The organism is Cohnella baijiui (assembly GCF_020731285.1).
GTDB lineage: Bacteria > Bacillota > Bacilli > Paenibacillales > Paenibacillaceae > Cohnella.
The window spans coordinates 1-327569 of the sequence record NZ_JAJFOW010000004.1; the positions used below are offsets into that span (position 1 = coordinate 1).

At 59.6% G+C, this 327569-nt stretch carries 286 protein-coding genes, 1 pseudogene, 2 CRISPR repeat arrays and 2 riboswitches; of the genes and pseudogenes, 190 read left to right on the top strand and 97 right to left on the bottom strand.

From position 1 onward, the window contains the following. The first annotated feature begins 769 nt into the window (after positions 1–769). From LKX83_RS05325 to LKX83_RS05350, 6 genes are all read left to right on the top strand, one after another. Positions 770–1498 (top strand): amino acid ABC transporter ATP-binding protein, encoded by a 729-nt coding sequence (locus LKX83_RS05325; protein WP_227881135.1) that lies wholly within the window; start codon positions 770–772, stop codon positions 1496–1498. A 22-nt stretch (positions 1499–1520) separates the two neighbouring features. Next, positions 1521–2393 (top strand): transporter substrate-binding domain-containing protein, encoded by an 873-nt coding sequence (locus LKX83_RS05330; RefSeq protein WP_227881136.1) that lies wholly within the window; start codon positions 1521–1523, stop codon positions 2391–2393. A 174-nt stretch (positions 2394–2567) separates the two neighbouring features. Then, on the top strand, positions 2568–3221 hold the full coding sequence (locus LKX83_RS05335) for an amino acid ABC transporter permease (protein WP_227881137.1): 654 nt from the start codon (positions 2568–2570) through the stop codon (positions 3219–3221). Between the two features lie 13 nt (positions 3222–3234). Then, positions 3235–3885 carry an amino acid ABC transporter permease gene (locus LKX83_RS05340; RefSeq protein WP_227881138.1) on the top strand — a complete coding sequence of 217 codons (651 nt, stop codon included), beginning with the start codon at positions 3235–3237 and terminating at the stop codon, positions 3883–3885. A gap of 190 nt (positions 3886–4075) precedes the next feature. Beyond that, the gene (locus tag LKX83_RS05345; protein ID WP_227881139.1) at positions 4076–5401 is read left to right on the top strand and encodes a sensor histidine kinase; all 1326 of its coding nucleotides are present in this window, start codon (positions 4076–4078) and stop codon (positions 5399–5401) included. A gap of 2 nt (positions 5402–5403) precedes the next feature. Beyond that, positions 5404–6303, top strand: coding sequence for a response regulator (locus tag LKX83_RS05350; RefSeq protein WP_227881140.1), 900 nt, complete (start codon positions 5404–5406; stop codon positions 6301–6303). Positions 6304–6561: 258 nt separating this feature from the next. Here the strand turns inward: LKX83_RS05350 and LKX83_RS34240 are convergent, their stop codons facing one another. Then, entirely contained in the window at positions 6562–6765 is a 204-nt protein-coding gene (locus LKX83_RS34240) for a GNAT family N-acetyltransferase (protein ID WP_370639028.1), read from the bottom strand. Positions 6766–7806: 1041 nt separating this feature from the next. Between LKX83_RS34240 and LKX83_RS05365 the strand changes: the two genes are divergently transcribed. Together LKX83_RS05365 and LKX83_RS05370 are read left to right on the top strand one after the other, a co-directional pair. Then, positions 7807–8721 carry a DNA adenine methylase gene (locus LKX83_RS05365; RefSeq protein WP_227881142.1) on the top strand — a complete coding sequence of 305 codons (915 nt, stop codon included), beginning with the start codon at positions 7807–7809 and terminating at the stop codon, positions 8719–8721. Between the two features lie 5 nt (positions 8722–8726). Then, positions 8727–11042 carry a DGQHR domain-containing protein gene (locus tag LKX83_RS05370; protein WP_227881143.1) on the top strand — a complete coding sequence of 772 codons (2316 nt, stop codon included), beginning with the start codon at positions 8727–8729 and terminating at the stop codon, positions 11040–11042. Between the two features lie 200 nt (positions 11043–11242). Here LKX83_RS05370 and LKX83_RS34695 read toward each other — a convergent pair. Next, a pseudogene (locus tag LKX83_RS34695) lies at positions 11243–11689 on the bottom strand (transposase); the annotation flags it as partial. Between the two features lie 33 nt (positions 11690–11722). Further along, complete coding sequence (locus LKX83_RS05380) at positions 11723–12478, bottom strand: hypothetical protein (RefSeq protein ID WP_227881144.1); 756 nt, start codon at positions 12476–12478, stop codon at positions 11723–11725. A 100-nt stretch (positions 12479–12578) separates the two neighbouring features. On the opposite strand from LKX83_RS05380, the gene LKX83_RS05385 reads away from it, so the two are divergent. Continuing rightward, a complete protein-coding gene (locus LKX83_RS05385; RefSeq protein WP_227881145.1) occupies positions 12579–14687 on the top strand; it encodes an S-layer homology domain-containing protein in 2109 nt (702 codons plus the stop codon). Between the two features lie 774 nt (positions 14688–15461). Here the strand turns inward: LKX83_RS05385 and LKX83_RS05390 are convergent. Genes LKX83_RS05390 through LKX83_RS05400 form a run of 3 tightly spaced genes read right to left on the bottom strand, consistent with a single transcriptional unit; the run spans position 15462 to position 18739 of the window. Then, complete coding sequence (locus LKX83_RS05390) at positions 15462–16949, bottom strand: MutS-related protein (RefSeq protein WP_227881146.1); 1488 nt, start codon at positions 16947–16949, stop codon at positions 15462–15464. After that, entirely contained in the window at positions 16946–18475 is a 1530-nt protein-coding gene (locus LKX83_RS34250; protein WP_227881147.1) for a MutS-related protein, read from the bottom strand. The genes LKX83_RS05390 and LKX83_RS34250 overlap by 4 nt, the downstream gene beginning before the upstream one ends. A gap of 12 nt (positions 18476–18487) precedes the next feature. Continuing rightward, entirely contained in the window at positions 18488–18739 is a 252-nt protein-coding gene (locus tag LKX83_RS05400) for a ribbon-helix-helix domain-containing protein (RefSeq protein WP_227881148.1), read from the bottom strand. A gap of 242 nt (positions 18740–18981) precedes the next feature. On the opposite strand from LKX83_RS05400, the gene LKX83_RS05405 reads away from it, so the two are divergent. The 7 genes from LKX83_RS05405 (at position 18982) to LKX83_RS05435 (ending at position 27400) form a co-directional block, all read left to right on the top strand. Further along, positions 18982–20442: a PTS mannitol transporter subunit IIBC gene (locus tag LKX83_RS05405; protein WP_227881149.1), complete on the top strand. Its 1461-nt coding sequence runs from the start codon at positions 18982–18984 to the stop codon at positions 20440–20442. A 193-nt stretch (positions 20443–20635) separates the two neighbouring features. Further along, positions 20636–22753 (top strand): BglG family transcription antiterminator, encoded by a 2118-nt coding sequence (locus LKX83_RS05410; RefSeq protein ID WP_227881150.1) that lies wholly within the window; start codon positions 20636–20638, stop codon positions 22751–22753. Further along, a complete protein-coding gene (locus LKX83_RS05415; protein ID WP_227881151.1) occupies positions 22701–23135 on the top strand; it encodes a PTS mannitol transporter subunit IIA in 435 nt (144 codons plus the stop codon). The genes LKX83_RS05410 and LKX83_RS05415 overlap by 53 nt, the downstream gene beginning before the upstream one ends. Further along, entirely contained in the window at positions 23132–24349 is a 1218-nt protein-coding gene (locus LKX83_RS05420; RefSeq protein WP_227881152.1) for a mannitol-1-phosphate 5-dehydrogenase, read from the top strand. The genes LKX83_RS05415 and LKX83_RS05420 overlap by 4 nt, the downstream gene beginning before the upstream one ends. Before the next feature lie 13 nt (positions 24350–24362). Further along, positions 24363–26093 carry a phosphoenolpyruvate--protein phosphotransferase gene (gene ptsP, locus LKX83_RS05425; RefSeq protein WP_227881153.1) on the top strand — a complete coding sequence of 577 codons (1731 nt, stop codon included), beginning with the start codon at positions 24363–24365 and terminating at the stop codon, positions 26091–26093. Further along, the gene (locus tag LKX83_RS05430) at positions 26090–26350 is read left to right on the top strand and encodes an HPr family phosphocarrier protein (RefSeq protein WP_227881154.1); all 261 of its coding nucleotides are present in this window, start codon (positions 26090–26092) and stop codon (positions 26348–26350) included. The genes ptsP and LKX83_RS05430 overlap by 4 nt, the downstream gene beginning before the upstream one ends. Before the next feature lie 642 nt (positions 26351–26992). Continuing rightward, entirely contained in the window at positions 26993–27400 is a 408-nt protein-coding gene (locus LKX83_RS05435) for a pyridoxamine 5'-phosphate oxidase family protein (protein WP_227881155.1), read from the top strand. Positions 27401–27514: 114 nt separating this feature from the next. Here LKX83_RS05435 and LKX83_RS05440 read toward each other — a convergent pair whose 3' ends face one another. Together LKX83_RS05440 and LKX83_RS05445 are read right to left on the bottom strand one after the other, a co-directional pair. After that, a complete protein-coding gene (locus LKX83_RS05440) occupies positions 27515–30481 on the bottom strand; it encodes an OmpL47-type beta-barrel domain-containing protein (protein ID WP_227881156.1) in 2967 nt (988 codons plus the stop codon). Positions 30482–30604: 123 nt separating this feature from the next. After that, positions 30605–31546, bottom strand: coding sequence for an aminoglycoside phosphotransferase family protein (locus tag LKX83_RS05445; RefSeq protein WP_227881157.1), 942 nt, complete (start codon positions 31544–31546; stop codon positions 30605–30607). A 120-nt stretch (positions 31547–31666) separates the two neighbouring features. On the opposite strand from LKX83_RS05445, the gene LKX83_RS05450 reads away from it, so the two are divergent. The 12 genes from LKX83_RS05450 (at position 31667) to LKX83_RS05505 (ending at position 44582) form a co-directional block, all read left to right on the top strand. Then, complete coding sequence (locus LKX83_RS05450; RefSeq protein WP_227881158.1) at positions 31667–33571, top strand: S-layer homology domain-containing protein; 1905 nt, start codon at positions 31667–31669, stop codon at positions 33569–33571. 174 nt (positions 33572–33745) lie between these two features. Further along, the gene (locus LKX83_RS05455) at positions 33746–34588 is read left to right on the top strand and encodes a DeoR/GlpR family DNA-binding transcription regulator (RefSeq protein WP_227881159.1); all 843 of its coding nucleotides are present in this window, start codon (positions 33746–33748) and stop codon (positions 34586–34588) included. 196 nt (positions 34589–34784) lie between these two features. Continuing rightward, positions 34785–35459: a ribulose-phosphate 3-epimerase gene (gene rpe, locus LKX83_RS05460; RefSeq protein WP_227881160.1), complete on the top strand. Its 675-nt coding sequence runs from the start codon at positions 34785–34787 to the stop codon at positions 35457–35459. A gap of 17 nt (positions 35460–35476) precedes the next feature. Further along, the gene (rbsK, locus tag LKX83_RS05465; RefSeq protein WP_227881161.1) at positions 35477–36415 is read left to right on the top strand and encodes a ribokinase; all 939 of its coding nucleotides are present in this window, start codon (positions 35477–35479) and stop codon (positions 36413–36415) included. Between the two features lie 13 nt (positions 36416–36428). Then, complete coding sequence (locus tag LKX83_RS05470; protein WP_227881162.1) at positions 36429–37940, top strand: sugar ABC transporter ATP-binding protein; 1512 nt, start codon at positions 36429–36431, stop codon at positions 37938–37940. Further along, positions 37937–38920, top strand: a complete 984-nt coding sequence (locus LKX83_RS05475) for an ABC transporter permease (protein ID WP_227881163.1) — start codon at positions 37937–37939, stop codon at positions 38918–38920. The genes LKX83_RS05470 and LKX83_RS05475 overlap by 4 nt, the downstream gene beginning before the upstream one ends. A 13-nt stretch (positions 38921–38933) precedes the next feature. Then, positions 38934–39890 carry an ABC transporter permease gene (locus LKX83_RS05480; protein WP_227881164.1) on the top strand — a complete coding sequence of 319 codons (957 nt, stop codon included), beginning with the start codon at positions 38934–38936 and terminating at the stop codon, positions 39888–39890. Between the two features lie 62 nt (positions 39891–39952). Further along, positions 39953–41005: an autoinducer 2 ABC transporter substrate-binding protein gene (locus LKX83_RS05485; protein WP_227881165.1), complete on the top strand. Its 1053-nt coding sequence runs from the start codon at positions 39953–39955 to the stop codon at positions 41003–41005. Positions 41006–41078: 73 nt separating this feature from the next. Beyond that, positions 41079–41852, top strand: coding sequence for a Cof-type HAD-IIB family hydrolase (locus LKX83_RS05490; protein ID WP_227881166.1), 774 nt, complete (start codon positions 41079–41081; stop codon positions 41850–41852). A gap of 33 nt (positions 41853–41885) precedes the next feature. Continuing rightward, positions 41886–43076 (top strand): sugar phosphate isomerase/epimerase family protein, encoded by a 1191-nt coding sequence (locus tag LKX83_RS05495; protein WP_227881167.1) that lies wholly within the window; start codon positions 41886–41888, stop codon positions 43074–43076. A gap of 34 nt (positions 43077–43110) precedes the next feature. After that, entirely contained in the window at positions 43111–44055 is a 945-nt protein-coding gene (locus LKX83_RS05500; RefSeq protein WP_227881168.1) for a sugar phosphate isomerase/epimerase family protein, read from the top strand. 197 nt (positions 44056–44252) lie between these two features. Further along, entirely contained in the window at positions 44253–44582 is a 330-nt protein-coding gene (locus tag LKX83_RS05505) for an antibiotic biosynthesis monooxygenase family protein (RefSeq protein ID WP_227881169.1), read from the top strand. A gap of 378 nt (positions 44583–44960) precedes the next feature. Here LKX83_RS05505 and LKX83_RS05510 read toward each other — a convergent pair whose 3' ends face one another. Continuing rightward, positions 44961–46154: an MFS transporter gene (locus tag LKX83_RS05510; protein WP_227881170.1), complete on the bottom strand. Its 1194-nt coding sequence runs from the start codon at positions 46152–46154 to the stop codon at positions 44961–44963. A gap of 121 nt (positions 46155–46275) precedes the next feature. Between LKX83_RS05510 and LKX83_RS05515 the strand changes: the two genes are divergently transcribed. Beyond that, positions 46276–47220, top strand: coding sequence for a helix-turn-helix transcriptional regulator (locus tag LKX83_RS05515; RefSeq protein WP_227881171.1), 945 nt, complete (start codon positions 46276–46278; stop codon positions 47218–47220). Between the two features lie 190 nt (positions 47221–47410). Then, positions 47411–48214, top strand: coding sequence for a phosphotransferase (locus LKX83_RS05520; protein WP_227881172.1), 804 nt, complete (start codon positions 47411–47413; stop codon positions 48212–48214). Here LKX83_RS05520 and LKX83_RS05525 read toward each other — a convergent pair. The 3 genes from LKX83_RS05525 to LKX83_RS05535 all read right to left on the bottom strand — a co-directional run bounded on the left by LKX83_RS05525 (position 48211) and on the right by LKX83_RS05535 (position 50344). Then, on the bottom strand, positions 48211–48810 hold the full coding sequence (locus LKX83_RS05525; protein ID WP_227881173.1) for a response regulator transcription factor: 600 nt from the start codon (positions 48808–48810) through the stop codon (positions 48211–48213). The two genes, LKX83_RS05520 and LKX83_RS05525, sit on opposite strands and share 4 nt — an antisense overlap. Beyond that, positions 48807–49904, bottom strand: a complete 1098-nt coding sequence (locus tag LKX83_RS34255) for a sensor histidine kinase (RefSeq protein WP_227881174.1) — start codon at positions 49902–49904, stop codon at positions 48807–48809. Before LKX83_RS34255 ends, LKX83_RS05525 begins: the two co-directional genes overlap by 4 nt. A 65-nt stretch (positions 49905–49969) precedes the next feature. After that, complete coding sequence (locus LKX83_RS05535) at positions 49970–50344, bottom strand: DUF6069 family protein (RefSeq protein WP_227881175.1); 375 nt, start codon at positions 50342–50344, stop codon at positions 49970–49972. A gap of 95 nt (positions 50345–50439) precedes the next feature. On the opposite strand from LKX83_RS05535, the gene LKX83_RS05540 reads away from it, so the two are divergent. Next, on the top strand, positions 50440–51018 hold the full coding sequence (locus LKX83_RS05540) for a GNAT family N-acetyltransferase (RefSeq protein ID WP_227881176.1): 579 nt from the start codon (positions 50440–50442) through the stop codon (positions 51016–51018). Positions 51019–51075: 57 nt separating this feature from the next. On the opposite strand, the gene LKX83_RS05545 is transcribed toward LKX83_RS05540, so the two are convergent. From LKX83_RS05545 to LKX83_RS05575, 7 genes are all read right to left on the bottom strand, one after another. Beyond that, positions 51076–52530, bottom strand: a complete 1455-nt coding sequence (locus tag LKX83_RS05545; RefSeq protein WP_227881177.1) for an alpha-L-fucosidase — start codon at positions 52528–52530, stop codon at positions 51076–51078. Then, on the bottom strand, positions 52527–53309 hold the full coding sequence (locus tag LKX83_RS05550; RefSeq protein WP_227881178.1) for a MerR family transcriptional regulator: 783 nt from the start codon (positions 53307–53309) through the stop codon (positions 52527–52529). The genes LKX83_RS05545 and LKX83_RS05550 overlap by 4 nt, the downstream gene beginning before the upstream one ends. A 263-nt stretch (positions 53310–53572) precedes the next feature. After that, positions 53573–54343: an ABC transporter permease gene (locus LKX83_RS05555; RefSeq protein ID WP_227881179.1), complete on the bottom strand. Its 771-nt coding sequence runs from the start codon at positions 54341–54343 to the stop codon at positions 53573–53575. Then, entirely contained in the window at positions 54344–55105 is a 762-nt protein-coding gene (locus tag LKX83_RS05560; protein WP_227881180.1) for an ABC transporter ATP-binding protein, read from the bottom strand. It abuts the gene before it with no gap. Positions 55106–55122: 17 nt separating this feature from the next. After that, on the bottom strand, positions 55123–55473 hold the full coding sequence (locus LKX83_RS05565) for a DUF1048 domain-containing protein (protein ID WP_227881181.1): 351 nt from the start codon (positions 55471–55473) through the stop codon (positions 55123–55125). A gap of 10 nt (positions 55474–55483) precedes the next feature. Beyond that, positions 55484–55831 (bottom strand): DUF1048 domain-containing protein, encoded by a 348-nt coding sequence (locus LKX83_RS05570; protein ID WP_227881182.1) that lies wholly within the window; start codon positions 55829–55831, stop codon positions 55484–55486. Continuing rightward, on the bottom strand, positions 55828–56136 hold the full coding sequence (locus LKX83_RS05575) for a PadR family transcriptional regulator (RefSeq protein ID WP_304518299.1): 309 nt from the start codon (positions 56134–56136) through the stop codon (positions 55828–55830). The genes LKX83_RS05570 and LKX83_RS05575 overlap by 4 nt, the downstream gene beginning before the upstream one ends. Positions 56137–56347: 211 nt before the next feature. Between LKX83_RS05575 and LKX83_RS05580 the strand changes: the two genes are divergently transcribed. The 4 genes from LKX83_RS05580 (at position 56348) to LKX83_RS05595 (ending at position 58259) form a co-directional block, all read left to right on the top strand. After that, positions 56348–56662 (top strand): ArsR/SmtB family transcription factor, encoded by a 315-nt coding sequence (locus LKX83_RS05580; protein ID WP_227881183.1) that lies wholly within the window; start codon positions 56348–56350, stop codon positions 56660–56662. Then, the gene (locus LKX83_RS05585; RefSeq protein ID WP_227881184.1) at positions 56655–57116 is read left to right on the top strand and encodes an SRPBCC domain-containing protein; all 462 of its coding nucleotides are present in this window, start codon (positions 56655–56657) and stop codon (positions 57114–57116) included. Before LKX83_RS05580 ends, LKX83_RS05585 begins: the two co-directional genes overlap by 8 nt. 126 nt (positions 57117–57242) lie before the next feature. Beyond that, on the top strand, positions 57243–57884 hold the full coding sequence (locus tag LKX83_RS05590) for an FMN-dependent NADH-azoreductase (protein ID WP_227881185.1): 642 nt from the start codon (positions 57243–57245) through the stop codon (positions 57882–57884). 186 nt (positions 57885–58070) lie between these two features. Next, positions 58071–58259, top strand: a complete 189-nt coding sequence (locus LKX83_RS05595; RefSeq protein WP_227881186.1) for an alpha/beta fold hydrolase — start codon at positions 58071–58073, stop codon at positions 58257–58259. A gap of 99 nt (positions 58260–58358) precedes the next feature. On the opposite strand, the gene LKX83_RS05600 is transcribed toward LKX83_RS05595, so the two are convergent. Together LKX83_RS05600 and LKX83_RS05605 are read right to left on the bottom strand one after the other, a co-directional pair. Then, positions 58359–58943 carry a dihydrofolate reductase family protein gene (locus LKX83_RS05600; RefSeq protein WP_227881187.1) on the bottom strand — a complete coding sequence of 195 codons (585 nt, stop codon included), beginning with the start codon at positions 58941–58943 and terminating at the stop codon, positions 58359–58361. 154 nt (positions 58944–59097) lie between these two features. Beyond that, complete coding sequence (locus tag LKX83_RS05605) at positions 59098–59508, bottom strand: YciI family protein (RefSeq protein ID WP_227881188.1); 411 nt, start codon at positions 59506–59508, stop codon at positions 59098–59100. A 342-nt stretch (positions 59509–59850) separates the two neighbouring features. On the opposite strand from LKX83_RS05605, the gene LKX83_RS05610 reads away from it, so the two are divergent. From LKX83_RS05610 to LKX83_RS05620, 3 genes are read left to right on the top strand one after another with little or no spacing between them, the layout of a single operon-like run. After that, positions 59851–61050, top strand: a complete 1200-nt coding sequence (locus tag LKX83_RS05610) for an MGDG synthase family glycosyltransferase (RefSeq protein ID WP_227881189.1) — start codon at positions 59851–59853, stop codon at positions 61048–61050. After that, positions 61040–62248, top strand: a complete 1209-nt coding sequence (locus LKX83_RS05615) for an MFS transporter (RefSeq protein ID WP_227881190.1) — start codon at positions 61040–61042, stop codon at positions 62246–62248. The genes LKX83_RS05610 and LKX83_RS05615 overlap by 11 nt, the downstream gene beginning before the upstream one ends. Before the next feature lie 17 nt (positions 62249–62265). Beyond that, complete coding sequence (locus LKX83_RS05620) at positions 62266–62769, top strand: phosphatase PAP2 family protein (protein ID WP_227881191.1); 504 nt, start codon at positions 62266–62268, stop codon at positions 62767–62769. Between the two features lie 9 nt (positions 62770–62778). On the opposite strand, the gene LKX83_RS05625 is transcribed toward LKX83_RS05620, so the two are convergent. Further along, positions 62779–64452, bottom strand: coding sequence for a M20/M25/M40 family metallo-hydrolase (locus LKX83_RS05625; RefSeq protein ID WP_227881192.1), 1674 nt, complete (start codon positions 64450–64452; stop codon positions 62779–62781). 199 nt (positions 64453–64651) lie between these two features. Between LKX83_RS05625 and LKX83_RS05630 the strand changes: the two genes are divergently transcribed. The 13 genes from LKX83_RS05630 to cas2 all read left to right on the top strand — a co-directional run bounded on the left by LKX83_RS05630 (position 64652) and on the right by cas2 (position 82255). Continuing rightward, complete coding sequence (locus LKX83_RS05630; protein WP_370639030.1) at positions 64652–65680, top strand: ROK family transcriptional regulator; 1029 nt, start codon at positions 64652–64654, stop codon at positions 65678–65680. Between the two features lie 25 nt (positions 65681–65705). Further along, on the top strand, positions 65706–66920 hold the full coding sequence (locus tag LKX83_RS05635) for an MFS transporter (protein ID WP_227881193.1): 1215 nt from the start codon (positions 65706–65708) through the stop codon (positions 66918–66920). 207 nt (positions 66921–67127) lie between these two features. Then, positions 67128–67856 carry a hypothetical protein gene (locus LKX83_RS05640; protein WP_227881194.1) on the top strand — a complete coding sequence of 243 codons (729 nt, stop codon included), beginning with the start codon at positions 67128–67130 and terminating at the stop codon, positions 67854–67856. A 34-nt stretch (positions 67857–67890) separates the two neighbouring features. Beyond that, positions 67891–69282 carry a polysaccharide deacetylase family protein gene (locus tag LKX83_RS05645; protein ID WP_227881195.1) on the top strand — a complete coding sequence of 464 codons (1392 nt, stop codon included), beginning with the start codon at positions 67891–67893 and terminating at the stop codon, positions 69280–69282. 208 nt (positions 69283–69490) lie between these two features. Further along, positions 69491–70468 (top strand): iron-hydroxamate ABC transporter substrate-binding protein, encoded by a 978-nt coding sequence (locus LKX83_RS05650; protein ID WP_227881196.1) that lies wholly within the window; start codon positions 69491–69493, stop codon positions 70466–70468. 222 nt (positions 70469–70690) lie between these two features. After that, on the top strand, positions 70691–70867 hold the full coding sequence (locus LKX83_RS05655) for a hypothetical protein (protein ID WP_227881197.1): 177 nt from the start codon (positions 70691–70693) through the stop codon (positions 70865–70867). A 216-nt stretch (positions 70868–71083) separates the two neighbouring features. After that, positions 71084–73745: direct repeats of the CRISPR family, unit length 32 nt; unit sequence GTCGCACCCCGCACGGGTGCGTGGATTGAAAT. A 511-nt stretch (positions 73746–74256) separates the two neighbouring features. Further along, positions 74257–76689, top strand: coding sequence for a CRISPR-associated helicase Cas3' (gene cas3 / locus LKX83_RS05660; RefSeq protein WP_227881198.1), 2433 nt, complete (start codon positions 74257–74259; stop codon positions 76687–76689). 102 nt (positions 76690–76791) lie between these two features. Next, positions 76792–77514 (top strand): type I-C CRISPR-associated protein Cas5c, encoded by a 723-nt coding sequence (gene cas5c / locus LKX83_RS05665; protein ID WP_227881199.1) that lies wholly within the window; start codon positions 76792–76794, stop codon positions 77512–77514. Beyond that, positions 77511–79385, top strand: a complete 1875-nt coding sequence (cas8c, locus tag LKX83_RS05670; protein WP_227881200.1) for a type I-C CRISPR-associated protein Cas8c/Csd1 — start codon at positions 77511–77513, stop codon at positions 79383–79385. The genes cas5c and cas8c overlap by 4 nt, the downstream gene beginning before the upstream one ends. 29 nt (positions 79386–79414) lie before the next feature. Next, positions 79415–80278, top strand: a complete 864-nt coding sequence (cas7c, locus tag LKX83_RS05675) for a type I-C CRISPR-associated protein Cas7/Csd2 (protein ID WP_227881201.1) — start codon at positions 79415–79417, stop codon at positions 80276–80278. Then, entirely contained in the window at positions 80268–80927 is a 660-nt protein-coding gene (gene cas4, locus LKX83_RS05680; protein ID WP_227881410.1) for a CRISPR-associated protein Cas4, read from the top strand. Before cas7c ends, cas4 begins: the two co-directional genes overlap by 11 nt. Next, positions 80924–81955 (top strand): type I-C CRISPR-associated endonuclease Cas1c, encoded by a 1032-nt coding sequence (gene cas1c, locus LKX83_RS05685; RefSeq protein ID WP_227881202.1) that lies wholly within the window; start codon positions 80924–80926, stop codon positions 81953–81955. The genes cas4 and cas1c overlap by 4 nt, the downstream gene beginning before the upstream one ends. 9 nt (positions 81956–81964) lie before the next feature. Further along, on the top strand, positions 81965–82255 hold the full coding sequence (gene cas2, locus LKX83_RS05690; RefSeq protein WP_227881411.1) for a CRISPR-associated endonuclease Cas2: 291 nt from the start codon (positions 81965–81967) through the stop codon (positions 82253–82255). A 169-nt stretch (positions 82256–82424) separates the two neighbouring features. Next, positions 82425–85188: direct repeats of the CRISPR family, unit length 33 nt; unit sequence GTCGCACCCCGCACGGGGTGCGTGGATTGAAAT. Positions 85189–85623: 435 nt separating this feature from the next. Here cas2 and LKX83_RS05695 read toward each other — a convergent pair. The 3 genes from LKX83_RS05695 to LKX83_RS05705 all read right to left on the bottom strand — a co-directional run bounded on the left by LKX83_RS05695 (position 85624) and on the right by LKX83_RS05705 (position 91794). Continuing rightward, complete coding sequence (locus LKX83_RS05695; protein WP_227881203.1) at positions 85624–86541, bottom strand: aldo/keto reductase; 918 nt, start codon at positions 86539–86541, stop codon at positions 85624–85626. A gap of 167 nt (positions 86542–86708) precedes the next feature. After that, a complete protein-coding gene (locus tag LKX83_RS05700) occupies positions 86709–87089 on the bottom strand; it encodes a VOC family protein (RefSeq protein WP_227881204.1) in 381 nt (126 codons plus the stop codon). A gap of 172 nt (positions 87090–87261) precedes the next feature. After that, the gene (locus LKX83_RS05705) at positions 87262–91794 is read right to left on the bottom strand and encodes a DUF2252 family protein (RefSeq protein ID WP_227881205.1); all 4533 of its coding nucleotides are present in this window, start codon (positions 91792–91794) and stop codon (positions 87262–87264) included. A gap of 298 nt (positions 91795–92092) precedes the next feature. Between LKX83_RS05705 and LKX83_RS05710 the strand changes: the two genes are divergently transcribed. The 8 genes from LKX83_RS05710 (at position 92093) to LKX83_RS05745 (ending at position 100740) form a co-directional block, all read left to right on the top strand. Continuing rightward, positions 92093–92800, top strand: a complete 708-nt coding sequence (locus tag LKX83_RS05710) for a GntR family transcriptional regulator (RefSeq protein ID WP_227881206.1) — start codon at positions 92093–92095, stop codon at positions 92798–92800. Between the two features lie 167 nt (positions 92801–92967). Beyond that, complete coding sequence (locus tag LKX83_RS05715) at positions 92968–94098, top strand: extracellular solute-binding protein (protein WP_227881207.1); 1131 nt, start codon at positions 92968–92970, stop codon at positions 94096–94098. Between the two features lie 108 nt (positions 94099–94206). Then, a complete protein-coding gene (locus LKX83_RS05720) occupies positions 94207–95850 on the top strand; it encodes an ABC transporter permease (protein WP_227881208.1) in 1644 nt (547 codons plus the stop codon). Continuing rightward, positions 95847–96947 (top strand): ABC transporter ATP-binding protein, encoded by a 1101-nt coding sequence (locus LKX83_RS05725; RefSeq protein WP_227881209.1) that lies wholly within the window; start codon positions 95847–95849, stop codon positions 96945–96947. The genes LKX83_RS05720 and LKX83_RS05725 overlap by 4 nt, the downstream gene beginning before the upstream one ends. Continuing rightward, the gene (locus LKX83_RS05730) at positions 96944–97897 is read left to right on the top strand and encodes a ComEC/Rec2 family competence protein (RefSeq protein ID WP_227881210.1); all 954 of its coding nucleotides are present in this window, start codon (positions 96944–96946) and stop codon (positions 97895–97897) included. The genes LKX83_RS05725 and LKX83_RS05730 overlap by 4 nt, the downstream gene beginning before the upstream one ends. Before the next feature lie 95 nt (positions 97898–97992). After that, positions 97993–98439 (top strand): DMT family transporter, encoded by a 447-nt coding sequence (locus LKX83_RS05735; RefSeq protein WP_227881211.1) that lies wholly within the window; start codon positions 97993–97995, stop codon positions 98437–98439. A gap of 15 nt (positions 98440–98454) precedes the next feature. Next, positions 98455–99285 carry an inositol monophosphatase family protein gene (locus LKX83_RS05740; protein WP_227881212.1) on the top strand — a complete coding sequence of 277 codons (831 nt, stop codon included), beginning with the start codon at positions 98455–98457 and terminating at the stop codon, positions 99283–99285. Between the two features lie 99 nt (positions 99286–99384). Beyond that, positions 99385–100740: a hypothetical protein gene (locus LKX83_RS05745; RefSeq protein WP_227881213.1), complete on the top strand. Its 1356-nt coding sequence runs from the start codon at positions 99385–99387 to the stop codon at positions 100738–100740. Between the two features lie 189 nt (positions 100741–100929). Here LKX83_RS05745 and LKX83_RS05750 read toward each other — a convergent pair whose 3' ends face one another. Together LKX83_RS05750 and LKX83_RS05755 are read right to left on the bottom strand one after the other, a co-directional pair. Next, positions 100930–103029 carry a putative Ig domain-containing protein gene (locus LKX83_RS05750; RefSeq protein ID WP_227881214.1) on the bottom strand — a complete coding sequence of 700 codons (2100 nt, stop codon included), beginning with the start codon at positions 103027–103029 and terminating at the stop codon, positions 100930–100932. A gap of 371 nt (positions 103030–103400) precedes the next feature. Then, on the bottom strand, positions 103401–104030 hold the full coding sequence (locus LKX83_RS05755; RefSeq protein WP_227881215.1) for a histidine phosphatase family protein: 630 nt from the start codon (positions 104028–104030) through the stop codon (positions 103401–103403). 293 nt (positions 104031–104323) lie between these two features. Between LKX83_RS05755 and LKX83_RS05760 the strand changes: the two genes are divergently transcribed. Both LKX83_RS05760 and LKX83_RS05765 read left to right on the top strand, forming a co-directional pair. Further along, positions 104324–106792 (top strand): bifunctional diguanylate cyclase/phosphodiesterase, encoded by a 2469-nt coding sequence (locus tag LKX83_RS05760; protein WP_227881216.1) that lies wholly within the window; start codon positions 104324–104326, stop codon positions 106790–106792. A gap of 112 nt (positions 106793–106904) precedes the next feature. Then, a complete protein-coding gene (locus tag LKX83_RS05765; RefSeq protein WP_227881217.1) occupies positions 106905–107126 on the top strand; it encodes a hypothetical protein in 222 nt (73 codons plus the stop codon). A gap of 85 nt (positions 107127–107211) precedes the next feature. Here LKX83_RS05765 and LKX83_RS05770 read toward each other — a convergent pair whose 3' ends face one another. The 11 genes from LKX83_RS05770 to LKX83_RS05820 form a co-directional block, all read right to left on the bottom strand. Beyond that, on the bottom strand, positions 107212–107526 hold the full coding sequence (locus LKX83_RS05770; protein WP_227881218.1) for a DMT family transporter: 315 nt from the start codon (positions 107524–107526) through the stop codon (positions 107212–107214). Next, positions 107523–107873, bottom strand: coding sequence for a DMT family transporter (locus LKX83_RS05775; RefSeq protein WP_227881219.1), 351 nt, complete (start codon positions 107871–107873; stop codon positions 107523–107525). Before LKX83_RS05775 ends, LKX83_RS05770 begins: the two co-directional genes overlap by 4 nt. Further along, positions 107857–108639: a MerR family transcriptional regulator gene (locus LKX83_RS05780; protein WP_227881220.1), complete on the bottom strand. Its 783-nt coding sequence runs from the start codon at positions 108637–108639 to the stop codon at positions 107857–107859. Before LKX83_RS05780 ends, LKX83_RS05775 begins: the two co-directional genes overlap by 17 nt. 123 nt (positions 108640–108762) lie before the next feature. After that, complete coding sequence (locus LKX83_RS05785) at positions 108763–109434, bottom strand: lysoplasmalogenase (protein WP_227881221.1); 672 nt, start codon at positions 109432–109434, stop codon at positions 108763–108765. 31 nt (positions 109435–109465) lie between these two features. Further along, on the bottom strand, positions 109466–110836 hold the full coding sequence (locus tag LKX83_RS05790) for an aldehyde dehydrogenase (protein WP_227881222.1): 1371 nt from the start codon (positions 110834–110836) through the stop codon (positions 109466–109468). Between the two features lie 419 nt (positions 110837–111255). Continuing rightward, entirely contained in the window at positions 111256–112203 is a 948-nt protein-coding gene (gene rbsK, locus LKX83_RS05795) for a ribokinase (protein WP_227881223.1), read from the bottom strand. Beyond that, a complete protein-coding gene (locus LKX83_RS05800) occupies positions 112200–113111 on the bottom strand; it encodes a nucleoside hydrolase (protein ID WP_227881224.1) in 912 nt (303 codons plus the stop codon). Before LKX83_RS05800 ends, rbsK (LKX83_RS05795) begins: the two co-directional genes overlap by 4 nt. 134 nt (positions 113112–113245) lie before the next feature. Next, positions 113246–114184: an ABC transporter permease gene (locus tag LKX83_RS05805; protein ID WP_227881225.1), complete on the bottom strand. Its 939-nt coding sequence runs from the start codon at positions 114182–114184 to the stop codon at positions 113246–113248. Next, positions 114177–115226 carry an ABC transporter permease gene (locus LKX83_RS05810; protein WP_227881226.1) on the bottom strand — a complete coding sequence of 350 codons (1050 nt, stop codon included), beginning with the start codon at positions 115224–115226 and terminating at the stop codon, positions 114177–114179. The genes LKX83_RS05805 and LKX83_RS05810 overlap by 8 nt, the downstream gene beginning before the upstream one ends. Further along, positions 115219–116775: an ABC transporter ATP-binding protein gene (locus tag LKX83_RS05815; RefSeq protein ID WP_227881227.1), complete on the bottom strand. Its 1557-nt coding sequence runs from the start codon at positions 116773–116775 to the stop codon at positions 115219–115221. Before LKX83_RS05815 ends, LKX83_RS05810 begins: the two co-directional genes overlap by 8 nt. Before the next feature lie 103 nt (positions 116776–116878). Next, positions 116879–118000, bottom strand: a complete 1122-nt coding sequence (locus tag LKX83_RS05820) for a BMP family ABC transporter substrate-binding protein (protein WP_227881228.1) — start codon at positions 117998–118000, stop codon at positions 116879–116881. Positions 118001–118180: 180 nt separating this feature from the next. Between LKX83_RS05820 and LKX83_RS05825 the strand changes: the two genes are divergently transcribed. From LKX83_RS05825 to LKX83_RS05835, 3 genes are all read left to right on the top strand, one after another. After that, the gene (locus tag LKX83_RS05825; RefSeq protein WP_227881229.1) at positions 118181–118933 is read left to right on the top strand and encodes a helix-turn-helix domain-containing protein; all 753 of its coding nucleotides are present in this window, start codon (positions 118181–118183) and stop codon (positions 118931–118933) included. 248 nt (positions 118934–119181) lie between these two features. Continuing rightward, positions 119182–119610, top strand: coding sequence for an ester cyclase (locus LKX83_RS05830; RefSeq protein WP_227881230.1), 429 nt, complete (start codon positions 119182–119184; stop codon positions 119608–119610). A 111-nt stretch (positions 119611–119721) separates the two neighbouring features. Beyond that, positions 119722–120189, top strand: coding sequence for a MarR family winged helix-turn-helix transcriptional regulator (locus LKX83_RS05835; protein WP_227881231.1), 468 nt, complete (start codon positions 119722–119724; stop codon positions 120187–120189). Between the two features lie 617 nt (positions 120190–120806). Here LKX83_RS05835 and LKX83_RS05840 read toward each other — a convergent pair. After that, a complete protein-coding gene (locus LKX83_RS05840; protein ID WP_227881232.1) occupies positions 120807–122396 on the bottom strand; it encodes a bifunctional metallophosphatase/5'-nucleotidase in 1590 nt (529 codons plus the stop codon). Positions 122397–122559: 163 nt separating this feature from the next. Between LKX83_RS05840 and LKX83_RS05845 the strand changes: the two genes are divergently transcribed. From LKX83_RS05845 to LKX83_RS05875, 7 genes are all read left to right on the top strand, one after another. Further along, the gene (locus LKX83_RS05845) at positions 122560–123549 is read left to right on the top strand and encodes a phosphate/phosphite/phosphonate ABC transporter substrate-binding protein (protein ID WP_227881233.1); all 990 of its coding nucleotides are present in this window, start codon (positions 122560–122562) and stop codon (positions 123547–123549) included. A 140-nt stretch (positions 123550–123689) separates the two neighbouring features. Further along, on the top strand, positions 123690–124460 hold the full coding sequence (phnC, locus tag LKX83_RS05850; RefSeq protein ID WP_227881234.1) for a phosphonate ABC transporter ATP-binding protein: 771 nt from the start codon (positions 123690–123692) through the stop codon (positions 124458–124460). Continuing rightward, the gene (phnE, locus tag LKX83_RS05855; protein WP_227881235.1) at positions 124457–125254 is read left to right on the top strand and encodes a phosphonate ABC transporter, permease protein PhnE; all 798 of its coding nucleotides are present in this window, start codon (positions 124457–124459) and stop codon (positions 125252–125254) included. The genes phnC and phnE (LKX83_RS05855) overlap by 4 nt, the downstream gene beginning before the upstream one ends. Then, positions 125251–126024, top strand: coding sequence for a phosphonate ABC transporter, permease protein PhnE (gene phnE, locus LKX83_RS05860; protein WP_227881236.1), 774 nt, complete (start codon positions 125251–125253; stop codon positions 126022–126024). The genes phnE (LKX83_RS05855) and phnE (LKX83_RS05860) overlap by 4 nt, the downstream gene beginning before the upstream one ends. Positions 126025–126043: 19 nt before the next feature. Further along, positions 126044–126289, top strand: a complete 246-nt coding sequence (locus LKX83_RS05865) for a DUF1861 family protein (RefSeq protein ID WP_227881412.1) — start codon at positions 126044–126046, stop codon at positions 126287–126289. Between the two features lie 29 nt (positions 126290–126318). Continuing rightward, complete coding sequence (locus LKX83_RS05870) at positions 126319–126945, top strand: LysE family translocator (protein WP_227881237.1); 627 nt, start codon at positions 126319–126321, stop codon at positions 126943–126945. A 74-nt stretch (positions 126946–127019) separates the two neighbouring features. Beyond that, positions 127020–127589, top strand: a complete 570-nt coding sequence (locus LKX83_RS05875) for a hypothetical protein (RefSeq protein WP_227881238.1) — start codon at positions 127020–127022, stop codon at positions 127587–127589. Positions 127590–127713: 124 nt separating this feature from the next. Here the strand turns inward: LKX83_RS05875 and LKX83_RS05880 are convergent, their stop codons facing one another. Then, positions 127714–128310 carry a TetR/AcrR family transcriptional regulator gene (locus tag LKX83_RS05880; protein WP_227881239.1) on the bottom strand — a complete coding sequence of 199 codons (597 nt, stop codon included), beginning with the start codon at positions 128308–128310 and terminating at the stop codon, positions 127714–127716. Positions 128311–128458: 148 nt separating this feature from the next. Here LKX83_RS05880 and LKX83_RS05885 point away from each other — a divergent pair, with 148 nt between their 5' ends. The 15 genes from LKX83_RS05885 (at position 128459) to LKX83_RS05955 (ending at position 148855) form a co-directional block, all read left to right on the top strand. After that, positions 128459–129349, top strand: a complete 891-nt coding sequence (locus tag LKX83_RS05885) for an ABC transporter ATP-binding protein (RefSeq protein ID WP_227881240.1) — start codon at positions 128459–128461, stop codon at positions 129347–129349. Further along, entirely contained in the window at positions 129346–130155 is an 810-nt protein-coding gene (locus tag LKX83_RS05890) for an ABC transporter permease subunit (protein ID WP_227881241.1), read from the top strand. Before LKX83_RS05885 ends, LKX83_RS05890 begins: the two co-directional genes overlap by 4 nt. A 152-nt stretch (positions 130156–130307) precedes the next feature. Further along, positions 130308–134243 (top strand): endo-1,4-beta-xylanase, encoded by a 3936-nt coding sequence (locus LKX83_RS05895; RefSeq protein WP_227881242.1) that lies wholly within the window; start codon positions 130308–130310, stop codon positions 134241–134243. Positions 134244–135417: 1174 nt separating this feature from the next. Then, positions 135418–136581: an ROK family transcriptional regulator gene (locus LKX83_RS05900; RefSeq protein ID WP_227881413.1), complete on the top strand. Its 1164-nt coding sequence runs from the start codon at positions 135418–135420 to the stop codon at positions 136579–136581. A gap of 27 nt (positions 136582–136608) precedes the next feature. Continuing rightward, complete coding sequence (locus LKX83_RS05905; protein ID WP_227881243.1) at positions 136609–137610, top strand: asparaginase; 1002 nt, start codon at positions 136609–136611, stop codon at positions 137608–137610. A gap of 89 nt (positions 137611–137699) precedes the next feature. Further along, a complete protein-coding gene (locus LKX83_RS05910) occupies positions 137700–139319 on the top strand; it encodes a glutathione ABC transporter substrate-binding protein (RefSeq protein WP_227881244.1) in 1620 nt (539 codons plus the stop codon). A 105-nt stretch (positions 139320–139424) separates the two neighbouring features. Next, positions 139425–140345, top strand: a complete 921-nt coding sequence (locus tag LKX83_RS05915) for an ABC transporter permease subunit (RefSeq protein ID WP_227881245.1) — start codon at positions 139425–139427, stop codon at positions 140343–140345. Between the two features lie 35 nt (positions 140346–140380). After that, complete coding sequence (locus LKX83_RS05920) at positions 140381–141295, top strand: ABC transporter permease subunit (RefSeq protein WP_227881246.1); 915 nt, start codon at positions 140381–140383, stop codon at positions 141293–141295. Between the two features lie 12 nt (positions 141296–141307). Further along, entirely contained in the window at positions 141308–142315 is a 1008-nt protein-coding gene (locus tag LKX83_RS05925) for an ABC transporter ATP-binding protein (RefSeq protein ID WP_227881247.1), read from the top strand. Next, a complete protein-coding gene (locus LKX83_RS05930; protein ID WP_227881248.1) occupies positions 142312–143304 on the top strand; it encodes an ABC transporter ATP-binding protein in 993 nt (330 codons plus the stop codon). Before LKX83_RS05925 ends, LKX83_RS05930 begins: the two co-directional genes overlap by 4 nt. A gap of 31 nt (positions 143305–143335) precedes the next feature. After that, positions 143336–144841, top strand: a complete 1506-nt coding sequence (locus tag LKX83_RS05935) for a leucyl aminopeptidase family protein (protein WP_227881249.1) — start codon at positions 143336–143338, stop codon at positions 144839–144841. Next, positions 144838–145545: a copper homeostasis protein CutC gene (locus tag LKX83_RS05940; protein ID WP_227881250.1), complete on the top strand. Its 708-nt coding sequence runs from the start codon at positions 144838–144840 to the stop codon at positions 145543–145545. Before LKX83_RS05935 ends, LKX83_RS05940 begins: the two co-directional genes overlap by 4 nt. A 14-nt stretch (positions 145546–145559) precedes the next feature. Then, positions 145560–146528, top strand: a complete 969-nt coding sequence (locus LKX83_RS05945; protein ID WP_227881251.1) for an ROK family protein — start codon at positions 145560–145562, stop codon at positions 146526–146528. Further along, complete coding sequence (locus LKX83_RS05950; RefSeq protein ID WP_227881252.1) at positions 146525–147802, top strand: alpha-L-fucosidase; 1278 nt, start codon at positions 146525–146527, stop codon at positions 147800–147802. The genes LKX83_RS05945 and LKX83_RS05950 overlap by 4 nt, the downstream gene beginning before the upstream one ends. Positions 147803–148378: 576 nt before the next feature. After that, on the top strand, positions 148379–148855 hold the full coding sequence (locus tag LKX83_RS05955) for a hypothetical protein (protein ID WP_227881253.1): 477 nt from the start codon (positions 148379–148381) through the stop codon (positions 148853–148855). Here the strand turns inward: LKX83_RS05955 and LKX83_RS05960 are convergent. Next, positions 148852–149757 carry a sugar phosphate isomerase/epimerase family protein gene (locus LKX83_RS05960; RefSeq protein ID WP_227881254.1) on the bottom strand — a complete coding sequence of 302 codons (906 nt, stop codon included), beginning with the start codon at positions 149755–149757 and terminating at the stop codon, positions 148852–148854. The two genes, LKX83_RS05955 and LKX83_RS05960, sit on opposite strands and share 4 nt — an antisense overlap. Positions 149758–150197: 440 nt before the next feature. Here LKX83_RS05960 and LKX83_RS34110 point away from each other — a divergent pair, with 440 nt between their 5' ends. Continuing rightward, the gene (locus LKX83_RS34110) at positions 150198–151490 is read left to right on the top strand and encodes a hypothetical protein (protein ID WP_227881418.1); all 1293 of its coding nucleotides are present in this window, start codon (positions 150198–150200) and stop codon (positions 151488–151490) included. 130 nt (positions 151491–151620) lie between these two features. Here LKX83_RS34110 and LKX83_RS05970 read toward each other — a convergent pair whose 3' ends face one another. Then, a complete protein-coding gene (locus LKX83_RS05970) occupies positions 151621–151872 on the bottom strand; it encodes a VOC family protein (RefSeq protein ID WP_227881255.1) in 252 nt (83 codons plus the stop codon). Between the two features lie 225 nt (positions 151873–152097). Here LKX83_RS05970 and LKX83_RS05975 point away from each other — a divergent pair, with 225 nt between their 5' ends. Continuing rightward, positions 152098–154350, top strand: a complete 2253-nt coding sequence (locus LKX83_RS05975; RefSeq protein WP_227881256.1) for a glycoside hydrolase family 2 protein — start codon at positions 152098–152100, stop codon at positions 154348–154350. 59 nt (positions 154351–154409) lie between these two features. Here the strand turns inward: LKX83_RS05975 and LKX83_RS05980 are convergent, their stop codons facing one another. Then, entirely contained in the window at positions 154410–155522 is a 1113-nt protein-coding gene (locus LKX83_RS05980; protein ID WP_227881257.1) for a GntR family transcriptional regulator, read from the bottom strand. 214 nt (positions 155523–155736) lie between these two features. Between LKX83_RS05980 and LKX83_RS05985 the strand changes: the two genes are divergently transcribed. The 6 genes from LKX83_RS05985 (at position 155737) to LKX83_RS06010 (ending at position 169302) form a co-directional block, all read left to right on the top strand. After that, positions 155737–156630 (top strand): ABC transporter permease, encoded by an 894-nt coding sequence (locus LKX83_RS05985; protein ID WP_227881258.1) that lies wholly within the window; start codon positions 155737–155739, stop codon positions 156628–156630. Further along, entirely contained in the window at positions 156624–157535 is a 912-nt protein-coding gene (locus tag LKX83_RS05990) for a carbohydrate ABC transporter permease (RefSeq protein WP_227881259.1), read from the top strand. Before LKX83_RS05985 ends, LKX83_RS05990 begins: the two co-directional genes overlap by 7 nt. 74 nt (positions 157536–157609) lie before the next feature. After that, complete coding sequence (locus LKX83_RS05995) at positions 157610–159268, top strand: extracellular solute-binding protein (protein ID WP_227881260.1); 1659 nt, start codon at positions 157610–157612, stop codon at positions 159266–159268. A gap of 100 nt (positions 159269–159368) precedes the next feature. Further along, positions 159369–162182: an alpha-mannosidase gene (locus LKX83_RS06000; RefSeq protein WP_227881261.1), complete on the top strand. Its 2814-nt coding sequence runs from the start codon at positions 159369–159371 to the stop codon at positions 162180–162182. Next, positions 162179–164812 (top strand): glycoside hydrolase family 55 protein, encoded by a 2634-nt coding sequence (locus tag LKX83_RS06005; protein ID WP_227881262.1) that lies wholly within the window; start codon positions 162179–162181, stop codon positions 164810–164812. The genes LKX83_RS06000 and LKX83_RS06005 overlap by 4 nt, the downstream gene beginning before the upstream one ends. Positions 164813–164925: 113 nt before the next feature. After that, entirely contained in the window at positions 164926–169302 is a 4377-nt protein-coding gene (locus tag LKX83_RS06010; protein WP_227881263.1) for a glycosyl hydrolase family 28-related protein, read from the top strand. A gap of 209 nt (positions 169303–169511) precedes the next feature. Here LKX83_RS06010 and LKX83_RS06015 read toward each other — a convergent pair whose 3' ends face one another. Next, positions 169512–169898: a VOC family protein gene (locus tag LKX83_RS06015; protein ID WP_227881264.1), complete on the bottom strand. Its 387-nt coding sequence runs from the start codon at positions 169896–169898 to the stop codon at positions 169512–169514. 199 nt (positions 169899–170097) lie between these two features. Between LKX83_RS06015 and LKX83_RS06020 the strand changes: the two genes are divergently transcribed. The 8 genes from LKX83_RS06020 (at position 170098) to LKX83_RS06055 (ending at position 176779) form a co-directional block, all read left to right on the top strand. Beyond that, positions 170098–171030, top strand: a complete 933-nt coding sequence (locus LKX83_RS06020; RefSeq protein WP_227881265.1) for an esterase/lipase family protein — start codon at positions 170098–170100, stop codon at positions 171028–171030. Between the two features lie 139 nt (positions 171031–171169). Beyond that, on the top strand, positions 171170–171976 hold the full coding sequence (locus LKX83_RS06025; RefSeq protein ID WP_227881266.1) for an alpha/beta fold hydrolase: 807 nt from the start codon (positions 171170–171172) through the stop codon (positions 171974–171976). Further along, positions 171969–173150: an MFS transporter gene (locus LKX83_RS06030; protein ID WP_227881267.1), complete on the top strand. Its 1182-nt coding sequence runs from the start codon at positions 171969–171971 to the stop codon at positions 173148–173150. Before LKX83_RS06025 ends, LKX83_RS06030 begins: the two co-directional genes overlap by 8 nt. Positions 173151–173381: 231 nt before the next feature. Continuing rightward, a complete protein-coding gene (locus LKX83_RS06035; RefSeq protein ID WP_227881268.1) occupies positions 173382–173813 on the top strand; it encodes a YciI family protein in 432 nt (143 codons plus the stop codon). Then, positions 173810–175090: an RNA polymerase sigma factor gene (locus LKX83_RS06040; protein ID WP_227881269.1), complete on the top strand. Its 1281-nt coding sequence runs from the start codon at positions 173810–173812 to the stop codon at positions 175088–175090. The genes LKX83_RS06035 and LKX83_RS06040 overlap by 4 nt, the downstream gene beginning before the upstream one ends. Positions 175091–175239: 149 nt before the next feature. After that, positions 175240–175638 (top strand): VOC family protein, encoded by a 399-nt coding sequence (locus tag LKX83_RS06045; RefSeq protein ID WP_227881270.1) that lies wholly within the window; start codon positions 175240–175242, stop codon positions 175636–175638. A 44-nt stretch (positions 175639–175682) separates the two neighbouring features. Beyond that, on the top strand, positions 175683–176024 hold the full coding sequence (locus LKX83_RS06050; RefSeq protein ID WP_227881271.1) for a DUF1801 domain-containing protein: 342 nt from the start codon (positions 175683–175685) through the stop codon (positions 176022–176024). 326 nt (positions 176025–176350) lie between these two features. Further along, positions 176351–176779 carry an SRPBCC family protein gene (locus tag LKX83_RS06055; protein ID WP_227881272.1) on the top strand — a complete coding sequence of 143 codons (429 nt, stop codon included), beginning with the start codon at positions 176351–176353 and terminating at the stop codon, positions 176777–176779. Between the two features lie 101 nt (positions 176780–176880). On the opposite strand, the gene LKX83_RS06060 is transcribed toward LKX83_RS06055, so the two are convergent. Further along, positions 176881–177504 carry a GyrI-like domain-containing protein gene (locus tag LKX83_RS06060; protein WP_227881273.1) on the bottom strand — a complete coding sequence of 208 codons (624 nt, stop codon included), beginning with the start codon at positions 177502–177504 and terminating at the stop codon, positions 176881–176883. Between the two features lie 64 nt (positions 177505–177568). Beyond that, positions 177569–178540 carry a helix-turn-helix transcriptional regulator gene (locus tag LKX83_RS06065; RefSeq protein WP_227881274.1) on the bottom strand — a complete coding sequence of 324 codons (972 nt, stop codon included), beginning with the start codon at positions 178538–178540 and terminating at the stop codon, positions 177569–177571. A gap of 177 nt (positions 178541–178717) precedes the next feature. Here LKX83_RS06065 and LKX83_RS06070 point away from each other — a divergent pair, with 177 nt between their 5' ends. Both LKX83_RS06070 and dnaN read left to right on the top strand, forming a co-directional pair. After that, positions 178718–178954, top strand: coding sequence for a hypothetical protein (locus tag LKX83_RS06070; RefSeq protein WP_227881275.1), 237 nt, complete (start codon positions 178718–178720; stop codon positions 178952–178954). A 27-nt stretch (positions 178955–178981) separates the two neighbouring features. Next, positions 178982–180106 carry a DNA polymerase III subunit beta gene (dnaN, locus tag LKX83_RS06075; protein ID WP_227881276.1) on the top strand — a complete coding sequence of 375 codons (1125 nt, stop codon included), beginning with the start codon at positions 178982–178984 and terminating at the stop codon, positions 180104–180106. Positions 180107–180181: 75 nt separating this feature from the next. Here dnaN and LKX83_RS06080 read toward each other — a convergent pair whose 3' ends face one another. Beyond that, positions 180182–186025 (bottom strand): InlB B-repeat-containing protein, encoded by a 5844-nt coding sequence (locus LKX83_RS06080; protein WP_227881277.1) that lies wholly within the window; start codon positions 186023–186025, stop codon positions 180182–180184. Between the two features lie 560 nt (positions 186026–186585). Between LKX83_RS06080 and LKX83_RS06085 the strand changes: the two genes are divergently transcribed. Then, positions 186586–188334 (top strand): proline--tRNA ligase, encoded by a 1749-nt coding sequence (locus tag LKX83_RS06085; protein WP_227881278.1) that lies wholly within the window; start codon positions 186586–186588, stop codon positions 188332–188334. Here LKX83_RS06085 and mraY read toward each other — a convergent pair. The 7 genes from mraY to LKX83_RS06120 form a co-directional block, all read right to left on the bottom strand. Further along, complete coding sequence (gene mraY, locus LKX83_RS06090) at positions 188327–189280, bottom strand: phospho-N-acetylmuramoyl-pentapeptide-transferase (RefSeq protein ID WP_227881279.1); 954 nt, start codon at positions 189278–189280, stop codon at positions 188327–188329. The two genes, LKX83_RS06085 and mraY, sit on opposite strands and share 8 nt — an antisense overlap. Positions 189281–189375: 95 nt before the next feature. Next, a complete protein-coding gene (locus tag LKX83_RS06095) occupies positions 189376–190356 on the bottom strand; it encodes an N-acetylglucosamine kinase (protein ID WP_227881280.1) in 981 nt (326 codons plus the stop codon). Between the two features lie 186 nt (positions 190357–190542). Next, positions 190543–191415: a type VI secretion system tube protein Hcp gene (locus LKX83_RS06100; protein WP_227881281.1), complete on the bottom strand. Its 873-nt coding sequence runs from the start codon at positions 191413–191415 to the stop codon at positions 190543–190545. Positions 191416–191457: 42 nt separating this feature from the next. Then, entirely contained in the window at positions 191458–191628 is a 171-nt protein-coding gene (locus LKX83_RS06105; RefSeq protein WP_227881282.1) for a hypothetical protein, read from the bottom strand. A gap of 88 nt (positions 191629–191716) precedes the next feature. Beyond that, positions 191717–192289: an Hcp family type VI secretion system effector gene (locus LKX83_RS06110; protein WP_227881283.1), complete on the bottom strand. Its 573-nt coding sequence runs from the start codon at positions 192287–192289 to the stop codon at positions 191717–191719. A 790-nt stretch (positions 192290–193079) separates the two neighbouring features. Further along, positions 193080–194156: an LLM class flavin-dependent oxidoreductase gene (locus tag LKX83_RS06115; RefSeq protein WP_227881284.1), complete on the bottom strand. Its 1077-nt coding sequence runs from the start codon at positions 194154–194156 to the stop codon at positions 193080–193082. Between the two features lie 79 nt (positions 194157–194235). Continuing rightward, positions 194236–195021, bottom strand: coding sequence for a DeoR/GlpR family DNA-binding transcription regulator (locus LKX83_RS06120; RefSeq protein WP_227881285.1), 786 nt, complete (start codon positions 195019–195021; stop codon positions 194236–194238). 330 nt (positions 195022–195351) lie between these two features. Between LKX83_RS06120 and LKX83_RS06125 the strand changes: the two genes are divergently transcribed. The 9 genes from LKX83_RS06125 to LKX83_RS06165 all read left to right on the top strand — a co-directional run bounded on the left by LKX83_RS06125 (position 195352) and on the right by LKX83_RS06165 (position 204443). Then, a complete protein-coding gene (locus LKX83_RS06125) occupies positions 195352–196368 on the top strand; it encodes an SDR family oxidoreductase (protein WP_227881286.1) in 1017 nt (338 codons plus the stop codon). Between the two features lie 305 nt (positions 196369–196673). Beyond that, on the top strand, positions 196674–197195 hold the full coding sequence (locus LKX83_RS06130; RefSeq protein ID WP_227881287.1) for a 5' nucleotidase, NT5C type: 522 nt from the start codon (positions 196674–196676) through the stop codon (positions 197193–197195). Between the two features lie 322 nt (positions 197196–197517). Continuing rightward, positions 197518–198273, top strand: a complete 756-nt coding sequence (locus tag LKX83_RS06135) for a hypothetical protein (protein WP_227881288.1) — start codon at positions 197518–197520, stop codon at positions 198271–198273. Between the two features lie 44 nt (positions 198274–198317). Beyond that, positions 198318–199049, top strand: coding sequence for a hypothetical protein (locus LKX83_RS06140; protein WP_227881289.1), 732 nt, complete (start codon positions 198318–198320; stop codon positions 199047–199049). 25 nt (positions 199050–199074) lie between these two features. Beyond that, positions 199075–200391, top strand: a complete 1317-nt coding sequence (locus tag LKX83_RS06145) for an SPFH domain-containing protein (RefSeq protein ID WP_227881290.1) — start codon at positions 199075–199077, stop codon at positions 200389–200391. A gap of 1 nt (position 200392) precedes the next feature. Next, positions 200393–201139: a hypothetical protein gene (locus LKX83_RS06150; protein WP_227881291.1), complete on the top strand. Its 747-nt coding sequence runs from the start codon at positions 200393–200395 to the stop codon at positions 201137–201139. 183 nt (positions 201140–201322) lie between these two features. Further along, positions 201323–202765, top strand: coding sequence for a DEAD/DEAH box helicase (locus LKX83_RS06155; RefSeq protein WP_227881292.1), 1443 nt, complete (start codon positions 201323–201325; stop codon positions 202763–202765). 66 nt (positions 202766–202831) lie between these two features. Continuing rightward, positions 202832–203422: a TetR/AcrR family transcriptional regulator gene (locus LKX83_RS06160; RefSeq protein WP_227881293.1), complete on the top strand. Its 591-nt coding sequence runs from the start codon at positions 202832–202834 to the stop codon at positions 203420–203422. 277 nt (positions 203423–203699) lie between these two features. Next, a complete protein-coding gene (locus LKX83_RS06165; protein ID WP_227881294.1) occupies positions 203700–204443 on the top strand; it encodes an SDR family oxidoreductase in 744 nt (247 codons plus the stop codon). Positions 204444–204733: 290 nt separating this feature from the next. On the opposite strand, the gene LKX83_RS06170 is transcribed toward LKX83_RS06165, so the two are convergent. From LKX83_RS06170 to LKX83_RS06185, 4 genes are read right to left on the bottom strand one after another with little or no spacing between them, the layout of a single operon-like run. Then, complete coding sequence (locus tag LKX83_RS06170; RefSeq protein ID WP_227881295.1) at positions 204734–205744, bottom strand: FecCD family ABC transporter permease; 1011 nt, start codon at positions 205742–205744, stop codon at positions 204734–204736. Next, positions 205741–206751 carry a FecCD family ABC transporter permease gene (locus LKX83_RS06175; protein ID WP_227881296.1) on the bottom strand — a complete coding sequence of 337 codons (1011 nt, stop codon included), beginning with the start codon at positions 206749–206751 and terminating at the stop codon, positions 205741–205743. The genes LKX83_RS06170 and LKX83_RS06175 overlap by 4 nt, the downstream gene beginning before the upstream one ends. A gap of 7 nt (positions 206752–206758) precedes the next feature. After that, positions 206759–207718, bottom strand: coding sequence for an iron-hydroxamate ABC transporter substrate-binding protein (locus LKX83_RS06180; RefSeq protein ID WP_227881297.1), 960 nt, complete (start codon positions 207716–207718; stop codon positions 206759–206761). Next, positions 207639–208517 carry an ABC transporter ATP-binding protein gene (locus tag LKX83_RS06185; protein ID WP_227881298.1) on the bottom strand — a complete coding sequence of 293 codons (879 nt, stop codon included), beginning with the start codon at positions 208515–208517 and terminating at the stop codon, positions 207639–207641. The genes LKX83_RS06180 and LKX83_RS06185 overlap by 80 nt, the downstream gene beginning before the upstream one ends. A gap of 190 nt (positions 208518–208707) precedes the next feature. On the opposite strand from LKX83_RS06185, the gene LKX83_RS06190 reads away from it, so the two are divergent. The 3 genes from LKX83_RS06190 (at position 208708) to LKX83_RS06200 (ending at position 211124) form a co-directional block, all read left to right on the top strand. Further along, positions 208708–209754, top strand: a complete 1047-nt coding sequence (locus LKX83_RS06190) for an NAD(P)/FAD-dependent oxidoreductase (protein ID WP_227881299.1) — start codon at positions 208708–208710, stop codon at positions 209752–209754. Between the two features lie 70 nt (positions 209755–209824). Further along, positions 209825–210007, top strand: a complete 183-nt coding sequence (locus LKX83_RS06195) for a hypothetical protein (protein WP_227881300.1) — start codon at positions 209825–209827, stop codon at positions 210005–210007. Between the two features lie 103 nt (positions 210008–210110). Further along, a complete protein-coding gene (locus LKX83_RS06200; protein ID WP_227881301.1) occupies positions 210111–211124 on the top strand; it encodes a GNAT family N-acetyltransferase in 1014 nt (337 codons plus the stop codon). 962 nt (positions 211125–212086) lie between these two features. On the opposite strand, the gene LKX83_RS06205 is transcribed toward LKX83_RS06200, so the two are convergent. From LKX83_RS06205 to LKX83_RS06215, 3 genes are read right to left on the bottom strand one after another with little or no spacing between them, the layout of a single operon-like run. Beyond that, complete coding sequence (locus LKX83_RS06205; protein ID WP_227881302.1) at positions 212087–212629, bottom strand: chromate transporter; 543 nt, start codon at positions 212627–212629, stop codon at positions 212087–212089. Between the two features lie 5 nt (positions 212630–212634). Then, complete coding sequence (locus LKX83_RS06210) at positions 212635–213240, bottom strand: chromate transporter (protein WP_227881303.1); 606 nt, start codon at positions 213238–213240, stop codon at positions 212635–212637. A 3-nt stretch (positions 213241–213243) separates the two neighbouring features. Then, positions 213244–213702, bottom strand: a complete 459-nt coding sequence (locus LKX83_RS06215) for an Lrp/AsnC family transcriptional regulator (protein ID WP_227881414.1) — start codon at positions 213700–213702, stop codon at positions 213244–213246. Between the two features lie 317 nt (positions 213703–214019). On the opposite strand from LKX83_RS06215, the gene ggt reads away from it, so the two are divergent. Next, the gene (gene ggt, locus LKX83_RS06220; RefSeq protein WP_227881304.1) at positions 214020–215606 is read left to right on the top strand and encodes a gamma-glutamyltransferase; all 1587 of its coding nucleotides are present in this window, start codon (positions 214020–214022) and stop codon (positions 215604–215606) included. 2 nt (positions 215607–215608) lie between these two features. Here ggt and LKX83_RS06225 read toward each other — a convergent pair whose 3' ends face one another. After that, positions 215609–217195: a PucR family transcriptional regulator gene (locus tag LKX83_RS06225; protein ID WP_227881305.1), complete on the bottom strand. Its 1587-nt coding sequence runs from the start codon at positions 217193–217195 to the stop codon at positions 215609–215611. A gap of 284 nt (positions 217196–217479) precedes the next feature. Here LKX83_RS06225 and LKX83_RS06230 point away from each other — a divergent pair, with 284 nt between their 5' ends. From LKX83_RS06230 to LKX83_RS06370, 29 genes are all read left to right on the top strand, one after another. After that, entirely contained in the window at positions 217480–219189 is a 1710-nt protein-coding gene (locus tag LKX83_RS06230) for a CocE/NonD family hydrolase (protein ID WP_227881306.1), read from the top strand. 44 nt (positions 219190–219233) lie between these two features. Beyond that, a complete protein-coding gene (locus LKX83_RS06235) occupies positions 219234–220598 on the top strand; it encodes an amidohydrolase family protein (protein WP_227881307.1) in 1365 nt (454 codons plus the stop codon). A gap of 7 nt (positions 220599–220605) precedes the next feature. Beyond that, on the top strand, positions 220606–221307 hold the full coding sequence (gene wrbA, locus LKX83_RS06240) for an NAD(P)H:quinone oxidoreductase (RefSeq protein WP_227881308.1): 702 nt from the start codon (positions 220606–220608) through the stop codon (positions 221305–221307). Positions 221308–221692: 385 nt separating this feature from the next. Further along, positions 221693–222508, top strand: a complete 816-nt coding sequence (locus LKX83_RS06245; RefSeq protein WP_370639031.1) for an ABC transporter ATP-binding protein — start codon at positions 221693–221695, stop codon at positions 222506–222508. A gap of 77 nt (positions 222509–222585) precedes the next feature. After that, positions 222586–223488 (top strand): ABC transporter permease, encoded by a 903-nt coding sequence (locus LKX83_RS06250; RefSeq protein WP_227881309.1) that lies wholly within the window; start codon positions 222586–222588, stop codon positions 223486–223488. 56 nt (positions 223489–223544) lie between these two features. Next, positions 223545–224615 (top strand): ABC transporter substrate-binding protein, encoded by a 1071-nt coding sequence (locus LKX83_RS06255; RefSeq protein WP_227881310.1) that lies wholly within the window; start codon positions 223545–223547, stop codon positions 224613–224615. A gap of 25 nt (positions 224616–224640) precedes the next feature. After that, the gene (locus tag LKX83_RS06260; protein WP_227881311.1) at positions 224641–225423 is read left to right on the top strand and encodes a cysteine hydrolase family protein; all 783 of its coding nucleotides are present in this window, start codon (positions 224641–224643) and stop codon (positions 225421–225423) included. Beyond that, positions 225420–225869, top strand: a complete 450-nt coding sequence (locus tag LKX83_RS06265; RefSeq protein WP_227881312.1) for a cupin domain-containing protein — start codon at positions 225420–225422, stop codon at positions 225867–225869. Before LKX83_RS06260 ends, LKX83_RS06265 begins: the two co-directional genes overlap by 4 nt. A gap of 64 nt (positions 225870–225933) precedes the next feature. Beyond that, a complete protein-coding gene (locus LKX83_RS06270) occupies positions 225934–227127 on the top strand; it encodes an amidase (RefSeq protein ID WP_227881313.1) in 1194 nt (397 codons plus the stop codon). Between the two features lie 83 nt (positions 227128–227210). Beyond that, complete coding sequence (locus LKX83_RS06275) at positions 227211–228035, top strand: creatininase family protein (protein ID WP_227881314.1); 825 nt, start codon at positions 227211–227213, stop codon at positions 228033–228035. Beyond that, entirely contained in the window at positions 228032–228913 is an 882-nt protein-coding gene (locus LKX83_RS06280; RefSeq protein WP_227881315.1) for a fumarylacetoacetate hydrolase family protein, read from the top strand. The genes LKX83_RS06275 and LKX83_RS06280 overlap by 4 nt, the downstream gene beginning before the upstream one ends. A 23-nt stretch (positions 228914–228936) precedes the next feature. Further along, the gene (locus LKX83_RS06285) at positions 228937–230256 is read left to right on the top strand and encodes an FAD-binding oxidoreductase (RefSeq protein ID WP_227881316.1); all 1320 of its coding nucleotides are present in this window, start codon (positions 228937–228939) and stop codon (positions 230254–230256) included. Positions 230257–230333: 77 nt separating this feature from the next. Next, positions 230334–231749 carry an 8-oxoguanine deaminase gene (locus tag LKX83_RS06290; protein ID WP_227881317.1) on the top strand — a complete coding sequence of 472 codons (1416 nt, stop codon included), beginning with the start codon at positions 230334–230336 and terminating at the stop codon, positions 231747–231749. 229 nt (positions 231750–231978) lie between these two features. Continuing rightward, positions 231979–232944, top strand: coding sequence for an XdhC family protein (locus tag LKX83_RS06295; RefSeq protein ID WP_227881318.1), 966 nt, complete (start codon positions 231979–231981; stop codon positions 232942–232944). Beyond that, positions 232941–233675 carry a nucleotidyltransferase family protein gene (locus LKX83_RS06300; RefSeq protein ID WP_227881319.1) on the top strand — a complete coding sequence of 245 codons (735 nt, stop codon included), beginning with the start codon at positions 232941–232943 and terminating at the stop codon, positions 233673–233675. Before LKX83_RS06295 ends, LKX83_RS06300 begins: the two co-directional genes overlap by 4 nt. A 140-nt stretch (positions 233676–233815) precedes the next feature. Next, on the top strand, positions 233816–234730 hold the full coding sequence (locus tag LKX83_RS06305) for an FAD binding domain-containing protein (protein ID WP_227881320.1): 915 nt from the start codon (positions 233816–233818) through the stop codon (positions 234728–234730). Positions 234731–234732: 2 nt separating this feature from the next. After that, the gene (gene pucD / locus LKX83_RS06310) at positions 234733–237096 is read left to right on the top strand and encodes a xanthine dehydrogenase subunit D (protein WP_227881321.1); all 2364 of its coding nucleotides are present in this window, start codon (positions 234733–234735) and stop codon (positions 237094–237096) included. Then, complete coding sequence (locus LKX83_RS06315; protein ID WP_227881322.1) at positions 237086–237613, top strand: (2Fe-2S)-binding protein; 528 nt, start codon at positions 237086–237088, stop codon at positions 237611–237613. The genes pucD and LKX83_RS06315 overlap by 11 nt, the downstream gene beginning before the upstream one ends. Then, complete coding sequence (locus LKX83_RS06320) at positions 237610–238095, top strand: nucleoside deaminase (protein WP_227881323.1); 486 nt, start codon at positions 237610–237612, stop codon at positions 238093–238095. Before LKX83_RS06315 ends, LKX83_RS06320 begins: the two co-directional genes overlap by 4 nt. Then, complete coding sequence (gene uraD, locus LKX83_RS06325) at positions 238092–238592, top strand: 2-oxo-4-hydroxy-4-carboxy-5-ureidoimidazoline decarboxylase (protein ID WP_227881324.1); 501 nt, start codon at positions 238092–238094, stop codon at positions 238590–238592. The genes LKX83_RS06320 and uraD overlap by 4 nt, the downstream gene beginning before the upstream one ends. A gap of 82 nt (positions 238593–238674) precedes the next feature. After that, positions 238675–239637, top strand: a complete 963-nt coding sequence (gene pucL / locus LKX83_RS06330; RefSeq protein WP_227881325.1) for a factor-independent urate hydroxylase — start codon at positions 238675–238677, stop codon at positions 239635–239637. Next, positions 239634–239990: a hydroxyisourate hydrolase gene (gene uraH, locus LKX83_RS06335; protein ID WP_227881326.1), complete on the top strand. Its 357-nt coding sequence runs from the start codon at positions 239634–239636 to the stop codon at positions 239988–239990. The genes pucL and uraH overlap by 4 nt, the downstream gene beginning before the upstream one ends. Positions 239991–239995: 5 nt before the next feature. Then, a complete protein-coding gene (gene allB / locus LKX83_RS06340; protein ID WP_227881327.1) occupies positions 239996–241390 on the top strand; it encodes an allantoinase AllB in 1395 nt (464 codons plus the stop codon). A gap of 88 nt (positions 241391–241478) precedes the next feature. Continuing rightward, entirely contained in the window at positions 241479–242738 is a 1260-nt protein-coding gene (locus LKX83_RS06345; protein WP_227881328.1) for a Zn-dependent hydrolase, read from the top strand. Further along, a complete protein-coding gene (locus LKX83_RS06350; RefSeq protein ID WP_227881329.1) occupies positions 242735–244024 on the top strand; it encodes a pyridoxal-phosphate-dependent aminotransferase family protein in 1290 nt (429 codons plus the stop codon). The genes LKX83_RS06345 and LKX83_RS06350 overlap by 4 nt, the downstream gene beginning before the upstream one ends. A gap of 53 nt (positions 244025–244077) precedes the next feature. Continuing rightward, positions 244078–245484 (top strand): amidohydrolase family protein, encoded by a 1407-nt coding sequence (locus LKX83_RS06355; RefSeq protein WP_227881330.1) that lies wholly within the window; start codon positions 244078–244080, stop codon positions 245482–245484. Between the two features lie 76 nt (positions 245485–245560). Continuing rightward, positions 245561–246559 carry an aromatic ring-hydroxylating dioxygenase subunit alpha gene (locus LKX83_RS06360; RefSeq protein ID WP_227881331.1) on the top strand — a complete coding sequence of 333 codons (999 nt, stop codon included), beginning with the start codon at positions 245561–245563 and terminating at the stop codon, positions 246557–246559. A gap of 199 nt (positions 246560–246758) precedes the next feature. Continuing rightward, positions 246759–247877, top strand: coding sequence for an ABC transporter substrate-binding protein (locus LKX83_RS06365; protein WP_227881332.1), 1119 nt, complete (start codon positions 246759–246761; stop codon positions 247875–247877). 291 nt (positions 247878–248168) lie between these two features. Beyond that, complete coding sequence (locus LKX83_RS06370) at positions 248169–249227, top strand: aromatic ring-hydroxylating dioxygenase subunit alpha (protein WP_227881333.1); 1059 nt, start codon at positions 248169–248171, stop codon at positions 249225–249227. A gap of 293 nt (positions 249228–249520) precedes the next feature. Here LKX83_RS06370 and LKX83_RS06375 read toward each other — a convergent pair whose 3' ends face one another. Then, positions 249521–249982: a MarR family winged helix-turn-helix transcriptional regulator gene (locus LKX83_RS06375; protein ID WP_370639032.1), complete on the bottom strand. Its 462-nt coding sequence runs from the start codon at positions 249980–249982 to the stop codon at positions 249521–249523. 113 nt (positions 249983–250095) lie between these two features. On the opposite strand from LKX83_RS06375, the gene LKX83_RS06380 reads away from it, so the two are divergent. Beyond that, positions 250096–250683, top strand: a complete 588-nt coding sequence (locus tag LKX83_RS06380; RefSeq protein ID WP_227881335.1) for an NAD(P)H-dependent oxidoreductase — start codon at positions 250096–250098, stop codon at positions 250681–250683. 109 nt (positions 250684–250792) lie between these two features. After that, positions 250793–251533, top strand: a complete 741-nt coding sequence (locus LKX83_RS06385; RefSeq protein ID WP_227881336.1) for a Bax inhibitor-1/YccA family protein — start codon at positions 250793–250795, stop codon at positions 251531–251533. Between the two features lie 192 nt (positions 251534–251725). Here LKX83_RS06385 and LKX83_RS06390 read toward each other — a convergent pair whose 3' ends face one another. Continuing rightward, positions 251726–255394, bottom strand: a complete 3669-nt coding sequence (locus tag LKX83_RS06390) for a collagen binding domain-containing protein (protein WP_227881337.1) — start codon at positions 255392–255394, stop codon at positions 251726–251728. Positions 255395–255711: 317 nt separating this feature from the next. On the opposite strand from LKX83_RS06390, the gene LKX83_RS06395 reads away from it, so the two are divergent. From LKX83_RS06395 to LKX83_RS06410, 4 genes are all read left to right on the top strand, one after another. After that, positions 255712–256389 carry a class D sortase gene (locus LKX83_RS06395; RefSeq protein WP_227881338.1) on the top strand — a complete coding sequence of 226 codons (678 nt, stop codon included), beginning with the start codon at positions 255712–255714 and terminating at the stop codon, positions 256387–256389. Between the two features lie 65 nt (positions 256390–256454). Beyond that, positions 256455–256547, top strand: a riboswitch (cyclic di-GMP riboswitch). A 13-nt stretch (positions 256548–256560) separates the two neighbouring features. Further along, entirely contained in the window at positions 256561–257349 is a 789-nt protein-coding gene (locus LKX83_RS34260) for a transglutaminase-like domain-containing protein (protein ID WP_227881339.1), read from the top strand. A 172-nt stretch (positions 257350–257521) separates the two neighbouring features. Then, positions 257522–258466: a hypothetical protein gene (locus LKX83_RS06405; RefSeq protein ID WP_227881340.1), complete on the top strand. Its 945-nt coding sequence runs from the start codon at positions 257522–257524 to the stop codon at positions 258464–258466. A 76-nt stretch (positions 258467–258542) separates the two neighbouring features. Next, positions 258543–258785 carry an NHLP leader peptide family RiPP precursor gene (locus LKX83_RS06410; protein WP_227881341.1) on the top strand — a complete coding sequence of 81 codons (243 nt, stop codon included), beginning with the start codon at positions 258543–258545 and terminating at the stop codon, positions 258783–258785. Here the strand turns inward: LKX83_RS06410 and LKX83_RS06415 are convergent. Further along, complete coding sequence (locus LKX83_RS06415) at positions 258762–260684, bottom strand: sensor histidine kinase (RefSeq protein WP_227881342.1); 1923 nt, start codon at positions 260682–260684, stop codon at positions 258762–258764. The genes LKX83_RS06410 and LKX83_RS06415 overlap by 24 nt on opposite strands. Positions 260685–260958: 274 nt before the next feature. Here LKX83_RS06415 and LKX83_RS06420 point away from each other — a divergent pair, with 274 nt between their 5' ends. The 3 genes from LKX83_RS06420 (at position 260959) to LKX83_RS06430 (ending at position 262538) form a co-directional block, all read left to right on the top strand. Beyond that, positions 260959–261546, top strand: a complete 588-nt coding sequence (locus tag LKX83_RS06420; protein WP_227881343.1) for a TetR/AcrR family transcriptional regulator — start codon at positions 260959–260961, stop codon at positions 261544–261546. Positions 261547–261675: 129 nt separating this feature from the next. Further along, positions 261676–262011: a DUF1801 domain-containing protein gene (locus LKX83_RS06425; RefSeq protein WP_227881344.1), complete on the top strand. Its 336-nt coding sequence runs from the start codon at positions 261676–261678 to the stop codon at positions 262009–262011. Positions 262012–262040: 29 nt separating this feature from the next. Next, on the top strand, positions 262041–262538 hold the full coding sequence (locus LKX83_RS06430) for an SRPBCC family protein (RefSeq protein ID WP_227881345.1): 498 nt from the start codon (positions 262041–262043) through the stop codon (positions 262536–262538). 66 nt (positions 262539–262604) lie between these two features. On the opposite strand, the gene LKX83_RS06435 is transcribed toward LKX83_RS06430, so the two are convergent. Further along, positions 262605–263666 carry an undecaprenyldiphospho-muramoylpentapeptide beta-N-acetylglucosaminyltransferase gene (locus LKX83_RS06435; RefSeq protein WP_227881346.1) on the bottom strand — a complete coding sequence of 354 codons (1062 nt, stop codon included), beginning with the start codon at positions 263664–263666 and terminating at the stop codon, positions 262605–262607. Positions 263667–263764: 98 nt separating this feature from the next. Between LKX83_RS06435 and LKX83_RS06440 the strand changes: the two genes are divergently transcribed. Next, positions 263765–264331: a cupin domain-containing protein gene (locus LKX83_RS06440; protein ID WP_370639033.1), complete on the top strand. Its 567-nt coding sequence runs from the start codon at positions 263765–263767 to the stop codon at positions 264329–264331. A gap of 82 nt (positions 264332–264413) precedes the next feature. Here the strand turns inward: LKX83_RS06440 and LKX83_RS06445 are convergent, their stop codons facing one another. Continuing rightward, entirely contained in the window at positions 264414–265748 is a 1335-nt protein-coding gene (locus LKX83_RS06445; RefSeq protein ID WP_227881347.1) for a copper amine oxidase N-terminal domain-containing protein, read from the bottom strand. Between the two features lie 755 nt (positions 265749–266503). Between LKX83_RS06445 and LKX83_RS06450 the strand changes: the two genes are divergently transcribed. The 4 genes from LKX83_RS06450 to LKX83_RS06465 all read left to right on the top strand — a co-directional run bounded on the left by LKX83_RS06450 (position 266504) and on the right by LKX83_RS06465 (position 270449). Further along, the gene (locus LKX83_RS06450) at positions 266504–266848 is read left to right on the top strand and encodes a CD3324 family protein (RefSeq protein WP_227881348.1); all 345 of its coding nucleotides are present in this window, start codon (positions 266504–266506) and stop codon (positions 266846–266848) included. Beyond that, positions 266796–268988 carry an ABC transporter transmembrane domain-containing protein gene (locus tag LKX83_RS06455; RefSeq protein WP_227881349.1) on the top strand — a complete coding sequence of 731 codons (2193 nt, stop codon included), beginning with the start codon at positions 266796–266798 and terminating at the stop codon, positions 268986–268988. Before LKX83_RS06450 ends, LKX83_RS06455 begins: the two co-directional genes overlap by 53 nt. Beyond that, on the top strand, positions 268985–269485 hold the full coding sequence (locus LKX83_RS06460; protein WP_227881350.1) for a DUF1854 domain-containing protein: 501 nt from the start codon (positions 268985–268987) through the stop codon (positions 269483–269485). The genes LKX83_RS06455 and LKX83_RS06460 overlap by 4 nt, the downstream gene beginning before the upstream one ends. A gap of 139 nt (positions 269486–269624) precedes the next feature. Further along, on the top strand, positions 269625–270449 hold the full coding sequence (locus LKX83_RS06465) for a spermidine synthase (protein ID WP_227881351.1): 825 nt from the start codon (positions 269625–269627) through the stop codon (positions 270447–270449). On the opposite strand, the gene LKX83_RS06470 is transcribed toward LKX83_RS06465, so the two are convergent. After that, entirely contained in the window at positions 270446–273094 is a 2649-nt protein-coding gene (locus LKX83_RS06470; protein ID WP_227881352.1) for an S-layer homology domain-containing protein, read from the bottom strand. The genes LKX83_RS06465 and LKX83_RS06470 overlap by 4 nt on opposite strands. A 300-nt stretch (positions 273095–273394) precedes the next feature. After that, positions 273395–274264: an AraC family transcriptional regulator gene (locus LKX83_RS06475; RefSeq protein ID WP_227881353.1), complete on the bottom strand. Its 870-nt coding sequence runs from the start codon at positions 274262–274264 to the stop codon at positions 273395–273397. 279 nt (positions 274265–274543) lie between these two features. Further along, positions 274544–274654, top strand: a riboswitch (guanidine-I (ykkC/yxkD leader). A gap of 71 nt (positions 274655–274725) precedes the next feature. Here LKX83_RS06475 and LKX83_RS06480 point away from each other — a divergent pair. Further along, positions 274726–275319, top strand: a complete 594-nt coding sequence (locus LKX83_RS06480; RefSeq protein WP_227881354.1) for a xanthine phosphoribosyltransferase — start codon at positions 274726–274728, stop codon at positions 275317–275319. Further along, a complete protein-coding gene (locus LKX83_RS06485; protein WP_227881355.1) occupies positions 275309–276610 on the top strand; it encodes a nucleobase:cation symporter-2 family protein in 1302 nt (433 codons plus the stop codon). Before LKX83_RS06480 ends, LKX83_RS06485 begins: the two co-directional genes overlap by 11 nt. Before the next feature lie 66 nt (positions 276611–276676). Here LKX83_RS06485 and LKX83_RS34265 read toward each other — a convergent pair whose 3' ends face one another. From LKX83_RS34265 to LKX83_RS06495, 3 genes are read right to left on the bottom strand one after another with little or no spacing between them, the layout of a single operon-like run. Next, complete coding sequence (locus tag LKX83_RS34265; RefSeq protein WP_370639034.1) at positions 276677–277252, bottom strand: zinc-binding dehydrogenase; 576 nt, start codon at positions 277250–277252, stop codon at positions 276677–276679. A gap of 24 nt (positions 277253–277276) precedes the next feature. After that, positions 277277–277591, bottom strand: a complete 315-nt coding sequence (locus LKX83_RS34270; protein ID WP_370639035.1) for an alcohol dehydrogenase catalytic domain-containing protein — start codon at positions 277589–277591, stop codon at positions 277277–277279. Next, entirely contained in the window at positions 277588–278991 is a 1404-nt protein-coding gene (locus LKX83_RS06495) for an MFS transporter (protein ID WP_227881356.1), read from the bottom strand. The genes LKX83_RS34270 and LKX83_RS06495 overlap by 4 nt, the downstream gene beginning before the upstream one ends. Positions 278992–279153: 162 nt before the next feature. On the opposite strand from LKX83_RS06495, the gene LKX83_RS06500 reads away from it, so the two are divergent. From LKX83_RS06500 to rlmN, 5 genes are all read left to right on the top strand, one after another. Further along, complete coding sequence (locus LKX83_RS06500) at positions 279154–280041, top strand: LysR family transcriptional regulator (RefSeq protein WP_227881357.1); 888 nt, start codon at positions 279154–279156, stop codon at positions 280039–280041. 471 nt (positions 280042–280512) lie between these two features. Beyond that, positions 280513–281271 carry a hypothetical protein gene (locus LKX83_RS06505; protein ID WP_227881358.1) on the top strand — a complete coding sequence of 253 codons (759 nt, stop codon included), beginning with the start codon at positions 280513–280515 and terminating at the stop codon, positions 281269–281271. A gap of 4 nt (positions 281272–281275) precedes the next feature. Then, a complete protein-coding gene (locus LKX83_RS06510) occupies positions 281276–282790 on the top strand; it encodes an MFS transporter (protein ID WP_227881359.1) in 1515 nt (504 codons plus the stop codon). 14 nt (positions 282791–282804) lie between these two features. Further along, the gene (locus LKX83_RS06515; RefSeq protein ID WP_370639036.1) at positions 282805–283404 is read left to right on the top strand and encodes an acyl-CoA-like ligand-binding transcription factor; all 600 of its coding nucleotides are present in this window, start codon (positions 282805–282807) and stop codon (positions 283402–283404) included. 115 nt (positions 283405–283519) lie between these two features. Then, positions 283520–284599, top strand: a complete 1080-nt coding sequence (rlmN, locus tag LKX83_RS06520) for a dual-specificity RNA methyltransferase RlmN (protein WP_227881360.1) — start codon at positions 283520–283522, stop codon at positions 284597–284599. 100 nt (positions 284600–284699) lie between these two features. On the opposite strand, the gene LKX83_RS06525 is transcribed toward rlmN, so the two are convergent. The 5 genes from LKX83_RS06525 to LKX83_RS06545 all read right to left on the bottom strand — a co-directional run bounded on the left by LKX83_RS06525 (position 284700) and on the right by LKX83_RS06545 (position 288608). Then, positions 284700–285980, bottom strand: a complete 1281-nt coding sequence (locus LKX83_RS06525) for an MFS transporter (protein WP_227881361.1) — start codon at positions 285978–285980, stop codon at positions 284700–284702. Positions 285981–286194: 214 nt separating this feature from the next. Continuing rightward, positions 286195–286620, bottom strand: coding sequence for a MarR family winged helix-turn-helix transcriptional regulator (locus tag LKX83_RS06530; protein WP_227881362.1), 426 nt, complete (start codon positions 286618–286620; stop codon positions 286195–286197). 154 nt (positions 286621–286774) lie between these two features. Next, positions 286775–287284: a hypothetical protein gene (locus LKX83_RS06535; RefSeq protein WP_227881417.1), complete on the bottom strand. Its 510-nt coding sequence runs from the start codon at positions 287282–287284 to the stop codon at positions 286775–286777. A gap of 380 nt (positions 287285–287664) precedes the next feature. Further along, positions 287665–288315: a DUF2306 domain-containing protein gene (locus tag LKX83_RS06540; protein ID WP_227881363.1), complete on the bottom strand. Its 651-nt coding sequence runs from the start codon at positions 288313–288315 to the stop codon at positions 287665–287667. Further along, the gene (locus LKX83_RS06545; RefSeq protein WP_227881364.1) at positions 288312–288608 is read right to left on the bottom strand and encodes a hypothetical protein; all 297 of its coding nucleotides are present in this window, start codon (positions 288606–288608) and stop codon (positions 288312–288314) included. Before LKX83_RS06545 ends, LKX83_RS06540 begins: the two co-directional genes overlap by 4 nt. Before the next feature lie 236 nt (positions 288609–288844). Between LKX83_RS06545 and LKX83_RS06550 the strand changes: the two genes are divergently transcribed. After that, on the top strand, positions 288845–290173 hold the full coding sequence (locus LKX83_RS06550; protein WP_227881365.1) for an APC family permease: 1329 nt from the start codon (positions 288845–288847) through the stop codon (positions 290171–290173). 107 nt (positions 290174–290280) lie between these two features. Here the strand turns inward: LKX83_RS06550 and LKX83_RS06555 are convergent, their stop codons facing one another. From LKX83_RS06555 to LKX83_RS06565, 3 genes are all read right to left on the bottom strand, one after another. Further along, positions 290281–291849, bottom strand: a complete 1569-nt coding sequence (locus tag LKX83_RS06555; protein WP_227881366.1) for an alpha/beta fold hydrolase — start codon at positions 291847–291849, stop codon at positions 290281–290283. Between the two features lie 97 nt (positions 291850–291946). Beyond that, positions 291947–293311 carry a sensor histidine kinase gene (locus LKX83_RS06560; RefSeq protein WP_227881367.1) on the bottom strand — a complete coding sequence of 455 codons (1365 nt, stop codon included), beginning with the start codon at positions 293309–293311 and terminating at the stop codon, positions 291947–291949. Then, complete coding sequence (locus LKX83_RS06565; RefSeq protein ID WP_227881368.1) at positions 293304–293987, bottom strand: response regulator transcription factor; 684 nt, start codon at positions 293985–293987, stop codon at positions 293304–293306. The genes LKX83_RS06560 and LKX83_RS06565 overlap by 8 nt, the downstream gene beginning before the upstream one ends. Positions 293988–294110: 123 nt before the next feature. On the opposite strand from LKX83_RS06565, the gene LKX83_RS06570 reads away from it, so the two are divergent. Further along, a complete protein-coding gene (locus LKX83_RS06570) occupies positions 294111–294947 on the top strand; it encodes a DUF92 domain-containing protein (protein ID WP_227881369.1) in 837 nt (278 codons plus the stop codon). A 459-nt stretch (positions 294948–295406) separates the two neighbouring features. Next, complete coding sequence (gene greA, locus LKX83_RS06575; RefSeq protein WP_227881370.1) at positions 295407–295883, top strand: transcription elongation factor GreA; 477 nt, start codon at positions 295407–295409, stop codon at positions 295881–295883. A 111-nt stretch (positions 295884–295994) separates the two neighbouring features. Here the strand turns inward: greA and LKX83_RS06580 are convergent, their stop codons facing one another. After that, positions 295995–296699, bottom strand: a complete 705-nt coding sequence (locus LKX83_RS06580; protein ID WP_227881371.1) for a DUF6022 family protein — start codon at positions 296697–296699, stop codon at positions 295995–295997. A gap of 103 nt (positions 296700–296802) precedes the next feature. Here LKX83_RS06580 and LKX83_RS06585 point away from each other — a divergent pair, with 103 nt between their 5' ends. Further along, positions 296803–297522: a TetR/AcrR family transcriptional regulator C-terminal domain-containing protein gene (locus tag LKX83_RS06585; protein ID WP_227881372.1), complete on the top strand. Its 720-nt coding sequence runs from the start codon at positions 296803–296805 to the stop codon at positions 297520–297522. Between the two features lie 4 nt (positions 297523–297526). Here LKX83_RS06585 and LKX83_RS06590 read toward each other — a convergent pair whose 3' ends face one another. From LKX83_RS06590 to LKX83_RS06600, 3 genes are all read right to left on the bottom strand, one after another. Then, positions 297527–297928 carry an MmcQ/YjbR family DNA-binding protein gene (locus LKX83_RS06590; RefSeq protein WP_227881373.1) on the bottom strand — a complete coding sequence of 134 codons (402 nt, stop codon included), beginning with the start codon at positions 297926–297928 and terminating at the stop codon, positions 297527–297529. Between the two features lie 172 nt (positions 297929–298100). Then, positions 298101–298391, bottom strand: coding sequence for a transporter (locus LKX83_RS06595; protein WP_227881374.1), 291 nt, complete (start codon positions 298389–298391; stop codon positions 298101–298103). Between the two features lie 45 nt (positions 298392–298436). After that, positions 298437–298835, bottom strand: coding sequence for a hypothetical protein (locus tag LKX83_RS06600; RefSeq protein ID WP_227881375.1), 399 nt, complete (start codon positions 298833–298835; stop codon positions 298437–298439). Between the two features lie 393 nt (positions 298836–299228). Here LKX83_RS06600 and pyrH point away from each other — a divergent pair, with 393 nt between their 5' ends. Further along, a complete protein-coding gene (pyrH, locus tag LKX83_RS06605; protein WP_227881376.1) occupies positions 299229–299963 on the top strand; it encodes a UMP kinase in 735 nt (244 codons plus the stop codon). A gap of 71 nt (positions 299964–300034) precedes the next feature. Here the strand turns inward: pyrH and LKX83_RS06610 are convergent, their stop codons facing one another. After that, positions 300035–300139, bottom strand: a complete 105-nt coding sequence (locus LKX83_RS06610) for a YjcZ family sporulation protein (RefSeq protein ID WP_227881377.1) — start codon at positions 300137–300139, stop codon at positions 300035–300037. Positions 300140–300244: 105 nt separating this feature from the next. Continuing rightward, positions 300245–300850: a TetR/AcrR family transcriptional regulator gene (locus tag LKX83_RS06615; protein WP_227881378.1), complete on the bottom strand. Its 606-nt coding sequence runs from the start codon at positions 300848–300850 to the stop codon at positions 300245–300247. Positions 300851–300993: 143 nt separating this feature from the next. Between LKX83_RS06615 and LKX83_RS06620 the strand changes: the two genes are divergently transcribed. Beyond that, entirely contained in the window at positions 300994–302262 is a 1269-nt protein-coding gene (locus tag LKX83_RS06620) for an MFS transporter (RefSeq protein WP_227881379.1), read from the top strand. A gap of 46 nt (positions 302263–302308) precedes the next feature. On the opposite strand, the gene LKX83_RS06625 is transcribed toward LKX83_RS06620, so the two are convergent. After that, positions 302309–303232, bottom strand: coding sequence for a phosphotransferase family protein (locus LKX83_RS06625; RefSeq protein WP_227881380.1), 924 nt, complete (start codon positions 303230–303232; stop codon positions 302309–302311). 248 nt (positions 303233–303480) lie between these two features. Between LKX83_RS06625 and LKX83_RS06630 the strand changes: the two genes are divergently transcribed. From LKX83_RS06630 to LKX83_RS06665, 8 genes are read left to right on the top strand one after another with little or no spacing between them, the layout of a single operon-like run. Beyond that, positions 303481–303945: a hypothetical protein gene (locus LKX83_RS06630; protein WP_227881381.1), complete on the top strand. Its 465-nt coding sequence runs from the start codon at positions 303481–303483 to the stop codon at positions 303943–303945. Further along, positions 303942–304964, top strand: a complete 1023-nt coding sequence (locus LKX83_RS06635; protein WP_227881382.1) for a CehA/McbA family metallohydrolase — start codon at positions 303942–303944, stop codon at positions 304962–304964. Before LKX83_RS06630 ends, LKX83_RS06635 begins: the two co-directional genes overlap by 4 nt. Beyond that, entirely contained in the window at positions 304961–305710 is a 750-nt protein-coding gene (locus LKX83_RS06640; protein ID WP_227881383.1) for a glycerophosphodiester phosphodiesterase, read from the top strand. Before LKX83_RS06635 ends, LKX83_RS06640 begins: the two co-directional genes overlap by 4 nt. Next, positions 305707–306705, top strand: a complete 999-nt coding sequence (locus LKX83_RS06645; RefSeq protein ID WP_227881384.1) for a LacI family DNA-binding transcriptional regulator — start codon at positions 305707–305709, stop codon at positions 306703–306705. Before LKX83_RS06640 ends, LKX83_RS06645 begins: the two co-directional genes overlap by 4 nt. A gap of 21 nt (positions 306706–306726) precedes the next feature. Continuing rightward, the gene (locus LKX83_RS06650) at positions 306727–307551 is read left to right on the top strand and encodes an ABC transporter permease (RefSeq protein WP_227881385.1); all 825 of its coding nucleotides are present in this window, start codon (positions 306727–306729) and stop codon (positions 307549–307551) included. Between the two features lie 24 nt (positions 307552–307575). After that, a complete protein-coding gene (locus LKX83_RS06655) occupies positions 307576–308613 on the top strand; it encodes an ABC transporter ATP-binding protein (RefSeq protein WP_227881386.1) in 1038 nt (345 codons plus the stop codon). A 25-nt stretch (positions 308614–308638) separates the two neighbouring features. Continuing rightward, the gene (locus LKX83_RS06660; protein WP_227881387.1) at positions 308639–309838 is read left to right on the top strand and encodes an extracellular solute-binding protein; all 1200 of its coding nucleotides are present in this window, start codon (positions 308639–308641) and stop codon (positions 309836–309838) included. Continuing rightward, the gene (locus tag LKX83_RS06665; protein WP_227881388.1) at positions 309835–310677 is read left to right on the top strand and encodes an ABC transporter permease; all 843 of its coding nucleotides are present in this window, start codon (positions 309835–309837) and stop codon (positions 310675–310677) included. Before LKX83_RS06660 ends, LKX83_RS06665 begins: the two co-directional genes overlap by 4 nt. 72 nt (positions 310678–310749) lie before the next feature. Here LKX83_RS06665 and LKX83_RS06670 read toward each other — a convergent pair whose 3' ends face one another. Further along, positions 310750–311001: a hypothetical protein gene (locus tag LKX83_RS06670; protein WP_227881389.1), complete on the bottom strand. Its 252-nt coding sequence runs from the start codon at positions 310999–311001 to the stop codon at positions 310750–310752. A gap of 162 nt (positions 311002–311163) precedes the next feature. Beyond that, positions 311164–311325, bottom strand: coding sequence for a hypothetical protein (locus tag LKX83_RS06675; RefSeq protein ID WP_227881390.1), 162 nt, complete (start codon positions 311323–311325; stop codon positions 311164–311166). Between the two features lie 300 nt (positions 311326–311625). Here LKX83_RS06675 and LKX83_RS06680 point away from each other — a divergent pair, with 300 nt between their 5' ends. Then, complete coding sequence (locus LKX83_RS06680; RefSeq protein ID WP_227881391.1) at positions 311626–312387, top strand: hypothetical protein; 762 nt, start codon at positions 311626–311628, stop codon at positions 312385–312387. On the opposite strand, the gene LKX83_RS06685 is transcribed toward LKX83_RS06680, so the two are convergent. Next, positions 312344–312694, bottom strand: a complete 351-nt coding sequence (locus LKX83_RS06685; RefSeq protein WP_227881392.1) for a hypothetical protein — start codon at positions 312692–312694, stop codon at positions 312344–312346. The two genes, LKX83_RS06680 and LKX83_RS06685, sit on opposite strands and share 44 nt — an antisense overlap. Positions 312695–312845: 151 nt before the next feature. Between LKX83_RS06685 and LKX83_RS06690 the strand changes: the two genes are divergently transcribed. After that, positions 312846–313583: a MerR family transcriptional regulator gene (locus tag LKX83_RS06690; RefSeq protein WP_227881393.1), complete on the top strand. Its 738-nt coding sequence runs from the start codon at positions 312846–312848 to the stop codon at positions 313581–313583. A 245-nt stretch (positions 313584–313828) separates the two neighbouring features. On the opposite strand, the gene LKX83_RS06695 is transcribed toward LKX83_RS06690, so the two are convergent. After that, a complete protein-coding gene (locus tag LKX83_RS06695; RefSeq protein ID WP_227881394.1) occupies positions 313829–314782 on the bottom strand; it encodes a nucleoside hydrolase in 954 nt (317 codons plus the stop codon). A 254-nt stretch (positions 314783–315036) separates the two neighbouring features. Between LKX83_RS06695 and LKX83_RS06700 the strand changes: the two genes are divergently transcribed. Continuing rightward, positions 315037–317121: a catalase gene (locus LKX83_RS06700; protein ID WP_227881395.1), complete on the top strand. Its 2085-nt coding sequence runs from the start codon at positions 315037–315039 to the stop codon at positions 317119–317121. A gap of 160 nt (positions 317122–317281) precedes the next feature. Here the strand turns inward: LKX83_RS06700 and LKX83_RS06705 are convergent, their stop codons facing one another. Then, positions 317282–317821: an NAD(P)H-dependent oxidoreductase gene (locus LKX83_RS06705; protein WP_227881396.1), complete on the bottom strand. Its 540-nt coding sequence runs from the start codon at positions 317819–317821 to the stop codon at positions 317282–317284. A 200-nt stretch (positions 317822–318021) separates the two neighbouring features. Here LKX83_RS06705 and LKX83_RS06710 point away from each other — a divergent pair, with 200 nt between their 5' ends. Next, entirely contained in the window at positions 318022–318402 is a 381-nt protein-coding gene (locus LKX83_RS06710) for a winged helix-turn-helix transcriptional regulator (protein ID WP_227881397.1), read from the top strand. Positions 318403–318429: 27 nt separating this feature from the next. Beyond that, complete coding sequence (locus tag LKX83_RS06715) at positions 318430–318720, top strand: DUF6509 family protein (RefSeq protein ID WP_227881398.1); 291 nt, start codon at positions 318430–318432, stop codon at positions 318718–318720. 15 nt (positions 318721–318735) lie between these two features. On the opposite strand, the gene LKX83_RS06720 is transcribed toward LKX83_RS06715, so the two are convergent. The 3 genes from LKX83_RS06720 to LKX83_RS06730 all read right to left on the bottom strand — a co-directional run bounded on the left by LKX83_RS06720 (position 318736) and on the right by LKX83_RS06730 (position 320496). Next, positions 318736–319350 carry a DedA family protein gene (locus tag LKX83_RS06720; protein WP_227881399.1) on the bottom strand — a complete coding sequence of 205 codons (615 nt, stop codon included), beginning with the start codon at positions 319348–319350 and terminating at the stop codon, positions 318736–318738. Positions 319351–319523: 173 nt separating this feature from the next. After that, on the bottom strand, positions 319524–320168 hold the full coding sequence (locus LKX83_RS06725; RefSeq protein ID WP_227881400.1) for a hypothetical protein: 645 nt from the start codon (positions 320166–320168) through the stop codon (positions 319524–319526). A gap of 13 nt (positions 320169–320181) precedes the next feature. After that, the gene (locus tag LKX83_RS06730) at positions 320182–320496 is read right to left on the bottom strand and encodes a PadR family transcriptional regulator (protein WP_227881401.1); all 315 of its coding nucleotides are present in this window, start codon (positions 320494–320496) and stop codon (positions 320182–320184) included. A gap of 141 nt (positions 320497–320637) precedes the next feature. On the opposite strand from LKX83_RS06730, the gene LKX83_RS06735 reads away from it, so the two are divergent. Together LKX83_RS06735 and LKX83_RS06740 are read left to right on the top strand one after the other, a co-directional pair. Continuing rightward, positions 320638–322416: an ABC transporter ATP-binding protein gene (locus LKX83_RS06735; RefSeq protein WP_227881402.1), complete on the top strand. Its 1779-nt coding sequence runs from the start codon at positions 320638–320640 to the stop codon at positions 322414–322416. 63 nt (positions 322417–322479) lie between these two features. Further along, positions 322480–324255, top strand: a complete 1776-nt coding sequence (locus tag LKX83_RS06740) for an ABC transporter ATP-binding protein (protein ID WP_227881403.1) — start codon at positions 322480–322482, stop codon at positions 324253–324255. A gap of 642 nt (positions 324256–324897) precedes the next feature. On the opposite strand, the gene LKX83_RS06745 is transcribed toward LKX83_RS06740, so the two are convergent. After that, positions 324898–325104, bottom strand: a complete 207-nt coding sequence (locus LKX83_RS06745; protein ID WP_227881404.1) for a hypothetical protein — start codon at positions 325102–325104, stop codon at positions 324898–324900. 84 nt (positions 325105–325188) lie between these two features. Continuing rightward, positions 325189–326076 carry a LysR family transcriptional regulator gene (locus LKX83_RS06750; RefSeq protein WP_227881405.1) on the bottom strand — a complete coding sequence of 296 codons (888 nt, stop codon included), beginning with the start codon at positions 326074–326076 and terminating at the stop codon, positions 325189–325191. A gap of 127 nt (positions 326077–326203) precedes the next feature. Between LKX83_RS06750 and LKX83_RS06755 the strand changes: the two genes are divergently transcribed. Beyond that, a complete protein-coding gene (locus LKX83_RS06755; protein WP_227881406.1) occupies positions 326204–327274 on the top strand; it encodes a branched-chain amino acid aminotransferase in 1071 nt (356 codons plus the stop codon). Positions 327275–327569: the final 295 nt, after the last annotated feature.

Here is a 327569-nt window from a genome sequence, read left to right on the forward strand (position 1 = left end):
AGGCGATGCTGTTCACCGAACGGCGTTGTTGCAAAATACCTTCGAGAAAAAGGAGAACGGTATTCCATACGAATAATTTCTTAGCGTAGGCATCGTTATAAAACGGAGATGGATCTTGCCGAAACATCCCTAAAACTTGACGAACAACCTTGGAATTCGGTACGGTAGTAGACAAGAGGTCTCCTTTCCGTTGGGGTGTCGTTACTTTCTACGGTACAGGAACCTCTTTCTTTTGTAAAATTTCCCACGCCGTTATCCGTGTCATGTTCTTTGCAAAATTTCTGCGAAAAAACGGAAAATAGGCTCGCTGGCAACCGTAACATTTTGCAAACCCCATTTTTACTCCAATAGCGTCGCTCACAACCGTTAGATTTTTCGCCGCTTCTATGCACTCGCATCTACACCTTTGGTCAAGCACCGAGACGCTCATTCCCCTTTTCGATTGGATTGCAATAAGCTGTTTTAGAAAGCCACTCCTGACCTTGGAGTGGCTTTGACTTTTAAACAACAGACGTTAAAGGAAGAACCGCTCGATTCGGAACTAGGACATCCGGAAACGCCCATTATTACGCAAGCGCTTACATGTTAAGTTAAATAACATAACATGAGTTTCTTGAAATATTAATCCATTTTAATGTTAGATAACATGTCGGATCGCGTTATTTGCTGTAGGTTGGGCGTTAACATGGAAAGAAGATCGGTACCGCCTCCGGGTAGCCGCCTTTGTTCGGCGGATCGGCTGTCCGGGCACGCAAAAGGAGGGACTCCATTGATCCGATTTCAAGGCGTTGACAAGCATTTCGGGGCGTTTCACGTGCTGAAGGACATCCATCTCTCCGTCCATCAAGGCGAGGTAGTGGTCGTCGTCGGCCCGTCCGGCTCCGGCAAGAGCACGCTGCTCCGCTGTATTAACCGGCTGGAGACGATCGCGAGCGGGGAACTGACGGTGAACGATGTCCGCGTGAATGACAAGAAAACCGACATCAACAAGCTGCGGCGCGACATCGGCATGGTCTTTCAGCATTTCAACCTGTATCCGCACAAGAAAGTCATTGAAAATATTACGCTGGCCCCGATCCAAGTGCTCGGCTTGTCCAAGCGGGAGGCCGAGGAGACCGCGCTGTTCTACCTGGAGAAGGTCGGCATCCGGGACAAGGCGGAGGCGTATCCGCCCCAATTGTCCGGCGGCCAGCAGCAGCGGGTGGCGATTGCCCGCGGCCTTGCGATGAAGCCGAAGATCATGCTATTCGACGAGCCGACGTCCGCGCTGGACCCGGAAATGGTCGGGGAAGTGCTCGACGTCATGAAGACGCTTGCGCGCGAAGGCATGACGATGGTCGTCGTCACTCACGAGATGGGCTTCGCGCGGGAAGTGGCCGACCGGGTCGTGTTCATGGACCAGGGGAGGATTCTGGAGGAGGCAACGCCGGCGGAGTTTTTCGCGAATCCGCGCGAGGAGCGGGCGCGCGTTTTTCTCAGCCGTTTAATAAGAAATTGAAGACGGGAGAGGAGCAAAGAAGATGAGACAAAGAAAATGGTTCGTCCTGGGTCTTGCCGTGCTTGTATTGACGGTTGTTGCGCTTGCCGGGTGCGGCAAGAAGGAGGAGAATGGCAGCGGCGGTGCGTCGCCTTCGCCTTCCTCCTCCGGGTCGTCGTCCGCGTCTGCGGGCGGCGCGTCGGCGCTCGAGGCAATCAAGAGCAGAGGCAAGCTCGTCGTCGGCGTCAAGTTCGACACGCGCCTCTTCGGCCTGAAGGACCCCGCCAGCGGCAAAGTGGATGGCTTCGACATCGACGTCGCCAAAGGGCTGGCCAAGGAGCTGCTGGGAGACGAGAGCAAGCTCGAGCTGAAGGAAGTCACCTCGAAAACGCGCATTCCGATGCTGGACAACGGCGACATCGATCTGATCATCGCGACGATGACGATCTCGGAGGAGCGCAAGAAACAGGTCGACTTTTCCGACGTCTACTTCAAAGCCGGCCAATCGCTTCTCGTGAAGAAGGGCAGTCCGATCCAGTCCATTGCCGACATCAAGAAGGGAACGAAAGTCATCGGCGTCAAAGGCTCCACTTCGGTTAAGAACATCGCGGAGAAGGCGCCGGACGCGACGGTGCTCGAATTCGACAACTACCAGGACGCGTTCACCGCGCTCAAAGCGGGCCAGGGCCAAGTGCTGACGACGGACAACGCGATTCTGTACGGGATGGCCAGCCAGGATTCGAATTACGAGGTCGTAGGCGGCACCTTCACCGACGAGCCGTACGGCATCGCGGCGAAGAAGGGAAACGCCGATCTGGTGGCCTTCGTCAACGACTATTTGAAAAAGCTGCAGGACAGCGGCGAGTACGACAAGCTCTACGAGAAATGGATCGGGGAGACGCCGATGAAAGAATGAATCCGCTGAGGGCGGACGGGGGAGCTTCTCCCCCGTCTTCTGTTTGGTCATACAGAATGCATAAGTTTTACCCCTATCTATTTCTGTATGACCTCCGATAAAAACGTGCCGCCATCTTCCTTGAGGACGGCGGAGCCGGTTTTACTTGGGAGATCCAGGGAGGGAGCGCACGGGATGTTTGATTTTACGATCCTGACGGACCACTTCGGCACCTACTTGAAAGGCTTCGGCAACACCGCGTACGCCAGCGTTCTGGCCTTGGCAGGCAGCTTCCTTCTCGGCACGCTGCTCGCCGTGTTCCGCATCACCCCCGTGAAGCCGCTGCAATGGATCGGCACGGCGTACGTCGAGTTCGTTCGGAACATTCCGCTGCTTCTGGTCGTGTATCTATTCTTTCTCGGCCTTCCGTCGATCGGGGTCGTGCTGGACCCGTTCGCCTGCGGCACGCTCGGTCTGGCCGTCTATACCGCCGCGTTCATCGCGGAAGCGGTCCGGGCGGGCATCCTATCCGTACCGAAGGGGCAGATGGAAGCCGCCCGGTCGTCCGGGCTGTCTTACGGGAAGGCGATGAGGCTTGTCGTGCTTCCGCAAGCGGTGAAGATCGTCATTCCGCCGCTGAACAACCAATTTATCAATCTGATCAAGAACTCTTCCATTTTGAGCGTCATCTCCGGATTCGATCTGATGTTCTACGCCGACCGGATCGCTTCCGACACCTACGTCGTTTTCAGCACCTATATCTTTGCCGGCTTGTTCTACCTGCTGCTCACTCTTCCTTTGAGCTATGCGACGGGATGGCTGGAGCGCCGGTTGGCCAGACACGATTGAGGAGGCGGATCCGATGGACTTTAAAGACGCGTACAAGTGGGTTAATGTCGAATTCATGCTGGAAGGCTTCCTCGTGACGCTCGAAGTCGCTGCCGCAGCCATCGTTCTCAGCTTCCTGATCGGCTGCATCGCCGGCACGCTCCGGTATATGAAAATTCCCGTTCTCTCGCAGCTGGCGGCGTTCCTGGTGGAATTGGTCCGCAACTTACCGCTGCTGCTGATCATCTTCTTTACGATGTTCGCGCTGCCGGAAGTCGGCATCAAATTCGGCATCGTCCAATCCGCGATCGTCGCGCTCACCGTGTTCGAAGCGGCGATGATCTCGGAGATCGTGCGCAGCGGGCTCCATTCCATTCCCAAGGGACAGGTCGAAGCGAGCCGCTCCTCGGGCTTGACCCCGTTCCAGACGCTCTGGCACATCGTGCTGCCGCAAGGCTTGCGCCGCATGGTACCGCCGCTGGTCAGCCAATTCATCTCGCTGCTGAAGGATACTTCGCTGGCGGTCATCATCGCGCTGCCCGAGCTGATGCACAACGCCAACATCGTCATCGCCCACAATTTCCGGACCGCGATTCCGGTTCTGATCCTTGCGGCTTTCCTCTATTTCGTCGTCAATTACGCCCTGTCGCTCGCCTCCCGCAGACTGGAAAACCGCATGGCTTGATCGTTTGCAGCCGCTCGCGGTGGTCATGCCGGTGATTGCGACGGCGTATACATGGGTTAAAAAAAGCAGGGGTATTCTGGGATTTGCTGCGCCGTCCGTCCTCCCGCCGCCCGAATCCCAGGGTTGAAAACGCTCGGGACCGTGGTACGATAGCAAGTAAAAACGGGCCGTATGGGACGGAGGCACCCGGATGACCGACTCTCCCTCTCCATTCAAGATTGGAATGAAAATGCAGACCCTGTTCAAAAACGAAACGCTTCAGATGTTCATCATCGCGATCATGACCGCGTTCGCCGGGGAATTCAAGATCAATCCCTTTAACGGAGACATTTTCCGCCTGGGTCTCGGAGCCAGCACGCTGCTGCTGTTTCTTCTGCTGATGCAGCATTTGTCGTTCGTCCGCGCCGGAGCGGTCACGGGACTTGTCGTCGTGCTGTTTCGAACGACGGAAGACGCGATCTTCTCCCCGGATGCGTTCTCCGTCGCTTCCAGCTTCCTGAATCACCTCGCCGGCGGCGTGTTCTACGTCGTGTTCGCGCTGGGCATGAGCCTCATCCGCGAGCGGATCGGCGCGCTGCAGCCCTTGCTGCTCGGGGTCATCGTCTCCGCCATCGACCTGTTGGCGAACGAGACCGAGCTGTTCACGCGCAGGCTGCTCGAGGGAATGTCGCCGTTCCACAACAACGGGATCGCGCTGTTGGCGGCGATCGCCGTGCTGCGGAGCTACTTCATCATCGGGCTGTTCAGCAGCATTGCGATTCGCCAGATGCGGCTGATCCAGGCGGAGCAGCAGAAGCGGATCGAACAGATGCTGAATATCGGTTCGGGTCTGTACGGGGAATCGTTCTATCTGCGGAAATCGATGGACGCGATCGAGCGAATCACGGCGAGCAGTTTCGAGCTGTACAGCCGACTGAAGGCGGCGTCGCTGACCGAGTTCAGCCGACAGGCGCTGGGCATCGCACAGCAGATCCACGAAGTGAAGAAGGATTCCCAGCGGATTCTGGCGGGGCTGACGAAGCTGTACGACCGGGAAATCGCCCAGGAGATGAATCTGGAGGAAATTTTCCGTTACGTCATCAAGGCGAATCAGACGTACAGCGAGATGCTGAAGAAAGAGCTGACGATCGAAGGGAATCTGCAGGTCGACTTCTCGACGTCCCACTATATCGTCCTGCTCACCGTGCTCAACAATCTGGTGTCCAACGCCGTCGAAGCGATGAACCGTTACGGGTTCATCCGGGTTTGCGCCTTCGACCGGGGAGAGCAGACGGTGTTCGAGGTCGTCGATTCCGGCAAGGGCATTCCCGAGCGCGACCGGCAAATGATATTCGAGCCAGGCTTCACGACGAAGTTCGATCAGGACGGGGTCGCGGCCACCGGAATCGGACTCTCGCACGTGCGGGACATCGTGGGGGCGTTCGGCGGCGAGATTCGGGTCGTCACCCCCGAGACGGGCAAGGGAGTCCGCTTTATCGTCGCGCTTCCCACGAAAACGCTGCGGAAAGGGGCGTAAAGATGCAACCAAGCTTTTGTATCGTCGACGATGATGCCGTCAGCACCCGAATGCTGCAAAATATCATTGAGGACAGCGGCTTCGGAAGCGTTCTCGGCACGGCAGGGGGAGGCGTGACGGGTGCCAGCCTCGTTCTGGACACGAATCCGGACATCGTGCTCATCGACTTGCTCATGTCCGACCAGGACGGCATCGAGACCATCATTCAACTCAAGGGGAGCGGGTATCCCGGGCGTTTCGTCATGATCTCGCAGGTAGAAAACAAAGAGATGGTCGGCCAGGCGTACCGGAACGGCATCGAGTTCTTCATCCGCAAGCCCATCAATTGGGTGGAAGTCGAATCCGTGCTGCAGAAAGTAAGCGAACGATGGATGCTCGACCGCTACCTGCTGGAGATCAAACGGTCGCTCGAGAGGCTCGATCCGCTTCAGCCGGGCCCGGCACCCATGCGCAAGGAGAAAAACGTTCGCGCCGTCGTCGGGCAAATCCTGACGGATCTCGGGATCGTCGGAGAGAGCGGCAGCAAGGACATTCTGTCGATCATGGAGTGGCTTGTAGACCACAACCGGGGGCGCGATTTTCCGCAGCTCCGGGAACTGTACGCATCCATGGTACTATCGGCCAACCCCGAGACGCAGGACCCGGAGAAGGGAAGCAAAGCGGTCGAGCAGCGCATCCGCAGATCCGTCATCGCCGCCATCGCCAATCTGGCGTCCATCGGACTGACGGATTACAGCCACCCCAAGTTCGAATATTACGCGCCGCTCTACTTCGACTTTCAGGATGTCCGGTTGAAGATGCGGGAGATCGAGGAGAACGCCCCGCCCGGCAAAGGGAAGGTAAACGTCAAAAAGTTTTTGCAGGTGCTCTACATGGAGACGTTGAACAAGCTGGACGGTTGAGATAGTGGTCATGGAGTTGTCGCCGTGTCTATCGGAAAGCGGATTCTAACACATCGCAATCGGGGAGAAACCGCAGCTCATTTTTTATACTAATATGATGGCTTGGTTCGATACGCAAGCCAAAGAGGCAGTGAAGTTGTACACTTCGATCTTCGTTGATGAAAGCATTGCTCCAAATGAAAAGAATAATCGACATCAAGATATTAATGGGCGCGTATGAGGGATAGTTCGCCTAAAGAGAACCCAAAGATAAACGCATCACATGACGCCGACTTCCCGCAGTATCCACTTCGACGAATCCGAACTCGCTAAATTGCGGAACAAACCCCTTGAACCAGTAGCTTGAGAATCGGGGGCGACAGGGTAGGTTTCAACATCAGTTGCCCCCCGCTGACGCGAGTGCTCGACAGCGGCTTGAATCAGTTGATTCATCACCCCATGCCTGCGGTATTTCCGAGACACGAAGAAACAGACCAGAGACCAGATCTTGTCCGGATTCTCACCCGGTTCATATACGCCTCCGAACTCACGATAGGTTGAACGCGGAGCGATCGAGCACCATGCGAATCGGCTCGTCGCCTGCGTAGCCTAATATACCAACAGGAACATTTTCTCGCACCATTTTACGAATGGCGTTTTTTTATTTTCCTTATTCACTCGATCCTCAGTTTCCCCGTGCCACACCATACACCAGCAGTTCTTGGGGCCGCCTCTTCTCTCAAAAAGCCTCTCGAAATCCGGCCAAGGATCTTGATCGACTTCAAAGAAATCTAGTAGCTCAAAAGGATTGAACATATCCATGATTACCTCACGTTCATTGATATGACTTAATTGTGTCAACAGTATTGAAAGGAAGATAGATTTATCATTTTATTCAGTAGAGGTTTAGTTTTGAACCGCAGGCATTGATCCCAATGAACGATGTCGGATTGATAAGCGTCTTCCCACGGCAGGTTCTGCAGGAACTTCTGCCTGTTCATCAGCCTGAACGTAACTTCAAGTATTCGCGTATCCAGAACTGACATGTACGAGAAGCCTCCGGATGTCGTGCTAGAGATCCTACCTTAGGATCTATGATAGACTGGGAGTAGTGCATTAGAAGACCATGAAGTCTCAAGATTGAGCCGCTGGACGAGCTAGTGGAGCATCAGCTGGACAAGATTAGCCAGAAGACCAAGCAGATGAACGTTAATTACACTCAGCATGAACAGCAGTTGATCAATGGCTGATCTGTTCTAGTTCGTCCACGTGATCGGCGAACTTGCGCAATCGTTCTGGCGTAGCTGATCGTTTTAAAAAAATAGTGAAAAATGATACCACTTAATGCAAATCGTCTTTATGTGATATGGTCATTCGTCATTTTATTAGCAGAATAGTTGCAAAGATTTACAGCTTAACTACACCGAAGCGATTTCCCTAAATATGGAGGAATAAATGGCTTTATGTCGAATTATTAGGTTTAATTAATAGGGTAATTTACAATTAATCAGGGGAGAAGACACAATGAATGGTACCTTGGGCTACATAAATGAAATCCCCATGCTGGCGTATGAAAAAGAAGTAACAAGTGAATTAACGATCAAGGAAGGAAGCAGCTATTTGCATTATTTTGATGGAGAGATAAAAGGCAGACCATTGCTAAAGTGGCCCGGTGGCAAACGGAATATGCTAAAGCATTTACTTCCAATACTTCCAATGGCCTTTAATAGATATTATGAACCATTCCTTGGTGGTGGGGCACTATTTTTTGCTTTGCAACCACAAAATTCGTTCTTATCTGACTGTAATCCTGATTTGATTAACTGTTATAGGGAAGTGAGAAATAATCCAGAAGAAGTAATTAGAAGACTTCAAAGGTTAGAGAATTCAGAGACTTCATATTATGAAATCAGAAGAAATATTCCTGAAAGTGACATTGATAAATGTGTAAGATTGATTTATTTAACTAGACTCTCATTCAATGGAATATACAGGCAGAATCTTAAAGGCGAATTTAATGTTCCGTATGGACATAGGACACATCTGAGCCCTTGTGATGAGTCTAAAATTTTTTCAGTAAGCCGGGCATTAGCAGGAGCAGATCTTAGATCAGTTGATTTTGAGGACTCTGTATTAGATGCTAAGGCTGGCGATTTAATTTATTTCGACCCACCGTATACAATATCAAAAGGTAAAAATGGATTTCTACGATACAATTCTAAAATCTTCACATGGGATGATCAAGTACGTTTATCAAAAGTAGCTTCTCGTTTAGTTGAGCGTGGTTGTAGCGTAGTAATAAGCAACGCTAATCATCCTTCATTGATTAAATTGTATGAGTCTTTTAACTATAAAGTAATCGAACGTGCTTCTTCAATTGCGGCTTCTGGAGAACATCGTGGTCAAATTACTGAATGCATTTTTTATGGAGGGGTGTAAAGTGCATGCTTAGTAATATCGAAATGTCGACTAACTTGCAAACACTTGCCAGATATAAAATGAGAAATTATGAAGTGAGGTCGATTAACAAACCGTTGCTTGAAGAATATCTATCTAAAGGATGGACTATCGAACAAAAAAATTCCAGAACAATTCGTATAAGGCGAAATAAGGAGCACGACGTACTACAAAGAGATCGTGTTTGGACGTTATTTAAACGTATGGGATTTACTTATTTGACAAAAGAGGGGGGAGAGCTATTAAAAAATGACTCTAACGGTAATGATATCGTAGAAACAAATCTGGATGTGGTTGGTATTGATGATGAGCTTGCAGTTGCCGTAAAATGCATTTCATCAGAAAAGCGATTGAGTTCAATTAAAAGCACCATGCAGACGGATATATCACAGTTAAAAATGTTACGAAATAAATTCGCTAGTAATGTGAGAACACAATTTACCAGTGCTCGCAAAAGACAAATTGCATTTGTAATCTTTACATCAAATATTTCACTTTCTGAATCTGATCGTGTTATTGCTAACCAAGCAGGTGTTGCGATTTTTGACGAACAGGATCTAGATTATTATGAAAGTTTAACTGCCCATCTTGGCCCAGCGGCAAAGTATCAATTTTGTGCGGATATGCTACCTGGTAAGACAATCCCAGGCCTTTCAATTAGGGTCCCTGCGGTGAGAACAAAAATGGGGGGGTATACATGCTATTCATTCTCTATTCCCCCAGAGTACTTACTTAAAATCTCATATATTTCTCATCGTGCAAAAGGTAAGGCTTCTGATATTAATACCTACCAAAGAATGATCAACAAAACCAAGTTAACAAAAATAAAAGAGTATATCGAGGATAACAATATATTCCCTACCAATATTGTAATTAATCTCGACCAAAAGCTTGCCAAGATTCGATTCGAAAAAATCAAGCAAGATTCAGATATAGATAGCGGTTTATTAGGGTGGCTTGATATAGAGCCAGCCTATAAATCCGCATGGGTGATCGATGGTCAACACAGATTGTTCGCTTATTCTGGACTGGAAAAAGCATCTTCGGGTAAGTTGGCTGTCTTGGCTTTTGAAGGGCTAGCTGCAAGTGCGCAAGCACAATTATTTGTTGACATAAATGGGAAACAAAAAAGTGTAAAGCAATCATTACTGCAAGAGTTGTATGCAGAATTGCATTGGGATTCTACTGAGCCACAAATAAGAGTAAGAGCAATCATTTCAAAAGTTATACAGGAGCTGGGGGAGGATCCTGAATCTCCTCTATACGGGAGAATACAGACAGCAGATGACAATAAAGATTTTTTAAGATGTATTACACTTGGGAGCGTTTATAGTGCTTTAGATAAGACAGGATTTCATATTCTAAAAGCTAAGAACGGTAGTCCGATTGAGTATGGTCCACTTTGGGCAGGCGATAATGAGGCAACTCTGAAAAGAACTATTTATATATTAAAGGAATGGTTTGGAATTATTCGTGATCGTTCTCAGGGGTGGTGGGACAAGGGTTCAGGTGAGGGCGGAGGCCTTGCCATGAACGATGGAATTACTACGTGCTTAAATGTACTAAAAAGTGTGTTTCAATATTTAGATTCAAAGGGATACAGACTATTACGTTTGGACAATGAGTCTCTTTTTGAACATGTTCAACATTATGCTGAAACTCTTGGAAACTATTTTGGTTCCCTTAATGAAATTGAGAGAAAAAGATTTAGAGACCTTAGAGGAAACCAAGGTCAGGCTATCAGAACTAAGCGCTGCCAGCATGCAATACATTTGAGCATCCCTGAATATAATCCACCAGGTCTAGAAGATTTTATTAAGACTGAAAAAGCACAAACTAATCACAGAGGCAAACAGATTGTAGACTGGATTGAGACTAATCTCCAAGAAGTAATACTTTCTGAATTAAAACAAGTATTTGGGGAAGATGAGTTAGGATGGTGGCTACAAGGGATTCCCAAAGCTGTTAGGACAAAGGCTTCTGAAAGATTTGAGTTAAACGATGGTCAAAGAGGTGGTAAAGCTAATTATTTTGATTTAATGGATTATAGAAAAATTATTATGGAGAACTGGGATATATTTGAATCCATATTCGCTTATAAGAAGACAGGCAATAAAGAAAATCGTACTTCATGGTTAGTATTTGTAAATGATAAAAGAAATATTGTAGCCCACGTTTCATCTGCAATAACTTTATCTTTAGAAGATCTCAGCCAATTGGAAGAATATCAGAATTGGCTATCGGGTAAACTAGGGCGAAAAATACAAGATAATTCGTTCCAGAATGAAGAGGTTTTAATTTAAGCTCATAGAAACTAAAGGGTCTGTCAGTAATTTTGTATAAACTCTTTTATAGGAATCTCCCCCGGAGGGGGGGGCCTCCTCACTGGCCGATTTGATCAAGAAAGAAGACGGATAGTTGCCAGGAGCATCTGTCCCCAGTTTTGAACACGGTCCATTTGCGGGTGACGTCCATCATAACGAGGTACAGCATCTTGTGCAGTCAAGATGGCGCCTTCCTGCTTCATCTTGAAGTGGATTGAATCCAGAAAGCCCACCGTGTAGACGCCTTGCAGCGGCCGATCCTGCCAATACTTGATAGCGGGATATTCTTGTTCGTGACGTTAGAGTTGAAAGTAGGAAGACCTCCAGGCTATCAATACAGATTCTGTAGATGGTCCTGGATCTTTCCCGTGCTGACCCCCTTGGTATACAAGGAAATAATTTGGTCCTCGATGCCAGTCGCATTGTATTGGTGTTTTTGGACGACGAGTGGCTCGAACTCACCCAGGAGATCTCGTGGGACGAAGGTTTCCTGATCGTCATACTTGCTCGTGATTTCCATCTTGCTCTTACCGCTGCGGCTGTTCGATGTCTGCCTATTCTGCCCGTCATGCTTACCATAGCCCAGGTGTGTCCATCTCGGCTTCGAGCAACTCCTGGAGTGTCTGGAATAATACTAGGCATAATCACTCTTTGGTAATTTATATTTTCCTAAAAAGAATTTCATAGAGCATATTTCTTAACTCATCCATTTTTAAATGTTTTTTGTCCATTATTTCGAAAATTAATGGATAGGTCATCATAAGTAGACCAACTAATTGTATTGCTAAGGTTAACCATGATTGGGAAATGTCGGTTGCCGTTATTTTTGAAAAGGGAATAATTTTTGCTGCCAATACAAAGATAGTGCCCAATATACTGAGTAACTTGACACTTGTTTTTTTCTTGTTTAGATTCTCGTTTAATATACTAATTAAGTAATGAATTTTACGTTCAGACGACAAGGTATTCTTTGGGTCGTAGATATTATTTTTTTCAAGAATATCAAAAAGTAATAAATACTTTGTATCGTGAAAATTAACATCTGAGCCATACCTCTTAGTCTTTATCTTTTTTAGCTCTTTATTGATTAATAGGTACATTAAAAATGTGCATAATATCATAATTAGATAGTAAAACTCACTAATAATCGATCCAAGATGGCTAAATAAAAAAATCAATATTAAAAGAATACTTGCTTTCAACTTCGTTTTAAATGAAATAAAACGCACTATCATTTTTTTTACTGAAAGATCTTTCTGAAACTGTTTAAATACATTTTCAAATGTCTGCAAATAAGTAACACCTCCAGTAGTTTTTAAAATATACTTAAAATACATATTATTGGTTTCAAATTCATCCTGAGTCTTGTTTTGCTCTATTACTTTCGATTTAGGTGTAAATGAAAAAACCGACACCGTTCGACAACACTCCCAAAATTTCTCTGCTATTGTAGTCCTATCGTACATAATTCGATCTACCTATGTATGAATTTTGGGGGCTGGGAGTGTCGTAGACATGAAGAAGGCAGGGCTGCTATTTTCGGCATTGCTGCTGATGGTGACATTGGCTGTGCCGTATCGGGCAAGCGCGGCTATCGTATTTTATGACGTAGGCGTGTCCTACTGGGCGTATCCTCAGATCATCAGCATGTCTGAGGTGGGACTGATCAAGGGCTATTCGGACAATTCGTTTAAGCCGAAGAAGGCCGTCACGCGGGAGGAATTCGCGGCGCTCATCACGCGGGCGTTTTATCTGGATCTGCCGGATGACGGTGCGAAGCAAACGTTCGCGGACGTGGCGAAGTCGCGATGGTCGTTCGGGGACATCGAAGCCGCGAAGGACTTCCTCACGGGCTATTATCCGCCGTCCGGCAAGGCGTTCTTCGACCCGACCGCTAGCGCGACGCGCGAGGATGTGGCGGTCGCGCTCGTGAAGACGCTCGGCTACCAGCCGGACGATCTGCAGGACGAAGGCATCCTGGATCGCTTTTACGACGGCGACAAGGTGTCTCCGAATATGCAAACCTATGTGGCGCTCGCCGTGGAGAACAAGCTGGTGACCGGTTACGAGGACGGCACCTTCCGGCCGAACCAAGGGGTGACCCGCGCCGAAGCCGCCGCGCTGCTGTACCGGGTCATCAAAGGAGCCGCGGGTGACAGCCAGCAAGGTCTCGGGCTGAACGTCTCCGTCCCGGAGACGACGCAGACGCCGACGTTCTATATCACCGGCGACGTGATCAAGGGCGCCAAGGTGTACATCAACAACAAGGAAGTCCAGGTCACGCAGGGGCAATTCCGCGAGGGCTTCCGTCTGAACGAGGAAGGCACCTACACCTACACGATCACCGCCCGTCTCTCCGGCGGCAAGACGGAGACGGTGACGAAGGCGGTCAAGTACGAGAAAGGCGCGCCGACGCTTACGGTTAACGGCGTGCCGGAGACGACCGACAAAAAGACGATCACGGTGACGTGGACGGTCAAGGACAGCAACGATCCTTCCCCCGTCGTTTACGTGAACGGGCAAAAGCAATACGGAACGTCCGGTTCCGCCCAGGTCAACCTGGAGGACGGGGACAACGAAATCACGGTCGTCGCGGAAAACAGCGCCGGCAAGTCGGCCAAGGTCGTCAAGCACGTCGTGTTCCAGGGCAACGGTCCGACGCTGAACGTGATGAACGTGCCGGAGTCCACGGACAAAGACACGCTGAACGTGACCTGGACCGTACAGGACAAGAACGATCCGTCGCCCAAGGTGTATTTGAACGGGCAGCAGCTCTACGGGACGTCCACGACGGTGAGCCTACGCGAAGGCGCCAACACGCTTTCCTTCAAAGCGGTGAACAGCCTGGGCAAAACGACGGAAGTGACGAAGACGGTCGTGCTGAACGGGGCTGCGCCTACGCTCGCGGTCGACCCGCTGCCGGCCACGACGAACAAAAATTCCGTCCGCGTAAGCTGGACGGTTCAGGACAAAAACGACGCCTCTCCGAAAGTGTACGTCAACGGAGAGCAAGCGTACGGCAGCAGCGCGAACGTCTCCTTGCAGCCGGGGGCGAACCGGATCACGGTCCGCGCGGTCAACAAGCAGGGCAAGTCCACGGAGAAGACGCTGGAGATCGCGTTCGCGAACGGCGGACCGTCGCTCGTCATCCAGTCCGTCCCGGACACGACGAACAAGAAAACCGTAACGGTGAGCTGGACGGTGAGCGACAGCAACGATAGCAACCCGAAAGTGTACGTGAACGATCAGCAGGCCTACGGCAGCAGCGCGACGGTCAGCCTGACGCCGGGGTCCAACACGATCAAATTCAAAGCGGTGAACAACGCGGGCGCGGCTACCGAGGACACTCGCACGATCGTATTCGAGCCTTCCGCGCCGAAGCTCGTACTGGGCTACGCGCCGGAGACGACCTCCGCGCAGACGATCACGCTGACGTGGACGGTGACCGACGACAACGACAGCTCTCCGAAAGTGTACGTGAACGATCAGTTGATCAACTATTCCACCAGCCTGAACGTCACGCTGAATCCGGGCGCGAACCCGTTCAAGCTCGTGGCGAGCAACAGCTACGGCAAGACGACGGAAGTCTTTTATACGGTTACCTATACGCCTGCCTCGCAGTAAATTGCATCCGTGAGAAATCGCCATGCGCAAGATACGCAGCAGAGACTCATCGAAAACGGGGCTGTCCAAACTGTGATTTGATTAGCCCTGCGCAGCACCGATTTTCATCGAGAAAAAGGACCTCAACCTCCACTTATCGTGGAATTTGAGGTCCTTTTGTTTGAACGGTGAGATGATCTCCTGTCATGCGAACGCTTTTGCGGGCAGGAGATCGTGGCGCCGTCAGATGGAGCAAAATGGCCCAACTAGGACGGTCAGGAGGGTCCGGGTCCGTCAGATGGAGCGAAATGCTCCAACTAGGACGGGGCCCGCACCCCCGACACTCCGAAATAGGGAACAAAATGTTCCTTATTCGCCCGCGCCCCCGCCACTCCGCCGAAATAGGGAACAAAATGTTCCTTATTCCCCCGTGCTCCAGGTATTCCGCCGAAATAGGGAACAAAATGTTCCTTATTCCCCCGTGCTCCAGGTATTCCGCCGAAATAGGGAACAAAATGTTCCTTATCCGCCCGCGCTCCCGCCGCTCAGGCGAATTAGGGAACAAAATGTTCCTTATTCCCCCGCGCCCCCGCCGCTCAGCCGAAATAGGGTACAAAATGTTCCTTATTCGCCCGTACCCCCGCTATTCCGCCGAAATAGGGAACAAAAAGTTCCTTATTCCCCCGCACCCCCACCACTCCCCCGAAATAGGGAACCCGTTAGGATGGGCGCTGCAGTGGCTTGTGGCTCCGTGGGGGTCCAAGCCCATCCTACGGACCGACAACGCGCCTCCGCTCACATTCCTCCCAGGGTGCGCTTATACAGGTCTTCTCCATAGCTGGTAGGCGAAGGTTTGCGGCGCTGCAGCTTGAAAGAGCGATACCCCTCTTCGCCGCGCTCCGGGGACAGGAAATCCGCCCGGTCGAGTTGCTGCGAATACGCCCAGTCGGCCAATTCGTAGAAATGCGTGACGATGCAGACTTTTAATTGCAAGGCATAGCAAACGGAGAGAAGATCCTTCCCGATGGCGGAGCCGTCTCGCTCCGTCGTGGATGCGAAGGGCTCATTCAGGAGCAGAAGGGACCGGACCGTCAAATGACTGACGATGCCGTCCAACCGTGCCAGCTCTTCATCCAGTTTGCCGCTGCGCATGCTCTCGTCTTCTTCTCGGGTAAAGTGGGTGAACATGCAATCGCACACGTTGGCGCAAAAGGAGGACGCGGGCACGAACAATCCGCATTGCATCATCAATTGCGCCACGCCGATGCTTCGCAAGAAGGTTGTTTTCCCTCCCTGATTGGTGCCGCTAATCATTAGCAAGAGCGCACCCTTCCCATTCCAATCGTTGGACACCGGCAGGCGACCTATTTGGCTAAGGGCGAGGCCGGGATCGTATAGGCCCGAAAAGGAAAGACATCTCTCGTGCGCAGGCAGCGGGATCGGAAAAGCGACTTCGCAGCCCCGCTCGGCCAGCGTCTCATGAAGGCGAACGCAGCCCACGTAGAAGCTGCTTTCGAAGCGCAGCTGGTCGAAGAAGCGCAGGGTGTCGTCGGCGAACCGTTTGACGATCCTTAGCACGTTCGCCAAGGCGCTGTCCTCGATCTCTGCCAGACTATGCGCCATGCGAAGCGAACCGGACTTGCCCGGTCTTCGGAGCAGAGAAAATTTGGAGGCTGCCCGGACTTGTCTGAGCGTGTAATTCGTACCCTTCATCCCGTCTCCCAACGATGCGCCGATGCGCAAACGACGCTCCTGTACCGCCTGTCGAAGGAGCCGGCAATGGTTCTCGGCATCGGATAGAAACGAATCCGGATAGGCCTCGTCCAGCCGCCGAAACAGACAGTTCAATCCCTCCGTTTGATCGGATCCCAGGCGTGTCTTCCCCATCGTCCGCAGCGTCCGAAGCGTTTGGATGATCCATTCAGTCAAAGCGACCGCGGTCTTCAGCTTTTCGACGACCGAAACGTTGCGAGAGAAGCTCGGCTTCATTTGCGTCCGATAATCGGCCGATTGGAGCTCCACGCGAGACGCGATCTCGTAGATCTCCTCGATCAAGGCCGGATGACGGATGCAGTCTGCTGCCATCTGCTGTCTGTACAAAATATCGGAGGGTTCGATCTCGAGGCGAGGAACGAGCTTTCGCGCCGTCTCCAGCACAAACCGATCCCCCCGCGACATCGCTTCCAGAAGAGGCTCGACTTGCAAATCCTCCATGAACGCCAAATCGGCAGCAGGCTGGAGGGGGACAAATTCACGGCATTCATACAGCAGATAAGGTTTCATCGTTGTATTCTTTCCTCGATTTGATGACGTGTCAGGCCGTATTTTCGGACCAAAGCGGAGGCGTGAACGAGCTCGCGGGCCTGCTGTCTGCGAATTTGGAACGTTCGCCTCGAGACATCCTCAGGGTCTGTTATGGCTTCTAGACTGATGAATTTTTCGTGTGCGGCGGCAAGCTCGAAAAGGTGCGTGACATACAAGCAAAGGGCACCCAATTCCAGCAAATTCAGCAGGACTCGGCTGCCCATCGCATACGCATCATGAGATGAAGTTGTGAAAAAAAGCTCGTTGAGCAAAATGACGCTGCGGTCCGTGGCATGGTCCAAAATCGGCTTCAGACGATCCAGCTCGTCCTGCAGCTTGCCGGAACGGCTGCCCGGCTGCTCCCGGGAGGGGAAATGCGTGAATAGGCGATCGAATCCGAAAAGGACGGCCTGCCGGCACGGTACCGGGCAGCCGATGGAGCCAAGATGAAGAATCTGCCCCAGCGAGCGGGCGAACGTCGTTTTCCCCCCTTGATTCGGGCCCGTCAGCACGAAGATTCCTTCCCGGTCATCCCGTTCGAAATCGTTGCCGACGATCGTTTCTCCTGCTTGCCGCGCGGATGCGGCCAGAGAAAGATCATATCCGCCTCGGATGCGGAGTTCTCTCCTGTCGCCGATCTCCGGGTAAGCGTAGCTAAGCCCGTCGTCCCGCAGCGCGTGGAAATATTGCAGGCTAGCCAAATAAAATTGGACTTCCCTTTCAAAAACGAGGAGGGCAGGTTCGATACACGTTGAAAATTCAGCATAAAAGGCTTCAAGCTTGCGAAAGGGCGCCGGATAACGTTTTTTGATGACCGTCAGCATGCTTTTCTCCATTTCGGACAGATGCAATCCGGGAAACAGGAGGAAGCCGTAAGATTCCGCTGCCGTTTGCTCTTGCCGAAACACGGCGCTTAACGTTTGGCAATAGTCTTGCTCGTCATCGGCGGGAACGATCGTCAAGGCTCCGTCCTCAAAAGCCATGTCGAATCGGATTTCGCTGAACTCCCGATGCAACGCCGCGACCTCCTCATTCATTGCGGCAAATCGCGGGGTGTGAATAAGGAAGGTCAGCCAATGACGGAAATGAACAAGCCCTTGCGATCGCAGCTCGACGCCGGTCAAGACGCGTTGAAGTTCTCCGGCCGCCCGACAGTACAGGTTGGCTGCATCCAGCAGCCACTTCATGCGTTGGTCCGGATCCTCGAATGTTCGACTGTAGGTTTCGTACTCGCGTACCTTCCGCATCCTTTGCGAGAACTCGGCAAAGGCCTCGAACAAGCCGCCATGATCGATTTCCCGCATGATGGCCAAGCGGTATCGAATGGCGTCCGCATTCTCAAGCTTGCGGTAGAAAAGGGGCTCCAGCTTGTACTCCTCCGTCCCTCTCGCGATATCCCGGACGATCGCATCCATATGAATATCGCGGAAGCAACCGGGAGGTTCTTTTTCCGCCTGATCCAAACTCGGGGGCGCGGAATCGAAAAGGATGCTTTGGTAATTCACAAAGACCCTCCTTCAGTTCACGTCGTCGATATCCCGAAGATAATCCTCGAGGATCGAGCGTATGATTTCGGACGCGGGATAGTTTCCTTTGTCGCAGCGCCGGTCGATCTCCGCCCAGAGCTTTTCCGGTAAAGTCAGGGAAAGCTTGCGGGTAAGGCCGATGGCTTTGCGTCCCGCGCCCGCCCGTCGGCCTCCTCTGGCGTCGGAGGGGGCGGAGACGCGACTCTCTCGCAGGATCGGTTGTTCCTCCTGGTCAAATGCCATGTTCATCACCTGATTTCAGCTTATCACGGGTCGGATTCGAAGGGAATTTCTGCTACTTTTATCAAAGGCCGTCCCCACTTTTATTTTCCATGAATCGCACAACAATAAATCCTGTCAACAGCTTTCATGACGAAAGCTGGTTTTCCTTTCATTGATCTTGCAAGCGCTTTCTCGGTATGATTAATCCAGACTTCAACATACTCACAAGAGGGTATGAACAAGATAGAGGAGGAGGTTGCAACATGAGTCAAGCGGAGCAATCGCTTCAAGCGGAACAATCGCTTCAAGCATCCGAAGGCCGCCTGAAGGTGGCCGTCCAACGCTTCGGTCGGTTCCTGAGCGGCATGGTCATGCCGAACATCGGGGCGTTCATCGCCTGGGGGCTGATCACGGCTCTGTTTATTCCGACCGGGTGGATCCCGAACGAGACGCTAGCCAAGCTCGTCGGCCCGATGATTACGTATTTGCTGCCGCTGCTGATCGGCTTTACGGGCGGACATATGGTGCACGGCGCGCGGGGCGGGGTCATCGGCGCGACGGCCACGATGGGCGTCATCGTCGGCAGCGACATTCCGATGTTCCTCGGCGCGATGATCATGGGGCCGCTTTCCGCCGTCATTCTGAAGCGGTTCGACCGGCTGATCGACGGCAAGATCAAATCCGGGTTCGAGATGCTGGTGAACAACTTCTCGTCCGGCATCATCGGCGGTTTGCTCGCGATCGCGGCGTTTAAGGGCGTAGGCCCGGTCGTCGAGACCATCAGCAAAGGCCTGGCGAACGGCGTAGAGTTCCTTGTGAACCATCACCTGATCCCGCTCGCGAACATCCTGATCGAGCCGGGCAAGGTGCTGTTCCTGAACAACGCCATCAACCACGGGGTGCTGAGCCCGATCGCACTCGAGCAGGCATCTCAGACCGGCAAGTCCCTGCTGTTCATGCTGGAGTCGAATCCCGGTCCGGGCCTCGGCATCCTGCTCGCCTACTGGGTATTCGGCCGCGGCATGGTGAAGCAGTCGGCGCCGGGCGCCGTCATCATCCACTTCCTGGGCGGCATTCACGAGATCTACTTCCCGTACATCCTGATGAATCCGCGCCTGATTCTGGCCGCGATTTCCGGCGGGATCGTCGGCACGCTGACCTTCACGACCTTCGGAGCCGGCCTGGTGGCCACGCCTTCGCCGGGAAGCATCTTCGCCTATATCGCGATGGCGCCGAAGGGCGGCCTGCTGCCCGTCTTGAGCGGTGTGCTGACCGCGACGGCAGCTTCGTTCCTCGTGGCTTCGGTACTGCTGAAGACCAGCAAGAAAGCGCAGGAAGGCGATCTCGAGACGGCCTCCGCCAAGATGAAGGAAATGAAGGCGCAGTCCAAGGGGCAAACGGCGCCGGTCGCCGCGGCCGAGACGGTCGTGAAGGCCAAAGCGGACGTGAACAAAATCGTGTTCGCCTGCGACGCCGGGATGGGATCGAGCGCAATGGGTGCTTCGATTCTCCGCAAGAAGCTGAACAAAGCGCAAATTCCGGTCGCCGTCACCAACACCGCGATCAGCGAGATTCCGCCCGACGCGGACATCATCGTCACGCACAAATCGCTGACGGACCGCGCCAGATTGAAGGCGCCGGGCGCCGAGCATATCTCGATCGACGACTTCCTCAAAGCGAAGGAGTACGATGCGCTCGTCGAACGGCTGGGCGGCGACGAATAAGGAATAGAGAAGCTGGAGGACGCAGCGCTGACGGATGATTCGACGTCGGCGTTGCGTTGCGTCCGTTTCTCGACAGATCGGGGAGCGGGCAACCATCGCCAGTCCTTTTCCGATTTGTCTACGACCTGAACGCGTCGCCCTCTTCCCGAGAAGGCGGCGATACCGTTTTTACTTGGAAGGGGACATGTCCGACATGATCGTTTCCAATCGGCAGCGTCGCCTATTGGAAGTGCTGCTGAGGCGGCAAGGGGAAGTGACCGCCGGAGAGATCGCGGAAGAGCTGCAGATCAGCACGCGGACCGTTCACCGCGAGATTCAGGAGCTGGAGCCCATTCTGCTCGAGAACGGGCTGTCGCTCGTGAAGAAGTCCGGCATCGGCATTTCCGTCCACGGCAAGGAGGAGGATGTCGCGCGGTTCCAGCGGCTGCTCGGCGCCTCCGTCTCCTCCACCTACTCCTCGGAGGAGCGCAAGGTGCTCATCCTTTGCCAGCTGCTCGAGGAAGCCGAGCCGGTCAAGCTGTACGCGATCGCGCACGCCCTCCATGCGGCGATCCCGACGATCACCCGAGACCTGGACGAAATGGAGCCGCAGCTGCAGAGACAGCGGCTGTCGCTGGTTCGCAGACGAGGCTATGGCGTGGAGATCGAGGGAGAAGAGCCGGCCAAGCGCAGCTTGATCGCGCTGCTGGCCCAGACGTACCTTGACGAGTCGGAGCTGTACGGCAACGCGCCGGGCGCCCCTTCCGCGGGCCCGGTCACCGATCGGCTGCTCGAGATGGCCGGCAAAAGCCATCTGCTCGACGTCGAGCAGGCGCTGTGGCAGATCGAGGAAGGCTGGCCGAACCGGCTGTCGGACACGGCCTATACCCGGCTATTGATCCGCCTCTCCGTCGCGTTCGCGCGGATGCGGGCCGGCCATTGGATCGCATCCTCCGAAGCGCCGGCCGAGCCCGCGGCATCGTCCTCGCCGAAGCTCGCGCGGTTTGCCGAGACGTTCGGCATCGCTTGGCCGGAGGCCGAGCAGGCATATGTGCAGCGCCTCATCGACGAGGCCAAGGCCGCCGCGCCCCCGCATGCCGCCACCCCGCTCGAGATGTACGGGGTGACGCTGGCGGAGACGGCGGTCGAGCTGATCCGGGCGGTCGGACGGCGGATGGACATCCCGTTCGACCAGGATCGCTCGCTGCTGGACGGGCTCGTCCGGCACCTGGGGCCGGCGCTGGAGCGGCTTCGCGAGGGCGAGGCGATCCGCAATCCGCTGCTGTCCCAGATCCGCAAGGACTATGCCGCGCTGTTTGCCGCGGTGCGGGACGGCGCGGACGAGGCGCTGCGGGGCGTCGAGGTGCCGGACGAGGAGATCGGCTATCTCGTGATGCACTTCGGCGCGGCGATGGAGCGGTGGCAGATGTTCCCTCGCACCTTGCGGGCCTTGCTCGTCTGCACGAGCGGCATCGGCTCGTCGAAGCTGCTCGCCGTTCGTCTCAACAAGGAGATTCCGCAGATCGACCTGATCGGCAACTACTCCTGGTACGAGGCTGCGCGGATCCCGCAGGACCGCTACGACCTGATCGTCTCGACCGTCGACCTGCCCGTGGAGCCGAGCCGCTATATCAAGCTCAGTCCGCTGCTGACGGGCGAAGAGGCGGAGAAGCTGCGGGCCTACATCCGCAAGCTCGCCGCCGCCCCGCCGCCGCCCGCGGCCGGGCCGAAGGACGAAGCGGGGCCGCTCGAGCGGCTGCGGCGGATGAGTGCGTACACGTCGGAGATCGTGCAGGTGCTCGATCCGTTCGAGGTCCACGAGATCCGTTTGGGCGACCGCGGCGGGGATCTGCGGGCCGTCCTGCGGGCCATTCTGGCGCGCGTATCGCCCCAGGGGAACCTGAACCACGCGGAACAGGTGGCCGAACAACTGATCGAGCGGGAACGTCAAGGCAGCCAGCTCATTACGGATACGAAGCTGGCGCTGTTTCATACGAGGAGCGAATGGGTACGCAAGCCTATCTTGTCCTTGTTTCGCCTGGATCCGCCGCTCTTCCTGGGGGCGGAAGGCAAGGACGAGGTGCGGCAGATTCTGTTGATGCTGGCGCCCCGGCAGCTGGACCGTCCCGGTCTGGAGGTGCTGAGCGAGATCAGCGCCATGCTGCTGCAGCCGGAGATGATCCGGCTGCTGGAGAAGGCCGACGCGGGCGCGATCAAGGCCTTTGTCTCGCAGGAGATGGAGAGCTTTATGAGGACATTAGAGAATGGAGAGAATGAACATGAGCATCTTGTCCAAAGAAAAAGTGAAGCTGAACGTCAAGGTAAACGATAAATACGAAGCGATCCGGCTCGCCGGACAGCTGCTCGTCGACGCGGGACACGTGCCCGACGCCTACGTAGACAAAATGATCGAGCGGGAGGGCGTCTCCTCCACCTACATCGGCGGAGGATTGGCGATGCCGCATGGCACGAACGACGCCAAACCGCTCATCCGCTCCACCGGGATGTCCGTGCTGGTCGTGCCCGAAGGCGTCGACTTCGGCGAGGAGCGGGCAAACCTCGTCATCGGTCTCGCGGCTGTGGGCGAGGAGCATCTGGACGTGCTGTCCAGCGTCGCCGTTCTCGTAGCGGAGGAAGACGACATGCAGCGCATCCTTCGGGCCTCTTCCGAAGAGGAGCTTATCGCGATCTTCGAAGAAGGAATGGACCTATGAAGGCGGTCCATTTCGGCGCTGGCAATATCGGTCTAGGCTTCATCGGCCTGCTGCTGTCCCGGGCGGGCTACGAGCTCCGATTCGTCGACGTGAGCGAGGAGCGGGTCGCGTTGCTGAACGAGCGCGGAGAATACCGCGTTCGGCTGGCGAACGCGGAAGCGGAGACGACGACGGTGCGCGGCGTGTCGGCGTTGAACGGCCGGGACGCGGAGCGCGTCGAGCAGGCGATCGCCGAAGCCGATCTCGTGACGACGGCGGTCGGCCTGAACGCGCTGCCCTATCTGGCGCAGACGATCGCCCGGGGAATCGAGCTGCGGCTGCAAGCGGCATCCGCCGCGGGGACCGGCGTTGCGCCGCTCGCGATCATCGCCTGCGAGAACGCGATCGGAGGCAGCACGGCGCTCAAGCAGCACGTCTACGGCCATCTGGCTCCGGAGCTGCAGGAGCGGTCGGCCGGACGGATCGCGTTTCCCGACGCGGCGGTGGACCGGATCGTGCCGCTGCAGCAGCACGAAGACCCGCTGCTCGTAACGGTGGAGCCGTTTTACGAGTGGGTCGTCGATCGCTCGGCTTTGCCGGAAGGCTATCCGCTCCTGGACGGCGTACACTATGTCGACCGCCTTGGACCGTATAACGAGCGCAAGCTGTTTACGGTCAACACGGGACATTGCAGCGCCGCTTACCATGGGTACGTCAAAGGCTATGCCACCATCCAGGAAGCGATGCAAGACGAGGAGATCGTCGCGAAATTGCGCGGGGTGCTCGCGGAGACGGGGGCGGTGCTCGTGCGGCAGTACGGGTTCGACGAAGCGGAACACGGCCATTATATCGATCGCATCATCGAGCGCTTCCGCAACCCGTATCTGACCGACGAAGTCGTGCGGGTCGGCCGTTCGCCGATCCGCAAGCTGGCGGCGGGCGACCGGCTCGTCCGGCCGGCGACGCTGGCGCGGGAGCTCGGCGTCGGCACGGCGCACCTGACCGGCGCGATGGCGGCGGCGCTCCGATTCGACTATGCGGACGACCCGGAAGCGGTCGAGCTGCAGCGGAGCATCCGCGAGCAGGGAATCGGCGAGACGCTGTCCCGCTACACGGGCATCCCGGCCGGCGATCCGCTTCATGAAGCCGTGATCAGCGCCTACAAGACGTTCGGACCGGCGCGTGCCGGATCGGACGCTGCGGACGGGCAAGCCGGAGAACGCCACGATGCCTAAGGAGGGAGCAGCCATGACACGCAAGTTCAAGGGGATCGCCGCTTCTCCGGGCCTCGCCATCGCCCGCGCGGTCGTCCTGAGCACGGAGACGTACGTGCCGGCGGAAAGCCGGACCGAGCAGCCGGAGCGGGAGCTCGAACGCTTCCGCGCTGCCGTGCGGCAAGCGCAGGAGGAGATCGAGCGCATCCGGACGGCTACCGAGGCGAAGCTCGGCGCGGAGAAGGCCGCGATCTTCGAAGGGCATCTGCTCATCCTGGAGGATCCGGACCTGATCGAGACGGTCGAGGCGCAGATCCGGGACGAGGCGGCAGGCGCCGAATACGCGCTGTACCAGGTGGCGCAGACGTTCGTCGAGGCGCTGAGCCAGCTCGAGGACGAGGCGCTGCGGGAGCGCGCCGCGGACGTGCGCGACGTTAGCGGGCGCGTCATCGACGTGCTGCGGGGCGTTCGGGGCGGCGATCTGTCGCAGTTGGCCGACGAATGCATCGTCGTGGCGTCCGACCTGACGCCATCCGACACGGCTCAACTCAATCTGGAAGTCGTGCGGGGCTTCGTCACCGAAATCGGCAGCCGGACATCGCACTCGGCGATCATGGCCCGCTCGCTGGACGTCCCCGCGATCGTGGGCGCCGGCGCTGGCGTGCGCGACATCCCGGACGGCGCCATGCTCGTGATGGACGCGACCGAGGGCATGCTCTTGGTCGATCCGACGCCGGAGGAGCTGACTGCCTATACGGACAAGAAAGCCGCTTACGATCGCCGTCGGGCCGAGCTGAGGCAGTGGGCCGGGCGGCCGTCGGTATCGGCCGACGGCCATCGCGTCGAGATCGCCGCCAACATCGGCCAGCTCGAGGACGTGCAGAAAGCGTTGGACAACGGCGCCGAGGCGATCGGGCTGTTCCGGACGGAGTTCCTCTACATGGGCCGCAGCGCGCTGCCGTCCGAGGAGGAGCAGTTCCAGAGCTACAAGTACGTGCTGGAGAAGATGGCGGGCAAGCCGGTCGTCATCCGGACGCTGGACATCGGCGGGGACAAGGAGCTGCCGTACCTGGATCTGCCCAAGGAGAGCAATCCGTTCCTAGGCCAGCGGGCGCTGCGCCTCTGTCTCGAGCGGCAGGACGTGTTCCGCGCCCAGCTCCGCGCGCTGCTGCGCGCAAGCCCGTACGGCAACCTCAAGATCATGTTCCCGATGATCGCCGTCCTGGAGGAGCTGATCGACGCCAAGCGAATTCTCGAGGAGGAAAAGCGGCAGCTCGTCGCCTCCGGCGTCGCGGTGTCCGAGACGTTCGAGGTCGGCATGATGATCGAGGTGCCTTCCGCGGCCGTTTCGGCGGATTTGTTCGCGAAGGAAGCGGATTTTTTCAGCATCGGAACGAACGATCTGATTCAATATACGATGGCCGCCGACCGGATGAACGAGACGGTGTCCTACTTGTACCAGCCTTATCACCCGTCCATCCTGCGCCTCATCCGCCACGTCATCGACGCGGCGCGCGAGGAGGGCAAGTGGGTGGGCGTATGCGGCGAGATAGCCGGCGATCCGACGGCGATCCCGCTCTTGCTCGGCCTCGGCCTGCATGAATTCAGCATGAGCGCGGGCTCGATTCTCCCGGCGCGCGAGCGGGTCGGCTCGCTATCGCACGGCGACTGGCAGACCCTGTCGAGGCAGGCGCTGTCGCTGCGCGGCCACCGGGAAGTCCAAAGCTTCGTGCAGCAACATTTGGAAGGGAGCGAACAAGCATGATGACCCAAACGTTCACCGTAACGAACCCGGCGGGCTTCCACGTCCGTCCGATCAAAACCTTCGTCGAAGCGGCCAGCCGCTATCCCGCCAAGATCAACGTGCTCTGCAAAGGCAAAAAGGTCAACGGCAAAAGCTCGTTGAGCATGCTCACCCTCGGCATCGCCGCCCAGGACGAGGTTACCCTGGAAATCGACGGCGAAGGCGAGCAGGAAGCGATGCAGAAGCTGGGCGAGCTGCTCGTCCAGATTCACGAGTAAGGCGGCTTGCGCCGCGCCCGATCGCGATAAACAGGAAAGTCCGGCAGCCGATCAATCGATGCCGGGCTTTTTTGTCCTACAATGTATAAGTTTTACTCTCTCCATTTCTGTAGGACTTCCGATGAAAAGTGGTTTCGAATGAATCAGTTGGGTCTTGTTGCAAATTCGTCGGATTCCGGCCGATGGTTCACCACTAGTGCAAGCCAATCGGTTCCTTGTTTGCGCTCGGTTCGGGTCGCTCAGTCAATTAGTTGCATTCATACATCTATTTAGGGCCATTTCGGGAGGGTGGAGCAGTTTACTTGTAAAAGTACATCTAATTTAGCGTAAATCCGTCCTTTATGCAGAAAACGGATCATTTAGTTGTACGATTGCAACTAAATGATCGTTAAGAAGGAATATAGCAAAATTAGATGTACATTTGCATCTAAATCGTTGGATGCGGAGTAGGCAATACGGAAAGCGGATTTCGGCGTTTGTCTGCTTCGCGTCTTGCCGAAGGTAAGCTTGAAGGTCGGATGGCTTTCGCTTGCCCGTATGACCTCCGATAAAAACGTGCCGCCATCTTCCTTGAAGACGGCGGAGCCGGGTTTATTTATGGTGTGCGGTGAGAGCTCCGGCAATATTCGGGGGTGAGAAGTCATGGCCCATACGCACACCGACAGCGAGGAAGCGGTCCGCAAAGTAAGGGACCTGATCAAGGGTATCGACACGGCGATGCTGACGACGGTATCGGCCGACGGACTCGTGACACGCCCGATGAAGACGCAGGAAGTCGAGTTCGACGGTGATCTGTGTTTTCTGACGAAGAAGGACACGAACAATTACCGCGAGCTGCTAAACCATTCGAGCGTCAATGTCGCCTACGAGAAACTGCTCGACACGACTTACGACGATCCGAACCTGGTGCTTGTCAAAGTGAAGGCCGAGACGGCCGAGTACTGGGAAACGGGCAGCAAGATCAAGATGGTGGCCCATCTGTTCAAGCGGCTGACCGGTCGGGACGTCTCCGAGTCGGATTTGAACAAGACGGTCGAAATGAACGCTTGATAAAATTCCGGGGGCTTCGGGGATCGAGCGGCGGTCCGTCCGCCGAACGCAAGTCAAAAAGAAAAACGGCGGGACAGAGAAACCCTGTCCCGCCGTAGGAGATGGCAACTGCTTTTACAATCCGTTCGCTTGGATATACTTCACATCATCGACTAACAAGTTGGCGAATTTCGCATCGATTTGCTTGCCGCTGTGCTTGTTGATCTCTTGAATCAGATCGTCAAGCAGCTGGCTTTGGTCTTTATTCTTGTTTGCCTTTTGGATGTTTTTCACTTGGGACTGCAGGCTTTGGGCCGTGCCGTGATTCGCGATCCAGCCTTTGCTCTCCCCGATGGAGAGGAGGGCATCCAAGTGATCCAAATCCATAAAGGAGGTCAACGTCACGGTCGTGTCCGACTTGTTCCCCGCAAAGTCTTCGGCCGTAATGACAAGCGCATGGCTCCCGGCGGACAACGCAAGCGGCGAAATCTCCTCGACGGACCCGATCTTTACGCCGTCCAGGGTGTAAGCAATCGCTTTGACGCCGCTCAGGTTGTCCGATGCCGCAACGGTCAATTTGACTGCGGAGTCGGTCTGATAAAACTTCGCCGATCCTTGATAGGAAATCGACGGCGCCGTTTTGTCGATCCAGATTTGGACGGTTTGCGTATTTTCGATATTGTTTGCCTTATCGATGGAGTGGTACGAGATGACATTCTTGCCTTCGGCGGAGATGGCAACCGGACCTTGAACGGCGATCCATTCTCCTTCGTTTACCCGATATTCGGTTTTCGCCACGCCAACGCCGTTTTCGTTATCCTTTGCGGTAAACGTGAGCGTCACGTCTTGGCGGTTGTAATGGTTTTCTCCGGAAACGCCATCCACTTGAACGGAAGTCGTCGGGGCTTGGGTATCCGCGAGCGTTACGGCGCCGATCGCAAGCGGTTTAAGCTGGTAGACGCCGTTAAAGATGGAGGAAATGCCGGCAATGCTGACCTGGCTTCCCGCCGGAAACGCGGTTTGGAATTCGTCGAAGCCGATGCCGGTCCGGCCATCCACGCGCACGTGCGTGGTATTTGCGCCATTCACGACGTCGAATTCAAAGGAGCCGGCAGGCGTTGCTGCTTTATAATTCTGGATGGCGACATTCTCGAGCTTCACCAGAAGGCCCTGGTTACCCTCGTTCAGCGCCGGTTGCACGACGGCTTCCGGCAGGGGGGCCGTTCCGATTTTCTTCAGCACGACGGGATCGGTTAATTCCAGCTCGGTGTTATAGATCGTTTTCTTTGCGCTGATCGAGATCTTATCGCCTGCATGATAACCCGTTGCGCTCTGGAAGACGTAGATGCCGGCCGAGTCATCCTGTACATAGAATCCCTGGCCGCCGAATGCGCCCGGTTCCGAAGTGATGACGCCTTCCACCGTGACGATGCTGCCTTCCGCCGCATGGCGAGCGTCCGCGATGGAGACTTTCTCCGGGACCGGCGGCTGATCCGCGGGCAGCGGTTCGGCAGGCACATTGGCGATCGATACGGCTTCCGTGATTTCATTGTTTCCGTTTACCTTCAGCCTTAAGCTGGCTTGTCCAACGGCAGTCGGATTGATCTGAACGTTCAGGTCTTTATAAGCGTGACCCGTAGCGTCGGCCGTGGCGGAGAAGGCTGCGCTGTATCCGTAGGAGGTTGGCCAAGTGCCGTTCGCGTTTTGGAATTTGGCTACTTGGGTTCCTCCCGCCAGGTAGATGCCCACAGACAGGTTCGAGACGGTTTGTCCGGGCAAGAGGTTGTTTACCGATACGCGGATTTGGAACTGCTGCGCGTTCGGCAACGTGCTCTGGTGGACGAATTTGTATTGCGCTTGAACCGGCGGCTGCTGCGTAGAACCATACGAACCCGATTTAAACGTAGTCGGGTCGTACCACTTGTAGCCGGCATTCGGCGGGGCCCAAGGCTCCGGCTGAGGCTCTGTCGTGAGTTCGGGCGTTTCGATAGCGAGCAGCGGGGTCGGTTGATCCAATTGCAATCCCGCGACTTGGCTGAAATCGGTGTAGCTCTCGTGATTGGCCAACCATTCGACGGTTTGCACCAGGAATGTGGCGTCATCGGCTTCGCCTTTGAACCCGTCATAGGTCGTTTTTTTCGCGCCGGTGTCTTCGCGCAAATATTTCGGAGTGGCATCTTCAACCGGAGAGGAGTCGCCGATAAAGGCCGCTTTTCCCGCGCCCAGCTTGGATACGGCTGCGAACGGACCTTCCGCGCGGCCTCCTCCGCCGTAAACGCCGCTATCTACGGCATTCGCCCATGCGGGGACGTTCTTCGGGACGTAGACCAATCCTTTGGCCTTCGTCGGATCCAGAATCGCAAGCGTGGAACCCGCATGCATCGCGACGGAGCCGACCCCTGCCGTAATGCCAAACGCTTGGTCCGGCGCGACCACGTCGGTCAGGTTATCTACATCGCCAAGCGCATTGTAGCGGAAACGGACGCCAAAGTTTTGGCCGAGCCAATCCGAGCTTTGCAAGCCTTGCATCGCCGGGGAAGCCGCTTCTTCGGCCGACATTCCTTTGGCCGGATTGTCCCATGCGCCGCGACGGTAACCGTTAAAAACCTCCGAAGCATCCCAACGGTTTTTATTGCGGTCCGCGTTATAATGATCGGAGATAAAGAAAATGCTTCCGCCTTCCTTGGTGTACCGCAGCATGGCATCCTGTTCGGATTTCTTGTAAGGAATGTTCGCTTCCCCGATCACGAAAACATCGTAATTTTTGAGTTTCTCGTAGGTTACGGCTTGTTCGCCGAACGTAAACGGGATCGGGCGGTCAAGCGAATCCACGGTAAACCCGTCGGCTTTCAATGCATCGGCGAAGTCGGAGAATCCGCCGTCAATGACCCAATCGGCTGCGCCGGCCGTTTGGCCGTGCGTGTTGTCGAACAGCACCTTTTTGCCTTTGCCGTCCGGCAGCGGAGCGACTGCAGCTTGAACCTGTGAAGCGTCGGCGTTTGCAGCCGATGTCGTGCTTGGCGAAAAACCGAGCATGCCCGAAAACGTCAAAAGCGCGGCTAGCGACGACCACGCTACTTTCTGAAGAAACCTTGATCTCACGATTGGCTTCCCTCCTAGTGAAATTTAGGAATGCCAAATTAGATTAAATCCCGATTGTTAAGGCAAGATAATGGTAACGTTTAAATTAACGCATAATGGACAGGAAAATATACCCGTAAGGCATCATTCCACGTCTTTCAGTTCCTCCGCTAAGCTCCGCAGGGTGGCCGCTCTGGCCGAGGCGGCTTGCTCATCGAACAAGAGCTGCTCGATGAATTCCCATATATCCTCCAACTTGCGTCTCCCCCGATAAAATTGCAGCGCCTCGAGATTGACCTCAAAATGGCGATGCCGCTTCCGATAGAGAGCTAAAAAGTCCTCATAGTACGGCTCTTCGACCAAGAACATCAAATCCGCTTCAACAGGCGCTAATCGAAGCCCTTCCCAGTCAATCAGAATCAGCTGTCGTCCGGATTGCATCAGATTCCAAGGGTGGATATCGGTATGGCACAGCGCCATTCTCAAGGGTTGGCCTTTCAGGCGGAGCGACAGCTGTTCGACCGCATCGGCCAGAAGGTTCACCTGTGCCAGGCGAGGGGCGATTGCTTCTCTGACATCGCTGGGAACAAGGGGAGAATCCTGATCCAAGGCACTCCTCAACTGCGGCAGAAACGGGACATGGAAATCCTCCCTGATCGCGTCCGTCTTCACCGGAATGCCCTCCCCATAGGTATGAAGCTCCGTTACGATCTCGGACAGCTGGCGCGCCTGCTCGCCGGTTAAATCCTGATCGCCAATCGTCTCCCCGTCGATATATTCGTAGAGCAGATAGATGCCATCCTCATCCTCGCACTTATATTCGCCATGCTTGGTTAATAGGGGGACCGGGATTTTGCCTTTTAACCCGCTATGTTGGTCAAGCCACTTCATGATCGGCGCATATTCGTCGATCAGCGCGGTCCATTTGGGGGTGGAAGCTCTGCTTTTCTCATAAACCTTCAGGAAATAGGAATGCTTGTCGCTGCTTACCTTATACGCGAGCGCTGCCCAACCGCCCTTTTGCGGGAAGATATCTGCCGTTTCGATCTCGTAATAATCTTTCAAAATGGTCTTTAATCGGTTCATAGGGTCCTCCTCCAAACTGGCAGCATATTAAAATAATTATATTGTATTTTACAGGAATTATCAGTTCCGGCGGCGAAAGTAGTTCGTACGCTAGAATCGATGAACGGGAGCTCTCCTCGGATGAAAAACAGAAACCTGCGCATGTACGCGTTGTCGTTGGCGCTCATTCTCTTGTTCGCATTCGCATTTCCGCATCACGCGTTTGCGATGCAGATCTTTGTGAAGACGCTGACAGGCAAGACCATCACGATCGAAGTCGAATCCAGCGACACGATTGAAGGGGTCAAGCGGAAGATCCAGGACAAGGAAGGGATACCGCCGGATCAGCAACGGTTGATCTTCGCCGGCAAGCAGTTGGAGGACGGCCGTGCTCTGTCCGATTACAACATCCAGAAGGAATCGACCTTGCATCTGATTGTGCGGGCCATCGATCCCCAGGTGACGGATGCCGCCTTCGAGACGGCCGCCAATACGCCGCTGGCGTTCCGGGCGAGCGACTTCACGGATCATTATGAATCTGCCTCGCCCTTGATCTCCATTCAGATCGTGTCGGTCACCGACGCCGTCTATGGCGCCCTGAAGCTGGACGAGGGCGGGGGAACGCTCACAGACGTCCAATCGGGCAAAGTGATCCCGGCGGCCCTTCTGGATCAACTGCGATTCGTCCCGACGGCCGACCGTTCGGGTACGACTTCCTTTGAATGGACGGCCAGCGACGGGAGGGCAGCGTCTTTGCCGGCCAAGGCGACCATTACCGTCGCTCCGAGGGTACCGGGCCGGAATGCGGACCTCAAGAGCTTGACGGTCTCTGCCGGCCGGCTCGATCCGGCTTTTGCCTCTTCCGTCGAAGCCTACACGCTCAGCTTGCCCTGCGGCATCGAATCCGTCGGCGTGATGGCCGTCACGTACGATACGCGGGCCACGCTAAGCATCGGCGGCCGGGCGGCCGACTCCGGGACGGAAGCCGCGATCTCTCTTGCGCCCGGCTCGAATGCCGTAGCGATCGTCGCCACGAGCGAAGACGGGAGCGCGGATCGCACTTATCGGATCGAGATCCCGCGGGCGTGCGACTCAGAAGCCCCCGTCTGGCCGGAGGGCGCCAAGCTTACGATTGCGGACGTGACGCAGACCGGCATGAAGCTGATCTGGCCAAGCGCGACGGACGATACCGGCGTCTCGTCGTACCAGATCTACGTCGACGGTCATGCCGCGGCTAGCGTCGCCGGCAGCGTCTACGAATATACGCTCGGCGGGTTGACGGCTTCCACGACGTATACCCTAGGCGTTATCGCATACGATGCGGCAGGCCATGCGAGCGAGGCCCTTCAAGCGAGCGCGACGACGCCCGCGTCCCCCGGTTCCGGAAGCGGACCGGGCGGACCAGGCGGTCCGGGGAATCCCGCGCCGGAGAAGCCCGGGGACCCTGACGATCGCCCACCGGCCGAGCCGCCTGCCGAATCTCCCGCGTTCCGCGATATTGCGGGGCACTGGGCCGAACGGGAGATCGACCGCGCTGCCAAGATGCAGCTCGTGAACGGCTATCCCGACCGGACGTTCCGTCCGGATCGTCCGATCACCCGGGCGGAGTTCACGGTTATGCTGGTTCACGCGCTCGGCCTGCGCGCGGAGGACGAAGATACCCTCGCCGCCTTTGCCGACCGGAGCCGGATCGGCGCTTGGGCGGCTTCGGGGATCGCCGAGGCTTATCGCGAAGGGATCGTGAAGGGGGATCCGGACGGCCGTTTCCGGCCGGGCGACGACATCACCCGAGCGGAGATGGCGGCGATGATCGCGAGGGCGTTTCACTTGAGCGCAGACGCGGCCGGGGATCAGCGCTCTCCGTTCGCCGACGACGCCGATATTCCGAGCTGGGCGATCGCGGCAGCCGTCTCCCTGGAGCGGCAGGGGATCGTGAAGGGCAGGGACGACGGCCGATTTGCGCCGAACGCCTCTGCAACGCGCGCAGAAGCCGTCGTGATGCTGCTGCGCTGCTTGGATGAAGCGGCACCCGCCGCTTCGCACTGATCGCCTAAGGGCTCATCGGGAGCCCTTTTAGCGTGCCGGGCGAGTGCGTAGATCCGGTCGCGCATGCCCTCGGCGAATGTCAGTCGAATGAGGCGCAGTGCACAAATAAGGTCTCCATCCGGCTTGCGCCTCTGTCATGAGGGTTGTTTGCGCGAGGAAAATAGGCTATATTAAATGGATAAGAACATGTGGGTTTTAAAGATTTCCCTAATGAAACCAAGCTTTATCCCCGGAAGGATGGATTTATTGGTGGCGGTCGACCGGAAAAAAGAGATCATCAAGCAGCTCGAAAACGGCGGTATGGTGAAAGTCGGAGATCTCAGCAAAAGATTCGGAGTGACCGACGAGACCATCAGGCGGGATTTAGAGAAGCTGGAGTCGGATGGCGTCATCTTGCGAACCCACGGCGGGGCCGTGTTGAATCCTAAGGACAACGGCTTTGGCTCAGAGCCGCCTGTCCTTCATAGAGAAATGATCCATCTGGAGCAGAAAAAGGCAATCGGCAGATATGCCGCTTCGATCGTAAAAGAAGGAGAAGTTATCGCGCTGGATGCCAGTACGACCGGGCTTCAATTGGTCAAGCATCTGCCCAATAAGCCTCTGACTATTTTGACCTATTCGTTTGCCATCGCGAATGAGCTGATCAAAAAGAAAGAGATCTCGGTCATTTTAATCGGCGGCAATTTAGACAGCGATTCCATGGCCATCACGGGGAAATCCGCCGAAAATATGGTGGAAGGCTATCACGTGGATAAATTCTTCTTCTCTTGCCAGGGCTTTGATTACCAACGCGGGGTTAGTGAGCCTTATGAATCGCATGCGCGGGTGAAGGAGAAGATATTGGAGATATCCGACGATCTGATCCTGATCGCGGATAGCAGCAAGTTTCAGCGGAAGTCCTTAATTCGTTTATTGGGACTTGAGGACGTTGATCTACTGATCACAGACGAGGGAATGCCCGCGCATGAGGTTTCCGAGTTGGGAAACAAAGGAGTTAACATCGCAATTGCGAATTGAAAGGTATGTTTAGGATCGAATAAGGAGCGGGATCGACTTATCAAAGTCGGTCTTTTTTGTTTTGCAGAAATAATATGTTGAAAACGGGCATTTTATGTTGTAATATACAGATATTAAATGGATTATTACTTTGTTACACAACGACAGACTGGCACATAATTTGGATATTGCAGATATTAGATAGGAGTGCTGGACAATGGCATTAATTGGGCCTTCCATGATGTGTGCGGATTGGGGCAATCTGAAGGAAAGCATCCGCCAGTTGGATCGCGGTGGCGCAGATTTCTACCATTTCGATATTATGGACGGTAATTTTGTTCCGAACTTTACGATGGGGCCCGATCTGCTGAGAACGCTGCGCGCATATACGGACAAACCGTTTGATATTCACTTGATGGTCGAGGAACCGGAACGCTATATCGATATGTTTGCCGATGCGGGAGCGAATTGGATCTCCGTTCATGCCGAATCCAAAACGCATTTGCAAAGAGCGCTTCAGCAAATTCGCGGCCGCGGCTTGAAAGCCGGCGTGGCGCTCAATCCCTCGACTCCGTTATCGTTTTTGGAGTATGTGATCGATGTGACGGATTATGTTTGTCTTATGACCGTAAATCCGGGATTCGCGGGGCAAACGTTTATTCCAAGCATGTACAGAAAAATCTCGGATTTACGAGAGATGATTCAAGCGAACGGCGTTCATCCGGAAATTCAAGTGGATGGGAATATCAGTTTCGAGGCGATTCCTCAAGTACTTGAACATGGGGCATCTTGGTTGGTTTGCGGTACATCAAGCTTGTTTCGATCCGATAATCTAGAGCAGGCTGCCTCTGAATTGAAAAGCTTTGTCGCGACCGCCCGCAAGATGATCTGATAAGGAAGGAAGATTCAATGATCACGGTACTTGGAAGCATGAATCTCGATGTCGTCGCGAGGGTTGAACGCTACCCTTCGCACGGAGAAACGAAGCTCGGCAAAGGAGTGGAAATGCTTGCCGGAGGCAAGGGAGCGAATCAAGCGATCGCTTGCGGCAGGTTAGGGAAAGATGTCTCTCTCATCGGATGTGCGGGCAGAGACCCCTTCGGAGATCGCCTGATTCATTCGTTACAGAAGAATGGCGTAAATTCCGAGTTCGTGAAAATAACGGAGCGAGCTTCGACGGGCACGGTTCTTGTGACGGTGGACGATACAGCCGAGAATACGATGATCGTGATCAAAGGCGCGAATGAAATGCTTACGACGCAAGACATCGACGCTTGTATAGGTTTAATCCGAAGTAGCAGCGTATTATTGGTCCAAATGGAGGTACCGCACGAAGTTGTGCTGTATGCGATGACAGAGGCGCGCAAGCACGGTGTATACATCATTCTGGATCCGGCACCCGCCGAAGGCGTTACCCTGGACATGCTTGGCTTTGCTGATTTGATTACCCCCAACAAACAAGAGACCAAACATTTTACGGGCATCGACGTGACGGATGAGGCATCGGCTGCGGCCGCGGCTAGACAGCTGGCAGATGCAGGCGTCAAGAACAGCATCATCAAAATGGCGGAGCAAGGATCGCTAATTTACGCCGACGGGAAATGCACAAGGGTGAAGGGAATTCGCGTAGAGGCGGTCGATACGGTGGGCGCGGGAGATTCGTTTGCCGGAGCATTGGCTGTCGCGTTGGACGATGGCGCGACGATTACGGAAGCAGTGGAATTCGCGACTGCCGTCAGCGCGTTGAAGGTTACCCGATCGGGTGCCCAGGACGGAATTCCGACAAGGGATGAGCTTGACGAATTTTGCAAGTCGCGTAATTTGACGCTTTATAACAACAGGCCATAGGCGGTGTGAGAAAATGGAATCTTTGCTGCGGATGAGCAATATAAGCAAGACCTATCCGGGGGTTAAAGCGCTGGATCAAGTGCAGCTTGCGATTAAACCGGGCGAAGTGCATGCGTTGATCGGCGAAAACGGCGCGGGGAAATCGACGTTGATGAAAATTCTGGTCGGCGTCGAAAACCCCGACGAAGGTGCGGAGATCCATTTCGCCGGCGAGAAGATCCGGTTATCCAAACCGATCGAGGCCACGTTAAAGGGGATCTCCATGATCTATCAGGACTTAAGTTTGTTTCCCAACCTCTCCGTAGCCGAGAATATTTGCATCGGAACTGAAAGCGCTGCCAAAGGATACGCCCGAGTAAAATGGAAACCGATGAAGGCACGCGCTGAAAAAGCGTTGGCCGAGCTTGGATTAAAAGTGGATGTGTCGCTCCCCTTGGAGAAATTGAGTATCGCCAAGCAGCAGTTGGTTGCCATAGCCCGATCCTTGGTGTTCGATTCCAAGTTGATTGTTATGGATGAACCTACTTCTTCATTGTCCTCCGGCGAAGTCGAGCAGTTGTATAAGATTATCGAAGATTTGCGCAACAGAGGAATCTCGATCATTTATATCAGCCATAAACTGAAGGAATTGTTCGCCGTCGCCGATCGGTTTACGGTTTTGCGGGACGGGAAGTTTGTCGGAAGCTATGACAAAGAAGACATGGACGAAGATAAGTTGATCGCCTTAATGGTCGGAAGAGAAGTGGATGTCATCAATAGGGAAGAAAACGCCGGCGGAGAAGAAGTGCTTCGCGTAGAAGGGCTCTCCAAAAAAGGGAACTTCAAGGATATTTCCTTCTCTCTCCGCGCCGGCGAGATTGTCGGCATCACGGGATTGGTTGGAGCCGGACGAACGGAACTGGCGCAAGCGCTGTTCGGTCTGAACAAGCCGGATTCCGGTCAAATTTATGTCGCCGGCAAGAAAGTGAACATCCGGACCTCGAGCGACGCCGTCAAGCACAAGATGGCCTACATTCCCGAAAGTCGTCAAACGCAGGGGCTGTTCCTTAGGCAATCGATTACGGACAACATCTCGGTGACGGTATTCGGCAAGATGCTGAACAAGTTCAAGCTGATCGACCGTTCCAAAGAGCAGAAGCTGGCCAGCGAATACATTCAAATCCTGGACGTCCGTCCTCCGATCGCCGGGATGAATGCCGGGCAGCTCTCAGGAGGCAACCAGCAAAAAGTCGTCATCGCCAAATGGTTATCCACCGAACCTCGAATCTTAATCATCGACGAACCGACGAACGGAATCGACATCGGCGCCAAAACGGAAATTCATAAACTGCTGCGCAGATTGACGAATAAAGGAATCGGGATCATCGTCATTTCTTCCGAGCTGCCCGAAGTGTTGGCCGTAAGCGACCGGATTTTGGTCATGAGACGGGGCAGAATTTCAGGAGAAATCGCTGCATCGGAAGCTACGCAAGAGATGATCATGAATCTCGCCGTTTTAGGGACGAAGGCAGGTGGAAGCAAATGAAATCCGTGTTCAAATCAAAAGAAATCGGAATTCTGTCCGTACTCTTGTTCCTCTGCATCATCCTTAGCGTGAACAATCCCGTGTTTTTAACGGCGGATAATATCCAAGATATATTTAAAGCCAATGCCATTCTGGCCATTTTGGCCATGGGGATGACGTTGGTGATTATCACGGGCGGGATCGATGTCTCCGTAGCCGCGATCACCAGCGCAGCCACCGTGATCACGGGACATCTGATGAAAGTATTGCCGGACTCGCCGCTGTCGGTAGCGGCAGCGTTCGCGATTGCGATTCTAAGCGGACTCCTCCTTGGTTTGATCAACGGAACGCTCATCGCGAAGACGAAGATTCCTCCCATTGTCGCCACGTTGGGTACGATGAGCATTATTAATGGGAGCGTTCTATACTTCACCAACGGCGTCTACTTGAACAGCAGCAATTTCCCAAAAGCGTTCATCCGCTTTGCGGACTTTAAGATAGCGGGTATCTCCATCCTGATCTATCTGATTGCCCTGGTTACTCTGATCACTTGGTATGTCATGAAGTATACGATGATCGGCCGTTCCGTCTTCGCCATTGGGGGCAATCCCGTCTCGGCGGTTCGGGCAGGCATCCATCTGGAACGAACGCAATTATTTGTATACGGATACATGGGGTTTCTGGCCGGCATTGCCGCGTTGGCTCAAATGGTCTATACCAAATCGGTCGACCCGAACGGCATGCTCGGGTTTGAGTTGACGGTTATTTCCGCCGTCGTCATTGGCGGCGCGAACATCCTCGGCGGGAACGGGTCGGTCTGGGGCACGCTCATCGGGGTCGTCCTGCTCGGGGTCATGCAAAACGGTTTGATCCTCAGTCATGTCGACACCTACTGGCAAAAAGTAATCGTCGGCGCGGTTATCCTTACCGCCGTATCCTATGATTTCCTCCGGCGCAAACGGATGGAGTCGAAGCTATTAAAAGTGGAAGTCGAGGCATAGGAGGGATAACACGATGTTGAAGCTGTCCAAAGAAGCCATGCTGGGGCTGGTCTTAATCGCTCTTTTCCTGCTGATGTCGATCATCGCTCCGGGATTTTTGGATTCGTACAACTTGAGCAATATGATGTTTCAACTGCCTGAGCTCGGCATATTGGCTCTTGGCATGATGGTGGTTATCTTGACCGCGGGCATCGATTTATCGATTACCTATACGGCGTCCTTCTCGGGAGTCATCGCCGCATTATGCATGTCGCACCACTATCCGATTGCCGTTGCCATTGGAATCGGCATCGCTGTCGCCTTGCTCTGCGGATTGCTAAACGGATTTTTCATTGCCATTATCGGCGTTTCTCCGATTTTGGTCACGCTCGGCAGCATGGTGCTGTTCGAAGGCGTCATTCTTACGATTACCAAGGGGAATGCGATCTCCGGGTTTCCGGACGCGTTCGGACAAATCGGGAATATGTCGATCGGCCCCATCCCATTGCCGGTTATCGTATTTCTTGTTTTAGCCGTCATTACGGCTACCTTGCTCAATCGTACGATTTGGGGTCGAAGCGTCTACAAGGTCGGCATCAACCCGGTCGCGGCTCGATTTTCCGGACTCCATGTGAAGCGGGTTCTGCTCGGCGTCTATTTATTCTCCGCATTTATGGCATCGATCGCCGCGATCATTATGATCTCCAGATACAACTCGGCCAAAGTCGATTTGGGTTCCTCCTATCTGCTGTTGACGGTCTCGGCGGCCGTTCTCGGAGGGACGGAAATTTCGGGCGGGTATGGCAAAGTGAAAGGCACCGTGTATGCGGTGGCGATCTTCCAGGTCCTATCCAACGGATTGAATCTATTGGGGATACCGCGAACCGTTGTCGACATCCTGATGGGCGTCATCTTAATCGCCGTGCTCACGCTTAATTACGTCTCGGCAAAGATGAGCGCGAGAAAATCGCTTAAAGTTTCAGCCGGTTGATAGTATCCGTACTAAGCGGATATTGATCATAAGAATGACAATCTGAAAGGGGTAGTACACAGATGAAAAAGTTTTCCGGAATGATGGTAAGTCTGGTCATGGTTTTCGCTTTGATTTTATCGGCTTGCGGTTCGAAGAATGAGAATGCGGGCGCGAGCCCTGACGCGGGTTCGGGAGCGCCGTCATCCCCGGCATCCGGCAAGAAGCTAAAGATTGCCGTTGTGCCTAAGCTTATCGGCATTCCTTATTTTAACGCATCGGAGACCGGTGCCAAAAAAGCAGGAGCAGATCTGGGCGTAGACGTGATCTATACGGGTCCGACCCAGGGGGATGCGGCTCAGCAAGTCAAAGTCATCGAAGACTTGATCAGCCAGAAGGTCGATGTGATCGCGGTGGCGCCGAACGATCCCGCTTCTCTGACGCCCGTATTGAAACGAGCCAAAGAACAAGGAATCAAAATCATGGACTGGGATACCCCCGCCGATCCATCCGTAGTCGAGCTTTCCGTACAGCAAATCGATAATGAAGTATTCGGACGGACGATTACAGACAAGCTTGTCGAGAAGATGGGAACCGATACGGGCGAAGTCGCACTGCTCACGGGCGGATTGTCTGCGGCTAACTTGAACACATGGATCGACTGGGCTCAAAAACAAGCGGCGGAAAAATACCCCGGCTTGAAATTCGTCAGCGACAAAATCGCAACGGATGAGAAACAACAGGTCGCCTATCAAAAAACGTTGGATCTGCTCAAGGCCTATCCGAATCTGAAAGGCATCATGGCCTACTCTACGGTAGCCCCGATTGGCGCAGCGCAAGCTGTTCAGGAGAAAGGGCTTCAGGGGAAAGTGGCGGTCGTCGGTACGGCCCTGCCGACAGACTCCAAGCCGTATCTGGCGGACGGCTCCTTATCTTCCGCGCTGCTCTGGGATCCGGGAGCGCTCGGCTATTTAACCGTTGCGCTGGCTAAAGATTTGGCGGAAGGCAAGCTTCCTACCGACGGCCAGGAAGTGCCAAACGTCGGTAAAATCACGGTGAAATCCGACAACAAAACGGTCGTCATGGGGCCTCCGACCGAGTTTACCAAAGAAAATGCGGACCAATATCCATTTTAATGCCGCTTGAGTGAAGCGCGCGGACATTCCTGCGACAGGCATGTCCGCGTTGCCATTGGAAAAGGGTGAACATATGACGGGAAAGCTCGTTTTTTTCGATATCGACGGCACGCTGCTTGATCATGATAAAAAACTGCCCGCTTCGGCGATACAGGCAATCCGGCAGCTGAAGCAGGCGGGACATGAAGCAGCTATCGCTACGGGCCGGGGCCCCTTTATGTTCAAACACGTTCGGGAGCAACTGGGGATCGAGTCATTCGTCAGCTTCAACGGCCAATATGTGGAGTGGAAGAACGAACCGTTGTTAAAGAATCCGATTCGCGCCGATCTGCTTCGGGAACTGACTGATTTTGCCGATGCGAAGGGACATCCTCTTGTCTACATGGACCTTGAGACGATGAAAAGCAATGCGGAATATCATGTCCATATTGAAGAGAGCATTGCTACGCTCCAAGTCCCCCATCCGACGCATGATCCGGCCTATTTCCGCGGCAGGGATATTTACCAGAGTTTGGTTTTCTGCACGATAGATGAGGAGCCGATGTACCGGAAGCGTTTTCCCTATCTGAATTTTATTCGCTGGCACCCGTTATCTATGGACGTGCTGCCATTCGGAGGCTCAAAGGCGAAAGGCATTGAAGCGATGATCCGTCGCCTCGGCGTCCGCAAGGAAGAGATATATGCATTCGGCGATTACTTGAACGACATTGAAATGCTCCAATTCGCCGGAACCGGCATTGCGATGGGAAATGCGCCGGACGTCGTGAAAAAAGCGGCCAAGTTGGTGACTAGAAATGTTGAGGACGATGGGATATGGCATGGGTTGCGGATGGCAGGACTGTTGTAATTCCAGGGACGTTACGGAATGGAGTAAACCTCGATGATCGATCCGAAGATCTATCTGGCTGTAGACAATTGCTTCGCTTCCAAGCGATGGACGAGGCCGTCCGAATGGCTGGAATTGCTGGGGAATATGGGGGTAACCTGCGTAGAAGCAAGCGCGGATAACGAATGCGATCCTCTTTATATGGACCGGGGTTATTTGGAGCGATGGGTACGGGAAGTGCAGGCGGAAGGCCGAAAAAGGGGCGTCCGGGTTGCCAATCTTTATTCCGGCCATGGCACTTACGCGACCTTAGGGTTGACACACCATGACCCTGCCGTCAGAGACCGGATTCAGAACGAATGGTTGAAGCCGATGGCCGATATCGCCGCCAGCTTAAGCGCCGGACTCGGCTTTTATTGCCATGCCTTTTCCGACTCCGTCCTGCAGAGCCCGGAAGCCTACAAGGAAGCGGAAGAGGACCTCTACACCAGGCTTGCGGATATCGCGGAATATGCCCGTACGCTTGGCATCCGCGCCCCCGGAGTCGAGCAAATGTATACGCCGCATCAAATCCCTTGGACAATCGAAGGCTCGAAGCGGCTGCTCAGGGAAGTATTCGGACGATCTCAATCGCCGTTTTATATGACTTTGGATACGGGTCATCAGAGCGGGCAGTCCAAATTTCTTCGTCCGAACGCGTGGAGAATCGAGGAAATGGCGGATCGTTTCCGCAAGGACGGCTATCAGCCCTCCTTCTGGCTAGGTCCCAAATCGGCCTATGCGCTTTTTGACCGAATGATTCGCGAGCCGGCAGAGGGACAAGCAAGTTACGCGGCGCAGATCGTCCGGGAGATGGATCGTTATCCGCATCTATTCGCAGAGCAATCGGATGGAGACACTTATCGCTGGCTGGAGGAGCTGGGAGGCTATTCGCCGATCATACATTTGCAGCAAACGACCGGCGCCTCTTCCTCCCATCTGCCTTTCACGGAGGAATACAACCGGAACGGGATCATTTTGGGCGAACCTTTGTTGAAGGCATTGGAGAAAGCATACCAAGTCCCAGACGAAGAAGACTTGCCTCCAAAATGCGCGGAAATCTATCTCACCCTTGAAATTTTCTCCGGCACCAGCGAGATGAACGCGGATATTCTGAAAAAAATGCGGGATTCGATTGTGTATTGGAGGCAGTTCATTCCTGCAGACGGGATGAAGTTAAGCGAAGCGGTGCAAAACCTGCCATGAGAAGACCAATCTAGCCTGCGAGGAGCGCATGCCGATGCCAAAGCAGCTATATGAGCAGAAGAACGACAAAATACGAACCGCCTTTCTGGAATTAAAGAAGAACCGACCGGAACGCTTGAAGAAAAGGCTGAACTTGTCCTGGAGCAACTGGGGCTTCGGCATGGAACCGCTGGAGGTTTCGGCCAAGCGGCTGCAGAAGGCAGGCATCGCATTCATCGAGCTGCACGGCAACCATTATGGCCCGGATCTCGGCTACCGCGCCGGGGAGACGCTGGAGATCCTCGGGTCCTGCGGCATCCGGGCAGCCGGCGTATGCGGCATGTTCTCGAAGGACAACGATCTATCCAGCAGCCGCGCGATCGATCGTCAAGCGGCGATCGACTATTTGAAGCGGGAGATCGAGTTCGTATCTGCGGTGGGCGGCTCCTACTTGCTCGTCGTTCCGGGGGCCGTGGGCCGGCCGCAGAAGTACGACGATATGGAGTTGGAACGGAGCGCGGAGACGCTTCGCTCCGTTGCCGATCTGTTCGTGAAGCATGGCGTTCAAGCGGCGATCGAGCCGATCCGATCCGCCGAGACAAGCTACGTCCATACGATTGCGGATGCCCAAGCCTATATTCGCGCCGTTGATCACCCCGGCGTGCAGCATATTAACGGGGATGTTTATCATATGCAAGCGGAAGAATCCCATATCGGGGAAGCGCTAATGGCCGCAGGCGAGCAACTGCTCAATTTGCATATGGCCGATAGCAACCGCTGCGCTTTAGGCGACGGCTCCCTCGATCTGGACACCGTCATTATGGCGCTCTATCTGCTCGGCTTCAACCGCGATGGGCGATATGTTACGCCTGAGCCGCTCGGACCCGGAGGAGATCCTTATCCGGCGATGCATGGACGGCCGGATCCGGCGCAGCTTGACCGCATGGTCATGCAGACGGCTTCTTACTTTCGCGAACGGGAGTCTATTCTCATCGGCTGAACCCCCAAAGCGCATGCAAAGAAAATGCTGCCATTATGGCGAGCCCCATAACGGACTCCCATCCGGAGCCCTTTTTGCGTGCAGGGCGGATGGGCGAATGAGGCGTAGGCAACTCGGTTTCAAAGGATGTTCCCTTCCGACGAAAAGGCGTATAATCGTGGCATGCTTGACATTGCGAAATGGGGAGCGAAGCCAGGATGGAGAAAGGTATGAACGAGCCGTATTACGCGGTCATCTTCACGAGCCGGCGTACGGAAGGGGATCGCGGCTACGGCAGCATGGCCGACCGGATGGAGGAGCTGGCGAGGCGGCAGCCGGGCTTTATCGGCGTCGAGAGCGTGAGGGACGCGTCGGGCGCCGGCATCACCGTCTCCTACTGGTCCAGCCTCGAGGCGATCGCGGACTGGAAGCGCAACGAAGCGCATCGGGTCGCCCAGGAGAAGGGCAGGGAGGTCTGGTACGAGAATTACACCGTCCGGATTTGTAGGGTCGAGCGGGAATACGCCTACGATAACGAGCAAGGCTAAGCGGCACGCGGCCAAGTCTTCTGGGAGACGAAACGGCTGGGGAAGGGCGATGAACCGGTCGGCGGCGGGCAGTAGCGGCGGGTCCTGTATATGAAAAATCATATCCATGAGGCCCGAAATCGAGATATTCGGCGAACCGATATGAAATTTCATATTGAATGGGTGATTTTTGCGAGTTTCTGGGCCATTCTATTCGAAAAATCATACTGAGTAACGGGTGCACTTCTGAAACGAGATCGGGCACGCAAGCGACAGGGAGCAAAATGTTCCTTATTGACGAGCCCGTGTTCGGCATCCATCGCCATGCGCCAGTTGAAGAAAAAGAAGAAATGGCGGCCTAGGGATCCCCCTATCGGCCGCCATTTCTGCATACGACGCTCAGGAGGCCGACGAAGCGGACTCTCGTCCGGCCGCCGTCCCTCGCTTGGCGAGCAAGCCGCCGGCCAGGAACAGGCCGAGCGAGAGCACAAGGCATGCGCCCGCAAACGCGCCGATCGCCGAGAAGCCGCCGAGCTGGACGTAGAGCAGGCCGGCGAGCCAGGCGCCGAGCGTATTGGCGCCGTTCATCGTCGCGTTGGCGAGGCTGGAGATGGTGCCGCGAATGGAGGCGTTCAGCGACGTAAGCCCCGCCATGACGATCGGGAAGATCACGCCGAGCACCGTGTTGATGACCAGATAAGCGGCGGTCACGCCGGAGAGTCCGCCAAGATGCGGCATCCCCGCATAGAGCGCCACGAGAGCCGACATGCCGATGGTGACGGCGCCCGCGGCGCCGAGCTTGCGCGTCGCCAAGGCGCTGATCATGCTTCCCGCAAGCGTGCCGAGGCCGAGGAACATCATGACGGTGCCGAGCTGGCCGATCGACAGGCCGAAGCGATCGGTCATCCACTTGCCGGCAAAGGCGAAGGCGGTTCCGCTGCCTAAGTGAAGGAGCAGGTACGCGAGGAAGCCGCTCCGTGCTTTGCCGCTCTGCAGGAGCGGGGCATACCGGCGCAGGATCGACGTTCGCTCGGCACGAGGCGCGCCGGGCTTCATGTCGGGCAGCAGGCGGAAGGCGAAGGCGGCAAGCACGAGTGCCCCGCCCCCGATCGCCCAGAAGGGGGCGGACCAGCCGCCGGCCGCGAGCCAGCTGCCAATCGGCACGCCCAGCGCCTGCGCGGCGGCGAGGCCGCCGAAGGCGACGCCCATCGCCTTCGGCACGCGTGCCGGCGGAAGGACGGCGGGGATGGACGCCCATACCTGCGGCGCGGTGAACGCCGCGCTGACGCCGGCGAGCAAACGGAACAGGCACATCGTCCAAAAGCCGTCCGCGAAACCGCATAGAATCGTCGAAACGGCGAAGCCCAGCAAGCCGCACAGCAGCACCGTCCGGCGGTTCCAGCCGTCGGACAGGGGGCCGGCGATCAAGGCGAAGACGGCGGAGCCGAGCGTATAGGCGCCGACCATCCAGCCGGCGATGCCTACCGGCATGCCGAACTCGTGCTGCAGCGTCGGGAGCAGGGGCGAGATGAGGAACGTATCGGTGCCGATCAGGAACATGATGAGGAAAAACAGAACGATGTGGCGGCGCATGGCCGATCCCTCCTTGGGCAGTTGCTGGATGATTCGATCATAGCTCATAATGGTGACAGCATCTGTCATCGACTGTACGGACCGAGATCGGAAAGGGAAGAAGAGGAAAGGAGGCCGCCCCATGCCCAAATCCAAACGGCTGATGGAATTGATGATGACGGTGAACCGAAAACGGAGGTTTAAGGTTCAGGAGCTTGCCGACGAGTTCGGCGTGTCCAAGCGGACGATTTTGCGGGATCTGCAGGAGTTGAGCGAGCTCGGAGTGCCGCTCTATTCGGAAGTCGGACCGCACGGGGGATATCAGGTGGTGCGGGAACGGGTGCTGCCGCCGATCGCCTTTACGGAGGGAGAGGCCGTGGCGATGTTTTTTGCGGTACACGCGCTGCGCCATTACTCGTCGCTGCCCTTCGAGGCGGAGTCCGCGTCCGCGCTGAACAAGTTCTATCTGCACATGCCAGGGGACGTGCGGGATCGGATCGACGCCATGAAGGACCGGATCGACTTCATCGCACCGACCCGCTGGCGCGACGCGCCTTACTTGTCCATCCTGCTCGACGCGGCTGTCGACCGCAAGGTGCTGGAGATCGAGTATGAGTCCAAGGAGGACGGGGCGAGCTGCCGCAAAATACAGCCGGTCTGCCTTTACGCGAACAACGGCTACTGGTACTGCACGGCTTATTGCTTTCGGCGCGAAGGCTTCCGCGTGTTCCGCTGCGACCGGATCCGCGAGGCGGCGTACGACGCCTCGGGCACGGAGCCGCTCGATCTGGGCGACGTCCGCCTGAGCCGCCGGGAAGCGGCCGCTCCGCGGGATCCCGTCCGGCTGCGCGCCGAGCTGACCCCGGCAGGCGTTCAGCGCTGCGAGGCGGAGCTGTGGCTCGCGCCGATGCTGCGCATTCGCGAGGACGGCAGCGGCGCGATCGACCGGGAGGTGCCCCGCGACGATATGCCGTTTTTCGCGGAGTTCATGATCGGATTGGGGGACGGGGTGGTCCTGGAGGAGCCGGCCGAGCTGAAGGACGCGATCCGCAAGCGGCTGACGGAGCTGATGGCCCGCTATTCATGAGGCGGTGCGCAGGTCGCGGCGAAGCCGCTATGCTCGAGGCGCTTCGGTCGATCCAAGAGCCAACCTTCGCGTAGCCGTCGCCTGTTCGGCTATAATCAATCTCTGCCTTTTCTTCCTGCCCTTGGACCAGTATGCTGGGGAAAAGAAGGGTTGGGCGGCTGAAGTCCGCCCGAACGAGAGGAGCAGCCTTGTGACGAACGAAGACAACGAACGGCTCGGGGAGCGCGAAGACACGGTGCTGTCCCCCGATAAATCGGTGATTCGCCGGGAGGATGCGGTGCTTCGCCCCTCGGGTCCGTGGACACCGAGCGTTCAGGCGCTGCTGCGTTATTTGCCTGAGGCGGGCTTTACCGCTTTGCCGAGCGTGCTCGGGACCGGGACGGACGAGCAGGGCAATGAGACGCTTAGCTATATCGAAGGGGAATTCATCCACCCCGGCCCGTGGAGCGACGAGGCGCTCCAGGCCGTCGGCGGCATGCTGCGCCTGCTGCACGAAGCGGGAGCCGCATTCGATCCCGGCGCGAAGGCCGAATGGAAGCCGTGGTTTTTGCGGGAGCTGGGAGGTCCGCGGTACGTTTACAGCCACGGCGACGTGGCGCCGTGGAATACCGTCGTACGGGAGGGCTTGTCGTTCGCGCTGATCGATTGGGAGTTCGCCGGCCCCGTCGATCCGCTGATGGAGCTCGCGCGGGTATGCTGGCTCTTTCCCCAGCTGCACGACGATGACGTTGCGGGGCGGGTGGGGCTGCCGTCGCTGGACGTCCGCGCGCGACAGCTGCGGCTGCTGGTGGAGGCCTACGGCGCCTCTATCGCCGAGCGTCAGGGCTTGTACGACCGCATTCTGGAGGTGGTCGTGCGGGAGACCGCCGAAGAAGCGATCGAGCTTCAGGCGACCCCGGACAGCGAGGGGCCGCTGTGGGGAATCGCATGGCGGGCTCGGGCCGCCTCCTGGATCCTCCGCCACCGCGTCGTCCTGCAGCGGGCGCTGGCCTAGAGCCAGCCTTTGTTCTCCGCGATCGCGACGGCGTCGATGCGGGTTTTGGCCTCGAGCTTTTGCAATATTTCGGAGATGTAGTTGCGGACCGTCGCCGGAGAGAGGTAAAGGAGGCGGCTGATCTCGGCGACGGTGTGTCCCCGTTTCAGATAAGTCAGCACCTCGGTCTCGCGCGGGGTGAGCGGGTTTGTGTCCTCCCGCATCGCAAACGTCAGATGCGGGCTGAACACCCGCCCGCCTGCGTGGATTTTGCGCAAGGCTTTGGCCAGCTCGGTCACGGGGGCCTCCTTGAGCAAATAGCCTTGAACGTCCGCCTGAACGGCACGCTGATAATACCCGCCGCGGGCGAACGTGGTGACGATGGCGACCTTGCACGGATGGCCCTCCGCGCGCAGGATTTCCGCCACCTCCAGTCCGCTCCGCAACGGCATCTCGATGTCGAGGACGGCGATATCGACTTCGCGGCCGCGGATGAGCGCCAGCGCTTCCTCGCCGTCATCCGCCTCGCCGACGACCTCGATATCGTCCTCCATCCCGAGCAGGCGGCTGATCGCCCCTCGGAGCATGCCTTGATCTTCCGCGATGATGATCTTCATCCGATCCCCTCCGCCATCGCTGGCCTGTCGATTTTCGGCACGGTGATCGTCACGCTCGTTCCGTTCGCTTGATCGGACGCCCATTCGAGCTTACCCTCGATCAGCAGCAGCCGCTCTTTCATCCCCAGCAGTCCGTTGCCGAATCGAGCGAGCCGTCCGCGATCCTGCGCGATGCCGGTTCCGTTGTCCTCCACGCGAAGCTTGAATGAGCCGGGCTCCTCGCGGAGCGTCGCCGTGCACCGGTCGGCTCCGCTGTGCTTGATGACGTTAGTCACGCATTCGCGCAAGCACATGCCCAATATATTTTGGACGACGGGCGCGGCCTTTAGGGAAGGGTCGTGCACCGCTTCGAAGGAGATGCCCGCCGACTGGAAAATCTCGCAGGCCTGCCGGAACTCCTCGGCGATGTCGATCGCCTGCATGTCGCTGATCAGCTCGCGGACCTGGAGCAGCGTCGAGCGGGTAATCCGCTGCACGTCACGCGCCTCCTCGGCCGCTTGATCCGGGTGGGCGTCGATGAGCCGCTCGACCAGCTCGCTCTTGAGCGTGATCAGCGACAGCTGATGCCCGAGCGTATCGTGCAGGTCCCTGGCGATCCGCTGCCGCTCCTCTTGCTTGACGAGACGGGCGATTTCGTCGTTGGCCTCGCGCAGCCGGTCGCGGTTCTCGCAAGAGATCTGGTACAGCTTCATGATATAAGGGGCGGCGGCTATCGCCAGGATTATGGGCAGCCATGCGAAGCGCCATGACCAGTCTTCCTGTCCGTAAGCCGCGAAGGTCGCCGCGCCGAAGCTAACGAGCAGGATTCCGACCATCCAGCCGATTCGGCGATAGGTCGGAAGCAAACTCATGGAGATCGCCGGGTACAAGCCGAGGCTCAGCCACCAAGGGCCTTCGATCCAGCCGATCAGCGATACCGCCGCGATCTGCGCGACGATATACCCCTCCCGGCGCTTGGCGTCCATGTAGCTCTGCCGATACGCGGCGGCGAACAAGACGAAGAGCAGCATTTCCAGCCACGCCGGCCGGAACGGCCAGAAAAACAGGTAGAGGAACGGGAGGAGCAGCGGGGCCAGCATCAACCACTTTCTCACGCGCGTCGCCTCCTGTCATCCCGGGGTTTGAATGTATCGTACCACGGGATCGGCTTTCGTTCGAGCTACTTTCCCGTACTACGGCGAAGACGGTTCGGAATGAGCGAGACGGAGATTCCTACGACGAGCGCGTGGATCGGCGCCGCGATATCGCCGACATGCGGCTCGGGCGGATAGGCCCAGTCCAGGAGCGACAGCAGCGTACCGAAAGCGATGGCGATCCAGGCGTAATGCAAGCCGGGGCGGGCCGTTTTCCGGCGGAGCCAGGCGTAGAGCGCCGCGCCGATCAGATTGACGAGGACGGAGACGACCAGGATGGACACCGGATTCAACTGAACAAAGCGATATCCCGTCAGCGAGGTGAGCAAGAAATAGAGGAGAACGGCGGCGATGCCGGCGATCAGACCCGCATATAGGCCGACCCAAGCGACGCGTTTCATGGCAATCCCTTCTTTCGTTTTTTTCTCAGCATATCGAAGGGCCGGATTGCGTTGAAGTGATGAATATCATGTACAAGGCTGAGGAGGTCAACGGAATGCACGAAGGATTGACGGCGATGCGATTGGAGACGGAAAGGCTCTCGATTCGACCTTATCGGATGGAAGACTTGCAAGAGTCGTTCGCGCTGATGCAGGACCCGGCATTGTTCGCCTATATGCCGTTGGACGTCATGCCGCGAGAGGCGTACGAGGGGCTGTTCGCGTGGCTGATCGACAGCTACCGGACGCCGTTCGACGGACCGTTTAAGTACTCGTTCGCCGTTCGGAGCCGGGAGACGGGCGCGATGATCGGTTGGTGCGGGGTCGGCGTGCTGGACTTCCTCGCGCCGGACAAGGAGTTGTATTACCTCATCGGCCGCGAGCATTGGGGCCGAGGCTACGCGACCGAAGCGGCCGGCGCGCTCGCGGCGTACGCCTTCGGCACGATCGGGCTGTCCCGTCTGTACGCCAAGGCCGATCCGCGCAACGCGGCCTCGCTTCGGGTGTTCGAGAAGCTCGGCTTTGCGTTTGACCGCGTGCTGGAGGGCTTGACCGGCGACGACGAGGCGTGCAACGGCGAGCTGCTGTACGTGCTGGGGCGCGGCCGGTTCGAGGCGTTCGAGATATCCGAATAAAACGCAAAAGGAGCTGCCTGCGGGCAGCTCCTTGGCGTTGCGGACCCGGCGCTCCCGTCACGCCTGGCGAAAAACCACGACGGGCGCGACGACATTCCGAAGCTCCCGGGCAAAGACCAGGGTCGTGACGTCTCCCTCGCGCGATATCCGTACCGGGCTCCCGTCGGCCAGCAAGAAGGCTTCGCCGTCGAGAGGCGTTTCTTTTACGCGAAGCTCCGTCCCGCTAAATGTGCTCAGGATCATCAGATAAAGGCAGCCGTCCTTCCGCGTAAATCGGATCGCCTCCCCCGTTTCGGCGGTCGCTTCCGCCCGCGTCCAAGGCCGCGTGCCGTAGACGGCTTGTCCGTTTCGCCCCAGCCACTCTCCGAATCGGGACAACCGGTCGAGCTGTTCGGCGGGGATTTGGGCATCTTCGCCGCGCGGCCCCACGTTCAGCAGCAGGTTGCCGTTTTTGGACGCCGCATCGAGAAAATCAAACAGCAGCGTCTCGAAGGAAGCATAGTCCGCTTCGCCCTCGTTGCGGTTGTAGCCGAAGGAATTGCCGATTCCGCGCGTCATTTCCCACTTTTTTGCCTGAATGTCCGAATATTTCGTATACTCCGGCGTCGCGAAATCGCTGTGCGGAATGGCGGGCTGCACGAGAGCGGAGTGGATATCGGGGTTTTTCTTGATCATCGCTTTGACCATCATGTCCATGAGGGCGCGCACGGGTTTGAGACCCATGAATTTCGCGCTTGCCGTCGCGTGTTTCCAGCGGTCGTTAACCACGCCGTCGGGCACGGCTTCGTAGTAGTAGGCGAACAAACGGAACAGCGCGTCCAGATCGCCGGGCCAGCAAATATCGTTCCAGAGAATATCCGGCCGGTACCGCCGGATGAGCTCGCGAACCTGGGCGTCGGCATAGGCCGGATAATCGCCCCCGGGCGTGGAGAAGGAATAATCCATGAACGTCTTGGAAATTCTACGCCGAAACGTCCAGTCGATCCCGCCCGAATAATAGATGCCGAATCGCATGCCTTCCCGGCGGACGGCTTCGGCGAATTCGCCGATCAAGTCGCGAGGGCTGAACCAGTCGCGCTCGTGCGGATGGGGCACCTCGGTCGGCCACAGGCAGAAGCCGTCATGGTGCTTGGACACGATGACCACGTACCGGGCTCCGGCGTCGCGAAAGGTTTTCGCCCAAGCGGCCGGGTCCCACCGGCTCAGTGCCTCCATGAACATCGGTTTGAACCCTTGATAAGGCATGTCGCCATACTTGTCCCGATGGTATCGGGCGGATGGCGACCGAGGGTCCTTGATCGCGTTCCAGTAGCCTTCGGAATAGGGATAATTCAGCAAGGCCCGGTCGTAGTCCGTCTTGAGCGTCTCCGCCAGACTGCCCAAAGGCGCAAAGCCGGGCACCGAAAACAAGCCCCAGTGAATGAAAATGCCGAATTTGGCATCCTCGTACCAATCCGGAACCGGGTGGCGATTCAGAGACGATTGGGTGGGTTGATACGGTGTATGGCTCATAAGGACTGATCCTCCTTTGGGGACGCCGGACGGCATTGGACCGCCAGGTCGATAAAAGGCTGAGAAGCCTCCATCAATTCGCGGTCCCCTTCGGGCCACCGTTCCCGGTCGCGCTGCACTTGGGCGAAAGCATCGATATGCTCGGCTTCGCCCCCGGTTGCTTCCGCGACCATCTTGAGCCAATCCTCGGCCAGGCTCTGCGCGGCCGGATCCTCGGGCTGCGCCCCGGCCTCGGCCAGCGCTACCGCTCTAAGCGCCAATTTTCTCCACGTGTGATACAGGTCGAAGGCATCTTGTTTGTTCGAGAATTGCTTGCCGAACACGCCATTCTGATCTTCGTTAAACGGATATCCTCGCCAGTCCGTCAGATTGCTGTTTCTTAACGTTCGGATAAAGCCGGTCAGCAGCTGCCAGGAGGGATGGTTCCCTGTGGCGATGGAAGTCCGGCAGGCTTCGATCGCCGCCAAGCCGGCGTGCGCGTCTTCGATTTTCCGATAGAGAGCGAGCTCCTGCTCCTGAAGGATCCGGGTCATCTCCGACGGCTCCGGATGCGCGACTACTTTGCCTCTTATTTCATGCAGAGAAAGGCCCAGCGATTTGTAGAAAAGGATCTGCTCCAGGATGAACAGGTCTTCCTCGGTATAATAACGTCGCCCCCCGGCCGTACGGCCGCTTGTAGGCAACAGCCCGATGTTGTCGTAATGCTGCAGCGTTCGAACGGAGACGCCCGCGGCCGCAGCCAGCTCGCCCACCGTATAAATCGCTTCCGTTTCATCCATGCCTCTCACCTCCCTTTTTATTACACCACATGACGTAACGTAATGAGCAAGAGAAAGCACGGTATTTTTTTACCGGTAGGTCGGAAAATCATCGTCGGTCGAGGTAGGGAGGGCGCAAGCGCGAAAAGGAGCCGCCCGAGGGCGGCAATCCGTTAGCGTAACGGCATTTACGATTGCCTACACCAATAAAAAAGGGAACAGGCCCCCGTGGCAGTCTGCTCCCTGGTTATCCTATTCCCCATTATTTGACGCAAAGAAGGACATTATGCTGCTTTCCGTTTGTACGCGCGCATCGCAAAGAAGTATGCTACGAGCATAATTCCGACGCACCACGCAAGCGCGATCCATATCTCATTGCCCACAGGCTGATCGGACAGCAGCGCGCGGATGGATTCCACGATGGAAGTCACCGGCTGGTTATCGGCAAAAGCGCGAACGACCTTCGGCATCGAATCGGTCGGCACAAAGGCCGAGCTGATGAACGGCAGGAAGATAAGCGGATAGGAAAATGCGCTTGCGCCTTCCACCGTTTTTCCGGACAATCCGGCAATCGCCGCGACCCACGTCAATGCCAGTGTAAACAATAGGAGTATACCGGCAACGGCAAGCCAAGGCAGTACCCCCGCCGACGAGCGAAAGCCCATCGCAAGCGCTACGAGAATGATGACGACGAGAGAAATGACGTTGGATACCACCGAGGTCAGCACGTGCCCCCACAGGACGGCGGAACGCGCAATCGGCATGGAGTGGAACCGCTCTATGATGCCCCGTTGCTTATCCATAAACAGGCGGTAAGCCGTATAGGAAATGCCACTTGCAATCGCAATGAGCAGGATGCCGGGCAATAGGTAGTTCACGTAGTTATCCGTACCGGTTTGAATGGCGCCGCCGAACACGTAGACGAATAGCAGCATCATCGCAATCGGAGTGATGCAGACCGTGATGATGGTGTCCATGCTGCGGAAAATCTGGCGCATGGAGCGCCCAAGCATAACGCCCATATCGCTAAAAAAGTGATTCTTTACCGTCTCCATTTACATGGCCTCCTTCTTGCCGACGATGGCGAGGAAGATCTCCTCTAACGACGGCTGTTTTTCCACATACTCCACCTTCGCTTGCGGGAACAGCTTTTTTAGCTCCGAGAGCGTGCCGTTGGCGATAATCCTGCCTTCGTGGAGAATGGCGATTCGGTCGGCAAGCTGCTCGGCCTCATCCAAATACTGAGTGGTTAGAAAGATCGTCGTGCCGCCGTCGGCAAGTTCCTTGACGGTCTTCCAAACCTCGATGCGAGCCTCGGGGTCAAGCCCGGTCGTCGGCTCGTCGAGGAAAATAATCTGCGGATTTCCCACAAGGCTCAAGGCGATGTCGAGTCTGCGGCGCATACCGCCCGAATACGTAGATGCCTTTCGGTCCGCGGCGTCTGTCAGGCCGAAGCGTTTAAGCATGTCATCCGCAACCTGGCGCGGATTTTTAAGGTGCCTTAGCTTCGCGATCAAAATCAGATTCTCCCGCCCGGTCAAAATCTCGTCGACTGCGGCAAATTGCCCGGTCAAACTGATCGACTGCCGCACATGGTCCGGCTTTGACGCAACATCGAATCCGCCCACGGTGGCGACTCCGTCGTCATGCTTGAGCAGCGTGGTGAGGATTTTGACAATTGTTGTCTTACCCGCCCCATTGGAGCCGAGCAGGGCGAAGATACTGCCTTTTTCCACCTCGAAATCCACGCCCTTTAGAACAGGAAGCTGTTTATAGGATTTATGCAGCCCCTTCACTTGGATTGCGATGTCTTTCATTTTGAATCCATCCCCTTTTACTTTGTTTTATCCGTAGCCTTCTTTATAGCCGCGGAAACTTTTTGGTTAACGGATTCTTGATAGATGTCGGCGTAAGTTTTTGAATCTTTGATTAGCTCGTCGCAGAAAGCCGCTACGTCACTGCCCGTCACTTCGAGCACGCCTTTCCCCGAGGCCGCGCCCTCTTCAAAAAGATCGACAATCCCCGAGAGCAAACCCGTCCCGTCGGTAAGGTCAACAGGGCCGACCTTAAAGAGATATTTTTGCATCTCTTTATAAACAATCTGATAATCTTGCGGGAGCGCTTTGACACGCGCCACGTGCGCCCGCCACTCTTTTTTGCCTTGGATGATATCTTGAATTCTCATATTGATCCTCCTATTTCCCTAATTTTTTGGCGATATTGTGGTTGAGTTGCTCGCGCCACTTGTCGCGATAAGACTTTGCCCCTTCTTCGCCGGCCAGCGCTGAACAGAAGCCTTTGATATCGTCGCCCAGAACCTCTTGAACACGCTGACCGTCCGCCGCCGTTTCTTCGAGCAGGCCAAGCACGCCGTCAAGAATGGGCATGAGGTTGCGACCGGTGAAATTGGAGTGCGGCCAAAGATTGGCATTAATTTGTTCCCATGCCGCTTGATACTCAGCCGGCAGCTTTTTGGCTCGCGAATCAAAAGCTTTCATTTCTTTGGTCATGTCGCTGCCGGTGATTTTTTCCCAAAAATTCATTGTTTTTTCTCCTTTAACTCGTTCATTTTTGAGGATACGAACTCCCATTTTTCCCAGAACCTCCGAAGCTCCTCGCGCCCCGCGTCGTTGATCGCGAAAAACTTTCGCGGCGGTCCCATATCGGAGGGCTTCTTGGTGATCTCCACCAACTTGTTTTTTTCAAGCCGGATCAGGATGGTGTACACCGTCCCCTCCACAACATCTGTAAAGCCGAGGGCGTTCAGCTGCCGCGTGATTTCGTAGCCGTAGGTTTCTTTGCGGCTTATAATTTCAAGGACACAGCCCTCAAGCACCCCCTTGAGCATTTCCGTTAGGTTTTCCAGCACAACCACTCCTCGCTATTCTGTATGACCGGTATGCAGCATTACTTACTACTGCTATAAAGTATCACGCAGTAGTGGGTTTGTCAATAAGCGTTTGCTCCGAACGCGCGGATCCACATTGATTTAGTTCCATAAGAAATAGATACTAAGCTTGACATGCAGCCAAATGGCTGCATATAATGCGAATATGACCATGGACATTGTTTTCAAAGCGCTAGCGGATGGAAGTCGGAGGCAGCTGCTCGATGTGCTTTACCAACGCAACGGACAAACCTTGGGGGAATTGTGCGAGCATCTGGACATGGCCCGCCAATCCGTCACTAAGCATCTGACCATCCTGGAGGAGGCGAATCTGATTGCGGTTGAATGGCAAGGTCGCAATAAGCTGCATTACCTGAATGCCGCACCGATCGGCGACATCTACGATCGCTGGATTCGGAAGTACGATCATCACCGGATGGAGGCGTTGAGCGAATTGAAGACCAAGTTGGAGAAAGCCGATGAATGAGTCGACCTTCGTATACGTCACCGAGATCGCGACGACGCCGGAGAAGCTGTGGGAGGCGCTGACGAACGGCGAATTCACGGAGAAATACTGGTTCGGAAGGCAAGTCCGGTCGGACTGGACGGAGGGGGCGCCCGTCGTCTTCCTGCTCGGGGAGGGCGCCGTCGCCGCGCAAGGCGTCGTGCTGAAGAGCGAGCCATGCCGGCTGCTGTCTTATACGTTCGAGTGGACGGAGGACAAGTCGACGCGCGAGCGGGCCACCAAGGTGACCATTGAACTGCAGCAGATGGACGAGTCGGTCAAGTTGTCGCTGAAGCACGAGCATCTGCTGCCGACGGATCTCCGGGAGGAGCCTGCTGGCGGACATGGAAGCATCGGCAGGGATGGGCTTAATCACGGCTGGCCGATCATCCTGAACGGGTTGAAGCGGCTGCTCGAGACCGGATCGGCGAAATAGAACGAGAAATAGATCGCGGAATAGATCGGGGAATAGAACGGGAATTCGATAGGGAACAACGGAGAAATTTGGCGGTGAAGTAGTGCGGAGAATCGATTGCGAAAATTCAAGGAGGAGAGATGGATCATGGCCAAGGTACTGTATATTACGGCGAACCCGCGCAGGGAAGAGGCTTCTTTCAGCCTGACGGTCGGCCGGCATTTCCTGGAGGCCTATAAGGCCGTCAGTCCCGCGGACGAGGTCGTAGAACTGGATCTCTACCGGCTGCCGATACCTCTGATCGACGCGGATATCGTGAACGGTTGGGACGCGCTCCAGCAGGGCGCAGCTTTCCCATCGCTGATCGAAGACGCGCGACGCAAGATTGCGGCGCTCGGCCAGCTCACGGACCAATTCTCATCCGCGGATAAATATATATTCGTGACGCCGATGTGGAATTTGGGGCTGCCGCCGATGATGAAGGCGTATCTCGACGCCGTCGTGATCCCGGACAAGACGTACCGGTACACGCCCCAAGGGCCGATCGGGCTGCTGGAGGGCCGAAAAGGGATCCATATCAACGCAAGAGGTCGCGTCTACGACGGAGACCTGGCGCGGCTGGAATTCGGAGACAGCTACATGAAGACGATCATGCGGTTCGTCGGGGTGCAGATGCTGGACTCGATCGTCGTCCAAGGGACGATCCTCGAGCAGGGCGGAGCGGAGGAACTGAAGCGGCTTGCGTTCGGTCAATGCGAGGAGGCCGTCCGAATTCTGGCAACGGCCTGACGGGATGGATTCGCTGACAGCACGACGCGATCGCCGCTCATCCGGGCGCCGTCGGCGAGGAGGCGAGGGCGAGATACGCGGCGGCCTACGCCCGGCCCGAGGCGCTCAAGGCCGGGCTCGACTGGTACCGGGCGTTCCCGCAGGATGAGCGGGACAACGCAGATTTTCGGGAACCGGTAGACTCCCGTGCTCTATCTGAGAGGGGATCGGGAATACGAACCGATCGAGCCTTGTTTGGAAGGACTGCGCGCCGCAGGCCTACGGCGGGTGGAGGGCGAGCTGATCCCGAACGGCGGTCATTGGTCGTCCGAAGAGCAGCCGGATGCCGTCGTCGCCGCCTTGCGCGCCTTCATGGCGTCGAGCGGGAGCGTGTAAACGCAGAAAAACCGTTCCTTTCGCAAAGGGGGGTGGCATGCCCCCTTTAAGCGAAGGAACGGTTTTACGTGTTTTGGGGCAGCAAGGGTCGCGCGCCCTTTAAGCCCGAACCGGCGAATCGTCGGGACGCTGGGGGCGGTAGGTGAGGACCGCGGCGCCTTCGCGCAGCGTCTTGGCGTCCGTCAGGCGGAGGTCCATCTTCTCCGCGCCTTCGTCGAACAGCCGATGCCCCCGGCCCAGAACGATGGGAAACGTCCAGACGCGGTACTCGTCGACGAGCCGATGCCGCGTCAGCGTCCGGACGAGCTCGCCGCTGCCGACGACGAGCAGGTTGAGCCGCCGCTTGAGCCGCGCAACCTCCTCGGTCAGCTCGCCGGAGAGGAGCGACGCGTTCCACTCGACCCGATCCAGCGTTCGCGAGGCGACATACTTCGGCATGGCGTTCATCCGGTCGGCGAGCCCGTTCATCCCTCTCGCGGTAGGCCAAGCAGCCGCAAAGCTCTCGTATGTTTTGCGCCCAAGCAGCAGCGCATCCGCTTCTTCGGCTTGACGCACGATCAGTTCCAGCTGCTCATCGCCGACAAAGGGCAGCTGCCAGCCCCCGTATTCGAACTCCTGCGGATCCCCCGGCGCCTGCATGACGCCGTCCAGCGTCACGAATTCCTGCACGATGATTTGTCCCATTTCGTTCTCGCTCCTTTTTCGATGGTAGACGTTCATTTGATTCCGTTTGAACCCGCCACATTCTCCGCAACCCAACGGGCATCATCGAACAAACCAACTTCGCTTCATCCCTGCATTCCACCGAGACTAGACTCGTCATGCCTCGCCATGCCGCTCAAACCCGAAACCGCTCCAGCTTGGCGCGCGTGGCCGCATCCTGCGACACCTCCGACGCTTCGAGCACCTGGCGCAGCTCGATTGCCCCGCCTTTGATGCCGTCGGGGCCAGGCATCCGCCGCGCCCATGCGATCGCCTCCTCCCTGGACGGCGTCTCGATGAGCGTAAAGGCGGCGATGGACGCACCCGCCTCGTCGGACAGCCCCTCCGTCACGACAGGTTCTTCGCCGGGGTGAGGATAGGCAATGCGCAGACCGCACTCGGCCGGCTGGAGCGCTTCGGCATCCAGCAGTACGCCGGCTTGCCGCAGCTCCTCGCGGTACCGCATCATTTCGCGCAGGCGGCGCAGGCGCCGCACCTCGTCGTCATCCTCCTCCCGGGAAGGGTGAACGATCATCATGAATCGCATGCGTAGATCACCTCCGATCCGGCCAACCCGGCCGTTACTAAGACGACGAACGGAAAGCGGGATGATCGACAATCGCGCAGAAAAAACGGCCGCAGCAACAAAAAAACGCCTGCGGGAGGCGTGTTCGTTCGTGGAGAGGCGCGGCTCAGCGCGCCGTCTCCGGTTTTTCGCCTCCACCTGGAAGACGTCAGCAACGGCGCGATCGGCCGAAACGGGATAACCGCCGGAAGTCCCGCATAGATCCTGGACCTCGGTCTATCCCATATCGGCCTTCCGTTCATTTTCCGACGGGGCCGGTTCTCTTATGATGAGAATACCGAAAAAAAAGGAGTCGGCTACGCCATGAAGACGCAATCTTCCGTCCTCATTCTGACGGCTGCCTATGGGGAAGGCCATATGCAAGTATCCGAAGCGCTCCGAGAGTCGCTGGTTCGCCAGAGATACGGGGTGCGCATTCTCGATCTGTTCCGGGAGGCTCACCCGCGGCTGAATGCGCTGGCCCGCTACTTGTACAAGCAGAGTCCGTTGTTCTCGACCCTCGGATTCGACTACTACGGCTGGACTTATCGGCTGACCCAACAAATGGACGAACGCCATCCCGGCGTCCGCTGGCTGAACGGGATCGGGCGCAAAACGCTGCTTCAAGCCGTTCGAGAGGAGCGATACGAAGCCGTCGTCTGCACATTCCCGTTCGGGGGCGTCGGAGCCGCGCTGCGCAGGGCCGGATTGCACGTGCCCGTTTTTACCGTCATGACGGACTACCATCTTCACAATCGCTGGCTGCAGACCCAAGCGGACCGCTATTATGTGGCGACGCCCGAGCTCGCCGCAGCGTTGAAGGAACGCGGCATCGACCGGCGCCGCATCGTCGTCAGCGGCATCCCGGTACGGGAAACGTTCCGCGCCGGATTGCGGCGGGCTGCGGAACGCCGCGACAGCCAAGATGCCGGCCCGGCAGGCGGCCGGACGCCGAACACCGTCCTGTACCTGTCTGGGACCCATGAGACGATCGCCGGCACGCGCCGCGCGATTGAATTGCTGCTGCGCCTGCCCGGCGTCAAGATGGACGTCGTGTGCGGCCGGAACGCCAGGCTGCGCCGCGAACTGGAACGCGATTTCAAGCGGGAAACGCGAGTAACCGTGCACGGATTCGTAGATACGATGCCCGAATTCATGCGCAAAGCGAGCTGCGTCGTAACGAAGGCGGGAGGCATTACGCTGACCGAGGCCGTTCAGGCGGGAACCCCGCTCCTGATCTACAAGCCGCAATCCGGCCAAGAGCTGGAGAACGCCCGCTTTTTCCTGGCCAAAGGAGCGGCCAGCATCGCGTACAGCGCAGCGGAGCTGACGGACCAGGCGGCACGGCTGCTGAAGTGCCCCGAGCCCCGAGAGCGGATGGCGCTCAGGTACCGGGAGTTGGGTGGAGGGGATGCGGCGGGGACGATCGCCGGAGACATGATCCGATGGCTGAGTCCGCTCGCTATGGGGCACCCCGACGCAGATTCACTACGAGTGGAGGAGCGAATGGCATATGACGGCTAACATGCGAGGGAAAACGCAAACGACGCTGCTGCCCCTTGTCTACGTTTTGTTCCTGGCGGAGTTCGCGCGCAGCGCCTTCTTGCTCTCGTTCCTGCCTCTTTACGCGGCGGAGCGGCTCGGTTTCTCGGCGGCCGCGGCAGGCCTTGCGGTTTCGGTCCATTATGCGGCGGACACCGCCATCAAGATCGCCGCCGGCTTCTTCCTCGACCGCTTCTCCCCGCGGGCGCTGCTGCACTTCTCGTTCATCAGCGCGCTCGCGGGCATTGGCCTCGCCTTTGCCGGAACGCAGCCGTGGATGCTCGTTGCCGGCGCCGCCCTGCTGGGCATCGGCATTTCGCCGCTGTGGCTCCTCTGTCTGAGCCGGGTGCAGGAGGGCCAGCGGGGCGGTCAGATCGGGCTCATCTACGCCGTATGGCTGGCCGCTTTGGGCGCGGGTCCGGTGGCGATCAACTTTACGCTCGAACACGGCTACGGCGTTTCGTTTTGGCTGCTCGCCGGATTTCTCATCCTAGGCTGGGCGCTCGGCGCCGCTTGGAAGCCGGACGAACGCCGCCATCCGCGCGGCAATCGACGGTTGTCCGTCAACCGGCAGTTCGGCCAGCTTCGCCGCAAACTGCGGTCCATGAAGCCGCTCCTGCCCGGCATGGTGCTGCAAATGGCCGCGGTAGGGCTGCTGGTGCCGATTTTGCCCGCATTTGCTACCGGCAGCCTCGGCCTCAGCCTGCCGGAATATTCGCTCGTCATGATCGCCGGCGGCGCGTGCGCGGTTGCGCTTCTTGTCCCGATGGGGCGGCTCGCCGACCGGTTCGGGCACATGCGGTTCCTCGTTCTCGGCTTCGCCGGGATGGCGGGCTCTATGCTGCTGCTCTTGTTTGCCTCTTCCGGCTTGCCTGCCGCGCTGGCCGTTGCCGTATTGCTCGGGCTCAGCTGCGCAGCCGCGCTTCCGGCCTGGAACGCGCTCATGGCCCGCTTCGTCCCTGAAGAGCAGAAGGGAACGGGATGGGGCGTGCTGTCCAGCGTCGAAGGGATCGGCATCATGATCGGCCCGGCGATCGGAGGGTGGATTGCCGAGCAGTACGGCGCCACGACGACGGTTGTCGTCAGCGCCTTGCTGATGGCCGTCCTTGCGGTTTTCTACGGACTGCGCCCGATCGAGCTCCGCTCCCGCGCGGCGGGCAAGGCGGGTGACCGGATGTGAGCCGAAGCTTGAAAAGGATGCGCGAATGGGATGTCCGGCTATTTCGCCTGTTCAACGATACGATCCGGCACGCGGTGCTCGACCGACTGCTGCGCCTGATTACCCATTTGGGGAGCGCAGGCTTCACAATCGCCGCTTCGCTAACCGCGGCGATCTTCGCGCCGTCGCCTTGGAACCGCGTCGGCTGGCAAAGCCTGGCCGCGCTGACGGCGAGCTTTCTGATCGGCGTCGCCGTCAAAAAAACGCTGAAGCGCCAAAGGCCGTACCTGGCGCTTCCAAACGCGAATCTGCTCATCAAGCGTCTGCGCGATTCTTCGTTTCCGTCCGGCCACACGACGGCCGCCTTCTCCGTCTTCGTCCCCTTCGCCGCCGCGGCCGCTTGGGCGGCATGCGTCGTCCTTCCGGCCGCCGCGCTCATCGCCGTCTCCCGCGTCTATCTCGGCGTCCACTATCCTTCGGATTGCGCCGTCGGCTGCCTGCTCGGCTCATCCGCCGCTCTTCTCGCCGTCCATCTTTTTTAATCGGCTCGTTCAGCTCCATCCGCGCCGCGGCATCCGGCCGAACAGCGGGTAGATCAGCGTGACGGCCAGCGCCGCGATCGTCAGCACGGCTCCCGCCGCGTCCAGCGTGATCATCACGAAGACGAGATACACGATCGGCGTGAAGAGCAGGTAGCCCGGCATCGCCGACAGCACGGCGGGCCAGGTCCAGTCTCCTTCCCGCAGGACCAAAGAAACGTTCAACCCGAGCAGGCTGAAGATCAGCGGCCAGAGAAACAGATAGCTCCCGCCCGGCAAGAAGAACGTCGCTGCCGCGCCGAGGAGCAGCCAGAGCAGCAGGACGCCGCCCCACAGCTCCTCCGTCCGGAGCCGGCGGGTGAATCGCCGGACGAGGAGCGCCGAGATCGCGAGCGCGAGCAGCAGCAAGCCGATCAAGTAGAACGCGCCGACGCCGAGCTCCTTGACGATCGATTCGTAATGAGCTGCCGGGACGATCGCTCGCACGGCTAGCCACAACAACGTAACCGCCGCGAACACGATGCCGAGGATCGCCAACGAGGCGAGCAATCCGCCCGCGATCCCCTTGAGTCCGATCCTGCGGCCGCGCATGCCGTGCCACAGGGTCGCGGCGAACAACAGCGCGCCGAACAGCAAAATCCAGTAGGAAACGGATTCGGGGTAGCTCAGCATCCGCCAGCCGAACACGTTGAAATAGACGCGATCCTTCTGTCGCACGTCGTTCAGATCCGCTTGTCCGAAATGCCTCGTCAGGTCCAGCATGCAGTTGCCGTGATGCTGCAGGCTGGCGCGGTCGAGCCGTTCCGGCGTGTCGATCGCCTGATGGTACGCGTTCAGGCCCATCCCGAAGGCGAAATTCAGGCCGGGCAGACCGCCGTCCCGGAAGACGGTCAAGTCGGTGTCGTTGGGCATCAGCTTATAGACGTTGTAGACGAGAGAATAGGCCAGGGGCTCCTTGGCGGCTTTGATAAACTCGCGGACCAGCCATCCGTTGTCCTGGCTCGTCTCGAACATCAGGGAGGGGCCGCGGTTGCCCCGCGCCTCGAAGTTCAACACCAGCCCGACGTCCTCGGCCCACGGATGCCCTCTTACGAACGCCGCCGCGCCGAGCAATCCCGGTTCCTCTCCGTCGGTCATGAGCAGGATCACATCGTTCCTAAGAGGCTCCGACGCCTGGAGCGCGCGAGCCGTCTCCAGCATCGCGGCGATGGCGGCGCCGTCGTCCGCCGCCCCCGGCCCCCTGCTGACGGAGTCGTAATGGGCTGCGATCATCACCGCCTTGGTCGAATCCGTGCCGGGGATCCGGACGGCCAAGTTCTCGACGGTGGCGGTGAGTCCGGGATCCCAGGGGGGCGTGATTTCCGTCCGCTGCACCTCCGGCTTCAAGCCGAGGTGTTCGAGCCTCGCGAGCAAGTAATCCCTGACTTCGTCGTGGGCCGGCGAGCCGATCGGATGGGGTTCCTTGGCGATTTCGGCGAGGTCGGTCATCGCGCGGGCGGCGGAAAACGCCTCTGCGGGCGCATCGAGTCCCGCAGGTCGGGGCGCCCGGACTTGCAGCCAGCCGGCGAGCATCGCGCCGAGCAGCAGGATCAGAATGGCGCATAGCCGGGCCAGCCGGGACCAAGTCCGCTTGGCTGCCGACCGCGGTTGGGGCAGATATGGCGACGGGGGATAAGATGAAGGCATGGATGGTTTCCTCCTGAGCGCTATTCAAGGAAAATATTGTATTACGATCATAAGGGAGCACGCGACGTGCAATCAACCTTTTTCGTTGGAAGAGGGCGCCTGCTGCCGCTTCCCAGATGCCGCGCGATCTGCTATGATCCCTTTATCCGATCTTATTTAAGAAGTTTAAAAAGAAGCAGCATACCGAGGAGGAAGGCGCGTGAAGGAACTGCCTGCCACCCCCAAAGACATGCAAAAGGCGATCCTGGGCGGCATTCGGGCCGCCCTGCTGACGCAGGGAAGCGCGACGAAGGCGGAGCTTGCCCGGCGGCTGGAGATCAGCTTTCCGACGGTCAGCAAGTTTCTCGCCCGGATGGAGAAGGACGGCGAGCTGCTCCCGCTCGGAATGGACGACTCCAGCGGCGGCCGGCGGGCGATGCGATACGCCTACAACCCGGCGCACATGCTCGGGCTCGCCGTCTTTCTGGAGCGGAACGCGACGAGCTATACGATCTTCGACGCTTCGGGCGAGATTCGGGAGCGCGGGGAGGCGCCGGGCGTCCTGGGAGAGGATGTCCGGCGGTTGGCCGCTCACCTCGACGAGATCGTCGCGAGGCACCCGCGGATCCGGGCGATGGCCATTGGCGTGCCCGGCGCGGTCGACGACGGACGGATCATCCACATTCCCGACTACGAGCGATACCGGGAGGTCGATCTTCGAGGCGCTTTGCAGGAGCGATTCGGGTTGCCGGTCGTCGTGGAAAATGACATGAACGCGGCCGTTCTGGGCTATTCCCGCAGGCTGGGGAGTTCGCGGCGATCCTCCTTGGTCTATCTGCTCTTCGGGCAGAATGGCCCGGGCGCCGGCATCCTGATCAACGGGGACGTCGTGCGGGGGAGCACGTCGTTTTCGGGCGAAATCACGTTCGTCCCGCTATATGACCGCTTGACCCTCCAGGAGGCGCTGGCCCGCAGCCGGGAGGCGGATCCGGGGGAGCTTGGCGCGGAGGCGGTCGATGCCGCATCCCGGCTGATCGCCGCGTTCGCCGCGATCCTGAACCCGCGCGAGGTGGTTTTTTCGCGGGACGAGGCGAGCGACGAGCTTCTCGTGCGAATCGCCCGCAGGAGCGCGGATTATGTCCCCGAGGCTCATCTTCCGAAGCTCTCGGCAAGCGACTGGCCGCAAGATTACCTGGACGGCCTGCAGCATCTTGCGCTGCAAGCGATGATCGAGACAGCCGGCGGCTAAGCGAAAGGAGCGGCGAGGAACGAAGATGGCGACGTCATTTTTAATCATCATTTACTTGGCCTTTATCAGCCTCGGGCTGCCGGATTCCCTGCTGGGCACGGCATGGCCCGTGATGCAGCCAGACCTGGACGCGCCGCTGGCGGCGGCCGGCCTGCTCTATATGGTCATCGCGGGCAGCACGATCGTGTCGAGCCTGGCCAGCGGAGCGATGCTGAACCGGTTCGGGACCGGCAAGGTCGCGCTCGCGAGCTGCCTATTGACGGCCTGCGCGCTGCTCGGCTTTTCCGTGTCGCCGTCGCTCGCGTGGCTGGTCGTATGCGCGATTCCGCTCGGGCTCGGCGCGGGCTCCGTCGACGCCGGGCTCAACAACTACGTCGCCGCGCACTACCGGGCCCACCATATGAGCTGGCTGCACTGCTTTTGGGGCGTGGGCGCGACGCTCGGGCCGATGATCATGTCCGGCTACATCTCGCGGGAGGGCGACTGGAGGGACGGCTACTTGACGGTGGCGTGCTTGCAGTTCGCACTGGTGGTCGTTCTGCTCTTCGCCCTGCCGCTATGGGATCGGGTCGCCAAGGGGAGTCATGCCGCCGCCGATGGGGATTCGTCCGCGGACGCCGGCGACCCGGAGCAGACCGAGGCAAGGTCGACTCGCCCGCTGCGGATCGGGGGCGTGAAGCTGGCGCTGCTCGCCTTCCTGTTCTACTGCGGGGTCGAAGCGACGGCCGGCCTCTGGGGAAGCAGCTACCTCGTGGACGAGAAGGGCCTGTCCGCTTCGACGGCCGCCCGTTGGGTGTCTTTGTACTATGCGGGCATCACGGCCGGCAGATTCCTCGCAGGCTTCCTCACCTTCAAGGTGAGCAACCGCACGATGATCCGCGGCGGGCAAGCTGCGGCACTCGCGGGTGCGGCGCTGCTGGTACTGCCGCTGCCGGCGGGCTTTTCGCTGGCGGGGCTGATCGTTCTGGGGCTGGGGCTCGCCCCGATCTTCCCGTGCATGCTGCACGAGACGCCCGTCCGTTTCGGCAAAACGCACGCCCAGACGATCATGGGCTATCAGATGGCCGTCGCGTATACCGGCAGCACCTGCCTGCCGCCGCTGCTCGGCTATGCTGCCTCCCATACGACGATCGGCATTTTTCCGTTCTACATGGCTGCCTGCGCCGCCGCGATGCTGCTTGTCTCGGAGCGGCTTAACGTCTTTTTGGCGAAAAAGCGGACGACGGCATCCAAATTGTGATCGCAATCCCAGAATCCGCCGCCGTAACGAAAGAAACTTTCGCTACAGCCCTCGGCCGGCGCGGGATTCGGGACCTAGGGCGCAGGTCTTTGATACCTCTAATTTGATCCTTTGGTCCCGCTCAGTAATAGGATAATTATTCTATAATTGATTCATCAGATACGACACCGTACGACATTTTTCACAGAACAAAGCGAGGGAATTCCAATGATTTCTCCGTTTCTCAAGAAAAAGAAGGCCAATGAGCAGCCGCCGGCGTACGATTCGGCCGTGCGGGCGATTTCCGAAGAGGAGCTGGAAGCGGTGGAAACGCAGATGAGCGGCCACGGCTCCGAGGAGGGAGAAGAGAGCGCGGGCGCGATCTTCGCGAAGAAGACTCCGATGGACAAAAAGTCGCTCGATCTCGTGTTCGCGGTCGAACAGATCATCCAGGCCAAACAAAGCGTCGAAGCGAGCAACTACGAGATGCAGGATCGGCTGAACTATGCGAACGGGCATATCGAACGGCTGAACAAGGACCTGAAAAACCTGAACAAGGTCATCGAGGACCGCGAGAAAAGCATCATGGAGCTGGAGCAGAAGCTAACCGAGAAAAACCTCCGGGTCGACCAGATGATGGACGACTACCGGGAGCTTCAGTCCACCCTGTCGGAACAGATCGAGGAGTTAAAGGGGGCTAATGAGGTCGAACGGCAGAAGTACGCTGCCTTGCTGCAAAAGAACAACGAAACGCAGGCTGAAAAAAACAAGCGGATCGGCGAGTTGGAGGAAAAGATCGGCAAGCTCGAAGTGGAACATACGCATATCAAACAGAAGTTCGAGGCGCTCCGTCAAGAGAAAGCCTACCTCGTCAACGTCGTGAACGACTTTACCGCCCGCATGACGTCCTCGTTCTCGCCAGCGGCGGCCGCCGGCGACGGGGGCGCGACGGAGTAAGCGCGCGAGAGCGCGGGAAGGTTCGAGCAATCGCATGGATACATACAGCATCGTAGTGATCGAGCTGCTGGCGATCGGTCGCGAATCGGACGGTCGCGGCCGGATCGAGCTCGGCATGGCGAGCCCGGACCGGCGGAGCAGGCTGACGCTCGAGATCGACGGCTACACCTATCGCCATCTGGAATCGCTTACGCTAATGGCCGAGGGGCGGATGCGCCTCTCTCCTTACGTCAAGTGGGATCCCTACCGGAATACCTTTTACGGCACACTCGTGCGGACGGGCGACGCGTCTAGGGAGACGCTTTACTTTGCCTGCAGCGAGGCATTCAAGACGCAGCTCGAGCAGATTCGGACGGGGAGGGAGCTTGACGCACCCAGCGGGGACAACGAGAACGAAAAATACGGCACCTCCAGCACGTTTTCCGGCGTCCCCCCCGAACCGCGGTCCCAAGAGGCGCAGCCGGAACGCTCAGCCGCGGCATCGCGGGTGGCCCGGCGGCGCGGCAGTCCGCAAACCGGCGGACGGATCGCCGTCCGCAGCGTCGTCCTCGGCGTTCTGTTGATCGGCCTCTGCATCTGGTTCGCGAGCGGTCGGTTCGGAAGCGGCTCGGCCCGGCCGGAAGGACACGCAGGCGCCATGCCGGCGCGGTCGTCGGCCGAAGCGGCGAAAGCGGCCGATCTGCCTGCGGACGCGATCTCTCCGAAGGAGGCTCCCGCCAACGGGACCGTTCAGGCGGCCAAGTTCGACCCGGATACGATCGTGCCGGCGACAAGCGCATCGGACCGGACGGAGCCGGAGGCATCCTCCGGTTCCTCGCCGGAAGACTCGGGTGGCGGCGAAATGATCGAAATCGACGGCAAAGAGAGCTTCTACGGTCTGCCGAAAGCCTACGTCGCCTTGACGTTCGACGACGGTCCCTCCGCGTACACGGAGAAGATCGTGGACATTCTGCGGGAGCACGACGTGGCGGCGACGTTTCTTTTCATCGGACAAAATGTGAAAAAGCACCCCGACGCCGTCGCCTATGCCAGCAAACACGGCATGTCGATCGGCAACCACTCCTGGGATCACAGTGTCATGACGAAGGCGAGTCGCGAGGAACAGCTCGACAATCTGGCCAAGACGTCCGAAATCATCGAGTCTCTGACGGACATCCCCGTCACCTTGTTCCGCCCTCCCTACGGCGCCATCGACGACGGCCTCATCGCCAGCGCCAAGGAGCAAAAGCTCAAGGTTCTGTTGTGGAACCGCGACCCCGAGGATTGGCACGCCAAGCGGGCGGAGGATATCCTCAAGTACTTCCGGGAGGTCAAAACGCCGGGAGGCGTATACGTCCTTCACGAGGACAAGCGAACGGTCGAGGCGCTGCCGCAGATCATCGAGTATTTGCAAAAGAACCGTCTGAAGTTTGCTGCTTTCAAATGAGGGAAGGGCAGGAAGCTTGTTTGCCCGCACGCACGCCGACGCCGGCCTCCATCCGATCAAGGATGGCAGGGCGGCGTTTTTGGTTGCGGGGCAAAAGGGGATTGACAAGCGGAAGGGTGGGAATTTATAGTTAGAAATTAGTGAGATTGATAATCATTATCGATTAAAATAATTTATATTCCCATTCATAAGGAGATTCGATTTGACTATGAAAAGCAAGCTGCTGCTCCTTCCCATGCTAGTGCTGCTCCTGATCGTCGCGAGCGCATGCGGCTCCAATAACGGCAACAAAGGCGCTTCGTCGCCTTCGCCCAGCGCCGAGTCGGCCCCTTCTCCCAGCGCGAGCGCGTCCGGTTCCGCCGAAACGTCGTCCGTAACGTTCACCTATGCTTCGGAGAAAGGGAACGTCGAAGTGCCGGCCAACCCGCAGCGGATCGTGGCTCTAACGAACGCTCCAAACGTCCTTTCCTTGAACGGGACGCTGGTCGGCGTAGACCAGTGGACGGCGATGAACCCGCTTTTCACCGAGAAGCTGAAGGGTGTCCAGCAGGTATCGGAAGACGATCTGGAGAAAATCATCGAGCTGAAGCCGGATCTCATCATCGGCGGCGCCGAGATGAAAAACTACGACAAGCTCAGCCAGATCGCGCCGACCGTGGTCTACACGTGGGGCAAGCTCGATTATCTGGCGCAGCAGACCGAGATCGGCAAGCTGCTGAACAAAGAGAAGGAGGCGCAGGCTTGGGTCGACGGCTTCAAGCAGCGCGCGGAAACGACCGGCAAGGAGATCAAAGCCAAGCTCGGGGAGCATGTGACCGTGTCCGTGTTCGAGACGGATGCGAAGAGCTTCTACGTGCTCGGCAACAACTGGGCGCGGGGAACCGAGATTTTATACCAAGCCATGGGGCTCGATATGCCCGAAAAGGTCAAGAAAGACGCGCTCGGCCCCGGTTATTACACGCTGTCTCTGGAAGTGCTGAAGGATTATGCCGGCGACTATATCGTGCTCAGCCGCAGCGCCGCGGCCGACAACGCCTTCATGAAGACGGAGACGTGGAACAACATCCCGGCCGTGAAGAACAAGCATGTCATCGAAATCGATACGGAAGCGTCCTCTTACAGCGATCCGACCACGCTCGACTACCTGCTGAACATCTTCCGCGAAGGATTTTTGGGCGAGGCGTAAGGAACTCTCTCGTCGGTACTCGTTTCGCCCCTCGAACGTTGAGATGCCCGTCGAGATCCCGGTTGATCGGGTGAAGTCTGGTGCTACGGCGGGAACCTTGAACGGTAACGTTGTCTCCCCGATGGTCGGGACCTATACGACCGTCCTGACGGCACAGACCGCGGCGGGCGTCCTTACGTGTGTGCGGAGGTAGACGGCGCGATCCTGCCGGAGCTCGCCGCCGTGAGCTTAGTCGCTGGCGTGCCGACCGCAGACCGCATCGTGATCCCCGCCGCCAGCCGGTCGCTGCCGACCGACGGCGCCAGCCAAACGGTGATTACGGTCCAGCTGAAGGACCAGTACAGGAATGACGTGGCGGAGCGGGACGACTCGCGCCAACTTGTATATCCAGAATATTGAAAGGGAAATCAGATGCCATGCAGAATATAAATAGTTAACTGAATAAAGTGCGAATGTGAAGTGCACATACATTACTAGTGACATTCGCACCAGAAAAATGGACATTTTCCTGCTTATTTTCTACGTTTTACTTTGCGTCTATTTAGACTCAAACCCATCATTCACGTAATTGGTTGTGATGTTGTGTTTTTTGTTAGAATTTATCTGAAATTCGCTGTCGCACCCCGCACGGGTGCGTGGATTGAAATTATGATTATATGATTATTACAGATGATGGTGGAAGTCGCACCCCGCACGGGTGCGTGGATTGAAATAGCATCATCACGGTGACGCCATGGCCAAAATAGGTCGCACCCCGCACGGGTGCGTGGATTGAAATATCATTGTGCGAACTTGGCGACCAAGTAGTCGTGGTCGCACCCCGCACGGGTGCGTGGATTGAAATCTGTACTGTTTGGGAGCATTCAACTGCTTCGCCCGTCGCACCCCGCACGGGTGCGTGGATTGAAATCCGATCAGGCCCTCACGCGAAAAACTGCCGGAAAGTCGCACCCCGCACGGGTGCGTGGATTGAAATATCCTCGACGCGGTCAAAGCCTACCGCGCTAAGGAGTCGCACCCCGCACGGGTGCGTGGATTGAAATTACGAGATCGCCGTACGAAAGGGCGGCATGGCTGGTCGCACCCCGCACGGGTGCGTGGATTGAAATATGAATCCGCTGAGTGTTTGCCAACCCTTTTTAGTCGCACCCCGCACGGGTGCGTGGATTGAAATCACCACGGCAGCTTCTTGTGCTTCGAGATATGCTGTCGCACCCCGCACGGGTGCGTGGATTGAAATAACTACATGAATATCCAGGGCGATCGGGAAGCACGTCGCACCCCGCACGGGTGCGTGGATTGAAATCCCCTACACATGACTAAAGTTCCGCCGCATATCGGTCGCACCCCGCACGGGTGCGTGGATTGAAATTATCAAAAGGACTGATCATATATGGGAATTCGCAAGTCGCACCCCGCACGGGTGCGTGGATTGAAATCGGTATCAGGGTTGTAGGTCTCCTTTGTCTGGTTGGTCGCACCCCGCACGGGTGCGTGGATTGAAATATCCAGCCGAGGCTAGATGAACGTTTCGATCCGTCGCACCCCGCACGGGTGCGTGGATTGAAATCGTTGACGCGCACGGTGTTGGTGCCTTTGTCGTATGTCGCACCCCGCACGGGTGCGTGGATTGAAATTGTTTTTCCATACAAAAAGCCGCCCGACCCGGACGTCGCACCCCGCACGGGTGCGTGGATTGAAATACGAATGATTTTACTTCAAACAGTAGTTCATCGTGTCGCACCCCGCACGGGTGCGTGGATTGAAATACCTTCACGAAGAACCTCGGTAACTATGAATCGCGTCGCACCCCGCACGGGTGCGTGGATTGAAATTTGTAATTCAGGTACTCTTTGACCTTCAGCGCCGTCGCACCCCGCACGGGTGCGTGGATTGAAATATTTAGCCCCCCAGCGTGGGTCCGTATTTACTCTGTCGCACCCCGCACGGGTGCGTGGATTGAAATTCATACCCTGCCCTACGTTTTGACTTGCTTGAGGTCGCACCCCGCACGGGTGCGTGGATTGAAATCTCCTCTGTGCTATTGATGATCCGAACAAGTCCGGTCGCACCCCGCACGGGTGCGTGGATTGAAATGCTATCGGCATGGACACCGTTAATGATGTCCGTAGTCGCACCCCGCACGGGTGCGTGGATTGAAATAAACTTGTCCGTCACTAAAATACCGTTTGGCGTGTCGCACCCCGCACGGGTGCGTGGATTGAAATACTTTGCTTGCTTCTCTTTTTTCTGCTTCAAGCCGTCGCACCCCGCACGGGTGCGTGGATTGAAATTTAGCATTCGGATTGAAGCTTGATTCGCGGGCGTCGCACCCCGCACGGGTGCGTGGATTGAAATTGCTTGGCCGTCAACCGGTGCAGCCGTGCCGGCGGTCGCACCCCGCACGGGTGCGTGGATTGAAATCGGGATAGGTATTTCACGCCTGGCGCCCGTAGCGTCGCACCCCGCACGGGTGCGTGGATTGAAATCCTATACGCTCAAATATGCTTATGCAGAAATTCGTCGCACCCCGCACGGGTGCGTGGATTGAAATGCGATCATCAATTACCGGTACATGAACAACTTAGTCGCACCCCGCACGGGTGCGTGGATTGAAATCTCCGATGGCAAAGTGAGGATGAACCCATCTTGCCGTCGCACCCCGCACGGGTGCGTGGATTGAAATGCTCTCGGTGAGCATTGGTCCGAACATGAAACCCCGTCGCACCCCGCACGGGTGCGTGGATTGAAATAAATTGTCAACATTAGATGCGCTTTGTTTTATGGTCGCACCCCGCACGGGTGCGTGGATTGAAATTCCTCACTTCCCTGGCGTATTGTTTGGCATAAACGTCGCACCCCGCACGGGTGCGTGGATTGAAATTGATCTGTGAACGGGTGGCTGCCGATGCTTAGGGGGTCGCACCCCGCACGGGTGCGTGGATTGAAATATCCGTGTACATGGCGCTGGATGCCTTCGATATGTCGCACCCCGCACGGGTGCGTGGATTGAAATGTGTTCGAGCCACAACGTCCAACGTACCTTTACCGTCGCACCCCGCACGGGTGCGTGGATTGAAATTTCGATCTCCGGGCCTGTTGTGATGACGTTCTCGGTCGCACCCCGCACGGGTGCGTGGATTGAAATCTCGATGGCGTAGACCGTGTTCGTTGTCGGGTGTCGCACCCCGCACGGGTGCGTGGATTGAAATCAAGAGGAGGTGCGCCTCAATGTATGAGGGTCGGTCACACCTCGCACGGGTGCGTGGATTGAAATGTGTTCGAGAGACTCGGCAAGGTGTACGGGTCACATCGTCGCACCCCCACGGATGCGTGGATTGAAATTATGTGTGCGACACGGAAACCGGAGTGGCCGAGTGTTGTACCGTGCATAGATGCGTGAATTGAAATCTCTTGAGCTGGGGTCTGTAGAAATTACTTTGTTGAATACACGCCGCATCCCGTGCGGAGCATGCTAATTTAGGTCCTGTAGACCATACCAACCGCCGAAAGACAATGAGTGAATGCAGGGTTGGAACATAAACCAGAGTGGCCCGTCAGCGCCTCGTTTCCAACATAGTAAGTATGAGCGAGCCAATTTACTTCCTTCGCACCGACATTTATTCAGAGAAGGTTGACTTAAATGTTGCACGAGAGAATGCCAAGAGGCAAAGACAATATTTACTTCCGTCCCAAATTTTACTAGGAAAAAAATACTACTCGATATAAAATGGAAGGGGAGAAGAGAAGGTCTTTCGCATCAAATGATATAGGAATGGAGACGTGGTATGGAATCAATTGCTCATATCCGCGCCAAAGATGGGAAGATCCAAACCGTTGAAGAGCACCTGCACGGTGTACGTATTTTGGCGGAGGCAGCGGGTGAAAAGCTGGGGGTTCGCCATATCGCGGGGCTTGCCGGTCTGTTGCATGATCTCGGAAAATTTACGGAGAAGTTTAGATCATACCTCTTGGAAGCAGTCACCCACCCGAACGCGCCGCCGAAGCGAGGAAGCGTTGATCATTCGACGGCAGGCGGGAAATTGCTGTACCAACGTTATCACGCTACTGGACGATCCTCGAAATACGAGATGATGCTCGCGGAGCTAGTCGGCAATTCCATCATCTCGCATCACTCTTATCTGCATGATTTCTTGGGGCAAGACCTGGAGTCGAAATATCTTTTGCGCGTCAGGGATCTGCAGCTTGAGGAATTCAGCCGCTCGGAAGAGCTATTCTATGAAAAAGTGATGGACGAGAGGGAATTTGAACGATACGTGGCCCAAGCAGTACAAGAACTAGAAACATACTTGACTAATCCCTCAGAGTCATCAGCCGAGAATAAGTTGCACTTCCTTGCCAAGTTCGTCTTCAGTTCGCTGATTGATGCAGATCGGACAGATACGCGTCGATTCGAAGAAGGTGAATTTGATGCACAGGAGTCATCGCCAGAGGATGAACGTATAGCTTTATTCTCTCATTACTATGACAAACTAATGACTAAACTGGATTCCTTTTGGCTGCGTGACGATGCAGCGTCGGAAGTAAACCAGCTCCGACGGAACATGTCCGAGCAATGCGAACGGTTTGCCGAGAGATCGCCTGGCATCTACGCCTTGTCTATCCCGACTGGGGGAGGCAAGACCTTGGCCAGTTTGCGATACGCTTTGAAACATGCGATTAAGTATGGTATGAAACGCATCATCTATATCGTCCCCTATACCACAATTATCGAACAGAATGCCGAAGAGGTGCGCCGGATCCTGCAAGATGATTCGAATATTCTGGAGTATCACTCCAATATGATCGATGACTATGACGAAGAGGATGAGCAAGAGGATGGCTTGGCTACGGTGCGGCAACGTTTGAATCTGGCCAAGGACAACTGGGACACGCCGATTCTGTTCACCACCATGGTACAGTTTCTAGATGCTTTCTATGCCCGACGAAGTCGGAATATTCGAAGACTTCACAATCTTTGCGGGTCCGTCATTATCTTTGATGAAGTGCAAAAGGTACCTACCCATTGCGTCTCTTTGTTTAATCTTGCCCTGAATTTCTTGAAAGAGAAAGGAAAATCCACAATTGTGCTGTGCACGGCGACACAACCGGCGCTGGACTTTGTGAAAAATCAGCTAAAAACCGATGATGAGATTATTGGTGACCTGGACCAAGTGATCGGGGCATTCAAACGAGTTGAGATTGTTGATAAAGCGACCGGCGAACAGTTTGATACGGAGAAGCTGGCGGAGTCTGTCGTCGAACAGATCGATCAAGTGCAAAGTATGCTCGTCATCTTAAATACAAAATCTGTCGTGAGGCAGCTTTACAGGCAACTACAAGGCTGTGGCTTTCCATTGTTTCATCTCAGTACCTCGATGTGCGCTGAGCATCGGAATCATGTGCTGAATCAGGTAAAGGCATATCTAGATCGTGATGAGAAAGTCATTTGTATAAGCACGCAGCTAATCGAAGCAGGCGTGGATATCAGCTTTGATTGTGTTGTGCGGTCGCTGGCAGGCCTGGATTCTATCGCGCAGGCAGCAGGCAGGTGCAATCGTCACGGCCGAGACGGCATCAGGCCGGTCTACGTGATTGACCATGCAGAGGAGAAGCTGGATCATCTGCCGGAGATCAGGCAAGGGGGGCATATTGCCCGAAATATTCTCATTGATCTTAAGCGCAATCCGGATGCGCACGGCGGACATCTCTTGTCGGGTCCCGCGATGAAGCGGTACTTCGAAATGCTGTTCGCTCACTTTCAATCGGATTTAGATTATCCCATTCCTGCTCTGGGGTATGATATGACCGCTTTGTTGATGTCAGGTAAAGGCGGACATCCATTCCATGTGAATTATCGCCAAAGAAAAGGCGAAAATCTGCCTTTAGTCATTGCCAATAGTTATAGAACGGCGGCGGATCACTTCCAAGTCATCGACGGTATGACAAGCTCAGCGATCGTGCCCTATGGGGATGCGGCAAAAGATCTGATCGCCCGGCTCAGCGGAAACGACACGATCGGAAGCCTTTCGAGGCTGCTACGAGAAGCACAGCCGTATACGGTCAATCTGTTCCGGTTTGAAAAAGAGCGGCTATCAAACAATGGTGGACTCGTCAGCCTGCTGAACGGGAAAATTTGGGCGCTCAGGGAAAGTGCATACAACTTGGATTTTGGGGTCGATGTGGACAATGAGAGCCCGTTTGGGTTGGAGATGTTTTAGAACAAAGAACTTTGTGGTTTTAACCCGCCCTCCCGAACCCTCGAAATCGGGAGGTAGTACTTCAAATAGATACTTGCATTTACGAGAGGAGGAGGTGAATCGATGAGAAACGGAATTGAGTTTGCGGTGTGGGGACCGTATGCGCTATTCACCGATCCCTTGACCAAGCTGGGGGGCGAGAAGCTGTCGTACCAAATTCCCACCTACCAGGCGCTTAAAGGAATTGTGGAATCGATCTACTGGAAGCCTACGCTGCTGATGATCGTGGACGAAGTCCGAATCATGAATCCAATCCGCATGGAGTCGAAGGGGATTCGTCCGATCGAGTATGGGGGAGGCAACACGCTGGCCAATTATACCTATCTCAGGGAGCCGCGATACCACGTGCGGGCGCATTTTGAATTTAATCCGTACCGGCCGGATTTAGCTCACGATCGGAATGAAGAGAAGCACCACAACATCATGAAACGCGCGCTGAAGGCCGGAGGACGTCGAGACATCTTTTTGGGCACCCGAGAGTGTCAAGCTTATGTCGAGCCGTGCGCATTTGATGAAGGGGACGGCTATTACGACAACTATGAAGGCGAGATCCATTTCGGTCCGATGGTCCACGGCATCAACTATCCAGACGAGACGGGGCGCAATCAGCTAGAAGTTCGTCTCTGGCGACCGGTCATGTGCAATGGCGTCATCCGCTTCATTCGACCGGAGGCATGCACAGAGGTACGCGTAATTGCCGACATGCAGCCGAAAGCATTCGCCAGCGGAGACGTTGAATCGGCCGATAAGCTATTTGATAAGCTGGCAGAGGGGGGAGATCCGTGAGCTGGCTGCTTAATCTATATGAAACCTACGAGTCGCACCTTGATCAGATCGGCAAGATCGAGAAGAAGCGCAACGAGCAGGAATATACGCTTCTACCCATTTCCCATACCACGCAAACAGCTCATATCGAGGTTCGTATTACGGAAGATGGTGAGTTTCATTCAGCAAATGTTATCGAAAAGGGCAATGCCATCACCCTGATTCCGTGTACCGAAGACTCGGCGAGTCGTGCAGGCGCAGTGGTGGCGCCTTACCCGCTGCATGACAAGATTAGTTATGTAGCGGGCGACTTTGCGGCATATGGGGGACAGGTAAAGAAGGAAGAGCCATTCCAAGCTTACATTTCCAACTTGCGCGCATGGGCAGAGTCGCCTTATGCCGTCAACCAGATTAAGAGCATTTATCGTTATCTGAGCAAAGGGCATCTGATTCAGGATCTGGTAGCGGAGCGAGTCCTTCATGTCGATGAGAATAACCGGTTGATCGAAAAATGGGACAAGCCGGATATCAAACCGCCTATCTTTTCCGTGATGGTCGGAGGACCCGAGAGCCTCTTTGTCCGGTTCAATGTATACTCGCCTAAGCTGTATGCGGAGGTATGGAAAGATCCGGCAGTCTATGAATCGTTCATTCGTTATTATCGGGAGGAATTGCGAGAGGACGATCTTTGTTACGTGACGGGCGAGATGCGTCCGAGCACGGACAAGCATGCCAACAAGATTCGCAATGCGGCGGACAAGGCCAAGCTAATCTCAGCCAATGACAAATCTGGATTCACCTATCGGGGACGGTTTGCCGATAGCCGTGAAGCAGCAAACATCAGCTATGAGGTTTCTCAGAAAGCGCATAATGCGCTGAAGTGGCTGATCAACCGTCAGGGCAAGATAATCGATCAGCGGGTGTTCCTCGTATGGGGGAATGAAGATCCGGACATCCCTAGCCTCGCAGACGATCCGTTCGCTATCCCTGAAGCAGCTGGTCCGGCCAAGGACACAGCGGCCTACACTGCCAAGGAGTATGCGCTGGAAGTATCGAAAGCATTGGACGGATATCGCAATCGCCTTTCCAGGGCGTCGAAAGAAAATGTGAACATCCTGGTACTGGATTCTGCAACGACGGGGCGGATGGCGGTTCTCTACTATCGGAATATGGACAAAAGGCTTTATCTGGATCGTCTGGTGAAGTGGCATACGACGTGTGCCTGGCTGCATCGGTATCATACTGCTGCGGAGGGCGATCGGTTTCATTTCTACGGGGCACCCGCGACGAAAGATATCGCCTTTGCCTCTTATGGACCGAGAGCGGGTGACAAAGTAGTTAAAGGGTTGATGGAGCGCATGCTTCCCTGCATTCTGGACGAGCAGCGAGAGATTCCGCGCGATATCGTGTCTAGTGCTTGCCAGCGGGCATCCAACCCAATAGGCATGGAGCGGTGGGAGTGGGAAAAAACGCTCAGCATCACTTGTGCATTAGTCAATCATCAATATAAGGGGGGATACCAAGTGGCGTTAGATTATGACAATCATGATCGCGACTATCTATTCGGTCGGTTGCTGGCGGTTGCCGATGTGCTAGAAAGAGTTGCGCTTGAAGAGAATCGTTCGACGAATGCTATCCGCTACATGAATGCATTCTCCAGGCATCCGGCCCGTACCTGGGGGACTATCCAGGCCAGCCTACAACCTTACCAGGCCAGGCTGGGTGCAAAAGCAACCTATTGGAATAAAATCATTGACGAAATCGGTTCCAAAATCCCGATAGATCAATTTAATAACCGACCGCTATCAGGCGTCTACCTGCTCGGATTTTATAGCCAGCGCCATGAGTTGTATCAGAAAAAACAAAAACAAGAACAAGAACCGAGTGAATAAACATCTAATTCGTAAAAGGAGAGATCAAGATGGCTATTTTGGATCATAAAATTGATTTTGCAGTTGTTCTATCCGTGACAAGGGCAAATCCAAACGGAGATCCGCTGAACGGCAACCGGCCACGCCAAAACTATGATGGATTCGGAGAGATCTCCGATGTCGCGATTAAGCGTAAAATCCGGAACCGCCTGCAGGATCTGGGCGAGATGATCTTTGTTCAGTCTAACGATCGTAAATCCGATGCTTACGGCAGCTTAAAGGAGCGTGCAGAGTCGAACCCCGAATTAGACAAGATCCTGAAGTCCAAGACAGGTTCAAGCGATGAATTCGCCCGTATCGCTTGCGAACAATGGCTCGATGTCCGAGCCTTCGGTCAGTTGTTCGCCTTCAAAGCCGACAAGGCGGGAACGGGCGTCTCCGTAGGCGTTCGGGGACCGGTATCGATTCATGCCGCGACAAGTCTGGATCCTGTCGATATTACGAGTACTCAGATTACCAAGAGTGTGAATTCCGAACCGGGAAAGGACCGAGGTTCAGATACGATGGGCATGAAGCATCGCGTCGACTCGGGTGTCTACGTTTTCTATGGGAGCATTAACGTGCAACTGGCGGAAAAGACCGGCTTCACCAATGATGACGCCGAAAAGATTAAACAGGCGCTCCTGTCTCTTTTTGAAAACGATTCTTCTTCCGCGCGGCCGGAAGGAAGCATGGAAGTTCACAAAGTTTACTGGTGGGAGCATCGCTCCAAGCTCGGCCAGCATTCCTCCGCCAAAGTGCATCGTTCGTTGGTGATCAAGAAGAATGTTGAAGAACCCAAAGGATTTGAAGACTATTCTTTCGAGATTCAGCCTTTGGAAGGCTTGCTTGCCGAAGAAATCGATGGTCGATGACGAGTATGATTCCGATTTGATGTTGTCGGGTATTCAGCACTTTCAGTTTTGCAAGCGGCAGTGGGCTTTGATCCATATCGAGCAGCAATGGATGGAAAATGTGAAGACCATTGAAGGGCAGCATGTGCACCGAAAAGCCGACCAGCCATTCACAAGGGAGAAGCGGGGAAACAAGCTGATTGTACGCGCCATGCCCGTAAGATCGGAATCGATGAAGGTGGCCGGCATTTGCGATGTGGTTGAATTTATACGGGATGACCGGGGCGTTCCGATTCAGGGAGCTGACGGCAAGTACATTGCGTATCCGGTAGAATACAAACGTGGCAGGCCCAAAAAATCGGATGAGGATATCATGCAGCTAGCTGCGCAAGCCATGTGCCTGGAGGAAATGCTGCTCTGCCGGGTGGAGACAGGCTATCTCTACTATGACGAAATTAAACATCGGGTCGAATTGCCGATCACATCCGAAGTAAAGCGTCGGGTCAAGCAAACTTTTGTCGAGATGTGGGACTATTATGTACGCAAGCAAACGCCACGGGTACAATATGGCTCCCACTGTCGCAGTTGTTCCCTTCAATCGATCTGTCTGCCTGAGCTTGCAAGCAAGCGGACCGTTAGAAGCTATGTTGAGGGGAAAATTCAAGAATGAAAAAGCTGCTCAATACGTTGTATGTTACACAACCTGATGTATATCTGTCCCTAGACGGCGACAATGTTGTGCTGGTTAAAGAGCAAGAGAAATTGGGAAGACTGCCGCTTCACAATCTCGAATCGATTGTTGCATTCGGATACACCGGAGCTAGCCCAGCGCTAATGGGGTATTGTGCCGAGCGTAATATCGCATTGGTCTTTATGACCATGAACGGTAGATTTCTGGCACGGGTCATTGGATCCAGCAAGGGAAATGTCGTGCTGAGAAAGAATCAATATCAAATATCCGAGGATGAAGCTCAATCTGCATTGGTTGCACGCAATTTTATAATTGGAAAGATTTTTAACCAAAAGTGGCTATTGGAGCGGGCGACTCGGGATTATCCGTTGCGAGTGGATGTCGATAAGTTTAAAGAAGTTTCGAAGCAGTTGACCTCTATTCTTCTTGAGATCCGGTCATGTGGTGATCTGGAGAGGTTAAGAGGTTTAGAGGGGCAAGCAGCCATCCGCTACAATTCGTTGTTTGACCAGATGATCTTACAGCAAAAAGAAGATTTTTCATTTCGACTGCGTTCCCGCAGGCCACCGCTTGATCCTGTCAACGCAATGCTTTCATTTACCTATACCTTGCTGTCCAACGACGTGGCTGCTGCTTTGGAAGGTGTGGGGCTGGATGCATATGTTGGATTTTTGCACCGGGATCGACCGGGTCGAGCCTCTCTAGCGCTTGATGTAATGGAAGAGTTAAGAGGGGTTTTTGCGGACCGATTTGTATTGTCGCTTATCAATAAGAAAATGGTGGGTAAAGATGACTTTCAAGTGAAAGAAAATGGCGCAGTGATTATGAAAGACGACGCCCGAAGGACGCTTTTGACCGCTTGGCAAAGCAAAAAACAAGAAAGTATCACTCATCCCTATCTAGGAGAGAAGATTTCTTGGGGGCTGGTACCGCATGTTCAATCTCTCTTATTAGCTCGATACTTGCGAAATGATCTGGATGAGTATCCGCCTTTCTTATGGAAGTAGGTGAATATGTTGTTGGTATTGATCACCTATGATGTTCGTACAATGGACGCTGCAGGAAAAAGAAGACTTAGACAGGTTTCGAGAGCTTGTTTGAGTTATGGTCAGCGCGTCCAAAACTCCGTATTTGAATGTGTTGTGGATGCTACACAATTTAAGACACTAAAATTGAAGCTGATTGAGCTAATCAATCAGGAAGAGGACAGCCTGCGATTTTATCAACTTGGCAATAATCACAGAAGCAAGGTTGAGCATGTGGGAGCAAAGTCTTCTTTTGATGTAGAAGGACCACTTATTTTTTAGTGCGAATGTGAAGCGAACATGAAATCCCAGGGACATTCGCACCTAAAAATCCTGACATGAGGAACATAATTTCGTTTAAATGACTGCATTTTTAGCAAAGTCAATGTAATTCCAAGTAATTTTTGAATGTAATTGCATGTCTTTCATTTGATTTGGCTGTAATGCAGCTGTCGCACCCCGCACGGGGTGCGTGGATTGAAATTAATTTTTGCACACTTATTTTTGTTACAAATCTGGTCGCACCCCGCACGGGGTGCGTGGATTGAAATTTTTAGAAAGTAACTCCGACGACAACGAGACAGGTCGCACCCCGCACGGGGTGCGTGGATTGAAATACTTATCAATTCAAATCCGAGAAGTTCACCAATGGTCGCACCCCGCACGGGGTGCGTGGATTGAAATCCATTATTCGGACTCCACATCTCCCCAAGGGTTCGCGTCGCACCCCGCACGGGGTGCGTGGATTGAAATTGCTGATGGCGGACGGTGAGCCGGCCGCGCAGGTGGTCGCACCCCGCACGGGGTGCGTGGATTGAAATAAGAACAATGGACAACTTTACGCAAAGTATGAGGGTCGCACCCCGCACGGGGTGCGTGGATTGAAATAATGGTCAGCAGAGGATGAGGAGTGGGAGGCGGGTCGCACCCCGCACGGGGTGCGTGGATTGAAATAATAACTTGATTTGCCGTAGCATTACCACCTGAAAGTCGCACCCCGCACGGGGTGCGTGGATTGAAATGTTTTTCATAATCGTGATTTCTGGAGATATTTCAGTCGCACCCCGCACGGGGTGCGTGGATTGAAATCAGAGCCGCGAAAAGCCAGTAGCGCCGCCGCCGTGTCGCACCCCGCACGGGGTGCGTGGATTGAAATTCCGAACATGAGATACGTAAATTTGAACATTACGTCGCACCCCGCACGGGGTGCGTGGATTGAAATTTTTATAAGCTCTTGAATAGCAGGGCGTTTTAGGTCGCACCCCGCACGGGGTGCGTGGATTGAAATTCGTCTGCGCAAGGGGCGCGGGCCCAGCCGCTCGGTCGCACCCCGCACGGGGTGCGTGGATTGAAATTTCTTCAGGACGTGCTCCTTCCAAAACTGCGATGTCGCACCCCGCACGGGGTGCGTGGATTGAAATATAACATCTCGGATGTAAACGGCTTACAAGCTGGTCGCACCCCGCACGGGGTGCGTGGATTGAAATACAATAGTGCTCTGTCTCCGGGTGGTTCGCTTCGGTCGCACCCCGCACGGGGTGCGTGGATTGAAATTCCAAAATGTTGCTGACGAACCCGTTCGTCCGCGTCGCACCCCGCACGGGGTGCGTGGATTGAAATGCTTTAATTTTTATTCCTTCTTCGTATGCCTGTCGTCGCACCCCGCACGGGGTGCGTGGATTGAAATAGGAAACATGACTTTAAACGCTTAGAGCGGCGCGTCGCACCCCGCACGGGGTGCGTGGATTGAAATTTTATCTTGATTATGCTCGCTATGCGGAAGAAAGTCGCACCCCGCACGGGGTGCGTGGATTGAAATTCGATTACCGTCTCCAGCTCGTTTACCGGAGTAGTCGCACCCCGCACGGGGTGCGTGGATTGAAATTGGGCGACGATGCGAACGGAGATAATCGGCGTCGCACCCCGCACGGGGTGCGTGGATTGAAATGATCAAGGTGCATTGGGGAGCCGCGCCCAACCCTGTCGCACCCCGCACGGGGTGCGTGGATTGAAATCAACTTATGAGGCCGGAAGTACGGCAGGAGGCGTGGTCGCACCCCGCACGGGGTGCGTGGATTGAAATGATTATGAGGCTGTAGAGCAGCTATATAAGCAGCAGTCGCACCCCGCACGGGGTGCGTGGATTGAAATACAGCAACGGAAGACGGCTGCTATATTCGGACGGTCGCACCCCGCACGGGGTGCGTGGATTGAAATTACGAGGACGGCCGTGATGGTGGCGTAATGCTCGTGTCGCACCCCGCACGGGGTGCGTGGATTGAAATACATCGTACGCCGGGAATGACTCCGAAATCACAGTCGCACCCCGCACGGGGTGCGTGGATTGAAATGAGATCGGGCTGGCCGATGAGGAACAAGGCGTCGTCGCACCCCGCACGGGGTGCGTGGATTGAAATTACATGGCCGGGGCCGGGGTCGGCCTCGGGCTGGTCGCACCCCGCACGGGGTGCGTGGATTGAAATCTCCATAGGGTCGCCGCGCCGATAGATACCTAGGTCGCACCCCGCACGGGGTGCGTGGATTGAAATATTTTGGGGAATCGGAAAAATAATGTCTCGGCGGTCGCACCCCGCACGGGGTGCGTGGATTGAAATTATCAGGCAGCGGCCGGGGGGCTTCGCCCGTCGGGTCGCACCCCGCACAGAGTGCATGGATTGAAATATCAAGCGCTACGTTTCAGCGTCCCCGTTTACGGTCGCACCCCTCACGGGGTGCGTGGATTGAAATACATGATGGCATCCGCAGGTGAAGGTTAACGGCCGTCGCACCCCGCACGGGGTGCGTGGATTGGAATTGCGCCAGGATCAGGCCGACCGCATCACGATCGTTGTCGCACCCCGCACGGGGTGCGTGGATTGAAATAATGCAGCGGTATCCTACAAGCGTACCAAGGCGGATCGCACCCCGCATAGGGTGCGTGGATTGAAATATCAGGTGACGAGTATCACGATCGTCGGTCAAGTCGCACCCCGCATAGGGTGCCTGGATTGAAATTTGAATGGGGAGGCTGGATCCCCTGCCGTAACAAGTCGCACTCCGCATAGGGTGCGTGGATTGAAATAAGGACTGGCATGACCCGAAGGAAATCGCCGAAAGCCGCACTCCCTACGGGGTGCGTGGATTGAAATAACAAGCTCATGAGCATATGGCAGGCTACCGGAGTCGCACCCCGCACGGGGTGCGTGGATTGAATTAACCTGAATAAGGTCGGCGATGCGGTGAAGGAATGTCGCACCCGCACGGGGCGCGTGGATTGAAATGAAGCGGACGGGGGCGCCTGGAAGCTGAGGCTAGTCGCACCCCGCATAGGGTACGTGGATTGAATTAAGCCGAGTATCAGAGGTTAGAATCCTCTAAGGTCGCACTCCACACGAAATGCATGGATTGAAATTTGTGAAGAAGAACAATGCCGTCGCACCGGCGAGTCGCCCCCAGCACGGGGTAAGCGAATTGAAATGCCCTCCGTAAGTGGCTAGGACACAGATAAGCCATCGTGTCACGGAATGCTTTTCGAAAAGCTATTTTTTGATAAACGAAAAGAAGCCTTCTACCCCGCTTGCAACGGGGTGGAGGCTTCTCGTACTTGTGAACTTCTTCGGTAACAGAGTCCGCGCATCAACCTGCAATCATCAAGGCAGCACGTTGCCCGCCGAACGGAAGATGTCGTACCACTCTTCGCGCGTCAGACGGATGTCGGCGGCTTTGCAGCAGTCCTTGAGCCGCTGGAGGTTCATCGTGCCGATGACCGGCTGCATGTTCGCCGGGTGGCGGAGCAGCCAAGCGATGGCGATCGTCGTGTTGCTCACTTCGTATTTGGCCGCGACTTCGTCGATCTTCTTGTTCAGCTCCGGGAACTTGTCGTTGCCGAGGAACACGCCTTCGAAGAAGCCGTATTGGAACGGCGACCACGGCTGGATCGTGATGTCGTGCAGCCTGCAGAAGTCGAGGACGCTGCCGTCGCGATTCACCGCGGACGCATTTTCCATGTTGACGTTGAAGCCTTGGGAGATCATCGTCGCGTTCGTAACGCTGAGCTGCAGCTGGTTGGCGACGATCGGCTGCTTCACGTGCTTTTTCAGCAGCTGGATCTGCATCGGATTTTGGTTCGAGACGCCGAAGTGGCGTACTTTGCCCGAACGCTCCAGCTGGTCGAACGCTTCGGCTACTTCTTCCGGCTCGACGAGCGTGTCCGGCCGGTGCAGCAGCAGCACGTCCAGGTATTCGGTCCGTAGCCGCTTCAGGATGCCGTCGACCGAATTTAGGATATGCTCCTTGGAAAAGTCGAACATGCCTTGGCGGATGCCGCACTTGGATTGCAGGATCACCTGCTCGCGGACGCTCGGGCTCATCTGGATGGCGTCGGCGAAGATCTCCTCGCACTTGCCGCCGCCGTAGATGTCCGCATGCTCGAAGAAGTTCGCACCTTCTTCGAGCGCCGTCCGAACGAACTGCTCGGCCTGGGGCTTGTCCAGTCCGTTGATGCGCATGCAGCCGACCGCGACGACGGGTACTTCGAGCGTGCTCGTGCCGAGTTTAATCGTTTTCATGATATGTACCTCCGATTCGGTTAATGGAGAGACTTATAGACGAAGACGTATGCTATTTTATTGTGGCACAGACCGGCACGGTTTTTCAATACGAACAGGCGACACGCGCTTCGATGGGCCGACGCGAATGCGCCGGACGCGTCGGCGTATAGAGCTTGTCCGCAGGTTCACGCCACCGGCTCGCCGAACCCGATCGTATAGCCCTGGGGATCCCGTATAGCGAATTCCCGCATCCGGTATTCATTGGTGCGAAGCTCATACTGGAAAACTGCGCCCTTCGACCTGAACTCCTCGTAAAGCCCGTCCACGCCTTCGACCATGGCGAATACATGGAGAGCCTCGGGACCGTGCGTGCGCGCATGGGGAACGATCTCCCGGGCGGGCTCGCTCTCGTGGAAGATCATGTGCAGGCCGTCGCGCTCGACGAACCCCATGACTTCGTCGCACCAAAACCCGAGTTGGCGATAATAATCCAGCACGGCTTTCCGATCGGACGCGAAAAAGACAGCCGAAAAATGCGTGATGCGACTTGAGGGAACGGTGTTCATGGAAATTCCTCCCCGGCTTCGACTATGTTTCGATATAGAACATTCGCCTTGGCCGCCCCCTTCTCCTGTTGGCGACTAGAGACCAAACAAAAAGCAGTTCCCCGGCGGCATGCGACCGCCGGGGAACTGCTTTTTCGGCTCTCATGATAGATAAGCTTAAGGCCGGAACGCCTCAGCCGTTCATAAATCCGACTGCCTTCAGCAGACGGCTCAGCATCACGGCCGCTTCCGCGCGGGTGACGGCTTGGGCCGGCGCAAAGGTGCCGTCGTTACGGCCCTGGACGAAACCCGCGGCTTGGGCGGCCGCGACGGCTTCGCGTGCCCAGGCGCCGATGAGGGCCTGATCCTTGAACGGAGAGGCCGGCTGTCCCATGGTCAACGGCTGGCCCGACAGCTTCGCGGCGCGGTCGATCAGGACCGCGATCTGTTCGCGGGTGATCGGCGCGTTCGGCCGGAAGGTGCCGTCGGCAAAGCCGTCGATTAGTCCGGCCTGCCGGGCAGCTCCGACGGCCTCCGCGTACCAGGCCGTTGCGCCTACATCCGTAAATGCAGCCGGAGCGGCCGGTGCCCGCAAGGCCATGGCGCGCGACAGCAGGGCGGCGAACTCCGCGCGGGTGATCGAAACGCGCGGCGAGAAGGCGGTGGCGGACGTCCCGTTCATGATGCCCTTCGCGGCAAGCAGCTCGATCTCCGGCTTCGCCCAGGAGGCGGCCAAATCGGAGAAGGTCTTGGATTTGACCTGCACAAGCGCATAAGTGCTGTTGCTCGGGCTGAAAATGACGGCTTGTCCTTGATGGAACGTAGCCGGAACGATCGTGACGGCGCCGTCCTTCCCGATCCGTACGGCCAGCAGGCGGCCGGATTCGATTGTGCTCGGATAGGCGATCGTCCGGGGGACGTAGGCGCCTCCGAAGTCGGTCACCTCGACGCGCTTGCCGTTCTTCGCCTCAGCGAACACCGCAAAGGTGACGGGATCGCCGACCGGCGTATAACCGGCTCGCTGCAGGGTATTCCTTGCAGCGGCGGCTTCCGGATCGGCGGCCGAAGCGAGGCGGATCGTGATCGTCATGTCGGCGAGCGAGGTTCCCAAGTCGGCGGCGAGCGTGCCGAACGGGACGGCCGCCAGCGGCAGACGATAACCCGCAAAGCCTGCATTCACTTGCAGCACCGTGCCGGCCGGCGCTGCGGACCCCGTCAACGATGCGGCGGGCAGTTGAAGCTCCAACGGCTTCATTGAATCGGACGGCAACGCCACCTGAAGGACCGGGCTGTCCAGTCCGGAGCCGGACAGGCGCGTCAGCGCGTCCTTCAAAGCTTCGGCGGCGATCGAAGAGATCCGGACCGGCTGGCCGTCCGCATCCTGCTGTTCCCGGGTTGCGATCGCTTTGGCGCTTACCTCTACACCGCCAGGGATTTGTACGACGGTCCCTGCTTCAGGCGAGGGAGTGGGCGCAGCGGAAGGCGACGGCGTCGGCGCGGACGGTCCCGATGGCGGTGTCGACGGAGACGGCTCCAGCGTTGGCGTCGGTGTTGGCGTCGGTGTCGGCGTCGGTGTCGGCGTCGGCGGCGTCGACGGATCGACGTCCGGAGCCCGCGTCACCGCGACGTTGTAGTGCTTCGTCGTTGTGCCGTCCTGCGCGGTGACGATCACGGCAATGACATTCTCTCCGACTTTCAACGCGATAGACTTCGGTTGTCCGGAAGAATAGACTTCCCCGTTCAGGACGACCGAGGACAGCGCATCCGTAGCCGTTGCTTGAATCTCGAGTGTTTCAACGTCATGTTCGACGCCCACCGTATAGTTCGTCTGAGATGGCGAGAAGTTCGGGCTGAGCTGGCTCTGACTGACGGTCAGCCGATCCAGGGTAGCGACGTCGATCAGCTTGCCCGCCTTCATATCAGCCGCGACCAAAGCATAATCCTGCACGACTTGATGCGCGTAGTCTTCGGCCGCATTCAGCATGAGCGTCGCGAGCATGTCCCAGTTCGGCGCCACATCCGCCGCAAACGCGTCTTCGAAGCTATTTTGCAGGCCGCCTTTTGGCGAATCGTTGTCGGAACGGGCGTGGGCAAGGGCATAAGCGGCACCCGCGTCGGCGACGTATTCGCCCAGATGGCCCAATGCCGCAAACGTACTGTCGGTGTAATCACCTTTGTAAGGAGAAATCTCCCGCACGAGATAGGTGCGATCCGAACCGGTCAGCACGCCCAGATAGGGATCGGTATCGATCGACAATGCCCGGTAGGCTTGCTTGGACTTGTTGGCATCCTGGCGCTGCTCCTTCACGTCCAGGAGGATGTCGTCCGCGTCGGAGGAGGAAGGTCCTTCGATCAAGACGTTGTAGCGGAGCACGCCCATGCTGCCGATGCCTTGGTTGATGCGGCGAACGATTTTCTTGACGGTGAAGAAGCGGCCGAAGTCCGCATCGCTCAGCGTCGAATCGGCTCTGATATTTTGCAGGTAGCTATTCCAATGGGAGGAGAGCTCCGCGAGCTCGGCCGCCGTGGCGGCCTGGTATTTCGTCGAGCCCGCTTTGTTGATATCGCTGTTCCACTTCGCGACTTGCGCGGTGCGCGCGGCGGCCAGCGTCGCGCCCGCTTTGCTTGTGACCTTGTTGATCGCCGACTTCGTATAGGCGGACAACCGGTCGTTCGTCAGCTTGTACTTCGTCTCGTCGATGGCGCCGCCTTGGATGCCGAGAACGGTATTTTTATAGGTATCCAAAAACTGTCTCGCGGCCCACCGGAGATCCCCGTCCGTCGCGTTCGCGATGGCCGTGCCGGAGCTGTCGTACTTCGCCAGATAGATGCTCGTCGCGAAGCGAAGCAGATCGTCGTAGAAATGGCCGACGTCCGAGCTGTCCGGGTCGTTCAGGTCGAAGACCGCCTCGCCTGTGGCGTCGTTGAAGAACCCGACGTTCTGGATATGGGCGTCGCCCTGCACATACGATTCAATGCCTTCGTAGGCGCGAAGCTCCTGCGGCAGCGGCAGCACGCCCGTCTGCAGATCGGCTTCGTACAGGGCGTTCGTCCCCCGGAAAAAGGTGAAGACATTGCCCGCCAAGCCGTCCGCGCTGTACTTGTACGCCTTCGTGACCGGATCGTTGAAGAATTGATTGACCAGAACGATCTGCTGTTCCACATAGGCTTTCCGCGCTTGGCTGCCGTCCACGGCCGTATGGGCACGCAGCAGCTTGAAGCCGGTCACGGGCTCCGAATCCGTCGCGCCGGCCGCCCGAACGGCAGCCCCTTTGATGACCACCGTCAGGTCCGTGTCGTTCAGAACGGGCGAAGCGGCTTGGCCGGCGACGATGAACACGATTCGGTTCGCGACGGCATCGGCCGATGCTTGAAGCGACAGCCCTGCCGGCAAACCTCCGACCGCGTAGTCCGTTCCCTCCGTCAGCGGGGCGGCTTCCGTCACGTCGCGGAGGATGCTGGCGCCCGTCAGTTGAACGGCGAAGCCGGCTTGCGCTGGATCGATCTCCCGCGCGTTCTTCATGGCGGCCTGGGCGGCGCCCGGCACCGCCGTGCCCGTCACTTGGGGATGCACGGAAGCGTGAAACAGCTGAATGCCGCCGATGCCGGCCGAATCGGGGTACGCGTTCGCCGGCGCCAGCGCGGCGCCCTTGACGACCACCTGGAGCGCGGCGTCCGCCGTCACCGGCGATTCGGCCGTCCCGCCGACCTCGAAGACGATCGACTTGCCGTCGCTCGCGCCCGTCGCGGTCGTTGTCAGCCCTGTCGGCAGGCCGCTCAGGACGAAGTCCGTCCCCGCGGTCAGCGCTCCCGCGCGTACAAGGCCGACGGACAGGTTGATCTTGAACGATTGCCCTTGGCTGACCTCGGTAGGCGAAGCCATGATCACCGCGTTCGCGCCCGCATCGGCCGCGCCCTGAATCGCGGGCTCGCGCATGGTGCTGTTTCGCGCGACGAAGGCGCCTTTGACCTGTACGAAGTCATTCAGGTTGTCATCCGTGTCGTAGCCGTTGCCGTAGCCGGTCACGAAGGCGTCGGTGGCGCCGACGACGTTGCCGCCGGCGTCCACCCCTTTGCGAACGAGCCCCTTCTGATAGGAGCCGTCCGGCGCCACGCCCGTCCCTTCATAGGCATTCGCCGCGTTGCTGGCGCCGTAGCCGACGAAGTCAACGGCCGCCGGCTTTTGAGCCGTCAGCTTGTCCGTCGTCTGAACCAGCGCGATCTTGCCGCCGTCCTTGTTCAGATGGGGGAAGCCTGCCGGCGCGATCGCGTCGGCGAAGCTGTCCGTCAGCTCCTTGACGAATTTGGTCGGATCCGCGGCTTCCGAGGCCTTTTTGGTTCCCAGCTTGACCAGATAGAAGCCGTGCGCCTTGATCGTGCTTTTGGACGGATCCGTCCCAAGCGGAGCTACGTTCCAATCCATGCCGTCCAACGAATTGTACACGGCGTATTGGACCGACCAATTCGTCAGGCTGACATCCGCGTTCGTCGGATTGTAAAGCTCGACATAGTCATGGGAGTAGATGGACGGGCCCTTGCTGAAGTTGTCCGTTCCGCCCGAGAAGATTTGGCTGATGACGATATGATCGGCGTTCCGGTCGCCGGTCGCCGCCGACGCCTTGGCCCCCGTTCCGGGCAGCAGCTCGCCCAGCAGCGGATTCAGCGCAAGCAGGGCGCCTAGCACTGCCGCAATGGCTTGTCTTCCCCATGTTTTTCTGTTGAACAAATTAAGAGCCCCCTTAAGGTATGTACGAATGTTGAATGGCGCGTCTTCCTTGCCATTATATTAGCGGAGTGTCACGGCACCGTTAGCGGAATGTAAGAGGGGGATTAACGGACGGATAAATCCAAATGTTGGCGCCGGCGAAGCCGGCGATGACCGCCTCGAAGGCATCTGCGATCCGAGCGGGCCGCAGGTGCCATGCGTCGATCGTCCTGTTGGCAGAGGGAGCGCAATTTTGGTAGTCTGGAGAAAAAATAGGGCACGCCTTCGGCGGCGCCCCCTAACCGAGAGGATCGGCGGAATGGAAAAAAAGCTGCGGTACATTCGCATCAAGGAAGAGATCGAGCGCAGGATCAACGCGGGAGAGCTTCAGCCGGGAGAGAAGCTGCCTTCCGAGCCCGAGCTGGCCAAGGCGTTCGAGGTGAGCCGCCCCACGTTGCGGGAATCTCTCAAAATGCTGCAAAGAGAAGGCATCCTGATCAGCAAAAACGGCGTCGGCACCTATGTGAACGAGCGGCCCTCCACCATTTTCAATCCGTTGAACAAGCTCCGCAGCCTTGGCGAAATGATCAAAAGCGTCGGATTCCGGGAAAGCGAGACCGACGTGAAGATCTATACCCGCGCGGCGGAGCCCGAGTGGCTCGAAAAGCTCCGCACGGACGATCCGGTCGTCGTGCTGGAGCGGATCCGGACCGCGGACGGCCAGAAGGTTGCGTTCTACTACAATATTTTGCCGCGCGAGATCGCCGCCGATCATTTCGAGGCCGGCTTCTCCGGCGCGATCTTCGACTTTCTCCGGAGCAAGCTGGGCATCCGCATCGCCTATGCGATGACCGAGATCTGCGCGGTCGGAGGCGCCGGCGAGCGCGACCGCAAAGCGGCCGAAGTGCTCGGCGGCGAGCTGCTTCTGCTGAAGCAGCTGCATTTCGACGAGGAAGACCGCCCCGTGTTCTACTCGCTCGATTACCTCAAGAGCAGCGCGTTCCAGCTGTTCGTCAAGCGCGACTGATCGTCGCCCATATCGCATACCCCCTGCTGCATCGCCTCCGCCGGCGGTGCTTTTTTTGTTGCTCCCAAAGCGTTAATAAAAATTTACGGGCGATTGATGCGCCGTTAACACTCGTTTTTTACAGTATAGATGTCAGACAGCTTCGCGATCGAATAGGAGGATCATCGATGTTCAGGAGATGGAGAAAAAGAACGGGGAACGTACTGGCAATGGTACTGCTGGCAAGCATGGCGGTATTGAGCGCGTGCGGTCAGGGCAACGGAAACGGCGGCGAGGCGTCGAGCCCTTCCGCCAGCGGCACGGAGAGCGCGTCGTCCGGCGCGACGGCCAGCCCGGAGGCTTCAAGCGCTCCGGCATCGACCAAGCTGGTGTTGTATTCCGCCTTGAACGAAGACGACGTGATCCAACTGAAGAAGAAGTTCAAGGAAGACACCGGCATCGAGATCGAGTATTTGAACCTGGGCAGCGCCGGTGAGGCCAGCACCCGCGTGCAAGCGGAGAAGGATTCCCCGAAGGCGGACATCCTCGTGGGCGGGTCTGTAGAGTTTTACCAGCCGCTGGCCGAGCAGGGACTCCTGGAGAAGTATACGTCGCCGAACGCAGGCGAGCTTGACGCCAAGTTCAACGATCCGAACGGGTACTGGCAAGGCTGGTACATGGGTGTGCTGGGCATCGTGCTGAACAAGGAACGGTTCGAGAAAGAGCTGGCGCCCAAAGGGGTGAAGGAGCCCGAAACGTGGGACGACCTGCTCGACCCCGCCTACAAAGGGCTGTTCATTACGTCCAACCCCGCGACGGCGGGCGGCGGCTACATCTTCGTCGCGGATCAGCTGTTCCGCCTCGGGGAGGACAAAGGATGGGACTACTTGAAGCAGCTGAACGCCAACGTCCACCACTACACGCCAAAGGCGGGCGACGGCATCAACCTGACCGCGACGGGCGAATTCGTGGCCGGCATGTCCTGGGCCCACGACATCGTCAAGTCGGCCAAGCAGGGCTACCCGATCAAGGTGATCGTGCCGAAGATGACCGCGTTCGAAATCGGCGGCGTCGGCATCGTCAAAGGCGGGGCCAACACGGAGAACGCGAAGAAGTTCGTCGACTGGCTGTTGACCAAGGAAGTCGGGGAGATGAATACGCAGATGTCCAACCGGTACTCCGTGCGCCCGGACGTCGCTCCTCCCGAAGGGATGCAGCCGATCGACAGCGTCGATCTCGTCGCTTACGACCGCGCCAAAGCGGCCGAAATGAAGGCGGACGTCGTGAAGAAGTTTACCGACATGATCGGCACCAAATAAGGGCGCGAGGGCCGTCGCCATCGTCTCCCGCCAGCGGAACACTTCCTCCCCCGCGAAGGAAGTGTTCCCGCGTCGTCAGACCCGAAGTTTAGAGAAGAGGTGGCTGCCGTGATCCCATCCGCTCTCCGGCAAACGTGGATCGATATCAAGAAACTGAGGCACGAGCCCGCGCTGGCGCTCGTGATCGCGGCCGTCCTGGTCGCGACCGGCTTTTTCGTGCTATGGCCGATCGCGAAGGTGGTCGGATTTCCCCACCCGGCCGATTATTTGCAGTTATTTACGAACGAGCGCTGGTTTCAGGCCGCGCTGAACAGCTTGTTCATGACGGTCGTCTCCACGCTGTCCTGCACGGCCGTGGCGTTCGTTTTCGCGTATGCGATCACCAGGCTCGACATTCCGTTGAAAGGCTTGTTCCGGTTCGTCACGCTGCTGCCGATCGTCTCGCCGCCGTTCATCGTGGCCCTGTCCTACATTCTGCTGTTCGGCAGGCAAGGCATCGTCTCCAAGCAGCTGCTTCACGCCAACTTCGATATATATGGCTGGCACGGCTTGTGGCTCGTCCAGACGGTCACCTTTTTTCCGTACGCCTATGCGGTCATCTACGGCGTGCTGAAGACGTCCGCCGTCCACCTGGAATATGCGGCTTACAACCTCGGCGCCACGCGCTGGCAAGTGTTCCGGCACGTCTTTCTGCCGCTTTGCCGGCCGGGCATCGCCGGCGGAGCCTTGATCGCCGCCATGAACGTCCTGGCCGACTTCGGCAATCCGATGATCATCGCGGGCGACTTCGCCCTGCTGCCCACCGAAGCGTACATGCAAATGTCCGGCTGGTTCGACTTGTCCTCGGCGGCGGTGCTTTCGACCGCGCTGCTGCTGCCCGCCTTGGGGCTGTTCCTGGCCAACCGGATCTGGGTGGGCAAGCGCTCCTATGCGATCGTAACCGGCAAGGAATCGAGCCTACGGGCTTACCCGGTGCCGCCTTTCGTGAAATGGGGCTTGTTCGCCTGCTGTCTGTTCCTCTCGCTATTCGTACTGGCGGTATACGGGGTGCTGTTCTACGGCGCGTTTACGAAGACGTGGGGCTACGACTGGAGCTTCACCCTGCACAATTTCAAATACGTCTCGGCCAAAGGATCGGAGCTCTACAACAGCATTCGCTACGCGCTCTTCTCCTCGCTGGCGGCGGCCGTTCTCGCGATGATTCTCGCTTATCTCGCCGAACGCCGGCGGATCGGGGTGAACCGGCTGCTCGACTTGCTGGCGATTCTGCCCGGCGCGGTTCCCGGCGTGTTCCTCGGCCTCGGGTTCGCGATGGCGTTTAACCGCGCGCCGCTCGAGCTGACGGGCACTTCGGCGATCATGATCCTCGCCTTGACGATCTGGAATCTGCCGACCTGCTACAGCGCCTGTCTGGCCGGCTTCCAGCAGATTGGCAGATCGCTGGAGGAAGCGTCGCTGAATCTGGGCGCAGGCAGCTTCCGCACGTTCCGCAGCATCCTGCTGCCGCTGCTCAAAGGACCTTTCCTGTCGGGACTGGCCGTATCCTTTCTCCGGTCGGTGACATGCCTGAGCGTCATCATTTTCCTTTATTCCGCCCATACGGCGGTCGGCACGGTCTCTATCCTGAGTCTCGTTCAAACGGGAGCCTGGGGAGGCGCGTCGGCCTTCACCGTCGTGCTGATCTCCATCGCCTTCGCGGCGCTTGCCGCGACGCGGCTGATTCCCGGAACCCAAGATCGGAGGCCCTCATGAACGAAGCTCTACCGCATATCTCGATCGATCGCGTCTCCAAATCGTTCGGCGCTTTCGCCGCGCTCCGGGACGTTTCGCTGGACATCCCGCCAGGCAGCTTCACGACGCTGCTCGGTCCGAGCGGCTGCGGCAAGACGACCTTGATGCGGCTGATCGCCGGCTTCGACGAGCCGGATCGCGGCGAGATCCGGATCGACGGCGCCCGCATGAACGGGATGCCGGCTTACCGGCGCCGGACGCCGCTCGTTTTCCAGGAATACGCGCTGTTCCCGCACATGACGGTTTACGAGAATATCGCCTACGGTCTGAAGCTGCTCAAAACGCCCCGGGCGGAGATCGGGCGGAAGACGGGCGAAATGCTGGAGATGTTCGGCCTGACCGGGCTCGACAAGCGGCTGCCCAAGGAGCTTAGCGGCGGGCAGCAGCAGCGCGTCGCGTTCGCGCGGGCGCTCGTCACGGGGCAGCGCGTGCTGCTGATGGACGAGCCGCTCAGCAATCTCGACGCCAAGATGCGGGTGGAGGTGCGAAACGAGCTGAGGGAGCTGCAGCAGCGGGCGGGCATTACCGCCATCTTCGTGACGCACGACCAGGACGAGGCGCTATCCCTCTCGGATCGGATCGCCGTCTTCGACAAAGGCCGCATTCGGCAGACGGGTACGCCTTGGGAGGTCTACTTCAAGCCGGACAATGCATTCGTCGCCGACTTCGTCGGGACGGCCAACTTCATTCCCGGCGAAGTGGCAGGCGTCGAAGGGACGGAGATCGTCGTCCGCTGCGCGCCCTCGCTGCTGCGCGTCGATGCGGGCGGGCGCGCGTTCCGCCCCGGGGACCGGGTGACGCTGGTCGTCCGTCCGGAGTGCATTTCCATTTCCGCCGGGGAGGCGGACGGCGACGCCGAGGAAGCGAACGGCTGGAGCGGCGAGACGCTCGGCAGCACGTTCCTGGGCCGCATGATCCGCTATCGCGTTCGCTGCGGACCGCTGACCTGCATCGTGGACGATGCCGACCCGAGCGCGAGAGGCTTCCTTAGCGGGCCGGTCCGCCTGCGCCTTCATCCCGGCAAAATCCACGTGCTGCCGGAGGAGGCGGAGGGATGAGGGCGGCCGCGCAAGTCCGATTGCTCAACGTCGGATGGGGAGACGCGCACCTGATCCGGCTGCCTTCGGGCGCGGTCACGCTCATCGACGGCGGAGACGGCGCCGCCGGACCGGACCGGGACCATCCGTTGTCCTGGATGGACCGGGAGGGCGTGCGCCGGCTGGATTGGATGATCCTGACGCACATTCACGAAGATCACTTGAACGGGCTGCTCGACGTCGCCCGCCGGCGCGAGGTGCGGCGCGCGGTGCTGCCGTACGAGCTGCCTCCGCCGCCGTTTGGCGCGTGGCCGGATACGGCCGGCGGTCTGCCGCCCGGCGCGGCGCGGGTGCTGCGCATGCTGGCCGCGTACGAGGATCTCGTCCGGCTGCTGCAGGAGCAGGGGACGGACATTCGCTGGCGCTCGGGGTACGGCGCTGCCGGCCGCGAGATCTTGTGGGAAGAGGAGGGCTGCGCGCTCGCGCACGTGTATCCCTGGGCGGACGATCCGCTTCCCGGTCTGGCGGCGCTGCGGGAGGCGGCCCGAGAGGACGGGCGGCCCTTCGAGGCGCGTCTGGCTTCGCTGGAATCCTTCTTCAGCCTGTCCAACGACGACAGCTCCGTCTATCGCTTGGCGTCCGCAGACGACCCGGCCGGGGCCGTCCTGTTCGGCGGAGACCAGGTGGCCGCGGGATGGACGCGGCTTCTCGGGCGCGCCGATCTGCAGTGCGGCGTATGGAAGGTGCCTCACCACGGGCTGGAGGACGCCTTCCGGGCGGACATCCTGTCCGCGATCGGGCCCCGCCATTGCGTCGTCCCGATCTGCATCGACCGTTCCCGGCCGCTGCGGCCGCATTGGGAGCGGGTTCTCGCCTCCTCGGACGCAGCCTTGCACCTGACCGGCGAACGCGCGACAGGCGATCCCGTCCGCTTGACGGACGGACCGATCGAAGTCTGGGTCGGCGGCTAAGCCGAGGCGAGGCAGGACGGAAAGGTCTCGTCCTTACCATCGTTGTAGGAACAATGAATGCGCCATTTTCCATGGAGCACGGGAGGAACAGCGTCATGAACGGGTACGGCTTCAGCGTGCTCATCGCCTTGCTCACGGGTTTTCTGTCCGTCGCGCAAGGCGCCATCAACGTCTCCATCGGACGGGGGCATGGGCAGTACGTCATGATTATGGGCGTTTCTCTCGTCCAGATCCTTGCGGCCGCGTTGCTGCTGCGAATCTTCGGATCGCCGCAGCCGGCCGCGTCTTGGTTCCATCCGGGCATGATCGTGTCCGGCCTGCTCGGCGTCGGCATCATGTTCGGCATCTCCCGGGCGACGGCCGAGGCGGGGGCGCTGCCCGTCTTCGTCGCCGCCGTCGCCGGACAAATCGCTGTATCCGCCGCGATGGACCATTGGGGACTCATGGGCTTGCCCCGATCCCCTTTTACGCTTCAGAAGTTGGGCAGCGTATTGGTTATCGCGGCCGGCATCTACTGGTTATTCAAATCCCAACCCAGCTGAAGCAAAGGAGTCGCCATGAACCTGAACCAAGAGGAGAGCTACGGGAAGACCCTGCTGGGATCCGCCGTCCGTTACGCGATGGAGGCCGGAGAACAGATTCTGAGCCGCATGAGCGCGCCGTACCGCGTCGGCGACAAGGTCAATCGCGCCGACCTGGTCACCGACGTCGATCTGCACAGCGAGAGAGTCATCCGGGAGCGGATCGGCCGCGATTATCCGGACCACTGGATTTTGTCCGAGGAGACGGACGGCGGCTTGGACGCGTTCGGCATGATGGCGCGTCCCGCTCCCGGCATCGGATGGATCATCGACCCGATCGACGGGACGATCAATTTCGTGCACGGCATCCCCCACTTCGCCGTGTCCATCGGCATCGTCCGGGACGGGAGCCTCCTGCACGGCGTCGTATTCAACCCTGTAACGCGGGAGCTGTTTCACGCCACCCATGGCGAGGGCGCCCGCCTCAACGGCGACCCCATCCGGGTAGGTGCGGAAGCGGACGTCGGGCGCGCCCTGCTCGCGACCGGCTTCCAGGCTTCGGACTGGAGGCGCGATTCCGTGGCCGCGGCTCAGGTGAGCCGCATCGCGGGCATCTCCAGGAGCGTCCGTATTCTGGGCGCGGCCAGCCTCGACCTGTGCATGATCGCCTGCGGGAGGCTGAACGGTTTTTGGCACGACGGGCTCTACCCGTGGGACGTCGCCGCCGGTCTGCTCATCGTCCGGGAAGCGGGCGGAACGGTGTCGAACGGCGAGGGCGATCCGTACGTCTGGAGCGACAAAAAGCTGGTCGCTTCCTCACCGGAGCTGCACGGCGAGCTGCTGGCGCTCTTATTTACAGAAGATTAACGCCGAGGTGATACGGCTTATACAAATGTCCGCTACGATGATTATGCTGTCTGACATCTAAGTTGTCTGACAGCACCAGACGAATAGGAGGGATGTTTGATGAAACGATTTCGCAAGTGGATGACTGGTTTGTTGGCAGGCGGGCTGCTCTCGGCCTCGATCGGCGCGGCCGCTCCGTCCGAGGCGCACGCGGCTTCGGGCCAGGAGATCGCGGCCTATTGGGCGCCGGAGTTCTACCAGGACGTGAACGATACGTACGGCTATCGCGCCGACTACGTCACGAACTTCAACTACGACGGGGACTGGGTCGGCAACAACAACTGGGAGCATATCGACGCGTATCCTCTGAAGTCCTACATCTACTATTCGCTGGTCGAGACGGAAACCCATTACTTTATCGGCTATTACGACTATCACGCGCGGGACGACGGCCCGCTCACCTTGGACCGGCACGAGAACGACCTCGAAGGGGTGCTGCTCGTCATTCGCAAGGACGGCAGTGTTTACGGTTCGTTCCAGCTGATGGAGACGGTCGCCCACAACCAAATGTACCAATATTCCAATCTGCCGCTCTCGAACGGCTCGGACAACGTGGACGGAGGCGTGCTGTTCAACGGCTCGCACCCCAAGGTGTTCATTCAGTCCAACGGCCAGAGCCCGGTCGGCGGGCACGGCAATTACGCGTACGACGGCTCCGGAGCGCCGGGCGGGGACGGCATCGTGTACTATTATGGCGGCAAGGCGGATATCGTCACCGACGGCTCCGGCAACTACACGCGCCGCTACAGCTATGATCTGCTGTCCTTCGACGATTTCTGGAGCCGCCGCTACGACATCGGGGACGGGCGCATGTTCGGCAGCTGGGGCAAGCTGGACGGCGACAACTACCAGCCGGATTCCGCGGCGATGCCTTGGGTATGGGACGACTCCGACGATGGGCCGACGTTCGCGGGAGATTTCCTGAGCGATCCGGCCCACATGGTGGACACGCACCTGAACGGACTGGGCGCGTTCACCCACGTCTACGTGAACCATCCCTACTATTCCCACCGCATTCAGGTCGGCAGCGTGACCAGCCTGGCGAATCGGGATCCTTTCGGCGGCAAGAGCGATCTCTTTGTCAAGATTCGCGCGAACGGGAGCGGCGTCTCGGACGACCGGCTCTGGAAGAAAAACGACGCCCCGATCGGAACCCCGTACGCCGTAGCCTGGGGAACGATGGACGCCACTTTCCCCGGTCAGTACAGCTCGTCCTACAACGATCGCTACGTCAACGTGCCGGCGGGCAGCGCGATCGCGATCGAGATTTACGATTCCGACGGGACGAGCGGCGACGACGGCATGGGCACGCTGACCGCCGCTCCGGCGCCGGGCCAGACGGTGACTTGGACTGATGCCGTGACTTCGAACGGCGAAGCTCGGGTGACCGCTGCCATCTGGGCGTCGAACAACTGAAGCCGCGACGCAGCCGGAAGCCGACGCTTCATGGATCAAGACAAGCGGAATTCGGCCGTCCGTTGAAATGAAAAAGCGCTGAAAAGCGCCCCGCTCCGGTCGGATCGGATAGCCCTAGGCTGCCGAAACGAATAGAGGGGGCGCTTTTCGATGTCATGTTCGGATCCATTCCCGGATGAAGAAAGTCGGTCAGGGAGCCGTAACCGATAGCGTGTAGGTTTGCTCGGCGAAATAATTGAACGAATCCGTAGCGCGGATCGTAAAGGTAAAGTCTCCCTGCGTCGTCGGGGTGCCGCTGACGAGACCGGACGAATAGAGAGCGATTCCCGGCGGCAGCGCGCCCGCCGCGAGCGTGTACGTAATCGTGCCGGCGCCGCCGGACAGTTTCTGCAGCGAGCCGTTGAAGGCTTCGCCTACCTTCAAGGGACCGATCGTCGACGGAAGCAAGATCGGCTCTGGAGGGTTCACCTCGACCGTATAGGTCTGGGAAGCGGTATAGCCAAGCGAATCAGTCGCCATGGTGGTGAAGGTAAACTTCCCCGCCGTCGTCGGTGTGCCGCCGAAGAGGCCGGACGAATAGAGAGCGATGCCCGGCGGCAGCGCACCCGCCGCAAGCGAATAGGAAATCGTGCCATAGCCGCCGGACAGTTTCTGCAGCGAACCGTTGAAGGCTTCGCCTACCTTCAGGGGGCCGATTGTCTCCGGCAGCACGATTGGGGCGGGAGGCTCCACCTCGACCGTATAGGTCTGGGTAGCGACGTTTCCAAGCGAATCAGTCGCCATGGTGGTGAAGGTAAACTTCCCCGCCGTCGTAGGTGTGCCGCCGAAGAGGCCGGACGAATAGAGAGCGATGCCGGGCGGCAGCGCGCCCGCCGCAAGCGAATAGGAAATCGTGCCATAGCCGCCGGACAGTTTCTGCAGCGAACCGTTGAAGGCTTCGCCCACCTTTAACGGTCCGATTGTCTTCGGCAGGACGATGGGGCCGGGAGGGTTCACCTCAACCGTATAGCTCCGGGTAGCGGCATACCCAAGCGAATCGGTCGCCTTGACGGTGAAGGTAAAGCTCCCCTCCAGCGTCGGCATGCCGCTGAAGATACCGGACGAAGAGAACGCGGTTCCCGGCGGCAGCACGCCCGCCGTGATCGAGTACGTAATCGTGCCATAGCCGCCGGACAGCTTCTGCAGCGAGCCGCTGAATGATTCGCCTGCATGCAGGGGCCCGAATGCCGTCGGCAGCACGATCGGGGCGGGAGGGTTCACCGCAACCGTATAGCTCCGGCTAGCGACATGACCGATCGAATCGGTAGCCGTTACGGTAAACGTAAAGCTCCCCTCCTTCGTCGGTGTACCGCTGAAAATGCCGGTCGAAGAGAACGCGGTTCCCGGCGGAAGCGCGCCCGCTGCGAGCGTGTACGTAATCGTGCCATAGCCGCCGGATAATTTCTCGATCGATTGGACGAAATTCTCGCCTACCCGCAATGACCCGATCGTATCCGGCAGCACGATTGGCGCGTCTACATCCGGCGTCGGGCTAGGCGTAGGGGATGGCGATGCAGTAGGCACGGGCGTCCCTGAGGGTGCAGGCGTAGCTGTTGGGGCAGGTGTAGGCGTTGGCGTGGATGCCGGCGGCGTAGCTGAAGGGGCAGGCGTAGGCGCGGGCGTGGTGCCTCCGCCGACGCTCGCCGCCCGCCGCGCGGAATCGATCATGACCACGGCGCTCGCCCGGGTGACCGGGGCTGCTGGCCGGAACGTTCCGTCCGGGTACCCCCGCAATATCCCCTTATCCGCCAGCAGCGCGACGGCTCCCGAGCTCTCCGCGGCGATCTCGCTCGCGTCCGCGAAGGAAGGAGCCTTCGCCGTCCCGACGTCCAGATTCAGCAGCGTCGCGAGCATGAGCGCGGCTTCCTGACGGGGTACCGGCAGCACGAACAACTCCGATCCGGCTTCGATGCCGCTGACGTATCCCGCTTTGAGCGCCTTGGCAATCTCTCCGTCATACCAATGGCCCGCCGCTAGATCCCCGACGGAGACTCCAACGGCATCCGCGATACCAAAAGCCCGGTTGACCAGCGTCAGGAACTCCGCCCGCGAGACGGTCCGATCCGGAAGGAGTTTCCCGTCCGGGTAACCTTGCAGCCAACCTTTGTCCAACCAATCCTTTAACGTCGACGAAGCCCAGGAGCGGCCCGCCTCTTCGTAAGCTTGCTGCGGCGCGGCGAACCCGGTCAGGGTAAACGTCAGCACGCTGCATGCGAGAAGGATCGACAACCGCCTCCCTCGTCTGGCCATAAGCATCGACACTCCCTCGAAATGGATTTCTATCCCGATTGTACGAGATCCGTTTTGCGGTGGCTGTCGAACGATGTCGGCAGATTCGGTACGCTGCGGGTGTTAAATAGATGACCGCCAGCATTCGAGCCCCACGGCGGAAAACGTATCGGAGAGGTTCGTTAGGATTTTCCGCTGCGCGGTAATGCCATGGATTACAATGGATTACCCGAGTCGATCCGCTGCGCCGAGGCGGACCCGGCGCAAAGCGCGGGCAGGGAGAGGGGCGGGCGCGTCGAGCCTCACGCAAATACAAAGGCCGTCCCCGGATTTCGATCCGATAGGACGGCCTTTTTGGCAACTTCGCCTTGGTCGGTGTCCGACCCTTCGGATCAGCCATCCTCCTCCCGATAGTGGGACGTATCGCCGTACAGCTCGATGCGGGGCACGCCGTCTTCGACGGCGACCCGGCAGAGCGACGTCGAGTGAACGAAGGGCGGTTGCCACAACTCGGAGAGCGGCAGCCCGCCGAAGTGTGCCATGATCGTTTTCAGAGTCGCGGCATGCGTCACGAGCAAGATGGCGCCGCCCGCATGGTCCGCGAGAAGACGGCCCAAGGCCGGGACGACCCGGTTCCGCAAATCGAAGTACGATTCCCCGCCATGCTCCGCCCGGTACAGATGCGGCGTTTTCCAAAAGGCATCGTAGGCTTCCGGGTGCCGCGCGGCGATGGCCTCCCCTGCTAATCCTTCCCACGGGCCCAAGTTGATTTCCCTTAACGCTTCTACGGGGACGACCGGGAGATCCCGCGCGCCCCGCACGATCTCGGCCGTGCTCATCGCCCTGCCGCTTGGACTGGAATAGATCGCATCCAGCGGGGTATCAGCCATCGCATCCGCGAGCCACCGCGCCTGCAGCCGGCCAAGTTCGGTCAGCGGAGAATCTTGATGTCCTTGCAGCTTGCCCTCGACGTTCCATACGGTTTGGCCGTGCCGCGTGAGATATAGCGTCGTACGCTTCATCGGATCACCTCCGACGTAGCCTTCGACGGAGGCGGGGACGATTCCTTTTTCGGCCGGAGACAGGACAGACTCGTGAAGATACAATACGTGTCATTACGAGACAAAGGAGGGGGTCCGGATGCCGGGGTCGAGCGGGATCCTGTATGCCGTGCTCCGATTAGAATAATTTTCTATCCGGGGGTCCCCGATTGTGATAAATTAATAACAGAAAATTCGCCGAACCTCGTCAAATTTCGCGGACACGACCAGCCGCCGCGCACATAAGTGGATACCTAAAGGAGAAATGGCTTTCGATGCCCGTTTCCGTGCTCTCCAGCGACTATGACATTCCTCTCGTTCTTCTCTCGTTCCTGATCGCGATTCTCGCTTCGTATGCCGCCCTGGATTTCGGCATCCGCATCTTTAAGACCGAAGGGGCCGCGCGCTATGCCTGGCTGTCCGGCGGCGCGTTCGCCATGGGGATGGGCATCTGGGCGATGCATTTTATCGCGATGCTCGCCTTCCACCTGAATTCCATGCAGGTCTCGTACGATCCGACGATCGTGCTTTTGTCGATTGCGCCGGCCATCCTGGCTTCGGGACTGGCGCTGCATATCGTCACCCGTCCCGGCGCCAGCACCGCCCGATTCCTCGTCGGGGCGCTGTTCATCGGCGCGGGCATCGTCTCCATGCATTACGTCGGGATGGCGGCGATGGTCATGGAAGCCGCCATCGTCTACGATCCCTTCCTGTGGGCGCTCTCCGCGGCTATCGCGCTCGTCACGTCCTACGTGGCGCTGCTGCTGCTTCGGGATACGCAGCGGCGCGCCGGCGCCCGCGGCGGCCGGCGGAGAAAGGCCGGCAGCGCCTTCATCATGGCGATCGCCATTTCGGGCATGCATTATACGGGCATGTCGGCGGCGACCTTCAAGCACGATCATCACGCCATGGGCTCGGACGCATCCGCGATCGACAGCTCGCTGCTCGCCTACTCGATCGGCATCGGAATGTTCGTCCTCCTCGTCCTCGCGCTCATCGGCGCTTTCGTGAAGGACCGGTTCGAGTCGCAGACGGCGGAGTCGGAGCGCAAGTTCCGCTCCGTCATCGAATCCGCCAACGATGCGATCGTCATCGCCGACAGCGCCGGCATCCTCATTTCGTGGAACCGCAGCGCCGAGCGCACCTTCGGCTATACGGAGCAGGATGCGCTCGGTCGCCAGCTGGATCTGATCATCCCCGAGCGTTACCGGGAGACGCAACGTCAGGGGATGGAGCGCTATCTCGTTACGGGCGAAGCCCGCGCCATCGGCCGGACGATCGAGCTGCACGGGCTGCGCAAGGACGGGACGGAGTTCCCGCTCGAGCTCTCGATGGCCACCTGGGAGCAGGATGGCCGCACCTTTTTCAGCATGATCATCCGGGACATCACCGAACGCAAAAAAGCCGAAGAAAAGATGAACCGCATGGTGTATCGGGACCCGCTCACCGGCCTGCCGAACCGCCACCTGCTGAACGACCGCCTCGCCCAGGCGCTCGACCAAGCCGGCGAAAACAAGATGACGATCGCCATCATGTTCATCGATCTCGACCGGTTCAAGTACATCAACGACACGTTGGGCCACGCGATGGGCGATCTGCTGCTGATCGAGGCCGCAGCCCGCATCCAGTCCTGCACCGGCAAAGGGGACACCGTCTCGCGCCAGGGGGGCGACGAATTCCTCGTGCTGCTGCCGAACGCCGTGAACGACGAGGTGACGAGGAAGGCGAAGCAGCTCTTGCAGATGTTCGCCCAGCCATTCGTTTTGAACGACACCGAGATGTTCGTGACGCCTTCGATCGGGATCAGCCTGTACCCGTCCGACGGGCGGGATATCGAGACGCTGATCAAAAACGCCGACACCGCGATGTACCGCGTGAAGGAGCAGGGGAAAAACAACTTCCAATTTTACACGCCGGACATGAACGAAGCCGTCACGAAAAAAATGAAGCTGGAAATCGGTCTGCGCAAAGGCTTGGATAGGCGGGAGTTCACGGTTCATTACCAGCCCCAGCTGGAAGTCGGCACCGGCCGCATCAAGGGCGTCGAGGCGCTGCTCCGCTGGCGCCATCCGGAGCTCGGCAACGTGTCTCCCGCCGAGTTCATTCCGCTCGCCGAAGAGACGGGGCTGATCATTCCGATCGGGGAATGGGTGCTGTACGAGGCTTGCCGGCAGGCAAAAGCGTGGCAGGACGAAGGGCTGCCCCCGCTGCGGATGGCGGTCAACATCTCGTCGCGGCAGTTCCAGCAAAGCAATCTCCTGGGGACGGTAAGCCGCATCCTGCAGGAGACGGGGCTCGCGCCGCAATATCTGGAGCTGGAGCTGACGGAGAGCATCATCCAGGACTCCAAGTACGCGATCGCGACGATGGGCAAGCTCAAGGAGATGGGCATCTTCCTGTCCATCGACGACTTCGGGACGGGATACTCGTCGCTTAGCTATCTGAAGCTTTTCCCGATCGACACGCTGAAGATCGACCAGTCGTTCACGCGGAACATTCTGGCCGACGCCAAGGACGCGGCGCTCGTCCAGACGATCATCAACATGGCGCACAACCTGGAGTTGAAGGTGATCGCCGAAGGCGTCGAGACGCAGGAGCAGCTGCATTTCCTCACCCTGCGCAACTGCAACGAAGCGCAGGGATACTACTTCAGCCGTCCGGTCGCGGCGGACGAGCTGTCGGCGTTACTGCGGGAGGCGTCGGCCGCGCAGGCTGCTGCGGCGGCTTCGCTCGGCCAAGGATAGGCGCGCAGGCGCATTGCAAAGAAAGGAGCTGCCGGGGCAGCTCCTTTTTGCATAAGGGCGAGTTGTATGCGTATTCGGCGAAAAGGCATTCAATGGCGGTCGGCGAAATGACGTGCAAAGTCTCGATGTAGGTAGTCTACATACGTACATTCGGCGAAATGGCACCCGGAGGCTCGATGTAGGTAGTTTACATACGCACATTCGGCGAAATGGCATTCGGAGGCTGGATGTAGGTAGTTTACATACGCACATTCGCCGAAAAGGCATGCGGAGGCTCGATGTAGGTAGTTTACATACGCACATTCGGCGAAAGGCATGCGGAGGCTCGATGTAGGTAGTTTACATACACACATTCGGCGAAATGGCACGCGAAGGCTGGATGTAGGTAGTTTACATACGCACATGGAACGGATGGCCCATCACGATACGACCTTCAGTCCGACGACGGAGAGAAGGATGCCCAGCATGCAGCCGATTCGCGCCCAGGTCCTCGGTTCCCGGAAGAAGACCATGCCCACAACGGCGGCTCCGACGGTGCCGATGCCGGTCCATACCGCATAAGCCGTCGCGAGCGGGATCGTCTCCATCGCGCGAATCAGCAGCTGAAAGCTGAGCAGGAATCCGGCGATCAGAAGGAGATTGTTCGTCCAATTGTTGCGCTGGGCGACGCGCTTGATGCCGATGACGCCGACGACTTCGAGCAATCCCGCGGTGATAAGCAATAGCCAGTTCATGTCGTCTCCTTTCCGCCGCCCGACAGCTTCAAGCCGACGATACAGGCCAGCAGCAAAAGAATGAATGCGATCCTGGGCAGGCTCGCGTCCCCGCTGATGATGATCTCCACCATCGCGGTTCCGATCGTGCCCATTCCCGCGAAAACCGCGTAGACGGTGCCGACGGGGAGCGTCTTGGTCGCGCGGATGATCAGATCGAAGCTGGTCAGCAGCGCGACCAAGACGACGATGCTCGGAACGTTCTCGTATTTGAACCCGCTCGCCCATACGACTTCCAGCAGCCCGCCGATCGCGACATAGGCCCATGCTTTACCCTCGGAGAGGGGACGGTCAACCTTCTTCGCCATCGCGCACCTCCTCTTCCGATCGTTGCAAGTAAGCATCCACGATCCGGTCGATGTAAGCCATCACGTCGGCATCCAGCCCGTAGACCTTCGTTTCTCCGCCGGCCTCGGGACGAATGAGCGTCCAATATTTTTCGATTAGCTGCTCGTCCCCTTCGAACCATTCCATGGCGATCTCCATGAACTGCTCCGCGAGCTCCCGGGAAATGGCCGAGTCCGGAGGCTCCTGCGTATGCGCCTTGGCCGCGCGCATCAGCTGCGCCCACCGCATGGTGCGCGGATCTTCGGAGCTTAGGTCGGGCAGACGTTGGAGAATCTGGATCTCGCGCGCCGTAAAGTGCCGGGCGAAAAACGAGTCCCGCTGCCCCGGCGGCGTCCGCAACGCCCGGATGAACAAAAAGATGTCGTCCGGCGCGATGTCTCCATTCATCTCAAGCGCGTACCGCGCCGTTTGCAGCAGCTTCTCCATTTCGTCCAAGCGCCTTCTCTCCTCGGCGATCGCGGCGAGCTCGAAGTCGAGGAACGACTTCCACTGCGCTTCCCGGGAGCGCTGCTCCGGCTTGGACAACATCGATTTGATCGTCGCGAGCGTGAAGCCGAGCTCTTTCAGCGCGGTAATATGCCGCAGCAGCTGCAGCTCTTCGTTCGAATAATACCGGTAGCCGGATTCGGCGACCTTGGCCGGCTTCAACAATCCGAGCTCGTCGTAGTACCGCAGCGTCCGGATGGAAATGTGCGTCTTTTTGGACAACTGACCGATGGAGTACATGCGGCCCCTCCTTCCTATCCCCAGTATAAAGTCTCTCGTATACGTGAGAGTCAAGGCTTTTCTGAAAGGAAGGGCGTTGCGGAGCGGAGAGAGGAGCAGGACGGCGCGGAGAAGGAGGGAGGCTTAGGATGGCAATCGGGCGGCGCCTTTTGGAATGGGGGTTGGCGCAGCCGTCGTCCGGATGCTATGCGCGATGCAGAACTGGGCGACATAGTAGGTCGTCATGATCAGCACGCCGGCATAAGCCACGTCCGATACGAAAAGGTTCCACGAAAGAATGGCGTCCGAAGCCAGAAAAAGAAGGCCGCCGACGATCGCCCACGTCTTGCCGGTCCGGATGGCGGACCACGCCATGAGCGAGATGACGGCGATATAGAGGAGGACGGGGAAGACGAGCGCGTGCTTGTCGTCGCGGGCGAGCGCGTGCACGAGCTCCCAGCCCATGTAGACGGCGAAGCAGGCGATCGGAACGATCGCGGCGGATCGCAGTCGTGAAGGCCGGTGTTCGCGCCAAAAGCTCGCCAGGTAGAACAAATGTCCGACGAGAAAGGCGGACAGCCCGACGACGAACCAGCCGAGCAGCCCGTCGCCCAGCATGCAGAAGAACAAGCCGGTCAGCAGCAGCCAGTGGGCGCTTTTCCACGGCGTAGGCATACGTACATAGGCATAAGCGATGACGAGCCACATCGGGACGAGCTTGAACAGCAGCTTGACGGCGTGCGGCTCCGACGGAACGACGAAAATATACAGCGCGCCCATCAGCAGAATCAACAGCGGCAACCCAACTTTTTTCACGGGGATTGCTCCTTTGGCCGGGGAATCGAAACTATTTCAGGAATCGCTTGATTCGCTTCAGCGCGTGCTTTGCGTTCGGGTAGCGGAAGGGGAGATCGAACTTCGTCGTCTGCTTCAGCACGCTTTTGCGGTGGGAGAACAGATCGAAGCTGCTGCGGCCGTGGTAGGCGCCCATCCCGCTGCCGCCGACGCCGCCGAAAGGCAGATAGGGCGAGGTAAAGTGGTAGACGGTATCGTTCACGCAGCCTCCGCCGAAGGATACCTTCGCCAGCACTTGCGATTGAACGGCCTTGCTCTCGGAGAACAGATAGAGCGCGAGCGGCTTCGGACGGCCGCGGATGGCCGCCAGCACGGGATCGAGCTCCCGGTACGCCAGCACGGGCAGGATCGGGCCGAAAATCTCGTCCGCCATGACCGGGTCGTCGGGGGAGATGCCGGTCAGCACGGTCGGCTCGATCCGCAGCGCTTCGGCATCGGTCTTGCCGCCTGTGGCGACGGTGCCGCTGCCGAGAAACGCCTGCAGCCGGCGGAAGTGCTTGTCGCTTACGATGCGGGTGTAGGCGCGATTGGCCAGCGGCTGTTCCCCGTACAGCTCCGCGATGGCGCGTTTCAAATGGCCGAGGAACGGCTGCAGCACCGACTCGTGGACGTACAGATAGTCCGGCGCGATGCAGGTCTGGCCGGCGTTCATGAACTTGCCCCAGGCGATCCGCTTGGCGGCGAGCCGCAGGTTCGCGTCCTCGTGCACGAGGCAGGGGCTCTTGCCCCCGAGCTCGAGCGTGACCGGGGTCAGCCGCTTGGAGGCTGCTTCCATGACGAGCTGCCCGACCGCGGTCCCGCCGGTGAAGAAGATATAGTCCACGGGCTCGGCGAGCAGCGACCGGCTCGTTTCGGCATCGCCTGGGACGACGGCGACGTAGGCCTCGTCGAAGACGTCCCGGATCAGGGCGGCCAACGCCGCGGATGTCCGGGGCGTGAGCTCGGACGGCTTGATGACGGCGCAGTTGCCCGCGGCGATCGCCCCGACGAGCGGCGCGACGGCGAGCTGGAACGGAAAGTTCCACGGCGCGACGATCAGGGCGACGCCGTACGGCTCGGAATAGATCGCGCCCCGTGATCCGACATGCGTGAGCGGCGTCTTGACCTTCCGCGGGCGCATCCAGGCGCGCAGCCGCTTCGCGACGAAGCGGATCTCCTTCAGCACGATGCCGATCTCGGAGGCGTACGCCTCGAACGCGGATTTGTTCAGATCCTGGCGAAGCGCCTCGAGGAGGTCGCCTTCGCGCGCCCGGATGGCGTCGCCCAGCTTCCGGAGCGCCGTCAGACGGAAGTCGAGCGGGCGGGTCGCGCCCGTTTCGAAGTATTCTTTTTGCTTGCGGATCAAGGCCGAGCAGTCGTCCACGGGTTCACCTCGCCGGTTCCGATTCGATGTGCGTATACGCCTATCTTGTTGGTTCGTCGCCCGGCTGTCAAGAGAGCGCATACATGAAGGCACGGATGGGCTTGGCGAGGGCTCGCGGGCAGGGTGAGGGACGGAGATCGAATCCGGTGCGGCAGCGAAACTTAGCAGAGTGGGGGGCTGTAACGAAAGTTTCTTTCATTGCAGCGAGCGAGCGGGGTGGATGGGTGGCTGTGGAGCCCCAAAGACAAAAATCGGCCTAGAGGCACCGCCTCTAGGCCGAAAAGCTTACGGTTCTCTGTCAGACGAAAGCATCGTGTAGCAGCTCAATCGCGAGCTCGGGTCTACGTCGACGCACAACTAGAACGGTAGCTCGACGTCGTCGATGTCGCTGTCGGCATCGATCTGCATTTTCGGCAGGTTCATGTGGCCATTTCCGCTCCCGGGTTCGCGCGGAGAAAGTCGTTCAGCTCCCGCGCGGTCGGCATGCCCTCCTGGGCGCCGCGCTTCGTGACCGCCAGCGCGGCGACGGCGACGGCGTACCGGACGCCCTCCTCCAAGCTTCGGCCCGCCGCGACGGAGCAGGCGAGCGCGGCGTTGAACGCGTCGCCGGCGCCGGTCGTATCGACGGCCTCGACGCGGCGGGCGCCGATGCGTCGCAGCTCGCCGCCGCGCGTCTTCCAGGCAGCGCCTTCGCCGCCTAGCGTGGCGACGACCGTCTCCGGTCCGCGCGCGAGGAGCGCGTCGATCGCCCGTTCCAAGCCGTCTCCGCTCGCCTCGATGCCCGTCAAGGCGTGCAGCTCCGACTGGTTCGGCGTCACATAGCTCGCCATGCGCAGCAGGGCCTCCGGCAGATCGCGCGCCGGCGCGGGGTTCAGGATGATCGGGATGCCTCGCCGCCAGGCGATGTCCATGGCGGCCGCCACGGCCGGGAGCGGAATTTCGAGCTGCACGAGCAGCACGGACGCCCTCGGAAGGATGCCGCTCCAGGCGTTGAAGTCGTCGGGCGTCCACTCCGCGTTCGCGCCCGGCACGACGAGAATCGTATTGTCTTCCGGCGTCAGCGTGATGGAGGCGGTGCCCGTCGCGGCCTCGCGGACCCGCTTGACGTACTCGGTCCGCACCCCGCTCGCGTTCAGCGACTCGACGAGGCTGCGCCCGAAGGCGTCCTCGCCGACGGCGCCGATCAATCGCGTCTCGAGCCCGAGACGGGCGCAGGCGACGGCTTGGTTGCCGCCTTTGCCGCCCGGCCGAAAGCGGACGTCCCGCCCGAACATCGTCTCGCCCGGGACGGGGAACCGATCGGCGCTCGTCACGATATCCATGTTCAGACTGCCGACGATAGCGATGACGGGCGGCGCCGTCGTCATTGTCCGCTTTCCCCTAGCAGGCGGCTCATCAGCAGGCCGACGAGCCGCTCCGCATCCACGTCCAGGCATACCTCCACGTTCGCGTCGTCGGCTTTGGTTGCGATCGTCTGCCCGGTTTTGGGCCGGTGATCGTACTCGATCTGCACGTTCATCTTGGTCGTCTTCACGAGACTGCGGTCGATGAGCAGCGAGACGGTGAGCGGATCGTGCATGAACGTATGGTCCTCCTTCACGAATTCGAACCAGCGCGCCATCATGTCCGCGAGCTTGAGGTTCAGCGGGTCGGCCGAAGCGATGAGCCGCTGCCGTTCGCGCTCCGTGATCTGGACCTTCAAGGTGACGTCGAGGCCGACCATGACGATCGGCGCGCCGCTGCCGAAGACGACCGAGGCGGCTTCGGGATCGCAGGTGATATTGTGCTCCACGACCCGCATGTCCGCGCCGTTGTCGCCGAGCCGCGTCACGCCGCCCATCAGGACGATTTCTTTGACGTTGCGCGCGACCGCCGGCTCGCGGATCAGGCTGGCCGCGATATTGGTCAGCGGCCCGATCGGGATGAGCGTGATCTCGCCGGGGTTTTGCATGACGGTCTCGATGATGAAGTCCACGGCATGCCGGCTGTCGTAGGCGAGCGCTTCGCCCGGCTCGAGCAGGCCGTCGCCTTCGTGGCCCGCCATCCAGACGGGGCGGTTGCGCAGCAGCGGCTCGTCCAATCCCGCCAGGACCGGGATGCCTTCGCTGCCGGAGAGGCGGAGCATCTTGGCCACCATCCGGGCGCGGAGGGGCGCGTCGCCGTACACGGTCGTGACGCCCTCCAGCTTCAGTTCGGGGGAGCGCAGCGCGAGCGCGATCGCCATCGCGTCGTCGATGTCGCTGCCGATATCGGTATCGATGATTACACGTTTCATCTTTCCATTCCTTTCCTCGGATGTCCGAACGGTCGGCATCCGGCTAGGTGTCCGCCGCCGGGAGCGAAGCCTACCCGGCATTCAGCTTGCTTGGGTTGTTGCGTCTTGCCATTGTTTGTTGCGTCATGCCGTTGTTACTTGAGCGCCCGCTTGGCCATTTTCCGTTTCTTCATCCTGGCTTCGGCGACGGCGTACACGATCAGGCCGATAACCGTCACGACGTACGGCGTCGTGCCGACGAGCTCGGCGGGGATTTTCAGGATCTGCAGCGCGTTGGCGAGCGCGTCCGCCGCCCCGAACAGCAGGGAGGACAGGAACGTGCCGATCGTCGTGCTGCGGCCCACGGCCTCCGCCGCGATGCCGATCCAGCCCCGACCCGCGGTCATGTCCCGGGTGAAGAGCGATAGGTAACCCATCGACATGTAGGCGCCGCCCAGCGCCGCGAAAAAGCCGCTGATGAGCAGCGAAATGAACTGAACGCGGTTCACCCGGACGCCGACCGACTGCGCGGCCTGCGGGTTTTCTCCGACGGACCGGATGCGCAGGCCGAGCGGCGTTTTCGCCAGCAGGTAGTAAAGGCCGGCGACGCAGGCGAGCGAGACGTACGTGAGCACGTTGTGTCCCGAAAGGATCGGCCCGAGCACGGGGATATCCTCCAGGAGCGGGATGTGCAGAGACGGGAGCGTCGCGCTCTTGAGCGACGTGGAGGCGCCCTTGTCCCCGCTGACCAGGTACAGGATGAAGACGGTGCCGCCGGAGGCGAACATGTTGACCGCGATCCCGCCCAGGATGATGTGCGTCTTGAATTTCAGCGTGAAAAATCCGAGCAGCGCGGCGATCGCGACGCCCGCCACGATCGCGGCCAGCAGGCCGATCCAGGCGCTGCCCGTATAGGCGCTCACGATGACGCCCGTCAGCGCGGCGACGAGCATCGTCCCCTCGAGGCCGATGTTGACGATGCCGGCCTTGTTCGAGATGAGCGCGCCGAGCGCGGCGAACAGGATCGGCGTCATGACCCGCAGCACGGAGAAGGCGAAGTCCGTCGAGAACAGAATGTCGAAGAAGTTACTCACGGATGCCCGCCTCCTTCAGCAGCATCCGCGTCTTCCAGAACTTCAGGAATTGCTCCGCGGAGATGAGCAGGATGATGACGGCCTGAACGATGGAGATCATCTCGGCCGGAACGTCGGACAAGCGGGCCATCTGGTCGGCGCCGATCCGGATATACGCCAGGAACAGCGCCGCGCCGATGACGGACAGCGGGTTGTTTTTGGCGAGCAGGGCAACCAACGCTCCGTCCAGTCCGTAGCCGGGGAGGGACGTCCATTGGAACCGCGTGTACATGCCGAGCACCTCGACCGATCCGCCCATGCCGGCCAGGAAGCCCGCGAGCAGGTGGACGGTGATGATGACCTTCGTCGTGTTGATGCCGGAGTACTCGGCGAAGGAGCGGTTGGACCCGGTCATCCGCAGCTCGTAGCCCCAGCGCGTGCGGTACATGTAGTAATGCACGAGGACGATGCACAGCAGCGCCAGGATGAGACCCAGATGGATGCGCGTGCCCGGAATGAGATGCGGCAGCAGCGCCGACGGCTGCAGCTTGTATGACGAGTTGCTGAACGCCTGAGGATCCCGCAGCTTGTAGTTCAGAAAGTACAGGCCGACGCCGAACAGGATGCTGTTGAACATCAGCGACGTGACGAGTTCGTTAACGTTCCACTTGGCCTTCAAAACGCCGGGGATGGCCGACAGCAGCGCGCCGGTGAGCGCTCCGGCCAGAATGGCGACGATCGGGTGCAGCCAGCCGCTCAACGTCCAGTGGATGGCGATCGTCGAAGCGACGATGCCCGCGAAGTAGAACAAGCCTTCGGCGCCCAGGTTGAACAGATTCGTCCGGAACAGCAGGACGACCGACAGTCCGGTGAACATAAGCGGAATCGCCATCTCTACGACGTTGCCGAGATGCGAGACCGACGAGATCGGCTCAAACAGGAAAATCGAGATCGTCCGCAGCGGATCGTCGCTGATGATCGCGATGATCAGGAACGTGAGGACCAGCGCGATGAGGATGACCGCGAGCGTCCGGATCTTCTCGAAGTGTGCCGCTTTAATCATGGATAGCCCTCCTCACTTCCGCTTCGCTCTGCCGCTGCACGCCCAGCATGGCGAAACCCAGCGTCTCCTCCGTCACCTGCGAGGCATCGGGATAATAAGCGACGAATTGTCCGTCGTACAGGACGAGGAGGCTGTCGCTCACCTCCAGAATCTCGTTCAGATCCGCAGATAGGAGCAGGATGGCGCAGCCTTCCGCGCGCATCTCGAGCAGCCGCTGATGGATGAGCTGGGCGGCGCCTACGTCGACCCCGCGGGTCGGCTGCTCGGCGATGAGCAGCTTCGGGGCGGCTTCGCACTCGCGGGCGACGACGACCTTCTGCATGTTGCCGCCGGACAGCATGCCGATCGGCTGCTCGGGGCTTTTGGCCCGAATCTTGTACCGCTCGATCTGCGCTTCGGAAAAAGCGGCGATCTTTTTGCGGTTCAGCAGCGGGCCGCGGTTCCACGCCTTCAGCCGGTAGAACATCGAGATGAGGTTGTCCGCGATGCTGGCGTCCTTGGCCGCCCCTTGGCGCATCCGGTCTTCGGGGATATAGGAGACGCCGCGATCGCGAATGTCCTTGATCGAGCGCCCGAGGATCGACTCGCCGCCGACCGTCACGCTTCCTTCCGCACCGGGAAGGCTGCCCGTCAGCGCTCTGACCAGCTCGGACTGCCCGTTGCCCTCGACGCCGGCGATGCCGAGAATTTCGCCTTCGCGGATCGTGAAGCCGACGTCCTGCAGGACGCGCTTGGCCTCGGCGTTGACGTAGATGAGGTTCCGCGCCTGGAGGACCGGGCGGCCGGGCTTCCGGTCGCCTTTGTCATACTTCAGCACGACGTCGCGGCCGACCATGAGGCGGGAAATTTCCCGCTCGGACACCGACGACGTCTCGAATACGCCTTCGGTTTTGCCGGCGCGCATGATGGTGATCCGGTCGCAGATTGCTTTGACTTCCTTCAGCTTGTGGGAGATGAAGACGATCGTGTGGCCTTCGCGCTTGAGCGCCTGGAGCTGCTTGAACAGCTCCTCCGTCTCCTGCGGCGTCAGCACGGCCGTCGGCTCGTCCAGGATGAGAATCCGGGCGCCGCGGATCAGCACCTTCAAAATCTCGACCTTCTGCTTCATGCCGACGGTGAGATCTTCCACCCGCGCGAGCGGGTCGATCGCGAGATTGTAGCGAGCCGACAGCTCCCGCGTCATGCGGACGGCTTCCTTGTAATGAATGTTGAAGCCGCGCGTCGGCTCCATGCCGAGAATCATGTTGTCCACGACGGTCAGCGACGGGACAAGCATGAAGTGCTGATGCACCATGCCGATGCCGCTGTCGATCGCGTCCTGGGGCGAGCGAAACTTCACCTTTTGGCCGTTCAGCCGCATCTCGCCTTCGCTTGGCTCCTCCATGCCGAAGATCATCTTCATGAGCGTAGATTTGCCTGCGCCGTTCTCGCCGACGATCGCGTGAATTTCCCCTTTGGCCAGGGAGAAGTCCACGTTGGCGTTGGCCACGACGCCGTTCGGGTACACTTTGGATATATTCGTTATCTCCAGCAGGGGAGAAGTCTCCATGACCGTATGACTCCTTTCGTATAGGCCGGTCTAGAAGGGCGAAGGGGATTCCAGCGTGGCGGGATCCCCTTCGTCAGGCGTTCTATGGTCGGTGGACAGTCGGTCAAGGTTTGACGGACTGGCGGATTGCGTCGATCTGGGCCGTATCCATGCCCATCGCGTTGCTGACTTTGATCTCGCCCGAAGCGAGCTTCGCCTTCAGGTCTTCGATCTGGCTGCGGATGGACTCCGGCAGCACGCTGGCGTACACGTCGTTTTCGGCGAGGCCGACGCCGTCCTGCTGCAGGCCCGCAACGTCCAGCTTGCCTTTCGCGAGCGTGCCTTCCTTGGCTTGCTTGACGGCGTTCAGGATGACGGAGTCGATCTTCTTGATCGCGGAGGTCAGGATGAGGTTCGCCTTCTCGTCATCGGTACCCTTCATCATCGCCGACTGGTCGGAGTCGACGCCGATCGCGTATTTCTTCTGCTCCTTGGCCGCGTCGAACACGCCGAGACCCGTGCCGCCCGCAACGTTGAAGATGACGTCCACGCCGGATTTGTACTGCAGGAGGGACATCTCCTTGCCTTTGCCCGGGTTGGCGAAATCGCCCGCGTAGGAGATGGCTACCTTGATGTCCGGGACGACGTACTTGGCGCCTTCGATATAGCCGACCAGGAAGGCGTTGATGCCCGGGATGTCCATGCCGCCGAGGAAGCCGATCTTCTTGTCCGGGTTCGCGTTCGGCAGGTCGGAGGTCGAGGCGAGCGCTGCGGCTGCGCCAGCCAGGAAGGACACTTCGTTGGTCGCGTAGGAGACGGCGTAGACGTTCGAAGCGACCTCGGGGATGTCCGTGTCATAGTTGATGAAAGTCTTGTCCGGGTGCTTTTCGGCGGTGGCGTTCAGCAGCTCCGTAATCTGCGAGCCGCCGGAAATGATGACGTCCCAGTCCTGGGCGGCGACGTCGTCGAAGGTCGGCTCCCATTTCGTCTGATCCGCGCCCATCTCGATCACCTTGGTCGTGGCGCCCAGCTGCTCTTTGACCTGGGTCAGGCCCGCGTTCGCCGCATCGAAGAACGATTTGTCCCCGAGCGTGCCCGGAATGAGCAGAACGACCTTGAAGGCGTTCTTGTCGGCCGGCGCGCTGCCGTCGCCGAATCCGGCGTTATTGCCGGCGTTGTTGTTTTTGGAGCAAGCGGTTACAAGAAACATTACCGTTACCAGCAGTAGTGCCAGCCATTTTTTCATCGACCGATCCCTCTTTTCTCTGATTGGCGAATCCATCGACGGCCGCATGATTAAAGCCCGTCAGGATTTTAATGATTCGGCTGTCCATGTGATATAATCGTAACAAAACGGAGCGCGTTTCTTTATCCGCATTCGGCCAGAATTATTATACGATTCGGCTAAGATGGAGCTGATCGACCGATGAACTCGCTTGATTTCCTATTCTATTCCAAGCGGGAATCCAGCCGGTACATTCCCCTTCACAGACACGAGTGCTTCGAGCTGGTTTATTATTTCGGCGGCGCGGGGGAGTCCCGCATCGGGTCCCGGCTGTTTTCCTTCGCCGACCATATGTTCGCCGTCATCTCGGCGGGGACGATCCACGACGAGCGGCACGATCTGGAGGGCGACGTGCTGTTCATCGGCTTTCACAGCGACAGTCCCGAGCTGCGGCAGATCGACGCCGTCCTTCAGGACGACGAGGACAGCACGCTGAGGCAGCTGATCCTGCGCATGAACGACGAATTCACGGGCAAACGGCACGGCTACTCCGACATGCTGAACCACATGACCGGCGAGCTCGTCATCCAGATCCAGCGGCTGACCGACCAAAGGAAGTCGGAGGAGTCCTCGCTTAATCAACTGCAATACGTGCGCAACTACATGGAGGAGAACTACCGGCAGAAGATATCCATCGAATCGCTCGCCAAGATGTCGGGGTACAGCTACGACCGATTCCGGCATTTATTTAAGGAAAAATACGGCATCGCCCCCTTGCAGTATTTGTACAAGAAGCGGATGGAATACGCCCAGCTCATGCTGTACGAGACAAGCCTGCAGATCTCCGAAATCGCGTACGCGTCCGGCTTTTCTAGCGAAGCCCAGTTCTGCAGCATGTTTAAGCGCGAGACCGGCATGACGGCCAAGGCGTTCAGGCGGCGGACCCCGCGTTAAGCGGGTTCGGTTCGGCGGCGCTGTTGTTTTTGCGGCTGGGTAGGCGACAAACAGGATGATAAAGCGCTCGATCAGGCTGTTGTCAGCTGAAGCCCCTCGGAGGAGGGGCTTTTTTGATTGGACGCGTTTTCGGGCCCGGGATCGATTCTGGTGAAGTTATATAGTCAATTAACTTGACTATTCGAGGGATGTCGACTTAAAATATAATAGTCAAATAAATTGACTAAATGGAATGGAGGATGATACAAATGGAACAATGGCAGACGGGGCTAGTGCTCGACTTTATCCGGGAATTTTGGAACGAAGGGCGTACGGAGAGCTTGGACCGGTATTTGACGGACGATTATGCGGATCACGCCTATGTCCCCGGGGATCGGGAGGGGTTGGCGAGGATGGCTGACGCCTTGCGGACGGCGTTCCCGGATCAGTCCTCCGCGGTGGAGAGCGTGATCGCACAGGGAGACCGCGTCATCGTCCGGCTCCGGCTGACCGGCACGCATCAGGGGAATTTTAGGGGGAAGGAGGCGACGTTCCTTCCGGTGAACGTGACGCTGTATCGGGAGTATCGGCTGACGGACGGCCGGATCGCGGAGCATTGGGCCTTGCTCGACACGGCGGCGCTGCTGCGCCAGATCGGCGCGGAGCTGCACGAACAACCGGCGTGCCGGATCAAATAACCCGTTCGGCAGCAGGGGCCGTCCCGATTCGGGGCGGTCTCCGTCCTTTTTCGCCGATCCGTGGTAAAATGGTACAAGCGAAAAGGACGGATCCGCTGGAGGGACGAAGCGATGACAGAGCAAGCTTGGGGTTACGAACTGACGATTCTGTTTGCGAACGCGTTCAGGTTGGCGGTCGAGGAGCTGCACGAGGAGCTGGCGAAGATCGGATTCGACGACGTCCGGCCTTCTCACGGCTTCGTCTTTCAGAAAATATCCCACGGCGGCGCGACGGGCAACGAATTGGCCGACCATCTGGGCGTCACCAAGCAGGCGGCGAGCCTCATGATCGACTATCTGGAGGAGCGCGGCTACGTCAATCGGCAGCCGCATCCTTCGGACCGGAGAGGCAAGCTCGTCGTGCTGACGGAGCGGGGCTGGGCGTGCATCCGCGAGACCGAGCGCCTGTTCTCGGCGATCGAATCCCGCTGGGAGCAGTCGCTCGGTCCGGCGCAAGTCCAGTCTCTCAGGCAGCAGATGCGCGCCCTGGTCGGCACGTTCCCGAAGGGCAAATCGGGCGCGTTCCGGCCGGTTTGGTAGGCAAAGAGCCATAAGGACATACGCCCATTAGCAAAGAGGGTGCTGTCCCAAAAGCCAAAGTTGGCGCGGGGGAATAAGGAGTGTTTTGTTGCTTATTTCGATGGAGCTGCCGGGGCGCGGGAGAATAAGGAGCAATTTGTTCCCTATTTCGGCGGAGCTGCCGGGACGCGGGGGAATAAGGAGCAATTTGTTCCCTATTTCGATGGAGCTGCCGGGACGCGGGGGAATAAGGAACATTTTGTTCCTAATTTCGATGGAGCGGCGTGAGCACGGGGAATTAAGGAACATTTTGTTCCCTATTTCGATCGAGCTATCGGGGCGCGGGGGAATGAGGGCGGCCCCGGTTCGTATTTTTGCTTATCGTTACGGGGAGCGGGTGTCAGGCGAATAGAATACAAAAGAGTACCTCCTTTTGTTGAGTCTTGGTGTGGTAACTTTCACTTCAACATTGGAGGAGGTACTCTTTTTTGTGCCTGAAAATCCTAGAACCATGAGGGTTCGAAATGATGAAATGGGCTCATTTTGTTCCTTATTCCGGTAGAACGGCAGGAGAACCCAATTAAAGAATCGAATCATATTCGCCCGCCTCCCCAATCTTTCGCGATAGGGCCAAGACGCTAATAGACAACCTTCCAATTGCGGTCGCAGGTAGCGACGATCGTGCCGCGGGCCAGGATGTAATCGGCGAGGATTTCCGTCATGTCCGTCGGGAGGTCGCGGACGACCGGCTTGTCCTTCAGCATGTCGAAGTTGCCGCCCCCGCCCGCGCGGTAGCTGTTCATCGCCACGTCGAAGTCGGCATCCGGGTCCAGGGGCTCGCCTCCGTACAGCAGCTTGGCCACCCGCTCGCCCTCGGGCTTCGAGACGTCGAGCACGTACTCGATCCCTTCCCACATGTCGTAGTTGAAGTGCTGCGGCTTCGGCTCCAGATAAGCGTCGGACACGCGAAGGGCGCCGGTCGCTTCGTCGAGCGCGAAGTAGGCGGCGTTTTTCTCCAGCGCGGCCCTGATGTCCCGTCCGGACAGCCGCACGACCTTCAGCGTATTCGGATAAATGTAGTTCGACACAACGTCGCGCATCGTGATCGCGCCGGCGAAGCCCCGGGCTTCGTTCGTAAAGATCGCCGCGCACGACAGCTCCGCCCCGGTGACCTCCATTTGCACCCGGTTGACGAATTCCGTGAACGCATGGTCGGCCTGCCGCGCCAGAAACGGGTCCGCGATCGACAAATCCCCCTCCGCCGTCCCGATCGGCTGATCCAGCCACGCCTGCGTCTTCCGCTCGCCTTCTTCGAACATCGCGAGCAGCGCCGCGTCCGCCTCCACCGACGCGTCCACCCGCAACAGCCGGGCGCTTTTCCGCCCCAGCCGCCAAACGCCGTCATCCCCGCGCTCGAAGCGCAGCTCGACCCTGGCCAACGCCTCTCCGGCGCTGCCCGGCTGCGCGTAGGCCACGCCATTAAGCTCGCCTGCGAGGAGCCGATGCTGATGTCCGGTCAGAAGGACGTCGATGCCCGGAATGTCCGCGCAGATCTCGTATCCTTGGTTTTCCCCGGTAAGCGGCTCGGTAGGCTCCCCCGTCGCGGGGTCCCGTTCGAAGCCGCCGTGATAGGAGACGACGACCGCGTCCGGACGTTCCTTCTCCCGAATGCGCGCGACCCAGCGCCGGATGGACGCCGCCGCATCTTCGAAGGCGAGACCCTCGATATGGGCAGGCTCCTCCCAATTTGGGATATAGGAAGTCGTCGCCCCGAGCACGGCGATCCGGATCCCCTGCGGCATCGTGAAGACGCGGTAAGGCTGACCGAAGGCCGGCTGGCCGTCGGCTTCGCTTCGAATATTGGCGGACAGCCAGGGACAGGACGTATCCGAGATGGCGCGCCGCAGCAGATCTAGCCCGTAGTTGAACTCGTGGTTGCCCGGGACGGCGGCGTCGTAGCCGAGCGCGTTCAGCGCCCGAGCTGCCGGATGGACGCCGGTGCCGTCATATTTCGCATAATGGTACATAAAAGGCGTGCCCTGCAGGAGATCTCCGTTGTCGAGGAGCAGGGCGGCCGGATTCGCGCGGCGCTCCCGCGCGATCAGCGTGGACAGCTTGGCCATGCCGAGCGGCTTGTCTCCCGGCCCCCGGTAGTCCGTCGGATAGAGATGGCCGTGGACGTCGCTAGTGCTTAATATCGTAACGATAGCTTCCTCTTGCGCATGCATGTTCAATCCCCTCCTTCCTGAGTATAGCGCCTCCCTGCATAGATTCCTTACAGATAACAGAAAATTAACATGGCGTTTACAATAATCGCGAGACGGGCCTAATGACCTATGCTAACATTGCATCCGTAACAAAAATAAAAATACAGTTTGGTGGAGGGTTCATATGTTTAAGAGATTTACCGTACTCGTAAGCCTCGTGGCCGTCGTCGCGCTGCTGCTGGCCGGTTGCGGCAGCAAGAACAATAATAATGCGGGCAACAGCGCTTCCCCGAGCGCCAGCCCCAGCGCCACCGAGTCGGCTTCTCCGGAGGCATCCGCTCCGGCTGGCTACGTTCCCAAGACCCTCACCGTTCAATTCGTTCCTTCGCAAAACGCGGATACGCTGGAAGCCAAGGCGAAGCCGCTGGAGAAGCTGCTGAGCGACAAGCTGGGCATCGACGTTAAGGTTAGCGTATCGACCGATTACAATACGATCATCGAAGCAATGGCTTCCAAGCAAGTCGACGTCGGCTTCCTGCCTCCGACCGCGTACGTTCTCGCCAAGGACAAGGGCGCGGCCGAAGTCATCCTGCAGGCGCAGCGCTTCGGCGTCAACGACGAGACGGGCGCGCCGACGGACCAGCTGGCCGACTCGTACAAGTCCATGATCATCGTTAAAAAGGACTCCCCGATCAAGTCGATCGAAGACCTGAAGGGCAAGAAGATCGCTTACCAGAACGTGACGTCCTCGGCCGGCTACGTATGGCCTGCGGCGCTGCTCATGGATCATAACCTGGACCCGCTGCACGACGTGGATCCGATCACCGTCAAAGGCCACGACCAAGGCGTTATCGCCGTCCTGAACGGCGACGTAGACGCGGCCGCCATCTTCCAAGACGCTCGCAACACCGTGAAAAAGGACTATCCGAAAGTATTCGAGGATACCCGCGTGCTGTCGTTCACGGAGCCGATCCCGAACGACACGATCTCGGTCCGCGCCGACATGGACGCCGACTTCATCGCCAAGCTGAAACAAGCCTTCATCGACATCGGCAAGAGCGAAGAAGGACATGCCATCATCAAGGACATCTACACCCACGAAGGCTACGTCGAGTCGAATGACAGCATCTTCAACATCGTGCGCGAGTACAACGCGAAGGTGAAGACCGAGTAATCGGTCGCACTTTCCCGGCCCGCACGACCGCTTGACCTTATCGCCTCCTCCTCGACAGCCAGCCGAATTTCGATTCGCTGGCTGATCTTTTGTTTCGGGCTTGCTGCACCTATCCCGAACGCATAAAGGACTGAATGTACTTGATCGAGCTTCGCAACGTGTCCAAGATCTATCCGAACGGCACCAAAGGGCTGAACAACATCAATCTAACCTTCGATAAAGGCGAATTCGTCGTCGTCGTTGGCTTATCCGGCGCAGGCAAGTCCACGCTGCTCCGGTCGATCAACCGGCTGCACGAAATTTCCGAAGGCGACATCCGGATCCAGGGCCAGTCGATTACCGCGGCCAAAGGGGCCCAGCTGCGCCGCATTCGCCGGGGGATCGGCATGGTGTTCCAAAGCTTCAACCTGGTGAAGCGGTCGTCCGTGCTGCGCAACGTGCTCGCCGGACGCGTGGGGTATCACTCCACGCTGCGGACGCTGTTCGGCTTTCCGAAGGCGGACGTCGATCTGGCGCTGCAGGCGCTGAACCGGGTCAACATCGCGGAGAAGGCCTACATCCGCGCGGATCAGCTGTCCGGCGGCCAGCAGCAGCGCGTCGCGATCGCCCGCGTGCTGGCGCAGGAGGCGCAGATCATCCTCGCGGACGAGCCGGTCGCCTCGCTCGATCCGCTCACGACCAAGCAGGTCATGGACGATCTGAAGCGGATCAATCGGGAGCTCGGCATCACGACCATCGTTAACTTGCACTACATCGATCTCGCCCGCGAATACGCGACGCGGATCGTCGGCCTGCGGGCCGGAGAGGTCGTCTTCGACGGCCCGGTCGCCGAGGCGACGGACGAGCGGTTCTCCGAGATTTACGGCCGTCCGATCCAGCGGGACGAGCTGCTCGAGGGCGCGCAGCCATGAGCGGGACGCCAACGCCGGCCGCCGCGCTGCCGAAGCCGCCGTCCAAGCTGAAGCACGGGCTCACCCTCGTTCTGGTCGTTCTTCTGCTGTGGGGCAGCGCCCACCGGATCGAGGCCTCGTTCGGACGCCTGTTCAAGGGCCTGCCGAATATGGGGGACTTGCTTCGGGAAATGTTCCCGCCGAAATGGAGCTACTTCGACAACGTCGTCCACCCGATGCTGGATACGATCCGCATGGCGATCGCGGGGACGACGCTCGGCGCGATCGTCGCGGTCCCGCTCGCCGTGCTGGCGGCGGCCAACATGGTCCGTTCGCCGTGGATTTATCAGACGTTCCGCTTCATCCTGAACCTGCTGCGTACGATTCCGGACCTGCTGCTCGCGGCGATGTTCGTCGCGATTTTCGGGCTCGGCATGATCCCCGGCATTTTGGCGCTGGCGGTTTTCTCCGTCGGACTGATCGCCAAGCTGACCTACGAATCGCTGGAGACGATCGACCGAGGTCCGTTAGAGGCGATGACCTCGGTCGGCGCCAATCGGCTGCAGCTGATCCTGTTCAGCGTCGTGCCGCAGATCATCCCGCATTTCATTTCCTACGTGCTGTACACGTTCGAGATCAATGTGCGGGCGGCGGCGGTGCTCGGACTGGTCGGGGCCGGCGGGATCGGGCTTTACTACGAGAAGACGCTGGGCTTTCTGGAATACGACAAAACCAATACGATCATTTTGTTCACGCTGGCCATTGTGCTTGCGGTTGACTACTTGAGCACAAAGCTGCGGGAGAAGTTGCTATGAGTCGGAAACGGTGGATTCGCTGGTTGATCTTTGCGATCGTCGTGCTGATCTACGTCTGGACGTTCTGGGGCCTGCCCGTGTCAGGCATCAAGCCGACGGCCGGACAAATTACGCGTTCGATTTTCCACGGGCTGTTCCATCCCGATTGGGGCTACGTGTACTTGCCCGACGGGGAGGATCTGCTTCGCGGGCTGCTGGACACGCTCGCGATCGCGGTGCTCGGCACGTTTATCTCCGCGATTCTGTGCGTGCCGTTCGCCTTTTGGGCGGCGTCCGGACGGAACAAGCCGCGGCTGCAGTCCGGGGCGGGCAAGCTCATCCTGAGCTTTATCCGAACGTTCCCCGAGATCGTGATGGCGCTGCTTTTCATCAAGGCGGTCGGTCCCGGCTCCTTCGCCGGCGCGCTGGCGCTCGGCCTGCACTCGATCGGCATGCTGGGCAAGCTGTTCGCCGAGGAGATCGAGAACATGGACGCCGGACCGACGGAAGCGCTTGTCGCGACCGGGGCGAGCCGCTTTCAAATTTTGTGGTTCGCGATCCTGCCCCAGGTGCTGCCGGGCTTCCTGTCCTACACGCTGTACCGCTTCGAGCTGAACGTCCGTTCCGCCACGATCCTCGGCATCATCGGCGCGGGCGGGATCGGGACGCCGCTGATCTTCGCTCTCAATACGCGCCATTGGGACCGGGTCGGCATCATCCTGCTCGGTATCATCGTTACGGTGACGCTCATCGATTTCGTTTCCGGCTACTTCCGCCGCAAGCTGGCTTAGTCGGCTGGCGGTTGCAGAGCTGCGGACGAGGCGGCCCGCCGCGTTTCCTTCGGGAAGCGGCGGGCTTTTTTGGCGCGCCGATCCGTTCGTCCGTGAAGAGCGGGGAGGGGCCAACGAGCCGCGCCTGCTCGACAACGTCCTCATCGGCGTGCTCGGACATTTCGCGAGCTATGGCGAGCGAGGCGACCGGCACGATTACGCGATGACGTTCGCCAAAACGCTTTTCATGGGATGGCTGCCGTGTTACGTTAGGGACATTGAGTGAACATCCAATAGGATAGGGGAGAGAGCGTAGTGTTGGCATTTTCGACGCTGGTCGGATTCGTGGTCGTCGTGTTGGGGTTGTTTCTGATTCCGGGCCCTGCGGTACTGCTCACTGTGACCCGTACCGCCCAAGGAGGGCGAAAAGGCGGCATCCTGACCGGGCTCGGCATCGCGACCGGCGATATGATCCACACGCTGTTCGCGGCGGTCGGGCTGTCCGCGATTTTGATGACGTCCTCGGTCGCCTTTCAATTCGTGAAATACGCCGGCGTCGCGTACCTGCTTTATCTGGGCATCAAGGCAATTCTGGAAAAGCCGAGAGCGCCCGAGCTGCCGCAGATCGCCCCGGTCTCGCCGCGAAAGGCTTTCGGGCAGGCCGTCGTCATCGAGGTGCTGAACCCGAAGACATCGCTGTTTTTCCTCGCATTCCTCCCGCAGTTCGTCAACCCGGCGCACGGCTCGTCGGTCGCGCAGTTTCTCCAACTCGGCCTCGTCTTCGTGCTGTTGAGCGTCCTCTACACGACGTTCCTCGCCCTCTCCGTCGGCGCGCTCGGCCGGGTGCTGCGGCGGGTGTCCTGGCTCGGACGGTGGAGCGGCAAAATCGTCGGCGCGATCTACATCAGCCTCGGCGTGCGCGTGGCGATGCAGCAGCGTTAAGCGGGCGATGTGCGGCAGATTTTACCGCACATCCGCCTCATCCGGCGTATGAACACGCTCATGAGCAGTACCATTTGCCGCACATCCGCCTCATCCGACGCTTGAACGCCCAAGAGCAGTACCATTTACCGCACATCCGCCTCAACCGTCGCATGAACGCCGAAGAGCAGTACCATTTACCGCACATCCGCCTCATCCGGCGCATGAACGCCGAAGAGCAGTACCATTTACCGCACATCCGCCTCATCCGGCGTATGGACGCCCAAGAGCAGTACCATTTACCGCACATCCGCCTCATCCGACGCTTGAACGCCGAAGAGCAGTACCATTTACCGCACATCCGCCTCAACCGTCGCATGAACGCCGAAGAGCAGTACCATTTACCGCACATCCGCCTCATCCGGCGTATGGACGCCGAAGAGCAGTACCATTTACCGCACATCAGCTATATCCAGCGTTTGAACGCTCAAGAGCAGTACCATTTACCGCACATCCGCCTCATCCGACGCTTGAACGCCGAAGAGCAGTACCATTTACCGCACATCCGCCTCATCCGGCGCATGAACGCCGAAGAGCAGTACCATTTACCGCACATCCGCCTCATCCGGAGTTTGAACCGCACATCCGCGCCACGCAACGCATAAACGCAAAAGAGCGGTATCTCCTACCGCTCTTTCGAACCATCCACATATCCCGTTCCCTTATGGGCCGCAGCTCCAAACTACGCTTTCTCCCCGCCGTCTCGGTCCCGTCCGCCCCTCAAGCCCCTTAGGGCTTCCCGCAGATGCCGTAAAAGAACATATGGACCATGCCCTCCAGGAAGCGGTCGAGGTCCTCGCTTCGCTGAGCCGCAGACAGGATGAACTCGTACTGGTTCATATAGAGCTGCATAAGCGTCAGGATGTGCTCGATCGTGACGGCCTCCGAAATCTCGCCGCTGTCCTTGCCCGCCTGAATCATTCGGACGGTCAGCGGAACGGCTCTCTCCCGATACTGCTCTTCCATATAGCTATAGAGTTCTTGATCTTCCGCGAGCAGCTCCTTCACCAGGCCGGGCGGGAAGTTGGCGTGATAGACCGTCTTTTCCAGCTGAAGGATGTACTCGATCTGCTCCTTCACCGTGTGCCCTTCGCCCATGAACGCCTCATAATCGTTCATGACTTGATCGAAGAAGCTGCGGAACACCTCCCGGATCAGCTCCTCCTTGCTGCCGAAGTAGTTGTAGATGGTCACTTGGGACACTTCGGCCGCCTTGGCGATGTCGGCGATGCGGAGCTTGCGCGGAGGGGTCGTCCGCAGCAACTCCTGCGTGGTGCTCAGAATTCTATCTTTGATTTGTTGCGCCCGTTTCTCGAAGCCGTTCATCGGCGATCCCCCTGAACTAATTCGTGAAATATCACAGTTAAAATATTTCATAAAATCATTGACGACTGGTTAAACCAGATCTATTATAACATATGAAATATACAGGTTCCGATATTTCATTTTTTTCACAACCTGTTGGAGGTGCAGCATGTTAACCGTGCAGCAGTTGACGAAGCGGTTTCCGAACGGCAGAGGCGTATTCGACGTCTCGTTCGAGGTGCGGCAAGGCGAGGTGTTCGGCTTCCTCGGGCCGAACGGCGCGGGCAAGTCCACGACGATCCGGCACATTATGGGCTTCATGAAGCCCGACCGGGGTTCCGTGCGGGTGAACGGGCGGGACACCTGGCGGGAGCAGGGCCGATTCCAGGCGGATATCGGCTACCTGCCGGGAGAGATCTCCTTCATCGAAGGGATGACGGGGAAGAGCTTCCTCGATTTCATGGCCGACCTGCAGGGGTTGCGGGACAAGACGCGCCGAACGCAGCTGATCGAGCGGCTGCAGTTCGACCCGACGACCCCGATCCGGAAAATGTCCAAGGGGATGAAGCAGAAGGTCGGCCTCGTGGCGGCGTTTATGCACGATCCCAAGGTGATCGTGCTGGATGAGCCGACGTCCGGTCTCGACCCGCTCATGCAGCAGGTGTTCATCGAGATCGTGCTGGAGGAAAAGGCGCGGGGCAAGACGTTTCTCCTGTCGTCCCACAGCTTTCCCGAGATCGAACGTACCTGCGACCGGGCCGCGATCATCAAGGATGGCGTCCTCATCACGGTGAAGGACATCCACGAGCTGCAGTCCATGCAGCGCAAGCTGTTCGAGGTGACGTTCGAGGAAGCGGCCGCTGCGGACGCGTTCGCGAATGCCGGCCTCGCCGTCGAATCGCGCGAGGGGAACCGGCTCCGCGTCGCCGTCCAGGGCGACTACGATCGCTTCACCGCCGAGATCGCCCGGCACAAGGTGCGCAACATCGAGATATTCACGCAAAATCTCGAGGATATTTTCATGAACTACTACGACCGGAAAAAGGGGATCACGCCATGAACGCCGCGCTGTACGGACGCATGCTGTCGGTGCATCTAAAAGGCTTTTTGAACTACGCGATCGGATCGGCATTCTATATTTTGCTCATGTTCTGGCTGTACCCGGGCATCGCCCAAAACGCCAAAGCCATCGACGACCTCGTAGCATCCATGCCGCCGGGCGTGGGGAGCGCCTTCGGGCTGAACGGCTTCGGCACGGCCGAGGCCTTTATCTCCGGGGAATATTACGGACTCATCCTCGTGCTCATCCTTTCGATCGTCTGCGTGCAGCTGTCGACGCAGCTCATGGCCCGGCTCGTCGACCAAGGCGCGATGGCCTATCTGCTCTCCGCGCCGACGACGAGAGCCAAGGTTGCGCTGTCCCAAGCGCTCGTCCTGGCGACCGGCTTGCTGCTGATCCTTGGCGTCACTACGCTTGCCGGATTTGCGGGCGACGCCTGGTTTTTGCGGGGGAAATACGCCTTCGACACCGCCGGATTTCTCCGGCTGAACGCATCCGCGTTTCTGCTTTTCTTTGCCGTCGGGGGAATCTCCTTTCTCGTCTCCGCGCTCTCGGACGACGAGAAGCGGGCGCGCGGCATTTCCGGCCTGATCGCGTTCGGCTTTTTCAGCCTGGACCTGATCGGCAAGTTCAGCGACAAGATCGACTGGATGCGGAATCTCTCGCTCTTCTCGCTGTATCGGCCGGGAGAGGTCGTGAGCGGACCCGGAGACATGGCGGTAACCTCCGCCATCCTCGCCGCGATCGGCCTCGTCGCCTTCGGACTCGCGGTCGGGCTGTTTCGCAGGCGGGATTTGCCGCTCTAATTGGAGTTGTCGCATCAAGCAGGCCCCCTCCACGGACGGAATATCCGCCGGAGGGGGCTTGTTGCATGCACGAGGGCCTGCGGGAGGACGATCTTTAATAATCTCAATAAGATCTATACTTCCTCCGGTGCCAGCCAAAGGAGGAAGCGGCTATGATAATGAAAGCGCTTTACAAAACGGACGGCGAGTGGGTGCAGCTGTCGGGCAAGTTCACGCTGGCGAACACCCCGTCCGTGCTGAACGCCTACGTGGAAGTCGCCAACGACTACGGGGAGACGCGGTCGTTCTATATCGACGACTTTGCATTGACTTACCTGGGTCCCGTTGACGGTCCTCTGCCGGTGCAGACGGACATTCCGAAGCTGGAAGAAGTGTTTAAGGACTACTTCGACATCGGCGCGGCGGTCGAGCCGGCCCAGTTGGAGGATACGCACAAGGATCTCCTGCTCCGGCATTACGGCTCCATCGTGGCCGAAAATTCCATGAAGCCGGATTCGATCAGCAAAAGCGCCGACAGCACCCAGTGGAACTTCACCGCCGCCGATCAAATCGCGAACTTCGCGAGGGATCATCAGCTGAAACTCCGGTTCCACACGCTTTTGTGGCATCAGCAGGGGGCGGAGTGGATGCTGAAGGACGACAAAGGCAACTACTTCGCGCCGACGCCGGAAAACAAAGAGACCGCCCTTCAGCGGCTTCGGGATTATATCCGGATCGTCGTGCCGCGTTACGCGGATATCGCGAGCTCGTACGACGTCGTGAACGAAGTCATCGACGAAGGACGCCCGGACGGCATGCGGGACAGCCAATGGTACCGCCTCACGGGCGACGACTTCATCCGCACCGCGTTCACCGAGACACGCAATGTGCTCGATCATCTTAGAGACTTCAAGGCGGACGCTTCGGATGCGGCGGTCGCCAACGCGTTGGGCGCCAAGCTTTATATCAACGACTACAGCACGCACGATCCGAAGAAGCGCGACTTCTTGTTCAACCTGGTTACCCGGCTCAAGGCGGACGGCGTTCCGATCGACGGCGTCGGCCACCAGACGCATATCAATCTGACCGGGCCGTCCATCCAGCAAATCTCGGATTCGATCCGCAAGTTCGGCCAAGCCGGATTCGACAACCAGATCACCGAGCTCGACGTATCGGTCTATACGAACAATACCGATGCTTACGAGACGGTGCCTCAGGACCTGCTGGACAAACAGGGCTACCGCTACAAGGAATTGTTCGAAGCGCTGAAAAAGCTCGATGATGAAGGACGTACCGCGGCCAATCCCGGCGGATGGATCAGCAACGTGACGCTTTGGGGCGTCGCCGACGATCATACCTGGTTGACCAACCGTCCGATCACGAGGCAGGACGCGCCTTTCCCGTTCGACAAGCGTCTTCAGGCCAAGCCCGCCTACTGGGGGATGGTCGATCCTACGAAGCTGACGGTCATCGCTAAGACAGGTTCCAGCTATCGGGGCAAACCGAAGGCGGGCGCAGCCGACCCCGCATGGAGCCTCGTTCCGGCGGTGAAGACCGAGACGATCGGCACGCTGGGCGCGGAGCTCAAGACGATGTGGGATGACCACAACCTGTACGTCCGGGTGGCCGTAAAGGACGCGTCGGCGTCCGGCGACGACCGGGTCGAGCTGTTCTTGAACGACGGCGGGGCCCGGAAGATCACCATTGCCCGAGGCGCGGACGGCGCGACGGAGACGGACGACGGATACGTCGCGACGGCCGTCATCCCGTTGTCCGGGAACGGCGTCCTGGGGAGGCAGCTGCCGTTCGACGTCCGAGTGACGGACAGCGGCGTCAATGACGGCTCCGAGCAGGGGAGAAACGGAGCGATCGTTTCGTGGAGCGATCCGCGCAATGCGCAGGACCAGGACGTGTCCGGGTACGGGCGGTTGACCTTCGTCGCGGCGCCGACGTGGGCCGAGGCAGCGAAGGGCACGCCGACGATCGACGCCGAGATGGACGACGTCTGGGAGAAAGCCGGCGAGCTGACGACCGGCGTCTGGGTACTGGGTACAAGCGGCGCGACCGCGAAGTTCCGTACCCTGTGGGACGAAGGCCATCTTTACATCTATGCCGTCGTCGCCGATCCGCTTCTGTCCGACAAGAGCGCCAACGCCTACGAGCAGGATTCGATCGAAATTTTCGTCGACCAGAACAACGGCAAGACCGAGTCGTACGAGGACGATGACGGCCAGTACCGCATCAACTTCAAAAACGTGAAAACCGTGGGCGGCCACGCCACCGCGGACAACTTCCGATCCGCGACCAGGATCGTAGACGGCGGCTACGTCGTCGAGGCGGCGATCGACCTCGACAAGATCGCGCCGCGGGAAGGGGCCTTGATCGGCTTCGACCTGCAGGTGAACGACGACGGAGGCGGCGACGGCAAGCGAACGAGCGTCGCGATCTGGGCCGATCCGTCGGGCGCCTCCTACATGAACACCTCCAAGCTCGGCACGCTCCGCTTGGTAAGGGAGCTGACGCCGCCGGTCGAACCGGAGCCCGAAGCGCCGGCCGCGCCGACGGGTCTCGCCGCGAGCGCGCTCGGCTCGGACTCGATCCGGCTGAGCTGGGAGGGCGACGAGGACGCGGCGGTGACTTACAGCGTCTACCGTGCCGCCATGGAGGCCGGCCCGTTCGAGAAGATCACCTCTTCGAACGTGAGCGCCTCGACTTACACGGATACGGGGCTTACCGCCGCGACGACTTACTATTATCTCGTCAAAGCGGAGCGTGACGGGCTCGTCTCGGAGGCGTCCGCAGTCACGCGAGCCACGACGGACGCCGCGTCCGGCGGTGGGGACGGCGGCGATGGCGGCGATGGCGGCGTGACGCCGCCCGTAACGCCTCCGGCGACGACGCCGCCTGCATCGGGAGGACCGAAGATCGAGACGAAGGACGGGCAGGTGCGGATCGTGCCGACCGTCGAAGTCGTGCAGGGAAAGGCCAAGGCGACTCTCTCCGCCTCGGATCTGACGCAGGCGCTCGGGCTCGCGAACGCGAACGCCCAAGGGCAAAAACGCGTCGTCCTCAAGCTGCCCGCCGTAGCCGGCGCCGTTTCTTACGAGCTGCAGCTGCCGGCCGCCTTGCTCAGGGATGCGGGCGCAGCCGTCTTTGCGCTTCGGACCCCGATCGGCATCGTCGAACTGCCGTCCGACATGCTCGCCTCCACCAATCCCGGCGGGGCCGAGAACGTAACGATTCGGCTGATGCCGGGCAGCGGGGACGGGCTGGACGCGGCGGTTCGCGCCCAGATCGGCGAGCGTCCGATCCTGCACATGGACGTGCTCGCGGGAGACCGGGTGCTCGACTGGAACAGCCCGGCCGCGCCGGTCACGGTAGCGATCCCGTATACGCCGACCGCCGCGGAGCTGAGCCGTCCGGACCGCATTCTGATCTGGTACCTAGACGAGGCAGGCCAGGCTACCCCGATTCCGAATGCGCGCTATGATGCGGCTAGCGGCGCCGTCCGGTTCCGGACGAGCCACTTCAGCGCGTATGCGGTCGCCTTCGCGACCAAGACGTTCGGCGACCTGAAGACGGTGCCCTGGGCGCAAGAGGCGATCGAGCTGATGGCTTCCCGAGGCATTGTCAAAGGGACATCCGACACAACCTTCTCGCCCTCGGCTCCGATTCGCAGAGCGGACTTCCTTGCGCTGCTCGTCCGGGCGCTGGAGCTGAAAGGGACGAACGGGTCAGGCGACATGTTCGCCGACGTGAAAACGACGGATTACTACTACGACGAAGTGAAGACGGCCAAGGAGCTGGGCATCGCGTCCGGCGCCGGGGACAATCGCTTCCTGCCGACCGGCTCCATCGCCCGCGAGGACATGATGGTGCTGACGGCGCTGGCACTCCGGGCTGCGGGCCAACCGCTGCCGGAAGGCGGCGACGCGCTGGGCGCCTTCGCCGACGCATCGTCGGTCGCCGGCTACGCGCGGGACAGCGCCGCGGCGCTTGCCGCAGCCGGCATCGTTCGCGGCGGCGGCGGCAAGCTGTCGCCCAAGGCTCAGTTGACGCGAGCCGAGGCGGCCGTCCTCCTCGCATCGGTCTGGCAGCTTTCCCGCTAGACGCGAATCGTTAGCGAAGCTTGGGCATAGATAGAGAAGGCGGCTTGGGGAAAACCCCGGGCCGCCTTTTCTTAGTCATGCAGAATGGATAAGTTTTACTCTCTCCATTTCTGTAGGACTTCCGATAAAAACGTGTTGCCGTCCGGAAAGACGGCAAAGCCGTTTTTACTGCCATTTAGAAGAGGCTGACTCATAAGGCTGAAATGGGGCCCGAGAGTCAGCAGCGCGGTTTTCAATGCGGCTTCATTGACATCAATTGACGATCTTTCCACTCCTGACGGCTGCCTCGGACGCGTGGCTAATTGCGAGGCTGGTTTCGAATGAATCAGTTGGGTCTTGTTGCAAATTCGTCGGATTCCGGCCGTTGGTTCGCCACTAGTGTAAGCCAATTGGTTCCTTGTTTGCGCTCGGTTCGGGTCGCTCAGTCAATTAGTTGCATTCGTACATCTGTTTAGGGTCATTTCGGGAGGGTGGAGCGGTTTACTTGTAAAAGTACATCTAATTTAGTGTAAATCCGCCCTATACACAGAAAACAGACGATTTAGTTGTACTTTTGCAACTAAGTGACCGTTAGCAGGAAATATAGCAAAATTAGATGTACGTTTGCATCTAAATCGTTGGATGCCCTGGCGGGTAGGCAACACGGAAAGCGGATTCCGGCGTTTCGCGTCATGCCGAAGGTAAGCTTGGAGGTCCGATGGCTTTCGCTTGCCCATCATTTGTTGAAGAAGGAGGCAGTGGATCGAAAGCGAGAAACGGCGGTGCAGGTTTAGCCCAATCCATTTCCGTATGACCTCCGATAAAAACGTGCCGCCATCTTCCTTGAAACGGCGGAGCCGGGTTTACTTGTTTGCACCGCCGCAAAAGGCGACTTTCTCCAGTCCTGAAAAAAATGTGCACGCAATTCGATGTTAGATATGTGTAACCACCGTTCGGCGCCATTCTTGCATTTTTCAAATCCAGCGTGGGAGTAAACGCATTCACTTCCACGTTTAAACAAAAATTTAGAATGTCATCTATATTGACACACAGGCCCTATGAAACTATTATAATTATCATCACTGGAGAAATTAACTCAGTTTTGCACGAATATTTTGAGGATCTTCAACCTGCAACCCCTCAGATACCCCTTTTTCCAGCCTTCATTACTCTCATGGTGAAATGAATGAGGAGAATGCCCGTGGAGAAGCACGACCAAGGTTTTATGAGAAAGCAAAACAAGCTGACGGTGTTCGAGATCATCAAGAACCATCATCCGATCTCGCGCGCCGACATCGCCAAACGAACGGGCATGAGCCCGACCACGGTTAGCCGGATCGTCGGGGAGCTGGCGGAGCAGGGGTACCTGGTGGACGCGGAGCAAACTTCCGCAGGGCTCGGCCGAAAGTCGACGCTGCTCGGCATGGTGAACGCCTCCGTCCTGTCGGTGGGCGTCGAGATCGACCGGAGTGTCATGAGCGTCGGCATCGTAGACCTGCAGGGCAAGCTCGTCTGCAGCGGCAAGTACTCGCGCGTGGCGGACGAGGGTCCCGACCGGACGATCGAGCGGATCGGCGAAGCGATCGGACAGCTCACGCAGCAGCAGTCGATCGACAAAGACCGCATCGTCGGCATCGGCGTCGGGCTGCCCGGCATCGTGAACAACGAGGAAGGCATCGTCGTCTTCTCCGTCCAGCTCGGCTGGAAGAATGTGCCGCTGGCCGCCAAGCTGAAGGCGCTGACCGGCTACGACATCGCGGTGGACAACGAGCTGAAGGTGCGGGCGCTCGCCGAGCATTTGAAAGGCGCGGCGGTCGGTTCCACCCGCACGGCGCTGCTCGGCTTCGGTCAGGGCGTCGGCTCCGCGATCATCCTCGAGGGCGACATCTACCGCGGCGGCATGAACAGCGCGGGCGAGATCGGGCACACGACGGTCGATCCGAGCGGGATGATGTGCGAATGCGGCAAGGCGGGCTGCCTGCAGACGTACATCAACATCGGGTCGCTGCTTTCCGAAGCCAACCGGATCCGTCCGGTGGACACGATCGAGGAGCTGTTCGCGGCGCGGCGCGCGGGCGAGCACTGGGCGATGCACCTGATCGAGCGCGCCCTCATGTACATGGCGATCACGATCAACAACGTCGTCTGCATGTACAACCCCGACAGCGTCATCTTGAGCGGCGAGCTGGTGGACAAGTTTCCCGAAATTTACGACGAGATCGGGCAAATGTACTTGTCCCGCTACGTCTGGATGCCGCTCGTCGGCTCGTTTGCCTTTCACCGTTCGCTGCTGGACGAACGAGGGGTCATGATCGGATCGGGCCTGCTGTCGCAAAACCGTTTTTTTGCATTGGAATAAGCTGCGGAGAGCAGGGGGGCTAACAACATGGGATTCACGCCATTGGTCGAAGAGTATCGCGGGGGCGTCCTCGAAAACGTGCATTACGGCGCGGTCAGCGTCGTGGACGAGCGGGGCCGCGTTCTATACAAAGCCGGCGATCCGGATCACCTGACATTTCTGCGATCCGCCGCCAAGCCGTTTCAGGCGATGCCGGCGATGAAGCGCCGCATCGACCGAGATTACGGTCTAACCGGGACGGAAGCCGCGCTCTTCGCCGCCTCGCATCGGGGCGAAGCGTATCACATCGAAGCGCTGGAGTCGATGTTCCGCAAGATGGAGCTGCGCGAGGAGGATCTTCACTGCTGCGCCAGCTACCCGCTGAACGAAGAGGCGAAGGCGGAGCGCCTGCGCGCCCATGAGCCGAAGCGCCGGATCTTCCACAACTGCTCCGGCAAGCATGCCGGAATGATGGGTCTCAGCAAGCAGATGGGCTGGGACGTGCGAACCTATTACGAGCTGTCTCATCCCGTCCAGCAGGAGATTCTGGGCACGGTGGCGGAAATCGCCGAGGTGCCGAAGGCATCCATTCCGCTTGGCGTGGACGGCTGCGGACTTCCGATTTTCGCGCTGCCCCTCCATAAGATCGCGTTTGCCTACCTGAAGCTGGCGTGCCCCGACTTGATCGCGGATCCTGCGAGCCGGGAAGCGGCCGCCGTCATCGCCAAGCTGATGAACGACCATCCCGATATGATCGCCGACCGCCAGTTCGTCTGCTCGGCGCTGCTGAAGGACGACAACCTGGCGGCCAAAGGCGGGGCGAAGGGCGTTTACGGCATCGGGCTGCGGAAGGAGCGGATCGGCATCTCGCTCAAAGTGTCGGACGGCTCCGAGCAGGTGTGGCCGTGCATCATCGCCTCCATTCTGGAACGTCTCGGCTACGGCAACCAGGCGACGATCGACCGGCTCTACGCGCTCGTGCCGAACGAAATCGTAAACGACGGCGGCACGCCGGTGGGCGAGCGTCGGGCGGTTTTCCAGTGGGCGTAGCCGAAGGACGAGAGTAATCTCCGTGTCCCGATCCCGGTCAGACAGGGAGCTATTCTAATACACACGAAAATGAAAAGGGAGTGTTGAGGTTGAAGGCAAAGCGCAAATCATGGTTGGCATTGCTCCTGCTCGTCATCGTCTCCGTCGTCGCCGCGGGCTGCGGCGGCTCCAACAACAAGGGTAGCGAAGGCGGCTCCGCTTCGCCCGGCGCCTCGTCCGGCGCGACCGCAAGCGCCGGCACCGGTTCCAAAAACGGCAAAGGCATCACCATCGCCATCAACACGAATATCATCACCCTCGACCCGCACAACGCGAGCGACACGCACTCGATCAGTGCGGCCCGTACGATGTACGAAGGCCTGCTCGGCTTCGACGAGAACATGAACCTCGTCCCCGTGCTGGCGACCGACTACAAGATCAGCGACGACGGCCTGACCTACACGTTCACGCTGCGCGAAAACGTGAAGTTCCAGGACGGCACGGACTTCAACGCCGAAGCCGTCAAGGCCAATATCGCCCGCATCCAGGACGAGAAAAACAACCTTCGCCTGCGCAAAAGCTTTGCCAAGGTCGCCAAGGTCGAAGCGCCGGACGCAAAGACCGTCGTTTTCACGCTTAGCGAACCGTACAACGCCTTCTTGAACAAAGTCGCCATGGCGGGCATGATCAGCCCGAAGGCGCTGTCCGAGAGCGGCGCCGACATCGCCAAAAAGCCGGTGGGCACGGGTCCGTTCAAGCTTAAGGACTGGACCCAGGGCGACAGCCTCGTCGTCGAGAAGAATTCCGACTATTGGCAGCAAGGCTTCCCGAAGGTCGACGGCATCACGTTCCGCTCCGTGCCGGAGAATGGCTCGCGCATCGCCATGCTGAAAACCGGCGAAGCCGACTTCATCTACCCGCTGCCGACCGAGCAAGTGTCCGAGGTGGACGGCAAGGACGGCATCGTCGTCAACAAGACCGACTCCACGATCGTCCGCTACGTCACGCTGAACACGATGAAAAAGCCGTTTGACGACCTGAAGGTCCGCCAAGCGATCAACTATGCGATCAACAAGGAAGCCTACATCAAAGTCGTCAAGTCGGGCCTCGGCGTCAAGCTGGATTCGACGATGTCCTCGAAGACGCAGTACTACTCGCAGCAAACGGGCTATGATTACGATGTCGAGAAAGCGAAGCAGCTGCTTGCGGACGCCGGCTACCCGAACGGCTTCGAAGCCGAGATCTGGGGCGAGAACGACTCCGAAACGATCAAGGGCATGCAATTCATCCAGCAGCAGCTGGCGCTCGTCGGCATCAAGCTGGACGTGAAGTCGATGGAGGGCGGCACGCTGTCCGACCAAATCAACTCCGCGAAGACGCCGCAAGAAGCCAAGATCCAAATGTGGTACGTCAGCTGGTCGCCGTCCTCCGGCGACGCCGACGGCGCGACGCGCGGTCTGTTCAGCAGCGAAATGTTCCCGCCGGCGGGCTCCAACACCGCCTACTATAAGAACGAAAACGTAGACAAGTGGATCGCCGAGGCCAACAAGGCGACCGACCCGGAGAAGGCGAAAGCCATCTACGCCGACATCCAAAAGACGATCTGGAACGACGCTCCGTGGGCCTTTATGGGCGTGGATCAGATCATCTCCGGCAGCCGGACGTCGCTGAGCGGCGTGAAGGTCTTCCCGGACGGCTCCATCAACGTGCTGAACGCGGAAGTCAAATAATCACGGCAAGGCGAAGTCTCATATCCACGGAACGGAGCCGCTTCTATTCTTTAGGCGAGAAGCGGCTCCCTTTTCTCTTATCGATCCGGAAGGAGGTCTATCGCGTTGGGCAGATATGCGTTGCAAAGACTGATCGGCGTCATCCCATTGCTGTTCATCGTGTCGGTGCTCGTCTTCATGTTCATCCACCTGATCCCGGGCGATCCGGCCCGCCTCATCGCAGGCAAGGACGCCACGCTCGAGGAGATTCACGGCATCCAGCACCAGCTCGGACTGGACCTGCCGCTCTGGCGGCAATATTTCAACTACATGGGCGACCTGCTGAGCGGCAACCTCGGACAGTCGATCCGCTCGGGGCTGCCGGTGACCGACATGCTGTCGAGCCGGATCATGCCGACGCTCTGGCTGACCTTCCTCAGCATGGCGTGGGCGCTCGTGATCGGCATTCTGATCGGCGTCGTCTCCGCGGTGTACCGCAACCGCTGGCCGGACTACGCCGGGACGCTGATCGCCATTTCGGGCATGTCGGTGCCGGGCTTCTGGCTCGGACTCGTGCTCATCCAGATCTTCTCCGTGCAGCTCGGCTGGGTGCCGACGGGCGGCGTCGACTCCTGGAAGTCCTACATCATGCCTTCGCTGACGTTGGGGGCGGGCATCATGTCGATGCTGGCGCGCTACTCGCGGTCGTCCATGCTGGAGACGATGCGCGAAGACTACATCCGCACCGGGCGGGCCAAAGGGCTGCGCGAGACGCTTGTCGTCGGCCGCCACGCCCTGCGCAATTCGCTCATTCAGGTCGTCACGGTGGCGGGGCTGCAATTCGGCTTTTTGCTCGGCGGTTCGGTCATGGTCGAGACGGTATTCAGCATCCCGGGGATCGGCCGGCTGCTCGTCGATTCGATCCTGTACCGGGACTACACGGTCATCCAGGCGCTGCTGCTCATCTTTGCGACCCAGTTCATCCTCATTAACTTGATCGTAGATTTGCTGTACGGCGTACTCAATCCGAAGATCCGGTATTCCTGACGGGATGGGCCATAGCCACGTGGAGGAGGGACACCATGCTTGACAATTCGCTCGACAATCGCCCGGGAGGCGCCGCGGTGCCGCTCGAGGCGGCCGCTCCGGCCCGGACGGGGGGGCGGTTCAAGACGTTTTTTCGCAAATTTCGCAAACAACGGTTGGCCTTCGCGGCAACCTGCTTCATTCTTTTGCTGCTGCTCGTCGCGGTCTTCGGCCCCTTGCTGACGCCGTACAATCCGGATACGCCGGATTACGACGCGCTGATGCAGGGTCCGTCGGCCGCGCATTGGGCGGGGACGGACGAGTACGGCCGGGATATTCTGAGCCGGCTCATCGACGGCACCCGCTTGACGCTGGCGGTCAGTCTCAGCGCCGTGTTCATCGCGGCCGTGCTCGGCACGATGCTCGGGCTGCTGAGCGGCTACTACGGCGGCTGGCTGGACCGGATCATCATGCGCGGCAGCGACGTGCTGTTCTCGTTCCCGGATTTGCTGCTCGCGATCGGGATCGTCGCGATCCTCGGCCCTGGCTTGTCCAACGTCGTCATTGCCGTCGCCGTGTTCGGCACCCCGTCGTTCGCCCGCATCATCCGCAGCGTGACGCTGTCGGTCAAGGAGACGCTGTTCGTCGAGGCGACGCGCTCCATGGGGGCCAAGGACAGCCGCATCATCTGGCGCCACATTTTTCCTGAGACCGTGTCCAGCATCATCGTAAACGTGTCGATGCGCATCGGCGGGGCGATCCTGGCCGCCGCATCGCTCAGCTTTCTCGGCATGGGCGCGAAGACGACGGAGCCCGACTGGGGCGCCATGCTGAGCATGGGACGCGACTATCTGAGCATCGCGCCGCACATCGTCTATTTCCCCGGCTTAACCATCTTCCTCGCGGTGCTCGCGTTCAACATCTTCGGAGACGGGCTGCGCGACGCGCTGGATCCCAAGATCAAATCATAAGGAGGGACGGACATGACACGACATCTGCTGGAAGTCGAAGGCCTGCGGACGGAGTTCAAGCGCGGCGAAGGCAGCATCACCGCGGTCGCGGGCGTGAGCTTCCATATCGAAAAAGGCGAAGTGCTGGGCCTCGTCGGCGAGTCCGGCTGCGGCAAGAGCGTGACCTCGCTGTCGATCATGCGTCTGCTCAAGGATACGCCGGGCAAGATTACCGGCGGCGCCGTGCGCTTCGAGGGAACCGATCTGACGCGGTTTTCGGAGAAGGAGATGCGCCGGACGCGGGGCAACGATATGGCGATGATTTTCCAGGAGCCGATGACTTCGCTCAATCCGGTGCTGCGCATCGGCCTGCAGCTGATGGAGCCGATCATGCTGCATTTGGGCTATGACCGCAAAAAGGCGCGCGCGCACGCGATCCACATGCTGAAGTTGGTCGGCATCCCGCGGGCCGAAGAGGTCGTGGACGACTATCCGCACCAGTTGTCCGGCGGCATGCGGCAGCGGGTGATGATCGCCATGGCGATGTCCTGCCATCCGAAGCTGCTCATCGCGGATGAGCCGACGACGGCGCTGGACGTCACGATCCAGGCGCAGATCCTCGACCTCATGAAGCGGCTCAAGGAAGAGCAGGACATGGGCATGCTGCTCATCACGCACGACCTCGGCGTCGTGGCGGAGCTGTGCGACCGGGTTGTCGTCATGTACGCCGGCCGGGTCGTGGAGGAGGCTCCCGTCCGGGAGCTATTCGCGAATCCGCAGCATCCGTATACGAAGGGGTTGATCCAGTCCGTGCCGAAGCTCCGCCAGAAGGTGCGCCGGCTCGACTCGATCAAGGGCAACGTGCCCGACCTGTCGCAGATGCCGCCGGGCTGCAAGTTCGCGCCGCGCTGTCCCTTCGCGATGGAGCATTGCCGGACCCGGGAGCCGGAGCTGCTGCCGATCGCCGGCGACGCCGCGCGCAGGAGCCGCTGCTGGCTGACGCAGGACGAGACCATCGCCCAAGGAGGGGACGCCGTATGAACGAGACTCCGCTCATCGAAGTGCGAGGCTTGAAAAAGTCGTTCGCGATCAAAAAAGGCTTCCTCGGCCGGACGCGGTATTTGAACGCGGTGGACGGCATCTCCTTCGCCATCCGCAAGGGAGAGACGTTCAGCCTCGTCGGGGAGAGCGGCTGCGGCAAATCGACGACCGGCCGGCTCGTCACGCGCCTTCTCGAGCCGAACGCGGGCGAGGTCCGGTTCGAAGGCCGGGATATCAGCCATATGTCGCACAACCAGATGCGGCCGCTCCGCAAAGACATGCAGATGGTGTTCCAGGATCCGTATGCCTCGCTGAATCCGCGGATGAAGGTCAAGGACTTGGTGGCCGAGCCGGTGCTGATCCATACGAAGCTGTCGGCCAAGGAGCGGGACAAGCTCGCCTGCGAGCTGCTGGAAACGGTCGGCCTGAACAGCATGCACGCCGAACGCTACGCACATGAATTCAGCGGCGGGCAGCGGCAGCGGATCGGGATCGCCCGGGCGCTGTCCGTACGGCCGAGCCTGATCGTCGCCGACGAGCCGGTGTCCGCGCTCGACGTGTCGATCCAGTCGCAGGTGCTGAATCTGCTGCAGGATCTGCAAGAGGAGTACGGGCTGACGTACCTGTTCATCTCCCACGACTTGAGCGTCGTCGAGCATATCAGCGACCGGATCGGGGTCATGTACCTGGGCGCGCTCGTGGAGACGGCGGACAAGGACACGCTGTACGACAATCCGCTGCATCCGTACACTCAGGCGCTGCTCTCGTCGGTGCCCGTGCCCGATCCGACGCTGGCGCGGGAGCGCATTATTCTGAAGGGCGATCTGCCGAGCCCGGTCGACCCGCCGAGCGGCTGCCGGTTTCATACCCGCTGCCCTTCGTGCATGGAGATCTGCAAGCAGCACGCGCCGGCGTTCCGCGAGGTAGAGCCGGGGCACGAGGTCGCCTGCCACCTGTACGACGAAGAAATGATGAAGCTGGCGCGTTGACGGCAAGCATGTTTTGGCATGAGGGACGACTATGAATAGAAAAGAAGGCGAAGCGATGAAGATCGGAATCGATTCCGCCGCCGAAGCGGAGGTGCTCGTCTATCCCGTTTATCCGGGAGAGACGTTCCCTTACAAGCTGGGCGACGGCAAGCGGTCGAGCGGCAGCGCCACCTGGCTGCTCGGCCGGACGGAGACGGAGCGGGACGCGCTCGCGGTCGGCATGGGCGAACGCGCCGACCTGACGCTGGAGCGGGTGCGCCGGGCGGCCGGCACGGCGGCCCGCGCGCTGCGGCGCGAGGGCCGGATGAGCGCGCTGCTGGTGCGCGAACCGGGCGGCGGCGATACGGCCGGCATCGCGGCGGCCGACTGGCTGCAGGCGTGGACGGAGGGCTGGCTGCTCGGCCTCTATCGGTACGAGGCTTTTCGCGAGGCGACCAAGGATCGGGGACCGGCGGCGCTCGATCTGCGCGCCGCCGACTGGCCCGAGCTGACGCCGGAAGCGATGGAGGCGGCGGTCGCGACGGGGCGCCTGCGGGCGGAGGGAACGATGGTCGCCCGCGGCCTCGTGAACGAGTCGCCCGTCACGCTGCACCCGGACCGCTTCGCGGACTGGATCGCGGAGTACTTCGACCGAGGCGACCCCGCGCTGCGGGTACGGGTCTATCGCGGGCAGGAGCTGGTCGACCGTCGGATGAGCGGACTGCTGGCCGTCGGCGCGGGCAGCCGCCACCGGCCGGCGCTCGTCGAGCTCCGGTACGAAGGCGATCCCGCGCTGCCGCTGCTGGCGCTGGTCGGTAAGGGCGTCACCTTCGACATGGGCGGCATGAACGCCAAGACGGCGAGCGACATTACCGACGCGCGCATGGACATGGGCGGCGCGGCCGCCGTCGTGGGCGCGATGGACATCTTGGCGCGCGGCCGGGCGCGGGCGAACGTCGTCGCCTTGCTCCCGGTCGCGGACAACGTGCCCGATGCCGCGGCGATCCTGCCGTCGACGGTCCTCCGCTACCCGAACGGGCTCACCGTGGAGGTCGCCAACACGGACGGCGAGGGCCGCCTGCTGCTGGCGGACGCGCTTCTGCACGCGGCGAACCTCGGCGCTGCCGAAACGGTTGATATCGCGACGCTGACGGGCAACGTCGGCGCCGCGCTCGGCCTCGGGATCGCCGGCATCTGGGGCGACGAGGACGTCAGCCGCCGCCTCGTCGCGATCGGCGAGCGGAACGGCGAGCGGCTGTGGCCGATGCCGCTCATGGACGAATACGAATCCGAGCTGCGCAGCCCGTACGCCGATCTGCGCAATGTCGGTCGCTCGCCGTACGGCGGCGCCATCCTGGCGGCGCTCTTCATCCGCCGTTTCGTGGCACCGGGCATGCGCTGGGCGCACATCGACATGGCGGGTACGGTGCAGTACAAGCAGGACGAGAGCTACGCGGAGACGGGCGCGACCGGCTACGGCGCGCGCCTGCTCGCCGACTATGCCGTGCAGCGGGCGGACGAAGCCCGCCGCCATGAGGCGGAGGAGACGCAAAGATGAAATTGGAGGTCATCGCGACGTGCATCGAGGATGCCATCGTCGCGGAAGAAAACGGGGCCGACCGCCTCGAGCTGATAACCGCCATGACCGAGGGCGGATTGACGCCCGGCATCGGTCTGATCGAGCAGGTGACGCGAACGGTCGGCATCCCCGTCCACGTCATCGTGCGGCCGCACAGCCGCTCGTTCGTTTACTCCCGGCTCGATTTGCTGACGATGGCGGCGGAGACGCGCGCGATCGCGGAGAGCGGCGCGGCCGGCATCGTGCTCGGCGCGCTGACGGCACAGGGGAACATCGACGAGCAGGCGCTTGGGGTGCTGCTGCCGTTGACCGGCGGGCTGCAGGTCACGTTCCACAAGGCGTTCGACGAGCTGGAGGATCAGCTCGCCGGGCTTCGGACGCTGCGGCAGTACCCGCAGATTACGCGGGTGCTCACCTCCGGCGGCCGGGGTCCTGCCCCGCAAGCCGCCGAAGCGATCCGGCGGCTCGTTCAAGAAAGCGAAACGCAATTTCCTCAAATCTTGGCCGGCGGCGGGCTGGTGCCCGAGGGTATCCGCGAATTCGTCGACCGAACGGGCGTGCGGGAGGTGCACTTCGGCTCGGCGGTGCGGCGGGGCCGCGACGGACTCGCGCCGATCGACCCGGCCGCGCTTCGGGCATTGGCCGTCAGCCTACGGACAGGACACGCAGATATCAACAAGTGAAAAGGTGAATGGCTATGCACAACGCTTCGCAATATGTCGTCGGGATCGACCTGGGGGGAACGAAAATCGCGGCGGCGCTGTTCGACGGGAACGGCGAGCTGCTTCAGCGGGAGCAGATGGAGACGGCGGGCGCCCGGACGGCCAAGGAGGTCGTCGACCGGATGGCGGGCATGGTACGCTCCGTCTCCGAAGGCCGGCCGCTGGCCGGCGTCGGGCTGGCGTCGCCCGGCGCGGTGAACAGCCGGGACGGCATCGTCATCAACGGAACGAACCTGCCGGAATGGAACGACGTGCCGCTGAAAAGTTGGATGGAAAAAGAGCTCGGCGTCCCGGTGCAAGTCGTGAACGACGCGAACGCCGCCGCCTGGGGCGAGTACGTGCGCGGGGCCGGTCAAGGCGCCCGCAACATGGTGTACGTGACGCTCAGCACCGGCATCGGGGCCGGCATCGTCATGGACGGCGAACTGCTGCTCGGCACCCAGTCCTTCGCCGGCGAGCTTGGACATGTGATCATCGACCCGGACGGCCCGGTATGCAGCTGCGGAAGGCGCGGCTGCTGGGAGGTGTTCGCCTCGGGGACGGCGATCCGGAATACCGCGCTTCGCGAGATGCGAGGGCGGGCGTCCGCGATCGCGGAGCTGGCCGCCGCGAGCGGCGAGGAGGTGTCGTCCCGCCACGTGTTCGAGGCCGCGCGCCTCGGCGATCCGGTGGCGTCCGAGGTGATCGGGCGGACGATCGCGCATATGGCGATCGGCATGGCCAATGCCGTGCACATCTTCAATCCCGACCGCATCGTCGTCGGCGGCGGCGTGAGCAAGGCGGGCGACCTGTTGTTCCCGGCGCTCCGGGACAAGACCGAGGAGCTGGTCATGAAGCCGTACAGAGGGACTTATACGATCGTGCCGGCGGGCTTGAAGGACGATGTGGGCCTGCTCGGGGCGGCCGCTTTATTCCATACGGGCAAGGAGGGAATAACGAAATGAGCGCGAGAGAAGAACGCACGAGATGGTTTTTGCGGGACCGCTTCGGGCTGTTCATCCACTGGGGGCTGTACGCCATTCCGGCCAGGGGCGAGTGGGTGCGGGGCAACGAGCGAATGAGCCGAGAGCAGTACATGCGGTATTTCGAGGAATTCGACGCGGCGCGGTACGACCCGAAGGCGTGGGCCAAGGCGGCCAAGCAGGCGGGCCAGCGCTACGCGGTGCTGACGACCAAGCACCACGACGGATTTTGCCTGTTCGATAGCAAGCTGACGGATTTCAAGGCCACGAATACGCCGGCCGGACGCGATCTGGTGCGCGAGTACGTCGACGCGTTCCGCGCGGAAGGAATCGCCGTGGGGCTGTACTACTCGCTCATCGACTGGCATCACGACGACTATCCCGGCTACGGGGACAAGGCGCATCCGGACCGCGACAACGAGGCGGCCAAGGACAAGCCGATTCAGTTCGACCGCTACCTCGACTACATGCACGGCCAGGTGGAGGAACTGCTGACCCTGTACGGCAAGATCGACATCATGTGGTTCGACTTCTCGTACGACGACATGACCGGGGAAAAGTGGCGCGCCACCGAGCTCATCCGCAAGATCCGCTCCATCCAGCCCGACATCGTCATCGACAACCGGCTGGGCGGCCACATCCGCGCGGCGGAGCCGGAGGAGTACGCGGGCGACTTTTTCTCCCCCGAGCAGATCATTCCGCCGGGCGGCATCGTCGACGTGAACGGCAAGTCCATCCCGTGGGAGGCGTGCATCACGCTGAACGACAACTGGGGCTACCACTCGGAGGACCGGAACTACAAGTCGGCCAAGCAGGTCGTCCGCACGCTCGTGGAGTGCGTCAGCAAAAACGGCAATCTCCTCCTCAACGTCGGCCCCGACGCCAAAGGCGAGATGACGTGCGAGTCGCTCGAGGTGCTGCGCGATGTGGGCGAGTGGCTGCGGCTGAACGGCGACAGCATCTACGGCTGCGGCATCGCAGGGCTGCCCAAGCCCGAATGGGGCCGCTACACGCAGAAGGGCAACTTGCTGTATGCGCATGTGTACGACCGAGGGATCGGGCCGATCTACTTCCAAGGCTTGAAGGGGCGGATCAAGAAGGCCCGGCTGCTGCGGGACGGCACCGAGCTGAAGGTCGAGGCGCCGTGGATGGCGGAGGAGTACTCCGACGTCGCGGGCGGCGCCTTCATTACCCTGAAGGGCGCCGAGCTGCCGGACGACATGGACACGGTGATCGAGCTGGAGCTCGAGGGCTGAGCGGGGACCGGTTCGAATGCGCGGAAGCGCGTGTTTTGCAGCCTTCGTTCGATAGCCAGCTTGTCGGGCGAAGGCTGTTTTTTTGTAAGAGGCTGGACGCTTCATGCCGAAAGGTGGGGCGTGGCGCCGTTAGACGGGGCGGGGTTGACTTGCCGCAGGGAAACAAAGGACACGATGGTAGGTAATCACGTATACGGGCCTGGCTAACGGTTGCTGCCGAGCTTATATGACCCATAACGTCCATTTTAAAATGGTAACGGTTGTGGCAGCGCTTATTTCTTATTTTGTACCTCCATACGACGATAGTTTGCAAATAGCCGCTCTGGCGACCGTTACCGTTCTAAAATCACCATTTTGGCCTCGATAAGCTCATTTGCAACCGTTGCATCATGTACCGCATTAACCGAATCCGATCGCTGTACCGACAAGCTGAGTAGTTACTCCCCTCCTTTCGACATTCGTTCACTACGACTCCTATTTTTCCCCAAGAATTTCACCCTTATTTCTACACAAGCAGTGACAAATTACATATAATTTTCCTTATGCGCATTTCATTAGCGAACAAAGGCGGACGAAATGAAAAATCAAAGGTGGTTCCTGATTCTCCTTTCGCTACTGCTGATTGGAGGAATCCTTTCATACATACTTTTTGTTAATCAAAACCGGAATCGGTCGGATGAAGTCGTGATTCAAGCTTATTTAGATAACAAGTTTGTTCTATATCTAGATGAGGCTAGAGCTAACTTTAATTTTGGAAGCATCTCTGATCCTAATCAGAAGGAAACAACCTTTTTGCAATGTATTTCTGATTTATCAGCTTCGATTGCTTTATATGAGAATACTTCCTATAAGAAAATCAATATGGAATTGGATATTTCCTTGCATAGCTTGTTGAAAGCACTGCAGGATCAAAACGGAGCTCGCTTACAAATTGTTAATAACGCTGAGGAACTACAAAGTATTCTGAATGAGATTGTACGCGCTCCTAGCGACATACCAAAAACGAAAAGACTCTCGGATTATATATCCCGTTTTACGACCAGTAATCCTTAAAGTGTCAGCAATGCCGCGACCCACCGGTAACATGCCTCGAGCTCCTCGTCCGTCGCGAGGTCCGACCGGTGCTCGAACATGATTTTCACATCCGGATTCTCCTGCACGGCGATCCGCAAGTAGCGCTCGATCGGCGCCCAGCCTTCGTCCGGGTGCTGGTTGGGCAGCACCGGGCGGCGCTTCTCCGCGATCCGGCCCTGCTCGTCGATGCGAGTGTTGGATAGATGGATCGTCTTCGCGTACTTCGCATATCGTCGCACGATCTCGATCGCGTCGAAGTTGGGATCGATCCGATCCTGGAGATACAGCCGAGCCGTGTCGAGACAAAGGCGGATGCGGGGGTGGCGGTCCAGCAGGGAGGGCAGCCAGTCCGATGCGTATACGTACCGGTTCAGCGCGTCGAGCTCCAGCACGGGCGTAAAGCGATGCGCCTCGCCCATCCGCGACAGCCAGGCGAAAAGCCACTCGCTCCGCTCGCGGAGCGTCTCGGCGGCATAAGCGCTCTCGAAGACGTATTCGATGCGGTCGTCAAATCTCCAGTTGCTCCAGTCCACCCGATCGTCGAGGATGACGGGCTTCGGATAGTGGAACAAAATATAGCTTGGCCGAAGCGGCTCGAGATCCGCGATCTCCCGTTCGGCGAGCGCATATGCCTGTTCCCGGACCGTGACGTCATCCGCGAGGAAGAGCGCGTCACGGCCCTGGACGGCGGTGGTGGCGGTACGGAAGGGGAAATGGACGCCGATGCGAAAGCCGGCGGCTTCGGCTTCCCGGCGCAGCCGCTCGACCTCGTCGTCCCGTTCGAATAGGCACGCTTCGATGCCGTAGAAGCCGGGCTTGAAGTCCCGTCGATACTTGGCTTCGTCGAAGCCTCCGTATTGTCCGATGAGGAACCGGTTCATGCGAAGGGCCTCCTTTCGTTAGGGAAACTGGGCGACCAAAGAATACGAAAGATTCCTCCCTCATCTTAGAGCGGTTCCCTCGTTCTGTAAATTGAATCCTTATGTTTCAATGCGGCAAGGTTGTGCGGATGCCCCAGTGTGTCCGTCCATCCATAAAAGCCCCTCCCTGTATACATTGAATAGACTATGAAGTTCAACTTAGGGGCTGAGGTGTATATGATGCGCCGACGGGTAACATGCCTTCGATCTCTGAATGCTGCCATCAAGGAAGTACAGGAAGCCATACAATTTTTGAAACGCTTGAATAATGACCAAGCTGAAGCCGAAATCGGCGATTCACTCGTGGAAATTTCGAAAACCCTCCGCTGCCTGAACTTTAATTCGAATCGGTCGAGGTCGTCGAAACCAAAGAGGAGAATGTTGTTGCGGAGGCGGTGTAGATGAGTCAGCAACTTAAAAGCGTCCGTCAGCTTGAGCAAGCTCTTAAGGAGTTGAAGGAAGCGCGCCATCTTCTACATCACAAAAGAATGAAGTCCGCGGAGAACGAGATTGCGGATTCCTTGAAGTTTCTCGGGAAAGCATTACGGACCATTCAGCAGGAGTTTGGAGTGACCACAACAACCTTCAATGCTACAGGCAGTCTCCAAACATTCACGGCGCCTTCCGATGGGACCGTGATTATACAGGCTATCGGAGCTGCTGGTGGAGGTGTGGGGATTGGTAATATTGGCGGCCGTGGCGCATCGATTCAGGGCCAAATGATTGTAGTGCGCAGTGAAACATTAGCAATACTTGTCGGAAGCGCCGGAATGAATGGCGATCCTTTTTTTAAAACGTTTGGAGGCGGTGGCGGTGGCGGCGGTTCATTTGTTTGGATAGGGACGACATTTACCGATTTGACTTCAGAGACGCTGCTTATTGCCGCTGGTGGCGGCGGAGGTAGTAGCGCTGACACAACGGGTATTGACGCTGTTATAACCCAAGGCGGAACTTCGAGCTCGGATGGTACGCCAGGTGGCAGTGATGGCAATGGCGGTGGCGGTGGACTGAATTCAAATGTTGAACCCAATGACACTGGCGCTGGTGGTGGTGCAGGCGTATTCTCAAGCGGCGGTTTTGGCCATAATGAAGGTTCGGCCGTTGAAATTGGTGGCGCTGGAGGTTCAGGGATACGCTTTAGTGGCCGAGGCGGCCAAGGAGATAAAATCAGCAGCGTACAATCATCGGGTGGCAATGGCGGATTTGGTGGCGGAGGCGGAGGCGGTGTTGGCGCAAGCGCAGGAGGCGGAGGAGGAGGCTTCAGCGGCGGCGGAGGAGCCAGTCCTAGCGGCAGCGGCGGAGGCGGTAGTTCACTCAATAACGGAGCTCTCCAAACAAATACTGCCAGTGTCGGAAACGGAAATGGATTGGTCACCATTACCTTTGTACCTTGCAGAATCACCTTGAGTATCACAAAACCATCTCCCCTCACCTATGAACTCCAAGGAACCGTGACCGTTTCAGGAGCGCCTGCTGAAGGAGTGACGGTGACCTTTACTCCGTTTGCGGGTCCTTTCAATTTACTATCCATCGCCCCAAATCCCGCGGTTACCGATGCATCCGGGAACTTTGCGTCTACGATGACCTTTTCGAGTGTAGAGCCGAAAGTATTTGGTACTATTTTCGTAGAAGCGTCCACGGCGTTCAATGGAATTACCGTGGCCACTCGCCAATTTGCCACTTCACCGGGGTGAACTGATCATAAAATTAGTGTTAGTAATAAGGTGGCGGCTCGCGGACCAAAGCCCTCCTGCACCAGGAGGGCTTCTTTTCTGCAAGGACTCGTCTCGCCCATGATCCCGAAGACCGGAACGATGCCGCGGTCTAGAGCCAACCGGACCAGACGTCGAGCCGGTTGCCGTTCAGGTCGTAGAAACGGAAATTTTTGCGATTGCCGTCGTACAGTTTGATCTCGGAGACACTGACGCCCTGCGCTTTCAGGTGCGCATGCGTGCGTTCGATGTCGTCGGATTTGAAAGTCAGCAGGTGCATGTCGTAGTCCTCGCCTTCCCAGTCGTCGGTCTTGTAGGTCAGCGTGGCGTCTTCCTCGCGTTTTGGCGTGATTATCCGTGTCATGTTCTTTGCAAAATTTCTGAAGGAATGGAGCAAGCGCGGGAATAGCTTTGTCATTGGCAAGGTCACGACTGTGATTTTATGTTGAAAACGAACATATCGTGTTATAAAATAACATTAATTTTTTGAAACTAACACAAAAAGGAGGGAAACTACATGAAAGCACCGATCGAGAACGGATGGCTCCTAACCGGTTCGCACCCCGGATTTTGGGAGTTCGGACGAAGCATGGAGCTCGGCATCGAGTTAAAAGGGCTCATCCCATGGATACCTGCAAAGGTACCGGGAAGTGTCCATTACGATTTGTACGAATCAGGTTATCTTCCCGATCCTTATTGGGGGCTGAACTCGCAGGCGTGCGAATGGGTAAACGAACGCAATTGGCTTTATCGAAACGCTTTTGTTGCCGATGATCGATGGCGCGGAAGAAAAGTGCGCCTGGTATGCGAGGGTATCGACTATTCGGCTAAAGTACGGCTAAACGGCGAACCCCTAGGCGAGCATCGCGGCATGTTTACGCCTGCCGAGTTCGATCTCACCGATCGGCTGCGCTGGGGGGAATCGAACGAACTTCTCATCGGCATTGATGTAACGCCGGAAGGCGTTCCTCAACTGGGCTACACGAATCAAGTCAATCACCTGAAGAGCCGTTTCGGATACAAGTGGGACTTTTGCCCGCGACTCCAGAACATGGGGTTATGGAAACCCGTTTATCTTTGTATTAACGGATCGTCCCGTTTTAATGACGTTCATTGGAAGACATGCTTAAACGAAGACGGCGCGGAGGGGCTCGTGACGGTCGTACTCGATAACGAGAAGGGCGGACAAGGAAGCGTCATAACGAACCTGTACGCCCCCGACGGAACGCTTTGCTCATCCCGGACAACCCAAGTGCAGCTAAGACCGGGACTACAAATCGTTGAGCAACGATTAAATATCGCTCATCCTGAGCTCTGGTACCCGAATGGCTACGGCAACCAACCGCTGTACCGTTTGGTTACGGAAGTGCGTCTCGATGGTCAGCCGTACGCGGAACCTTCCGACGATCGGGAGTTAATCGTCGGCATTCGGTCGCTAGCTTTTAAGCAAAACCCAGGTTCCCCCGACGATTCGCTCGCCTATACCGTTATCGTCAATGACCGTCCCGTTTATTTAAAAGGCTGGAACTGGGTCCCCGTCGATCAATTGTACGGTCGCGAAAGAAGGGAGCAATACGAACATCTCATCCGACTTGCTAAAGAGGCGAACGTTAATCTGTTGCGCGTATGGGGGGGCGGTCTGATCGAACGGGAACTGTTCTACGAGTTGTGCGATCGGTCAGGCATCTTGATCTGGCAAGAAATGATGCAGTCCAGTTCCGGTTTCAACAACGAACCTAGCGCAGAGGCCGCCTTTCTCCACGAATTGCAACAAACGATGCGATTCGTCATTCGGGAAAAACGAAACCATCCATCGCTGGCCATCTGGTGCGGAGGCAACGAATTGACCGAAGGAGGTCACTTGCAAGATCGACTCGTGCCGCTCACCGACAACCATCCAAACTTGCGGATGCTTCGGGATTTGGTCGCGGACCTCGACGGGGAGAGATTGTTTCTGCCCTCTTCCGCTTCCGGCCCGGTCTTTTTTCTGGAACAACAGCACGCCGGGCAAGGCTTGTCCTACGACGTGCACGGTCCCTGGAAATATGCCGGGGACGTCGATCACTATACTCTCTATAACGGCAGCGACGCATTGCTTCACAGCGAGTACGGCGCGGATGGCTTCGCGAGCCTGGATAGCTTGAAGAGGTTCCTGCCCGAAGACGAGTTGACGACGATGTCCGAACCTTCGCCAACTTGGCTGCACCACGGATACGAATATTGGAACATGAACGAGCAGTTGGAGCGCTTATTCGGGCCCGGCTGCACACTCGAGGAAAAGGTCCGGCTGTCCCAATGGCTTCAGGCTGAAGCCATTGGTTATGCTGTAGAGTCCAACCGGCGCCGGGCGCCTCGGTGCAGCGGGAGCATCTTGTGGCAAATGAACGAACCTTTCCCGAATGTGTCTTGCACGAGCGCCGTGGACTACTACGGCATGCCGAAACCCGCCTACTTCCGAACGGCACTCGCTCAGCGTCCGATTCATCCGTCGGCGCAGTTTGACAAGCTGGCCTACACGCGCGGCGAATCGTTTCAAGCGCGATTATTCATTTGCGCCGATCACCCTAACAACGCCGATGCGCAATTGTGCTGGACGATATGCAACAAAGCCGGAGAGACGTTGCTGAAAGGCGAGACGGAAAGCTTCCCGATTCAAGAACTCGTCACGGCTTGCGGCTCGATTGACTGGAGCATACCTGACGATTGCCAAGAAGCGTTCCGACTTAATTTGAAATTGCGAACGGTTGGTAATGGGGAGATCGAGAACCATTACCTGTTCGCCTGCACATCCGACGAACCTGCATCCGCCCCCTTGCAGGCGTTGCGAACATTCCTGTCTTAAAGAAACGGCTCCTCTTGAACCGTCAAACCGGTGTCAAGGGGAGCCGTTTTCCTTCATGCTCAGGCTTTACTCTCATTCCGCATCAGGGACAGGTTCTCGACCGTTCGGCCTTCATACAAGCTGATGGGGGTGACGATGCTTTCGCAAACCTCTTTCTCACGCATAGCCTTAGCCAGCAGCTTAACGGCCTGCTCTCCCATTGCAGTCGTATCTTGCTGAATGAAACTAAAGAAGTGGCCGTCCAAATCACGCAGGCCGGGATTGTCGAATGAAAGAATGGAAAGATCCTCTGGAACGCGCCTGCCCGTTTCTTTCGCGACTTGAGCTATAAAGACGGAAAGGTTGCGGTTAAACGAAAAGACCGCCGTTATTTCCTCGTGCCGTTCCATCCACGACCTGACCAAAGATTCGATTTCTTCCTCGCTATTATAAGTATCGCGAATACCGATCAGCCAATGGTCGGGATTTATGACCAGCCGATGCTTCTGCGCCGCTTCGAGATAGCCGCGAAACCGTTCGTCCGCGCTCGACGTCTTCGATTTGGCTTCGGATAGAATGCCAATATTCCGATGACCTTTGCCGATTAAATATTCCGTCCCCAACATCCCGCCCGAATAGTTGTCCGAGTATACCGCGTTCGTCGGAATGCCCGGCAAATACTTGTCGACCAAAACAAACGGAAAAGATAAAGTTTTTAACTTAATAATTTCTTCGCTGTAGATTTCGTTGTCGATCGGGTAAATAATAAGCCCGCTCGTCTGTTTATCCACCAGATCCTGAATGGTCCGCAACTCTTCCTCGGGGCTCAGATTCATCTTGAGAATCAATTCAAAGCCTTCCTTCCGGCAAGTTCGCTCGATCGCTATGAGCATGGCCTTGGCAGCATCATCAAGCAACGCCGTTAACAGCACGCCGATTCGTTTCCCTTCCGTTCTTTCGCTCCGCGCAACGAATGTTCCTTTGCCGGAAACGCGGTAGACGAGGCCTTCTTCCACGAGTTGCTTGATTGCCGAGATGACAGTCACTCTGCTCACGCCGAACTGAGCCATCAACTCCGCTTCCGTCGGGATCTGATCGTCGGGTCTAAACGCCTGACTGGAAATTTGGGATTTAATATATTCCCGTATTTGTAAATACAACGGAACCTTCGATGAATCAGGCCCAGAGGACATCCACAGTTCACTCCTTAAAGCATAGTCGAAAACTCCAATACATTTGAATGTATTGTATCATTCTTTGAACAAATTATTAATTATTAATTTCTCCAAAAAAGACTCTTTATTAAATGTATTAATACATTTAATTATAATAATGTATTGACTTAATAACTTTCAGGTTTTATGATACTAGTAAATGTTGTAACCGTTCTCAGGAGAGGGTGCCGAAATGCTTAAAGCAATAACAAGACATAAGTTCATTTACTTCATGATCCTGCCGACGTTCATCTACTTTCTGGTTTTCAGTTACGTTCCGATGGTTGGAATTGTTATTGCTTTCAAAGACATCCAACTGTTTAAGGGGATCTGGGCGAGCCCGTGGGTCGGGCTTGAACATTTCCGAACGTTTTTCGGTTCCATACAATTCGATCGGCTAATGGGCAACACACTGACCATCAGCCTGTCCCGCATCGTGTTCGGCTTTCCCATTCCAATCCTGTTCGCCCTCCTGCTGAACGAAGTGCGTGTAGGCGCTTTCAAGAAAGCCGTGCAGACGATTACTTATTTCCCCCACTTCCTATCTTGGGTTATTTTCGGCGGCATTATCTATAACTTGCTTGGACCGAACGGGGCGTTAAACCTCATTTTGAACTTGCTTGGCATGGAGAAAATCGACTTTATGACGAATCCCCCCATTTTCCGAGGCATGCTAATCGTGACGGGTATACTTAAAGAATTTGGATGGGGAGCCATTATTTATCTTGCGGCCCTCTCGGGCATAGACGGCACGCTATACGAAGCGGCGCGAATCGACGGGGCCGGCAAGCTCCGACAGATTTGGCACATTACACTGCCGGGCATTCGCTCGACCATCGTCTTAATGTTCGTGCTGTCGCTTGCCGGGATTATGGATGCCGGCATGGAACAAATTCTTATTCTCGCTAACCCGCTTGTTTACAGCACTAGCGATATTATCGATACCTACGTATACCGCATCGGCTTACAGGAAAGCAATTTTGGACTGGCTACGGCGGTCGGCCTGTTCAAAGGCGTAATCGGCACCGTCCTTATCGTGTTAGGCAACATGATTGTCCGGAGAACGGGGGAGCGTTCGATATGGTAGCCAAATCGATGGAGAAACGAAGCCGATCTTTGGACAACAACCCGCTTTGGGCGAAAACCCTCATTTATCTTATACTGACCGCGTTAAGTTTGATTACGCTGCTCCCGATGGTCAATGTTATCGCTTTCAGTTTCAGTGAAGCACGGGCAATATACGATAATCCGCTGATGCTGCTCCCGCACGACTTCACGACGGCCGCCTATACGTACATCTTCTCCACGCCGGCCTTGCTCAAGGCTTTCGGCATTACGGTTTACGTGACGCTTGCCGGAACGCTGTTGAACCTTCTGTTTACGGTAACCGGAGCTTACGGACTATCCAAGACCCATATCCCGGGCCACCGTTTCCTTCTCTGGTGGACGATCATTCCGATGCTGTTCGGAGCCGGATTGATTCCGTTCTATCTGCTGCTCAAGGAGTTGCACCTGATCAATTCGCTGTGGGCCATGATTCTTCCCGGACTTGTCGCCCCTTTTAATCTGATTCTCATGCGCAACTTCTTCTGGTCCATTCCGGACGAACTCGAGGAGTGCGTAAAGATCGACGGAGCAACCGAGTGGACGGCGCTTACGCGAATCATTCTGCCGCTCTCCAAACCGGCCATTGCCACGATTGCCCTCTTTTATGCCGTCGGACATTGGAACGATTATTTTAACGGATTGTTCTTTCTCACCGACAACGGCAAATGGCCTCTTCAAGTGCTGCTTCGCTCCATCATTATCGATATGAGCGCCCTTAACATGCGGGGTACCAACCTCGGACAGGATGTCACGAAAGTCGTCCTGACGCCGGAAAACATTAAGTCGGCTACGATTGTTTTCTCGGTCGTTCCCATTCTGGTCGTCTACCCTTTCCTGCAGCGATATTTCGTTAAAGGCATCATGATGGGTGCGGTCAAAGGATAAAGCAATGCGGACATGACACAAGGTAAACACCCTCCGGGGTTTACATATTCATTAGATTACAGGGGTGAATGGTAATGGGGATCGCAAAACAGAAACAACAACGCACAAGTCTAAAACTGTCGGCTTTATTGCTAACAGCGGTAATGACGGCAGGAATCATGGCGGGATGCGCCAGCAAGAACGACAAGGAGAGCGCAAGCAGTCCCGGGTCCACGTCGCCGCAACAATCGCCGACATCTTCGGCATCCACTTCGTCTTCGGAAAAAGCTGCGCTTGCCGAGTTCTCGTATATGCGGCCGGTATGGGGCCCCGCCACCTTTGCGGAAGGCGGCGCTTACGAGCAAGCGTTGAACAAAGCCGCCAACGTGAAGATGAGCGTTCAAATCGTCCCCGTCGGCGAATACGACGCAAAGCTTAACACGGTCATCGCTTCCGGCAACTTGCCGGACGTGTTCTGGACGCCTGGGCCTGCGGACTACAAGTTCGTTGACATGCAAAAGCAAGGCGCATTTTTGAAAATCAACGACTATCTGGAGAAGTATCCCGCTATCAAAGCAATGGCGCCGCAAGGTCTGTGGGATCAGTTAAAGGACGAGAACGGCGACATCTTTTTCCTGCCGAACGCAAGCAATCCCTTTAATCCGATGTTTAATTTCTACCGTAAAGACTTGTTTGAAAAACTGAGCATTCCCGAACCGACAACGATTGCCGAACTGGAAGCCGCTTTGGAAAAAATCAAAGCAAGCGACCCGGAAATCATTCCGCTCACCGGCCAGGACAGTTTCTGGGGACTTGGCGCGCTGGGCACATCGTTCGGCTTCGTCAAAGACGGGTGGATGCCATCCAAGGAAGACCCGAACAAACTTGTTCCTTACTGGATGTTGGACGGTGTCGTCGATTTCAACATGTGGCTGAAAAACTTGCGCCATAAAGGTCTTCTCGATTCGGAATATCTCGTGAATAAAGATTGGTCGCACTCCAAAACGAAGTTCGAGACGGGCAAAGCCGCTGTGCTGGGGATGGGCTGGGAGATTACCCCGGCAATCCTTCAAAACATGAAGAAATCGGCACCCGATGCCAAGATCGGAATTTTGCCGCCGTTGAAAGGCCCTTACGGCGATGCGGGCGGCGCCCATTTATTCAATTTGTACGACAGGGGAATTTACGTCTCCTCAAAGATGAAAGACCCGGATGGATTCTTCCGCGTGCTGAACTGGTCGTTGACGGAAGGCAGCGACTTTAGCCGCTATGGCGTCGAAGGCAAAACGTATAAAGTCGTAGACGGCAAGAAGGTGCCGCTACCGCAAGACCAAGTGGAGAACGACTTCAAGACGACGCAGATTGAACCGCTTCAATTCCTCCGTCCGATTCAGGAGAAATTGGACTGGGCCGCGCTGAAAAACCTATACGAAGGCGCCGGCATCGGCGATATGTTCGACGAAGTCAAAAATAAGTACTACGCTTCCACCGCCAACTATTACGGCACTTACCGCCTGCCGAGCACGGTGTCCAAGACGGAACAGAAGGACGGCGCGCGGATTTACACCGATTACTTACAACCGCTGATTGACGGCGGTGCGACACTCAACGACAAATGGAACAAACCGGAATGGGAAGCAGCCGTGAAGAAATGGCTTGACGCCGGCGGCGCCAAAATCATTGAAGAGGTTAACGCCAACCAGCCATCCAAGGCTAAACCGCAAATCAACATTAACGAACTGTTTCCCCAATAACGGTCAAGATAACGAGTAAGTGCCATCTAGCGGCCCGCCTCCGGATGAATAAAGGGTGGCGGGCTTTCCATTTTCGGAATTGCGACAGGAGAGATTCGTATTGGAACGCCATAAAAGCAGCGATGATCAAACGAAAGTGTTCGTTATCTCGCATACGCATTGGGATCGGGAATGGTATCAGGACTTTCAGAGCTTTCGCGTCCGGCTTGTCTACTTGATAGACGAATTAATCGATACGATGGAGCGAAATTCCGCCTATCGCTATTTCATGATGGACGGGCAAACGATTGTCATTGACGATTACTTAGCAGTACGTCCCGAGAACAGGGAACGGCTTCTTTCCTTAATCGAACAAGGTCGAATTGATGTAGGTCCGTGGTACGTCATGCCGGATGAATTTCTTCCGGACGGAGAATCGCTTATTCGCAATTTGCAAACGGGAATCCGGCGCGCGCGCTCTTGGAATGCCGAGCCGTTGCTTGCCGGATATTTGCCCGATTTGTTCGGACACATTAGCCAAATGCCGCAAATCCTGCAAGGCTTCGGCATCGATAATGCCGTTCTTTACCGCGGACTCGACGGCCGCTCCTCCCCTTCCGAGCTCTGGTGGGAAGGTGCCGACGGAAGCCGTGTTCTGACGCTAAGACTCGAAGAAGAACGCTCGTACGGGGATTTCTATTTCGCCGTCCGTTGGCCTTTCGAAGACCGTGATTTCACGTACGATGGAGAAGAAGTCGTTCGGAGGGCGCGCGATTTACTGCAACTCAAACGCGATCGGGCGCTAACGGACCGGCTCGTCGTGTGGGACGGCGTGGACCATGTCGAAATCGAGCCCTGTTTGCCGGATTTGCTTCATACGCTTAACGAAGCCGGACTAGGAGCCGACTTTCAGCACGCCCGCTTCGACGACTACATGCAGGAGCTTCGTCCCCTAGCTAGGGAAACATGGCCTGTCGTTCGCGGGGAACAACGGTTCCCCGGTTATGCTGGCCTTAATCATATGGTGTTGGCGAACGTCCTCTCTTCCCGCATCCACCTGAAGCAGTACAACGACCGGTGCGAAACGCTTTTGACTCGATGGGCGGAGCCTTGGGGCGTGTTCTCGTCGTGGGAAGGGCGTCCGTATCCCCGAAGCTTTCTCCAACAATCCTGGGAGTTCTTGCTGCAGAATCATCCGCACGACTCCATCTGCGGTTGTTCCATCGATCAAGTTCACCGGGACATGATGTACCGATTCGATCAATCCCGTCTGATTGCCGAGTCGATGCTGTCCGAACAACTGGCATACATCGCGAACAACATTGATGCGCCTTGGAGCGCCGACGATCGTACGCTCGTGCTGTTCAACGCCTCCCAGCATCCGCTGAAAGGCATCGCGACGGCGGACGTCGAGTTGCCTACCGGCTCGGATGCTTCCCAAACCATACGCATGCTCGGCGGGACCTCGTTCAGGTTGTTCGATGCCGAAGGACGAGAAATGGCCTATCAGGTTCTCGGCGCGGAGACACGCGCCGTCAAACGAGTTCGCCCGCTCCGTTCGGTACCGGGAAGCGAAACCGTGGATCGGTTTCGGATCGCATTCAAGGCGAACGTTCCGTCTTTCGGCTATTCGGCCTACCGCGTTCAGCCGTTTACGATTAACGGCCCGGCGTTCGGAGAGTACGCTGCCGAACGTCTCATCGCGCCGGTACGCCATACCGGCACGATGAGAACCGGCAGCTTAACCTGGAATAATGGAAGGTATATCGTGCGGGTCGCGGACAACGGATCGATCGGTATCGAAGATTTACATACCAGCCGCGCTTTCGATGACCTCGTTTTGTTCGAGAGCGAAGGAGACGTTGGGGATGGTTGGAAACATATCGCGCCGCTTCGGAATGCGTACGCCTACTCCAATGGTTGTCCGGCGGACATCTCTGTCGAAGCGGACGGACCGCTCTTCTCCTGCATTAAAATTGCCGTTACAATGCAGGTTCCCGCGGGCGCGGGCGCCGATCTGAACGGCCGTTCGGAAGAAACTGTCCCGCTACGCGCAACAACTTGCCTTGAAATCCGCAAAGACGATCCTGTGTTGCGAATTCAAACCGTCGTCGACAACCGCTCGCGCAACCACCGTTTTCGCGTGTTGTTCCCGACTGGCTTTACCGGCAAACACTATCGGACCAACACGGCATTCGACTTGGTCGAGCGCACGATCGATGAACCGAATTATGACGGATACTTGGAAAATTGGGCAGATGTCGTTCCGAATGGCGGCCTGATCGTTATGAGCGACGATACGTGCGGGATGGCGGTCTATTCCGAAGGCTTGCATGAGTTGACGTTGCGGGAACAGAAGCGCACTATCGCACTGACCCTCTTCCGCGCGACAGGCGACGAAGTTCTAAGCAACGGATCAGACGGAGGGCAGTTGCTCGGCCGCCTGACATTCGACTATGCCCTTCGCTTATTCGATCCTGAGCAAACCTCTTCCGCGCAGCTGTGGGCCGAACATGCACGGTTCAAGTCGTCCGATCGGTCATTAACACGCAAGCAAGGCCGGATTCGCCATGAAACGCCTCATCGGCGGGAACCGACGCTCCCGCTGTCAAACGGTTACTTGACGTTGGCGTACAATCGACTCATCGTCACGGCAATTAAGCAAAGCGAAGACGAGAAAAATGTGTTTATCGTAAGACTGTTCAACGCGGAGAACCGTGAAATATCCGACCGCTTGCGCTTTGCGTTCGCCGTCGAATCCGCCGATTATGTCAGCCTGAATGAAGACCGCCCTTATCCGATTCGCCTTTGCGAAGACGGCAGCCTTGACGTTACGGCCAAACCAAAAGGCATTGTTACCATTCGATTTCGCATCGCGATACCGGTTGACGGGTCTCCGCGCCCGGACAATCATACAGAGGAGCTTGAATCATGAACAAAGCGATTACCCCCTTTATTGAACACCCGGCTTATACGGGACCGATCGTCGTGTCCGCTTCCGTACTTGAATTCGGCGCGGCGCCGAATTCGCAAGCCGATCAGACCCGTTGCTTCCAAGATGCGCTCGATTGGACGGCTCTGCAAGGCGGAGGAGTCGTTTGGGCGCCGGCCGGCAAGTATCGTTTCGACGGCAGCTTGAAAGTGTCTTCCGGCGTTACGTTGATGGGGCAATGGTACGATCCGAATAGGCCAGGCGGTACGGGCGCCGCGACCGTCTATCACGTCTATGCGGGCAAAGGCTTAGGACCGGATGGAGGTTCGTTTATCGAAGTTGGCGCAAGCGGTGGGATTGCGGGAGCGATCATATTCTATCCCGAGCAAAATGAATGCTCGCCCGTCCCTTATCCGCCGGCAGTCAAGCTCGCCGACAGGGGGCGCAGCTTCGCGACGGCACGTTGTTTGACCCTAATTAATCCGTGGGAAGCCATTCATGCCGGTCCGGAAGGTAATGAGCTTCATACGATCGAGCATATTTACGGAACGCCAATGGCTCGAGGCATTCTCGTCAACAAAACAACCGATATCGGCCGCATCCAGCACGTTCGCTTCTCTCCTTATTACTGGCTGCGATACGCGGATACGTCCGTAGACGAACAAGCGCTGCTGGATCTGCTCAGCAACGCCGTCGGTCTCGAACTGCAGCGTACCGATTGGGAATACGTCTATCGATTCGAATGCGAAGATTACGGCATCGGCATCCGCTTTGAACGGGATCCGGGCTCGATGGATATTACGGACGGTCCGAACGGTCAATTGTATGACATTCGTATTGATCGAGCACGTATCGGATTGCAGTTCCGGCACCTGAACACGATTGGCATGTGCGTGACGCGAGGACGCGTCCAAGCCGCTCCCGTCCCCGGCTCGTTAGCCGTTGAAGTTGCGGCGGACTTCGATTCCGTCGCCCAGCTGTTCGATCTGTCCCTGGCCTCTTCCGAGCCAGCCATCGTGTCGATTCGGCAAGGCGCCGGGGGCGCGGTCTCCTTTCAAAACTGCAGCTTCCAAAGCAGCCGCACCGACGACGCGGTTGCTTTGGAAGCCGCGGGAGCCACCGTACTGCTGTCGGGATGCTCCTTCCATAACAAAGGAACGTCGATCGAGTGCCGGGAAGGATTGATCGCCGCGTCCATTGCGGGCTGCCGCTTTCCTTCCGGCTCGATTCCGATTCGTTGCGAACAAGGGGCGGAAAGCCGCGTCATGTTAGATGCCGCTCCCCGTGATTTCGTCAAGATTCGCGAGCCAGAGCCGGATTTAGGCGCTCAACCGCAGCCGCACCTGTCGGCATTGTATCCGCTGCCCGAGTCTCCCGTTCGAATCGACTGGACGCAACTGCACGATAAAGCGCCTGTGATACAAGCCGCGCTTGAAACGGCCGCCCGAGAAGGAGGAGGAATCGTGTATTTGCCTCCGGGACCGCATCTCGTCGCCTCTCCTTTGATCGTACCCGAGGGTGTAGAACTTAGAGGGTCTTACGCCGTCCCTCACCATACGAACGCGCCGGGAACGACGCTCTACATCGTGCATGGAGAAGGAGATCCCGACTCCGTATCCTCCATTACGCTAATGGAAAGGGCTGGAATTCGAGGTTTGAACATATGGTACCCGCGTCAGCGAATGGAGGCCGTCACGCCTTATCCCTGGACGATTCGACTGGCCGGAGAAGGAGCCTGGATCATCGAGGTCAGCCTCGGCAACAGCTACAAAGGCATTGATGCGTGGAGCGGGACCGGCGGGCACTACATTGAATTCGTGACGGGCTGCATGCTGAAGGAGGGCATCCGGGTTTCCGGTTCCGAAAGACGAGGCTGGTTGAAAAACATCCATCTTAATCCGCATATGTATTTCCGTACGATCGGCACGGGGTTGCCGAACAGCACGATCGACCAAGCGGATGAAGCCGTCAAATTTGATGTGTTGTTGCCTTGGTTGGATCGTGAACTCGAATACGCCTTTCGCTTCGGCAAAACGAAAGACGAAGTCGTGTTCAACTGCTTCAGTTACCGTTCCAATCTTGGATTGGACATTGCCGGGTTGCCTGGCGAAGGGTTCGACGGCACGTTCTACGGCCTTGGCTGCGACGGCACCGTATCCGGATTCCGAATCGTTCATACGGGCGATCGCGAGCTTCAGTTCATTAACGCGGGCATCGACATTGTGCATCAAGATTATATGCAAATTCAAGAATTAGGCGGATTTCCGGCAAAAATCGCCTTCATGAACAGCGTTTTCGGAGGTTATAATCTAAATCCGCGGCGGGGCGTAGTCATCGACGGAGGACACGTCCGCATTCAACAAGTCCATTTTCGCGCAAACGGCGCCGAAGAAGAATCCGATGCAGGCGTTAATTTGCGCTCGGGTAGGCTGTCTATTTATGCTTCCGTCTTCGGGCATATCGGCCCTATCGACGGCAGCCGCTTTTCCAAGCAGATGAGGGTGACAGACGTTCGAATCGGCGCAGGCACCTCGCAAGCCGAAATCGTGTGCAATGCGGCGCGGGATACGTTTATGCTCGTCTCGCAGGCTGCAGACATCCTCCCTGTCGCCGCAGGCAACGTATCCATGTAGAAGACCGGACCGGAAAGGAGGTGATACCGAATCGGGTCAAGTCCGCATAATCGAACTCGACCGGCGTTTGCTGATTACCGTTTCAGTACACCATTACGCGAGGAGGAAGCGGATTGAAAAAAAACAAGCTGATTTCAGGAAATATTTGGAAAACATTGGCGATGATCATGGTTCTGGCTGTAACGTTGAACGTGATGTCCATCGCGCCCGGTTTCGACGGAGCGAATATCGCTTCGGCTATGAGTACGGGAAACACGGCATTGAAATTTACGGTAACAAATGACGCATCGGCTACGGCGAATCGTTACGTCTACCAGACGATTTCGACGGCGAGCTATACGACCCAGCCCGGAGACAGGTTGGAGTACGACGTCTACTTGCCGGACGCTGTAAGCGGGGCAGGTGGTTTGGATTTTTATTTCACCTCGCCAAGCGCAGGCGTAAGCAAATATTTTCGCGATAGCAATCCTGTCGATTCCAGCAATGCCGGCGCGCATCCGGCTGCCGATTTGACCGGACAAGCCTATGACCAATGGTATCATCGTACGCTCGTATTAAATCCGGGTCTTCATATCTCGAATTGGATGATTGCCGGTGAGAACGATCAATCGGGACTCACGTATACCGCGCTTTACGACAACATCCAAGTTGTGAATACCGGATATTCAAATCCCGTTCGTCTAAACGTTTATCAGAACGGGGCACCGACCGTCAACTCGGCAACGTTCCCTCCTTCCGGCGCATCGGGTTCCTTGACAACGGTATCGATCCAGGATACACCGGACTTTCAACAACCTGCAGGCCACGCGCTGAGATTCACGGTGACCAATGCTTCGGGGATCGGAGCCAAGCTTTCGTATCGCAAAATATCGGAAGGCGGCCGAGGTTTCGTCTTCCAATCGGGCGACGTCATTGAATACGACGTCAAATTGCTGGATCACCGAGACAATGCCGGAGGCATCGATCTACGGACGCAAGACGGCTTGTACTTCCGGAATGCCTCGGGATGGAAAGACCAAAACAACATTGACGGGCATCCTGCCAACGATATTTCCGGGTACGCTTACAATAACTGGTATCACCGGAAGTTGGCTGTCCCGCCTTCCATGGTCGGCAAGTCGCTCGACTACTGGATCGTGGCGGGGGAAAATACGACGCCGGGCATTTCGTACAGTTCCTTATACGATAATCTTCGCGTCGTACGTAGCGGAAAAACGCTTGTGTGGGGCTATCAGAACGGCGATCGCGCGAACAACGGCAATCCTTTTTTTAACGCGATCAGCAGCGAGAGCGGCGTGACAAGCGTTTCCTTATCGGGACTGTTTCCGAAAGCGCTTTATTTAAAAGTCAACAATGCTTCTTCGGGAAGCAACAAGTTTGCCTACTATAGCTTTTCGAATACCGCCTATACGTTCGCGAGCGGCGATTCCGTCGAATACGACGTTATGCTTGCGGATCGGGTGAACGGCGCGGGCGGCCTCGATGTCTGTGCCGGAAGTTCCTGCGCGAGAGATGCGGGCTGGTCCGATCAGAACGGTATCAGCGGACACCCCGCCTCCGATTTGAGTCCATATGCTTACGGAGCATGGTACCACCGTAAAATGGACATTCCTTCTTCGCTCGTGGGTCAAAGCTCAACGCAATGGTTGATTGCCGGCGAAAACGATACGAACGGCCAGCCATACGGAAGCTATTACGCGAATATGGTCGTAACGAACGGATCTACTCTAAAAGCGGTAATTTTTCGCGGCGATCAAAGTTCAACCCCGGCGATGGAACTGACGTCATCTAACGCTATTCAATCCTCGTCCTCAAAGGAGATCAAGAACCCTTCTTTCACTGCCTTTCATCCGCAGAAAGTGACGCCGACGAATGCAGACTCTTCGGATTCGGCCATCATCTCCGGTTTTAACGTTAAGGATTTCAATGCCGCCGGCGACGGCCTCATGGATGATACGATCGCCTTCAAACAGGCGCTAAGCGCGGCTTCGCGCGCCGGGGGAGGCGTCGTGTGGGTTCCCGCCGGAACTTACAAAATTATGGGACAGCTCACGATTCCGAAATCGGTCGTGCTGCAGGGCGACTGGAAAAACCCCGACAGCATGGGAGGCTTGGGAAGTGGAACGATATTGCACGCCTATTCCGGACGCGGCAATCCGTCGGCGGCTCCGTTCCTTACCGTCGGTCCGAGCGCCGCGGTAAAGGGAATGACGATCTATTATCCTGAGCAGACCGACCCTTCCGCGATCGTAGCTTATCCGCCGACGATTCGTCTGCAAGACAACAATTTCGCCTATGCGAACGTTCAGAATACGACGCTCGTCAATGCTTACGATGCCATTCAAGGAAGCCCGAACGGCGACCAAATGCATGTGCTCAAAAACGTATACGGGACGCCACTTCACCTAGGGATATCAATTAACCACACGACGGACGTCGGCAGAATCCAAAACGTATTTTTCGACCCGAAGTATTGGATCGGCTACGCCGCTGCCGTCAGTGCGCCAACGGTCAACGCGGGAGCCTTGAACACCGCTCTCGCCGGGGCGACGGGGATGACCTTCATGCGAACCGACTGGGAGAACGTCTATAACATCGGGATTGTCAATTACGGGAACGGAATCGTTCTGAATGAAGACGGCACAGCGAGCGGTCCTGTCAAGGCAGCACAAGCGATCATGACCAAGATTAGCATCACGGGAGCCAACAAAGGCATCGTCGTCAATGACGTCAACTATGCGGGCGTCATGTTTGCCAAATGCTCGATTAGCGCTACCTCCGGTACCGACCCGACGGGCATCGAAGTGGCCGCGACGCATGACAGCATCGTCCAGTTTAACGGCTGTACCTTCAACGGCAGCGCTTCCCAGCAGGCTCGAATCGCATCGGGAAGTACTGGAATGCTTTCCATTATCAACTCCAGCTTTGCCGATTGGGCTAACGGGGCCTCGAACTATGCTGTTACGGCTGGGGGAGGCACGCTCCAGCTTGAAAATAACTCTTTCGGCAAATCGCAACCCGCGGTAAACATCGGCTCCGGGGTGTCAGCCGCCGCGGTCTTGAGCAATACGTTTACCGGGACGCCGCAAATCACGAACGCTCAATTATCCAATCCGAATATCGTCGTCGATCATACGGCCAGACCTTTCAAGCCGGTGCCGTCTGATCCCGACCTCGGCTCGGCACCTAACGCGACAGGAAGCGCGTTTGCTGTCGTGACGGACGCGCCTTACAACGCGGCAGCAACGGATACATTCACCGGATTCGACAACACGGCTGCGTTCCAATCCGCGTTGAATACCGTAAGCGCCGCCGGAGGAGGCATCGTCTATGTGCCGCCCGGGGCCTATTATTTGGCCGGGCAGTTGAATGTTCCTTCCGGGGTCGAGCTTCGGGGCGTTTTTGAAATTCCGCACCATACGACCGCGGCAGGCTCTGTGCTGTATACGACCGCGAACGCCGGCAACGAGAACGCGACGCCGTTCGTAACCCTTCAGCAGAATGCCGGAATCAGGGGGGTTACCGTTGTCTACCCGGATCAAGACCTAACCTCTACGAGTGCTGTTAAAGCTTATCCATGGACGATTCGCGCTGCATCGACGGGTGCGTGGGCCATCAACGTTACGCTGCCGAATACGTTTCGCGGGTTGGACTTTAGCTCGAATGCCAGCGGCGGGCACTACATTGACCATGTTAACGGAGCGGCGCTGAAAACGGGCATCGCAATCGGCAACTCATCGAGCGTGGGGCGCATCCTGAACGCGCATTTCAATCCTACGTTCTATTTTGCAAGCTGGGGCTCTTATCTGCTTGGCATGGGCGACTTTACAACGATCGACTACAACACGCGCGTCGGCACGTTGTTCGGCTACCAAGACAGCAACCTAATCGGCTTCGACATCGGCAAAACGACAAACGAAACCCTGTTTCACTCATTCGTATATAGGGGCAACATCGGCCTTCATCTGTACCCCCAAGGGACGGGCTCGTTCGAGGGCTCGATTTACGGCTTCGGCGCCGAGTCGGTTACTCCCCTCGATATCGAAAGCATAGGCAGCGGAGGGCTGACATTGCTAGGCGGAACGTTCAACACGTTCGGCGGCACGACGGGACGCATTCGATCCACAGTGTCCCCCAGCGCGTCCATTACGCTGCAAAATGCCCAGTTCTATTGCTACAATTGTTCGCCATCCAACGGGCTTGTCGTACAGAACGGCAACGTAACGATTCAGCAGAATCATATTGCCGCCGATGCCGCAGGCAGCAACGGCGGGGTCCGCATTAGCGGGGGCACCGTAAACGTGCTCGCCTCCGCATTCAGCAAAATCGGCCCGCTTTCCGGCTCCGCTTTCACTGTACAGAGCGGCGTCAAGGATGTCGTCGTCGATTCGGGGGTAACAGACGGCCTCGCCGCCGGAAATGCAGGCAAGACAGGATTCATGTATACGAATAACGGCTCGGCGAATTTTGTCTCTAACGTCGGCAATTAAAATAAAGAACGTTGCGCGGAATGATTCTGTGCAACGTTCTTTTGAATGTAATTATGCATAACACCTATTGATGGTCGAATACGTCTTCGTCGGCGGGCTGGGTTACTATGGCGCGCATGGGAGCTGCTTGCGCTCGCGCTGTTCGGCCTGAGCCGTCGGCTGGTCTCGGCGGACCGAATCAAGGCGGAACAGCGAGACGAGGCCGAGATCTAGAGCCAACCGGACCAGACGTCCAGCCGGTTGCCGTTCAGGTCGTAGAAACGGAAATTTTTGCGGTTGCCGTCGTACAGTTTGATCTCGGAGACACTGACGCCCTGCGCTTTCAGGTGCGCATGCGTGCGTTCGATGTCGTCGGATTTGAAAGTCAGCAGGTGCATGTCGTAGTCCTCGCCTTCCCAGTCGTCGGTCTTGTAGGTCAGCGTGGCGTCTTCCTCGCGTTTTGGCGTGACAAGCATGATTTCGGGCCCGCCCCCCAGGTCAAAGCTGACGCCTGTCCAGCGCAGGCCGAGCATTTCCTGATACCAACGGATCGTTTCTTCTTTGTTCCTGGCAGGCAGGTAGATACAGTCGATCTGGCCGACGACCGGCTTGTCCATCCGTTTCTCCTCCATTCGATTCGGAAGGGGCCTCGCGGCCGGCTTCCGCTGCTGCTCTCATTGTAACCGTTTTCCGGAAAAAGGGAAATCGCGCGCCGTCAGTCATAGGAACGAAAATGCGGCATAGGGTGAGGGGAGAGCCTACACGCGGCGGTGGAGAGCGGCGGCAGGCTCGACAAGAACGCAAGGCGGTGAGCCGATGATCTCCTCTCGCCATTCCCGCGCTCCGCTCGTCCTCATCCCGGGCGTGTTCGGATCCACGAGCGACGCGATCGTGCCGGGTACCGGGCCATGGGGCTTTGGGCCGGCGGGCGCGTATTACGAGCCTTTCGTCCGGCAACTGGAGGCGATGGGCTACCGGCGCGAGGCCGAGTTGTTTATCGCCTTTTACGACTGGCGGGAACCGGTCCCGTACGCGGCGCGGCAGTATTTGTATCCGGTCGTCCAAGAGGCCAAGCGAAGGACGGGGGCGAGCCGCGTCATTCTGCTGGGGCACAGCATGGGCGGTCTGCTGGCCCGGGCGTATGCGCAGAGCGAGTATTATCAGGACGATGTGGAGCGGCTCATCGCCTTGGGTACGCCTAACGCCGGCTCGCCGGCCAACTACGCCTACTGGACGGGGGCGGCGCTGCAAACGCCGCCGGGCGCGCCGGTCAGCGGGGTTTCGCAAGCCATGCAGCGATTCTTGGCCGATCTGGGCCGCCTTTCGCCGCAGGATCCGTTGCAGGCGGTCCGGGCGTATTTTCCGAGCCTGCTCGACATCGTGCCGGCGAGAGGCTACGGGGACTATCTCATCGTCCGCGGGAGAGAGGACTGGAGGCTAGTCCCCCAGACCGAAATGAAAGTTCGGAACGCCTTTCTGGACGATTTGAACCGAGAGCGGGACCTGATCGAACGAAGGCAAATCCGGGTCACGCTCGTGGCCGGCGTCGGGCGCGGCACACCCCGGTACCTTCGTCAGGCTGCGGAAGCGGCTGTCGAGCCTCATGTCTGGGCGGTCGTGAACACCGACGGGGGAGACGGGGACGTGACGGTCGCGAGCGTCTTCGCGATTCGCGGCGAGCGGCATCTGGTCGAGGCCGATCACCTCGGCATCCTTTCCGCCAGCTTGCCCTTACTCGCACGACAATGAATTTCAAGCTGTACGCCAATCGCGGATTGGCGTCTTTTTTGCGTTTTGGGCCCAATTGGCACCGTTTGGCATCGAAATGAGTGATCGCGGCAGTCCTTTTCCCCCTATGATCGGCTTATCAAAGGAGGAGGGGTTCGCGATGCCTTATCTCATGGTGAACGATGTGGAGCTTTATGTGGAAATCGAGGGCGAAGGAGAGCCGGTTCTGCTGATCCACGGTCTGGGCGGCAATACGACGCAGATGCGTCAAACGATGAAGCGCCTGTCTTCCTTCTACAAGACGATCGCGTACGATTGCCGAGGGCACGGCCTTTCGGAGAAGCCCGCGTCCTATACGCTGGAGGACCATATCCGGGACGCCTTGGCGCTGATGGATGAGCTGGGAATGGCGCGCGCAGCCGTGTTGGGGGTGTCGGGCGGCAGCTATATCGCGCAGGGCTTGGCCGCAGCCGAGCCGGACCGGGTGAAGCGGCTGGTTCTCGTCGTTGCCCGGGCGTACGGCGCCAAATCGTCCACGCAGCTGTTTTTCGAGCGGCATGCCGCCGCTATGGCGAAGCTCGGAGAGAAGGAGAAGGCGGCTTATTTCATCGACCGCGTGTTCGCCCCCGGTTTCCTGGACAACATGCAGCCCGCGCAGCTGCAGACGCTGATGGTGCCGGAGCCGGCCTTGACGGCCGAGCAGACGGAGGCGGCCAACCGGGCGTTCGAAGGCTTCGACCTTCGCCCGGCGCTGCCCCGGATCCAAGCGCCGACGCTCGTTCTGAGCGGCAAGTACGACGGGTTGAACCCGCCCGCCTGCGGCACGGAGATCGCGGATGGCATTCCGGACGCCACGTTCGTGGAGATGCGGCATTCCGGCCATGCGCCCAGCTTCGAGGAGCCGGACCGGTTTTACAGGCTCGTGATTGATTTTCTAAACGCAAAGGGAGGGGATTTCCATGAATAATCGAATCTTGATCTTCTTGCTGGCGCTCGGGGCTTTTTTGGCGGGTACGGCGGAGCTGGTCGTCGTCGGAGTCGTCGATTTGATCGCATCCGACCTGCGCGTCTCCAGAGGGATGTCGGGCCAATTGGTGACCGTGTTCTCGATCGCCTTTGCGGCGGGATCGCCGATCGTCATTTCGCTGACGTCCGGCATGAACCGCAAGCGGCTGATGCTCGCCACGCTTTTCTTCTCGATCGCGGGCAACCTCCTGGCGTGGCTGAGCCGGGACATCGTCCCCCTGATGCTGTCCCGCGTCATCCTTGGCGTCACGGCCGGCGTATTCACCGTGATCGCGTTCACGACGGCGGCGAATCTGTCCGCGCCCGAGAAGCGGGGCAGCGCCATCGGCAGCGTGCACGTCGGGTTCAGCGGCTCGCTGGTGATCGGCGTTCCCTTGGGAATCTACATCGCCGGACATTGGGGATGGGAGTCGATCTTCGGGCTGCTGGCCGTCGCCAACGCCGTCATCGCGCTGCTGATGGTCAAGCTGCTCCCCCGCATGCCGGGCGAAGCGGCAGTCCCTTTGCGCGCGCAGGCGGCCATGATGAAGCAGGGCAAGGTGCTCGGCGGATTGGCGATTACATTCCTCTGCGTCTTCGGCTACTCGATCTGCTATACCTTTCTCGCCCCCTATCTTCAGCAGCTCGCGCGCCTGGATTTGAAGACGGTGAGCTGGCTCCTCCTTTTGATGGGGATCTGCGGGATGCTGGGCTCGCGATTCGGCGGGTACGGAACGGACAAATGGGGCGCGAAAAAGCTGCTGCTCGGAGTGCTGGCCGTTCATGCCGTCGTTCTGCTGCTCTCCCCCTTGTTGGCCACGACGCTGCCCGGCGCCGTCGTCCTGATCGTCGTGTGGGGCATCTCGGCATGGGCCACGGTTCCCGCGATCCAGTACGACCTCATTTCCCTCGTGCCGGAATCGGCGGGCATCGCGGTCAGCGTGAATACGTCCGTCTTCCAATTCGGCATTGCGCTCGGCGCCGCCGCCGGAGGCGTCGTCACCGAACGGCTCGCGGTTGGGCATGTCGGATGGATCGGCGGAATCGTCGTTTTCGCGGCCTTGCTGGCAGCTGCGGCGTCCTTCTCCGCGAGGGGACGGAGCGAAGGCTCCCCGGCCCTGCGTCCGAATCCGTGACCGGCGCGACTTTCGTAGATGCAAATCTCTCCTTAACGAACGAGTTTACTAGAGGACAACACTAGCATAATATGAAAAGCAAGGAGCCTACGTTTCGTTTTTGCCTCAAGCTTAGAACGACCGGGAAGTGAAAGCGGATGCCGGCATTGGAAATCTGTCGATTCCGGGCCCCGCCGTTCGTCGTTCAAGTAGAAGCGCACTTACCGCCCCATTCCAAGGAGGAAATTCCCGATGAGATTCATGATGATCGTCAAAGCCACGCAAGATTCGGAAGCCGGGGTCATGCCGAGCCAGGAGCTCGTCGACGCGATGATGAAGTACAACGAGGAGTTGATGAAAGCCGGCGTGCTGCTGGCCGCCGAAGGACTGCATTCGAGCGCGGGCGCGATCCGCATCTCCTATCCGGAGGCGGGCGGCAAGGCCAAAATCGTCGACGGCCCTTTTACGGAGACGAAGGAGCTCATCGCGGGCTTCACCCTCATCGAGGTCAAGTCGCGGGAGGAAGCGATCGAGTGGGCCAAGCGGATGCCGGACCCGCACGGCTTCGGCGAAGGCGTCATCGAGCTCCGCCAGGTGATCGAGCCGCCCGAGCTGACTCCCGACGCTGAATCCCAGGCGCTGCATGCATTGATGCGACAGCAGGCGCCAACGAAGCAGCCGTGAGAACGGAGTCGACCCATCGGACGATCGACGCCATCTGGCGGATCGAATCGGCCAAGATCATCGCGGCGCTCGCCCGGATGGTGCGGGACATCGGCGTGGCGGAAGACCTGGCGCAGGACGCGCTCGTCATCGCGCTCGAGAAATGGCCGGGGACGGGCATCCCCGACAATCCCGGGGCCTGGCTCATGGCGACGGCCAAGCGCCGCGCGCTCGATCTGCTCCGGCGCAACCAGACGCTCGGCCGCAAGTACGAAGAGCTCGGCCGGACGACAAGCGACCGGCACGAGGAGGAATTCGGCGCCGGGCTCGACGGCGAGGTCGCGGACGATCTGCTGCGCCTGATCTTCACGACGTGCCACCCGGTCTTGTCGACCGAGGCGCGGGTGGCGCTGACGCTGCGGCTGCTCGGCGGACTCACGACCGAGGAGATCGCGCACGCGTATCTCGTTCCCGAGCCGACCGTCGCGCAGCGGATCGTCCGGGCCAAGAAGACGCTGTCGGCGGCACGCGTGCCATTCGAGGTGCCCGAGGGGGCCGAGCTTAGGCCCCGCCTCGCCTCGGTCCTCGAGGTCGTCTATCTCATGTTCAACGAAGGCTACGCGGCGACGGGCGGCGAGCACTGGACCCGGCCCGTGCTCTGCATGGAGGCGCTCCGGCTCGGGCGGATCCTCGCCGAGATCGCTCCGCAGGAGTCGGAGGTGCACGGCCTGGTCGCCCTGATGGAGATCCAGGCATCACGTTTGGCTACAAGGGTCACGTCGTCCGGAGAGCCGATTCTGCTCATGGACCAGAATCGGACGCTGTGGGATCAACTGCTCATCCGCCGCGGGCTTGCGGCTCTTCGCCGGGCCGAAGAGACCGGCAGCCCGCTAGGCCCTTACGCGCTGCAGGCGTCCATCTCCGCCTGCCATGCCAGGGCCCGTACGCCCGAGGAGACCGACTGGGTGCGGATCGCGGCGTTGTACGAAGCATTGGCGATGGTGGCGCCCTCGCCCGTGGTCGAGCTGAACCGGGCGGTGTCGCTCTCGATGGCGTTCGGGCCGGCGGTCGGCCTCGAGATCGTCGACGCCCTGATGGCGGAGCCTACCCTGAAGGCGTACCATCTGCTGCCGAGCGTGCGCGGCGACTTGCTGGCCAAGCTCGGCCGCAAGGCGGAGGCGTGCGAAGAGTTCAAGCGGGCCGCCGCCATGACGGGCAACGCGCGGGAGCGCGCGCTGCTGCTGAAGCGGGCGGAGGAAAACGCCGCGGCGCCGGAACAGGACGAGGATCAGAGGTAAATTCGATCGCTTCAAATCTTTTTGAAAAAAGTTTTGCGGGTCGTGTCGATCTATCGCCATCTTGTTCGTCGTGTTCATAGAGGCCGAAATGCGGAGGAACATTCGCTCCGTACGCCGCCAACCAATTCCCTGGGAAGGATGATTTGAACATGAACGCCAAGTTGACCCCGTATATCGCCTCGCAAGACGCCAGAGCCCAAGCAGACTTCTATATCCAAGCCTTGGGCGGCGAGATTCTTTCTCTAGTAACGCATGGCCAGAACCCCGGCTCCCCCGCCGAGATGTCGGACAAAGTGATGCATATGGTGCTGTCGGTTGCGGGCGGCAACATGTTGTTCCTGTCCGACGCCTTCGGGCCGACCGGTTCGGAGGGCAGCATCGCGTTCGGACTGACCTTCGGCGACGTCGAGGCGGCTCGCCAAGCGAATGCCAACCTCGGAGAAGGCGGCACGCAGAAGTATCCGTTCGAGAAGCAGGTGTGGGGCGCGTACTACGGCGAAGTCGTGGACAAGTTCGGGATCCGGTGGCAGATCGCCCAGCAAGATTGATGGACATACGGTATTCACTCTAACGGAATAAAGGAGCAGTCGTCATGAGCCAAGAAGTCGTCGAATTTATCCGGGAAGTCAAAGAGCCGTGGCAGGCCGAGCTCTGCACGCAGCTGCGGGACGTCGTCCATCAGGCGATCCCGGAGGTGCAGGAGCGCCTTCAGTACAAAAAGCCGCATTTTCTCAAAAACGGCAAGTATGCCGCCGTGATCTCCACGTCGAAGGACGCGGTCAGCTTCACGATCTTCAACGCCGCGGGGCTCGAGCTCCCGGAAGGTCAATTCGACGGCCCGCCAGAGCGCAAGACGATCAAACTCCGCCAGGGCCAGTCGGTCGATCCGGCGCAGCTCTCCGCGTGGGTGAGCCAGGCCAGCGCAGCGCTTTAAGGCCGCCGGTTCATGTAGAGGCGGCAAGAGAGAGCATTCCTTAGAGAAGGCGAGCAAGGCCATCCCCGGCGGGGATGGCCTTGATTTGTTTTGGGGAACATGCGGGTTGCAGGAAAATACTAAAGTTTTTCTAGCGGAGCCAATTTCACAAATCGTTTTCTCAAACAACAGATGAACGGAATAGGAAAGCTGTAATGGCCGACATAGCAATCCACAAGAAACGATTATATTCCTAACATGTTATCATTGGCATAAAAATAAATGATTGCAGACAGGTAAATATCAACTGCTAATAACAGTATCCAAGGTATAGAGAGGGGTAAGGCATGGCAAATATCGAGCACTTGCAAACCGTAAATGTTCCAGCGTCGAAGGTGTATGAAACGTTAACCACCGCTGAGGGACTGTCGGAAATATGGACCAATGAACTCATTATCAATAATCAAATTGGCTTTATTAATGAATTTCGATTCGGTAGCAATGACATAACCAAGATGAGAGTAGAGGAATTGATCACGAATAAAAAAGTCATGTGGCAGTGTATTGATTCAGATCCGGAATGGATTGGTACGATTATTTCCTTTGATATTGAAGCAAAGAACGGGAAGTCTTTTATTACTTTACGTCATATGAACTGGAGAGAAGTAACGCCATTTTTTCGCTCTTGCAACTACAACTGGGCTATTTTCCTTTATAGTCTCAAAACCTACTGTGAAGAGGGGGAAGGTCTCCCTTATCATAAACGTAAGTTTTAATGATCCGCCAGAGATGGCCAGCCTGCTAGTCGGACAATAACCCGGTTTAACAAGCAGAAGAACATGGTGTTCATCCATGTTCTTCTGCTTTTTGCGTGGTTTTATTTCTGTTGCTTCACCGGGAATCGAAGAATGGTCTTCATGGAAGAAGGATCGACCTTGCGCGGGTCGGACAAGTAAATTTCGTGATGCAGACCGTTTTGGACGAATGAATGCTGCTTCATAAACGAATGGATTTTCTCGATGGTATCAGGCTCCGTGCGATAAGGTCCGATATGCATCATTTGCACGCAGGCGCCTTCGTGGAGCGTTTCGAATACAACCCGATGGACCTGTTCAAGATCCTTTTTCTTCGCGATGGCGTTCGCCAGGGCGCTGTCGACGCTTTCGCGGTTCACGAAATCCGGCATGCGGATCAGAAGCTTCCAATGCCATTCTTCGCGCGGAACCTCAAGCGCATATTTGTCGGATTCCACCCACCAGAGGCCTTCCAGCTTGGGAACCGTAAAATCTTGGTTTTCCTTTTTGCAAAGGCCTTTGACTCCATAGGCTACCGTGTAAAGTGCTTCGGTTGCATTTGCAAATACAGGGCCATCCGGCGCTCCCTTATCCGCAATCGAAAGATAGGAAAGGGCGTCCAAATGCACGAGCGCTGGACGATTAGTCGCCGAATAATAAGTTTTATCGGCTTTGCTCAAATCGAGTTTGGTGGGGATCAGCTTCATTTCATAACACCTCTTTGCAGGAAGTTACCCCCATCATATACAAACTTCCCTGACAGCAAGGTTGTCAGGGAAGTGGCGGCGCATCATAATATTTTGCCAGATCCAAAGCGAGATCGGATATCGCTTTCCTCAAAATCGAAGGTTCTTGCACATGAATCTGTTTGCCGAAGGAAAGCAATAGATGCGGCATATATTTCAACATCGTATGACGATTCAAGGCGAATCTGGCTTCTCCATCGCTGCGCTCGACCAAGTAGGATTGCAGAAACCATTGATTGCATATCTGATCCAATATCGATTCGTCCCCTTGCAAATGTACGGTCATGAAATCATCCTCGGGCTCCTGCTCCCGGATCATGCGCATGAAGTAATCCTTCACCGAAAAAGGTTCCGGTTGCTGAAAGGTTTGGTCCAATAACGATATGCCGCAAATCCGGTCCGCGCGAAATACTCTAACGGCCAGCCGCAAATGGCAATAGGCGACTAAGTACCATCTGTTGAGCCGATAGAAAAGTCCGTACGGATCGAGGAGGCGGTCTTGCGGAGTGCCTCGTTCCGACTTCGCATAGGCAACCGATACTGTCGTTTTTTCGTCGACTGCTTGTTCTAAATCTCGCAATATCGACTGAAGCGGGGGATTGCGGGACGGCTCCACGATTTGCAAATTCGACGAGCGGCGTCTCAAATCTTCCAATTGAGATTCATGGAGTCGATGTTCGATTTTCTTTAACGCCCTCTCCAACGACTCCGTAAAAGGATATTCCGCCTGCCGGGCAAGCTGAGTGCCGTGCACCATGGCTTGCAGTTCCGTGGCGTCAAAAAATAACGGAAAACTCGAGAACGTGCCGGGAAGCGCGAACCCGCCTCCATGACCGGATTCGGAAATAATCGGAACGCCGCTTACGTTAAGAAGATCAATGTATCGGTAAACGGTTCGCACGCTAATCTCCAATGTTTCCGCCATTTTCTCGGCCGTCATTTTTTCATTGGCTTTCAGCATCCATAAGATAGATAGCATACCGTCCAGTTTGCCCATCGCGTACCTCGTACTTGTCCGCATTTATTTTTCGCAACACCAGTATAAGGTACTTATCTTTCTATTTCCAATTCGCCCCGAGCTTGTTGGGCATTGCCATCGTCGACGGGATCGATTACAATGAAAACAGATCAATTATGATTAAAGTAACCACAATCAAAATAGGAGACGAGCGATTTGAGCGAGAACGGCTTCCGGCTCCGCGTCGCCAACAAGGAAGGCCAGCTCGGGTTTATGGACGCGAGAGGCGGTCTTCGGGAAGGCGCCGGCCGCAAAGGCATCGGTACGACCAAGAAGGTATCCATGACGCTTGCGGACGAGCTCTGGGCCCGGTTGGACAGCTATAGCGCCGAGCACGGCCTTTCCCGCTCGGAGGCGCTTCGCCGCATTTTGGAATCTCACTTTTCGCGTTGATCGATTTCCGGAGAGCAGGTGAGGCTATTGTTCGTACGAATCGCCAAAGCATCGCTCGCGCGCGCCTTGCAGGATGTCGCCAGGGCCGTGTCCCCGAACCATCCGAATCCGCTTCTCACCGGCATCTATTTGGAAGCTTCGGCTGACGGGCTTCACTTGAAAGCCAGCAATACGAGCCTTTCCGTCGAATGCCGCGTTCCCCCGGATGACGACCAGACCGTGAGGGAGACGGGTCGTATCGTCGTACCCGCGCGTCATTTGATCGAGATCGCGCGCAGGCTGCCATCGGAGCCGGCAACGCTGGCGGTGCGGGAGTCCTGCCTATTGACGATTGAAGCAGGCAGCGCGAAGTTCCGGCTTTGCGGGATGGATGCGGAGCTGTTTCCCGTGTGGAACGATGAGATCGCGACAGACGACGCGATCCTCATGCGCCGCTGTGATTTGAAGTCGGTCATCCGGCAGGTGGCAGGCATCGCCTCGGTTTCCGAGTCCCGGCCGATCTTGACGGGCGTCCGGTTCGATCGGGACGAAGCCGGTCTTCGGTTTGTCGCGACGGACGGCGTCCGGCTCGCCGCGCGCACGCTGCCGTATGGCGGCAATCCGGCCATAAGGCCTCCCGTGACGATCCCCGCGCGGAATTTGCATGACATCGCGAGGATGCTGCCCGACGACGAGGAGCTGGCGGAGATCACGATGGGTAGCCGCCGGTTGAACGTCCGGACGGACCGGCTGCATATCCAAACGTCGCTCCTCGAGGGCGCTTATCCGTCCGTTCAGCGGTTCATTCCTCAGGGCTACCTGTCGGAAGCCATCGTCCAAACGGCAAGCCTGCTGGAGGCGGCGGAACGCATCGCCGCGCTCGCGAACGACAGCATCGCGAGCCTGGCCGCCGGGCAAACGGGGAAGCTGGCGCTGTCTTCCCGGCAAGCGGAGATCGGAGAGGCGCAGGACGAAGTAGCCGTCGAGTCATCCACGGGGGATCCGTTTGCCATGTCGCTCAACGGCCCCTATCTCGTCCAGCTTCTGCGCGTCCTCGATTGCGAGCGGGTCCGACTTCGCTATGCGGGACCGATGCGTCCGCTGGTTTTGCAGCCGGCCGAAGCCCCGGCGTCCGCGCTGTACCTTATCGCGCCCGTTCGGACGGCGATTTGACAGCGGATTCCGCCGCAAATCAAATAGGCAGCCCCGGTAAACGGGGCTGCCTATTTGCGCAGTCAAGCCGCAAGCTTATTTTTGGGTCATAGACCCCATCAGGTTAAGCAGAACGTTGACCGCTTCCGCCCGCGTCATCTTGCCGGACGGGTCGAAACGGTTCGCCCCTTTGCCCTCGGCCAAGCCCAGCTTCCGAAGGGCGCTCACCGCTCCCTTCGCCCAGGCCGGGATGTCCTTGTCGTCCGCGAAGCCGGTCTCCGCGTTAGCCTCGAGAGGCCGCCCGAGCGCGTTCGCGATCATCGCGGCCATCTCGGCGCGCGAGACGGCGGCTCCGGGACGGAAACTCCCGTCTTCGAAGCCCCGGAGAATGCCGGCTTGGACGGCTTGCGCCACCGCGTCCTTCGCCCAGGATCCGATCTTGTCTTGGTCCGAGAAATTAAGGCTGTCGGCTTCTCCATGGAGCTTCAACGCCTTCGCCAGCATGACGGCGAATTCCGCGCGCGTCACGGTCTGGTTCGGTTTGAAGGTGCCGTTCGCGTAGCCGGAGACGAACCCGGCATCGACGGCCTTCCGAATCTTCGCTTCGGCCCAATGGCCGGATACGTCGCCGAACTTCGGCCCGGCCTTCGGCGCGTCCGCGCGTTCGACGGCGAACACCGCGAACAACCCCGTTCGCTCCGTCTCCGCGGAGATGCGGTTGCCGCTCGTCTTGGCGCCCGCCAGCTTCAGCCAAGTGCGGCTGGCTTCGTCATAGTAGAACAGCCCGGGCTCCTGATTGCTCTTCAAGCGGTCCGGTTGGAAGGCCAGGGTCACCGTCGCCGGCTTGGAAAACCGCTCGCCGGCCCCATTGCTGCCGTCGCGACGGATCGCATACACCGGGCTCAGGAGCGTTTGCCCCGATGCGGCGGGTACAGGCGCATCCGTCGCCTCCTCAAGCGTCAGCTTCACTTCGCGGTCGGCGGCGCCGGCCGGAAGGGAGAAGCTCGCTCGGTCTCCCAGGCTGACGATCCCCGCGCGGCCCGCGGGCAGGGTCAACTGTCCGCGATCCGAGACGATCGGGCTGTCCGGACCGGCCGATGGACCGTTCCCTCCGCCGCCACCGCTGCCGGTACTCCCGCTGTTGGCGGAAGCGCGATAGACATTCACGGTGTACGTTTTCGTCGTGCCGTCGCGCGCCGTCACTTCGATCTCGATGCTATTTTGCCCTACGGCCAGAGAGAGCTCGCCGCTCGTCTCGCCAACGCCGCTCTGCTGCCCGCCCACGCGGACCGACGCTCGCGGATCGGAGGCCGCGGCCTTGACGGTCAGGCTGGACACGCTGTTCGCCACGCTGGCCGCGTACGAAGTCGTTCCCGGCGCAAAGGCCGGGCTGAGCGCCCCGCTGGAGAGCGTGATAGCACTCAGATCCGCGTCGCTGCCCGAGAAGCGGTACGCGTTGATCGTGTACACGTTCACCGTACCGTCCTCGGCCGTGACGCCGATCAAGATTGGGTTCGGCCCAAAAGACAGATCGGAGGCTTGGTAACGGTACACCGATCCCGCCACCGACTGGTAGACGGCGCCCGATACGGATACTGCCTGAGTCGCCTCGTCATAGGCGAACGAGAAGTCCAGTCCGGAGACTTCGTAATCGAGTCTCAAATCGTAGTTCAGATTCCGCGGGGAGAAGGCGGGCGCCAGCGATCCTTGTTCGACGGAGAGATCGAAGAGCATGGCGTTGTTGCTGAGCCATTGCGCGTACAGCGTCTTGCCTTCCGTCCCCATGACGAACGACTCTCCCGCGCCGTAGCGCGTCCCGCTGCCGTTCGCCGCCGTGTTCCAGCCCGCGAACGTGTACCCCGTCTTGGTCATTCCGTTGGAATTGCCCTGTACGGTCACCGAACTGCCGTAGGCATAATCGCCGGCGTCCGGCACGCGGCCGCCGTTGCTGCCGTTGCCCTCGTAGAAGACGGGATACAGATTGACCGTCCATACCGCATACAGCGTCACGCCGGCTGCGCCGAGCGTGAAGGCATCGCCCGGCGCGTAGCCGGACCCGCTGCCGTCGGCTTTTGTATTCCAGCCGGCAAACGTATGGCCGATTCGCGACAAGCCGCCGGCGATGCCGAGCACCGTGACGGTCGTCTCGTAGTCGAAGCTGCCGCCCTCCGGCGCTTCGCCGGACGTCTCGCCGTTGCCGTCGTACGCGACCGTGTAGCTGTTGATGCGCCACTGGGCATACAGCGTGACGTCCTCCGCGCCGATCCGGAACGTTTCGCCTTCCGCGTAGGACGCTCCGCTGCCGTCCGCGGCGGTATTCCAGCCGTCGAACGTATAGCCGGTCCGCTCCAAGTCGCCGAAATTTTCCTGCACGATTACGTTTGTGTTGTAGACATGGCTGCCGCCTGCGGGCGCTTCCCCGCCGGTACTGCCGTTGCCGTCGTAGACGACGCGATAGCTGTTGATCGTCCACTGCGCATACAGCGTAACATCGTCCGCCCCGATCGCGAACGTATCCGCTTCGGCGTAGGCCGTCCCGCTGCCGTCCGCCTTCGTATTCCATCCAGCGAACGTATAGCCGGTTCGGACCAGGCTGCCGGAGTTGCCGGACACGGCGACCGTCGCGCCGTAGTCGTGCTCCTCGTCGGCCGGCGGGGTGCCGCCGGTGCTGCCGTTGCCGTCGTAGGCGACGCGATAGCTGTTGATCGCCCACTGCGCGTATAGCGTCACGTCATCGGCCGGCATCGCAAAGCGTTCTCCCGCCGCATATGGCGTGCCGTTGCCGTCCGCCTTCGTATTCCAGCCGGCGAACGAATAGCCGGTCAGGGAGAGCGAGCCGACATTGCCGGACACGGTGACCGACGTATCGTAGTCGTGGCCTTCGTCGGCCGGCGGGGTGCCGCCGTTGCCGCCGTTGCCGTCATAGGAGACCGTGTATCGGTTGACGGTCCATTTGGCGTACAGCGTCACGTCTCCCGCCCCGATGCGCAAGACGCCGGATTCGCCGTACGTCGCGCCGCTGCCATCCGCTTTTGTGTTCCAGCCGGAGAACGTATAGCCGGTCCGGACCAACTGGCCGGGATTGCCGGCGACCTGCACGTCGGTATCGTAGACATGGCTGCTACCGGCGGGCGCTTCGCCGCCGGTGCTGCCGTTGCCGTCATAGGCGACGCGATAGCTGTTGATCGCCCACTGCGCGTGCAGCATCACGTTGGCCGCGCCGATGGTGAACGTGTCCCCGGCACCGTAACGCGCACCGCTGCCGTCCGCCGCCGTATTCCAGGACTCGAACGTATGGCCCGTCTTTTCCAGGCTGCCTTGGCTCGGCACCGTCACGCTCGTGCCGTAGTCGTAGTAACTGACCGCCGGTGCGCTGCCGCCCGTACTGCCGTTGCCCGCGTATGCGACCGAGTAGCTGTTGACCGCCCACTTCGCGTACAACGTCACGTCGGCAGCTCCGACGGTTAGCGTTGCGCCGGCGCCATAGCTCGTGCCGCTGCCGTTCGCCGCCGTATTCCAACCGGCGAACGTATAGCCTGTCCGAACCAGCAGGCCGGAATTGCCCGGCACCGCGACGCTCTCGCCGTAGAGATGGCTGCCGCTGGCAGGCGCGCTGCCGCCCGTGCTGCCGTTGCCGTCATAAGCGACCGTGTAGCTGTTCGGCGACCACTTCGCATACAGCGTCACGCCTGCCGCACCCATCGCGAAAGTGTCGCCCGGGCCGTAACTCGTGCCGCTGCCGTCCGCCTTCGTATTCCAGCCCGCGAACGAATGGCCGGTCTTGACCAGATTGCCGGTGTTACCCGCGACAGGGACGTTCGTGCTGTAATCGTAGCTGCCGCCCGTCGGCACGCTGCCGCCCGTGCTGCCGTTGCCGTCGTAGGCGACGGCGTAGCTGTTGGCCTTCCACTTCGCGTAGAGCTGCGTGTCTCCGGTGATCGGCGTCGTGAACGCGTACGGCGCCGACAGGCCGCTGTCCGCATACCAGCCGTCGAAGGTGTAGCCCGTCTTCGTCGGCGCAGCCGGCTCGGATGCCGTGCTGCCATACGTACTCGTCTGGCTGCCCACTGCCGATCCTCCGTTGCTGTTGAAGCTGACCGTGTAGCTGTTGGCCTTCCACTTCGCGTACAGCGTCACGCCTGCCGCGCCCATGACGAAGGTGCTGCCGGGCGCATAGCTCGTGCCGCCCCCGCCGGCCGCCGTGTTCCACCCGTCGAAGGCGTGGCCGGTTTTGACGAGATTGCCGGTATTGCCGGCAACGGTCACGCTCGATTGGTATTCGTAGCTGGCATCCGCGGGCGCGGTGCCGCCGGTGCTGCCGTTGCCGTCATAGTGCAGGGGGAAGCTGCCCAGCTTCCACTGCGCGTAGAGCGTCACATCGCCCTCGCCCATCTTGAACGAGTCTCCCGCCGCATAGCCGGTACCGCTGCCGTTCGCCGCGGTATTCCACCCGTTCCATACATAGCCGGTCTTGGCGAGATTGCCGGTGTTCCCCGCTACGTTGACGTTGGTATCGTAGGTATAGCTGCCGCTGGCGGGTACGCTGCCGCCGGTGCTGCCATTGCCATTGTAGGCGACCGTATAGTTTGCGAGGACCCATTTCGCGTACAAGATCGCGCCGGACGATCCGAGCGCGAACGTATCCCCTGCTCGGTAGACCGTCCCGCTGCCGTCCGACGCGAGCGTCCAACCGTCCAGCGCGTAGCCCGTTTTTTGCAGATTGCCGGTATTGGCGAGCACTTTCACGCTTGCGTTGTTGTCGTAGCCGGCGCCGTCGACCGGAACGGTTCCGCTCGTGCTGCCGTTGCCGTCGTAGGCGACGGCGTTCTTGAGCGTGATGACCGTCGCTTTCCAACCCTTGCCCCGATCTTGGAAGGCGACATACGGAACGCCGTCTTGAAAGGCCAAGGACGTGTACCACGCGCCATCGGCGAAGTAGGCGTCGCCTCCGACGAACTCCCATCCGCTGCCGTTAAATTTTCGGATTTCGGCTTTGCCGGAATAGGTTTGATAGGCGATATAGGGCATGCCGTTGTCGAAGACGAGGGCGTTAAACGTCGACTCCTCCGACGAAAAGCCGGCATTGCCAACCATTTGCCAGCCCCCGTCGTAGACCATCACCGAAGTGCGGCGGCCGTTTGCGCTGTCCTGGAAGGCCATATACGGCTTGCCGTTATAGAAGGCCACGGAGATTTCGCTAGCCTGGCCTGGCGTGAACCCCTTGCTGCCTAGCGTCGACCAGTTGCTTCCGTTAAACATCGACACCGAGCCTCTGGACGCGGCGTCTACCGAATCCCGGTAACCCGCGTAGACGTTGCCATTGTTGACGGCGATCGAGACGTAGTTTGCCTGATTTCCCGAGAAGGGGCCGCCTCCGACGGTATCCCAGCCGCTCCCGTTGAACTTTTTGACCACGCCTCTATAAGAGATGGTTTGATCCTGATAGCCTACATAAATCGAGCCGTTGTCGATGTACAGCGAGGCAAAATCGGAAGAGCCCGAAGACACGCTGCCCCCGCCGACGCCCGTCCAGGTATTGCCGCTTAGTGTCATGATGGTGGTCTTGGCGCCGTTTCCGGCATCCACAAAGGCGACATAGGGCGTTCCGTTCCAAAATTTCAAGACGATGTACGTCGCGGCGCCGGCGGAAAATCCGCCATTGCCGACGAGTGTCCATCCGCTGCCGTCATACTTCATCACCGTCGCCTTCCTGCCATTGCTCCAGTCGGCGAACGCGACATAAGGCGTCCCGTCGGAGAACGCCAGCGAGGTATAGCCGACTTGTCCCGGCGAAAATCCGGTGCTGCCGACCGTGCTCCACTTTTTGAGCTCGGCGGCGTAGGCAGGCTTGGCCTCGAGGGCCAGCCATCCCGGGATCCCCCCGACGGCTAACAGCAGCGCGAGCAGCAGCATTCTGGTTCTTTTCCAGCTCCAGCTCATGTTCGATCCTCCCGTTCTTCTATCGGTCGCTCTTCTTTCCTCCTTCGGTTCCCGACATCGATGCGGTTCATAGGAGTATGCATGGTCTCACCTCGTTTTTCATCGGATCGGCAAGATTTTTTTTGTCCATGCTCAGCATACCGTTCGCATATGAGAACAAAACTGAAAAGAAAGCGCTTCATGTCAGGTTTGGGGCAAAAAAAGTCGGAGGATGCATAGAAATGGTGGAATTTCTGCAAGCTTGCTCTCTTGACGGCCTCGGCCAAATTCGGTATATTGATGCACAATATCGAAATTGCGACGACCGAGGACATGAGGTTCGCGTCAGGCGGTACAGAGAGGAGACCCCAGGCTGCAAGGTCTCCCGCCGAGCGGATGCTCCCCGCCTCGCGAGCAGCAGCGGCGAACGACCCCGTATCCGCTGCCGGCACTTGCCGTTATCCGTTCGAGGACCGCTTCTTTCCGGCGGTCGAATCCAGGGTGGTACCACGACACATTCGTCCCTGACGAATGTGTCTTTTTGTTTTTTTATCCCTTTGGCGGAAAGGAAGGACGAGCAAATGAGACAATCCACGCTGTTCGCTACGACGCTGCGCCAATCGCCCGCGGATGCGGAGGCCGCGAGCCACCGGCTGCTTTTGCGGGCGGGCTTCATTCGCCAGCTGGCCGCGGGCATTTATGCCTATCTGCCGCTCGGCAGGCGCGTGCTCGCTAAGATCGAGGGAATCGTCCGAGAGGAGATGGATCGCGCGGGTGCCCAGGAGATGCTCCTGACGGCGCTGCAGCCGGCCGAGCTGTGGCAGGCTTCAGGCCGCTACGAAGTGTACGGGCCGGAGCTGGTACGCCTTCGGGACCGTCATGACCGCGAGTTCGCGCTCGGGCCGACGCACGAAGAGGTCATCACCACGCTGGTGAAGCACGACATCCGCTCCTATCGGCGGCTGCCGTTTACCGTGTACCAGATTCAAACGAAATTCCGCGACGAGCGGCGTCCCAGGTCCGGCCTGCTGCGCGGGCGGGAGTTCCTCATGAAGGATGCCTATTCATTTGATACGAGCTGGGAGGGCGTAGACCGCTCCTACAGGCGCATGTACGAGGCTTACGTCCGGATTTTCGAGCGCTGCGGTCTGCGATTTCGGGCGGTCGAGGCCGATCCCGGCGCCATCGGCGGCGAAGGCGGAACCCATGAATTCATGGCACTGGCCGAGGCGGGCGAAGATACGATCGCGTCATGCACGCGGTGCGGCTACAGCGCGAACTTGGAGAAAGCGGAAGCGGGCTTGCCGGAGGAGGATGCCGATGGGACGGCGGGGGTCGAAGAGAGGCGAGGAGCGATTGCGGAGGCGGATGTCGAAGAAGCTGAGCGCATCTATACGCCCGGCATTCGGACGATCGAGCAATTGACGTCCTTCCTGGGGATCGAGCCGCGGTGTGTCATCAAGACGCTGCTCTACGTCGCGGACGGACAGCCGGTCGCCGTACTCGTGCGAGGGGACCACGAAGCAAACGAAACCAAGCTGCTGCGCGCCCTGAACGCCGAGCAGGCGGAGCTGGCCGATGCCGACACCGTCGCGTCGGTCACGGGGGCGCCCCCGGGCTACGCGGGGCCGATTGGCCTCGGCATCCCGATACTCGTAGACGAGGCGGTCGCACGGATGCAATCCGGCGTTTGCGGGGCGAACGAGGCGGACTATCATGTCCGTCGCGCGGTTCCGGGCCGGGATTTCGCCGTTCATCGCACCGGGGATTTCCGCAACGTGCGGGAAGGCGACCGCTGCCCGCGCTGCGGGCAAGGCGAGCTGCGCCTGGGCAGAGGGATCGAGGTCGGCCACGTCTTTAAGCTGGGGACCAAATACAGCGAAGCGCTCGGAGCCGCGTTTCTGGACGCGGAGGGACGCGAGCGACCGCTTCTCATGGGATGCTACGGAATCGGAGTCTCGCGGCTGCTGGCGGCGATCGTCGAGCAGCGCCATGACGACAAAGGCATCGTCTGGCCGGCCGCGATCGCGCCTTATCGGGCGCATATCGTGCCCGTATCCGCGCGCGACGAAACGCAGGTACGCGTGGCGGAGAGGCTGTACGAGGAGCTGGTGCGGCAGGGGATCGAGACGCTGCTGGACGACCGGGACGAGCGGGCCGGCGTCAAGTTCAACGACGCGGACCTGATCGGCATTCCGTTCCGCATCGTCGTCGGCAAGCAGGCCGGGGAGGGCCTCGTCGAGTATACGGTCCGAGCGGATGGGGAGAAGCGCCTGCTGACGGTCGAAGATGCGATCGCACGCATCCGCGCGGCTGCTGCAGCTACATGAGGAAGCGCCAGATCAGCCAGGAGACGATCGCGGACAGCCACGAAATGAAGCCGAAGATCATGACGATTTTGTTTTCGCTCCAGCCGTACTTGAGGCTGAAGTGAAAATGGATCGGCGTCATGCGGAAGATGCGAAGCTTCGTCTTCTTGTAGTACCAGACCTGCAGCATGACGGAAAACTGCTCGGCCAGATAGACGGAGAACAGCAGCGGAATGAGGATTTCGACTTTTTCGAGCACGGCGAGAAAGGCGAGCGACCCGCCGATCGCGAGCGATCCGGTATCGCCCATGAATGCCTTGGCCGGGTAGATGTTGTAAAGAAACAGGCCGAGCAGGCAGCCGATCATGACGAGGGAGAACGTCTTCACTTCGGCATGCTCCGAGATCGCGAAGAAGAAAAAGTAGGTTGGAATGGCGACGTTGATGAGGAGCCCGTCCAGTCCGTCCGTAAAGTTGATCGCGTTGGCCGAGCCGACGATGAAGAGAACCATCGGCGCCAGGTACACGACGACCGGCAGATGAAGGTGGAACCCGCCGAACAGCGCGATGTCCGAGCTGAGGTCGAATTGAACGAGCAGAATATACAGCAGCAGGAACGTCGCGGCGAACTGGCAGATCAACTTCATTTTGCCGGACATGCCGGAAGGATCCTGGTAGGCGGCTTTCTTGAAGTCGTCCATAAAGCCGATCAGGCTGAACAGGACGAAGGTACCGCCGAGAAACAGCACCAGCGGCTTCGGGTGAAAGTAAAACGAGGTGGCGACACCCGTGAGCAGGATGAGGCCGGCCATCAGCGGGGTGCCGCGCTTCGCCTGATGGTCCGGCGGCAGCTCGACGCGGATCGGCTGGGTGAGCTTCAGGGTCCGCAGTCCCCAGATCAGCAGAGGCGTCAGTGCGGCAACCAGCAGAAAAGACAAACCTAATGCGCGGAACAGCGAACTTTCCATGACGGGACGCTCCCTTTGGCGTAATCTCTTGTCCTATGTATACTTGGCCGGGGCGGGTGAATATGCCATCCGGTCCGGCGTGGCGACTCGGCGACCTAGCACGTGGAAGGCCGGATTTCCTGCATCCGGGCGGCGACCGCCTCGTCGATCGGCAGCCCGAGCCGGGTCATGGCCAGCAAAACGGCGCCGGCGGCGGGTGAAAACTGCGGAGGCACGACGGCGAAGCGTTTGCGCCGGCACTCCCGCAGTCGCTCGTCCAGCGCGCGGCTTACGTAGCGGCTCGTGGCGACGCTTCCCGTAAGCGAGACCTGGACCGCGTCGGCGGCGAAGATGGGGCTCAGCAGCTCGATGGCGACGACGATCTGGTCGACGGCGCGGTCGCAGACGCGCCTCGCGACGCTGCTGCCGCGCTCCGCGGCAGCTGTGACGGAGGGGGCGAACCGGCCGAAGCGGAGGTCGCGCGACCGACGGTCGTCCTCGAAGCCGTCGCGTGCGAAGGCATACAGCTCGGAGACGGCAGAGACGTCCCAATGCGCCAACATGGCCGCGATCAGCGACTCGTCGGTCTCGTCCGTCCGGCCCGCCAGCGTCTCGTAGACGGCGTCGTAGGCGAGGAAGCGGGCGGCGCTGGCCGCGTAATGGCGAAAGTCGTAGTTGCGCACGGGGCGCCCGTCCTCGGCGATGGCCAGGACGATCGAACCCGTTCCGGAGATGACGATAATGCCCGGCTGCGCCAGGAATGCGCCGTAATGGGCGACGATCGCGTCGTTGACGTGCCATTGGGGGCAGTTCAGCCCGGGGACCTCGGTCAGGGGCCGAACCCAGATCAGGTCTTCCTCGGCATCCAGTCCGGCGATGCCTGCCGCGACGCCCGCGATCTCGCCGGGCGACTTGTCCGCCTGCTCCAGCGCCGACCTGATGGCGCCGCGGACGTTGTCCGCCGCGGCTTCGTCTTTGTAGAGGGACGCGGCGCCCCGGGATACGTAAGCCAGCACCTTTCCCGTCTGATCGCAGACCATGACGCGGGTGTGCGTCCCGCCACCGTCGATGCCGATGACAACCTTTTCGTCAGCCATGCGTTCCGCCTCCGTTTCATTTAATTGGATTATACGGCAAACGGGAGGGGAGAGGAACTCCAAATACGGGAAAGGAGCAGGCGCCATTTTTCCGATCGGGGGTAAATGGGGAGGAATATTCGGGGCGAAGACGCGTTCGGCGCCGGCGATCAGAGATCGCCGGCGCCGAGAGGCGTCGCTAGACGTCTAGTAGGATCCGTTGCCCGTGAACGTTCCTTTGTCGAAGTCCATCACGTTGACCTTTTCCCGGTCGCCCGCTTGGTTGGCGCTGTAGTATTCTACGGTGCGGGTATCGGAGGCGTACACGTCGAACGGTCCGAGATACGGCTTCCATTCGCCGCCGTTGATTCGGTATTGCGTCGATTGGACCGTGCTGCCGGTCGCCGTCGCCTTGAGCGAGACGCGGAAGCCTTGAATGTACGTCTGGCCTTTGGGGGCGGCAGCTTTGATCGGATCCACGTGGTATTGAGTGATGATGCCGTGCTCTTCGCCCGGCCCGGTGCCGGGGCCCGGCCCCGAACCCGAACCGCCTCCGCCGGGCGATTCCTCCGAGGGAGGGGGCGTATACGCGACGGTTGCTTCCTTCACCTGCAGGCGGATCGTCTCCGCGGTCGTCCCGTCCTTGACCACGGTATCGAAGGCGGTGACGCGGATGCCGGTCATCCGGACCTCCATGTAGGTGGCGTTCCCCTTCGGATTGCTGTCCTGGACGCGCAGGACGCCGCTCTTGATCGATTGGCCCGTGGACAGGGCTTTGAGCAGCGGGAGAGAGGACGCGTCCATCGTCTTGCGAATCCGAATTTCCTGATCCTGCACTTTGACTCCGGTCTCGGTTCCCTTCTTCGGCGAGGCGGCGGACGTCCCGACCGTGTAATCGGTCAGCACGATGGCGCCTTTGTACGGCTCGGTCGCAAAGCCGCCTTGAATCCCGTCGAGCGACAAAAGCAGCCCAGGCAGCTTTGTCGGCGCGGCGGCCTCTGCGGGCTTCGGCCCGGCGAACGCCAGAACGGCGGCTGCCAGCACGGCCAGCAGCAAGTTCGCTTTGAAAAATCTAGCCAAGATCGATCGGCTCCTTTGTATGAAATCGCCGTCCGCCCGCGGTCAGCTGTCCAATACCAGCTGCTCCCGTTTCCAGAAATCGCCGCTCGGCACGAACTGCCACAGCGTGCCGGAGGCGCTCGTCGCCCGAATGTCCAGCGCCGCGAGCGCCGGCTTCGACCACGCTTTTTTGATCGGCAGGGGCGTAGCCTCCCCAATCGGTTCTATTCCCATCGTCATGCTCCTCCTTCTTCATGCTGATCGTTTCGTTGGCCGAGACCGGCAAGAATACGGTCTTGCCGGCTCCGGCCGGCCTTCGCGTTTACTTGACGCTTCCTTTGCCGATGTCGATTTCGAGCGTCTGCTTCGGTCCGGGCGCTCCGTCTTTGCCTTGCGTCGTATACTCGAACTTCAGCTCCGTCGCCGTCAGCTTGACCGTTTCCGATTGCCGCTCGGATTCGGCGCCCGAGACCTGGTCGCCGGTGACGGTGATGTTCTTGAGCGTGATCGTCAGAGACGGCTTGCCGTTGATGCCAAGCACGTAGAGCGTGCCGGTGGCGGTCCTTTTGCCCGAGGCGAGGTTGCGCAGCAGCGTCAGCGTAGCGCTGTCCACGTACTTGGTAAGCGTAAGGTCGGTATAAGTCGGTTTGCCGGCCCCGCTGCCGCCTCCAGCGCTGGCGCTGACCGTGCTGGTCGCGCCGAATTCGAAGCTGCGGATGTCGATGCCGCCTTTGTAGTCCCTAAGCGTGCTCTCGCCGCTGACCCCGTCCAGGACGAGAATCATCGAGGAGCCGGCCGCATCGCTAGCGGCGGAGGCGGGACGCGCCGCCGCCCAGGTGAAAGCGGAGAGTGCGAGCAGAATGGCAAAGGCCCTTATCGTATTGCGGTACAACAAGCGAACCAGCTCCTTTTAAATGATACGATTCGTATCAAGATTATCATAAATTTTTCGCCGATGCTAGTCCATTTCGAAGCGCTTCGGGCCGCGTCAGCAAAGGCGTCACGCCTCGACGGCGTTCCCGATTCGGGGGTAGGACTAAGGGCGGGAAAGCGGGACATTTCATCGAAGAAAATGCCGACAAATGGCCGGAAATGCGAGGGGTGGATGGTCGGGTGAGCGTGCGAATAGGGAACAACTGATTTGGCTGGCGAACGTGCGAGGGGGCAAATAGGGAACGAAAAGTTCCTTATTTGGCTTGCGGACGTGCGAGGGGAGCGAATAGGGAACAAAATGTTCCTTATTTGGCTGGCGGACGTGCGAGCGAGGGGGCAAATAGGGAACAAAATGTTCCTTATTTAGTTGGCGGACGTGCGAGTGCAGAGAGTGGCAAATAGGGGGAAAAATGTTCCTTATTTGGTTGGCGGACGTGCGAGAGTGGCAAATAGGGAACAAAAAGTTTCTTATTTGGTTGGCAGATGTGCGAGGGGGGCAAATAGGGAACAAAATGTCCCTTATTTGGTTAGCAGGCGTGCGAAGGGAGCGAATAGGGAACAAAATGTTCCTTATTTGGCTGGCGAACGTGCGAGGGGGCAAATAGGGAACGAAAAGTTCCTTATTTAAGTTGGCGGACCAATGTGATCGGTGAACAGGGAGTAAAAAAGAGGCGACAGCGCGCTGTCGCCTCTTGCCTATGCCGCCGGCTTGCCGGCCCAACTCACCCCTGCCGATGGCTTGCCATGCCGACTCACCCCTGCCGTCCGCCCTCGATCCGGGCCAGCTCCCGGCGTACGATCGGCGCCACCTTGGTGCCGAGCAGCTCGATGGCGTGCAGCACCTCGCGGTGCGGCATCGTGCCGACGTTCACGTGCAGGAAGAACCGCGTTATGCCCAAATTGCGGCGCAGCAGCACGATTTTCTCCGCCACATACTCGGGATCGCCGACATAGAGGGCGCCCCGCAGGCTGCGTGCGGCGTCGAAAGCGGTCCGATCGTACGGCGGCCAGCCCCGCTCGCGGCCGATCCTGTTCATCTGGGCCTGCGTAGACGGGAAAAACGAGTCCGCCGCCTGCTCGGTCGTATCGCCGACGAAGCCGTGCGAGTGTGTCGCGATCTGCAGTTTGTCCGGATCATGTCCGGCTTGGCGCGCCGCTTGGCGATAGAGATCGACCAACGGGGCAAAGCGCTCCGGCATGCCGCCGATGATGGCGAGGGCGATCGGCAGCCCCAGCGTGCCCGCCCGCACGGCGGACTCCGGATTTCCGCCGCTGGCGATCCAGACCGGGAGCGGTTCCTGAACGGAGCGTGGATAGACGCCCAGATTGCGGATGGCGGGGCGGTGCTTGCCGTTCCAGGTGACTTTCTCCGACTCGCGGATGGCGAGCAGCAGCTGCAGCTTCTCCTCGAACAGCTCGTCGTAGTCGTCCAGGCTGTAGCCGAAAAGCGGGAAGGACTCGATGAACGAGCCGCGGCCCGCCATGATTTCGGCCCGGCCGTTCGAGAGTCCGTCGAGCGTGGAGAAAGCTTGATAAACGCGGACCGGATCGTCCGAGGAAAGGACGGTGACGGCGCTCGTCAGCCGGATCCGCTTGGTCGTCGCGGCTGCAGCTGCGAGGACGACGGCGGGCGCGCTGCCCGCGTAGTCGGGACGGTGATGTTCCCCGACGCCGTAGACGTCGAGCCCGACCTGGTCGGCCAGGACGATCTCCTCGATCGCCTGGCGGAGCCGTTCGGCATGGCTGATCGCTTGTCCCGTCACGGGATCCGGCGTCGCCTCCAGAAACGTGCTGATTCCGATTTCCATAGGGGCTGCCTTATCGGTCATGACATCTCCTCCTTTTCGTTTTTCTATTATACTATACAATTTATTGTCACTCAAATATCGTAAGTAACAATGACATTGGTCAGTCCGAGGCCGTGCGGGTTTCCCCCGGTTTGGCGATCAATACCCGGACTCCTTTATTCTGGATCGCCTCGACGGCATCCATGCTCGCCTCTTCGTCCGTTATGAGCACATCCATGTCCGTGATCGGCCCCTCCATGACGAACTGGTCGACGCCGAGCTTTTCGTGCGGGGCCAGGCAGATGCGCTGGCGGGAAATCTCGACGGCGGTGCGGCTGAGGGCAGCGACCTCCGGCGTAGCGAGGCTGATCCCGTTAGGGGAGATGCCTCCGCCCGTGACGAAGCAGGTGTCGATCGTAAACTGCCGTAGAAAGGCCTGCGCCAGCGCGTCCGTAATGCTGCCCGAGCGCTTGACCAGCCCGCCGAGCAAATAGACGTCGACGTTGTCCCGATCCTTCAGGACGTTCGCCACCGCCGTCGCATTCGTGATGACCGTGAACGGGAAAAGCGGCAGATGCTTCAGCATGCCGAATTGAATGCCCGCGCTTCCGAGGAATACCGTATCCCGTTCGCGGATGAACGTGGCGGCCAGCTTGGAGATGGCATCCTGGTGCGGCACGGCTTCCCCGTAGCGCCGATCCGGCGGTAGCGGAGCCTGGCGAACGGAAACCGCCGGGATGGCGCCTCCGTGCGTGCGTTTGAGCAAGCCTTTCTGTTCCATCATCGTCAGGTCCCGGCGGATCGAATCGATGGACATCCCGAATTGGTCGGCCAGCTCTTTGACCAACACTCTTCCGTTCCGCTCGAGCAGAGCGAGGATTTGGTCGCGTCTTTCGTCGGAGAACAAGGAATCATCGCCTCCTATTGGTTTCGTATGATTCCAGTTTATTCACGTTTGTTACTATTTGTCAAAATAATCATTCCGTTATGTTCTCGTATATTCGTTATTATGCCGTTTTTTTATCGTGTTCGCAAGCACATCTCCTGCCAACGCGTCCTACTCCGCAAGCCGGGAGATCTCCGCATCGCAATCGGAACAGGCGCCATCCGATCGCCGAGACTTCGGGCGTCGGTCGCTGCCGGGATATTCGCGAGAGGCATTGTTTTCCTTGTGAACGCGTGTTAACCTGAGGAGGGCCATCGTTTTTCGGGGCGATTACGAATCGGAGGTGGATTTATGAAAGCGCTATTTATCGGAGGGACAGGTACGATCAGCGCGGCAATCACCCGCCAACTGCTGGCGCAGGGATGCGAGCTTTATCTGTTGAACCGGGGCAACCGCAACGAGACGCTGCCGCCGGGAGCCAAGATCATCCAGGCGGATATTCGGGACGAGGATCGCGTGGCGCAGCTGCTCGAAGGCTTGTCCTTCGACGTCGTCGCCGACTTCATCGCGTTCGAGCCCGCGCAGCTGGAGCGAGACTACCGGTTGTTCAAGGACAAGACGAGACAATTCATTTTCATAAGCTCCGCCTCTGCCTATCAAACGCCGTTATCCGACTATCGCATCACCGAAGGGACCCCGCTGTCGAATCCGTATTGGGCTTATTCGCGCAACAAGATCGCTTGCGAGGAGTACCTGATGAAGCAATATCGGGAGGAAGGCTTCCCGATCACGATCGTACGGCCTAGCCATACATACGACGAGCGGTCCATACCGCTAGGCGTGCATGGCGGCAAGGGGACGTGGCAGGTCGCCAGACGCATGTTGGCGGGCAAACCCGTCATCATCCACGGAGACGGGACCTCCCTCTGGACGATGACGCATAACCGCGACTTCGCGAAAGGCTTCATCGGCCTGATGGGCAACATTCACGCGATTGGCGAGTCCGTTCACATCACATCTGACGAGTCCGTCACGTGGAACCAGATCTACGAAGCGATCGCCGCCGCGCTCGGCGTGAAGCTGAACGCCGTCCATATCGCCTCCGAGTTTCTCGACGCCTGCAGCACGGAGGATTACCGGGGCGGACTGTTGGGAGACAAGGCGAATACGGTCGTCTTCGACAATTCCAAGCTGAAGCGGCTCGTGCCGGAATTCGTCGCCACGACCCGGCTCGATCAAGGCATCCGGGAAACGATCGATTATATTCTGGCGCATCCTGAGCATCAAAAAGAGGACCCGGCGTTCGATGTCTGGTGCGACAAGGTGATCGAGGCACTGGAGCAGGCGCGGAAAGCCATTCTGGCTTAAGGCGAAAGTAGGCATGGCAAACGGGATGAAGCGGAGGAGATCCTTTCGCTTCATCCCTTTTTTGAATTCCATGCAGCCGTGCGATGCCGTTAGCCGCGCAAACCGGTTATCGCGCCCGCCATCGGCACGAAACCGCGTGCGTTAGCCGCTCAAACCGGCTATCGCACCCGCCGGCCCCGCTCCCGGCCTAATCTTTTCCGCCTCGACGACCCCTGTTCATCCGCCCGCCGCCTCCAAATTTGTGCCCGCTTGTCCGGAGCGAAGGTGTATAATGGAACGAACATCGCTGGAAAGGCGGCTTACGCATGAAACGAATCGCAATCGATATGGACGAGGTCGTGGCGGACTTTAACCTCAAGCACCTCAGCGTGTTCAACCGCGAATTCAACGATAACGTGACGCTGGAGGACCTGCAGGGGTGCCACCTTCGGGACTTGCGTCCGCACCTGGTGCAGGAGATCCGCAAATACTTGGAGGACCCCTTGTTCTTCCGCGACCTGGAGGTCATGAAGGACAGCCAGGAGGTGATCCGGGCGCTCAGCGAGCGCTACGAGATCTTCATCACGACCGCGGCGATGGAGGTTCCCGCGTCGTTCAACGCCAAGTACGAGTGGCTGAAGGAGCATTTCGGCTTCCTTGACGAGATGAATTTCGTCTTCTGCGGGGACAAGAGCATCGTCCAGGCCGACTTTCTCATCGACGACAACGCCCGCCACTTCAAACGCTTCGGCGGACAGGGCATTCTCTATACTTCGCCCCACAATATCCATGAGACCGGCTACGTCCGGGTGAACAACTGGCAGGAAGTGCGGGCGTATTTCTTGTAAAAGACGACTGGGACTTCCGTCATAGATTGGAGTTTCCATATAGCCCCAACCATCATTCGTGCCGTATGCCCCAACACCGGCTCGCAGTCGAGAACGGAAGTTCGGCCGCACCAACTGTTCCTTGTCATTCCCGCTTTTCGCCAAGCTTAAAGGCCGTCCTCCCATGGGCGGCCTTTTGGCGTTCCTATCGCGATTTGCAAGGGTCGTCGGCACGAAAAACAGAAAATACAAAGTCCTCTATTGGAGGAAATACTTTCATGGCGTAGAATGTTAATAGAACTCGAATCGTGTCATAGACTTCGAAGAAGAGAGAAGGACTGCTATGCTGCGGGAGGAACTCAAAACCGCAATTGGAAATAAAACGGAAGGCTGGCTCGGCTGGCAGATGTTTCTGGTGCTGCTGTACCCGCTCGCGCTTTTGCAAATCGTGCTGTTTTGGATTCGGTTCGCGAGGCATGAATACCTGAGAGCGCAAAACGTCATGATCGTGGCCATCCACTTATTTGTGTTGACCTTCTTCTCGGTGATCGGCCTAATCGTCGCTGCATTTCGAGACGTGTGGGGCTTTACGATGGTCGATTTCGTCATCCTGGGCGTGATCTGCTTGGTCGTCGGGTTGGTAGCATCGGGGATTTCGGACTCGATCGAAAAACGCAAGCTGGACCTCCTGGAACGGTACCACGCGCTCGCGTCCGAAGGCCGCTATACGCACGTTTCCCAGATCGCAGCCCAGACCGGCCGGTCGGTCGCGGCCGCATCCCTGGCGCTGAACTTCATGTACGAGGCCGGCCTCTTGCCGTATTACGCGCATCAGGAGACCGGCGAGTTGCTCTACGACGAAAGCTACGACGACGCCGAAGCGGAGGACGAGGAGGACGAGGAGGACGAGGAGGACGAGGAGGACGAAGACGGGGAGGAAGGGGAAGCGGAAGTCGAAGTCTTCTACGAGGACGAGAACGACGGACCGCTGACGGTCGAGTGTCCGGGCTGCGGCTCCAAGGCGCAGATCTTCCGGCACCAGCCGGCGTCCTGCGAGTATTGCGGAACCCCGCTAAGCTGGCCGTCCCGCGTCTCCTGACCGACCGTTTCGCCTTACTAGATCGATAGAAGGAGGGGCCTTCTTTGCCCTTACGCGAACACCTGAAAAAAGCGATTTCCAAACGAGTCGGCGCCTGGCTGGGCTGGCAGCTGTTCCTCGTCATCTTGTACCCGCTCGCGCTCTTGCAGATCGTCCTGTTCTGGATTCGGTTCGCGAGATACGAATATTTGCGCGGCATGAACGTTTTCATCGTCGCCGTACATTTCTACGCGCTAGCGGGCTACAGCATCATCATCAACACGATCCTTCGCGTCACCGACAACAACGAAGACGGCTCGGCGACCGGCTTTGCCATCCTCGGCGTTTTGTTCGCCGTCATCGCCTTCGTATTCCACGCGATCTACAGCAGCCTTCAGCGGAGCAAGCTTACGCTGCTCGAAGGCTACTACACGCTGGCGACGAACGGCTCCTGCAGCCATGTGGGACAAATCGCCTCGTATACGGGGCGGTCGCCCGCCGCCGTTGCGCTCGGGATGGAATTCATGAACCAAGCCGGCCTGCTCCCGATTCTCGTAAACGATCCGACGGGCGAGCTCTATTACGACGTGCGTTACGGTGAAGCCTCCTATGCATCGCAGGCGCAACAGACGGAGTACGAGCAGACTTGGAGCGCAGAGCCCGCGGCCGCCTCGGATAGCGGACTAGTGACGGTGGAGTGCCCCGGCTGCGGCTCCAAATCGCAAATCTATCGCAACCACGCCGCCACGTGCGAGTATTGCAGCTCGCCGCTCGGCGAGCCCGCCCCGGTCTCTTAACTAACTTTTGCAAGGAGCGGAATCTATGGCCATCGTAGATGTATTGAAATTTGAAGCTTCGGCGGACGTCTTCGCCTGGAAATATCCGAACGCGGAGCTGGGCACGTGGACGCAGCTGATCGTGCACGAGACGCAGGAGGCGATCCTGTTCAAAGGCGGTCAGGCGCTCGATCTGTTCGGCCCCGGCAGGCATACGCTGGAGACGGCGAACATCCCGCTGCTCCAGTCGCTGATCAACCTGCCGTTCGGCGGCAAATCCCCGTTCGCGGCGGAGGTATGGTTCGTCAACAAGGTGCACGCTCTGGACGTCAAGTGGGGCACCCCGGCGCCGCTCCAGCTGCAGGATCCGAAGTACCAGCTGTTCGTGGCGGTCCGCTCGTTCGGGCAGTTCGGCGTGCAGGTCGAGGACTCCCGCAAATTTTTGCTGAAACTGATCGGCGCGCTCCCGATATTCGACCGGGAATCGCTCGTGACGTATTTCCGCGGCTTGCTGATGATGAACATCAACGAGCTGATCTCGTCCTACCTGGTCCGCAAAAAGATCAGCATCCTCGAGATTAACGCGTACGTAGGCGAGATTGCGGAGCATATCCAGGAGCGGCTCGCGCCGATTTTCCAGGAGTACGGGATCCGGCTGCTGAACTTCAACATCGGCTCGATCAACATTCCGGACAACGATCCGTCGACGGTCAAGCTCAAGGAAGCGCTGGCCAAAAAGGCGGAAATGGACATCATCGGCTACACCTACCAGCAGGAACGCACCTTTAATACGCTCGAAGGCGCCGCCAAAAACGAAGGCGGAGGCGGCGCGAACATCATGGGCGCCGGCATCGGGCTCGGCATGGGCTTCGGCGTCGGCGGCGCCGTCGGCGGACAGATGGCCGGCCTGACGCAGCAGATGGACACGTCCGCCTATACCAGGCGGTGCTCCCGCTGCCAAAGCTTGAACCGGGCCGAAGCCGCCTTCTGCATGTCGTGCGGGGGAAAGCTGGGCGACCCACAGCCTCCTCTTGCACAGGAGGTGGAATGCAGCCGATGCGGCAAGCCCTTCCCCGCGACGGCGAAATTCTGCCCGGACTGCGGCGATCCGAATCGCCCATGTCCCAAGTGCGGGGCGGACAACGCGGAGGATGCGGCCCAGTGCCGCAAATGCGGGACGTCTCTTCTCCCGCCCAGATCGTGCGCCAAATGCGGCGAGCAGCTCGAAGGACCGGTCAAGTTCTGCCCGAACTGCGGGACGGGCGTGGCCGAACTGCGCTGCGGCAACTGCCAGCACGAGGTGAAGCCCGGCCAGAAGTTCTGTCTGGAATGCGGGCACAGCCTGACCAAGCAGGAGGACTGACATGAGCCAACCGCGTTCGTATTTCCGAATCGATACGTTTATCTATGTGCTCGCCTTGATCGTAACGGTCGCCGTTTTGCTGCTGTTCGGCCTTCCGCTTTTCCGGCCGGGGCATTTCGCGTTCTCGCTCGGCTCCCTGCTCATCGCGGAGACGGCGGCTTACTTCTATTCGCGCTATATGAGCACGTTGAACCGCCGGTTCGGCAAGCTGGTGCCGGGTTATCTGGGCTATGGCACGATCGTTTTCCTGTATTTTGTCGCCTCGGTCGTGATCATTCTGGTGTTTTCCGTCTATTTGGACGTTTCCACGCGCTCTTACGCCCTAATCCACGTCATCGCGTTGGCGCTCGCGGGCATCCTCGCCGGCTTCGTCGCCTTCTCCGTGAACAACGCGCAGGAGCAGGAGGACGAAGCGGCCGAAGCCGTCCAATGGGTCAGCGGCATGCTGCTCTCGATCTCCTCCGCCAAGCTGCACCTTAACGGGGTCGGCGACGCCGCCGCCGCGCCGCTCAAGCGGAGCGTAGATGAGCTGGAAGAGAAGGTGCGTTACAGCGATCCTGTCTCCCACCCGTCAATGCGGGAAACGGACGAGCTCCTGCTGCAGCAGGTGAAGCTGCTGTCCGACGACATTCTGCTGCTCGGCGCGGGATTCGACGTCGCGGAGCAGTCCGAGCCGCTTGCCCGCCGGGTGGGCCAACTGATGAACGAGGTGATGCTGCGCAACCAGCAGCTCGTCCGCCTCAAATAGCCTTCGCGCCTCTCGCGCGGTTGCAGAAGCTTCCCTTTCCGCCCTGGCGGCGGAGATGGAGGCTTTTGCCGTTTTTGCGGAAGGCGAGCGGGGGAACGAAGAGCCAAGCTGCGGGTAGGGAACAAAGTGTGGTAAAGTAAGCTAGAGCATCAACAAGCCAACGACGGCTCCGAAGGAGATCTTATGACTTTCAACGATTTGAAACTTTCGCCTCCGATTCTGAAGGCATTAAGCAAGGAAAATTACACGACGCCGACCCCGATCCAGCAGCAGGCGATCCCGGCGGCGCTCGCGGGCCGCGATCTGTTCGGCTGCGCGCAGACGGGCACGGGCAAAACCGCCGCGTTCGCGCTGCCGATCCTGCAGCTGCTGAACGCCCAGCAGCCGCCGAGAGGCGGCGGGCCCCGCCCGATCCGCTCCCTGATCCTGACGCCCACGCGGGAGCTGGCGATTCAGATTGCCGACAACATGCAAGCCTACGGCCAATTCACCCCGCTGCGGTGCTCCGTCATCGTGGGAGGCGTTTCGCAGAAGGCGCAGGAGGATATGCTCGCGCGCGGCACGGACGTACTCATCGCGACGCCTGGCCGGCTCATCGACCTCATGAACCAGGGCCTCGCCGATCTGCGGCACGTGCAGATCCTTGTGCTCGACGAGGCGGACCGGATGCTGGACATGGGCTTCATCCACGATATGAAACGGATCATCGCGAAGCTGCCGGCCCAGCGCCAGACGCTGTTTTTCTCCGCGACGATGCCGCCCGAGATCACAAGCATGGTGGACTCGCTCCTGAAGGATCCCGTCAAGATCGAGATCACGCCGGTCTCCTCCACGGTCGATCGCATCGCGCAGTCCGTTTATTTCGTCGACAAGGAAAACAAGCTGAACCTGCTGAACCTGCTGCTGCAGGACGCATCGATCGAGTCGGTGCTTGTGTTTACCCGGACCAAGCACGGCGCCGATCGCGTCGCGCGCGGCCTGACCAAGGCGAAGATCACGGCGCAGGCCATCCACGGCGACAAGTCGCAGAACGCGCGGCAAGGCGCCCTGAACAACTTCAAGAGCGGCGCGACCCGCGTCCTCGTGGCAACTGATATCGCCGCCCGAGGCATCGACATCGAGGAGTTGTCCCACGTCGTGAACTTCAACCTGCCGAACATCCCGGAGACGTACGTCCACCGGATCGGCCGGACGGGGCGGGCGGGGCACAGCGGGATCGCGATCTCGTTTTGCGAATACGAGGAGCTGCCCTACCTCAAGGACATCGAGAAGCTGACGAAGAAAAAAATCCCCGTCGTGGAGGATCATCCGTACCCGATGCTGAACACGTCGCCGGCGCCGAAGACGGCGGGACAGAACGGCGGAGGCGGCGGAAGGCAGCAGCAAGGGCGGCAGCAGCCGAAGCAAGCGCAGCAGCCGAAGCAAGCGCAACAGGGCGGCCGCGGGGGAGACCGCGCCTCGGTAGCCTCCGCGCAGCCGCAGGGCGGCGCGAACCGGCAGCAGGGGCAGCGCCGGCCCGCCCAGAACGGGCAGGGCGGCCAGCCGTCCCGGCCGGCGCGCACCGGCGGCGAGCCGGGCAAGAAGGTGCAGTGGCCAGACCCGGCCAGACCGTCGGGACGGGGATAGAAGCGCTGCGGGGCAGCGCAAGCGAGAGGAGGTACGGCGAAGAGCTGCACAGGCTCTTCGGACCCTATGGCTCATGATCAGATTCTGACCCGGGAAGCCATCCTGGACGCGGCCGAGCAGGTGCTGCGCCGCTACGGGCCGGAGAAGACGTCCGTCGTCGACATCGCCAAGGCGCTCCAGGTCAGCCACGGCACGCTCTATCGCCACTTCGCGAGCAAGGCCGACCTGCGGGAGGCCGTCACCGAGCGCTGGCTCGACCAGCGCATCTCCGCGCCGCTCGAAGCGATCGTCGAGCGGCAGGACGGCACCGCCGCCGAGCGGCTGCGCGATTGGCTGCAGGCGCTCGTTCGCGCCAAGCGAACGTACCTGGCGGAGGACGCGGAGATGTTCGCCATGTATACGGCGGTCACCGCCGAGTCGGTCGCGATCGTCCACGCCCACATCGCCCACCTGACCGGCCAGATCGCCCGGATCCTGGAGAGCGGAATCCGCTCCGGGGAGTTCAAGCCCGGGCGGCCCGAGACGGTCGCGCGGGCGATCTTCACGGCCACCGCCCGGTTCCACCATCCCGCCCATGCGCGGGACTGGCAGTCGGACGAGGCGGAGGCCGATTTCGAAGCGGTATGGGCGCTGCTGCTCTCCGGACTTGCCGTCTAAGGCATGGCCGACCGCGACTCGCGAAGCCCTTCTTTCCTTGGTCATACAGAATGTATAAGTTTTAGCCCTATCCATTTCTGTATGACCTCCGATAAAAACGTGCCGCCATCTTTCTTGAAGACGGCGGAGCCGTTTTTACTTGGGACAAAGGGGAAGATGGGCTTTTTTTGTTTACCGAATGACAAATAATAAAAAATGTCATTTGACATATGTTATCCAGAGACACTATAATCGACGCACGGAAGCCAAACGAATACGGAAAAGGGTGGATGGAAAAATGGAGAAGAAGCTGGCGGGAAAAGTCGCTTTGGTCACGGGAGCCTCGCGGGGCATCGGCCGCCGCATCGCGGAGGACTTGGCGCTGCACGGCGCCAAGGTCGTCTTGAATTACGCGAGCCAACCGGACAAGGCGGAGGAAGCGGTCGCGGCGATTCGGTCGCAGGGCGGGGAAGCAGTCGCCGTGCAGGCCGATATCGCCCGGGTCGCGGAGGTGGAGCGTCTGTTCGGGGAGACGCTTCGGGTTTACGGACGGATCGACATTCTGGTGAACAACGCTGGCATTATGATTACCAAGCCGATCGAGCATATGACGGAGGCGGATTTCGACCGTCAGTTCGCGATCAACGTCAAGGGCACCTTCTTCGCCATTCAGCAGGCGGCGCGGCACATGAGCGACAACGGGCGCATCATCAATTTTTCTACGTCCGTCGTCGGCCAGATGTTCCCCGGCTACAGCGCTTATGCGGGGACGAAGGGCGCGGTCGAGCAGTTCACCCGCCAGTTGGCCAAGGAACTGGGCGCCAAAGGCATTACGATCAATGCGGTCGCGCCCGGCCCGGTCAACACCGAGCTGTTCAACGTCGGCAAAACCGAGGAGCAGATCAAGGCAATCGTCGGGATGGCCGCGCTCGGCCGAATCGGCGAACCGGACGATATTTCCCGGGTCGTGCTGTTCCTCGCCGGTCCGGACTCGCAGTGGGTCACCGGACAGACGCTTCGCGCCAACGGGGGCTATATTTAATAATTGCGTCTCTCCGAGCAAATGAAATCTCACCGCGCAACAGAAAAGAACCGCCGGTCGCCCGGCGGTTTTCGTTGTTGGTCATACAGAATGTATAAGATTTAGCCCTATCCATTTCTGTATGACCACCGATAAAAGCGTGTCGCCATCTTCCTTGAAGACGGCGGAGCCGTTTTTACTTGGTCATACAGAATGTATAAGTTTTAGCCCTATCCATTTCTGTATGACCTCCGATAAAAAACGTGCCGCCATCTTCTTTGAAGGCGGCGGAGCCGTTTTTACTTATCGCGTTACGTTCGTTTGAGCAGCAGATACATAAAGTATGGCGCTCCGATCAGGGCGACCATCACGCCTGCCGGAATGCCGTCGGGGCTGACGACCTGCCGGCCGATCGTGTCGGCCAGCAGGAGGAACCAACCGCCGATGAGCATGGCGACGGGAATGGACAGCTGATGGCGGGGACCGACGATCGCTTTGGCGATGTGCGGCGCCATGAGGCCGATGAAGGCGATCCCGCCGGTTACCGAGATGGCCGCGGCGGCGAGCGCCACCGCGACGCCCAGCAGCACGAGCCGCTCCGAACGGATCGCCACGCCGACGCCGACCGCTGCCGGTTCGCTGAGCCCGAGCACATTCAGCCGATTCGCCTTGAACCAGGCGAACGGGATGAGGATCGCGAGCCAAGGGGCGATCGCCAGGATGAAGGGCCAGTCCGTGCCCCAGACGTTGCCTGCCAGCCAGCGGGAGATGAAGTCGACCTTGGCCCGCTCGGCCGAAGAGATCAGGACGATCATGACCCCCGACAGCGCCATGGAGAAGCCTACGCCGGTCAGCACCAGCTTCACCGGCTGCATCCCGGTGCGCCGGGATGCCGAGAAGAGGTAGATCAGCGCCGCGGTGGCCAGGGCGCCCGCGAACGCGACCGCCGGGAGCAGATAGACGAAGCTGCCCGGACCGAGCGGGAGGAACAGGAAGAACACGGCGATGGCGACGCCCGCGCCGGAGTTGATGCCGATGATGCCCGGGTCGGCCAGATCGTTGCGGGTGATGCCCTGCAGGATCGAGCCGGACACCGCAAGCGCCATGCCGGACAACAGGGTGATGACGATCCGCGGCAGCCGGACCGAGAACAGCACGAAGTGCTCCTTGAACGTGCCGTGACCGAGCAGGGTCGGGATCAAGCGATCGTAGGACAGCTTGGCGTAGCCCATCCCCATGCTGACGACGATCGTCGCGAGAATGAGCGCGATAAGCGCAAGCGCCGTGATGCGGTATTTGCGGATGACGGCGGGATGGATCATGTGAAAGCCTTGCCCCCTTTGTGCACGATGAACAGGAAGAAGGGCAGGCCGACCATCGCGACGATCGCCGCCACCGGCGTTTCGTAAGGCGCGTTGATCGTGCGGCCGAGCGTGTCCGCCAGCAGCATGAACGAGCCGCCCGTCACGGCGGACATCGGCACGACGTAGCGGTAGTCGGTCCCGACGATCGCGCGCACGATGTGCGGGATCATGAGGCCGATGAACGTCATGTTCCCGACCAACGCGACCGAGGCGCCGGCCAGCAGGATCATGATCGCGAACAGGATGGCCTTGATGCGCGTCGTGTTTTGCCCGAGGCCGACGGCGACCTCTTCGCTCATACTTAGAATGGTGAGCTGCCGGGACAACGCGAGCGAGGCGAGGAGCCCGACCGCGATGAACGGGACGATCACCTGGAGCTGCCCCCAGGAGGCGCCGATGAGGCCGCCGGCCGTCCACATGGAGACGTCCTTGGAAATCTTGAACGCGAGGCCGACGCCTTCCGCGATCGCGAACAGGAAAGCGGAGACGGCGGCGCCCGCCAGGACGAGACGAAGCGGCGAGAAGCCTCCCCGCTTCAGCGAGACGATGCCGAAGACGAGGCCGGTGCCGACCGCCGCGCCGATGAAGCAGGCGATCATGATGCCGAAATAGTTCGCCGACGGCAGGAAAGCCATCGTGACGGCAAGCGCCGCGTTGGCACCGGCCGTCAGGCCGAGCAAGCCCGGATCCGCCAGCGGATTGCGCGTCATGCCCTGCATGATGGCGCCGGAGACGGCGAGCGCCGCTCCGACGAAGATGGCCGCGACTTCCCGCGGCAGCCGGATCTCGCGGATGATGGAGATGTTGTCGCCGGCCGCGCGGGTGAAGAGCGCCTGCCAGACGTCGCTCAGGCTCGTATGCTTTGCCCCGAAAATCATCGCGACGGCGAACATGGCGACGAAGAAGACGATTCCGCCGATGAACTTGAAGCCGAAAGGGAGGGTACGTCGTTGTTCGGTCATCATCGGCCCCTTAACCCAAGAAATGTATTTTGAAAAACGCGAGCTGGTATTCGAGCGTCAGCGGATCGTTGAAGTAGAACGCTTTGGCGTCGGCTTCGAAGACGCGGTTGTTCTTGACCGCGGGAATGTTCTTGTACGTTTCGGTCTGCATGAACGAGTTGTCCGCATCGCCGTTTTTGCTGAAGATCATGTAGTCGCCCGCAAATTCCGGCAGCACTTCGAGCGAGAGGGCGTAGTAGCCGTCCTTCAGCGCCATGTCCTTGACCTTTTGCGGCATGGCGAGCTTCATCTCCTGGTAGAGGATCTCGGTGCCGCGGCCCCAGTTGTCGCCGAAGACGTACAGCTGCTTGTCGAAGCTCTCGATGACCGACACGGTCGCGTTCTCGCCGATCTTCGCTTTGATCTCCTCGCCGGCTTCGTGCGCGCGCTTCTTGAAGTCGTCGACCCATTCCCGCGCTTCCTTTTCCTTGTTCAGCAGCTTGCCGATCTCGATCTGCTGCGTTAAGTAATCCACCTTGCCGTATGTGAAAGTGATCGTAGGCGCGATCTCCTTCAGCTTGTCGATGTTTTTGAGGTTCGACAGGCCGATGATCAGATCCGGATCAAGCTCGATGATCTTCTCCAGATTTTCGTCGGACACTTCCTGCGCGTCCTTCAGCTTGTCTTGGAACTCGGGATTCATCTTGGACCAGGAGTCGACGCCGACGATCGGAACGCCGAGGGCCATGACGTTGCCTGTGAAAGAAGACAGGACGACGACGCGCTTCGGATCCGCGGGCACTTCGATCGGGCCGTTCTCGGACTGGTACGTGATCTTGCCTGAAGCGGAGGACGCTTCGGGGGAGGCGGGGGCAGTGGCGGAGGGCGATGCGGCCGATTCGCCGGACGACTTAGCCGACTGATTGTTGTTGCTGCTGCAGGCGCTCAGTATGATGAGAATGAGGATCAGTAGCGGAATGGCTTTCTTCATGGTTCACGGATTCTCCCTTGATGAGGTTGTAGGTGATGCACATCGGCTGGTTCGTGCGGGGGTCGCGGCCGATTTCCGCGTCGATATGGAACACTTGGCGCAGCACGTCGCGGCGAATGACCTCTTCGTTGGTGCCAGCCTTGACGATCTCGCCGTCCTTGAGCGCGATGATGTAGTCCGCGAATCGCGCGGCTTGATTCAAGTCGTGCAGCACCATGACGATCGTGCGGCTCTGCTCGGTGTTCAGCCGCTTCAACAGCTCCAACACCTCGAGCTGATGCGCCATGTCCAGGTACGTCGTCGGCTCGTCGAGGAAGATGATCTCGGTCTCCTGGGCGAGCGCCATGGCGATCCATACCCGCTGCCGCTGACCGCCGGACAGCGCGTCGACGGGCCGATGCTTGAAGGCAATCGTCCCGGTGGCCTCGAGCGCCCAGTCGATCACTTCGATATCGCGGGGGGTGAGACGGCCCATTCCTTTCTGATAAGGAAAGCGTCCGTAGGAGACGAGCTCTCCGACCGTCAGTCCGCTCGCGCTCTCGGGCGTTTGCGGCAGGATCGCCATTTTCTTGGCCAGCAGCTTCGTGTTCTCCTTGGCGATGCTCATGCCGTCCAGCATGACCGAACCCGACTGGTGCGGGATAATGCGGGTGATCGCTTTGAGCAGCGTGGACTTGCCGCAGCCGTTCGAGCCGATGATCGCCGTCACCTTCCGGTCCGGGATCATGACGCTGAGGTCCTTGACGATCGCGCGCTCGCCGTAGCCGATATTCAGATCTTCCGTATAGAGGCGAACCATGAGGGGGAACCTCCTTCGCAGGCGTTATTTTAAGTGATAATGATTCTCAATGTCGCTCACCACTTTAAGATAATGAGAATTCTCCCCCCTGTCAATCGATTTTTTCTTGAAATTCGGATCCGGAAGGTGTATATTCAAGTCAATTGAGAATGATAATCAATGATAAATTTTGAGATAGGGTGAGGACGACATGGATCGGGAGCTTTTCGACGTCACGATAATCGGAGGAGGTCCGGCCGGGCTTTACTCGGCTTTCTATAGCGGTCTTCGCGAGATGAAAACGAAACTGATCGAATTTCAGCCGCACCTGGGGGGCAAGGTTCATGTCTACCCGGAAAAGATGATCTGGGACATCGGAGGAGTGACGCCGATTCCCGGCGCCAAGCTGATCGAGCAGCTCGTCCAACAGGGGCTCACATTTAGCCCCGAGGTTGTCCTGAACGAGAAGATCGTCTCCATCAAGCGCGACGCCGAGGGCATTTTCGAGCTGCTCGCCGCCTCCGGGCGCGTCCACTATTCGAAGACGGTCATCGTCGCGGTCGGCAGCGGCATCTTGAAGCCGCAGAAGCTGGCGATCGAGGGCGCCGAGCGGTACGAAGTGTCGAACCTCCACTATACGGTGAAGTCGCTGAAGCAATTCCAGGACAAGACGATCATCATCTCCGGCGGCGGGAATGCGGCGATCGACTGGGCGAACGAGCTCGAGCCCATCGCGCGGCGCGTATTCCTGGCCTGCCGGAGGGACGCGCTGACCGGGCACGAGGCGCAGGCGTCGCAGCTGATGAACAGCTCGGCTGTCTGTCTGTTCCAGACGCAGATCACGAAGCTGTTGGCGAGCGAAGACCACTCGGTCATCGAACGCGTCGAGCTGACGGACCTGGAGACCGGAGAAGTCTCCCACCTGCCTGTCGACGAAGTCATTATCAATCATGGCTACGAGCAGGACACGAGTCTGCTGGACAACAGCGAATTGAAGATGACGATGGCCGAGCACGGGTTCATCGTGGGCAATTCGGGCAGCGAATCCTCGGTGCCTGGGCTGTATGCGGCAGGCGACATTCTTACCCACGACGGCAAGCTGCATCTCATCGCAGGCGCCTTCCAGGACGCGGCCAATGCCGTGAACCGGGCGAAGCGGTACATCCAGCCGGATGCCGACAAGGTCGCGATGGTATCGTCGCACAATGAAGTCTTCAAGGCCCGCAACCGGGAAATCTTGAAGATGATGCTGGGTTAGCGGGGGGAGTTCCGACGGGGTTCGGCGCGCAAGCGAGGCGTCCGGATGCCGGGCGGAAGGAGGGAAAGGCATGAACGCCGTTCTGGAGCCTTATCTCCTCGGGTGGAAGAGGACGGGACATCTGCGTGACGATGTTCCGTCCTTTTTCGTGCTGCACGGCGACAAGGAATACGCTGGATCCCGCGCGGAGCAGGTCGTTAACCCGAATATCGGGTTATCTCGCGCCGCACTCCCGCACGAAGCAGATCGTTAACCCCGCGTGGCCGCTTTTATTTATAACCAACCTTTCCATGGCAGCTGCTTCTCGGGTATGTCAAACTGGTCTTATAAGCGTTATTCGAGAGGGGAAGGGAACCATGCCCATCGTATTACGGCCTTTGCGGCTGCCGGACGACTATGCGGAGATCGCTGCCCTGCTGAATACCTACTGGTCCGAGCCGACGTCCGCGGGCCGGCTGGAGGAGGACGACGCCAAACTGTACGAGGTCGGCCATACCTATCTGGACGAGAACGGCATGCTCGGCGGATATGACCGGACGCGCCGAGTGGCGGTCGACCCGGCGGGCCGGATCGTCGGCTACGTATGGGCGTGGCGGGCGCCTTGGACGGAGCCGGGACATCTGAACTTCACGCTGGTCGCCGGGGAAGACGTTCGGGGCAGAGGCGTCGGGAGCATGCTGCTGCAGCACGCCCGGGCGTGGGGAGAGGCGCTGGGGGCGGTCAAGCTCGTCACCGAAGTGTGGGACGACCGGCCCGACGACTTGCGGTTCGCCGAGCGCAGAGGCTTCGCAGTCGAGCGGCACGCCTTCCAGTCGGTGCTCCGACTGGACCGCGACTTGCCGGAATCGTCGGCGGAGGACGAGACGCTGGCGGCGCTGGAGCGGGAAGGGCTCCGTTATACGACGCTGGCGGAGGAGCCGGGCGAGGAGAGTGAGCGCAAGCTGCACGCGCTGTACCAAGAGACGATGTTCGACATTCCCGGCTTCACCGGCGAGGTCCCCGTCTTCGAGGAGTGGCGCAAGTGGTATCTGCAGCCGGATGGCTACGCGCCGGAACAGGTGCTCATCGTCGCGGACGGAGAGCGGTACGTCGGCGTTTCCAATGTCATATACAAAGCTGCGACGAACGGCATGTACCACGAATACACCGGCGTGAGCAGATCTCATCGCGGAAGACGCGTCGGCAGGGCGTTGAAGCTGCTCGCCCGGCAGCTCGCGAAGCGGCGGGGAGCGGACTATATCCGGACGGACAACGACTCGCTGAACGCGCCGATCCTGCGGATCAACCGCAGCATGGGATACGAGCCGCTGCGCGGTTCATACCGGATCGTGGCCGATCTGGCGGCCGTTCCGACGCAGGGGCACGAATAGGCTAAATAGAGCGAACCGGCTTTGCCTTCTTCCCGGAAGATGGCGAAGCCGTTTTGGTTTGCCGCGTGCCTCGGCACGGCCTCTAGTTGGAAGATCCTGAAATAGCGTACATAAGTCCCAACCCGGGGATTAACGGGAGTTCCAGCTCAAAACCGAAATCGGTGCTTCATCAGAGGAAAAGATACGAGTGCGTAAAAGAGGGCTAAATCTAATGGTTGTGAGCGACGCTATTTGGGCTGAAAACGGGGTTTGAAATATGTAATGGTTGCCAGTGAGCCTATTTCCCGTTTGTTCGTAGGCAGAGGGGCTGTTTCGTCCTAATAAGCGCGCATGCAACAGTTAGAAAAGAAACCTCCGTTTTTGGGGCCGATTAAGCGCTAGGACAACCGTTACGTAGCCATGTTCCAAACCGATCACTCGTTCGAGGCTGACCCGTTGGTCAGGCACCGAATTCAGGTTGAGCCGGAAATCCTCAGCGCCGGACGAAATAGCTCTCCAGCGGCCCGCCGGTCAGGGCGAACCGCCGGATGCCGAGGCCGGAGGCGGCCAGCGTGGAGGAGCCTCGGATCGGTTCCTTCGTATACCGGAACAGCCGGATCGAGCCGTCCGCCGACAGCTTGAATTCGGTCGTTCCCAGCTCCCGGACGATCGTTCGCCGCGCGCGCCGGGTCGTCCACTTTGATATGGAGATGCTGCCGGCATTTGTCGTTCAGCTCTTGCACCGTCAGTTATTTCACTTCGTAGCCCCGCTTGCGAAGAGCTTCCGACACCCAGCTTCCGATCTCCCGGTCGTCCTCGATATGCAAGATACGTTTCAACGGCCTCATCTTCATTCCCGGAAGTCGCGCGGCGAACAAGCCTGTTCCGATAGTTACCATCTTGCCATCGAAGAAGGATTGAAGAGTCGTTCGCTGCGAAGAGGAGCGAGGTCCCGAAAACGGTGCCGGCTCCCCGGATGAAAGCTATGCGACGGTATGCGAAAGCACCAGGCCGCCGTAGGCGAAAGCCGCGACGATGACGAGGGCGGGATGCGCTTTTTTCAAGGCCATCGCCCAAAAGGCGACGGCGGCGATGCCGAGCGTCTGCCAAAGGCCGATCGCTCGCAGCGACTCGTCCCCCATTTGCCAAGCGAGCACGATCATCATGACGGCGATGACCGGCTGCACGAGCAGCGTCATGCCTTTGACCGCTTTCGATCCCCGGTATTTTTGCAGCAGGCGGATCAGTCCGATCAGCGCGACGGCCGACGGCACGATCGTGGCGGCGAGGGCGATGAGCAAGCCCGCCGCTCCGGAGGCGCGAAAGCCGACGTATGCGGCGATTTTGGTGGCGATCGGCCCGGGCAGCGTATTGCCGAGTGCGAGCATGTTGGAAAATTGCAGATCGTTCAGCCAGCCGTAATGGGAGACGACTTCCCGATACATGAGCGGAATCGAGGCGGGGCCGCCTCCGTACCCGAGTACGTTGGAGAGGAAAAAACCGAGCAACAGCTTCCACCATTCCATGAGGCTTATTCTCCCTTGCCGCGTTTTCTGCGCTCAAGCCGGGCACGGAGCTTTTCGGCCGCTTGGAAATGAACGGCTCCGTAGGCGAGGAACAGCGCGATGACGATGGCCGGATGGATCGGAACGACTTCCAGCAGCAGAAACGTCAGGGCGGAAGCGACGATTCCCGTCGCCCAGCCGAGCCCTTTGACGGCGCGCCGGCCGAATTCGTAAGCCATCATGCCGATCATTACGGCAATGACCGGCACGACGGCTGCGATCATGCCGGCGACGACTGCGGATTTGCTCAGCAGCTGCACGATCGACATGAGCAGCAGCATGGCAACCGAAGAAGGCAGGATATGGGCGATCGTCGCCACCGCCGCGCCGGCCCAGCCTTTCTCCCGGTAACCGAGGTACGCGGCGATCTTCGTGGCGATCGGGCCCGGGAGCGCGTTGGCGACGGCCAGCACTTCGCCGAACTCTTCGTCCTTCATCCAGCCGTAGCGGGACACCGCCTCGTAGCGGATCAGCGGGATGACCGATGGGCCGCCGCCATAGCCGAGAATGCCCGTTCTCACCATGGCCGCAACGAGTTGAACGAAGCGGTTGCTTAAGAACCCGGCGCCCATCGCCTACAGCCTCAAACCCATGCGGCTCTTGTACCGGGTGATGAGCACCTGGCAATCGACGCTCATGATGCCGGGCAGCGGATACAGCTTTTCTTTGAGGAAAAGCTCCATCGCCTGATTGTCGACGAACAGGCCGTGCATGTGCAGCTTGCTCGGACCGGTCATATGGTACAGGCTTGTGACGGAGGGCTCCTCCGCGAGCCGGTCGGCGACCTGCTGCAACGCTTTCGGCTCGACTTCGACGTTGAAAAAAGCGGACACGCCGATGCCGATTTTGGCCGGATTGATGACGGCCGTAAACCGCTCGATGACGCCTTCCTCGGTCATGGCGTTGATGCGGGTTTGCACGGCTACCCGCGACAGGCCGATCTCCTTGGCCAGATCGGTATAAGAGATGCGCGCGTTCGCGAGCAGGGCGGTAATGATTTTCCGGTCGATCTCGTCGATATGGACGTCCGGCATTTCGTTTTTCGGTTTGCTCTGCACGTGGAAGGCCTCCTTGAGGGATATTCGCGGCCATACAGAATGTATAAGTTTTACCCCTATCCCTTTCTGTATGACCTCCGATAAAAACGTCTCGCCTTCATCTGAGGACGGCGAAGCCGTTTTTACTTGGCCAGCATTCGGTCGGTCGCTTGCGTTGTGTAATAATATATCTGTTTGAAAATACAAATTCAACAACTTAATTTATTCTGGGTTACGAAAAACACATTTTTATAATTGATGGCTTTCGTTTTGTTATGCTATGTTAATTGACGAAAATGAAGGGAGGGAACGGGATGGATGCGAATCGGCCTGCGACCGGAACGGAGACGATGGTGGTCAGTCCGCATTACTTGGCTTCCGCGGCCGGAGCGAGAATTCTCGAACGGGGCGGCAACGCCTTCGACGCGGCCGTGGCCGTGAGCGCCTGTCTGGCGGTCGTCTATCCTCATATGACGGGATTGGGCGGAGATTCGTTCTGGCTGACTTATCAGCCTGGCGAAGGGCGAGTGCGGGGATATAACGGCAGCGGCCGCTCCGGGGCGGGCGCGACTTTGGAGGCGTTCGCGGGCAGCGCGGCGATTCCGACCCGCGGCGTACGCAGCGCGGTGACGGTGCCGGGAATGGCCGACGCCTGGGATGCCGTGCACGTGGCGTACGGCCGGCTCGCCTTTGCCGACGTTCTGGAGCCGGCGATCGCGTACGCGGAGCGGGGATTTCCGCTGTCCGCCGACCAGCATGACAACGCGCGGGCCCATGTGTCGATGCTCGCCGCTTCGTCGGAGACGGCCGCGATTTACTTGCCGGGCGGACGGGTTCCCGCCGCCGGCGCCCGGTTCGTACAGCCGCAGTTGGCGCGGACGCTGCGGACGCTGGCCGCGGGCGGAAAGGACGCTTTCTACAAGGGGCCGATCGCCGCCGAGATTGCCTCCTTCCTGCAGGAGCGGGGCGGGGTGTTGACCCGAGAAGACTTCGCCGATCATCGGGGCGATTGGGTGGAGGCGCTTCGTTCCGGATACCGGGGGTACGACATCTATCAGATGCCGCCGAATTCGCAAGGCTTCGTCGGGCTGATGGCATTGAACATCGTGGAATCGTTCGATCTCGGGACCGTAGAACACGGCTCGGCCGACTACTATCATCTGCTGATCGAAGCGCTGAAGCTGAGCTTCCGCGACCGAGACGAAGTACTGACCGATCCGGCGTTCGCCGACATTCCGCTGGACCGGCTGCTGAGCAAATCGTACGCGGCGGATCTGGCGTCCGTCATCCGCCCGGGCCGAACGGCGCCGGTCGACGCCAAGCCGATGGGCAGCGACACGGCGTACGCCGCCGTCGTCGACAAGGAAGGGAACGCCGCCTCCTTCATCCAAAGCCTTTATTTCGAATTCGGCTCCGGCGTCGTCGCGGGCGAGACGGGCGTGCTGCTGCAAAACCGCGGCTCGTTCTTCTCGCTCGTTCCCGGGCACGTCAACTGTCTTGCGCCCCGCAAGCGAACGTTCCATACGCTGATGCCCGCCATGGCGCTGCGCGAGGGTCGCCCTTGCCTGCTATACGGCACACAGGGCGGCGAAGGGCAGCCGCAGACGCAGACGGCGATCGTAACGCGCATGGTCGATTACGGGATGGACCCGCAGCGGGCGGTGAGCGAGCCCCGTTGGTTATGGGGTCGCACGTGGGGGGAGCCGACGCGCGAGCTGAAGCTGGAGTCGCGGATCGATCCGGCCGTGGCGGCCGCCCTCGCCGCCGCGGGCCATCAGGTGCGAGTCGTCGGCGCGTTTTCCGGCGTGATGGGGCACGCCCACGCCATCAAGATCGACGAAGCCGGCTTCCTGCAAGGCGGCGCCGATCCCCGCAGCGACGGAGCCGCCATCGGCTGGTGAGCCTACTGCCGTTGCTGCTTCAGCATGTGCTTAAATAGCAGCACGAGCTTCAGCTTGAGCAGATCGGAATAGGATTTGAAGTCGATCTGCAACAGCTCGCCGATCTTGTCGAGGCGGTAAGCGGCCGTGTTGCGGTGGATGAACAGCTGCTTGGCCGTCTCGTTGATTTGGCCGTTGTTCTCGATGTACAGCTCCAGCGTGCGAAGCAGGTCCTGCGCGGAATCGGGCGTCTTGTCGATGATCGGCGACAGCGTCATGTTGAGAAAGCGGCGCATTTTCTCCTCCGGCACGGATTGGAAAATGTACGCCATCTCGACAGTCTCGTACTCCGTCACCAATGAATCGATGCCGAGCCGCTCGGCTGTTTCTCTGGCGTCCGCGCATTCGCGGTGCGCCTGTTCGAGCTGCTCCGGCTTGATCTTCGTATGGCTGAGCGAAATGCGCAAGCTGCTGCCTGCCTCGGCGGCGATGTCGGCAAAAACGTTGGTCAGCAGATGAGACGCCTTCTCCTTGGCTCCGGCCGGCAAGATCGTTAGGATCGCGTCCCCGATCTGAAAATGCAGGTTGCTCGAATCCTTGAGCAGCGGGTTGTATTGCAGCTCCTGGCGGATCATCCGGAGCAGCCGCTCCCGCTTCGGCTCGCTGATGGCCGAGATGTGGAACAACGCGCACCGGTAAGGTTTGCTTCCGAACGGGATGCCGAGGCTTGCGGCGCATTCTAACAGCGTGTCTACGGAGATGTGGCGCTTCAAGTAATTTTTGAGCAGGGAGACGAATTCGTTCTGCGTCGACTGCTCCATATAATGCCGCTCGACGGCGTTCAGGTGGTGGGAGACGATTTCCGCCGCCTGATGGTACAACCCCTCCTCCTCTTTGGGCCGCAACCCTCGCGGAATTTGGAAAACGACGCTTCCGACCGCGTCCTGGCCGGCCTCCGCGCTTTTGAGCGGCAGTCTCATCAAGTTGACGCGCTCCGCGCGCAGCCACTGCACGGTCGTCTTTTGCGGATGCTTCTTCAGCAGCTCGAGCTCGGCAGGGGCGAGGCTGTTGTACAGAATTTGCCCGCGCACCCCGGCGACGGCCATCGGCACGCCGAGAATCGAGGCGATCGTTTGGAAGATGTCGCCGGCTCCCGCAGGCACAAGCGCGAACCGCATCAACTCCTTCTGCTTGTCGAGCACGCCGTGCAGCAGCTTGGTGCTGCGCTGCAGCTCGGCATTGAACAGCCCCTTCATCTGGTCGGAAAAGGTGAACGGGAACGGCAGCTCGATAAGCGGAAAACCGAGCCGGTCCGCTTCGGCGAGCATGTCGTCCGGCACGTTGGCCCAAAACCGCCCCAGCTTGATGCCGATGCCGGCGGCGCCTTTTTGCGCAAGCTTCCGCAGCAGTTGAACCCCTTCGGAAGGAGCGTCCTTCATCAAATAGGCGGTCGTGAACAAAATATCCCCCTCGCGCACCCAATCGGAAATGTCCGGGGCGTCCATCACGTTAACGGACTTGACGATGCGGCCGACCCCTTTTTGCCCGGCCGTCAGCCTGCCCTCGGACAACGGATATATTTTCAGTGCGTCCTCCACGGTCAGATACATGGCGGAATCATCCTCCTTTTGCGCAGTTTCAAAAGCTTCATTCGACAAAAGGTGCGACTGCGGCAAACATGAAATGAGACGGTGAGCGGGTGAAAGTTGCGGAAGATAATGTGACGCGGAAAGGCGTTGGATGGATTTTGCTTCATATTAATCTAGATCTCGTTACAAATCAATCGGCAAATCTTTGTGCCTGCTTACAAAATGCCTGTCGTTTGTCTTGCAAAGATGAAATTTAATGTTATAGAATCTAACACAAACTTGATTGTCGGGAAAGGGGGGCGGACATGGAATTCGGCAATGTGACGGTTCGTCGGAAAGTTCCTTGCGTCCTTCGGGACGGAGTGACGCTGTATGCAGACATTTACAGGCCGGCTAACGAGGGAGATTGTCCGGTATTGCTCTTGAGGCAGCCTTACGGAAGGATGATCGCCTCCACGGTCAGTCACGCCCATCCGGTATGGTACGCCTCCCGCGGTTACATGGTCGTCGTTCAGGACGTGCGCGGCCGCGGCGACTCCGAAGGGGAGTTCGTGCCTTTCGTTCACGAAGCGGAGGACGGCTGCGACGCGGTGGAATGGGCAGCCGCGCTGCCCGGCTCGAACGGGCGCGTCGGCATGTACGGCTTTTCCTATCAGGGCGCGGCGCAGTGGGCGGCGGCTTCGCTGCATCCCGAGCATCTGGTGGCGATCGCGCCCAGCATGACGGCCGCCGACCTGTACCGTGGATGGATGTATCCTTACGGCAGCTTCGACGTGCAAAGTTGTCTGCCCTGGGCGTATCAGTTGGCGAGAGACGGCGCTCGCCGGGCGGGGGACGCGGATGCGGAAGCGGCCTGCGCCCGTGTGATGTCGGACCCCGGCAGCGTTCTGCGGCAGCTTCCTTACGTCGAAGGGCATCCGCTTCTGGAAAAGTATATGCCGGCCTACTTCGATTGGGCGGAACATCCCGAATACGACGATTACTGGGCCGGGCTCAACTGGCTCGATGCGTTCCGGAAACGGCCGATTCCCGCTTTTCATATCGGGGGCTGGCACGATTTTTTGCTGCACGGCACGATCCGGTCCTATGAGGCGCTGCAAGGCGAGGAATGTTCCCGGGAGCTGTTCCACCGGCTGGAGATCGGACCGTGGACGCATATCCCATGGGGCCGGAAAGCCGGCGGCGTCGACAACGGCCCGGACGCGGACGGCAACATGCACCTTCGGCAGGTCCGTTGGTTCGACTATTGGCTCAAAGGCGAGCGGGACAACGGACTGTTCGAGGAGTCGCCGGTCCGTTATTTCGAGCCGACGTCCGGCCGGTGGGAAGAGGCGGATAGTCTTCCTTCCGTCTCATCGGACGGCGCAGGGAAGCGGTTCTACCTGTCCGGCTCGGAGATTCCGGCCAACGGAGCGCTCGGCGGCGGTGGGCTGAAGGAACGGCCGGAAGCGGCCTGCGGCGCGGCGGCGCCGGATGTGTTCGTCTACGACGCCCGGTTGCCGATGCCGCTGGCCTCCACTGTGCCCGCGGACCAGAGCGTTCGGCAGGACCGCTACGAAATTCTCGTCTATACCGGTGATCCGCTCCGGGAGGAGTTGCATCTGTTCGGCTCGCCGAAGCTGAGCGTGCGTTGTCAGGTCATGGACGGTCCGACCGACCTGGTCTCTTCGCTGACGCTGCTGCTGCCGGGCGGCGAAGCGAGATTTCTGTCCGCGGGAAGGGCGGAGATCGGCGCCGCGCCGCAGGAAGATGGAGTCGGCGCTTGGGAGATCGCCGAGATCGAGCTGCGGCCGCTCGCGATCCGCTGTCCGGCCGGCTCGTCGCTGCGGCTGGAGCTGACCGGCAGCGGCTTTCCGCTGCTGATGCGTCACCCGAACGGCCGCCCGATCGCAACGGCGGTCCGGGCCGGATCCGGGGATTTGAAGATCGCCGCCGTCGCCGTCGCCAGCAAGCCGGATCAAGCTTCCTGGTTGGAGCTGCCGCTCGCCGGCGGCCGCCGGTCTATGGAAGGTTGAAAGGTCGGATTCCCCGAACAATCATACAGGGAGAGTGGGCGCCCATGAAATCCGTGCTGAAAATCTTCAACGTCTCGATGCCGCTGCGGGACGAGTCGATGCTGCATACGCTGACCGCCGAAGATGGCGTCTGGACGTCCGTCGAGCGGCAGGTGGGCGAAGGATTGCCGGATCCGGAGCTAGTGCCGGTTGACCGCTGGGACGGCGTCGGGCCGGAGTCCGGCCGGACACTCTGTCTCGACGCCGAGGGGAAGGCGGTTTTGCCTGCCCTGGCGGACGCCCACATGCATCTGGACAAGGCGTTCTCGCTGCCCAAAGTCGGAAATGTGTCCGGGACGCTGGCGGAAGCGATCGCCAACTACTCGTCCGCCGTCCCAGCGTTTTCGAAGGAGGAGCTGCGGGCGAGAATCATGCGTTCGGCGCTGCAGGCGATCTCGTGCGGCACGACGGCGATCCGGACGCATCTGGACTTCCACGTTCGTCACGGGAGGGAGGTGGCGATGCGCGCGATCGAGGCGGCGCTGGAGGTGAAGGAAGAGCTCGCGCCTTATGTTTCCATGCAGCTTTTTCCGATGCTCCCTTGCTACGATCTGTCCGAGGAGGCGCTGGAGGCGGGAGCCGAGGCGCTGCGGATGGGGGCGACGGGAGTCGGCGGCGCGCCGCATATTTCCCCGCTGCCGGAGCCGGACATCGACAAACTGTTCGCGCTTGCCGACCGGATGGGCTGCCCGATCGACGTGCATACCGACGAGAGCGACAATCCGAACATTCGTACAGCCGCCTACGTCGCCCGCAAAACGATGGCCTACGGCTGGGCGGGCAAGGTGACGGTCGGCCATCTGTGCTCCCTCGCGGCGATGCCGGACGAAGACGCCGGCGAAATCATCGGCCTTCTGGCGGAAGCGGGCATCGGCGCAGTGACGCTGCCGGGCGCGAATTTGTATTTGCAGGGCCGGAGCGACCCGTTTCCCGTTCGGCGCGGCGTGACCCGGGTCCGCGAGCTGCTGGCCGCGGGAGTGCCGCTGGCGGCCGCATCGGACAACATCCATGACCCGTTTCACCCGTTCGGCAAAGGCGATTTGCTGCAGATCGGGCTCATCACCGCCTACGCCGCCCATATGGGCAGCCCGGCCGACATCCGCGCGGTGCTGCGTATGATTAGCGAGCACCCGGCGACCGTCATGGGTCTGACCGGACGCGGAATCGAGCCCGGCAACGACGCCGACTTCGTGCTGTTCGACGCGTCCACGCCGGAGGAGTTGTTTGCGATGGTGCCGGAGCGGCGCTGGGTATGGCGGCAAGGACGCTGTTTGAAAACGGCCGGAAGCCGGGCGGACTGGCGACTGCCGGTGCTGGCTCATCATTGGGAGGACGCGAGTGAAAGAATTTCGTTCCGCAAGAAAGGGTGAAGCGGCGATGAGCAACGTTCTTGTCATTTATTACAGCGCCTACGGTCATGTGTTCGACATGGCCAAAGCGGCGGCGGACGGGGCTGCGGCATTCGGGAGTGAAGTTCGGCTGCGCCGCATTGCGGAGATGAAAGCCGAGGCGAACCGGACGCCGTATCAGGATAAGCTTAAAAAGCGCGAATCCGAGTCCGGACTGGCCAAGCATTTCAAGACGGTCGACCGGTTCGAAAAGTACGAGCGCGCGCTGGAGGTGCAGAAGGACGTTCCATTCGCGACCCATGACGATCTGCGCTGGGCAGACGGAATCGTCTGGGGTTTCCCGACTTATTTCGGCTTTATGCCTTCGCAAGTGAAGTTGTTTCTGGAGTTCGCCTCCGACCTATGCGCGGACGGAAGCTTGGAAGGCAAGCCGGCGGGCCTGATCACGAGCTCGGGTTCGATCCATACCGGCCAGGAGGCGACCATCCTCACCTCCATGGTCCCTCTGTTTCATTTCGGCATGATCATGGTCGGTCTCCCGTACTCGGAAAATCCGGAATATTTGACGGCGGACGCCATCGGCTGCTCTCCGTACGGAGCGTCGACAGTTGCCGGTCCGGACAGCTCGCGAACGCCGGACGAACGGGAACTGCTCATGGCCGGACGGCTGGGCCGAAGGGTGGCAGCCGTCGCTTCCGCCCTCCGCGGCAGCGGCTTTCTGTCGAAATAGGCCTGTGTGGCCAAAGCGGCCGCCTTAACCCGGGTCAGCCAACCTCTCAGCCCGCTTGTCCCGCCCTCCCTGCGGACAGCGGGTCTTTTTCGATGCTGCGCCGTTTCGATAATTATTCTTCTTTGGTCATTCGGGTACCGAAGCGACTTCCCTGGCGTAGGTAATGTAATGTTATATAACATAAAATTACGCATATTCGTAAACGAAACCAAAATAGAGGCCTGCCCATTGTAATTTCGTACATAAATCATTCCTCTTCGTTGAAAGAAAAGAAAATTGCGTAATATAATGTGACACAAACAGGCGCGTATATGCCAGGCATCGCCGTACAGCGCCGCAAAATGACGGCGGAATGCCGAGTTACTTTTCCTCGGGAGGGATTACGATGAACGCAACGTTTACAGCAGTGCCGAACCCGGGAACGACGGCGGGGAGAAGCGACGGTTCCGGATCGCTGGTCAGCATGGAGAATATCGGAAAAATTTATCCGAACGGCACGATAGCGGTACAAAACGTAAACCTGCGGGCAGGCGAAGGGGAGTTTCTGTGCTTCGTGGGACCGTCGGGGTGCGGAAAATCGACGATTTTCAATATGATCGCCGGCTTGACCGGTCACACGTCCGGCCTGCTGTCGGTGCTTGGAACGACTCCGAAGGAGGCGCGCAAGCAGAACGAGATCGCGTTCGTGTTCCAGGATCACACGCTGCTGCCTTGGTCGAAGCTGATCGACAACGTCACGATGCCGCTCACGCTGCGGGGCGTTCCCAAGAAGGAGCGGGTCCGGGAAGGGGAGCGGGTGCTCGAGCTGGTCGGGCTGAAAGATTACATGAAGGTGCTGCCCCGCCAGCTTTCGGGCGGGATGAAGATGAGGGTTTCCATCGCCCGGGCGCTCATCTCGCGCCCGAAGCTGTTGCTGATGGACGAACCGTTCGGCGCGCTGGACGAAATCACCCGCCAGTCGCTCCAGGACGAACTGCTCAGCATTTGGCGGCAGGAGAAGAAAATGACGGTGCTGTTCATTACGCACAACGTTTTCGAGGCGGTGTTTCTGTCGACCCGGGTCATCGTCATGACGCCGCGGCCCGGGAAGATCGCCGATACGATCGACATACCGACGCCGTTTCCGCGAACGGACGATTTCCGGTCTTCGCTGGAGTTCGGTCGGTATGTCCACTCGGTATCGGAGACGCTCAAGCACTAGCGCCGCGACGGGCGGAACCGCCGCGCCTCGCGGCGAGGCGGACGAGTCAAATTTCGCAGTTCGAAAGGAGAAGGAGCATGGAGAAGTTGGTTGCCAGTGTAAACGTGTTGCCGGAGCAGGAGAGCGGCGCATCGCCATCCCTGCCGGCCGCGCCGTCGGCGCCTGCGGGCCGGCGATGGGGTTCGTCGTCCGAGACGCTGCTGAAGAAGTTCGTTTCGCGAGTCGTGCCTCCGCTGGTCGTGTTCGTTCTGTTCATGGCGATCTGGGAGATTGCGATCCGCGTCGCCGGCGTCAAGCCGTACTTGTTCCCGAAGCCGTCGGACATCGTGAAGGCCGCTTCGGAGAACGGGCACAATCTGCTCATTTCCGTTCGGACGACGATCGCCGAGTCCGTGCTCGGGTTCGCGCTCAGCGTCGTGCTCGGGGTCGCGTTCGCGATCGTGCTGGCGCTGTCCAAGACGGTGGAGCGGAGCGTCTACCCGTACGCGATCGTCCTGCAGACGATCCCGATCGTCGCGGTCGCTCCGATCATCGTCATCTGGTTCGGAGCCGGGATGAACGCCATCGTCATGATTGCGTTCCTGATCGCATTTTTCCCGATTTTATCCAATACGCTGATCGGCCTCAATTCCACGGAAACGAACATGAAAAACTTGTTCTACCTCTACAACGCGACCAAGTGGCAGACGATCTGGCGGCTGCGCATTCCCGCGGCGATGCCGTACATTCTTGCCGGCATGAAAATCTCCTGCTCGCTGTCGGTCGTCGGCGCCATCGTCGGGGAGTACATCGCGGGGATCGGCGGGCTTCAGGGCGGTCTCGGATACGCGATCACGGTCGCGTCGACGCGGCTGCAAACCGCCTACCTGTTCGCTTGCGGATTGACCGCGGCCGTCATGGGAATCGTCTTCTTCTTGCTGATCAACGCCTTGTCGAACCGGCTGCTCCGGTCCTGGCACGACTCCGCCATCAACAATTGAACCGCGCCAAAACGCGAGCGACGCAAGTCGACGGCCAACGGGAGGGAAGGACATCCATGATTCGAACGCAAACCAAAACAAAAATCAGCTTCATCGTCGCCGTTGTGTTCATGCTGACGATCGCCGTCGGGTGCTCATCGGGAAGGAACGATTCCGAATCCTCCGCTTCGCCGAGCTCCGCGGCGCCGGAGGGCGCGACGCCCGAAAGCACGGCCGGCGCGGCAGGCGATTCGCAAACGCTGCAGAAAGCCCATCTGGTCGAAGCGTGGTACGCCAAAGGTGAGGATGGCGGCTATTTCGCGGCACTCCAGCAAGGCTACTACAAAGACGCCGGCGTCGACATGACGATTCAGCCGGGCGGGCCGCAAGTGTCCGGACTCCAGCTCGTCGCTTCGGGCAAGGCCGACTTCGGCATCTCGTACGCCGACGACATTTTGCGGGCGCGGGAGCAAGGCATTCCGGTCGTCGGCCTGCTGGCCGGCTTCCAGTTCACGCCGCAGGTGCTCGTTTATCATGCGGAAGACGACATCAAAGGATTCGAAGATTTGAAGGGCCGCACGGTTTTCATCCAGCCTGGGGCGCTCTACTGGGAGTACGTCAAGTCCAAATACAAGCTGACCGACGTGAATGAGCTCAACTACACGGGTCAACTCGTCAATTTTATCAAAACGAAAGGCTCGCTCAACCAGGGCTACATCACCAACGAGCCTTACTCGCTCGGCCAGCAGGGCATCGACGTGAAGACGCTGAAGATCGCCGATTCCGGCTACGCGAATTATTGCGACGTCCTGTTTACGACCGAAGATTATTTGAAAAAACACCCGGACATCGTCGAGGCGGTCGTACAGGCGAGCCAGAAAGGCTGGTCCTATTATCTCGACAACTACAAGAGCGTCAATCCTTTTATCCAGACCTACAACAAGGACATGACGATCGAAGCGATGAACTACGAGGCGGAGCAGGAGACGCCGTTCATTCTGAACGACGAGACGAAGGCGAACGGCATCGGTTATATGACGCTGGACCGCTGGAAAACCGTTCAGGACCAACTGCTGCAAATCGGCGGTCTGAAGGGCGAGCAGGACGTTTCCAAGGCGTTTGCGACGGACTATTTGACCAAACCGTAACGGTTCGAAAGGAGGTGAGAAGGCCGTGCGCAAGCTGGGAAATGGGCGAAATTACTGGCGCGTGTCGCGGGACCGGGTCGACTTGCGCAGAGGCGCGCACCCGCCCCTGTCCGTCGCGTTCGCGGCGCAGCCGCAACGCCTGGAGCTGGATCTGGCCCGCAGCGCGATCGTCGTCGTCGACATGCAGAACGATTTTTGCGTGCCGGGGGGGTGGCTTTCTTCCATCGGGGTCGACCCGTCCCCGCTGCTTGCCCCGGCCCGGCCGCTAAATCGGCTGCTGCCCGTCCTGCGCCGGGCCGGCGTTCCGGTCATCTGGCTGAACTGGGGCAACCGCGCGGACCGGATGAACCTGAGCCCCTCGGTACTGCACGTTTACAACCCGGACGGCGAAAGCAACGGGATCGGCAGCCCGCTGCCGGGCGGCGGCTCCCGCGTGCTGGAGAAAGGGAGCTGGGGCGCATCGCTGGTCGAAGCGCTCGTTCCCGGCCCGGACGACGTTTGGGTTGACAAATACCGGATCAGCGGGTTTTGGGATACGCCGCTCGACAGCATTCTGCGCAATCTCGGCGCGACGACGTTGTTTTTCGCCGGGATCAACTTGGACCAATGCGTCATGCACACGCTGCAGGACGCGGTATGTCTCGGATACGACGCCGTTCTGCTGGAGGATTGCTGCGCGACCACCTCGCCTTCGTACTGCACGGAGGCGACTTTATACAATATCAAACAATGCTACGGCTTCGTCGCCGGCTCCGAGTCTTTGCTCGGCGCGATGGCGGCCATAGTCGGGAAGGTAGATGCCAAATGAAGATTCCTTCGCTTGTATTAGGCAGTTTAGAGAGCTGCCCGGTTCGCAAAATATCCGCCAACGATTCGAACAAATTCGTGCTGCTCTGCGACGGGACGCAAGTTCCGTTCGTGTCCGTCGTCGAAATATTCGACAAGGGCGGGCAGACGCCTCCGAACGAGCATGCGGAAGCGTACGAGTATTTTTACGTGCTGGAGGGAGAAGGCGTCGCCATCGTGGGCGATTCGGAGGCGCCGATCGGCAAAGGCTCGTATTTCGTCGTTCCTCCCGGCAACAACCATCAGGTGCGCAATACCGGAGAGAACCGGCTGTACGTGCTGACGACGATGGTGCCGGACGAGAAATTTTCCGATCTGATCAAATCGGGCCCCGAAGCCGAGCTGGACGAGGAGGATATGCGTGCTCTGAGCGGTGTTCGCGCCGCAGGGCTCGAAGCGGGCATCTGATACGCAGCATCGCGCGGAGGGTTTTCGTCCTGCCGGACTTATAGAGAGAGATGGAGGAAAACAGATGCAGAGCGGATGGAATGCCTATATAAAGGAGGATTTGATTGTAGAGCCGACCGGCAAGGGGGCGCTTAGCAAGCTCGATTTCGCGGTTAAAGACGTATTCGCGATCGCCGGCCACGCGAATTCTGCAGGCAACCCGGACTGGCTGGACAGCCACGGGCCCGCCGCGGCTAATGCGGAAGCGGTGGATCGGCTGCTTCGGCAAGGCGCTCGCGTCAAAGGAGCGGCCATTACCGATGAGTTGATGTTCAGTCTGAACGGAGAAAACCATTATTACGGAACGCCGGTCAACCCTTGCGCTCCCAACTGCATCCCGGGAGGCTCTTCGAGCGGCTCGGCCGTGGCGGTGGCGGCGGGGCAGGCGGACTTCGCCCTCGGCACGGATACCGGCGGCTCGGTTCGCGTTCCGTCTTCCTATTGCGGCCTGTTCGGCATCCGCCCGACGCACGGCCTCGTTCCGAGCGGCGGCGTCATTCCGCTGGCCGAGAGTTTCGACACGGTCGGCTGGATGGCTCGGGATGCGGAAACGCTGCGGCGCGTCGGGCAAGTGCTGATCGGCGCCGAGGACAAAGGCGGCGAATTCCGCCGGTTGATCGTGGCCGACGATGCTTGGGCGATCGCCGATAAGAATTGCGGGCAAGTACTAGCCGGCTCGTTGGCCGTTCTCGAGCGGGTGATGGACAACCGCCGCGTGACGTTAGCATCGAAAGGACTTGCCGATTGGGCCGCCGCGTTCCGGACGCTGCAAGGATACGAGATTTGGTCCGCGCACGGCGAATGGATCGCGGAACGCAAGCCGCGCTTCGGCCCCGGCATCGCCGAACGGTTCGTCTGGGCGAGCACGCTTCGGCGCGAAGATTACGATCGCGCGCTGCCCGTTCGCGAGCGCATTCGCGAGGAGCTTGGGGCTCTGCTCGGCGACGACGGGCTGCTCGTCATCCCGACGGCGCCGTGCGCGGCACCGCGCATCGGACTGGCGGGCGCCGAGATCGAACGGACGCGCACGAAGGTGATGCAGCTGTCCTGCATCGCCGGACTTGGCGGGCTGCCGCAAGTGACGATGCCGTTTCGCAGCCGCGATGGACTGCCCGTCGGCCTCTCGTTCATCGCCGGGCCTCGCCGGGATTTGCGGCTGCTGCGGTGGGTCGGCGAAGCGGCTGTTCGAACGCTTCGGGGGCAGCCGGTCACCGGCTGATCGCCGCGAACGCCATGAGCGCAGGCGAGCCGGCCGGGCCGACCCGATTCCGGCGGCCATCATCGACAAAAGGGAGTGTGCCTATGTTCACACGATATGAAGGAGTGGCCTGGGAGGAGCGCTTCCTGCCTCGGTTGACCGGCAAACAGATCAAGGAGCTGCCGAAGGAAAAAGCGCTCGTCATCCTGCCGATCGGCGCCGTCGAGCAGCACGGGCCGCATCTTCCCGTCATGACGGACGCGCTCATCGGCGAGGCGACGCTGACGCAGGCGCTGGAGATGCTGCCAACGGATGCGCAGGTGTGGCTGCTGCCGCCGATCGCCTACGGCAAGAGCAATGAGCATCTCGGCTTTCCCGGTACCGTGTCGATCTCCGCGTCGACGCTGCAGGGACTCGTTATGGACATCGCGGCAAGCCTGAAGCTGAGCGGCTTCGGCAAGCTGCTGCTGTTCAATACGCATGGCGGCAACGTCGACTTGTTGAACGTTGTCTCTCGCGAAATTCGGATCGCGCACGACATGACCGTTTTCTATTTGTCGCCTTCCAGCTTGGGCGGCGCGGAGGGAGTGATCGATCCGGAGGAGCTCGAATACGGGATTCACGGCGGCGACTACGAGACGTCGATCGTCATGGCGATCAAGCCCGGCTGGGTGCAGGAGCAATTTCTCGTCTCGGAGCTGCCGGCGATGGGCGGCAAAAAGTTCCTGACGCTGGAAGGCCGAATCCGCTTCGCCTGGCGAATGGCGGACATTTCCGCCACCGGCATCTGCGGCGACGCCACCAAGGCGACGGCGGCCAAGGGCGAGATCGTCCAGATGAGGGTGACCGCCATCCTGGCCGAAGCGCTCGCGGAGCTATGCGAGTTCGATATCGCCGACGTCCGGGGCGTTGCGGAGGGAACGCGATGAGGCTCGCGACGATTGCGCTTAGCGGCAAGGAGGAAGCCGCCGTCGTTGCGGCGGACGGCCTCGTACCGATTCGCCTGCTGAACGAGGCGGCGGGAACCGGCTGGAGCGCGACCGTGGCGGAGCTGCTCGAGCGGGGCGAGCTGGAAACGCTCGTTGGCTGGCTCGGTGCGGAAGGGGGTTCCTTGCTTAAGCGGCTGGATGTGATCCCGTTCGCTCAGGCCGCCTATGCGCCGCTTTATCGCCGCCCCCGCAAAATATGGGGAATCGGGGCCAACTACCGAGCCAAGGCCGCGGACATGAACGTCGTCCCGCCCGATGCGGAGCCGATCTGCTTCCTGAAGCCGGACACGAGCCTGATCGGTCCCGGCGATGAGATCGAGCTGCCTGCCGAGGAGGGCCGGTTCACGGCCGAAGCGGAGCTCGGCATCGTCATCGGCCGGAGGTGCAAATACGTGAGCGAAGCCGAGGCCCCCGGCGTCGTGGCGGGCTTCGCGGCGACGCTCGACATGACGGCGCAGCATCTGCACGCGCGCAACCCGCGTTTTCTCGGCCGCTCCAAAAGCTGCGACACGTTTTTCAGCTTCGGGCCCGAACTGATCGCTCCGGACGAGATCGAAGATCTCGGGGCGCTGCGCGTGGAAACCGCGCTGAACGGGTGCGTGACGCACAGCGCCACGGTCGCCGACATGATCTATTCGGTCTGGTTCATCGTCTCTTATTTCTCGCGGATGATGACGCTGCTTCCCGGCGATGTCATCATGACCGGCACCCCGGGCTCGACGGACATCCGCGACGGCGACGTCGCCGAGTGCCGGATCGGCGGTTTCGCCCCGCTGGTCAATCCCGTGCGGCTTGAGGCGGTGCAAGAACGCCAATAACGAAAGAAGGCAGGTAGAGGGGCATGACATACGCTTGGAAGCTCGAGGCGGAAGCCGGTCTCGACGGCATTCCGGTTTATACGGACGAATCGACGGTCGAGAAGCTTTCGAAAGATTTTTACTGGTATTCGCCGGTGCTGGACAAAAAGCTGAAGGACAAAAAAGCCGACGCCATCATCGCCCCGCGAAGCGAGAGCGAGGTGGAGGCGGCGCTCGTCTTCGCCTGCCGTCATCGCCTCCCGTTGACAGTGCGCGGGGCCGGCACGGGCAACTACGGCCAGGCCATTCCGCTGGAGGGCGGCATCGTCCTGGATTTGAGCGGGCTCGACCGCATCATCGAGATCGGTGCAGGCTACGCGCGGGTTCAATGCGGCGTCAAGCTGGGCGCGCTGGAGAAAAAGGCGCGGGAAGAAGGCCAGGAGCTGCGCATCTACCCGAGCACGTACGCCAAGGCAACGGTTGGCGGCTTCGTGTGCGGCGGCTCCGGCGGCGTCGGGTCGATTGCGTGGGGCAATCTGTGGGACGGCAACGTGCTCGGCGCGGTCGTCTACACGATGGAGGAGCGTCCGCGCCGGCTGGAGATCGAAGGGACCGACCTTTTCGACTACATCCACAATTACGGAACTACGGGCATCATGACGGAGGTCGTCCTTCCGTTGGCGCCGCGGCGCGACTGGATGCAGACGGTGATCGAGTTCGACGACTTCGAATCGGCGCTGCGGTTCGGAGAGGCGCTCGCCCGCGACGGCAGCGTTCCGAAGCGGCTCGTCACGCCGATCGAGTGGCCGCTTCCTTCGTTTTTCCTCCCGCTGCGCAAAGTGCTGATGCCTAACAAGTCGGTCGTCTTCGCGGAGACGGACGGGAGCTCGCTGCCGCAGCTGGAGCGTTTGGCCGCCGAATTCGGCGGAGGCGTCGGCCACGTCATTCCTCCGGAAATGTACCGCAAGTCGATCGGCCTGTCCGATTTTACTTGGAACCATACGACGCTGTGGGCGCTGAAGGCCGACCCTGCCCATACGTATTTGCAGGCCGGCTTCGCGCCCGACCGCTACCTGGAGCAGCTCCGCACGCTCAAAGGGGTGTTCGGCGACGAACTGCTGATGCATTTCGAATGGGTGCTCGGCGGCGGGCAGCTGCTGCCGAACGCGCTGCCGGTCGTCCGGTTCACGACGGAGGAGCGCCTGTACGAGATCATCGGCACGTGCCGCTCCATCGGCGTCGAAATTTACGATCCGCATACGTGGCTGCTGGACAACGGAGGGCGCGGGGCGGTGCCGGGCATGCGCCTGCGCAAGAAGCTGAACGATCCGCTCGGCCTGCTCAATCCCGGCAAAATCGGCTAATTGGCGGAATAACGGCGGAAACGGAACGTAAGCATGGAAGGGACTTTTTGCAAGTTGTTGAGGAAAGGGGCGGGAACATGCGTACGTTGCTGATCAAAAACGCCAAATCGATCGTCACCATGAACGATGCCCGCGAAGTCGTCGAAGGCGGGAGCTTGTATGCCGTCGGTCAGGAGATCGTCGCGATCGGGAAGGATCTTCCGTACGAGGACGCGGATACCGTCATTGATGCGTCGGGTAAAATCGTCTTCCCGGGACTGATCAACACGCACCACCATCTGTTCCAGACGCTGACCCGCAACATCCCGCTCGCTCAGGAGTGCAGCCTGTTCGACTGGCTTGGCGCGCTCTACGACATCTGGCGGCACATGCGTCCCGAGGACGTCTACATCGGCGCCGTCGTCGGCCTCGGCGAGCTGCTCAAAACCGGCTGCACGACGGCGGCGGACCACTTCTATTGCTTCCCGGACGGCATCTCCGGCGAGCTGATCGACGAGGAGATACGCGCTGCCGGAGAGCTCGGCATCCGCTTCTATCCGACCCGCGGCTCGATGACGCTCGGTCGGTCGAAGGGTGGACTGCCGCCGGATGTCGTCTGCCAAACCGACGAAGTCGCGCTTAAGGATACGGTCCGGGTGATCGAACGCTATCACAGCGCCGACCGGTTCGCCATGGTGCGCGTTGGCGTGGCCCCGTGCGCTCCCTTCAACGTGACGTCCGACATGCTCCGCGAATCGGCGGCGCTCGCGAGAAGCTACAAGGTACGCATGCATACGCATCTGGCCGAGACGCTCGACGAGGAAGCGTTCTGCCTGGAAAAGTTCGGCGTGCGCCCGTTGGAGTACATGGAGCGGCACGGCTGGGTCGGCGACGACGTTTGGTTCGCGCACGGCATTCATTTTCACGACGGGGAAATCTCGCGGCTCGGCAAACATAGCTGTGGAGTCGCCCATTGCCCGTCCAGCAACATGAAGCTGTCGTCGGGCGTGCTGCCGCTGCTCAAAATGCAGAGCGCCGGCGTCCGGGTCGGTCTCGGCGTGGACGGTTCGGCCTCCAACGACGGCAACAACATGCTGACGGAGGCGAGGATGGCTTACTTGCTGCATAAGCTGTCCCATGGAGCGGATTCGATCGACGCGGCCGACGCGCTCGCCCTGGGAACGCGCGGCTCGGCGTCGGTGCTGGGCTGGGAGGACGGCATCGGCTCGCTGGAGATCGGCAAGGCGGCCGACCTGTTTCTGATCGACACGAGGCGGCTGGAATTCGGCGGCGCGCTGTTCGACGACATGGCGCTGCCGATCGTGACGGGCATGACGCGGCCCGTCGACATGACGATCGTCGGCGGAAAAGTCGTCGTCGAGGACGGCCGTCTGATCGGGATCGACGAAGAGTTGGCCGCGGAGCGGGCGCAAGCGGCGGCGCAGCGGCTCGTGAACGAAGCGACGCTGCTCACCGGCATCGACTATCGCCGTTCGCGCCGCGCGAAGGCGTAATCGGACTGTGAATCGGAGCGGACGGATATACGCGCGGAACGGGAGGCTGCGGTTGGCACCTGCCATCGGAGGCGTGCCGAACGCACGAATGAAGCCGGGGGCACGGCGATGCCGCCCGGCTTCGTTCGCTTTTCGGGAGGGTTCCCGGTCGGGGGACGCGGCCGGTTGCTGCGGCGAACAAAAGGGCGGATAACAGGCAAGGCAATCAAAGGACGGGAGGGCGGGGCAAATGGACACGGAGGCGATATTCGCGATTGCCGAACGTACGCAAGCCGCTTCGGTGCTTGCGACCGTCATTGGGGTTCAGGGGCATTCCTACCGCAAGGCGGGCGCATCCATGTTGCTGGCGGAAGGCGGCTGGACGGTCGGAAGCATCAGTCCCGGCTGTTTGGAGGCGGATTTGGCAGATCGGATCGGGGAGGTGCTGGCCGAAAACCGTTATGCGATCGCCGACTACAACCTGCGTCCCGAAGAGGATGCCGTCTGGGGAGAGGAGATCGGCTGCGACGGGACACTGCGCATTTTGCTGGAGCCGTTGACGGACGACCTATGCAGGGCGCTGGGCGAAGTCGTCCGCGCCGTTCGCGGCGGAATGGCGGCGCGGCTCGTTCGCCGCGAAGCGGGCGGCGGCATCGGCTATGAGGTGAAGCTCGCCGCGATTGTTGACGGATGCCGGCCGGACGCAGGGGGCGCGAGCGACTCGCTCTACGAATCGCTTCATCTGCCGCGGGAGCGGCTTGTGATTTTCGGAGCGGGGGAGGAGGCGGTCGCCGTCGACGAGTTGGCGCGCGGCGTCGGCTTCCGTACGGTCGTGGCCGACTGGCGGCCGGCGCTCTGCGATCCGCGGCGGTTCCCGGCGGCCGAGACGATCGTCGGCGACGCCGATGCGATCGTCGCCGGGCTGAACGTCGCGGCGAGAGACTTCGTCATGCTCGCCAGCCACAACTTGCGCCGGGATCGCGAGATGTATGCCCGGATCGTTCCGTTCGGTCCCGCCTATCTCGGCATCGTCGGCTCGACGAGCCGGATCGGCAAATTGCTGGAGGGGAAGATTCCGCCTCCGTTCGTCAGGGCGCCGATCGGCCTGCCGATCGGGGCGGAGGGAGCGAAAGAGATTGCCGTCAGCGTGACGGCCGAACTGATCGCGTGCCGCAACCGGTTGCGCGTTTTCGCCGGAGGGAGGAGGGAGGCGTGAAGATCGCGGGAGTATACTTGGCTGCCGGCGAGGGCAAGCGGATGAACGGCGTCAAGCTTGCGGCTGAGCTGCTGCCCGGACTGCCGCTCGGCGCCGTCGCCTTGCGGGCGCTTCTGTCCGTCGGGCTCGACGCCGTTTATGTCGTCGTCCGCCCCGGCGAAGCGCCGGAATGGCTGCGGCAAGAGGTGTTCGCCTATCCGGGTGATTTGAATCGGAAGTCGGAGCCGGAGCGGGAAAGCGGGTCGGAAGCAAGTCCTCCCTTGAGCCGGGGGGCCGTCCAAGGGACGGACCGGCGGACCGAGCTGACAATGCTCGTGTGCGAAGACGCCGAGCTCGGGATGGCCTATTCGCTGCGCCGCGGCATCGGCGAAGCGGCGGCGGCCGGGTGCGGCGCCGCCGTCGTGTTATTGGCCGACCAGCCGTTCGTCACGGCGGCGATGGTGCGCGCGCTGATCGGCTGCTGGAGGTCGGACCCACGGCTGGATTACGTGGCGAGCGGCAACGGAGACGTCATGACGCCGCCCGTGCTGCTGGCCGCCAAGACGTTTCCGCATGTCGCCCGGCTGGAAGGAGACATCGGGGCGAAGCGGCTGCTCGAGCGTTCCGATTTTGCCGGTCGGGTGCTTTCGGCGAACGAGCCGGAACGGCTCGCGGATGTGGACACGCCGGCTTTGCTGGAGGAGGCCCGACAATTCGCCCGTCAGAAACGAGTCACTTTATGTGACATTTAATTGGCGTCGGCCGTGCACTCTGCACAATGAAACGTTTTATTAACTGGTTCGTCGCACAATTATGCGTTATGTTTATTTACTCAATCATGACGCTTTCTTATAGTGAGGGTAACACATTTTCTGAAAAAGGGCTGATGCGCATGTCTGGAACGGTCGGAATGCCCGCGTCAACCTCGACGGTGTGGCACCCTCGGGACGCAAGCGAAGCGTGCCGGTTGAAAAAACGGTTCGGAAGCGGAGCTGTCTACACGGCGGGAGGAACGCTGCTGCGCACGCAATGGGAGGCGGGCCAGCGGCCCGAGCCGGCCCATCTGATCGATCTGTCGGGCATACCGGAGATGCGCGGCATCCGCACGGAGGGCGGGGAGCTGGCTATCGGCGCTCTGACGACGCTGGCCGTCTGCCGAAGGGATCCATACCTGCAAGCCCGCTTCCCGCTGCTCGCAGAAGCGGCGCGCGCAATCGCCGCTCCGTCGATTCGTAACCTGGCGACGATCGGCGGCAACATTTTGTCGGCCGTCGGCGACTCGCTTCCGGTCTTTCTCGTTTACAAGGCCCGACTGATCTGGCGCGAGGGCGAAGCGGAGCGGGCAGAGGATGCCGAAGACTGGCTGGAGAGAGGGGGGGAGGAGACGGAAGCTTCCGTACGGCTGCTGCTGCAGATTCGCCTTCCTCTGGACGACAGTCCCGAGAAAGCCGGCCGGACGTTCGGTTTTTACGGGAAAATCGGCCGGCGCGAGGCGTTCGTCCCTTCGCTCGTGACGACGGCTTTGACGGGGCGGATCGCCCCTGACGGCCAGCTTCGCGGCGTACGGCTGGCGGCGGGGGACGGCAAAACGGTTCCGCGCCGCTTCCCGTTGACGGAATCGCGGCTCGAAGGCGCCGCTGCCGACGACGGCGCCGTCCGGCTGTTGCACCGGCTGCTTCTGGAACAATACAAGCCGGCGCCGGACCCGTTCGCGACCGCGGAATACCGGAAGCTGACCGCCGCAAACTTGGCCGCTTCGCATCTGTGGCAAGCGATCCGCGAAAACGCCGGGCGAGGGGAGGGCTAGCGATGCTGCTCAATCGACGGAACAGCGGCGACAGATGGCGGATCCGGCCGGACGGGCCGGGCAAGGTAACGGGCGGTCTCGCTTACTTGACCGATCTGACCGCGCCGGGCATGCTGCACGGCCTCGTGCTGCGCAGCCCTCATCCGCACGCGAGGATTTTGTCGGTGCGGACGGAAGCGGCGCGCAGTCTTCCCGGCGTGGCGGCGGTGCTGACGCGGCGGGACGTGCCGGGGCTCAACCGGTTCGGCATTGCCCGGCAGGACCAGCCCGTCTTTTGCGAGGATCGGGTGCGTTACGTCGGGGACGCCGTCGCGGCGGTGGCGGCCAAAACGCCCGAGATCGCGAGGCGAGCCCTCGGGCTGATCGAAGTCGCGTACGAGCCGCTTCCGATCGCAGACGATCCGGAGTTGGCGCTCCGTCCGGAGGCGCCGCAGTTGCATCCCGACGGCAACGTGCTCCATTCGAAAACGTTCCGGACGGGAGACGTTGGCCCGATCTTCGAGCGATGCGCGCGCGTCGTCGAAGAGACGTACGTGACGCCCCGGCAAATGCACGCCTACATGGAAACGGAGGGCGGCCTGTTCGTGCCGGGGGAGAACGGCGGGGTGGCGGTTTACGCGCCGACGCAGCACGGCTTGATGGACCGGCTGCAGCTCGCCCGCATTTTGGCGCTGCCGAAGGAACGGATCCGGGTCGTGTCGAGCCCGATCGGAGGCTCGTTCGGCGGCAAGGACGAGCTCAACGTGCAGCCGTACGGCGCGCTGCTGGCGCTGGCAACCGGTTGGCCGGTCAAAATCCACAACTCGCGCCGCGAGTCGGTCCGCGCCGGCCTGAAACGCCACCCGATGATCATCCGCATGAAAACCGGGACGGACGAGAACGGACGCCTGCTCGCGCACCGGGTACGGATTATTGCCGACACCGGTCCTTACGCCACGCTAGGAGCCGAAGTATTGAATTTCGCGACCGAGCACGCCGTCGGCGCATACCGGTTCGGCTGCGTCGACGCCGAGAGCATCTCGGTGTTTACAAACAACGGGATGTCCGGCGAGTTTCGGGGCTTCGGCGGCAACCAGGCGATCTTCGCCCTGGAAGGCCAAATGGACCGGTTGGCCGACTTGCTCGGCATGGACCCGTGGGAGTTTCGCCGCATGAACCTGAAGTCGCCGGACGAACCCGGCCCCTTCGGGCAGCCGATCGCGAAGACGGACGGTCTTGCTGTCGTGTGGACGGCGGTCAAAGAGAGCCGGTTGTGGCGGGAACGGACCGAGGGGGCATCGGCGGCGGGAAGCTCCGGACTGCGGAACGATAAGGACCGCTTGCCGGCCTCGGAAGGCTCCGGCCAGCCGCAGAAAGCCGAAGAACGTTCGCCATGGATGAAGATCGGCATCGGAGCGGCGATGGTCATGCACGGGGCGGGGCTCGGGTACGGCATCCCCGATCCGTCAGGCGGCCGGCTGGCGCTGCGGGGAGACGGGAAAATCGAAGTCGCGTTCGGCTTCGAGGAGTTCGGGCAAGGGCTTCTCGCGACGCTGGAGCTGATGCTGATCGAACGGTTCGGCTTCGCGCCCGGGGATATTCGCATCGTCATCGGCGACAGCGATGCCGTTCCGGACAGCGGATCCAGCACGGCGTCGCGCGCCACGAGCATGATGTGGCGGTCGCTCGGGCTGCTGCAACGGCCTTTCGAGGAGAAGCTGCTGCGGGCGGCGGCGGAAGTTTGCGGCGTTCCCGCCCGGCAGCTTCGTCTTGGGGCGGGCGGCGTATGGGGCCGGGAATCGGGCGAAAGGGCTCTCTCCTACGAAGCGCTCGCCGGCCGGCTGGCGGAGCCGATCGTCTGCGAGGCTAGCACGAGCTACCCGGTTTCGGACACGGACATCGTCGGCGCCCACTATTTGTACGCCTATGCCGCCGTGGCGGTCAAGGTCGAGGTCGACGGGCGGACCGGGCGGGTTCGCGTGCTGGACCAGTTCCATGCCGTCGCCGCCGGCCCGGTCATGAACCCGCAGGGCTATCTGGGCCAGATCGAAGGCGGCAGCTCGATGGCGCTCGGCTACGCCTTGATGGAAGAGGCTGCGATGGAACGGGGGAAGTACGCGACGAACAACTTCGACACGTATTTGATTCCGACGATCGCCGACCTGGGCGGTTCGGTAGAAGTGTGGCCGATCGAGGATTTGCCGGAGGGCGACGAGCACGGGCCGAGAGGCGTCGGCGAGATTGGCTCCGTCGGCCTGGCACCCGCGATCGCCGAGGCGGTTCGTCGCGCGGCTGGCGTCCGGATCGACCGGCTGCCGATCGATCCGGCGCGGCTGCAGGAGGCTCTGCCCATCGGGGGGATGGCGGTGATGAGCGATGATCGATGACGGCGCGGAGCCCGCGGCGGCGGAGGCCGTCAACGCGGTTGACCGGTTCTGGGAAAGCACGGTCAACGGCCGTTCGATGCGGCTGAAAGTGCCGCCTGCCAAGCGGCTGCTTGACCTCGTCCGGGACGATCTCGGCCTGACCGGGACGAAACGCTCCTGCGAGATCGGGCGGTGCGGCGCTTGCATGGTGCTGGTCGATGGCGCTCCCGTCAACTCGTGCTTGATGATGGCGTATCAGTGCGCGGGGCGGGACATTGTGACGATCGAAGGAATCGCAGATGAGAACGGCGGCCTTCATCCGGTCCAGCGGGCTTTTCTCGAGGAAGGCGGCTATCAATGCGGCTACTGCACGCCGGGCATGATCGTCTCGGTCAAGGCGTTGCTGGACGCCGTGCCCGACCCGTCTCCGGAGGAACTGGAGGAGGCGTTGTCGGGCAATTTGTGCCGCTGCACGGGCTACGGCGGCATTATCCGCGCGGTGCGGCGGGCGATCGAAGAAGGGCGGGAAAATCGATGACGGACAAAGAGCGGCACATTCGCCTACTGCGGCGGTGCATCGAAATTTCGCAGATGGCGAGAGCGAAGGGCAATACGCCCTTCGGCAGCCTGCTGGCCGACGAGGACGGGACGATTCTATGGGAGCAGGGCAACGTCGAAATCTCCGAATCGGTGTGCACGGGCCATGCGGAAACGCGACTGATGGAGGAAGCGTCGCGGCGTTTTTCCAAGGAAAAGCTGAGGTTCTGCGCGCTCTATACGACGGCGGAGCCGTGCGCGATGTGCGCGGGGGCGATCTACTGGGGCAACGTCGGCAAAGTCGTCTACGGCATCTCGGAAAAAAGGCTGGCCGAGCTCACCTGCGACCATCCGCAAAATCCGACGCTCGACTTGCCGTGCCGGGAAGTGTTCGCCAGGGGGCGCAGGCCGATCGAGGTGATCGGGCCGTTCCTCGAGCTGGAGCGGGAGACGGTCGCCGTACATGAGGGGTACTGGTCGTGAGTCTGACGATGGAAGAAATCGACGCGATGGACCGCGATCGCTTCGCGGAGGCGCTCGGGTCGGTGTTCGAGCATTCTCCCTGGGTGGCGGAGCGGGCGTGGAGCGAGCGGCCGTTTCGCACGCGGGGCGAACTTCTGGCGGCGATGAAGCGTCAGGTGGAGATCGGCGCGGAAGACGTGCAGCTCGCTCTTTTCCGCGCCCATCCCGATCTGGCGACCCGCTTGAAGGTGACCGAATGGTCGGCCGGAGAGCAGCGGGGGGCCGGGCTCGACCGGCTGTCGCCGGAGGAATTCCGTTATTTCGACGGTCTGAACCGCGCCTACAAGGTGAAGTTCGGATTCCCGTTCATTATGGCGGTCGCAGGCAAAACGAAGGAAGAGATCGCTGCGGCGATGGCGAGCCGAATCGGGAACGAACGGGCCGACGAGTGGCGCCGGGCGCTCGCGGAAGTGCTCCGGATCGCCGAAATGCGCCTGAGCCGCCTCGTTGCTGATTGAACATCTATGAACAAGACCGGCTGGGGGCGGCGCGGGAGCGCCGACTTGTTGCCGTACTTCCAAGGGAGAGGGGAAACAAGACATGCTGAAACTTTCGTCCGGCCGAACGCTGTATTACGGCAAAGGGGACGTACTGGTCTACCGTACCCACGCTAAACCGCTCGAGACGTTGCCGATCCCCGAATCGCCGTTCGCGGGCAACAAGAACGTCATTTTCGCCCACAACGTCAAATTTGCCGTCAGCGGGGAATCGCTGCTGGCCTCGTTTACGGAAGGGGAAAACGGCAAGGTTGTCGCCACCGATTCGATGAAAAATTTTCTGCTTCGCCAGGCCGGATCGTTCGAAGGAAGCGCCACGGAGGAACTGCTTGCTTTTCTGAGCGGACGCTTCCTGGAGAGATACTCCCATATCGACGCGATCGAAATCAGCGCCGATCGCATTCCGTTCCAATCCGCCCTCGTGCCCGGTCCGGGAGGGTTCTACGACAGCAGCCTCGTCTTCCGACGCTCGCATAACGAGTGCGCCAGCGCCGGCCTTGAGATCTCGCGCGGCGAGTCGGGCCCGCAGATCGTCTCCCATTGGTGCGGCCTGTCGGACTTGCAGCTGATCAAAGTGAGCGGCAGCTCCTTCTACGGCTTCATCCGCGACGAATATACGACGCTTCCCGAGACACGCGACCGTCCGCTCTTCATATTTCTCGATATTTTGTGGAAATACGAGGACGTCGGGGATGCGCTGAAGCCCGAAGCGGGGCGCTACGTGGCGGCCGAGCAAATCCGCGACATCGCCCACAACGTGTTTTACGAATTCGCGACGCCTTCGATTCAGTATTTGATCTGGCTTATCGGACAGCGGATTTTAACCCGCTTCCCGCAGTTGGCGGAAGTTCGCTTCGAGTCGAACAACCGAACGTGGGAGACGGTGGTTGAACCCTTGGACGGACAGTCTTCCGGCGTCTTCACGGAGCCGCGTCCGCCTTACGGCTTCCAAGGATTCTCGATGACCCGGGGCGATCTGATGGGCGCGCCGGAGAATCTGTCATGAAAGGGGGGCTGACGACGCACGTGCTGGATCTGTCGCGAGGCGTTCCGGCCGCCGGCGTCAAAGTCCGGATGTGGCGGCTGCGGGAAGACGGAACGCCCGGGCAGCTGTTGGGAGAAGCGGAGACGAACGCGGACGGCCGGCTCGGGCAGCCGCTCATCGGGGAGGGGGGGCTGGAGCGGGGGCTGTATGAGCTCGTCTTCGGCGTCGGCGATTATTTTCGGGGGCTGACGGCGGGGGAGGAGACTTTTCTCGAAACGGTGCCCGTCCGCTTTCGCGTGCCCGATCCGGATGCCCACTATCACATCCCGCTTTTGGTAGCGCCCGGAGGCTATAGCACCTATCGGGGGAGTTGAATCCTATGGGCGAAATCTACGATCTGATCGTCAAAAAAGGCACGGTCGTGCTGCCGGGAGATGTCGTGCAAGCGGACGTCGCCGTGCGGGACGGGAAAATCGCGGCCATCGCGGCGGACTTGGACGCTGGCTTGGCCGCCGGGACGATCGATGCCGACGGACATCTGGTCATGGCCGGCGTCATCGACGTTCACGTTCATTTCAACGAGCCGAACTTCGGCCATTGGGAAGGCTTTGCGACGGGCTCGGCGGCGCTCGCCGCCGGCGGTTGCACGGCCTATGCGGAGATGCCGCTGAACGGCAATCCGCCGACGGTGGACGAGGACGCGCTCCGCGAGAAGGAGCGGCTCGCCGCCGGACATTCGGCGGTCGATTACGCCTTCTGGGGCGGCCTGGTGCCGTGGAATTTGGACCGCCTGCAGGAACTGGCGAACGCCGGCGTCGTCGGCTTCAAGGCGTTCATGTCCAATCCCGGCGGCGCGGGCGAAGGCCGGTTCCGCGAGGTGGATGCGGCGACGCTGCGCGCCGGCATGGAGCGGATCGCCGCGCTCGGCGGCTTGCTCGCGCTGCACGCGGAGAGCGACGAGCTGACATTCCGGCTGGCAGCGCGCGCGCGGGCCGAGGGACGGACGGGCGCGCGCGATTTCGCCGACTCGCGGCCGGTCGAAGCCGAGTTGGCGGCGGTGGCGGAGGCGCTGGCGCTGGCGGAGGAGACGGGCTGCCGGCTGCACTTCGTGCACATCAGCTCGCCGGAAGCGGTTCGGCTCATCGCGGATGCCCGCCGGCGCGGGCTCGACGTCAGCCTGGAGACGTGCCCGCACTATTTGACGCTGACGGTGGACGACATGGCGAGGCTGGGTCCGGTCGCCAAATGCGCTCCGCCCTTGCGCGACGCGGCGAGGCGCGAAGGGCTATGGGCGAGCGTGCTGGAGGGCGAAGTCGATCTGATCGCCTCGGATCATTCTCCTTGTCCGGAGGAGATGAAAGCGGCGCCGGGCCTGACGTTTTTCGACGCCTGGGGCGGCATCGCCGGAGCCCAGAACACGTTGGAGCTGATGCTGGAGGAAGGCTGGGTGAAGCGAGGCATGTCGCTGCCTGCGCTGTCGGCGCTGCTCTCGGCAAACCCGGCCCGCACGTTCGGCTTCTACCCGCGCAAAGGCGAAATCGCCGTCGGCTTCGATGCCGATCTGGCGATCGTCGCCCAGGCCCGACCGCGGGCGCTGACCCGAAGCGAACTGCGGCACCGTCACCCCCACAGTCCGTATATCGGCAGACATTTGTCGTGCAAGGTGGTCGCCACGCTTTGCCGGGGGATTACGGTGTATACCGAAAAAGAGGGTGTCGTCGCGCCGGCCGCCGGCAGGCGATGGAGAGCGGGCGCGGGACTGGCGGAAGGTTGAGGCGGCGTCGTCGAATATGCGGTTGCCCGAGGTCGGCTTTCCGGTCCGGGATGTTGATGCGAAAGCTGCTGAAGAGGAGGGATGCGAATTGACGGCTTGCCTAAGGGCGGAGGCGTTCGCCGAACTGGCTCCGCTGCTGGAACGGCTCGCCGCTTTCGGAGCTGAAGAACGGGGAGGCGTGACTCGGCTGCTTTACGCGCAGCCGTGGCTCGACGCCCAGACGTTTCTGGCCAAGCGAATGCGCGCCGCCGGGCTCGAGGCGCGGTTCGACCGGGTCGGCAACCTGTACGGCCGCCTGCCGGGTTCGCTTCCCGAAGCGCCGATCGTGCTGACCGGCTCGCATATCGACACCGTCCGCTCGGGCGGGCGTTATGACGGAGCCTACGGCGTCGCGGCCGGGCTGCTGGCGCTGGAAGGGCTGAAGCGGACGCGCGGAACGCCGCTTCGGACGCTGGAGGTCGTGTCGCTTTGCGAAGAGGAGGGGAGCCGTTTTCCTCTGGCCTACTGGGGGTCGGGCCATATCGCCGGTGTCTACAGGCTCGAAGACGGCGCGGGCGCGGTCGATTCCGACGGCGTTCCGTTGGCGGAGGCGATGGCCGCGGCCGGCTTCGGCCGGTCGGAGCAGCCGGATTGCCGCCGCTCCGACCTGGGCGCTTACGTGGAGCTGCATATCGAGCAGGGGATTGTGCTGGAGCGGACGGGGCATCGCCTCGGACTTGTGGAAGCGATCGCCGGGCAGAAGCGATTTGCGCTGACGGTAACGGGCGCAAGCGACCATGCCGGTACGACGCCGATGGCGCTGCGGACGGACGCGCTGGCGGGCGTCGCCGAAATGGCGGTCGCGCTGGAGGCGAGGGCGCTGGCGGCGGGGGATCCGCTCGTCGCCACGGTAGGCAGGCTGGAGGTGCGGCCCAACACGCCGAACGTCATTCCGGGCGAGGTTCGTTTCACGTTGGACGTCCGGCACCATCGGGACGAGAAACTGGAGCGGTTTTGCCGGGAAGCGCTTGAGCTGTTCGCGGCGATTGCGTCGCGGCGGGGGTTGACGCTGGATGCGCAAGCATGGCTGGAGACCGAACCCGCGCCCATGCATTCCGGATTGACGGCGTTGCTTGATCGCATCTGCTGCGGCATGAACCTGCCGCCACTCAGGATGGTAAGCGGGGCCGGGCACGACGCCCAGCTGTTCGCGACGCTTTGCCCGACGGCGATGCTGTTCGTCCCGAGCAAGGGCGGCGTCAGCCATTCTCCGGAAGAATATACATCTCCGGAGAATTTGGCAGATGGGGCGGTGGCGCTGGCCGACTGCCTTTACGAGTTGGCTTACAGAGAGGAGTGGCCGCTATGAGCGAGCTTTTCGACCGAGCTTCCTACGCCGAATTGTCGCCGTCTCCGCGGATCATCATGACGCCCGGACCGGTCGAGGCCGATCCGCGCGTGCTGCGGGCGCTTTCCTACCCGGTGCTCGGCCAATTCGATCCGGAATTTACGGCGCTCATGAACGAGACGATGCAGCTGCTGCGCCATTTGTTCCGTACGGAAAACCGCTGGTCGTATCCAGTCGACGGCACGTCCCGGTCCGGCATCGAAGCGGCGCTCGTCAGCCTGATCGAGCCGGGCGATCGCGTCCTCGTTCCGATCTACGGCCGTTTCGGCCATCTGCTCTACGAGATCGCCGAACGCTGCGGCGCTTCGGTGATCGTCATGGAGCGGGAATGGGGGAGCGTATTCCTGCCGGGGGAGTTGGCGGAAGCGGTCCGGCGGGAGCGGCCCGATCTGGTCGCGCTCGTCCACGGCGAGACATCGACCGGCCGGATGCAACCGCTAGGGGGCGTCGGCGCCGCCTGCCGCGAGGTCGGCGCGCTGCTCGTCGTCGACGCGGTCTCGACGATCGGGGGCGTGCCGGTCGAGACCGACGCTTGGCATCTAGACGTCGTCATAGGCGGCACGCAGAAGTGCCTGTCGATCCCGTCCGGCATGGCGCCGCTAACATACAACGACCGGGCCGAGCGCAAGCTGCTGGCCCGCAAGCGGATCGAGCGGGGGCTTCGTGCGGGCTCCGTCGGTCCTGCGGACGATTTCGGGACGCGGGAAGGGCAGGCGGCTCCCGTCATCCGCAGCAACTATTTGGACCTGAGCCAGCTGCAGGATTACTGGAGCCCCGCGCGGTTAAACCACCACACGGAAATGACGTCGATGCTGTACGCGCTGCGGGAAGGCGTGCGGATCGCCTTGGCGGAAGGGCTGGATGCCCGCTTCGCCCGGCACCGGCTGCACGGGGAGGCGCTTGCGGCCGGGCTGGCGGCGATGGGGCTTGAACTGTACGGCGACCCGGCGTGCAAGCTGCCGGTGGTCGCCTGCGTCTCCATCCCCGACGGCATCGACGGCGAGCGGGTCCGCGGCATGCTGTTGAACGACTTCGGCGTGGAAATCGCCGGTTCTTTCGGACCGCTGAAAGGGAAGGTCTGGCGCATCGGCACGATGGGCTACAGCTGCCGGCAAACGAACGTGTTGCATACGCTTGGCGCCTTGGAGGCGGCGCTTACGCGCTGCGGTTTCCGGCTGCCGGCGAGCGAGGCCGTCCAGGCGGCGCTCGACGTATACGAGCGGCCGGCGGAGGGGGAATCGGCCTGATTTCCTGATTCGAAGCTCCGCGGATTCCGATCGAACGCGGCGGAGCGGTCTGCTTGAGAGAGGGGGAGACGGGGATCGCGAACAAACTCTTATACAACGGAACGGTGCTGACGATGGATGGCGCGGACCGCGTGCTGAAGCCAGGGTACGTGCTCGTGGAAGGCGACGAGATCAAGGAAGTGGGAGAGTGGCGGCCGGACGAGCGGCTGGAACGCCTGCGCGCCACGTGCTCTTTTGCGTGCGACGCGGCGGGCAAAGCGATCATCCCCGGCTTGATCAACGCCCACACGCATCTGTTCCAAACTTACATGCGCGGAGTATCCGACCATTATCCGCTCGCCCAGTGGTTGCGGGAGATTATTTGGCCGCTCAGCCTCGTCATGGAGCCGGAAGATTTCTATTTGGCGGGACTGATCGGCTGTATCGAAAATTTGAAATCCGGCGCCACTTATCTGATGGACCATCATTACATTCATACGTCGTTGCAAAATACGGCCGGCGTGCTGCGGGCGTTCGTCGACTCCGGCATCCGCGGTCATCTGGCCCGGGGCGGCTCAGATTTGGCCGGCGAGCCGAGGCTGCGCGAAACGGAGGAGCAGGTGTTCGCTGCGACGGACGAACTGCTCGACCGTTGGGAAGGAGCCGCTTCGGGCAGGATTCGCATCGCGCTCGGACCGCTCAATCTGTACGGCTGCTCGCGCCCCTTCCTGGAAAGCATGGCTCGCTACAGCCGGGATCGCGGCCTCATCTCCCACGTTCACGTCGCCGAAACAAAAGGCCAGATCGACAACACGATGGAACGGTTCGGCTTGCGAAACCTGGAGCTGCTGAACGAGGTCGGGCTGCTCGGCGAGCGGACCCAGGTCATTCACGGCATCTGGCTGGACGACGGTGAATTGGAAGCGATTCGCGCCCGCCAGGCATCTGTCGTACATTGCCCGGTGTCCAACATGTACTTGGCATCGGGGGTCGCGCGAGTGCCGGAAATGCGGCGGCTCGGCATCAACGTGGCGCTCGGCACGGACGGTCCCGGCAGCAACAATTGCCAGGACAATTTGGAGGTTTTGAAATTTGCGGCATGTCTGCACAAAGTGTATGCGCTCGATTCGACCCTCCTGCCGCCGATGGATGTGCTTAAGATGGCCACGATGGGCGGAGCCAGGGCGATGGGTCGGGAGAACGATCTGGGAAGTCTGGAGCCGGGCAAGCAAGCGGATCTTGTCGTCATCGACCTGTTGAAGCCCCATATCGCCCCGGTCCATCGAGCCTCTTCCGCGCTCGTTTACAATGCCAACGGCAATGACGTCGACCTGGTCATGGTGGGCGGGCGTGTCGTCGTGGAGAACGGCGCTTGCACGCTCGTCGACGAACGGGAAATTTTGCTGCGCGCCCAGTCCCGCGTAGACGCGCTGCGGGCGAAGCTGGCAGCCGAGTGCCCGGTGTTCGCGTTCGAGCATTAAAGGTTCGGCGAACGAGCGCGGCGAGGCTTCGGCAAAATGGGCGCAATAGAGTAATCAGAGAAAGGAATGATTCGACATGGCAACCTTGGGACGATTGCACGATCCCGTACTGGAAAACGATTGGCACGCCGTATGCCTCTCTTCCGAATTGAAGGACGCGCCGGTCGGCGTCACGTTGCTCGGAGAGAGAGTCGCCCTGTTCCGGACGGAGCGGGGCGTTCACGCACTGCGCGATTTGTGCGTCCACCGGGGCGCGATGCTCTCGAAAGGGTGGGTGAAGGACGGGGCGCTCGTGTGTCCGTATCACGGCTGGCATTACGACGGCGACGGCAAGTGTGTCTGCATTCCGGCCCAACCCGAGGGGGAGGGCATTCCGCCGCGGGCCAAGGCGACGACCTACGCTTGCGATGAAAAGTACGGGTTCGTCTGGGTTTGCCTCGGCGAGCCGAACGGCGGAGTTCCGCATTTCGAGGAGTTCGCCGATCCCGCGTTCCGGCCGCTTCCGTGCGGCCCTTATCCGGTGAAGGCCGCGGCCACGCGCGTGATCGAAAATTTTACCGACTTCGCCCATCTGATGTTCGTGCATCAAAATCTGCTCGGCCATCCGGACTACGCGGAACTGCCGGAAATTAAAGTCGTCAAGGAGCGGGATCGGATTTATATCGAAAATATTCCGATTTTCCAGCCGGTGGCGCACTCGGGTTCGGACAAGAAGGAAGGGACGACCTACGTCTACCGCAAGGAGGTTTATCGGGCGTTGTCCGGCCGGCTCGCGAAGACCGACCCCGGCAACGGCCAGACGCTATGGATCCTGATTTCGGCGACGCCCGTCGCGGACGACGAGTGCCTGGTCTTCATGGTCGTCTCGCGAAACTACGGCTTCGACATCGACGACGCGAATTTCATTCGATTCCAGGATATCGTCTTCGACCAGGACGCTCGTGTCATCGAAACGCAGAAGCCGGAACTGCTGCCGCTCGACCTTCAGGCGGAGCTCAATCACCGGGTCGATATTTTTTCCGTCGCGTACCGCCGCTGGTTGAACGAAATGGGTGTTGTCGTCGGCACGGCATGAGCAATATGCGTCATGTTAATGTTATTTTTCATAACATTTATATCCGAAAGAGCAGCTGAAAAACAATCTTTTCGCCCAAAATTGTGCCTCTTTACAATTAAAGTGTAACTAATATTGACGTTTATCTTACGCATCAATAAGATGAACCTAGCAGCGCAACCAAATAAAGAGGCTTGAATTTCGGAGGGGAGAGGAAGCCATGAAAAACGTTTTGGCAAGACGAAGCACCGCCTTTCTGCAGATTGTCGCTTTGACCGTTCTGATGGCCGCCTGCGGCTCGAACGGGAACAACGCATCGGAGAGCCCCAGCCCAAGCCCCGGCGCTTCGGCTTCGACCGAAGCGGGCACCGGCTCGCCTGCGGCCACGGCGTCCGCCGGCAGCTCGGCGCCGGTGGACAGCGCGGCGAGCGAAACGCCCAAAGACCTCGTCAAATCAACGCTCGTGCTGAACTGGTTCGCCGAACCGGAACATGGCGGCAACTTCGCCGCCGTCGCCAAAGGATTTTACAAGGACGCCGGCTTAGACTTGACGATTCAGAATGGCGGGCCGTCGGTTTCCTCTTCGCAGATCGTCGCCTCCGGTAAAGCGGACTTCGGCATGGTCAACGCCGACGACGTTCTCGTCGCCCGGCAGGAAGGCATTCCGATCGTGGCGATCGCCACTGCGTTCCAGAAGAGCCCGCAAGCGCTGTTCTACCACAAGGAATCCGGAATCAAGGATTTCTCCGATCTGAACGGCCATAAAGTGTACGTTGCCTCGACGGCCAGCTTCTGGCAGTACATGAAGAACAAATTCAAGCTGGATAAAGTGCAGGAGATGAAGTACACCGGGTCGCTCGTCAACTTCGTCAACGATCCGAACGCGGTCACGCAGGGATACATCACTTCGGAGACTTACACGCTTCAGCAGCAGGGAGTCGACTTCGGCACGCTGCTGAACGCCGATTCCGGCTACAACATCTACGCGGGCGTGTACATTACGACTGAGAAGATGATCAAGGAGCATCCGGACCGGGTCAAGACGTTCGTCGAAGCGACGGTCAAAGGCTGGGACTACTACAAGGATCATTCCGAAGAGATCAACCCCGAGATTCAGAAGATGAACCCGGACATGACGCTCGACATGATGAAGTTCAGCGCCGAGCTGGAAATGGACTTCGCGTTCGGCGGCGACGCCGCAACGAACGGAACCGGCACGATGAGCGAGGCTCGCTGGACGGAGCTGCAGCAGCAGCTGTTGGACGTCGGCTTGCTGAAGAAAACCGAGGCGATCCAGAACGTGTTCACGACGCAGTTCCTGCCCGGAGACAAGCATTAAGAAGCATGGAAACGAAGGGCTGTCTGCCGGGCGTCCCCGCAGGCAGCCTTCCTTGTCGGGTGGTGCCGGCCGCCCGCGACGGAAGGAGAAGGAGGTTCGGAGGCATGAAAGATGACGTTTTGGCGCAAGGCTGGATCCTGTCCGCGAGCCTGGGCGATTTGTCTAAGCCGCCGTTCGCCGCCAACTTCGCTTGAACCCGGACCGCCCGAGCATCGCCGGCCGCCAAATGCCGCGCGGCCTCGGCGTCAGCTTTGGGGCGGACCGAAGCGAATCCGAAAGGAGAGAAATATCATGTTGCAAACCAAGCAGCCAGTGTTGCGCAAGTTTTATTACCCGGTCATGCCGGTATCGATGCTCGCGGACGGGCCGAAGCACGTCACGCTGTTCGGCGAGCCCGTCGCCCTGTGGCTGGACGCCGATGGCAATCCGTCCGCGGCGGTCGACCGCTGCTGCCATCGCACGGCGAAGCTGTCCAAAGGCCGGGTGACGGACGGATGCATCGTCTGCCCATACCACGGTTGGCAGTTCAACCGCGACGGCAAATGCACGTACTTCCCGCAATCGGAGCTCGAAGATCCGCCGAAAGTGTACAAAATCAAGGCGTACCGCTGCGAGGAGCGGTACGGCCACGTCTGGGTCGCCCTAGACGAGCCTTGGGCCGGCATTCCCGAGTTCAAGCGGTTCGGGGAGCCCGGGTTCCGCCAGATCGAGGAATTTTACCACCCGATTCAATGCTCGGCGCTGCGCCTGATGGAAAATTCGTTCGACAATGCCCACATCGCGTTCGTCCACCACAACACGTTCGGCGACAACAAGGACCCCGTCCCGGCGGCCATGCGAATCGAGAAAAACGAGACCGGCTTCGACATGTACTCGGAAGTCCCGGTTACGAACAAGCTGAACTCGGTCGTCAAGGTGATCGACGTCGAGGAGGCGGTGACGGTTCGCAAGACGCATTCGCGCTGGTTCCTGCCGTTCATCCGCCAGACCGACATCACCTATCCGACGGGGCTTGTCCATTCGATCGTGACGTGCGCAACGCCGATCGACGACGCCAGCTGCATGCTGACCCAGTTCGTCTTCCGCAACGATACGGAGGAGGACGTCCCGGCGGAGAAAGTAATCGCCTTCGACCGGGCGGTCGTGACCGAGGACATGGCAGTGCTCGAATCGACGGAGCCGAACGTGCCGCTCGATTTGAAGCTGCGCTTGGAGACGCACATGTTTTCCGACAAGCCGGGCATTCTGATGCGCGAGATGCTGCTCGACCTGCTGAAGGAGCACGGCGAAGAGGAAGTGCTGCCCCGGTTCGGGACGCCGCAGGTGTACAAGATCGAGCTGAAAGCATAAAAGCCGCCGCTTTCCCGTTATTCGACCCTCATCGAAGCCGCCTCCCTCGCAATCGCACATGCGATGCGCCGAGGGGGCGGTTTATTTGCGCGGGGGCCCGTAGGTGCAAGCTTCCCGCCCGAGCAAAACCAATCTCTGGCGGGCCCTGCGATCTCTCCGATCCCGCCCGCGGCTCGAGCCCCTTCCTACGGGAAGGGGCTCGTCCGTTTGTCGCCGGCGATAGCGCGGCGATCTCGAATCAGACCGTGACGGCCGCCATCCGTACGCGGTGCTACACTTTCGAGGGCATGCCGTCAGACGTTTCTCTTGGGTCGATCGGTATAGAAAACGTGGGTTTGCAGCACGTCCAGCGATCGCTCGATCTCCGCCCGCGTCTCCGGGGAGAACCGCTGCATGCGCGCCTGGAAAAGCGAGCCGTAGTGGGCGAAGACGCCGTCCATCATCGCTTGCCCTTCGGGCGAGAGCCGGATGGCCTGCTTGCGGCGATCCCCGGCGACGGCGAACTTCTCGCAGAGCCCTTTGTCGCCGAGCTTCTTCAGCTCGCGGCTCGTATTCGGCATGGACATGTGGAGGCAATCGCTGATTTCGCTCAGCGTGACGGGCTGGTCGACGGCGAGATATTCGAGTATGGCGTATTGGACGGGCGTGATGTCGTCCAAGCGCAGATCTTTTGAAAAATCATGCTTCACCTGATGCACGGAAGCCGTGAACGCGATGAGCTTGCGGAACAGATCGTTCGGTTCCAAGATAACCACCTCTTTAACGTCACCTTAGCAAATTTGTTATCACAAAACAATTATCATTTGACAATTAAATAAGCGAATGCTATTGTTTGGTTATCATATGATAACAAAAGGAGCGAACGCCCATGAACGTGCTTCTCATTTACACGCATCCCAATCATCGGAGCCTGAACTATGCCTTCCTCGAGAGCGTCGTCGAAGGGTGCAAGGAAAACTCCCGCATCACGGAGGTGCAGGTGCTGGATTTGTACGCCGAAGGCTTCGATCCGGTCCTCGTGTTTCATGCCGAAAAGCGCAGGCGGGATATGCATCGGGACCCGGATCTGGAAAAGTATCGCGAGCAGATCCGGCGGGCGGACAAGATCGTCCTCGTCTATCCGATCTTTTGGGGACGGCCTCCCGCGATGCTGCTCGGATATATCGACCGGATGTTCGCTTCGAACTTCGCCTATCGGGACAAAGGGACGCTCCTGCCGGAAGGCCTGCTGAAGGGGAAATCGGCCGTCTGCATCTCCACGATGAAGGGACCTGCGCACTACCCGCGGTTTTGGCTGAACAATGCGCATCAGGTGCTCATGAAGCGGGCGCTGTTCGGGTTCGTCGGCATCAAGAAGGTGAAGTTTTTCGAGTTCGGCCAAATGGAGACTCCCAAAGGCAATCAAGCGTCCAAGCTGGCGAAAGTCCGCCGTTACTTCAGCCGCGTGGCCTCATAACTCCACCGCCGGTCACCATCCTTTTTCGTCCAAGTAGGAAAAACGATGCATATTCCTGGGAGCATCTGTGATATAATTGGAATAATATAACGGACGAGGTGGTTCTCAGGTGATCGGTCGCAGCGGCAATCCAACCTTAAACGACAATACCTTCGAGCGTGCGGGTCATTTCGACGGCTCAAGTCGAATGACGATCGAAGGCACGGTCAACAAAGCTTTTATCACGCTAGTCATCCTGCTCGGCTCGGCTTTCGCGACGTGGTCGATGTATTTCAACGGACAGAACGTCCTCGGATACGCGCTCGGAGGCGCGATCATCGGATTCATCCTGGCAATGATCATCAGCTTCAAGGCGAATACCGCGCCTTATCTGGTCCCGATCTACGCGCTGATGGAGGGGGTGTTCCTCGGCGCCATCTCGGCGCAGTACGAGGCGAGATTCGACGGCATCACCCTTCAGGCCGCCCTGCTGACGATGTGCGTCTTCATCGGGCTGCTCATCGCCTACAAGACCCGGATCATCCGGGCGACGGAAAACTTTAAGCTCGGCGTATTCGCCGCTACGGCGGGGATCGCGTTGGTTTATCTTGTCAGCTTCGTGCTTGGCATGTTCGGCGTCGCCGTACCGTACCTGCATGAGAGCAACTGGATCGGTATCGGCATCTCGGTCTTTATCGTCGTCATCGCGGCGCTCAATCTCGTGCTGGATTTCGACTTCATCGAGAATGGCGCAGCCCAAGGCGCTCCAAAGTATATGGAGTGGTACGGCGCGTTCGGCTTGATGGTCACGCTGGTGTGGCTCTATCTGGAGATCATTCGTCTGCTCGCGAAGATTATGAGCAGAGACTAATCGCGCAATCGCGAGCGAAGCTCCGCCCCTAGGGGGCGGAGCTTTTTGTATCGGCGGCATGTTGCACACTTTCGGCGGTATCGGGCATGCATCTCGGAGAACCCAATAGGGTAGACGTAGACCTCTTTATAATCGCAAAAAAAGGCAGGCTGCATGCGCAGCCTGCCATTTACTTATGGTTTTGCTTGTGGATTACTTGCCGCGGAACAATCGTCTCCGCAAGAGAAGGAGCATGCCCGCGAGGATGACGGCAAGACCCGCCAGCTGTACGTTCAGATGGCTGCCCTCGCCCGTCTTCGGCAGTGTGCCGCCCGGTCCAACGGGGTCGTTGCCAAGCGGAACTTCATCCACGTTGATGTCGATCAGGATGTCTTCGGTCTGCCCGTTCGGGTCGGTGACGCGGATGGTCAGCCGGTCTTTGCCCGTATAGCCAGGATTCGGCTTGTACGTCCAGCGCCCGTCCGTCTTGACGGTGGCTTGTCCGTGCTTCGGCTTGTCCTTCAGCGCGGCTGAGCCTCCCAGCGGTACGTCGACTCGGCTCTCGATCGTGCGATCTTGATCGGTCGTCTTCTCTACCATCTTAGGCGTAGGCGTAGGCGTAGGCGTAGGCGTAGGCGCAGGCGTCGGAGTAGGCGTCGACGTCGGCACCGTCGTAGGCGTCGGAGATGGCGACGGATCGACGGAAGGCGACGGAGACGGCTCTGCCGATGGCGTCGGAGATGGCGTAGGTGTAGGCGTTGGTGACGGTGACGGCGATGTCGTCGGCGTACCCGGATCGGTGCCAGGATCAGTACCCGGATCAGTACCCGGATCAGTACCCGGATCAGTACCCGGATCGGTACCCGGATCGGTACCCGGATCAGTGCCCGGATCCGGCGAAGGCGTTGGTGTCGGCGTCGGCGACGGTGTCGGCGTCGTCACCTTTTTGTTGGCAATCTGAAGCGGAACGTCGGCCGTCGAATTGATCGTGACCGAATAGGATCTGCTGTCCAGGACATATCCCGAAGGCGCAACAGTCTCCTTCACCTCGTAGGTGCCGGAAAGCAGCTTCTTGAAGGTGATCAAGCCGTCGCTTCCGGTCTTGGCCGTGCCGATCAGCACTCTTTCGGAGCCGGAGACGCGGTACAGCGCGAACTCGGCGTCGCTCAGGACGAGGTTAGGATCGTTCTCGTCAACCTTTTTCAAGTTCAGGTTGGCCCGAACGCCGCTCCCCGTGCCCGATCCGCTGGACACGCCCACGATGATTTCTTTGGTCGAGTCTTTGGTGACCGTTTGAACGTTGTTGCCGGCGAAGCTCACTTTGTTGGAGACTTTGTCCCCGTTGTTCGCAACGATGAGCGACTTGTACTCCAGGATGTAGGCCGTGTCGATCTGATTCTTGAACTTTAAGACGAAGGTTTGCAGACCGTCCTCGTCCGTCGGCGTTTCCAGCGTATAGTCGACGTCTCGTACCAGCTCCGGCGTCGTTTTGGTTACCGTGCCGTTCGTGCTGACGATCGTCGGATACAGATGGAACGAATCCGCGATGAGCAGCTGGTTGTCGCTAGGTACGTCCGTCAGAACGGCATCCTTCACGGTCGACAGGCCGCGGTTGATGTAGATCGTCCAGTCGATCTTTCCGCCGTTCTGCGCGCCGTTCTTGCTGACGTACTCGCCGCCCTGCGGGATGTTCACGGAAGCCGTCAGCGCCTTGGACTCCGGCGTCGTGCCGTCCAGCAAAGCTGCGGTATTGTCGACGGTCGCGCCGATCAGCAGATCGTCCAGGCTCGTGTTGAACACCAAGACGTAACCGGTGCTGATCGGGTTTTTGAAGCTTACTTTCACCTTATCGTTGTCGTAAGAGACGTCATACGCGCTGCTCGCGATCGCCGTCGATCCGGCGGTTGGCGTCCCTCCGGACGCAATCGTCATCGGATACACCTTGAGGCTGCCGTCTATCAGCTTTTGCCCGTTTTTCAGCACATCCTCGATGACCGCGTTCTCCAGCGTCTTGCGGTTGTAGTTGACGCCAACCGTCCAGGTGATTTCCTTGGTCTTGGCGTTGTAAGAGCCGGACTTGTAACCGTTGCTCTTGGTCTGTTCGTTCGGATCGAACGTCGAGGTGACCTCAAGCGCGTCCGTCTTGGTCTTTTCGGTCCAGTTCACGGTCGCGTAGTTCGGGAACTGCGCCGAGCCGGTCCGCCAATCGCCGGACAGCCAGTCGTTGTTGAATTTCGTCGTATAGCTGATCGTATAAGGTCCCGTAATAGGGGCATCAAACGTAATCTTGAAGCCGTCGTTCGCCTTGGGAGGCGTCGATACCTGATAGGCCGCGCCAGGCGCCAAATCCGGCTTCACCGTCAGCGAACCGGGAACGATCTGCAATCCGCCGCTGGGGAATTTGTCCTCCAGCACGACGTTCGTCATCGTCTTGCCGTCCTCGTTGAGGCGAATCGTCCATTTCACGGTTTGGTCCTGGTAATTGACCGAACCGTAACTTTTCTTCAGCACGACTTGTTTGATCGGACGGTCCCCCGTGGTCGATTGGCCGTTCGATACCACTTTGTTCACGATGGTGGCGTCGCTCTCCACGCGGCCGACCGCAGTCGTTTGATATTTGATTTTATAAGCCGAGTCGATATCTTGGTTGAACTGCAGCGTAAAGCCGTTGTCCGATGCATCGGAAGTCGGGTTCAGCGTGTACTTGCTCGGGTCCAATGCCGGCCCTTCGGTCTCTTTGCCGTTGATGTCGAACGTGATCGGATAGACGGCGAGAGACACGCTGGACAGCTGCTGCAGCTTGCCGAACGTATCGGTCAGCAAGGCGTCGGCTTTGTCGATGGATTGTTCTTTGTAGTTGTACTTGATCTCCCAGTTAATCGTCTGCGTAGCCGAATCGTAGCCCGTAGACGACTTCTCCAGGAACTTGCCGTAATTCAGGCTTACCGTCGTATTGGAGGAGACTTGCTGCTTGTTGTCTCCTTTGAAAGTGGCGGTGTTCGAGAAGGAGGTTTTGCTGGCATCCGCGATTTCAGTCGTAAATTGAACGCGGTATGCCGAGGTGATCGGGCTGTCCGCGAACCGGACGTTCAGCGATCCGCCCGCATAATCGACCGTGTAGAGGCTGCTGTCGATCAAGGCCCCTTGCGTCGCCGTGCCGTCCAGGTTCATGTTCAACCGGTAGACCGCTATGGTTGCGGGGGCATTCAAGCCCGTCGGGAGCGCATCGGACACGACGGCGTTCGTCACCGAGTCTAGCGCTTTGTTCACGTCGATCGTCCAGGTAATGTTTTTGGGGTTAAATCCGTCGGGAACCCCCTTCTTCTCGATCGTCGACGATACCGTCGGCTTGAAGATCAGCGTAAAGATCTGGTCCCCGCCCTTGATCGGGATCAAGATCTGCTGGGTGGTGCTTCCCGTGATCTTCTGCTTGTCAAACTGCGTCTGGAAGGTTAAAACTCCATGTACTTTTTCAAGACCTTCGATATTCTCGTTAAATGTCATGACGACTTTACGGTCGTCCTTAGTGGCATAGAAGGTACCGACTTCATCGTTGCCAAATATCAGCGGCTGTTCGGCAATATCGTTGAAGAGCAGGAACTGGTCCGGAAAATAAAAGGAGAACGTATCGCCCGATTTGTACACGTTGTCCGGAATCGACCACGTATAATCCAGTTGAACCTTAGCGCCTTGCTCGTACACGCTTCCGCTTACCGAATGGCCGTTCGAGTCGTACACCGACATCGAGACGCTATCGATCAGATTGAAGCCGTCCGACTCGATGGCGACCGCATGAGCTTTGGACGCCGGTCCGAACGCGTAGGCCAGCTGCACGAACAGCATCGCGAAGACGATGAACGCGGCCATTTTTCGAAATTGCATATTTGCGACCCTCATTTCCAGGTAATGATGAAATCTATGTAATAGGACCTATGCCTTCCCGGTTTGCGGCGCCTTGACGCGGCAATGAAACAAGCCTTCTTTCGGGCTGGCTAGGTTTCCTGTCGTAATTATGTCGGGAATCCGACAGATATCGTGCTTATTTTACACCTGCCTCCTTACCAAACACTGACCAAACACCCATGACCCCAGACAAACGGCATAGGCCCTCGACACTAAGGGACAATTCGAATAAAATGTCCATGTATTCGCAGCGAAGTTCGCCGAGATTTTGGAAAGGAAAGGCGGGGTGGAGCCTCTTGCGCACGAGATTGATTCGAATGATTCCGTATCTGCTGATCCTGGCCGGGGCGCTGATTTTCCTGTGGCCGACCCTGACGGACCGGTACGAGAGTTATAGACAGCGGGAATTGCTGAACGCATGGGAAACGAACCTGAAGCAAATTGAGCAAGTGCCCGCGGAGGAAGATGATGACGTTGCACCGCCTGCCGCCGTCGCGCCGGAACCGCTGGGGAACAGGGCGTCCCAGGCCGAACCGCCGGAGACGTTCGCCTTGAAGGGCGTAGACGAGGAGGCGATCGAGGGCGTACTGATCATCGACAAGATCGATCTCAAGCTCCCGATCATCACCGACGCCACGCAGGCCCATCTGAAGCTCTCCGTCGCCAGCATTCTCCATACGGGCAAACCCGGCGCGGTCGGCAATTACGCCATCGCGGGACACCGCAACCGAACTTACGGCAAAAACTTCAATCGTCTCGACGAGGTGGCGATCGGCGACGACATTCAGGTCCGGACGAAGAACGCTACCTACACGTACACCGTCGAATCCAAGCAATACGTGCTGCCTACCCAAGTGGAGGTGCTGAAGGCCAACGGGAAGGATCGGGAGATCACCCTCATCACGTGCCACCCGATGAAAAACCCGACTCATCGCCTGGTCGTAAAGGGCAAACTCTCTTCCGAACCCGAATAAGAGATATACAAACTTCTCGTCTTATAGTAAATTTAGGATAAATCGAATAGAATCTCGGTGCTTTCCACCGATAAAGGCAAATTTAGCGAAAGCTAAAGACGCAAAGCTACAGGGCCTTCCTTCGCGCCTCGACGCGAAGATGGCAGCCAGCTACCGAAAGGAGAGTTTTTTGTGTTCAAAAAAGGCGCTATCCTGCTTCTAGCAACCGCCGTTTCGTTCCTGTGCGCGACGGAACGGACGCAAGCCGCCGCGGCGACGATCGACCAGGCGCAGCTCGACAAAGGCGTCATCAAGGTCGCCTATGCGTCCGATGCCAAAGCGATCGTCCGCATCACCAAGGATCGCACGACGTTCGACTATACGCTTGCACCGGGCGCGCAATATCCGCTGCAGCTCGGCAACGGCAGCTACACCGTGCTAGTCGCGGAAGCGGTCAGCGGCGGCAAATACAAGGTCGTCTCCCAGGAACAAATCGATCTGCAGATGGACGATGAGAAGGAAGTCTTCAAGCAGTCGAATCCGATCGTGCAGTGGAACGACCAGACGAAGGCCGTGGTCAAAGCCAAGCAGCTCGCGAAGAATCTCAAATCCGACAAGGAAAAAGTTCAGGCCTTTTACGACTACCTGACCAAGAACTTCACCTACGACGAAGCCAAGGCCAAAACGGTCGCGGCCGGGTACATCCCGGACCTGGACAAGGTCTACAAAGCGAACAAGGGCATCTGCTACGACTTCGCGGCGACCTTCGCCGCCATGAGCCGGAGCGTCGGCATCCCGACCAAGCTCGTTATCGGCAAGGAATCGAACCATCCGAAAATTTTGCACGCGTGGAACGAGGTCTATCTGAACGGCAAATGGGTTCTGGTAGACACGACTTACGACGCCGCACGGGTCCAAGCCGGCCAAAAAACGCCCCTATTCAAAGACGCCAAAAACTACGCCGGCACCAAAGTCTATTAAACGGCCCCGCTAGACCTCAAGAGAGAGTCTAGGCGGCGGGCGCGCGGCGTGATATAGTGAAAGCGACGGCCGGCGATTCGCCGAATCGCGGCCGGACGCATCCGAGGCCAGGGACATCATGACGATGTCCTTTTTTTGTTATTCGTCAAGCTCAAGGAGAGGGGCTTTGCCGATGGAAAAGCTAACGGAGTATCGCGACGAGATCGAACGGGTCTTTGCCGAGGCGGCTAACGAGGCGTCCCGGTTTCCGGCCCCGTTCGACCGGATCGGACATACGCTGCTGGACCGCTGCAATCCGCGGAGCGCCGGCGGACGGACGAACCTCGTTTGCTTCCTGCTTCCGTTTTGGCTGAAGGAGCGAACGGAGAGCTCGGATACGCTTTGCCTGAATCTCGCCGTCGGCAACGTGTTTGCCATGCTTCATTTCTTCCTGCTGGACGACGTCATAGACGGGGATGCGGGAGAAGGGGGGATTGGCGCGCGGGAAGCCCTTCTGCTGAGCGAGCTCTGCCGGGAGCGGTTCCGCGCTTATTACAACCGGCACTTCGGAGCGGATTCGGCCCTTTGGGCGTACGAAAGGCGCTATCTCGAGGAGTGGACCCGCGCCGTGGCCGACGAGCGGAAGGTGCCTGCAGATCCGCGCGATCCGGAGCGCCTCGCCCGCAAGTCCGCGCCGCTCAAGCTGAGCTCCACCGGCATGCTGCTGCTGGCCGGTCGGCAGGCGGACATCCCCCGGCTGTCGGAGGCGATCGAGCTCGTGCTGGCGACGCTGCAACTGTCCGACGACTGGGCCGATTGGCGGGAGGATCTGGCGCAGGAGCAGGCCAACGCCTTTCTGGAGCTGGTGCGGGAGGGGGCGGAGCTGCCGCCGGACGAGCCGCTCACGGAGCGTCGGGTCCGGCAAGCGATCTATCGCGAGTCCGCCCTGGACCGACTGGCCGGCATTGCCCGGACGTACGGAGAACGGCTCGACGCGATGGCGGACGTTCCCCCGCCGCTCCTCGATTTCCACGAGGAGATGTACCGGGAGCTTGTGCGCGATGCCGCCGCCGCGCAAGAGACGGTTCGAAGATTGGCTGCCGAAGGCGGGTTTTCCTATTTTTTGTCTAAAAGATAAAGAAAATAGAAGATTTTAGAATGCGGACATGTTATAGTAAAGAGGAAAAACATCCACTTTCTGGAGGTTGATCCGTATGAGCATGTCGATGGAGTCTTTAAAGATGCAGATCGTCAAGCAGGCTTGGGCCGATCCCGCATCGAAGGCGGCGTTGCTGAGCGACCCCAAGCGGGCCATCAAGGAAGCATTCGACATCGAGATTCCCGCGGACGTTGAACTGAAGGTAGTGGAAGAGAAGCCCTCGGTCATGTATCTGGTGCTGCCTCAGAATCCGGAGGACGTCGGTGACGGAGATTCAAAGGTGAAGTTCGTCTGGTAGAGGCGCCGTCTCGTCAGGATCGGCTAACGGGAACCGAATCGTGATTTCGGTTCCTTTTTCTTTTTGGCTGCGAAATTCGATCGTGCCGCGCATCACCTCGATGATCCGCATCGTCACCATCATGCCGAGTCCCGTTCCCTTGGTTTTCGTAGAGAAGTAGGGAACGCCGAGCTGCGCCAGCTGTTCCTCGTCCATCCCCTCGCCGTTGTCCCTGATCCATACGACGACTTGTCCGTCCCGCGCGACGGCTTTGATCTCGATCCACCCCTCCTTGTTCAGCGCTTCGATGCTGTTTTTGATCATGTTGATGAAAGCCTGCTTGAATTTGGAGGCGTTGCCGACGACGTAGAGGCGATCCTCCGCGTGGAATCGGATGACGCCTCCGTGCATAGCGGCCAGCGGCGCCATCATCGATTCGATCTTTTTCAGCTCCGCCGGCACATCCAAGACGGATACCGTATCCATCTCCGGTTTGGCAAAGGTCAGAAAGTCGGTGATGATGTCGGATGCGCGGTCCAGCTCGTTCGTCGCCAGCTCGAAGTACGATTTGCTTTTCGGGTCGGCCCGGCCGGCCAGCAGCTGCAAGAACCCTCTCGTGACCTGCAGCGGATTGCGGACCTCGTGGGCGATCGAGGCGGCCAAGTCGCTGATGATCTCGAGCTTCTCCGTGCGCTGCAGATTATGGTTGTACAGCTCGAGCTCCTTAGAGTAGCGGAGCAGCATCACGTAGTCGGCGGATATGCGCCTGGCCAGGATGACGACCAAGGAGAGCAGGAGCATGATGGCGCCGAATTTCCACAAATAGAGCACGTAAGTTTTGTCGCTCCAGTAATAGAGGACGAGATCAAGCGCGCCGGACAGCGCAAACAAGAGCAGGCCGGCCGAGAGGATGACGGCGTTGCGGCTGCCTTTTCCGGCATGCAGGACGGATACCCCGATCAGGAGCAGCAGCTGCGCGAAGATGACGTAGCCCATGATGCCGTTGAAAAAGAAAGAGTAGACGCCGTAGTTGCGTTCGCCCGCGAACTCGTAGATGAAGCGCGCGACCAGGCAGATGGCCGCATAGACGGCTTCGAGCCGGCTGAATCGGGTGAAGAAGGCGTACTGCCGTTCGAACACTTGGTCGGCGTAGAAGTTGATCGCCGGCGCCAGGACGAAAAGCGAAAGATCGAAGAGCAGCAGCATGAGCCTTCCGCCGGAAGGCAGATAGAGATAGGGCAGCGGCGAGTAGCAGACGATCAGCATGCCGAGCGACATCGTCGCGAGACAGAGCGTGAGCCAGGAGCTGCGCTGTCTGCGGTGCAGATAGCCGGAGCAAAGGAGCATGATGCAGGCGAGAAAAGCGATCGACGTCCCCAGGAGGAGGTCGGGGACGTCCCGGCTCGCATAGCGATGGGAAAGGCGATCGAAGTCGTCGATGCGCAAGCCGCCGAGAATGCCGGCTCGCTCGGTCGAGGTGAGGATGCGAATCTCGTATTCGGCCGGGTGATTCGCAGGCGCGAGCGCCATCAGCAACTTGTTTCGGTCGAACTCGAAGTCGCGCCGGGACTCGTAGACGAGCCGCCGTTCCTGGTAGACGGCCAGGTCCAGTCCATACAGTCTCTCGATCAGCAGGCCGGGGCGTGCCCAGCCGTCCGTCGGCGGCAGGGTGACGCGGGCCCATACGCCCTTCGCGCCTTTCGGCAGCGCGGACAGCGGATGCCCGGCATCCGCCTCTTGCCAGGTTCCGTCCGCGGGCGGCCCCTCGTTCTCCGAAGCTTCCTGCGGAATCCACTGGACCTGCCATTCCTGGATGACGATGGGGTCCAGCGCAGCCTCGGCCAGTTGGGGAAAGCACGTCAGTCCTGCGATCGCTAAGGCGAACAGCCGCGGAAGAACCCGTCGAAGGAGCACTCTCATGATCCACCTCATCCGATTCGGTCGTCGAAAATCCACAAGCCGACAGATTCCTGCATCTATTTAAAATTAGACAAATATTTACATTCTCCTGTTGGCGGCGGAAGATCTTTTTGGACGAAGGATGCCATCGTGCCCCATCGGCGGGAAGGAGAAGGACGAACTTTTGTTACCTGTTCTGCCATCCTTCTGGTTGACGGATGGAGCTGATTGGAATATTATAATGTCAGTACTGACAGACAATGCTGACATTTTTGTTTCTAGAAGGAGTCTAAACATGGACTATAGTCATCTAGGCAGCAGGGACAGGCTGCTCCTGGCCGCCATCCATCTTATCGCAGAGAGGGGGTACCATGGCGTAACGACGCAAGAGATTGCATCCGCCGCCGGATTAAGCGAAAAAACATTGTTTCGCCATTTCGGAACCAAGCAAAATTTGCTGGAGTCCGCTTTTGACCGGTACCACTATGCCGAAGAGATGCGTTTGCTCTTCAAGGAGAAGCTCGTGGGTGACCTGGAAAAAGATCTCCTATCCATTAGCAAAACCTATCACGAGATCATGAACCGCAATCGCAAACTTATCCAGATCAGCATCAAAGACGAGGTCCAATTGCCGGGCTTCAAGGAGCGCACCATGCACCATCCGCTCCAACTGCTGGATTTTTTGGCGAATTACCTCGTCGAGATGGAGAAGAAAGGCAAGGCCGTCTGTGCGGACCCCAAACTTCAGGCCTTTACGTTCATGATGTCGCAATTCGGCGCGTTCGTTAACGATCTTGAGGCTGGTAGAAATTATCCGGGAATCGAGCTCGAATCCTTTATGCAGGAAAGCACAAAGCTTTTTGCTAAAGCCTTGGCCCCCTAGTCTTCTTCTCATCCAAATGACGGAAAAGGCAACCAGGAAACCTTGATAAATTCCTTGACAGGAATATTCCTTGTAAGGTATATTCGTTTTAGAAGACCCCAGCATCATCCAAAAAAGGAGTGCGTCGACATGAATCAGGAAGTAACTGCGTTTATTGAAAATCTGAACCCTTGGCAGGTAGAAGTATGCGGAAAGTTGCGTCGAATGGTCCATGAGACCATTCCCGAAGTCGAAGAGAAGATTCAATACAAGAAACCGCATTTTCTGAAAAACGGCCAGTTTGCAGCGGTCATCTCCCCGTCCAAGGACGCCCTCGCGTTCATGATCATGAACACGAAAGAGCTTGACATCCCCAAGGGCTTCGAAGGCCCGGCCGAACGCAAGTGGCTCAAGATCCGGGAAGGGGACTCGCCCGATTACGATCTGTTGTCCCAACTCCTGACGCAAGCGTCCGGTACCTTATAAATTTCCGAATCCAAGGAGGAATCATGGTGATGTCAAACGAAGGATTGTTGCTCACTCGCGAATTTCGTGCCCCTCGGGAACTGGTTTTCAAAGTGTGGACGGATCCCGCGCATTTCGGAAAATGGTGGGGGCCGCAGGGCTTTTCGCTGGAAGTCGCCAAAATGGATGCCCGTCCCGGCGGGATGTTCCTGGGCTGCCAGAAGTCGCCGGACGGCAACCATGTCATGTGGGGCAAGTTTGTCTATCAAGAAGTAAACGCGCCGGAAAAGCTGGTGTTCGTGCAATCCTTCTCCGACGAACAAGGGAACACGGTCCGAGCGCCGTTTAACCCCAACTGGCCGCTCGAGATTCTGAACATCCTGACGCTCGAAGAGAAAGACGACAAGACGATGCTGACGCTGCAAGGCGGGCCGCTGAACGCGACCGACGAGGAGCAAGCCGCCTTTGACGAGATGGCGCCGATGGTGAAGCAAGGCTTCGGCGGTACGTTCGACCAACTGGCCGACTATCTGGCAAGCCAATTGTAATCGCAGGAGCCGTCCGCCAATGAGGAACGCCGCAATCCCTATTAGAGGGAGTGCGGCGTTTTTGAATTATCGGGCTGCCTGCCGGATCAGATCGGCTACGGCGGCCAGCGCGTCCGACCATGTGAAGGTTTCCATGCTCGCTTGGTAAGCGCGGCGCCGGGCGTAGAGCCGAGTCGCCTGCTCGACCAGGGAAGCGGGGGTCAGCCGCTCTTCCGCCAGCACCTCGCAGTAGCCGGCCTCCCGGAAGGCATTGGCGTTCAAGATCTGGTCTCCGCGGCTCTGTCCGGCTGGCAGCGGGATGAGGAGCATCGGCTTGCGCAGCGCCAGAAATTCGAAGATGGCATTGGCTCCGGCTCGCGAGACGACCAGGTCGGACATCGCAAGCACATCCGGCAGCTCATCGCTTACATATTCATATTGCCGGTAGCCCGGCGACTCCAGCGCCGGATCGAGCTGATCCTTGCCGCATAGATGTACGATTTGGAAATGGGCTAAGAGAGTGCCCAAGCTCTCCCGCACGGTCTCGTTGATCCTCCGGGCGCCGAGGCTGCCGCCCATGACGAGCAGCACGGGCTTGCCGAGAGCGAGCCGGCAGAAGGCCCTGCCTCGGTCGGCATCGCCGTGCCGGAGCGACTCGCGAATGACCGGCCCGACATAGCGGGCTTTGCCGGGCAGCGACCGGGCCGTCTCCGGAAAGGTCGTGCAGACGGTACGGGCGAACGGGATGCACAGCCGGTTGGCGAGTCCCGGCGTGACGCCGGATTCGTGAATCAGCACGGGGACTTTGTTCAGCCAAGCGGCGATCACGACAGGCACGGAGACGAAGCCGCCTTTGGAGAAGAGCACATTCGGACGTTGCCGCTTGATGATGCGGTAGGCCTGCAGCGTGCCGGCGGCGATCTTGAACGGATCCCGGACGTTCTGCCAGTCGAAGTACCGCCTAAGCTTGCCGCTCGAAATTTCGTGATAACGAACATCGCCATGCGCGGCGACCAGCTGCTTTTCGATCCCGGTCTTCGATCCCATATATTCGATGGCCCAACCCTGCTCCGCGAGCCGGGGGATCAGCGCGAGATTGACGGTGACGTGGCCGGCGGATCCCCCGCCGGTGAACAGAATCTTCTTCATCGCATGACCTCCCGCGCGGCGCATACATTGGTTGCGAATAGACCATTTACTTTGCCGCGCAATTTCCCGCGATCCATACCGGCTTCTTCAACGTTCATTTGACCCGGGGATTCGTCGTTCAGCCGCACTGGCATACGAACGTTACGGAGCTCGTCTTCGTGATCGGCGGCGAAGTGGCGACTTCCGTCTTTAATCCGTTCTCGCAAAAGCTGATGACGTATCGCCTGAAGCCAGGTCAAGTCGCGCAGTTTCCGAAAGGCTGGTTCCACTGGATCGTCGCGTTGTCCGACAAGGCGCATCTCCTGACGATCTTCGATCATCCGACGCCGGACGTCGTCTACGGATCGGACTTTCTCCGCTTTCTGCCGGAGGAGGTGGCGAGCCGCGCCTACTGCGTCAACGAGGAGGCGTACGCCGAAGCGGTCGCCCCGATCCGGGAGTCGGTCATTCTCGGGCCGCCTCCGGGCTGCAGGCAGCGCGAGGACGGCGAAAGTCCGTACAGCCGGCTCCCGTCTTCGTACCCGGGGCTGCAGCCTTTCCCATCCCCTTACCCGGCTTGCGATCCCTGCATGCAGCAGGAGCTATATCCCGCTTATCCGCCGATGCAGCCGGGGCCTTATCCGCCGCAGCATTCGATGGCGTTTCCGGCGTTCGGGGTTCTATGATCGGCTGTGCCGCCTCGGCGACGGCAAAGACCACGGCAAAGGGCCTCCCCTGCGGGCAGGCCCTTTGCCTTCGTGGACGCGGTTAGTCGATGTTCGCGATGCCCCACTTGCCGTTTTTATCTTTTTTGGCCGTGAACGTGTAGACGCTGTGCCGCGTTTTGCCGTCTTCCGACTTGTCGTAGCCGATCTCGATGTTTTTGCGTCCCGTCTCCGCATCGTACGGCGCGATCCGCACGAGCTCCGTGAAGCGGAACTGGACGCCCGGGGCGAGGAGGAAGTCGAAATAATCGCCGTCGGAGGACGACAAGGTGGCCCGGAACGCCGCTTTGTCCTTGGCCGCGATGGCCGCGACGTTCGCCTTGACGAGCTGGAGGACGGTCTCTTCGTCCGCATCCGCGCCTTTTGGGAAATCGATCGCGACACCCGGCTTGAAGCTCCCCGTACCCGCGCTTTCGGGAGGGAGAATCTTCGCCGTTTCCTGGCGCTTTTCCCCGTCCAGTTGGTAGACGATTTGTCCTTCCTCAACGTTCGCCGTCCCGCCGATGATGTGCCGGTACCCCGTGCGCGTATAAGTTCCCTTGGCATCGACTACGCCGCTTTCCTCGTCGTTGCTGTCGCCCATCATGCCGGAGGAATGCACGTAGAAAGCTTTCTGGAGGGCAGGCTTCGATCCTTGGGCTTCCTGCCACTGCTGCTTGAGGAACAGCGACAGCTCGTCGGTATCGCTCTTCAGGCGGGCCTGCCAGGTCGCGACGAACGCGTCCTCCTTCATTTCAATCCAGGAGACCACGTCGCCTTGAATAAGGTAGAAGCGCAGCGCCTCGCCTTCGGGGAAGAGGAACGTGTTGCTGTAATACTCGCTGTCGTGCTTCGCGATCAGCGCGGGCCGCTCGCTGTGCAGCCGTCCGAGCGCCAGCTTCATAGCCGCTTTGCGGGCGTGCTCGAGGCTTCCCCCGTTGAGGACGGTTTGGTCGTCGGCGCCGAGGGGCGACCGGATATACACTTTGCCGTCCTGCCAGTCCACCGGATAGCCGAAGGTCTGAGAGAGCAGCCGCAGCGGCACGTAGACGCGTCCCCCGGTCATGCGGGCGGGCGCGTCCAGCGCGAGCTCGTCGGACTGGCCGGGATAAGCGCCGGACAGCTGTGCCTTGTTTTTGCCGATAGTCAGCTTGACGCGTTCGGACCATTTGCTCACCGTCGCGGTTTGAAGCTTGGCATCCCATGAAACGTCGGCGCCGAGCGCCTCCGCCGCGGCCCGCAAGGGGACGAGCACCCTTCCGTTCGATAGGAGAGGCGCGGCATCCGTCTGGACGGGCTTGTCTCGGACCATCAGGGGGATCGCGGCGGCCGCGTGGGCGCCAATCGGACCGCTGGCCAGCAAGAGGGCGAGGACGGCGGCCGGTACGAGCTTTTTCATCATCCGCACACACCTTTCATTCTCATTTCTGTCCAATTAGACGCAGAGCCCCGGCATTTGGTTCGCGGAAAATTTGATTATATCCGTTCTGTCGCTTTTGCAGGGAGGGCGGTCGGTCGTACAATAAGGTTGTCGGGCCCGACAAATCTCCATGAAAGGAGCTGATCGCGTTGATCTACCATCCTGAGGTGATCTCCGCTTAGTCGGAGAGCGCCGTTAAAGGGAGGAGGCCGCAAGGCCTCCTTTTTCCATCATGCAGCATGTATAAGTTTTACCCCTATCCATTTCTGCATGGCCTCCGATAAAAACGTGTCGCCGTCCGGAAAGACGGCAGAGCCGTTTTTACTTGGCTTTCGACACGAACGGACCGTTCGAGCCATGAACCGGGAGGTCCCGGTTGTCGGACCCCGGACTCGAGATTCATTTTGGAAATTTTTCGTATTTTTGTTGTGGGATGAAAAGGCTTTCTATATACTGATACCGTGCACCAAAATTCCAGAGAAAGGGGATTGTTCAACATGCTGCAAGCGACCGAGGGACGAGAGCGCTAACTGAATACCGTCATTTCCAGGCGTCATTCGAATGGAATAGGTATTTGGGAAGCACGAGCCGAGGCGTTCGTGTTTTTGTTTTTCAAGAGCACTTATTACTTGAGAGGAGGAACAGATCGATGGTTCAAATTTTCAAAGAAACCCGATTGGCGTTCAACGGTTATGCGTTCAACGGTTATGCGTTCGAGATGAAGGAGGGCCAACTTGAATTACAAAAATGGGAGAGATGTGCTTCCCCCTAGCCTGCTTAGGGAATTGCAGAAATACGTTAACGGCGAACTGGTTTACATCCCGCGCCTGGATGAGCAGCGCGCCCGCTGGGGAGAAGTGAGCGGAACGAGGAAGCTGCTGGCGGAGCGCAACCGGGATATATGCCGGCTGTACGCGGCCGGGTCGACCGTCGCGGAGCTGGAGCGCAAGTACCATTTGTCCGCGGAAAGCATTCGCAAGATCATCGTCAAATCTCGTAGACAGCCGATCGTCGGCGGAGGAGTCCATGTCGATTCAACCTACGCTCCCGGAACCTATTCGCGCTCGACTCTCCGGTGAGCCCTTATTTAGCGTCAAAACGGATCTGTCTTCGGACGGCCGCTTCGGGGACCTGTGGTTCGCGGTCACCGATCAGGAGGTCACCCTCTGGGATGCGGACGGAGAGCCGTCCTTTCGCCTTGACGTGACCGAGCTGTCCGAGGCGCGAGCGGTAGGCGGCATCGGCGGCGGCACGCTGCTGGCCGATACGGCCGGCGGCCCCGTCGTCATCGCCCGATACACCGCGGCGCTGTCCTCGGCGTTCGGGTTCGCCGCGAAGCTGATCACCGCCCTGGCCAAGCAGGAGGAGCTGCCGGCCGTATCGGAGAAGGAGTTTCCCCGCTACTGCCCCAGCTGCGGCAACCCGCTCGCCGAAGGGACACAGTCGTGTCCGATCTGCAAAAGCAAAGGCAAGGTGCTCTTCCGCATGCTGCGTTACGCCAAGCCGTACAAGGCGCAGATGGCGGCGGCCGTCGTGCTGCTCATGCTGACCACGGTTATCGAGCTGGTCCCGCCCTATCTGACCAAGATCATGATCGACGACGTGCTGCAGCCCAAAAACACCGGCTCGGCCCTCCTCTGGGTCGTGCTCGGCCTCGGGCTCACCTCCCTCGTCATGTCCGTCATGCAGACGGTTCGCGGCCTTATCGGGGTCTGGGTCGGCTCCAAGCTGATGGGCGATCTGCGCAACGACATTTACACCGCGCTCATGCGGCTGTCGCTAGCGTTCTTCGACCGGCGCCAGACGTCGCAATTCGTCGGCCGGATCAACAGCGACTCGGAGTCGATGCGCCAGTTCATGACCGACGGCGTCATCTGGGTTAGCGGAGAGTCGCTGCGCGTCGTCGCGATCTTCGTCATCATGTTCGGTCTCGACTGGCGGCTGACGCTGTTCGCGCTCATCCCGATGCCGTTCATGGTGCTCGTCTCCCTGACGATGTGGCCGAAGATCGGGCGCAGATGGTACCAGCAGTGGCGCTCGATCTTCCGGCTGAACGTGCTGGTGGGCGATTCTCTGCAGGGGATCCGCGTCGTCAAGGCGTTCGGGCAGGAGCAAACGGAGATGTCCCGCTACTCGACGGCCAACCGCGAGCTTGTCCGCAACAACATCCGCATCGAAGGGCTGTGGCAGGGCATGTTCCCGCTGTTCTCCTTCGTGGCGGGCATCGGGACGCTGCTCATCTGGTACAACGGAGGCTCCTCGGTCATCCGCGGCGACCTGCAGCTCGGCGTGCTCATGGCGCTGATCGCCTACCTGGGCATGCTGTTCGGCCCTTTGCAATGGGTGAGCCAGATGATCAACTGGGCGAGCCACGCGCTCGCTTCGGCGGACCGCGTATTCGAGATCATGGATACGCCGTCCGACGTGCCGGACGCCCGGGACCCGCACCCGATCGGCACGATCCGCGGGGACGTCGTCTTCGAGCGCGTCTCGTACGGCTACGAAAAGCATCATCCCGTCCTGAAGGACGTGAACCTGAAGGTCAAAGCCGGCGAGATGATCGGGCTGGTCGGGCACTCCGGCGCGGGCAAGTCGACCTTCATCAACCTGATCTGCCGCTTCTACGATACGGACGAGGGCCGGATTGCGATCGACGGCACCGACCTGCGGAGCATCAGCCAGACCGACCTGCGCAAGCAGATTGGCGTCGTGCTGCAGGAGACGTTCCTGTTCGACGGCACGATCGCGGAGAATATCGCCTATTCGAAGCCGGACGCGACGCCGGAGGAGATCATGCGGGCGGCGAAGATCGCGAACGCGCACGACTTCATCGTCCGGCTGCCGGACGGCTACGACACGCGCGTCGGAGAGCGCGGACACCGCCTGTCGGGCGGGGAGAAGCAGCGGGTGTCGATCGCCCGGGCGATCATCCACGACCCGCGCATCCTGATCCTCGACGAGGCGACCGCCTCGGTCGATACGGAGACGGAGCGGCAGATCCAGGAGGCGATCTCCCGGCTCGTCAAAGGGCGGACGACGTTCGCCATCGCCCACCGGCTCTCGACGCTGCGCAACGCGGACCGGCTGGTCGTCCTCGACAAGGGCAAAATCGTCGAGGTCGGCACGCACGAAGAGCTGCTCGCGATCGAAGGCGGCGCCTATCGCAAGCTCGTCGACGCGCAGAAGGAGCTGTCCAAGATCAAGGGGGTGGAGGGATGAGCGGGGATCTGTACGACATCCGCATCTTCGAGCCGAAGGACGTCATGTTCAGCCGGGGGACCGGGGGTGTGTTCCAGGGCGTGCTGGACGGCAAGCCGTATCCGGAGCTCGTCGTCTACCGCGCGTTTCCGTTCCTCTACACGACGCAGTACCTTTCGATCCGGGACGCGAAGGGCGAAGAGCTCGGCATCGTGCGAGACCTTCGGGAGCTGGACGAGGAGAGCGCGAAGGAGCTGGAGCAAGAGCTGCAATTCCGCTACTTCTTGCCGCGCGTGACGCGGGTGGACAGCGTCAAGCAGAAGTCCGACCTGTGGATTTGGGAGCTGCAGACGACGCTCGGCCCGACCCGGATCGCGATGCGGAATCTGCACGAATTCATGCAGTTTCCGGGCGGCAATCGCATCATCCTGACCGACATCAACGGCAAGCGCTGCGAGATCGCCGATTGGCAGGCGCTCGACAGCCGCAGCCGTCAGCAGCTCACGGACGTCGTGTAGGGGCGGCAGGCAGACAGGAAAACAGCGAGGCCGAAGCGCAGAAGGGCATCCTCCCGAGGGTGTCCTTTTTGCGATTGTGGTAGAATGATCCCGACAGCCCGGCGAAAAGCCGGGAAACGGCGAGGAAGGAGCGGGCGACATGCATGTGCTGGATCGGCGATCCGGAATGGACGGGGAGATCTCGGTTTGCGAGCGAACGGAGCTGTACGGCGAGCTGGGCAAATACCGCTGCCTGCAATTCGCCGACGGGGCCGTTCAAGGCGCGATCGATCTGCGGGACCCGTCCCGCGTCGTATTGGCGTACCAACGGGCGCTAATTCACTTGATGCCGCACAACGAACCGGCCTTCGAGCGGGCGTTCGTTATCGGGCACGGCGCGGGGACGATCGCGAGCCATTTTGCGGATCGGCAGTTCAAGGTGGCGGAAATCGACGAAGCGATCGTGTCGCTCAGCAGGCAGTACTTCGGCTATCGGCTGAACAACGTGACCGTCGGGGACGGCCGCCGCGTTCTCGAAGCCGAGGCGCCCGGCGGCTACGATTACATCCTCGTAGACGCCTTTACCGCCAAGGGGACGCCGCGCCATTTCGCGAGCCTGCCCTTTTTCCGGATGACGGCGGAGAAGCTGGGGGCGCGAGGTATGCTATTTCTCAATCTGATCGGCCGGGCGCGCGGCGACAAACGCATCGCGTCCATCTACGCGACTTTGAGGGAAGCGTACCCGCACGTGTGCGCGTTCTATCTCGGCGGGCACGACGATCCGGGCGGCGGCAATTTTATCCTCGCGGGGGCGAAGCGGGAGATTGGGTGGCGGGAGGCGCTGATGGCTGGCTTTGCGGAGATGGAGCCGGGGCCTGGGTATGTTTTGGGGGATGACGCATGGAGCATGTGGAGGATGGAGAGAAAAGAAGAGCCTGTTGAACGTTCAACAGGCTCTCGTGATGGCATGAAAGACGATTTCTAAGAGAAGATGTTGGTTTTGATCTCCTGGATGACGCGCAACATCTCCGTCACCGATGCATCGGAGTTCAACAGATCGTTCCCTTCGACCGTAAGATCTTGTAGGCGAGCCCGAACATCGGGATCGATCGACTCGTTTTCGATCAATAGTTGGGCCATCGCGATCTGATACTCCAAATAATGACGCACGGTGAGCAACTTTACGCCGACTACTTTGCTAGCCGAGGCATTGCCCACGGTAACGGTCAGTTTCACGCGGAAGTCCAGATCGTTGTCACTCGTGTTAAGATCGTTGATGACCAGATCGTCCCCGGTCTCATTGATTCCCACATAAGTTGCGTAGGTGACCGAGGTCGTAGAAGCGGGGACAAGATCGGACAGACGGATCGAAGTCCCGGCATTTAACGGAATGCTCGGCATGAGGTAGGTCATTCCGTTAACCGAGCTTGTTCCGATCAGATACTCAGCCGATTGGAATTTGCTCAACTCGGCAAGGGCTGGATTTACTTCTCCCTCATACTGAGGCTCGTCGTCTCTCATCGTGTTACGGTCGATAAAGGTGACTTCGCCGTTGAGGATGTTCATGGCGAAGACGTCCCAATAGATCTCGGTGCCGTCGCCTTCAGGGATGGAATAGGATATAGTGGGCGAAGTTACCGAACCAACATAGACATCTACTTTCGCTCCAGATTTGCGGAGCGTACTGATGCCGGCAAAGTGATGTACATAGAATTGATAGAAACCGTCCGTGCGGTAACGGATGGTAGTCGTTTCCGGACCGTAGGATTCGGTGTCGTCAATATCTAGATCGGCATAAGTGGTAGAGTTTACTTTATAGTCCTTTCCGCCGTACCACGTATGGAAATGCCCGAGTCCGTCTACTGTTGGACCAAGCAGATGGGAATCTTCATCACGCGGGTTTTCTCCCCAAGTCAATACAATGCGAATTTCGCCTTCGTTCGGGATCCGAACCGCTTTCTCGTCTTTGTTGCGATATATTTCTCCGGTTAAAGAGGTTCCAATAATAAAAGTCACGAGAAAGCCCGGTTTGACCAGTTCTCCAGTATAAACACCAGGTCTAAGATCGGCGAAATATTCTCCATTCGCATCTGTGACTACAGTTGCTGCGATGTCCCCCGTCTTAGCTTCAACGCCGCGCCGGAAGTTAATATGCATGTCCGGTACTGGCTGATTGTTAGCGTCCACGATTTTGCCCGTAAATCCGTATACCGTATCCGGAATAGAAGGGGAACCGCCAGAGCCTCCAGAACCGCTGTTTGCTGGCGTGCTAACCGCAGGCTGACCGCCGACAGTCGCGTTTACGCCGTTGCCGACGATGACACGCTCAGGCGTTTGAGCGATCGAGCTGCCGCTGGCGTTGATCGTAGCCGTGCCGATCGAGCCCTGTCCCGTTACATTGGTTACGGCGTTCAAAATCAAAGCAGCTACGCGAGCGCTAGCAGCAATATTTACGTCTGTACCTGTGGCAGATGCCGTTACGTTAAGCTGTTCGATCGAGCCCTGGGTAAGGTCCAGCTTGATGGACGTGGCAATGACATCAACCGAGTTGAATCGACCCGCCATGCTGACTTCGGAGCCTTGTGGGATAACCGAAGACAATACGACATCGCCAAAGCCACTTCCCGTCATTTGGGACTCTTCAAGGCGCGCACCGGACTGCAGCGTAATTTGCTGCACCGTCGTCGAACCCTCAGCGACGATGCGAATGCTGCCGTCTCTCTTATCCACGATAACCGTCAGCAGGACGGAGTCGCTCAGGTGGATGGAGTTTTTGCCGCCGCCGAGGATCGTCGTCTTGCCTTTGACGGTAACTTGGTTCAGGTAGACGTCGCCTTGGCCGACGCCTTCGCCGATGACGAGGTCGCCCTCAATGACGATGTTGTTGAGCGTAACGCCCGGGACGGAGATCAGGGCCGAACCGTAAACGGTCGTGGCCGTTGACTTGTCGCCGTAAGAACCGGCTTTGTCATAGGTGACGGCCGGCTTGATGGCAGCGTCGTACGCAAGCGCGCGGTCGAGCAGCGTGACGGCTTCGGCGCGCGTCAGGTTGTCCGCCGGGCGGAATTTGCCTTTGTCTCCGATCATGAGACCCGCGTCGATCACGGCGCCGATGGAGCCCTTGCTCCACGCCGGCGCGTTCGCCACGTCGGAGAGCTGGCCGGCCGATTCGGAAGCCTGGAGCTTCAGCAGCTTGGCCAGGATGACGGCCGCTTCCTGCCGGGAGATCTGCTTGTTCGGCTTGAAGGTTTGATCGCTGTAGCCGCTAATATAGCCGCCCTGTTGGGCTTTGGCCACTTCCCCGTAGAACCAATTGCCTTCCTTGACGTCCTTGAAGGCGATGGCGGCCTGCGCGGTGAGGCCTTGGGACTTGTTGACCAACGTGACGAATTCCGCGCGCGTCACGTCGCGGTTCGGCTTGACGGACCCGTCTTCGAAACCGGTGATGAGTCCTTTGCCGAGCCAATCCTTCAGAACTTGCTCTGCCCAGTGACCGGCGACGTCGTAGCCGGGCTCCTGCTTCTGCTTGCCGGTCGATTCGGCCGCGAATGCGGTGCCGAAGGACGACAGGACGATGCAGAGGGCGAAAAACAGGAAAAGACTTTTCTGTTTCCAAGCGCTCCACTTCATGAAACCTGAAAACCTCCCATTCTAGTCTTCGGTCCTATGATTTTGTTTATCACTAGGATAAATGACCGATAGGAACTAGATCGGCAGGCAGGGTGTCTGGGATTAGGTGGGATTGCATGAAATTTAACGGAAACGCGTTTCTTTAGTTAATCTTTAGATAACAAATGCAACTTTTTGGCAATTCGTTGCGTTAAGGACGGATTGACGAGGAACGGTCGAAGCGGGGCGTACATGGGGAAAGACGTTCATGAGAAAAACGGTCCCTGGGTCGGTTGACCCGTGGACCGTTTCTTCGCTTGCCTATTTTTTCACGACCGGCACCCATATCTCGCAGCGATAATGCTCGGCCGTCGTATCGCCCGCCGGATAGACCTCCATCTCCGGTCCTCCTGCGTGTTCGTACCCCGTCGCCGGAAACCACTCCTGGTAAATTCGGCTGAAGACGCTTTGGATCGCGCCCGGCAGCGCACCGACGCACGGAAAGATCGCCCACGTCGCGGTCGGGATCGAAGCCCGCTGCAAACCGTCGGCCGCATCCGTGGCGGCATGCGCCCGGGAGGCGCCGATCCGGCCGGCGACCATATACGTAAACTCTCCCACGCCGGGCTGCATATCAAGACAGATGCCGTACAGGAGATCGTCGTCTCCAAAGGCGTTAAGCCGGGCGACGGTGCCGTCCCGATGGCAAGCTCCCCAGAGCTCCGCGATGCGGGGCTGCTCCCCGTCCTTCAGCCGAATCGACTTGCCAACGGCCTCGAAGCCTTCTTTTTCCACGATCCGATAGTCCATATCCTTGTCTCCCTTCAATGATAGATGGAAGGAAATACGGGGGTACGCCTTCAGACGGACGCCGGGCTGGCGGGCTTCCGACGGCGATACGCCATGGATTTTGCGGAACGCCTTGGCGAACGACTCCGGCGAGTCGTAGCCGTACTTCATGGCGACGTCGATCACCTTGGCGGTCGTGGACGCAAGTTCCTGCGCGGCCAACGTCAATCTGCGCTTGCGCATGTACTCGGCGACCGTCATACTCGTGAGCATGTGGAACATCCGCTGAAAATGAAACGGGGACGCGCAGGCGGCCCTGGCGATCTCCTCGATGTCGAGCCGATCCTCCATCCTCCGTTCCATCAGATCCAGCGCATCCATCATGCGGCGTAGATCATCCACCCGCGCTCCCTCCTTCGCTCTCTATCGTATCAGCGCCCGGTTGAGCGATCCTGTCTTGTCGTGCTCTCGTTGAACCGATTGTACTCCGTCCGGAAGGAAGGACTCAAGGAGAAGGCCGGACTCCGTAACGTATCCACGGAGGTGCCAATAAAATGCCTCTTGAAACAAGCGGTCGCAGCGTGTAGTATTAATGTCGAATTTCATACGGAAGCTCGTATAATCTTGGGGATATGGCCCATAAGTATCTACCGGACGACCACTGCAATTGTCCGACTATGAGTGAAGCGCATCTAGGGTTCCGTCCGTTCGCGAGCGCGCGAACTGGAGCTGGTCCGAGCGATGCGGGCGCGGCTTGTCCGCGTCACACCGAGGGACAAAAGCCCGGCAGGACAGGATTCACTTGAGAGGAATAGCTCAGGGAACCTGTCCTTTTTAATTTCCACGGAGGAGCGACAGCCAGAATGAAAGTGCTTCAGGAACGCATACGCCAAGAAGGATTGATCCTGTCCGAAACGGTACTGAAGGTGGATTCCTTTCTCAATCATCAGGTCGATACGCAGCTCGCGCTGGCGATCGGACAAGAATTCGCACGGATTTTCGCGGGTCGGCCGATTACCAAGGTGCTGACGGTCGAAGCGAGCGGCATCCAGTTCGCGATGGCGGCCGGCATTGCCTTAAACGTGCCGTTCATCTACGCCAAAAAGAAAAAAGCCGTCACGCTCGCGGAGGACGTCTACTCGGCTGAGGTGCATTCTTTTACGCGTCAGGAGACGTACCGGATCAGCATCTCCCGCAAGTACCTCGGTCCGGAGGACCGGGTGCTCATCGTCGACGACTTCCTGGCGACCGGAGCCGCCTTGGTCGGGCTGACCGATATCGTCGCGGAGGCGGGCGCCGAACTGGTCGGCGTCGGCTGCGTCATCGAGAAGAGCTTCCAAGAGGGCAGGGGCTTGCTTGAACAGCGGGGCGTCGAGGTGCACGCCTTGGCCCGCATCGCCGAGATGGCGCCGGGTTTCGTGCGCTTCGTAGAGGAGAACGCCGTCCATGCTGAGTAAACGCAAAGTCGTCACGCTGGGCTTGCAGCATGTGCTCGCTATGTACGCGGGTGCGGTCGTCGTTCCGCTCATCGTCGGCGGGGCGCTCCATCTGAGCGACGCGCAGGTGGCCTACCTGATCGCGGCCGACCTGTTCACATGCGGGATCGCCACGCTTCTTCAAGTGATGGGGACCCAATATTTCGGAAGCGGGCTTCCCGTCATTCTCGGCTGTACGTTCACGGCGGTCAGTCCGATCATCGCGATCGCCCTTTCGTCCAATCTGGCGACCGCCTACGGCGCCATCATCATTTCCGGCATCTTCGTCGTGCTCGCGGCGCCGCTCTACGGCAAGCTGCTGAAGTTCTTCCCGACGATCGTGACCGGCTCGGTCGTGACGATCATCGGGCTCTCCCTCATCCCGGTCGCGATGAACAATGTCGCAGGCGGGCAGGGCAGCTCGGACTTCGGCGAGCCGCGCAATCTGCTGCTGGCGCTTATTACGCTGCTGATCATCCTGCTCGTCAATCGGCTCGCGACCGGCTTCGTGCGCGCCATCTCGGTGCTTATCGGCCTGATCGTCGGCACGGTCATCGGATACGGGATGGGCATCGTTCATTTCTCGTCCGTCTCCGAAGCTTCCTGGGTCAGCGTCGCGCAGCCGTTTTATTTCGGGACGCCGCAGATCAGCATAACAGCGATCGCCACGATGATTATCGTGAACATCGTCAGCATGGTCGAGTCTACCGGCGTTTATCTGGCCGTCGGACGAGCCACCGGACAGCAGGTCGAGCAAAAGCGGATCGTCAGCGGCCTGCGTTCGGAGGGTCTCGCGATCATGCTGGGCGGAATCTTCAACGCGTTCCCGTACACCGCCTTTTCGCAAAACGTCGGCCTCATCTCCATCACCCGCGTGAAGACGCGGAACGTCATCTTCGCCGCCGGCGGCATCATGGTGGTGCTGGGCCTGCTGCCGAAGCTGGCCGCGCTCACGACCGTCATCCCGAACGCGGTGCTCGGCGGCGCGATGATCGTCATGTTCGGCTCGGTCGCGGCGTCGGGCATCTCCATCCTGTCGGAGGTCGATCTGCGCAAAGACCGCAACCTGATCATCGCGGCGTGCAGCATCGCGGTCGGCCTCGGATCGGCGACGCTGCCCCAGATGTTCGATCAATTGCCCGACTTCGCGAAAATGCTGATGCAGAACGGCATCGTAACCGGATCGCTCACGGCCATCCTCATGAACCTGATCCTAACGCCGTCGGCTGCCGAGGCTTCGCCGGTCGTACCGTCGGAAGCGGCGGAAGGTTGAGACGAAAGGTCCGTTTATAGCCTGTGTAATAAAGTGGAAGACCACCCCGGGCGGGGTGGTCTTTTTTTAATGCACGGCGAGCACGAGCTTGCCGCGGCCGTGACCGTGCTCGAGCTCGCGATGGGCTTCGGCCGCTTCGCGCAGGGGAAGGACGCGGCGAAGATGAATGTCGAGCTTGCCTTGCGTGTGGAGCTTTACTAGCTCGGCCAGTCGCTCGGCGGTCCGCGTCCCCTGCAAAGGGGGGATACCGAGCTCTTCCGCAAGCGCGGACGACACCATCGTACGGATGCGATTTCGGTCGCGGACGAGCGCAAGGGAGGCGCGCAGCGCTTCCGGTCCGGCCGCGTCCAGGGCGGCGTCCACCCCTTCGGGTGCCGCTTCGCGGACCCGGTCGATCAGTCCCTCGCCATAGCGGACCGGGATCGCGCCGAGGCCGCGAATATAGTCGTGGTTGGCTTCGCTGGCCGTGCCGATCACTTTTTTCGCGCCCCAAGCGAGAGCAATCTGGATCGCTGAGGTGCCCAGTCCGCCGGCCGCGCCGTGGATGAGCAGGGTATCGCCGGCGCCGACGCCGAGCGCTTGAAGGGCCAAATGGGCGCCTTGCGTGTTGCCTGAAAAGCCGCCGGCAACGGTCCACGGCATGTCGGTAGGTTTGTGTACAAGCTGTTACGTACGAACGGTCACGTATTCGGCATATCCGTTTAGCGTCGTGAACCCGAGCACTTCGTCGCCCATCGCGAAGCCTTCCGCGCCGTCTCCGATCTGATCGACGACGCCGGCGAATTCGTTACCCGGCACGACGGGAAGCGCGGGCGCAAGGCCGGCAGGGCCTTCCCCGCGGCGCAGCCCGCAGTCGAACGGCATGACGCCTGCCGCCCGTACGCGGACCCGCACTTCGCCGGAGCCGGCGTTCGGAGCGGCGAGCTCTATCGGTTGGAGAACCTCGGGCGGGCCAAAAGCAGTCACGGCCATTGCAATCATGACAAATCGCTCCTTTCGGTCAGGCCGGCGTCCGCGGATGGGGACGTCCGGCCGCGCTGCATAGCGGCGTAATAAATGATCATCATGGCGATGATGACAAATGACAAAACGAGATAGAGATTGCTGTAGACGAACGCGCCAGGCTGCGTCTGCAGAGGATTCCAGCCCTCGGCCGCGCCGCGATCCACCGTCGTTCCGTACAGACTGGCGCTGACGGCGCCGGCGATGAAGTTAAGCATGGACAGTATCCCCATGCCAATGCCTACCTGATCTTGTGGGAGCATGCGGGAGATCGTGCCCGACAGGGCGATATAGGCGAACGACTGTCCGACGTTCCCGAATACGAGAAACAAGGCGATCCACGGCGGCGCGGATCCGGTAAAAGACGAGAGCAGCGCGAAGCAAGCCAGGTAGAGCAGCAAAGCCGCGTAGAAGAGCGGGCCGTTGCCGTGCCGATCGGCGAGCTTGCCGCCCGTGTGTCCCAAGGCGGCCGTCACCACAGCCGCCGGCATCATCGCCAGGCCGATCCAGCCCGACGGCAGATGATGAACCTGCGTGAGCAACTGCGGACTGAGGAAAGGGAGGGCGTAACTGACCGAGGTGCTTAGAAAGACTAGACTTAGCCCGGCGACGTAGCGGCTGTGGCGCAGTAGGGCGGGCCGGATGAACGGGTCCCGAGCGCGGCGTGTGCGCAGCGCGAACAGAAGCAGCAGGAGCAGGGCGCCGGCGGCGACCGTCCAAGCCCGATTCGTGATCGCCAGCAGCGTCGAGGCCACGAATCCGGCGAGCAGGACGCCTCCGAGCCAATCGATGCTGCCTCGTGCGCGACGTGGCTCTTCTCGCAGATGGATGCGGTAAAACGGCAGCGCGAGCAGCGTCAGCATCGGGACGCCGAACAGGTATCGCCAGTGTACGGCTCCAATCAGGAGCGCGGCTACAGCCGGACCGATCGCGCTGCCGATCGCGCCGCCAGTCATCGCGATGCCGATCGCGCGGCCCCGCGTTTCCGGCGGGAAGTAGCGCACGGGCAGAATCCCGGCCATCGCGGGGATGACGGCCGACCCTGCCGCCTGAATCATCCGGCCGGCGAGGACCGTCTCGTAGCTGCGTGCGGTTAGGCCGATGACGCATCCGGCCGAAAGAAGGAGAATGCCAACCGTGAGCAGCGTCTTTAGCCGGCAGTTGTCGGCCAGCTTGCCGTAGAGGACGGTCCCGACGGCGAAGATCAAGAGGTAGGAGGAAGTAACCCAGCTAACTTGGCCAAAGGATAGGCGATATGTCCGCATGATCTCCGGCAGAGCCAGGTTGAACATCGTTCCGCTCATGACCGAGATCGCGAGCGTGAACGCCAGGATGCGAAGCAGGGCATCGCCGGCGCGCGGTTGGGAGGCAACAGTCATCGTCATTTTCCTCCTTTCTATGGGACTGTACTGACTAAATAGATCTGGTGCGGACTGGACGGCGTCGCCGCTATCCCTTATTCTAAGGTCGATTATCCATAAACAAAAATATATATTTCAATATAAGATCAATATACTGAAGTATATGGAGGTGGCGGGCGATTGGAACTGCTGCAATTGCGATACTTTCAGACGGTCGCACGGCTGGAGCACATGACGAAGGCCGCCCAGGAGCTGCGCATCGCCCAGCCCGCGCTTAGCAAGACGATCTCCCGGCTGGAAGAGGATCTCGGCGTCCCGCTTTTTGATCGCGGCGGCGGGCGGATCCGGCTGAACCGGTTCGGCAGCGCTTTTCTGGACAAGGTCGAGCGCGCGCTATCCTTGCTCGAGGAGGGACAACGGGAAATCGCCGAGCTCGCGGGGCTGGAGCAGGGAAGCGTCCATCTGGCGACTTCGACCGTCGAGCGGATCTCCGAGCCTCTGCGCGCGTTTGTCGAACAATATCCCGACGTCCGCTTTCGCATCTCGCAGGCGCCTCCGGACGAGATGGCCGAGCTCATGGCATCCGGAGAAGCGGACCTCGTCTTTGCGGCAATACCGATCGATAGTCCCGGACTCGCGGAGAGGATCGTCCTGCGCGAGGAGCTGTATCTCGCCGTCCCCCCGGGGCACCGTCTGGCGGGCCGGGGCAGCATCCGGTTGCGCGAGGCGGAGGCAGAGCCGTTTATCGGGTACAAGGAGGGTTTTGTTTTTCAACGGATGAACGATGCCTTCTTTGAGGCGGCGGGATTCAAGCCTAATTTCATCTGCAGGGTCGACGAGCCGCCCGCCGTCGCCAGCCTCGTTCGCGCGGGCTTGGGCGTGGCGCTATACGGCTGCTTGAATCGGGGCCAAGAGCAGATGCCGCTCCTGTCGATCGAGAGTCCGGTTTGCCGGCGGGAGTACCGCTTGATCTGGCAAGACAAGCGCTATCTCTCTCTCGCCGCGCGGAAGTTCCGGGATTTCGTCCTGCAATGGTTCGCCGAGACTTCGTTGGTCGACAAAGAGTAATAAGTTGAAAGCGTTAAACGGCGATATCGCCTTAAGCTGACTTACAAGGATGATTTGAACAAGCCGCCGCGCATAACCGAGACGCCCGCGTCCTTCTGTGCGGCGGCGACCGTGAATAGGGTGCGATTGGTGTGGTTGGTACGATTGGCGCGATTGATGCGATTTTATTTTAACGGTTGTCGCAGCGGTTATTATTGGATATGGTCGCTGAAAAAATTTTTAACGGTTCTGATTGACGTTATTTCGGGCAAATTAGAGCGTTCTAGTCGAAAAACCGACAATAGGCTCGTCAGCAACCGTTAGAAATGGAATCGGAACATTTCGAGCTGAATAAGCGCTATTACAACCATTAGCGTTGCCGACCGCCGGAGCAAACCCATTTCGGGGTTCATCTCCCCCCGAGAACGTTCCGCCAATCGCAAAAAACGTGCCTGATTAGCGCGCTCCTATGAATACGTTTGGTGGAACCAGATGCAACTTTTAAAAGTTCTGCAAACGACTACCTATCAAATCATCCTCCGCAGTTGGCCGGAGTTATGCGGATTTTCCGCACAACTCGGCGCGATCGCTGCGCAGTTGGCCGGAGTTATGCGGGTTTTCCGCACAACTCGGCGCGATCGCAGCGCAGTTGGCCGGAGTTATGCGGATTTTCCGCACAACTCGGCGCGATCGCTGCGCATCTGCCCGGAGTTATGCGGATTTTCCGCACAACTCAGCACGATCGCAGCGCAACTGCCCGGAGTTAGGCGGATTTTCCGCACAACGCAGCGCAATCGCTGCGCAGTTGCCTGGAGTTATGCGGATTTTCCGCACAACTCAGAGCGATCGCTACGCAGGTACCCGGAGTTATGCGGATTTTCCGCACAACTCGGCGCAATCGCCCGAATCTGCCCGGAGTTATGCGGATTTTCCGCACAACTCGGCGCAATCGCCCGAATCTGCTCAGAGTTATGCGGATTTTCCGCACATCTCATCGCGATCGCCCGAATCTGCCCGGAGTTAGGCGGATTTTCCGCACAACGCAGCGCGACCCCCACGAAAACCCACGCCGCCGTCCTGGACGCCTCCATCCCAATCCCAAAAAGTTTCCCACACCTGACGCAGTCCCCCCCCCCCCGGACTGTGTTTTTCTTCGCGCGAAAAAATGAATGTTTATTTAAATTGACAGTAACATTCAAATTATATAAAGTATCAAATGAAATGGAAAACCAAATTCGCGAAAGGCGATGATGACATGCAACAAACGAACAAGCGCAAATGGTGGGTGCTCGCGGCGCTGGCGCTCTGCCTGCTTACGGTTGGTCTCGATCTCACGGTGCTGAATCTGGCGCTGCCCACGCTCGCCACCGATCTGCACGCTACGAACGGCGAGCTGCAATGGTTCGCCGACGCCTACAATCTCGTGCTGGCGGCGGCGCTACTCCCGGCCGGCCTGCTCGGCGACCGATTCGGACGCAAGAAGCTGCTGATCGTCGCGCTCTGCCTGTTCGGCGCGGCCTCCGCCGCTTGCGCCTATGCCGATTCGGCGGCGATGCTGATCGCGGGCCGCGCCGTTCTCGGACTGGGCGCCGCCTTCTTGATGCCGCTTTCCATGGCGATCATCCCCGTGCTGTTCACGGAGGCGGAGCGGCCGAAGGCGATCGGCATATGGACGATGGCCAACGCGATCGGCATCCCGCTCGGTCCCGTCATCGGCGGCTGGCTGCTGAATCACTACTGGTGGGGCTCGGTCTTTTTGATCAACCTGCCGATCATCGCCGTGGCGCTCGTCGCCGTGGCCGTGCTGCTCCCCGAATCCCGCAGCGCCGTCAAGCGGAGACTCGACTTCGGCGGCGTCGCTCTATCCAGTCTGGGACTGGTCTGCGTCACGTACGGCATGATCGAGGCCGGCGAAAAAGGGTGGGGCGACGGGTTGGCGCTCTCCGCGCTGCTCGCAGGCGTCGTTCTGCTGATCGGGTTCGGGCTGTGGGAGCGCCGCGTGCGCCAACCGCTCATCGAGCTTTCGCTGTTCCGGTCCAAGAGCTTTACCTGGGGCGCCCTGCTCGCCACGGCGGTTTCCTTCGCCATGTTCGGGCTGCTGTTCGTCACGCCGCAATACTTCCAAGCCGTCGAAGGGGCGGATGCCTTCGGGACCGGGCTCCGACTGCTGCCGATCATGGGCGGCCTGCTCGTCGGGGCCAAGACGGCCGAGCCGCTCCTCCCCCGCAGAGGCGCCAAAACGATCCTGACGGCCGGCTTCGTCCTGCTGGCGGCGGGACTGTCGATGGGGGCTTTCACAGATGTGGACCATAACTATGGCTACGCCGCCGTTTGGCTCAGCGTCGTAGGACTTGGCATCGGGTTCACGCTGCCTACGGCGATGGACGCGGCGATCGGCGCGCTGTCCGGGGAACGCAGCGGCGTCGGGTCCGCGTTGATCATGGCGATGCGGCAGGTGGGCGGGACGATCGGCGTCGCGGTCCTCGGCACCGTGCTCAGCAACGGATATCGTGATACACTGGTAATGGACGGATTGTCCGGCGAAGCTGCCGAGACGGTGCGCCGCAGCGTGTCCGCTGGAGCGGCCGTGGCGCGTCAGATTGATTCGCCGGCGCTGCTCGCATCGATTCGCTCGGCTTTCGTGCACGGGATGGACGCGATGCTGTGGGTATGCGCAGCCGTCGCCGCGCTGGGGATGGTTCTGGCGCTCGTCTTTTTGCCGCGGCTTGCCGCGAAGAAGCGGCCGGCGGAGACGGAGATGACGATATGAGGGAGTGAGCGGGTTTGTCATCCGAGGTTCAAGCGCCCCGGGGCTTGCGCGAGCGCAAGAAGATGAAGACCATGGCGGCGATCCAAAAGCACGCCATGCGCCTTTTCCGGGAAAAAGGCTATCAAGCGACGACCGTGGAGCAGATCGCGGAAGCGGCGGAAGTGTCTCCGAGCACGTTTTTCCGTTATTTTCCGACCAAGGAAGACGTGGTGGTCCGGGACAACTACGACCCGCTGCTCATCGAAGCATTCGAGGAACAACCCCCCGAGTTGTCTCCCTTTCAAGCGGTTCGCAATGCGATGCACGCCGGGCTGCGCGATATCCCGGGCGACGAACTGGAGACGCTCCGAGAGCGAAACAAGCTGATCTTGACGGTTCCGGAGCTGAGAGCCGCGATGATGGTCAACATATCGGAAACGATGGTCTTGCTCGCCAAACTGGCCGCCAAGCGCGTCGGGCGGTCGGAGGACGATCTGGCCGTGCAGACGTTCGCGGGCGCTTTCGTGGGAGCCGTATTTGCCGTGATGAACATCCATGCGATGAAGCCCGAAGCCGAATTTCTGGATGTCCTGGACGAGGCTTTGTCCTTGTTGGAGAGGGGATTGCCGCTTTGAGGACCGAATGGCGAAGCCGGATTGAATCCAAGCGGCGGATTCGTGTTAAAATGGCATAAGGGACGCGGCCATTCGGCTGCAGTCCGTTGACATAGAACGAGAAGAGGTCTTTTTCATGAACGCACCCTCCATTTATGGATTGACGTTAGAGCAGCTGACCGCCTGGCTGGCGGAGCGGGGGCACAAAAAGTCCCGGGCGCTGCAGGTTTGGGAAGAACTGTACCGCAAGCGAGTCCGCGATTGGGCCGAGATGACGGAGGCGAACGCGGACTGCCTCGCCTTGCTGAGCGAGCACTTCGTCCTTCGGACCCAGAGCGAGCATCTGCGGCAGGAGTCCAAGGACGGGACGGTCAAATTTCTGTTTAAGCTGCAGGACGGCAACTTGATCGAGACGGTTCTGATGCGACACAAATACGGGTTGTCCGTCTGCGTGACCACCCAGGTCGGCTGCAATATCGGCTGCAGCTTCTGCGCGAGCGGGCTTATCGCCAAGAGCCGCGATCTGTCCGCAGGCGAAATTACGGAACAGATCATGAACGTGCAGCGCCATCTCGACGGAGCCGGTCAAGGTGAAAAGGTGAGCCACATCGTCGTGATGGGGATCGGCGAACCGTTCGACAACTTTGCAAACCTGATGGACTTTTTGCGTGTCGTTACGGATCACAAAGGTTTGGCCATCGGTCCGCGGCATATCACCGTCTCGACGAGCGGCCTCGCGGACAAGATCCGCACGTTCGCCGACACGGAGATGCCGGTGAACCTCGCCGTTTCCCTGCACGCGCCGAACAACGAGCTGCGGACAAGGATCATGAAGATCAACCGAGCGATCCCGATCGAGAAGCTCATGCCGGCCATCGATTACTATTTGGAGAAGACAAAGCGCCGGATCACGCTCGAGTACATCCTGCTCCGGGACGTAAACGACCGCGAGGAGCATGCCCTGGAGCTGGCGGAGCTGATCGCGGATCGCCGCAAGCTCGCGACGGTGAACCTGATACCGTACAATCCAGTCGACGAGCACAGCCAGTATCAGCGCAGCGAGCAGGCTGCGATCATGGGCTTTTACGACACGCTCAAAAAGCAAGGCGTGAACGTCAGCGTACGGCTGGAGCACGGGGCGGACATCGACGCCGCTTGCGGCCAGCTGCGGAGCAAGCAGATGAACCGCGGCGAGCGCGCCCAGCCGACCGCCTGAGCAGACCTTATGCGATCTAACCGAAACAGCCCGGCCGCGATTCATCGCGGTCGGGCTGTTTGGGATAGGTGCAGGCGAGGCGTTGCGGTGGTCCGGCGCCTTAGGCTTGCAGCTGCTGGCGCGCGACCGCGCCGATCTTGGCGACGCGGATGGCCATGAGCGAAGCCAGGAAGCAGGCGAAGCCGGCGATCACAAAGGGGACGGTATAAGCGCCGAGCCACTGTCTGACCGCGCCCGCACCGTAGGCGGCGGCGGAAGCGCCGATCTGGTGGGCGACGACGATCCAGCCGAAGATCATGCCGGACTTGGCCTTGCCGAATTCCCGGGAGGCGAGCTTCACCGTGGGCGGCACGGTGGCGATCCAGTCCAGCCCGTAGAATACGCTGAACACCAGCAGGGCCGTCGGTCCCGCACTCAGCGCGAAAGGCAGGAAGATCAGCGATAGGCCGCGCAGACCGTAATACCAGAACAGCAGCCAACGGCTGTCGAACCGGTCCGAGAGCCACCCGGAGAGCGTCGTGCCGACGAGATCGAACAGCCCCATCAGCGCGAGGAGGCCGGCAGCCGCAACTTCGGCGATTCCGTAATCGCCGCAGGCCGGGATGAGATGCGTGCCGATCAGGCCGTTGGTCGAGAACCCGCAGAAGAAAAACGTGCCCGCAAGCAGCCAGAAGGTGACGTTCCCAAGCCCGGAACGGAGAGCGAGCAGCGGCGCGAGAAAGATGCTGCCCTTAAACGGCTCGGGCTTCGTCACCTGGTCCTCGCCGTAGGCGGGCAGCCCTACGTCAAACGGATGATTGCGCATGCCAATCGCGACGGCGACAAGGACGACGACGATGACGACGACGGCCGTATAAATGGCGTACCGCCAGCCGGCTTGCGTCGTGATTTGGGCAAGCAGCGGCAAAAACAGCAGCTGACCCGTCGCGGCGCTTGCCGTCAGCAGTCCGACGACAAGGCCTTTGCGTTTGGCGAACCAATGATTTGTCACCGTGACGCCGAGCACGTTCGCCATCATCCCCGTCGCGAGGCCGGACACGAGCCCCCACAGGAGCTCGAACTGCCACAGCGCCGTCATGAGCGGCGTGAGCGCGAGACTGGCGGCCAGCACGGCCAGTGACACGACGACAACCTTTCGGATGCCGAACCGTTCCAGCACCGCAGCGGAGAAGGGGCCGACGAGGCCGTACAGGAAGATGCCGACCGAGACGACGCTCGAAATGCCGCCCCGATCCCAGCCGAACTCCTTCTCGAACGGGAGCATCAGGATGCTCGGCATGGAGCGAATCCCGGCGGAGACGAGCAGGGTCAGGAAGGTGAGGAGAAGCATAATCCACGCATAATGCCATTTTCCGCTTTTGGCGGCGCTAGTTTCGTTCATGTAGGTCCACTCCATTTATTTTAGTTGTACATACAATATACTTTCGAGGAAATGGAGAGCGTGGTAACGTTCCCTCGCCTACATGGAGCGGACACCGAGAAATAAGGGGCAAATTGTTCCCTACTGTAGGGTGCGGACACCGAGAAATAAGGAGTAATTTGTACCCTATTTTCGCAGACAAACATCCGCCCCAGTCAGTCCCCTCGCTCGCCCCTTAACCCTTTTCCAGCAACTCACTGCTCGCGTTCAGATCCACGTTCATTTGCTCCGAAAATGCCTTGCTCAGCACGGCCTCGTACCGCTCCTTCAGCCGCTTGGAGGCGCTGCGGATTTCCGTCAAGAGTTCCTCTCCCTTGGGGGTCGGATACACCAGCACGGTTTTGCCGTGCACTTTCCGTTCCACGAGCCGCTTCGCTTCGAGCTTGTCGATGAATCGCGTGAGCGTGGAAGGGGCGATGCTCAGCTTGTCGGACAGCACCTTCTGGGCGATACCGGGCTCGCTGTTCACGAGGCGGATAATGTAGCCGTACATCGGCGTGAGCCCGGTCGGGGCGAACTCTTCCTCGGCGATTTTGGTGATGGCGCGGCCCAGTCGATTGGCGGTGAAAAACATGCATTCATGCAGGAAGCGATCATCCACGATCGATGCCTCCTTCTTATTTTGTATGTACAACGAATATAAACGGGCGATTGCTCGATGTCAATGGCTTTTATTTAGGAAGCCAGAAAACGAACAAGCGCCCCGAAGGGCGCCTGTTTGCGCGATACGCGATTCTGTTGGACTCGCCAACGGTCTAGAACGATCTCTTCCGGCCGAACAGCATCACGAACCCGCCGGCGGCGATCAAGGCGAGCGCGAGGATCGGACGACCGTTCAGCAAGCTGCTGAACAGGGCGCCGATCGAGAAGATCGCGAAAAAGAGCACCGACAGCACCGTCAAAATGTTGATCGGGATGAGCAGCCACTTGTTCCGCGAACCGAACCAATAGAGCTCGAACAAGCCGACCGCGACGGCGAAGATGAAGCCCGGCCACATGAACGACCAGCTGTCGAACAGCATAGCTACCTGGCAGACGAGCCCCGCCGTCAGCAGGATCCCGCCGGGGACGAGCACGCCGACGCCCCGCTGCTGCAGGAGCGAAAAGTACAGCCAGTGGAAAAAGACGCCCAGCGGCAGAACGAACATGCTCGGCCAAAAATAAGCGAAAACCGAGCCCGTGTCCCAATGCACCGCCCCGCCGCGCGAGAACATCAAGACGCCCAGCAAAATCAGGATCGGGCCGAACAAAACATTGCGGCTCATACTGAGATTCAAAGGAATTCCCTCCCGTTAACCGTTGCCATCATTACATAAAGCATATCAGTTGACGAGGCGAGCGTCTTCCGCTAAGGGGCGTGGGGCGGATCGGACGCGAGGCGGTTGACGGATGGGAGAATATGTGGTAAGGACGCGTAATCTAGGATAGACTTCGCGCACTCGTGTGGTATTATTTTACATATGAAACGGATTCGTAGACCGAGTTGGGCGGGATATTTGGGCATCGCGTGCACCATTGCCGGTGTAGCCTATCCCATAGGCTATATTTCCGCCAAGCATTTTTTTGCACTGACGATAACCGGACTTCTGCTCGTCCTTCTGGATGATTTTTGGGTCGGGAGAAGAAAGTAAGGGGACGAGGCTGCTCACCGGAGCAGCCTTTTCGCGATGACCCATTCCACGGCGAGCAGGTTGATGAGCAGCGCCAGCCAGATGTTGAAGTCGAGCATGAGCGAGACGACGGACCGGACGCCGCCCGGCGGCAGTCCACCATGGGTGGCCGCGTAGATCGCGATGCAGAAGGGCGTTACGATCCGAGCGGTCGCTGCGACCAGCGTCACCGCGTAGCTGCGCAGCATCCAGAGGCCGTGCGCCGCATGTTGCTTGCGCCGGATGGCGGCGTAGCCGCGCCCGGTCGTGTAGAACCACAAAGCGACGAGGACCAGAAACGCCATCTGGCGGATAAAGCTGTCGGTGTACGCCCCCACGACGATCGCCGTACCTCCGCCCACCGCGATGCAGATCAGGTAGAGGCGTCCGACGAGCCGGTGCAGTCCCGGGCGGCTGCGCCTCAGAGCGGGCAGGAACTGCAGCCAGCCGACCGCCAGCGCCAGAAACGAAGCGAAGATATGGACAAGCAGCAGCGGAAAGTGCATCGGGAAGGCAGGGTCGAGATCGACCCTTCCCAAGCTGGGATCCAGCAGGAAATACGGCCCTACGGCAAAGCCCGTTGCTCCCGCGAACAGCACGAAGGCGATAACGAGGCCAGGCCGCAGCTTGCGCTTGGCGCGGGTCACGACGCACCGCCGGCTAGCCGGGCTACCGCTTGTCTCGCGATGGAGTAATGCCCTTCGATTGAAGGATGGATGCCGTCTGGACCGAGGCGACTATCCGTATCCGGCCCCTCGAATGCCGACTGGACGTCAATGACCGTTTCCGGCTGTTGCCGGACGATGTCGCCGACGAGCCGGATGTCCGCGTTGCGCCAATCCAGCAACCCCATCTTGAAATGCGGAAACGCCGCCGCACGTGCCTCGTCGGCAAGCGGAGTCTTCGTCCATGGCGACGGGTTCTTCGAATTTTGCTCCATTGTTCATACCTCCTTGCATGCAATCGCTCATCCCTTTTATCGTAGCGTCCATTTCTAAACGGCGGCTAACATGCGAGCTAAAAAAAGTATAAACAAGGGGCGGGGCTTGCAGGATGGCAAGCGGAGCCCGCGAATAAGAGGAAATCGCCACGCCAAAAAGGACTCTTTTTCGAGGATCCGTTTTCGGATAAGGTGAGACTACGATATCGATTATTCCAAGCAAGGGGTTTTCCGTTATGTCCAAATCCGCTTCCGTCCAACCCGGTCTGCGCGAGGTGCTGTCGCTGCCGCAGATCGTCGCGCTCTACATCGGCTCCGTCATCGGCTCCGGCATCCTGCTTGTACCCGGCCTGACGGCCGAAATCGCCGGGCCCGGCGCCGTGCTCGCCTGGCTGGCGATGTCCATCCTCGTCGTCCCGATGGCGATCACGATGGGGCTGCTCGCGGCCAAATATCCGAGCGCGGGCGGCGTCGCCCACTTTGTCCAGCTCGCCTACGGGGCTCGCTTCGGCCACCTCGTCGGCTGGTTTTTCCTGCTCTCCGTACCGATCGGCGGCCCTATCGTAGCGGTGACTGGCGCGCAATACGTCGGCGTGCTGCTGCATTGGGGTGACGGCCAGGTGCACGTGCTGGCGGCCTTGATCATGGTCGTCCCGTTCGTCATGAACGTCTTCGGCCTTCGCCTCGCGGGGAGCGTGCAGACGATCGTGATCGCGCTGATTCTGGCGATTCTGCTGCTGGCGATCGGCACGGCGATTCCGCACTATGACGCGAGCAATTTCACGCCTTTCCTGCCACACGGAAGCTTCAGCCTGCTCAAGGCTGCCGGCTTGATGTTCTGGTGCTTCATCGGCTGGGAAGCCGTCACCCATTTGTCGGCGGAGTTCGTCGATCCGCAGCGCAACGCGATCCGGGGCGTCCTCTGGAGCGCCGGCGTCGTCGCCCTGATCTACTTTGCGGTGGCGTTCATGACGGTCGCCACGCACAGCTACGGCGGCGGCCGGTCGGCCGCCTCGCTCAGCGTGATGGTCCAGCTCACGCTGGGCCCCGCCGGCGGCTGGGTTGTCGCGGCGGCTGCGCTGTTCATCTGCTTCGCCGCCCACAACGCCTACGCCAGCGCCGCGGCGCGCATCGCCTACGCGCTCGCCCAAGCGGGCGCCGCGCCCCGCTGGTTCGGCACGCTGCACCGCAAGTACGGCACGCCGATCGGCGGGCTCGCCTTCCTTGCAGCCGGCAGCGCGCTCGCGCTCGCGGTGCTGTACAGCCGCGTCGTCTCGCTGGCGCAGCTCATCGAGCTGCCCAACGCCACCTTTATTGCCACCTATATCGGCGGCTGCCTCGCCGGCGTGCGCCTCCTGCGGGGCTCCGGCATCGGTCGCGCGGCGGCGTGGGTGTCGCTGCTGCTCACGCTGGGCCTGTATCCCTTCCTCGGCTGGTCGGCTCTCTATCCGCTCGCCATCGCGGCGATCGTCTATGTCTGGCAGCGCCGCTGGCCCGCCGGCATTCCGGCGGAGCCGGTCCCAAGCGAGCCCGCGCCGCAAGATCTTTCCGCTCCACCTTCGTAACTTGGGGTAGTACCAGCGTAGCTGACACCAGGGGCAAACACGTGGATTAAATTGGATATTTGTTGATTAATTCGTTAAACTTGAGAATTAGTCCATCATCGTTATCTTCATTGATCGAAGAACCTTTCATTAACCTCGCTGGCCGCCTTATGCAGCGTATCGCGAAGCACGGCAGCCCACTCCTCCGGCATGTCGAAATAGGAAAGATGATGTCCTGGAAACCGAATCGTGTCGGTACCCAGCCTATCCGCTAGGATGGCAGCCGTTCGGCCGTAGTATTTCTTTTTGTCCAGCGTCATCTTGCCGGCGGCCATAAAGACTTTGACTCCGTTGCGCTTAATAGTCTCTACATCGGGTTGGTAGCCGGAGAAAGGCAACATCTCCTGTTTCATAAAGAATTGTTGATTTTGGCTCGACCGCTTGGAGAAATCGCCGGGAATGCTCGAATACGCACGCAGCGGAATCGAAAGGGAAAGAGAAAATTTGAGATTCGCGACCGTGGTGCCGTATTTGTAGGCCGTCCGGTATAGATCGGCAAAGAAACGAAGCCACTTCTCGCTATCCGGGAGCACCCGAAGCACCGGCGGTTCATGAGCGATGACCGCTTTAACCGCCTCAGGCTGGCTGGTTGCCATCTCGAGAGCGATGATGGCTCCTCCGCTATTGCCGAACACATAGGCGGAAGTATGACCGGCGGCCTTCAGTACGGCAACGGCGTCGCGCGCCTGTTGACTGATTTCGAAATTTTGCGGATCGTTCCTCGTACTGCGGGAATTGCCGCGGCGATCATAGGTGATGACCTGGTATTCATCGGACAGAATGTCGGCTGCAAGAGAATAGAAACCGGCATCCCCGCCGCCGCCTGAAATCATTAATAGCGGTTTTCCTTGTCCGCGGACTTCATAATAAATTTCATCGCCTTCCGTCGTCACTCTGCCCGTATGAACCTCGGATTGTCTTGACGGGACCGATTGCACGTGTTCTTCCCCCTCTGGTCGATTGGTCTCTCCCGATGTCATATTCGTGAGTCCGACTGTTGCGATGATCCAAACGAGAAACAGGGACAAACCGATCGCCATTTCAGCGATATGGCGCTGACGGTTCGGCAGGCGGGCGTCCGGCCCGGTATACGCTTGCTGGCGCCGATACCAGCGATAGCCCAATACGACCGTCAGCATGATGAGGATCGCAAGCGGAAAAACGAGGTTACTCGCCTTTAGGCGGGCATGCGGAACAAGCAGATAATATAGGCTTAACCCTGTACAGCAGGCAGCAGCCTGCATCGGAACGATCATCCATGGATCGGCGCATAGAAGACGAAGATCCCGTCCCTTGGGATCAGCTTCTAATGGAGTAGACGCCGCACGTCTGACTTTGGAGAGCTTCGGAAACGAAAACAACACCGTGAATACCGCAGGGACAAGAAGTAGCGCCAAATGGAGCCCCATTTCATCCGGATCCGAATACCAGCTCAAATCGGCTGCCAGCACGGCCATGCAGATTACAGCAAGTCCCATGGCCAAATAAGAGACCGTCCGTATCGCTCCTGCCTGACGACGCAAACGATCCGGCGCAACGACGTAGACAAGCTGACCCGCCGCGATGCCCGCTCCTCCCCAAAGAATAAGCATCACAACCAATAGGGGGAGATCCATGCCATACAGAAGTTCAACCATCCCATTGCCCCCCTTCGTCAGATTCGAAATTGTCGAAGTCTCGTTGTTTCTGAACGAAAGTATACCGGGGCTAATTGTCGCCGATGTGAACGGCGGGTTACAAATGATCCGATTGAGCAAGAGGTAGCGAGACGGTGAATGCCGTTCCATTCCCCTGTCTGCTGTTCACCTCGATTCCGCCATGATGAAGGTCGATGATGCGCCGAGCGATCGACAAACCGATTCCGTTTCCGGCGATTTGACGGTTCCTTGACTTGTCCGCCTTGTAGAAGGGCTCGAATATGCGTTTACATTCTTCTTCCGGGATGCCGATGCCGTTATCCTGAACGACGATCTCCAGACGTTGCCCGTTTCGCTTCCCTTCTATCCGGACTTTGCCGCCTTCGCCGGTAAATTTAATGGCATTGCCGAGCAGGTTCATCCATACTTGGGCAAGCTTGTCCTCGTCTGCCGCCAGTGCGATTTCCGGCAGATCGAGCTCCATTTCAATCTGTTTTGACGACCATTGCGGCTCGAGAGCGATGACCACTTTCCGAATTTGTTCGTCCAATTGAACCTGCTGCACATTCAGTTCGGTATGTTCATGCTCGAGGAACGACAATTGCAGCAATTCGCTGCTTAATCGGGAAAGCCGTTCACTCTCCTCTTCAACAATGGCGAGCAGCTGCTGCCGCCTGGGTTCGTCCATTTTTTTATGTTTCAGCGCCTGAATAAATCCTTTGATGGATGTGAGCGGAGACTGAATTTCGTGGGAAACGTTGGAGACGAACTGCCGCCTGCTCTGCTCGAGCGTTTCCAGCTCGCGGGCCATGATCACGACGTTAGCCGTCAGCTCCCCGATCTCGTCCTTGCGCCTTGGATTTAATATAACTCGAAAGTCGCCATGGGCGATTTTCCGGACTGCGCTTGTCAAATTCCGAACAGGTTTGACGATATAGTAGGCGGCGATCGTGACGAGAAAACCTGAAAGCAGTAATACCAGCAAAAGCTCCAGACCCAGATAGCGGATAAAAAGGCCGGCCCGTTGCTCAAACATCGGAGAAATAAATAAGGCATAGGGACGATCATCCATCGCAAACGGCAATCCGACCGTCATCTCGTCCGGCTTCCCACTCGTTTGTCTGACAAACCTCTCACCGCTCAGCACCTGGCGAATCGCGTTCTCATCCGAGTGCACCGCATTCGGACGGCTATCGTACAGCAGCTTTCCCTGTGCGTCATAGAGCCGAAGAGCGTAGTTTGCCAGGGCCTCTGCCCCGTTCAACACCGCCTCCTCATCGCCAGGCGCTATTTTCTCATAACTATGAATGATGTCATTGCCGCCGGCGATCATTTCATCCACCGTACTGGCATTCATTCGTTCCGAAAAGATACGGCCCGTGATGAAGAAAGAAATCGACAAGCTGATCGCCACGATGCCAAGGAAGATGAAAAGGATGCGAAAATAAAGCGTTCTAGTCATGAACGATCTCCAAACGATACCCCAGACCGCGGAGCGTAATGATACGGAATTGGTGCGAATAGCCGGCAAACCGATCTCTCAAACGTTTGATATGGGTATCCACCGTCCGTGAGTCCCCCTCATATCGATAACCCCAAATATGCTCGATCAACATATTTCGGGTGAAGAGCCGTCCGGGATAACTGGCCAACAGGTACAGCAGCTCAAACTCTTTCAGTGGCAGCGTTACCATGTCTTCTCCTTTTTTGAACAATACCGTATAGCTGCTTTTGTCGATCACGATCCCGCCCAATTGAATTTCTTGAGAGATGGAAATTCGGTATCGTTTCAAAAGCGCCTTCACGCGCATAACCAGTTCCATCGGATCGAACGGCTTGACCAGGTAATCGTCGGTTCCGAGCTGAAAGCCTTTGATTTTATCCGACGGTTCACTTTTGGCGGTAAGCATCAATACGGGTTTGTTTCCTTGCTTTCGCAGCTTCCGGCACATCTCCCACCCATCCATATTCGGCATCATCACATCAAGCACGAACAGATCGACAGAGGGAAGGGCTTCTTCGTCCCAAGCCTCTTCCCCATTGGATTTTTCGACAACTTCCATGCCTTCGTCTTCCAAATACAACCGGACCAACTGCCGAATATGTGCATCGTCGTCTACAACCATGATTTTAGCCATCCGCACACTCCTTTCTGCCGTTCGTTAAGCCTTTACCCTCCATGAAGTTGTATTCGGTAATGATGATCCGTTCCCTGCCTGCGTTGAGTATAATAGGGGGGGGATCGAAGGGGGCAGAAAAAAGTGGAGTGGTTCATCGGACTGGTCGGCAGCACGTCAATCGCGGGAGCGGCTTACACAAAACGGGCTCTGTCCGGCTCAGGATTTCTGGCGGCGGTGATACTGGGTACGGTAATGTACGCGCTTGGAAGCGCGGTCTGGTTCGGCTCGCTCATCGCTTTTTTTATTTCATCCACGTTATGGTCCAAGTGGAAGAAGCACGCAAAGGAAAACGTCGAGAGCGGTTATGAGAAAACCGGAAGGCGCGATGCCGGTCAGGTGCTCGCAAACGGGGGGCTAGGGCTGCTGTTATGCGCGGCAAATTCGATGTGGCCGCATCTTCTTTGGTGGTATGCCTTTCTCGGCGTCATGGCGGCGGTCACGGCCGATACGTGGGCTACGGAAATCGGCGGTTTGAGCCGGACGCCGCCGAGATCGATCAAGACGGGGCACCGCGTAACGCCCGGCACGTCCGGTGGCGTTTCCGCTCTTGGCCTGGGCGCTTCGCTGGCCGGAGGCTTGTTTATCGGCGCCGTAGCATGGACGCTGCTGCTTGCGGTGTCCGGCCAAACCGCGCCGGATGCGGTCGCAGCACCGCTCAGGCTGATCGCCTGGGTCGGCATAGCCGGTCTGGCCGGCCTCATCGGATCGCTTGCCGATTCGTGGATCGGCGCGACATGGCAGCTTATGTACCGCTGCGTCGAATGCGGCCGCGAAATCGAGCAGGCCCGCCACTGCGGCAAGCCAGCCCTGCTAATCCAAGGCCGCGCCGGCTGGAACAACGATGCCGTCAACGTCGCCGGCTCGCTTGTTGGCGGCGCGTTCGCCGTCTTATTGGCACTGGCGCTTGGCTTAGGGTAGCTTCGCTTATTAATGGCGCATGCCGAGCGGCATCATCTATTTTTGCATCTACTCTAATCTTGCCTTCAGCTGAAGATGCTGATGATTTATACATTCCTAGGGGAGGTCCTTCTTCGTGGAAGGCGAGCTTCCTGGATCTCTTTCCTTCAAATCGATATGTAAAAGTACAAGTTCGTGGTTTGGACGTGGATTTTGGGGTAGTACCAGCGTAGTTGATACTACCCAACTTCGGAGGCGCCGGCGTCTTTCTCCGAATAGGCGTACAGTTTGCGACGCCCTCCGGCGTTCAAATTCGATCTGTTCATTAGACGACGTAGGAAGAAGCAAGTTGGCAAAACATGATAAAATCGAAATGCGCAGGCATTTTCACCCTTTTCGCAATGCGAATCGAGATCCTGTAGAATGGAAGGAGACGATTTGGCGGAGTCTAGTACAAATAAGGAATCGGGAGTGTCCAACATGTCCAGCGAAGAAGAAGTGATTCTGACCCCGGAAGGGTTCGCGAGCCTCGAGCGGGAGCTGGAGGAGCTGAAGACGGTCAAGCGCAAGGAGTTGGCCAGCCGGATCAAGACGGCGATCAGCTACGGGGATTTGAAGGAAAACAGCGAATACCATTCGGCGAAGGACGATCAGGCGTTCATGGAGACGCGCATCCTCCAGATCGAGAAAATGCTGAAGCGGGCGCGAATCGTCAAGAGCGAAGACGCCTCGATCGTCCAGGTGGGATCCGTCGTCGTCCTGAACGACGTCGAGCTCGGGGAGAAGATCGAGTACCGCGTCGTTGGCGGAGCCGAAGCCAACGTGGCCGAAAACAAGATCTCTTACGAAAGTCCGATGGGCAAGGCGCTCATGGGACGGTCGGTCGGCGAATTGATCCAGGTGGATGCGCCAATGGGGATCATCGAGTACGAGTTGCTGGAGATCAAGACCGTCTGAGTTTGCCGAAATGAAATAGCGTGCACTCCAATCAGGGGCCGTTTCCGATTGCCGTTGCGGCATCGGGGCGGCCCTTCCGCATGGGGCGGCGGCGCAACGGGATCCAGGCGCTCACCTCGCCGGACGTTTGAAGTAGCCGACCAGGCGGTCGCCGTGCGCCAGCACCGTTACGAGCTCCCACCCGTTGCGCCCCCAAAGCGCTAGCGCTTGATCGATGTGGCCGGTTCCGGTCTGGCGCAGTCCGGGCGGCGCATTCAGGTAATCGGCAAGCCCGGCGTCCGTCCCGTACTCCCAGACTTGCGTAGGTGCTTCGTCAAAGCTCCGATAAGAGACGCCTTGACGGCCCATGCGCGCCCACGCATACGACAAAGCTTCCTCGATTTCGGCCGGCTCGGTCTCTTCCAGGGCGAGGAAGACGGGGGCTTGGGGCAAGCGGAACGAGACGTGCGAGTGGAAAAACCGGAGCACGGCGGTTCCGATCGCGCAATCCGACTCGTCCCTCACGACGTACCAGCAGCACCGCTCCCGCTCCTCGGGCGGCCCCCAATTCTCGACGGATTCGTGCCGGTTGAAGCCCGCGCGGATGACGTAGTCGGCCTCGCGGAGACGCTCCGCGATCGGGGCCATCAAATGCTGCAGATAGACGCCATAAGCCCGGTCTCCGTATTCGGCGAACATTTGGGCGAGCGTCGCTTCCTGCGAGCGCCAGATCGGTTCCCAGACGTCCGCCAGGTGGCGGTTCATTTGCCGGACCAGTCCGGAGATGGCGGATTCGCCGCGCCCGGCGCTGACAGTTGAATGGGGCTGTACGTTCATGTTTCATCGCTCCTCAACAATCTAATGATATTAGATTAATAATCTAATGGCATTAGAATAAAACGTCATGCTATACTTGTCAAGAGAAAGGAGAGGTTCGACGTTGGCCAGGAGAAGAGTTCGCCCTGCGCGGGAAGCGCCGGTGGCGGTAGGGGAAGAAGCGCTGCACATCCCGCTCGACCGGACGCGAATCCTGCATACGGCGCTGCAACTGCTGCAAGAGGAAGGGTTGAAGGCGCTCAGCATGCGGAAGGTCGCGGACGCGCTGCAGGTCAAGACGGCGTCTCTCTACTACCATGTAAAGGACAAGGACCAGCTGCTGTCCTGGATCGCCGACCGGATCAGCGCCGAGCTGGGGGCGTTTGCGCCGCAGGGAAATTGGCGGGAAAGGCTGGAGGGATGGGGCGCGTATTTTCGGCAGGTGCTCTTGCGCTACCGGGACGCGCCGGAGATCTTTCATTCGCATTTGGCCGCGGGATACGGCAGGCTCGCCGAGATCGAACGGGTATACGGAATGTTCGCCGAGGCCGGCTTCCCGGATCCGTGGATTCCGTGGCTCTCTTCCATGCTGAAAAACTACGTGCTGAGCTTCGTGGCGGAGGAGCTGCGGCTTCGGGCGTTCGCCGGGAAAGGTGAGGACGCAGCGGCCCGGCTTGGCGAAGCCTACACCCGGTTCTACCGCGAGCTGCCGCCGGAAACGTTCCCGCACGTGATCCGTCTAGCGGCCCATACGGCCGAATCGGACGGGGAGGCGGAGTTTCGGTTCGGCCTCCGCGTGCTCCTGGACGGCTTCGCGGCACAGCGCCCGTCGGACGAAGCCTAGCGCTTTAAGACCGCGAGAGGTTGAGCCGTTCCGCCTTCGTCAGCTTGGCGTGGACGAGTCGATACGACGCCTCGAGCATCTCGGCCACGACGGGAGCGGGTACGGTCCCGTCCAGGACGACGGTGTTCCAATGCTTTTTGTTCATATGATAGCCGGGGATGACGCTGCCCGGATACGTCTCGCGCTGCAGCCAGGCTTCGTCCGGCGAAGTCTTGAGGTTGACGCTCTCCGCCTCCTGCCAGCTCCCGAGGAGCGCGAATATCTTGCTGCCGACGAACAGCACCGGCATTTTCGGATCGAACGGATACTTCAGGCTCGTCCCGGCATAAGACAGCCCGAGCTCGATCAGGTCCCGATGGTTCATCGGCGTTCCGTCCGGCGCTGCTTCATTGATTGGCTTGTCCATAAGATCTCCCTCATCTCCGTAAGCGGTATACCTACAGCATAGCGGATAAACGAACGGGAGAGAAGAGGATCGGGGCTTGTTCGTCAAGGCCGGTGCCTTTGGGGCGAAGAGCGGCGGGCGCTCCTTAGCGCAGCGGCGAAGGGCGCCTTTCGGCGCCCTGCCGGGTGCGGGATCAAAAGCAGGTGAACGATTCGATCTGCCGCAGGTCGTACCCGGTGTACGTCCAGAAAAACCCCGTCCAGCGGAAGCCGGCGACCGAAGTCCTTCCGACGAACACCGGGTAGAACCAGGTGCTGCTGCCGTTCCGCAGCCAGATGTACGTGTTGCGGAACAGGCACCCCCGGATCGCCCCGGGGTCCACCGCAAAGGTGGACGTGAGCGGCTTGGGCGGGATGGTCTGCGGGGGTGGCGCAGTGGGCGCCTGCATCGGTCCTTGCGGTCCTTGAGGCGGCATGAAGGCCATGAGGTCGGCTCCTTTCGGTAGGCGCGGACTGCAGCCGCGTCTCGGTTAGATCAGCGTGATTGCGAGCAGGTCGAACAGGACGAGCGGCAGCACGAACCGGCCCGGGCCGAAGCCTGGCCCGAAGCCCGGGCCAAAGCCGTGGCCGAATCCGGGGCCAAATCCCGGACCAAATCCCGGACCGAATCCCGGACCGAATCCCGGTCCGGGAAAGAAGGCGCGCTGGTGCTGCTCGATCGTTACGCTCAGATAGACGATCCCTCGATGCACGTGAGTGAGCGTCCCCTCGAAGACGTCCCCGTCGAGCGTCTCTACCCGCACCTCCCGCTCGCCGCAGTGGCCGCAGACGGTGTGCAAGTGATCGCGGAGGGAGCGCAGGGACTGCACGGTGTTGGGATGCGCTTTGTATAGCGTACGGCCGGCTTCGGCCGCTTGGATCTCACTCATTGCAATACCTCCCATAGGCGAGTGTCGAACTACGCCATCCTATGCAGACGCCTAGCGATAGGTGAACGCCCTTCCCTCCCGGCTGTCTGGGTATGCCGCCCGGCGTCTTCGGACCCGTTGCCTTTGCGTTCCGTAGCGTATAGAATAGGTTGAGATCGTAAGGGAGGGATGGAGAATGAGCGCGAGATCGGACCGCGTACGAGAACCGCTCGTTCTTTTCTTTTCCCGTTTCATACAGAGGCGCTGAAGCTTTTAGGCTTTGGCGCTTTTTTATTTGTCATACAGAATGAAAGTTTTCACGTCTTTCCATTTCTGAATGACCGACGATCAAAACGTGTCGCCGTCTAGGAAGACGGCAAAGCCGTTTTTACTTGGGAGCGGAGGTGCCGGGAATTGAGAACCTACAAAAGAGTGCTGGTCAAGCTGAGCGGAGGCGCGGTAGCGGGGGAGAACGAATCCGGATTCGATCCGGGCAGGCTGGAGCATATCGCCAGCGAGATTCTGTCCGTCGCCGGCCGCGGCATCGAGGTGTCCGTCGTGATCGGGGGAGGCAACATCTTTCGGGGGAACATGGCGGAGAGCTGGGGGATCGAAAGGGCGGAGGCGGACAACATCGGGACGCTGGCGACCGTGATCAACAGCCTCATGCTGCGCGGCGTGCTGAAGGCGAGAACCGACAAGGAGGTCCGCGTCATGACGGCATTGCCCGTTACCTCGGTCGCGGAGCCGTATATCCGCCTGAGGGCGGTGCATCATCTGGAGAAGGGCTACATCGTCATCTTCGCCGGCGGCAACGGGCAGCCCTTCGTCACCACCGACTATCCGTCCGTCCAGCGGGCGATCGAAGTCGGGTGTGACGCGCTCCTGGTCGCGAAGCAAGGTGTGGACGGCGTCTACAGCGCCGATCCAAAGCGGGATCCGAACGCCAGGCTGTTCGAGTCTCTGCGCTATAACGATGTCTTGGCGCGCGATCTGCGGGTCATGGATCAATCCGCCTTCATCCTCGCCAGGGATTACGACCTGCCGATCCACGTCTTCAACTTCGATCGGCCCGGCGCGATGGCCGAGATTTGCGACGGCGGACGGACGGGGACCTACATCGGCAGCGACGCGACGCCGCTCGCCTAACGCGCGCAAGAAAAAGACCGACGCGCGATCGATTCGCGTGTCGGTCAGGCAGGGTGGAGCGATTAGGAAGATTAATAGAAGATGCCGGCGCGAAGGATAATGACAAGCAGGACGAACAGAACCAGAACGAATGCTGCGCCGCTGCCGTAGCCTGCACAACTTCCAGCGTAACCCACTGCGATCACCACCCGTGAAGGATTTGTGAGATCGAAGTTCGACTTCACGTCCTCAATATATGCAGGTACGATCGTCCGGCCAGTGCGTCCGCCTATTGTGCGCGATCAAGTTTGGGAAGAACGGCGGCAGTACCGTTCCAGGTAGGCCGCGAAGCTGTCCCGATTGGTTCGGATATGCCGATTGCTCCCCTCCAGCTTGCTCATCATAATGCTGCCCTCCATCGACGCCAGGGCGAAGCCGGCCAGCGCGTCCGCGTCCAGATCCGGCCGGAATTCGCCGCTTCGGATGCCCTCGGCGATGATCCGCTTCATCGATTCCAGCGTATTCGCCATGCTCTGCCGCGCCCGGTCGCGCAGCGCGGGGTGGCCGTCGTCGCTTTCGACGGCCGTATTGAGCAGCGGACATCCCCCGGCGAAAGGGGGGCTTTCCGCCACGTCCCGGTAGACGTCGAAGTAGGCGAGCAGCTTCTCGCTGGCGGAGGCGCGTTCCGCCATCGTCTCGCGGATTCGCGCGCCGACGACGCCGGTCGCATAGCCGTACGCTTCGAGGGCGATCTCGTCTTTGCTCCCGAAGTGGCGGTAGATGCCGCCCTTCTGGATGCCCGTCCGCTCGATAATATCCGACAAGGAGGCGCCTGCGTATCCCCGCCTGTTGAACAATTCCGCCGATTCGGCTATGATGCGCTCCCGCGTCTGTTCGCCTTTGGTCATCGGTCTCCCCGCCTTTTCCTCGTTATCGTAAGCCCAGTATAGCAAATCAAATCCGCGGTTGAAATCGCGGCAAACTCTGTTACAATCAAAAGAGACCGATTGGTATCAAAATGAAAAACGGAATGCGGGAAGGAGCTAACGGCATGCGGGAAGAAGGCGCTACCCCCGGACGGGCGCAGGCCTGGATCGGATTGGGCGTGCTGTGGATCGTCGGATTCGTGGGGGCGTTGTCGCGGTTTATTATGGCGTACTATCAGAGCCGGATCACGGAGGATCTGGCGACCGGCAGGAGCTTCATTTCTTTGGCCTGGTCGTCCAATTTGCTGATCGCGGCCGTCTGCGCGCCCGTCGGCGGCTGGCTTTCGGACCGCTACGGTCCGAAACGGGTCATTTTGGCAAGCGCGACGTTCGGTCTGCTCGGCACGAGCATCGTGTACTTCGGGCACATGCCCTTCTTTTTCTTCCTCGGGTACGGGATCGTCTCGGGACTCGGCGGCATCTCCGTCTCGGCCACCTATATGCTCCTGTTCGGTTGGTTCGACCGTCACCGGGCCAAGGCGAGCGCGCTGCTGTCGAGTGCGTCGTCGATCGGGCTGGCCGTCTGCACGCCGCTCTTCGTGTGGAACCGATCGCTGACCTGGGAGGATGCTTTCCTCCTGTCGGCGTCGCTCGGCTTGTTCGTGACGCTGCCGATGGTCGGCTTTCTCGTCCGTCCGGCTCGGCAGGGCGGTGCCGGCCGCGAACCTGCGGCGGCAGACGCCGAGACGTCCGCTTCTGTGCCCGCTGGCGCCGCCGCCGTCCGCTCCGCGGCCGCCCGCAAGCGATGGCGCCTGACGATGGCGATCGTCGGCTTCGGCTTGTTCACCTGCGGATTCAACATGGGGACGGTCGAGATGAATCTCGTGGCCATCCACGAGGGGGCCAAGGTCTTGCCGGGGATGATCGCCCTGTCCATGAGCGTCCTCGGGATCATGGAGATCGCGGGCTCGCTCGCTTTCGGCTTCCTGATGGACGGGATGAGCAAGCGGCTGGCGCTCGTGCTGCTGTACGGGATTCGCGTGGCAGGCTTCGCGCTGCTCTATCTGCATTTGCCGGCTACCCCTGTGGGCTTCGCCGTCGCCTTCGGCATCACGTATCTCGGCGCCGTGCCCGGAGGCATCATGGTCGCGGGCGAGGAAGCGGCGGAGCGGGGCAAGCAGGTGGGCTATCTCCTTATGTGTCACCAGGCCGGGGGCATCGTCGGGGCATTGGCGGGAGGCATGGCGTTCGACGCCTTCGGCAGCTACCAGGCGCTGATCGCGACCGATATCGCGATGTGCGTCGCGGCGGCGGGAGGCTACTTCCTGCTGCACCTGCGTTCCGGCAACGCGGCGACGCGCCTGCCGTTTCAGACGCCAGGACATGCGGGATGATTCGGAACGGACCTCGCGGGAACGACACCAAAAATGATGCGCGGCCTTAACGTTTGCCCGCCGTCATTTCGCGTTTGATAAAGTCGTAGGCTTCGCGGTGGCCCTGCTTGGCATAGAAGCGCAGCCCGTCCAGCCCCTTGAACAGCCGATAGCATCGCATGCGCTCCTCGAACTTCGGAATGTCGCGGCCTTCGCTCGCCCACGCTTCGCGAACGCGCTCGGGAAAGCGGAGGTGCGGATACCACAGGTGCATGGTTGCCAGGTCGAAGACGAAGTCTCCGTACATCGCCATCTCCCAGTCGATGATAGCGGTCACGGACGGACCCTCGGCGAGCATGTTGCCCAGATGAAAATCCCCGTGCACGAGGCTCCGTTCTGCCGGCGAATACGCCGCTAGCGACATCATCTCGGCGTACAGCTCGTCGTACACGCTGCGCTCGAGGAAGCTGTCCCGGAACAGGTCGTGCCAGCCCTGCCAGAATCCGCTCTGCGCCTCGGAGAATTGCGCCGCGAGGAAGTCCGCCCAACTGGCGTGCAAGCCCTCGCCGTTCGGCCCGATCGTGCCGAACCCCCGCGTCCCCGCGACCGGGACGCGGCCGATCGCCGCGAATCGGCCGATCAGATCCGGAAGCACGCGCAGTTGATCCGCTTCGTCATATCGCGCGATCGATTGTCCCGCCGCCTGCTCGGCAATCGTATAATGCAGCACTCCGGCCCTGCCGGCATCCACGATCTTCGGGATCGGGACGCCCGCGGGGCCGAGCGCGTCGAACAGACGTTTTTCTTTCTCTACCCGTTCGCCGTCGCGGTTGAAGTGGACGACGTAGCCCCGATTCCCGTCGCGGAACCGGTACACCCGGCTGATCTCCCCTTCGTCGATCGGCTCCACGGCCGTTACTTCCCCAGGCCAAATCTTGCGCAGCACGACTTCCGCTTCTTCGGGCGTCATCTCCGGCTTGAACGATAGCATGGTTGAATTCCTCCCCCACGATTGCCATTTCCTCCATCGTAAGCCGCCCGGACGGGCAATGGTAGACCCAGAATGGTTTACAGAGATTTATTACTTCCAAGACATCGTTCTAACAATCGGGCCATACAATGAAATTACCGATATGGGATCGTTCCCATAGAATACGGCTCACAAGGGAGACCGTTTCCGCTAGGGGTCTTTCGCCGCATGAGACCGTTCCCACCCGAAAAGGAGGATGCGACGCCGATATGCGTATGGAGATTGTCAACGAAGTGGGACCGTCGGATGCCCGGACGCATCTGCGCTATCCGTTCGAAATTCGGGAGCCGAGCGCGGCCTTGCACATCCGCTTCGCCTATGCGCCCAAGACGCTGGAGGACCGGGAGTCGGCGCGCCGGCTCATGGAGCAGAGCATCGCGCAGTACGTGACGCCGGAGCAGCGGGAGAGGGCGCTCGAGAACGTAGAGCGGTACTATCCGCTGAAAAATCTCATCACGATCTCGGTCGACGACGCCCAGGGATATCGGGGAGCCTGCCATCGCCAAGATCCGGAGCAACTGCTGTTCCTCTCCGAGCGGGAAGCGTCTCCGGGGCTTTACCCGGGTCCGATCGCGCCGGGCCAGTGGTGCGTCACGCTCAGCCTCCACGCCGTCGTAACCGCTAAGTGCGGCTACAAACTCGAGATCTGGACGGAGGAGGAGACGCAGCCATGAAATGGGTCGCCAGCGAGCTTCATACGCACACGTATCACAGCGACGGCGGGCAGAGCCTGTCCGAGCTGGCCGCCGGGGCGGCCGCCCTCGGGTACGCGTGCATCGCGCTAACCGATCACAACACGATGGCGGGTCTCCGCGAGCGCGAGGAGGCGGAGCGGGAGACCGGAATCCGCATCCTGCCCGGCATGGAGTGGACGACGTTTTACGGCCACATGGTCACAATCGGCGCCCGGACGTTCGCCGACTGGCGGAAAGCCCATCCGCGGCGCATCCACGAAGGCGTGGCCGAAGTGCACCGCCACGGAGGGGTCGCGGGGCTCGCGCACCCGTTCCGCATCGGCAGCCCCGCCTGCACCGGCTGCTTCTGGGAGTACGAGATCGCGGACTGGAACGACTTCGACTATATCGAGGTATGGTCCGGGACGTGGGCGCCGATCAAGACGGACAACGCGAGAGCCTTCGCTCTATGGACGGAGCGGTTGAACGCGGGAGACCGCATCGCGGCGACGTCCGGACGCGACTGGCATCGGCAGGAGGATACCGACGAGCCGCTGTCGGTCACCTACCTCGGCCTCGCCGACGAGGAGGCTCCGTTCGCGGATGAAGCGGTGCGGGCGCTGCGCGAAGGCCGCGTCAGCGTCACGATCGGTCCGCTGCTTACGCTGGAGGCGGAGCTCGAGGGACGCAAGATCGGAATCGGCGGCGTCGTGGCGCGGGCCGCGGCGGAGGCGTCGCATCCGCTCGCGGTGACGGCGTCCCTCCGGTTCGGCGACCGGGAAGGGCGGTGGACGCTGCCGGCGCAGATATACAGCTTGCGCATTGTCGGAAGCGGCGGCGTGCTGGCGGAGCGGCCTGTCGGAGCGGCGGACGGCGACAGCCGCTTCGAGCTCGACGCCGGCGGCGAGACGTGGCTGAGGGCGGAGCTGTGGGGCGTCGCCCGGGACGCGAGGACGATGATCGCCTTTACGAACGCGATCTACCTGGAAGGCGCGGAGCAGGGAGGGGATACGCCATGAACGCCTTCCCGCTGATCACGGCGCATACGGGGTGCATGGGAACGCGGGACAATTCGGAGGCTTCCGTGCGGACGGGATTGGCGCTAGGCGCGGACGTCGTCGAGGACGATATTCGCACCACGCGGGACGGCGAGCTCGTGCTCGGACACGACGACCGCGTGCCGCTCGCGGACGGCGCGGAAGGCCTGATTTCCGCCCTGTCGCTGCACGAGCTGAACGAGGCGTCGGCCGCGCCGCCGGTGCGTCTCGAGCCGATGCTGCATCTCGTCCGATCTTCCGGCCGGCGGATGAATCTCGACCTCAAGTCGGACGCCTGCCTCGACCCCGTCGCCCGGCTGATCGACCGGATGGACATGGCGGACTACGTATTCCTGTCCGGCTGCCAGTACGACCGCGCTCGGATGGCCGCCCGGCTTGCGCCACGGATTCGGCGGCTGCTGAACGTAGACGTCCGGCCGTTTCTGTCGGCGGACGACCCGTCGTCCCTCCGGTTAGCCGTTCAGGCGGCCTGCGAGCAGGCGCTGTCGGCCGGCTGCTTCGGACTGAATCTGCCGCACCGGCTCGCAGGACCGGAGCTGGCCGCGGCGGCGGCCGAACGGGGGCTGGACGTCTACGTTTGGACCGTAAACGACACGGAGGAGATGCGGCGCTGCGCCGAGCTCGGGGTGCGGTCCATCACGACCCGCAACGTCGAAGCGCTGGCGCGGCTCAAGTCGGATTGGACGGCACGGGGGGAGCAGGCATGAGTCACAACATCAAGGAGATCGCCCGGCTTGCCGGCGTCTCCAAATCGACCGCTTCCCGCGTCATCTCGGGCAAAGGCTACGCCAGCCCCGAGGTTCGGGCGCGCGTGCAGACCGTCGTCGAGCAGCTCCAATACAAGCCGAACGCCGTCGCCCGGGCGATGGTGGCCAAGCGCACCCACGACATCGGCGTCATCGTCTTCCGCGACCGGCCGCCGATCGTGTCCCACCCGCTCTACGGCAAGCTCATCGACGCGATTCTGGCTGCCGCCGAGGCGCGGGGCTACTCCGTCTTCCTCAAGACCGACCAGGAGATGTCGCTGCGGTCGACGGACTTCCTGCTCGAGCGCCGCGTCGACGGGTTGATCCTGATCAGCCGACTGCGCAAAAACGTCATCGACTACATCAAGCGCTTCAACGTCCCTTATCTCATGGTGAACGGATCGACGGACGATCCGGACGTCCTCCATCTCGTCAGCCGCGACGAGGAAGGCGGCGACCGCGCGGCCTCTCATCTCCACGAGCGGGGGCACCGGCGGTACTTCGTCATCGCGGGACCGCAGGAGCACCGGAGCCATGCGCTCCGCCTCACGGGGTTCCGCGGGGGACTGGAGCGGCTCGGCGCGGACGCTGTGGACGTCGTGTATTCCCCCGAGTCGAACTTCGAATCCGGGGCCCGGCTTCTGGAGGCGAACTGGCAAGCATTCGAAGCGGGCGGCTACACCGCGCTCTTCACGACGAACGACATGCTCGCGCTCGGCGCGCTGAAGGTACTCCAGGCGAAAGCGGTGGCCGTGCCGGGGCGCGTCGCCGTGATGGGCTTCGACGACATCGTCCACGCGGGCATGCACACGCCCGCTCTGACAACGGTCCGGGTGGACACCGACGGCATAGGACGGGGCGCCGTGGAGATGCTGGACCGTCTCATCCGCCAAGAGGAGGATCTGCCCAAGCTGACCGAATACGCAAGCGAATTGATCGTCCGAGATTCCACCTGACTCGAGAGGAGATGCCGGATCGTGCGTTGGTACTTCGGCGCCGTCGGACCGCGACGGATCATCGAATTTTTGCTGCTGACCGTGTTTGCCGTCTTTTTTGCCGGCCCGCTGCTGAATCTGCTTGTGCTGGCCTTCAGCGGGCAATGGACTTACCCGCATCTGCTGCCGGACCAATGGTCGTTCAAATGGTGGAACTTCGTCCTGCGCAAGGACGACGTCGCCCACTCGATCGGGCTGTCGTTTCTGATCGCCACGATCGTCACCGCGCTGTCCATCGTTCTCTGCATCCCCGCGGCGTACGCGTTCGCCCGGCTCCGATTCCCGCTCAAGCGGTTTTTCCTGTTCTCGTTTTTGCTGACGCACGCCTTTCCGAAGATGGGGCTGTACGTGTCGATCGCCGTGCTCTTCTACCAGCTGAATCTGATGAACACGTTGCTCGGCGTCGTCCTCATCCATATGATCAACGTCCTCATGTTCATGACGTGGATTCCAACCGCCGCGTTCCGCAACGTGCACGCCGCCCAGGAGGAGTCCGCGAGAGACGTGGGCGCGACGCCCTTCCGCGTCTTCCGCAGCATCACGCTTCCGATGGCGATGCCGGGCATACTGGTCGCCTCCGTCTTCACCTTCCTGAACTCTCTGGACGAGGCTCAGGGGACATTCCTCGTCGGCATCCCGGACTACAAAACGATGCCGATCGTCATGTACTCGATCATCTCCGACTTTCCGAGCAGCGCCGGCGCCGTCTTCTCCATCATCCTCACGGCTCCGACGATCCTGCTGCTCGTCGCGGCCCAGCGTCTCGTCAGCGCGGACGTCATGGCCAGCGGATTCCAGGTGAAATAATCGATCGCGAAGGAGGCGCTTCCCATGAGCGCGCAGCTAGCTGTCCGCAACATGACCAAGCGATACAAGACGGGCGAAGGGGTTGCCGGCATCAACCTCGAGGTCGCCAAAGGAGAGCTCGTCACGCTACTCGGCCCGTCGGGATGCGGCAAAACGACGGTGCTCCGCAGCATCGGCGGCTTCCTCGAGCCGGACTCGGGAGACATCCTGATCGAAGGCCGGGACGTGACGAAGCTCCCGCCCGAGCGGCGGCCGACGTCGATGGTGTTTCAAAGCTACAATTTGTGGCCGCACATGTCCGTCTACGACAATCTGGCGTTCGGCCTCAAAATCCGCAAGATGCCGAAGGCCGAAATCCGCGAAGCGATCACGGCCGCGCTCCGGCTCGTGCGCCTGCCCGGCGCGGAGAAGAAATACCCAAGCCAGCTGTCCGGCGGACAGCAGCAGCGCGTCGCGCTGGCGCGGTCGCTCCTGCTGAAGCCCGCCGTGCTGCTGCTCGACGAGCCGTTCTCGGCGCTCGACGCCAAGCTGCGGCACGAGATGCGCGAGGAACTCCGCGAAATTCAGGCGCAGACGGGGCTGACGATGGTGTTCGTGACGCACGACCAGGAGGAGGCGCTGTCTCTGTCCGACCGCATCGTCGTCATGAATCACGGCCATATCGAGCAGATCGCCGCGCCGGCCGAGATTTACGATCGGCCCGAATCGCTGTATGTCGCGCAGTTTATCGGCAAGATGAACTTTTTGGAGGGGGTGGTGGAGGAGGATCGCGTATGGGTCGGCCGGCTGGATTGGCCGAACGGGAAGCGCCTCTCGGGCAGCGTGAAGGTCGCCGTCCGCCCGGAGGATGTCGGCATCAAGCCGTCGTCCGGCGGCGGAGAAGGGCTCGCCGGTACCATCAAGCAAATCATGGTGCTGGGTCATTATGCGGATGTGTCGGTCGATCTGGGGGAGCATGGGGTGATCCGGACGTTTCAGCCGAAGGAAGCGATCCAAGCGCTGCAATCGGGTCAACGCGTCGACGTCTCTTTTGCCCACGTTTTAGTCTATCCTGCCCACTAAACGAATGAAGGAGAGGATTGGGAACATGGTACGTTTGCACAAGAGCTTAAAAGTCATGTCCGCGCTGGCGCTGTCCGCCGCCGTGCTGGCCGCATGCGGAGCCAAGGACGACGGCAAGGGGAATACGGCCGGGGGGACGGCGTCCCCATCCGATGCGTCCGCATCGCCTTCCGGGAAAGCATCTGCCGGAGGAACGACGGAGTTCCAGTTTTACTTCACCGGCTCGCAAAACGTGAAGGACCTATGGGATACGCTCATCCCCATGTTCGAAAAGGAGCATCCGAACGTCAAAGTCAAAGAGGTGTACGTGCCGCCGGGTACGGGCGCGCAGCCGACCTACGACCGGATCGTCGCGGCCAAGCAGGCGGGCAAAGGTTCGGGCGGCATCGACCTCTACGAGGATGGCATCACCTACGTCACCCAAGGCAGCAAAGACGATGTCTGGGACAAGCTTGAAGGGAGCGCGATTCCGAATCTCGCCAACGTCAACGCCGCCACGATGAACGACGTCTCCAATATGGCGATTCCTTACCGCTCCTCCGCCGTCGTGCTCGCCTACGACAGTTCGCGGGTGAGCGAGCCGCCCAAAACGATGGATGAGCTCCTCGACTGGATCCACAGCCACCCGGAGAAATTCGCCTACAACGACCCGTCGACCGGAGGCTCCGGCAGCTCGTTCGTGACGACGGTCCTTTACAAGGATCTGCCCGAGGAGGCGATCCACGACAGCGACCCGGCCATCATGAAGCAGTGGGACGCCGGCTTCTCGGTCCTGAAGGATCTGGGCAAGTACGTCTACGGCAAAGGGATCTATCCGAAGAAAAACCAGGGTACGCTCGATCTGCTCGCCAACGGCGAAGTCGATTTGATCCCCGCCTGGTCCGATATGGTGCTCCAGCAGCTGAACGAAGGCCTGCTGCCTAAGACGGTGAAGCTGCAGCAGATCACGCCGGGCTTCAACGGCGGCCCCACCTATCTGATGGTGAACAAGCAATCCGACAAGAAAGAGGCCGTGTACGAATTCCTTGACTTCGTCCTCTCTCCCGAAGCGCAATCGGTCATCGTCGACAAGATGAACGGCTTCCCGGGCATCGAGCTGTCGCACATGCCTCAGCAGATGCAGGATAAGTTCAAGGGCGTCGCCGAAGGCTTCCGTACCTTCAACATCGGAGATCTCGGAACGGAGATCAACAAGCGCTGGCAAAGCGACGTAGCGGCCCAATGAAGAAGAAGGAGCTGAAACAAGCGGCGCTCGGGCTGCTCATGGTCAGCCCCTCGTTCGTCCTGCTGCTCGTGATCGTCGTCATTCCGATCGTCCGGTCGATGCTGTCCAGCGTGACGAACGAGGCGGGCGGCTACGACCTGAGCCGGTACGCCTTCCTTTTCACCGACCCGGGCATGCGCGCCAACATCCTGTTCACGCTGCGCGTCACTCTCGTCTCTTGCGCGCTGGTGCTGATCGTCAGCTATTCGCTCGCGCTCTACATGCGATTCAGCTCCGGGCGGCTGTCGGAATGGATCCGCAAAACGTATATGATCCCGCTTTTCATCCCGGGCGTCATCGCGACGTACGGTTTGATGAACCTGCTCGGCAACCACGGCTGGCTCGCCCGGCTGCTGCTGCCGCTTGGGATCGACCTGCCGCGGATCGTCTTCGACCAGAAGGGCATCATCATCGCCAACCTCTGGTTCAACATCCCGTTCGCGACGATGCTGCTCAGCTCCGCGCTTGCGGGCATCCCGGCTTCGATCATCGAGAGCGCGAAGGACGTCGGCGCCGGCCGGCTGCGCGTCTTCCTGCGGTTCATCTTTCCGCTGTCCTACAAGACGTTCCTCGTGGCGCTGACGTTCGTGTTCATGGGCGTGATCGGCTCCTTCACGGCGCCGTTCCTGCTCGGTCCGAACGCGCCGCAGATGCTGGGCGTATCGATGGAGCAGGTGTTCGGCGTGTTCCGGGAGCACGAGCAGGCGGCGGCCATGGCCGTCTTTACCTTCCTGCTCTGCTCCGTCCTCGGCTTCTTCTACATTCGCAACATGGCGAAGGAGGAGTCGGGCCGGCTCTAAGACGCGGTTTGGAGGCCGCCGACCGGACGATTGCGCGCCGCCGGAGACGACAGCTCGCAAGCTTGCCGCGCGCTACGAAGTCGCGGCATCGGACGGCCGCCGCGCGGCGGCCTGCATCCGGGCGTTGAACTCGGTTTGGCGCGCGTACGTCCGGCCGCTGTGGAAGCCGACTTCATACGCCCAGTTGACGAGGCACTCCATCTGGATCAGCTGGCGGTCGGTCATGCCGAAGCGGTGTCGCAAATCCAAGGCATACTGCCGCTTCACTTCCTCGAACGACCGCTCGTTCTCGCGTCGTTGCTGTTCCGCGTCGAGCATGTGCATCCCCTCCTAGTCTATGTATCTCTCATTATGATCCGAACGGGCGGCTTCTAGACTCGGCGGATGCGATAGCAACGGCAACAAGCGCCATGGGCTTTAAGCCCATGGCGCTTGCGTCGTTACGTTCCCGTTCCCGCGGCTTGCGGCTTCGCGGTGTCGGACGGATTACAGCCTCGGCAGCACGTATCTGGCCAGGAAGTAGAGGACGCCTAAGAAAATGATGACGTAGGCCGCATACTTAATGAACGTGGACGCGACAAGGCTCGAGTCGTGCCGCTTTTCGACATGATGCTCCTCGTACTCCACGTTGCGCTGTTGCACCGGCATCGGGAATCACCCTCCTCTCCGTCCGTGCTGTAGCGTTGGTTGTCGTTAAGCATTGTTACCCGGGACTTGGGCGGGTCAATCACGCGGGAGGAAGGGCGAACGGCATGGTGAGGCGGGCCAGGGTGCGGAATGGGCGGAGAAGGACGTGGAGCCGGGGGCGCGGAGGAATGAAAGGCCAGAGCGGCAGGGAGGCCCGGGGAAACGGAGGAATGAAGGGCCAGAGTGGAAGGGAGGTTCGGGGGATGATCGGCTAGTTGGTGCGATGTAGGTAGTTTACATACGCACATTCGGCGAAATGGCGTGCGAGGAACGGATGTAGGTAGTGTACATACGCACATTCGGCGAAAGGGCGTGCGAAGGCTGGATGTAGGTAGTTTACATACGCACATTTGGCGAAATGGCGTGCGAGGGAGCGATGTAGGTAGTTTACATACGCACATTCGGCGAAAAGACGCGCGAGGACCGGATGTAGGTAGTTTACATACGCACATTCGGCGAAATGGCGTGCGAGGAACGGATGTAGGTTGTGTACATACGCACATTCGGCGAAATGACGTGCGAGGAACGGATGTAGGTTGTGTACATACGCACAATCGGCGAAAAGACGTACAAGGACCGGATGTAGGTAGTGTACATACGCACATTTGGCGAAAAGGCGTGCGAAGGCTGGATGTAGGTAGTTTACATACGCACATTTGGCGAAATGGCGGGCGAAGGTCGGATGTAGGTAGTCTACATACGCACATTTGGCGAAAAGACGCGCGAAGGCTGGATGTAGGTAGTCTACATACGCACATTTGGCGAAATGGCGGGCGAAGGTCGGATGTAGGTAGTCTACATACGCACATTTGGCGAAAAGACGCGCGAAGGCTGGATGTAGGTAGTCTACATACGCACATTTGGCGAAAAGACGCGCGAAGGCCGGATGTAGGTAGTGTACATACGCACACTCGGCAACCAGCGCCGCATTTCTTCCCGCGCCCCCTCGTACCTCTAGCCCCACGCCTCTTATCCCTCCTCAGCGCATACGGCGGGGCCAACGAAAGCGCGGCAGCGGCTTGAAGCCGGCAGCCGCGACGAGGTACAGCGCGAGGAAAAGGAGAAAGACGTTGAAATAGCTGGGAATGGCGATGATTCCCATATAGAGCCCGTAGGGCAGCGACCAGCCGAAAACGACATACATGAGCAGGCGGGATCTTAGCGCAGAAGCGACGAAGCCGAAGCAGGCGGGTACGATCAGCATCCAGGTCAAGATGCGAACCGTCCCCGGCTCCGGCGGATGATCGGAATACGGATTCCAATAGAGAAAGACGAGGGCGGCAAGCATGCAGCCTGCCGAAGCCGCGACGCCGAAAACAACGGACCGCATTCGAAACCTCCTCCTTTGTTCATTGGATCCATTTTACAATAAATGGAGAACTCGCGTCTCGACCCATTTCCACGACCAAGCTGAAAAACCGTGTTGACTCTCACGTTACGTGATACTCTATAGTGAACGTTGAAGGGAGGAAGCCACCGCGGTGAAAGTCAAAGAAGTCGCCGACCTGGTCGGCATCAGCGTGCGCACGCTGCATCATTACGACGAGATCGGGCTGCTCCGCCCGGCACAGACGACGGCATCCGGATACCGTCTGTATGACGACCGGGATCTCGAGACTTTACAACAAATCCTGTTCTTCCGGGAGCTGGGCTTCCCCCTCAAGAAAATCAAGCAAATCGTCGGCAGTCCGGGCTTCGACCGGCAAGCCGCGCTGGAGCTGCACCGCAAAATGCTGATCGAGAAGCGCGAACGGCTGGACGCGATGATCGAGACCGTCGAGAAGACGATCAAACACGCCAAAGGAGAGATTGAAATGACCAATGCCGAAAAATTCAAGGGCTTCGACTTTAGCGGCGGCAATCCCTACGAGCAAGAGGCGCGGGAGCGCTGGGGAGACGCGGCCGTCGATCGGGCCAACGCCAAATTCGCGGACAAAGCCCGGCAGAACGAAACGGGAAGCCGGATGAACGCCCTCTACGCGAAGCTGGCCGAGCTGCGCGGAGGATCGCCTAGTTCCGTCGAGGCGCAGAGCGCGATCAAGGAATGGTACGACATGCTAAACGAGATGGGCAGCTACCCGCCGGAAGCCTTCAAAGGCTTGGGGCAGATGTACGTCGACGATCCGCGCTTCACGAAGAACATCGATCAATTCGGGGAAGGCCTGGCCGTCTTCATGCGCGACGCGATGGCCATCTTCGCGGACCGCAACGAAGCGTAAAGCGTAAGCCGCAACTTGCAAAGGCACAAGCCGCAATCGACAATCGTCAACGGTAAAGGGTGCTGTCAACCACAATCGGTGTACCACAAGCGGCAATCGGTGTACCACACGCGGCAACCGACAACCGGTGACCGTCACCGCCAACCGCCGAACGGCAAAGCCGCTCCAACCGAAAACAAGGCACGCTCCCGACCCTGTCGGCGAGGCGTGCCTTGTTTGATGTTCGCGATGTCCGGCTCGGCGGTTTAGAGGAACGCGGAGAGCATCTTGCCGACGGCGCGTTCGGCGTCGACGTCCACGCTGACCTGGATCGGCGTGCCGACCACCGGATTGCGGCGCAGATCCGCCACCGTCATGCCGGCGCAGAGCGCGCTCTCGCATTCGACTTTGACGTGCATCGTCTGATTGACGACGATCCCCGGCTCTTCGGCGACGAGCACGGTCAGCGGATCGTGCATCGGCGCGGAGTCGATGAAGTAGTTCGAGCTCCGGTAAAAATCGAAGTAGAAGGGGAGCGACGCGCAAATGAAATCCACGATCGCGCGGTTCTCTTCGCGGCGCGTCCGCTGCAGAAACGCGAGGTGCTCGCGGTTGATGTTCGTTTTCATCGTGACGTCGAGGCCGACCATCGTGATCGGCAGACCCGAGGCGAAGACGACGTCCGCCGCTTCCGGATCGCCCCAGATGTTCGCTTCGGCGACCGGCGTCACGTTGCCGGGCGCGTGGACCGTGCCGCCCATGACGTAGACGTGCTTGATCTTGCCGACCAGGCTCGGGTCTTTGGCCAGCGCGTGGGCGACGTTCGTGAGACGGCCTAGCGTTACCAGAACCAGCTCGCCCGCGAGCTCGCCGGCTTTGCGGACGATGAAGTCGTCTGCGCGCTCCGCCAGCGGCTGCTGGGTCGCAGGCGGCAGCTCGGCGTCGCCGATGCCGTTGGCCCCGTGCACGTTGGTGGAAAAGCCTTCGAGCCGACGTTTGAGCGGTTTGTCCGCGCCTGGGGCGACCGGAACCTCGTAAGGTGCGCCGGCCAGCTGGATGATGCGAAGCGTGTTGTCCGTCGCTTGGGCGACATCGATGTTGCCGAAGACGGTCGTGATGCCTTCGACGCGCAGCCGAGGCGACTTCAACGCGTACAAAATGGCGAGTGCGTCGTCGATGCCGGTATCGGCGTCGATAATGATCTTCTGAATCGGGTTCAAGGGAATGGCTCCTTCTTATGCCTAGTATCCGTTGCGCATACAGGCATTATAATACGCCGCGAACCTCCGCACCAGCGGCCAAGCGTCCGCCCGTCCCGCGAAGCGGCGAACGGCCGGGGGGCAGCTGCCGTCCGAGCTGGCGCAAGCACTCGGAAAGACCGGCCGGCGGCGGCGCTCCGTTGATTGGCCGCCCTTTCCGCCGGGTAAGGATTAGGATGGAAAGACAGCCCTAACCCAGAGGAGGACATGAACGCATGAGCAAAGACCGTTCCCGCGACCCCCAAAGGCCAGGCGGCAAGGACGAGCAGCTGGAGGCTTACCGCGTCGACGACGGGGGCCAGCGCCTGACGACGAATCAAGGACTGCGCGTCACGGAGGACGAGCACTCGCTCAAGGCGGGCGAGCGCGGCCCCACGCTCCTGGAGGACTTTCATCTGCGGGAAAAGATCACCCACTTCGATCACGAGCGCATCCCGGAGCGGGTTGTACATGCCCGAGGGTTCGGCGCGCACGGTTACTTTCAGGTGTACGAATCGATGGCGCCCTATACGACGGCCAAGTTCCTCCAGGACCCCGCCGCCAAGACGCCGGTCTTCGTGCGCTTCTCCACGGTCGCGGGCTCACGCGGCTCGGCAGATACGGTGCGCGACGTGCGCGGCTTTGCGACGAAGTTTTATACCGAGGAGGGCAATTACGACCTCGTCGGCAACAATATGCCCGTCTTCTTCATTCAGGATGCGATCAAGTTCCCCGATCTGATCCATGCGGTCAAGCCGGAGCCGAACAACGAGATTCCGCAGGCCGCGACGGCACACGATACGTTCTGGGATTTTGTCGGCCAGAACACGGAGAGCGCCCATATGGTCATGTGGGCCATGTCCGACCGCTCCCTGCCGCGCAGCTTCCGGATGATGGAGGGCTTCGGCGTCCATACGTTCCGCTTCGTGAACGCGCAGGGCGAAGGGCATTTCGTCAAGTTCCACTGGAAGCCGACGCTCGGCGTCCACTCGCTCGTCTGGGACGAGACGCAGAAGATCGCGGGCAAGGATCCCGACTTCAACCAGCGCGACCTGTGGGACGCCATCGAGTCGGGGACCTATCCGGAGTACGAGTTCGGCGTCCAGATGATCCCGGAGGACGAGGAGTTCAGCTTGGGCTTCGACATCCTCGACCCGACCAAGCTGTGGCCGGAGGAGCAGGTGCCGGTCAAAATCATCGGCAAGCTGACGCTTGACCGCAACACCGACAACTTCTTCGCCGAAACCGAGCAGGTGGCGTTCCACCCCGGACATGTCGTTCCCGGCATCGACTTTACGAACGATCCTCTGCTGCAGGGCCGGCTGTTTTCCTACACGGACACGCAGCTGACGCGCATCGGCGGGCCGAACTTCCACGAGATCCCGATCAACAAATCCGTGGCGCCGGTTCACAACAACCAGCGCGACGGCATGCACCGGATGACGATCAACCGCGGCCCCGTCAGCTACCACAAAAACGCGCTTGCCGGCGGCGATCCGTCGCCCGCTCCGGCGGAGGAGGGCGGCTACGCGCACTATGCCGAAAAGGTCGAAGGGCGCAAGGTGCGCCAGCGCAGCGACAGCTTCAAGGACCACTTCAGCCAGGCGACGCTATTCTGGAACAGCATGTCGCCGCCGGAGAAGCGGCACATCGTCAGCGCCTTCCGCTTCGAGCTTGGCAAGGTGAAGAACAAGGACGTCCGCCAGCGCGTCGTGGACATGCTGGGGCAGATCGACGGCGCGCTGGCCAGCCAGGTCGCCGAAGGAATCGGCGCGCTGCCGCCGGCGCATTCGGGCGGTTCGGAAGTGACACGGCCGGCCCCGGCGCTCAGCATGGCGAACACGATGAAGTCGGCGAAGACGCGCAAGGTCGCCGTTCTGGCTGCAGACGGCGCGGACGACGCCTCGCTCTCGGCGCATCTGGAAGCGTGGAAAGCGGCGGGGATGGTCCCCGAAATCGTGAGCGTGAAGCTGGGTTATCTTGCGAGCGACGCCGAGCGGGAGATCGAGGTGAGCCATACGTTCCTCACGGCGGACGCGGTTCTGTTCGACGCGGTCTATGTCGTCGGCGGACGGCAGAGCGTGGACGCGCTGCTGGCCGAGCCGAAGGCCGCGGATTTCGTCAAGGAGGCGTTCGTGCACTACAAGCCGATTGGCGCGACAGGCGAGGGGACGGAACTGCTCGCCGCTTGCGGGACGAAGATGCCGGTCGAGGGCGCTCCGGGGGTCGTCGTCGAGCAGGGAGACGCGGCCGGCGACGGCTTCTCCGGGGCGTTCATCGAAGCGGTGGCGGCGCACCGCCACTGGGATCGTCAGGTGTGAGGCGAAGGTAGCGAAGCGACGGGCAACGGCGGAAGGGGCCAGAGCGGCGGATACGCCGGCTCTGGCCCGTTTGCTTGAGGCGGGGATGCGCGGGCTGTTGGCGGCAGCGCGAACGTGCAGGAAGCGGTACCGCGCATCCCGGCTTCCTCCAAGCTCCGCCTTAATGCGCCTCCGCCAGCACGGCCGTTCGTACGTAGGCCGCATACCGACGGGCCTCCTGCGCGAGTTCGCCGTCCGAGAGGTGCTCGGGTCCGTAGCTGACAAAGATCGGGAGATAGGTGCCGTGGCAGCGCACGATCGTAGCTTGAATGTGGCGCAGCAGCTCGCCGACCGAGAAGGCGTTAAGTCCGCCGGGCTGATACCCGTTCGCGGAGCCGCCCGTCGTCGTGGCGACCAGGAACGCTTTGTCCCGAAGGTGGTCACCGCCCGGACCAAAAGCCCAGCCGAACGTAAACACGTCGTCCATCCACTTTTTCAAAAGCGGCGGGCAGCTGTACCAGTAAAAGGGGAATTGCAGCACGATCCGGTCGTATTCGAGCAAAAGCCGCTGCTCCCGCTGCACGTCGATTTGCCAGTCGGGATATTCGCGGTACAGATCGCGCACGTCGATATTGGCGTCGTCTCGGATCGCTTCGGCTAGTGCCCGGTTGGCACGCGAAGCCTTCAGATCGGGGTGGGCGACGATGACCATCGTTTTCATTCGGTTTGGCCTCCTTGGGATGCTGAAATGTCGCTTGCATGGCCCCATTATGAGTCGGCGGACCAGAGCTTGTGAAGTACGCTCTTTTTTCGGACATAGTCCTGAAATACGTACCGAGTACGATCGGCCGTCGTACTATCGAAAATCCGCATACTCTGGTAAAGTAACGGGGAGACGAACCGCAAGAGGAGGAGAACGGCATGCCGGCACGCGCGCACGACACCCCCGACACCCAAGGCATTCTCGCTACGTTAGGCGCAATCGGAGGCAAGTGGAAGCCGCTCATTCTGTTCATTCTGCTGCAGGAGGGGACCAAGCGCTTCGGCGAGCTGCGCCGGCTGCTTCCGGAGGTGACCCAGGGCATGCTGACGAACCAGCTCCGCGAGCTGGAGCAGGACGGCCTGGTCGTCCGCACGGTGTACCCGGAAATTCCGCCCAAAGTCGAATACGCGCTCTCCGAACACGGGAAGACGCTCGCGCCGGTTCTGGGCGACATGTGCACCTGGGGATTCCGGCATTTGGACTTTCTAAAAGACGAAGAAGGCCGAATCGGCCCCGCGTTTTCCGCCGATGCGGACTAAGCGAAGGATCAAGTAGGAGGAACGACTGTGAACATCACGGGATACGGCGCGGAGCTGGTTCAGGATCCGTTCAAGATCTTGTCCGGCCGGCGCTACGAATTTTGGGTGGACTTGGACGTCGACGAAGAGGACGAGCTCTATACCGAGAACGGCGTATACGTCAAAATCGTGTACAAGGTGGAGGAGGAGCGTTCCGAAATCGTGACCTATCATCTGATGGAGAAGACGACGGACCGCTACCTCGACTTCGATCTCGAAGCCGAGGAAGAGGCCGAACTCGCCGAGTTCTGCAGAACGCATTTGCCGGAGGAAGACTGAACGGTTACGAAGCGTTTACTTGCCGGCGAGCACGCGCTTGCGCAGGAACAGGAAAGCGAAGATCGCACACAACAGGGCCAAGCCGATATAGACGATATTCGAGTACGTATCCATATAACCGACGATCGTGTCCCAGGAGGCGCCTACCGCCGCGCCTATGCAGATGAGGATGACATTCCAGGCGAGGGAGCCGAGCGTGGTGAGAAGGGTGAACTTCAGGAAGTTCATGCGCGTGCAGCCTGCCGGGATCGAGATCAGGCTCCGGACGAGCGGAATCAGCCGGCAGAACAGCACTGTCCACGCGCCGTACTTGGCGAACCAGTCGTTCGCCTTGCGGATGTCCTTCGGCGTCAGGCGCAGGATTCGCCCGTATCGCTCCACGATCTTCTCCAGCCTCTCTACGTTCAGCAGCCGGCCGACGCCGTACAGCAGGAACGCCCCGATGACGGACCCCAGCGTCGAAGAGACGACGACCCCCGTGACGGTCAGCTCCGAATAAGTCGTCATGAAGCCCCCGAAGGTGAGGATGACTTCCGACGGGATCGGCGGGAAGAGATTCTCCAGGGTGATGAGTAGGAAAATGCCCATGTAGCCGTATCCATCCATCATTTCCGTGATCCAATGTTCCATTTCGTATTCCCCCATTTCAAGGATTATTGAAGGTAAGTACGCGTACGTTCGACAATTAACAAGCGCAGCGCGGACGATTGTCCGATCGCTGGCGACATTTTTTGAAAACCGGCGTTACATGGCCGGTGGATTCGACGTTCGCTCCGCGCAATAGGCGACGAACCTCTAGCTTATTAGGACAAGTGCTCCTTGAGCTTCCGGCGAATGACGGCGTCGAGCAGCTTGTAGACGAAGAACAACCCGACGAAGCTGAGTCCGTAAGCCAGCGCGATCGACTCCGCGATGAGCAGCAAGAGCGAGGAAGGAAACAGCGCGAGCCCGATCGCCCCGAGCAGAAGGAAGAATGCCACGGCGACGGCCGCCCATCCGAGCAAATAATAGTGCGCATGCAGGTCGAAGAGGGGCGAATGCTTGGACAGCGAGAGGAACTCCTTCACTTTGAACTGGTTGATGGCTTCCCGGGCGGCCTCTTCCTTCGTCCGGCCTTGACTCGTCAAGTCCGCTGCGTAGTCTTCCAGATAGTTCTGCAGTTCCAGCCGATCCTCGCCGCTCATCGCGAGCTGCTCCACGTAGGCGCGGATGTCGTGCTGCTTGCGGTAGGTCGCATGCATGCGAATATGTCCGATATAGTTGGCCGCGCTCCAGATCACCGCGAGAGCGAAGGAGAGGACGTAGCAGACGGTCAACGCGTGCGGATCGGCCGAAGCGAACGTCTCGTCGGCATAGAACGTCAGTCCGCACACCGAGATGGAGACGAGCAGCAGCCAGGCGAACCGAAGGTCCCGGAGGCTGAACATCTTGCGCAACATTGGGTTCACGGATCATACCTCCTTAGATGAATCGGTTCACGATTTCGGTCGTCTGCTTCCAGTCGTTGATATATCTCTCCAGCAGGCGTCGGCCGTCCGCGGTCAGCGAATAGTATTTGCGCCTGCCGCCCTGGCTTTCGTTCCCCCAGAAGGAGGTGACGGCTTCCTGCTTCTCCAGGCGCTTCAACGAGAGGTACAGCGTCGGCTCCTGAATCTCGAGCGCTCCTTGCGTCCGCTCTTTGATGGCCTTGGAGATCTCATATCCGTAATTTTCCTTGACGTTCAGAATGGAGAGAATCAGCAGATCGATCGTTCCCTTCAACATCTCCGAGTTCAAATGCGACCCTCCCGTCCGACTACTTATGGATCATAAGTACATAACGATCATAAGTCAAAGTACTTAACAATGCAAGGTACAGGTCGAAAAAAATAGATCCTGACAGGAAACGCCAGTCTGCTTCGTCTATAATAGGAGGGCATGTCATGCTCGTTTATCCGAATCGAGGTGGAATCTTTGTCGTTCGTAACGCGGCTACAATGGTTTTTTAGAGAGAGATGGGGCAGCTATGCGTTGGCGATCGGACTCATGACGGCCGTCAGCCTTCTCACGACGATCCCGCCCAAGCTGATCGGCAATACCGTCGACCATATTCGCGACGGAGACTTGACGCGAGCGGGCTTGACCCAGACGGTCTTGATCCTGGTAGGACTGGCCCTGCTGCTGTACGGCATGGTCTATGTGTGGATCACGACGCTGTTCGGTAACTCGGCGTTGATCGAAAAGCTGCTCCGGGGACGCATGCTCGGTCATCTGACGCGGATGACGCCGGCATTCTACCAGCGCAACAGCACGGGACAGCTGATGGCATTGGCGACGAACGACATTCTCGCCATCGGGCAGACGGCCGGCTATGGCGTCATGACGTTGGTGAATACGCTCGTAGGCGCCACGGTCGTCATCGTCACGATGATCTCCTTCATCGACTTCAAGCTGATGCTCGCGGCGCTGATTCCGCTGCCGTTCCTGGCGGTGGTGATCAACCGGCTGGGCCGCAAAGTCCGAGTGCGCTTCATGGAGGCGCAGGCTTCGTTCGGTCGGATGAACGAACATGCGCTGGAGTCGATCTCCGGCATCCGCGTCATCCGTTCGTACGTGCAGGAAGACGCCGACCTGGCCGCGTTCGGCCGCGTCACGACGGAGGTCATGGACAAGAACAAACAGGTGTCCAAGCTGAATGCGCTCTTCCAGCCGCTCATCTCGCTCATCGTCGGCGTGAGCTACTCGATCGGGATCGGCTATGGCGCTTACTTGGTTATCGAACAGCAGATCACGCTCGGGCAACTGATCTCCTTCAACATCTATCTGGGGATGCTGATTTGGCCGATGATCTCGTTCGGCGAATTCATCAACGTGCTGCAGCGCGGCAGCGCCTCCGCCGACCGGCTCGAGACGGCGCTCTCCCAGGAGCCGGATATGAAGGACGCCGACGCGCCGGTCGACGTCGAGATCCCCGCGCAGATCGAGATGAACCGTCTGACGTTCACCTATCCGACGGTCGCTCACCCGAGCCTCTCGGAAGTCTCGTTCAAGCTGGAGCGGGGAGAGACGCTCGGCATCGTCGGGCGGACGGGGAGCGGCAAGAGCACGCTGCTGAAGCAGCTGCTGCGCCAATACCCGGTCGATCCGGGGCAGCTCCTCCTCTCGGATGTCTCCGTGGAGCGCATCGCCATCGACCGGATGAAGCGGTGGGTCGCCTACGTGCCGCAGGAGCACCTCCTGCTGTCCAAGTCGATCCGCGACAATATCGCGCTCGGCAAACCCGATGCCACCGAGGCGGAGATCGCGAAGTCGGTCGAGATGGCCTCGTTTACGGAGGATATCGCGGGCATGGCTCAAGGTCTGGATACGATCGTCGGCGAGAACGGCGTCATGCTGTCCGGCGGGCAGAAGCAGCGTCTCGCGATCGCCCGGGCTTTGCTCGTGGATTCGGAGATCCTGCTGCTGGACGACGCGCTGTCCGCGGTCGACGCCCGCACGGAGGCGCGCATCCTCCGGCACGTCCGGCAGGAGCGCGCGGGCAAGACGACGCTGATCGCGACGCACCGGCTGTCCGCCGTCAGCCATGCGAACTGGATCCTCGTGCTCGACGAAGGACGCGTCGTCGAGGAAGGCACGCACGAGCAGCTGCTGCTGTTCGGCGGGTGGTACCGCGAGCAGTGGGACCGGCAGCAGATGGAAGCGAGTCTTGAAGAGTGACGTCCCATTAGAAAGGCAATCGAAGCGTATAAAAAATGGCGACCCTGACCTAGGAGGCTGTTCATGAATTCGAAGCAATCCACGGCGAGACGACTGCTCGGGTACGCGCTCGCCTACAAGTTCCGGATCGCGGGTGCGCTACTCTTGCTCATCGTTGCCGTCGGCGCCGAGCTTGGCGGACCTTATATTACGAAGACTATCATCGACCTTCACCTGACGAACGGATCGAGCGGCGACTGGTCGGCCGTGCTCGGGCTACTCGCCCTGTACATGGGACTGCTTCTGGTCGCCAGCGTGTGCAACTACTCCCAGTCCTTTCTCCTGCAGTCGACGGCGCTCCGCATCATCCGGAATATGCGGATGGACCTCATGGGGCATATTCACCGCATCCCGCTGCGCTACTTCGACAACACGCCGATCGGACAAGTCGTCTCGCGGATCGCCAACGATACGGAAGCCGTTCGCGACCTGTTCATGAGCTTCATGGCGACGTTCGTCGTGAGCCTCGTCCAGCTCGCGGGCATCTTCGTCGCCCTGTTCATCCTGGACGCGCGGCTGGCGTTGTTCTGCCTGCTGCTGCCGCCGCTATTCGCGCTCATCATGGTCGTGCATCTGAAGTACTCCAAGGTGTTCATCACGATCATGCGCGCCCGGCTCAGCGATATGAACGCCATGATCAACGAATCGATCACCGTCATGCCGATCATCCAGGCGTTCCGCCGCGAGCGGAAGACGCGCGAGGAGTTCGAGGCGCTGAACGTGGACCGCTATGTGAACCAAATCAAGCAGTTCCGCGTCTTCTCCCTGTCTTCCCGCAATATCGTAGGCACGATCGGAAGTCTGGTGACGGCGTTGGTCATCTGGTACTTCGGCGGGGAGTCGCTCGCGACGGCGGCTTTCTCCTTCGGGGTGCTGTATGCGTTCATCGATTACCTGGGCCGGATCTTCCAGCCGATCATCGGGATCTTCGATCAGCTGACGAACGCGCAGCGGGCATTCGTCTCGGCGGACAAAGTGTTCGCGATCCTGGACATGGAGGGCAAGGAGGTCGAGCGGGCGGACGATGCCGCCCGTCCCGAGGGGGTCGTGCGGTTCCAGGACGTGACCTTCGCCTACAAGACGGGGGAGAACGTACTGAAGGGCATCACCTTCGAAGCCCGCCGGGGCGAGACGGTCGCGCTGGTCGGCCACACCGGCTCCGGCAAGAGTTCGATCATGAACCTGTTGCTCGGGTTCTACGAGCCGGATCAAGGCGTCATCACGATCGACGGCCGCGACATCTCCACGCTCTCCAAGCAAGCGCTCCGCAAGCATATGGGCATCGTGCTGCAGGATCCGTTCCTATTCGCCGGCGACATCAAGTCCAACGTCAGCCTCTACAACCCCGACATCACCATCGACCGCGTGAAGCGCGCGCTGGCGGAGGTTGGGGCAGCGGCCTTCGTTGAACAGCTGCCGAACGGCTACGACGAGCAGGTGGTGGAGCGGGGGAGCACGCTGTCCTCCGGCCAACGCCAACTCATCTCCTTCGCCCGCGCCTTGGCGTTCGATCCGTCCATCCTCATCCTGGACGAAGCGACGGCCAGCATCGACAGCGAGACCGAAGGGCTGATCCAGCGGGCGCTCCAGGTCGTCAGCCACGGAAGGACGACGCTCGTCATCGCGCACCGGCTGTCGACGATCCGAGAGGCGGACCAGATCCTGGTGCTGCACCGCGGCGAGATCGTCGAACGGGGCAACCATGACGAGCTGATGGCGCTTGGCGGGCGGTATTTCAAGATGTACCAGCTGCAAAAAGGGGAGAAGCCGGTGGTCGAAACTCCGGCTAGCACCGCTTAGCCGGCGTACCCCGCAGCCGAGCGCCTTCGGCTAGGCGACGAGAAGTCGAGGTCCTGCCGCTGCGGCAGGACTGTCTTCGCTGGTCGTCAGCCGGCTGGCCGGCCCTTGCTTTCCGATGGGGCGCCGGCCTTGCGGACAATGGCGACAAGCAAGCCTTCGTGCCCGGGCGAGCAGAATTGCCGATCGCCCGGGGACAGTGGCGGCGGACAAGGTAAGCGCATTCAAAACGCGAGCAAAGCGTTGAAAAACGGAGCGATTTCGTATTTGCATCGGGGGAACTGACGGAATCGGCTGATTTTGTCGAATTATGAATAATCAGAATATTTGAATAATGGTTGTCCGTGGGCTATAATGAAACCAACCAAAGGAAAGGGGATAGTCCAATGGGCCAGGAAAGCGAAGCATATCCGGGGATGGAGAAAGCGCAGCAATTCCGCCCGTTATCGGTATGAATCGGCGGCACGGATATGCGGGAACTCGCAGCAGTTCGAGCAGTACGAACGTTTCGAAGGACAATTCCTCCATTACCTAAGATAGGAGCGTATAGGAAAAATTGAATAGCAAGGATGAGCAAGGATAGGGCGCCCGGTTATCAGCCGTTAACCGAGCGCTCTATTATTGCGTTTGCGCGGCTATATCAGACTATATCAGACGGCCGGCGGGAACGGCGATCCGGTCGAAGTCCGCCGCCAGCTCCGCAAAGCGCGCGATCTGGCTCGCGTAAGCGGGGACGCCCGCGTCGACCAACACCCAGTCGGGTTGGCCCGGCTCGCCGAGAAGCACCGCGTTGGCGATCATCGTCCGGATATAGGCGACGTCAGGCGGAAGCCTGTCCTTCTCCATTTCCAATTCCAATTCCTCCCGTTGGTTTATCCCGGGTAGGTTGTGCCGCGGTTTGCGATTTATACCCCGTCCGGTGCCATGCGCATGTCGTCAGAACAAGTCGATGAAGCGCATGGCTCGCCGGGAAAGGTATCGGTCCTTCAGCCAGACGACGCCGACGTCGGACTGGAAGCCGCCCCCGGCCAGCTCGAACATGGCGATGCCGGTCAAGGGGAACGACGTCAGGACGGACTTCGGCAGCAGCGCCGCGCCTAGTCCGGCCGCGACGAGCGCAAGGGTAATGGCGACGCTCGAGCATTCGCACAGGATGCGGGGCGTCAAGCCGGCGGCTGTGAAGGTTCGCACCACGCTTTCGTGCATGGCGACCGTGCGGTCGGTTTTTAGCGTGATCAGGGGACGTTCGGAAAGCGCGCGCAAGTCCAGGAGCCCGAATTCGTCGGCACGCAGCTCCCATGCGGACGGGACAAGCGCGACAAACGGATCGGAAGGCAGCGGCTTCACGGCATAGCGCCCGGACCCGCCGGGCGCTTCGAACGGGAGGCGCGCCACGACGAGCTCGATCTCCCGCCTGTCGAGCAGCTCGCCGAGCAGAAAGTGATCGCCCTCCCGGATTTTGTAGGTGACGAGAGGATACATTTCGCGGAACCGGCGCAGCGTTTCCGGCAGGAGAGAGATGCAGGAAACGACGGCGCCCACCGCCAGGACGCCCTGCACACCTTCGTCGATCGCCTGCACTTCCTTCAGGCTTTCCTCGAATTGGCGGAGCAGCAGCTCGGCCCGCGCGCGCAGCAGTTCTCCGGCCGGCGTCAGCTGCAGCCGCTTGCCGCTGCGGTCGAACAGCGTGACGCCTAGCTCCTGCTCCATCAGTTTGAGCTGGCGGCTGAGCGGCGGCTGCTCCATGTGGAGCCGCTTGGCCGCGCCCGTCACCTGACCTTCCTGCGCTACCGCAAGGAAGTACCGAAGCTGCCGCATATCCATAATCGAACGCTCCTCTTTGGCATCATACCTTGAAAGTATGATAGGGGTACAAAACCGATATTTCAAATATAGAACGCTCTGGCCTACGATACAACTGAGATCAACCGTTCGAGGGGAGAGGCCGGGTATGGGGAATGGAATCGCGGTCGAGCTGACCGCCGCCAGAAAACCGAAGCCGTCGCAGCAAGCGCTGGGTTTCGGAAGGTATTTTACGGATCATATGTTCATGATGGATTACGAAGCGGATCGCGGGTGGCACCAACCGCGCATCGTGCCGTACCAACCGATCGTGTTGGATCCGGCCGCCAAAGTATTTCACTACGGGCAAACCGTATTCGAAGGGATGAAGGCGTTCCGGGCGAAGGACGGGCGGATTCGGCTGTTTCGGCCGGACGCTCATCTGCGCCGGATGAACCGCTCGAACGCGCGAATTTGCGTTCCGCCGATCGACGAGGAAACGGTGCTGACGGCGCTAAAGCAGCTGATCGCCGTCGACCGCGAGTGGGTGCCGGAGAACGAGGGCACGTCCCTCTACATCCGGCCGTTCATCATCGCGACCGAGCCGCTGCTCGGCGTCGCGCCGTCCCGGCAGTACCGGCTGACGATCATCTTGACGCCGGTCGGCGCTTACTACGGGGAGGGCATCCGGCCGGTTCGCATCCATGTCGAGCCGGACGATGTCCGCGCGGTCGCCGGCGGCGTGGGGGAGGCCAAGACGGCGGGCAATTACGCGGCCGGGCTTCAGGCGCAGGAGGAAGCTGCCAGACAAGGCTACGACCAGGTCATGTGGCTGGACGGCGTCCATCGACAATATATCGAGGAAGTCGGGAGCATGAACGTCTTTTTCCGGCTGGGCGAAACCGTGGTGACGCCTGCGCTGAGCGGCAGCATCCTGGCCGGCGTAACGCGGGATTCGGCGATTCGCCTGCTGCGCCTTTGGGACATCCCGGTCGAGGAGCGGAACGTCTCCATCGACGAGCTGGTAGAGGCGCACCGTGCGGGTGCGCTGCGAGAGGCGTTCGGCACCGGCACGGCGGCCGTCATCTCGCCGATCGGGGAGCTGCAGTGGAGAGGCGAACGGTTCGCGATCGGAAACGGCGATCCCGGCCCGCTGGCGAGGCGGCTGTATGACGCCGTCACCGGCATCCAGCGCGGCGGCGAGCCCGACCCGTTCGGCTGGATGGCGGACTTGGACTGAAGGAGGGCGCAGGGAGGGAGCATAGCGAAGGTGGAGCACGCGATCCCTTTGTGCCGCTTCTTCTCCGCGCCTGGGTTCATCGCCCTGGCGGTTTGCATCACCGTCGCTGGTTGGAGCAAAATGCTCCAACCAGGGTAGCAAGGAGGCTGGGGCGCCGCCAGATGGAGCAAAATGCTCCAACTAGGGCAGCTAGGAAGCTAGGGCGCCGCTAGATGGAGCAAAATGCTCCAATTAAGGTTAGATGTAGGTAGTTTACATACGCACATTCGGCGAAAAGGCGTGCGAAGGTCGGATG

What these genes read in the sequence shown, in the direction of transcription:
- LKX83_RS05555 (WP_227881179.1), bottom strand. Translation starts at nt 54,343, where the DNA reads ATGGAGACGGTAAAGAATCACTTTTTTAGCGATATGGGCGTTATGCTT.
- LKX83_RS06190 (WP_227881299.1), top strand. Translation starts at nt 208,708, where the DNA reads ATGGATCGGGAGCTTTTCGACGTCACGATAATCGGAGGAGGTCCGGCC.
- LKX83_RS06620 (WP_227881379.1), top strand. Translation starts at nt 300,994, where the DNA reads ATGCGGGAAGAAGGCGCTACCCCCGGACGGGCGCAGGCCTGGATCGGA.
- LKX83_RS05640 (WP_227881194.1), top strand. Translation starts at nt 67,128, where the DNA reads ATGATTTCTCCGTTTCTCAAGAAAAAGAAGGCCAATGAGCAGCCGCCG.
- LKX83_RS05550 (WP_227881178.1), bottom strand. Translation starts at nt 53,309, where the DNA reads ATGGATGAAACGGAAGCGATTTATACGGTGGGCGAGCTGGCTGCGGCC.
- cas3 (WP_227881198.1), top strand. Translation starts at nt 74,257, where the DNA reads ATGGAATCAATTGCTCATATCCGCGCCAAAGATGGGAAGATCCAAACC.
- LKX83_RS06460 (WP_227881350.1), top strand. Translation starts at nt 268,985, where the DNA reads ATGAGCGGGGATCTGTACGACATCCGCATCTTCGAGCCGAAGGACGTC.
- LKX83_RS06135 (WP_227881288.1), top strand. Translation starts at nt 197,518, where the DNA reads ATGCTGCGGGAGGAACTCAAAACCGCAATTGGAAATAAAACGGAAGGC.
- LKX83_RS06115 (WP_227881284.1), bottom strand. Translation starts at nt 194,156, where the DNA reads ATGACCGATAAGGCAGCCCCTATGGAAATCGGAATCAGCACGTTTCTG.
- LKX83_RS05780 (WP_227881220.1), bottom strand. Translation starts at nt 108,639, where the DNA reads ATGTACTCCATCGGTCAGTTGTCCAAAAAGACGCACATTTCCATCCGG.
- LKX83_RS06415 (WP_227881342.1), bottom strand. Translation starts at nt 260,684, where the DNA reads ATGAGAGTGCTCCTTCGACGGGTTCTTCCGCGGCTGTTCGCCTTAGCG.
- LKX83_RS06155 (WP_227881292.1), top strand. Translation starts at nt 201,323, where the DNA reads ATGACTTTCAACGATTTGAAACTTTCGCCTCCGATTCTGAAGGCATTA.
- LKX83_RS05580 (WP_227881183.1), top strand. Translation starts at nt 56,348, where the DNA reads ATGGACATTGTTTTCAAAGCGCTAGCGGATGGAAGTCGGAGGCAGCTG.
- LKX83_RS05840 (WP_227881232.1), bottom strand. Translation starts at nt 122,396, where the DNA reads ATGCATGCGCAAGAGGAAGCTATCGTTACGATATTAAGCACTAGCGAC.
- LKX83_RS05385 (WP_227881145.1), top strand. Translation starts at nt 12,579, where the DNA reads ATGAAGAAGGCAGGGCTGCTATTTTCGGCATTGCTGCTGATGGTGACA.
- LKX83_RS05400 (WP_227881148.1), bottom strand. Translation starts at nt 18,739, where the DNA reads ATGGCATTTGACCAGGAGGAACAACCGATCCTGCGAGAGAGTCGCGTC.
- LKX83_RS06630 (WP_227881381.1), top strand. Translation starts at nt 303,481, where the DNA reads ATGCGTATGGAGATTGTCAACGAAGTGGGACCGTCGGATGCCCGGACG.
- LKX83_RS05960 (WP_227881254.1), bottom strand. Translation starts at nt 149,757, where the DNA reads ATGAACCGGTTCCTCATCGGACAATACGGAGGCTTCGACGAAGCCAAG.
- LKX83_RS05330 (WP_227881136.1), top strand. Translation starts at nt 1,521, where the DNA reads ATGAGACAAAGAAAATGGTTCGTCCTGGGTCTTGCCGTGCTTGTATTG.
- LKX83_RS06015 (WP_227881264.1), bottom strand. Translation starts at nt 169,898, where the DNA reads ATGGACAAGCCGGTCGTCGGCCAGATCGACTGTATCTACCTGCCTGCC.
- LKX83_RS06035 (WP_227881268.1), top strand. Translation starts at nt 173,382, where the DNA reads ATGAGATTCATGATGATCGTCAAAGCCACGCAAGATTCGGAAGCCGGG.
- LKX83_RS06380 (WP_227881335.1), top strand. Translation starts at nt 250,096, where the DNA reads ATGAACGTGCTTCTCATTTACACGCATCCCAATCATCGGAGCCTGAAC.
- LKX83_RS06080 (WP_227881277.1), bottom strand. Translation starts at nt 186,025, where the DNA reads ATGAGCTGGAGCTGGAAAAGAACCAGAATGCTGCTGCTCGCGCTGCTG.
- LKX83_RS05815 (WP_227881227.1), bottom strand. Translation starts at nt 116,775, where the DNA reads ATGGAGACTTCTCCCCTGCTGGAGATAACGAATATATCCAAAGTGTAC.
- LKX83_RS05825 (WP_227881229.1), top strand. Translation starts at nt 118,181, where the DNA reads ATGAACTCGCTTGATTTCCTATTCTATTCCAAGCGGGAATCCAGCCGG.
- LKX83_RS05410 (WP_227881150.1), top strand. Translation starts at nt 20,636, where the DNA reads ATGATCGTTTCCAATCGGCAGCGTCGCCTATTGGAAGTGCTGCTGAGG.
- LKX83_RS05990 (WP_227881259.1), top strand. Translation starts at nt 156,624, where the DNA reads ATGGTAGCCAAATCGATGGAGAAACGAAGCCGATCTTTGGACAACAAC.
- LKX83_RS05515 (WP_227881171.1), top strand. Translation starts at nt 46,276, where the DNA reads ATGCCCAAATCCAAACGGCTGATGGAATTGATGATGACGGTGAACCGA.
- LKX83_RS06370 (WP_227881333.1), top strand. Translation starts at nt 248,169, where the DNA reads ATGTTGCAAACCAAGCAGCCAGTGTTGCGCAAGTTTTATTACCCGGTC.
- LKX83_RS05890 (WP_227881241.1), top strand. Translation starts at nt 129,346, where the DNA reads ATGAACGCCGCGCTGTACGGACGCATGCTGTCGGTGCATCTAAAAGGC.
- LKX83_RS05725 (WP_227881209.1), top strand. Translation starts at nt 95,847, where the DNA reads ATGAACGAAGCTCTACCGCATATCTCGATCGATCGCGTCTCCAAATCG.
- LKX83_RS06130 (WP_227881287.1), top strand. Translation starts at nt 196,674, where the DNA reads ATGAAACGAATCGCAATCGATATGGACGAGGTCGTGGCGGACTTTAAC.
- LKX83_RS06635 (WP_227881382.1), top strand. Translation starts at nt 303,942, where the DNA reads ATGAAATGGGTCGCCAGCGAGCTTCATACGCACACGTATCACAGCGAC.
- LKX83_RS06550 (WP_227881365.1), top strand. Translation starts at nt 288,845, where the DNA reads ATGTCCAAATCCGCTTCCGTCCAACCCGGTCTGCGCGAGGTGCTGTCG.
- LKX83_RS05935 (WP_227881249.1), top strand. Translation starts at nt 143,336, where the DNA reads ATGAATAGAAAAGAAGGCGAAGCGATGAAGATCGGAATCGATTCCGCC.
- LKX83_RS06265 (WP_227881312.1), top strand. Translation starts at nt 225,420, where the DNA reads ATGAAGATTCCTTCGCTTGTATTAGGCAGTTTAGAGAGCTGCCCGGTT.
- LKX83_RS06055 (WP_227881272.1), top strand. Translation starts at nt 176,351, where the DNA reads ATGGCAAATATCGAGCACTTGCAAACCGTAAATGTTCCAGCGTCGAAG.
- cas5c (WP_227881199.1), top strand. Translation starts at nt 76,792, where the DNA reads ATGAGAAACGGAATTGAGTTTGCGGTGTGGGGACCGTATGCGCTATTC.
- LKX83_RS06175 (WP_227881296.1), bottom strand. Translation starts at nt 206,751, where the DNA reads ATGATGACCGAACAACGACGTACCCTCCCTTTCGGCTTCAAGTTCATC.
- LKX83_RS05415 (WP_227881151.1), top strand. Translation starts at nt 22,701, where the DNA reads ATGAGCATCTTGTCCAAAGAAAAAGTGAAGCTGAACGTCAAGGTAAAC.
- LKX83_RS05925 (WP_227881247.1), top strand. Translation starts at nt 141,308, where the DNA reads ATGACACGACATCTGCTGGAAGTCGAAGGCCTGCGGACGGAGTTCAAG.
- LKX83_RS06740 (WP_227881403.1), top strand. Translation starts at nt 322,480, where the DNA reads ATGAATTCGAAGCAATCCACGGCGAGACGACTGCTCGGGTACGCGCTC.
- LKX83_RS05895 (WP_227881242.1), top strand. Translation starts at nt 130,308, where the DNA reads ATGATAATGAAAGCGCTTTACAAAACGGACGGCGAGTGGGTGCAGCTG.
- ptsP (WP_227881153.1), top strand. Translation starts at nt 24,363, where the DNA reads ATGACACGCAAGTTCAAGGGGATCGCCGCTTCTCCGGGCCTCGCCATC.
- LKX83_RS06560 (WP_227881367.1), bottom strand. Translation starts at nt 293,311, where the DNA reads ATGACTAGAACGCTTTATTTTCGCATCCTTTTCATCTTCCTTGGCATC.
- LKX83_RS05445 (WP_227881157.1), bottom strand. Translation starts at nt 31,546, where the DNA reads ATGAACCGATTAAAGACCATTTTGAAAGATTATTACGAGATCGAAACG.
- LKX83_RS06430 (WP_227881345.1), top strand. Translation starts at nt 262,041, where the DNA reads ATGTCAAACGAAGGATTGTTGCTCACTCGCGAATTTCGTGCCCCTCGG.
- cas4 (WP_227881410.1), top strand. Translation starts at nt 80,268, where the DNA reads ATGGTCGATGACGAGTATGATTCCGATTTGATGTTGTCGGGTATTCAG.
- LKX83_RS06705 (WP_227881396.1), bottom strand. Translation starts at nt 317,821, where the DNA reads ATGAAAACGATGGTCATCGTCGCCCACCCCGATCTGAAGGCTTCGCGT.
- LKX83_RS06295 (WP_227881318.1), top strand. Translation starts at nt 231,979, where the DNA reads ATGGACACGGAGGCGATATTCGCGATTGCCGAACGTACGCAAGCCGCT.
- LKX83_RS06720 (WP_227881399.1), bottom strand. Translation starts at nt 319,350, where the DNA reads ATGGAACATTGGATCACGGAAATGATGGATGGATACGGCTACATGGGC.
- LKX83_RS06245 (WP_370639031.1), top strand. Translation starts at nt 221,693, where the DNA reads ATGAACGCAACGTTTACAGCAGTGCCGAACCCGGGAACGACGGCGGGG.
- LKX83_RS05920 (WP_227881246.1), top strand. Translation starts at nt 140,381, where the DNA reads ATGCTTGACAATTCGCTCGACAATCGCCCGGGAGGCGCCGCGGTGCCG.
- LKX83_RS05905 (WP_227881243.1), top strand. Translation starts at nt 136,609, where the DNA reads ATGGGATTCACGCCATTGGTCGAAGAGTATCGCGGGGGCGTCCTCGAA.
- LKX83_RS06665 (WP_227881388.1), top strand. Translation starts at nt 309,835, where the DNA reads ATGAAGAAGAAGGAGCTGAAACAAGCGGCGCTCGGGCTGCTCATGGTC.
- LKX83_RS05525 (WP_227881173.1), bottom strand. Translation starts at nt 48,810, where the DNA reads ATGAAGATCATCATCGCGGAAGATCAAGGCATGCTCCGAGGGGCGATC.
- LKX83_RS05800 (WP_227881224.1), bottom strand. Translation starts at nt 113,111, where the DNA reads ATGAAACGTGTAATCATCGATACCGATATCGGCAGCGACATCGACGAC.
- LKX83_RS06600 (WP_227881375.1), bottom strand. Translation starts at nt 298,835, where the DNA reads ATGAGTGAGATCCAAGCGGCCGAAGCCGGCCGTACGCTATACAAAGCG.
- LKX83_RS05590 (WP_227881185.1), top strand. Translation starts at nt 57,243, where the DNA reads ATGGCCAAGGTACTGTATATTACGGCGAACCCGCGCAGGGAAGAGGCT.
- LKX83_RS06645 (WP_227881384.1), top strand. Translation starts at nt 305,707, where the DNA reads ATGAGTCACAACATCAAGGAGATCGCCCGGCTTGCCGGCGTCTCCAAA.
- greA (WP_227881370.1), top strand. Translation starts at nt 295,407, where the DNA reads ATGTCCAGCGAAGAAGAAGTGATTCTGACCCCGGAAGGGTTCGCGAGC.
- LKX83_RS05615 (WP_227881190.1), top strand. Translation starts at nt 61,040, where the DNA reads ATGACGGCTAACATGCGAGGGAAAACGCAAACGACGCTGCTGCCCCTT.
- LKX83_RS05485 (WP_227881165.1), top strand. Translation starts at nt 39,953, where the DNA reads ATGAAAAAGTTTTCCGGAATGATGGTAAGTCTGGTCATGGTTTTCGCT.
- LKX83_RS05835 (WP_227881231.1), top strand. Translation starts at nt 119,722, where the DNA reads ATGACAGAGCAAGCTTGGGGTTACGAACTGACGATTCTGTTTGCGAAC.
- LKX83_RS06505 (WP_227881358.1), top strand. Translation starts at nt 280,513, where the DNA reads ATGCAACTTTTAAAAGTTCTGCAAACGACTACCTATCAAATCATCCTC.
- LKX83_RS05585 (WP_227881184.1), top strand. Translation starts at nt 56,655, where the DNA reads ATGAATGAGTCGACCTTCGTATACGTCACCGAGATCGCGACGACGCCG.
- LKX83_RS06285 (WP_227881316.1), top strand. Translation starts at nt 228,937, where the DNA reads ATGACATACGCTTGGAAGCTCGAGGCGGAAGCCGGTCTCGACGGCATT.
- LKX83_RS05945 (WP_227881251.1), top strand. Translation starts at nt 145,560, where the DNA reads ATGCACAACGCTTCGCAATATGTCGTCGGGATCGACCTGGGGGGAACG.
- LKX83_RS06590 (WP_227881373.1), bottom strand. Translation starts at nt 297,928, where the DNA reads ATGGACAAGCCAATCAATGAAGCAGCGCCGGACGGAACGCCGATGAAC.
- LKX83_RS06465 (WP_227881351.1), top strand. Translation starts at nt 269,625, where the DNA reads ATGCATGTGCTGGATCGGCGATCCGGAATGGACGGGGAGATCTCGGTT.
- LKX83_RS05995 (WP_227881260.1), top strand. Translation starts at nt 157,610, where the DNA reads ATGGGGATCGCAAAACAGAAACAACAACGCACAAGTCTAAAACTGTCG.
- LKX83_RS06755 (WP_227881406.1), top strand. Translation starts at nt 326,204, where the DNA reads ATGGGGAATGGAATCGCGGTCGAGCTGACCGCCGCCAGAAAACCGAAG.
- LKX83_RS06085 (WP_227881278.1), top strand. Translation starts at nt 186,586, where the DNA reads ATGAGACAATCCACGCTGTTCGCTACGACGCTGCGCCAATCGCCCGCG.
- phnE (WP_227881235.1), top strand. Translation starts at nt 124,457, where the DNA reads ATGAGCGGGACGCCAACGCCGGCCGCCGCGCTGCCGAAGCCGCCGTCC.
- LKX83_RS05495 (WP_227881167.1), top strand. Translation starts at nt 41,886, where the DNA reads ATGATCGATCCGAAGATCTATCTGGCTGTAGACAATTGCTTCGCTTCC.
- LKX83_RS05500 (WP_227881168.1), top strand. Translation starts at nt 43,111, where the DNA reads ATGCCAAAGCAGCTATATGAGCAGAAGAACGACAAAATACGAACCGCC.
- LKX83_RS05475 (WP_227881163.1), top strand. Translation starts at nt 37,937, where the DNA reads ATGAAATCCGTGTTCAAATCAAAAGAAATCGGAATTCTGTCCGTACTC.
- LKX83_RS06045 (WP_227881270.1), top strand. Translation starts at nt 175,240, where the DNA reads ATGAACGCCAAGTTGACCCCGTATATCGCCTCGCAAGACGCCAGAGCC.
- LKX83_RS05880 (WP_227881239.1), bottom strand. Translation starts at nt 128,310, where the DNA reads ATGAACGGCTTCGAGAAACGGGCGCAACAAATCAAAGATAGAATTCTG.
- LKX83_RS06710 (WP_227881397.1), top strand. Translation starts at nt 318,022, where the DNA reads ATGCCGGCACGCGCGCACGACACCCCCGACACCCAAGGCATTCTCGCT.
- LKX83_RS06670 (WP_227881389.1), bottom strand. Translation starts at nt 311,001, where the DNA reads ATGCACATGCTCGACGCGGAACAGCAACGACGCGAGAACGAGCGGTCG.
- LKX83_RS05845 (WP_227881233.1), top strand. Translation starts at nt 122,560, where the DNA reads ATGTTTAAGAGATTTACCGTACTCGTAAGCCTCGTGGCCGTCGTCGCG.
- LKX83_RS06735 (WP_227881402.1), top strand. Translation starts at nt 320,638, where the DNA reads ATGTCATGCTCGTTTATCCGAATCGAGGTGGAATCTTTGTCGTTCGTA.
- LKX83_RS06125 (WP_227881286.1), top strand. Translation starts at nt 195,352, where the DNA reads ATGAAAGCGCTATTTATCGGAGGGACAGGTACGATCAGCGCGGCAATC.
- LKX83_RS05575 (WP_304518299.1), bottom strand. Translation starts at nt 56,136, where the DNA reads ATGCTCAAGGGGGTGCTTGAGGGCTGTGTCCTTGAAATTATAAGCCGC.
- LKX83_RS06235 (WP_227881307.1), top strand. Translation starts at nt 219,234, where the DNA reads ATGAAATCCGTGCTGAAAATCTTCAACGTCTCGATGCCGCTGCGGGAC.
- LKX83_RS05490 (WP_227881166.1), top strand. Translation starts at nt 41,079, where the DNA reads ATGACGGGAAAGCTCGTTTTTTTCGATATCGACGGCACGCTGCTTGAT.
- LKX83_RS06170 (WP_227881295.1), bottom strand. Translation starts at nt 205,744, where the DNA reads ATGATCCATCCCGCCGTCATCCGCAAATACCGCATCACGGCGCTTGCG.
- LKX83_RS05985 (WP_227881258.1), top strand. Translation starts at nt 155,737, where the DNA reads ATGCTTAAAGCAATAACAAGACATAAGTTCATTTACTTCATGATCCTG.
- LKX83_RS05625 (WP_227881192.1), bottom strand. Translation starts at nt 64,452, where the DNA reads ATGCCTTCATCTTATCCCCCGTCGCCATATCTGCCCCAACCGCGGTCG.
- cas1c (WP_227881202.1), top strand. Translation starts at nt 80,924, where the DNA reads ATGAAAAAGCTGCTCAATACGTTGTATGTTACACAACCTGATGTATAT.
- LKX83_RS06195 (WP_227881300.1), top strand. Translation starts at nt 209,825, where the DNA reads ATGAACGCCGTTCTGGAGCCTTATCTCCTCGGGTGGAAGAGGACGGGA.
- LKX83_RS05950 (WP_227881252.1), top strand. Translation starts at nt 146,525, where the DNA reads ATGAGCGCGAGAGAAGAACGCACGAGATGGTTTTTGCGGGACCGCTTC.
- uraH (WP_227881326.1), top strand. Translation starts at nt 239,634, where the DNA reads ATGAAAGGGGGGCTGACGACGCACGTGCTGGATCTGTCGCGAGGCGTT.
- LKX83_RS05885 (WP_227881240.1), top strand. Translation starts at nt 128,459, where the DNA reads ATGTTAACCGTGCAGCAGTTGACGAAGCGGTTTCCGAACGGCAGAGGC.
- LKX83_RS05340 (WP_227881138.1), top strand. Translation starts at nt 3,235, where the DNA reads ATGGACTTTAAAGACGCGTACAAGTGGGTTAATGTCGAATTCATGCTG.
- LKX83_RS06640 (WP_227881383.1), top strand. Translation starts at nt 304,961, where the DNA reads ATGAACGCCTTCCCGCTGATCACGGCGCATACGGGGTGCATGGGAACG.
- LKX83_RS05755 (WP_227881215.1), bottom strand. Translation starts at nt 104,030, where the DNA reads ATGAAGCGTACGACGCTATATCTCACGCGGCACGGCCAAACCGTATGG.
- LKX83_RS06030 (WP_227881267.1), top strand. Translation starts at nt 171,969, where the DNA reads ATGAATAATCGAATCTTGATCTTCTTGCTGGCGCTCGGGGCTTTTTTG.
- LKX83_RS05900 (WP_227881413.1), top strand. Translation starts at nt 135,418, where the DNA reads ATGCCCGTGGAGAAGCACGACCAAGGTTTTATGAGAAAGCAAAACAAG.
- LKX83_RS05980 (WP_227881257.1), bottom strand. Translation starts at nt 155,522, where the DNA reads ATGTCCTCTGGGCCTGATTCATCGAAGGTTCCGTTGTATTTACAAATA.
- LKX83_RS06625 (WP_227881380.1), bottom strand. Translation starts at nt 303,232, where the DNA reads ATGCTATCGTTCAAGCCGGAGATGACGCCCGAAGAAGCGGAAGTCGTG.
- LKX83_RS06565 (WP_227881368.1), bottom strand. Translation starts at nt 293,987, where the DNA reads ATGGCTAAAATCATGGTTGTAGACGACGATGCACATATTCGGCAGTTG.
- LKX83_RS05420 (WP_227881152.1), top strand. Translation starts at nt 23,132, where the DNA reads ATGAAGGCGGTCCATTTCGGCGCTGGCAATATCGGTCTAGGCTTCATC.
- LKX83_RS06480 (WP_227881354.1), top strand. Translation starts at nt 274,726, where the DNA reads ATGAAAGTGCTTCAGGAACGCATACGCCAAGAAGGATTGATCCTGTCC.
- LKX83_RS05975 (WP_227881256.1), top strand. Translation starts at nt 152,098, where the DNA reads ATGGAGCTCGGCATCGAGTTAAAAGGGCTCATCCCATGGATACCTGCA.
- LKX83_RS06315 (WP_227881322.1), top strand. Translation starts at nt 237,086, where the DNA reads ATGATCGATGACGGCGCGGAGCCCGCGGCGGCGGAGGCCGTCAACGCG.
- LKX83_RS05775 (WP_227881219.1), bottom strand. Translation starts at nt 107,873, where the DNA reads ATGGCGAAGAAGGTTGACCGTCCCCTCTCCGAGGGTAAAGCATGGGCC.
- LKX83_RS34270 (WP_370639035.1), bottom strand. Translation starts at nt 277,591, where the DNA reads ATGATTGCAATGGCCGTGACTGCTTTTGGCCCGCCCGAGGTTCTCCAA.
- wrbA (WP_227881308.1), top strand. Translation starts at nt 220,606, where the DNA reads ATGAGCAACGTTCTTGTCATTTATTACAGCGCCTACGGTCATGTGTTC.
- LKX83_RS06615 (WP_227881378.1), bottom strand. Translation starts at nt 300,850, where the DNA reads ATGACCAAAGGCGAACAGACGCGGGAGCGCATCATAGCCGAATCGGCG.
- LKX83_RS06025 (WP_227881266.1), top strand. Translation starts at nt 171,170, where the DNA reads ATGCCTTATCTCATGGTGAACGATGTGGAGCTTTATGTGGAAATCGAG.
- LKX83_RS05610 (WP_227881189.1), top strand. Translation starts at nt 59,851, where the DNA reads ATGAAGACGCAATCTTCCGTCCTCATTCTGACGGCTGCCTATGGGGAA.
- pucD (WP_227881321.1), top strand. Translation starts at nt 234,733, where the DNA reads ATGCTGCTCAATCGACGGAACAGCGGCGACAGATGGCGGATCCGGCCG.
- LKX83_RS06180 (WP_227881297.1), bottom strand. Translation starts at nt 207,718, where the DNA reads ATGAAGAAAGCCATTCCGCTACTGATCCTCATTCTCATCATACTGAGC.
- LKX83_RS05455 (WP_227881159.1), top strand. Translation starts at nt 33,746, where the DNA reads ATGGATAAGAACATGTGGGTTTTAAAGATTTCCCTAATGAAACCAAGC.
- ggt (WP_227881304.1), top strand. Translation starts at nt 214,020, where the DNA reads ATGGATGCGAATCGGCCTGCGACCGGAACGGAGACGATGGTGGTCAGT.
- LKX83_RS06185 (WP_227881298.1), bottom strand. Translation starts at nt 208,517, where the DNA reads ATGGTTCGCCTCTATACGGAAGATCTGAATATCGGCTACGGCGAGCGC.
- LKX83_RS05345 (WP_227881139.1), top strand. Translation starts at nt 4,076, where the DNA reads ATGACCGACTCTCCCTCTCCATTCAAGATTGGAATGAAAATGCAGACC.
- rlmN (WP_227881360.1), top strand. Translation starts at nt 283,520, where the DNA reads ATGAACGCACCCTCCATTTATGGATTGACGTTAGAGCAGCTGACCGCC.
- phnE (WP_227881236.1), top strand. Translation starts at nt 125,251, where the DNA reads ATGAGTCGGAAACGGTGGATTCGCTGGTTGATCTTTGCGATCGTCGTG.
- LKX83_RS05470 (WP_227881162.1), top strand. Translation starts at nt 36,429, where the DNA reads ATGGAATCTTTGCTGCGGATGAGCAATATAAGCAAGACCTATCCGGGG.
- LKX83_RS06580 (WP_227881371.1), bottom strand. Translation starts at nt 296,699, where the DNA reads ATGAACGTACAGCCCCATTCAACTGTCAGCGCCGGGCGCGGCGAATCC.
- LKX83_RS06250 (WP_227881309.1), top strand. Translation starts at nt 222,586, where the DNA reads ATGGAGAAGTTGGTTGCCAGTGTAAACGTGTTGCCGGAGCAGGAGAGC.
- rbsK (WP_227881161.1), top strand. Translation starts at nt 35,477, where the DNA reads ATGATCACGGTACTTGGAAGCATGAATCTCGATGTCGTCGCGAGGGTT.
- LKX83_RS06700 (WP_227881395.1), top strand. Translation starts at nt 315,037, where the DNA reads ATGAGCAAAGACCGTTCCCGCGACCCCCAAAGGCCAGGCGGCAAGGAC.
- LKX83_RS05740 (WP_227881212.1), top strand. Translation starts at nt 98,455, where the DNA reads ATGAACCTGAACCAAGAGGAGAGCTACGGGAAGACCCTGCTGGGATCC.
- LKX83_RS06510 (WP_227881359.1), top strand. Translation starts at nt 281,276, where the DNA reads ATGCAACAAACGAACAAGCGCAAATGGTGGGTGCTCGCGGCGCTGGCG.
- LKX83_RS05930 (WP_227881248.1), top strand. Translation starts at nt 142,312, where the DNA reads ATGAACGAGACTCCGCTCATCGAAGTGCGAGGCTTGAAAAAGTCGTTC.
- LKX83_RS06535 (WP_227881417.1), bottom strand. Translation starts at nt 287,284, where the DNA reads ATGAGCCGCAATGTTTTGTTCGGCCCGATCCTGATTTTGCTGGGCGTC.
- LKX83_RS05505 (WP_227881169.1), top strand. Translation starts at nt 44,253, where the DNA reads ATGGAGAAAGGTATGAACGAGCCGTATTACGCGGTCATCTTCACGAGC.
- LKX83_RS06455 (WP_227881349.1), top strand. Translation starts at nt 266,796, where the DNA reads ATGTCGATTCAACCTACGCTCCCGGAACCTATTCGCGCTCGACTCTCC.
- rbsK (WP_227881223.1), bottom strand. Translation starts at nt 112,203, where the DNA reads ATGACGACGGCGCCGCCCGTCATCGCTATCGTCGGCAGTCTGAACATG.
- LKX83_RS05750 (WP_227881214.1), bottom strand. Translation starts at nt 103,029, where the DNA reads ATGGCCAGACGAGGGAGGCGGTTGTCGATCCTTCTCGCATGCAGCGTG.
- LKX83_RS34110 (WP_227881418.1), top strand. Translation starts at nt 150,198, where the DNA reads ATGAGTCAGCAACTTAAAAGCGTCCGTCAGCTTGAGCAAGCTCTTAAG.
- LKX83_RS06470 (WP_227881352.1), bottom strand. Translation starts at nt 273,094, where the DNA reads ATGAAGTGGAGCGCTTGGAAACAGAAAAGTCTTTTCCTGTTTTTCGCC.
- LKX83_RS06420 (WP_227881343.1), top strand. Translation starts at nt 260,959, where the DNA reads ATGGACTATAGTCATCTAGGCAGCAGGGACAGGCTGCTCCTGGCCGCC.
- LKX83_RS05745 (WP_227881213.1), top strand. Translation starts at nt 99,385, where the DNA reads ATGAAACGATTTCGCAAGTGGATGACTGGTTTGTTGGCAGGCGGGCTG.
- LKX83_RS05650 (WP_227881196.1), top strand. Translation starts at nt 69,491, where the DNA reads ATGAAAAGCAAGCTGCTGCTCCTTCCCATGCTAGTGCTGCTCCTGATC.
- LKX83_RS05450 (WP_227881158.1), top strand. Translation starts at nt 31,667, where the DNA reads ATGAAAAACAGAAACCTGCGCATGTACGCGTTGTCGTTGGCGCTCATT.
- allB (WP_227881327.1), top strand. Translation starts at nt 239,996, where the DNA reads ATGGGCGAAATCTACGATCTGATCGTCAAAAAAGGCACGGTCGTGCTG.
- LKX83_RS05565 (WP_227881181.1), bottom strand. Translation starts at nt 55,473, where the DNA reads ATGAGAATTCAAGATATCATCCAAGGCAAAAAAGAGTGGCGGGCGCAC.
- LKX83_RS05435 (WP_227881155.1), top strand. Translation starts at nt 26,993, where the DNA reads ATGGCCCATACGCACACCGACAGCGAGGAAGCGGTCCGCAAAGTAAGG.
- LKX83_RS05510 (WP_227881170.1), bottom strand. Translation starts at nt 46,154, where the DNA reads ATGCGCCGCCACATCGTTCTGTTTTTCCTCATCATGTTCCTGATCGGC.
- LKX83_RS06405 (WP_227881340.1), top strand. Translation starts at nt 257,522, where the DNA reads ATGGAAAAGCTAACGGAGTATCGCGACGAGATCGAACGGGTCTTTGCC.
- cas7c (WP_227881201.1), top strand. Translation starts at nt 79,415, where the DNA reads ATGGCTATTTTGGATCATAAAATTGATTTTGCAGTTGTTCTATCCGTG.
- LKX83_RS06320 (WP_227881323.1), top strand. Translation starts at nt 237,610, where the DNA reads ATGACGGACAAAGAGCGGCACATTCGCCTACTGCGGCGGTGCATCGAA.
- LKX83_RS05390 (WP_227881146.1), bottom strand. Translation starts at nt 16,949, where the DNA reads ATGAAACCTTATCTGCTGTATGAATGCCGTGAATTTGTCCCCCTCCAG.
- LKX83_RS05405 (WP_227881149.1), top strand. Translation starts at nt 18,982, where the DNA reads ATGAGTCAAGCGGAGCAATCGCTTCAAGCGGAACAATCGCTTCAAGCA.
- LKX83_RS05430 (WP_227881154.1), top strand. Translation starts at nt 26,090, where the DNA reads ATGATGACCCAAACGTTCACCGTAACGAACCCGGCGGGCTTCCACGTC.
- LKX83_RS05970 (WP_227881255.1), bottom strand. Translation starts at nt 151,872, where the DNA reads ATGACACGGATAATCACGCCAAAACGCGAGGAAGACGCCACGCTGACC.
- LKX83_RS05820 (WP_227881228.1), bottom strand. Translation starts at nt 118,000, where the DNA reads ATGAAAAAATGGCTGGCACTACTGCTGGTAACGGTAATGTTTCTTGTA.
- LKX83_RS06555 (WP_227881366.1), bottom strand. Translation starts at nt 291,849, where the DNA reads ATGGTTGAACTTCTGTATGGCATGGATCTCCCCCTATTGGTTGTGATG.
- LKX83_RS05955 (WP_227881253.1), top strand. Translation starts at nt 148,379, where the DNA reads ATGAAAAATCAAAGGTGGTTCCTGATTCTCCTTTCGCTACTGCTGATT.
- LKX83_RS06210 (WP_227881303.1), bottom strand. Translation starts at nt 213,240, where the DNA reads ATGGGCGCCGGGTTCTTAAGCAACCGCTTCGTTCAACTCGTTGCGGCC.
- LKX83_RS06750 (WP_227881405.1), bottom strand. Translation starts at nt 326,076, where the DNA reads ATGGATATGCGGCAGCTTCGGTACTTCCTTGCGGTAGCGCAGGAAGGT.
- LKX83_RS05545 (WP_227881177.1), bottom strand. Translation starts at nt 52,530, where the DNA reads ATGAGCCATACACCGTATCAACCCACCCAATCGTCTCTGAATCGCCAC.
- LKX83_RS05605 (WP_227881188.1), bottom strand. Translation starts at nt 59,508, where the DNA reads ATGCGATTCATGATGATCGTTCACCCTTCCCGGGAGGAGGATGACGAC.
- LKX83_RS05560 (WP_227881180.1), bottom strand. Translation starts at nt 55,105, where the DNA reads ATGAAAGACATCGCAATCCAAGTGAAGGGGCTGCATAAATCCTATAAA.
- LKX83_RS05480 (WP_227881164.1), top strand. Translation starts at nt 38,934, where the DNA reads ATGTTGAAGCTGTCCAAAGAAGCCATGCTGGGGCTGGTCTTAATCGCT.
- LKX83_RS06390 (WP_227881337.1), bottom strand. Translation starts at nt 255,394, where the DNA reads ATGCAATTTCGAAAAATGGCCGCGTTCATCGTCTTCGCGATGCTGTTC.
- LKX83_RS06225 (WP_227881305.1), bottom strand. Translation starts at nt 217,195, where the DNA reads ATGTATCTGACCGTGGAGGACGCACTGAAAATATATCCGTTGTCCGAG.
- LKX83_RS06525 (WP_227881361.1), bottom strand. Translation starts at nt 285,980, where the DNA reads ATGAACGAAACTAGCGCCGCCAAAAGCGGAAAATGGCATTATGCGTGG.
- LKX83_RS05770 (WP_227881218.1), bottom strand. Translation starts at nt 107,526, where the DNA reads ATGAACTGGCTATTGCTTATCACCGCGGGATTGCTCGAAGTCGTCGGC.
- LKX83_RS06215 (WP_227881414.1), bottom strand. Translation starts at nt 213,702, where the DNA reads ATGCCGGACGTCCATATCGACGAGATCGACCGGAAAATCATTACCGCC.
- LKX83_RS06230 (WP_227881306.1), top strand. Translation starts at nt 217,480, where the DNA reads ATGGAATTCGGCAATGTGACGGTTCGTCGGAAAGTTCCTTGCGTCCTT.
- LKX83_RS06275 (WP_227881314.1), top strand. Translation starts at nt 227,211, where the DNA reads ATGTTCACACGATATGAAGGAGTGGCCTGGGAGGAGCGCTTCCTGCCT.
- LKX83_RS05715 (WP_227881207.1), top strand. Translation starts at nt 92,968, where the DNA reads ATGTTCAGGAGATGGAGAAAAAGAACGGGGAACGTACTGGCAATGGTA.
- LKX83_RS06290 (WP_227881317.1), top strand. Translation starts at nt 230,334, where the DNA reads ATGCGTACGTTGCTGATCAAAAACGCCAAATCGATCGTCACCATGAAC.
- LKX83_RS06060 (WP_227881273.1), bottom strand. Translation starts at nt 177,504, where the DNA reads ATGAAGCTGATCCCCACCAAACTCGATTTGAGCAAAGCCGATAAAACT.
- LKX83_RS06095 (WP_227881280.1), bottom strand. Translation starts at nt 190,356, where the DNA reads ATGGCTGACGAAAAGGTTGTCATCGGCATCGACGGTGGCGGGACGCAC.
- LKX83_RS05635 (WP_227881193.1), top strand. Translation starts at nt 65,706, where the DNA reads ATGGCGACGTCATTTTTAATCATCATTTACTTGGCCTTTATCAGCCTC.
- LKX83_RS05730 (WP_227881210.1), top strand. Translation starts at nt 96,944, where the DNA reads ATGAGGGCGGCCGCGCAAGTCCGATTGCTCAACGTCGGATGGGGAGAC.
- LKX83_RS06165 (WP_227881294.1), top strand. Translation starts at nt 203,700, where the DNA reads ATGGAGAAGAAGCTGGCGGGAAAAGTCGCTTTGGTCACGGGAGCCTCG.
- LKX83_RS06545 (WP_227881364.1), bottom strand. Translation starts at nt 288,608, where the DNA reads ATGGAGCAAAATTCGAAGAACCCGTCGCCATGGACGAAGACTCCGCTT.
- LKX83_RS05335 (WP_227881137.1), top strand. Translation starts at nt 2,568, where the DNA reads ATGTTTGATTTTACGATCCTGACGGACCACTTCGGCACCTACTTGAAA.
- LKX83_RS06425 (WP_227881344.1), top strand. Translation starts at nt 261,676, where the DNA reads ATGAATCAGGAAGTAACTGCGTTTATTGAAAATCTGAACCCTTGGCAG.
- LKX83_RS06050 (WP_227881271.1), top strand. Translation starts at nt 175,683, where the DNA reads ATGAGCCAAGAAGTCGTCGAATTTATCCGGGAAGTCAAAGAGCCGTGG.
- mraY (WP_227881279.1), bottom strand. Translation starts at nt 189,280, where the DNA reads ATGGAAAGTTCGCTGTTCCGCGCATTAGGTTTGTCTTTTCTGCTGGTT.
- LKX83_RS05940 (WP_227881250.1), top strand. Translation starts at nt 144,838, where the DNA reads ATGAAATTGGAGGTCATCGCGACGTGCATCGAGGATGCCATCGTCGCG.
- LKX83_RS06020 (WP_227881265.1), top strand. Translation starts at nt 170,098, where the DNA reads ATGATCTCCTCTCGCCATTCCCGCGCTCCGCTCGTCCTCATCCCGGGC.
- LKX83_RS05620 (WP_227881191.1), top strand. Translation starts at nt 62,266, where the DNA reads ATGCGCGAATGGGATGTCCGGCTATTTCGCCTGTTCAACGATACGATC.
- LKX83_RS05760 (WP_227881216.1), top strand. Translation starts at nt 104,324, where the DNA reads ATGCCCGTTTCCGTGCTCTCCAGCGACTATGACATTCCTCTCGTTCTT.
- LKX83_RS06495 (WP_227881356.1), bottom strand. Translation starts at nt 278,991, where the DNA reads ATGACTGTTGCCTCCCAACCGCGCGCCGGCGATGCCCTGCTTCGCATC.
- LKX83_RS06365 (WP_227881332.1), top strand. Translation starts at nt 246,759, where the DNA reads ATGAAAAACGTTTTGGCAAGACGAAGCACCGCCTTTCTGCAGATTGTC.
- LKX83_RS06205 (WP_227881302.1), bottom strand. Translation starts at nt 212,629, where the DNA reads ATGGAATGGTGGAAGCTGTTGCTCGGTTTTTTCCTCTCCAACGTACTC.
- LKX83_RS05570 (WP_227881182.1), bottom strand. Translation starts at nt 55,831, where the DNA reads ATGAATTTTTGGGAAAAAATCACCGGCAGCGACATGACCAAAGAAATG.
- LKX83_RS05350 (WP_227881140.1), top strand. Translation starts at nt 5,404, where the DNA reads ATGCAACCAAGCTTTTGTATCGTCGACGATGATGCCGTCAGCACCCGA.
- LKX83_RS06485 (WP_227881355.1), top strand. Translation starts at nt 275,309, where the DNA reads ATGCTGAGTAAACGCAAAGTCGTCACGCTGGGCTTGCAGCATGTGCTC.
- LKX83_RS06445 (WP_227881347.1), bottom strand. Translation starts at nt 265,748, where the DNA reads ATGAAAAAGCTCGTACCGGCCGCCGTCCTCGCCCTCTTGCTGGCCAGC.
- LKX83_RS06005 (WP_227881262.1), top strand. Translation starts at nt 162,179, where the DNA reads ATGAACAAAGCGATTACCCCCTTTATTGAACACCCGGCTTATACGGGA.
- LKX83_RS06655 (WP_227881386.1), top strand. Translation starts at nt 307,576, where the DNA reads ATGAGCGCGCAGCTAGCTGTCCGCAACATGACCAAGCGATACAAGACG.
- LKX83_RS06435 (WP_227881346.1), bottom strand. Translation starts at nt 263,666, where the DNA reads ATGAAGAAGATTCTGTTCACCGGCGGGGGATCCGCCGGCCACGTCACC.
- LKX83_RS06360 (WP_227881331.1), top strand. Translation starts at nt 245,561, where the DNA reads ATGGCAACCTTGGGACGATTGCACGATCCCGTACTGGAAAACGATTGG.
- LKX83_RS05535 (WP_227881175.1), bottom strand. Translation starts at nt 50,344, where the DNA reads ATGAAACGCGTCGCTTGGGTCGGCCTATATGCGGGTCTGATCGCCGGC.
- LKX83_RS06280 (WP_227881315.1), top strand. Translation starts at nt 228,032, where the DNA reads ATGAGGCTCGCGACGATTGCGCTTAGCGGCAAGGAGGAAGCCGCCGTC.
- LKX83_RS06350 (WP_227881329.1), top strand. Translation starts at nt 242,735, where the DNA reads ATGAGCGAGCTTTTCGACCGAGCTTCCTACGCCGAATTGTCGCCGTCT.
- LKX83_RS05365 (WP_227881142.1), top strand. Translation starts at nt 7,807, where the DNA reads ATGAATGGTACCTTGGGCTACATAAATGAAATCCCCATGCTGGCGTAT.
- LKX83_RS06200 (WP_227881301.1), top strand. Translation starts at nt 210,111, where the DNA reads ATGCCCATCGTATTACGGCCTTTGCGGCTGCCGGACGACTATGCGGAG.
- LKX83_RS05600 (WP_227881187.1), bottom strand. Translation starts at nt 58,943, where the DNA reads ATGGGACAAATCATCGTGCAGGAATTCGTGACGCTGGACGGCGTCATG.
- LKX83_RS06270 (WP_227881313.1), top strand. Translation starts at nt 225,934, where the DNA reads ATGCAGAGCGGATGGAATGCCTATATAAAGGAGGATTTGATTGTAGAG.
- LKX83_RS06105 (WP_227881282.1), bottom strand. Translation starts at nt 191,628, where the DNA reads ATGGGAATAGAACCGATTGGGGAGGCTACGCCCCTGCCGATCAAAAAA.
- LKX83_RS06685 (WP_227881392.1), bottom strand. Translation starts at nt 312,694, where the DNA reads ATGCGGTCCGTTGTTTTCGGCGTCGCGGCTTCGGCAGGCTGCATGCTT.
- LKX83_RS05735 (WP_227881211.1), top strand. Translation starts at nt 97,993, where the DNA reads ATGAACGGGTACGGCTTCAGCGTGCTCATCGCCTTGCTCACGGGTTTT.
- LKX83_RS05695 (WP_227881203.1), bottom strand. Translation starts at nt 86,541, where the DNA reads ATGAAAACGATTAAACTCGGCACGAGCACGCTCGAAGTACCCGTCGTC.
- LKX83_RS06065 (WP_227881274.1), bottom strand. Translation starts at nt 178,540, where the DNA reads ATGGGCAAACTGGACGGTATGCTATCTATCTTATGGATGCTGAAAGCC.
- LKX83_RS05830 (WP_227881230.1), top strand. Translation starts at nt 119,182, where the DNA reads ATGGAACAATGGCAGACGGGGCTAGTGCTCGACTTTATCCGGGAATTT.
- LKX83_RS05700 (WP_227881204.1), bottom strand. Translation starts at nt 87,089, where the DNA reads ATGAACACCGTTCCCTCAAGTCGCATCACGCATTTTTCGGCTGTCTTT.
- LKX83_RS06410 (WP_227881341.1), top strand. Translation starts at nt 258,543, where the DNA reads ATGAGCATGTCGATGGAGTCTTTAAAGATGCAGATCGTCAAGCAGGCT.
- LKX83_RS06675 (WP_227881390.1), bottom strand. Translation starts at nt 311,325, where the DNA reads ATGCCGGTGCAACAGCGCAACGTGGAGTACGAGGAGCATCATGTCGAA.
- rpe (WP_227881160.1), top strand. Translation starts at nt 34,785, where the DNA reads ATGGCATTAATTGGGCCTTCCATGATGTGTGCGGATTGGGGCAATCTG.
- LKX83_RS06305 (WP_227881320.1), top strand. Translation starts at nt 233,816, where the DNA reads ATGTCTGGAACGGTCGGAATGCCCGCGTCAACCTCGACGGTGTGGCAC.
- LKX83_RS06595 (WP_227881374.1), bottom strand. Translation starts at nt 298,391, where the DNA reads ATGGCCTTCATGCCGCCTCAAGGACCGCAAGGACCGATGCAGGCGCCC.
- LKX83_RS06255 (WP_227881310.1), top strand. Translation starts at nt 223,545, where the DNA reads ATGATTCGAACGCAAACCAAAACAAAAATCAGCTTCATCGTCGCCGTT.
- LKX83_RS06160 (WP_227881293.1), top strand. Translation starts at nt 202,832, where the DNA reads ATGGCTCATGATCAGATTCTGACCCGGGAAGCCATCCTGGACGCGGCC.
- LKX83_RS05810 (WP_227881226.1), bottom strand. Translation starts at nt 115,226, where the DNA reads ATGATTAAAGCGGCACACTTCGAGAAGATCCGGACGCTCGCGGTCATC.
- LKX83_RS06660 (WP_227881387.1), top strand. Translation starts at nt 308,639, where the DNA reads ATGGTACGTTTGCACAAGAGCTTAAAAGTCATGTCCGCGCTGGCGCTG.
- LKX83_RS06145 (WP_227881290.1), top strand. Translation starts at nt 199,075, where the DNA reads ATGGCCATCGTAGATGTATTGAAATTTGAAGCTTCGGCGGACGTCTTC.
- pucL (WP_227881325.1), top strand. Translation starts at nt 238,675, where the DNA reads ATGCTGAAACTTTCGTCCGGCCGAACGCTGTATTACGGCAAAGGGGAC.
- LKX83_RS05540 (WP_227881176.1), top strand. Translation starts at nt 50,440, where the DNA reads ATGCACGAAGGATTGACGGCGATGCGATTGGAGACGGAAAGGCTCTCG.
- LKX83_RS05370 (WP_227881143.1), top strand. Translation starts at nt 8,727, where the DNA reads ATGCTTAGTAATATCGAAATGTCGACTAACTTGCAAACACTTGCCAGA.
- LKX83_RS05710 (WP_227881206.1), top strand. Translation starts at nt 92,093, where the DNA reads ATGGAAAAAAAGCTGCGGTACATTCGCATCAAGGAAGAGATCGAGCGC.
- LKX83_RS05645 (WP_227881195.1), top strand. Translation starts at nt 67,891, where the DNA reads ATGGATACATACAGCATCGTAGTGATCGAGCTGCTGGCGATCGGTCGC.
- LKX83_RS34265 (WP_370639034.1), bottom strand. Translation starts at nt 277,252, where the DNA reads ATGCCGTGGACCGTTGCCGGCGGCTTTTCAGGCAACACGCAAGGCGCC.
- LKX83_RS06150 (WP_227881291.1), top strand. Translation starts at nt 200,393, where the DNA reads ATGAGCCAACCGCGTTCGTATTTCCGAATCGATACGTTTATCTATGTG.